Genomic DNA, 461,373 nt, shown 5'->3' with positions numbered 1-461,373 from the left:
CAGGCCGCCGTCGTCGACAGCGGGCAGCTCGACTGGGCCGACGTCGCCCGGGTGCTGTCCGAGGCACCGGCGCGGATCGGGCAGGTCGAGGGCCACGGGCAGCGGATCGCCGAGGGCGCGCCGGCCGAACTCGCGCTCTACGACCCGTCGGCGGTCCGCGACTTCTCGGTCGACGACCTCGCCGGCCAGTCGCAGAACTCCCCGTACCTGGGCATGCGGCTGCCCGGTCGCGTCGTCGCGACGTTCCACCACGGTGCGGCCACCGTGCTCGACGGCGCACTCGTCGACGCCGAGACGGTCGCCGCGCACGCCAGGGCCGTCCGGGTCGGGGCGAGCGCATGAGCGGGGTGTCCGCATGAGCGCCGACGCCCTGCGCTGGCTCGTCGGCGGGATCGTCCTCGTCCTCGTCGCCGCACTGTTCGTCGCCATGGCACGCACCTGGCGGACGCGGGCGAGGAAGCAGACGGAGGCCGTGCCTCCCGTCCCGGTGCCGACCGACGTCGGACCGGCGGCCGGGTCGTGGGACGGCTTCACCGTCGCGACGACCCGCGCCGACCAGCCGCTCGAGCGGATGACGGCCGGCGGACTCGGGTTCCGCGGCCGCGGCGGGGTCACCGTCCACGACACCGGTGTGGTGCTCCACCACGCCGGCACCCCGGACCGGTGGATCGCGGCGGCGGCGGTCCGCGGTGCGGACCGGGCGACGTGGGCGATCGACCGCGTGGTCGAGCCCGGGGGACTGGTCCGTCTGCGATGGACGGCGACCGGCGCCGCGGGCGCGTCGGACCTCGACACCTACTTCCGGTTCCCGCAGGGCGACGCAGCTGCGCTCGTCGCCCTGCAGGGACTGTCGACGAAGCACGAACCCCCGCAGACCGCGGGCGAAGGGACGAACTCATGACACGCGAACGGGCCGTACTGGTCCTCGAAGACGGCACCCGGTACGACGGCTGGGCCTACGGCGCCCGTGGGCGCACGCTCGGCGAGGTGGTCTTCGCGACCGGCATGACCGGCTACCAGGAGACGCTGACCGACCCCTCCTACGCCGGGCAGATCGTGGTGCAGACCGCACCGCACATCGGCAACACCGGGGTGAACGACGAGGACCCCGAGTCCCGTCGCATCTGGGTCGCCGGGTACGTGGTGCGCGACCCCAGCCGCGTGGTGTCGAACCACCGCGCGAACGCCACGCTCGACGACCACCTGGTGCGCGACGGCATCGTCGGCATCTCCGGCATCGACACCCGTGCCCTCACCCGGCGCATCCGCGACGCCGGCGCCATGAAGGGCGGCGTGTTCAGCGGTGCGGACGCGGCACTGCCGGCCGCCGAGCAGGAGCAGCTCGTGCGTGACCAGGCCGGCATGGCCGGGGCGAGCTTCTCGTCGGTCGTGTCGACCCCCGAGACCTACGTCGTCCCCGCCGTCGGCGAGCAGATCGGCACCCTGGCCGTGCTCGACCTCGGCGTGAAGGCCTCGACCATCCGGTACCTCGCCGCCCGCGGCTTCGAGGTGCACGTGGTGCCGCAGGACATCTCCGCCGAGTCGCTGGAGGCCCTGGCGCCGGACGCCCTGTTCTACTCGAACGGTCCCGGCGACCCCGCCGCGAGCGACGCGCAGGTGGAGCTGCTGCAGGAGTCGCTGCGGAGCGGCCGTCCGTTCTTCGGCATCTGCTTCGGCAACCAGCTGCTCGGCCGTGCCCTCGGCTTCGGCACGTACAAGCTGCCCTTCGGCCACCGCGGCATCAACCAGCCGGTGCTCGACACCACGACGGGCAAGGTCGAGATCACGAGCCAGAACCACGGCTTCGCGGTGGACGCGCCCCTCGGCGAGGTCCTCGAGTCGCCGGCCGGCTTCGGCCGGGTCGAGGTCTCGCACTACTCGCTCAACGACAACGTCGTCGAGGGCCTCCGCGCGCTCGACGTGCCGGCGTTCAGCGTGCAGTACCACCCCGAGGCCGCCGCCGGACCGCACGACAGCATGTACCTCTTCGACCGGTTCGCGGACATGGTGCGCGAGCGTCGCGACGGGCAGCCGCTCGACCCGGCCACCGCCACCGCGACCACCCCTGCAGCAGACGTCACGAAGGAAGCCAACTGATGCCGAAGCGCGCAGACATCAACTCCGTCCTGGTCATCGGTTCCGGCCCGATCGTCATCGGCCAGGCGGCCGAGTTCGACTACTCCGGCACCCAGGCCTGCCGTGTCCTCCGGGCCGAGGGCGTCCGGGTCATCCTGGTCAACCCGAACCCGGCGACGATCATGACCGACCCCGACTTCGCGGACGCGACGTACATCGAGCCGATCACGAACGCGTCGCTCGAGGAGATCATCCGCATCGAGAAGCCGGACGCCGTCCTGCCGACCCTCGGCGGGCAGACCGCCCTGAACGCGGCCATCGCGCTCGACGAGGCCGGCATCCTGACGAAGCACGGCGTCGAGCTCATCGGCGCCAAGGTCGAGGCGATCCAGCGCGGCGAGGACCGCCAGCTCTTCAAGGAGCTCGTGCTCGAGTCCGGCGCCGACGTCGCCCGCAGCCACATCGCGCACACGCTGGAAGAAGCGAAGGAGTTCGCGAAGGACCTCGGGTACCCGCTGGTCGTCCGCCCGTCCTTCACCATGGGCGGCCTCGGCTCGGGCTTCGCCTACAACGAGGAAGAACTCGTCCGCTTCGTCGGCGACGGGCTGCAGTCCAGCCCGACGACCGAGGTCCTGCTCGAGGAGTCGATCCTCGGCTGGAAGGAGTACGAGCTCGAGCTGATGCGCGACAACTACGACAACACCGTCGTCATCTGCTCCATCGAGAACGTCGACCCGGTCGGCGTGCACACCGGTGACTCGATCACGGTCGCCCCCGCGCTGACCCTGACCGACCGCGAGTACCAGAACATGCGGAACATCGGCATCGACATCATCCGTCGCGTCGGCGTCGACACCGGTGGCTGCAACATCCAGTTCGCCGTCGACCCGTCGAACGGCCGCGTCATCGTCATCGAGATGAACCCCCGCGTGTCCCGCTCGTCGGCCCTCGCGTCGAAGGCGACGGGCTTCCCGATCGCGAAGATCGCCGCGAAGCTCGCCATCGGCTACCGCCTGGACGAGATCGAGAACGACATCACCCGCGTCACCCCGGCGAGCTTCGAGCCGACGCTCGACTACGTGGTCGTGAAGACCCCGCGGTTCGCGTTCGAGAAGTTCCCGGCCGCCGACGCCACGCTGACCACGACGATGAAGAGCGTCGGCGAGGCGATGGCCATCGGCCGGAACTACGCCACCGCACTGCAGAAGTCGCTGCGCTCGCTCGAGAAGCGCGGGTCGAGCTTCCACTGGGACACCCCGGCGGCGGAGCTCGACAAGGACGCCCTGCTGACGAAGGCCCAGGTGCCGACCGACGGCCGCATCGTCACGGTGCAGCAGGCCCTGGTCGCGGGTGCCACCGCGGACGAGGTCTTCGAGGCCACGAAGATCGACCCCTGGTTCATCGACCAGATCGTGCTCATCAACGAGGTCGCCGACGAGGTCCGTGCCGCTGAGACCCTCGACGCGGACACCCTGCGCTGGGCGAAGGAGCACGGCTTCAGCGACGTCCAGATCGCGTCGCTGCGCAGCACCCCGGAGCACCCGGTGAGCGAGCAGCAGGTCCGCGGCGACCGGCACGCCCTCGGCATCCGCCCGGTCTTCAAGACCGTCGACACCTGCGCCGGCGAGTTCCCGGCCCTGACGCCGTACCACTACTCGTCGTACGACACCGAGACCGAGGTTGCCCCGAGCGACCGCAAGAAGGTCGTCATCCTCGGCTCCGGCCCGAACCGCATCGGGCAGGGCGTCGAGTTCGACTACTCGTGCGTGCACGCGTCGTTCGCGCTGAGCGCCGCCGGGTTCGAGACGATCATGATCAACTGCAACCCCGAGACCGTGTCGACCGACTACGACACCTCGGACCGCCTGTACTTCGAGCCGCTGACCGCCGAGGACGTCCTCGAGGTCATCGAGGCCGAGGCGGCGTCCGGCGAGCTCGTGGGCGTCGTCGTGCAGCTCGGCGGCCAGACCGCGCTGGGCCTGGCGAAGCCGCTCGAGGCCGCGGGCATCCCGATCCTCGGCACCAGCCCGAGCGCGATCGACTCGGCCGAGGAGCGCGGGCAGTTCTCCGCCATCCTCGACGCCGCCGGTCTGCTCGCCCCGCGGAACGGCACGGCCCACGACCTGGCGAGCGCGACCACGGTGGCCGAGGAGATCGGCTACCCCGTCCTCGTCCGCCCGTCGTTCGTGCTCGGCGGCCGCGGCATGGAGATCCTGTACGACTCCCCGTCGCTCGCGGACTACTTCGACCGGATGGCCGACCAGGCGATCATCGGCCCGGAGCTCCCGCTGCTGGTCGACCGGTTCCTCGACGACGCCGTGGAGATCGACGTCGACGCGCTCTTCGACGGCGAGCGGCTCTACATCGGCGGCATCATGGAGCACCTCGAAGAGGCCGGCATCCACTCCGGCGACTCGGCCTGCACCCTGCCCCCGGTCGGCCTCGGCCGTGCGGAGATCCAGGGCGTCGTCGACGCGACCGAGAAGATCGCCCGCGGCATCGGCGTGCAGGGCCTGCTCAACGTCCAGTTCGCCATCGGCGCCGGCGTGCTCTACGTTCTCGAGGCGAACCCGCGCGCCAGCCGCACGGTGCCCTTCGTCTCGAAGGCGCTCGGCATCCCGCTGGCGAAGGCCGCGTCCCGCATCATGACCGGCACCACGGTCGCCGAGCTCGTCGCCGAGGGCATGTTGCCCGAGCGCGACGGCGCCTTGGTGCCCGCGCAGTCCCCGGTCGCCGTGAAGGAGGCCGTGCTGCCCTTCCGTCGCTTCCGCACCCGCGAGGGCCAGGTCGTCGACTCGGTGCTCAGCCCCGAGATGCGCTCCACCGGCGAGGTCATGGGCATCGACCGCGACTTCCCGCGGGCGTTCCTCAAGTCGCAGGACGCCGCGTACGGCGGCCTGCCGACCAGCGGCACGGTCTTCGTGAGCGTCGCCGACACCGACAAGCGCGCGATCGTGCTGCCGGTGCACCGCCTGCAGCAGCTCGGCTTCACGATCATCGCGACCGAGGGCACGGCGGAGATCCTCCGCCGCAACGGCATCGAGGTCGGGATCGTCGGCAAGTACAGCCAGGGCGGCGAGAGCGTCGTCGACCTGCTCGCCACGGGCGAGGTCGACATCGTCATCAACACGCCGTCGGGTGCCGCCGGTCGTGCGGACGGGTACGAGATCCGTGCGGCCACCGTCGCGGCGGACAAGCCACTGTTCACGACGATCGCGCAGATCGGTGCGGCCGTCGCGGCGATCGAGACGATCGGCTCGCCGCTCAACGTCCGCAGCCTGCAGGACTACGCGCTCGAGCGCGCGACCTGGTGAGCGTGACCACCCGCACAGGAGGCCCGGCCCCCTTCGGCGACCGTCTCGCGGCCGCCATCGGGTCGCGTTCACCCCTCTGCGTCGGCATCGACCCCCACGCCGCCACCCTGGCGGCGTGGGGGCTCGGCCGCGACGAGCAGGGGTTGACCGCCTTCGGTGCTGCCCTGGTCGACGCGGCCGCCGGCCGCGCGGCGATCGTGAAGCCGCAGGTGGCCTTCTTCGAGGCGGCCGGGGTGGCGGGCTACCGCGCGCTCGACGCGACGATCCGTCGGGCACGCGATGTGGGCCTCCTGGTCGTCGCCGACGTGAAGCGGGGCGACATCGGGACCACCGGTGACGACTACGCGCTCGCGTGGCTCGACCGCGACGGGCCGTTCGCGGCCGACGCGATGACGGTGTCGCCGTACCTCGGCTACGGCTCGCTCGCCGGCACGGTGGCCGTGGCCCGCCGGAACGGTGCGGGCGTCTTCGTCCTCGCCGCGACGAGCAACCCCGAGGCCCGGGTGCTGCAGACCGCCGTGCTCGCCGAGGGGCCGCGCGCGGGCCGCAGCGTGGCTGCCGGTATCGTCTTGGACGTGGCAGACGACAACCGGACCGCGGGCGACCACGCCCTCGGGGACGTCGGGCTCGTGCTCGGCGCGACCCTTCACCTCGACGACTTCGGCATCGACGCGGACGCCATCGGCTCCGCGCCGGTGCTCGCCCCGGGCTTCGGTGCCCAGGGTGCACGCATCGAGGACCTCCGCGCGCTGTACGGCGCCCGCGCCGAGCAGGTGCTCGTGAGCGAGTCCCGCGGGCTGCTCACCGACGGGCCCGAGGGCGTCGCCGCGCTCGTCGCCGACCGTGCCGACCGGATCCGGGCCGCACTGGGGGCAGCCGCATGACGTCGGACCGCGACGACAAGCCCGCCCACCGCAACCCGCCCGAGGTCGACCGGGCCGCCGCCGCGCAGGCCGCGGTGGCGGCGCGACGCGCCCGGGCAGCGGTGAAGGCCGCGATCGCGTCGGGGGAGCGCTCCGCCCTCGAGGTCGCCCGGTCCGCGTGGTCCGACGAGCTCGTCGAGTCGACCTCGGCGGAACGCTCGCTGCGGGTCCGCGACCTGCTGACGAGCCTGTCCGGCATCGGGCCGGCGCGCGCCGAGACGGTCATGGGAGAGCTGCGCATCGCGCCGTCGAAGCGCCTCGGCGGACTCGGCTCCCGGCAGCGCACCGCCCTGGCGGACTGGCTCGCCGCACGCGGGCGCCGACGCGGTGCGTCGAAGCTCGTCGTGCTCGCCGGGCCGACCGCCGTGGGCAAGGGCACGGTCAGTGCCCACATCCGCGAGCAGTACCCGGACGTCGAGCTGAGCGTGTCCGCCACCACCCGGAAGCCCCGCCCCGGCGAGGTCGACGGGGTGCACTACTACTTCGTCGACGACGACGAGTTCGACCGGATGATCCGCGACCGCGAGCTGCTCGAGTGGGCCACGGTGCACAACTCGTACCGCTACGGCACCCCGCGGCCGCCGATCGACCGCGCGCTCGACGCCGGCGAGAAGGTCATGCTCGAGATCGACCTGCAGGGCGCGCGACAGGTCCGCGACGCGATGCCCGAGGCCGTCCTCGTGTTCCTGCTGCCCCCCACCTGGGACGAACTCGTGCGCCGGCTCATCGGCCGCGGGACCGAGTCGGCCGAGGAACAGGCCCGCCGTCTCGAGACCGCGAAGGTCGAACTGGCCGCACAGGACGAGTTCGACGTGCGGATCGTGAACTCGGATGTCAGCACGGCGGCACGCGAGGTCGTAGACTTGTTCTCTGCGCCCTGACGGGTGCACGGGTGCGCGTGCGTGCCGGGGCCCTCGCGGTCCGCGCGCAGGACACCCGCCCACGACATCCGCAGTCGACAGGAGACACCATGGCCAACCCCCAGGGCATCATCGACCCGCCCATCGACGACCTGCTCAGCAAGGTCGAGTCGAAGTACGCGCTGGTCATCTTCGCGTCGAAGCGTGCGCGGCAGATCAACGACTACTACGCCGACCTGCACGAGGGCTCGCTCTTCGACAACGTGGGCCCGCTCGTCGACTCGACGATCGACGACAAGCCGCTGTCCGTCGCGCTCCACGAGATCAACGAGGACAAGCTCACCGTCACCAAGCAGCAGCAGCCCACCGACTGATCCCGGTGACCAACGCTCCGCTGCGCCTCTTCACGTCCGAGTCGGTGACCGAGGGGCACCCCGACAAGATCTGCGACCAGATCTCGGACAGCATCCTCGACGCGCTGCTCGCGGTCGACCCGAACGCCCGGGTCGCCGTCGAGACGATGGTCACGACGGGCCTCGTGCACGTCGCCGGCGAGGTCACGACCTCGGGCTACGTCGAGATCCCCAAGCTCGTCCGCGACGTCATCACGGGCATCGGCTACAACTCGTCCGACGTCTCCTTCGACGGCCGCACCTGCGGCGTCGAGGTCTCGATCGGCGCGCAGTCGCCCGACATTGCGCAGGGCGTCGACGAGTCGCTCGACTCCCGCAGCGGCGCCGGTGTCGACCCGCTCGACCGCCAGGGTGCGGGTGACCAGGGCATCATGTTCGGCTTCGCCACGAACGAGACGCCCGAGTACATGCCGGTCGCGATCTGGCTGGCGCACCGGTTGGCCGAACGCCTCGCCGCCGTCCGCAAGTCCGGCGAGCTGCCGTTCCTGCGCCCCGACGGCAAGACCCAGGTCACCATCGGCTACGACGGCGTCGTGCCGAAGACCGTCGAGACCGTCGTGCTCTCCACGCAGCACGCCCCGACCGTCACGCTCGACCAGCTGACCGCCGACATCACCGAGCACGTCATCCGCCCGGTGCTCGACCTGGTCGACCTCGACTCGTCCCACGTCGACGTCATCGTCAACCCGACCGGCCGGTTCGAGATCGGCGGGCCCCAGGGCGACGCCGGTCTGACCGGACGCAAGGTCATCGTCGACACCTACGGCGGCGCCTCGCGGCACGGCGGTGGCGCGTTCAGCGGCAAGGACCCGTCGAAGGTCGACCGCTCGGCGGCCTACGCCCTGCGCTGGGTCGCGAAGAACGCCGTCGCGGCCGGCCTCGCGGACCGCCTCGAGGTGCAGGTCGCCTACGCCATCGGGCGCGCGAAGCCCGTCGGCCTGTACGTCGAGACCTTCGGCACCGGGCACGTCGACGACGCCACGATCGAGGCAGCGATCCGCCAGGTCTTCGACCTGCGTCCCGCCGCGATCATCCGCGACCTCGACCTGCTCAAGCCGCGCTACGCGCAGACCGCGACCTACGGCCACTTCGGTCGCGAGCTCCCCGGGTTCACCTGGGAGCAGCTCGACCGTGTCGAGGAACTCCGCGCCGCAGCAGGGCTCGTCACCGCCGCCGTCTGAGGCGACCGCGTGACCACCGTCGCGCGGGTCGTCCTCGACTCGCCGCTCCCGCAGTTGGACCGACTGTTCGACTACCGGGTGCCGGCCGAGCTCGAGGACGACTGCGTCGCGGGGGTCCGGGTGAAGGTGCCGCTGCGCACCGGCGCCCGGATGTCCGATGGGTACGTCGTCGAGATCGTCAGCGAAGGTGAGTACCCGGGCGAGCTCAGCCAGGTCGAGGCCGTCCTGTCCCCGGTGCCGGTCCTGGCGCCCGAGATCTGGACCCTCGCCCGCGCCGTGGCCGACCGCGCCGCCGGGGTCGCCTCGGACGTGCTCCGGCTCGCCGTCCCGACCCGTCAGGTCCGCGCCGAGAAGGCGTGGCTCGCCCGCGACACCACGTGGACACCACCCGCGGTCACCCCGCCAGCGGTCACCGGGTACACCGACGGCGTGCTCGAGGGCATCGTCGCCGAGCACGGCCGGGCCGCCGTCGCCGCGGTGCCGCACCCCGTCGCACTCGGTCCGGAGTCCGCACCCGTCTGGGTGCCCGGGTGGGCGGCGACGCTCGCACAGGCCGCCGCGCACGCCCTCGCCGCCGAGGAGTCGGCCGTCATCGCCGTCCCGGACTTCCGCGACGTCGGCGACCTCGAGCGCGCGCTGCTCGCCGTGCTCCCCGCCGAACGCGTCGTGCGGTTCGACGCGAAGCAGACGAACGGCCAGCGGGCGAAGGCCCTGCTGCAGGCCCGGTCGCACGCCGTCGTCGCGATCGGCAACCGCACCGCCGTGTACGCGCCGGCGACGACCCTCGGCCTCATCGCGATGTGGGACGACGGCGACGCCTCGTTCGCCGAGCCCCGGGCGCCGTACGTGCACACGCGGGACGTCGCCCTGGTGCGCGCGGCGCAGTCCGGGGCGGCGCTGCTGTTCCTGTCCCACGCCCGGAGCACCGACGTCCAGCGGCTCGTCGAACTGCACTGGCTGCAGGAGGTCACCCCGTACCGGGCGAAGACGCCGAAGGTGATCCCGACCCTGCAGCAGACCGGCGCCGACGGCTACGCGGCCCAGGCACGGATCCCGAGCTCGGCGTGGCGGGCCGCCCGCGAGGCGAGCCAGCACGGCCCCGTCCTGGTGCAGGTGGCGAGCCCGGGCTTCGGCACCGGCCTGGTCTGCGCGGAGTGCGGGGAGCGCGCGCACTGCCGGGTGTGCGGGGGACCGCTCGGCAGCCCGCACCGCGGTGCCACGCCGCAGTGCCGGTTCTGCGGCGCCCTCGCCGTGGGCTTCCGGTGCCCGACCTGTGGCAACGGCACGGTCAAGCCGGTCGGCCAGGGCGCCCAGCGCACCGCCGACGAGCTCGGCCGCGCCTTCCCCGGCACCCGGATCGTCGTGGCGGACGGCTCCCGACCGCTCGACGAGGTCCCCGCGAAGCCGTCCGTCGTGGTCGCGACCCGCGGGGCCGAACCGAGCGTCGCGGGCGGGTACGCCTGCGTGCTCCTGCTCGACGGCGAGAAGATGCTCGCGCGAGAGGGCCTGCGCGTGCAGGAGGACGTCCTGCGCTTCTGGACCGACGCCGCGGCGAAGGGCGCACCGGGCGCCGAGGTCTACCTGGTGGGAATCGGCGGCAAGCTCGCGACGGCGATGGCGCTGTGGCGGCTCGACGGACCCGCGCACGACGAGCTGACCGACCGGCGCGAGCTGCACTTCCCGCCCGCCGTCCGGGTGGCGACGCTGACCGGCACCGACCAGGCGGTCACCGCAGCGGTCGAGGCGCTCGAGGGGCTCACCGCCGGTCCGGTCCTCGGGCCGGTGCCCGTCGAGGACGACGCCCTGCCGGGCTCGGTCCGGGTGATCGTGCGGTTCCCGTACGCGCACGGCGCCGAGGTCGCGGCGACGCTCAAGGCCGAGGTCATCCGCCGGTCGTCGACCCGGCGGGTGCTGCCCGGCGGCAACCGCCGACGTGCCGCGCCGGCGCTGCGGGCCCGGCTCGACGACGCGGAGCCGTTCACCGAGGTCTGACGCGCGCGGACGCGCTGCTCGGGGTGGGCGCTGTCGATCGACGACATCGACGTCGTGCGACAGCGATCACGTCGTGGAGCGTCGGCGCCGAGGCGGTGCCGGCGGCGCCCACGCCGGGCGTCGACGTCGTGCGACGACACCGACGTCGTGCGACAGCGATCACGTCGTGGAGCGTCGGCGCCGAGGCCGTGCCGCCGGCGCACGCCCCGCCCCACCGGCACCGTCGCCGGGCCCCGGACACACCACGACCCCGGACACACCACGACCCCGGAGCGCGCGCCCCGGGGTCGTGTCGTTCGGTCGGCCGTCGGCCGTCAGGCGCCGACCGGGCGCTGCCGCATGCGCGGGAACACGATACCGAGCGCGACCATGCCGACGGCGAGCACGAGGTGCAGCCAGTTGTCGGCGTTGTTGAGCGGCACGAAGTTCGCACCGGAGGAGTGGCCGGCGGTGAAGAGCCCGTAGATCCAGAGCACGAAGTAGACGATCCCGCCGATCACCAGGTACATGCGCGAGCCGGAGGCGCGACCGGCGGCCGCCAGCCCGACGACCCCGAACAGCAGGTGCACGATGTTGTGCAGCACCGAGACCTGGAAGATCCCGAGCAGCATCGCCATCGAGTCGTGGCCGGCGCCCGCGAGCGACCCGGAGGTCAGGCCGGGCACGAAGCCGGCGATCCCGACGAGCAGGAACACGATGCCGACGACGAGCGCGACCTTCTGGATGCTCGAGCCGGCGTATCGGTTGGTGGACGTGGTGACATCGGACATGGTCGTCTCCCTGATCGTGGTGGGTGCGACCGTACTCACCTCGCTCACAGCCGGTTCGCGGTCGATCCGCAGAACGCGCACGCGGGACGACCGACCGCCGACCGGATGCGGTGTCCCGGGGCCGCGCGGGGAGTCCGGCGCGACCCGTGGGAGACTCGGGGAGTGACGACGGGGGAACGGCGCGGTCCGCTCACGGGCTGGCGCTACCGGGGGACGCTGCGGCGCTACCAGGCGGACGTGCTCGAGCGGGTGCCGGTCGTGCCGGGCGACCCCGTGCACGTGGTCGCACCGCCGGGGTCGGGCAAGACCCTGCTCGGTCTCCTGCTCGCCGGACGGCACGGGGCGCGGGCCGTCGCACTCGCTCCGACCGCGACGATCCGCGCCCAGTGGGCCGCATCGGCGGCCGCCCTCGACACCTCCGACGGCAGCCGGTCGGTCTCGGTGTCCGAGGACCCCGCACGCCTCGGGGACCTGACCGCGCTGACCTACCAGATGCTCTCGGTGCTCGAGACGGGGAACCCGCTCACGGACGTCGCCGCCGCGGACTGGCGCCGCGAACTCGTCGAGGGCGGCCGGGACGAACAGGCTGCGGCGGTGTGGCTCGCCGACCTCGAGACCGCGAACCCGACGGCGTACCGGACGGGCATCGCGCGGCGCTCCCGCGCCGTCCGCCGACGACTCGCCCGCGAGGACCCCGCGCTCCTCGAGGCCGCCCTCCACCCGAACGCGCGCGCCCTCGTCGACCGCCTCGTCGCGCACGGTGTCGAGACGATCGTCCTCGACGAGTGCCACCACCTGCTCGACCACTGGGCGCTGGTCGTCGCGTACCTGGCGGCACGCATCCGGGAGTCGGGCCGTGAGCCCCTGCTCATCGGACTCACCGCGACCCTGCCGTCCACCGACGACCGGGACGCGCACGACAACTACACCGCGCTGCTCGGGGACGTCGACCACGAGGTCCCCACCCCGGCCGTGGTGAAGGAGGGCAACCTCGCCCCGTACCGCGACCACGTCTGGTTCGTCGAACCCAGCGCCGAGGAACGCGCGTTCCTCCGCGACCACGAGGAACGGCTCGAAGCGCTCGTGGGCACGACGTTCGACGATCCCGACGGCGCCGACTGGCTCGTGCACACCCTGCAACCGTCGGCCGACGACCCCGAGGGCGACGGAGGACGTCCCGGGCAGGCGTCGCCGGAGGCACGACTCGCCCGCGCGTTCGACGCCGACTTCGCGGTCGCCGAGTCCGCTGCGCGCATGCTCGCCGAGGTTCGACCCGGTCACCCGCTCCTCGCCCTCGTGCACCCCGGTGCCCGGACCGCTCCCGACGCGGAGCAGCGCCTCCGGCTCCTCGCCCGGTACGCACTCGACCGGCTCCTGCCCGACCCCGAACGGGCCGAACAGTGGCAGCGCATCAAGCGGTCCATCGTCGACTTCGGGTTCACCCTGACGGACCGCGGGGTGCGTCGCGGTCGCGACCCGGTGGACACCGTGCTCGCGTCGTCGTCCGCGAAGGACGGCGCCGTCGCGGAGATCCTCCGACTCGAACTCGCACAGGACGCCGCGGACCACCTCCGTGCCGTCGTCGTCACCGACCACGCCACGCACGGGAACGCCCGTGGCAGCGGACGCCGCGGCGCCGGTGCGCTCCGGACGTTCGGCACCGTCGTCGCCGACCCGACCACCGCCGCACTCCGGCCCGTGCTCGTCACCGCGGAGCACCTCCGCATCGCCGCCCGCGACGCCGACCTCCTCCTGCCCGCCCTGCGACGCCTGCTCGACGCCGAGCTGGTCGCCTCGCCGTCGGCGGACGGACCCGACGTCCTCGAGGTCGACACCGGCGGCACCGGTTCGGCCGCGGTCGTCGCCGGTGTCTCGGCCCTGCTCACGGACGGCACGACCCGCCTGGTGGTCGGGACGCGCGGACTGCTCGGAGAGGGCTGGGACTGCCCCGCGGCGAACACCCTGATCGACCTCACCGCCGTGGCGACCTCGTCCGCCACGCAGCAGCTCCGCGGTCGCACCCTCCGGCTCGACCCGGCCTGGCCCCGCAAGGTGGCCCACAACTGGACCGTCACCGCGGTCCTGCCCGCCGACGTCCCGCTCCTCGCCGCGCCGGACGTCAGTCGGATGCACCGCAAGCACCAGCAGATCTGGGGACTCCTCCGCGAGGACGACGCCCAGGTCGTCCGGGGAGTCGGGACCGCACTCTCCGACGTGCAGGCCCGCCGACTCGTCGCACTCGTCGGCAAGGACCGGCGGCAGACCGTCCGGGCACTCGACGACGACGTCGCGGCTGCCCTCCCGCCCCGCGAGCAGACCCGTCGGGCCTGGCGCATCGGTGAACCGTACGCCGACCGGGAGAGCACCGCCACCGTCCTCCGCGAGCCGGACGTGGCTCCCTTCACCACCGGGCCCACCGCGGCCGCCGTGATGAGCGCGGTCCTGGCGCTCGTGCTCGCCGTCGTGGGCCAGTCGCTGCGCGTCCTCGTGGAACTGTGGCGCGGCGGTGCCGTCCTCGGCGCCGTCGGGACCGTGGCCGTCGTGGTCGTCGCGATCGCGGTCGCCTGGCCCGTCGCGCGCCAGTTGGGCACCGCGCTCCGGCAGCGGCTCGACACCGCCCTCGGGTACCGACGTGCCGTCCGGGTCGTGCTGGACGGCCTGCACCGTGCCGGACGCGTCCCCGCGTACGGGGACGGCGACATCAGGGTCACCCCGACCGTGGCCGGCGGAGTGCCGGTGGCGTTCACCATGGAGGCCGTCGGCGGCACGGTCGCAGACCGCCGCACGGTGACCACCGCGCTCGCGGAGCTGTTCGGTCCGGTCCGGACGCCGCGGTTCCTGCTCGAGACCGGACGCGGGGACCGCGCGCGACTCCGACGGGCGCCGTTGCTCACGCTCGCGCTCTGGGCGGCTCAGACGCTCACCCGTCGCAGCCGCTGCCTGGCGGTCCCCACCGGCATCGGTCGGCGGCGGGAGGACGCCGAGGCGTTCGCCGCCGACTGGGCACGTTCCGTCGGTCCGTGTCGCCTCCACGAGGTCGACTCGCCGGAGTCGCTCGTGCTGCTGCTGCGCGCTCGTCGCGACTCCGGGGCGACGAGGACGCCCCCGTCCCTGCGGGACCAGTGGTCCTGACGACGGGTCCGTGCCGGCCGCCCGCGCGGGGACGGTCGGTCCGTGCGCACGTGGGACGATGGACCCCATGCGTCTCGTCGTCGCCGGCAGCCCCGCTGCGGCCGTCCCCACCCTCCGTCGCCTCGCGGCGTCCGACCACGAGATCGCCGCGGTCCTCACCCGTCCGCCGACACCGCAGGGGCGCAAGCGGGTCCTGACGCCGACGCCGGTGGCACAGGCCGCGGCGGAGCTCGGACTGCCGGTCATCGAGGCGGTCCGGGTCGACGAGGGGGTCACCGCGGAGCTGGTCGCCCTCGACGTCGACCTCGGCGTCATCGTCGCCTACGGCGCGCTGCTCCGCCGGCCGGCCCTCGACGCGCCCCGGCACGGCTGGGTGAACCTGCACTTCTCCGACCTCCCCGCGTACCGCGGTGCGGCGCCCGTGCAGCGCGCCGTCATGGCGGGCGATGCCCGGACCGCCGCGACGGTGTTCCAGCTCGTCGAGGAGCTCGACGCCGGCCCCGTGTACGCGTCCGACCCGTTCGACATCGACCCGGAGGCGACCTCCGGCGAGGTCCTCGCCGCCATGGCCGAGTCCGGCGCCGAGACCGTCGCCCGGGTGGTCGACGGCATCGCCGCCGGCACCGCGGAGGCGACCGAGCAGACGGGGACGCCGACCCTGGCTCCGAAGACCACCATCGAGGACGGCCGCATCGACTTCGATGCCCCCGCCGCGGTCGTGCACGCACGCCTGCGCGGGGTCACACCCGAGCCCGGCGCGTACGCCCACCTCGGCGAGACCCGGGTGAAGCTGCTCCGCAGCAACCGGCTGACGGGAGGCACGGGGGACCCCGCCCCGCAGCTCGCGCCCGGTGCGCTGGCACTCCACGGCGGCCGGCTGCTGGTCGGGACCGCCGACACCCCGCTGGCGCTGCTCGAGGTGCAGCCGGCCGGCAAGAAGGCGATGGACGCCGCCGCCTGGGCCCGCGGCCTGGGCGAACTGGACGGGAAGGTCCTCGCATGAGCCAGCCGACGAACACCCGGGGCGTCCGCCGCGGCCCGCGCCCCGCGAACGCCCGACGTGTCGCGTTCGACGTGCTCCGTGCCGTGCAGGTCGACGACGCGTACGCGAACCTGCTGCTGCCGACGCGGATCCGCCGCGCCGGCCTGTCCGCCCGCGACGCCGGGTTCGCGACCGAGCTGACCTACGGGTCGATCCGGATGCTCGGCCGCTACGACGTCGTCATCGCGCTCGCGTCCGGCCGCCGTGCGGAGAACATCGAGGCCGACGTGCTCGACGTGCTGCGGCTCGGTGCCCACCAGCTGCTCGCGATGCGGACCCCGACGCACGCCGCGGTCGACGCCACGGTCGAGCTCGCGCGCGAGGTCGGCGCCCGCCGTGCGACCGGCTTCGTGAACGCCGTGATGCGGAAGATCGCCGCGCGGTCCGACGACGAGTGGGACGCCCTCATCACCGAGGGGCGCGGCGGCGACGCCCTGCTCGCCACACGGTGGTCGCACCCGACGTGGGTCGTCTCGGCGCTGCGCGACGCCCTGGCCGCCGAGCGCTCCCGCGACGAGCTCGCCGCCCTGCTCGCGGCGGACAACGCCGCGCCGCGGGTCCAGCTCGCGGCGCTGCCCGGACTCGCCACCGACGAGGACGTCGCCGCCGCCACCGCGCGCACCGCGACGGACGCCGACGACGCCGCGTTCGCCGACGCGACCGGCGCGGCGGACGCCCCGGCGGCCCTGGTGGCGGCCGACGACGAACCGGAGGCCGACGGGGCGACCGGCACCGTGCCTCCCGTCCGGACCGTCGACCCGGTGCCGGAGGCCGACGCGTCACCGGTGTCACCCGTCGGCATCCGGGGCGTCTCCGGCGACCCGGCCCGCGTGCCGGGCGTCGCCGCTGGTCGCCTGCGCGTGCAGGACGAGGGATCGCAGCTCGCCGCGCTGGCGCTCAGCCGCTCGTCCGCGGTGCGCGCGGGGGAGCGGTGGCTCGACATGTGCGCCGGCCCCGGCGGGAAGGCGGCGCTGCTCGCGGCCGAGGCCCAGCAGGGCGGCGCGACCCTCGTCGCGAACGAACTCGTGCCGGCGCGTGCCGGCCTCGTGCGGAACGCGCTCGGCGTGTTCGGCGACCACGTGCGCGTCGTCGAGGGCGACGCCCGGCGGTACGGGCGGGACGGCACCGGGCTCACCTTCGACCGCATCCTGCTCGACGCGCCCTGCACCGGGCTCGGCGCCCTGCGGCGTCGGCCGGAGGCGCGCTGGCGGAAGGCACCGGAGGACGTCCAGGAGCTCGCGGCCCTGCAGTCCGAGCTGCTCGACGCGGCCGTCCGGGTCCTGGCGCCGGGCGGGACGCTCGCCTACGTGACCTGCTCGCCGCACCTGGCCGAGACCCGGGGGCAGGTCGACGCGCTCATGCGGCGGCACGGTGACCTGCTCGAACAGCTCGACACGGCGTCGGTCGTCCGGGGCGTCGCCGCCCGCGACCCTCGGGTGGCGGACGGCGACACCGTGCAGCTCTGGCCGCACCGCGTGGGGACGGACGCGATGTTCATCGCGCTGTTCCGCCGCGTCGGCTGACCACCGCGTCGACTGACCACCGCGCCGACTGACCACCGTGCCGACTGACCACCGCGCCGACCGGGACCGGGCTCAGCGCGACCGTCGGTAGGCACTGCCGTCGCACGTGTGCACGGCCGTGTCGTCGAACAGCGTGCGCAGGTTGTACGCGGCGCAGTCCCGGAAGGTGCCGATGCTGATCCACCGCGCCGAGCGGCGCAGCTCGCCCTTGGAGGGGCCGTCCGAGCCGATGCCGGCGCGGTGGACCGTCCAGGCGATGTCCTGCGCCTCGGCGTCGAGGTAGCGCATCACCGACTCGTTGTCCGCGTGCTGCCCGAGGTACTCCCGCGCGAGCGTCGACCGGACGAGGCGGAGCACCGGCGCGAGCCGCTTGCCGGGAGGCGCGCTCAGCCCACCGGCCTGGTACAGCAGCCGCCGCGTGCCGCTCCGGCGCATGGCCGGCACGAGCGTGCGGACGAACGCGGTGTTGACCGGTCGCTCGCGCTGCGCGGCGACGTCCCCGAGCATCACGACCACGCCCGTCACGCCGTCGAGCAGCGCGTCGAGGTCGAGGCCGTCGGTGACCGAGCCCTGCACGACCTGCAGGTCGGCGTGCTGGACCGTCAGCTTCGACGGTGTCCGGACGACGGCGCGGACGCGGTGTCCGGCGTCGAGTGCGAGGCGGGTGAAATGCTGGCCGGTCTGGCCGGTGGCGCCGAGGACGAGCAGGTGCTCTCGAGATGTCATGCGCCCAATCTAGGCACTGACTAGAAAATAGGCAATGCCTAGTACCGCGGTAGGCTCTCCCCATGCCGGAGCGTCCCTTCCACCACGGGAACCTGCGGGCCGTGCTGCTCGACGAGGCCGTCCAGGTCCTGCGCGAGGACGGCGTCGACGGGTTGTCCCTCCGCGACCTGGCGCGCCGCGCCGGGGTCAGCCACGGTGCGCCGCGGAGCCACTTCGTCGACCGCCAGGCCCTGCTCGACGCCCTCGCCGTGCTCGGCTTCGAGCGACTGACCACCGCGGTGCGCCGGGCACTCTCCGGCTCGGGCGACCTCGACGAGCGGTTCCGCCGGGTCGCCCTGGCGTACGTCGACTTCGCAGTCGACGACGCGGCGCTCATGGACCTCATGTTCCAGGCGTCGACGACCGGCCGGTCCGGGTCCGTGCGGACCGCTGCCGAGTCGCTGTTCGCCGTGCTCGACGGTGCGCTCGGCACCGCACCGGTCGAGCCCGGCGACGACCCCCGGACCACGTTCAAGCTCCTGTTCGCCGCGACCATGCAGGGGATCGCGGCCCTCGTCGTGTCGCGCCGGATCGACCGCCCCCAGGGCGAGTGGCTCGTCGAAGCAGCACTCGGGACGATGCTCCGGTCCGACCTCGGCACGCGCGCCCTCGGCACGCGCGCCCTCGGCACCGGCTGAGTCCGCCCGGAACGGTGTGGCGGGCACCGGTGCGGGGCGGCCGGGCAGGCGCACGCCGGTAGGCTCGACGCGTGACGATCCGCATCTCGCCGAGCATCCTGTCCGCCGACTTCGCGAACCTCGAGCGGGAGCTGCACCGCATCGAGACCGCCGACCTGGTGCACGTCGACGTGATGGACAACCACTTCGTGCCGAACCTGACCCTCGGGCTGCCGATCGTGCAGCGCCTGCAGCAGGTGTCGCCGGTGCCGCTCGACGTCCACCTCATGATCACCGACGCCGACACCGAGGCCCCGAAGTACGCCGAGACCGGTGCGTCGAGCGTCACGTTCCACTTCGAGGCCGCCGACGACCCGGTGGCCACCGCCGCCGCGATCCGCTCGAACGGAGCCCGCGCCGCCGTCGCCGTCAAGCCCGGCACCCCGATCACCCCGGTGCTGCACCACCTCGACGCCTACGACATGATCCTGCTCATGACCGTCGAGCCGGGCTTCGGTGGCCAGTCGTTCATGCCCTCCGTGATGCCGAAGCTCGCCGACGCGCGCGCCGCCGTCGACGCCTCCGGGCTCGACGTCTGGCTCGAGGTGGACGGCGGCATCGCCGTCGACACCGTCGCCGAGGCCGTCCGCAGCGGCGCGGACACGCTCGTGGCCGGCTCGGCCGTCTACGGCGGCGAGCCCGCTGCGCGCATCGCCGACCTGCGTGCGGCGGCCGCCGCGGCCCGCTCGTGACCGGGGGAGCGCCGGGCGCGACCGGACCCGCGGAGCCGCTCCGGGCCTCCCGTCCGGACGGTGCGTCGGCCGGGACCGCGGAGACCGGTAGCCTGGTCGGCGTGAAGACGTTCGACGACCTGTTCGCGGAGCTGACCGAGAAGGCGCGCACGCGCCCGGACGGCTCCGGCACCGTCGCCGAACTGGATGCCGGCGTGCACCAGATCGGCAAGAAGATCGTGGAAGAGGCCGCCGAGGTCTGGATGGCGGCCGAGTACGAGGGTGACGAGCGCACCTCGGAGGAGATCTCCCAGCTGATCTACCACCTCCAGGTGCTCATGGTCGCCAAGGGGCTCACCCCGGCGGACGTCTGGCGACATCTCTGATCCGCTGATCAGCCGCCGACACCCCTCCCAGAAAGCAGACCCCCTGATGCTCCGCATCGCCGTGCCCAACAAGGGCTCCCTGTCCGAGACCGCCTCCGAGATGCTCCGCGAGGCCGGGTACGCCGGCCGCCGCGACCCGAAGGCGCTGCACCTGCTCGACGAGCGCAACGGGGTGGAGTTCTTCTTCCTCCGACCGCGCGACATCGCCACCTACGTGGGGTCGGGCGCGCTCGACGTCGGCATCACCGGCCGTGACCTGCTGCTCGACTCCGGGTCCGAGGCGCACGAGGTCGACGCGCTCGGCTTCGCCGACTCGACCTTCCGCTTCGCCGGCACGCCCGGGCGCTTCGGGTCGCTGCAGGACCTCGACGGCGTCCGGGTCGCCACGAGCTACCCCGGCCTGGTCGGCGCGTTCCTCGCCGAGCACGGGGTGACCGCGACGCTCGTGAAGCTCGACGGTGCCGTCGAGAGCGCCGTCCGCCTCGGGGTCGCCGACGCCGTCGCCGACGTCGTGTCCACGGGCAGCACGCTCCGCCAGGCCGGGCTCGAGATCTTCGGCCCGGTGATCCTCGAGTCGACGGCGGTGCTCGTCTCCACCGACGAGACCATCCCCGGCGTCGACGTCCTGCGCCGACGCCTGCAGGGCGTCCTCGTCGCCCGCGGCTACGTCATGCTCGACTACGATGTCCCCACGGCCCTGCTCGAGCAGGCCACCGCGCTCGCCTCCGGCATCGAGTCGCCGACCGTGTCGCCGCTGCACGACCGTGACTGGGCCGCCGTCCGGGTGATGATCCCGCGCGACGACGCGAACCTCATCATGGACGCGCTCTGGGACCTCGGCGCCCGGGCGATCCTCGTCAGCCCGATCCACGCCGCACGCCTGTGACCGCCGGTGGCGTGTCGGTCCGGGTCATCCCGTGCCTCGACGTCCAGGGCGGGCGGGTCGTCAAGGGCGTCAACTTCCTGGACCTGCAGGACGCCGGTGACCCCGTCGAGCTCGCGGCCCGGTACTACGAGCAGGGTGCCGACGAGCTGACCTTCCTGGACGTCGGCGCCACGGTCGAGAACCGGGCGACGATGTACGACACCGTGACCCGGACCGCCGAGCAGGTCTTCATCCCGCTCACCGTCGGCGGCGGTGTCCGCAGCGTCGACGACGTCTCGCGGCTGCAGCAGTGCGGGGCCGACAAGATCGGTGTGAACAGCGCGGCCATCGCCCGGCACGAGCTCGTCGGCGAGATCGCCGACCGGTTCGGCGCGCAGGCCGTCGTGCTCTCGCTCGACGTCAAGCGCTCCGACCGCATGCCCTCGGGCTTCGTCGTCACCACGCACGGCGGCCGGACCGAGTCCGACCTCGACGCCGTCGCGTGGGCACGCGAGGCCGTCGAGCGCGGCGCCGGGGAACTGCTCGTCAACTCCATCGACGCCGACGGCACGAAGAACGGGTTCGACCTCGACCTCGTGGCCGCGGTGCGCGCCGTCTCGTCCGTCCCGGTGATCGCCTCGGGAGGCGCGGGTCGCGTCGAGCACTTCGCCCCGGCCGTCGACGCGGGTGCGGACGCAGTCCTCGCCGCGTCCGTCTTCCACCGTGGCGAGATGACGGTCGGCGACGTCAAGGCCGCGCTCCGCGCGACCGGCCACGCCGTCCGCTGACGCGGCCGCGGGCCGCCCGTCGCGGTTCTCCACACCCCCACTGCCCGCGTCCCGGCACGCCGTAGGCTAGGAGCCTCATGACCGACAGCACCAGCACCGACACCGACGCGGTCCTCGACCGTGCACGCTTCGGAGCCGACGGGCTGCTCCCCGCCATCGTGCAGGAGGAATCGTCGAAGGACGTCCTCATGCTCGGCTGGATGGACCGGGAAGCGCTCCGACGCACCCTGACCGAGGGGCGCGTGACGTTCTGGTCCCGGTCGCGGAACGAGTACTGGCGCAAGGGCGACACCTCCGGGCACGCCCAGTACGTGCGGGGCGCGGCGCTCGACTGCGACGACGACACCCTGCTCGTCACCGTCCAGCAGGTCGGGGCCGCCTGCCACACCGGTGCGCACCGGTGCTTCGACGTCGACCCGCTCACGCCGGTGACGGCGTCCGCGCCGTCGTCCGCCGGGTCGTCGGATGCTGCCGGGACCGCCGGTGCGGGCGCCGCCGGGTCCGCCGGCGCGGATGCCGCCGGGTCCGCCGGCGCGGACGCGGACGCTGCTGTCGAGGTGACCCGGTGACCGCCGCGACCGTCTCCGACCAGCCGCACACGACCTCCCGGCCGGAGTTCGACGCCCTGCTCGGCGACCACCGGGTCGTGCCGGTGGTGCGTGCGCTCTACGCCGACAGCGAGACGCCGGTCGGTGTCTACCGGAAGCTGGCCGACGGCCGCCCCGGCTCGTTCCTGCTCGAGTCCGCCGGACAGGGCGGCCTGTGGTCGCGCTGGTCGTTCGTCGGCGTGCGCAGCTTCGGCGTGCTGACGCAGGACGGCGAGCGTGCCGCCTGGATCGACACCGGCATCGACGCCGCCCGCGCCGTCGGGTCCCTCGAGGGCCAGCCGCTCGAGGTCCTCGCGCGGCTGCACGAGCGCTGGGCGACGCCGCGCGTCCCCGGCACGCCGCCGCTCGTCGGCGGCACCGTCGGCTTCATCGGCTGGGAGGCCGTCCGACAGCTCGAGCACCTGCCGAACGTCCCGCCGTCGGACTTCGACGTCCCCGGGCAGGCACTGTCCTTCGTGTCCGAACTCGCCGCGCTCGACCACCGCACCGGGCTGGTGCTGCTCGTCGCGAGCGCCCTGAACGACGGCGTCGACGACCCCGACACGCTGTGGCGCGACGCGCAGGCCCGGCTCGACCGCATGCAGGCCGACCTCGTGCAGCCCTCGGTGGCGACCGTGGCCGAGGCCTTCGACATCGCCGAGCCGAGCCCCGTGCACCGGTCGACGCCGGACGAGTACATGGCCTCGGTCCTGCGTTCGAAGGACTTCATCCGCGACGGCGACGTCTTCCAGGTCGTCATCTCGCAGCGGTTCGACCACGAGGTGACCGCCGACCCGCTCGACGTCTACCGCGTGCTCCGGACGCTCAACCCGAGTCCGTACATGTACTTCCTCGCACTCGCGGACACCGCCGACGAGCGCTCCTGGATCGTCGGCGCCTCACCGGAGGCCCTGGTCAAGGTGCAGGGCGGCCGGGCCATCACCCACCCGATCGCCGGGTCGCGCCCGCGCGGGGCGACCCCCGAGCAGGACGTCCGCCTGGGCGAGGACCTGCTCGGCGACCCGAAGGAGCGCGCCGAGCACCTGATGCTCGTCGACCTGGCCCGCAACGACCTGCAGAAGGTCTGCCAGCCCGGGTCCGTCGCGGTCACCGAGTTCATGACCGTCGAGCGGTTCAGCCACATCATGCACCTGGTGTCGAGCGTCGAGGGCGCGGTGCGTCCGGAAGCGTCGGCGATCGACGTGTTCCGCGCGACGTTCCCGGCCGGCACGCTCTCGGGGGCACCGAAGCCGCGCGCGCTCGAGATCATCGACGAGCTCGAACCCGCCGGCCGCGGCGCGTACGCCGGGGTCGTCGGCTACTTCGACTTCGCCGGCGACGCCGACCTCGCCATCGCCATCCGCACCGCCCTCATCAAGGACGGCGTCGCCCGCGTGCAGGCCGGTGCCGGTCTCGTCGCGGACTCGGACCCCGAGACCGAGCACGTCGAGGCCGTGAACAAGGCCGCCGCCCCGCTCCGCGCGGTCGCCACCGCGAACCGGATGCGCGAGGTGCGCGCATGAGGCGTTCCCGTCCGATCGTCGTCGTCGCCGGGCTCCTGGTGGCCGGCGTCGTCATGCTGGCCTGGACCCAGACGTGGTTCACCGTCCACCTGCACGCGGGCGACGCCGTCACCGGCACGGTCGACGCCGACGGTGCGGCCGTGGTGCCCTCGTACACGGCGTTGGCGATCGCGAGCCTGGCGCTGTTCCTCGCGATGACCATCGCCGGACGGGTGCTGCGCGTCGTCCTCGCCCTCGTCGAGGTCCTGCTCGGCCTCGGTGTCGTCGTCAGCGGCGTCAGCGCCCTGCGCGACCCGGTCGCGGCCGCCCGCGGAGCGATCGGCCAGGTCGCCGGGGTGAGCGACCTCGGGGCCGTGCGCCGCGTGGTGACCGAGGTCGACGTGACCCCGTGGCCCGTCGTCGGCATCGTCGGCGGGGTGCTCGCGATGGCGCTCGGCGTCGTCGCTGTGGTCGTGCAGCGCTCCTGGCCGGGTCCGAGCCGCAAGTACGGCGCGGCGACGGCCGGCGCTGCCGCGGACGCCCGCGCGTCGGCGCCGGTCGAACGCGACGCCGTCGTCGACTGGGACGACCTCAGTGCCGGTGTGGACCCGACGACGCTCGACGGGACGGCCGCCGCCGCCGCGGACGACCAGGGCGGCACGGGCGGCGCGGTCGCCGGTCCCGTCGGGGACGACACGGTAGGATCGACACGGCGTCGCTCGGACGACGACGCCGGAGCAGAACGAGGAGCACCGTGAGCAACACCGAACCCGCAGAACTCGGCGAAGGCCACTCGCCGGCAGCCTGGACCGCCGTCGTCATCATGCTGATCGGCTTCGCTGCGGGCACGTTGTTCTTCTGGTTCGACATGCCCTGGGGTGTGTGGGCGTCCGCCGCCGTCGTGCTCATCGGCCTCATCGTCGGTGGCGTCATGAAGAAGGCCGGCTACGGCGTCGACGGCCCGAAGTTCGTCCCCAAGCACCACGGCGAGTAGGAACCACATGCCGAACGTGCTCGAGACCCTCGTCGCGGGCGCGCTCGAGGACGCCGCCACCCGTCGCCTCGACCGTCCCGTGACGGACGTCGAACGCGACCTCGACCGGGTGGCGCCGCCGCTCGACGCCCTCGACCACCTGCGTCCCGGTGACCACGTCAAGGTCATCGCCGAGGTCAAGCGCGCCAGCCCCTCACGCGGGTCGATGGCCCCGATCGAGGACCCGGCATCGCTCGCCGCCGACTACGAGCGCGGCGGTGCGTCGACGATCAGCGTCCTGACCGAGGGGCGCAAGTTCCTCGGCAGCCTCGCCGACCTGCAGGCCGTCAAGCAGCGGGTCGCGATCCCGGTGCTCCGCAAGGACTTCATCGCGGACCCGTACCAGGTGCTCGAGGCCCGCGCGGCCGGAGCCGACGTCGTGCTGCTCATCGTGGCGGCGCTCGAACAGCGGCAGCTCGTCGAGCTGCACACCCTGGCCGAGTCCCTCGGCATGCGCGTGCTCGTCGAGGCGCACTCTGGTGACGAGGTCGCCCGCGGGCTCGACGCCGGTGCGCGCATCCTCGGCGTGAACGCCCGCGACCTGACGGACTTCTCGCTCGACCGCGACCTGTTCGGTTCGCTCGCCGACCGCATCCCCGACGGGGTCGTGCGGGTCGCCGAGTCCGCGGTCGCCGGTCCTGCCGACGTGGCGCACTACCGGGCGGCCGGCGCCGACGTCGTGCTCGTGGGCGAGGCCCTCGTCACCGGGGCCGACCCCGCCGCCACCCTCGCATCGTTCATCGACGCCGCCGACCGCGGCTGACCCCCACACCGCATCCCGGCCGCGGACCGCGGCCGCACGACCCACCCCGTCCGGCTCCGGCTCCGCGCCGCGCCGGGCTCGTCCCGGAAGACCCCATCGTGACCTCACTCCGCGACCTGCACGGCCCCTACTTCGGCGAGTTCGGGGGACGCTTCGTCCCCGAGTCGCTCGTGCTCGCCCTCGACGAGCTCGAGGCGGCGTTCCGCACGGCCTGGGCCGACCCCGAGTTCCGTGCGGAGCTCGACGCGCTCCAGCGCGACTACACCGGCCGTCCCTCGATCATCACCGAGGTGCCCCGCTTCGCGAAGCACGCCGGCGGCGCCCGCGTCATCCTCAAGCGCGAGGACCTCAACCACACCGGATCGCACAAGATCAACAACGTGCTCGGGCAGGCGCTCGTCGCCCGTCGCCTCGGCAAGACGCGGCTCATCGCCGAGACCGGCGCCGGACAGCACGGTGTCGCCACCGCGACCGCCGCCGCGCTCTTCGGCATGGAGTGCGTCGTGTACATGGGCGCGGTGGACACCGAGCGCCAGGCCCTCAACGTCGCCCGGATGCGACTGCTCGGCGCCGAGGTCATCCCGGTCGAGACCGGATCCCGCACCCTGAAGGACGCCATCAACGAGGCGCTCCGCGACTGGGTCGCCAACGTGGAGTCCACGCACTACCTGCTCGGCACCGTCGCGGGACCGCACCCGTTCCCCGAGATGGTGCGCGAGTTCCACAAGGTCATCGGCGAAGAAGCCCGGCAGCAGGTCCTCGACACCGTCGGGCGCCTGCCGGACGCCGTCGCGGCCTGCGTCGGCGGCGGCTCGAACGCGATGGGGATCTTCGAGGCCTTCCTCGACGACGAGGCCGTCGCACTGTACGGCTTCGAGGCGGGCGGCGACGGCGTCGAGACCGGCCGGCACGCCGCGAGCATCACGCTCGGCCGACAGGGAGTGCTCCAGGGCACGAAGTCGTACCTCATGCAGGACGAGGACGGCCAGACCATCGAGAGCCACAGCATCTCCGCCGGCCTCGACTACCCGAGCGTCGGGCCGGAGCACGCGCACCTGGCCTCGATCGGCCGCGCGACCTACCGACCCATCACCGACGCCGAGGCGATGGAGGCGTTCCGCCTGCTGAGCCAGACCGAGGGGATCATCCCCGCGATCGAGTCGTCGCACGCGCTGGCCGGTGCCATGCAGCTCGGCAAGGAGCTCGGCCCCGACGGGGTCGTGCTCGTCAACCTGTCCGGCCGAGGGGACAAGGACGTCGCGTCCGCCAGTCGGTACTTCGGCATCCTCGACGAGAACGCGGTGCAGCTGTGAGCCAGAACCGGACCGTCGCCACGACGATCGACACCGCCAACGCCGAGCGTGCCGGCGCCGTCGTCGGGTACCTGCCCGCCGGGTACCCGGACCTGCAGACCAGCGTCGACGCGGCCGTCGCCCTCGCCGAGAACGGCGTGGACGTCATCGAGCTCGGCCTGCCGTACTCCGACCCCGTGATGGACGGCCCGGTGATCCAGCGCGCGGCCGAGGAGAGCCTGGCGAACGGCTTCCGGGTCGCCCACGTCTTCGACGCCGTGCAGCAGATCACCGAGCGCGTGGACGTCCCCGTGCTCGTCATGACGTACTGGAACCCGGTGCTGCGCTACGGCGTCGACCGGTTCGCCGACGACCTCGTGTCCTCCGGCGCCGCCGGGCTCATCACGCCCGACCTCATCCCCGACGAGGCCTCCGAGTGGACCGCCGCGTCCGAGCGCACCGGCCTCGACCGCGTCTTCCTCGCCGCCCCCTCGTCGTCCGACGTGCGGATGCGCCAGGCCGTCGAGTCGAGCCGCGGCTTCGTGTACGCGGTCTCGACGATGGGCGTCACCGGCGCCCGCGCCGGGGTCGACGTCGCGGCCCGGACCGTCGTGTCACGGCTGCGTGACGCCGGGGTCGAGCGCACGTGCGTCGGCCTCGGCATCTCGACCGCCGAGCAGGTCCGCGAGGTCCTCGAGTACGCCGACGGCGCGATCGTCGGTTCGGCGTTCGTCCGTGCCCTCGCCGACCTCGGCGTGCAGGGCGTCGCGGACCGCGCCGCCGACCTCACCGCGGGCGCCCGCCGCGGGTAGCCCCGGTTCCTGTCGGCCCCGTCCCGCGCGCTACAGTGAGCGGGGCCGACGCCACGTCGACACCGCGCCCAGTCAGTTCCGAAAGGCGACCGCACCTCCATGCCCCTCCTGAGCATCCCGAGCCCGAGCACCGCCTGGCAGTACTTCGACCTGACCGCATGGCTGCGCGACGTCTTCGGCTGGTCGCTGCCGCTCGACTTCCGCATCCACGCGTACGCGATCTGCATCCTCATCGGGATCGTCGCGGCCGTGGTGCTCGCGAACCGTCGTCTCAACGCGCGCGGTGTCGAACGGTGGATCATCATCGACATCGCGATCTGGGCCGTGCCGGCCGGCATCATCGGCGGCCGGGCGTTCCACGTGCTCACGCACGTCAGCGACTACTTCGGCCCCGGCATCCTCTGGTGGAAGCCGCTCGCGATCTGGGAGGGCGGCCTCGCGATCTTCGGCGCGCTCATCCTCGGCTCGGTCGGTGCCTGGATCGGCTGCCGCCAGGTCGGCCTGCGGTTCTCGTCGTTCATCGACGCCGTCGTGCCGGGCGTCCTGCTCGCCCAGGCGTTCGGGCGGCTCGGCAACTACTTCAACCACGAGCTCTTCGGCATGCCGACGAGTCTGCCGTGGGGTCTGCAGATCGAGTCGTCGAACCCGGCGTACCCGGCCGGTCTGCCCGAGGGCACCCTGTTCCACCCGACCTTCCTGTACGAGATCATCTGGAACCTCGTCGGCGTCGCGGTGATCCTGCTGCTCGACCGCCGCTTCCAGCTGCAGTGGGGCAAGGTCCTCGCGCTGTACCTCATCTGGTACGGCACCGGCCGTTCCGTCCTCGAGTCGATCCGCGTGGACACGAGCGAGACCTTCGCCGGCATCCGCACGAACGTCTGGATGTCCTTCGCCGCGATCCTGCTCGGCATCGTCATCTTCGTCGTGCAGTCGCGACGCCACACCGGCAAGGAGCCGAGCCCGTACCTGCCGGGCCGCCAGCCCGGTCCGAAGTCCGATGTAGACTCCGACGACACCTTCTCGGAGCACGACGACGACGCGGACGACGACTCCACGCACGACCACTCCACGGACGTCCCGAGCACCGATCCGGTCGCGTCCCCGCGCTGACCGGACCGCACGGGTCCCACCAGCACCACCCGTCGGTCCCCGCCACAAGCGGGTCCGACTCCTCGCCGGCCGACAGCGCACCTCACTGACGGCGGGCACGGGCACCAGTCCCGCCCGCTCGGGCGGAACGCACCACCGGGCCACCGCTGTCCCTGTTCCACTTCCTCGTGAGGACGGTTCCCCATGGCGCTCCAGCCAGACCTGACACCGGCATCGACGACGCTCGTGCCGCCGCACCGCCGCTTCTCGGCGATCCCGGACGCCACGGGTCTCTACGACCCGGCGAACGAGAAGGACGCCTGCGGCCTCGCCATGGTGGCGACCCTGCGCGGGACGCCCGGCCACGACATCGTCGACGCCGCCCTCGGCGCGCTCCGCAACCTCGAGCACCGCGGTGCGGTCGGCTCGGACGCGGGGACCGGCGACGGCGCCGGCATCCTCTGCCAGGTGCCCGACGAGTTCCTGCGGGCCGTCGTGCCGTTCGAGCTGCCCGCAGCGGGGGAGTACGCCGTCGGCACGGCCTACCTGCCCACCGACGACGACCGCCGGCACGCGGTCAAGGGCGCGGTCGAGCGCCTCGCGCGTGAAGAGGGCCTGAAGGTCCTCGGCTGGCGCACCGTCCCGGTCCGGCCCGAGGTGCTCGGGTCGTTGGCCCGCGCCGCCATGCCGGCGTTCGAGCAGCTCTTCGTGGCGTCGGTCCGGCACGACGTGCACGGCCGCGCCTGGAGCGGCATCGCGCTCGACCGCCAGGCCTTCCGGCTGCGCAAGCGGGCCGAGCACGACGACGACCTGTACTTCATGTCCCTGTCGAGCCGGACCACGGTCTACAAGGGCATGGTCACGACGCTCCAGCTCGAGCCGTTCTACCCGGACCTCAGCGACGAGCGCTTCGCGTCGAAGCTCGCGATCGTGCACTCCCGCTACTCGACGAACACGTTCCCGTCGTGGCCGCTCGCCCAGCCGTTCCGGACGATCGCGCACAACGGCGAGATCAACACGGTCCGCGGCAACCGCAACTGGATGCGGGCGCGCCAGTCGCAGCTCGAGAGCGAGCTGCTCGGCGACATGGCACCGCTGCTGCCGATCGTCAGCCCGGGCGCCAGCGACTCGGCCTCGTTCGACGAGGTGCTCGAGCTGCTCACGCTGACCGGCCGCTCGCTGCCGCACGCGGTGTCGATGATGGTGCCCGAGGCCTGGGAGAACCAGGTCGCGATGGACCCGGACCTCCGTGCCTTCTACGAGTACCACTCGATGCTCATGGAGCCGTGGGACGGCCCCGCCGCCATCACGTTCACCGACGGCTCGCTCGTCGGCGCGACGCTGGACCGCAACGGGCTCCGCCCCGGACGCTTCCTGGTCACCGACGACGGGCTCATCGTGATGGGTTCGGAGACCGGCGTCATCGACGTGCCGGCCGAGAAGGTCGTGCGCAAGGGTCGACTCCGACCCGGACGCATGTTCCTCGTCGACACCGAGGCCGGCCGGATCATCGAGGACGACGAGGTGAAGCGCGGGCTGGCCGCATCGGGTCCGTGGGCCAAGTGGCTCGGGTCCGGGCGCATCAACCTCAACGACCTCCCCGACCGCGAGCACATCGTGCACACCCCGGCGTCGGTCACCCGACGGCAGCGCGCCTTCGGCTACACCGAGGAAGAAGTCCGCATCCTGCTCCGTCCGATGGCGCAGACCGGCGCGGAGCCGCTCGGTGCGATGGGTTCGGACACGCCGATCGCGGTGCTCTCGCAGCGGCCGCGCCTGCTGTTCGACTACTTCACGCAGCAGTTCGCGCAGGTCACGAACCCGCCGCTCGACTCGATCCGCGAGCAGGTCATCACGTCGATGGGCATGGGCCTCGGACCGGAGCGCAACCTGCTCTCGGCCGGCCCCGAGCACGCGAAGCAGATCACGCTCGACTTCCCGGTGATCGACAACGACCAGCTCGCCAAGGTGCAGCACTTCGAGACCGGCTCGGGCCGTCACCTCACCGTGACGATCAAGGGGCTCTACCGCGTGGACGCCGGCAAGAAGGCGATGCAGAAGCGCATCGCCGCCGTGTGCGACGAGGTCGACGCCGCGATCGAGTCCGGCAAGCAGTTCATCGTGCTCTCCGACCGCGACGGCAACGCCGAGCAGGCACCCGTGCCGTCGCTGCTGCTGCTCGCCGCGGTGCACCACCACCTCATCCGCACCGAGCAGCGCATGAAGGTCGGGCTCATCGTCGAGGCCGGCGACGTGCGCGAGGTCCACCACGTGGCCACGCTGATCGGGTACGGCGCCTCGGCGATCAACCCGTACCTCGCCATGGAGACCTGCGAGAACCTCGTGCGCTCCGGCATGATCAGCGGGATCAGCCCCGAGCAGGCCGTCAAGAACGTCATCAAGGCGCTCGGCAAGGGCGTCCTGAAGATCATGTCGAAGATGGGCATCTCGACCGTCTCGAGCTACGCGGGCGCCCAGGCGTTCGAAGCGGTGGGACTGAGCCAGGAGTTCGTCGACCGCTACTTCACCGGCACGTCGTCGATCCTCGGCGGCGTCGACATCGACGTCATCGCGAAGGAGAACGCCGAGCGCCACGCCCAGGCGTACCCGCAGGACGGCGCGGTGCTCTCGCACGAGCGGCTGCAGACGGGCGGCGAGTACCAGTGGCGCCGCGAGGGTCCGCCGCACCTGTTCAACCCGGACACGGTCTTCCGTCTGCAGCACGCCACGCGGGCGCGGCGGTACGACATCTTCCGCGAGTACTCGAGCGCCGTGGACGACCAGTCCGAGGAGCTCATGACGCTCCGCGGCCTGTTCCGGTTCAAGCACGGTGTCCGCCCGCCGATCGCGCTCGACGACGTCGAGCCGATCGAGTCGATCGTGCAACGGTTCAACACCGGTGCCATGTCCTACGGGTCGATCTCGAAGGAGGCCCACGAGACGCTCGCCATCGCGATGAACCGCCTCGGCGGACGCTCGAACACCGGTGAGGGCGGCGAGGACGTCGACCGCCTGCTCGACCCGGAGCGCCGCAGCGCCATCAAGCAGGTGGCGTCGGGCCGGTTCGGCGTGACGAGCATGTACCTGACGCACGCCACGGACATCCAGCTGAAGATGGCCCAGGGTGCGAAGCCCGGCGAGGGCGGCCAGCTGCCGCCGACCAAGGTCTACCCGTGGGTGGCCCGGACCCGGCACGCCACCGCGGGCGTCGGGCTCATCTCGCCGCCCCCGCACCATGACATCTACTCGATCGAGGACCTCAAGCAGCTGATCTTCGACGTGAAGCGCGCGAACCCCGCCGCCCGCGTCCACGTGAAGCTGGTGAGCCAGTCCGGCATCGGCGCGGTCGCCGCCGGCGTGACGAAGGCCCTGGCCGACGTCGTGCTCGTCTCCGGTCACGACGGCGGGACGGGGGCGTCACCGCTCAACTCGCTCAAGCACGCCGGCACGCCGTGGGAGATCGGTCTCGCCGAGACGCAGCAGACGCTCATGCTGAACGGCATGCGCGACCGCGTCGTCGTGCAGGTCGACGGCCAGATGAAGACCGGTCGCGACGTCGTCGTCGCCGCGCTCCTCGGGGCCGAGGAGTACGGCTTCGCCACCGCGCCGCTCGTGGTCGAGGGCTGCATCCTCATGCGTGTCTGCCACCTCGACACCTGCCCGGTGGGCGTCGCGACGCAGAACCCGGAGCTCCGCAAGCGCTTCTCGGGCAAGCCCGAGTTCGTCGTGAACTTCTTCGAGTTCATCGCACAGGAGGTCCGTGAGCTCCTCGCCGAGCTCGGCTTCCGCACGCTCGACGAGGCCATCGGCCAGTCCGACGTGCTCGACGTCGACCGTGCACTCGAGCACTGGAAGGCCTCCGGCCTCGACCTCGGCCCGGTGCTCACCGGACCGCACTTCGACGCGTCCGAGCCCCGCCGGCACCACCGCGCGCAGGACCACGAGCTCGAGCAGCACTTCGACGTGCAGCTCATCGAGCAGACGGCCGACGTCCTCGACCACGGCGGCTCGATCGCGCTCGACCTGCCGATCCGGAACACGGAGCGCGCGGTCGGCACGATGCTCGGCCACGAGGTCACCCGCCGCCACGGCGAGCACGGGCTGCCGAACGGTTCGATCGACATCACGCTCCGCGGTTCCGCCGGGCAGTCGCTCGGTGCGTTCCTGCCCGCCGGCGTCACGCTGCGGCTCGTCGGCGACAGCAACGACTACGTCGGCAAGGGCCTGTCCGGCGGCGAGATCGTCGTGCGGCCGGACGCGGGCTCCGGCTTCGACCCGGCCGAGAACGTCATCGCCGGCAACGTCATCGGCTACGGGGCGACGCAGGGCAGCATGTTCATCCGCGGCATCGTGGGGGAGCGCTTCCTGGTCCGCAACTCGGGTGCCACCGCCGTCGTCGAGGGCGTGGGCGACCACGCGCTCGAGTACATGACGGGTGGCCTCGCGCTCATCCTCGGCGAGACCGGTCGGAACCTCGGCGCCGGCATGTCCGGCGGGACCGCGTACGTCCGCGGCCTGCGCGAGGAGCACGTCAACACGGACGCCCTCGCGACCGGGGAACTCCGGCTGGAGCCCCTCGACAGCGCCGACGTCGAGATCGTGACCGACCTGCTCACCCGGCACGCCGACGAGACGGGGTCGACCCTCGCGGCGGACCTGCTCGCGGCCGGCGACCTGAGCGAGTTCGTCAAGGTGCTGCCGCGTGACTACGCGGCGGTGCTCGAGACCCGCAAGCAGGCGGTCGACGAGGGGCTCGACCCCGACGGCGACGTGGTCTGGAACCGGATCCTCGAGGTGACCGGTGGCTGAGCACGGCACGCACCCCGCACCACCGACCACGACCAGCAACGACACGACGGAGGCGACCCGTGGCTGACCCGAAGGGCTTCCTCAAGGTCCAGGAGCGCGAGCTCCCGGCCCGACGACCCGTACCCGTGCGGCTCATGGACTGGAAAGAGGTCTACGAGCAGCAGGAGTCCGGCGCGCTCAAGCGCCAGGCCGGCCGCTGCATGGACTGCGGCGTGCCGTTCTGCCACCAGGGCTGCCCGCTCGGCAACCTCATCCCGGAGTGGAACGACCTGACCTGGCGGGGCGAGGGCCGCCAGGCCATCGAGCGCCTGCACGCCACGAACAACTTCCCGGAGTTCACCGGCCGCCTGTGCCCGGCTCCGTGCGAGGCGTCCTGCGTGCTCGGCATCAACCAGCCCCCGGTGACGATCAAGCAGGTCGAGGTCTCGATCATCGACGAGGCGTTCCAGCAGGGCTGGGTCACGCCGCACCCGCCGGAGCGCCTGACCGGCAAGACCGTCGCCGTCGTCGGGTCCGGTCCGGCCGGGCTCGCCGCCGCGCAGCAGCTCACGCGCGCCGGGCACACCGTCGCCGTCTACGAGCGGGACGACCGCATCGGCGGCCTGCTCCGCTACGGCATCCCGGACTTCAAGATGGAGAAGCGCCAGATCGACGCGCGCCTCGCCCAGATGCAGGCCGAAGGCACCCGGTTCCGTGCCGGGGTCGAGATCGGGCGGGACATCACCTGGGACGACCTGAAGTCGCGCTACGACGCCGTCGTGGTCGCGACCGGCGCCACCGTGCCGCGCGACCTGCCGATCCCGGGCCGGGACCTCGAGGGCGTGCACTTCGCGATGGACTACCTCGTGCAGCAGAACAAGGCGAACGCGGGCACCCGGGTCGACAACCAGCTGACGGCCGAGGGCAAGCACGTCATCGTCATCGGCGGCGGCGACACCGGTGCGGACTGCATCGGCACGGCCCACCGGCAGGGCGCCCTGAGCGTAACGAACCTGGCGATCGGCAAGCAGCCGCCGCTCGAGCGTCCGTCCGAGCAGCCCTGGCCGATGTTCCCCACCGTGTTCGAGGTCACCAGCGCGCACGAGGAGGGCGGCGAGCGGCACTTCCTCGCCTCCACCGTCGAGTTCCTGGCGAACGAGGCCGGCGAGGTCCGCGCACTGCGGGTCGCCGAGACCGAGTACCTCGACGGCCGACGCGTGCCGAAGGCGGGCACCGAGCGCGAGATCCCGGCGGACCTCGTGCTCATCGCGATGGGTTTCACCGGCCCCGAGTCGGAGACGATCGAGCCGCAGCTCGGCCTGCCGACGACGGTCTCCGGTGCGATCGACCGCCGCCCCGACTACGCGACGAACGAGCCGGGCGTCTTCGTCGCCGGCGACGCCGGCCGCGGGCAGTCGCTCATCGTCTGGGCCATCGCCGAGGGTCGCGCCGCCGCCGCGAAGGTCGACGAGTACCTCGAGGGCTCGACGATCCTGCCGGCCCCGGTGAAGGCGACCGACCGGGCGATCTCGGTCTGATGTCGGACCACCACCAGATGCTCACCTCGACGTGAGCGGGAGGCCACCAGTACTCGGTAGGGTGCTGGTGGCCTCGTTCGTTCCGCGCGGCCCCACAGCGTGGAAACCGAAGGCTCCATCCACCACCACGAAGGAATCCATTGAGACGCGCAAAGATCGTTTCGACGCTCGGACCGGCAACGTCGGAGTACGAGACCGTCAAGGAGATCATCGAAGCGGGCGTCGACGTCGCCCGACTGAACCTCAGCCACGGTGACTACAGCGTCCACGAGGCCAACTACGTGAACGTCCGTCGCGCCGCCGAGGAGCTCGGCAAGCCGGTCGCGATCCTCGTCGACCTGCAGGGTCCGAAGATCCGCCTCGCCAAGTTCGCGGACGGGCCGCACGAGCTCGCCGTCGGCGACGTGTTCACGATCACCACCGAGGACGTCCCCGGCACGAAGGAGATCTGCGGCACGACGTTCAAGGGCCTGCCCCAGGACGTCGAGCCCGGCGACCCGCTGCTCATCGACGACGGCCGCGTGCGCCTGCGCGTCCTCGACACCGACGGGGTGCGCGTCCGCACCGAGGTCGTCGTCGCCGGCACCGTCTCGAACAACAAGGGCATCAACCTGCCCGGCGTCGCCGTCAACGTCCCCGCGCTGAGCGAGAAGGACGAGGCCGACCTGCGCTGGGCGATCCGCCAGGGCGCAGACCTCATCGCGCTGTCGTTCGTGCGCAACGCCGCCGACGTCGACCGCGCGCACGAGATCATGGACGAGGAGGGCAAGCGCCTGCCCGTGATCGCCAAGGTCGAGAAGCCGCAGGCCGTCGACGCCCTCGAGGAGATCATCGACGCCTTCGACAGCATCATGGTCGCCCGCGGTGACCTCGGCGTCGAACTCCCGCTCGAGGCCGTCCCGATCGTGCAGAAGCGCGCCGTCGAGCTGTCCCGCCGCATGGCGAAGCCCGTCATCGTCGCGACGCAGATGCTCGAGTCGATGATCTCGTCGCCGATCCCCACCCGCGCCGAGACGTCCGACGTCGCGAACGCCGTCCTCGACGGCGCGGACGCGGTCATGCTCTCGGGCGAGACGAGCGTCGGCGAGTACCCGGTGCAGACCGTCCGCACGATGGCCCGCATCGTCGAGTCGACCGAGGACCACGGCCTCGAGCGCATCGCGCCGCTCGGCACGAAGCCGCGCACCCTCGGTGGCGCGATCACGCTCGCCGCGGTCGAGATCGCCGAGTTCACCGAGGCCTCGTACCTCTGCGTCTTCACCGAGTCCGGTGACTCGGCCCGTCGCATGTCGCGGCTCCGCCACGGCCTGCCGATCATCGCCTTCACCCCGAACGAGGCCACGCGCCGCCGGATGGCCCTCACCTGGGGTGTCCGTTCGTTCCTGGTGGAGCGGAAGACCCACACCGACGAGCTCTTCTCGCAGGTCGACGACGTCCTCCTCGAGAACGGCCTCGCCGCCCCCGGCGACCGCGTCATCGTGACGGCGGGGTCCCCTCCCGGCATCGAGGGCTCGACGAACGACCTGCGGGTGCACCGCGTGGGCGACGCCCACGCCGAGGCCGCCCCGGCCTACGTCCGGGACTGATCCGCGGGATCCGTCGCCACAGGGCGCGGACGGGAGGCACGGCGCACGTGGTGCGCGCAGCCTCCGGTCTGCGCCCTGTTGCGTCGCACCCCGGACCCCGGGCTCCTGACGCCGGACGCCGGACGCGTTGCGGGTGCGCCCCGCAGCGGTCGTCGCGCCCCCGCTCACCGGGGCGCGACGGCGTCCGCGGGGCGCGATCGCGGGTTCCCGATGCGCGTCGACGCTCGGGGCGCGCCCGGTGGGGTGGAGCCGGGGCGCGACCGGACCGCCGGCCGGGCAGGATGGGCGGGGTGAGCCTCCAGGACGACACCGTCACCGCACCCACCGCAGCCGACGTCCGCCGGTGGCGTCGGTACCTGGCGGACGAGCGCGCCGAAGCCGCCGTCTACCGCAACCTCGCCGCGCGCCGTTCCGGCGAGGAACGCGACATCCTCGCTGCGCTGGCCGAGGCCGAGGGCCGGCACGAGCAGCACTGGGTCGAGCTGCTCGGCGAGGACGTCGGCCGCCCGCAGCGGGGCAGCCTGCGCACCCGGGTCCTGGCGTCGCTCGCGAAGCGGTTCGGCTCGGTGTTCGTCCTCGCGCTCATGCAGCGGGCGGAGGACCGCTCGCCCTACGCCGACGACGCGGACGCGACCGCGCAGATGGCGGCCGACGAGCGCATCCACGGCGAGGTCGTCCGCGGGCTGGCGAACCGGGGCCGCATGCGCCTGTCGGGGACGTTCCGCGCGGCGGTGTTCGGCGCGAACGACGGCCTCGTGTCGAACCTGGCACTCATCATCGGGATCAGCGCCTCGGGTGCCGACCGGCACTTCGTCCTGCTGAGCGGCATCGCCGGTCTGCTCGCCGGTGCCTTGTCGATGGGGGCGGGGGAGTACGTGTCGGTGCGGTCGCAGCGCGAACTCCTCGACGCGTCCGCACCGCACCCCGAGGCGGGCCGCGCGGTCGCCGACCTGGACGTCGACGCGAACGAGCTCGCCCTCGTCTACCGGGCGCGCGGCATGTCGGAAGCCGACGCGACCGAGCACGCCGCGCAGGTGCTCTCCGGCATCGGCGAGCGGTCCCCGGCCACCGGCGGGATCGTGACCACCGCCGACCACGAGGCCGTCGGTACCGGGCTCAGTGCCGCGGTGTCGAGCTTCTGCTTCTTCGCCTCCGGGGCGGTCATCCCCGTGCTGCCGTTCCTGTTCGGCATGCAGGGCTGGGCGGCGATCGCCGTCGCCGGTGCGCTCGTCGGGCTCGCCCTGCTCGGGACGGGCGCGGTCGTCGGTGTGCTCAGCGGGGCCTCGCCGGGTCGCCGCGCACTGCGCCAGCTCGCGATCGGGTTCGGAGCCGCGGTGGTGACCTACGCGCTCGGGCTGCTGTTCGGGACGGGCAACGCCTGATCCGCAGCCCTACCAGCGGCGGACCGCGGCCCGCGGCGGCAGCAACAGCAGCGTCCCCGCACCGACGACGACGAGTGCGATGCCGGCGAACACCGTGAAGACCGCGAGCGCCGTCCCCGGGGCGAGCAGCACGACCACCCCGGCGAGCACCGACACCACGCCGCTCACGAGCGTCGGGACGCGTGACGAACCGGGGTGCCCGACGAAGCCGCCGACGAGCGACGCGACGCCCTCGACGACGAAGCCGATGCCCGCGAGCACCGCGTAGACGAGCAGCGGGATGACGGGGTCGACGAGGGTGACCAGTCCGGCCACCGCGACGAGCGTCCCGACCACCCCGGAGGTCCACCGCCAGGGCGTCGGTGTGCCGTGACCCCGCGCTGCCGCCAGCACGCGCAGGGCGCCCGCGACGACGAGGTACACACCGAACACCAGTGCCACCACCACGAGCGACGGGCGGGGCCAGGCGATCGCGGTGACGCCGAGCACGATCGCGACGACCGCGGTGACGACGACGAACACGCGGAACGTGCGGACGGCACGAGAGTCCACGAGCACTCCTTGCTGATCTGACCGCTGACGTCCACGACGCTACCCGGCAGCGGGCGACTCGGGTTCCGTCCGTGCCGACGCAGCGGCCGGGAGGCACGGGGTGCACGACCCGCTCGGGTCGCGCCCGGTGCCACCCGGCCCCGACGTCAGGAGCCCGAGCCCGAGCCGGGCTGCGGGGTCGCGGTCGCCGACGCGTCGGGACGGCCCGGCGTCGGTGCGGCGGGAGCGTCGCCCTGCTTGGGCGGCTTCGGGGTGTCGCCCTGCTTGGGCGGCTTCGGTGCGTCGCCCTGCTTCGGCGGTGCCGGTGCGTCGCCCTGCTTGGGCGGCTTCGGTGCGTCGCCCTGCTCGGGCGGCTTCGGGGTGTCGCCCTGCTTCGGCGGTGCCGGCGGTGCCGGGGTCTTCCCGTCACCGTCACCGTCACCGCCGCCGGCGCCCGGCAGTGCGGCGCACCCGGGTGCTGCTGCGTCGGGTCCGGCCGGCCCGGGGACGGGCGTCGCTCCGTCGGCGGGTCCGGCCGGCCCGGGGACCACGGTGGCGTCGTCGCCCGGCGCGTCGCTCGGCCCGCTGCTCGCGGCCGCCGAGGGCCCGGCGGTGGCCCCGCCCGTCGCAGCGGTGGCGGCGCTGACGCCGACGCCGCCGAGCACGAGGACCGCTGCCGCCGCCGCTCCGACGCCCACCCGCCGCAGCACCGCCCGGCGGCGCGTCCCCGTCGTCCCCGTCGTCCCCGGCGTCTCGTCGTCTCGTTCGTCGTGCATGGTGGTGTCTCCTGTTCGGGTCGGAGGTGGGCCGTGTGGTCCACCGACGAGGACGACGCTCGAGTCCGAATCTGAAGCAGACCTGAAGCACAGGGGTTCTCCAGCGTCCTCCAGGCTCCGTACCCGACGGCAGGCCCTACCGTGTCCGCCGTGCCTGCTCCTGCCCGCGTCCTCGTGGTCGACGACGACGACTCCATCCGCACCGCCGTCGCGACGACCCTCCGTGCCGAGGGGTTCCTCGTCGCCGAGGCCCCCGACGGTCGCGCCGTCCTCGAGGACCTCCGTCGCGCAGCCCCCGACCTGGTCCTGCTCGACTGGATGATGCCCGGACCGAGCGGCATCCTGCTCGCCGGGCGCATCCGGTCGGCCTCCGACGCGGCGGTCGTGATGATGACCGCCCGCGACGAACTCGACGAACGGCTGCGGGGGTTCGCCGAGGGCGCGGACGACTACGTGGTGAAGCCCTTCGCGATGGCCGAGCTCGTCGCCCGCGTCACGGCGGTGCGCCGGCGCCGCGGTCGGATTCCGTCGGTGGTCGAGGTCGCCGACCTCGTCGTGGACCCCGAGGCCGCGACGGCGCACCGCGCGGGTGTCCGGCTCGAGCTCACCGCGACGGAGTTCCGCCTCCTGCGCTTCCTGGCCGAGAGCCGCGGCCGGACGGTCTCGAAGGCGCAGATCACGACGCAGGTGTGGGGGTACGAGGAGGTCGCGGCGAACGTGGTCGAGGTGCACCTCAGCGCGCTCCGCCGGAAGATGGAGGCGCACGGTCCCCGGCTCGTGCACACCGTCCGGGGCCTCGGCTACCGGCTCAGCGACGACCGGACGCCGGCGTGAGCGACGGACGGACCGGCGGCCTCCGCACGACCTCGTTGCGACTGCGGACCGTCGTCGCCACCGTGGTCTTGCTCGCGGTCCTGCTCGCCGGCCTCGCGGTCGCGGTGGAGGCGCTGCTCGGGGTCCGTCTCCGTGCCCAGGTCGAGGACCGGCTCCGCGACCGGGCCTCGGCGGCCGCGGCGCTCGTCGGCACGGTCGACGCCGAGGACCTCGCGGACCGGCTCTCCGCACAGGGCCTGTCGGTCCGGATCGTGCAACCCGACGGCGCCGCGGTCGAGGCCGGCCCGACCCCGGACGAACTGCGCTCCGGTCCACCGGATCCGGCTGCGCTCCCGGTCCCCGGTCCGGCCCGGCGCCCCGGGACGGACGCCTCGGCCTCGCCCTCGGCGTCCCCGTCGGCGTCGACCGGTTCCGACGGGGGCCGGACGGTCACCTCGTCGCAGCTGCGGGAGGACGACGGCGTGCTCACCCTGGTCAGCCGGCTCGACGACGGCACGCGGATCACGCTGACGACCGGCACGCGGGACGTCCAGGACACGCTCGTGCAGCTCGGGTGGGTGATGGGCGGTGCCTCGGCGGTCTTCCTGGGCGTGGCGGTCGTCGGCGTGGTGCTCGTCGTCCGCCGGTCGCTGCGGCCCCTCGACGTCATGACCACCACGGCACGGTCGATCGCAGCGGGCGACCGTGGGCGTCGCCTGCGCCCCTCGCGCCGGGACACCGAGATCGGCCGGGTCGCCGTCGCGATGGACGAGATGCTCGACGCCGTCGAGGGGGCCGAGCACGACGCGGTCGCCGCCGAGGCCCGGGTCCGCTCGTTCCTGTCCGACGCCGCGCACGAACTCCGCACGCCGGTCGCCGGCGTCCGTGCCGCGGCGGACACGCTCGTGCGCGGCGGGGGCGACGACGCGACCCGCGAGGCCCTGGCGGTGCACGTCGTGCGTCAGGCGGACCGGGCCGCACGGCTCGTCGACGACATGCTCACGATGGCCCGGCTCGACCGCGGCATCGAGCTCGACCGGCGCTCGGTCGACCTCGGCGCGGTGCTCGTCGCCGAGGGGGACCGGCTCCGTCTGCGGCTGCCGTCCGTCGACCTGCGCGTCGCGGTCCCCGACGGCCCGGTCCCGGCGACCGTCGACGCCGAGCGGCTGGCCCAGGTCGTCGGCAACCTGGTCGACAACGCCGCACGCGCCACCGGCGGTCGGGGCACCGTCGTCATCACGCTCGAGGACCGCGGGCGCGAGGCCGCGGTCCGCGTCGCGGACGACGGCCCCGGCATCCCGCCGGCCGACCGCGAGCGGGTCTTCGACCGGCTCGTTCGGCTCGAGGCGTCGCGCGACGCCCGGACGGGCGGCGCCGGGCTCGGGCTGCCCATCGCGCGGGGGATCGCCGAGGCGCACGGCGGCACCCTGCGGTACGTGGAGGCCGCGGGCGGAGCGGCGCCCGGGGGTGCGGTGTTCGAGCTGGCGCTGCCGACCTCGTCCGCGCCCGCGACCAGGACCGGGATCGGGACGGTACCCGGGTCCTGCTAGCCTGGAGCCCTCGCGAGTGTGGTGGAATCGGCAGACACGGGGCACTCAAAATGCTCTGCCTCACGGCGTGCGGGTTCAAGTCCCGCCACTCGTACAAGCACCGTCCACGGCGTCCTGGATCGGGCAGGCGCGCTGTGGAACCGCACAGGCACGCGCGGCGCGCAACTCCCTGATCGGCACCACTTCCGCCGTCTAGTAGGCTCTCCTCCGTGAGTGACTCAGAAGCAACAGCAACCGCACCCCGTCGCGTCGTCGTCGCTGAGGACGAGTCGCTCATCCGCCTCGACATCGTGGAGATCCTCCGCGACAACGGGTTCGACGTCGTCGGCGAAGCCGGTGACGGCGAGACCGCGGTGCAGCTCGCGACCGACCTCCGCCCCGACCTCGTCGTGATGGACGTCAAGATGCCGCAGCTCGACGGCATCTCCGCGGCCGAGAAGCTCTCGAAGAACCACATCGCCCCCGTGGTCCTGCTCACCGCCTTCAGCCAGAAGGACCTCGTCGAGCGTGCGACCGAGGCCGGCGCCCTCGCCTACGTGGTCAAGCCCTTCACCCCGAACGACCTGCTCCCCGCGATCGAGATCGCCCTCTCGCGGTACCAGCAGATCATCACGCTCGAGGCCGAGGTCGCCGACCTCGTCGAGCGCTTCGAGACCCGCAAGCTCGTCGACCGCGCCAAGGGCCTGCTCAACGAGAAGATGGGTCTCACCGAGCCCGAGGCGTTCCGCTGGATCCAGAAGGCCTCGATGGACCGCCGCCTGACCATGCACGACGTCGCCAAGGCGATCATCGAGCAGCTCAGCGCCAAGAAGTAGGCGACACCGTCGCTCACGCCAGCGCCGTCGGACCCGGTCCGGCGGCGCTGCTGCACGTCCGGGGCACGAGAGCCGGCCACCTGGCAGGCTGGAGCGGTGGACGACGTGGTGATCCGGGCCTCCCGGCCTGACGACATGCCTGCGGTGGCCGACCTGCGCTGGCGGTGGAGCGTCGACGAGGGCGGGGCGGTGCCGGCGGCGACGCCCGCCGCGTACCGCGAGGCGATGGTCGCGTTCGCTGCGGCGAACCCGGACACCCACCGGTGCGTGGTGGCCGAGCGTGACGGCGTCGTGCTCGGGATGGCGTGGCTCGCCCTCGTGTCGCGCCCTCCGACGCCCGACCACCCGGGGCGACGGCTGACCGCGGACGTGCAGACGGTCTACGTGCACCCGGACCTTCGCGGTGCCGGCGTCGCCGGGCGGCTCGTCACCGCACTGCTCGACGTCACCGACGACCTCGGTGTCGAGCGGACGAGCGTGCACTCGAGCGTCGACGGGGAGCGGCTCTACCGGCGGCTCGGCTTCGGGGACGCTCGCCTGCTGCTGCAGCGTCCGCCCGAGGACTGACACGCCGGCACGGCGCGGTGATCAGCGCGGTCCGAGGGTCAGCGCCGCTCGCGGATCATGTTCGTGATGCGCACCGTCGAGCACCGTCGGCCCTGGTCGTCGGTGAGGACGATCTCGTGCGTGGTGAGCGTACCGCCGAGGTGTATCGCGGTGCAGGTGCCGGTGACGGTGCCGCTCGTGGCGCTGCGCGAGTGCGAGGCGCTCAGCTCGATGCCGACGGCGTAGCGGCCGGGACCGGCGTGCACGTTCGCCGCCATCGACCCGAGGCTCTCGGCGAGCACGACGTACGCGCCCCCGTGCAGCAGACCGACCGGTTGCCGGTTGCCCTCGACCGGGATCGTGCCCACCGCACGCTCGGCGCTGAGCTCGGTGATGACCATGCCCATCTTCTCGGCCAGCTCGCCGACACCCCGCTCGGTGAGCCGCTCGTCGACGCCGGTGCTGGTGGTCGCTTCGTCGGTCACGTGGTCGGACTCCCGTGTCGGATGGCGTCGGTAGGCTGTCCGGGTGTCGGACTCCGCAAAGCCTACCCTCATGGTCATCGACGGCCATTCGCTCGCCTTCCGGGCCTTCTACGCACTGCCGGTGGACAGCTTCGTCAACCGTGACGGGCAGCACACGAACGCCATCCACGGCTTCATCTCGATGCTGCTCATGCTCCTGCAGCGCGAGAAGCCGACGCACCTCGCGGTCGCGTTCGACATCTCCCGCTTCTCCTTCCGCACGCGGGAGTACGCCGAGTACAAGGGCACCCGCTCGGAGACCCCGGCCGAGTTCAAGGGCCAGATCCCGCTGCTCCAGCAGGCGCTCGAGGCGATGGGCATCACCACCGTGACGAAGGAGGACTACGAGGCCGACGACATCCTCGCGACCCTCTCGTCGCAGGGTGCCGCCCAGGGCTTCCAGGTCTACGTCGTCTCCGGCGACCGTGACTCGATCCAGCTCGTGAACGACGACGTCACGCTGCTCTACCCGTCGGTCCGCGGGGTGTCCGAGCTCACCCGCTACGACCGCGACAAGGTGTACGAGCGGTACGGCATCGAGCCGCACCAGTACCCCGACATCGCCGCACTCGTCGGCGAGACGAGCGACAACCTCATCGGCATCGACAAGGTCGGCGAGAAGACCGCCGTGAAGTGGGTCACCCAGTACGGCTCCCTCGACGGCGTCCTCGAGCACGCCGACGAGATCAAGGGCGTCGTCGGCAACAACCTGCGCGAGCAGAAGGACCGCGCGGTCCGCAACCGGCGGCTGAACCGCCTGGTCACCGACGTGGAGCTGCCGGTCGGCCCCGCCGACGTGGCGCTCCGTCCCCTCGACGAGACCGCGGTGCGCGAGCTGTTCGCCAAGCTGCAGTTCCGCACCCTGCTCGACCGCGTGTTCAAGGTCGCCGGCTCGGGTGAACCGTCCGACGCCACCGCGGCCGAGGGCTCGGTCGACGACGGCGCCCCGACCCCGCCGCCGGTCAAGACCCTCATCGACGAGGAACTCGGCTACTGGCTCGAGCGCCGCAACGCGACCGAGGCGGCGAACGGCTACGGCGTCGCGGTCGAGGTCATCGACGGCCGGCTCAGTGCGATCGGCATCGCCACCCACGACGACGCCGTGCTCGTCCCCGGTGGCAGCGGTGCGAAGGACTACGAACAGCTCACCGCCTGGTTCGCGTCCGACGCCCCGAAGCACTTCCACGACGCGAAGGCGGCGATCAAGGCCCTCGGCACGGTCGGCATCGCCGTGAACGGCGTCGCCGGCGACGCCCGGATCATGGGCTGGCTCGCCAACCCCGGCAAGCAGGGCCAGCCCCTGGCCGACCTCGTCTACCAGGAGCTCGGCGAGGAACTCCCCACCGCCGACCCGAACCAGCTCGTGCCCGAGACCGACCCGGTGAACATCGGCGTGCACGCCTGGTTCGTGCTCCGCGTCGTGACCGCGCTGCGCGCCCGCATCGACGAGTCCTCGCTCACCGTGCTCGACGACATCGAGCTGCCCCTCGTCTCGGTGCTCGCGGGCATGGAGACCATCGGCGTCGGGATCGACCGCCCGGTGCTCACCGGGCTGTCGAAGGAACTGGGGGAGCGCGCCGCCGAACTCGCCCAGCAGGCGTTCGCCGAGATCGGCCACGAGGTCAACCTCGGGTCGCCGAAGCAGCTGCAGGAGGTCCTGTTCACCGAGCTCGCGATGCCGAAGACCCGCAAGACGAAGACGGGCTTCTCGACCGACGCGGCGAGCCTCGCCGACCTGCAGGAGCAGCACCCGCACCCGTTCCTCGGCCTGCTGCTGCAGCACCGCGACGCCACGAAGCTGCGCCAGATCGTCGACACGCTCGACGCCGCGGTCGTCGACGGTCGCATCCACACCCGCTACGAGCAGACCGGCACGAGCACCGGCCGTGTCTCGTCGACCGACCCGAACCTGCAGAACATCCCGGTGAAGACCGCCGTCGGCCGCCGCATCCGGTCGGCGTTCGCCGTCGCCGAGCCGTACACGACGCTCGTCACCGCCGACTACTCGCAGATCGAGATGCGCATCATGGCGCACCTGTCCGGCGACCCCGGCCTCATCCAGGCCTTCAACGAGGGCGAGGACCTGCACCGTTTCGTCGGCGCCCGGGTCTTCGGCGTCGACCCGTCCGAGGTCACCCCGGAGATGCGCACGAAGGTCAAGGCGATGTCCTACGGCCTGGCCTACGGGTTGAGCGCCTTCGGGCTCTCGAAGCAGCTGCGCATCGAGCAGTCCGAGGCCCGCACGCTGATGACCGAGTACTTCGCCCGCTTCGGCGCGGTGCGCGACTACCTGCGCAACGTCGTCGAGCAGGCGCGCGAGGACGGCTACACCGAGACGATCTTCGGGCGCCGCCGCCCGTTCCCGGACCTGAAGAGCCCGAACCGCGTGCTGCGCGAGAACGCCGAGCGTGCCGCGCTGAACGCCCCGATCCAGGGCTCCGCCGCGGACATCATGAAGATCGCGATGCTCGGCGTCGCGGACGACCTGCGCGACGGGGGCCTCGACTCCCACCTGCTGCTCCAGGTGCACGACGAACTCATCCTCGAGGTCGCGCCCGGCGAGCAGGAGCGCGTCGAGGAGATCCTCCGCACCCGGATGGGCGCCGCCGCCGAACTGACCGTCCCGCTGGACGTGTCGATCGGCGTGGGCCCGAACTGGGAGAGCGCAGCGCACTAGCCGCGCGCTGCGGACGCGGGTCGCGACCACACCACGGACGGGAGGCCCGGTGCCGGCTGGCACCGGGCCTCCCGTCCGTCCTGTGGTCGGTCTCTCCCATCGCATGCGGCGTGGGAAGCAGATCCGCGCGTGGGAGGGCGTCCGGCGCGACTGCCCACGCGCGGAACGGCCCACCATGCGCGGAAGTGCCGCGGCGGTGGCAGTCGGTAGGGTCGGGGCATGAGCGATGAACGACCCGTCCGCCAGCCGTCCGCCGTCGACCGCGTCGCCGAGGACTGGGTGACCACCCTCGTCGACCTCGACCCGATGACCGCCACGTACATCGGCGTCCCCGGACGCACGGGGGAGTACGGCGACACCTCGCCGGCCGGGGCCGACGCCGCGGCCGACGCCGCCCGTGCGGCCAAGCGCGCGCTCGACGCGGCGCCGGCGGTCGACGCGGTCGACGCGGTGACCAAGGCCGACCTCGGAGCCGAGCTCGACCTCGTGCTCGAGTCGCACGAGCGGAAGCTCCACCTGCGCGACCTCAACGTGATCGCGAGCCCGGCGCAGTCGGTGCGCGAGATCATCGACCTCATGCCGACCGCCACCGAGTCGGACTGGCAGGACGTCGCCGGTCGGCTGAACGCCCTGCCGGACGCGCTCGAGGGCATCCGCGAGACCCTGCTCCAGGGCACGCGCGAGGACGTCACCCCCGCCAAGCGCCAGGTCGCGCTCATCGCGGAGCAGGCCGCCCGGAACGGCGCCGAGGACGGCTTCTTCCGCCGCCTGGTCGACGGTGCCGCGTTCGACGACGGCGGCAGCGTGCCGGAGGCACTGCGGGCCGACCTCGAGCGCGGCGCCACCGTCGCGGCCGCTGCGTACCGGTCGTTCGGGCGGTTCCTCGAGCACGAGCTCCTGCCGCTCGCCACCCCGGTGGACGCGGTCGGGCGCGACGCCTACGAACTGCACTCCCGCCGCTTCCTCGGCGCCACCGTGGACCTCGACGAGACCTACGAGTGGGGACTCGAGGAACTCGCCCGGATGCGCGACGAGCAGGAGCGCATCGCGGACCGGATCGAGCCGGGCGCGAGCGTCGCCCGTGCGATCGAGGTCCTCGACGCCGACCCGTCCCGCGTCCTGCACGGCACCGAGGCGCTGCAGCGGTGGATGCAGGAGACGAGCGACGCCTCGATCGAGGCGATGGCCGGCACCTACTTCGACATCCCGGACCCGATCCGCCGCCTCGAGTGCCGGATCGCGCCGACGCAGGAGGGCGGCATCTACTACAGCGGCCCCTCCGACGACTTCTCGCGCGCCGGTCGCATGTGGTGGTCCGTCCCGCAGGGCGTCACCGAGTTCGGGACCTGGCGCGAGAAGACGACGGTGTACCACGAGGGCGTCCCCGGACACCACCTGCAGATCAGCCAGGGCGTCTACAACCGCGGCGAGCTGAACACGTGGCGTCGGCAGCTCGCCGGCTCGTCCGGGCACGTCGAGGGGTGGGCGCTCTACGCCGAGCGCCTCATGGAGCAGCTCGGCTTCCTCGACGACGACGGCGACCGGCTCGGCATGCTCGACGGCCAGCGGATGCGCGCCGCCCGTGTCGTGCTCGACATCGGCGTGCACCTGCAGAAGACGAACCCCGACGGCGGCGGCTGGACGTGGGAGTACGCCCTCGACTTCATGCGCGAGAACGTCAACATGGACGACGCGTTCGTCCGGTTCGAGGTCGCGCGGTACTTCGGCTGGCCCGGGCAGGCGCCGTCCTACAAGGTCGGCCAGCGGGTGTGGGAGTCGATCCGCGACGAGGTCGCCGCTCGCGAGGGCGCGGCCTTCGACCTGAAGGCCTTCCACCACCGCGCGCTGTCCCTCGGCAGCATCGGGCTGGACACCCTGCGGAGCGCCCTGGTCGGATGACGCGCCGGGTCCCCGCACGGTTGTGGGGCTTCCGCCGGTGCGGTTAGACTTGTGCGGCGCAATCCGCGTCAACACACCAATCGCCACGGCGGAGCACCACGGGGGCTGATCCCCCTCCCGCCACGGCCCGACTCATGTCCGTTCGGAGCAATCTCTACATGACAACCACTACGACCAAGGCTCCTAAGCAGGTCGCCATCAACGACATCGGTTCGGCTGATGACTTCCTGGCCGAGGTCGAGAAGACCCTGAAGTTCTTCAACGACGGTGATCTCATCTCCGGCACCGTCGTGAAGATCGACCGCGACGAGGTCCTCCTCGACGTCGGTTACAAGACCGAGGGCGTCATCCCCTCGCGCGAGCTCTCGATCAAGCACGACGTCGACCCCAACGAGGTCGTCGAGGTCGGCGACGAGGTCGAGGCCCTGGTCCTCCAGAAGGAGGACAAGGAAGGTCGCCTCATCCTGTCGAAGAAGCGCGCGCAGTACGAGCGTGCGTGGGGCGACGTCGAGAAGATCAAGGAGTCCGACGGCGTCGTGACCGGCACGGTCATCGAGGTCGTCAAGGGCGGCCTCATCGTCGACATCGGTCTCCGCGGCTTCCTCCCGGCATCGCTCATCGAGCTCCGCCGCGTCCGCGACCTCACGCCGTACCTCGGCCAGGAGATCGAGGCGAAGATCCTCGAGCTCGACAAGAACCGCAACAACGTGGTCCTGTCGCGCCGTGCGCTCCTCGAGCAGACGCAGTCCGAGTCCCGCACCACCTTCCTCAACAACCTCCACAAGGGCCAGGTCCGCAAGGGCATCGTGTCCTCGATCGTCAACTTCGGTGCGTTCGTGGACCTCGGTGGCGTCGACGGTCTCGTCCACGTCTCCGAGCTCAGCTGGAAGCACATCGAGCACGCCAGCGAGGTCGTCGAGGTCGGTCAGGAAGTCACCGTCGAGATCCTCGAGGTCGACCTGGACCGCGAGCGCGTGTCGCTCTCGCTCAAGGCGACCCAGGAGGACCCGTGGCAGGTCTTCGCCCGCACCCACGCGATCGGCCAGATCGCACCGGGCAAGGTCACGAAGCTCGTGCCGTTCGGTGCGTTCGTCCGTGTCGCCGACGGCATCGAGGGCCTCGTGCACATCTCGGAGCTCTCGAACAAGCACGTCGAGCTCGCCGAGCAGGTCGTCTCGGTCAACGACGAGGTCTTCGTCAAGATCATCGACATCGACCTCGACCGTCGCCGCATCTCGCTCAGCCTCAAGCAGGCGAACGAGGGCGTGGACCCGGAGGGCACCGAGTTCGACCCGGCGCTCTACGGCATGCCGACGGAGTACGACGAGAAGGGCGACTACAAGTACCCGGACGGCTTCGACCCGGAGACGAACGAGTGGCTCGAGGGCTACGACACCCAGCGCACCGAGTGGGAGGGCCAGTACGCGGCCGCCCAGTCGCGTTGGGAAGCCCACAAGGCGCAGGTCGCGAAGACCATCGCCGACGAGGCGCAGGGCGGCTTCGACCTGCCCGCCGCCGCGTCGTCGTCGTTCACGAGCGAGTCGAACAACGCCAGCCCGCTGGCTGACGACGCCTCGCTCGCGGCGCTCCGCGAGAAGCTCAGCTCGACCAACTGATCGAGCGGGTCACCCCGACCGGAAGCCCGGCACCCTCGTGGTGCCGGGCTTCCGGCGTTCCCGGGCACCTGCTCGGCGGGCGCCGTGTGCCGTGTGCCGTGAGCCGTGAGCGTCGGCGCCGGGTCGTAGCCTGGGTCGGTGCGCATCATCGGTCTCACGGGCGGCATCGCCGCGGGCAAGTCGACGGTCTCCCGACGCTGGGCCGAGCACGGGGCGGTCGTGGTCGATGCCGATCGTCTCGCCCGGCAGGCGGTCGAACCGGGGAGTCCCGGACTGGCCCGGGTCGCGGAACGGTTCGGGCCGGGCGTCATCGCCGAGGACGGGTCGCTCGACCGCCCCGCGCTCGGCGCGGTCGTGTTCGCCGACGCGGCGGCGCGGAAGGACCTCGAGGCGATCACCCACCCCGAGGTCTGGCGGCTCGCGCAGCAGGCGTTCGACGCGGCAGCTGCCGCCGACCCGGACGCCGTCGTCGTCTACGACGTCCCGCTGCTCGCCGAGGCGCGGGGTTCGCGCCCGATCCGCTTCGACGCCGTCGTGGTCGTGGACGCGCCCGCGGCGCAGCGCGTCGAGCGGCTCGTCACGCACCGGGGGATGGCCCGCGACGAGGCCGAGCGCCGGGTGGCCGCGCAGGCGAGCGACGAGGACCGACTCGCACTCGCCGACCACGTCGTCGACGCTACGGGGGACCTGGACCGCACCGTCCGGTCCGCCGACGAGGTCTGGGCCCGCCTCCTCGCCTGACGCCCGACGACCGGCGCGCGGGCACGTGTCAGTGGTGCCGACTACCGTTGGCGTCATGGGTGTTGCGATCGAACCGACCAGGGCGATACGGCCGTTCGAGGTCATCAGCGAGTACTCGCCGAGCGGTGACCAGCCGGCCGCGATCGCCGAGCTCGCCGGGCGCATCAACGCCGGTGAGACCGACGTCGTGCTCCTCGGTGCGACCGGTACCGGCAAGTCCGCGACGACGGCCTGGCTCATCGAGCAGGTCCAGCGCCCGACGCTGGTGCTCGCGCACAACAAGACGCTGGCGGCACAGCTCGCCAACGAGTTCCGCGGACTGCTCCCGAACAACGCGGTCGAGTACTTCGTGTCGTACTACGACTACTACCAGCCCGAGGCCTACGTCCCGCAGACGGACACCTTCATCGAGAAGGACTCGTCGGTGAACGCCGAGGTCGAACGGCTCCGGCACTCCACGACGAACTCGCTGCTCAGCCGCCGTGACACCGTGGTCGTCTCGACGGTGTCCTGCATCTACGGTCTCGGCACGCCCGAGCAGTACATCAACGCGTCCGTCGCCCTGCACGTCGGGCAGACGATCTCGCGCGACCAGCTCGTCCGCAAGTTCGTCGCGATGCAGTACCAGCGGAACGACGTCGACTTCGCCCGTGGCACCTTCCGGGTGCGCGGCGACACGATCGAGATCATCCCGATGTACGAAGAGCACGCGATCCGCATCGAGATGTTCGGTGACGAGATCGAAGCGCTCTCCTCGCTGCACCCGCTGACCGGCAGCGTGATCGACGACCTGCCTGCCGTGTCGATCTTCCCTGCGTCGCACTACGTCGCGGACACCGACGTCATGCACCGGGCGATCGGCGCCATCAAGGAAGAACTCGCCGAACGCCTCGCCGAGCTCGAAGGCCAGGGCAAGCTGCTCGAGGCCCAGCGGCTCCGGATGCGCACCACGTTCGACATCGAGATGATGGAGCAGATCGGGTTCTGCTCGGGCATCGAGAACTACTCGCGGCACATGGACGGCCGTGCCGCGGGCGAGGCCCCGCACTGCCTCATCGACTACTTCCCGGACGACTTCCTCATCGTCATCGACGAGTCGCACGTCACGGTCCCGCAGATCGGCGCGATGTACGAGGGCGACGCCTCGCGCAAGCGCACGCTCGTCGAGCACGGTTTCCGCCTGCCGAGCGCCCTCGACAACCGCCCGCTCACGTGGGAGGAGTTCCTCGATCGCGTGGGCCAGAAGGTCTACCTGTCCGCGACCCCCGGTCGCTACGAACTCGGCGTCACGGACAGCGTCGTCGAGCAGATCATCCGCCCGACGGGCCTGATCGACCCGGAGATCGTGGTGAAGCCGAGCGACGGCCAGATCGACGACCTGCTCGAGGAGATCAAGCAGCGCGTCGAGAAGGACGAGCGCGTGCTCGTCACCACGCTCACCAAGCGGATGGCCGAGGAGCTCACCGACTTCCTCGGCAACGCCGGCGTCCGGGTGCGCTACCTGCACTCCGACGTCGACACCCTGAAGCGCGTGGAGCTGCTCACCGAGCTGCGCCAGGGCGTGTACGACGTGCTCGTCGGCATCAACCTGCTGCGCGAGGGGCTCGACCTGCCCGAGGTGTCGCTCGTCGCGATCCTCGACGCCGACAAGGAGGGCTTCCTCCGCTCGTCGACCTCGCTCATCCAGACGATCGGTCGCGCGGCGCGCAACGTGTCGGGCCAGGTGCTCATGTACGCCGACAAGATGACCGACTCGATGAAGACGGCGATCGAGGAGACCGACCGCCGACGCGAGAAGCAGGTCGCCTACAACCTCGAGCGGGGGATCGACCCGCAGCCGCTCCGCAAGAAGATCGCGGACATCACCGAGGTCCTGCAGCGCGAGAACGACGACACCAAGGCGCTGCTGAACGGCCGCGGTGCCGCGGACGGGCGTCGATCGCCCACGCCGAACCTGCGCCGCGAGGGCATCGCGGGCGAGGGGGCGACCCAGCTCGAGGCCACGATCGCCGACCTGAACGACCAGATGCTGCAGGCGGCCGCCGAGCTGAAGTTCGAGCTCGCCGCCCGACTGCGCGACGAGGTCCAGGACCTGAAGAAGTCGCTGCGGCAGATGGAGTCGGCCGGTCATGTCCGCTGACACCGCCCGCCGCACCGTCGTCGTGACGGGGGCGAGCGCCGGCCTCGGGTACCACGCCGCCGAGCAGCTCGCCGCCGCCGGTCACCGGGTCGTCCTCGCGACGCGCGACCGCGAGCGCGGCGCGGCGGCGGAGCGCAGCATCCGTCGCCACGTGGCCGACGCCGACCTGGCGCACCTGCACCTCGACCTGGCCGACATCGAGAGCGTGCGCGCGGCCGTCGACGCCCTCGCCGACCTCGGGCCGGTGCACGCGCTGCTCAACAACGCCGGCGTGGTGGGTTCCGCGCAGCGGCGGGACACCGCCCAGGGGGTCGAGCTGCAGGTCGGGACGAACCACCTCGGCCACTTCGCCTTCACGGCGCTGGCGCTGCCCCTGCTCGACCAGGAGACCGGCCGCGTCGTGCACCTCGGGTCCATCGCGCACCGCTTCGCCACCCTCGACCGGCGCGACCCACTCGCGACCGGACGCTACGAGGGGCACCGGCAGTACGCCCGCAGCAAGATCGCGGTGATGCTCTTCGGCTTCGAGCTCGCGCAGCGGTTGGCCGACGCCGGGTCACGGGTCCTGAGCGTCGTCGCGCACCCCGGCCTGTCGCTCGACGCCGCGGCGCCGCCCCGTCCGGACATCGCGCCGACCCGGTCGGAGCCCGCCTGGATGCGCCTCGGCTCGGGCTGGGTCGCGCAGGGGAAGGACGTCGGCGCGCACCCGCTCGTGCACGCGGCCGTCGGTGCCGGTGTCCGTTCGGGCGAGTACTGGGGCCCCGGCGGGCCGTTCCAGTTCGCGGGCGCTCCCGCGCTCGTGCCGGCGCAGCCCCGGGCCCACGACCGGACCGAGGCGGCACGGCTGTGGACCGCGAGCGAGCGGGCGGCCGGGGTCGCGTTCGCTCTCGACGCAAGCGTCTGACCGCGACGCGCGGGCGGATGTCGGACCCACTTCGTAGAATCGTCGGCGATGACAATCACCTCTGACCGCGGCACTGCGACCCCCGGCCGGAACGCCTTCGGCGAGCCGACCGATCCCGACCTCCCCGGCGTGACGACGCCCACGAGCTCCACGACGCTCAGCGTCCGCGGCGCCCGGGTGCACAACCTGCGGAACGTCGACCTCGAGATCCCGCGCGACTCCCTCGTGGTGTTCACCGGGCTGTCCGGGTCGGGCAAGTCCTCGTTGGCCTTCGACACGATCTTCGCCGAGGGGCAGCGTCGCTACGTCGAGTCGCTCTCCGCGTACGCGCGCCAGTTCCTCGGCCAGGTCGATCGTCCCGACGTCGACTTCATCGAGGGACTGTCGCCCGCGGTCTCGATCGACCAGAAGTCGACGAACCGCAACCCGCGGTCGACGGTGGGCACGATCACCGAGGTCTACGACTACATGCGTCTGCTCTGGGCGCGCATCGGTGTGCCGCACTGCCCCACCTGCGGCGAGGTCATCAGCAAGCAGAGCGTGCAGCAGATCGCCGACCAGCTCATGGCCTTCGAGTCCGGCACCCGCTTCCAGGTGCTCGCGCCGGTCGTCTCGAAGAAGAAGGGCGAGTTCGTCGACCTCTTCCAGGAGCTCGCGGCGTCGGGGTACGCGCGTGCGATCGTCGACGGCGAGCGGATCCAGCTGAGCGACCCGCCGAAGCTGAAGAAGCAGGTCAAGCACGACATCTCGGTCATCGTCGACCGCCTGGTGGCGAGCGACGACATCCTCGGCCGCCTGACCGACTCCCTCGAGACCGCGCTGCGCCTGACGAACGGCACGGTGGGCATCGACCTCGTCGACCACGAGGGGCCCGGAGCCGTCCGGACGTACTCCGAGAACCTGTCCTGCCCGAACAACCACCCGCTGGCGCTCACCGAGATCGAGCCGCGCACCTTCTCGTTCAACGCACCCTTCGGCGCCTGCCCGGAGTGCTCCGGGCTCGGCACCCGCATGTCGGTCGACCCCGACCTGGTGCTCGGCGACCCCGAGGCCTCGCTGCGGTCCGGCGTGCTGCTGCCCTGGACCGGGACGAGCGGGCTGTACTCGTACTTCGAGAAGCTCCTCGCCGGTCTCGGCAAGGAGCTCGGGTTCGACCTCGACACCCCGTGGAACCGGCTCGACCCGTCGGTGCAGGCCGCGATCCTCACCGGCAAGGACTTCCAGGTGTCGGTGTCGTGGCGCAACCGCTTCGGCCGCGAGATGCGGTACACGAGCGGCTTCGAGGGCGTCATGCCGTACATCGAGCGCAAGTTCGCCGAGGCCGAGTCGGACTCGCAGCGGCAGCGCTTCCAGGGCTACCTGCGCGAGGTCCCGTGCCCGGTGTGCGACGGGACCCGCCTCAAGCCCGAGGTCCTCGCGGTGACGGTCGACGGCCGCAGCATTGCCGACGTGACCGACATGTCCCTCGACAACGCCTACGCGTTCATGGAGACGCTCGAGCTGACCGACCGCGAGGCGCACATCGCCGCGGCCGTCCTGCGCGAGATCCGTGCCCGCCTCGAGTTCCTGCTCGAGGTCGGTCTCAACTACCTGACCCTGGCGCGCGGCGCGGGCGGCCTCTCGGGTGGCGAGGCCCAGCGCATCCGCCTCGCGACGCAGATCGGCTCCGGCCTGACCGGCGTGCTCTACGTGCTCGACGAGCCGAGCATCGGCCTGCACCAGCGCGACAACCGTCGGCTCATCGACACGCTCGTCAAGCTCAAGGACCTCGGCAACACGCTCATCGTCGTCGAGCACGACGAGGACACCATCCGCACCGCCGACTGGGTCGTCGACATCGGTCCGGGCGCCGGCGTCAACGGCGGTCGCGTCGTGCACTCCGGCTCGTACGAGGGCATCATCGAGAACCGCGAGTCGGTCACCGGTGACTACCTGGCCGGACGGCGCGCGATCGAGGTCCCCGCCGAGCGGCGCAAGGTGAACCTCAAGCGCACGATCAGCGTCCAGGGCGCCCGTGCGAACAACCTCAAGACGATCGACGCCGACTTCCCGCTCGGGGTCTTCACGGCGGTCACCGGCGTGAGCGGCTCGGGCAAGTCCACCCTGGTCAACGACATCCTGTACAAGGTGCTCGCGAACCAGCTCAACGGCGCCCGGCACATTGCGGGCAAGCACACCCGCGTCAAGGGCGTGGACCAGCTCGACAAGGTCGTGCACGTCGACCAGGCGCCGATCGGCCGCACGCCGCGGTCGAACCCGGCGACGTACACGGGCGTGTTCGACCGCATCCGCCAGCTCTTCGCGGAGACCCCGGAGGCGAAGACCCGTGGCTACCAGCCCGGTCGCTTCAGCTTCAACGTCAAGGGCGGCCGCTGCGAGAACTGCTCGGGTGACGGCACGATCAAGATCGAGATGAACTTCCTGCCCGACGTCTACGTCGCGTGCGAGGTCTGCGGCGGCGCGCGGTACAACCGCGAGACGCTCCAGGTGCACTACAAGGGCAAGAGCATCTCCGAGGTCCTCGACATGCCCATCAGCGAGGCGGCCGAGTTCTTCGAGCCGATCTCCGCGATCCACCGCTACATGGCGACCCTGGTGGACGTCGGCCTCGGCTACGTGCGGCTCGGTCAGAGCGCCACGACGCTGTCCGGCGGCGAGGCGCAGCGCGTCAAGCTCGCGACGGAGCTGCAGCGCCGGTCGAACGGCCGCACGGTGTACGTGCTCGACGAGCCGACGACGGGTCTGCACTTCGAGGACGTCCGCAAGCTCCTCCTCGTGCTGCAGAGCCTGGTCGACAAGGGCAACACCGTCATCACGATCGAGCACAACCTCGACGTGATCAAGTCCGCCGACTGGGTCATCGACATGGGTCCCGAGGGCGGCGCCGGTGGCGGCACCGTGCTGGCCACGGGTACGCCCGAGCACGTCGCGGACGTCCCGGAGAGCCACACCGGCGTCTTCCTGCGCGAGATCTTCGACGCGCAGGACGCCCGGGTCGGCAAGCAGCAGGCCGTCGGGGCGCGCCAGGCGACCCAGAAGCAGGCGGGCTCGAAGCAGAAGGCGGGTGCTCGGTAGGTGGCGGACACCGTCCCGTGGCGCCCGAAGGCCGGCGAGATCCCGACCGACCCCGGCGTCTACCGTTGGCGCGACGAGGCCGGCCGGGTGTTGTACGTCGGCAAGGCGAAGAACCTCCGGGCCCGGCTGAGCAACTACTTCGCCCCGCTGCCCACGCTGCACGAGCGGACGCGGCGCATGGTCCTGACGGCTCGCAGTGTCGAGTGGACGACCGTCGGGTCCGAGATCGAGGCGCTCCAGCTCGAGTACACCTGGATCAAGGAGTTCGACCCGCCGTTCAACGTCAAGTTCCGGGACGACAAGTCGTACCCGTACATGGCGATCACCATGGCGGACGAGGCGCCCCGGGTGATGGTGACGCGCAACCGCAAGATCAAGGGGGCCAAGTACTTCGGGCCCTACCCGAAGATCTGGGCGGTGCACGACACCATCGACCTGATGATCAAGGTGTTCCCGATCCGCACGTGCTCGGACTCGTCCTACAAGCGGGCGATGCAGACCGGCAAGCCCTGCTTCCCCGGTCAGATCGGCAAGTGCGGCGGGCCGTGCTCCCAGAAGGTCAGCATCGAGGAGCACCGTGCGCTCGTCGAGGAGTTCGTCCGGTTCATGGGCAGCTACGACCGCCGGGTGATCACCGAACTGCGTCAGCGCATGGGCGCCTCGGCCGACGCCATGCAGTACGAGCAGGCCGCACGCTACCGCGACCAGGTCGGTGCGCTCGAGGCCGTGCTCGAGAAGTCCGCGGTCGTGCTCCGCGACTCCGTCGACCTCGACCTGTTCGGCATCTCGGAGGACGAGCTCGCCGCCGCGGTGCAGCTGTTCTCGGTCCGTGGCGGACGCATCCGCGGTGTGCGCGGCTGGGTCGTCGACAAGGAGCTCGACATCGCGACGGGGGAGCTCGTCGAGCAGATCGTGCAGGCCAACTACGTCACCGACGAGCCACCGCGCGAGGTCGTCGTCCCCGCCCTGCCGGAGGACGCCGACGCGCTGCAGCAGTGGCTCAGCGAGCGGCGCGGCGGTCGCGGCACGAAGCTCAGCACCGCGCAGCGCGGCGACCGGGCGGGACTCGCCCGCACCGCGGCGCAGAACGCCGCACAGGCGCTCATGCTCTACAAGACCAAGCGCTCCGCGGACTACACCACGCGGTCGGCGGCGCTGGCGGACATCCAGGACGCCCTCGGCATGACCGAGGCACCGCTCCGGATGGAGTGCTACGACATCTCGCACCTGCAGGGGACGAACGTCGTCGCCTCGATGGTCGTGTTCGAGGACGGCCTGCCCCGCAAGGACCAGTACCGCCGGTACACGATCGCGGAGACCACCGACGACACCGACAGCATGTACCAGGTCCTGTCGCGGCGGCTCGCCCGCCTCGACGAGGACGCCGAGCTGCCGGACGTCCCCGACGTCACGACGGACGAGGTCGTCGAGGGGTCGAAGCCGACGAAGCGCTTCGCGTACCGTCCACAGCTGCTCATCGTCGACGGCGGTCAGCCCCAGGTGCAGGCAGCGAAGCGTGCGATGGACGAGGCCGGTGTACACGACGTCGCCCTGGTCGGCATCGCGAAGCGCCTCGAGGAGCTCTGGCTGCCCGACGACGACTTCCCGGTGATCCTGCCGCGCAACTCCGAGGCCCTGTTCCTCATCCAGCGCATCCGTGACGAGGCGCACCGCTTCGCCATCACCCACCAGCGCACCCGGCGCAAGCGTGACGTCCGGTCGCGACTGTCCGAGATCCCGGGCCTCGGACCGACGCGGGTCAACGCGCTGCTCAAGCACTTCGGCTCGGTCGCGCGGCTGCGCGAGGCGACCGCCGAGCAGATCGGCGAGGTGAACGGCGTCGGCCCGGCCACCGCGGCCGCGGTCGTCGCGAAGCTGGCGCAGACCCCGACGAGTGCGGACGGTCCGACGAGCGCCGAGGCCCCGACGAGCGCGGACGGTCCGACGAGCGCGGACGCCCAGACGAGCGCCGGGGCCCCGACCAGCGCCGCCGTCCCCACCAGCGCCACGGTCCCGACGAGCGCCGAGGCGCCGTCGGGCCCACCCGTGGGCGGCGCGCCGTCCGCGTCCGGGCCGGTTCGGGTGCCGGACGTGACCGCCGACGGTCCGCAGCGACCGTCGTGACGTCCCACGAGCCTCCCGGGCCCCCGTCCGACGACCCGGGGGGATCCGTCACCGGAACCCGACGCCCCGCGTGGCCGGCCGTCGGCCGGACGGTAGCCTGGACCCGCAGCCGAGACCTCCCCGGGCGACGCGCCCGGGCCGCCACGACGGAGCCCACTCCCAGATGACCGACAGCGCCACCACGACGCCGCACGCGTCGCAACACGACATCCTCATCGTCACCGGCATGTCCGGGGCCGGGCGCTCGACGGTCGGCAAGGCCCTCGAGGACCTCGGCTGGTACGTGGTCGACAACCTGCCGACGCAGATGCTCGCCCCGCTCACCGAACTCGCGGACCGCGCGGGCGAGAAGATCCCGAAGATCGCCACGGTGGTCGACGTGCGCGGCGGGCGGTTCTTCACCGACCTCGAGCAGGCGGTCGAGCAGGTCCGCTCGAGCACGTCGGCGCGGGTCCGCGTGCTGTTCCTCGAGGCCACCGACGCCGTCCTCGTGCGTCGCTTCGAGCAGGTCCGCCGGCCGCACCCGCTGCAGGCCGAGGACACCCTGCTCGACGGCATCGCGCGGGAGCGCACCCGGCTCGCGGGGCTGCGCGAGGCCTCCGACATGGTCATCGACACCTCGCACCTGAACATCCACCAACTCGCGAACACCGTCACCGAGCAGTTCGCCGACGACCACTTCGTCGGCGTGCAGGTAACCCTGATGAGCTTCGGCTTCAAGTACGGGCTGCCCGCCGACGCCGACATGGTGGCGGACGTCCGGTTCCTGCCGAACCCCTACTGGGTCCCGGAACTGCGGGCCCACACGGGGCTCGACCGACCCGTCTCCGACTACGTGCTCGCCCAGTCCGGGGCCCGCCCGTTCGTCGACCGGTACGCCTCCGTGCTCGAGCCCGTGCTCGAGGGGTACCAGCGCGAGAACAAAAGACACGCTACGATCGCCATCGGCTGTACCGGCGGCAAGCACCGCTCGGTCGCCATCGTCGCCGAGTTGGCGAGTCTCCTCCGCGGGATGCCCAACGTCGCCGTGCGGGTGAAGAACCGAGATCTCGGCCGGGAGTGACCGTCCCTCCGGCCGCTCCCCACGCACGGGTGCCGGACCCGCGGGACCACCAGAAAACGTTAGGAATGATGCTGTGCCGTTGACTGCCGAGGTCAAGGACGAACTGGCCAGGGTCGCCGTGAGCCGCAACACGGTCCGCGCCGCCGAACTCGCCACGATCCTCCGGTTCGCGGGTGGCCTGCACGTCATCTCGGGGCGGATCGCGGTCGAGGTCGAGCTCGACACCCGGATCATCGTCCACCGGGTCCGCAAGGACCTCGCCGAGCTCTACGGCGTCCGCAGCGAGGCCTCCGTCGGCTCGTCGGCGTCCGCCCGTCGGGGCACCCGCTACCTGGTCCGCGTGCTCGAGGCGGGGGAGACCCTCGCGCGCCAGACCGGTCTGATGGACGCCCGTCGCCGCCCCGTCCGCGGGCTGCCGAACCGGCTCACGACCGGCAACCGCGAGGACCTCGCCGCCATCTGGCGTGGCGCATTCCTGGCGTCCGGCACCCTGACCGACCCGGGTCGAGCCGCGGCGCTCGAGGTCACGTGCCCGGGCAACGAGGCCGCGATGGCGCTCGTCGGCGCAGCCTCGCGGCTCGGCGTCGCCGCGAAGGGCCGCGAGGTCCGCGGCGTGCACCGCGTGGTCGTCCGCGACGGCGAGGCCATCGGGCAGATGCTCACGGTGATGGGTGCCGCGCGCACCACCGCCGACTGGGAGGAGATGCGCCAGCGCCGCGAGGTCCGCGCGACCGCGAACCGCCTGGTCAACTTCGACGACGCGAACCTGCGTCGCTCGGCCCAGGCCGCCGTCGCCGCCTGCGCCCGCGTCGAGCGCGCCCTCGAGATCCTCGGCGACGAGGTCCCGGACCACCTGCAGTACGCCGGCACGCTGCGCCTGCAGCACCGCGACGCCTCGCTCGACGAGCTCGGCCAGCACGCCGACCCGCCCATGACGAAGGACGCCATCGCCGGCCGCATCCGCCGCCTGCTCGCGATGGCCGACAAGCGTGCGTCGGACCTCGGCATCCCGGGCACCGAAGCGAGCGTCCCCGAGGAGCTCGAGGGGGCCTGAGCGACGGTCGTGACGACGTTCCGGACGGGAGGCGCGGTGCCGGCTGGCACCGCGCCTCCCGTCCGTTTCCCGGTGCGTCCGGGGCGTCGGTCGCGACCGTCCGGACGGAGCGTCATCCAGCGCGGTCGCGCAGTGTCCGACTGCTAGGGTCGTTACGGCGACGTTACGGGGCGTATCGTCCACCACACGCGGGCCCGCCAGGGCGCGCGCCTCCGAAAGCAGCGCCCCCCGGGCGCTCCACACCCACCAGGAGATCCATTGACCGTCAAGATCGGTATCAACGGCTTCGGCCGCATCGGCCGTAACTTCTTCCGGGCCGCCCTCGCCAAGGGCTCCGACCTCGAGATCGTGGCGGTGAACGACCTCACCGACAACGCCGCACTGGCGAACCTGCTGAAGTTCGACTCCGTCACGGGTCGTCTCGGCGTCTCCGTCGAGCTCGACGGCGACAGCATCGTCGTCGACGGCAAGCCGATCAAGGTCCTGGCCGAGCGCGACCCCGCCAGCCTGCCCTGGGGCGAGCTGGGCGTCGACATCGTCATCGAGTCGACCGGCTTCTTCACCAAGGCCGCCGATGCGCAGAAGCACATCGACGCGGGTGCCAAGAAGGTCATCATCTCCGCCCCGGCCACCGGTGACGACGTCACCGTCGTGCTCGGCGTGAACGAGGACCAGTACGACCCGGCGAACCACCACATCATCTCGAACGCGTCGTGCACCACGAACAGCCTCGCGCCGCTCGCCAAGGTCTTCAACGACAAGTTCGGCATCGAGCGTGGCCTCATGACCACGGTCCACGCGTACACCGCCGACCAGAACCTGCAGGACGGCCCGCACAAGGACCCCCGTCGTGCCCGCGCCGCCGCGCTGAACATCGTGCCGACCTCGACCGGTGCCGCCAAGGCCATCGGCCAGGTCATGCCGGAGCTCGCCGGCAAGCTCGACGGCTTCGCGCTCCGCGTGCCGGTCCCGACCGGTTCGATCACCGACCTCACCCTCGAGACCAAGTCCGAGGTCACCGTCGACGAGATCAACGCCGCCTACAAGGAGGCCGCAGAGGGCCCGCTCAAGGGCATCCTGCTCTACAGCGAGGACCCGCTGGTGTCGACCGACATCACGACGGACCCGCACTCCTCGATCTACGACTCCGGCCTGACCAAGGTCATCGGCGGCCTCGTGAAGATCACCTCGTGGTACGACAACGAGTGGGGCTACTCGAACCGCCTCGTCGACCTGACCGAGTACGTCGGCGAGCGTCTGTAACACATGGCCCTCCGCACCCTCGAGGACCTCGGCGACCTCGCCGGCAAGCGCGTCGTCGTCCGTTGTGACCTGAACGTCCCGCTCAAGGACGGCACGATCACGGACGACGGCCGCGTCCGCGCGTCGTTGAGCACCCTGAACACGCTGATCACCGCCGGCGCTCGCGTCATCGTGATCTCCCACCTGGGCCGCCCCGACGGGAAGCCCGCGCAGGAGTTCTCGCTCGCGCCGGTCGGTCAGCGGCTGTCCGAGCTGCTCGGCAAGCCGGTCACGTTCGTCGGCGAGACCGTCGGCGACGAGGCCACCGCTGCCGCCGAGGCCCTCGAGGACGGCGACGTCCTGCTGCTCGAGAACCTCCGCTTCAACCCGGAGGAGACCTCGAAGGACGCCGACGCCCGCCGGGCGTTCGCGGAACGCATCGCCGCCCTCGGCGACGCGTTCGTCTCCGACGGGTTCGGCGTCGTGCACCGCAAGCAGGCGTCGGTCTACGAGCTCGCGTCGGCGCTGCCGTCCGCGGCCGGCTCGCTCATCGAGACCGAGCTCGGCGTGCTCGAGCGACTGACCACCTCACCGGAGCGGCCCTACACGGTCGTGCTCGGCGGGTCGAAGGTCAGCGACAAGCTCGGCGTCATCGACCACCTCCTGCCGCAGGTCGACACCCTGTGCATCGGTGGCGGCATGCTCTTCACGTTCCTCGCGGCCCAGGGCCACGGGGTCGCGAAGTCCCTGCTCGAGGCGGACCAGCTCGACGTCGTCCGCGAGTACCTCTCACGGGCGAAGGGGCTCGGCGTGACGATCGACCTGCCGACGGACGTCGTCGTGGCCTCCGGGTTCGCGGCCGACGCGTCGCACGAGACCGTCGCCGCGGACGCGATCGAGTCGTCGTCCTTCGGGGCGGACGGCATCGGCCTCGACATCGGTCCGGAGACGGCGGCGCGGTTCGCGTCCGCGGTCTCCGCGTCGAAGACCGTGTTCTGGAACGGCCCGATGGGCGTGTTCGAGTTCCCGGCCTTCGCTGCTGGCACGAAGACGGTCGCGCAGGCCCTGACCGAGGTCGACGGCCTCGGCGTGGTCGGCGGCGGCGACTCCGCCGCGGCCGTGCGGTCGCTCGGGTTCTCCGACGACCAGTTCGGGCACATCTCCACCGGCGGTGGGGCGAGCCTCGAGTTCCTCGAGGGCAAGTCGCTCCCCGGCCTCGAGGCTCTGGGGTGGTCGCGATGAGCCGCACGCCCCTGATCGCGGGAAACTGGAAGATGAACCTGGACCACCTCCAGGCCATCGCCACCGTGCAGAAGCTCGCGTGGACGCTGAAGGACGCACGCCACGACCACGACGACGTCGAGGTCGCGGTGTTCCCGCCCTTCACCGACCTGCGCAGCGTGCAGACGCTCATCTCGGCCGACAAGCTGTCGATCCGCTTCGGTGCGCAGGACCTCTCGCAGCACGACTCCGGTGCCTACACCGGCGACGTGTCGGGAGCCTTCCTCGCCGCGCTCGACGCCCAGTACGTCATCGTCGGGCACTCCGAACGGCGCACGATGCACGGCGAGACCGACGAGGTCGTCGCCGCGAAGGCCGCGGCGGCCGTCAAGCACGGCCTGGTCCCCGTGGTGTGCGTCGGTGAGACCGGTGCGCAGCGCGAGGAGCGCGGCGCCGGCGTCGTCCCCGTCGAGCAGCTCCGTGTCGTGCTCGACGCGGTGCAGCCGGCCGAGATCGTCGTCGCCTACGAGCCCGTCTGGGCGATCGGCTCCGGCCAGGCCGCCACGGCCGAGCAGGCGCAGGACGAGTGCGCGGCGATCCGTCGCGGCATCGCCGACGTCTGGGGCGAGCAGGCCGCAGCGGACACCCGCGTGCTCTACGGGGGATCGGTCAAGTCCGGCAACATCGCCGGGTTCCTCCGCGAGCCGGACATCGACGGTGCCCTCGTCGGCGGCGCGTCCCTCGACGTGCAGGAGTTCGCGGCCATCGCACGCTTCCGCCAGCACGTCGGGCTGTAGTCCGCACCACTCCCGTCCAGGTACCGGCCGTGCTCCGCGCGGCCGGTACACTGGTACGGCTGACTGACACGAAAGGTACGTCGTGGCGATACTCTCCGTCGTGCTGCAGGTCCTGCTCGCAATCACGAGCCTCCTGCTCACGCTCCTCATCCTGCTGCACAAGGGCCGCGGTGGCGGCCTCTCCGACATGTTCGGTGGCGGTGTGACGAGCAACCTCGGTGCCTCCGGCGTGGCCGAGCGCAACCTCAACCGCATCACGGTGATCCTCGGTCTGGTCTGGATCGTCAGCATCATCGTGCTCGGTCTCATCAACAAGTTCACGGCGGGGGTCTGATCCATGGCTAGCGGAGGCAGTGCAATCCGAGGGTCCCGCGTCGGCGCCGGCCCGATGGGTGAGCAGGACCGCGGGGTCCAGGCAGAGCGTGTGGCGATCTCCTACTGGGACGCCCTCGGCAACGAGGTCGTCCGGTACTTCGCCGCGAACCTCCCCGACGAGGAGATCCCCGAGACGGTCGACTCGCCGTCCACCGGACTCCCGGCCGGTCGCGACAAGGAGAACCCGCCCGTGGTCTCCAAGACCGAGCCCTACAAGACGCACCTCGCGTACGTGAAGGAACGCCGCACCGAGGAAGAGGCAGCGCAGCTCCTCGAGGACGCGCTCCAGCAGCTCCGCGAGCGTCGCGGCACCGCGAAGAAGGACTAGCGCACCGAGCGCGACGAAGGCCCCCGAACCGATCCGGTCCGGGGGCCTTCGTGCGTCTGGTGCTGCGTGGGCTCGTCCCGTCGGGGGCTGTGCCTCGAGGGTGCGCGTCGTGGCGTCGTGGCGTCGTGGCGTCGTGGCGTCGTGGCGTCGTGGCGTCGTGGCGTCGTGGCGTCGTGGCGTCCTGGCGCCTCGGCCGTCGGGCCCGGGCGAGCTGGCGCGGACGCGCAGGCGCAGCGCCGGCACCGGCACCCGCGCGGGCACCGACACCCGCGCGGGCTTCAGCCTCCCGAGTGCTCACGACATGCCGCACGCCGGACGCCGAGTGTGCACGACCCGTCGCTCGGCGCGGAGTCGGGCGACACGTTGTGCACTCTCGCCGTCCCCGGTGTCGCTTCGGTGCGCACGGGGGTCGGGGTGTGGCTCGAGCGCGCAGCTTCGAAGTCGCTCGACCCGGATCGCCGAGTGGGCACGACATGCCGCGTCGTCGATGCCGGGGGTGCAGGAATTGCCGCTCGGCGCGAGGACAGGCGACACCTCGTGCGACCTCGGCGGCACGCGGACGGCGCGTCGTGACCACTCGGCGCCGACGCACCCCCGTGTGCCCCGTCACCCCGGCCGACGACCCCGGCCCGAGGCGCCCAGCGCCAGGACGCACGAGACCCGGTGCCGATCGGCACCGGGTCTCGTGGTCGTCAGGACGACAGGGCTAGTACGTCGACGCGATGAGGTTCTCGGGGACGTCGCGGGCGGCGTCCTGGTCGACGAAGAACACCGTGCGCTTCCGACCCTGCACGCCGCCGACCGGGACCTCGTCCACGGCGGCACCGGCCAGGGCGAGCCCGAGGACGGAGGCCTTCTCGGCACCGGACAGGATGACCCACACCCGCTGCGACGCGTTGATCACCGGGAAGGTGACGGTCAGGCGCTGCGGCGGCGGCTTGGGGGAGTCGTCGACGGACACGACGGCGCGGTCCTTCACCGCGAGCTGCGGGAACTCGGGGAAGAGGGAGGCCGTGTGGCCGTCGGGGCCGACGCCGAGCAGGGTGATGTCGAACCGGGGTGCGACGGCACCCTCCGGGGCGGCGTCCTGCAGCTCGCGCTCGTACTGCGCTGCGGCCTCGTCGATGGAGAGTCCGGCGTCCGAGGTGGCCATCGGGTGGATGTTCGCCTCGGGGATGTCGACGTGGTCGAAGAAGTCGGTCTGCGTCCCGGTGGTGTTCCGGTCCGCGTCACCCGCGGGCACCCAGCGTTCGTCGACCCACCACACGTGGACCTTGGACCAGTCGACGCTCTCGTGCGCCGGCGACTGCGCGATCGCCGCGAGCACCAGCGACGACACCGAGCCACCGCTGATGGCGATGTCGGCGCGCTCCTGCTCGTCGAGCACGTCGATGATCTTCGTGATGAAGCGTGCGGCGACCGAAGCGCCGAGGGCCTGCTTGTCCGGGTGCACGAGCACCCGCCGTTCGTTGGTCACATGACTCCCGTGTTCGTGGCGGCCGACCGGTCGGGCGACGGCCTTCGGTCCGACCGGCCCTCCGGCCGTCGCCCGTGGTGTGCGGGCGACGGCCGGTCGGGACGGCCGTGTGGGGTGCTCAGCGGGCGATGGTCTCGCGCAGCTGGGCGACCCCGTGCTTGACGACGTCTCCGAAGAGGACGTCCGGGTCGAGTCTACGGAGTTCCTCGGCCAGGCAGTCGCGCAGGTTGCGGCGTGGCAGCGACAGGTCGTGCGTCGGCTGTCCGGGCATCGAGAGCGTCGCGACGTCCACCAGGGACCGTTCGAGGTCGATGGTGCCGGACTCGCGCACCAGCTTGACGCCGTGGATGCCGCTCGATCCGGTCGCACGGGGCGACGTCACGACCGACACCGGCACCTGGAGCTGCAGCTGCAGCCAGGCCGCGAGCAGGATCGTCGACGGGCTGTCGAACGCGCCGCTGACCTCGACCGCGGTGATCGGTTCGTACGGCGGCTGGTCGAGCGCCGCGGCCAGCTGGTTCCGCCACAGGGTCAGGCGGGTCCACGCGAAGTCGGTGTCGCCCGGAACGTACGAGGCGCCGAGCGCCTCGATCGCCCCGTTCGGGTCCTTCTGCGCCGCGGCGTCGGTGATCCGGCGCTGGGCGATGCGGCCGAGCGCCGAGGCGGCCGGCTGCTCCGGGGCAGTCTGCGGCCACCAGGCCACGACGGGGGCGTCCGGCAGGAGCAGGCCGGTGACCAGGCTCTCCTCGTCGGTCGCGGTCTCGCCGTAGGCGCGCAGCACGATGACCTCGCTGGCGCCCGCGTCGCTGCCGACACGGATCTGCGCGTCGAGGCGCCCGGGCGACTTCGTGTCCCCGTCGTTCTTCGACACGATGATGACGCGCATCGGGTGCTCACGGGACGCCTCGTTCGCGGCCTCGATCGCCTCTTCCTCGTGGCCCAGGGCCGTCGAGATGATGAGGGTCAGGACGCGTCCGAGTGCGACGGCGCCGCCCTCCTCGCGGATGTGGACGAGCTTCTTCTGGATCTTCGAGACCGTGGTGTTCGGCATGTCGATCTTCATGGACGCCTCCAGGTCCGGCCGTCGCGGGCGAGCAGGGCGTCGGCGGATGCCGGACCCCACGTGCCGGGACGGTACTGCTCGGGCTGGCCCTGCGTGGCCCAGAACTCCTCGATCGGGTCGAGGATCTTCCAGGACAGCTCGACCTCCTGGTGCCGCGGGAACAGCGGCGGGTCGCCGAGGAGCACGTCGAGGATGAGTCGCTCGTACGCCTCGGGGGATGCCTCGGTGAACGCGTGGCCGTAGCCGAAGTCCATCGTCACGTCGCGCACCTGGGTGCCGACGCCGGGGACCTTCGAGCCGAAGCGGAGCGTGACGCCCTCGTCCGGCTGCACACGGATGACGAGCGCGTTCTGTCCGAGGGGCGACTGGCTGTTGCCGTAGACGTCCTCGGGGACGCGCTTGAACACGATGGCGATCTCGGTGACGCGGCGGCCGAGTCGCTTGCCGGCACGCAGGTAGAACGGGACGCCCTGCCAGCGACGGGTCGCGATGTCGAGCTTGATCGCCGCGTACGTCTCGGTGCCGGACTGCGGGTCCATGCCCGCCTCGTCGAGGAAGCCGAGCACCTTCTCGCCGCCCTGCCAGCCGCCGGCGTACTGCCCGCGGGCGGTGGCGGTCGACAGGTCCTCGGGCAGGCGCACGGCGGAGAGCACCTTCTCCTTCTCAGCACGCAGGTCGGCGGCCTTGAACGAGACGGGCTCCTCCATCGCGGTGAGCGCGAGGAGCTGCAGCAGGTGGTTCTGGATGACGTCGCGCGCTGCGCCGATGCCGTCGTAGTAGGCGGCGCGTCCGGCGACGCCGATGTCCTCGGCCATCGTGATCTGGACGTGGTCGACGTAGTTCGAGTTCCAGATGGGTTCGTACATCTGGTTCGCGAAGCGGAGCGTCAGCAGGTTCTGGACGGTCTCCTTGCCGAGGTAGTGGTCGATGCGGAACACGTCGTCGGGGGCGAAGACGCTCTCGACGATCGCGTTCAGCTCGCGCGCGGTGCGGAGGTCGGAGCCGAACGGCTTCTCGACGACCACGCGGCTCCAGGAGCCGTCGCGCTTCTCGGTCAGGCCGGACAGCTTGAGCTGTTCGGTGACGACCGGGAACATCTTCGGCGGGATCGACAGGTAGAACGCGTGGTTGCCCAGCGTCCCGCGCTCGGCGTCGAGGTCGTCGACGGTCCGCTTGAGTTCGCGGAACGCCTCGGGGTCGTCGAACGAGCCCTGCACGAAGCGGATGCCCTGTTCGAGCTGACGCCAGACGTCCTCGTCGAACGGGGTGCGGGAGTGTTCCTTGACCGCGTCGTGCACGAGCTGGGAGAAGTCCTGGTCCTCCCAGTCGCGTCGGGCGAAGCCGACGAGCGCGAAGCCCGGGGGCAGCAGCCCCCGGTTGGCCAGGTCGTAGACCGCGGGCATCAGCTTCTTGCGGGACAGGTCGCCCGTCACGCCGAAGATGATGAGCGTGCTCGGTCCCGCGATCCGGTTCAGTCGACGATCCGTGGGCAGTCGGAGCGGGTTGTGCTCCGGAGTGACAGCCACCGGTGACATGAGTCGGTGAACTCCTTCGGGGGTCAGTGTGAGACGGCGGAGGCGATGGCCGCGGTGGCGGCGTGCGCGTCCGACGTCGTGAGGGTCAGGACCGGCCGGCCGTGCTGCGCGAGGACACTCGCGTCACCGGCGGCCTGGGCCTGGATGAGTCGGCCGAACGAGAAGGGACGCCCCGGGATCGCCAGGTCATCCGCTTCGTCGGCCACGATCTGCAGGAAGACGCCGTTCGCGGGTCCGCCCTTGTGGTACTGCCCGGTCGAGTGCAGGAACCGCGGGCCGTACCCGAAGGTGACGGGACGGCCGGTCCGCGCCGCGATCGCGTCGCGCAGCGACTCGAGGTCGCCGTTCGCGGTGCGGTCCACGTACGCCTGCACCGACACGTAGCCGGTCGCGTCGAGTCCGGACAGGAGGCCCGACACGGCTTCCGCGAGCGTCGTCCCGACCGGCAGTCCAGGCGTCGCGCGGACGGCGATGCCGTCCTCGGAGAACGCCGGCTCGGCCGGCACGGGACGGTCCTCGAGCAGTCCCCGGGTCGCGACCTTGGCGGCCTCGACGTCGGGCTGGTCGAACGGGTTGATGCCGAGCAGACGTCCGGCGACCGCGACGGCGTACTCCCAGACGAGGATCTGCCCACCGAGCGTGCCGGTGATCTCGACCTCGCCCTCGACGACGTGGCGCTCGTCCTCGCGCGATCCGACCAGGCGGATGACCTGGACGTCGGGCAGGCCGGCGGTGACCTCGGGGGAGTCGGGGTGCAGGACGACGGGCAGGAGCCCGCGGCCGTCCTTGCCGGTCGACTCGGCGATCAGCTGCTCGACCCAGTCGCCGAAGCCGACGATGTGGGTGCCGTCCGGCACGATCGCGATCTTGTCGCGCAGCGGTTCCGTCCCGGCGAGGACCGCGCCGAGCACGAGCCCGGGGTTCTCGTCGAGGTCGACGGAGAGCAGCGCCGAGATGGCGTCCGCCTCGTCGAGGAGCTCCGCGATGTCCGCACCGGCAAGCCCCGAGGGCACGAGGCCGAACGCGGTGAGCGCGGAGTAGCGGCCGCCGACGGTCGGGTCGGCGGTGAAGACGCGGTACCCGGCCGCGGTCGCGGTGGCCTCGAGCTCGGAGCCCGGGTCGGTCACGACGACGATGCGGCGGGCGGGGTCGATGCCGGCGTCGCGGAAGGCCTGCTCGTACACCCGACGCTGCGAGTCCGTCTCGAGCGTGGAGCCCGACTTCGACGACACGACGAGCACGGTGCGCTCGAGGTCGGTGGCGACGGCCGCCCGGACCTGGGCCGGGTCGGTCGAGTCGAGCACGGTCAGCGGGACGCCCGCGGTCCGGGTGATGACCTCGGGCGCGAGCGACGAGCCGCCCATGCCGGCGAGGACGACACGGTCGACCCCGTCGGCGATGAGCGACTCGCGCAGTGCAGACACCTCGGCGACGAGCGGGCGGGAGACCGAGACGGCCTCCACCCAGCCGAGGCGCTTCGACGCCTCGGCCTCGGCGTCGGCTCCCCACAGGTCGGCGTCCTGGGCGGTGATGCCCGAGGCCACCAGGTCAGCGACGAGCCGCGGGACCACCTGTTCGATGGCCCGCGCGGCATCGCCGCTGGCTGCGATGGAAACCGTCACTACTTCGCGCCCTCGAGCGCGGCCTTGACGGTGTCGACGAGCTCGCCCCACGACACGTTGAACTTGTCCACGCCCTCCTTCTCGAGGAGCGCCACGACGTCGTCGTAGTCGATGCCCTGCGCGGCGAGCTGGTCGAGGACCTGCTGCGCGTCGTCGAACGAGCCGGCGATGGCGTCGCCGTGGATCTCGCCGTGCTCGAAGGTCGCGTCGAGGGTCTTGCCCGGCATGGTGTTGACCGTGTTCGGGGCGGCGAGCTCGGTCACGTAGAGCGTGTCGGGGAGCGACGGGTCCTTGACGCCGGTCGAGGCCCACAGCGGGCGCTGCGTGTTCGCACCGGACTCGAGCAGGCCGAGGGCGCGCTCGGAGGCGAACGCCTCGGTCCAGACCTGGTAGGCGAGCTGCGCGTTGGCGATGCCGGCCTTCGACTTGAGGGCCGTGGCCTCGTCGGTGCCGACGGCGTCCAGGCGCTTGTCGATCTCGGAGTCGACGCGCGACACGAAGAACGACGCGACCGAGTGGATCTTCGACAGGTCGTGGCCGGCGGCCTTGGCCTTCTCGAGCCCACCGAGGTAGGCGTCGATGACGGCGCGGTAGCGCTCGAGCGAGAAGATCAGCGTGACGTTGACGGAGATGCCGGCGCCGATGACCTCGGTGATGGCCTCGAGGCCCTCGACCGTGGCGGGGATCTTGATGAGGACGTTCTCGCGACCGACCTTCTCGAACAGGAACTTGGCCTGCTCGATGGTCTTCTCGGTCTCGTGGGCCAGGCCCGGCTCGACCTCGATCGAGACACGGCCGTCGAAGCCCTTGGTCTCGTCGTAGATCGGCTTGAAGACGTCGGACGCGTTCGCGACGTCCTGCGTGGTGATCTCGAAGATCGCCTCGGTGACCTCGGTGCCCGCAGCGGCGAGCTCCTTGACCTGCGAGTCGTAGCGCTCGCCCTTGGCGAGGGCCGACGCGAAGATCGTCGGGTTCGTCGTCACGCCGACGACGTTCTTCTGCTCGATGAGCTCGGTGAGCTTGCCGGTCTCGAGGAGCTCGCGCGAGAGGTCGTCGAGCCAGATGCTCACGCCGACCGCGGAGAGGGCGGCGGTGGGGGTGGTGTCAGCCATGTGTTTCTCTTCTTCTTTCGTCGACGGGTCCGTGAGGACCGTGAGTCGGGGTCTGGGGGCCGGGAGGCCCGGGGCGGAACCGCGCCGCGCCTCCCGGCAGAAGGGCCGGATCCGGGTGACCGGACCCGGCCCCGGTGGGTCAGGAAGCCGCGATCGATTCCTTCGCGGCGGCGACGACGTGCTCCGTCGTGAAGCCGAACTCCTTGAAGAGCGTCTGGTAGTCGGCCGAGGCACCGAAGTGCTCGATCGAGACGCTGCGGCCCTTGTCGCCGACGATGTCGCGCCAGCTCATGGCGATGCCGGCCTCGACCGACACGCGTGCGGTGACGTCCTTCGGGAGCACCTGGTCCTGGTAGTTCTCGGACTGGGCGCGGAACCACTCGAGCGACGGTGCGCTGACGACGCGGGCGTTGATGCCCTCGCCCTTCAGCTGCTCGCGGGCCTCGACGGCGATCTGGACCTCGGAACCGGTCGCGATGAGGATCACGTCCGGGGTGCCGTTCGGCGCCTCGGCCAGGATGTACGCACCCTTGCCGACGTTCTTCGCCGACGCGAAGGTCTCACCCGACGCCTCGCCCTCGCCACGCTCGAAGACGGGGAGGTTCTGACGGCTCAGCGCGATGCCGGCCGGGCGGTCGGTGTGCTTGAGCATCTCGAGCCAGGCGTACGCGACCTCGTTGGCGTCGGCGGGGCGGACCACGTCGAGGCCGGGGATCGCACGGAGCGACGAGATCTGCTCGATCGGCTGGTGCGTCGGGCCGTCCTCACCGAGGGCGACGGAGTCGTGCGTCCAGACGTAGATCGCCGGCGCCTGCATGAGCGCGGCGAGACGGACCGCCGGGCGCATGTAGTCGCTGAAGATGAGGAACGTGCCGCCGAAGGGGCGGGTGTTCCCGTGCAGCACGATGCCGGACAGGATCGAGCCCATCGCGTGCTCGCGGATGCCGAAGTGCAGCACGCGGCCGTACGGGTCGGTGCTCCAGGCCTTCGTCGAGGCCTCGGCCGGACCGAAGGACTTGGCGCCCTCGATCGTCGTCAGGTTCGACTCGGCGAGGTCCGCCGAACCGCCCCAGAACTCGGGCATGAGCGGCGCGATGGCGTTGATGACCTTGCCGGAGGCGGCGCGGGTCGAGACGGCCTTGTCGGTCGGGAAGACGGGGAGCGCCTCCTCGAGGCCCTCGGGGAGCTCGCCCGCGTTGATGCGGTCGAGGATCGCCTTCTTCTCCGGGTTGGCCGCGGCCCACGCGTCGAAGGTCTTCTGCCACTCGGCGTGCTCGGCCTGGCCCTTGGCGACGGCGCCGCGGGTGTACTCGAGGACCTCGGGGTCGACGTGGAAGGTCTGCTCGGGGTCGAAGCCGAGGACCTCCTTGAGGCCCTTCAGCTCCTCGCCACCGAGGGCGGAGCCGTGGATCTTGCCGGAGTTCTGCTTGGTCGGCGACGGCCAGCCGATGATCGTCTTGAGGACGATGAGCGACGGCTTGTCGGAGACGGCCTTGGCGGCCTCGACCGCGGCGAAGAGCGCCTCGGCGTCCTCCGAGTACTCGCCGGTCTGCTTCCAGTCGACGGTCTGGACGTGCCAGCCGAGGGCCTCGTAGCGGTCCGGGACGCTCTCCGAGAAGGAGATGTCGGTGTCGTCCTCGATCGAGATCTGGTTCGAGTCGTAGAAGACGACGAGGCGACCGAGCTGCTGGCGGCCGGCGAGGCTCGCGGCCTCGTTCGTGACGCCCTCCTGCATGTCACCGTCACCGGCGATCACGTAGGTGAAGTGGTCGAACGGCGACTCGCCGTCGGCGGTCTCCGGGTCGAACAGGCCGCGCTCGAAGCGCTGCGCGTAGCCGAAGCCCACGGCGCTGGCGAGGCCCTGGCCGAGCGGGCCGGTGGTGATCTCGACACCGTCGGTGTGGCCGTACTCCGGGTGACCCGGGGTCTTCGAGCCCCACTTCCGCAGGTGCTGGAGGTCCTCGAGCTCGAGGCCGTAGCCGTGCAGGTAGAACTGCACGTACTGCAGGATCGAGGCGTGACCGGCGGAGAGGATGAAGCGGTCGCGGCCGATCCAGGTGGAGTCGCTCGGGTCGCGACGCATCACCTTCTGGAAGAGCAGGTGGGCGAGCGGAGCGAGGCTCATCGCGGTGCCGGGGTGACCGTTGCCGGCGGCCTCGACCGAGTCGGCGGCGAGTACGCGGGCCGTGTCGACGGCCTTCCGGTCGATGGCGTCCCAGGTGAATTCAGCCACTTGGATGTTGACCCTTCTTGATGCGACATGTGCGAGGGCTCGTGCCATCGCACGGACATGTGGCCATCCCGGGGCCGAGTCGTGTCGCCGTCGAGCGGCGGCCGACCGGCTCGTCACGCCGACGTCATCGGGGCACGCACTGCGGGAGGGCATGTCCAGCATAGTGACCCGGCACTCAGAGGGGGTTCAGGAGACCTCCGAAGTCGGCGCCCGGGCAGTCGTCGGCGCTCCCCGCCGGGCGTGTCGGCGGCGTCGGGGTCCGGAGCGGATCCGGTCGGGATGTCGGAGCGGGGCACCGTCGCGGCGCTTCCATCGCGTAAACTGATCGGGACCCGTGGACATTCCGGGTCAGCGCATGCCCGGACGCCGCCGCAGTCGTCCACCGAGTGTGCGAGCTGATGCGAACAGACTGAGGTTCCCTTGCCGACTGCCACCGTGACCCGGCCAGACACCGACCGACCCCGTTCGGTCCTGTCGCGCAAGGTCCGTGCGTACGTCTCGTTGACGAAGCCGCGCGTGATGGAGCTGCTGCTCGTCACCACGGCGCCGACGATGTTCCTGGCCGAGCGCGGTGTGCCGGACCTGTGGCTCGTCTTCTGGACGATGCTCGGCGGCGCGATGTCCGCCGGCTCCGCGTCGGCGTTCAACTGCTACATCGACCGCGACATCGACCGCCTCATGAAGCGGACGAGCACGCGGCCGCTCGTCACCGGGGAGCTCTCGGACCGCGAGGCCCTCGTGTTCTCGTGGGTGCTCGCCGTGCTCTCCACGGCGGTGCTCGGGTTCCTGGTGAACTGGCTCGCCGCGGCGCTGAGCGTCGTCGCGATCCTCATCTACGTGTTCGTGTACACGCTGTGGCTCAAGCGCCGCACCCCGCAGAACATCGTCTGGGGCGGCTCCGCCGGCTGCATGCCCGTCCTCATCGGCTGGGCCGGCGTCACCGGGTCGCTCACCTGGGCCCCGGTCATCCTGTTCATGGTCATCTTCCTGTGGACGCCGCCGCACTACTGGCCGCTCTCGATGAAGTACCGCGACGACTACGACGCCGCCGACGTCCCGATGCTCGCGGTGGTCCGCGGCCGCACCGTCGTCGGCCTGCAGGTGGTCCTGTACGCCTGGGCGACGCTCGTCTGCTCGCTCCTGCTCATCCCGGTCGCGCACATGGGGCCGCTCTACACGGTGGTGGCACTGGCCGGCGGCATCTGGTTCGTCGTCGAGTCCCACCGGCTGTACTCGCGGGCGATCCAGCACGTCGAGCACGTGCAGCCGATGCGCGTCTTCCACAGCTCGATCACCTACCTGACGCTGCTCTTCATCGCCGTGGGCATCGACCCGCTGCTGCCGCAGGTCTTCACCTTCTAGGACGGGTCGTCGCCGCTGGGCGACGTCCGTGTCGTCGAGACGCCGCCGGGGACGGCGGCGTCTCGTGCGTTGCGGCGCGTGCCGGCCGACGTCGGTGCGCTGCGGTGCACGACGTGCTCGATCGGCGGTCGGGAGGCCCGTGGCGGCGCCGCCACGGGCCTCCCGACCGCCCGGTGCGAGCGGGGGCGCGGGGGCGCGGGGCGCAGGGCGTGGGGCGCACGCTGGTTGCGACGATCCACCGGTCGATCGTCGCGTGGGCTGACGGACGGTGCGCGCGCACCGGATGCGTGCGCAACGAGCGACACCCCACGAGTCGATCGACTCGTGGGGTGTCGCAGGACGGTGCCGAGGGCGCGACGCGCCCGGGCGTCAGGCGTCGAGCGGTTCCCGCAGGGCGAGGCGGCCGGCGCTGCCCCGGGTCGAGAGCACGACGGCGGTGGTCGCGCCGACGAGCAGCCCCGCGAGCACCATGTGCGTGCCGACGAGGCCGGCCGGCAGACCCGTCCGGGCCTGCGTCAGGCCGACCGCGATCTGCAGGAACTCGACGACGAGCAGCAGGAGCGCCCACTTGCTCGACAGCCGCAGGCGCACCGCGCCGACGACGAGCACGAGGGTGAGGGCGAAGAGGGCGTAGGCCGGCCAGGCGTGCACGTGCTCCATGACCGCGGGGTCGAAGCCGGTGCGGTGCAGGCGTCCGCCGTCGACCTTCTCGTCGGCGCCGGCGTGCGGGCCGCTGCCGGTGGTGAGGATGCCGACGAGCACGGTGACGACGACGGCGGCGACGGTGGCGCGGACGACGCCGGTGTACCAGGCCGGCACGAGCCGGTCGGCGGTGCGGGGACCGTGCACGGTGCGGTAGACGAGGGCGGCGGTGACGGCGGTGAGGGCGGCCGAGACCACGAAGTGCAGACCGACCACGAACGGGTTCAGGCTGGTGAGGACGCTCAGCCCGCCGATGACGGCCTGCACCGGGATCGCGACGCCCTGGGCGAACGCGAGCCAGAACAGCTCGGACCGGGTGCGGAGCATCCGGACGACCGCCAGGAACATCGCCACGGCGACGACCACGAGCACGAACGTGAGCAGGCGGTTGCCGAACTCGATGACGCCGTGGATGCCCATCTCGGGCGTCGACACGAGCGACTCGGCGGTGCACTTCGGCCAGGTCGGGCAGCCGAGGCCCGAAGCGGTGAGCCGCACGAGGCCGCCGGTGCCGATCAGCAGGACCTCGACGACGAACGACGCCCAGGCGAGCGCGACCACGCGACCGTCGACCGCGCGGGGGAGCGTCCACCACCGCTCGGAGCGGACGTCCTGCTCGACGGGGGTTCCGACGCTTGTCACGAGGGTGGTGCCTTCCTGTTGTTCCGTGCAGTGAACCTGTAGGATTCGAGGGTTCAGCAGCAGTCAAGTCTAGGCAGGCGCCGGCTCCGAATGAGCCGAGTTCGCCGATCACTCCACGGACTGCGTGGAACCATTGTCGTTGCGAGGGAGCAGCACCGTGTCCGCCTGTCGGCGGTCTGCGGTGGAATGGCGTCCAGACGCCACGGGTTCACACCCGAGAACGCTGTCCGCGAGAAGGAAACGAGGAGACCATGTCCGACGTGCTCATCGACCGTCCCGAGCTCGAAGGGCTCGGCCAATACGAGTTCGGCTGGTCCGACTCCGACTCGGCCGGCGCCTCCGCCCGTCGCGGTGTCTCGGACGAGGTCGTCACCGACATCTCGAACCTCAAGGGCGAGCCCGAGTGGATGCTGAAGAACCGCCTCAAGGGGCTGTCGCTCTTCGGCCGCAAGCCGATGCCGACGTGGGGTGCCGACCTGACCGGCATCGACTTCGACAACATCAAGTACTTCGTGCGCTCCACGGAGAAGCAGGCGCAGTCGTGGGAGGACCTGCCCGCCGACATCCGTGAGACCTACGAGAAGCTCGGCATCCCCGAGGCGGAGCGCCAGCGCCTCGTCGCCGGTGTCGCCGCGCAGTACGAGTCCGAGGTCGTCTACCACCAGATCCGCGAGGACCTGGAGCAGCAGGGCGTCATCTTCATGGACACCGACACGGCGCTCCGCGAGCACCCCGAGCTGTTCGAGGAGTACTTCGGCACCGTGATCCCGGCCGGCGACAACAAGTTCGCCGCGCTGAACACGGCCGTCTGGTCCGGTGGCTCGTTCGTCTACGTCCCGAAGGGCGTGCACGTCGAGATCCCGCTGCAGGCCTACTTCCGGATCAACACCGAGAACATGGGCCAGTTCGAGCGGACGCTGATCATCGCGGACGAGGACTCGTACGTCCACTACATCGAGGGCTGCACCGCCCCGATCTACAAGTCGGACTCGCTGCACTCGGCCGTCGTCGAGATCATCGTGAAGAAGAACGCCCGCGTGCGGTACACGACGATCCAGAACTGGTCGAACAACGTCTACAACCTCGTCACCAAGCGTGCGATCGCGCACGAGGGCGCGACGATGGAGTGGATCGACGGCAACATCGGGTCCAAGGTCACGATGAAGTACCCGTCGATCTACCTCGCCGGCGAGCACGCCAAGGGCGAGACCCTGTCGGTCGCCTTCGCTGGCCCGGGCCAGCACCAGGACGCCGGCGCGAAGATGGTCCACATGGCGCCGTACACGACGTCGTCGATCGTCTCGAAGTCGATCGCCCGCGGTGGCGGTCGTGCCGGGTACCGCGGCGAGGTCCGCGTCGACGCCAGCGCACACCACTCGGCGAACACCGTGCGCTGTGACGCGCTGCTGGTGGACACGATCAGCCGGAGCGACACCTACCCGGCGATCGACATCCGGGTCGACGACGTGCAGCTCGGCCACGAGGCCACGGTCTCGCGGGTCAGCGAGGAGCAGCTCTTCTACCTGATGTCGCGCGGCATGCCCGAGGACGAGGCGATGGCGATGATCGTGCGCGGCTTCATCGAGCCGATCGCCCGTGAGCTCCCGATGGAGTACGCACTCGAACTCAACAAGCTCATCGAGATGAGCATGGAAGGATCCGTCGGCTAGATGTCCAGCACCACCCCTCCCCACATCGACCAGCCGATCGAGCCCGCGGCCCCCGCCCAGGGCGGAACCCAGCACGGCGCCGGAGCCCACTCCGACGGCGGCTGGGACGCCCCCGACAAGACCGTCCCGGTCCAGACCCGCTCCGAGCGGTTCCGGTCCGGTGACCTCGACGCGTTCCCGGCGGTCACCGGGCGCGAGGTGAACTGGAAGTTTGCGCCGCTCGCGAAGCTCCAGCCGCTGCTCGACGGCGGACTCGACGGGTCCGCCTACCCGTACCTCGCGCGCCAGTCCGACGGTGCCGACGTGGACTGGGGTCGCAGCGACGACCCCCGCGTCGGTTCCGCCGGGCTCCCCGAGGACCGCGCCGCCGCGGCGGCCTGGTCCGCGCGGGACGCGGTGCTCGCGGTCACGATCACGGCCACCGACGCGAACGAGTTCATCACGCTGACCCGTTCGGACTTCGGCTCCCAGCCCCGCGCGGCGCACACGGTGATCACCGCCGAGCCGCACGCGCAGGGCATCGTCGTCCTCGACAACCGGGGTTCCGCGCTCCTCACCGAGAACGTCGAGATCGTCGTGCAGGACGGCGCGCGGCTGACGGTCGTCAGCGTGCAGGACTGGGACGACGACGCGGTGCACGTCGCGACCCACTTCGCCGAGGTCGGCCGCGACGCCTTCCTCAAGCACGTCGTGGTCTCGCTCGGCGGCGACGTGGTCCGGGTGAACCCCTCGACGCACCTCGGCGCCCAGGGCGCCGACACCGAGATGTACGGCGTGTACTTCGCCGACGCGGGTCAGTACATCGAGCAGCAGGTCTACGTGAACCACGACGCGCCGAACACGCGCGGTCGGGTCAACTACAAGGGCGCGCTGCAGGGCCAGGGGGCGCACACCGTCTGGATCGGTGACGTCCTCATCGGGCGCGCCGGCGACGGCACCGACTCGTACGAGCAGAACCGCAACCTCGTCCTGACGGACGGCACCCGTGCCGACAGCATCCCGAACCTCGAGATCGAGACGGGCAACATCGAGGGCGCCGGCCACGCGAGTGCGACCGGGCGCTTCGACGACGAGCAGCTGTTCTACCTGCAGGCCCGCGGGATCCCGGAGGAAGAGGCCCGGCGCCTCGTCGTGCTCGGCTTCCTGGTCGAGATCATCCAGAAGATCGGTGCGCCCGAACTCGAGGAACGTCTCATCGCCGCCGTCGAGCAGGAGCTGGCGGAGGGCCGTTCGGTCATCGCCGCACCTGCGGAACCCACCGAGGCGGCGTCCGAGAACACCGAGGCGACCGTCTGATGGCCGAGAAGGTCTGCGCCGAAGCCGACATCGCGGTGGACAGCCCGATGCGGGTCGTCGTCGGCGGCACCGCCGTCGCCATCGTGAAGGACTCTGCCGGCGCCGTCCACGCGATCGGCGACACCTGCACGCACGGCGACATCTCGCTGGCCGAGGGTTTCGTCGAGGGCGACTCGCTGGAGTGCTGGGCCCACGGGTCCCGCTTCTCGCTGACCACCGGCAAGCCGCAGAACTTCCCGGCCTACGAGCCGGTCCCGGTCTTCCGGGTCGAGGTCCGCGACGGCGACGTGTACGTCGACGTCCAGGACGTCGTCCCGGTCGACTGAGCCCCCACACTTCCCGCGGCTGACGCCGCACCACAGCTGCAACCGAAGGAACGCAATGTCCACTCTGGAAATCCGTGACCTCAAGGTCTCGATCGACACCGATCAGGGCACGAAGGACATCCTCAAGGGTGTCGACCTCACCATCAACGAGGGCGAGATCCACGCGATCATGGGGCCGAACGGCTCCGGCAAGTCGACCCTGGCGTACACGATCGCCGGACACCCCCGCTACAACGTGGTCGGCGGCTCGATCACGCTCGACGGCCAGGACGTCCTCGCGATGAGCGTCGACGAGCGTGCCCGCGCCGGCATGTTCCTCGCCATGCAGTACCCGGTCGAGATCCCCGGCGTCACGGTGTCGAACTTCCTCCGCACCGCCAAGACGGCGATCGACGGCGAGGCCCCGGCCCTGCGCGGCTGGATCAAGGAGCTCCGCCAGTCGATGGCCGACCTCAAGATGGACTCGTCGTTCGCCGAGCGCAACGTCAACGAGGGCTTCTCCGGTGGCGAGAAGAAGCGCCACGAGATCATGCAGCTCGAGCTCCTCAAGCCGAAGTTCGCCGTTCTCGACGAGACCGACTCCGGCCTGGACGTCGACGCGCTGAAGATCGTGTCCGAGGGCGTCAACCGCGCCAAGGCCGCCACCGGCCTGGGCGTGCTGCTCATCACGCACTACACACGCATCCTCCGCTACATCAAGCCGGACTTCGTGCACGTCTTCGTCGCCGGCAAGGTCGCGGAGCAGGGCGGCCCGGAGCTCGCCGAGCGCCTCGAGAACGAGGGCTACGACCGCTACGTGCAGGCCGCGGCCGCCGAGGTGCAGGCCTGATGATCGCCGCACTGGCACCCGAGAAGTTCGACGAGGTCGTCGAGGGCCTCAAGGAGGTCCAAGACCCGGAACTCGGCGTCAACATCGTCGACCTCGGGCTCATCTACGACCTCGCCTGGGACGACGACGCGAACGCGCTCGTCATCAGCATGACGCTCACGAGCGCCGGCTGCCCGCTGACCGACGTCATCGAGGGCGACACCGCGAACGCCCTCGACGGCATCGTGGACGCGTTCCGCATCAACTGGGTCTGGATGCCGCCGTGGGGTCCGGAGCGGATCACGGATGACGGGCGCGAGATGATGCGCGCCCTCGGGTTCGCGATCTAGTCGCGACCCACCGACGGACGGGAGGCGCGGTGCCAGCTGGCACCGCGCCTCCCGTCCGTTCGTCGGTGCGTCACGCGCGGGGCGCGCCGCCGAGGTCGCGCAATCTGTCGCTCGCGACGCGATCCGGCGGCACCTCGGGCGACCTCGGCGAACCGCACGCGGCGTGTCCTGCGACCTCGGCGCCCGTACGCAGAACGGCCCCGCACCGATCCGGTGCGGGGCCGTTCTCGGCACGCTCAGCGGCGGCCGAGGGCCTTCCAGGCGAGGGGCAGGACGCCCGCCGCGATGAGGGCCTTCGCGACGCCACCGAGGATGAACGGGTACAGGCCGGCGGCGAGCACCGACTGGACGTCGTTCGGGGCGCCGAGCTGGCCGAGCGCCACGGCGAGGTAGGGGAGCCCGGTCACGAACGGGACGGCGCTGGCGAGCAGCATCGCGACCGCTGCGCGACCGACGTGACGGTCCCAGTCCCGGCGCGCGAGCCAGCCGACGAGCCCGGCGGCCGGGATGAAGCCGATGACGTACCCGAAGCTCGGCAGGGCCAGGGCCTGCAGGCCGCCCTGCATGTCGGCGAAGAACGGGGCGCCTGCGAGCCCGGCGACCGCGTAGACGAGCAGCGAGAGCATGCCGCGGCGTGCGCCGAGCGTCGCGCCGACGAGCACGACGGCGAGCGTCTGCCCGGTGATCGGGACCGGCCACATCGGGACCTCGAGCTGTGCCATCGCGGCGGTGAAGAGCGCTCCGCCGGCGACCAGGGCGGCGTTCGTGGCCAGGCCGTGCGACCGGAGACGGTCGGCGAGGACTGCGCGGGGAGCGAACCCGGTGGCGTTCGTCATGGATTCTCCTAGAATGGACTGCTGGTCCCGTTCGGGACCATCGGTCCCGTCAGCGTAGCGGTGCACCTCCCGCACACGTCGTTGTGCAAAACCACCAACTGATTGGACGTCCACTGTGCTTGCCGTGCACGAACTCGAGATCCGCGTCGGAGCTCGTCTCCTCATGGAGGACGTCTCCTTCCGCGTCGAGAAGGGCGACAAGATCGGACTCGTCGGCCGGAACGGCGCGGGGAAGACGACGATGACCAAGGCCCTGGCCGGGGAGACCCAGCCGACGGACGGCAAGATCGAGCGCGGTGGCGAGATCGGCTACCTGCCGCAGGACCCGCGCTCCGGCGACCCGGAGGAGACCGCCCGCAAGCGCATCCTCGATGCTCGCGGGCTCGGTGAGCTCGTCGAGGGCATCCGCCTCGCGACGCTCGACATGGCGAGCGAGGACGCCGCCGTGGCCGAGAAGGCGATGCGCCGCTACAGCCGTCTCGACGACCAGTTCAACGCGCTCGGCGGCTACGCGGCCGAGGCCGAGGCCGCGTCGATCGCCTCGAACCTCAAGCTGCCGGACCGCATCCTCGACCAGCAGCTGAAGACCCTGTCCGGTGGTCAGCGTCGACGCATCGAGCTCGCCCGGATCCTGTTCTCGGACGCCGAGACGATGATCCTCGACGAGCCGACCAACCACCTCGACGCCGACTCGGTGGTCTGGCTGCGGGAGCACCTGAAGACCTACCCCGGCGGCGTCATCATCATCTCCCACGACGTCGAGCTCGTCGACGAGGTCGTCAACCGCGTGTTCTACCTCGACGCGAACCGGCAGACCATCGACATCTACAACATGGGCTGGAAGCTCTACCAGCGGCAGCGCGTCGCCGACGAGGAGCGTCGCCGCAAGGAGCGCGCCGGCGCCGAGAAGAAGGCCGCCACGCTCAAGGACCAGGCGGCCCGCTTCGGTGCGAAGGCCTCGAAGGCTGCCGCAGCGCACCAGATGGTCGCGCGCGCGGACAAGCTGCTCGCCGGCCTCGAGGACGAGCGCGTCGCCGACCGGGTCGCGAAGATCCGTTTCCCCACGCCGGCCCCGTGCGGCCGCACGCCGCTCATGGCCGAGGGGTTGTCGAAGTCCTACGGGTCGCTCGAGATCTTCGCGGGCGTCGACCTGGCGATCGACCGCGGCTCGCGCGTCGTGATCCTCGGCTTCAACGGCGCGGGCAAGACGACGCTGCTGCGGATCCTGGCGGGCGCCGACCTGCCCGACACCGGCGAGATCCAGCCCGGCCACGGCCTGCGCATCGGCTACTACGCGCAGGAGCACGAGAACATCGACGTCAACCGCACCGTGATCGAGAACATGGTGTCGGCGTCGACCGACCTCAACGAGACCGAGGCCCGTCGCGTGCTCGGGTCGTTCCTGTTCACCGGCGACGACGGCTACAAGAAGGCCGGGGTCCTGTCCGGCGGTGAGAAGACCCGACTGTCGCTCGCGATGATCGTGGTCTCCGGTGCCAACGTGCTGCTGCTCGACGAGCCGACCAACAACCTGGACCCGGCGTCGCGCGAGGAGATCCTCAACGCCCTCGCCGGCTTCGAGGGCGCGGTCGTCCTGGTGTCCCACGACGCCGGCGCGGTCGAGGCGCTCAACCCCGAGCGCGTCCTGCTCCTGCCGGACGGCACCGAGGACCACTGGAACAAGGACTACGCGGAGCTCATCGAGCTCGCCTAGGCGCGCTGGTCCGGCTGGACGGGCTGACGGACGGGAGGCCCGTGGCGAGATCGCCGCGGGCCTCCCGTCCGTCGTGTGCGCACCTGACGAGGACCGGACGCGAAGGCTGACCACGCGCGGGAGTTCTCATCGCGCGCGGCATCGGAAGGTGAATCGCGCGTGGTGGGGCGGAACGTTCGGCCTCCTCCGCGCGGAACTGCCAGCCACGCGCGGAACTGCTTCTGACGCGCGGAAGTGCAGCGCCCCGCGGCAGGAAGGCTTCCCACGCGCGGAAGTTCCCATCGCGCCCGACCTGGAAGGGCGAATCGCGCATGGTGGGGCGGAACGTTCGGCCTCCTACGCGCGAGAGTGCTTCCCATGCGCGGAAAGACCTCCTACGCGCGCAACTGCATCCCACGCGCGGAACTGCACCCCGCGCGCGGATCAGCGGCGCGACGCGAGCAGCTCGTCCTCGATCTCGGCGTCGGTCTTCGGCTTGGCGTCCTTGCGGCGCTGCCGCTCGAGGGCGCGCTCGCGTTCCTCGGGGTCGTCCTGGTTGAGGTTGCGGTACTCCTGCACCATCACGTACGCCAGGAAGCCGAAGCCCCCGGCCGCGAACAGGAACCACTGGATGAAGTAGCTCAGGTGCAGCCCGGTGTCGGCGTTCGGGCGTTCCCAGCCGAGGGGACGGGCCTCGGAAGGGGCGGGGGACTCCGACGCGAGCTGGCCGTAGGCGCCGGTCCAGATCGGAGTGTCGACCTTCTTCGCGACGTCGCCGAGGGTCACCGACTGCACCTGGTCGGTGTGCGCGGGGTCGGTGCGACCGGGGATGCGGGGCTCGCTCTCCTGCAGGCGGACGATCGCGGTGACCTCGCCCGACGGGGGAGCGGGCACGTGGTCGGGGGCGTCCTGCGCGTTGCCGGTCGGGACCCAGCCACGGTCGACGATGAAGGCGCGGCCCTCCGCGGTGACGAGCGGGGTCAGGACCTCGAACCCGGGCTGCCCGTTGTGCACGCGGTTGCGGACGAGGAGCTGGGCGTCGGTGTCGTAGCGACCGGTGACGGCGACGCGGAGCCACTCCTGCTCGTCCTGCCAGCTCGACGCCTTCGGCAGCGCCTGGTCGAGCGGGACGGGGGTGTGGTCGTAGTTCTGCGCGACCTGCTCGTTCTGGCGGACGGCCTCGTTGCGGCGGTCCCACTGCCACATGCCGAACAGTGCGCACACGATCGCGAAGGCCACGGCGATCGCGAAGTAGCCGAGCCAGCGGCGGCTGCGGACGAAGCGCCACCCGACGAACGGCTCGTCCGGGTCGCGGGGGGACTCGTCGTCGCGCCGGACCTGTGCCGTGGCCTGCTGCAGCCGGGCGGCGTGCTTGCGGCCGTAGCGGGAGTGCGGGTCGAACGGCTCCGTCATCGCGAGGTGCCGGTGGAGCGCACCCCGACGTCGTTCTTGGGCGCCGCTGCCGGGTCGCGTTCGTCGTCGAGGTGGTCGACGTCCTCGTGCATGCCGGTGACGCGCACCGGGAAGGAGCGGGACCGCAGGTAGTCGGCCAGGAAGTCACGGTGCTCGTCGCACGCCGCCCAGATCTTCACGCGGTCGGCGGAGTGGATGCGCGGGTTGCGCCAGTTGACGCGCCACGCGGCGGTGGACGTGCAGCCGGCCCGCGAGCACACCGGTGTCGAACCCGGCTCGGTGTGCAGGTCGAAGGTCGCGCCCATCAGCGGTGGCCCCACATCTTCGAGCGGTCGCCGTTGCGCTGCCACTCGTCCTGCGCGTTCTGGGCCTGCTCGCGAAGACGGTCCTGCTCGTCGCGGTAGGCCTGGGCGCGGGCGTCCTCCTGCTGCTCACGCAGGCGCGGATCGACCGCGTCGTAGAGCACGATGGCACCGGCGGGGGAGATCATGTCGCTCTCGGTGCGACTGCCCGCGTTCGCGATGACGACGGCGACCCAGGGGATCACGGCGGCGAGGACGATCGGGATGACCGCGAACCACGAGTGCCAGGTCGTCCAGACCAGCACGGCGACGATGAACAGGACGACCCTGACGGCCATCTGCCAGATGTAGCGGGACAGGCGGTGCGCCCGGTCCTGCTCCGGCGAATCCGGGAGCGTCGTGATGCTCGTGTGCGTGCTCTTCATACAGATGGTCTCCGTCTACCAGGACTCCAGCCTAAGCCCGCGAGGCCGTGCGTGGTCACGGCGCGCGCACGCCGGACGGCGCGTCGTGCGCAGGCCGGACGGCCGCGGTGCCTCCGGTACGCTCGTCCGGGCGTGTCCGCCGGTGATCCGGTTCGACCCGCCGGCAGACCACTACCGAACGGAGCGATCATGACCACCCCCCGTACCGTCCTCATCACCGGCGGCAACCGCGGCATCGGCCACGCGCTCGCAGCGCGGTTCGTCGCCGCCGGGCACCGCGTCGCCGTGACGTCGCGCAGTGGCCAGGGCGGTCCCGAGGGCGCGCTCACCGTGCAGGCCGACATCACCGACACGGCCTCGGTCGACGCGGCCTTCACGCAGGTCGAGGCCGAGCTCGGACCGATCGAGGTCCTCGTCGCGAACGCCGGCGTCACGAACGACCAGCTGCTGCTCCGCATGTCCGAGGAGGACTTCACGAGCGTCATCGACACGAACCTCACCGGCACCTTCCGCGTCGTGAAGCGCGCGACGAAGGGCATGATGAAGGCGAAGTTCGGCCGCATCGTGCTCATGTCGAGCGTCGTCGGCGCCTACGGGCAGGTCGGGCAGGTCAACTACGCCTCGTCGAAGGCGGCGCTCGTCGGCATGGCGCGGTCGATCACGCGCGAGCTCGGCTCCCGCGGCATCACGGCGAACGTGGTCGCGCCGGGGTTCATCCAGACCGACATGACGGCGGCGCTCCCCGCCGAGCTGCAGGCCGAGTTCAAGAAGCAGATCCCCGCCGCCCGCTACGGCACCGTCGACGACGTGGCAGACGCGACGCTGTTCCTGGCGAGCGACGGCGCCGGCTACGTCTCCGGTGCGATCATCCCCGTCGACGGCGGCCTCGGGATGGGCCACTAGCCCGCCACTGGCCCCGGGACGCCTCAGCCGCGCAGGCCGAGCGCCGCGAGCACCGTCGACAGGTCGCGGTCGACCACGGCGACGTCGGCCTGCTCGCGGACGCGCGGCTTCGCGTCGAACGCCACCGAGAGCGCGGCGACCCGCATCATCTCGAGGTCGTTCGCCCCGTCGCCGACCGCGACGGTGCGGACGTCGTCGAACCCGTCGACCGCGGCCCACTCCCGCAGGGCGTCGGCCTTGGCGCGCGCGTCGACGACCTCGCCGAGGACGCGCCCGGTGAGCACGCCGTCGGCGACCCCGAGCCGGTTCGCGCGGCAGTGGTCGAGCCCCAGCCGCTCGGCGAACGGGTCGAGGACCTCGTGGAAGCCGCCGGACACCACCCCGACGGTCCCGCCCGCGGCGTGCACGCCGCGGACGAGCTGGTCGGCGCCCCGCGTCACACGGACCGCCTGCTGTGCGCGTCGGAAGACGTCGGTCGGGAGGCCCGCCAGGGTCGCGACACGCTCCCGGAGGCTCTCGGCGAAGTCGAGCTCCCCGCGCATGGCGCGCTCCGTGATCGCCGCCACCTGTGGCCGGGTCCCGGCGCTGTCGGCGAGGAGTTCGATGACCTCGTCCTCGAGGAGGGTGGAATCGGCATCGAGGACGACGAGGAAGCGGGGCACGCACCAACGGTACCGACAGCAGGAGGCACGGCTGCGTCGTGTGACGCGAGCCGTGCCTCCTGTCCGTTCCCGGTGGACCCGCTGACGTGAGCGGCCGACGCTACGCCTCGACGCGGACGCCCTTGCCCACCAGACGGGTGCAGTCCGGACTCGGCGCCTCGCTCAGGCCTCGACGCGGACGCCCTTGCCCACCACGGTGATCCCCGACTCGGTCACGGTGAAGCCGCGCGCCTCGTCGGTTTCGCGGTCGACCCCCACCTGGGCGCCCGGTGCGAGGACGACGTCCTTGTCGAGGATGGCGCGGTGCACGACCGCCCCGGCGCCGATGGTGGCGCGCTCGAACACGATCGAGTCGAGCACCTTCGCACCCGAGTCGATGCCGCACCAGGGGCCGATCATGCTGCGCTCGACCTGCGCGCCGGACACCAGGCAACCGAGCGACACGAGCGAGTCGACCGTGGAGCCGGTGTTGCCGTTCGCGTCACGGACGAACTTCGCCGGGGGCAGGTTCGTCTGCTGGTTGAAGATCGGCCAGTCCTGGTTGTACAGGTTGAAGACCGGCACCGGCGCGATGAGGTCCATGTGCGCGTCGAAGAACGAGTCGATCGTCCCCACGTCGCGCCAGTAGTACTTGTCGCGGTCGGTGGAGCCGGGGACGTCGTTGCGCTGCAGGTCGTACACGCCGGCGTCGCCGCGGGCCACGAAGTCCGGGACGATGTCGCCGCCCATGTCGTGGGCCGAGGACTCGACCTGGCCGTCGCGCAGGACGGCGTCGACGAGGGCGTCGGCGTTGAACACGTAGTTGCCCATCGACGCGAGGACCTCGCCGGGGGAGTCGGCCAGGCCGACCGCGTCCTTCGGCTTCTCGAGGAACGCGTCGATCTTCGTCGGGTCGTCGGGGTCGACCTGGATGACGCCGAACTGGTCGGCGAGACCGATGGGCTGGCGGATCGCGGCGACCGTGGCACTGCGGCCGGACTCGATGTGCGCCTGGACCATCTGGTCGAAGTCCATCCGGTACACGTGGTCGGCGCCGACGACCACCACGATGTCGGGACGCTCGTCGCGCAGCAGGTTGAGCGACTGCAGGATCGCGTCGGCCGAGCCGGCGAACCAGCGCTTGCCGAGGCGCTGCTGCGCGGGGACCGAGGCGACGTACGAGCCGAGCAGGCCCTCCATGCGCCAGGTCTCGGCGACGTGCCGGTCGAGACTGTGGGACTTGTACTGGGTGAGGACGACGATCTTCTGCAGACCGGAGTTCACCAGGTTCGAGAGCGCGAAGTCGATGAGCCGGAAGTTCCCGCCGAACGGGACAGCGGGTTTCGCGCGGTCGGCCGTGAGCGGCATGAGCCGCTTTCCCTCGCCTCCGGCGAGCACGATGCCGAATACCTTCTTTGGTGCCATGACGCTCACAGTAGGCGTCAGCACTGGGAACCCGTTACGTTGAACCGGTGCGAGTCGATCTACTGACCAGGGAGTATCCGCCGGAGGTCTACGGCGGAGCAGGTGTCCACGTTGCCGAACTGACCTCGGCGCTGCGGTCCGGGACCGACACCGAGGTGCGCGTCCGCGCCTTCGGGGCGTTCCGCGACGAGGCCGACGTCTGGGCCTACCGGACCCCCGCCGGCCTCGAGCAGGCCAACGGTGCGCTGCAGGCACTCGGCACCGACGTCGCCATCGCGGCCGACGTCGAGGGTGCCGACCTCGTGCACTCGCACACCTGGTACGCGAACGCCGCGGGCCGGATCGCGCAGTTGACGCACGGCATCCCGCACGTCGTCACCGCCCACAGCCTCGAGCCGCTGCGTCCGTGGAAGGCCGAGCAGCTCGGCGGCGGCTACCGCCTGTCGAGCTGGATGGAGCGCGAGGCGTTCGAGCAGGCCGACGGCGTCATCGCCGTGTCCAAGGCGATGCGCGCGGACATCCTGCGGTCCTACCCGTCCATCGACCCCGCCAAGGTGCACGTCGTCTACAACGGCATCGACATCGACGAGTGGAAGCCGACCGTCGACGAGGACGCCGTGCGTGCCCTCGGCATCGACCCCTCGCGGCCGAGCGTCGTCTTCGTCGGGCGCATCACCCGCCAGAAGGGGCTGCCGTACCTGCTCCGCGCCGTGGCGTCCCTGCCCGCCGAGGTGCAGATCGTCCTGTGCGCCGGCGCGCCGGACACCCCGGAGATCATGGCCGAGGTCACCGGCCTAGTCGAGGGCCTGCGGGAGCAGCGCGAGGGCGTCGTCTGGATCGACCGGATGCTCGAGCACCGCGAGATCGTGAACGTGCTGTCCTCCGGCACCGTGTTCGTCTGCCCGTCGGTGTACGAGCCGCTCGGCATCGTGAACCTCGAGGCGATGGCCTGCGGGATCCCCGTCGTCGGCACCGGTACCGGGGGCATCCCCGAGGTCGTCGCCGACGGACTGACCGGCCGCATCGTCCCGATCGACCAGGTCCAGGACGGCACGGGCACCCCGACCGACCCCGACCGCTTCGTGGCGGACCTGGCGGCGACCCTCACCGAGGTGCTCGCCGACGAGGGCCTGGCGAAGCTCATGGGCCGCGCCGGACGCCTGCGCGTCGAGACCGAGTTCACCTGGGACGCGATCGCCACCAGGACACGGCAGGTCTACGACGAGGTGCTGGCCCGGACCCCGTAGGCTGGTCGCATGCCCTCGGTCGTGCGCTTGTCAGACGTCTCCGTGGTCCGCAACGGGGCCACCATCCTCGACACGATCTCGTGGGAGGTGCAGGACGACGAACGCTGGGTCGTGCTCGGCGCGAACGGCGCCGGCAAGACCACGCTGCTGCAGGTCGCCGGGGCGCAGACGTTCCCGACCTCCGGCGACGTCGAGGTGCTCGGCACCGAGCTCGGCGGGGCCGACCTGTTCGAGCTCCGGCCCCGCATCGGCTTCGCGTCGACCGCGCTCGCCCGCCGCATCCCGGTGACCGAGAAGGTCATCGACGTCGTGCTCACCGCGGCGTACTCGGTGACGGGTCGCTGGAACGAGGAGTACGAGGAGCTCGACGTCCGTCGCGCCCAGCGCGTGCTCGACGAGTGGGGCCTCGGCGCCTTCACCGACCGCACCTTCGGTGAGCTGAGCGACGGTGAGCAGAAGCGCGTCCAGATCGCCCGCGCGGTGATGACGGACCCGGAGATCCTGTTCCTCGACGAGCCCGCCGCCTCGCTCGACCTCGGTGCCCGCGAGAGCCTCGTCCGGACCCTCGGCGGCTACGCCCAGAGCTCGGACTCGCCGGCGATCGTGATCGTCACCCACCACGTCGAGGAGATCCCCGCCGGCTTCACGCACGCGCTCGTCCTCGCCGATGGCCACGTGCAGGCGGCCGGCCCGATCGACGACGTCCTGACCGACGCGACCCTCACCGAGGCGTTCGGCATCGCGCTGACCGTCACGAAGGACGCGGATCGCTGGACGGCGCGCGCGGCGTAGCGCTCCCGATCCGGCCGTCTCTCTGGTAACGTGGACGGCTGGCGCAAGCCGATGACTTCCCGCGCAGTTCGCGCAATTGCTCACGACCGCTACAGAGGAATCCCCATGAAGACCGACACCCACCCCGAGTACCGCGCCATCGTCTTCCGCGACCTGGCCTCCGGTGAGACCTTCCTGACGCGTTCCACCGCGAACAGCGACAAGACGATCGAGCTCGACGGTGCCACCTACCCGGTGATCGACGTCGAGATCTCGTCCGCTTCGCACCCGTTCTACACGGGCAAGCAGCGCATCCTCGACTCGGCCGGTCGCGTCGAGAAGTTCAACCAGCGCTTCAAGGGCTTCTCCAAGTAAGGAGCCCCGGTACGCCGGAACGGGCGGTCCTCCTGCGGGAGGGCCGCCCGTTCTGCGTGTGCGGGGCGGTGGGAGCTGGATCCGCGTGCTGTGTGTGCGAGGCGCGGTGGGGACCGGACTCGTGAGCTGCGTGGGCGCGGGTCCGTGTGCCGGACCCCGCGCCCACCCTGCTCCGTCAGGCGGCGTCGACGGCCGCGCGTGCCCGGTCGATGATCTCCTGGCCGGCCAGGACCCCGCGGGCGTCCGTGACGATCAGGCCCGGGGCGGTCCACCCGGCGGCGTCGAGCTCGCCGTGCGCCGGCCGGATCGCGACGTCCGCCCACGCGAGCATCGCCTGGTCGAGCAGCGAGTCGCCGGCCGCGACGGTCCGGGTGGCGCCGATGCGCTCGGCGACGGCGGCGAGGGCACGCTCCTTGCGGACGGCGGTCGGCACGACGTAGAGCTTCCGGCCCTGCAGCGAGACGGTCCACCCGATCGCGGTCATCGCGGCGGTGAGCTCCGCGAGCGCGCTGTCGGGCAGCGCACGACGCTCGACCACCGCGTAGGCGAAGAGCTCCTCGGCACGGTGGTGCCGGAGCAGCGCCGCCGGGGGCACCGCGGCGAGCAGCCCGCGCTCGGCCTCGGCGAGCGGGGCCGACGTGGCGTCGATCTCGGCGCGCAGGGACGTCGTCCAGTCCTCGTCGGGGACGCCGTCGTGCAGCACGACGGCACCGTTCGTGGTGACCGCCCAGCCGCCGACCGGCAGCGGCAGCCGGATGCGGCGGTACTGCGCGACGGTGCGGGTCGTCACCGGGACGACGGTCGCCCGGGCGGCGAGCTCGGCGAGGGCGCCCTCGGCCTGTCGGGTCATGAACGACAGCGGGGCGCCGTCGTACACCTCGGCCACGACGAGCGACGGGGCCTCGTGGTCCGGGCCGTCGAGCAGCAGCGCGGCGGCCGAGTAGACGATGGTGCGGTCGAGGTCGAAACCGACGAGCGCGGTCATGCGCGGGCCTCCGCGGGGCTGTCGGCGGTGGTGGCGTCGCCGGACTCCACGACGCGGCTGCCCAGCGGGTGGATGAGCCCGACGCAGCTGTACGCCAGGTCCGGGCGTGCGACCACCGGGACGCCGCGCTCCCGTGACAGGGCGACGACGTGCGCGACGTCCGGGTCGTCCGGGTCGCGGACGAGCACCTGCCACGGCACACGGCGGAGCAGCACGCGGGTCGTCTCGCCGACGCCGGGCTTGACGAGGTGCAGGTCCTCGATGCCGAACTCAGCGCCGACGGCCTCGACGGTGCGCATGCCCCGCCAGTCGACGGCGCGCTCCGGGGCGGTGCCGGTCGGCGGCTCGCGGTCGATCGTGTCCTGCACGCGGGCGGTCACGTCGGGGAACCGCTCTGCGATCGTCGCGATGTACGAGCGGGACCGGTCGCGGTCGGCGAGGTCCCGGTACTGCTTCGCGCCGTGCAGGGTGCCCTCCGGCGTCCAGCGGCGGTTGAACACCGTGCGGGACACGAGCCCGGACACGGTCGAGTTGAGGCAGGCGGACGGCACGAGGTAGTCCTCGCGGGTGCCGTGCAGCGGGGTGCAGCCGGCCGGGTCGGCGAGGACGGCGAGGTCGCTGCGGAACCGGACGCCGTCCGTCGCCGCGAAGCGGTCGAGTGCGTCGGTGAGTTCCCGGGTGATGGCGCCCTTGCCCGTCCAGCCGTCGACGAACACGACCTGCTCGGGGTCGTGGTGGGCGGCGAGCCAGCGCAGGGCCGTCTCGTCGATGCCCACTCCGCGGACGATGCTCGCCGTGTAGTGCGGCAGCAGGACGCCGTGGTGTTCGAGGGCCCAGCGGCGCATGAGGACGCCGACCGGGGTGCCGGCGCGGGCGAGCGAGACGAGGACGGCTCGAGGGCGGTCCCGGAGCACCAGTTCGGTGACGACCCCGACGGCCTCGGCGATGCGTTCCGCCGAGCGGTCGAGCGCGTCGCGGTAGAGCTCCTCGTAGGCGTCGGACGGCACGTACTCGACCGGGAGCGACTCCGCGTAGTTCGCGCCCTCGAGCTGGATCGCGCGCTCCCGCGACGCGGTGTCGGCCTCGAGCTCGGCGTCCGCCAGGTCCTGCAGCAGCCAGGTGACGTCGTCGGGCTCGTAGGACCCGAACGACGGCCCGGTGAGCGGTCGCGGTGCGGTGTGTGCCGCGGCCCCGGCGAGCGGGCTGTCGACGACGACGACCTGCGGGGCGACCGCGCCGAGGGCGGCGAGCAGGCCGTCGTCGCCCTCGAGTGCGGCGGTGTCCGTGCCGGGCTCCGGCAGGACGACGATCGCGTCGAACCCGCGGACGTTGTAGGCGTAGCGCTCGCCCGGACCGTCGACGGTGCGGTCGTGGGAACGGTGCCGGACGCCGGAGCGGATCGGCCACGACGGGTCGTCGAGGATCGCGACGGGGGAGCGGGTCGTCGTCGAGGACCGGACGTCGCGTCCGCTCTGCCGGCGCAGGGCGTCGGCGACCGTGAGCGGCGTGTGCATGTGCTCCTCGGTGCCGAGCACGAGCACGCGCCTGGCGGTCGGGTCGAGCCGGGCGAGCACGTCGGCCGCGATGCCCTCGACGTCGGTGCGCGGCTGACGGACCCGTGCCGCGGGGGTGCCGTGGCGGTCCACCGTGGTGGCCGGGGCGGCGACGCGGACCGGGGACGGCTCCGGGAGCCCGGGCGCGGACCCGCTGCGGGCACCGTCCGTTGGCCGGCTCGCACCCGAGGCCACGAGCGCCGCGGCGGTGTCCAGGACGTCGGCCGGCAGGTCGACCCGACCCCGGCCGAGGGCGACGACGTCGACGCGGGCGCCGAGCTCGTCGGCGAGTGCCGCGGTCGCGGCGGTGTCCGCCGCGGACCGCAGGTCGACGAGGCTCGCGACGACCCAGTGGCGCTGCGGGGCGACGGCGTGCAGGGCCCGGATGGTCTCGCGGGCGGTGCGTCCGGTGCTCAGCTCGTCGTCGACGAGGACGACCGTGCCGTTCCGGGGCAGCCAGTCGGCGTCCGCCGGCAGCAGCCGGTGCGCGGTGGCGTGCGAGTGCTCCTCGGAGAACCCCGCGGCTGGCACGGAGCCGGGCGGGTCGTGGCGGGTGGAGTGCAGGTACGCGGAACCGAGGGTCTCGGCGACGAGCGCGCCGAGGGCGGTGGCGGTCTCGGCGAAGCCGAGGACGAGCACGTCCGGGTGGTTGGTCCGTTGCGCGGCGAGGTCGGTGCGGAGCGTCGTGGCCGCGCGGTGCAGCCCGGACGAGCGGTCGGCGTCCGCGTCGACGTCGGCATCCGCGTCGTCGGGATCGGTGCTCGCGGCGATCGCTCGCTGGTCGCGGAGCACCGCGTCGAGCCGTGCGACGACGGCGTCGTCGAAGCGCGGGTGCGCGGGGGCGTCGAGCAGGTCCGCCACGAGGGTGCCGAGCGCCTCGCCGGCGAGCAGCGCGATCGCCGGCACGGTCGGCACGTGCTTGGCGAGCACGGTCGAGACGAGCAGGTGCGCACGCTTCGGGTTGCGGCGCAGCGCCAGGCGCACGAGGTCGCCGAGCGGTACCGTCGGGCCCTGCTGCCCGTCGGCGTCGACGACGGCCAGGCCCAGGTCGGCGGGGGACGGCAGGGGCACGTTCACGGCAGGCTCCGCTCGAGCAGGTCGACGTAGGTCACGTCGGGGGTGGACACGCCGAACGCCCGGGCACGCAGCATCGTGCGCTCCGCCCAGGCGTGGTGCGGCTTCATCTCGTTCATCTTGTTGCCGTAGCGCGAGGGGGCGACCCCGCCCGACTCCCGGGCGAGCACGTCGGAGGCGTCCGAGTACTCCTCGTCGGTCACCACCGACATCGCGTGCACGAGCGGCACGTGACGCGGGTGGATGACCGTCTTGCCGGTGAGCCCGTTCGCGCGGTCGAGCGCGACCTCGCGGAGCAGGCCGTCGAAGCCCTCGAGCAGCAGCTGGCGGCGCAGTGCCAGGTCGCCGGCCTCCTGGAACGGGGTGGTGCGCAGCTGGGTCCTGAACACGCGGTCGGACGACGGGTAGTGCTCCCACACGGGCCCCGCGACGACGAACCCGTCGTTCGCCCGGCCGAGCGTGTTGACGACGTCGCCGATGACGGAGGCGAGGACGTGCACGTCGTGCACGGTGAGGTCGGACGGACGCCGGAGCCCGAAGACGCTCGACAGGTCGGTCGCGCCGATGCGCACCGCCAGCACGTCGGCCCGTCGCGCGGCGAGCAGTTCGTGGATGCCGGCGAGCGTCGTGGTCCGGGTCTCGCGGTGCATGATCGACGGCGACTCGAGGATCGGCATGACGAGCAGTCGTCGGCCGCCGCTCCGGGTGGCGTTGACCCGGTCGAGGACGGAGAAGTACCGTTCCCCGGCGCCGTCGGTCGCCTCGAACTTCGGCAGCACGATGCCGCTCAGCGCGTCGAGCGGGCGGTCGCCGAACCGCTCGACGAGGCGCTCGAGGTGCTCGGGGCTGCGGACGCGCAGGAAGAGCTGCGGCAGCACCGCCGGGTCGTCCTCGGTGGCGAGCAGACGGAGCGCCTGCTCGACCTGCTGCTCGGCGAGCGGGAGATCGTCGTCGGCGACGGAGTCCTCGAGGCAGAGCACCAGGGACCCGGCACCGAGCGCCGTCTGCCGGTGCACGTCGCGCACCAGGTCCGGTCGGATGCCCGGCACGTACAGCGTCGCGCCGAGCGCGACGGCACGCAGGGCCGGATCGCTGTCGCGTCCGACGTCCTCGGGTTCGCGCAGGAACAGCGCGCCGTGGTCGTCCAGGTTCGCGAAGTGCCGCATCGGTCAGCCTCTCGGGTTCGGGGCGGAGAGGACGAACCCGAACGCGGCGAACACGTCGCCGTCGTGCGACGCCCGCGGGAAGGGTTCCGCCCGCAGTTCCAGTTCGCCGTCGAGCACCGACAGCGCGGTGATCGTCATGGTCTCGGGGTCGCCGGCGTCCACCGCCAGCACCGTGCCGTCGTGCAGGCTCACGACGGCCCGGTCGTCGCCGCGTGCCATGACGAGGGCGCGGCGCAGCGAGCGAACGTGCCGGAGCGCGACGACGACGTCGCCGTCGTGGAAGCCGACCAGGGGACGGTTGCCCGGTGTCTGCACGTCGCGCCCGGCGGCACGGCCGTCCGAGGTCGTGGCGCCGACGGTCCCGTCGACGGTCTCCCACGCCACGCTGGTCGCGCCGGACACGCGGAGCGCCCCGACCGCCGACCGCCGGCGGTCGACGCGGACGACCGGGGTGTCCGGACCGAGCATCCTGACGTCGGCCGGATCGGGTGCCGGGAAGGGGCGGACCCGGGAGGCACGGGCACGTCGGCGTTCGAGCACGCGTTCCGAGACGGTCGCCTGCGGAGCCGCGGTGCGGTCCGGCGCGCGCGTCGCGTCGTCGGGTGCGTGCACCGTCCGCGAGGCGGACGGGGTGGCGGTCGGTACCGCGGCCGGTGCCGTGGGCGGCGCCGCCGACGGGCGGTCGAACCCGAGGCTCAGCCCGGCACCGCGGGCGACGGGGGCAGCCGCGCCCGTGCCCGCACCGGTGCCCGTGCCCGGGGACGGGTTCGTGTTCGTGTTCGTGCTCGGACGTGGGTCGTCGGCGACCGCTCCGGCGCCAGCGCTCGACGGGCGGTCCTGCGCCGGACGCGTGCGTCGTCGCAGGTACGGGTGCCGTGCGGTCATCGCGCGCGGCCGATGCCGTGGTCGGCACGGAGGCCGGTGAGGCCCGTGGTGTAGCCCTGCCCGACGGCGCGGAACTTCCACTCGGCGCGGTGCCGGTACAGCTCGCCGAGGATGACGGCGTCGATCGTGTGGTTCCGGTCGGAGGGCAGTGCGAAGCGCACGAGCTCGCGCCCGTCCGGCGCGCACACACGGATCGCCATCGAGCGGATCGACCCGAGGTCCTTCGGCGACCGCGGGTCCGGGTCGAGGTACACCGCGAAGACGATCTTGTCGACGGCCTCGGGCACGGAGCCGAGGTCGACGTCGATCTCCTCCTGGTCGGACTCGTCCAGGTAGTGCACCGCGGCCGAGGCGTCGTCGATCTGGTTGAAGAACACCAGGTCGTCGTCGGAGAGCACGCGGCCGTCGGTGCCGCAGACGATCGCCAGGGGCACGAGCTCGGCGGACGGGCCACGGCTCGGGATCTGCTCCCACGCGATGCCGACGACCACGGCGGTCAGGTCGGGGTTCTCGGCGGTGAGCGCGGCGTTCGCACCGGGCACGAGCTCGCCGGTCACGAGCCCGCTCCCGGGAGCCGCAGGCCGGGGTCGCCCTCGCCGAGGCGCCCCTGCAGGAAGCGGCCGTGCGCAGAGAGCTCGGCGATGGCGCCGCTCCTGATCTGTTCGTGCATGTCCTCCACCGTCTCCGCGACGACGTCGAGTTGGGCCGCCAGCGACCGGGTGGTGGCGCTGTCGGGCGTGCGGTCCTCCGGCGGGAGCGAGCGGTAGGTGCGCACCGGCGTCGGGACGTAGTCGCCCACGATCGCCTGGAACAGGTACCGCTGCTCGGTCGACGCACCCTGGGCGACGACGGTGCGGGACACCTGGCGCAGCTGGTCCTCGACGTGCCGGACGCGCGACGAGATCACGGTCGGGAGCTCGGCGCCGGCGGCACGGACCACCGTGCGCAGGTCGTCGAGGCCCGCGGCCGTCGCGGCGTCGTCGGTGGCGCCCCCGGAGCCGCGCACGTCGATGCGCGCCGCCGCAGCGGCGGCGACCGACGACGCGGACTCCGGCTCGGGCGGACGTGGGTCGTCGCCGCGGCCGAAGAGCCCGCGGAGCCGGTCACGCACGGCCCGTGACCGCCTCGGTCATCGGGTCGGACGGTTGGAGTCGTCGGACTGCAGGGAACGCTCGAGGTAGGGCTTCGAGCGTTCGATGCCGGACTCGAGCGCCGCGACGGTCGAGGACATGTTCTTCGCGGCCTCGGACCGGAAGGTGTCGATCGCGTCCATCGTCTGGAACACGTTGTCGAACGCCTTCTGCAGCGTCTCCACGCTGACGCCGGAGTTCGTCGCCTGCTGGTGGATCCGCGTCGTCTGGTCGCGCAGCATCTCGCTCGTCTGCAGGATCATCGCGTTCGTGGTGTTGTTCACCGCGTCGATCTGGTCGAGCACCATCTTCTGGTTCGCCAGGGCCTGCGCGACGATCACCGCGGTGCGCAGCGCGGCGATGGTGGTGGTCCGGGCCCGCTCGACGCCCTTGATGAGCTCGGTGTTGTTCTTGCGGATGAGGTCCATCGCCAGGTAGCCCTGCACCGACACCGCGAGCTGGGTGAGGATGTCCTGGTGCCGCTGGCGGACCGGGAAGAGCACGTCCGACTCGAGCTTCTGCGCCTCGTCGACCCGGCCGCTGTTCCGCAGCGTGTCGATCTTCTGCACCGCGGCCGCGTCGAGGGCCTTCGCGAAGACGGCGTACTCGCTCAGCTGCTGCATGGTCTCCCACAGCTGGACCTTCTCGTCGGCGAGCGAGGCGTTGTCCTTGCGGAGCTCGTCCTGCCCGGCCATGAGCGACTTGATGATCGCGTCGAGCTGGGTCTGCGCCGACTCGTACTTCTGGAAGTACTTCGCCAGCTTGTTGCCGCCGGGGATCATGCCGAGGATCTTCCGGCCGGTGCTCAGGTCGGCCTGGTTCGGCGTGAGGTCCTCGACCGTGGAGCGGAGGTCGCCCAGGGTCGAGGCCACGCGCACCTGCGCGTTGTCACCGGTGCGGCGGGCACCCGCGACCGAGGACTGCGACCGGTCGAGCATGCGCGACGAGAAGCCGCCGGAGCGGGCGATCTCGCCACCGGCGATCGACGTGATGCCGTCGACCTTGTCGCCGAACTCGGGGGAGCGGGGGTCGAGCGCGGCGACCTCGTCCACGAAGTCGCGCGCCTGTGCGGCGATCTGCGACTGCCGACCCGGGTCGACCGGGACCATGCCCGGCGCGTCGTCCGGCGTGACGGTCTCCGGTGAGTCCGCCGGCTTGAGGACGAGGGCGTCCTCGGCGTTGTCGGCGGGCTCCGGCGGGGCGAGGGGTCCGGGCATCGGTCTGCTCCTGGTTGCTGTCGGTGCTGGTGAGGTGGGTGCGGCGGGGTCAGCCGAGCTGGACGCCGAAGTCCGTCGCGATGCCGGCGAGACCGGTCGTGTAGCCCTGGCCGACGGCGCGGAACTTCCACTCGGCGCCGTTGCGGTAGAGCTCCGAGAAGATCATCGCGGTCTCGGGAGCGGCGTCCTCCGACAGGTCGTAGCGCACGATCTCGGTGCCGTCCTGGTCGAGCACGCGCGAGTACGCGCTGCGGACCTGGCCGAAGTTCTGCCGACGGGCCTCGCCCTGGTCGATCGAGACCACGATGACGACGCGCTCGACGTCGGCGGGCACGGCCTGCAGGTCGATGGCGATGCGCTCGTCGTCGCCGTCGCCCTCGCCGGTCCGGTTGTCGCCCTGGTGCTCCACCGAGCCGTCGGCGCTGCGCGGCTGGTTGTAGAAGATGAAGTCCGCGTCGGAGCGGACCTTGCCCGAGGCGCCGACGAGCAGCGCCGAGGCGTCGAGGTCGAACTGCTCACCGGAGGTGGTGCGCGGGTCCCAGCCGAGGCCGACGGTCGCGACGGTCAGTCCGGGGCTCGTCTTGGTGAGCGAGAGGTTGTTGCCCTTCGCGAGGGTGAGTCCTGCCATGGTCGTGCCTTCCGTTCGTTCGGGGGGTGGCGTCAGTCGAGGACGACGCCGTAGTCGGTGGCCACGCCGCGCAGGCCGGTGGCGTAGCCCTGGCCCACCGCGCGGAACTTCCACTCACCGTCATACCGGTAGATCTCCGAGAAGATCATCCCGGTCTCGGAGGCAGCGTCCTCGGTGAGGTCGTACCGGACGACCTCGTTGCCCGTCTCGTCGTTGACGACGCGGCAGAACGCGCCGCGGACCTGGCCGAAGTTCTGCCGGCGCAGCTCGGCCTGGTCGATGGTCACGACGATGACGACGCGCTCGACGTCGGGCGCGACGGCGTCGAGGTCGATGAGGATCTGCTCGTCGTCGCCCTCGCCCTCGCCGGTGCGGTTGTCGCCCTGGTGGACGACGGCGCCGTCGACGGACTGCAGCTGGTTGTAGAAGATGAAGTCGTCGTTCGAGCGGACCTTGCCGTTCGCCGCGACGAGGAGCGCCGAGGCGTCGAGGTCGAACTGCTCACCGGCGGTCGTGCGGGGGTCCCAGCCGAGACCGATCATCGCGCGACGGAGCCCGGGGTCGGTCTTGCTGAGGGAGAGGTTCGTGCCCTTGGAGAGCGAGAGGGAGGCCATGTGGTGCGGGTCCTTCCGCTCAGAGCGCCGCGGAGGCGGGGGCGACGAGGTCCTGCACGGTCCGGCCGTTCGCACGGTCGCCGATGGCGCTGAAGCTCCAGCCGCCGCCGGAGCGCGACACCTTGGCCATCACCATGGCGGTGTGCGGGCCGGAGTCGGTCAGCTGGTAGCGGGCGACCTCGGGGGAGCCGGCCGTCGAGTCGTCGACGAGTCGGCAGAACGCGTTCTCGACGGTGTCGAAGGTCTGCCGGCTGTAGCTGCTGATCACGAAGACGATCTGCGCGACGCTCTGGTGCACGGCGCTCAGGTCGACGCGGATCGTCTCGTCGTCACCGGAACCGTCACCGGTGAGGTTGTCACCGGTGTGCTGCGCGGAGCCGTCCTTGCTGCGGAGCTGGTTGAACCAGACGTAGTCGACCGCGGTGCCCTGGGCGTCGAAGAAGATCGCCGAGGCGTCGAGGTCGACGTCGGCGGCCTTGCGGCCGCCGAACAGCCCGCGCTTCACGGCGACGGCGTCCCATCCGAGGCCGAGACGGACGCGCGTCAGTGCGCTGCCGTCGTTCTTCGTCAGGGAGAGCGACTGACCCTTCTGCAGGCTGAGTCCCATGGGGTGACCTTTCGTGGTGTCGGTCCACGTCCGGTGTCGGACGCGGTGTGGGGCGGTGCGACGCTCAGTGCGTCGCGACGGCGGTGTCCTCGACGGGCGCGTGCGCGGCCTTGCGACGGTTGCGCACCACCGAGGAGAAGAACGCGGCGAGGATGAAGACCACGCCGATGAGGCCGGTGACGACCTCGTTGATCTCGGTCGTGATGGTGACGAGCAGGATCACGGCGAGGGCGCCGATGGCCCAGTGCGCACCGTGGTCGAGGTACTCGAACTCGTCGAGCGTGCCCTGCCGCACCAGGAAGACGGTGAGCGACCGGACGAACATCGCGCCGATGAGGCCGAGGCCGAGGGCGATGATGATCGGGTCCGCCGTGATGGCGAAGGCGCCGATGACCCCGTCGAAGGAGAACGACGCGTCGATCACCTCGAGGTAGAGGAACAGCAGGAACGCGGCGCGACCGGCGACGTGGCCGAGACGACGCTGCTTGCCGATGCGGTTCGCCTCGGCGACCATCTCGCCGGTGTTCTCGAACGAGTTGCCGTCGTCCTCGGGGTCGCCGACGTCGAAGAGCCCGCCGAGCCCGGTGACCAGGAAGTACGTGATGAGTCCGGCGATGCCCGCGACGAGGACGACGGCCTGGTGGTCGCCGGAGGTCGCACCGAACAGCGCGAGGAGCGCGAGGGCGACGACGACGTTCACCATCGGCAGCTTGCCGACGAAGAGCAGCGGCCGCTCGAGCCAGCGGAGCCAGAGGATGTCGCGCTCCTCGAACATGAAGTCGAGGAAGATCATGAGCAGGAACATCCCGCCGAAGGCGGCGATCTGCGGGTGGGCCTCGTGCAGCAGGTAGGCGTAGGTGCCCGGCTCGTCGATCGGTCCCTTCTCGAGCGCGAGCTGCACGGCCTCGACCGGGTTGAGCTGCGCCGTGACGCCGACGATGAGCAGCGGGAAGAGCACGCGCATGCCGAAGACGGCGATGATGATGCCGACCGTCAGGAACATCTTCTGCCAGAACGGGCTCATCCGCTCGAGGATGCGGGCGTTCACGACCGCGTTGTCGAAGCTGAGGCTGATCTCGAGCACGCCGAGGATGAGCGTGATGGCCACCGCACTCCAGCTGCCGTAGATCAGGGCCGTGGCGAGGGCGATGACGGTGATCACGAGGGACCAGCCGAAGGTCTTCAAGAACACGTGTGACGGTCTCCCGGTTGGTGCGTCAGTGCGACGGTGGGTCGGGACGCTCTCGTCGATCGCCCCCGCTGCATGCTACATGCCTGCTGCTGCGCCGCGGTGTGGCCACCGGCCGTCCGCCGTGAAGGACGGGTCGCGCTTCGCGCGCATGTACTGCTGGAACGAGGCAGCCTGGTCGGCACACCACCCGACCTGCTTGCGGTGGAGTTCCTCGGCGGTGATGCCGAGCTCCTCCGGGTAGCGCCCGGCGATGGCCTGGGCGACGCGCCCGGCGGCGACGGCGTCGGCACCGGCGTCGTGGGCGTCGTCGAGGGTGACGCCGTACGTCTCGGACGCGGCCTCGAGCGTCCGCTTGCCCTTGCGGTAGGTGTCGAGGGCCTTGTCGATGACGAGCGGGTCGACCACGTTGCCGATCACGGGCGAGGCGAAGCCGTGCCGCTTCGCCTCGCGGTCGAGGACGGTGAGGTCGTACGGGGCGTTGTAGATCACGAGCGGGATCCCGCGGGCGAACACTGCCTCGATCGCGGCGATCACCTCGGCCACGACCTCGGCCGCCGGGCGGCCCTCGGCCTGGGCGCGCTCGGTCGTGTAGCCGTGCACCGCCGCGGCGCCCTCGGGGACGGGCACGCCGGGGTCGGCGACCCACGCGCCCTCGACGATGGACGCACCGGTCATGTCGATGAGCCCGACGTGCGCGGTGACGATCCGTGCGGTCTCGACGTCGACCCCGGTGGTCTCGAGGTCGAAGACCCCGAGCGCGTGCCACCACGGACGGCCGGCGAGGTCCTGCGGCGGGGCGGGCGTGTCCGTGGGGGCGGTGGAGAACGTCACGCGGTCAGGCTAGCCGTGCGCACCGACACCACTGCCTACTGGACCGGCGCGCCGACGTGCAGCCAGTAGAACGACTGCGTCCCCATGGTGAGCGTGACCTCGCCGTCCTCGTCGAACGACGGGAACGAGCCGCCGCCGAACAGGTCGTACAGCGGGCGACCGGCGAACTCCGGCGCGGAGACGGTGACAGACGTCGGGTTCGTCGCGAACGAGAAGACGCAGAGGACGTCCTCGGCGGACGGTCCGAACTGCTGCCCGGAACCCTCCCACGAGCGGACGAAGGCGAGCACCGACTCGTTCGAGGTCTGCTGGACGTCGAGCGTCCCCATGCCGAAGACGGGGTGCGCCTTGCGCACGTGGATCACGTTGCGCACCCAGTGCAGCAGCGAACGGGACTGCGCGAGCTGCGCCTCGACGTTGACCTGCGCGTAGTTGTAGACGAGCGACTGCACGACCGGCAGGTAGAGCTTGCCCGGGTCGGCGGTCGAGAAGCCGGCGTTGCGGTCCGGCGTCCACTGCATCGGCGTGCGCGAGGAGTCGCGGTCCGGCAGCCAGATGTTGTCGCCCATGCCGATCTCGTCGCCGTAGTACAGGAACGGCGACCCCGGCAGCGAGAACAGCAGTGCGTGGATGAGCTCGAGCTCGGCGCGGGAGTTGTCGAGCAGCGGGGCGAGTCGGCGTCGGATGCCGATGTTCGACCGCATCCGCGGGTCGTAGCCGTACCAGCCGTACATCGCCTGGCGGTACTCCTCGCTCACCATCTCGAGCGTCAGCTCGTCGTGGTTGCGCAGGAACACGCCCCAGGCGGCGCTGTCCGGCACGTCGAGGGTCTCGGACAGGATCGCGGCGAGCTCCTTCGCGTGCTGCGCACGGAGCGAGTAGAAGATGCGGGGCATGACCGGGAAGTCGAACGCCATGTGGCACTCGGGCTCGTCGTCGGTGCCGAAGAACGCCGCGGTCTCGCGCGGCCACTGGTTCGCCTCGGCGAGCAGCACCCGGCCGGGGTACTCGTCGTCGACCATCGCGCGGAGCTTCTTGAGGAACTCGTGGGTCTCCGGCTCGCCCTCGCCGTTGCCCTCCTCGGACGCGAACAGGTAGGGGATCGCGTCGAGCCGCAGCCCGTCGACGCCCATGTCGAGCCAGTGCCGCACGACGTCGTAGACCGCCTCGACGACCGCCGGGTTCTCGAAGTTCAGGTCGGGCTGGTGCGAGAAGAACCGGTGGAAGAAGAACTGCCGTCGCACCGGGTCGAACGTCCAGTTCGACTCCTCGGTGTCGACGAAGATGATGCGGATGTTCGAGAACTCCTGGTCGGTGTCCCGCCAGACGTAGAAGTCGCCGTAGGGGCCGTCCGGGTCCTCGCGCGACTGCTGGAACCACTCGTGCTGGTCGCTCGTGTGGTTGATCACCATGTCGATGACGATGCGCATGTTGCGCTCGTGCGACTTCGTGACGAGTTCGCGGAAGTCGTCGAGCGTGCCGAACTCCGGAAGGATCGCCTTGTAGTCCTGGATGTCGTAGCCGCCGTCGCGCATCGGCGACTGGAAGAACGGCGGCAGCCACAGGGCGTCGACGCCGAGCCACTGCAGGTAGTCGAGCTTGCCGATGACGCCCTGCAGGTCACCGATGCCGTCCCCGTTCGAGTCGACGAACGAGCGGATCATGCACTCGTAGAACACCGAGCGCTTGTACCACTGCGGGTCGAGCGTCAAGCCGGGCAGCTGGATCGGGGCTGTGAAGGTCACCGTGCTCCTCGTCGTGGGTGGTCGGACCGCCGCACGGCCCGCCCCGGACACGATAGGCGCGCGATGCTCCGGGTGTCCGGGGTTTCGTCCAGCGGCCTCCCTAGACTGGCGCCGATGCAAACGCCCGTGCTCTCCCCGTACCAGTCGCTCATGGCCGCCACCCCGGTCGTCCACCGGTCCGTGCAGGTCGACGGCCGCACCACCCACTACTGGGAGTACGGCCCCGCCGACGCCGAGCAAACGGTGCTCGCCGTGCACGGCTTCCGCGGCGACCACCACGGCCTCGAGACCATCGCCGCGCACCTCGAGGGCGTGCGGGTGGTCGTGCCGGACCTGCCCGGCTTCGGCATCTCGGACCCGCTCGCGGTCTCTGACATCGAGTCCTACGTGGCCTGGGTCACCGGGTTCCACGCGGCGCTCGGCCTCACCCGGGACACCGTCGTCCTCGGGCACTCGTTCGGCTCGATCGTGGTGGCCGCCGCCGTGGCCGCCGGCCTCGACACCCGCCTGCTCGTCCTGGTGAACCCGATCGCCGCCCCGGCGCTGCAGGGCCCCCGGGCCGTCGCCACCGGCATCGCGATCGGCTACTACCGCGCCGGCGCCGTGCTGCCCCGGCCGATCGGGCTCGGACTGCTCCGCAACCCGGCCATCGTGCGCGTGATGAGCCTCGCCATGCTCAAGTCGCACGACCGCGACCTGCGGCGCTGGGTCCACGACCAGCACGACCGGTACTTCTCGGCCTTCGCGAACCGCACCAGCGTGCTCGAGGCGTTCCGCACCTCGGTCACCCACGACGTGTCCGAGTACGCCGACCGCATCGACGTCCCCGTGCTCATGATCGCCGCCGAGCGCGACGACATCACCGCCGTGCCGGAGCAGCAGGCGCTCGCCCGACGGCTCCGCGATGCCGAGCTCGTCGTCATCCCCGAGGTCGGCCACCTGGTGCACTACGAGACGCCGGCGCCGGCCGCACAGGCGGTCCTGCGACGGATGGCGGACCCGGCCCCGCGCCGCGGACGCGGCCGACGCACCGACGCGGGCCGGTCGACGGGCGCGGGACGGGCCTCCCGACCGGCCGCGACGGAGGCGACCGACCAGGCGGACGGGGCGGACGCGTGACCCGTCGGCTGCGCATCGGGATCGACTGCCGCTACGTGCGGATCGGACGGCACGACGGGATCAGCCGGTTCACGGCCGGCATCGCCGCGCACCTGCCGGACCGGCACGACCACGTCCTGCTCGTGCACGACGAGCGGCAGCTCGAGTCGCTGCCGGACCACCTGCCGTGGGAGCTGCTGCCCGCTCCGACGGACGCGGGGGAGCCGCTCGTCGCGCGCCGGGTGAACCGCCTCGGCCTCGACGCGGTGTTCTCGCCGATGCAGACGATGGGCTCGCGCGGTCGGCACTACGCGCTCGTGCTGACGCTGCACGACCTCATCTACTACCGCAACCGCACGCCCCCGCGGGAGTTCTCGTGGCCGCTGCGGCTCGGCTGGCGGGCGTTCCACCTGTCGTGGACGCCGCAGCGCGTCCTGCTGAACGGCGCCGACGGTGTCGTGACCGTGTCCGAGACGACCGCCGGGCTCATCGCCGAGCACCGGCTCACCCGGCGACCGGTCACCGTCGCGTACAACGCCGCTGACCCGGCCACGCCCCGTGCCGACGACGCCCCGCGCGAGCGGTCGCTCGTCTACATGGGGTCGTTCATGCCGTACAAGAACGTCGAGACGCTCGCGGCCGCGATCCCGCTGCTCGGACCGGACTGGACCCTGCACCTGATGTCCCGGGTGACCGACGCCGACCGTGCCCGGCTCGAGGCGCTCGCACCGGCCGGCACCCTCGTGTTCCACGACGGCGCCACCGACGACGAGTACCTGTCCGTGCTCCGGTCGGCGACGGCGCTCGCGACGGCGTCACGGGACGAGGGCTTCGGCATCCCGCTCGTCGAGGCGATGGGCGTCGGGACCCCGGTCGTCGTGAGCGACATCCCGATCTTCCGCGAGATCGGGGGCGACGCCGCGGAGTACTTCGACCCGGGGTCGCCCTCCGCCGTCGCGGCCGCGGTCCGCCGGGTCGAGGCGCGGTGGGACGACGCCTCGCGGCGGTCGGTCGAGCAGGCGGCGCGGTTCCGGTGGCAGGACTCGGCCGAGCAGGTCGTGCAGGCGGTCGAGCGGGCGGTCGCGGCGCGGGGGTAGGTGCGCGGGCGCGGGGCGGCGCGGGGCGTGGTGCGCTGGGCGGGCGGGCGCGGGGGCGCGGGGGCGCGGGGGCGCGGGGCGCTTGGTGAGCAGGAATGGTCGGGTGCGCGGCGGCGACCCGACCTCTTCTGCTCACGATGCATCGGCGAGCGGGCGCCCGGCACACCGGCGCTCGGCGTTCGGCGTTCGGCCTGGAGGCTCGGCTCGGCCCCGGCACTGCACCTCCGGCCTCGACGTGCGCCGCACCGCGGTCGGGTCGGGTGCGCAGGACAGATCGCGTCCGGTGGGAGGCGACGGTCGCGTCGCGCTCCGGCTCACCCCGCGGGCAGCACCTGCACGCTCGCGCCCGGGAACACCCGCTGCGTCTCCTCGGTCACGCGGGCCACGATGGGCGGCACCGCACGGCCCCGGCCCGGGGTCTCGACGACGACGGCCTGGTCCTCGGCGGCGTCCGACGACTGCGCACCGCGACCCCACGAGCACCGCACCGCGGTGACGCCGCCGATCCGGTCGAGGGTGTCCGCCAGCTGCAGGCGTCGGCCGGCGACGTCGGCGTGCTCGGTGACGCCGACCTGCTGGACGCCGAGGTCGGCGATCGCGACGACGTGGACGCCGTTGCCGCTCGCCTCGTCCGACGCCCGGCTGAGCGCCCGGACGAGTTCGGCGCGTGCCGCCGGTTCGAGTGCCGGGTCGGCGGTGACGGTCGCCGACACCTCGTAGCTCGCGAACGCGGTCTTCTCGGCCTGGTGGCGCTGCACGTCGGTCACACCGGGCAGGTCGCGGGCGTCGCTGACGAACCGGTCGAGGGCGGTGTCCGGTCGGGGGAACACCCCGCCGATGCCGGTCTGCACCGACCCGACGATGGTGCCGAGCACCAGGACGATGACGCCGGCGACGACCACGGTGCCGCCGCCGATCAGGACCGCCGTGCGGACCCGGTGGCCGGAGCGGGTGGCGGTGCTCCCGGTGTCGGGCCCGAAGGCCCGGTCGAGGTCGTCGGGCGCCAGCGAACGGTCGGCGTCGGGCGCCAGTGCACGGTCGGCGTCGGGTTCCAGCGAACGGTCGGCGTCGAGTTCCAGCGAACGGCCGTCGTCGGGCGCCAGCGAACGGTCGGCGTCGGGCGCGGGTGCGGGTGCTCGGTCGGCGTCGGGTCCGTCGGTCGGCATGTCGCTCCCTCCGCCCGGGCGTCTGGTCGGTCCGGGTCCGTCGGAGCGTAGTCCCCGGTCAGTCGCGGCGTTCGAGCGGGTTCTGGGCGGCGAAGGGGGCGCCGCCCGTCTCGTCCGAGACGACGTCGATCGGGTCGTCGAAGCGCACCAGTTCGGCGTGGAAGCGCTCCGGGTCCCAGCGGAACGAGTGGACCGACCCGTTCCGGATCGGCGTACCGCGGCGTTCCACCGTGCCGGGCGCCGAGGCGTTCACCACGCTGCGGATGACCGCGCCGTGGGTCGCGACCACGACGACGCCGCCGTCGTACCGCACCGCGACCTCGCCGAGGGTCTCGGTCACCCGGGCGAGCAGGGCCGAACGGGACTCACGTCCGGGGATGTCGTCGTGCGGGTACCGCTCGGCGACCTCGTCGTCGGTCAGGCCCTCGGCCTCGCCGTAGGAACGCTCGGCCAGGCCGGGGTACTCGGCGGGCGTGTCGAGGCCGAGCCGGTCGGCGATGATCGCGCCGGTCTCGGCTGCCCGCGACAACGGCGAGGCGACCACGGCGTCGAAGCTGCGGCGCGCGAGCAGCTCGGCCGCCTCGGCCGCCTGGCGGCGTCCGGTGTCGTTGAGGGGGATGTCGGTGGAGCCCTGGATGCGGCGCTGCGCGTTCCAGTCGGTCTCGCCGTGCCGGACCAGGTAGAGGAGCGTCGTCACCGCTCGATCATCGCAGACGCGGGCTCCGGCACGACGCCGTCGTCACCGGCCGGTCGGTGCGAGCCGTTCGGCCAGGTGCACGAGCGTCTCGGTGGTGCCGGCGTCGATCTTGGCGACGGCGCGCCGGTCGCTGCGGGTGTCACCCCGGTTGACGATGACGACCGGGTTCTTCCGGCGGGTGGCGTGGTCGACCAGGCGGACGCCCGAGTTCACGGTCAGCGAGGAGCCGACCACGAGCAGGGCGTCGGCGTCGGCCACGATGGAGACCGCCTCGCGGAACTTCTCGGCGGGCACGAACTCCCCGAAGAAGACCACGTCCGGCTTGAGCACGCCGCCGCAGACCGAGCAGTCGGGCACGACGAAGCGCTCGACGTCGGTGATCTCGACGTCGCCGTCGGGCTGCAGCTGCACCGAGCCGGGCTCGTCGATCCAGGGGTTGGCGCGGTCGATCGTCGCGGCGAGGTCGGCGCGCGAGAAGACCTGGCCGCAGGTCAGGCAGACGGCCCGGTCCATGGAGCCGTGGATCTCGACCACGCGGCGGGAGCCGGCGCGCAGGTGCAGGCCGTCGACGTTCTGGGTGACGACACCGGTGACGACGCCGGCGTCCTCGAGTGCGGCGAGGCTGCGGTGGCCGTCGTTCGGTCGCGCCGCCGCGAAGGTGCGCCAGCCGAGGTGCGAGCCGGCCCAGTAGCGCTGTCGCTTCGCGGGGTCGGCGCGGAACTCCTGGAAGGTCATCGGCTTGCGGACCACCCGGCCGGCGCCGCGGTAGTCGGGGATGCCCGAGTCGGTGCTGAGACCGGCGCCGGAGAGCACGGCGAGGCGCTTGCCCGCGAGCAGGTCGACGACCCGGTCGAGGTCGTCGGACGTCGTCGACGCAGCATCATCCAGCACCCTGTTCACGGTACCCTCAACAGCCGACCGTCCCGGTCGCTTCCCACCCGGTCCACCGGGTCCGCCCCACCTCCGACTCCCGCCCCGGACCCCACCGGAACGAGCCCCGTGCACCCCGTCCGCATCGACTCCCTCGACGACCCCCGTCTCGACGACTTCGCCCGCCTGACCGACGTGGCCCTGCGCCGGGTGACCGAGCCCGAGGGCGGGCTGTACATCGCCGAGTCGAACACGGTCATCGAGCGCGCGGTCCGGGCCGGACACGTGCCGCGCAGCGTGCTCGTGCAGGAGAAGTGGCTGGACAGCGTCCTGCCGCTCGTCGCGGACCACGACGGCCCGGTCTTCGTCGGCCCCGACGCGCTGCTCGAGGAGCTCACCGGCTTCCGCATGCACCGCGGGGCGATCGCCGCCGTGCACCGCCCCGCGCTGCCGAGCGTCGCCGACGTGGTGCGGGACGCCCGCCTGGTCGTCGTCCTCGAGGACATCGTCGACCACACGAACGTCGGCGCGGTGTTCCGCAGCGTCGCCGGGCTCGGTGCCGACGCCGTGCTCGTCAGCCCCCGGTGCGCGGACCCGCTCTACCGCCGGAGCGTCCGCGTGAGCATGGGCACGGTCCTGCAGGTGCCGTGGACCCGGATCGGTGACTGGCCGGAGGCCGGCGAGGAGCTCACGGCACAGGGCTTCCACGTCGCCGCCATGGCGCTCACCGACCGGTCCGTCGACCTCGACGCCTTCGTCGCCGACGTCCCCGAGCGCGTCGCGCTCGTGATGGGCACCGAGGGCCAGGGCCTGACCCCGGCCGCGATCGCGGCGGCCGACACCACGGTGCGGATCCCGATGGCGCACGGCGTCGACTCGCTGAACGTCGCCGCGGCGAGCGCCGTCGGGCTCTGGGCGGTCCGGGACGCCCAGCGCCGCAGCGCGTAACGCTCCGTACCCAGTACCCGGTACCCCGGTCGGGAGGCCCGTCCCGCCTTCTCCACACCGGCGGCGGTTCCCCGGGTGGCCGGTGCCGCACACCGCTACGCTCTGGTGCCGTGTCACGAGTCGTCCGCCGCCCCCGCTCCGCTGTCCGGAGGCCGGTGACGATCACGGTCCTCGCCGTCCTCGTCCTGGCGATCGGCTACCTCGTGGCCGCGGCCGTCGTGCCGTTCGCCCCGGCGAGCGCCACGACCACCACGTACTCGGCGCCGACGTCGAGCGTGCCGGACCTGCGGTTCCCGGGCTACGGCGCGACGGCGGTGCAGGCGACGGGGTTCCCGGAGAGCCTGCGGACGAGCGGTGACGAGCAGCCGCGCTCCATCGCGAGCATCACGAAGGTGGTGACCGCGCTCGTCGTCCTCGACGAGAAGCCGCTCGAGCGCGGGCAGTCCGGTCCGGCGATCCGCTTCACGGAGCAGATGCAGGGGCTCTACGCGAAGTACCTCGCGCAGAACGGCGAGGTCGCACCGATGCCGGCGGGGCTGCGGCTGACGGAGCACCAGACGTTCCAGGTCATGCTCATGAAGTCGGCGAACAACTACGCCGGCGCCCTCGCGCTGTGGGCGTTCGGGTCGATGGACGCCTACGAGCGGGCAGCGGACCGCTGGCTCGACGAGCACGGTCTCGACGACACGACGATCCACGAGCCGACCGGGCTCGACCCGGCGAACACGTCCACCGCGACCGACCTGGTCGAGCTCGGCCGGCTCGCCCTGGCGGACCCGGTCGTGCGGGAGATCGTCGGCACGAAGGACGTCACCATCCCGACGGTCGGGCCGATCGAGAACTCGAACAAACTGCTGGGGCTCGACGGCATCGAGGGGATCAAGACCGGCACCCTCGACGAGGCCGGGGCCTGCCTGCTGTTCGCAGCGACGTACGAGCGCGGCGGACGCGACGTCACGGTGATCGGCGTCATGCTCGGCGGGGTCGACCACGACTCGCTCGACGCGGACGTGCAGCGGCTGCTCCGGTCGGTGGCCGACAACTTCCAGGTGGTGACGCTCACCCACGCCGGACAGACCTTCGGGACCTTCTCGACGCCGTGGCAGGACGAGGCCGACGCGGTCACGGCGAAGGCGTCCGAGGTCCTGGTCTGGGGTCGGACGAAGGTCCGCGCGAAGGCGCACCTCGACGAGGTCACCCTGGGCACGAAGGGCGAGCGGGTGGGGACGGTCCGCTTCACCGTCACGGACCACGACCCGGTGACGGTCCCGCTCGTGCTCGAGCGGACCATCGACGACCCGGGCGTCTGGTGGCGGTGGACGAACCCGTTCCAGGGAGCCTGACGCCGCGGCCCGGCACGCCGTAGGGTCGGATCCGTGACGACGACGTTCCCGCGCAGCTCCCCGTCCGCCCTCGGCATCGACGCCCGCGGTGTCGACGCCCTCGTCGACGCGCTGGAGCGCACACCCGGCGTCGAGCCGCACGGTCTCGTGCTGCTCCGCCACGGGCAGGTCGCCGCGCAGGGCTGGTGGGCGCCCTACGGCCCGGACCGCGTGCACCTGCTGTACTCGCTGAGCAAGAGCTTCACGGCCGCCGCCGTGGGGATCGCGGTCCGCGAGGGGCTCGTCGACCTCGACGCGACCGCCCTGTCGTACTTCCCGGAGCTCGACGCCGACGTCACGGACGACCGCAGCCGACGGATCCGGGTCCGGGACCTGCTCGCGATGGCGAGCGGTCACCGCGAGGAGACCATCGACCGCGCGGAGGCCCTCGACCCGGCGAACACGGTGCGTGGATTCCTGCTGCTCCCGCCGGACGAGGAGCCCGGGTCGGTCTTCGCCTACAACCAGCCGTGCACGTACACGCTCGCAGCCATCGTCCGGCGGGTGAGCGGCGGGTCGCTCGTCGAGTACCTGCGGCCCCGGCTCCTCGACCCGCTCGGCATCGACGACCTCGCGTGGCGGCGTGACGACACCGGCGCCGAGCTCGGCTTCAGCGGCTGCTACGCCCAGACCTCGGCGATCGCGGCACTCGGTCAGCTGTACCTGCAGCGCGGCGTGTGGGACGGCGAACGGATCCTCGACGAGGACTGGGTCGCCGCCGCCACGTCGACCCAGGTCGAGAACCCGGGCGAGGAGAACCCGGACTGGTCCCAGGGCTACGGCTTCCAGTTCTGGATGGCCCGGCACGGCTTCCGCGGCGACGGCGCCTACGGCCAGTTCTGCGTCGTCCTGCCGGAACACGACGTCGTCCTCGCGATGACCGGGCAGAGCCTCGACATGCAGGCGGTCCTCGACGCGGTCTGGCAGCACCTGCTGCCCGCCGTCGACGGCACGACGGACACGGGTGCGGACGCCGCCCTGGCGGCACGACTCGCCGCCCTGGGGCTGCCGGCGGTCGTCGGCGGCCCGCTCACGGGCACCGCGGACCTCGGCCCGTTGGCGCACGACGACGCCGGGTGGCGGCTGACGCTCGACGTCGACGGCGGGACGCTGTCCGTGCCGGTCGGCGAGGGGGAGTGGGCCGTCGAGGGGCCGCTGGCCGCGAGCGGCGCGGTCGCGGCGGACGGCCGCACCGTGCTCGTCGACGTCCGGTTCGTCGAGACCCCGCACCTGCTGCACGTCCGGGTGGACCGGTCGACGGGCGACACCGCGACGGCGTGGGAGACCGTGCCGCTGCACGACGGTCCGCTCACGCTGCGCCGCCCCACGGACTGACCGACCCCCCACGCGAGCGCCCCACACGGGACCGACGCCGCACGCGACCGCGCCCCGCACGGGACCGACGCCGCACGCGACCGCGCCCCGCACGGGACCGACGCCGCACGCGACCGCGCCCCGCACGCGACCGCACGCGACCGTGACGGGGCGCGTCGGGCGGCGCGCCCCGGCTCCTCGGGGCCAGCCGCCCGGGCAGGGGCCAGCCGCCCGTGCAGGGGCCAGCCGCCCGTCCGGGGCGCGACGACCGTGCAGGGGCGCGTCGGGTGGGACCCGTCGACCGTCGACTAGGGCGTGTCGGACCGGTGCTCGACGACGTCCTGCAGCTCGGGTCGCTTGGCGGAGACCCCGTCGCCGGAGGACGTGTGCCGGATGCGCCGGACGACCCACGGCACCAGGTACTCCCGCGCCCAGCCGAGGTCCTCGGCGCGGGCCTCGCGCCACGGCCTCGCTTCGAGCGGTTCCGGGTTGAACGGTTCGAGCCCGTGCGCGACACCGAGGGTGTCGAGGACCGCGGCGGCGACGGTGGCGTGCCCGGTCGGGGAGTGGTGCAGTCGGTCCGGGGCCCACATCCGCGGGTCGCGGAGCACGCGGAGCGCCCACATGTCGGCGACGAGCGCCCCGTGCTTCAGGGCGATCGCGTGCAGGTTCTCGTTGTAGATCGCGGTCTTGCCGCGGACCATGCCGAGCACGGGGGTCATGCCGACGTCCGGCCCGGTGAAGAGCACGACCGTGGCCCCGTCGCTCCGCAGCCGGGCGACCATCGCGTCGACGCGCTCCGCGAGCTCGTCCGGGTCGGAGCCCGGGCGGATGATGTCGTTCCCGCCGGCGGAGACCGTCACCAGGTCCGGGCGGAGCGCGAGTGCCGGCTCCACCTGCTCGTCGACGATCTGCTGCAGCAGGCGGCCGCGGATCGCCAGGTTCGCGTAGGCGAAGTCGTCGGACCCGTGCGCCAGGACCTCGGCGACGCGGTCCGCCCACCCCCGGTTGCCCCCGGGAACGGTCGGGTCGGGGTCGCCGATCCCCTCGGTGAACGAGTCACCGATCGCGACGTACCTGGACCACGGATGACGAGCTGACACGATCCGAACCTTAGTCTCGTGCCATGACATCGGCCACCAGGGACACAGCCGGCTGGACCCCGCCGCAGGACCTCCTCGCCCGCATCGCGGCGCGTGCCCCCGGGTACGACGCGGCCAACGCGTTCTGCGTCGAGGACCTCGACGAACTGCGCGCGGCCGGCTACCTGCGCATCGGCGTGCCCGCGGAACAGGGCGGCGCCGACCTCGGCCTCCGGGCGACGACGGTGGTGCAGCGCCTGCTCGCCCGGGCCGCGCCGGCGACGGCGCTCGGCCTGGGGATGCACCAGGTGTGGGTGCAGGCGGCCCGGGCCGTGTCCGCGCGGGGTGGGGCGTTCCTCCAAACCGTCACGGACCACGCGGCGGACGACCACCTGCTCGCCTTCGGGGTGAGCGAACCCGGCAACGACGCGGTGCTGTTCGACTCGTCGACCACGGCGGAGCCGGACGGCGACGGCGGGTACCGCTTCACCGGGACGAAGGTGTCCACCTCGCTCGCGCCGGCGTGGGACGTCCTCAGCGTGTTCGGCCGCGACGACTCCGGGCCGGAGCCGCGGCTCGTGCACGGGTTCGTGCTCCGGTCCGACGGGCACGTCGAGCAGGGGGACGAGTGGGACACGCTCGGCATGCGGGCGACGCAGAGCCACGGGACCCGGCTGCTCGGGGTGCACGTGCCCGCGGAGCGGATCGTGCGCGTGCTGCCCGTCGGGCCGAACCAGGACCCGCTGGTCTTCGGCGTGTTCGCGGCGTTCGAGCTGCTCGTCGCGTCGGTGTACGTCGGGATCGCCGAGCGCGCGCTGGAGCTCGCGGTGTCGGCGGTCACCCGTCGCGTGGCGGCCGACGGGTCGTCCCGCGCCCAGGACCCCGACGCCCGTCGGGCGATCGCGGACGTGCGCGGCGCGGTGGACGCCGTGTCGATGCAGGTGGACTCGCTGGCCCGCTCGGTCGACGAGGGCGACGACCTCGGCGCCCGGTGGTTCCCGCTGCTCGTCGGCACGAAGGCACGGACGGTGGACGCGGCGCAGCACGCGGTCGACGAGGCGATGCGGATCGCCGGCGGCTCGGCGTTCCGGTCGACGAGCGAACTGGCCCGGCTCGCGCGGGACGTGCGGGCGGGGCAGTACCACCCCTCCACCCGGGACTCCGCGGCCCGGACCATCGCCGCGTCGGTGCTCGGACCGCTGCCGTGACGGTCCCGCCCGCGCACCGCGACGCTCCGGTGTCGGTGGCACCTGGCACCATCGCCTCGTGAGCAAGCAGGACGGCAGCAACCGGCTCGTCTCGGACACCCCCGTCGACGACGTGTCGGCCACGGTGCTGCACGTCGACATGGACGCCTTCTTCGCCTCCGTCGAGCTCCTCGACCGTCCCGACCTGCAGGGGCTGCCGGTGATCGTCGGCCACGACTCCGACCGGTCGGTGGTGACCGCCGCCACGTACGAGGCCCGGCGCTACGGCGTGAACTCGGCGATGCCGATGGCGGTCGCCAAGCGGCGCTGCCCGAACGCCGTCATCGTCGAACCGCACTTCGAGAAGTACCGCGCGAAGTCCGCCGCGGTCATGGCCGTCTTCGACCGCTTCACGCCACGGGTCGAACGACTCGGCATCGACGAGGCCTTCCTCGACGTCGCCGGCGCTCTCCGCCTGTACGGCACGCCGTGGCAGATCGGGCAGGCGATCCGTCGCGCCGTCCACGCCGAGACCGGCCTGCAGTGCTCCGTCGGGGCGGCGTCGACGAAGTTCGTCGCGAAGCTCGCGTCCAGTCGTGCCAAGCCGGCCGGGCTGCTCGTCGTGCCGGCCGCCGACACCGTCGCGTTCCTGCACCCGCAGCCGGTCTCCGCGCTCTGGGGCGTCGGCGGCAAGACGCAGGAGACCCTCGAGCGCCGGGGCATCCGCACCGTCGGCGACCTCGCGCACACGCCGCTCGGGTCCCTGGTGTCCGCGCTCGGGCCGGCCGGCGGCCAGAAGCTGCACGACCTGTCCTGGGGTCGCGACCCGCGCGTGGTCGACACCGGCGTCAGCGAGAAGTCGATCGGGCACGAGGTCACCTTCGGGCACGACCTGACCGACCGCGACGACGTCGCCCGCGAACTCCTGCGCCTGGCCGACAAGGTCGCCGTGCGGCTGCGGCACGCCGACGTGCAGGCGCGCACCGTGGCCCTGAAGGTCCGGTACACCGACTTCACCACGCTCACCCGGTCCCGCACCCTCGCCGAGCCGACCGACGTCGCCAAGCGGCTGCACCGCGAGGCCGTCGAGCTCTACGACGTCCTGCACCGACCCGGCAACCGCATCCGGCTCATCGGCGTCCGCGGCGAGAACCTCGTGCCGGCCGCCGCCAGCAACGCCCTGTGGGACGACGACGCGCCGTGGCGCGAGACCGAGACGACCGTCGACGCCGTGGCCGCGCGATTCGGCGCAGGCGTGCTGCGACCGGCATCGCTCGTCCGGGGGACCCGTGACGGGCACGCCCCGCACGCCAGGCAGGACTGAGCGTGGCGGTAGGATCAGGTCCAGTGAGCGCAGCGGAGTACGACGACCAGCAGCCCGCCACGCTGTGGGCCGAGACCGGGGACGACCGGGTCGGCGACGGCGGTGCGGTACCGGCACACACCGACCAGACCGCGACCGCCGGGGCCACGGCGGCGCGTGACGAGGCCGACGCCGCGGCGCTGGCCGAGGCCGCCGGCAACTCCGCCGTCCAGCACCTCTCCCCGGCGTTCCCCGACCGCGCCGCGTGGGGGACCGCGTCGAAGCTCCGTGCCTGGCAGGTCGAGGCGCTGACGAAGTACTTCGAGACCGAACCGCGCGACTTCCTGACGGCGGCGACGCCCGGCGCCGGCAAGACCACCTTCGCGCTGCGCCTCGCCACCGAGCTCCTGGCGCGGGGCACCGTCGACCGCATCGTCGTGGTCGCGCCGACCGAGCACCTCAAGCGCCAGTGGGCCGACTCGGCCGACCGTGTGGGCATCCGCATCGATCCGATGTTCAAGAACGGCGACGGCATGTTCGGCCGCCACTACCAGGGCGTCGCGATCACCTACGCCCAGGTCGGCATGAACCCCGAGGTGCACCAGCGGATCACCGCGGGCGGCAAGACCCTCGTGATCCTCGACGAGGTCCACCACGGCGGTGACGCGCTGACCTGGGGCGACGGCATCAGAGAGGCCTTCTCCGGGGCCACCCGCCGCCTGTCGCTCTCCGGCACGCCGTTCCGCTCGGACACCGCGCCGATCCCGTTCGTGCAGTACGCCCCCGATGAGCAGGGCATCCGTACCTCGATCTCCGACTACAACTACGGCTACGGCCGCGCGCTCAAGGACGGCGTCGTCCGACCGGTGCTCTTCATGGCCTACGCCGGGCAGATGCGCTGGAAGACCCGGATGGGCGACGAGATGTCGGCCTCGCTCGGCGAGCAGGTCACGAAGGACATCACCGCGCAGGCCTGGCGCACGGCGCTCTCGCCCGAGGGCGAGTGGATGCCCGCCGTGCTCTCCGCCGCCGACAAGCGCCTGACCGAGGTCCGCCGCGGCGTGCCGGACGCGGGCGGCCTGGTCATCGCGACGGACACCACGACCGCGCGCGCCTACGCCCGGATCCTGCAGCAGATCACCGGCGAACGGCCGACCGTCGTCCTGTCCGACGAGGCCGCGGGGTCGAGCCGGATCAGCGCGTTCGCCGAGGACACCTCGCGCTGGATGGTGGCCGTCCGGATGGTGTCCGAGGGCGTCGACGTCCCGCGCCTGTGCGTCGGTGTCTACGCCACGAGCGCGAGCACGCCGCTGTTCTTCGCCCAGGTGATCGGCCGCTTCGTGCGCGCCCGCCGGCGCGGCGAGACGGCGAGCGTGTTCCTGCCGAGCGTGCCCGGGCTCATGGCCCTGGCGGCCTCCCTCGAGCTCGAACGCGACCACGCGCTCGACCGCCCGAAGGACACCGACGACGGGTTGTACAACCCCGAGGACGCCATGGTCGCCGAGGCCAACAAGGAGGACCGCGCGTCCGAGAGCCTGCTCGAGGTCCAGCCGTTCGAGGCCCTCGACTCGCAGGCGTCGTTCGACCGCGTCCTCTACGACGGCGGCGAGTTCGGCACCGGCGGCGAGGTCGGCTCGCTCGAGGAACTCGACTTCATCGGCATCCCCGGGCTCCTCGAACCCGACCAGGTGCGCGACCTGCTGCGTGCCCGGCAGGCCACCCAGGCCAAGCGCTCGAAGGGCCGGACCGTGAAGGACGGCCAGCCCAAGCAGGCCGAGCCGGACCGCCCGATGTACATGACGATCAAGGAGCAGCGCACCGAGCTCGCCCGGCTCGTGTCGATCTGGTCCCGCCACTCGAACGAGCCGCACGGCGCGATCCACGCCGAACTCCGGCGGATCAGCGGCGGTCCGGCCGTGGCGCAGGCGAGCATCGAGCAGATCCAGAAGCGCATCGACGTGCTGCGCTCCCGCATCGGCGGGCGACGGTGACCGCGGCGTGATCGAGCCGGTCGACGACCGCACCTGGTACGTCAAGCGCGACGCCGAGTCCTCGCCCGAAGCGATCATCGACCGCTTCGGCGGCGGCTACCGGTTGCGACGGTTCTCGCTCACCGAGTCCCGGCGCACCCCGCACGGTGTGTACACCGGTGTGGAGCTCGCCGAGACCGCCTGGTGGCGGCTGAAGCGACGCTGATTCCCGCCAGGGGCGCGGCGCTGGTGACGTTGACGGCCGTCATCCGGTAGACCGGAGGAATGGCAGACTCGATCCCTCACGTCCTCGTCCTCGGCGGCGGCTCCGCTGGCTACTCCACCGTCAAGCAGCTGCAGAAGCACGCGGCCACCGTGCCGATGCGGATCACACTGGTGGACCAGAACACCTACTACACGTACCTGCCGTTCCTGCCCGAGGTCGCGGGCGGTCACATCGCCCCGAAGGACGTGACGGTCGAACTCCGTCGCGCCCTGCGCAAGACCCGGGTCATCCAGGGCAAGGTCACCGCGATCTCGTCGGCCGACAAGACCGTCTCGATCGCGACCGCCGGCGGTGACGACCGCACGCTCGGCTACGACCAGCTCGTCGTCGCCCTCGGTTCCGTCACCCGCACCTTCCCGACCCCCGGGCTCGAGGAGTACGGCGTCGGCTTCAAGAGCGTCGAGGAGGCCGCCTACGTGCGCTCCAAGCTCCTCGACAACATCGCGAAGGCCGCGGCCACCCGCGACGAGGACGAGCGTCGTCGTCTGCTCACGAGCGTCTTCGTCGGCGGTGGCTACACCGGCGTCGAGGCCATCGGCGAACTGTTCGACGTCTCGCAGGCCGCCATCGCGACCTACCCGTCGCTCGCGGGCGAGCAGCCCCGCTGGATCCTCATCGACGCGCTCGACCGCGTCGCGCCCGAGGTCGGCCCGGAGCTGTCGAAGTGGACCCTCGAGTCGCTCCGCGCCCGCGGCATCGACGTCCGGCTGAAGACCACCATGCCGAGCGCTGAGGGCGGCGTCGTCACGCTGTCCGACGGCGACGAGATCCCGACCGGGCTGCTCGTCTGGACCGCCGGCGTCAAGCCGAACCCGCTCCTCGACGCCTCCGACCTGCCGCGCGGCCCGAAGGGGCACCTCGCCGCCAACGCGAAGCTCCAGGTCGAGGCCGAGGACACCCACGAGGTCGTCGACGGCGTCTGGGGCCTCGGTGACGTGGCCCAGGTCCCCGACCTGACCGCCGACAAGCAGCCGGCGTTCTACCCGCCGAACGCGCAGAACGCCGTGCGCCAGGCCGTCGTCGCCGCCGACAACATCGTGGCGACGATCACCGGCAAGCCGATCGAGGAGTACCGCCACCCCTCCATCGGCACCGTCGCCTCGTACGGCGTCGGCAAGGGTGCCGCGAACATCAAGGGCATCAAGATGACCAACGTGCTCGCCTGGCTCGCGCACCGCGCGTACCACGTGTACGCGATGCCGACCCTGAACCGCAAGGTCCGGATCGTCATCGGTTGGGTGACCGGCGCCGTCTCCGGTCGCGACGCGACCTCCCTCATCAAGGAGACCGACCCGCGCCGCAACTTCGTCGAGGCGTCCAAGAGCTGATGCTGCGCTGACGCACCGACAGGACGGACGGGAGGCGCGGTGCCGGCTGGCACCGCGCCTCCCGTCCGTCCTGTGGTCGCGCCGACGCGCCCGGTGCGGCAGACTGACTCCCTCGGTGCTGCTGCACGGAGGTCCCGGAAGAGGCCACACGTGACCACCACCTCCTGCACCCGGTGCGGGGCTGCGCGACGCACGTCCGGTACCCACCGGTGCCCCGGCCCCACCGACCCCGCGCGTGCGCTGGGCGTCGGCACGGCCGTCGACGCCGTCCTCGTGGCGCTCGGCAGCGTCGGGCGCCCGTTCCTGGTCGGCGGCGTGGTCCGCGACGCCCTGTTGCGGTCGGCCGGGCGTGCGGTCCCGGAGGACGACGACCACGACGTCGACGTCGAGGTACACGGTGCGGACACGACCCCGGTCGTGGACGCCCTGCGCACTGCGGGCGCGGTCGTCGTGACGACCGGCCGGCGGTTCGAGGTGCTCCGGGTCGTGCTCGACGACGTGCACGTCGACGTCGCGGTGGTCCCGGGGGCCGGCGACGACCGCGCACTCGCCGAGGCCGCCGCGCGTCGTGACTTCACCGTCGATGCGGTCGCGTGGGACCCGGCGACGAACGAGTACGTCGACGCGTCCGGCGGCATCGACGACGCCGCTCGGGGCGTGCTCCGGCACACGTCCGAGCGGTTCGGCGACGACCCGTTGCGGGTCCTGCGCGCGGTGCAGCTCGTGGCGCGGTTCGACCTCGCCGTCCACCCGACGACGATCGAGCTCGCGCGGTCGCTCGCGGACGCCTGGTCCTCCATCGCGCCGGAGCGCATCTGGCCGGAGATCCGGAAGGCGGCGAGGGGCGACCACCAGTCGCACGCGCTGCAGGTCCTCCACGACATCGGGTGGGAGCGGCACTTCCCGGAACTCGCCGCCGTGCGGGACGTGCCACAGGACCCCCGGTGGCACCCCGAGGGGCCGGTGCACGTGCACCTGGGCCTCGCGGCGGACGCGGCCGCTGCCGCCTGCACGGCGGACGGGGTGACGGGGGAGGACCGCACCGTCGTGGTGCTCGGGGCACTCCTGCACGACCTCGGCAAGGCCGGCGACGGCACGCGGACGGTCCACCGTGACGACGGCACCGTCCGGATCCGCAGCCTCGGGCACGAGGTCTCCGGAGCGCGGGCCGCCCGCGACCTGTTGCGGCGGATCGGCGCGCCCCGGACCGTGACCGACCGCATCGGTGCCGTCGTGCGCGAGCACATGGTGGTGCACTCGACGGACGGTGCGGCGCCCTCGGTGCCCGCAGCGCGTCGGCTGCTGCGCCGCCTGGGCGGATCGATCGCGACCGCGGAGTGCTGGGCACGGGTGTGCGAGGCGGACTCGCAGGGGCGGGGTCCGGCGTCGTCGGCCTCGACGGCGGGAGCATGGCTCGCGGTCGTCCGCGCGGTCGCCGCCGCGGATCGCGTCCGCCTGGTGACCGGGCGGGACCTCATCGCGTCGGGTCTCACCCCGGGGCCGCGGTTCCGCGAGGTCCTCGACGCCGCCGCCGCGGCCCAGGACGACGGCCTGTTCGAGGACGCCGAGGGTGCGCGCGCCTGGCTGTCGGAGCAGCTCGGCGATTGACACAACAGGAAATGCCCCCGGGCCACTGGCCTGGGGGCATTCCTTGTGTTCGTGTTGTTCTTCTTGTCTGTGTCCGAGGGGGGACTTGAACCCCCACGCCCTAATACGGGCACTAGCACCTCAAGCTAGCGCGTCTACCAATTCCGCCACCCGGACAGGGTGTCTGGTGTCTGTTTCCCGAGTGCAACCCGGCGTTCCTGCCGAGAGAAGACACTAGCACGGCTCCGAGGGCACGCTGCACACGGGCGTGCATCCCGGGCGCGTCCCGGTTCGCGGGGCCCGCTGCCGCGTCGGTGCGGGGCGGGTCGGGGGCCGGTCGCCGGGTCGGTGCGGCCCGATAGCGTGGAGCCATGACGAACCCGGAGCCGACCGTGCCCGAGCTCGAGGCGACGGCGGCGATCGCCCGCGACCTCATCCGCATCGACACGACGAACTGGGGCGAGGGCAAGTCCCGCGGCGAGACCGAGGCGGCGCACTACGTCGAGGCCGAACTGCGTCGCCTGGGGCTCGAACCGCAGCTGTTCGAGTCCGAGCCGGACCGCGTCAGCGTCGTGGCGCGGGTGCCCGGCCGCGACCGCGACAAGCCGGCGCTCGTCGTGCACGGCCACCTCGACGTCGTGCCGGCGGACCCCGCCAACTGGACGGTCGACCCGTTCGGCGGCGTCGTGCGGGACGGTTCGCTGTGGGGCCGCGGCGCCGTGGACATGAAGAACATGGACGCGATGATGCTCACGTCCCTGGCGGACGTCATCCAGCAGCAGGGGGCGCCCGAGCGCGACCTGGTGATCGCCTACTTCGCCGACGAGGAAGCCGGGGGAGTCCTCGGCTCGCACCACGTCGTCGAGCACCACCCCGAGGTCTTCGCCGGCGCGACCGCCGCGATCAGCGAGGTCGGCGGCTACTCGATCACCCTCGGCGACCGGCGGGCGTACCTGCTGCAGACCGGCGAGAAGGCGCTCATGTGGGTGAAGCTCGTCGCGCGCGGCACGGCGGCGCACGGTTCGCACGTCATCCGCGACAACGCCGTCACGAAGCTCGCCGCCGCGGTCGCCCGCATCGGCAGCGAGGAGTGGCCGGTCCGCCTCTCCGCCACGACCGACGCCATGGTCGCCGAGGTCGCCCGGTTCCTCGGCGTCGACCCGGCGGTGACCGGCCCGGACGAGGTCGCCCTGGCCACCGGCTCCGCCTCGCGGTTCATCCACGCGGCACTGCACACCACGTCGAACCCGACGGTGCTCACCGCCGGGTACAAGCACAACGTCATCCCGGACACCGCCGAGGCCCTGGTGGACATCCGTTGCCTGCCCGGCGACGAGGACACCGTGCTCGCGCGCGTCCGCGAACTCGCCGGCGACGAGGTCGAGGTCGTCACCTCGTTCCGCGACGTCGGCCTCGAGCAGGACTTCGGCGGGCCCCTGGTCGACGCCGTCCGCGACGTCCTCGGTCGGCACGACCCCGGGGCGCCGGTGCTGCCGTACCTGCTGTCCGGCGGCACGGACAACAAGGCGCTGTCGAACCTCGGCATCGCGGGCTACGGCTTCGTCCCGCTGCAGCTGCCCGCCGGCGTCGACTTCCCGGCGATGTTCCACGGCGTCGACGAGCGGGTGCCGCTCGATGCGCTCGCGTTCGGGCGGCGCGTCCTCGGCGACCTCTTCGCCACGTACTGATATCTTGCATGGTCGCCTGCGGGCGGTGTCCTGATCCACTGCACCCCGAAAGGTCCGTGCGATGCACATCCTCGAGGCGATCTTCCTCGGCTTCGTCCAGGGGCTGACCGAGTTCCTGCCGGTCTCGTCCAGCGCACACCTGCGCATCGTCGGGCTGTTCCTGCCCGACGCGAAGGACCCCGGAGCGGCCTTCACCGCGGTGACGCAGCTCGGCACCGAGACCGCGGTGCTCATCTACTTCTGGAAGGACATCACCCGGATCATCGGGCGGTGGTTCCGCTCGGTGTTCCGACGGGACGTGCCGCAGGGCGACCCGGACGTCCGGCTCGGCTGGCTGGTCATCATCGGCACCATCCCGATCGGCATCGCCGGGCTGCTGCTCAAGGACTCCATCGAGACCACCTTCCGGTCGCTCTGGATCGTCGCGATCGTGCTCATCGTCTTCGGGGTCGTGCTCGGTGTGCTCGACCGCGTCGGCCGCAAGGAACGCCGCATCGAGCACATGACGTTCGGCGGCGGCGTGCTCATCGGCCTGGCGCAGGTGCTCGCGCTCGTCCCAGGCGTCTCGCGGTCCGGCGCCACCGTGTCGATGGGCCTCGCCCTCGGCTACACCCGGCCGGCAGCCGCCCGGTTCGCGTTCCTGCTCGCCGTGCCCGCCGTGTTCCTGTCCGGCCTGTACGAGGCCGCGACGAGCCTCGGCGACACCGGCGCGCCGTTCGGCATCGCCGACACGCTCATCGCGACGGTGGTGGCGTTCCTCGTCGGCTTCGTCGTCATCGCGGCGTTCATGAACTACATCAGCAAGCGGAGCTTCATGCCCTTCGTGGTCTACCGGATCGCACTGGGTATCGTTCTGATCGTGTTGTTGTCGCTCGGAGTGATCCAGCCGTGAGGGCCTGGCAGGCCCCGTCCCTTCCCGACGTCGCCGGTGCGGCGCCGCGACCCGTCGTGCACGACACGGCGACCGGCAAGCCGGTCGACCCGAGCCGTGGCGAGGACCGCGCCGCGCTCTACGTGTGCGGCATCACCCCCTACGACGCGACCCACCTCGGGCACGCGGCGACGTACCTGGCGTTCGACACGCTCGGCCGGGCCTGGCGTGACGCGGGGCTCGACGTCGAGTACGCGCAGAACGTCACGGACGTCGACGACCCCCTGCTCGAGCGCGCCGCCCGCGACGGTGTCGACTGGCGCGAGCTCGCCGCCTCGCAGATCGACCTGTTCCGTCGCGACATGGAGTCGCTCCGGATCCTGCCGCCCGACGACTTCGTGGCCGTGACCGACCAGGTCGACCGCGTCGCCGAGGCCGTCTCGTTCCTGCAGGAGACCGGCTACGCCTACGAGGTGCCGACCGACGGCGCCGAGGGCGACGACCTGTACTTCGACGTGACGCGCCCGACCGAGTCGTGGAAGCTCGGCGACGAGAGCGGTCTCGACCGCGACACCATGCTGACGCTCGCTGCCGAGCGCGGCGGTGACCCGGAACGCCCCGGCAAGCGGGACCCGCTCGACCCACTGCTCTGGCGCGCCGCGCGCGAGGGCGAACCGTCCTGGGACACCGAGATCGGCCCCGGACGCCCCGGCTGGCACATCGAGTGCAGCGTCATCGCCGGCGACCGCCTCGGCCTGCCGATCAGCGTGCAGGGCGGCGGCAGCGACCTCGTCTTCCCGCACCACGAGATGAGCGCCGGGCACGCCGCCGCGCTCGCACACCAGCCCCTCGCGCACGCCTACGTGCACACCGGCATGATCGCCTACCAGGGCACGAAGATCTCGAAGTCGCTCGGCAACCTCGTCACCGTGCGCGGGCTGCTCGACGACGGCGCGGACCCCCGGGCCATCCGCCTCGCACTGCTCTCGCACAAGTACTCCGACGACTGGGAGTGGTTCGACACCGAGCTCACGAGCGCCACCACGCGGCTCGCGGGCTGGGACGCCTGGGCCTCCGGCTCGGCCGCGGGACACGCCGACGACGCCGCCGACGTGGCGGCCCGCATCCGCGCTCGTGTCTCCGACGACCTCGACACCCCGGGTGCCGTCGCCGCGGTCGACACCGCGATCGCGGGCGGCACCGCGGTCACGCCCGAGCTCGTCGACCTGGTCGACGCCCTGCTCGGCATCCGCCTGGGCTGACGGTCGGACGGACGGGAGGCCCGGGGCGGCTCCGCCGCGCGCGTCTCGTCCGCCAGGTGTCCAGCTCCGTCGGTCCGTCCGGCTCGTTCCCGCCGAGTGGTCTCGACGCGCCGCGTGCAGGTCGCCGAGGTCGCGCAAGGTGTCGCCCGCCGGCGCCGCACGCGACAGTTCGTGCGACCTCGGCGGTCGCCAGCGTGCGTGGAGGCGCCGTGCACGGAGCCGGTGCGCGAGTCAGTGCGCGCCGAGCGTCGGACGGGAGGCCCGTGTCGCCTCCCCGTCGGGCGCCTCCCGTCCGCCGAGTGGTCACGACGCGCCGCGTGCGTATCGCCGAGATCGCGCGAAGTGTCGCCCGCCAGCGCCGCACGCGACAGTACGTGCCACCTCGGCGCATGCCGGCGCGCGTGGAGGTGCCGCACGCGACAGTTCGTGCGACCTCGGCGCCCGCCGGCGCCCGCGCGCCGAGCGAGCTCCGGGCGGGAGGCCCGGGTCGCACCGCCGGGCACGTCCCGCCCGCCGAGTGGGCACGACGCGCCGCACGCGTGCCACCGAGGTCGCGCAAGGTGCCGCCCGCCGGCGCTGCACGCGGCAGTTCGTGCGACCTCGGCAATCGCCAGCACCGGACGGCGCGCCGCCGGCACCGGTGAGATCGCACTTCGGCCCGGATGACGCGGCCGGACGTGGGCCGAAGTGCGACCTCAGCGCACCCGGCAGCTGCCCCTCGCCCTACTGCGGGGGCTGCGGCGGGCGCCAGGGGCCCTCGCCGCCGGCGGTGCCGCCGTCCTTGCCGTCCTTGCGCTCGCGCCGACGGAGGTACTGCTCGAACTCCTGCGCGATGGCGTCGCCGGAGGCCTCGGGCGAGTCGACGGTGTCCCGCGCCTGCTCGAGCTGCCCGATGTAGGACGCCATGTCCTCGTCGTCGGCGGCGAGGGCGTCGATGCCCTCCTCCCACTCCGTCGCGTCGTCGAGCAGGGACCCGCGCGGCACGGTGACGTCGGTGAGCTCCTCGATCTTGTCGAGCAGCGAGAGCGTCGCCTTGGGCGAGGGGGAGTTGTGTACGTAGTGCGGCACCGACGCCCAGAGGGACAGGGTGGTGAGCCCGGCCTTGTCCATCGCGTCGGCGAGGACCCCGAGGATGCCGGTCGGGCCCTCGTACGACGAGCGGTCGACGTCGAAGGCGGCGCGGACGCCGGCGTCCTCGCTCGACACGAACACCGAGATCGGGCGGGTGTGCGGGACGTCGGCGAGCATCGCGCCGACGAAGACCACGGCGTCGATCGAGTACACGTCGGCCAGGTCGATGATCTCGGCGCAGAAGCCGCGCCAGGTGCGCGAGGGCTCCGGGCCGACGAGCACGAAGACGTCGCGGTCGGTGGGGGAGCCGGTCGCACCGATCACGGGGCGGCCCTCGGCGCCGGGGCCGTGCAGCACGATGCGCGGCCACTGGACGCCGCGGTCGCCGTTCTCGTCGGGACCGACGGTCGGCCGGTTGAACTGGTAGTCGACGTACCGCTCGCCGTCGAGTTCACGCAGCTCGTCGAGCTCGAGCGACTCGACGATGCGTCGGGCGAGTCCGCTCGCGGCCTCGCCGGCGTCGTTCCAGCCCTCGAAGGCGACGACGAGCAGCCGACCGTCGCTGAAGGGAGAGTGCTGTGGCACGGAGCGGACCTCCTGGTGGTGGCGCGGAGCGGGGCGGGGCGACGGGCGCTCCCGGCCGGACACGATTCAGGCATCCACTGTAGGCCCAGGCGTCCCGCCCGGCCGTTCGCGTCCGCGCCCAGCGGAACGCCCCCGGTAGACTCGTCGCCCGTGACTGAGCATCCTCCTGCCCCCGTCCTGCCCGCAGCCGTCCTGTGGGACATGGACGGCACGATCGTCGACACCGAGCCGATCTGGCAGCGGTCCCAGGTCGAGCTCACCGGGCGCTACGGCGTCGAGTGGACCCACGCCGAGGGCCTCGCACTGGTCGGCAGCGGTCTCGAACGCTCCGGCGAGATCCTGCGCGACAAGGGCGTCGACATGGAGGTCGAGGAGATCGTCGAGTGGATGACCGACTACGTGATGGAGCGCCTGCGCGACGGCGAGCTGCCGTGGCGCCCGGGTGCCCGTGAACTCGTCGAGGAGCTGCACGCCCGCGGCATCCCCACCGCGCTCGTCACGATGTCCCGCCGCAAGATGGCCCTCGTCACGGCAGAGGCCCTGGGCGAGCGCGGCTTCCGGGTCGTGGTCGCTGGCGACGACGTCGACCGCCCGAAGCCCCACCCGGACGCCTACCTGTCCGCCGCCGCGCAGCTCGGCGTCGAGCCGACCGCGTGCGTCGCGATCGAGGACTCCGCCACCGGCGTCGCCTCGGCCGTCGCCTCCGGCGCCGTCACGGTGGCCGTCGAGCACATCGTCCCGCTGTCCGAGATCGGCGGCGGCGACGTGCACCTCACCACATTGGCCGGGGTCGACGTCGACCGTCTGGTCGAGTTGACGACGCCGGCCCTGACCGCACGGGGCGGGATCCCGGGAGGCGCGGTGCCGGACCCGGCGCACGCTGCGGACACCGAGGAGGTCGCCCGATGAGCCACGCCGACGACGCACGCGACGAGGCGGACGCGAGCCGAGCCTCCCGTCCGGCCACCGACCCGACCGCAGCGCTCCCGCACACCGCGGGCGGCGCCCCGCACACCCCGCCGCGCGGCCCGTTCCGCGCCGGCGACCGCGTCCAGCTGACCGGTCCGAAGGGCAAGCTCACGACGCTGTCGCTCGAGACCGCGGGGGAGTACCACACGCACCGCGGCGTGCTCCGGCACGACGACGTCATCGGGCAGCCCGACGGCTCCGTCATCCGGGCGAGCACCGGCGACGAGTACCTGGCGCTGCGGCCGCTGCTCAACGACTACGTCATGTCGATGCCGCGCGGCGCCGCGATCGTCTACCCGAAGGACGCAGCGCAGATCGTGGCCTTCGCGGACGTCTTCCCCGGCGCCCGCGTGGTCGAGGCCGGTGTCGGTTCCGGCGCCCTGTCGTTGTTCCTGCTCCGGGCGATCGGCCCGACCGGTCGGCTGCAGTCGTTCGAGCGCCGCGAGGAGTTCGCAGCGATCGCGAAGGGCAACGTCGGCACCTTCCTGGGTGCCGTGCCGGACAACTGGTCGGTGACCGTCGGCGACCTCGTCGAGGAGCTGCCCGACGCCGTCGAGGAGCAGAGCGTCGACCGCGTCGTGCTCGACATGCTCGCGCCGTGGGAGTGCGTCGACGCCGCTGCGGACGCCCTCGTGCCCGGTGGCCTCATCGTCTGCTACGTCGCGACCGTCACCCAGCTGTCGCGCACGGCCGAGGCCCTGCGCGACACCGGCCGCTTCACCGACCCGATGCCGAGCGAGACCCTGGTGCGCACCTGGCACGTCGAGGGCCTCGCGGTCCGGCCGGACCACCGGATGGTCGGGCACACCGGCTTCCTCGTCACGGCGCGTCGCCTGGCGGACGGCACCGTGCTGCCGAACCTGAAGCGCCGCGCGGGCAAGGCCGAGTTCTCGGACGAGGACGTCGAGGCCTGGACCCCCGGTGCCGTGGGCGAGCGGGCGACGAGCGACAAGAAGCTCCGCAAGGTGGCTCGGCAGTCGGCAGCGCAGGCGCGGAAGGTGGCGGCGGCCGAGGCGGCCTCGGGTGCGGCGCCCGCCGGTGCGGTCTCGTCCGGTGCGGTCTCGTCCGGTCCGGTCTCGCCCGGTGCGGGCTCGTCCGTTGCGGTCTCGTCCGGAGCCGACGAGGACGAACGGTAGGCTGACGGCGTGCCCGTCCTGCATCGAACGGAAAGAGGGTCCGTGCGCACCATCCCCGCACTCCTGGTCACCATCGGTCTCGCGGTGTCGCTGACGGCGTGCGCCTCGAACGGCGCCGGCACCACCCCCTCGAACTGCGCCGCTCCCGGCGACGCCTCCGCCGCCGTGACGGCGACGGGCGCGTTCGGCAAGGAGCCGAAGGTGTCGATCCCGAACGGCCTCACCACGAAGGGCACGCAGGTGTCCGTCCTCCGCCACGGCGACGGCCGCCAGGTCGACGAGGGCACCCCGGTGCAGATCGCGTACACGATCCTCGACGGCAAGAACGGCGAGGTCGCCTCGACGAGCGGCTACACGAACCAGGTGGCCCCGATCACCGCGGGTGCGAGCACCTACGGCGCGCTCGGCGAGGCCGTCGAGTGCGCGCACGTCGGTGACCGGCTCGCCGTCGCGCTGCCGAAGAGCGCGGTGAACAACCCGGCGAACGGTGCCCCGGCGGCGTCGACCGGCAAGGCGGAGTCCGCCGCGATCGCCGTCATCGACGTGCAGCGCGCCTTCGACGCCCGTGCGACCGGCACCCCGCAGCTCGCCGGCGACCGCATGCCGGCCGTCGTCCTCGCCCCCTCGGGCGCCCCCGGAGTGACGATCCCGTCGTGGGACGCCCCGACCTCGGACGAGGTCCACCTGCTGCGCAAGGGCTCGGGCAAGGTGCTCACCGAGCAGGACAACGCGGTGATCAAGGCCCTGGTCGTCCCGTGGACCGTCGGTGCCGACGCCACCGGCTCGAGCTGGACCGGCGGCGCGGGTGCCCAGGTCGTCTCGCTCGCCAAGGGCCAGCTCAACCCCGAGGGCGTCCGGAAGGCCCTCGTCGGCCACCGTGTCGGCGACCAGGTCCTGGCCGTCGTGCACGAGCAGGGCGCCGTCGACGTGTACGTCATCGACCTGCTCGGATCGCTGTCGAACTGACCCGCACACACCGTCCACCGACCGCGGCGCGGGTGCACTCCGGTGCACCCGCGCTGCCGTAGGATCGGCTCGTGCCAGCGACCCGTGTGCCCCGTGTGCCCGCCGAGGAGCGGCTGTTCAGCCTCGTGCTCGCGCTGCTCTCGACGGAGTCGGGGCTGACCAAGGGCGAGATCCTGGCGAACGTGCAGGGCTACCGGCAGCGCTTCACCGCCGGCGGGGACAACGCGTCGCTGGAGCGCCAGTTCGAGCGCGACAAGGACGACGTCCGTGAGCTCGGCATCCCGCTCGAGACGATCGAGACCCCCGGCGCGGCGGGCAACAACCAGACGCTGCGCTACCGGATCCCGAAGGGCGAGTACGACCTGCCCGTCGACGTCCGCTTCACCCCCGACGAGTCGGCACTGTTGTCGCTCGCGGCGATGGCGTGGCGCGAGGGCGCACTCTCCGCCGACTCGCGGCGCGGGCTGCTCAAGGTGCGGTCGGCCGGTGCCGAGGACGACGACGGCGCACTGCAGCTCGGCGTCGATGCCTACGCGCCCCGGCTCCGCGCCCGCGACGCCGCGTTCGAACCGCTGCGCTCCGCACTCGACCGCGCCGCGGCCGTCCGCTTCGACTACATCACGCCCGGCCAGCACGCCGCACGTCGGCGCGACGTCGCCCCGCTCGCCCTCGTGCAGCACGGCGGCCGCTGGATGCTCGCGGCCCACGAGTTCGCGACCGACTCGGACAAGAACTACCTGCTCTCGCGGATCGTCGGGCCCGTCTCGCAGTACGCCGTCGGGCAACACACCGCCCCGGCCGGCGCGGCGGAGCGCACCCTCGCCGGGCTCGAGCGCATCTGGGCGACGCGCACGGCGCGGATCGCGGTGACCCCCGGGTCGGATGCGGAACGCCGCCTCACCCGACGACGGGACACGGAGACCGACGCGGACGGCTCGCTCGTGCTCCACCACGTCGACCCGCAGATCCTCGCCGAGGAGCTCGCGGCCTTCGGGCCCGAGGTCCGTGTGCTCGAACCCGACGACCTGCGCGCACGCGTGCTCGACCGGCTCCGCGCCCTCGTCGACGACCACGCGACCCCCGACGCCGGAGAGGAGCCCGCCCGTGGCTGACGCCCAGCCCCTGCAGGCGCAGGACAAGCTCGCGTTCCTGCTGTCCCTCGTGCCGTACCTGATCGACCGCGAGCGCGTCTCCGTCGCCGAGGCCGCCCGCCACTTCGGGGTGCCCGAGTCCCGCATCCGCCGTGCGGTCGAGCTCATCGCGGTGTCCGGCGTGCCCGGCGAGACGATGCAGTACCAGCACGGCGACCTGTTCGACATCGCCTGGGACGACTTCGACCAGAACGACATGATCGTGCTGACGAACCTCGTCGCGATCGACGACTCGCCGCGGCTCTCCGCCCGTGAGGCCTCCGCCCTCATCGCCGGCCTGCAGTACCTCTCCGCCCTCCCCGAGGCCGCCGACCGCGACGCCATCCGCGCCCTGATGGCCAAGCTGTCCCGCGGTGCCGGCGGTGCCACGTCGACCGTCGCCGTCGGCCAGGACCTGCACGACGTCGCCCTCGCCACCATCCGACGGGCCATGGCCGACGGCAAGGGGCTCTCGTTCGAGTACGTCGGACCGCGCTCCCGCGGTGGCACCCGACGCGTGGACCCGCTCCGGGTCGAGTCCATCGACACCGACTGGTACCTCCGCGCGTGGGACCTCGACCGCCAGGCGCTCCGCACCTTCCGCCTCGACCGGATGTCCGCCGTCCAGGTCGACGACCGCGCGGTGGAGAAGACCGTCGACCAGGTCGTCATGCCGGACACGCTCTTCCAGCAGTCCGCCGAGGACGTCATCGTGACGGTCGAGCTCGACTCGTCCTCGCTGCCCCTGGTGGCGGACTTCCTCGCCGACACGGCGGACGCCCCCGACGCCGACGGCCGGGTCCGCATCCGCCTCGCCGCGTCGCATGGCTTCGACGGGGTGGTCCGGCTCGTGGCGGGGCTGCCCGGCCGTGCGGTGGTCCTCGACCCGCCGGCCGCCCGCGCCGCCGTGCGCGACTTCGCGGCCGCGGCGCTCGACGCGGGCTGAGGTTCGGCGGCCCGGGACGTCGCCGGAAGCTGGGGCTGGGGCTGAGGTTCTGGGGCTTTGGCTTCTCGGGGCTGTTTCGCGCGTTGGAGGTCGTTCCGCGCTTAGGAAGCAGTTTCGCGCGTAGGAGGTCCCGAGTTCCTGCTCACCACGCGCGATTCCGCTTCCTACTGCGCGTGCGATGGGAAGGATCGTCGGGCTGCGCGGCACTTGTGGTCGCGAACACAGGTGCCGCCGGGCGCGGGGCTGCTCGCCGCGGGTGGTCGTTCCGCGCGTGGGAAGCAGTTTCGCGCGTCGGAGGTCCCGAGTTCCTGTTCACCACGCGCGATTCCGCTTCCTACTGCGCGTGCGATGGGAAGGATCGTCGGGCTGCGCGGCACTTGTGGTCTCGAACACAGGTGCCGCCGGGCGCGGGGCTGCTCGCCGCGGGTGGTCGTTCCGCGCGTGGGAAGCAGTTCCGCGCGTCGGAGGTCCCGATTTCCTGCTCACCACGCGCGATCCTGCTTCCTACTGCGCGTGCGATGGGAAGGAATCTTGGGCTGCGCGGTACTTGTGGTCGCGAACACAGATGCAGCCGGGCGCGGGGCAGCTCGCCGCGGGGTGGTCGTTCCGCGCTTAGGAAGCAGTCCCGCGCGTAGAGGGTCCCGAGTTCCTGCTCACCACGCGCGATTCCGCTTCCCACTCCACGTGCGATGGGAAGGAATCCCGGGCCCGGTGCCGGAGCGGCTCCTGCCGACCTGCCTCGCCCCGCCCCGCCGAGGGCCACGTGTGCGTTCCCACCGAGCGCGCCGGACTGTCGGTCCCGACACCGTAAGATCGACGCATGGCTTCGACGACCGCGCGCGGGCGAGCGAAGCGGCAGGGGCGCCAGCAGACCGACGCCGAAGGCCGCATGTCGCTCGGGCAGCACCTCATCGAGCTGCGCAACCGGCTGCTCCGCGCCGTCATCGCAGTGGTCGCCGCCGCGATCGGTGGGTGGTTCCTCACGCCGTTCGTCCTCGACGCGCTGCGCGCTCCGGTCACCCAGCTGGCCGAGGTCGGCGGGCACACGGCCGAGCTGAACTTCCCGATGATCACCGGTGCGTTCGACCTGCGGTTGCAGATCGCGATCACGATCGGTGTCGTCATCTCGAGCCCGGTGTGGCTGTACCAGATCTGGGCGTTCATCGTGCCGGCGCTGGTCCGGCGTGAGAAGCAGTACGTGTGGGGCTTCCTCGGCACCGCGATCCCGCTGTTCTTCGGCGGGTGCTTCTTCGGGTGGTACATCCTGCCGCACGTGGTCAGCATCCTCGGCAGCTTCGTGTCGACGCAGGACACCTCGATCGTCGACGCGAAGGCCTACTACGACTTCGTCATCAAGCTCATCGTGGCGGTCGGCATCGCGTTCGTGCTGCCGGTCTTCCTCGTCCTGCTCAACTTCGTCGGGGTGCTCAGCGCGAAGGCCATCCTCAAGTCGTGGCGCATCGCGATCATCTGCATCCTGGTGTTCTGCGCGATCGTCACGCCGAGCGCCGACCTCATCTCCATGTTCCTGCTGGCGATCCCGATGACGGTGCTCTACCTCGCCGCCTGTGCCATCACGTGGATCCACGACCGTCGGCTCGCGAAGCGGCAGGCCAAGCTCGACGAGGAGTACGGCCTGTGACCGCCGCCGGGCTCAGCGCCGCCGAGCGCTTCGCGGCGGCGAAGGTGCGCAACCGGTCCCGCAACCTCGAGCTGTTCCGCTCCGATCTGCGGTTCGACCTCGACCCGTTCCAGTTCGCCGCCTGCGACTCGCTCGACCAGGGCCGGAGCGTGCTGGTGGCCGCGCCGACCGGTGCGGGCAAGACCATCGTCGCCGAGTTCGCGATCTGGCTCGCGATGCGGCAGCCGACGGCGAAGGTGTTCTACACGACGCCGATGAAGGCGCTGAGCAACCAGAAGTACGCCGAACTCGTCGAGGAGTACGGCGAGACCGAGGTCGGCCTGCTCACCGGTGACACGAACGTCAACCCGCGGGCCCGCGTCGTGGTGATGACCACCGAGGTCCTCCGCAACATGATCTACGCGGACTCCGACCTGCTCGACGACCTGGCGTGGGTGGTCCTCGACGAGGTCCACTACCTGGCCGACCGGTTCCGCGGTGCGGTGTGGGAAGAGGTGATCCTGCACCTGCCGACCGAGGTCCGGCTCGTCTCGCTCAGCGCGACGGTGTCCAACGCCGAGGAGTTCGGCGACTGGCTGCAGACGGTCCGTGGGGACACGGACGTGATCGTGTCCGAGGACCGTCCGGTCCCGCTCGAGCAGCACGTGCTCGTGGGGTCGAAGATGGTCGACCTGTTCGACTCGAGCGGCGCCGCGGCGACGAACCGGGTGAACCCGGAGCTGCTCCGGCTGGTCGGCGGTGCTTCGCGCAGTGAGCGGCACGGCGGCGGGCACCGCGGCGGCCGGGGTCGTGGCGGCTACCACGACCGCCGTGGTCCGCGGACCGAGAAGCTCCACCGTGAACGCATCGCGCACATGCTCGACGAGCGGATGCTGCTGCCCGCGATCTTCTTCGTGTTCAGCCGCGCCGGGTGCGACCAGGGCGTCCGGAACGTCCTGCGCTCCGGGCTGTCGCTCACCACGCTGCCGGAGCGCAACGAGATCCGCGAGACCGCGGAGTACCACTGCCGCACCCTGCCCGACGAGGACCTCGCCGTCCTCGGCTACTGGGAGTTCCTCGAGGGGCTCGAACGTGGGGTCGCCGCACACCACGCGGGCATGCTGCCCGCGTTCAAGGAGGTCGTGGAGAACCTCTTCCAGCGCAAGCTGCTGAAGGTCGTCTTCGCGACCGAGACGCTGGCGCTCGGCGTGAACATGCCGGCCCGCACGGTCGTGCTCGAGAAGCTCGAGAAGTTCAACGGCGAGGCCCGGGTGCCGATCACGCCGGGGGAGTACACGCAGCTCACCGGTCGCGCCGGCCGCCGCGGCATCGACGTCGAGGGGCACTCGGTCATCCAGTGGACCGACGGGCTCGACCCGCAGGCCGTCGCATCGCTCGCCAGCCGGCGCACGTACCCCCTCAACTCCTCGTTCAAGCCGACCTACAACATGGCCGTTAACCTGATCGACCAGTTCGGACGGCAGCGCACGCGCGAGGTGCTCGAGACCTCGTTCGCGCAGTTCCAGGCCGACCGGTCCGTGGTGGACCTGGCCCGCAAGGTGCGCTCACAGCAGGAGTCGCTCGAGGGCTACCGCGAGGCGATGCAGTGCCACCTCGGCGACTCCACCGAGTACGCGGCGCTCCGACGCCAGCTCTCCGACCTCGAGCGCTCGAACGTGCCCGGTGGGCGCGAGGCCTCGCACGGTGCGCGCCAGGAACGGCAGGCCGCGATCACCGAGGTCCGCCGCAAGATGCAGCGGCACCCCTGCCACGCCTGCCCCGACCGCGAGGCGCACGCCCGGTGGGCCGAGCGTTGGTGGAAGCTCAAGCGCGTCAACGACAAGCTGGTCCAGCAGATCCGGTCCCGCACCGGTGCCGTGGCGACCACGTTCGACCGGGTTACCGACGTGCTCCTGCAGCTCGGGTACCTGGTCGACGCCGGCAACGGTGAGGCCACCGTCGCCGCGGGTGGTCGCCGTCTGCAGCGCATCTACGGTGACCGCGACCTGCTCGTCGCCGAGTGCCTCGAGGCCGGGGTCTGGAAGGACCTCACGCCGGCGCAGCTCGCCGCGATGGCCGCCACGATCATCTACCAGCCCCGTCGTGACGACGCCCCCGGTACCGAGCACGCCCTGCCGCGTGGTGCCTTCCGTCCGGCACTCGACGAGACCCTGACGATCTGGTCGCGCCTCGACGACATCGAGCGCGACGCCCGCCTGGCGGGCTCGCAGCCGCCCACCCCAGCGATGGCGGTCGGCATGTTCCGCTGGGCGTCCGGCTCGGCCCTCGACGACGTCCTGCGCACCCTCGACCTGCCCGCCGGTGACTTCGTCCGCTGGTCGAAGCAGGTCATCGACCTGCTCGACCAGATCCGGAACGCCGGTGACGACGACCTCGCCCAGACCGCCCGACGTGCGACCGACGCGGTGCGCCGAGGCATCGTCGCGTACGCAGCGGTCTGACGGGAGGCACGGTGCGGGTTCCGGAGACCGGTGTGCGCGGGGTGCGCGCTCGCCTCGGCCGCGGGGCGGTCGCGGACGGCCCGTTCGCCGCGCTGCCGCTCGGTTCGGCGCTGCCGCTCGCCGTCATCGGTGGTCTGCTCTTCGCGCTCTCGTTCCCGTCGCCCGGCTGGTGGTTCCTCACCTACCCGGCGCTCGCCTGCCTGCTGCTCGCGGCGATGGGCCAGCGTGCCCGCAGGGCCGCCTGGCTCGGGTACGTCGCCGGCGCCGCGTTCTTCGTCCCCGCGATCTCGTGGGCCGGGCGGTACCTGGGGCCCGTCCCGTGGCTCGCGCTGGCCCTCTTCGAGGCGGCGTTCTTCGCCCTCGGCATCGTGGCCATCGCCCTCGCGTACCGGTGGGTCGCCCGCGTGGTGACCTCGTCCGCCGGGCGTGTGTGGGGCCTCCCGGCCGTCGTCGCCGCACTGTGGACCGGACGCGAGTGGTTCTCGGGGAGCTGGCCGTACGGCGGATTCGCGTGGGGTCGGGTCGGACTGTCGCAGTCGCAGGGTCCCTTCACGCACCTCGCCGCCTGGGTCGGGATCCTCGGGTTGAGCTTCGTCGTGGTGTACTGCGTCGCCGTCGTGGTGTCGCTCGCCCTCGTCGTGCCGCGGACGCCCGGGGCACCGGTGCGCGTGCCGGTGCGGGTGGCCACGGCCGGGCTGCTGGTCACGGCCGTCCTCGCGGTGCCGGCCTGGCCCGCGACGACCGACGGCACCATCCGGGTCGAGGCCGTGCAGGGGAACGGGCCGGCCGGGTACTTCGACCGCGCGGAGCCGGGCGACGTGCTGGCGTCGCAGGTGGCCGCCACGGACATCGAGGCCCGGGGCGTCGACGTCGTCGTCTGGCCCGAGGCGTCCGCCGAGTACGACCCGCGGCGGGAGCGGGTCATCGCGTCGGCGCTCGACTCGGTGGTCGACTCCGTCGGTGCGCCGATCGTCGCCGGTGCGATCACCCAGACGTCCTCGGGGGTGCTGCACAACACCTCGTTCGTGTGGACCGCCGACGGTTGGCAGTCGTCCTACGACAAGAAGCGTCCGGTGCCGTTCGGCGAGTACGTGCCCGACCGGTGGTTCTTCTCGAAGCTCGCGCCCTCGCTGATCGGGCTGCTGCAGCGTGACTACACCCCGGGGACGAAGCCGAACGTGCTGTCCGTCGCCGGTGTCCGTGCGGGCATCGCGATCTGCTTCGACGTCGTCGACGACGGGCTCGCCACGGACATGGTGCGCGGGGGAGCGCAGGTGATCTTCGCGCAGACGAACAACGCGGACTTCTCCGGGACGGACGAGAACCTGCAGCAGCTCGAGATCGCCCGCATGCGCGCGGTCGAGACCGGTCGCTCGCTCGTCAACATCTCGACGGTCGGTGCCTCGCAGGTCATCGACCCGACCGGTCGCACCATCGACCGGGTGCCCGCGTACACCGCGACGTCGATGATCACCGACGTGCCCCTCGGCACCTCGACGACGCCGGCGTCGCTCGCGTCGGGATCGATCGCGCTGCTGCTCTCGCTCGGCGGCCTGCTCGTCCTGCTCGCCTGCGCGCCGTGGGGTCGTCGCCTCCGCCGCTGAACCGATCGGTGCCGGGGCCGCTCCCGCGCCCACCCACTGGGAACGGACTGTGAATGCGCCGGGTCGGGAACGACCCCGCGTGGGACAGTGTTGTGGAGGGGTAGACGAGCGAGAGGAGCACACACATGGCTGATCGGAGTCTCCGCGGCATGCGGCTCGGGAGTCAGAGCCTCCAGAGCGAAGAGGGCGTCGAGCTCTCGGATCGCAAGCGCGCGGTCTACCAGACGGAATCGGGGGAGACGTTCGACATCGTCTTCTCCGCCGACGCGGACGTCCCGCAGACCTGGTCGGAGCCGCGCTCCGGCCGTGAGGGCCGGCTGCTCGGTGACGACGGCATCCCCGTCGAGGTCGCCGCAGAGGACGTCAAGGCACCTCGCACCCACTGGGACATGCTGCTCGAACGGCGTTCGCGCGAGGAACTCGAGGAGCTCCTCGAAGAGCGGTTGCAGTTCCTCCGCGCCCGACGCGGCGCCTGACGACACCACACGACGACGCCCGCCCCGGTTCGACCGGGGCGGGCGTCGTCGTTCGTGCTCGGGGTCAGCGGCGACCGGACCCGTCGCTGGTGCGGTGACCGGAGGCGTCGTCGGCCGAGCTGGCCGCGGTGCCCGGGGCGTCGGCGGGCTTGTCGAGCGTCACGTCGGTCTGCTGGGCGGTCGCGTCGTCGGCGGCCGCCAGGTGCGCGTCGACGCTGCGGTTCGACTCGGCGAGCCGGGCGTCGAGGTCGGACTCGGGCACGATGTCCGCCGCGGTGGCGTCGGCCCGCGGCATGGCGGCATCCGCGCTGGCTGCAGCCGTGGTGTTCGCCAGGCTCTCGTTCGCGAGCTTCGAGATGCGCGACAGGAAGTCGGAGCCACCCGCACCACCCGCGGCGGACCCGCCGCCGGTCCGACCGGTGCTGAAGCCCTTCGCGATGCCGGAGAGCGCCTCGGTGAACTCGCTCGGGATCATCCAGAGCTTGTTCGCGGTGCCCTCGGCGATCTTCGGCAGGGTCTGCAGGTACTGGTAGGACAGCAGCTTCTCGTCGGGGTCACCGGTGTGGATCGCCTCGAAGACGGTCGCGATGGCCTGGGCCTCACCCTCGGCGCGCAGGACCTGTGCCTTCGCGTCACCCTCGGCCGCGAGGATGGCGGCCTGCCGCTGGCCCTCGGCCTCGAGGATCTGCGACTGCTTCGTGCCTTCGGCCTGCAGGATCGCGGCACGACGGCTGCGCTCGGCACGGAGCTGCTGCTCCATGGCGTCCTGGATGGACACGGGCGGCTCGATCGCCTTGAGCTCGACACGACCGACGCGGATGCCCCACTTGCCGGTCGCCTCGTCGAGGACGACGCGCAGCTGCCCGTTGATGTTGTCGCGGCTCGTCAGGGCCTCTTCGAGGTTGAGGCCACCGACGACGTTGCGGAGCGTGGTGGTGGTGAGCTGCTCGACGGCGCCGAGGTAGTTCGCGATCTCGTACGTCGCGGCGCGGGCGTCGGTCACCTGGAAGTACACGACGGTGTCGATCGAGACGACCAGGTTGTCCTCGGTGATCACCGGCTGCGGCGGGAACGAGACGACCTGCTCACGCATGTCGAGCAGCGGGCGGAGCCGGTCGATGAAGGGGACCAGCAGGTTCAACCCGGGGTTGAGGGTCTTGTGGTACTTGCCGAGTCGTTCGACGATGCCCGCGGTCGCCTGCGGCACGATGCGGATCGCGCGGGACAGGACGACGATCACGAAGATGACGACGACCAGGATGAGGACGAGCAGAGCGATCGTCCCGGCTGAGATGGTCACGAGGTGGCCCTTTCTCCGAGGCGGACGACGGCTGTCGACCCCTCGATCGACTCGACGACCACGGGGGTCCCGAGCGGCGGTGTGCGGTCGGTGGCACCGGCGGCGATGCGGGCGCTCCACGTCTCGCCGTTGGCCAGGCGCACCTGGCCGGGAGCGGACGCGGTGAAGGCCACGGCGACGGTGCCGGGGAGTCCGATGAGGCCGTCGACGTTCGTGCGGTGCGGGTCCGCACCGCGACCGAGCGCGAGCAGCAGACGGGGGCGCACGAGCGCGAGCAGCACGAGCGCCAGCACGGCGGCGATGACGGCGGAGAGCCACCACGGAGCGCCGAGCAGCGCGGCCACGAGCCCGCCGGCGGCACCGGCCGCGAGCATGATGAAGATGAAGTCGAGCGTGAAGACCTCGACCACCCCCAGCAGCAGTACGAGTCCGATCCAGACTGTGCTCTGGATCCAATCGATCCCGTTCACGCGATCTCCCTCCCTCGGTCGCGCGCGGCGGCTCGCAGCGTCGCGACGGCCGGTACAACTCCGTTCAACATATCAGGGGCGTCTGACAGCCGTGCGGGCCGTTGGTAGGCTCGGTGCGGCCGACCGCCGGAAACCCACCAGGAGAACACGACTGTGAGCAACCCCCTCGCCCCCGGATCCCTCGCCGACACGCGCGCCGTCGTCACTGGCTCGTCGCGTGGCATCGGTGCCGACACCGTCGGCTACCTGGCCGAGGCCGGTGCCAAGGTCGTCGTGAACTACCGCAACAAGGCGAAGCGTGCGGAGCAGATCGCCGACAAGATCATCGCCGGCGGAGGATCGGCCCTCGCCGTCGGCGCGGACCTCACCGACCACGAGTCGGTGCAGGGACTCGTCGACACGGTCGTCCGCGAGTGGGGCGGCATCGACCTGCTCGTCCTGAACGCCTCGGGCGGCATGGAGTCCGGCCTCGGCGAGGACTACGCGCTGCGCCTGAACCGCGACGCACAGGTCGACATGCTGCAGACCGCGGTGCCGCACATGCCCGCAGGGTCCCGCGTCGTGTTCGTCACGAGCCACCAGGCGCACTTCATCGAGACCGCCGAGACGATGGACGAGTACGTCCCGGTGGCGAAGAGCAAGCGCGCCGGCGAGCTCGCCCTGCGCGAGCTCGTGCCGCAGCTCGAGGCCGCCGGCATCGAGTTCGTCGTCGTCTCCGGCGACATGATCGAGGGCACGATCACCGCGACGCTGCTCAACCGGCTCAACCCGGGTGCCATCGAAGGGCGCCGCGAAGAGGTCGGCAAGCTCTACAGCGTCTCCGAGTTCGCCGCCGAGATCGCCCTGGCCGCCGTCGAGCCGATCCCGGCGGACCACACGAAGCTCGTCGGTGACGTCAGCGGCTTCACCCGCTAGCGTCTGCGGATGACCGCGACGCCCGGCCTCCGCCGAACCTCACGCATCCTGCTCCTCGACCCGGCGGGCCGGGTGTTCCTGATGGACACCAACGCGCCGTCGTCGGACGGGTTCCACCGTTGGATCACGCCCGGTGGCGGCGTCGACCCGGGGGAGAGCCACCGGGACGCGGCGATCCGGGAGCTCCGCGAGGAGACCGGCATCGTCATCGACGAGCCGGGGGAGCCGGTCTGGTCGTGGGACTTCGCGGTGGACTGGGACCAGGCCGACCACGATCGGGGCCACTCCGAGTTCTACGTGGTGCGCACCACGGGCTTCACACTGTCCGACGCCGGGTGGACCGACGACGAGCGGGTCGACATCCTCGGGGCCCGGTGGTGGACCGCCGACGAACTCGAGGCGACGGCCGAGTCGTTCGAGCCGGCCGAACTGCCGGGGCTCGTGCGTCGGCACCGCGCCTAGGACGACGCGGCGGTCAGGAGACCGACCCGGATCCGGACGGGAGGCCCGTGGCGGCGCCGCCACGGGCCTCCCGTCCGTCCGCTGACCGGCATGCCGTCCACACCGCTCGCCGCGGAATCTGTGCTGTGGGACAGGCTCGACAGCCGAACCTGAACACCAGCCGTGTGTGAGGACTACCGTTCCACCGGACGCCCACGATCGGCTGCCCGGCCCGGATCGGCGTCCTGACCGAAGAGGAGCTCCACCATGTCCAACCCCGGCAACGCACCTGCGCAGTCGAACACCTTCGCCATCGTCTCCCTGGTGCTCGGCATCGTCGGCGTCGCAGGCGGTTTCTTCCTCGCCATCATCGGCGTGGTCGCGGGTGTCGTCGGTCTCGTGTTCGGCATCCTGTCGCGCAAGCGTGGCGGCAGCCGCGGGATGATCCTCGCCGGCATCATCCTGTCCGTGATCGCGATCGTCGTCGGGATCATCGGGTACGTGCTGGTGGCCGCCAACCCGCCGACGGTCTGACGTCAGCGGGCCGCACGGCGGCCGAGGACGACGGTCGGGCCGCGCGAGCGACCCGGCCGTTCGTCGTGTTCCGCGGACGTCTCCAGGCGGGCGCGCGTAGCGTCCGGCGCATGAGCTACAGCCAGCCTGACCCAGCCGAAGAGACCACGCAGAGCGAGACGCCCGAGCAGCCGGACACCGACCAGGACGACCTGCACGAGCAGGACGCCGACTCGCCGTCGCTCGAGATCAAGTCCGAGGACGTCCCGACCGAACCGGCGGACTGACCGCGCCGGACGACGAACGAGACAGCACGACGATGGTCGAGTGGACGTGATCCACTCGACCATCGTCGTTCACCGGCCCTTCCGGCCCAGCGGCTGGGCGCCGATAATACATATTATGTCAACTCATGTCCACCGGGGCGCTACCCCAGCGACTCCGTCGCGACCCGGAGTTCCTCCAGTGCCGCGATGACGTGGTGCTCGAGATCGCCCTCGGCGCCGTCCGGGGCGTCGGTCCACGCCGTGTAGCCCCGCTCGAACGCGAGCACACCGAGCTCCGCGGCGACCCGCGCCGTCGTCGGCGTCGTCCCCCTGGCTTCGAGCGCGTCGGACAGCGCGACGGCGAGCCCGGCGCTCTTGAGCATGCTGCGCTCCCGGAGTTCGGTGTTCGCAGCGATCGCGGCGGTGATGCTCGGTCCGAGTGCGCGGTTCCACGGCTGCATGACCGACGATGCTCGGCGGAGCCCGGACGCCACGGCCTGCATCGGTGTCGCGGACTCCCCTGCGTCGGCCACCCCCTCGGCCAGCAGTGCGCTGAGGGTCGCCTGGCCGGCGACGAGGATCTCGCGCTTGTCCGGAAAGTGCCGGAACAGCGTGCTCTTCGTCACGCCGGCGCGTTCGGCGATCTGCGTCACGGTGGTCTCGTCGTAGCCGTGCTCGGCGAAGAGCTCGGCGGCGGCCATCACGAGCCGCTCTCGTGCCCCGGGTTCCCATCGCGCCATGGCACGATCATACCGACGGGACAACGGTCCCATCGCGTGCTACCGTGATGCGACAACAGTCCCATCACGTTCGAGCACTGGAGCAGGACATGCAGGTCTTCATCACCGGCGGTACCGGACTCGTCGGCACCGCCGTCGTCCACGAACTCACGACGCACGGGCACCACGTCACCGGACTCGCCCGTTCCGACCGGGCCGCCGCCGTCCTGGCCGAGCAGGGTGCGGAGAGCATCCGGGGCGACCTCGGCGAGCTGGACGCCGTCCGTCGAGCAGCAGCCGACGCCGACGGGGTCGTCCACCTGGCCTTCCGGAACGACTTCGGCTCCGCTGGTGCCCTCGCCGCCGCGATCGCCGAGGAGACCGCCGCGATCGAGACGATCGGGGCGACGTTGCGCGGCACCGGCAAGCCGTTCGTCGTGGTGTCCGGCACCCCGTGGATCGCCGGTCGCGCGTCGACCGAGGCGGATCCGCTGCCGGTCGACGGACCGGTCGGCGGCCGGGGTCGCACGGTGCAGGCCGCGCTCGGTCTGGCACAACACGGGGTACGGGTGAGCGCCGTCCGACTCCCCCGCACCGTGCACGCGGACGGCCGGGGCGGCTTCGCCGGCCTGCTCACCGGGATGGCCCGCGACGCCGGGGTGTCCGGCTACCCCGGTGACGGCACCCAGCGGTGGCCGGCCGTCCACGCACGGGACGCCGCGGTGCTCTTCCGGCTCGCACTCGAGGCAGCGCCGGCCGGCACGGCGTGGCACGCGGTCGCGGACGAGGGCGACGCGGTCCGCGACATCGCCGCTGTCATCGGTCGTCGGCTCGGACTGCCGGTCGAGTCCGTGCCGGCCGAGCGCTTCGGCCCCATCGGCCCGGTGTTCGCCATGGACCAGCCGGCCTCGAGCGCCCACACCCGTGCGGAACTCGGCTGGGAGCCGTCCCACCCGTCGCTGCTGGCGGACCTGGAGCGCCTCGAACCCTGAACCGGACCGCGCCCGTTCAGACCGAACCCGTCCGGACCGAACACGTCTGGTCCGGACCGCTCCGTCGGCTGCGGGTTACTCGCCGAAGCCGGACCGGACGAGCTCCGCGAGCGCGTCCACCGCGTCCTGCGCGTCCGCGCCGGAGGCTGCGATAGTGACGACGGCGCCCTTCGGCAACGCGAGCGCCATGATGCCGAGCAGGCTCTTGGCGTCCACGCCGTCGACGCGGACGTCGGCCTCGAAGCGGGCGGCCGTCTTCACGAACTCGGCCGCCGGGCGGGCGTGCAACCCGGACTCGTTGACGAGCTCGGCGGTGGTGGACGCGGCCACCCCGTCGACCGGGGCGGTCGACGCGACCGGTGCCGGGCCTCCTGGCAGGGGCGACTCCCCCGCGTCGGAAGCCGCCGTCGCCGACGCGGCGGCTGCCAGGACGGCGTCGACGTCGCCGCCGGTCTGGGCGGCCACCGCTGCGGCGACCGCACCCTCGACGAGCGGCGCCGGCGAGACGTGCACCCGAGCGCGGTCGTCGTCGTCCAGGAAGTCGAGCGCGGTGTCGGTGGTGAGGTAGGCGGAGCCGAGGTCGCAGAGCACGACGACCGCGTCGGCGGGCCGGAGCTCCTCGATGCCCGCGGTGACGGCGTCGAACGAGGTGCCGATGCCACCGTCGTCGGTGCCGCCCGCGGCGACCATCGGCACGTCCGCGGCCATCTGCCGGGCGAGCTCGACGGTCCCGGTGGCGATCGCGGCGCTGTGCGAGACGACGAGCAGTCCGACGGTCACGCTGCGTCCACCGCTGCGCGCAGGAGGTACGCCGACGACTGCGCGCCCGGGTCCCGGTGCCCGATCGCGCGCTCCCCCAGGTAGCTCGCACGGCCCTTGCGGGCGACGAGCGGGTCCGTCGACTCGGCACCGGTGGCGGCAGCGTCGGCGGCCGCCTCGAGCACGCGCTCGGGCGGCTCCCCCGCGGTGGCCGCGGTCGCGGCGGCGTCGACGGCCGCGCTCCAGGCGTCGACCATGGTCTTGTCGCCGACCTCGGCCTTGCCGCGCGACACGATGCCGTCGCGGGCGGCGGTGAGGACGGCGACCAGGGCGTCGCTGTCGAGCTCGGACGCGTCACCGGCGGCCTGTGCGGCCTTCAGGTAGGCGGTGCCGAACAGCGGGCCGGCCGCCCCGCCGACCGTGGAGATGAGCTTCGTCGCGACGGTCTTGAAGACGGCGCCGGGGGTGTCGAAGGACCCGGCGTCGACCGCCTCGACCACGGCACGGAAGCCCCGGTCGAGGTTCTCACCGTGGTCGCCGTCGCCGATCTCGCGGTCGAGCGTCACGAGCTCCGCCCGGTGCTCGTCGATCGTCGCGGCGGTGCGGCGTACCCAGTCGATGGCCCATGCGGTGTCGAGCGCCAATGCGGTTCCCTTCGTGTGTCCGGCCCGGACGGGCTCGGTGTCGTGGTGCGGTGGTCAGCGCCCCCAGCGCAGTGCCGGGGTGTCCACCGGGGCGTCCCAGAGGGCGATCAGGTCGTCGTCGAGCACCGTGACGGTGATCGAGAAGCCCTGCATCTCGAGGGACGTGACGTAGTCCCCGACCAGGCTACGCGCGACCTCGTACCCACGGTCCGCCAGGACCTCGGCGGCGCGTCGGTACGCGATGTAGAGCTCGGACAGCGGCGTGCCGCCCATGCCGTTCACGAACAGCAGCAACCGGGACCCCGCCGGTGCGTCGAGGTCCGTGAGCACGGGTTCGAGCACGCGGTCGACCAGCTCGTCCGCCGGCGCGAGCGGGATGCGCTCGCGGCCCGGTTCACCGTGGATGCCGATGCCGAGCTCGACCTCGTCGTCGCCGAGCGTGAAGGACGGCTCCCCCGCGTGCGGCACGGTGCCTGGTGCGAGTGCGAGCCCCATCGAGCGGGTGACCTGGTTGACGTGGCGCGCGACCGCCACGACCGCGTCGAGGTCGTCGCCGCGCTCGGCGGCGGCGCCGGCGCACTTCTCCACGACGACGGTTCCCGCGACACCGCGGCGACCGGCCGTGTACAGGGAGTCCTGCACGGCGACGTCGTCGTCCACCACGACGGACTCGACGCGGATGCCCTCGACCTCGGCGAGCTCGGCCGCGGTCTCGAAGTTGAGCACGTCGCCGGTGTAGTTCTTCACGATGTGCAGGACGCCGGCACCCGCGTCGACCGCCTGGGTGGCGGCGACGATCGGGTCGGGCGTCGGGCTGGTGAACACCGGTCCGGGCACGGCGGCGTCGAGCATGCCGTGTCCGACGAACCCGGCGTGCAGTGGCTCGTGACCGCTCCCACCACCGCTGACCAGTCCGACCTTGCCCGCGACCGGTGCGTCCGCGCGGTGCAGGTGGACCGGGTCCTCGACGAGCACGACCCGGTCCGCGTGGGCGGCCGCGAAGCCGCGCACCGACTCGGTGACGACGTCGTGCGGGTCGTTGATGAGCTTCTTCATGGCGGAGCCTTCCGGGTCGGCGGGACCGGGGACGCCTGCACACCGCCGACGTCGTCCGGAGTCGGCTCAGCGTACCTCGGCCGGGCGTGCCCCCACCCTGCACGTTCGTGCACCTGGTCGCCCTTGCCGGGTGCTCGTCGGAGGGTGTTGCGCACACTGCTCCTGCACGTTCGTGCAGTTCGGCCGGGATCGCGTCCGTCCGCGTCGCCCCCAGCGAAAACCCAGCAGTATGCTCGCCCCAATCACTCGATGGGGAGTGCCCGAGCAGCAGCGGGGCCCCCAACCAGCACACCTGGAGGTCACCGATGGACGACATCGGCGTCAAGTTCATGTCAGAGCTCGTCGGCACCGCGATGCTCATCATCCTGGGTGGCGGTGTCGTCGCCGCCGTCTCGCTCACGAAGTCCAAGGGCTTCGGCGCCGGCTTCCTCATGGTCACGATCGGCTGGGGCTTCGCGGTCTTCGCCGGTGTCACCGTCTCGTACAAGTCCGGCGGTCAGCTCAACCCGGCCGTCAGCCTGGCGCAGGCGATCATCGGCAACATCAGCGTCGGCGAGATGTTCCTGTTCTGGCTCGCGCAGCTCATCGGCGCCGTGATCGGTGCCGTCATCGTCTGGCTCGCCTACAAGCAGCACTTCGACGAGGAGCCCGACGCCGCCGCGAAGCTCGGCGTCTTCTCGACCGGCCCCGCCATCCGCTCGTACGGCTGGAACCTCGTCACCGAGATCATCGGCACCTTCGTCCTCGTCTTCGTCGTCATCGCCTTCACGAACGGCCAGACCCCCGCGCAGCTCGGCGCGATCCCCGTCGCCTTCCTCGTGATCGCGATCGGTGTCTCGCTCGGTGGCCCCACCGGCTACGCCATCAACCCGGCCCGTGACCTCGGTCCGCGTCTCGCGCACGCCTTCCTGCCGATCAAGGGCAAGGGCTCGAGCGACTGGGCCTACGCCTGGGTGCCGGTCGTCGGCCCCCTGCTCGGCGGTGCCATCGCAGCCGGTCTGTCGACCGTCCTGCTGCCCGTCGTCTCCTGACGCGAGCCCACCGCGACGGCCGGACCGACCACCGCACGCACCACGACGCGACGGTCCGACCGGCACCCGCACGCACGACCCCGCGACGGTCGGCCCCACCGACGGGGCCGACCGCAGCACCGAACACCCTCACGACGGCCGGTCCCACCGACGGGGCCGACCGCAGCACCGAACACCCGTAAGGAGCACCCATGGCCGACTACATCGTCGCCATCGACCAGGGCACGACCAGCACCCGAGCGATCGTCTTCGATCACGCCGGTTCGATCGTGTCGACCGGACAGAAGGAGCACGAGCAGATCTTCCCGCGTGCCGGTTGGGTCGAGCACGACCCGTCCGAGATCTGGGACAACACCCGCGAGGTCATCGGCCAGGCGCTGTCCCGCGCGGACATCACGCGGCACGACGTCGCGGCGGTCGGCATCACCAACCAGCGCGAGACCGCGGTGGTGTGGGACAAGAACACCGGCAAGCCGGTCTACAACGCGATCGTGTGGCAGGACACCCGCACGCAGGCGATCGTCGACAAGCTCGCCGACGGCGACACCGACCGCTACAAGTCCATCGTCGGACTCCCCCTGGCGACGTACTTCGCCGGCACCAAGATCATGTGGATCCTCGAGAACGTCGAGGGCGCCCGCGAGAAGGCGGAGGCCGGGGACCTGCTCTTCGGCACCACCGACACCTGGGTCCTCTGGAACCTGACCGGCGGCACCGACGGCGGCGTGCACAAGACCGACGTCACGAACGCGTCCCGCACGCTGTTCATGGACCTCGAGACGCTGCAGTGGCGCGACGACATCCTCGCCGACTTCGGCGTGCCGAAGGCCATGCTCCCCGAGATCGTCAGCTCGTCCGAGGTCTACGGCCACGTCGAGTCCTCGAGCCTGCTCCGCGAGGTGCCGATCGCCGGCATCCTCGGCGACCAGCAGGCGGCGACGTTCGGCCAGGCCGCCTTCGACAAGGGCGAGTCGAAGAACACCTACGGCACCGGCAACTTCCTCATCTTCAACACCGGCACGGACATCGTGCGGTCGGAGAACGGCCTGCTCACCACCGTCGGCTACAAGCTCGGCGACCAGGAGACGCACTACGCGCTCGAGGGCTCGATCGCCGTCACGGGTTCGCTCATCCAGTGGCTGCGCGACAACCTCGGCCTCATCGGCAGCGCCCCGGAAGTCGAGGCCCTGGCCAAGACCGTGGAGGACAACGGCGGTGTGTACTTCGTGCCGGCGTTCTCCGGGCTCTTCGCGCCGTACTGGCGTCCGGACGCCCGCGGCGCCATCGTCGGCCTCACCCGCTACGTCAACAAGGGCCACATCGCACGTGCCGCCCTCGAGGCGACGGCGCTGCAGACCCGCGAGGTCCTCGACGCCGTCAACGCCGACTCGGGGGTCGACCTGACGGAGCTCAAGGTGGACGGCGGCATGACCGCCAACAACGAGCTCATGCAGTTCCAGGCCGACATCCTCGACGTGCCGGTCGTCCGCCCGGTGGTCGCCGAGACGACCGCGCTCGGCGCGGCCTACGCGGCCGGCCTCGCGGTCGGCTTCTGGGCCAACCTCGACGAGCTCCGTGCCAACTGGCAGGAGGACCAGCGCTGGGAGCCGCAGCTCGACGCCGCCGAGCGCGACCGCACGCTGCGCCTCTGGAAGAAGGCCGTCACGAAGACCTTCGACTGGGTCGACGAGGACGTCCAGTAGCCCGCTGCTGACGTGACCGCCTGGAGGCGCGGTGCGGGTCCGACGGACCGGCACCGCGCCTCCAGGCCGTTGCGGTGGGCGCGGGGCGCGCGTACCGACGCCGGCCCCCGGCTCGCAGGGTCCTGCGAAACCAGGTTCCGGGCACAGCACCACGCTGTTCCGCGGTGCTGTGTCCAGAGCCTGGTTCCGACCCGCCGGAACCCGGTTCCGCCGGACGGCCGGACCGCTGTCGCGGCGGAGCGCCGTCAGGCGGCGGGTGCGGTGCCGACCCAGTCGGCGAGCTTGCGCGCGGCGGCACCGGAGTCGATCGCCTCGGCGGCGACGAGGAGCTGCTCGCGGAACCGGTGCAGGATCGGCCGGTCGGCCTCGGCGGGGTCCTGCGCGAGCCGGAACGCCACGAGGCCGGCTGCTGCGTTGAGCAGCACGATGTCGCGGACGGGACCGGTCTCCCCCGCGAGCACACGGTGCACGACCGCCGCGTTGTGCTCCGGCTCGCCGCCGAGCAGGTCCGAGGTCTGCGCGCGGGCGATCCCGAGGTCACGCGGGTCGAGGTCGTGCTCGATGACCCGGCCGCCGGTGACCTCCCAGATGTGGCTGTGACCCGTCGTCGTCAGTTCGTCGAGGCCGTCGTCGCCGCGGAACACGAGAGCGGTCGCACCACGGGTCTGGAACACGCCCGTGATGATCGGCACGAGGCCGAGCTGCGCCACGCCCACCGCGTTCGCCTCGCAACGCGCGGGGTTCACGAGCGGACCGAGGAAGTTGAAGACGGTCGGCACGCCGAGCTCGCGGCGGACCGGGGCGGCGTGCGCGAACCCGGGGTGGAAGGCGTTCGCGAAGGCGAAGGTCAGACCGACACGCCGGAACGTGTCCGCCACGCGCACCGCGTCCATCGTGAGGTCGAGTCCGAGCGCGGCGAGCACGTCGCTCGATCCGGACTTCGACGAGCTCGCGCGGTTGCCGTGCTTGACGACCGGGACCCCGGCGCCGGCGATGACGATCGCGGCCATGGTCGAGACGTTCACGGTGCCGACCACGTCGCCGCCGGTGCCGACGATGTCGAGCGCCATCGGGTCCACGTCCAGCGGGACGGCGGCATCGAGGATCGCGTCGCGGAAGCCGACGACCTCGTCGACGGTCTCGCCCTTCGCACGGAGCGCCACCGCGAACGCCCCGATCTGTGCAGCGGTGGCGCGCCCGGTGACGATCTGCTCCATGGCCCATGTCGACTGCCTGATCGTCAGGTCCGTGCGGGCCATGAGCGCGCTGATGACGGTAGGCCAGGTGAGAGCGTCGAGCATGCCCCGATCGTAGTGAATTCGAGAGACCCGCCAGTGTCCTGCGAAAACACTGTCTGGGGTTTCGGCCATAATGGACGACGTGACTAGCACCTCTCTCTCCAGAACCGCCAGCGGTCCGGCCCTGAACCGGCCGAACGCCGTTGCCGTGGGGACGATCGTGTGGCTGGGCAGCGAGGTCATGTTCTTCGCCGGCCTGTTCGCGATCTACTTCACGCTGCGCAGCACGTCCCCCGAGCTCTGGGCGACCGAGACCGCCAAGCTCGAGGTGCCGTTCGCCTCCGTGAACACGATCATCCTGGTGCTGTCGAGCTTCGCCTGCCAGTTCGCGGTCTTCGCCGCCGAGCGCTTCCAGGTGCACCGCACGAGCTGGAGCCCCTTCAAGTGGGGCATGACCGAGTGGTTCTTCGTCACCTACGCGATGGGCGCGATCTTCGTCTGCGGCCAGATCTTCGAGTACGCCAACCTCTGGCACGAGGGCGTCACGCTCTCCTCGAGCGCGTACGGCTCGGCGTTCTACATGACCACGGGCTTCCACGGCCTGCACGTCACGGGTGGCCTCATCGCCTTCCTGCTGACCCTCGGCCGCGGCTTCGCCGCCAAGAACTTCGGTCACAAGGAAGCCACCACCGCGATCGTCGTGTCGTACTACTGGCACTTCGTCGACGTGGTCTGGATCTTCCTCTTCTTCGTCATCTACCTTCTCAAGTAGGAACTGGACACCCCTCAGCACATGTTCAACAGGACCAAGTCCAAGAAGGGCCGCCGTTCACCGATGGCGACCGTGTCGCTCATCGTCGTCGGTCTCATGACCACCGGCGGCGCCTACGCGCTGTTCAGCTCCTCGGCCAACGCGGACGACAGCACGAGCACCATCGCGGCCACGAGCCAGTCGAAGGTGAACGAAGGACAGAAGCTCTTCGCCTCGAACTGCGCCACCTGCCACGGCCTGTCCGCGCAGGGCACCGGCGAGGGCCCGTCCCTCATCGGTGTCGGCGCCGCGTCGGTCGACTTCCAGGTCGGTACCGGTCGCATGCCGATGGCAGCCCAGGGCCCCCAGGCCGAGGAGAAGCCCGCGCAGTTCACGGACGAGCAGGTCGACGCCCTCGCCGAGTACGTCGCCTCGCTCGGCCCCGGCCCGGCGGTCCCCTCCACCGAGCTGACCGACGGCCAGGACGGCGACGCCGCCGAGGGTGCGGAGCTCTTCCGGATCAACTGCGCGATGTGCCACAACGTCGCCGGTGCCGGTGGCGCGCTGACCGAGGGCAAGTACGCCCCGAACCTCTCCACGGTCTCCGGCAAGCACATCTACGAGGCGATGCAGACCGGCCCGCAGAACATGCCGGTCTTCAACGACCTGAACCTGACGCCGGACCAGAAGGCCGACATCATCACGTACCTCAAGTACGTGCAGGACAACAAGTCGCCGGGCGGGTTCGCACTCGGCTCCCTCGGCCCGGTGGCAGAGGGTCTGTTCATCTGGATCTTCGGACTCGGTGCGGTCGTCGCGATGACCGTCTGGCTGACCGCGAAGTCCAACTGATCGTCCGTGTCGAACGACACTGAAGGGAACACCATGGCAGAGCACGACGACGAGACACTGAACTCGTCCTCGGCTGTCGAGAAGCACGGCACGACCACCTCCCCCGGGATCGCGGTGCTGCCCACCGACCCGTTCGAGAACCCGGGCGAGCCCCCGCACCGCCCCCGCCGCACCGACGTCGACCCGAAGAAGCAGCGTCTGGCCGAGCGCCAGGTCGCGACCTTCTTCTACGTCTCGATCGTCGGCAGCGTGCTGTCGATCGCCGCGTACATCGCCTTCCCGATCGACTCAAACGACTTCGGCACGGTCCGCTCCGCGAACCTCTTCCTCGGTCTCTCGATCGCCCTGGCGCTCATCGCGCTGGGCCTCGGCGCCGTGTACTGGTCGAAGTCGCTCGTCGTCGACCGCGAGATCACCGAGCTCCGGCACGGCACTCGCGGCACCGACGCGACCCGCGCGAAGGCCGTCGAGGCCTTCCAGCTCGCCGACAAGGAGTCGGGCTTCAGCCGTCGCAAGCTGATCCGCAACTCGATGATCGGTGCACTGGCCGCGTTCCCGCTGCCCGGCATCGTCCTCGTCCGCGACCTCGCCCCGGCAGAGGACCCGAACGAGCTGCTCCGCCACACCTTCTGGAAGCAGGGCCTGCGCCTGACGAAGGACCCGACGGGTCTGCCGATCAAGGCCTCCGACGTCACCATCGGCTCGGTCTTCCACGTCATCCCCGACGGGATGCTCGACTCCGAGCACATGCTGGAGGAGAAGGCCAAGGCCTCCGTCCTGCTCATGCGTCTCGACCCGAAGGACCTCAACCCCGCCAAGGGCCAGGAGAACTGGGGTTACGACGGCATCGTCGCGTACTCCAAGATCTGCACCCACGTCGGCTGCCCGGTCGCGCTCTACGAGCAGCAGACGCACCACCTGCTGTGCCCGTGCCACCAGTCCACCTTCGACGTCGCGAACAACTGCGAGGTCATCTTCGGTCCGGCCGCACGCCCCCTCCCCCAACTTCCGATCGCGATCGACGACGACGGCTACCTGGTTGCCCAGAGCGACTTCCACGAGCCGGTCGGACCGTCCTTCTGGGAGCGTGAACGCTGATGACCAGCACCCCCACCACCACGACCACCAACGCGCCGGGCGCGGCCACCCGGCCGGCTCCGCAGCGCGGCTCCCGCATCATCGGCGGAGTGTCGAACTACATCGACGAGCGCACCAGCATCTCCGGGCTCGTCAAGGAAGTCGGCCGCAAGATCTTCCCGGACCACTGGAGCTTCATGCTCGGCGAGGTGGCGCTGTACAGCTTCGTCGTCGTGCTGCTCTCCGGGACCTTCCTGACGTTCTTCTTCCAGGCGTCCATGTCCGAGGTCGTCTACGACGGCACCTACGTGCCGCTCAAGGGCGTCGAGATGTCGACCGCGCTGCAGTCGACGCTGAACATCTCGTTCGACATCCGCGGTGGGCTCTTCGTGCGCCAGGTCCACCACTGGGCGGCCCTGCTGTTCGTGGCGTCGATCATGCTTCACATGGCCCGCGTGTTCTTCACCGGCGCGTTCCGCAAGCCCCGCGAGCTCAACTGGGTCTTCGGCTTCCTGCTCTGGGTCCTCGCCATGGGTGAGGGCTTCACGGGCTACTCGCTCCCCGACGACCTGCTCTCCGGCAACGGTCTGCGCATCATCGTCGGCATGATCGAGGGCGTCCCGGTGATCGGCGTCTGGATCGCCTACCTGCTGTTCGGCGGTGAGTTCCCGGGCACCGACATCGTCGGCCGCCTGTACACGCTGCACATCCTGCTGCTGCCCGCGATCCTGGTCGCGGTGCTCGGTGTGCACCTCGTGCTCGTCGTCATCAACAAGCACACGCAGTTCGCCGGTCCGGGCAAGACGAACGAGAACGTCGTCGGTGTCCCGATCCTCCCGGCGTTCGCGGCCAAGGCCGGTGGGTTCTTCTTCATCGTCGCCGGCATCATCGCCCTCATCGCGGCCACGTTCACGATCAACCCGATCTGGAACTACGGCCCGTACGACCCCTCGCCGGTCTCCGCCGGTACCCAGCCCGACTGGTACATCGGCTTCGCCGACGGCGCGCTCCGTCTGGTGCCGCCGCACTGGGAGGTCGTGTGGTTCGGCTACACGGTGTCGTTCAACATCCTGGCGCCCATCGCGGTCCTGGTGGCGCTCATCCTGGCGATCCTGCTCTACCCCTTCATCGAGGGCTGGGTCACCGGTGACAAGCGCGAGCACCACATCCTCGACCGCCCGCGCAACGCCCCGACGCGCACCGCGATCGGCGCGGCCGGCATCACGCTCTACGCGAGCCTCTGGGCCGCCGCCTCGTCGGACATCATCGCGACGCACTTCCTGGTGTCGATCGAGCACGTGATCCACGTGATCCAGGCCACGACGGTCCTCGGCCCGTTCGTCGCCTTCTGGATCACGAAGCGCGTGTGCCTCGCCCTGCAGAAGAAGGACCGCGAGATCGTCCTGCACGGGTACGAGTCGGGCCGCATCGTCCGACTCCCCCACGGCGAGTACATCGAGGTGCACGAGCAGCTCGACGAGTACGAGCGCTGGAAGCTCCTGCAGTTCAACGAGTACAAGCCGCTGATGATCCGTCCGAACGCCCAGGGCAAGATCACCGCCGTGCAGAAGGTCCGCGCGAACGTCTCGCGGTTCTTCTTCGAGGACCGCATCGAGCCGGTCTCGAAGGCGGAGCTCGAGGCGGCGCACGCCGCCCACCACGGTCCGGACCTGGAGGGCAGCCACCAGGCCCCGCAGGTCGGCCCCGGGGTGAAGTAAGACTCCTCGGCACGTACGCGAACACCCCTCGTCCACTCTGTGGGCGGGGGGTGTTCCCGTTGGGTGCCACAACACGCCGCCCCCAGTTCACGGCTGGTTCACCGACACGTGCTGGACTCGTCCAGGACGGTGTGGCAACGTGTTGCACCACGCATCCGCCAACGGAATGAGACCCCATTGGACAGCCGGACGGCCGAACACCCCAGGCCGAACCACTTCCTGCTCCACCTCAGCGACACCCACCTCGTGGCTGGTGACGGCGCCCTGTACGGGGACGTCGACTCCGCCGCACGACTCGGCGAGATCATCGCCGACATCGAAGCCTCGGGCACCCGGCCGGAAGCGATCGTCGTCACGGGCGACGTTGCCGACAAGGGCGAACCCGGCGCGTACGCCCGCGTCCGTGAGATCGTCGAGCCGGCCGCTCGCCGGATCGGTGCCCAGGTCATCTGGGCCATGGGCAACCACGACGAGCGCGGCGCCTTCCGCCAGGAGCTCTTCGGCCTGCAGCCCACCGACCGTCCCGTCGACTTCGTCTACGACGTCAACGGACTGCGCGTCATCACCCTCGACACGAGCGTGCCCGGGCACCACCACGGCGAGGTCTCCCCCGAGCAGCTCGACTGGCTCGCCGAGGTCCTGTCCGAGGCGGCGCCGCACGGCACCATCCTCGCGATGCACCACCCGCCGGTGCCGAGCGTGCAGGACCTGACCGTCCTCGTCGAGCTCCGCGACCAGCAGGCCCTGGCCGAGGTCGTCGAGGGCAGTGACGTGCTGGCGATCATCGCCGGACACCTGCACTACTCGACGAGTGCGGTCTTCGCCGGCGTCCCGGTGTCCGTCGCGAGTGCCACGTGCTACACGCAGGACCTCACCGAGTACCAGGGCGGCACGCGGGGGCGGGACGGCGCGCAGTCGTTCAACCTCGTGCACGTCTACGGCCGGAACGTCGTGCACTCGGTCGTGCCGATCGGTCACTACTCGACGGTCGGCCAGCCGGTCACCGCAGCCGAGACGGAAGCACGGCTCGAAGCCGCCGGCGTCCGCATCCCGCCTGCGGTCGAGCCGGCCCCGGTGACGTCGAGCATCCCGGTGTTCACGCTCGACACCGTGCCCGTCTCCCCCGTGCACCGGTAGGTCGCCACACTTCGTGAGCAGCAATGGTCGGGTCCGCGGTGCGGACCCGACCGTTCGTGCTCACCATACGTGGTGAGGGCGTGTGGACGGGAGGCGCGTGGTGGCTCCCGTCCGTTCGTCGCGCTTCGTGAGCAGCAACGGTCGGGTCCGCGGTACGGACCCGACCATTCGTGCTCACCAAGGGTGAGGGCGTGCGTGAGGGCGTGCGGACGGGAGGCGCGTGGCGGGTCCGCCACGGGCCTCCCGGGAGGTCGTCAGCGCGCAGAGCGCGAGCCTGGGCTCCGGCGCCGGGCTCGCTGGCTCGCCCGTGCACCGGTAGGTCGTCAGGCTCCACTGAGAAGCAGACGTCGGATCCGGTGTGCGGACCCGACGTCTGCTGCTCACTCGGCGGCCGCGCACCCGGCGGCAGGGCGGATGGGAGGCTCGAGGGGACCCTGCCACGGGCCTTCCAGCAGGACGCTGGCGCCGTCCCACGCGCTGACGCGTCTTACGCGCTGACGCGTCCTACGCGCTGTCGCGCTCCCACGGCGCCGGGAAGGGGAAGTACCGCTCCAGGAAGTCCGTGACGCGCTGCGTCCGCTCCTCGTCGCTGACCTCGGGGAAGCTGCCGTCGTTCAGGCAGAAGAAGTCGACGTTCCGCTTCTTGAGCAGCTCGTCCAGGGTGCGCAGGCCGGACTGCATCGTCGTGTCGATGTACTTGACCGGTGCGTTCTCCTGCACGATCGCCCGCCCGGTGAGCAGGGCGTAGTAGTGGTACAGCGAGTTCGTCACCGAGATGTTGTCCGCTGCCCGGAACCGCGAGGCGGCCGTGGCGCGGAACTCGTCGGCGAACTCGTGCTCCATCTCGGTCATGATCGACGAGCGCAGGGGCGTCGGCGCGTGCTCGAGGTGCCGCGTCGTCACTGCACCGAAGCGCTGCTGCAGGAGTCGTCGGTTCACGCGGGCCGAGTTCTCGAAGCCGCTCCGTGCCGGGTGGTTCGACCCGAGCCCGATGCGGGTGTCGGCGAGGATGAACTTCGTCACGGAGCCCGGGCTGAAGAACACCGACGGGTCGACGAGCCGTCCGAAGAACATGTCGTCGTTCGAGTAGATGAAGTGCTCGCTGATGCCCGGGATGTGGTGCAGCTGCGACTCGACGGCCTGCGAGTTGTGCGTCGGCAGGACCGAGGGGTCGGCGAAGAACTCCTCGCTCCGGACGATGCGCACCTTGGGGTGGTCGGCCAGCCAGTGCGGCGCCGGCGAGTCCGTGGCGATGTAGATCTGGCGGATCCACGGCGCGAACGTGTGCACCGAGCGGAGCGCGTACTTCAGCTCGTCGATCTGCCGGAACCGGGCGGGGGCGTCGTCGCCCTCACCGAGCACCGCGGTCGACTGGGCGGCCTGCCGGGCGCGCTGGTACTCGATCGCGTTGCCGTCCACCCACGAGAAGACGATGTCGATCGGGAACCGGATGTCCGACACGTGGTCGTCGAACATGTGCTCGACGGTGCGCCAGGTGCGGCCGTAGCGCTCGATGTCGACGAGCACGAACTCGTCGATCGGCAGGCTGCGACGCATCAGGGCGTTCTCGACGGGCGCCAGGACCTCGGTGTCGGTGACGCGCCAGAACTCGAGCTGGACGCTGGTCTCCGCGCCGTAGCGCAGGCGGCCGAGCGGCTCGAGGCGGGGCCGGAAGACCCGCAGGACCGGCTCGTCGACGTGGCCGAGGCCGTCGTCGGTCACGAGCACGGCGGGCTCGCCCGGGGGCTTCGCGTAGAACGGTTCGTTGACGGCCGCGGCCATCACGGCGCTCTCGGCTCGCTGGCGGTCGCGTTCGTCGATCGCGATGACGGGCCGCTGGTCGTTGCCGCGGATGAGCAGGTGGTCGACGTCACCGGCGGTGAGTGCGTCGTCGAGGAACAGCAGGTCCTCGATCATCGACTGCTGCGGCGTCAGGTGTCCGTTGAGCAACGTCAGACGGCCCTTGCGGACCACGACGTCGGATCGGTCGAGACCGCCGGAGGACGGTCGAGGGGTCAGCAGAGGACTCTCGGTCACCGGCTCGGTCTCGTCGTTCATCCATGCCCTTCGGGTGCGGTGCCGGGTCCTGCACCCGACTGACCGATCCTACCGTCCGGCGGACCCCGGTGCCGCACGCGGCAGAGCGACGGTCAGGAGGCCCGGGGTGCGTCCGCCTCGCGGGGCACCTTCACGACGAGGCCGACCACCACGAAGAGCGCGGCCGCCACGAGCTGCAGCGCCGCCCAGACCTCGCCGGGGATCGGCACGGTGACCAACGGGTTCCAGCAGACCGCGACGGCCGCCATGAGCACGGCGGCCCACCAGGTCCGCCCGCGGACGGCGAAGACGAGCACGATGAGCGCGAGCACGGTCACGCCCCACCGGGCGAAGACGAAGCCCGACGAGTCCACGATCGCGACGCACGCCAGCAGCACGACGGCGGCGATCATCGACGGAGCGAGTGCGGGGCGGGTGAACCCCGGCGTCTCGCGGGCGGCCGTCGTGCGTGCCGCCGGGGCGGCCCGGGTGGGCACGCCGGTCTGGGACGACCCCACCGGGGGTCGCCCCTTCCGTGCGGCCATCAGTCGGCGTCCTCGCCGAGGTCGATCGCCTGGATCGAGCGGGACATCGGCGGCAGGCCGCGGACCCGTTCGAGCGCGGGGACGAGCTCGGCCACGTACGCGCGGTAGCCCTCCTCGGTCAGGTGCAGGCCGTCGTCGGTGAAGCGTTCGTCGAGCCGGTCGCCGTCGGCCAGTGCCGGCCACGCGTCGAGGTACTGCGCGTGGCACGTGGCGACGAACTGCCGGAGGTGCCGGTTCGCCTCCTCGATCTTCGCGGCGTGGTCGGCCTGCCGGGGCAGGATCGACACGAGCAGCAGCCGCACCCCGGGCAGTTCGCGGCGCAGGGTGACGAGGATCGTCTCGACGTTGCGGACGACGTGCTCGGCGCTCGCCCGGTGGTTGCCGAAGTCGTTCGTGCCGATGAGCAGCACGATCACCTCGGGCTGCTCGGCGACCACGGCGTCGAGGCGTCCGAGCACCCCGTCGGTCGTGTCGCCGCCGATCCCCTGGTTCAGGGTGTGCTCGTCGGGGAGCCACGTGTCCCACGCGCCCTGTTCGGTGATGCTGTCCCCCAGGAAGAGGACGGGGCTGCGGTCGTCGGTCATGCTGCCTCCTCGTGCGCCGGCTCAGGGGTCCCATTGTGCTGGGTCCGGTTGCGCTGCGTCGACTCGGTGTTGTCGGACTCCCGCTCGGCGGCCGCGGTGATGCGCTCGACCATGCCCGGGAAGATGATGCCGTGGAAGGGCAGGATGCCGTACCAGTACAGGCGCCCGGCGAGCCCCTGCGGGAAGTAGATCGCCCGCTGGTGGTAGTCGCTGCCCCCGTCCGGCGTCGGGGTGACGGTCATCTCGAGCCACGCGCGACCCGGCGACTTGAACTCGGCGCGGAGCCGCAGGTAGTGCCCACGCTCCAGGCGTTCGACGCGCCACCAGTCGAGCGCATCGCCCTGCTCGAGCCGCTGCTGGTCGCGACGACCACGGCTCAGGCCGACGCCGCCGGCGACCTTGTCCATCCAGCCGCGCGCCACCCAGGCGAGCGGGAACGAGTACCAGCCGTTCTCGCCGCCGATCGACTCGACGACGCGCCAGACGTCGGCCGCCGATGCGTTCGAGTGCCGCTTCCGGTCGTCGACGTAGACGGTGTGACCCGCCCAGTCGGGGTCGCTCGGCATCGGGTCGGCCGAGGCGCTCGAGAGCGTCGCGCTCCGCCAGCTCGTCTCGACCTGGCCCGACCGCATCTTGTTGAGCGCCAGGCGCACGGCCCCGCGGTACGAGGTGAGCCCGCCCTCGGGCTGCGGCACGACGTCGTCGATGTCGTGCTCGCGCTGGACGCACTCGAACTGCAGCGACTCGATGATGGGTGTCGCGAGCTTGCGCGGGATCGGTGTCACCACGTTGAACCAGTGCGCGGCGAGGCGCGGGGTGAGCACGGGCAGCACCGTGATCGGGCGCTGCGGCAGCTTCGCCTCGACCGCGTAGCCGTTGAGCATCTGGCCGTACCGGAGCACGTCCGGGCCGCCGATGTCGAAGGTGCGGTTCGTGTCAGCCGGCACGTCGAGGGCCGCGACCAGGTAGTACAGGACGTCGCGGACGGCGATCGGTTGGATCCGGTTGCGGACCCACCGCGGTGCCGGCATCCAGGGCAGGACGTCGGTGAGGTGTCGGATCATCTCGAACGACGTGCTGCCGGAGCCGATGACGACGCCGGCCTGGTACGCCACCGTCGGGACGCCGGAGCCGAGCAGGATGTCACCGACCTCCTTGCGGCTGCGCAGGTGCTTCGACAGTTCGCCGTCCGGGTGCAGCCCGCCGAGGTAGACGAAGCGGCTGACGCCGGCGGCCTTCGCCTCGTGCGCCATGGTCTCGGCGGCCTCGCGCTCGGCGGCCTCGAAGTCGCCGTCGGCGCCCATCGCGTGGGCGAGGTAGTACACCGCCTCGACACCGTCGACGGCGGCGCGCACCGCCTCGGCGTCCTGGAGGTCGCCCTCGGCGACGTCGACGTCGCCCCTCCACGGGACGTCCTGGAGCTTGCGCGGGTTGCGGACGAACACGCGCACGGCGTGTCCGGCCTCGAGGAGACGGGGGACGAGACGACCGCCGATGTAGCCGGTGGCACCGGTGACGAGGACCTGCATGGACCGCACGCTACGCGGTGTGCCTGACGGCTAGGATTGCCCGGTGGACAACGCAGCCTTCCCCGTCACGACCGACGCCGTCCGCGGCCTCATCGACCACGCGATCCTCAAGCCGGAGCTCACCCGCTCGGACGTCGACGCCCAGCTCGACGAAGCCGCCGCGTACCGGGTCTTCAGCGTGTGCGTGCGCCCGAGCGACGTCACCCACGCGGTCGCCCGACTGCAGGGCACCGGCGTCGGCGTCGGCACCGTGATCGGCTTCCCGCACGGCACCACCTCGACCGAGGCGAAGGTCGCCGAGTCGCTGCAGGCCCTGGCCGACGGCGCCTTCGAACTCGACATGGTGCAGAACATCGGCGCGGCGAAGTCGGGTGACTGGGAGCGGGTCGAGCGCGACGTCCGCGCGGTCGTCGACGCCGCCGGCTCCACCGTGGTCAAGGTCATCCTCGAGACCGCGTTCCTCACCGACGACGAGATCGTCGCGGCATCGCGTGCCGCGCAGTCCGCCGGCGCCGCCTTCGTGAAGACCTCGACCGGCTTCGCCGGTGGCGGCGCGACCGCCGAGCACATCGCCCTCATGCGGCACACCGTCGGCGCCGACACCGGCGTGAAGGCCTCGGGCGGCGTCCGCGGCCTCGACACCCTGCTCGAGATGGTGCAGGCCGGTGCGGACCGCATCGGCACGAGCGCCTCGGCCCGCATCCTCGACGAGGTCGCCCACCGCGTCGAGACCGGTGCCGCGTCGTCGCTCGGCGACGACACCTCGTCGTACTGACCGGCGAACAGCACCCGACCCGCACGACCCGACCCATCCCCGCACCAGGCCGGTGACCGCCGGACGCGACGCCGCGTCCCCAGGCCGCACCGGGCCTCCAGACCGCCGCATCGGAGCGCGCATGTCCAGCACCGCACCCCTGTCCACCACCCTGGCCCTCGCCGTCGACCTCGGCGGGACGAAGGTCGAGGCGGCGCTCGTCACCGACCAGGGCGTCGTGCTGCCGGCCACCCGCTTCCGCAGCCCGACGGGCCCGGAGCGGACGTCCGACGAGCTGCAGGCCGCGGTCGACGAGGTCGTGACCGCCGCCCTCGCGACCCTGCCCGCCGACGCGACGCTCGTCGGTGTCGGCATCGGGTCCGCCGGCCCGGTCGACGAGGAGCACGGGCTCGTCTCACCGCTCAACATGCCGGTGTGGCGCGGTCACCCGCTCCGCGACCGCATCGCCGCTCTCGTGCCCGCCGGCGTCCCGGTGACGCTGCGCATGGACGGCCTGGCGATCACGCTCGCCGAGCACTGGGTCGGTGCCGCGCAGGGCTCGGACCACGTGATGGGCATGATCGTCTCGACGGGCGTCGGCGGCGGCCTGATCCTGCACGGCCGCACCGTCAGCGGTCCCACCGGGAACGCCGGGCACATCGGCCACGTCGAGTGCGGTGGGTACGACGACCCCTGCGCCTGCGGCGGCACCGGCTGCCTCGAGGCGATCGCCAGCGGCCCGAAGACCGTCGCCTGGGCGCGCCGGCAGGGCTTCACCGGCACGACCGGCGAGGAGCTCTCGGCCGCCTACGCCGCGGGCGACGAGATCGCGGTCGCGGCGGTGCGCCGGAGCGGCCGCGCCCTCGGGCAGGCGATCGCGGCCGCCACGAGCCTGGTCGACCTCGAGGTGGTCGCGATCGGCGGCGGCTTCTCGCACGTCACGCCGGACCTGTTCGAGTACGCCCGCCAGGCCGTGGCCGAGCGCGTCGAGTTCGGGTTCGTCACCAAGGTGCGGATCGTGCCGACCGCCCTGTCGCAGGACGGCCCGCTCATCGGCGCCGCCGCCCTCGTGCACCGGGCCGACGTCCTGCGCTGACGGCCGACGCCCTTCGCCCGGTCGGTCTGCTCTCCACAGGGGGCGGACGCCGTCGTGTGGGTCGGGCAGGATGACGGGGTGCCCCGGTCCCGACTCGTCACCACGGACGACTGGCCGGAAGCCGAACTCCGCGGTGCCGTCCTCGCCGGTGAGCTCGTCGCGGTCGGACCGTGCTGGGCATCCCCCGCCACGCCGCAGGACCCGTCGCTGCGGGCCGAGGCGGCTGCGTGGGTGCTCCGCGACCCGCGGATGACCGCCGCCGGACGGACGGCCGCCTGGATCTGGGGAGCGTCGTCACGCCCGCCCGACCCGATGGACGCGAGCGTCTCACCGCGGGTGCGGCTGACCGCCGGTCCGGCCGTCCGGCTGCGCGAGGTCACGCTGCCCGAGGACGACGTGGTCCGCGTGGGCGAGCAACGCGTGCCGGTCACGACCCCAGCGCGCACGGCCCTCGACCTGCTCCGGACACCGGGACCGCCGTCGGGCCCACGGTCCGACGCCGTCGCCGGAATGCTCGCCACCGGGGCCGTGACCGCGGAGGAGCTCCGCTCGCGGCTGCGCGGCCTCGGGACGATCCCGATGGCCCGGCAGGCCGAGCGACGCCTGCGGGACCTGCTCAGCCGGCGCTGACCCGGTAGACGTCGTAGACGGCGTCGATGCGCCGGACGGCGTTGAGCACGCGATCGAGGTGGATCGTGTCGCCCATCTCGAACACGAAGCGGCTGAGGGCCAGGCGGTCCGAGGACGTCGAGACCGTCGCGGACAGGATGTTCACGTGGTGGTCGGTCAGCACCCGGGTGACGTCGCTGAGCAGTCCGGAACGGTCGAGGGCCTCGATCTGGATCTGCACCAGGAACACCGACTTCGACGACGGCGCCCACTCGACCTCGATCATGCGGTCGGGCTCGTTCATCAGGGACTTCACGTTGGTGCAGGACGACTGGTGCACCGAGACGCCCTGACCGCGGGTGATGAACCCGACGATCTGGTCACCGGGGACCGGGGTGCAGCACTTGGCGAGCTTCACCAGGATGTCGGGCGCCCCACGGACGAGGACGCCGCTGTCGCTGGTGCGGAGCTGTCGGCTCGTCACCTGCCGCGGGAACGACAGCTCGGTCTCGTCGGTCTCCGTCTCGGTCTGGACGCTGCCGAGCACCTTCTCGATCACCGACTGCGTGGACACGTGGCCCTCGCCTATCGCGGCGTACAGGGCGGAGACGTCCTCGTACCGCATCGACGAGGCGATCTCGGCGATGGTGTCCTGGCTCATCAGGCGCTGGAGCGGCAGGTTCTGCTTGCGCATCGCGCGGGCGATGGCGTCGCGGCCCTGCTCGATCGCCTCTTCGCGGCGCTCCTTGGTGAACCACTGCTTGATCTTGTTCCGCGCCCGGGGGCTGCGGACGAACTGCAGCCAGTCCTGGCTCGGGCCGGAGTCCGGGTTCTTCGACGTGAAGATCTCGACGACGTCGCCGCTGGACAGCTGGCTCTCGAGCGGCACGAGCCGGCCGTTCACCTTCGCGCCCATCGTGCGGTGACCGATCTCGGTGTGCACGGCGTACGCGAAGTCGACCGGGGTGGCGCCGGACGGCAGGCCGATGACCTTGCCCTGCGGCGTGAAGACGTACGTCTCCTTCGCACCGATCTCGTAGCGGAGCGAGTCGAGGAACTCCCCCGGGTCGCTCGTCTCGGCCTGCCAGTCCGTGATGTGGGCGAGCCACGCCATGTCCTGGTCGTCGGTCGTCGACGAGGCTCCGACGTCACGGCCGGCGGCACGCTGCTTGTACTTCCAGTGGGCGGCGACACCGAACTCGGCGCGCTGGTGCATCTCGTGCGTGCGGATCTGGATCTCGACGGCGCGACCCTGGGGCCCGAGCACCGAGGTGTGCAGGGACTGGTACAGGTTGAACTTCGGCGTCGCGATGTAGTCCTTGAAGCGGCCGGGCAGCGGGGTCCAGCGCGCGTGCACCGACCCGAGCATCGCGTAGCAGTCGCGCACGGTCGGCACGAGCACCCGGATGCCCACGAGGTCGTAGATCTCCTCGAACTCGCGCCCGCGCACGATCATCTTCTGGTAGATCGAGTAGTACTGCTTCGGTCGGCCCATGACCTCGCCGCGGATCTTCGCGGCCTTCAGGTCCTTCTTGAGCGTGCCGATGACGGTCTGCACGAACTGCTCGCGCTTCGGCTGGCGTTCCTTCACCAGGCTGTCGATCTCGACGTAGAGCTTCGGGTGCAGGACCGCGAAGGACAGGTCCTCGAGCTCCAGCTTGATCATCTGGATGCCGAGCCGGTGCGCGAGGGGCGCGTAGATCTCGAGCGTCTCCTTCGCCTTGCGCGTGGCCGAGGCGGACTCGACGAAGCCCCAGGTGCGGGCGTTGTGCAGGCGGTCGGCGAGCTTGATGACGAGCACGCGGATGTCCTTCGACATCGCGATCACCATCTTGCGGACGGTCTCAGCCTGGGCGCTGTCGCCGTACTTGACCTTGTCGAGCTTCGTGACGCCGTCGACGAGCATCGCGATCTCGTCGCCGAAGTCGACGCGCAGCTGGTCGAGCTGGTAGTCGGTGTCCTCGACGGTGTCGTGCAGCAGTGCGGCGGCGATCGTGATCGCGCCGATGCCGAGGTCGGCGAGGATCTGGGCGACGGCGACGGGGTGCGTGATGTACGGCTCGCCCGACTTGCGCTTCTGCCCGTCGTGCGCACGCTCGGCCACCGAGTACGCCCGCTCGATGAGCGTGACGTCGGCCTTCGGGTGGTGCGACCGGACGGTGCGGATGAGCGTGTCCACCGCGCCGGCCGGCTGCGCGCGCGAGAACAGGCGCGGCAGCAGGGAGCGGAGCGACCCGAGGTTGCCGGTGGTGTTCGGCCCGATCGGACTCGAGGGCCGCGGAGCGGAACCGGGGCGGCTCGGTGCGGACGGCTCTTCGCGGGTGTCCGTCATGGTGCGCCTCCCAGGACTCGGTCCGAGAGCTCGATCCGAGCTCGATCCGACAACACTACGCGTGTCCGGTCAGTGCTCGTGACGCGGTTCGCCCTGGGCGTCGCGGACGACCGGCTCCCCCGACTGCTCCCAGGCGACCATCCCGCCGGCCAGGCTCACCGCGGGGACGCCGGACTGCTCGAGGGCCGCCACGACGCGGGCGGAGCGGACGCCGGAGTGGCACACGACGATGGCCGGCTCGTCGCCGCCGTCGATCTCCTGCCACCGGTCGACCAGGGCGGACATCGGCACGAGCGTCGCCTCGGTGGCGTGCACCTCGTCCCACTCCCCCTGCTCGCGGACGTCGAAGAGCCGGGCGCCGGCGTCGAGGCGGCGACGCGCCTCGGCGACGTCGATCTCGTGCACGTCGATCGGCATCAGACGTCCGCCGTCGCCGCGTCGACCTCGCGCTGGCGCTTCTCGGCAGCGGCCGTCTTCTTCGCGTCGGCCTGCTTGACCTTCGGTTCGTTCTCGCGCAGGTGCGCGTACATCGGCGAGGCGATGAAGATCGTCGAGTAGGTGCCGACGATGATGCCGATGAACAGGGCGAGCGAGATGTCGCGCAGGGTGCCGGCCCCGAGCACGTACGACCCGATGAAGAGGATCGCCGCGACCGGCAGCAGCGCGACGACCGAGGTGTTGATCGAGCGCACCAGGGTCTGGTTGACCGCCAGGTTGACCGACTGCACGAAGGTGCGGTGCGACTCCTGGCTCGTGTTCTCGCGCACCTTGTCGAACACCACGACGGTGTCGTACAGCGAGTAGCCGAGGATCGTCAGGAAGCCGATCACCGCGGCGGGGGTGACCTCGAGCCCGACGATGCCGTAGACGCCCGCCGTGATGAGCAGGTCGTGCAGCAGCGCGACCATCGCGGAGAGCGACATCTTCCAGGTGCGGAAGTACAGCGCCATCACGACGGCGGCGAGGGCGAGGAAGATCACCAGGCCGCGGATGGCCTGGGCGAGCACGTCGGCGCCCCACGTGGCACCGATGAAGGTGGCGGCGACCTGCTCGTCGGGCACGTCGTAGGCCTTCGCGAGGGCGTCCCGCACCTCGGTGGTCTCACGGTCGGTCAGCTGACCGGTCTGCACGCGGAGCCCGTGCGTGCCGAGCTGCGAGACGCGCGGGATGCCCTCGGGGACGATCTCCTCGACGGTGTCCGTCGCGATGCTCTGGTCGGTGTTCCGGACGTCGGACAGCGTGAACTCCGAGCCGCCGGTGAACTCGATGCCGAGCTGGTAGCCCCCGCGGAGCCACGGCACGGCGAGCGAGACCACGATCGCGATGACCGCGATGAGGTACCACGTCTTGCGGCGGCCGACGATGTCGTACGAGCGCTTGCCCGTGTAGAGGTCGCTGCCGAACTGGCTGAAGCTGGCCATCAGTCGTCCTTCCCGTCCGGCGTGGTGCCGTCCTGCCCGGAGGCCTGCTGGGCCTTCCGTTCCGCGATGGTCTGGCGGCGCTGGGCCTCGCCCGCGCTGCGCTGGCGCTTGCCGTCCACGACGGGCGCGCGGAACTGTGCGCGACCGCGGTAGACCGCGCCGAGGGCGGCGGGGTCGAGTCCGCTGAACCGGTGGCCCTCGCCGAAGAACCGGCTGCGGGCGATGAGCTGCATCATCGGGTGCGTGAAGAGCACGACGACGACCACGTCGATCAGGGTGGTCAGCAGCAGGGTGAACGCGAAGCCCTTCACGTCGCTGACCGCGAGCACGTAGAGCACGACGGCGGCGAGGAAGTTGATCGAGTCGGACGCCAGGATCGTGCGCAGGGCCCGCTTCCACCCGGCCTCGACCGCGCTCTCCAGCCCACGTCCGTCGCGCAGTTCGTCGCGGATGCGCTCGAAGTACACGATGAACGAGTCCGCCGTGATGCCGATCGCCACGATCAGACCGGCGACCCCCGCGAGCGAGAGGCGGTAGTCGACGCGCCAGGACATGATCGCGATCACCAGGTAGGTCAGTGCGGCGGCGACGCCGAGCGACAGGACCGTGACGAACGCGAGCGCTCGGTACTGGATGAGCGAGTAGATGATGACGAGGATGAGCCCGATGAGGCCGGCCACCAGGCCGCCGACGAGCTGCGCGGTGCCCAGGGTGGCGGAGATGTTCTCGTTCGACTGCACCTGGAAGTTGATCGGCAGCGCGCCGTACTTCAGCTGGTCGGCGAGTGCCTTCGCCGAGTCGGCGGTGAAGTTGCCGCTGATCTCCGCCTTGCCGTTCGGGATCGCGACGTTCGTGGTCGGCGCACTGATGACCGAGCCGTCGAGCACGATCGCGAACTGGTTCTGCGGCTGCTGCAGCTTCACCAGGCGGTTCGTGACCGTGCCGAAGTCCTTCGTGCCGGTGCCGTCGAAGGTCAGGTTGACGACCCACTGGCCCGTCGAGGTGCCCTGCGAGTCGGTGCCGAGGCCGGAGGTCGCGTTGCTGATGTTCGCGCCGGAGACCTCGACCGGACCGAGGATGTACTTGCCCGCACCGTCCTGGTCGCACGTGACGAGCGGCTCGTCGTCCGGGGCGGTCGAGACGTCGTCCGGAGCGGCGCAGTCGTAGTTGGTGTACAGGTCCTGCAGGGCCGGGGTGGCCCAGGCGAGGTCACTCGCGTTCGTCGGCTTCGTGCTCGGCGTGGCCGGCAGCGAGGCGGGCGGCGAGTACGGCGTCGGCGACGCGCTGGCCGACCCGGAGTCGCCGACGGACGAGTTCGTGGCCGCTTGGGTGTACAGCACCGGGCGGAACGTGAGTCGTGCGGCCGCCTCGATGCGGTCGATCGTCGCCTGGTCCGGCTTGCCCGGGATCGACACGACGATGTTGTTCGTGCCCTGGGTGTTGATCTGCGACTCGGAGACGCCGGTGGCGTTGATGCGCTGGCGGATGATCTCCACCGCCTGGTCGAGCTGCTGCCGCGTGACGGAGTCGCCCTCGGTGTTCTGCGCCGCGAGGGTCAGCTGCGTGCCGCCCTGCAGGTCGAGCGCCAGCTCGGGGACCCAGCTCGCACCCTGGTACCACTTGTCGGTGTCGTCCTTCGAGGAGCCGGCGAGGACCGACGCGGCGGTGTTCAGGCCGGCGAGGATCGCCATCAGGATCACCAACCAGGTGAGCGAGCGAAGCGCCTTCTTGACGGGTGTCGATCGTGCCACCGGTCGTCTCGTCTTTCTGTCAGGACCGTCGGCACAGCGTGCGACGGCGTCGGAGGGCCGCCGGGTCAGTCGACCCGGCGGTCGAGGGCGTCAGTCGTCGGACTTGCGCTTCGTGGGGTCGGTGTCCTCGACCCGCTCGCCGTAGACCGGCTCGCCGTTCAGCTCGACGACGCCGGGCTCGGTCGTTCCGCGCTCGACCGGCGTCGTCGCCTCGGCCTCGGGCGTCGCGGTGGTCACGACGTCGTTCGCGGTGTCGTCGACCACGCGGGACAGCGTCTGCCGGTGCACGGTCACGACGGTGCCCGGGGCGATCTCGACGTCGGCGGTGACCTTCTCGTCGTCGACGGAGAGCAGGGTGCCGTACAGGCCGAAGGAGAGCATGACCTTGGCACCGGGGACCATCTTGTCGGCGATCTCGGCCTGCTGCTTCTTGCGCTTGCGGCTGCTGTAGAACATGAAGGCCGCGAACGCCACGATGATGACGATGAGGATGACGGATTGGTCCATGGTGCGATGCCTTCTCTGGTATTTCGGTTTCGGGCCGTAGCAGTCTAGGGCACGGCACTGGACGCGGTGTGTCGGTCCGGTGATCCGCCGTCAGTCCGTGGCGTCCTGGTCGTCGAACAGCGCCGGGGCGGCCACGGCGCCCTGCCCGGGGGTCAGTCCGAGGTGGCGCCAGGCCAGCGGCGTGGCGATGCGACCGCGGGGCGTCCGGGTGACGAGACCGACGCGGACGAGGAAGGGCTCGACGACGGACTCGACCGTCTCGGACTCCTCGCCGACGGACACCGCGAGCGTGTTGAGCCCCACGGGCCCGCCGTCGAAGCGGGTCAGCATCGTCTCGACGACGGCACGGTCGAGCCGGTCGAGCCCGAGCTCGTCGACGTCGTACAGGTCGAGCGCGCCCTGCACCGCGGCCATGCCGTCGGTGGTGCGGTGCACCAGGGCGTAGTCGCGGACCCGTCGGAGCAGTCGGTTCGCGATGCGCGGCGTGCCGCGGGAGCGCCCGGCGATCTCGCGCAGGGCGGACCGGTCGATGTCGAGTTCGAGCAGGTGCGCCGCACGGATGAGGACCTGTTCGAGCTCGTCCTTCTCGTAGAACTCGAGGTGGGCGGTGAAGCCGAAGCGGTCACGCAGCGGGTTCGGCAGCAGACCGGCGCGGGTGGTCGCCCCGACGAGGGTGAACGGCGCGAGGTCGAGCGGGATGCTCGTCGCGCCGGCTCCCTTGCCGACCATCACGTCGATGCGGAAGTCCTCCATGGCCAGGTAGAGCATCTCCTCTGCCGAGCGGGCCATGCGGTGGATCTCGTCGATGAACAGGACCTCGCCGGGCACGAGCGAGGAGAGCACGGCGGCGAGGTCGCCGGCGTGCTGGATGGCGGGTCCGCTCGACATGCGCAGGGGTCGACCGGACTCGTGCGCGACGATCATGGCGAGCGTCGTCTTGCCGAGGCCGGGCGGGCCGGCCAACAGGATGTGGTCGGGGGTGCGGTCCTGCAGCGCGGCCGCCTTGAGGAGCAGGTCGAGCTGTCCGCGGACCTTGCGCTGGCCGACGAACTCGTCGAGCGACTTCGGCCGCAGCGCGCCCTCGAACGCGAGTTCCTCTTGCGACTCGGCGCCGGCGGCGGTGATGCCGCTCACCGCCCGGCCCCGGCGGGCCGCAGGGCGCCGAGCGCGGCGCGCAGGAGCGCCTGGGTGCCCATCGCCGCGACGCCCGGCTCGGTCGCGACGGTGTCGTCGACCGCACGCTGGGCGGCGTCCTCGCGCCAGCCGAGACCGACCAGGGCGGCGACGACGTCGACGGCGGCGGGGTGCGCGGTGCCGGACACGGTCGCGGCGGTCGGCGCGTGCTCGAAGGCGGCGAGCTTGCCGGAGAGCGCGACGATGATGAGCTTGGCGGTCTTCGGGCCGATGCCGGAGACCTTGCGGAACGCGCCGTCGTCCTCGGAGGCAACGGCGTTCGCGACCTGCGCCGGTTCCATGTGGGCCAGGACGCCCATCGCCGACTTCGGTCCGACGCCGGAGACGCCGCGGAGCAGGTCGAACACCTGCAGCGCGTCGGTCGAGGCGAACCCGAACAGCAGGTGCTCGTCCTCGCGCACGATCATGGCCGTGCGGACGAACACCTCGGACCCGTGGCGCATCGTCAGCGCGTGTGCGGGCGTCACCGTGACGGCGTACCCGACTCCCCCGGCCTCGATCACCACGACCGATCCGGCGATGTCGATGCAGGTGCCCCGGAGACTCGCGATCATGCTCCGAGCCTAGGGCCGCCCACCGACGACGCCGACCTGCCACGCGGCGGCCGCGCGGCCGCCGCGGCGGCCCGCGCGAGCGGGGTGTCGGTGGTGCCGGCCTGCGCGTCCCGCCAGGCGCGCTGGGCGGGGGTGAGGTTCGTCGGACGCGAGCCGGCGACGTCCGGCGATCCGAGCCTCCAGGCATGGCACACGGCCAGCGCGAGCGCGTCGGCGGCGTCGGCCGGCTTCGGGGCCTCGTCGAGCCCGAGCACGCGCGCGATCATGGTCTGCACCTGCCGCTTGTCGGCGTTGCCGTAGCCGGTGACGGCGGCCTTGACCTCGGACGGGGTGTGCAGTCCGACGGGCAGGCCGCGCGCCGCCGCGGCGTGCAGCGCGAGCCCGGCCGCCTGGGCCGTCCCCATCACCGTGCGGACGTTCGCCTGCGCGAAGACCCGCTCGACGGCGACCGCGTCGGGGCGGTGCTCGTCGATCTCGGCGGCGATGCCGTCGGCGATCCGGAGCAGCCGCTGCTCGAGCGGCATGTCCGGCGGGGTGCGCACGACCGTCACGTGGACGAGTCGTGCGCGCCGGTTCGGTGCGACCTCGACGACGCCGACACCGCACCGGGTGAGCCCGGGGTCCACCCCGAGCACGCGGAGCACGGCTACTCGCCCTCGTCCTCGTCGAGCTCGGCCTGGACGTCGGCGGGGATGTCGAAGTTCGAGTAGACGTTCTGCACGTCGTCCGAGTCCTCGAGCGCGTCGATGAGGCGGAAGACCTTGCGGGCGGTCTCGGCGTCGACCGGGACCTTGAGGCCGGGGACGAACTCGGCGTCGGCGGAGTCGTAGTCGATGCCGGCGTCCTGCAGCGCGGTGCGCGCGGCGACCAGGTCGCTCGCCTCGGTGATGACCTCGAAGCCGCCGCCCTGGTCGACGACGTCCTCGACGCCGGCGTCCAGCACCGCCGTCATGACGGTGTCCTCGTCGAGGCCGTCGGTCTTCGTGACCGAGATGACGCCCTTGCGCGAGAAGTTGTAGGCGACGCTGCCCGGGTCGGCCATGGTGCCGCCGTTGCGCGACATCGCGGTCCGGACCTCGGCCGCGGCACGGTTCTTGTTGTCCGTGAGGCACTCGATGAGCATCGCGACGCCGTTCGGGCCGTAGCCCTCGTACATGATCGTCGTGTACTCGATGGTCTCGCCCGTGAGACCCGCACCGCGCTTGATCGCGCGGTCGATGTTGTCGTTGGGGACCGAGGTCTTCTTCGCCTTCTGCACGGCGTCGACCAGGGTCGGGTTGCCGGACAGGTCGGCGCCGCCCATCTTCGCGGCGACCTCGATGTTCTTGATCAGCTTGGCGAACGACTTGGCACGGCGCTGGTCGATGACCGCCTTCTTGTGCTTGGTCGTTGCCCACTTGGAATGCCCGGACACGGTTCTCCTTGCGTATTGCGGAACGTCCCGCCCACTTTAGCGGTCCGCGGGCCGTCCACCGGCCTGGAGGCACGGCGCGGCTCCGTCACACCGGTGCCGGATCCGGCGGTCGGTCCCGTCCACCGCCCTACGATGGTCCGGCAGGGAACGAACCACCAGGGGGACGCATGACCGATCCGTTGTCCGCACTCGCCGCGGCCGTCGCCGCGCTGCCCGAGGACCGCGCGCTGCGTCTGCGGTACGCCGAACTGCTCGCCGACGCCGGGCGGCACGGCGAGGCGATCGAGCAGGCGTCCACCGTGCTGCAGCAGGCGCCGGACGACGCGCGGGCCGCCGGGATCGTGCGGGCGTCCGCCCTGGCCGCCGCGGCGGCGCCGGCTGCGGGCGCGGACGGCCTCGGTGCGGACGGCCCCGGTGCGGCGGGTTCCGGTGCGGCGGGCCACGGTTCGGCGGGATCCGGTCCGGTGGGCGCCGGTTCGGCCGCCGGCGGGGACGGGAGCGGTGGGTCGACGGCCGGCCCGGCGACGCCGGCGCACGGCGACGGCATCGACTGGTCGGCGCTCGAGCGGTCGATCGCCGACCCGACCGAGCCGCCGTTCCTCGAGCGGGCGGTGACCGAGGACGGCGAGGCGGTCGCGGCCGTCCCCGAGGACGCCGACCCCGTGGTCGAGGTCCGGCGCGAGACCGTCCGGCTCGCCGACGTCGGTGGCCTCGAGGTCGTGAAGCGTCGCATCGACGAGTCCTTCCTGCAGCCGATGGCGCACCCCGAGATCGCGGCCGCCTTCGGCAAGCAGCTCCGCGGGGGCCTGCTGCTCTACGGGCCGCCCGGGTGCGGCAAGACGTTCCTGGCCCGCGCGATCGCCGGCGAGCTCGGAGCGCACTTCCTGTCCGTGACGCTGACGGACGTGCTCGACAAGTTCATCGGCGAGAGCGAGAAGAACGTGCACCGCGTCTTCCGCGAGGCACGACGCCACGCCCCGGCGGTGCTGTTCTTCGACGAGATGGACGCGATCGGCGGCAAGCGCAGCGGCAACACGTCGTCGTCGTTCCGGAACGTGGTGAACCAACTCCTCGTCGAGATGGACGGCGTCGACTCGCAGAACGACGGCGTCTACGTGCTCGCCGCGACGAACCACCCGTGGGACGTCGACGCCGCGCTGAAGCGCCCGGGCCGGTTCGACCGGATGGTCCTGGTGCGCCCGCCGGACGAGGCCGCCCGCGAGGCGATCCTGCGCGGACACCTGCGGAAGCGCCCGATCGAGGGCATCGACCTCGACGACCTCGTCCGACGGACCCGTGGGTTCTCCGGCGCCGACCTCGAGCACCTCGTGACGACCGCGGCCGAGAAGGCGATGACCGACTCGATCCGTTCCGGCGCCGTGCGACCGGTGCGGATGCCCGACCTGCGCGACGCCCTCAAGGAGGTCAAGCCCTCCATCGGCCCGTGGGTGCAGGCCGCCCGCAACGTGGCCGAGTACTCGAACAGCAGCGGCGAGTACGACGACATGGCCGAGTGGCTGCGCGAGGAGCGCGAGCTCTGATGTCGGACGCCGTCGACGTCGTCGTCGAACGCGCGGACGCCCTGCTCGGGTTCGGGCGCCCCGACGAGGCCAGGACGGTGCTCACGGCGGCGGTCGCCGGCGCACCGGACGACGTGCGGCTCTGGGCGATGCTCGCCCGAGCGGAACGGGCGCGGCACGACCACGCGGCGAGCCGGGTCGCCGCGGAACGCGCGCTGGCGATCGACCCCGAGCACGCCGGCGCGATGTGGACCCGGCTCAACGCGCTCCTCGACACGAACGAGCGGCTCGAGGCGAAGCGCGCTGCCGACCGGCTGCTCGACCGCAGCCCCGACTGGGCGCAGGCGCACCTGCTCTGGGCCTTCGCGCACACCCGGTGGTCCCGGGCCAAGCGCACCATCACCGAGGAGCAGATCTGGCCCCTCGCCGACGTGCCTCGGGCCGCGGCCGCCCTCGACCGGGCACTCGAACTCGCCCCGCACGACGCTGTGCTCCTCGCCGACGCCGCCGGGTGCTACCGCGCCCTGTCCTGGACGGACGAGACCTACCGGCCGCAGGCGACGGCTGCCCTCGACCGCGCCCTCGAACTCGACCCGAACAACGAGTGGGTGATGCTCGCGGCGGGATCCGCGATGCACGCGCCGGGGCGGGTCGCCAACGCGGCGCAGGTGCTCGCGCAGCACCCGACGTCGTGGGAGGCCCTGCGCCGGGTGGACCACGGGGTCTGGAACCTCGTGTCCATCCCGGTGGCGATCGTCACCTGGCTGCTGCTCGCCTCGGTCCTCGGCGCACACGTCGCGGCGGGCGGCGGCGCGAACGTGGTGACGAAGGTCCTCGGCTGGGCGGTCACCGGGATCGTGGCCCTCTGGGTGCTGGTGGCCGAGGTGAACTCGTTCGTGACCTTCCCCCGCGGCCTCCTCCGCCGGACCGCGCGTCGCATCCCGCTCGTGCCGGTCGTCCTCGTGCTGACCGCCGTCACGTGGATCGCCGGCACCGGCATCGCGGTGGTGCTGCTCGCCGGGATCGTGCCACCGGACGGAGACGCCGTCGCCGCGCTCGTCGCCGCCCTCGCCGTCGCGCTCCTGCTCGAATCGGCCGCGCGGAGCGGAGTCACGATCGCCCGTCGACGGACCCAGGTGCGATCGGGGTTGTGGACCGGACCGGTCGCCGACCGGGGGCGCCGCCGCGAGGACGACAGCGATCGGACCGGAGCGCTCCTCAGCGGCCTGGCAGCCCTCGCCGCGTGGCTCCTCGTCGCCCTGTCGGCGCCGTCCGTCGGCTCCTGGGCGGCGTGGTCGGTGCCGCTCCTGCTGGCCGCGCGGGTGTTCGTCTTCCGGTTCTCGGCGGAGCTCCTGCGCGCTGCGGGCGGACGGCGCCGACCGCGGGCCGTGGTGGACGCCGTGCTCGCGGGCGTGTTCGCCGCTGCGGCGGTGGGCGCCGTCGGCATGCAGGTCGCGACGGCGCTCGGCGTCGTCTGACCGTCGGTCGGGGCCAGCCCCTCGGTGCTCGTTGTTCGGTACCCGGCCCTGCTGTGCGCGGCGGAGCTCTGCGCTCAGGCCGTGCGGACCAGGTCCAGGAAGCGCCGGTGGAAGCGGTCCTCGCCAGCGACCTCCGGGTGGAACGCACTCGCGATGACGTTGCCCTGCTGCACCGCGACCACCTGGCCGTCCGGCAGGGCACCGAGCACGTGCACGTCGTCGCCGTGCTGCTCGACCACCGGCGCGCGGATGAAGACCGCGTGCACCGGCGCCTCTCCGAGGTCCGGCATCGGGATGTCGGTCTCGAACGAGTCGTTCTGTGCGCCGAACGCGTTGCGCCGCACGGTGGTGTCGAGCACGTCGAGCGTCTGCTGCCCCGGGATCCCGGCGGCGATCCGCGACGACAGCATGATCATGCCGGCACACGTGCCGTACGTCGGCAGTCCCCCGCGGATCGCCTCGGACAGCGGCGCAGCGACGCCGAACGCGCGGGACAGCTTGTCCATCACGCTCGACTCGCCGCCGGGGACCACGACGCCGTCGAGCGACGCGATCTCCTCCGGTCGACGGAGCGGCACCACGTCGGCGCCGAGCTCGGTCAACGACGCGATGTGCTCACGGAAGTCGCCCTGCAGCGCGAGGACCCCGATGCGGGGCCGGGCACTCACCAGCCGCGCTCGGCGAGACGGTGCGGCGCAGGGACGTCGGCGACGTTGATGCCGACCATCGCCTCGCCCAGCCCGCGGGACACCTCGGCGATGACCTTCGGGTCGTCGTGGAAGGTGACGGCCTTGACGATCGCCGCGGCACGCTTGGCCGGGTCGCCGGACTTGAAGATGCCGGACCCGACGAACACGCCGTCGGCACCGAGCTGCATCATCATCGCGGCGTCGGCCGGGGTGGCGACACCGCCGGCGGTGAAGAGCACGACGGGGAGCTTGCCGGTGCGGGCGACCTCCTGCACGACGTCGATCGGAGCCTGGAGCTCCTTCGCGGCGACGTAGAGCTCGTCCTCCTTGAGGTTGCGCAGCGCCGCGATCTCCTTGCTGATCGTGCGGATGTGCTTCGTGGCCTCGGACACGTCACCCGTGCCGGCCTCGCCCTTGGAACGGATCATCGCCGCGCCCTCGGTGATGCGACGGAGCGCCTCGCCCAGGTTGGTGGCACCGCAGACGAAGGGGGTGGTGAACTTCCACTTGTCGATGTGGTTGACGTAGTCGGCCGGCGACAGGACCTCGGACTCGTCGATGTAGTCGACGCCGAGCTCCTGCAGGACCTGGGCCTCGACGAAGTGACCGATGCGGGCCTTCGCCATGACCGGGATCGACACGGCGGCGATGATCTCCTCGATCATCGACGGGTCGGACATGCGGGCCACGCCGCCCTGGGCGCGGATGTCGGCGGGGACGCGCTCGAGGGCCATGACGGCGGTCGCGCCGGCCTCTTCCGCGATGCGGGCCTGCTCGGCGTCGACGACGTCCATGATGACGCCGCCCTTGAGCATCTCCGCGAGTCCGCGCTTGACGCGGTCGGAGCCGGTGATCGAGGTGCCGGGGGTGCTCGGGGTGCTGCTGCTGTCGCTCATGATGCCGACAGTCTAGTGCTGTGCGGGCCAGCCCTCGGCGACGAGTCGGCGGGTCTCGCCGAGCATCTGCGACATCGACTTCGTCCGGGCGATGATCGGGAAGAAGTTCGCGTCGGACGCCCACCGCGGCACGATGTGCTGGTGCAGGTGCGCGGCGATGCCCGCTCCGGCGACCTCGCCCTGGTTCATGCCGATGTTGAAGCCGTCGCAGTGGGACACCTGCCGGAGCACCCGCATCGCGGTCTGCGTGAGCTCCCCCATCTCGCGCAGCTCGTCCGGGGTGGCCTCGTCGTAGAGCGGGACGTGCCGGTACGGGCACACGAGCAGGTGGCCGCTGTTGTACGGGAACAGGTTGAGCAGGACGTAGGCGTGCTCGCCGCGCGCGACGATGAGGGCGTCCTCGTCGGACTTGTGCGGCGCCTCGCAGAACGGGCAGTCGTCGCGGTGCCCGCGGCCCTCGCCCTCGCGGCCGGCGTCGATGTACGCCATCCGGTGCGGGTTCCAGAGCCGCTGGAACGCGTCCGGCACCGCGGCGCCGGTCGCGGCGTCGCGGATCACGAGCGGGTCACCGGCCGCGCCGGCACCAGCCGGACCAGCCGCGCCGATCAGGTCCGGCGCACCGGTCGGGTCCGACGCACCGACCGGGACCGACGTGTCGGAAGCGGCCCGCGCGCCGGGACCGGCCACGTCGTCGACGCGACCGGTCCCGGGGACGGGATCCGTGCCTCCTGGGATGGTCATCAGACCTGCGCGCGCTCGCGGATCGCGGTGAGGATCCGGTCGACGGCCTCGTCGACGGGCACGGCGTTGTCCTGCCGGCCGTCGCGGAACCGGAACGAGACCGCCCCGGCGTCGCGGTCGTCGCCACCGGCGATGAGCTGGAACGGCACCTTCGCCTTGGTGTGCGTGCGGATCTTCTTCTGCATGCGGTCGTCGGAGTGGTCGACCTCCGCGCGGACGCCGTGCGACCGGAGCTTCGCGACCACCTCGTCGAGGTAGTCGCCGTACTCCGCCGCGACCGGGATGCCGACGACCTGCACCGGCGAGAGCCACGCCGGGAAGGCGCCGGCGTAGTGCTCGGTGAGCACGCCGAAGAACCGCTCGATCGACCCGAACAGCGCGCGGTGGATCATCACCGGACGCTGCCGCGAGCCGTCGGCGGCGGTGTACTCGATGCCGAACCGCTCGGGCAGGTTGAAGTCGAGCTGCACGGTCGACATCTGCCAGGTGCGGCCGATGGCGTCGCGGGCCTGCACCGAGATCTTCGGGCCGTAGAACGCGGCGCCTGCCGGGTCGGGGACGAGCTCGAGCCCGGACTCCTCGGCGACCTCGCGCAGCGTGTTCGTCGCGATCTCCCAGACGTCGTCGTCACCGACGTACTTCTCCGGGTCCTTCGTGGAGAGCTCGAGGTAGAAGTCCTCGAGGCCGTAGTCGCGCAGCAGCGAGAGCACGAAGTCGAGGGTCGTGGTGAGCTCCTCCTTCATCTTCTCCGGCGTGGTGAAGATGTGCGCGTCGTCCTGGGTCAGGCCGCGGACGCGGGTGAGGCCGTGGATGACGCCGGACTTCTCGTTGCGGTAGACCGTGCCGAACTCGAACATCCGCAGGGGCAGGTCGCGGTAGGACCGTGCCTGCGACCGGTACGCCAGGATGTGCATCGGGCAGTTCATCGGCTTGAGGTAGTAGTCGGCGCCCTGGCGGGTGACGTTGCCGTCCTCGTCGCGTGCCTCGTCCATGTGCATGGCCGGGAACATGCCGTCCTTGTACCAACCGAGGTGACCGGACTGCTCGAACAGGTCGCCCTTGGTGATGTGCGGCGTGTAGACGAACGAGTAGCCCTCCTGCTCGTGCCGACGGCGCGAGTAGTCCTCCATCTCGCGGCGGATGATGCCGCCCTTCGGGTGGAAGATCGCCAGCCCGGACCCGATCTCGTCGGGGAAGGAGAACAGGTCGAGCTCGGCACCGAGCTTTCGGTGGTCGCGCTTCGCTGCCTCTTCCAGGCGCACGAGGTAGGCCTTCAGCTGGTCCTTGTCGGGCCAGGCGGTGCCGTAGATGCGCTGCAGCTGCGGGTTCTTCTCGGAGCCGCGCCAGTAGGCCGCCGCCACGCGCATGAGCTTCGCGGCGTTGCCGATCCAGCGGGTGTGCGGGACGTGCGGGCCGCGGCAGAGGTCCTGCCAGACGACCTCGCCCGACTTCGGGTCGACGTTCTCGTAGACGGTGAGCTCGCCGGCGCCGACCTCGACGCTCTCGCCGGAGTCGCCGTCGGTCGCCGCGCCCTTGAGCCCGATGAGCTCCTGCTTGTACGGCTCCCCCGCCATCAGCTCGCGCGCTTGCTCGTCGGTGACGACCACGCGCCGGAAGCGCTGGGCCTGCTTGACGATGCGGTCCATGCCCTTCTCGATCGCCTTGAGGTCCTCGGGGGTGAAGGGCTCGGCGACGTCGAAGTCGTAGTAGAAGCCGTCGGTGACGGGCGGGCCGATGCCGAGCTTCGCGTCCGGGTTGATCTGCTGCACCGCCTGCGCCAGCACGTGTGCGGCGGAGTGCCGGAGGATGTCGAGCCCGTCCTGCTCCTGCAGGGTGACGGCCTCGGCGGTCTCGCCGGCCAGGACCTCGGCCGCGAGGTCCTTCAGCACGCCGTCGACGCGGATCGCGACGACGCCGCGCTCACCGTCGAAGAGCTCGGTGCCCGTCGTGGTCGTCGTCGCGGTCCGGGGCTCGGGTGCCTGGGGAAGCTCTGCGGGCGCGGGGGCGACTGACTCGGTCACGATGATGGGACTCCTCGATCGAATTGGTGCGTCAAGACTAGTGCGCACGCGGGGCCCGCGAACGCGCCTGTGCAATCAGGCCGGGACGGCACCGAGCGTCGCGACGGGCAGGCGCGGCTCGAGCCGCTCGCGCCCGGACAGCCCGTCGAGCTCGAGCAGCGCGGCGAAGCCGATCGCCTGGTAGCCGGCGCGTTCGAGCAGCGTGATGGTGGCGGCTCCGGTCCCCCCGGTGGCGAGCACGTCGTCCACCACGAGCACGCGGGTGCCGGCGGGCAGCTGCCCGGGCCGGAGCTCGAGCTCGGCCTCGCCGTACTCGAGCGCGTACTGCTCGCTGAGCACCTCGCCGGGCAGCTTGCCGGCCTTCCGCACGGTCAGCACGCCGACCTGGTGCTGGGCGGCGATGCCGCCGGCGAGGGCGAAGCCCCGGGCCTCGATGCCGGCGACGGCGTCGAACCCGGCCCCCACCGCGAACGGTGCTGCGAGTGCCTCGCACACGCGGCCGAACGCGACGGCGTCCGAGAACACCGGCGTCACGTCGCGGAACAGCACCCCCGGCTTCGGGAAGTCCGGCACGAGGGCGGTGAGGCGTTCGACGAGTGCAGCTGCGGTTTCGGTCACCCGACAACGGTACGGGAGGCCCGGGGTGCGTCCGACACGGTGGCCGCGCGGGTGCGGACGCACAGGCCGGTCCCGGTGCAGCGCCTGGCGCGGATGCGCTGCGCACGACAGAGGTCACGTCGGCCCGTGCGACGGCGTGGTTCGAGGTGACTCCGGTCGTGCGGTGGTCGTCGTCACCCCCGCCGCGCACGTTCCGTCCCATCGCACGCGGCATGGGAAGCAGAACCGCGCGTCGGGAGCAGGAACGAACGGCTGCCCACGCGCGGAACAGCTCACCATGCGCGAGACCGCCGACGGCGACGGACGAGGGAGGCACGGCCCACCCCCGCCGCGCACTTTCCGTCCCATCGCGTGCGGCACGGGAAGCGGAACCGCGCGTAGGAGGCCGGAAGGAACGGACTACCAACGAGCCGGCGACGGGCTCTGGAGGCACGCCTCACCCCCGCCGCACACGTTCTGTCCCATCGCGCGCGGCATAGGAAGCGGAACCGCGCGTAGGGGGCCGGAAGGAACGGCCTCCTACGCGCGAAACGCCTCACCACGCGCGGAACAGCTCCCGACGCGCGGAACTGCACCCGAGCACCCGACCGCCGCGGCGCCCGCAGTCCGACGCGAGCAGCACCACGGTGCCGCCGTCACCGCCACTGGCGCAGTGGGGCGGCGGCCTGCTGCAGCCAGCGGTCCTCGCGGGCTTGCCGTTCGCGCTGCAGGCGGAGGAGCGTCGACGGGTCGAGTCGCGGCCGGACCCGGCGGGTGCGGCGGCTCCAGATGATGAGGGCCAGACCGACGCGGAGCGCGAGTCGGTCGGCGAGGGAGACCCGGCGCGGCGCCGGGTGGAGATCGGGTGGACGGGTGGTGGTCTTGACGGACACGATGATGCCTTTCGGGCACGACGGAGCTGCCCGGCACGCGGGCACGACGGAAACACCCGTCGTCGGGCGACGACGGGAATGCGCAGGAATGCGCGCCGCGACCGTCAGGGAATGCCGGACGGTGCGGTACGGGAATGCACGGACCGCGAGCGTCAGACTGCTCCTCGACACCGTCGGACCCCGATCGTCGTCGACCGACCGTCGCACGTCAGGTGTGCGACGACGGGTCGACCGGTGATCGGTGGGTCCGCCGCGACCGGAGCGCGATCGGCCTGCGATCGGCTCGGTACGGGAGGTCCGCTGACGACGAGGTCAGCGGACGGAGATGTCGGGAGGGAGTCGGACGCCCCGGGTCAGCGGACGCGGAACGGGGTACCGACGCGGCCACGCATTCCACGGAACGGAGTGGTTGCAGGAATCATCATGGTCGGCCCCCTTTCGGTCTCGAGCTGTTCGGGTCGCTGGCTTTCGCGACGCTCGAACACTATCCGCACGACATTCCCGAGCGCAAGCCTTTCCCGCACATTCTTCCGGAATTGCATTCGCGAATACCGGGGCCGCGCCCCGCGGACACGACGACGGCCCGGTACCGAACCGGTACCGGGCCGTCGTGCGGGTGCCCGTGCGGGCGGTGTCGCTACAGTGCCGCGTGCTCCGCGACGGTCGCCGTCAGGGTGTCGCCCGCGACGTCGATCCGCACGGTGTCGCCCGCGCCGGCCGCGCCGTCGACCACCAGGGTCGCGATGCGGTCGTCGACCTCGCGCTGGATGAGGCGGCGGAGCGGACGGGCGCCGTACTCGGGCTCGTAGCCGTGCTCGGCGAGCCAGTCGACCGCGGCGTCGGACACCGACAGGACCATGTCCTGCGCGACGAGCCGGAGCGCGGTGTCCTGCAGGAGCAGGGACACGATCGACGCGATCTGGGACCGGTCGAGCTTGCGGAACAGCACGATCTCGTCGATGCGGTTGATGAACTCGGGCCGCATCGCCTCGCGGAGCTTGCCCATCACGCGGGCCCGCAGGTCGTCCGCGGCGTACCCGTCGGTGGCGCCGACCGGGGAGAAACCGAGCGCTCCCGAGCGGGAGGCCAGGAACTCCGAGCCGATGTTCGACGTCATGATGACGACGGTGTTCCGGAAGTCCACGGTCCGCCCCTGTCCGTCGGTGAGCCGGCCGTCGTCGAGCACCTGCAGCAGCAGGTTGAAGACGTCCGGGTGGGCCTTCTCGACCTCGTCGAGCAGGATCACCGAGTACGGGTTGCGGCGGACCCGCTCGGTGAGCTGGCCGGCCTCGTCGTAGCCGACGTACCCGGGAGGGGCACCGACCAGGCGGGACACCGTGTGGCGCTCGCCGAACTCGCTCATGTCGAAGCGGAGCATGGCGGACTCGTCACCGAACAGCGACGACGCGAGGGCCTTCGCGAGTTCGGTCTTGCCGACGCCCGTCGGGCCGAGGAACAGGAAGCTGCCGACCGGACGACGGGGGTCGCCCATGCCGGTCCGGCTGCGCCGCACCGCGGTTGCGATCGCCCGCACGGCGTCGTCCTGGCCGACGACGCGGTCGTGCAGCTCGGACTCGAGGGCGGCGAGCCGCGTCTTGTCGGCCGAACCGAGGCGGGTCACCGGGATGCCGGTGGCGCGTGACACCACGGCGGCGATGTCACCCTCCGTGATCGACGTGTCCGCGGATTCCGGACGGGAGGCGCGGGTGGCGTCCGCCGACGAGGCGGCGGTGATCCGGGCCTCCAGTCCGACGATCTCGTCGCGCAGGTCGGACGCTTCCTCGTAGTGCTCCTCGGCGACCGCGCGGTCCTTGCGGGCCGTCAGGTCGGTGACCTGCGCACGCAGGGCGTCGACGTCGACGTCGCCCGACAGGGCGAGGCGACGGCGTGCACCGGCCTGGTCGACGAGGTCGATGGCCTTGTCGGGCAGGTGCCGGTCGGTCACGTACCGGTGCGAGAGCTCGACGGCGGCGCGGAGTGCCTCGGGCGTGTAGACGACGCCGTGGTGCTCCTCGTAGCGCGGGGCGAGGCCGGTCAGGATCGCGACGGCGTCCTCGACGGTCGGCTCCCCCACCGTGACGGGCTGGAAGCGGCGCTCGAGCGCGGCGTCCTTCTCGATCCGGCGGTACTCGTTCAGCGTCGTCGCGCCGACCAGGTGCAGGTCGCCGCGGGCGAGCCGGGGCTTGAGGATGTTGCCGGCGTCCATCGAGCCGCCCTCGCCGCCGCCACCGGCGCCGACGACGGTGTGCAGCTCGTCGACGAAGACGATGAGCTCGTCGGCGTGCGCCGCGATCTCGTCCATCGCCTTCGTTAGGCGCTCCTCGAAGTCGCCGCGGAAGCGGGTGCCGGCGAGCATGCCGGGCAGGTCGAGCGCGACGACCCGCTTGCCCTGCAGCAGGGCCGGGACGTCACCGTCGACGATGCGCTGAGCGAGGCCCTCGACGATCGCGGTCTTGCCGACACCGGGCTCGCCGATCAGCACCGGGTTGTTCTTGGTGCGGCGGAGCAGGATCTCGACGGTCTGCTCGATCTCGTCGGCGCGGCCGATCACCGGGTCGACGTGCCCGTCACGGGCACGGGCGGTGAGGTCGGTGCCGAACTGGTCGAGCGTCGGGGTGTCGCCGTCGGTGGCCTGATCGCTGCTGGCGGTGTCGGGTGTTCCGGGCACGGGGCGCCCCTCTCTCGCGGCGGCGGCAGCCTGTGCCGCGTAGTCCTGCATGACCTGCGGGGTGATGCCGGCGCTGGCGAGCAGCTGCCCGGTCACGGTCTCCTGGTCCATCACGAGCGCGAAGAAGACGTGCTCGGGGTCGGTGTACGTGCTGCCGAAGCCGCGCGCGGCCTGCGTCGCCTCGACGAGGATGCGCTGCGCGGTGGCGGTCAGCGCCGGGCGACCGGACTGCTCGGCGACCGGTTCGTGCGCCATCGGCAGGCGCTGTTCGATCTCGTCGGCGAGGCGCTCGGGGTCGACCCCGGCGGAGCGCACGACGGCGTCGAACGGTTCGGTGCGGACGAGCACGTGCAGGACGTGCAGTGCGTCGACCTCGCGCTGGCCCTGCGCGACCGCGTACTCGGCGGTGTGCTGGAGCAGCTCGTGGGTCCGGCGGCTGAGCAGCCGGGTGATGTCGACCGGTCGGCCGAACGCGCGGACGCGCTGCTGGTCACCGGTGCGCTGTGCCGCGAGCAGGCGGGCGAGGAACTCGTCGAACGAGTCGTTGCTGCCGGTCGGGCCGAACGTGTCTGGCAAAGGGACCTCCTGGGGAACTTGAGTGCCTTCGACTCAATGCAACGCAGGAGGGCCCGGGTCATTCCCGGGTGCGGGAGAAACTTGCGGCGACCCGACTCAGGTCCGGGCGATCGGCGCCGTGACGGCGTCGGTGACGCGCGCGAGGTCCGTCGGCGCGACCTCGATGTCGAACCCGCGGCGCCCCCCGGAGACGAAGATGCTCGCGTACGACAGCGCCGACTCGTCGAGCACGGTGCGCAGCCGGGTCTTCTGGCCGACCGGGCTGATGCCGCCGACGACGTAGCCCGTGCGCTTCTCGGCGAGGGCCGGGTCCGCCAGGGTCGCCTTCTTGCCACCGACCGCCGCGGCGATCGCCTTGAGGTCGAGCCGGTTCGCCACCGGCACGATCGCCACGGCGAGGGCGCCGTCGACCGAGACGACGAGGGTCTTGAAGACCTGCTCCTCGCGCAGCCCGAGGGCGGCGGCGGCCTCTTCTCCGAAGTTGGTGGCGCTCTCGTGGTGCTCGTACACGTGCGGCGTCCAGGGGATCCCGGCCGCCTCGAGCGCGACGGTCGCTGGGGTGCTCGGCGAACCTGCGGTCATGTCGTGATCCTCCCCCGTGCGACCCGTCTGTCCGGCGCGGCACGCGGGCGCTACGCTGATCGCACCATGACCGTCCTCGCGTCGCTGCTGCGCATCCTCGCCGTGCTGGTCACCGGGTTCCCGGTGACCACGGCGTCCGGCGCGCCGGGCGTGGTGCCCGTGCTGACCGTCGCCGCGCTGGGCATCGCCGCGGTCGTGACCGCCGTCGTGCTCGCACGCGTGCTGCTCGCCGTGCTCGTGACGCTGCTCGCCGCCGGTCAGCGGGCCGTCGTCAGCAGAGCGGTCCCGGACCTCGTGACCCGCATCGCGTGGAGCCACCCGGACGCCGACGGACAGGTCCGCTCGCGGGCCCCGGGAGTCGTCGCCACGGCCTGACCACCGATCGGTGGTCGGGCCGCACACGCCTCCCGCACCCACGATCGATCGGAACGTCATGGACCTGTCCACCCTGCCCCTCGTCGGCCCGCTGCTGCACGGCGGCGCCGACCTGCTCGCCGCCCTGACCGCGGCGCTCTCCCCCGTCACGGGGTCCTTCTCGGCCGCGCTCGCGGTCGTCCTCGTCACCATCGCGATCCGGGCCGCACTCGTGCCGCTCGCCGTCCTGCAGGTCCGCGCGGAACGCGACCGTCGTCGACTCGCGCCCCTGCTCGCCGCCCTGCGGAAACGGCACGGCAAGGACTCCGCGGCACTCCAGCGCGCGGTGCAGGAGCTCTACACGAACGAGAAGGTGTCGCCGCTGGCGGGCTGCCTGCCGGTGCTGGCACAGGCGCCGGTGCTCTCGCTCGTCTACGCCCTGTTCTCGCACGGCAGCATCGGCGGCACCGCGAACGCCCTGCTCGAGGCCACGCTCGTCGGCGTCCCGCTCGGACACTCCCTGGTCGTGACCCTGACGTCGCCGCTGTGGGTGCACGCGTGGGTGGTCGTGCTGCTGCTGGCCGTGCTCGCGGTCGTCGTCGAACTGAGTCGGCGCGCGAACCTGCGGTGGAACCCGGTGCCCCCGGCGGAACCCGGAGCGGCCGTGCCGGGGACGGCCGCCGCCGAGACCGTCGGCCGGATCGCACCGTTCATCTCGGTGGTGTTCGCCGCGATCGCACCCCTCGCCGCGGCCCTCTACGTCGTGACGAGTGCGACGTGGACCGCCGCGGAGCGCGCCGTGCTCCGCCGCGCGATCCGGTGACGCGTCAGCCGCCCTGCCCCTCCTGCTGCGGGCCCTGGTCGACGGGGTCGTACTCGGTGCCGCGGCCCTGCTCCTCGTCGGCGGTCGGCACGTGGCGTTCGGTGCCGGACCCGCCGGGGCTCGTCGCGACGTAGTCGGCCTCGCCGGACTGCGTGTCGTGGCTCAGCGGCTCGAGGGTCTCGGGATCGGCGTCGTGCCGGTCTGCTGGTTCGGTGCTCATGCGTCACGCCTACTCCCTCGTTCTGGGTGCGCGCACCCGCACGGACGGTGCCACGATGGACCCACGTCCGGCAGAGCGGGAGTGCGCATGGACCACGACGACGTGGATGCGGAACGGGCACGGCTCGAGGCCGTCGCCTGGGGAGCGGGTTCGACCCCGGAGGACGCGGCGCGCGCCCGGATCGCGCTGGCGGGCCTCGAGCGCGGGCGCGGTCGCGGAGGCGGACACCGGTCAGGAGGCCCGACCGCGGTCAGCGGACAGCCTGCCTCGTCGACGCGGCCGGGTCGGGCGCCGCGGTCCGGTGGTGTGGGGACCCCCGGCTGGGCACGAGCGTCCGGTGCCGGGTCGGCAGCGACCCCTCCCGACGGTGTCGGGAGGGACGTCTGGCTGGAATCGGCCGGCGCCGGCGCCGGTGCTGGCTCCGGCTCTCGCCCTGGGCCGGACCCCGAGGGCGGTCCGGTCGCTGCCGGAGGACCGGACGAGTCCGCAGGTGCAGTCTCGGGCACGGCGACGAGCAGTGGGCCGGGTGCGAGCACGAGTGGAGCCGCGAGTACGGGTACGGCCGCGGGTGTGGGCCTGGGTTCGGGCGCGAGTGTGGGCCCGAACCCGGGCTCGGGTCCGGGCTCGGTTCCGGGTCCGGGTCCGAGGACTCCAGCGCGGTCGGGTCCAGGTCCGGGCACCGTCACCGGCCCGGACCGGGCCCTGGGCGCGACCTCGGGTCCGGGCTCAGGTCTCGGCACGACCTCCGGTTCGGGCGCGGGTCCGGGCAGGACCTCGGATCCCGGTCGGGGCAGGGCGGGATCGCCGGGCGCGACGGCGGACCCCGAGGTGCCCACGGGTTCGGTGTGGGACTCATGGCCTCGCCTGGCTGAGGCTGAGGCTGAGGCTGCGGGTCGGGACTCGGTGGCACAGCCGGTCGCATCCTCCGCAGCTCCCTCGGCAGCGGCGTCGGCCGACGGAGCATCCGCGTCGTGGTCGACCTCGCCCGAGGGACCCGGCACGACGTCGGAGCCGGACGCCGGCGGCCGAGCCGACCACGGCGCCGGACCCGGCCACGCTGCCGAGGTGGGCGGCGACGTCGGAGGTGCGCCGGGCCTCCCGACCGGACCGCAGCCGGTGCCCCGGTGGCGGACGGCGCTGTTCAGTGCACGGCCCCGCTTGTGGATCGCGCTCGGTGCGGCCGCGGCGATCGGGGTCGTCTTCGCGGCGGGCACGCTCGTCGGGAGCTCGTTGCCGGAGGTGCCGGCGGCGCCGTCGATCACGCCGACCGCCGGGACCGTGACGCTCGAGGAGCTCCTCGACATGCCGCAGACGTTCGCCGACCAGCTGCCCGGACCGGTCGAGGCGCCGGTGAGCCTGCACACGACGCGACTCGTCTTCACGAACCGGGCGCTCGACGGCGGGTCGTTCGAGACGCCGTGGAACGTCTGGGCCGGGGTCGGGACGGACCGGTCGACGATCTGCCTCGTGGCGACGGCGGACCGGATCGAGTCGACCTCCGCCTGCTTCCCCCGCGAGGCAGCGCTGCACGGGTCGGTGTCGATGTCCGCGCAGTCGATGAGCGGGACCCTGACGATCGCGCTGCGCGGTGGCGGGGTACAGGGTCGGGTGACGAACGAGTACTGATCCGGGGCCGTGGAGGTCGGTTCTGTTCGCTCCTCGCTGACAATCGTTGGAGCGCTCCCAGAAATTGTGCCGAGGCCCTCGCCAGGGTCCATCGAGCGTGCAACACTGGATCAGCGCACTCGCCGTGGAGTCGTACCCACATCATCCACACCAGCAGCGAGCGCGCCCCGCAGACCCCCGGTCACACGCCGTCCCCGACGGCGTCGTCGCGCGTTCCGCCGTTCCCCGGAGGAGGTCAGCATCGTGTCCACCAACACCACCACCTCGGCCGTGTCGACGAACACGCGGCCGATCACCGTCACCAGCCAGTCGATCGTCGGCATCGCCGTGCTCGGCCTGGCGACGTTCTTCGCCATCACCACCGAGCTCATGCCGGTCGGGCTGCTCGGCACCATGAGCGCCGACCTCGGCGTCTCCGAGGCGACGATGGGCATCGTCGTCACCGTGTACGCCGCCGCCGTGGCGATCCTCGCGCTGCCGCTCACCGCGTTCACCGCGAAGCTGCCGCGCAAGACCGTGCTCGTCGCGACCCTCGTCGGGTACACGGTCTCGAACCTGATGATCGCGTTCGCGCCGTCGTTCGCGGTCGTCTGCGCCGGCCGCGTCGTCGGCGGCATCGCACACGCCCTGTTCTTCTCGGTGGCCTCGGCCTACGCGACACGCATCGTGCCGCCGCGCCTGGCCGGCCGAGCCATCGCGTTCGTGTACTCCGGCAGCTCGCTCGGCTTCGTGCTCGGCGTCCCGGTCGCCACCTTCGTCGCCCAGCACATCGGCTGGCGCCCCGCCGTGTTCTCGGTCGCCGTCGCCGCCGCGGCGCTCGCCGCCGTCGCACTGCTCTTCCTGCCGGCGGTCAGCGGCGCTGCGTCGCCGCACATCGGTTCCCCGAAGGCCTGGGCGCGCACCGGACTGCTGTCCGTCGTCGTCGCCGACCTGCTGCTCTTCGCCGGCCACTACGTCGTCTACACGTACATCGGCCCGTACGCGATCGACGCCGGGCTCGACGCCTCGCTCGTCAGCGGCGCGCTGCTCGTGCTCGGCGGCACCGGCGTCATCGGGCTCTGGCTCGCCGGCATGTTCGTCGACCGGGCACCGCGGCAGACCCTCGTCGTCGCCGTCGCCACGATGGCGGTCGCCTTCGCCGCCCTGCCGTTCGTGCACGGCTCGCTGGTCGGCACGATGGTCGTCGCCGGGGTCTGGATGGCCGCGAACGGCACCACCGGCACGCTCTTCATGGCAGCCGCGATCCGCTCGGGCGGGGTCTCCCCCGACATCGCCGGTGCCCTCGTCAACGGCGCGTCGAACATCGGCATCGCCGGCGGCGCCGCCATCGGCGGGCAGGCACTCGGACTCGTCGGGCTGCAGTACCTGCCGTTCGCCGGCGCCGCCGTGCTCGTCGGCTCGCTCGGCGTCGTGCTCGCCGCGCGGCGCGGGTTCCCGGTGCACTCGCACCACCAGGAGCACCTGTCCACGTCGTCGATCGAGGCGATCACGTCCTCGCTCGCGGTGGTCACCACGTCGGTCCCCATCGTCAGCCGGGCGATCCAGACCGTCACCGGGTCGATCGGCATCGTCACCGGGTCGATCCGGACGCAGCGGCGGAGCTCCGAGCTGGGCTGAGGGCGGCGGGCCGGGCGGGTCGGGGGTCGATCGAGCACCGAGGTCGCAGAACGTGCCGCATCCCGGCGCTCGGAACGGCACGAAGTGCGACCTCGACGGTCCGGCCGCGGCGTGTCGTGCGACCTCGGCGCTCGGCCTCGGACCTCGGACCCGCCGTGCACGCCGAGTTCGGGTGTCGCACGAGGCACGGGTGCGTCAGCCGTGCGGCCCGCACCGCCGCGGCACTGAGGTCGCAGAACGTGCCGCATCCCGGCGCTCGAAGCGGCACGAAGAGCGACCTCGAGGTTCCGGCTGCGGCGTGTCGTGCGACCTCGTACGCCGGACGAGCCTCGGGTGCGCCCGCTGCACGGCCCGTGCGCCCGCGGCACTGAGGTCGCAGAACGTGCCGCATCCCGGCGCTCGAAGCGGCACGAAGTGCGACCTCGACGGCCCGGCGGCGGCGTGTTGTGCGACCTCGCCGCCTGTCGGCCCCTCGGCCCTGCGGTCCCTCGGCCCTGCGGCCCGCGACGACCCCGCCGCCCGCGACGACCCTGCACTCCACGAAGGGCGGGCCGGCACCAGCCGACCCGCCCGCCGTTCGAGCGCGCTCAGTCCTGCAGGTGCGACCGGCGGCGGTTGCGCACCGCACGGTAGGTGAGCAGCCCAGCGCCGAGGAGCACGAGCACCCCGGCAGCGATGAGGCCCGGCGTCAGGTCAGCGCCGGTGTAGGCCAGCGGCCCGCCGTCCGCGGCGTCGGACGGGTCGTCCACGGGGACGTTCCCCGAGCCGCCCGGGACGGTGGGCGTCGCCGAGCCCGAGGGCACGGGCGCGGCGGTCGCGCTCGGCGACGGGTTCGTCGGCGGGGTCGTCTCGGCGGCCGGCACCACGAAGGCGAGCGGGGTCGCCGAACCGGTGTCCGGCGTGACGATGGTCTCGGGCTCGACGCCGTCGACGTCGAGGGCGATCTCGTAGGACGTCGTGGGTGCGAGGCCGGCGAGGTCGAACGCGCCGTCGGCGTCGGTCTCGACGGCGACCGGGCCGCCGGCGTCGTCCTCGGTCGGGGTGGCGACGACCCGCACGCCTGCTGCGGGCTCGCCGTTCGTGTCGGTGACGGTGCCGGGCTGGTCGGTCGTGACGACCTCCGGCTCGGCGGGCGACGCGAAGGGCAGGTCGGAGTCGACCGTGTCCCCGACGACCGCGGTCACGCCGGTGTTCGTGGTGTCGCCGGTCGCTCCGGGCACGGGGACCGTCGTGCGGACGGTGTAGGTGCCGGCGACGGTGGCGAAGGTGTAGCGGCCGTCCGCGTCCGTCGTGGTCGAACCGACGACGGCGCCCGTGCCGTCCAGGAGCTCGACGACCTGGCCGGCCTCGACCGGGGCGTCGTCGAGGGTCACGAAGCCGGTGACGGTCGCGATGACCGACGGCGGGGCGGTGATCGCGTCGGTCGGCACCACCGGCACCCCGGCGTCACCGGTGTCCACGGGCGTGGGGTCGTCGTCCGAGCCGACGACCGAGACGTCGACCGAGGCGTCGGTCGGCAGGTCGGAGACCACGAAGACGCCGTCGGTGTTCGTCGTGGTCGTGACCGGGTCACCGTTCGGCACGTCGACGACGACGGGGACGTTCGAGGCCGGGTTGCCCGCTTCGTCCTCGACGGTGCCGATGATCGAGGTCGTGTCCGTGGGCGAGGTGAAGGCGAAGACGACGTCGTTCCGGTCGTTGCCCGCGGCGACTTCGTTGAGCGTGACCTCGCGGACCACCGAGACGCCGTCGTCGGTGCCGTCGGGGTCGACCGCTCCGGCAGGCGTCGCGATGCGGACGACGTAGTCGTTGATCTGCGGCAGCGCCGGGAACGAGTAGCGTCCCTGCGCGTCGGTCGTGGTCGTGTAGACGACGCCGCGCGGTGCCGTCGCCGTGACGGTCGCTCCGGGGATCGCCGTGCCGTCGAGGGTCGCGACACCGCTGATCTGCGCCGTCTTCGACGCGAACCAGGTCTGGTAGACCGGGAAGCCGCTGCGCTGCTGGTACGTGATGGTGAGCGTCTTCAGCGACGCGGTCGGGCTGAACCAGGCGGTCGCACCCGCGGTGTCCGAGGCCGACGCGTTGCCGACGAGCGTGCCACCGCCGACGGCGGCGTCCGTGTTCGGCGTCCAGGTCGGGACGTCCTTCCCGACGGAGCCGTCCGGGTCGGCGCTGCAGGACCATCCGCCGGCAACCGCTGCCGAGCAGGAGTTGTAGCCGACGGTGCCGCCGTCGCGGCCGCCGAAGCCGAGTCCGGCCGCCGCGACCGGGTTGCCGTTCGCATCGGTCGCCGTGACGGTCGCCTGGTCGGCGTCGACGTCGCCGAGGACGAAGGCCCACGAGCGTGCGCCCGGGGTCGGTTCGGCGAAGGTGTAGGTGGTGACCGACGGGTTCGTCGCATTGTCCGCCAGGGGTCGCTGGTTCATGTAGGTCGTGCCGCGGCTGGTGCCGAAGCCGGCCTTGCCGACCGGCGTGTCCGCTGACTGCCACGTCGACGCCCCGCTGACCACGGTCGACTGCCGCGAGTTCGACGTGAACGTCGTCTCCGGGAACCCGGCCAGGGTCATCGTGCCGGTGTAGTCCTTGCTCGCCCCGCTCAGGGTGAACGTGCCCCAGTTCCCCGCCGGGTCGGCGGACGCCGTCGTGGCACCGCTGATCGCGAGTCCGGTGCCGAGTGCGAGGGTGGTCAACCCCGCCGTGATGGTGCGCCAGCGCCGCATCTGTACTCCCCTGGTGTCCGCGACGGCCCGCCCGACGCTCCGCCAGGCTAACCACGGGGTCCGACGCTCGTCCGGTGCGTTGTCACATCGTGATGCGGTCGAGCAGCCGTACCTGCCCGGCGACGAGCAGGTCGCGGGCTGCGTCGAGCCCCACCCACCGTGCGTCGTCGACCTCCGGCACGTCGACGAACCGCCCGGATCCGCGCGGCAGCTCGAGCCGCACCGTGTTGCTCCGCACCGTCGCGACGTCGAAGCCGCGAGGGGCGGGTGCCGAGAAGACCCGGACGCGCTTACCGGACGCCTGCCGCACCTCGCCGAGGTCGGTCACGTCGTCCGCCCCGACCGGAGCGGGGACCCCGAGTTCCTCACCGAACTCGCGGAACGCGGTCGCGAGCGGCTCCTCGTCGCCCTCCACGAGTCCCTTCGGCACCGACCACGCCCGTGGCCGGTTGCGCCAGAAGGGCCCGCCCATGTGCACGAGGAACACCTCGGGCCCGGTCGGTCCGGCCCGGTGCAGCAACAGTCCGGCGCTCACCACCACGTCCGCGACCCTACCGACCGGTCGGCCGGGAGGCCCGGATCACCGCCGACGGACCGCCCGCGTCCGACGACACGCGGCTCCGGCGTCGCGCGCGTCGGGTGTCAACCGGCGAGGGCGCCGATGACGCTCGCCAGGCGGTCGGTCAGGTACGCGACCCCGCGGCCGTTCGGGTGCAGCGCGCCCGTCTCGAGGTCGATCCGACGCAGGTCGCCGGTGCCGGTCAGGGTGACCCCGGCGACGTAGCGGTCGTCACGGGCGGCGCACGCGGAGTGCCCCGCGGTGTCCGCGAGCACGTCGACGAAGCGGACCCCGGCGGCGTCGGCCGCCGTGCGGGACACCTCGTTCAGCTGCTCCTGCACGTCGTGCAGGTAGGCGACGTCGGTGTCGGTGAAGGGGAACGTGTCGGACGGGAACGACCCTGTCAGCGACCCGAGGTCGAGCGCCGACCGGAAGCACCCCTTCGCCGGGGTGTGCTCGGCGTCCGGGAAGATCGCGGGGTACCCGAGGAACACCACGACGGCGTTCGGTGCCGCCCGTCGCACGGCGGCCAGGGTGTCGGCGACGCCGAGCGCCACCCGGGACTGGATCGTCACGCCGAGCTGATCGACGCCGTCCCGCACCAGGCTGCTCGCGCAGGACGGCGCGTCCCGGCCGGAGAACACCGGGCCGTGCGCCGAGAGCGCCAGGCACGAGGCCGCGGTGCCGAACAGGTCTGCGTCGTTCCCGCCGATGGTCAGGGTGACGAGCCGAGTGCGGGCCGACAGTGCCTCGATCTGCGGCGGGACACCGGCGAACTGGTGCCCGGACACGACATCGGTGCTCGTGGCTCCGGCGCACGTCACGTCGGTCAGGGCGAGCCCGAACCGCGCGGCCAGCCGGTGCGGGTAGTCCCGCGCCGACTGCACGCACGCGGTCGTCGGCAGACCGGTCAGCGGGCGGAGGCCGTACCCGGCGGAGTACGAGTCCCCGAGCGCGACGTACTCACTGCCCGGCGGCAGGTCCGCGAGCGGCTCGGCCGGGTCGGACGTCACCGGGTACGGCTGCGGCACCGGCCACATCGGGGCGGCCGACGCCGCGGTGCCGACGCCCGGTGCCGCCCCGGTGACGACCAGACCGACGACGCTGAGCGCAGACAGCACCGCGAGCAGCGTCCTGGTGGTGCGGAGCAGTTGCGGCCTCCGGGCGGGTCGGGTCGTGATGGGGATCGTGCCGTGCGGGACGGCTCGGGGTCAGCGGCGTCCGAGTCGGCGCTCGCCGCCGCTGCCCGTGCGGTACTCGAGGCCGTAGTGCTGGTAGAGCACCGGCTCGGTCTCCGCCTCGAGCTGCCCGTCGGTCGGGATCGACGGGGCGTCCTTGACGAGCTTCTTCGGGAAGGTCACGCGCAGGTGCTTCGGGGTCACGGTCGCGCCGACGAGCGGCACGAACAGGAGCTTCTGGAAGCCGACCATGCCGGTCGTCAGCGCACCGAACGACGCCTCGGACGTCGCCGTGTCGTAGTAGATGCTCTCGAGCGTGCCGACCTTGTCGTCGGCCTCGTCGACGACCGGCAGGCCGATCCAGTCTCGGATGTCAGCAGCTTCGAACACGGGTGCTCCTTCCGAGCCCCCGGCAGGTCCGGGTGGCTCTCGGTCGACGCTACAGGCCGGTCGGCTGAGCGGTCTCCCGGGCGACCCCGAGGCGGTCCACGGCGTCGAGCACGTCGGACGCCTGCACGGCGAGGATCGCGGGGTCCGGGTCCTCGGCGAAGACGTCGCCGCGTCGGACCGAGGCGTCGGTCAGGACGACGTGCGGGCCGGAGGCCGGCGGGCCCCACGCCTCGGGCGGGGCCGGGCCGAACAGCACGACCGAGGGGACGCCGTAGGCGGTCGCGAGGTGCGCCGCCCCGGTGTCCACCGTGACGACGACGCGGGCGGCGGCGGCCACGCCGGCGAAGTCCTGCAGTTCCAGGGAACCGGCCAGCACCGCCTCCGGCGCCAGCCCGGCCCCGTCGGCGACGGCAGCTGCGCGCTCGACGTCGGCCGAGCCTCCTGTCAGGACGACGTCGAGACCGCGGGCGCGGAGTCCGCGCACCACCTCGGCGAAGCGGTCGGTCGGCCAGTGCCGGGCACCGTGGAAGGCTCCCACGTGCACGACGGCGCCGTCCGCGGCGGCCGGCGGGGCCGCCGGACGCTCGATCGCGACGTCGTCGGCATCGGCGGGGATCCCGTGCCAGGTGAGCAGGTCCGCCCACCGGTCGCGCTCGTGCACGCCCTCGGGCCACTCCGGTCCGTCGTAGCCGTGCGTCGGGTCGGCGTGCCCGATCACGCGACGGGGTGCGAGCGCGGCGATCAGGTCGGACGACTCCGGGCCGGCACCGTGCAGGTTGACGGCGACGTCGACGGTGCCGGTCGGGACGGCGATCGGGTGGTCGAGCCCGTGCTGGGCGAGGTGCACGTCCACGCCGGACACGAGCTCGACGACCGGCGCGAGCCAGGCCGTCGTCGCGAGCGTGATGCGGTGGTCCGGGAAGGCACGACGCAACGCGCGCAGCGCGGGGACTGCGACGAGCAGGTCGCCGAGCTTGATGGCACGGAGGACGAGGAGTTCGGGGCGGCCGTCGGACGGCGGCAGGCTCTCGAGAGCGGTCACCGCCGAGATCGTAGACGGGAGCACCTGGTGCGCCGCGGAGCGACCGCGTTCCCTGGCTGTTCCTGGGGCACTGCACTGGTGGTCGTCGGTACGCCGGAGTCATGCCCCTCGATCCGGACCGCACCGTGCGCGGCCTGCTCTTCGACCGCGACGACACCATCGTCGTGGACGTCCCCTACAACGCCGACCCGCACCTCGTGGTGCCCGTGCCCGGAGCCCGCCGCGCCGTCGAGCGCGCCCGTGCCGCCGGTCTGGCAGTCGGGGTGGTGACGAACCAGTCGGTCGTCACCAAGGGCATGGCCACGCGGGACCAGGTCGACGCGACGAACGCCCGCGTCGACGAGCTCGTCGGTCCGTTCGACGTCTGGTGCGTCTGCCCGCACGACGCCGGTGACGACTGCGCGTGCCGCAAGCCGCGGCCGGGGATGGTGCTCGAGGCCGCGGAGCGTCTCGGCCTGCCGCCGGAGTCCCTCGTGGTCGTCGGCGACATCGGCGCCGACGTCGGGGCCGCCCAGGCGGCCGGTGCGCAGGGGATCCTCGTGCCGACCCCGCGCACCCGGCAGCAGGAGGTGGACGTCGCGACCACCGTGGCCGGCGGACTCGACGAGGCCGTCGACCTCGTGATCGCCCGCACGGCCACCCGGCTCGCCGGTCCGGACGTCGCGGCGGCCCGGGCGTGACCCGGCCGCGCGTCCTCGTCGCCCGGCTCGACTCGTTCGGCGACGTGCTCGTCGCGGGCCCGGCCGTCCGTGCCGTCGCCGCCCGGGCCGCGCACGTCACGATGCTGTGCGGACCGCAGGGCGCACCCGCCGGCGGTCTGCTGCCCGGTGTCGACAGCCTGCGGGTCTGGGCGGCGCCGTGGGTGACCGAGACCGCACGCCCGATCGACGACGCGGTCCTCGCCGAGTTCCGTGCGCTCGTCGCCGAGGAACGCCCCGACGAGGCCGTCGTGCTGACGTCCTTCCACCAGTCCCCGCTGCCGCTCGCCGTGCTGCTGCGCCTGGCCGGCGTGCCCCGGGTGTCCGGTGCGTCCGTGGACCACCCCGGCTCGCTGCTCGACGTCCGCCTGCGCCCGGGCGAGGACCTGCCCGAGGACATCCCCGAGCCCGAGCGCGCGCTGCGGATCGCGGACGCCGCCGGGTTCCCGCTGCCCGCGGGCGACGACGGCCGGCTCGCGGTGCGGACCGACGCGGCCCTGCCCGACGTCGTCGCGGCGCTCGACCGGTACGTCGTCGTGCACCCGGGGGCGAGCGTCCCCGCACGGTCCTGGCCGGAGTCGCACCACCGGGCGCTCGTGGCCGCCTACGCCGAGCGCGGCGTCCCCGTCGTCGTCACCGGCTCACCGGGCGAACGCGCCCTCACGGCCGCCGTCGCCGGGGAGACCGGCATCGACCTCGGCGGACGCACGAGTCCGGCGGAGCTCGCCGCCGTCCTGGCCGGCGCCGAAGTGGTCGTCGTGGGCAACACCGGGCCGGCCCACCTCGCCGCAGCGGTCGGCGCCCCGATCGTCAGCCTGTTCTCCCCCGTCGTGCCCGCAGCGAAGTGGGCGCCGTACGCACCACACGTCGAACTGCTCGGCGACCAGGGTGCGGCGTGCCGCCTGAGCCGCGCCCGCGAGTGCCCCGTCCCCGGGCACCCGTGCCTGTCCACGGTGCGCGTCGAGGACGTCCTGGAAGCGCACGATCGGCTGCTCCTCTGCGCTTGACGGATGGACCGGAGAAGTCTGCGGAGCAGCCCAGAGGCGAGTGCGTAGCGTCCGGCGAAGGCCCGTGCCGCGTCCCGAGTCCTCCGGACGGACGCATGCGGGCCCTCACGACCCTCTCGACCCGAACGGAAGCACGCATGCGGATCCTCGTCTGGCACGTCCACGGCGGCTGGATGGACGCCTTCGTCCGCGGACAGCACGAGTACCTGATCCCCACCACTCCGGCCCGGGACGGCTGGGGCCTCGGCCGCGGCGGCCGCGCCTGGCCCGACAACGCGATCGAGATCGACCCGGCCGACGTCGCCGACGCCGAGGTCGACGTCGTCGTGCTCCAGCGCACCGAGGAGCACGACGAGGCCCGGCGCCTGCTCGGCGGCCGCGACGTGCCGATGGTCTTCGTCGAGCACAACGCGCCCCGCGTCGACGTGCCGAACAGCCTGCACCCGTTCCGCGACCGCGACGACCTGACGATCGCCCACGTGACGCACTGGAACGCGCTCATGTGGGACTGCGGGACCACCCGCACCACCGTCGTCGAACACGGCGTCGTCGACCCGGGCCCGCTGTACTCCGGCACGCTCGACCGTCTCGGCGTCGTCATCAACGAACCCGTCCGCCGCAACCGCGTCGTCGGCACCGACCTGCTCCCCCGGTTCGCGGCCGTCGCCCCGGTCGACGTGTGGGGCATGGGCGCCGAGCGCCTGCCCGAGCTCGGCTTCGGCGACCGCGTGGTCGCGCTCGGCGACGTGCCGAGCGACCCGATGCACGCCGCGCTCGCGGAGCGTCGCGCCTACGTGCACCCGAACCGGTGGACCTCGCTCGGCCTCTCGCTCATCGAGGCCATGCACATGGCGATGCCGGTGCTGGTGCTCGCCACCACGGACGCCGCCAGGACCGTGCCCCCGGAAGCCGGGGCGATCTCGACCGACGTCGAGGACCTGGTGCGCGCCGCGGCCGTGCTGCTCGACGACCCGGACGAGGCCCGACGCCGGGGCGCGATCGCGCGCGAGGCCGTCCTCGCCCGCCACGGACTCGGTCGCTTCACCGCCGACTGGGACGACCTGCTCGACGACGCCGTCGACCGGGCGGCACGACGGAACCGCGCGACGGGAGCCGCGCTCGAAGGGAGCCTGCGATGAGGATCGCGATGGTGTCCGAGCACGCGAGTCCGCTCGCCGTGCTCGGCGGAGTGGACGCCGGCGGGCAGAACGTGCACGTCGCCGAGCTGTCCGGGGCACTCGCCGACCGTGGCCACCAGGTTACGGTGTACACGCGGCGCGACGACGCCGAGCAGCCCGTCCGGGTGCTCCTGCGTCCGGGCGTCGAGGTCGTGCACGTCGATGCCGGGCCCGCGCGGCACGTGCCGAAGGACGACCTGTTCCCCTACATGGGCACGTTCGCGGCGGTGCTCGCCGCCGAGTGGTTCGTCGACCGTCCCGACGTCGTGCACACCCACTTCTGGATGTCCGGGCACGCGGCCCTCGAGGCCGTCACGCAGGTGCAGGCCCGCACCGGCGGCGTCCGCATCCCGGTCGTGCACACCTTCCACGCCCTCGGCGTCGTCAAGCGGCGCCACCAGGGTTCGGCGGACACGAGCCCCGACGAGCGCGAGTGGGTCGAGCCGGCCGTCGGCCGCACCGTCGACCAGGTCATCGCGACCTGCTCCGACGAGGCCTTCGAGCTGAAGACCCTCGGCGTGCCGCTGCAGCGCATCTCCGTCGTGCCGTGCGGCGTCGACACCACCCTGTTCCGGCCGGACGGCCCCGTCGAGGCACGCGGCCGCGCCCTGCGGGTGCTCACCGCGTCGCGTCTCGTGCAGCGCAAGGGCGTCGGCACGACCATCGCCGCGATCGCCGAGCTCGTGCACCAGGGCCGCGACGTCGAGCTCGTCGTCGTCGGCGGTGCCGGTGTCGCCGGGGCCGACCTGGTCGACGACCCGGAGTACCAGCGCCTCGACGCCCTGGCCCGCTCGCTCGGCATCCGCGACCACGTGTCCTTCCGCGGGCAGCTCGGCCAGCACGACATGCCCGAGGTCTACCGCAGCGCCGACGTCGTCGTGTGCGCCCCCTGGTACGAGCCGTTCGGCATCGTGCCGCTCGAGGCCATGGCCTGCGGACGCCCGGTCGTCGCCTCGAGCGTCGGCGGGCTCATCGACACCGTCGTCGAGGACGCCACCGGCCTGCACGTCCCGCCGCGCGACGAGGCAGCGGTCGCCGCCGCCGTCGGTGCGCTGCTCGACGACCCCGAGCGCCGCGAGGCCTACGGTCGCGCCGGACGGGAGCGTGCCGAGTCGCGCTACACCTGGCAGAAGGTCGCCGCCGACAGCGAGCGCGTCTACGAGCGGCTCCTCGCCGGGGCCGTCCCCGCCGCGACCGCACCCACCACGGCCGCACGCACGCGTGCGACCGGATCCCCCACCCACGCCGGCCGGGTCGCCCGTGCCGCACAGCCGACGGAGCGGAGCGCACGATGACCATCGACCAGCAGACCGGGATCGACGAGCAGACGATCACCGCGAGCGAACGCGCGGTGCTCGACCACATCGCCGCGTCGGTCCCCGTGATCGCGTCGCTCGTCGACCACCACGGCCACATCGCCGACTGGGCCGACGACATCGCCGCGCGGCTCGTCGCCGGCCGTCGCCTGCTCGCCGCGGGCAACGGCGGGTCCGCCGCCGAGGCGCAGCACCTGACCTCCGAGCTCACCGGCCGCTTCGACGGTGACCGTCCCGCGTACTCGGCGATCTCCCTGCACGCGGAGACCTCGGCCGTGACCGCGATCGGCAACGACTACGGCTTCGACCAGGTGTTCGCCCGCCAGGTGTCGGCGCACGCCCGCGCCGGCGACGTCGTCGTCCTGCTCACCACGAGCGGGAAGAGCCCGAACCTACTCCGCGCCGCCGAGGCCGCCCGCGCCGTCGGCGCCCGGACCATCGCCATGACGGGTCCCCGCCCGAACCCCCTCGCCGACGCCGTCGACGACGTCATCGCCATCGAGGGGCCGTCCGCACACGTGCAGGAGGCCCAACTCGTGCTCGTGCACGCCCTGTGCCGGGCCATGGAGCCCGCGCTGCGCCGAGGCGGCCGCCGATGAGCGCCCGGTCGGTCCAGCCGGCCCGGACGCTCCGCATCGCCGTCGTCGGCGACACGCTGCTCGACGTCGACGTCTCCGGCACGAGCGAACGGCTCAGCCCCGACGCCCCGGTGCCCGTGGTCGACGTGACGACCGACGACCGCCGTGCCGGCGGGGCCGGCCTCGTCGCGACGATGCTCGCGCGGGACGGCCACGACGTCACCCTGGTCACCGTGCTCGGCGACGACACCCGCGCCCAGGAGATCCGCGACCTGCTGCCCGACGTCACGATCGTCGAGGGTCCGTCCGGTGCACCGACGCCGGTCAAGACCCGCGTGCGCGTCGTCGACCACGCCCTCGTCCGCATCGACGAGGGCTGCGCGACCCCGCCCGTGCCCGACGTCACGGACGCGATGACCGCGGTGCTCGACACCGTCGACGCCGTCGTCGTCGCCGACTACGGTCGCGGCGTCGCATCGGCCGAGGCCATGCGCACCGCGCTGACCGCCACCGCGTCGCGCATCCCCGTCGTCTGGGACCCGCACCCCAAGGGCGCGGCACCGGTGCGCGGGGTCGCCGTCGCCACGCCGAACGCCTCGGAGGCACGCCGGTTCACCGACCTGCCGGGTGAGGGCGTGCCCTTCGCCACCGTCGCCGCCGCGACCCTCGTCGAGCGCTGGGGCGCCGGCGCGGTCGCCGTGACGCTCGGCGACCGCGGCGCGATCGTCGCCGACGACCGGTCCGGCAGCCGCTTCGTGCCCGCTCCGTCCGTCACCGCGGGCGACCCGTGCGGCGCCGGCGACCGGCTCGCCGCCGGCGTCGCCGTGGCGCTCGCCTCCGGTCTCGACGTCGCCGACGCCGTGACCGCGGGCGTCGAGGCGGCCTCGGAGTACCTGGCCGCCGGCGGCGTCACCGCGCTCTTCGCCGACGCCGGCCCGGCACCGATCGCCGTGCCCGGTGCCGACCGCGACGCGCTCCGTGTCGTGCACGACGTCCGGAGCGCCGGCGGCACCGTCGTCGCGACCGGCGGCTGCTTCGACCTGCTGCACGCCGGACACGCCCGCACGCTGTCCGCGGCGCGTGCGCTCGGCGACTGCCTCGTGGTCTGCCTGAACTCCGACGACTCGGTCCGGGCGCTCAAGGGCCCCGACCGGCCGATCATGACCCAGGACGACCGGGTCGAGCTCCTCCTCGCCCTGGACTGCGTCGACGCCGTCGTGGTGTTCGACGAGCAGACCCCGGACGAGGCCCTGCGCCGCTTCCGCCCCGACGTCTGGGCGAAGGGCGGCGACTACACCGCGGCCGAGCTGCCCGAGTCGGCGACCCTCGCCGAGTGGGGCGGGCGCGTCGTCACCGTGCCGTTCCACCCGGGTCGCTCGACGACCCGGCTGGCAGCAGCCCTCGAACACGTCGGCTGACCGACACCTCCCCGCCGGTCCGCCGGCGGAACCGCACGACGTCACTGCACCACGTCCCCACGAAGTCCTGATGCAAAGGAACCACATGCCCGTCCCCACCACCCCGATCGGCCGCGTCCTCGTCACCGGCGGCGCCTCCGGACTCGGCGCCGCGGTCGTCGCGGCCGTCACCGAGGCCGGCGGCACCCCGATCGTGCTCGACCTGCGCGTCGACGCGGTCGCCGACGGCGTCGACGCCGTCGCGGTCGACGTCTCCGACACCGAGGCCGTCGAGCAGGCCGTCCGGGATGCCGCCGAGCGCCACGGCGGCCTCGACGCGGTCGTCACCGCCGCGGGCATCGACACCCCCGCACCGATCGACGCCATCTCGTCGGGCAAGTGGGAGCAGATCGTCGCGGTCAACCTCATCGGCACCGCCTCGGTCGTGCGCGCCGCACTGCCCGCACTCGAGGCCACCCACGGCCGCGTCGTGACCGTCTCGTCGTCGCTCGCCCTGCGCGGCGTCGGCCACGGCACCGCCTACTCCGCGTCGAAGTTCGGCGTGCGCGGCTTCTCGCAGGCCCTCGCCGCCGAGACCGCTGGTCGCATCGGCGTCACGAACGTCATCCCCGCCGGCATGCGGACGAACTTCTTCGCCGACCGCACCGAGCAGTACAAGCCGGGCCCGGATGCCCAGCTCATCGAGCCGGAGTACGTCGCCAACTCGATCATCTTCGCCCTGTCGCAGCCGGCCGGCTGCGAGATCCGCGAGCTGTCGATCATGCCCGCCACGGAGCCGAGCTGGCCGTAGGCCCCTCGCCCCTCGCGAACGCGACAGGACCCCGCGGATCTCCCGCGGGGTCCTGTCGCGTTCGCGCTCGTGTTGCGGTGGTCGACCGCGGCCCAGTCGCGCCGTCAGTGCCGTCAGTACCGCCGGAGCGACAGATCCCGCCCGCCGCACTCGACCACCCCGCCAACGCGACAGACCTGCGTGAAAGGTTCGCGTGGATCTGTCGCTTTCGCGACCGCCGGGCGGGAGGCACGGTGCCGGACGTGCGCCGCGCCTCCCGCCCGGCAGGCGGGCGCGACCACCCCGTCAAAGCGACAGATCCCGTCCGCCCGCGCACAACCACCCCGGCAAAGCGACAGACCCGCGTGGAACGTCCACGTGGAACTGTCGCTTTCGCGACCACCCCGCCGAAGCGACAGACCCCGACCGCCCGTGCGAGACCACCCCGCCGAAGCGACAGACCCGCGCGGAACGTTCGCAGGAACCTGTCGCTTCCGCAGGCAAGTCCTCGGGCACAGCCCCCGCAGCCCGCCCTCAGAGCGTGCGCAACAGGTCCGCGACGTCCTCGATGACGGCCTCGGGTCGGACCTCGTCGACGTAGGACGGGTCGTGCTCGCAGCGCTCCGCGGTCCAGCCGACCTGGGTGACGTCGATGCCGCAGACCGGGCAGCGCGTGACGTAGGACATGTGCACGCGGTGGCGGCCACGGTCGATCGGGCCGGCGTTCACGACATTGCCGAACCAGAAGACGCCGACGGTGGGCGTGCCGACGGCGACGGCGAGGTGGCGGGGGCCGGAGTCGTCGCCGACCATGACGTCGGCGGCGGCGAGGACGGCGGGCAGCTCGCGCAGGGGCAGCGACCCGGTCAGGTCGTGGACGCGGTCCTCGCCGACGGCGCGGCGGATGGCGTTGGCGGCCGGGACGTCGCTGGCGTCGCCGACGAGCACGACGTCGTCACCGGCCTCGAGGCGGGCGCGCACGACCGCGGCGAAGTGGTCCGGGCTCCAGCGGCGGCGCGGGTCGGTCGCGCCGGGGTGGACGGCGACCAGCCTGCCGGTGACGCCGAGTCGGCTGCGCACGGCGGCGCGTTCGTCCTCGGTGACCTGCACGCGCGGGTCGAGGGTGACCGGTTCGGCGCCGGCGAGCGAGGCGACCTCGAGCCCCCGGACCACCTCGTGCTGGTAGTAGACGTAGCGGACCCAGCGTTCCAGGACCTCGGCGTCCTCGGTGGCGGTGCCGACCGTGTGCCGGGCGCCGAGCCGCAGCAGGAACGGGTTCGAGTTCCGCCCGCCGCCGTGGAGCTGCACGGCCAGGTCGAAGCGTCCGTGCAGCCGCGCGGTGAAGTCCTCGAGGGACGGGGCGTCGTCGCCGGCGTCCCGGACGCCGGGCGAGACCGGGAGCTCCTCGAAGGCGTGCACGGCGTCGGTCCGGCCCTCGAGCACGGCGGGCGCGACCGGGGTGCTCAGCAGGGTGATCCGGGCCGACGGGTACGCCGCGGCCAGGGCCTCGAGCGCCGGCACGGCGAACATGAGGTCCCCCAGTCCTCCGCCGCGGAGCACCGCGATCTCCTCGACACCCTCGAACCGTTCTCCGCCCACACCGATCTGTTGCACGCTTCACGTCTACCGGTCGGGACCCGGTCGAACGCCCAGTCCGGTGCCCGGATGGTCGAGAAGCGCGATGCCGAGACCACACCCAGCGACTTCCGGGCACCGTGAGAGGCCCGCCCGTCCCCGGAAGGACCCCATGACGATCGCACCCCCCGCCGCCGCAGCCGAGCTCGTGGTGATCGACCCGGTCGACGGCTCCGTCGCCTCGAACCACCCCCGCTCGTCCGACGAGGACGTCCGGGACGCGGTCGCCCGCGCCCGGGCGGCTGCACCCGCGTGGGCCCGCACCGCACCGGCGGAACGCGGCGCACTGCTGCGTGCGGCGGCCGAGCACGTCCGCGCGCACGCGCAGGAGCTCGCCGACCTGAACACCCGCGAGACCGGCAAGGTCCCCGGGGACGCACTCGGCGGCGTCGAGGCCGGCGTCGGCACGCTCGTGCAGTACGCCGAGCTCGGGCCGGTCCACCGCGGCGAGGCGCTCCGCGGCGGCTTCGGTGCCGCCGACTGGGCGGTCCCGCACCCCCGCGGCGTCGTCCTCGCGCTCACCCCGTGGAACGACCCGGTGGCCGTGGCGTGCGGCATGCTCGGTGCCGCGATCGTCACCGGCAACACCGTCGTGCACAAGGGCAGCGAGCGCTCCCCCGCGACCATCGCCCGGCTGAACGCCCTGCTCGCCGAGGTCCTGCCCGACGGCGTGCTCGTCGGCGTCGACGGCGACGGTGCGACCGGTGAGCTGCTCCTCGAGCAGGACGGCATCGACGTGTACGCGCACGTCGGCTCCACCGCGACCGGCGACCGGCTGAGCGAGGTCGCCCTGCGCACCCGCGCGCACGTCGTGCGCGAGAACGGCGGCAACGACGCGGTCGTCGTCGACGCCGACGTCGACCCCGCCTGGGCCGCGGCGCAGGTCGCGCTGGGTGCCTTCGCGAACACCGGCCAGATCTGCACGAGCGTCGAGCGGGTGTACGTGCACCGTGACGTCGCCGAGCCGTTCGTGGCGGCGCTCGTCGCCGAGGCCGACCGTCGCACCGCCGCCCCGGCCGTGACCTACGGGCCGCTCGTCGACGACCGGCTCCGGCAGACCGTGCAGTCGCACGTCGACGACGCCCGGCAGCAGGGCGCGACCGTCCTGACCGGCGGTGTCACGCCCGGCGGCCCCGGCACCTTCTACCCGGCCACGGTGCTGACCGACTGCACCGACGACATGCTCGTGATGACCGAGGAGACCTTCGGTCCGATCGCCCCCGTCCGTGTCGTCGACGACTTCGACGAGGGCCTGCGCCTCGCCGCGAACGACCGCTACGGCCTGGCGGCGACCGTCCTCACCAACGACACCGGGCACGCGCTCCGCGCTGCGGCGGAGCTGCCCGTCGGCACCGTCAAGGTGAACGCCGTCTTCGGCGGGGCACCCGGTGGCAGCGCGCAGCCGCGCGGCGCCTCGGGCGCCGGATTCGGCTACGGCCCGCACCTGCTCGACGAGATGACCACGATGACCGTCGTGCACCTCGAACCGGCCCAGCCGCGCACCGCCGGCGGTGCCGCGTGAGCACCGACGTGCGGCTCGTCCGCGACTTCGTGGCGACCGTCGACGACCGCGAGCCGCTCGTCGTCGTGATCGGCGACTGCATCCTCGACCGGTGGACCGTCGGCGAGGCGGAGCGCGTCTCGCGCGAGGCCCCTGCACCCGTCGTCCGGGTCACCGAGACCATCGCGGTTCCGGGCGGCGCGGCGAACACCGCCGTCAACGCCCGCGCGCTCGGCGCCCGCGTCCGCATGGTCGGGCTCATCGGGGACGACGAGGCCGGCGACGTGCTGCGCGAGCGGCTCGAGACCGCCGGTGTCGACACGGCGTTCCTCGTCGTCATCCCCGGCGCCCGCACCACGACGAAGTCGCGCGTCGTCGGCGGCGACCGCGTCGTCGTCCGCGTCGACGACCTCGCCCGCACCCCCACCGACGACCACCAGGCGCAGCTCGCCGACGCCGTCGCCCGAGCCGTGCGCTCGGCGGACGCCGCGGTGGTCTGCGACTACGGCCTCGGCGTCCGCGCCGAGGACATCGTCCCCGTGCTCGACCGCGACCGGCCGGACGCAGTCGTCGTGGACGCCCACGACCTCACCCGCTGGGCGGGGCTGCACCCCGACCTGGTGACGCCGAACGCCGGCGAGGCAGCGTCCCTGCTCGGCCGCGACCTCGGCACCGGCACCGACCGGGTCGCCGCCGTCCTCGACGCCCGCGACGACGTGTTCGCCCGGACCGGCGCCCGCAACGCCGTCGTGACGCTGGACCGGGACGGCACCGTGCTGCTCGAGCCGGGCAGCGACCGCGGGTACCGCACCCGGGCCGTCCCCGCCTCCGAGCAGCAGGCGTCCGGCGCCGGCGACACGTTCTGCGCCACCGCGACGGTGGCCCTGGCCGTGCACGCACCGGTCCGCGACGCGGTCGCGGTCGCGCAGGCCGCCGCCGACGTCGTCGTGCGCGAGGCCGGCACCTCGGTGTGCAGCGCCGCGGCCCTGCTCGAGTCCGTCACGGCACCCGCCGCGACGGTCGTCGACCACGACGAGCTCGCCACCGCCGTCGAGGCCGCCCGTGCGACCGGCCGCCGGGTCGTCTTCACGAACGGCTGCTTCGACGTCGTCCACCGCGGGCACACCACGTACCTGCGGCAGGCCCGCGACCTCGGCGACCTGCTCGTCGTCGCGCTCAACGACGACGACTCGGTGCGCCGCCTGAAGGGTCCGGAGCGACCGATCAACACGGCCGAGGACCGCGCCGGCGTGCTCGCCGCGCTCGCGTGCGTCGACCTGGTGACGGTGTTCCCGACGGACACACCGATCCCCCTGATCGAGCGCCTGCGTCCGGACGTCTACGTCAAGGGCGGCGACTACTCGCCGGAGATGCTCAGCGAGACCGAGGTCGTGCGCGGGTACGGCGGCGAGGTCGTCATGGTCGACTACGTCGCCGAGCACTCCACGACCGCCGTGGTGCGCCGCATCCGCGAGGCCGCGGCCCGACCCGAACCGGACCCGGCACCGTGACCGCCCGCTGGTCCGGGTCGTGGGCGACGGAGCCCGATCCAGCGGACACCACCAGGGTGGACGTCGACGTGCTCGTGCCGACCGTCGACCGGCCGGCCGAGCTCGCCACGACGCTCGCCGGCCTCGCGGCCCAGACGGACGTCGCGTTCCGCGTCGTGGTGAGCGACCAGTCGGCGGGTGGCGAGGCCGTCACCGCGCCGGCGGTCGCCGCCATGCTGCGCGTCCTGGAGGCCCAGGGCCGGCCCGTCACGCTCCTCACCCACCCGGAACGCCGTGGCCTGGCAGAGCACCGGCAGTTCCTGCTCGACCACGCCACCGCACCGGCGGTGCTGTTCCTCGACGACGACGTCTGGCTCGAGCCGGGCTCGGTCGGGCGGATGCTCGACGCCCTGCGCACGCTGGACTGCGGCTTCGTCGGGAGCGCCGTGCAGGGGCTGTCCTACCTGCACGACCGTCGGCCGCACGAAACGGCGGTGTTCGAGCGCTGGGACGGCCCGGTCGTCCCCGAGGTGGTGCGCCGCGGCACGCCGGGCTTCGACCGGTGGTCGCTGCACAACGCCGCGAACCCGACGCACCTCGCTGCGGACCTCGACGTGCCGCCGGGCGGCTGGGTGCCGTACCGCGTCGCCTGGGTCGGCGCCTGTGTGCTCTACGACCGGCAGGCCCTCGACGACGTCGGCGGATTCCGCTTCTGGGACGCGTTGCCGCCGGACCACGCCGGCGAGGACGTCGTCGCCCAGTGGCGGGTCATGGAGCGCTTCGGCGGGGTCGGCATCCTGCCGTCGGGAGCGGTGCACCTGGAGGCCCCGACCACCGTGGTCGACCGCCGGGTCGACGCGCCGGACGTGGTCTTCGACGAGTGGGCGGACGCCGCGCGGTAGCGCACCGCGCACGGCCGTCGGCGCCCGCCCTCGGACGGCCCCGGACGTACTCCGGCGTGCTCGGGCGCGCTTCGGCGTGCTCGGGTGTGCTCCGGCGCGCTCAGGCGGCGAGGTGCGCCTGCAGGAACCAGCGGTCCTTCGTCAGCCCGCGCTCGATCTCGATCGCGACGTCCTGGCTGTTGAGGTCGACCTCGTCGAGGCCCTCGACGGCCCGACGGACCTGCAGCAGCGCCGCGTCGATCTCGGCGATGACCTCGGTGATCGTGACGTCCGAGTGCTGGAACCCCTCGGACAGCGGCGGCACCGTGGTGCGCGCGGCGACGGTGGTCAGGCGCGCGTCGACCGGCAGGCCGAGCGCGACGATCCGCTCGGCGGCGGTGTCGGCGTACTCCTGCGCGTGCTCGACGACCTGGTCGAGCAGCTCGTGCACCCCGACGAAGTTGCGGCCGCGCACGTGCCAGTGCGCCTGCTTCCCGTTCACCACGATCGCCTCGAGGTCGATGACGACCGGGGCGAGGAACTGCGCCACGCCGGCGGCGAGCTCGGGGGTCGTCGAGAACGGCGACGGGGTCGACGACGCGGCGGTCGACGTGCGGACGTCCGTGCTGGTGCTGCTGCTGTGCGTGCTCATGGGGACCACCATGCGCCCTGTCCGGACGCAGCACAAGCAAGCGCAGGCTCCCCTTCCGAAGCCCAGGCTGGCCTTCGGAAGGGCAGGCTCACCTCACCCGCCGTACTCGACCTCGACCTGCTGGCCGGCGTCGGCGAGCTCGATCTCGAGCACCGACCGCGCCCGTTCGACCCACGGGCTGTCGGCCAGCCCGACCCACACGGCGGTGCGCGGTTCGCAGCCGACGACGCACCACTCGGCGGCCCATCCGGCCAGTGCGCCGGCCAGGAGCTCGCCGTGGTCGGCGATCACGAGCGACGGCAGGAGCGAGCCGCGGGCGGACCGCACCAGCCAGGTGACGGTCAGCCGGGGCGGCGCGGGCAGGATGCAGACCTGTTCGTCGAGGGCGACCTCGACGAAGACCTGGCCGTAGGCGTTCTCGGGCAGGTCCTCGAGGCGGCGACGGATCTCCGGCAGGTCCGCGGCGCCACCGGCGACGAGGACGCGATCGGTGGGCTGTCGCCGGGTCCGGGCCATGCTGCCACGGTAAGGCAAGCCTCACCTGCCCACAAGGGCGGTGGCGGCGCTCCGGGTACGCGTCGGTCCGGAGACCGCGTCGCGCGCACCCGAGCCGCCCGCGTGGAGCATGATCGACTGGGGCGGAGCGACCGGCTCCGCCGCAGACGAGACGCGACCGCGGACGACAGGAGCACGATGGCCACGTTCACCAGGGGCTTCGGCGGACGCCGCCGTGACCGCGACGACACCCGGCTGCCACCCGGGCAGACACTCGTCGCCGACTGGCCGGTGATGTCGGCCGGAGCGACGCCGACCGTCACCCCGGAGACGTGGAGCTTCTCGATCCGGACCGAGTCCGGCCTGCACGAGTGGTCCTGGGACGAGGTCCGGGCGCTCGGCGTCGAGGACGTCACGGTCGACGTGCACTGCGTCACGCACTGGACGAAGCTCGACATGCCGTGGCGCGGTGTCCCGCTCGACAAGCTGTTCGCGCAGGTCGAGACCGCGCTCGGCCACTGCATGGTGCACAGCTTCGGCGGCTACACCACGAACGTGCCCCTCGACGAGCTGCTCGGCGGCCGGGCCTGGATCGCCTTCGAGGCCGACGGTGCGCCGCTCACCCCGGAGCACGGCGGCCCGGCGCGGCTGCTCGTGCCGCACCTGTACTTCTGGAAGAGCGCGAAGTGGGTGCGCGGCATCGTCATGCACGGCGAGGACGAGCCCGGCTTCTGGGAGCAGAACGGCTACAACATGCACGGCGACCCGTGGAAGGAAGAGCGCTACTGGTGACGGACCCCACGCCCACGCTCGCACCCGCGTCCCGCCGCCCCGCCTGGTACCCGGCGACCATCGCCGCGGTCGCGCCCGAGACCCCGAACGCCCGCCGGATCGTCCTCGACGTCCCCGGCTGGCCGGGCAGCGCCCCCGGGCAGCACGTGGACGTGCGGCTGACGGCCGAGGACGGCTACCAGGCGTCGCGCTCCTACTCACTCGCGTCCTCCGGTGGAGGCGGGACGGTCGTGCTCGCGGTCGACCGCGTCGAGGACGGCGAGGTCTCCCCCTTCCTGGTCGACGCGGCCGAGGTCGGCGACGCCGTCGAGGTGCAGGGCCCGCTCGGTGGCTGGTTCGTGTGGCGTCCCGGCGAGTCGACGCGCCCCGTGCAGCTCATCGCCGGCGGCTCGGGCATCGTGCCGCTCGCCGCGATCGCCACGGCGCACGCCGACGCGGCCGACCCCACGCCCTTCCGGCTGCTCGTGTCGGTGCGCACCCCGGAGGACCTGTTCTTCCGCGCCGAGCTCGAGCGTGCCGTGGCGGTGCCGACGGCGCCGCTCGACGTCACGGTCGTGCACACCCGACGCGCACCGGACGGTGCGGTGGCACCGGCCGGCCGGCTCACGCGTGACCGCCTCGCCGAGGCCGTGTTCCCGCCGGAGACCGGGGCGCTGGTGTACGTGTGCGGCTCGACGCCGTTCGTCGAGCAGGTGCTGCAGTGGCTCGGCGAGCTCGGCCACGACACCGCTGACGTACGTGCCGAGCGGTTCGGCGGCGCCGGCTGACCGAGCCCCGGCGGGCGTGGTGCCTGCCGGCGTGGCCCGGAACGACGAAGGCCCCGGTCTGGTGACCGGGGCCTTCGTGCTGTTCCGAGCGGATGACGAGATTCGAACTCGCGACCCTCACCTTGGCAAGGTGATGCGCTACCACTGCGCCACATCCGCGTACGTGGACACTCTACCCGGTCGTGGTGCCGGTCGTGGGATCCGGGCGGAAACCGGGCGTGTCCCCGCTGCTCCCGGCGTTCCACAGGCGTCGCGGAGTTCGATCGTCCCATGAGCTACGTCCACGACAACCCCGGCGGCACCGAGGCGCACGGCGTCGACCTCCTCGACGGCGACGAACCCGCGGTGCGCATCCTCGTGCACGGCGACCTGCCCACGACCATCGAGCACGAGGGTCGCACGTGGCTGGCCACCGGGCAGGGGCACGACGCCGGCGAGGACGGCACGCCGCCGATCGCCATCTACCGCCCGGTCTGACCGGACGCCCCGACCGCGCGACCGCTGCACGGTGTCGGTCGTCGGCCGTAGCGTGCTGCCGTGCCCGAGGGTGACTCCGTGTTCCGGTTGGCCGCGCGTCTGCGCGCCGTCGACGGCGCCCTGGTCGCGCGCGGGGAGCTCCGTGGCGGCGGCGCCGCGGGCCGCTCGCTCGCCGGCCGTCGGGTCCTGGAGCACGCCACGCACGGCAAGCACCTGCTGACCCGCTTCGACGACGGCACCACGCTGCACACCCACATGCGCATGCAGGGGTCGTGGACGACCACGCGGCCGGGTCGGCGGCCCCCGGTCGAGGTCGTCCGTCGGGCACGGGTGCGGCTCGGCCTCGAGGACGGCCGCACCGTCTGGGGCGTCGACCTGCCGGTGGTCGACCTCGTGGACACCGCGGACGAGCACAGCGTCGTCGGACACCTCGGTCCCGACCTGCTGCACGACGACTTCGACGCCGCCGAGGCCGCACGCCGGCTGCTCGCCGACCCCGACGCGACGGTCCGGACGGCCCTGCTCGACCAGCGGAACGTCGCGGGCCTCGGCAACCTCTGGGTGAACGAGCTCGGCTTCGTGCGCGGGCTGCACCCCGATCGACCGATCGGCACGGTCGACGTGCCCGGTCTGGTCGCGTCCGCGCGACGGATGCTCGTCCGCTCCGCGACCGTCCCGGACGCCTACCAGGTCACGACGGGGTCGCTCCGTCGCGGCGAGCGGCACTGGGTCGTCGGCCGTGCGGGTCGGCCCTGCCTGCGCTGCGGCACGTCAGTCGTGGGTCGCGATGCGGTCGAGGTCGTCGGCTCCGCCCCGCGGCGCACCTGGTGGTGTCCGCGCTGCCAACCCCGCGATGCGCTGGGCGCACCGGAGCACTGACCAGCGGCGCCCGAGAGTACGGGCCAGCGGCGCCAGAGGGCACGGGCCAGCGACCCCCAGAGGGCACAGACCAGCGGCGCCCGACCTCCGTCGGGCGCCGCTCGTCGCCTGCCGCGTGCTCCCCCGCGTCAGCGGGTCTGATCGCGGCGACGACGGGTGCGGGCCGTCAGCACTGCAGCACCGGTGAGCACGAGGGCCGCGGCGGCGAGGCTGCCCGGCAGCACGCTCCCGGAACCGGTGTAGGCGAGCTCACCGGTCCCACCGCCCACGACGGGCACCGCGGTCGCCGACGGGCCGCCGGCCGGAGTGGTCGCTCCCGGAGTGGTGGTCGGCGTCGCGCTCGGGGCGACGCTCGGCACGGCGCTCGCGGTCGCGGCCGGTCGGATCGTGACGACGTAGGTCGCGGTGTCGGCCGGTGCCGTGCCGTTGTCCGCGGTCACCGTCACCGTCGAGGTGCCGGCGGTGGTCGGGGTACCCGACACGACGCCGGTGGTGCTGTCGATGGTCAGGCCGTCCGGCAGTCCGGTCGCGGTGTAGGTCGGCGCGGGACTGCCGGTCGCGGTGACGGGGAACGAGTACTCCGTCCCGACGGTGCCGGACGAGGGCGCGCCGGACGTGATCTCCGGAGCGGTGGTCTCCGTGATCGTGCCGTCGGCGGGACAGCCGGTCGGGGCGGTGATCGTGTTCGTGTCGAGGGTCACGGCACCGGCGCGGGCGAGCAACCGCCCGGCGACGGTGGCGCCGGTCGTCGCGGTGATCGACTGCCGCGCGAGCACGGTGCCCTGGAACTGCGCCGCCGACCCGATGGTCGCCGAGCTGCCGACCTGCCAGAAGACGTTGCAGGACGACGCGCCGCCGGTGATGGTGATGCGGCTCGCGTCGCCGATCGTCAGGGTCGAACCGGCCTGGAACACCCAGACCGAGTCGGCGTCGCCGGCCAGGGTGAGCGCGCCGCCGCCGGCGAGCTGGAGGAAGTCCCCGCGGTACACGCCGGGTGCCAGCGACCGGCCGTTCAGCTCGGTGAGGCCCGTCGTGGTCGGGGTGAGCGACGCCGCGGTGTCGTAGGCCGTGGTGGTGGCGTCCTGCGCGCGGTCGGCGACGGCGTCGCCGCGGTGGATCGTCCCGCTGGCGGAGCCGCCGGGCGCTCCGTCGAAGCCGGTGATCGCCGTGCCGGGCGAGACCCCGACGTCGCCGGTGACGACGGTCGGGCCGGTGTTCGTCACGGTGCTCGCGCCGAGCACGCCGTAGGGCGCTGCGGTGCCCAGGCCGACGGGGCCGTCGATGACGGTCGCCGCCGAGGCAGCGGTCGCGCCGGTACCGGTGACGCCGAGGGCGGCCAGTCCGATCGTCGTCGCGAGGAGCACGAGTGTGCGTGGGCGTCTGGTCATCGGGGATGCCTGCCTGTCGGAGAGGCGAGGGGTCGTCGACGACGAGCGCGCAGTCTCGGTCTGCTGAGTATGCGCGCAGCAACGACGATCACCTAGGGATCCCCAGGACCGGCCCGTCGGTTGCGTCCGGCCGCCCTGGGCCGGTGGTCGATCAGCGCGGCAGCCGCGGCACCGCGTCGAGCAGCGCGCTCGTGTAGGCGGACTCCGGCGCACCGAGCACGCGCGAGGTCGCGCCCTGCTCGACGATGCGGCCGCGCCGGAGCACGACCGTCTCGGCGCACAGCCGGGCGACCACGGCGAGGTCGTGCGACACGAGCACGATGGTCATCCCGTGCTCGGCCGCCAGACGTTCGAAGAGCTCGAGCACGGCGACCCGGGTCGTCAGGTCGAGCGCGCTCACCGGCTCGTCGGCGACGAGCACCCGGGGCCCCGCGACGACGGCGCGGGCGATGGCGATCCGCTGGCGCTGCCCGCCGGAGAACTCGTGCGGGTACCGGCGACCGGCGTCGCCGTCGAGCCCCACGTCGCGGAGCGCGGCCTCGACGCGGTCGGATGCCTCGGACCCGGTCGCGACGGCGAGGGAGCGGAGCGGCTCCCCCACGATGCGGTCCACGCGCTGGCGCGGGTCGAGCGACGAGTACGGGTCCTGGAACACCGGCTGCACCGCCGCGCGGAACCGCCGCACCGCGGCACGGTCGCGCAGGTCCAGGGGTGCGCCGTCGAACGTGACGGTGCCGGAGTCCGGTGCCTGCAGGCCGAGCAGCATGCGCAGCACGGTGGTCTTGCCGGCACCGGACTCCCCCACGATGCCGACGTGCTGTCCGGCGCGGACGGCGAAGGAGACGTCGTCGAGCGCGAGTGCGGCGTTCCGCCCCGGGTAGGCGAACGACGCGTGGTCGACGGCGAGCAGCGGCGGCGTGGTGGTGGTGGGCACGGTCACGAAGGGTTCCCCCGTCCGGCGTCGAGGGCGTCCTGCAGGGCGCGTGCACTCGCGACGAGTCGGCGGGTGTACGGCTCGGCGGGCGAGGCGATGACCCGGCGCACGTCGCCCTGTTCCACCGCGCGGCCGTGCTCGAGCACGAGGACGCGGTCGACGGTGCGGGCGACGACGGCCAGGTCGTGGCTGATGAAGAGCAGTCCCATGCCGCGGTCGGCGACGGCGCGGTCGAGCAGGTCGAGGACCTGCGCCTGCACGGTCACGTCGAGCGCGGTCGTCGGCTCGTCGGCGATGAGCACCCGCGGACGGCACGCCAGGGCCATCGCGACCGCCACGCGCTGCCGCTGCCCGCCGGAGAGCTCCCACGGGTACGCGGCGGCGACCCGCTCCGGGTCCGGCAGGGCGACGTCGTCGACCGCGTCGCGCACGGCCTGACGGAGCGCGGCACCGCGCAGGCCGCGGTGGCGCCGCAGCGGCTCGGCGATCTGGTCACCGGCCCGCATGAGCGGGTCGAGTGCCGTCATCGGTTCCTGGAACACGGGAGCGACGGCCGCGCCGCGGATGCCGCGGAGCGTCCGTTCCGGGGCCCCGAGCACCTCGACACCGCCGACGCGCACCGATCCCTCGGCGCGGAGTCCGGGCGGCAACAGGCCCATCACCGCGAGGGCGGTGAGGGACTTGCCGCTGCCGGACTCGCCGACGATGCCGAGGCGGGCGCCGTCGTCGACGGCGAAGGTGACGTCGTCGACCAGCGTCGCGCCGTCGGCGGTGGTGATGCGCAGGTCGGTGACCTCGATGGCGGGGTTCACACGGGCCTCCCGTCCGTCTCGCCGGTCGCGGTGGTCGCGCTGGCCGCTGTGTCGGACTGGAGGCGCGGGTCGGCCGGGCGCGCCGCCCGCCGCCGGCGACGGGTCGGGTCCGCGACGTCACGCAGGCCGTCGGCGAGCAGGTTCGCCCCGATGACGAGGGCGACGAGCGCGAGGCCGGGGGCGAGGACGCCGGCGGGCGCCTCGAAGGCGGTCTGCTGGGCGTCCTGCAGCATGCGGCCCCACGACGCGTTCGGCGGCGGGGCACCGAGGCCGAGGTAGGACAGGCTTGCCTCGGCGAGCACCGCGAGCCCGAACTGCAGCGCCAGGTTGACCGCGAGGGTCGGCCAGACGTTCGGCAGCACGTGCTCGACGACGATCCGCGGCCACGAGGTGCCGGAGGTGCGCGATGCGGTGACGAAGTCCTGCCGCAGCACCCGGCGCACCAGGATGCGGACGAGCCGGGCGACGACCGCCGCCATCACCAGTCCGATCGCGACGATCGCGGTGCCGAGCGAGGCACCGCGGGCGGCGACGAGCAGCATCGCGACGAGCAGCGTCGGGAACGCGATGACGATGTCGAGCACGGCCGAGAGCGTGTCGTCGAGCCAGGGGCGGGCGAAGGCCGCGACGAGCCCGACGGCGGTGCCGAGCACCCCGCCGACGAGCACGGCGCCGACCCCGGTCGCGAGCGCGATGCGGGCACCGACGAGCAGCTGGGTCGCCAGGTCGCGGCCGAGGGTGTCGGTGCCGAGCCAGTGCGCCGCCCCTGGTGGGGTGAGCCGACCGCCCGTGGTGTCGTAGAGCGAGTAGGGCGTCCAGACGAGCGAGACGACCGCGGCGACGAGCACGACGCCGACGAGCACGGTCCCGACCGTCAGGGACACCGACCGGCGGGCGCTCATCGGTTCCCCGAGACGGTCGCGCGCAGGCGCGGGTCGACGAGGCGCTGCACCACGTCGGCGACGAAGCCGATGACGAGCACGGCGACCGTCGAGACGAGCAGGACGCCCTGGATGCTCGGGTAGTCGTGCTGCTCGATGCCGGTGATGAGCATGCTGCCGAGCCCGGGCAGGGCGAACACGCTCTCGACGACGACGGCGCCGAGGAACGTCGAGGCGAGCTCGATGCCGAGCACCGCGATGACCGGCACCACCGCCGACCGGACGCCGTGCCGCAGGAACGCCGAGGCGGTGGAGGCGCCGAGCGCCCGGGCCGTCCGGATGTGGTCGGCCCCGAGCACGTCGAGCACGGCGCTCCGCACGTACCGGGCGATCGACGCGGTCATCACGACGGCGACGGTGACGATCGGCAGTGCGAGCGCCTCGAGCGCGTCACCCGGGTAGGTCCAGTCGTCGCGGGGGAAGCCGCTCGACGGCAGCAGGCCCCAGCGCAGCGACACGACCTGCACGAGCAGGATGCCGATCCAGAACACCGGCACGGCGATGCCGAGCTGGGTCACCCCGGACAGCAGCACGCCGTACCAGCGGTCGGCGCGGGCCGCGGCGACGAACCCGACCAGGCACGCGGCGACGACGGCCACCACGAACGCGATGAGCGTCAGCGGCACGGTCACGACGAGGCGCTGCGCCAGGTCGGGCAGGACCGGCAGGCCGCTCGTGAACGACGTGCCGAGGTCGAGGTGCAGCACCTGGCCGACCCACTGCACGAACTGCTGCGTCAGCGGCAGGTCCGACCCGACCTGGCGCCGCGCCGCCTCGATCTGGTCGGGGGTGGCGTTCGCCGCGAGCAGCGCGTTCGCCGGGTCCCCCGGCAGGATCCGCAGCAGCGCGAACACCACGACCAGGGCGACCACGAGCGAGAGCACGAGGATGCCGAGGCGGCGGAGGACGTAGGCGGTCATGCGGTGGTGCGGGTCCTTGCTCGGGGTGGGGGTGCGGGTGCGGCGGTCCGCGCGGGTCAGGAGACGGTGATGCCGGAGACGGGGAACTGCGAGTTCAGCCCGTTCTTCCAGTATCCCGTGACGTCCTTGTCCGACACGACGATCTGCGGGTACAGGTACAGCCACGCGCTCGCGGCGTCCTGCACGATCTGCTCGTTCGCCTGGGCGAGCAGCTCGGTCTGCCGGTCCTCGGAGGTCGCCTGCTCTGCGTCCGCGATGTCGCGCTGCACCTTCTCGTTGTCGTACCCGAAGTAGAAGTCCGGGTTGCCGTAGAACACGACGTCGCGGTCGTTCACGTGCTCCTGCAGCGTCGCCTCGAAGTCGTGCTGCTGGTACACCTTCGTGTACCACTCGTCGGCGCTGATCGTGTTGATCTCCATCGTCACGCCGACCTTCCGCAGCGCGCTCTGCAGGTACTGCGCGACGGCCGGGTGCGGGTCGTACGACGGGGTGTCGAGGGTGAACGTGAAGCCGTCGGCGTGGCCGGCGTCGGCGAGCAGCTCCTTCGCCTTCGCGGGGTCGTAGGCGTTGACGCTCGTCAGGTCCTCGTACCAGGGGTCGGTCGGCGGCACCATCGAGCCGTTCACCGTGCCGTAGTCGCCCCAGATCGCCTCGAGCAGGGCCTTCCGGTCGATCGCCGCGGAGATCGCGCGGCGGAGCGTGACGTCGGTGAAGGGCCCCTTCGCGTCGTTGAACGCCAGGAGCTCCTTCGTGGTCGAGTCCCCCTCGCTGACGGTGTACTTGGATTCGTCGGCGGTGAACCGGGACAGCGCGTCCGGCGACTGGATGCTCGTGATGACGTCGACCCGGCCGCTCGCCAGCGCGTTCGACAGCGTGGAGGCGCTGGTGAAGTAGTCGAACTCGACGCCGCCGTTCTCCGGCTTCTTCCCCCAGTACCCGTCGTAGGGCTCGAGGGTGAGCGAGGAGCCGCGCTTCCAGGTGCCGAGGGTGTACGGCCCGGTGCCGTCCTCCTCGGTCTTCAGCTTGGTCTCGTCGGCGGGGACGATCCAGACGTAGGACAGGTTGTAGACGAACGAGATCGACCGCTCGGACAGGTGCACAACGACCGTGTCGTCGTCCGGTGTCTCGATCGACCGCACCACGGCCAGGCTCGACTTGCGCGAGGACTGCGAGTCCTCGGCGGTGACCCGCTCGATCGAGCGCTTGACGTCGGCGCTGGTGAGCTCCGCGCCGCTGTGGAACGTGACGCCCGAGCGGAGGGTGAACGTGTACGTGAGGCCGTCGGACGACGTGTCGTACGACTTCGCGAGCAGCGGGGTGACCTTGCCGTCGTCACCGAGGCGGAACAGCCCCTCGTAGACGTTGTCCTGGAAGGCCTCGTTGACGCCCTGGCCGCCGCCGTCGACGTTCGACAGGTTGGTCGGCTCGTACAGCGAACCGATCGCGACGGTGGCGTCGGCACCGCGCGACGAGCCGCCGTTCGGGGACGAGCAGCCGGCGAGGGCGAGGCTGAGGGCGACGCCGGTGGCGGCGAGCGCGAGGATGCGGGTCTTCACGGGGCTCCTGGTGGTGGTGCTGCGGATGTGCTGGGTGGTGGGGTCGGCGGCCGGGTCAGTCGCGGTGCGCGACGTACCGCTCGCCGGCGTGCACGGGGACCTGCAGGCGGTTCTGCGCCGGGGGCAGCGGGCAGTTGTACTGGTCGCTGTAGCCGCACGGCGGCACGAACGCGTGGTTGAAGTCGAGGACGACGTCGGACTCCTGGCCCGTCGACGACCCCTCGGGGCGCTCGACGAACAGGAACCGGCCGGTGCCGTACGTGCGGTCGGCGTCGTCGTGGCTGCGGTTGGTCGGGTCGCCGAAGACGAGCAGCAGCGTGCCGTCGTCGTCGAAGGCGCTGAGGGTGTACTCCTGCCCGTCGATCGTCGCCGTGATGTCTCCGGGCACGACGAGGTCGCGGGTGGCGCCGGCGGCGTCGCGCAGGTGCTCGTACGGGATCGTCCGACCGGGCTCGGCCGGCGCGAAGTGCGCGGTGATCCGCCACGACGGGTCGTACGGGAACACCGGGGTGTCGACGTAGGAGCGGATCGCCGGGGACTGCGCGTCCCAGAGGCGGTACCCGTGCTCCGGGGCACCGGTGTCGAGGTCGCGGCGGTGCACGGCCGTCGCGACGACCGTGTCGGGCTGCCCGTCGAGCACGGCCTGCAGGTCCGGCTCGGCGCCGCCCGGCAGCCACTCGGTCCGGACGAGGGCGAGGTCGCCCTGCGGGCCGGTCACGCGCTGCCGACGGGCCTCGCGCCAGGCGTCCCACGATGCGGGGGCGTCGGTGCTGTTCGAGGCGGTGGAGCTGGGCGCGGTGGTGCTGGGATCGGACGTCACGGGGATCGACAATCGCAGAGTGCGACTCGGTATTCCCGACCCGCCGTCACACGGCGCAACAGTCGGGCGCGTCGGGGGTGCCGGCCGGCCCGGCCGGCGGGTTCGTGGGGCACTTCGTGAGCAGACGATGTCGGGTCCGGGCGGGCCACCCGACACCTTCTGCTCACGAAGAGGGGCGAACGCGTCGGGCGGGCGCGTCGGGCGGGGCGTGTGGGCTGGACGGGCGCGTTCGTGGCGCACTTCGTGAGCAGAAGACGTCGGGTCCGGGCGGACGAACCGACCTCTTCTGCTCACTCGATGGCACGCGCGTTCGTCGTCGTCGTCGGCGGCACCGCCGGGCCGACCGTGCGCTCAGTCCCGGACGACTCCTCCGTACGGCCACTGGACCCAGGACGGGTCACCCGCGTCGAACAGGTGGGCGGCGAGCATGTGTGCCTCTTGGTAGTCCCGCCCAGAGGCGCCGAGCGCAGCGGCGAGCTGATCGGACACCACCGTGGTCGTCGTGTCACCCTCGCGGACCTCGTACAGGGCGGGCGGCCCCACCAGGAACAGCCCGAGCACGGCCCTGCGGCCTCTGGTCTTCCGGAACTCCACGTCGTCTCCTCGCTCGCGTGACCAGGTGGCGGACGGGAGGCCCGTGGCGGCCCGGCGCCGGGCCTCCCGGCCGACGCACGGGGACGTCGCGAGCCGCGCCGCCTCCCCTGCCGTCGTCAGCCGGTGCGCTCCGCGGTCGCGTCGAAGACCGTCGAGAGCGTGCCGGTGATCGCCCAACCCGGGTCGTCCTGCTCGTCGGAGGGCACGAGCGTGCCCGCCGCGGACGGCCGTGGTGTCGGAGGGGTCCGGGGTCATCGGCTCAGCGTAGCGACGACCCTCGCGCCGACGCGGGTCGACGGTCGACGGCCGTGGTGCTCGGACGCGCGCTGTGCGAGTCTGCTCCCGTGGCATCGGTGCAGACACTCGACGACGACGACCGCCGCGTCCTCGCCGGCTGGGCAGCGACGTGCGCGGAACGCGTCCTGGCCCTGTTCGAGGCCGAGGCCGACGGCGACGAGGGAGCACGCGACGGCATCGAGCGTGCCCGGGCCTTCGCCCGCGGGGAGCTCGACACCGCCGGCGAGATCCGCCGTCGCTTCGTGGCGGGGCGTGCCGCGCGGTCCGCGACCTCTCCGGCGGGCCGTGCTGCTGCGCGCGCGGCCGGACAGGCGGCGGCCGTCGCACACATGGGCGCGCACGCGCTCGGAGCGGCGGCGTACGCGGCGCGGGCAGCGGAACTGGCCGACCCGGCACGCGGCGGCTCGGCGGAACTCGCGTGGCAGGTCGCTGCGATGAGCGAACCCGTCCGTCGTGCGCTCCGGCTCCTGCCACCGGTCGGCACCGACCCGACCGGTCCGCTCGGGCCGGGGCTCCTGTCCTCCGGCGCACTCGGGGCGCACATCGCGGCCGTGCAGGCGAGCCTGCAGGGGTCCTGACGGTGGCGGACGGTCGGCTCAGCGGCTGACGCCCGGGCGGGCGACGTCGACCGCCAGGGTCGTCCGCAGCCGTTCCTCGGTGCGGTCGACGTCGTCGAGCCACGGGATGCGCTGGACCAGCCCCGCCGCGAGTGCCGGCACGCTCCGCGGAGCGACCATCCAGCGACCGAGCGACCGTGTGAGGAACTGCGACTGTGCGTGCCGACTGTGCCACCCGTCGGCGGCGGAGTAGCCGGACTCCCCCGCAGACTCCGCGGCGATCTGCTCCGCGACGACGTGCGCGATGCGCAGGGGCTCGATCGCCGCCGTGACCTGCACGATCCGCACGCGGCTCCGCCAGCGGAACAGCGTGCCGGGCGCGGTGGCGAACGCGGTGGTGACGCCGAACGCCGACCGCACGTCGCGCAGCGAGGGCGCTGCGTCCCGTGGACCGCACGCGCCCGCCGTGTAGACGGTGCCGAAGACGAGGTCGTCGACCGCGGCGCCCGCGCCGGTCCGACCGGCGAGGGACCGGACCGGCTCGAACGGCGTCCGGTCGAGGTACTGGTCGAGCCCGAGCCCGAAGCGTGACCACCAGGGCCGGGGGCGCTGCACCTCGACGCCGAGTTGCAGGACGAGGCTCCGGGGAGCCCGCCGGAGTGCCTCGAGTCGCGTCTCGAGCGCGCCTGCCACGTCGTCCCGGTCGCCTGCCCGCCGATCCGCGAGGTCGTGGCGCGCGACCGTCCGGATGCGTTCGAGCGCGTCCGGGACGGAGCCGGTGCGTCGTGTCATCCCGTGTCGGTCCTTCCCCTGCCCGTCGACGCTACGGGCCGGCACCCCGGTGCCGGCACCCCCAGCACCGGGGACGTGCGGAGCGTCGGCTCACCTGCGCGACCAGCAGGCGGACGGGAGGCCCGTGGCGGCCCGGCACCGTGCCTCCCGTCCGACACCACGTCGCATCGCACGCGCGACGCGTCCGTCAGCACCCTGCCGCTCGCCGCCAGTCGGCGTTCGCCGCTGCCAGGTGTGGGTAGACGACGAGCATCCGCCGTGGGTCGACCTCCCACAGGTCGTCGTCCCACGCCCTGCGGGCGTCGTCCTCGCTGCGGTGGTACTCGGGCAGGTCGCGGAGTCGCTCCGCGACGGTGGACTCGGCGATGGCCGCGCGCACGCTCGCCGTCAGCGGTCGGAGTGCTCCCGCGTCGACGAGCCACTGCACCACGGCGGCCATGACCGCGGTGCCCGGCCCCTTGCCCTTCGTGTCCTCGATGAGCCCGGAGTGGGCGCGACCGGGCACGACGACCCACCCGTTCGTCGCCGGGGCGTCGCCGCGACCGGCGATCTGCCGCCCGGAGGAACGCGAGTCGACGATCTCCCACAGCAGGTACCCCTCGCAGCGGAGGAAGGCGGCGCGGTCGGTGCGGCTCAGCTCCGGGTAGGCGACGGCTGCGCGGCCGGGGTCGGAGGGGCCCGGCTGCAGTGCGACGTTCACCCGACGCCACCAGTCGGCGAGGCGGCTCACGCCGGGACTCCGCGGCAGGGCTGCCGCTGGTCCCGCTCGTCCGGACCGCTGCCGCTTCCCGCCGTGCCGTGGTCGTGCATGGTCCCTCCCCGTTCCGTGGTCGACGGTAGAGGACGCCACCCTCGCGTGCCAGCAGGTCGCAGAGGACTGCTGCGTGGGCGACTACTGTCGAACCCGTGCAACCGTCCAGACGCCGAGGGCTCATCCTGCTCGGTGGCGGGTGCCTCTTCGTCGTGGTGTTCGGCTCGCTGTTCTTCCTCTCCCCGCGATCACAGGACACGTTGATCCCGCAGATCGGTGTCGCGTTCGGCATCGGGGAGATCGTGACGGGGATCGTGCTGCTCCTGCGCTCGCGGCGGTAGCACGCTCACCCCGCCTCGGATCGGCGTTGCTCGGGTGACCCGGGGTCTGCGCGCCGGGCGCAGGAGTCCCCGAGCGAGGAGTCGACCGGGAGCGTGCTAGCGCGCTGAGATGACCAGGCCCTGGACGACGACGGCGACGAGGCCGCCCGGCACCATGACCACCAGCGCGACGGGAGCCGCCCACGCCTGGTGCACCCAGGGGTGACCGCCGGGCCTGGTGCGCGCCATCGCGGCGAAGGAGCACGCGGACACGAGCACCGCCCACGCGGCCGTCATGCAGATGATCAGCACAGGGTGCACGTCCTGGGTCACCAGCGGGTGGATCAACGGCAGGAGGAACATCGCCGGTGCGAGCACGAACCCGATCCGTGCGATGCGCCGGAAGGCGGTCCGGTCACTGTTCATCGCCGCGATGGTCGGCCCGTCGGTCATGCCGACCCCGACGCCAGGTCGGCGACGAAGCCGAGCGTCCCGAGCACGCGTGCGCCGGCGAGGACGGCGGCGATGGCCCCCAGGACCGCTCCCGTCACGGCGGAGCGGATCGGAACGGCGGCCAGCCGCCCGCGGATGCCGACGACGACCGCGGCGACGCCGAGCGCCGTGGTGACGACACCGAGCAGCCCGACGACCGGCACCGCCAGGTACGGGTCGGCGACGGCGAACAGGAGCGGCAGCGCGAGCAGCGGCAGGACGAGCAACACGAGTGCGGTGATGCCGAGCGGTAGTGCCTTCGAGCGGCGCGGACGTCCGGATGCGATGGTCATGGTTCCCCCTGCCGGCACGCTACTGCGCCGCACCTCGGGAGCACCGGTGTCCACCAGCAGGGCGGAACCACGTCCCTCGGTCAGACGAGGAGTCCGACCGTGAGCGCGACGAGACCGACGACGACGAGCACGGTGGGCACCGTGCTGCGGATGCGGTGACGCGCACCGGACCACGCTGCCGAGGCTGCGGCGACGACTGCGGACGCACCGCCGGCGTATATGAGCACGAAGGCTTCCGGGAAGTAGCCGAGCACGTGGGTCGCGAGGCCGGCGATCACGATCACGGACCCCGTGACGGCGTGCACGCGTGCGGCAGCTGCTCCGGGTGTCGTTCCGCGGAGGTCCAGCAGCGCGGCGACGATGCCCCAGATCGCGGCTGTCGAGAGGACCGCGCCGCTGATCGAGATGATCGCGGCGCCGATGACGGTGGCGTCCACGTGTCACGCCCCGATCGTCGCGGCGGCGTTGATCGCAGCGCCGCGCGGTTCCCCGAACCAGGTCCGGAGTGCCGTCCCGACGTCGGTGGGGTCGGTCCGCGACCACGCGACGAAGCCGTCGGGTCGGATCAGCATCGACGGCAGTCCGCTCCCCGGTGCCAGTCCGATGTGGTCGACCCGGTCCGACCAGGGCGCAGCAGCGTCGCGCAGGCTGCCGTCGTCGTCGAGCAGGACGGGACGTGCGGCGTGGAGCAGCTCGGGGACCCGGCGACGGGTGCCGTCGGCGAGGGTGAGCTGCGCGGACGGCGCGAACCAACCGGTGGGGCCGTCGGGATCGGTGGCACCCGTCTGGTAGCGGACGTCGGCGCCTGCGAGCAGGTCCGCGATGCGCTGCACCGTGCCCGTGTCGGTGAGCATCTCGGCGAAGAGGTCGCGGAGCGCCGTGACGTCCGACCCGGGCGCCATGAGCGCCGTCTGCGCCTGCGTCTGCATGAAGACCCGCTGTCCGAGCGGCCGGCGTTCCGACTCGTAGGTGTCGAGCAACCCTGCCGGCGCCGTGCCCGCGAGGTCGGCGGCGAGTTTCCACGCCAGGTTCGCGGCGTCCTGCAGTGCGAGGTTCAGCCCGGGGCCGCCTGCGGCGGAGTGGACGTGGGCAGCGTCGCCGAGCAGGAACACGCGACGGTCCCGGTAGCGGTCGGCGACGCGGGTGTTCCTGCCGGAGAGCCGACGCAGCAGGGTGGGGTGTCCCTGCGCGGGAGGCGCGAGGGCGACACGGACACCGAGGACGCGTTCGAGACTGTCCTCCATCTCGGCCAGGGTCATCGCTGCCCCGTCACCGGGGAAGCTGCCCTCGGGTTCGTCCTCCCACTCCGCGGTGTACACCAGCGGGTGCTCGGGGTCGTGGAGCGCGATCGTCGCGACTCCTGTCTCGGTCCGGTGGAACGCTGCCGCGATCTCGCCGAGTCCGGCGACGCGCACCTTCCCGGGGCCGGCTGCGACCAACACGTCGGTCGGGGCGATGAGCGCCGTGCGGTCCACGACGTGGCGGTCGGTGTTCCCGGGGAAACCGATGCCGGACTGCTTGCGGACGGTGCTCCGCGCCCCGTCGCTCCCGATCAGGTACGGAGCCGACAGCGTGCTCTCGACCTCGGTCGTGGTGTCGACGACGGTGACGTCGACGCGGTCGTCGTGCTGCAGGAAGGACCGCAGCTCGACGCCGCGACGGATCTCCACGCCCAGCTCGGCGGCGCGCTCGTTCAGGACGCGCTCCAGGTCGCGCTGGTTGATGTGCAGCAGGTACATCGGGTTGCGCTCGCCGAGCACGTGCAGCGGCACGGGGAGCGCGCCGAAGAAGAAGGCCGGAGCCGGGGACGGCTCGGCCACCCCTGCGCACCGCTCGAACAGGCCGCGCTGGTCCAGCAGACGGACGACCTGGCCGGTGAGGCCGTGTGCCTTGTCCCACTGGTTGATCGCGGGGAGACGTTCGAGGACCAGCGGGTTCGCACCCGCGAGTCGCAGCTCGCAGGCGACGAAGACGCCCACGGGGCCGCCACCGACGATGAGGACGTCGTACATGAGGAAGAGCCTTTCCGGACGGTGCGGGTGGAGGTCAGACGTGCAGGCGGTCGAAGCCGCTGCCGAGCCGCTGGAAGGCAGCGACGAGCATCGGCTCGAGCGGGCCCGCGTCGCTGCTCGACGCCCAGGACTCCAAGGTGGTCAGCAGGGTGGAGAGCGCTGCCGCCGCGACGGCCGCCGGCAGCGGATCGTCGCGCTCGACACCGAGCCGTGCGGCGATCGCCTGCGCGAGGACGCTGTTCGCGGTCCGGGCGCCACGATCGACCGCGGACTGCATGCCGGGTGTCGCGAGCACGGCCGTGAGGCCGCTCTGGTCGTCCCCGGACGGCCCCACCGCTCGTGCCCGGTACGGCGCCAGCAGGACCGCGGTGACCGCTGCCCACAGCGGCTCGTCGTCCGGGTGCTGTGCGAGGTCGGTCGCCGCCGCCCGGACACGTTGCACGTGGCGGTCGGCGATCGCGTCCTCCTTGCTCGAGAAGTAGTTGCCGAACGTCCGGCGGGACACGCCGACCTGGCGGACGATGTCCTCGACACGGACGTTGTCGAGGCCGCGCTCGCGTGCCAGCAGCACGGTGGTGACGCTCAGTTCGTCGCGGAGTGCCGCCTTCTTCTGGTCGCGGAGCGACGGGGTTGCTGCCATGGACTCACCGTAGCCAGAACTTGCCCAATGCGCAATCATGCCCATTGGGCAAAAGATGATCGACCGAACCGCACCGCCGCTCCCACCACCCCTTCACGTCGCGATGACAGCCAGCAAGTCGGCACGCACGGGTGACGGCGACGGCCGAGGCTGACGACGCTCGGCTGTGGCTCCGCGTCGACCTACTCCCACCACCCGCTGAGGCGGCTCACGTGGTGGGTGCGGTGAAGGGCATCCACGGGTTGGCGCTGACCCGGTCGGCGGTCGCGAGCTGCGGGTAGACAGCCAGCATCGCCTCGGGGTGCACGCGCATGAACTGCTCCTCGAGCGGCGGTTCGTCGCCGCCGACCCTCGCGTGCACGATGCTGTCCGTCAGGAGCGCTGCAGCGTCGGCGGCCGGCATGCTGGTGAGCGCTCCGGCATCCTCGAGCCAGGCTGTGAGGGCGGGAACACGTCCGTCGAACCCGGCCGAGCCTCTCGTGTCGTCGTACCGCTGCTGGTCCGCGTTCCGCGGCCACAACACCCATCGCCAGTTCGCCCTGCCGCTGATGAGGTCCGGACCGTGCACCGCGGCGTCGTCGATGTGGGTCAGGAGTTCCCGCTCCATCTCGGCCCACTGCCCGACCTGCTGCGGCTCCCCGCGGAAGACGTCCGGGTAGGGGATGATGGCGGTTCCCGCCAGATCGCGGACACGCGGCATCGCTCCCCCTCAGGTCTGCCTTCCACCGTAGGGGACGCGGCGACGCCCTCTCGTGAGGCAGAGGTCTCGAACGCTTCGGGTGCGCAGACCGGCATGCGGTGCCTTTCGCTCCTGCCGTCGACGGCGCCGTCGGGAAGGCGTTCGCTGTGGACCACCTGCAGTGATTCCTCCCGAAGTGGGGTCACCTCGACAACAGGTAGAGCCAGTGGATGACGGCCCCGTACAGGAAGAAGGCGGCGAGCCCGCCGGGCACCATCACGATGACGGCTGTGGGTACCGCCCACGTCTGATGGACGCCGGGATGACCACCGGGTCTGGTGTTCGCCATCGCGGCGAACGAGCACGCCGAGACGAGTACCGCCCACGCTGCGGTCATGCAGATGATGACCCAGGCGTGCCACTCGCGAGTCACCAGCGGCACGATGAGCGGCAGGAAGAACATCGCCGGCGCGAGGACGAACCCGATGCGGGCGACTCTCCGGTAGACGGACCGCTTGCGGTTCGCCTCCTCGATGGCACGTTGCGGGGTCTCCTCGTCGGGCCAGGAGCTGGAGAGCGCTCCTGGCCAGGAGTCTGCAGGGAAGGCGTCGCTGTGGGCGGGGTCGAGCACGGGTGCAGTCCTTCCGAGAACGGTCGTGGGGGTGCTGGTCGGATCGAAGCGGTCAGGCCGGTGCAGCGTGGTCCGAGCCAGGGTCCTCGTCGAGCGGGGTGTCCGCCACCGCCGCGGAGGAACAGGCGGAGACGACAACTGCGAACGCCGTGGTCATGCCGACGGCCGTCCACGCTGCGGAGGAGCTGGTGACCGTCAGGCAGACGAGCGGCAGGAAGGACATCGCCAGCGCCAGGACGATCCCGGTGCGTGCGACGAGTCGGTCCGTGCTCCGGGTGCTGCTCGGCTCGGCGGTGGTCGTCGTTCACGTCCTCCCCCGTCGTTCCCCTGGCGGTCAGCGTAGCCCGGTCTGTGCACGGACGGGTCAGCGTCGCGCGTCGAGTCGCGTCGCGTCGCGCGTCGGGTCGATGAGCGTTGCGCGCAGCGCCCGCACGTCGTCCTCAGCACTGGGCGCTGGCGACGTCGCCCTCTGCGTCGAGACGGAGCCATCGGTGATCGCGCGGACGGCGTGCTCCGCGCCGGAGCAGCCCGCGCTGGCCGGAGGGGCCCGTGCGCTCGTGCTGCACACCCAGGGACAGCCGCTCCACGTAGGGTCTGGTGCATGGCCGAGCTCGGTGGATCCGTCGCGGGCGCGTTGCTCCGCAGCAGCGAGGCAGTCGATGACGCTCGACCCGCGGCGGTCGTCCGGGGACCCCGAGGCGCCGGTGCGCGGTTCGCCGCGCTCCGGGCGTCGACGAACCCGCGGGCGCAGCGGCTGACCGTCCTCCGGATGCAGAGGCCGGCGGCGGCTGCTGCCCCGGCCCGGGGACGCCGACAGGAGGAGCAGCGACCATGACCGACCGGGGACGTCCCGCCGGACGCCGAGGCAGCGCCTGGAGGACCATCGCCGCGGGCGCGGGGTTCCTCGCGGCGTTCGTCGTCGCGCCGCTGTTCGGGGCCGTCTTCGTCCTCGGCGCCGTCGCTGGGTTCGTCGCCGACGGGTACCGATCGCACCAGGACGACGAGTTCCGCGCGGTCGCGACGGCCACGACGGGGACCGTCGACGAGGTCGACGTGCGTCACTTCACCGACGGCCTCGGACCGGGCAGGACCGAGTGCGTGCCCCAGGTGACGGGGATGGCGAACGGGAGACCGCACACGTGGGACTCGGTGGACCACGCCGCCTGCGGCGACGTCTACGAGGTCGGCCGACAGCTGCAGATCCTGTACGACCCGGACGACGTCGACCACGCGGTGCTCGCGGACCGAGAGGCCCCAGGCGTGCGCTCGCGCGCCACCGGTGTGCACGTGCAGGTGCTCCTGGTCGGCGTCGCGCTCGCGGCCGTCGGCGCCGGGTGCTGGACGTGGCTGGTCCGCAGCAACCGGCGACTCCAGCGGAAGCGGGAACAGGCGTGAGCCGTCGCCGCGCCCGCGACCGGCCTGCGCATCGCCGGCAGCGCCCCTTCGGTACGGTCGAGGGGTGACGGGGGGAGAACGTGTGCGGCCGGTGACGGTGCGCGGCAAGCGGACCACGCCGGTGGCGTGGACCGCGCTCGGGACCGGTGTCGTGGCCGCCGGGCTGTGGCTGGCGTGCAGCCCCGAGGTGTTCGGCGCCGTCCGGGCGACGCGCGAGTGGACGAGCGGGCTGCTGCTGCTCGTCGGCGCGTTCACACTGTTCCTGTCCGTCGGCTCGCTCCGCACCCGCGTGGAGGTGTTCCCCGACCGTCTCGAGGTGACCCGCGGCTTCCGCCGGACGCAGGTCATCAGCCCCGGCGAACTCGTGCACTTCCGGGCCTCCGGCAAGGGCAACACCGTCATCAGCGCCGCCACCGCCCGAGGCCGCGGCTTCACCACGAACCGGTTCCACCTGCACCACGACGCGCTCACCGACTGGCTCGACCAGAACACCGGCGACGAGTGGACGGCGTTCCGGACCTTCTTCGGCAAGCTGACCGTCCAGGAACACCCGGCGCCCGTCCGGGACCTGCTGTCGATGCTGCTCATCGTCGGCGTCTTCCTCGCCACCCTGCTGACGTTCCCCGGCCTGTCCGTCGCGAACGCCTACGACGCCGCACACCAGGAGCAGGTCACCTGCACCGTCACCGCTGCCGAGGCCGTCACCGTGTCCAGTCGCTCCGTCAGGGGCATCGGATCATCCCGCGCGGGGGTCGGCATCGAGACGTCGGACTGCGGGCGGCTCACCCTGACGCGCGGCGTCTCGAACGACGACCGAGACGACATCGCCCGGGCGTTGAACCGCTCGAAGGGGCCGCACTCGTTCACCGTCGGCGGCGGCTCGTTCTGGTGGCGGGAGCACACGCCGTTCTCCGTGCCGGCACCGACGGTCTACAGCATCGACGACCTCTCCGGAGTCCGGGACGGCCCGACGACGGGCGGGTGACCGACGGCTGCGCTCGGTGGTGCGTCGCAGCGGCGACCAGTGGTCTGCACCGATCCGTCGTGATCGCTGTCGCGGCGTGCCGCGCGGCCGTGTCCGCCCGCGACTCCCTCGGCGAGCAGACGGCGAGCGGCGCGTCCGGGCCGTGTGGGCAGTCCCGTGGTCGAACGACGGGCGACGCGCTCCGCACCGCAGCACCGACGGGTCGGGAAACGACGAAAGCCCCCGGTTACCCGGGGGCTTTCTGTGGTGGGCGATACTGGGATCGAACCAGTGACCTCTTCCGTGTCAGGGAAGCGCGCTACCGCTGCGCCAATCGCCCAGAGGAGTGTGGAACTGGAGGTGGGGACGGGATTCGAACCCGCGTGGACGGCTTTGCAGGCCGCTGCCTAGCCTCTCGGCCACCCCACCATCGAGGTTCACGTCTCCGTGAGTACCCGAACGGTGGGATACCCTCTGGTGAGTCGCGGTCTTCCGGAGAAGACCACACTCGAGCGGATGACGAGATTCGAACTCGCGACCCTCACCTTGGCAAGGTGATGCGCTACCACTGCGCCACATCCGCACTTGTCGTTCCGCTGTCGCGGCGACGACGTAAACTCTATACGCACCGGGGCACTTCCGCCAAAATTCATCCCGTTCACCGGGCGTGTCCCCCGTGTTCATGCGGATCGAGGCCCCTCAGCAGGTCCGTCGGGCGCCGCGCCACACCCGGGGCGCGCGCCGTGTTCGGTGCACCGCCGCAGATCCGCTACTATCGACTCGCACGAACAGTGCAGGGGGCGATTGGCGCAGTTGGTAGCGCGCTTCGTTCACACCGAAGAGGTCATCAGTTCGAGTCTGGTATCGCCCACGTAGCAACAAGCACACCACCGACAAGAGCCCGACGCAGCAGCGTCGGGCTCTTGTCATCTCCCCGGTCCGCAGCACGCGGGCCGGACCACCAGCACGATCGGACGAAGGGGCGCATGACCGACGTCGACCTCGAGTTCGCCCGGGTCCGAGCGGTCCTCGACCGTCCGACCCTGCGGCTCATGTCCCGGCCGACCAGCGCCACGGTCCTCGCCGTGTTCCGCACGGTGTTCGACCGTGACGTGCAGTACGTCCCCGCCGACCGCATGCACCTGCAGGTCGAGGAGCACGTCGCGCGTCTGCAGGCCGCCGGCGCACGCGTCCCCGCCAGCGAGCAGGCCGAGGGCGAGCAGGAGGCCCGACCGAACGGCCGCGCGCTGTGCCGCGAGTGGGTCGGTGCGCAGTGGCTCGTGCGCTCGAACTCCCCCGACGGCGACGAGCAGTACTCGCTGACGAGCCACGCGCTCGAAGCCCTGAGCCTCGTCGACGCCCTGTCGGCCGACCGCGCGCTCATCAGCGAGAGCCGGCTGGCGATGATCGTCGACGCGGTGCACCGGTGGGCGGCCCGCGCCGAGCCCGATCCCGACGTGCAGATCCGCCGGATCGACGCCCAGATCGCCGAACTGCAGGCCGAGCGCGAGCGGCTCGAGCACGGCGACGACGTCGTGGCCGTCGACGACGACCGGATGCGCGACGGGTACACGAACATCTCGGACCTCATCCGCCAGCTGCCGAGCGACTTCAAGCGCGTGGAAGAGGCGGTCGCGACGATGCACCGCTCGATCGTCGAGGACTTCCGGCAGGAGGTCCGCCCCATCGGCGAGATCCTCGACGACTACCTGGCGCGCACGGACAACCTGATGGAGGCCACCCCCGAGGGCCGCGCCTTCGAGGGCGCGTTCGAGCTCCTGCGCGACGACGCCCTGCTGCTGCGGCTCCGCGACGACATCGCGACGATCCTGTCGCACCCGTTCGCGCAGGGGCTCGGCGCGGGCGAGCGGCGGGCCTTCCGCAACACCGTGACGATCCTGCGCCAGGGCATCGAGGACGTCCTCGCCCAGCGCCGCCAGCTCACCGCCACGCTCCGCGACCAGATCGTCGCGCACGACGTGGTGCGCGACCGCGAGCTCGACGCCGTGCTCCGCTCGATCAACCGCGGCCTCGCGACGTTGATGGACCAGGGCGGCGCGCGCGACCGCATCCCGCTGCCGCTCCTGCCGGCGGCCGCCGAGGTCGGCACGCTGCGCGAGCGCTTCTACGACCCGGACGCCGAGTCCGTGCCGCCGCCCATCGAGGAGCCCGACGACGACGTCTTCGAGGACCTCGACGTCGAGATGCTCCGCAGGCACGGCGGGCCGCTCCTGACCGAGCTGCGCGCGGCGCTCCGCTTCGCCGAGGCCGACTCCAGCGTCGACGCGTTCCACGGGCTGCCGCCCGAGCAGCGGCGGCCGGTCGAGCTCTTCGGCCTGGCGCACCTGCTGACGGGGCGCGAGGACTTCGAGTCCGCCACGCACCTCGCCCAGCACCGCACGGTTCGTCCCGACGGCAGTCCCGTCACCTTCCACATGCCCACCGCCGCACTCACCGACGAGCGCACACCGGTCGGCGACGCACACGACGAGCACGCACAGGAGGCACGGTGAGCGACACGACGCCGGCACCGGTCGACGAGACGGTCCCCTACGACGACCCCGCATCCGAGTTGCAGGACGACGAGCGCGACGAGTCCAGCTTCGCCCTCTTCGAGGGCGACGAGGGCCGGCTCGACGAGCACCAGCGGCGGGCCCTGGTGGCGCTGTTGCGGCACTCGTACGTCAGCTCCCGCACGCACCCCGACGAGTGGCGTGCGGTCCTCGATGCCGAGTACCAGCTGCGGTCCCGCCTGAACGACCTGTTCCTCGAGCTGCACGTCGACCGTGACCGCGAGGTCGCCTGGAAGCGCCAGGCCCGGTCGGAGAGCCAGCGCCGCACGTTCCCGACCCTGCTCCGCGACCTGCCGTACACCCGCGAGGAGACGATCGTCCTCGTCTACCTGCGGATGCGCCTGCGCGCCGACGCCCGACCGGGCCCGGACCAGGTCGTGGTCGACCGGTCCGAGATCCTCGGGCACGTGGCGGGCTTCCGTCCGGCGACCGCGACCGACCGCACCCGCGACGAGGGCCGGGTCGCGAAGGCCATCGAGCGCCTCGTGACGGCGCGCATCCTCATCCGCACCTCCGACCCGGACCGCTTCCGGGTGGCGAGCGTCGTCGAGGTGCTGCTCCCCCTGGAGCGCCTGCTCGAACTGGACGCCTGGTTGCGGACCACCACCGCGCAGGGCGAGGCGACCGCCCCGGGCGGCGAGCCGACCGACAGGGACGACCCGGGCCTCCCGGCAGACGGCGAAGCCGAGACCGACACCGACGACGAAGGCGAGACGGAAGCGTGACCGACACGTTCGAGATCCCGGCGCTCTTCGACACGGTCGCGCAGTGGCGCGCCGAGTCGATGCAGGTCGTCAACTGGGGCGGTTTCCACGGCCACCGGCAGGTCGAGCTGTCCGGCACGGCGACGCTCATCTCCGGCGCATCGGGCACCGGCAAGTCCACCCTGATGGACGCCTACCTGGCCGTGATGATGCCGTCCGACGTGCCGTTCAACGGTGCCTCGAACGACGCAACCACCGGCCGCGCGCGCAGCGCGGACCAGCGCAACCTGCTCACCTACCTGCGCGGCAAGGTCGACACCCGGCGCGACCCCGAGTCCGGCGCCCTGCGCGACGTCAACCTGCGCGGCGACGACCAGACCACGTGGGGTGCGGCGGCGGTCACGTTCCGGAACGACGACGAGCGACGATTCACCGTGCTGCGCGCGTACATCGTGCCGAAGCGTGCACGGGGCGTCGGCGACATCCAGATGACCATGGCGACGGTCGACGACACCTTCGACCTGCGCCGGCTCGAGGAGTTCGTGCCGTCGCGGTTCCACCACCTCGAGCTGACCGGCCGGGTGCCGGGGCTCGTCATCCGCGACACCTACCAGGAGCTCGCGTACACCCTGCAGACCCGCCTCGGCATCGGCGACTCCGGCGGCGGCAACCGCGCGATGCGCCTGCTCGCCCGGATCCAGGCCGGGCAGCACCTGCCGACGGTCGACGCGCTCTACAAGTCGCTCGTGCTCGAGACCCCGGGCACGTACGAGGCGGCCGACCGCGCCCTCGCGCACTTCTCGGCGCTGGACGAGGCGTACGAGGCGATGGACACCGAGGAGCGCAAGGTGCGCATCCTCTCCCCCATCACCGACCTGCACGACGAGATCGCGCGCGCGACCGAGGCCGCTGCGGCACTCGACGGCATCGCCACCGGCGCCGAGGTCTCCCCGTTCGCGCACTGGACCGCCACCCGGAAGCGTGCGCTGCTCGACGACGAGGTCGCCCGCAACGCGCGTGAGCGCACCGCGGCCCGCGCCGAGGTCGAGGCCGCCGAAGCCCGGCACACCGCCGTCGACATCGAGCTCCGCGACGCCGAGGCCCGGCTCCGCGACCAGGGCGGCAACGCGCTCGCCCACCTCGAGGACCGCATCGACCGGCTCGGCCGCGAACGCGACGCCGTGGTCCGCACCCGCACCACCTTCGACGAGCGCACCGCCGTGCTCGGGCTGGCGGCGTCGCTCTCGTCGGAAGCCGGCTTCACGAGCGCCCAGCGGGCGTCCCACGACTTCCTCGGGACGTACGCGGAGGCACGCTCGCAGTTGGACGACCGCCGCGACGCCCTGACCCGCGAGGAGTACCCGCTCCTCGACCGCGAGCGGTCCCTGCGCCAGGAGCGGCAGTCGCTCGAGCACCGGCAGGGCGCGATGCCGCTGCCGATGCACGAGGCCCGCCTCGCCATGGCCCGCGCCGCCGGCATCGACCCGTCCGAACTGCCGTTCGTGGCGGAGCTGCTCGACGTGCTGCCCGGCGAGGAACGCTGGCGCACGGCGATCGAGTCCGTCCTGGCCCCCGTCGCCCGGACGCTGCTCGTCGACCAGGACCGCCTGGCCGACTTCAGCGAGGCGATCGACGCGCTGCGCCTGCCGGTGCGCGTGCAGTTCGAGGGCGTGCCGACCGGCCCGCACCTGGACCTCGACGGCGACCCGGCCATGGTCTCCGGCAAGCTCGCCATCAAGCCGTCGCCGTTCAGCACCTGGGTGCGCGAGCGGATCGAGTCGGACCGCACCGACGCCCGCTGTGTCACCTCGGCATCGGACCTCGGCGGAGGCGGACGCCGGGTCACCGAGTCCGGACAGCTGCGCGACGGCCGTCGGGGCGCGCACGGTGACCGCCGGCAGTCGAACGTCATCGGCTTCACGAACGAGGCCCGCGTCGCCGCGGTCGAGCAGGAGCTCGCCTCGATCGCGCAGGACCTCGCCACGCTCGAGGCCCGCCGCACCGACGTCGCGCAGGACCGCAGCGCGCTCGACGTGCTCCGCGCCGCGCACCAGCACGTGGTCGACGTCACGTGGGCCGCGATCGACGTCTCCGGCACCGACGAGTCCCTCGCGCGCCTCGACGAGGAACGGCAGGCACTGCTCTCCGCAGACGACGGGCTGCGGACCCTGCGCTCGGCGGTCAGCCGGCTCCGGGCGTCCCTCGACGAGGCGGCCGACCGCCGGGCCGCCGCACGCCGCTCCGTCACCCGGCTCGACGAGCGGCACGCCGTCCTCGTCGACGGCCAGGACGCCGCCGCCGAGATCCTCGCGCGCTTCGACGACACCCCGGAGTCGCTGCCCGACGACGCGCAGGCGAGGCTGCTGTCCGAGACGTTCGACGAGGTCGGGGCGCCCGACGGCATCGACGGCTTCGACGACGCCACCCGCCGGCTCAAGCGCCGGCTCGAGGAACGGCTGACCCAGGCGCTCGACGGCGCCGCGGCGGCCTCGACCTCGTTGACGCTGACGTTCCAGCGGTACCAGGACGCCTGGCCCGACCCGAACCTCGGCACCGGCGTCGCGTCGTACCCCGATTACCACGCGATCCTCGACCAGATCGTGGCGACCGGCCTGCACGCGCGTCGGAGCGAGTGGCGTCGACGGCTGTCGCAGTGGAGCGGCGAGGACCTCGTCCCGCTCGCCGGTGCCTTCGACCGCGCCGTCGTCGAGATCGAGGAACGCCTGGAACCGGTCAACGAGATCCTGCGGGAGCTGCCCTTCGGCGCGAACCGGGACCGCCTGAAGATCCAGATCCGCCGGGTCACCCGCGAGGACGTCACCGCCTTCCGCCGCGAGCTCCGCGCCCTGTCCGCCTCGGTCGACACCGAGCTGACCGACGACGTGCTCGAGACCCGGTTCCGACGGCTCCGGCGCTTCATGGCGGTCATCCGGCCCGACCCGTCCGTTCCGCGCGGCGGCCGGACCACGCAGCGCGACGCCGTGCTCGACGTCCGCCGGCACATGGAGATCACGGCCGTCCGGTACGACACGTCCGGTGCCGACCTCGGCGTCTACTCGTCGCTCGGCGACAAGTCCGGCGGTGAGACGCAGGAGCTCGTGGCCTTCATCGTCGGCGCGGCCCTGCGCTACCAGCTCGGCGACGAGACCCGGCCGCGGCCCCGGTTCGCGCCGGTGTTCCTCGACGAGGCGTTCATCAAGGCGGACTCGGAGTTCGCGGGCCGTGCGGTCACCGCGTGGCTCCGGCTCGGGTTCCAGCTCGTCGTCAGCGCACCGCTCGACAAGGTCACGGCGCTCGAGCCGTCGATGGAGCGGCTCCTGTCCATGCGCAAGCACCCCGAGACGGGCCACTCCTCCATCACCGAGATCGCCCGGGTGGAGCCCGCCGCCGTCTGACGGCGGTCGGGCGGGCGGGCGGGTCGCCCCGGCTGCCCCGAGGTCGCACGATCTGCCGCCCGGCATCGGCTCGAACGGCCCTTCGCGCGACCTCGGCGCCGTCCACGCGGCGTGTTGCGCGACCCCGGCCCGGCGGTCCCCGCACGGAAGGGCCGAGGCGCACCGGCACCCCCGCCCGACGCCCCGGTTGCCCCGGTTGCCGCGAGGTCGCACGATGTGCCGCCCGGCGGCGGCTCGAGCGGCACTTCGCGCGACCTCGGCGCCTGTCGCGCGGCGTGTCGTGCGACCTCGGTGCCGCACCGGGTCTCCGACGGGACGTCGGATGCGCACGGTACGGTGTTGGCGTGTTCGGACGACGCTCCCCCAGCCCCCGCCCCGACGACCGCCCCGGACTCGGGATCGGCGCCCTCGTGCAGGTGGTCGACACCGACCGCGGCGGCGAGCAGTGGGCCGACGAGCCGATCGGCGTGGTCGTGCCACCGGGCGGCAGCCAGATCGGCGGGCTGCAGCGCACCTGGACCGTCGCGTTCGAGGAGCCCGCATGGACGAAGGACGGCCGCGGCCCCTTCGAGCGCGCGACCGTCCTGAGTCGTCAACTGGTGCCGGTCACGACCGACATCGCGGAGTAGTCCGGGTCAGTACTCCTCGGACCCGCTCTTCATCATGGCGGCGACGGCCATGCAGCAGCCCACGCCGCCGAGCACGCCGACGCCGATGATGATGCCTGCGATGAGTTCGAGCATGGGGTGACTCCTTGGTTGCGAGCGTACGGCTGCACTCAGGTTAGCGGATGCCGCGCATGAGCCTCAGCACCGGCTTGGCGACGAGCAGGAGCACGACGCCGACCGCGACGGCCACGAGTCCGAGCACCGTGAAGTACGGCGCCTCGTGCTCCGGGTCGTAGTACTGGGACAGGACGCCGGTGGCCGCGGTGCCGAGCGACACCGACAGGAAGAACAGCGCGACCATCTGCGTCTGGAACTTGGCCGGCGCGAGCTTCGTCGCCACCGACTGGCCCACGGGCGACAGCAGGAGTTCGGCGAGCGTGAAGACGAGCAGGATCCCGACGAGTGCGAGCAGCGGGGTACCGTTCTCGCCGGTGCCGACGAACGGCAGGAAGAGCAGGAACGCGACGCCCATGATGCCGGTGCCGAGGCCGAACTTCGTCGGGGTGGACGGCTGCCGGTCGCCCAGCCGGGTCCAGAGTGCCGCGAAGACGCCGGAGAGCACGATGATGAAGACCGGGTTGATCGACGTCACCCACGACACCGGCATCTCCGAGCCGAACACGGACCGGTCGAGCCGCTGGTCCGAGTAGATCGTGACGACGGTGAACTGCTGCTGGTACAGCGACCAGAAGACCGCGCTGCCGATGAACAGCGGGATGAACGCGAACACGCGCGAGCGTTCCTGCGGGGTGATCCCGCTCGACAGGATCACGACGAAGTAGCCGATGGTCGCGAGCACGACGACGGCGACCACGACGAGGGGCAGGGTGTCGACGGTCAGCAGACCGGTCAGCACGGCGACGACGACGAGCACCACGGCGACGACCGCCCCCACGACGATGAGCGGCAGCCGGCGTCGGTCGACGGGGTTGGTGACGTCGCGAACGACCTCGGGCAGGTGCTTCCGGCGCACCGCGTACTGCGTGAGCCCGGCGGCCATGCCGACCGCGGCGAGGCCGAACCCGTAGTGGAAGCCGAGCGTGTTCTGCAGCAACCCGGTGAGCAGCGGGCCGGCGAAGGCGCCGAGGTTGACCCCGAGGTAGTACAGCGAGAACCCGGCGTCGCGGCGGACGTCGTCGCGGCGGTAGAGGCCGCCGACGATCGTCGTGGCGGTCGCCTTGAGTCCGCCGGACCCGAGCGCGATGAGCACGAGGCCGACGCCGACCCCGGCGACCCCGGGGATGAGCGCGAGGGCGATGTGCCCGAGCATGACGACGACGGCGCTGCCGAACAGGGTCCGGTCGGCGCCGAGCAGCCGGTCGGCGATCCAGGCCCCGATGATGGTGAACAGGTAGACCGCGCCGCCGTAGGCGCCCATGATGCCGGTCGCGACGCCCTCGCTGATTCCGAGGCCGCCGTTCTTCACCGTGTAGTACATGTACAGCAGGACGATGCCCTGCATGCCGTAGAACGAGAAGCGCTCCCACAGTTCGACGGCGAACGGGGTCGAGAGCTCGAACGGTTGTCCGAAGAAGGTGCGGCCACCCCGATCCGGCTGCTCGGTGCTGGACTTGTGTGACGGGGTGGTGCGGGACATGACGGCCATGATGCCCGCTCGGTCCTGCTTCCGCCGATTCCCCGAGGGCGGCTCGCGTCCGGCCGAAGGGTCAGTCGGTTGGAGGGTTCCCACGACCGGTCCGCGCCGTCGACGCTCGCCCGTTGTGCCCCCGGCACCGTTGTCGAGCGGCACACGGTCGGGCTGTCTAGCGTGGACGGAGCGCCACCGGACACCGCAGTTCCCAGGAGGACCCCGACCATGGTCGACACCGCACCCGCACGTTCCGCCGCCCGCCCCGCTGGGGCCGCCGACCCGACCGACGCCGACGCGGCGCCCGCCTCCGGCGTCGTCACCGAGGGTGCGCCGAAGCCCGACGCGACCGGAGACCCCGCCGGCGGCACGCCGACCGCGGGCACGGACACGGACGTGCAGATCGACGTCGCCGTGGTGCAGCAGCTCCTGCTCGGACGGTGGGCGGACGACCGCCGCACCTCGCGGCGGCTGGCGCTCGACCCGGCGATGCACAAGATCGAGGGGATGGCGTACGCCGACGCGCGCGCCCGCACGCTCGACCAGTTGCGCATCCTGGTCGACGCCGGCGCGATCCAGCGGCCCTACCCCGAGGAGTTCGGCGGCCAGAGCAACCACGGCGGCAACCTCGCCGCGTTCGAGGAGCTCACGACCGCCGACCCGTCGATGCAGATCAAGGCCGGTGTGCAGTGGGGCCTGTTCGGCTCCGCGGTCCACCACCTCGGCACGGAGCGCAACCACCGCGAGTTCCTGCCGGGCATCGTCTCGTTCGACGTCCCCGGCTGCTTCGCGATGACGGAGACCGGACACGGCTCGGACGTCCAGAGCATCGCCACCCGCGCCACCTACGACCCGGAGACGCGCGAGTTCAAGATCCACACGCCGTTCCGCGGAGCGTGGAAGGACTACATCGGCAACGCCGCCCTGCACGGCAAGGCCGCGGTCGTGTTCGCGAAGCTCGTGACGCAGGGCGTCGACCACGGCGTGCACGCGTTCTACGTGCCGCTCCGCGACGCCGACGGGGCGTTCCTGCCCGGCGTCGGCGGCGAGGACGACGGCTACAAGGGCGGCCTGAACGGCATCGACAACGGCCGGCTGCACTTCGACCACGTCCGGGTCCCCCGCACGAACCTGCTCAACCGCTACGGCGACGTCGCCGAGGACGGCACGTACTCGTCGCCGATCGCCTCGCCCGGTCGGCGCTTCTTCACGATGCTCGGCACCCTGGTGCAGGGCCGGGTCTCGCTCGACGGGGCCGCGGTGGTGGCGCAGAAGATCGGGCTGCAGATCGCGCTCACCTACGCCGCGCAGCGCCGCCAGTTCCCGACCGGGGACGGCACCGAGGGCGTCCTGCTCGACTACGGCCGGCACCAGCGTCGGTTGATCCCGCGCCTGGCGACGGTGTTCGCGCAGTCGTTCGCCCACGAGCAACTCCTGCGCACCTTCGACGACGTGTTCAGCGGGCGGCAGGACACCCCCGAGCGCCGTGAGGACCTGGAGACCCAGGCCGCGGCCTTCAAGTCGATGTCGACCTGGTCGGCGCTCGACACCCTGCAGGAGTGCCGCGAGGCCTGCGGCGGCGCGGGCTTCCTCGCCGAGAACCGGCTCACCGGGCTCCGCGCCGACCTCGACGTCTACGTCACCTTCGAGGGCGACAACACCGTCCTGCTGCAGCTCGTCGGCAAGCGGTTGCTCACCGAGTTCCGCGCGAAGGCCCCGAAGGACCCGGCAGCGACCGCGCGCTTCGCGGCGTCGATCGCCGCCGGCAAGCTGGCCGACGCCAGCGGCGTGCGCCGCATCGGGCAGAGCGTCGCCGACCGCGGATCGCTGGCCCGCTCCGTCGCCGACCTGCGCGACGCCGGCTCCCAGCGCGCCCTGCTCGCGGGTCGCGTCGAGACGATGGTCGCCGAGATCGGGATGCGCCTGGCCTCGGCGGGCAAGGACCGTGCCCGCGCGGCCCGGCTGCTGAACCGCTCGCAGCACGAGCTCATCGAGGCCGCGAAGGCGCACGCCGAGCTCATGCAGTGGGACGCGTTCACCGACGCCCTCGAGCAGGTCCCCGAGGGCGACACCCGACGGGTGCTCGTCTGGCTCCGCGACCTGTTCGCCCTCGGTCTGCTCGAGCAGCACCTGGACTGGTACCTGGTGCACGGGCGCCTGTCGGCGCAGCGGGCCCGGGCGGTGTCGGCCGGGGTCGACCGGCTCGTGGCCCGGCTGCGGCCGATCGTGCCCCGGCTGCTCGAGACCTTCGGCTACGAGGACGGGCACGTGCGTGCGCCGATCGCCCTCGGCGAGGAGCAGGCACGCCAGGACGAGGCCGCGGCGTGGTTCGCCGCCGAGGCCGCCGCCGGTCGTCTGCCCGAGCAGGAGAAGAAGCCCCGCGCGTAGCCGCCCGGTGCGGACGGTCCGGCCTGGAGGCACGGGTCGGCTCGTCCCCGCCGGCGCCGCTCCGCCGCGCGCGCGTCCACAGCGCCATGGCCCGGTCGACCCGCACCGGATCCGGTCCGCGCCCCGCCAGCGTCGTCGCGCCCCGAAGAGACGGGGCGCGACCCCCGACGTGGGGCGCGTCCCGCGGGTGCCCGCGGACGCAGGCGCCCGCGCCCGCGCTGCGTCGCGCCGAATCCGGTCCGCGACCAGCCAGCGTCGTCGCACCCCGAAGAGACGGGGCGCGACGCCCGCCTCGGGGCGCGTCCCGCGGGTGCCCGCGGACGCAGGCGCCCGCGCCCGCGCTGCGTCGCGCCGGATCCAGTCCGCGCCCTGCCAGCGTCGTCGCGCCCCGAAGAGACGGGGCGCGACGCCCGCCGCGGGGCGCGCCACGAGGTCGCCCCGCGCGAGGCGCGCCTCGGGGCGCGCTCGACGATCACCGCGCCGCAGCGACCGTGCGCGGGCGCCCGAGCGCGCAGCCCGCGCGCCCCCGCCCGACTACGCCTGGTCGGCCCCGCCGCGGTCGCCGAGCGCCCGGCGCAGGCGCGCCTCGGCGTCGTCGTCGGCCCCGGCAGCGGCGGCCGCTGCCTCGGCGTTCGCCTCGGTGACGGCGCGCACGACCTCTTCGCGTTGGATCTTCACCCCACGCGGGGCGTCGATGCCGATCCGCACCCCGTCGCCCCGGGCGTCGAGGACGGTGATGACGATGTCGTCACCGACGAGGATCCGCTCGCCGACCTTCCGCGTGAGTACCAGCACCCGCTCAGCCTAGCGACAGGACCGGGACCCCCAGCAGGTCGACGGACTCCGGCGTGGCGGTCTCCCCCGCCCCGATGGCGACGACGCCGGCGACGGGCAGCCGGTCGGCCACGGCGGACAGCATCGCCGCGGCGTCCTCGGGCTTCCGGCCGACGTCGACGACGACCCAGACCTGGTCGGCCTCGACGCCGTCGCCGGTGGCCCGGTCGTCCCACGCGGCCACCGCCAGGACGGCGTGGCCGTCGCGGACGCCGTCGGCCCGCGCCAGGATCGCCGAGCGTCGGTCGGCGGCGTCGCTCGGCCGCAGGCCGTAGCGGAGCGCGAACAGCCCGGCGGCGGCGTCGACGTCGTTCGGCCGGCCGACGAGCAGCACCAGGTCGCCGTCAGCGGACCGCACGGCGGGGGCGGCGGGCCGGGCCGCCCGCACGGCGCGGGCGGTGTCGGGGACGCTGGTCGGGCCTCCCGGCCGCGCGTCGGCGACGGCCTGGAGGCGCGGGTCGACGTCCAGGGGCGCGTCCGGCTCCGCCAGGGCGCGCGTCGGGTGCGGCGCGCTCCCCGTGATGCCGTCCAGGGCGAAGCCGTCGAGCACCGAGGCGAACGCGTCGGCGCGGGTCGTCGCGGTGCCGTCGGTGCCGGCGATGCGGGCCTCGGTCGCCTCGGCGTCGGCCAGGAGCGCCGCGATCCCGATCCGCTGCACCGGCGTGCTCGCGATGGTGACCTGCGCGGTCGGCGGGTCCGTCGGGTCGGGGACCTCGACGGTGGCCTCGACGTGCGCCTTGCGGAACAGCCCGCCGAGGCCGGGCGTGGTGACGCGCTCGGCGGCGACGATGCGCGCGGACGGCCCGAACTCGGCCCGGACGGCGTCGCGCAGGGCCTCGAGCGTCGCGCCGCTACGCTGCGATCGGGTCGGCGGCACGGACGACTCCCACGGTCTCGATGGTGGAGCCCGCGGCGGTGGCCTCCTGGTAGGAGAGCACCGGCAGGCCGTTCGACTGCGCCGCGACCATGCGGTGCACGGCGGGGCGCAGCTGCGGGGCGCAGACGAGCACGGCGGACAGGCCCTGGTCCTCGACGCTGCGCACGGCGTCGCGCAGGGACCCGAGCACCTGCTCGATGCGGTGCGCGTCGATCACGATCTGGGTGCCCTGCTCCGACGGCCGCAGCCCCTCGAGCATCGCCTGCTCGAGCAGGGGGTCGATCATGATGACGCGGAGCGTGCCGGCGTCGGCGTGGCGTGCGGCCAGGGCCGGGCCGAGGGCGGCGCGGGCGGCCTCGACGAGCCCCTCGGGGTCGGTGGACGCCTTCGCGCGGAGCGTCAGGGCCTCGCAGATGCGCCCGAGGTCGTTGATCGGCACCCGCTCGGCGAGCAGCCCCTGCAGCACGCGCTGCAGCTCGGCCATCGACAGCATGCCGGGGACGAGCTCCTCGACCGCGGCCGGGTTGACCTGCTTGACGCCCTCGGTCAGGACCTTGACGTCCTCGCGGGTCAGGAGCCGGGCGGCGTTGTCGCCGATGATGGCCTGCAGGTGGGTGACGAGCACCGAGACCCGGTCGATGACGGTCGCCCCGGTCATCTCCGCGGCGTGCCGCAGCTCGGCGGGGACCCACTTGCCGGTCAGGCCGAAGACGGGTTCGACCGTCGTGTCGCCGGGCAGGCCGTCCAGGTGGTCGCCGAGCGCCAGGACGCTCCGCGCCGGGGCGGTGCCGCGGCCGGCCTCGACCCCGGCGATGCGGATCGCGTAGGTCGACGGGGGCAGGTCGATGCTGTCGCGGGTGCGCACCGGGGGGACGACGACGCCCATGTCGACGGCGACCTTGCGGCGGAGCGCCCGGACCCGGCCGAGCAGGTCGTCCGACGCGCCGCTGACCATGTCCACGAGGTCGGGGGCGAGCAGGATCTCGAGCGCGTGCACGCGCATCTGCTCGACGAGGTCCTCGGGGGTGTCGCCGGACGGGGCCGCTGCCTCGAGCGCCTGCTGCTGCGAGGCCTCTCGCTCGGCCTTCGCGGCGTTCTGGCCGATGCGCCACCCGGTGAACAGCAGCGTCGCGCCGACGAGCAGGAACGGCAGGATCGGCATGCCGGGGATGAAGCCCATGGCGATCGCGGCGACACCGGCGATGAGCAGCGCGTTCCGCGACTGCGACAGCTGCGTCGCGGCGGACGCGCCCATCTCCGACTCCGCGCCGGAGCGCGTCACGATCATGCCCGTGGACACCGCCATGAGCAGCGCGGGGATCTGGGTGACGAGGCCGTCGCCGATCGTCAGGATGCCGTACTTCGACAGGGCGTCGGTGGCGGAGAGCCCGTTCTGCAGCATGCCGATCGCGATGCCGCCGACCAGGTTGATGACGATGATGAGGATGCCGGCGATGGCGTCGCCCTTGACGAACTTCGACGCACCGTCCATCGCGCCGTAGAAGTCGGCCTCGGCGGACACCGCGGCGCGGCGCTCCTTCGCCTGCTCGTCCGTGATGAGGCCGGCGTTGAGGTCGGCGTCGATCGCCATCTGCTTGCCGGGCATCGCGTCGAGCGTGAAGCGGGCGCCCACCTCGGCGACGCGCTCGGCGCCCTTCGTCACCACGACGAACTGGATGACGATGAGGATGAGGAAGATCACCGCGCCGATGATGATCGAGCCGGACACGGCGACGTGGCCGAACGCCTGGATGACGTCGCCGGCGAACCCCTCGCCGAGCACGAGCCGGGTCGACGCCACGTTCAGCCCGAGCCGGAACAGCGTCGCGACGAGCAGCAGCGACGGGAACACCGAGAAGTCGAGCGGCTTCTTCACGAACAGCGTCGTGAGCAGGATCACCAGCGCCAACAGGATGTTGATGATGATGAGGAAGTCGAGCAGGAACGACGGCACCGGCAGGATCAGCAGCAGGATGATGCCGACGATGAACACCGGGACGACGAGCTTCGGCAGGTCCTTGCGGTTCATGCGGGGAGTCCTTCGGGGCGGGGTGGTCGGAGCTTGCGGGGACGGAGGTCGCCGGTCAGGGTCGCGGGGTCGATGACCGTGGCGACCTCGGCGGCCGTGGTGGGCACGGGGGGCGCGTGCGTGCCGGCTGCCGCACCGCGCGCCTTGAGCGCCATCACGAAGGACAGCACCCGCGCCACCGGCGTGTAGAGGTCGGCGGGGATCTCGTGGCCGAGCTCGCACGCGGCGTGCAGGGCCCGGGTGAGCGGCACGTCGCGGACGATCGGCACGCGCTCGTCCTCGGCACGGGACCGGATGACGTCGGCGACGGGTCCGGCCCCCTTCGCGACGACGCGCGGCGCGGACTTGCCGGGTTCGTACCGCAGGGCGACGGCGTAGTGGGTCGGGTTCGTCATCACGACGTCCGCGGTGCCGATCGCCTCGATCATCCGGTTGCGGCTCATCGCGAGCTGCCGTGAGCGGCGCTGTCCCTTGACGAGCGGGTCGCCGTCGCTCGACTTGTGCTCGTCCTTGACCTCGCGCTTCGTCATCATGGTGCGCTTGCGGTTGCGGCGGACCACCACGAAGACGTCGATCGCCGCGAGCAGCAGTCCGGCGACGATGGCGGCCCGGAGCAGGGTGCCGGCGCCGTCGGCCGCGGCCTCGAGCACGGCGGACAGCGGGAGCGAGCCGCTCGTCATGAGCACGGGCATGAGGCCTTGCACGGCGAACCAGAGCACGAGGCCGACGACGGCGGTCTTGAGCAGGGCCTTCACCCCGTTCCAGAGCGCCTGCACGCCGAACACCCGCTTGAGGCCGGCGACGGGGTCGAAGTGCGACGGCTCCGGCATGAGCTTCCGGACGTGCACGCCGCCCTGCGCGACGGCGGCGGCCGTGACGGCGACGAGGACGACGGCGAGCGGCGGACCGAGCGTCGCCCCGATGCTCGCCATCGCGTCGTGGAAGACCCGGTCGACGGTGCCGATGGTCGGGTTGGCGATGACGGTGCGGACGGCCGCCATCTGCGAGGTCCCCGCCGCCGCCGCGTTGCCGATCACCGACGGCACCATCATCGCGACGACGGCGATGCCGACCCACGCGCCGAGGTCCTGGGAGCGCCCGAGCTGGCCCTTCCGGTGGACCTCGCGCATGCGCTTGTCGGTGGCCTTCTCGGACTTCTCACCGCTGTCGGACATCGCTGGTCACCCCCGTCCCGTGATCGCCTGGACGGCGTCGCCGGTCAGCGACGACACCACCGAGGGCAGGGCCATGAAGAGCGCACCGGCGAAGAGCACGGTGAGCCCGATCTTGATCGGGAACCCGAGCTGGAACGCGTTGAGCGCCGGGGCGACGCGGGTGAGCAGCCCGAGGCCGACGTCGGCCAGGAACAGCACGACGACGAGCGGACCGGCGATCTGCAGGCTCGCCAGGAACATCTGCGACACGGCGGTGACGAGCAGCGGGGCGAGTGCGTCCACCCCGAAGGAACCGGTGAGCGGCACGGCGTCGAACGAGCGCACGAGGCCGCCGACGATGAGCTGGTACCCGCCGGAGGTGAAGAGCAGGGCGAGCGCCGCCATCTGGAACAGCCGGGTGAACTGGGCGCCGTTGACCTGGGACTGCGGGTCGAACGCCTGCGCCAGGGTGAACCCGCCGAACAGGTCGATGAGGGCGCCGGCGGACTGCACCGCGGCGAACACCAGGAACACGAGGAACCCGAGCCCGAGCCCGACCAGCAGCTGCGTCAGCAACGCGAGCAGGAACGGCCCGGTCGCGAGCGACTCGTAGCCCACCGCGACGCGCGGTGCGACGCCGATGGCCAGGCCGAGCCCGAGGATCACCTTCACGGCACCCGGGAACGCCCGGTACGAGAACGGCGGGGCGATCACGAGGAACGCCACCAACCGGACGCCGGCGAGCATGGTCGCCTCCAGTCGGTCGGCGTCGAACGCGAGCTCCACCGGCTACGCCCCGAGCAGCTTCGGGATCATGTCGAAGGCGACGTGGGTGAACGACACCATCTCCGAGATCATCCAGTTGCCGCAGACCACGAGGGCGATCGCGACGGCGACGGCCTTCGGCACGAACGAGAGCGTGACCTCCTGGATCTGCGTGACGGACTGGAAGAGCGAGATCGCGAAGCCGACCACGAGGGACGTCACGAGGACGGGCGCGGCGAGCTTGCCGGCCACCAGGAGGGCCTGGAGCACGAGGTCGATGACCGCCTGCTGGTTCACGCGCGCCCCCTAGACAACGTGGTAGCTCTCGATGAGCGACCGGATGATGAGGCCCCAGCCGTCGACGAGGACGAAGAGCAGGATCTTGAACGGCAGCGAGATCATCACCGGCGGGAGCATCATCATGCCCATCGACATGAGCGCTGCGGAGACGACGAGGTCGATGACCAGGAACGGGATGAAGATGACGAACCCGATGATGAACGCGCTGCGGAGCTCCGAGATGATGAACGCCGGGATGACGGTCGTCATCGGCACGTCGGCCGTCGACGCCGGGTTGTCCAGGCCGGCGGCACGGGTGATGAGCGCCAGGTCCTCGTCGCGGGTCTGGTGGAGCATGAAGGTCCGGAGCGGCTTCGTGCCGATCTCGACGGCCTGGTCGAAGCTGAGGTGCCCGGCCAGGTAGGGCTGCAGCGCGTCGTCGTTGATGTGCCCGATCACGGGTGCCATCACGAACAGCGACAGGAACAGGGCGAGGCCGGCGATCACCTGGTTCGGCGGGATCGACTGCAGGCCGAGCGCGTTCCGGGTCATCGCGAGCACCACGAAGATCTTCGTGAACGACGTCATCATGAGCATGAGCGCCGGAGCGACGCTGAGCAGGGTGATGCCGATGAGCGTCACGACGGCGGACGACGGACCGCCGTCCGGACCGTTCACGCTGACGCTGAAGTCCCCGCCGGCGGGCGGCGTCGGGGTCGCCGGGGCGGTCGGCCCGACCGCGCCCGCGGCGTGCGCGCCCGTCGCGGTCACCATGAGGACGCCGGCGACGACGGTGACCCCGAGCAGGACGAGGGCCAGCACGCGCGCCGTGCGGACGGCGGTCACCCGGCCCGCCGGTTCCGCAGCGCGGCCGCCGCCTGCCGCCACGTGTCCGCGGACAGGATCGAGCCCTGCAGCTGCGCCGCCGTCGGGACGACGGTGCGCTGCTGACGTCGGTTGCGGGGACGCATCGGCAGCGGTTCCGCGGTCGCCGCGGCGTCGGACGGGAGGCCCGGGGTGGCGTCAGCGTGCAGCGCGAGTTCCTGACGGAACGCGTCGGCCGACGGGGCGGGACGCACCGGCAGCGTGACGGGACCGGTCACGATGGTGAGCTCGGGGGCGGGTGCCTGCCCGCTCGTGAGCAGGTTCACGCCGTGCTCGGAGACCCCGAGGACGAGGCGCTCCCCCTCGACGTCGACCACGACGACGCTCGCCTTGCCGCCGATCCCCTGCCGCCCGACGACCTCGACGGACGCCGCGCGGCGTCCGGAGGTCCGCCCGCCCGTGAAGCGCTTGCGGCTGGCGCGGTGCAGCACCCACATGAGGGCGAGCACGACGCCGAGCGAGAGCGCGACGCGGAGGGTGATGAGCAGGGTGTCCACGGTCGGCGGCTCAGACGGATTCGGCGACGTCGAGGATGCGGGTGATGCGGACGGCGTAGTCCTGGTCGACGACGACGACCTCGCCGTGCGCGATGAGCCGCCCGTTCAACAGCACGTCGGCGGGGGCACCGGCGCTGCGGTCGAGCTCGACGACGGCGCCCGGCTCCATGCCGAGCACGTCGCGCACCGACATCCGGGTGCGTCCGATCTCGACCGTCAGGGTCATCTCGACGTTGTTGATGCGGCCGAGGTTGCCCGTCGGCAGGGCCGCGGGGGCCACCGCCGCCGACACCGTGCCGTTCTCACGCACGCGCAGCCCGAACCAGCCACCGGGGACGCCGCCGGCGGCGAGCTCGAACACGACGGTGTCCGGGTCGGCCAGCAGCGACGCGGCCGACTCGCGGCTCGCCTCGCCGAGGACGCCGACGCCGAGCACGGACGCCGCGGCCTCGAGCGAGGGGCGCAGGACGTCGGTGACCGCGACGATGCCGTGCTCGGTCCCGCCCGCGGCGGTGATCGCCTCGAGGTCGGTGAGCACGAGGGCCAGGTCGGCCGACAGGCCGCCGACGAACGACGCGACCACGGCGTCCGCCGCCGCGTCGAGGACGACGCTGGTCGCGCCTCCCGGCAGGAGCACCGCACCCAGGGGGGCGGCTGTCGGGAGCTGCGCCGCGAGCGACTCGGCCGCAGCGGTCTGGAGGGTGGTGACGGTCATGCGTGCTGCTCCGATGTGGTGGTGGTGACGACGATGCCGGCCAGGCGCGACCCGTTCGCGCCGACCGCGGCCGTGCCGACGGGCTCGCCGTCGACGGCGATGGTGAGGGGTCGGTGCTGCGGGTGCGGCAGGGGCAGGACGTCGCCGACGGCGAGTCGGAGCACCTGCTGCGGCAGGACCGACGCCGACGCGAACCGCAGTCCGACCCCGACCGGCACACCGGCGAGCTGCGCGTCGAGCAGCGCCTGGGTGTCCGCGGGCGACGGCGTCGACGCGGTCTCGCCGAGCTGCGGCAGCACCGCCTCGGCGGGCAGCGCGAGGGTGCCGGGCGCCACCCGGTCGCCGACGCGGATCGAGAACGACGCGACGATCATCAGGTCGGCCTTCTGCGCGGCCTGGGCGAACTGCGAGTTGAACTGGAAGCCACCCGTGGCGACCTCGTGCACGAGCAACCCGCCGAACGAGTAGCGGAGGTCGTCGAGGGCGTCCTCGACGATCTTCCGCACGAGCGCCTGCTCGATCGGCGTGAAGGTGCGTTCCGGCGTCGGCAGCGGCTTCGAAGCGCCGAGCGCGTGCGACACCCAGGTGAGCGCGGCGTCGAGGGGCACCTGCAGCACGCCCTTCGCGCTGAGGTGGGCGATCGGCAGCAGCACCATGCCGGTGAGCGCCGGCAGCGAGGCGGCGTACTCGTCGTACGTCGTCATCTGCACCTGCTCGCAGGTGACCTGGCTCACCGCGCGCACCTTGGCGGTGAGCTGCGTGCCCCACTGCCGGGCGAACGTCTCGAAGGCGAGCTCGAGGACCCGGGCGTGCTCGCGGGCGAGCGTCGACGGGCGCGCGAAGTCGTACACCTCGGGCGCGGTCAGGGTCTCGGTCACGGGTGCGTCTATCGGTCGGCTGTGTACCGGCCGTCAGTGCTGTACCCCGTAGTGGGGCGGTCGAGGGTTGTCCGCCGGTCGCTCCGCCCTGTGCGTCTGCGTCAGCCGGCGGTCGCTCCGTCCTGCGCCTTCGCGAGTGCCGGCATGAGGGCGCTGACGTCCTGGTCGGCGTTCGACAGCACCACGATGTCGACGCGGCGGTTCAGGGCGAGGTCGGCCTCGGTGCCACCCTTCGCCAGCGGGCGGCTCGACCCGAACCCGACGCTCTGCACGTGGTCGCCCGGCATGCCGCCCCGTTCGACCAGGTCGCGGAGCACCCCGGTCGCCCGCGCCGCGCTGAGCTCCCAGTTCGTGGCGTAGGGCGCCGTCGAGTTCCGCTGGTCGGCGTGGCCCTCGATGCTGACGTCGTGGTGGCTCGTCCGCAGCACCGGCGCGATCGCGTCCATGATCCCCTCGGCCTGCGCGGACAGGTCGGCGCTGTTCGTGCCGAAGTAGGTCTCGCTGCCGACCAGGCGCACCGTCAGCCCGCGGGCGTCGACCGTGAACTGCACGTTCGCGGTCTGTCCGGCCTTCGAAAGGTTGCGCTGGATCGCACGCTCGAGCTTCGTCAGGTCGTCGAGCTCGCGCTTCGCCGCCGCGAGGTCCTGCTTCGACGCGGTCGTCGGCACCACCGTCGAGGCCGGGTCGACGTTCGTGTCCTTCGTGCCGGACGAGGCCGTGGAGTGGTCGGCCTGCGACTTGTCCGTCGAGTACCCGGAGCCGTCCTCGACCTGGTCCTTCGTCACGACGGTGCCGGACGCGGTGTCGACCTTCTGCGACTTCACCTCGCCGAAGCCGGTGGCGAGCGAGTTCTTCAGCTGGATGTACTTCTGCTGGTCCACCGTCGACATCGCGAACAGCACGAGGAACATGCACATCAGGACGGTGATCATGTCCATGTAGGACGCCATCCAGCGCTCGTCGGGGTGCTCGGCCTCGTCGTGCGACTTCTTCGCGCGGCCACGGCCACGCCCGCGGGGGTTGGCGCTCATCGTCAGGCCGCCAGCTGCTGGTCGTCGGCGTCGACGCTCTTCGCGCCCTTGCCGCCCTTGCCCGCAGCCGCGTCGACCCGGGCCGCCGGCGGGACCATCGCCTTGAGCCGCTCGCCGAGCAGGCGTGGCTGGCTGCCCGCCTGCACCGCGAGCAGGCCCTCCATGAGCAGGGTCTGCCGGTCCGTCTCGAGCTGCGCGAGCTTCCGGAGCTTGCCGCCGAACGGCAGCCACAGGAAGTTCGCGGTGAGCAGGCCCCACAGCGTCGCGACGAACGCGCTGGCGATGAGCGGGCCGAGCTCGTCCGGCTTGCCGAGGTTCGCGAGCACGTGGGTCAGCGACACCACGGTGCCGATGATGCCGACCGTGGGCGCGAAGCCACCGAGCCCCATGAAGAACGCGCTCGCGCTCCGCATCGGCGCGTTGTTCGACTCGATCTCGTCCTCGAGCAGGATCCGCAGCTCGTCACCGTCGGTGCCGTCGGCGATGTTCTGCAGCGCCTTCTTCATGAACGGGTCGTCGTGCTTGTCGGCCTCCTGCTCGAGGGCGAGCAGCCCGTTCGCCCGCGCCGTCTCTGCCAGGCCGACCACGTCGTCGATGACCGACTGCGGCGGGGTGACCTTGCCGGTGAACGCCTTCGGCACGGCCTTGAACGCGGCGAGGGCGTCCTTGAGCGTCGTGCTCGCGACCCCGCAGCCGATGGTGGCGACGAAGACGAGGAGCATCGGCGCGGGCAGGAAGAGCCCCGCCATCTCGACGTGCTCCATCTGCGCCATGCCGAACAGGGCGCCGAAGGCCAGGAGGATCCCGATGATGGTCGCGATGTCCACGTCAGCGACCCCCGTCCTGCACGCGCGGGTGCTGCGGGTGGATCGGCGCCACCGGGGCGAGGGTCGGCTGCGGGCCGGTCGCGTCGCGGACCGTGCCGACGGAGGTGTCGGTGCCGTAGGCCATCCCGACGATCCGGGCGCGGTACGCGGCGATGAGGTCGATGACGTCGGCCATGGACTCGCGGACGATGTACTTCGCCCCGTCGACCATGATGAGCGTCGTGTCCGGCGTCTCCTGGATGCGCTCCACGAGATCGGGGTTCACAGCGAATCCGCTGCCGTTCAGTCGTGTGACGACGATCATGGCCCGTCCTGGTTCTCGATCGTCCCGCCGCCGTCCGTGGGGCGGGATGCGGCCCGTCCGTGGGCTGCACGGAGGACTATCGGCGGGGTCGGCGGCGGCGTTAGCGGTGGGCACTACCCTGGCCCGGTGCTCACCACCACTGACCTGACCGTCGGCCCTCGTGGACGGCGGTTCTGCTCCGCACTGCTCGACCAGGTGCTCGACGCCGACGGGCGGGCGGCGGAGCGTCTCGGGCAGGTGCGGTTCTGGGCCGAGTACCACCTGGCGCGGGAGCGCGGTGACGCCGTCTCGTTGTTCGGCGCCGGAACCGGCCCCCGACCCGTCCCGGAGCCGGCGCCGCCCGTCACCGAGGTCGCGGCGGCGATCGACGCTGCATTCGCGACGGTCACGCCGTCCGACGTCGGCGTGCGCCACGTCCTCCGCGCGCTCGCCGAGACCACCGCCAGCGCGATGTCGTGGCAGGAACCGGACGCGGCCGACGTCGTGCTCGCGGATCCCGCTCTGGCACCCGTCGTCGCACGCCTGGCCACCGCCTGGGCGGGCCTGCCGGCGGTCCGGGCGGTGCTCGACGCGCCGCGCGGTGCCCCGCAGTGGAGCACGGTGTTCCACGGCGAGCACGGCCGCCACCCCGAGCACGGTCAGGGGCCGGACGCCGCGGCCCGCGCGCTCGGCGCCTGGCGCACGGCGCTCGACGACGAGGTCGCAGCGGTGCGCCCGCGCGATCGACGGCGCCCGGCCGATGCTGCGGTGGGCGGTTCGTGGTGGTCCACCCCTCCTGACGGGCTCGTCACCACGACGGCCGCGCACGGCGCGAACGGCCCGGTCGGCCTGTGGGCGGTCGAGGACGACTTCGGCTGGGAACGCGCCGCGGTCGCGCCCGTGCACACGGCGCCCGGTGCGCGCGTCCTGGTGGTCGACGACGCGGACGACTGGGCCGCTCTGTGCCGGCGGTGGTCGATCGACGTCAGCGGCACGACCCGGCGGCACGACTGGTACCACACGACCGGGCGCGACGGCGACTGGGCGACCCCCGACTGGGCCGGGGTCGCCGAGGAACACGACGCCGTCCATCTGACGGTCCTCTGCTGGCTCCGCGCCGCCGGGACGGCGGTCCCGGTCGGCGCCGGAGCGGCCAGTGTCATCGCCGGGTGGACGCCCGGCGCCACGGTCTGGCTCCGCGACCCGCAACCGGTGCCCGGGGCGACCGAGGACTGGGTGTTCGACGACAGCGACCTCGGTTGGCACCGCGCCTGACTTCTCATGGACGGTGTATTCCCACGCTCCATGTGAACACCCTGGGTGCTGTACCCCCCGTTTTATCTCATGAGCGTGTTACCGTGACGACATGTCCGACACCACCTCCGTCGTCACGCCGATCGCCCCGGCAGCCACCACCGCCGCGCCGCTCCGCGAGGTCGGCGCCCTCATCCGGGGCGCCCGCAAGGGTCGCAGCATGACCCAGGCGCAGCTCGCCGAACGCGTCGGCACGAGCCAGAGCGCGATCAACCGCATCGAGCAGGGCGGCCAGAACCTGTCCCTCGAGATGCTCACCCGCATCAGCGACGCCCTCGACCAGCAGATCGTCTCGATCGGCGGCGCCCCGCAGCGCGCCCACCTGCGTGTGCAGGGTGGTCGCAAGCTCAGCGGCTCCATCGCCGTCAACTCGAGCAAGAACGCCGCCGTCGCACTGCTCTGCGCCTCGCTGCTCAACCGCGGCGTCACCCGCCTGCACAAGGTGGCACGCATCGTCGAGGTCGACCGGATCATCGACGTGCTCCGCAGCCTCGGCGCGAGCGTCACCTGGAGCGAGGACGGCGAGACGCTCGAGATCGTCGCACCCGACGACCTGCGCCTCGACGCGATCGACGCCGACGCCGCCCGTCGCACCCGCAGCGTCCTCATGTTCCTCGGTCCGCTCAGCGGCCGCTTCGAGTCCTTCCGACTCCCCTACGCCGGCGGCTGCGACCTCGGCACCCGCACCGTCGAGCCGCACCTCATCGCTCTGCGCCCCTTCGGTGTCGACGTCGAGGCGACCTCCGGCTGGTACGAGGTCGGCGTCGCGAACCAGGCCGTCCCCTCGAAGTCCGTCGTGCTGACCGAGCGTGGCGACACGGTGACCGAGAACGCGATCCTCGCCGCGGCCGCCCGCGACGGTGAGACCGTCATCCGCAACGCCAGCCCCAACTACATGGTGCAGGACCTCTGCTTCTTCCTCGAGCTGCTCGGGGTGCGCATCGAGGGCATCGGCACGACCACGCTCCGCATCACCGGCAAGAGCCGCATCGACGAGGTCGTGGACTACTGGCCGAGCGAGGACCCGGTCGAGGCCATGAGCCTGCTCACCGCCGGCATCGTCACCGGTTCGACCCTGACCGTCACGCGCGCACCGATCGAGTTCCTCGAGATCGAGCTCGCCACCCTCGCCGAGATGGGCCTGCGCTTCGACGTCAGCGAGGAGTACGCCGCCGCGAACGGCCGCACCCGCCTGGTCGACGTCACCGTGCACCCGTCCGAGCTGCACGCGCCTATCGACAAGATCCACGCGATGCCGTTCCCCGGCCTGAACATCGACAACCTGCCGTTCTTCGTCGTCATCGCGGCCTGCGCGTCGGGCACCACGCTCGTGCACGACTGGGTGTACGAGGGCCGTGCGATCCACCTGCTCGACCTGACCCGCCTCGGCGCGAGCGTGACCCTGCGCGACCCGCACCGGCTCGACGTCACGGGCCCGACGCACTTCTCCGGCGCCGAGATCAGCTGCCCGCCGGCGCTCCGGCCCGCCGTGGTCATCCTGCTGGCGATGCTCGCGGCCAAGGGCGAGAGCGTGCTCCGCAACGTGGGCATCATCGCCCGTGGCTACGAGCAGCTGCAGGAGCGCCTCAACTCGCTCGGCGCGTCGATCGAGACGTTCCACGACTGACGTTCGCGCTCGCGCACGTTCGCGCTCGCGCTCGCGCGTCACGTTCGCGCTCGCGCACTTCCGGTGAGCAGAAGACGTCGGGTCGACACCTTCGACCCGACGTCTTCTGCTCACTGTGTGCATCCCCCACGTGATCCGCGTTGAGTGGAGTGTCGGTCGAACGAGGAGTGCGCGTGCTGGGTCCTGAACTGGTGGTCGTGCTCGGCCTCGCAATCGCGTTGACGGCCGGGCTCGCCGACCGTCTGCGGGTCGCCCCGCCCGTGCTGCTCCTCGTCTTCGGCGCCCTGCTCGCCTTCGTGCCGGCGTTCGCGCACGTCGAGCTGCCCGCCGACGCCGTGCTGCTGCTCTTCCTGCCGGCGCTGCTGTACTGGGAGAGCCTCACCACGTCGCTGCGCGAGATCCGGAAGAACCTGCGCGGCATCGTGCTGATGGGCACCCTGCTCGTCGTCGTCACCGCGGGCGCGGTCGCCGTCCTGCTGCACCTGCTCGGCATGCCGTGGGGGCCGGCCTGGGTGCTCGGTGCCGCCGTCGCGCCGACCGACGCCACCGCGGTCGGTGTGCTCACGAAGATGCTGCCCCGGCGCAACGTGACGGTGCTCCGCGCGGAGAGCCTGGTCAACGACGGCACGACCCTCGTCGTCTACGGCATCGCGGTCGCGGTGACCGTCGGCACGCAGGAGCTGACCTTCTGGGGCGTGTCCGGCATGCTCGCGCTGTCCTACCTGGGCGGCGTCGCGGCCGGTCTCGCCGCCGCGTGGGTCGGCACCCTGGTGCTCCGACGGGTCGACACCGTCGTGCTCGAGAACCTCGTCACCCTGCTCGTGCCGTTCGCCGCGTTCCTGGCGGCCGAGGCGATCGGTGCCTCGGGCGTCCTGGCGGTGGTGGCGGCCGGGATCGTCGTGAGCCAGGTCGGCCCGAAGCTCGATCGTGCCGAGACCCGGCAGCAGGTCCGCGCGTTCTGGTCCTTCCTGACCTTCCTGCTGAACGGCGCACTGTTCGTGCTCGTCGGCATCGAGGCGATGGTCGCCGCCCGCGCGCTCGAACCCCGCGACCTGCTGCGCGCCGGCGGCATCATCCTCGCGGTCGCCGCCGTCCTCGTGCTCGTGCGCTTCGCCTTCCTCAACGCCGCGGGCGGTGCCGTCTGGGTCGTCACCCGCCGCACCGGCGGCGCCCCGCGCGAAGGGCACCGCGACCGCCTGGTGAGTGGCTTCGCCGGGTTCCGCGGGGCGGTGTCGCTCGCGATGGCCGTCGCCGTGCCGCGCACCCTCGAGTCCGGCAGCGGGTTCCCGGACCGCGACCTCATCGTCTTCGTGACCGCCGGCGTCGTCGTCGTGACCATCGTCGGGCAGGCGCTCGTGCTGCCCGCGGTGCTCCGGGCCGCCGCGCTGCCCGAGGACGAGTCCGTCGGCGAGGAGCGCCGGTACGCCGAACGGACGGCCATCGAGGAAGCGCTCGCCGCGCTCCCCCGCCTCGCCCGCTCCGCCGGTGCCGACCGCGCCACGGTCGAGCGGGTGCGCAAGGACTACGAGGCACACCTCGACGTCATCCAGGCCCGCGAGGAGGACGACGACGACCACCCCGCCGTCCAGCGGCACGACAGCGCCGTCGCCCTGGAACTCGCCCTCGTGCAGCACAAGGCGGCGACGCTGCTGCGCCTCCGCGACGCCGACGAGATCGACGACCTGGTCCTGCGGCAGGTGCGCGCCGGCTACGACGCGGAAGAGGCCCGGCTCGGCGGCATCACACCCCCGTGACCGCCGGGGCGCGCCGCGCCGCCGCCGGACCGCAGAGCGCCGACTGCCGCGGCCTGCCCGCTACGCGTCGGGCTGGTCGCCGGCGGCGTCGCCGCTCGGCGCGGGGTCGGACGCGAGTGCCCGCCGCCGCTGCGTGACCTGCACCGCGATCGCCACCGGCACCGCGACGAGGGCGACGGCGCGCAGCCACGGCCGGTCGAGGACGTGCCGCGTCGCGTGGTCGAGCGACACCGGGCCGGGGCCGCCCAGGGCGAACATCGCCGCCGTGAAGCCGAGGAACGCCGGGAACTCGAGCCCGCCGTCCGCGTTGAAGAACCCGTTCGGCGTGTGCACGCTCGACGCGACGCCCATGGTCGTGGCGGCCCCGGCGCCCGCGATCGGAGTGGCGAGCCCGAGGGCCAGGGCCGCTCCGGAACCGGCCTCGCCGATCCCCGCGAGCACGGCGTTGCGGCGTCCGGGCCGGAAGCCCATGGCGTGCATGCCCTGGGCGGTCCCCTCGATCCCGCCGCCGCCGAACGCGCCGAAGAGCTTCTGGGAGCCGTGCGAGACGAGCACCGCCCCCAGCGCGAGGCGGAGCAGGGTGCGGGCGGTGACCGAAGCGGTGGTGACGTGCTGGCTCATGCGATCCTCCTGGTCGTCGGTGCGGCTCGCCCCGAGCGGGACGACCGCGGTGTCGCCGACCGTACGCCGCGGAACGCCGTCCGGGACCGTGCCGGTGTCCGCGACGTCCGTGGCGCGTGCGAGGATCGATCAGTGCTCCCCCACCAACGCCCGATCGCGGTCGTCATCGCCGCCATGAGCGAAGAGGTCGCGGCCTTCGCCTCGCTCTTCGACGGCACACCGGTCCTCGACGGCCCGGTCGGCGGCCACGACGACCACCACCTGCTCGACATCGACGGCGCGACCGTCGCGGTGCGCCGCAGCGGCATCGGCTTCACGAACGCGACCGCCACCGTGGCGCACTGCTTCCACGACTACGGTCCCGGCGTGCCGGTCATCAGCGTGGGCACCGCCGGCGGGCTGATGCACGGCGTCGCGATCGGGGACGTGGTCGTCGGGGACCGCTACGTGAACCTCAACGCCGACGCGACGGCCTTCGGCTACGCGCTCGGCCAGGTGCCGGGCATGCCGACGGGCTACGCACCCGACGACCGGCTGCTCGCGCTCGCACGCAACGCCGACACCGAGGACCGGGTACTGGCCGCGACCATCGGCTCGAGCGAGGTCTTCGTCACCGAGGGCCGCGCCCGCCTGCTCCGCGACGCCTTCCCCACCGTCGCCGCGGTCGACATGGAGTCCGCGGCCATCGCGCAGTTCGCGCACGTGCACGACATGCCGTTCGTCTCGGTCCGGTGCATCAGCGACCTGTGCGCCCCCGACGGCGACGAGTTCCGCGAGCACCTGGACGACGCGGCTGCCCGGGCGGCCCGGGTCGTGCACGACATCGTCCTCGGCCTGACGGCCTGACGGCCTGACCGCCTGACGACCCGCGGTACGCCGCGGTCCGGGCGAGGCCGGACGCTCCGTGAGCAGGAATGGTCGAGTCCCCCGAAGGGACCCGACCATTCCTGCTCACGATGCGCGAAAAGGCACCAGCGCGCGACGCGCCCGGACTACCGCTTCAGGTTCGTCAGCTCCTGCAGCACCTCGTCCGAGGTGGTGATGATGCGGGCGTTCGCCTGGAACCCGCGCTGCGCGACGATGAGGTTCGTGAACTCCTGCGACAGGTCGACGTTCGACATCTCGAGCGTGCCCGAGGCGAGTGAGCCGACGCCGGCGGAGCCGGGCGTGCCGACGGCCGGCTGGCCCGAGTTCGCGGTGGCGCGGTAGCCCGAGGCGCCGGTCTTCTCGAGGCCGGCCGGGTTGGCGAACGTCGCGAGGGCGATGCGTCCGAGCGCGAGCGACGCGCCGTTCGAGAACGTGCCCGTGACCGTGCCGTCCTTCGAGATCGAGTAGCCCTGCAGGGCGCCGGCCTCGCGGCCGTTCTGCGACGAGATCGACGCGGTGGTGAGCCCCGCGAAGCCGGTCAGCTGGGTCATGTCGACCCGGACGCCGTTGACCGTCATGGCCGACCCCGAGGCGATGGAGCCGTCGGCCGCGAAGGTGATCGCGCCGCGCACCGGGTTGCCCGTGCCGTCCGAGCCCGAGACGTTCCAGCCGTCGGCGGTGCGCGTGTACGCGAGGGACAGCGTGCGCTTCGTGCCGTTCTGGTCGTAGACGGTGACGTCGCGGTTGAGCGTCTGGTTGAGCGGTGTGTCCGACGGCAGGTTGCCGCTCACCGTGGCCGCGGTCGTCGCGGTCGCGGGGGCAGCCGCGTCGAGCGGCAGGCGGATGTCCGAGAGCTCGCCGCCCTCGTTCACGACGCCGTTCGTGGCCGAGTAGCCCTGCACGATCTTGCCATCGGCGGTGACCAGGCGGCCGTTCGCGTCGAAGTCGAACGCGCCGGCGCGGCTGTAGACCGTGTCGTTGCCGAGGCGGGTGACGAAGAAGCCGTCGCCGGAGATCATCAGGTCGGTCGCCTTGCCGGTGGCCTGCGCGGAGCCCTGCGCGAAGTTCGTCGACACGCCGGCGACCTGCACGCCGAGGCCGATCTGCGCCGGGTTCGTGCCGCCGATGCCGGTCTGCGGTCCGCCGGCACCCTGGGTCATCTGCGACAGGGTGTCCTGGAAGACGGTGGTCGACGACTTGAAGCCGACGGTGTTCACGTTGGCGATGTTGTTGCCGGTCACGTCGAGCATCTGCTGGTGCGAGCGGAGGCCGGAGATGCCGGAGTAGAGCGAGCGGAGCATGGTGCGTCCTTTCGGAAGAACGGAGGAAGAACTGGGGAAGAGCGGAGGGAGAGCAGAGGGAGAGCGGAGGAAGACCGCAGACGGAGCGACCGAGGGGTCAGGGGGCCGTGGTGGTGGTGATGCCGGAGATCACGTCGAGGGCGACCTCCTTCCCGTTCACGGTGACCGTGGGCACGCTCTTCGCGTACGACACGGCCGAGGCGGTCCCGGTGACGGACTTCCCCGAGTCGGCGTCGGTGTAGCTCACCTGCTTGCCGACGAGGTTCGCGGCGGCGATTCGCATCTGCAACGAGAAGTTCTCGTTCCCCGTCGTGGTCTGGTTGGTGATCTGCTCCATCATCGCGAGCTGCGTCTGCTGGCTGATCATCTGGTTCGTGTCCATCGGCGAGGACGGGTCCTGGTTCCGCAGCTGCGTGACGAGCAGCTTCATGAACACCTCGGAGTCCATCGTCTGGGACTTCTGGTTGCTCGCGTTCGCGGCGAGGGCCGCTGCCTGCGTGGCCTGGTCCACGCTGCCGGTGATGCCGTCGACGGGCATGTCGGTTCCTGTCTCTCGTTCGTGGGCCGGTCAGGCGAGGACGTCGAGTCCCGCGGTGCGGACGCTGGGTGTCGTGGTGGTGGGCTGGGTGCGCGGGGTGGCCCGTGCCTCCAGGCCGGTCTCCGCACGGGGCGGGCCGGCGGCCGGGCGCTGGTCGCGACCCGGGGACGTGTCGGGGTGGTTCTGCGACGACAGGTCGAGCGTGGTGGCGGCCCCGCTGCCGGCGGCGTCGCGGCGCAGGTCCGGCAGGACCTGCCGGACCGCGTCGCGGCCCGCGTCCGAGGCGGCGAACAGCTCGACGTGCATGCCGTGGGTGGTGACGTGGGCGCGGACCGTGACCGGTCCGAGGGCGTCCGGCGTGAGCTGCACCGTCACGACGTGCTCGCCGGGCCCGGCCTGGGCGAGCGAGAAGACCGGTCGGGCGAGCTGCTGCGCGACCGGCGCGGACGTCGTGGCCGGCGCGGGTGCGGCGGGCGAGGCGACGGTGGTCGCGGCAGCGCGGGCGGTGGGGACGGTCGGGAGGCCCTGGTCGCCCGCCGTCGACCGCTGCGGCTGGTCCTCGGAGCCGGTCCGGGCGCCGCTCGCGTCGGCAGCGTCGGCTGCCGGTGCGACGACGGGACCGGCGGTGGTCGCGCTGGGTGCGGAGGACGGGGTCGGCCCGGCGGTGTCGGTCACGACCGCGGGGGTCGTCGGCCGGGAGGGGACGGCTCCGGCGGCCGCGACCGTGGTCGCTGTGGCGGCGGGCACGCCGGTACCGACGCCGGGCCGGTCCGGGGAGGCCGCGGGGACGGTCGACGCCACCGCCTCGTCGGCCGATGCGGCCGGTGCGGCCGGTGCGGCGGCGGCCGTGGGCACCGCACCGCCGAGGGGTGTCGAGGCCGGCGCCGGTGTCGAGGCCGGCGTCGGTGTCGGCGCCGGTGCTGCGGTACCGACGGCCACGGCCGGAGCCGCAGCCGCAGCCGCAGCGATCACCGGGCCGGCGGGACGAGCCTGGGCCGTGGTCGCCGGGGCCGCGGTGGTCACGGAGGGCTCCGCCGCGCGGACGGCCCCGGCCGCGGTCGACGGGTCGGTCGACTGGGTAGTCGACGGGGCAGTCGGAGCGTCCGTCGACTCGTCCGATGTCGGCAGGAGCGCGGCGAGAGCGGTCGACGCCGGCGAGGGCGCGGTCACGGTCGACGCTGTCGTCGTCGTCGTCGTCTCGAGCGTGTCCGCGGTGACCTCGGCCGGGGCGGACGCCGACAGGACGGGGACGAGCGCGACGGGCACCAGCGTCAGCGGCGGCACCGCCCCCGGGTCGACGCCGTCCGGCTCCGGAGCACTGTCGTCGCGCCCCGGCGTCGGCTGCGCGGAGCGGCCCGCGGCGCGGTCGCCCCTGCGGTCGGCGCCGTGGTCAGCGCCGTGGTCGGCACCGCGGCGGTCGGTCGCCACGGCGGCGGACAGCGCGGCGTCGAACGAGCCGCCGTCCGCCGGGTCCACCGTCGGGCGTCCCGCACCGGTGGGGGCCGGCGCGGCGGGCTGGGTGCTGATGGTCATGCTCAAGCGGCGCTCCCGGACTGCATCATGGACAGCAGCGCGGCGGTCTGCAGGTCGGTGGCGCTCCGCGCCGCGGTGCCCGCGGTCGCTGCCGTCGCTGCCGTCGCGGCGGACGGCTGTGCGGGGACGATGCGGCGGATGGTCGCGATGTCGGCGTCGGAGTACCAGTTGTCGACGATCCGGACGTCCTTGCCGGGGCGCGGCGCGTGCAGCACCTTCCCGTCGCCGACGTAGATGACGACGTGCTGCTCGCCCTTCGGCACGATGAGGTCGCCGGGCTGCGCGTCGCGCAGGGAGCCGACCTCGACGCCCATCCGTGCCTGGTCCGGCACGACCCGGGGCATCGTGACGCCGAGGTCCTTGAAGACCGTCTGCACGAGGCCCGAGCAGTCCATCCCCGACGTGGTCGTGCCGCCGAACACGTACGGCACGCCGAGGTACTTCTTCGCGTCGGCCACCACGTCGGACCCGGTGGCGCCGCTGCCGGTGGCCAGGGTGTCCTTGCCCGCGTCGACCGAGGTCGCCGGGGTCCTGGTCGCGGTGGCGGCGGCCGGACCCGCGGCGGTCGACCCGACACCCGCGCCGGCCCCGCCGTCGGTCGCGGTCGCCAGCGCGTCGGCGAAGGCGCTCGACGACGCGGCGGTGGACGACGACCCGGCGGTCGAGGACGGCGCGACGGCCGGCGTCCCCCGCAGGGAGTCGATCTGGGACCGGATCTCGGAGATCCGGGAGAGCACGGCCTCGACGCTCACCGAGCACCACCTTCCGTGCGGCGGCGTGCCGCGATCTCGTCGAGGGCGTCCTGTTCGACGCGGAGCTCCTCGGCTGCCTGCTGTTCGACGTGCTTGCCCTCGAGCTTCTCGAGGCCGACCGCAGCGCGGCGCGCGGCGGTGTACGCCTGCTGGGCGTGGTCGGCGTCGGCCTGACGGGTGCGGACGACGGCGTCGAGCTCCTCGAGCATCCCCCGGGTCGCGGCGCGGGCCGCGGCGACGGCGCTCAGGGTGGCGGCGTCCTGGATCGGCTGCGTGCCCTCGGTGTCGGCCAGGCTGCGACGGGCGGCGATCCGGGCGTCGGCGGCGTCGCGCACCCGCTCGTTCGCGGTGGCGAGCGACGCCGCGGCACGGTCCTGTTCGGCGTGCCGCAGGCGCAGGAGCCCGGCGAGTGGGAAGCGGCGGGCCATCACGCCACCCCCAGCTGCTGCACGAGGCCGCCGAGCCGCTGCCACGACGACGACGCCGTGGCCCGCTCGTCCATGCCCTGCTGCAGGAACGCGTCGATCGCGCCCTGGTGGTCCACCGCTGCGTCCACGAGGGGGTTCGTCCCGCGCTGGTAGGCGCCGACGTCGAGCAGGTCCTGGGCGGCGCGGCGCGCGGCCATGACCTTCCGGAGCGTCGTCGCGGCGGCGCGCTGCGCCGGGTCGGTGACCTTCGACGCGACGCGCGAGACCGACCCGAGGGCGTCGACCGACGGGAAGTGTCCGGTGATCGCGAGCTTGCGGTCGAGCACGACGTGCCCGTCCAGGATGCTGCGGGCCGCGTCCGCGATCGGTTCGTTGTGGTCGTCGCCGTCGACGAGCACCGTGTACATGCCCGTGATGCTGCCGACCCGGTCCGTCCCGGCGCGTTCGAGCAGCCCGGCGAGCACCGAGAAGGTCGACGGCGGGTAGCCCCGGGTCGCCGGCGGCTCCCCCACCGACAGGCCGATCTCGCGCTGCGCCATCGCGACGCGGGTGAGCGAGTCCATCATGAGCACGACGTCCTGGCCGGCGTCGCGGAACGACTCGGCGATCCGGGTCGCGACGAACGCGGCGCGCAGGCGCATGAGGGCGGGCTCGTCCGAGGTCGAGACGACGACGATCGAGCGGGCGAGCCCCTCGGCGCCGAGGTCGTCCTCGAGGAACTCACGGACCTCGCGACCGCGCTCGCCGACGAGTGCGATGACGTTGACGGCCGCGTCGCTCCCGCGCGCGATCATCGACAGCAGCGACGACTTGCCGACGCCGGAGCCGGCGAACAAGCCCATGCGCTGTCCGCGACCGACCGTGGTCAGGGTGTCGAGCACGCGCACGCCGAGCTGCATCGGGGTGTCGATGCGGGTGCGGGCCATCGCGTCCGGGGTGGCGTGGTCGAGCGGCACGAGCGCGACCGGCCCGCCGTCCGGAGCCGTCAGCGGCCCGCGGCCGTCGATCGGTCGGCCGAGGCCGTCGAGCACCCGGCCGAACAGTCCGGCGCCGGTCGGCACGAGCACGGGGCGGCCGGTCGGGCGCGCCGGGGTGCCGGTGGTGACGCCGGTCAGGCGGCCGAGGGGCATGCAGCGCACGCCCGAACCGTCGGTGGCGACGACCTCGACGGCGGTCTGCTCGCCGTCCTCGGGCCCGACGAGGACGACCTCGCCGACGGAGGCCTCGAGGCCCGCGACGGTCAGGCCGAGGCCGACGGCGCTCGTCACGACGCCGACCCGCTGCGGGACGGCGAGGCGGAGGGCGTCGTCGAGGCCGCGGGGACGGAGCAGGGTCGCGGTCACCGGTCGCCCTCCAGCGCGGTGCGGGCGCGGTCGAGCGCCGTCGCGATCCGTGCGTCGAGCAGTCCGTCCGGCAGGTCGACGACGGCGTCGCCGTCGTGCAGCGCCGGGTCGGCGACGACCGGGACCGGCAGGTCGAGGTCGGCCACGCGGGCCGCGTCGCCGACGCTCAGCCGGACCGCCACGGCGACCGTGCGGTCGACGGACGCGAGCGCCCGCTCGACGGTGGCGTGCGCGCCGGCGGCGATCTCCGCCTCCTCGCCGGCCCCCGTCGTGTCGGCGGGCCGGGAGGCACGGATCGCGTACCCGACGACGGCCTCGGCCAGGTCGAGGGCCGCGCTGGCGACGGACGCCTCGGCGTCGTCGAGGACGGGCGCGACGCGGGACAGCAGCGCGGTCGCCGCGGCGTCGAGGACGGCGACGCGGCGGGCGGTGTCCGCCTGCAGCGCGGCGACCCGGGCGGTGTGCTCGGCCTCGAGCCGGGCGCGCAGCGCGTCGGTCTCGGCCTGCGCGGCGCGCAGCCCGGCGGTGTAGCCGGCGGCGTGCCCGCGCACGTCCGCACTCGTGGCGCGTTCGCGGCCGGCCGGGTCCCCGATCACGGGGAAGGCGACGCGCTGCACGGTCGTGGTGTCAGTCAACGAGCTCGTCCTCCTCGGCGCGGTGCACGGTCACGACGCCCTGGGCCTCGAGCTCGCGCACGGAGCGGACGACCTCGGCGCGTGCTTCCTCGACCTGCGAGACACGCACCGGCCCCATGGCCTGCAGCTCGTCGTCGAGGAGCGAGCGGTTGCGTTCGGAGACGTTCGCGCGGATGGTCTCGACGACCGGGCCGGCGGCGCCCTTCATCGCGGTGGCGAGGAGCTTCGAGTCGATGCCGCGCAGGACCTGCTGGATGTCGCGGGCCTCGAGCTTGACGATGTCCTCGAAGGTGAGCATGCGCGAGCGGATGTCCTCGGCGAGCTCCGGGTCGCGGGCCTCGAGCCCGTCGAGCACGGCCTTCTCGGTGGCGACGTCGGAGCGGTTGATGATGTCGACGAGCGGCGCGATGCCCCCGACGACCTCGACGCTCTCGCGCGGCGACACGACGGCGCCGGCGCGCTGCCGGAGGACCCCGGCGACGATGCCGACCGCCTCCGGGGTGGCGCTGCCCATGGTCGCGAACGCCTGCGCGACGTCGGTCCGGACCCGGTCGTCGACGCCGGCGAGCACGGCGCTGGCCTGTCCGGGCGCGAGGTGCGCCAGGACGAGGGCGATGGTCTGCGGCAGCTCGCCCTCGAGCAGGCTGATGACCTGGCCGGGCTCGGCGTCGTCGAGGAAGTCGAACGACTGGCCGGCCAGGTTCGAGGCGAGCCGGTCCATGACGCCCGCGGCGCGCTCGGCGCCGAAGGACGCCTCGAGCAGGCCGAGCGCCGTGTCCTTGCCGCCGCGCTTCTGCAGCCGCCCGCTCGTCGTGAGCCGGTGGAACTCGGACATCGTCTGGTCGACGACGCTGTCGTCGACGCGGCGCATCCGGACGATCTCGGCCGAGATCTCCTCGGCCTCGAGCTCGGTGAACTGCTTCATCACCTCGGCGGCGCGGTCGGTCTCCATCTGCATGAGGATGAGGGCGACCTTCTGGGCGCCGGAGAGCGTGCGCTCGGCCTGCGGGCCGGAGCCGCCGCCGATCGGGACGAGGCTCACACGCCCGCCCGGTCGTCGAGGAGCCCGCGGAGGAGCTCGGCCGTGCGCTTCGGGTCGCGCTCGGCGAGGGCGGAGATGTCCTGCCGGCGGCGCTCGGCGGTGATGTCCTCGGTGCGGAGCACCTCGGTCGGGGCGTCGCCTGCCGGCATCGCCGAGAGGACGGCCGTCGGGGCGTCCCCGGCACCGAGCGTCGCGAGGTCCGGCGCACCGTCGACCGCCAGGGGCAGCTGGAAGGTGTCGCCGGCGAAGGCGTCGAGCTCGCCGAGGTCGACGGCCTCGCGCTCCTGCTTGCGGCTGCGGCGGGCGAGCACCACGCCGAGAGCGATGACCGCGAGGATGACACCGATGACGATCGCCGCCGTGCGGATGGTCGACCAGAGGGCCTCCTGCTGGTCGGCCTGCTGCTGCGCCTCGAGCGCCTTGGCGGCCTCGTCCTTCGCGCTGGTGTCGAAGTCCATCATCGCGACCTTCACCTGGTCGCCCCGGGCGGGGTCGACGCCGGCGGCGGCGGCCACCATGTCGTTGATGCTCTGCAGGTTCGCGTTCTGCACGGCGTCGGCCTTCGCGTTGAGCGCGACCGAGATGGTCTGCCGGCTGAGCGCGCCCGCCGGGATCTGCGTGGTCTCGGTGGTGTGGTCGACGGCGTTGTTCTTCGTCGCCGAGTCGTTCTTGTAGCCGTCGTCGCCGGTGCCGTCGGCGCCGTCGCCGTTCGGGACGGCGATGTTGTCCGGTCCGAGCACGCCCGTCGCCCCGCGGCCGGCGCCGGACCCGGCGCCGTACTCCTCGGTCGAGCTCGACTCGTTGAGCGCGACCGGACCCGAGGTCGGCGTCGCGTAGCTCTCCGACGTGCGGGTGCCGGACTCCTGGTTCATCGTCGCGGACACGACGACGCTGGCGTTCCCGACGCCGAGCGTGGTGTCGAGCTGGTCCTGGATCTTCTTGCTCGTCGCGGCGTCGTAGTCGGCGGCCCGGTCGGCGCCGCTGCCGGTCGCGCCGGTGCCGACGGCGGAGAGCGTCTGGCCCTTCGCGTCGACGACCGAGACGTCGGTGGGCTGCATGCCCTCGACCGCGGCGCTCGTCAGGTGCACGATGGCCTGCACCTGGTCGCTCGTCAGCTGCGTGCCGTTCTCCGGCGCGATGAACACCGACGCCGTCGGGTCCTTCTCCTCGGACACGAACACGGACTTCTCCGGGATCGCGAGCTGCACGGTCGCGGTCTGCACGCCGTCCATCGCACCGATGGTCTTGGCGAGTTCGCCCTCGATCGCGCGCTTGTACGTGACGTCCTGCTGGAACTCCGAGCTCGTCACGCCCATCTGGTCGAGCAGCGAGTACCCGCCCTCGTTCGACGACGGCAGGCCGTTCGACGCGGCCTTGAGGCGCTCCGAGTACACCTGCGCCTGCGGCACGAGGATCGTGGCCCCGCCGTCGGTGAGCTGGAACGGCACACCGTCGGTCTGCAGCTGGTCCGTGATCGAGCTGGCGTCGGCGGCGGCGAGTCCGGTGAACAGCGGCGCGTAGGACGCCTTGCCGAGCCACGACGCCAGGGCGATCCCGCCGAGCACGAGGGCCGCGACGACGAGGATCGCGATGGTGCGCTGCGCGGCGGAGAAGCCCTTGACGTAGGCGCCGAGGCGCGCGAGCACGTTCTTGACGGCGACGGGCATCAGGCCTGCATCCTCATGATCTCGTTGAACGCGTCCACACCCTTGTTGCGGACGGCGGCGACGAGCTCGAGCGTGACCTGCGCGCGGGTGGCGGCGATGGTCGCGTCGTGGATGTCGTCGAGGTTGCCGGTGACGGCCTTGAGCGCCAGCGTCTTCGAGTCGGACTGCAGCGCCTGCAGCCCGTCGACGGCGCCGGTCAGGCTCGCGGCGAAGCCGCTGCCGCCGGTGCCGGTCGCGCCGGCCGCGCCGGTCGTCGTGCTGTCGCTCGACGTGCCGGAGACGCTGGTCAGGGCGTTCGTCATCGCGTTGGTGGTCACACCGTTCACGGCGTCGATGGGCATCAGTTCTTCCCGATCTGCAGGGCCGCCTCGTAGGCGGTCTTCGCACGGTCGACCACGGCGGCGTTCGCCTGGTAGCCGCGCTGGGCCATGATGAGGTCCGCCATCTGCGTGCCGAGGTCGATGTCCGGCATGCGGACGTAGCCCTCGTCGTTCGCGAGCGGGTTGTCCGGGTCGTAGGTCACCCGGCCGGCGGCGCTGCCGAACGCGGCGCCCTTCACGTACGCGCCGGAGACGCCGTTGCCCTCCTGGACCTCGACGTAGCGGGCCTGGAATGCGGTGTCGTCCATCGACTTCACCGTGTTGGCGTTGGCGATGTTGTCGGAGATCGCGTCGAGCCACTTCCGGTGCACGGTCAGACCGGTGCTCGCGATGCCGATCGCGTCGAAGGTCGTCACGAGTTCGTCCGCATCGCCGCACGCAGGGCCGTGGCCTCGCCACCGACCGCCTGCGTCGCGAACTGGTACCGCAGCACCGTGTCGACGTTCGACAACGTCTCCTCGTCGAGGTCGACGTTGTTGCCGTTCGTGTTCGTCGGCTCGAGGCTCCGCGTGGTGGTCGGGGCGACGTGGCCGTCACCGTCGACGATCGACTGCGCCAGGGTGTCCTCGAACCGGACCTTCTCGGCGTGGTACCCGGGGGTGTTGATGTTCGCGATGTTGTTCGCGATCACGCGCTGGCGCATCGACAGGCCGTCGAGTGCGCTCTGCAGCGCGACGCTCGTCACGGAATCGAACACAGGAGTGGTCCCCTCGTCATGGCGGGTCGCGGGAGTGGTGCGACGTCGCCGTGCGGTGGTGGCCGATCCGTGGCCGAACTGGTGAGCGATCCGTGCTCGGAGGGCGCTATCGGAGCCCGTCGAGTGCCGCGTTAGGCGTCGCCCCGAACGGGGGTGGGGGTGGGTGCAGGTGCGGGTCGGGTGGTGTGCGGTCGGGGCTGCGCGGGTCGGGGCTGCGCGGCCGCGGTCGCTGTGGTGCGACGAGATCGCTGTCGCACGACGTCGGTCTTGTCGCACCCGTCCGACGGGGATCGGCCGCGCGCTGTCGCACGACGAGGTCGCTGTCGGACGACGTCGACGATGTCGCGGTCATGCAGCCGTTGGCCGTGTGAACGCCGCCGTACGCCGTACGCCGTGCGCCGTGCGCCGTGCCGAGTCGCACACGTCCGGCGGGCGTCGGCCGCGCGCTGTCGCACGACGAGGTCGCTGTCGGACGACGTCGACGATGTCGCGGTCGTACCGCCGTGGGGCCCGTGCACGCCGCCGTACGCCGTGCGCCGAGCTGTGACGCGGGCCGTTCGTCGATGCGGGCCGTCCGCTGTCGTCCGACGAGGTCGCTGTCCGACGACGTCGACGTCGTCGCACTGCCGGTTGCTGTGCCGAGCGCGGGATGCCGGACGTCGCCGGACGAGCGCTGTCCGACGACGAGGTCGCTGTCGCACGACCTCGACCGTGTCGCGGCGGAGCGGTCAGGCCGAGGCGTCGAGGTACACGGAACCGCGGGGCTCCCGCGTCGCGTCGACGGCGCGGAGCGCACCGAGGTGCTCGAGCGTCGCCCGACGGTCGGCCTCGAGCACGGCCAGGCGGTCGCGCTGCGCCGCGAGCAGTCGGGAGGCCCGCCCCACCAGATCACGCGGGATCGGTCCCAGACCGGTCGGCTCCGACCAGTCGGTCACGGCCGTCGGGCCGGCCACCGGGCCAGCCGTCTGCCCGGCCGCGTCCTGCTCCAAGGAGGTGAGCAGGGCCTCCCATGCGGCGCGGTCGGTGACGAGGTCAGGCGACACCGAGCGCCCCGCCGGTCGCCTGCGGTGCTGCGGTGGCCGGCAGCGAGGCGGCGGCCTCGTGCCAGGACTGCCGGAGCGGCTCGAGGATGCGGATGCAGTCGCGCGTGGCCTGCACGTCGCGGTGCACGTTCGCGGTGATGAGCGAGGTCGAGGCGTAGTTGTAGATCGCCAGCAGGCCCTCGCCGCCGTCCCACACGTCGATGCGCAGGGTCGAGGACAGCTCGCCGACGATGGCCTGGGCGTGCAGGAGCTGCTCGCGGGCGGCCTCCCAGTCGGCGGTGGTCTGGGCGGCTTCGGCGCGGTGCAGGTCGAGCAGCAGCCGGTCGTACAGCATCGTGACGAGCTGGGCCGGCGTCGCGGAGAGCACGGCCTCGTTCGTGTACTGGGCGCGGCGCTGGTCGGTCACCGAGCGGGGCTGGGCGGCCTGGCGGAACGCGGCTGCCTGGAGGTCGAAGGTCATGGTGTTCCCGTCAGCTCGACGTCGACGCCAGCTGGCTGGTGAGCCAGCTGGACTGGGACTGGAGTTTGCTGAGGCTCGTCTCGAGGGCCGAGTACTGCGCCTGCAGGGTCGCCCGACGGCGGGTCAAGCGGTCGGACCAGGTGTCGATCTGGGTGTTGAGGTCCTTCGCGATCGACTGCTGGCCGGTGATCGAGGTCGTGATCGACCCGTTGTACTTGTCGGACGCGGCGGTCGCGGCGGCGCCGACGTTCGCGGCCACCCCGGAGAGCACCGCCTGGGTGCCCTGCGGGTCGGTGGTCAGGGCCTTCTGGAAGGCGTCCGGATCGAACGTGAAGGTGCCGTCCTTCTGGATGACGATCCCGATGGACGACGGCGACTTCCCGCCGATCGGCGCCGACATGGTGCTCGTGAGACGCTGCACGACGTCGCGGGTCGTCGCGTCGCCGGTGAGCACCCCGGCCTTCGTGGTCGTCGTGCCGGTGGTCGCACTCGTCGTGCTCGTCACGGCGGTGTTCGTGCCGTAGTAGCTCGTGATCGCGTTGAGCGCGTCGACGAGACCGGAGGCCACGGCCTGCGCCTTCGTCGTGTCCTGCGCGACCGTGATCGTCACCGGGTCCGTCGACGGCTTCGTCACCGTGACGTCGACGCCGGGGAGCAGTCCGGTGAAGGTGTTCGTGGCGCTCGTGACGGTCTGCGCCGCCGCGGTGCCGGCCCAGAGCGTCACGCTCGCGTCGCGGGCCGACGTGACGACAGCGGCCCCGGGCTGCGCGAACACGTCCGTCGCGGTGCCGGCGGTGACGTCCGCGCCGCTGCCGCGGTACAGCGAGAATGCGCCGGCAGCACCCGTCGACGTCGACGTGAGCTGCAGGCGGTAGAGCTTGGTGCCGTCGGCGTCGGTGCCGGCCGACACCTTGGTCGCGGTCACCCCCGCGGCGGCTGCGTTGACGGCCGAGACCGCGTCGTCGAGCGACCCGGAGGCGGGCGTGACGGTGGTCTGCTTGCCGCCGGCGCCGACGATCGCGATCGGCTCGGCGGCGGACGACCAGGTCGCCATCGCTGCGGTCACCCCGACCTGAGCGGCGGCGGTCGTGCCGACGGTGAAGTCGATCGAGCCCTTCGCCGCGGTGGGTCCCGCGACGACACTGACCGTCGGCGTCGAGCTCGTCGCGGTGAAGACGTCGAGCGAGCTCGTCTTCTGGGCCGCGGTGGCTCTGGTCGCCAGGGTCTGCACGAGCGAGTTGATCGTCTGCAGCGACGAGATGAACGAGTTCGTGCTCGCGAGCTTCGACTTCAGCAGCGTCTGCGGGACGGCCTCGACGCTCATCAGCGAGTTGATGAGGTCGGTGGTCTTCAGCCCGCTGACGAGGCCGTCGATGGCCAGGCTGTTCGCCGAGGAGACGGACGACATCGATGGCTCCTGCCGGTGTGCGGTGGGGGTCGGATGCGGACGACGCCGCCCACCGGGGAACCCGAACGGTCCCGGTGAGCGGCGTCAGGGGTGCTAGCGCAGGAGCGAGAGCACGCCCTGCGTGCTCTGGTTCGCCTGTGCGAGCATCGAGGTGCCGGCCTGGCTCAGGATGTTGTCGCGCGTGTACTTGACCATCTCCTGCGCCATGTCGACGTCGGTGATGCGCGAACCGGCAGCGGTGAGGTTCTCCTTGGCCACGTTCGTCACGTTGATGGCGTGGTCGAAGCGGTTCTGGACCGCACCGAGGTTCGAACGAGCCTCCGAGACGGACTTGATCTGCTTGTCGATCTCGGTGATCGCCAGCTGGGCGTTGGCGGCCGAGTCGAACTTGATCTTGCCCGCCTCGTCGACGGTGCCGTCCTCGGCGTAGGTGTTCGTCGTGAGTGCCGACGCGATGGTCGTGACGTTGGCACCCGCCAGGTCCACCGTGATCTGGCTCTGCGCGTCGCCGTTCGCACCGACCTGGAAGCGGAGCTTCCCGTCGGCGTCGGAGCCGGCCTTGCCGTCGAGCAGCTTGATCCCGTTGAAGTTGGTCGAGTCCGCGATGCGGCCGAGCTCCTTCTGGAGCTGGCCGACCTCGGTCTCGATCGCCTTGCGCGAGTCCTCGTTGTTCGAGTCGTTGCCGGCCTGGACGGCCAGGTCGCGCATGCGCTGGAGGATCGAGTGGGTCTCGGTGAGGCCACCTTCAGCGGTCTGCACGACGGAGATGCCGTCCTGCGCGTTGCGGGCGGCGACCGTGAGGCCACCGACCTGGGACTTCAGCCCCTCGGAGATCGACAGACCGGCAGCGTCGTCGGCAGCACGGTTGATGCGGAGACCGGTCGAGAGCTTCTCGAGGGACTTCGACAGGTCGTTCTGCGTCGCGTTGAGGTTCCGGTACGTGTTGAGTGCCGAGAGGTTGGTGTTGATGGACATACCCATGGTGTGTTCCTCCGTGAATCTGGGTCGTGCGTCTGCCCGTCCGTGGGCTGACATGGATGACTCTCGACCGGGTGCCGGGAGTCGTTAGGGGATCGGCGGGATTTCTTCCTGCCGACGTCTCAGCTCGCCGCCACGGCCGGCCCGGACGCCGCGTCGTGCACGGCCCGGGCCACCCCTGCGGCGGCGTTCGTCGCGACGCGTGCCAAGTAGGCGCTGCGCCGGGCCGCGGTGGTCCGCGACGCGTGCTCCGGGGCCGGGCCACCGTCGCCGTAGTGCGCGGAGAGTCCGTCGCGGAGCAGCCGCATCGCCTCGGAGCGCTGCTGCGAGACGGCCGAGTGCGTGATGCCGAGCTCGGTCGCGACGTCGGTGACGGTCCGGTCGCCGAAGTAGACGGCCTCGACGATGAAGCGCATCCGCTCGGGCAGCGCCTGCACGGCGGCGACGAGGTAGCGGCGCTTCTCGGTCTCGAGCAGGTCGTCGCCGGGCAGCGGGAGCTCGGCGGCCACGAGGTCGTGGACGGTCTCGTCGAGCGGGGCGACGGTGCGCGCGGCATCGCTCATCGCGTCGGCGGCTGCCTGCCGGTCGACGCCCATCGCGTCGGCGATCTCCTGCACGCCCACGCTCCGGCCGAGCCGTGCGGACAGGGCCTCCTGCGTGGCGAGCGTCTCGCGGATCCGCTTCCGGGTGCCGCGGGACGCCCAGTCAGCGGAGCGCATGTCGTCGGCGATCGCGCCGGTGACCCGGGTGCGGGCGTACGCGCCGAAGGGCACGCCGAGCGTGGGGTCGAACGCGTCCGCAGCGGCGACGAGGGCGAGGGAACCGACGGCGGCGAGGTCGTCGCGGTCCAGGTGCGTGGCACGGGAGCGGACGTCGGCGACGATGTAGCCGACGAGCGGCAGGTGCTCCACGATCATCGCGTTGCGTTCGGTGCGGTCCATGCTGTCCCTCGATCGAGCTGCTGAGTTCGACCCGTCCCTGGGCGCGACGGACGCCGGCCTCGGATGGCCGGTGCGTACGCCGAAGAACCCCCCGGATCCGTCCGGGTGGTACACGCCGCGCTCGGGACACGCGGTGCGGGGTGTCCCCCGCGGTGCGTTTCTGAATGTATCGGGTGGACGCGCGCCGCACAGGTCCCGCACCGTCCCCAGTGCGGGGGTCCGGGGCCCCTCGAGCGGTCGGCATTTGGGAGGACATCGGGTGGAGAACCGACGTTCTTGTCCCCCGTCGTGGTCGCACCGGTACCCCGTGACGACGGTGTCGGGGTGTACTCCGGCGGCCCGCGCTTACGGTCGGCCCACGGGCGTCGATAGGTCGTGGTGTCCGCAGGATGACGGACCGGGGAACGACCCCGGACCGACCTGCGGCCCACGACGAGACCCGCACCCTGGGAGGAGCTGATGACCGTGAACGACCTGTCCGCCGTGCTCTGGCGCGAACGCGAACTGCTCGAGCTGCTCACCTTCAAGCTCGAGGAGGAGCAGCTGCTGCTCTCCGCCGGGCGGTCCCGTTGGGTGTCGCACGCCAGCCGCGAGGTCGAGCAGGTCCTCGACCGTCTGCGCAGCACCGGGCTCGAGCGCGCCGCGTCGAGCGCCGAGGTGGCCGAGGAGTGGGGCGTCCCCGCCGACGCTCCCCTGCGCGAGGTCGTCGCCGCCGCACCGAGCGGCCCGTGGGGCGAGATCCTCGCCGCGCACCTCGCCGCGATGGTCGAGCTGACGACGCAGATCGCGGCCCTCCGCGACGAGAACGACCGGTTCCTGCGCACCGCCGCCCAGGCCACCGAGGAGACCCTCGCCGGGACCGTGACGGGTGCAGCCACGTACGATGCGAGCGGCTCGTCGGGCTCCGGCACCGACGGCGCCCGCCTGTTCGAGGGGACCCTGTAGCACCGTGGTCAGCACCTTCGGATCCCTCGCCACCGCGTACTCCGGCCTCGCAGCCGCCCGCGCCGGACTCGACGTCACCGGGCAGAACATCGCGAACGCCGGCACCGCCGGGTACACGCGACAGCGCATCACCCAGACCTCGGTCCCGGCGCCGCAGACCGGCTTCGTGCGCGGCACCGCCGCCCTCGCCGGACAGGGCGTGTCCGTCGACGGCATCGCCCGGCTCGCCTCGCTCACCCTCGACGCCGGCGTCCGCGTCGCCGCCGGCTCGTCGGCCTACGCCGGGGCCCGCGCGAGCGCCCTGAGCGCCCTGGAGACCGGCCTGCACGAACCCGGCTCGGACGGGCTGAGCGCGAAGCTCGACCTGTTCTGGTCGTCGTGGGGGCAGCTCGCGAGCCACCCGGACGACCCTGGAGCCGCCAGCACCGTGCTCGCCGCCGCCGCGACGGTCGCCTCGGTGCTCGCGACCGGGTCGAAGGCCGTCGACGCCCAGTGGTCCTCGGTCCGCGGGACCGTGACCGGACAGGTCGCGCAGCTCAACGACGCCGCGAAGCAGGTCGCCGACCTGAACGGACGCATCCGCACCGCCGTCGCGTCCGGGGGCTCGGCGAACGAGCTCATGAACCAGCGCGACCAGCTCACCGAGCAGATCGCCACGCTCGCCGGCGGGACCACCCGCACGAACGCCGACGGCACCGTCGACGTGCTCCTCGGCGGCAACCCGCTCGTGCAGGGCACCGACGCCCGTGCGGTGGCGCTCGGCGGTGGGACGCGGCTCGCCGACGGCGCCGCCGTGACCCTGTCCTGGACATCCGGCTCCGGCGGCGCGGTCGCGCTGTCCGGCGGCTCGATCGGCGGCGCCCTCGCCGTCCTCGCGCCGACGTCCGGCACCGGCACCGGCGGTGCACTCGCCGAGGCCTCGGCCGCCTACGACGCCGTCGCGACGCAGCTCGCCACCGCGGTGAACGCCGTGCACGCCACCGGCACCACTCCGGACGGCGCGACCGGCGCCCCGTTCTTCGCGATCACCGCCGGGGTGCCCGCCGCGCAGGGCCTCACCGTCGTGCCGACCGACGCCGGCGGCCTGGCGACGCGGAACGCAGCGGGGCAGCTCGACGACTCGTTCGCCGACGCGCTCTCGCGACTCGGGGCGGCGTCGGACGGCGCCGACCGCACCTGGGCGACGTTCGTGGCGGGGGTGGGCACCGCCTCCCGGTCGGCCGCGACGGAGTCGACGCTCACCGGGCTCGCCCTGACCAACGCACGCGCGCAGCAGCAGTCGAGCGCCGGCGTCGACCTCGACGAGGAGAACGTGGCCCTGCTGACCTACCAGCACGCCTACCAGGGCGCGGCACGTGTCCTGACGGCCGTCGACGAGATGCTCGACACCATCATCAACCGCACCGGACTCGTCGGGAGGGCGTGATCGTGATCACCCGGGTGACCACCCAGATGTCGATGGCCGCGGCCGCGGACCGGCTGCAGGCCGGTGCCGCACGCGTCGCGCAGCTCACCGAGCAGGCGACGACGCTGCAGGCGATCCAGAAGCCGTCGGACGACCCGAGCGGCACCGCGTCGGCGATGCAGGTCCGCAAGGAACAGGCCGCCACCGCGCAGTACACGCGGAACGCCGACGACGCCGTCGGGTGGCTCGCGCAGACCGACAGCGCCCTGTCGAGCGTCTACTCGACGCTCAACCGCGTGCGGGACCTGACCGTGCAGGCCGCCAACTCCGGCACCATGAGCGAGACCGACCGCGACGCGTTCGTCACGCAGTTCCGGTCCCTGCGCGCCGACCTCGAGGCCCGCGCGAACACCACCTACGGCACCCGCTCGGTCTTCGCCGGGTCGTCGACCGGAGCGTCCGCGTACGACCCCGCGACGGGGTGGGCGGCGTCGGGCACCGCCGTCTCGCGACGTGTCGGGGACGGCAGCACCGTGCGCGTCGACACCTCCGGCGAAGCCGTCTTCGGCACCGGTGCGACGTCCGTGTTCGGGATGATCGACTCCATCGTCAGCGACCTGCAGAACGGGACCAACGTGAACCCGCGCATCAACGACGTCGACGCCGCGCTGAGCAGCGTGCGCGGCGCCCAGGCCGACGTCGGCGTCCGACACGCCACCGCCCTCGCCGCCCAGGACTCGCTGAAGACCGCGACCGTCGCCCTCGAGGGACGCCGCTCCGGCATCGAGGACGTCGACCTCGCCAAGGCCGTGCTCGACCTGCAGGTGCAGCAGACCAACTACCAGGCAGCCCTCGCCGTCACCGCGAAGGTCCTGCAGCCGACCCTGATGGACTACCTCCGATGAGCATCCCCCTGACCTTCGCCGTCCCGCCGTTCGGCCTGGCCCCTGCCGACGTCTTCACCCTGACCCCGGTGGACGGTGCCGAGGGCCTGTTCACGCTGGTCGGGGACTCCTCGCGCTTGTTCGTGCTCGACGCCGCGGTGCACCTGCCGTCCTACGCGCCGGAGCTCACCGACGAACAGGCCGCGGGGCTCTCGCTGACCGATCCCGCCGACGCCATGCTGCTCGTCGTGGCGAACCCCGGCGGCGCGCACTCGACGGGCACCACCGTGAACCTGCTCGCACCGATCGTCGTGAACGCCCGCACGGGCGCCGGCGCCCAGGTCATCCTGGAGGACAGCGACCTGCCGCTGCGGGCGGAGCTGGCGCGGGCGTAGGGGCTGGCGCGGGCGGGGCGGCGGCGGGCAGCTCGGTTCGCACCGACTTTCCGACGATCCGCGCGTCGATCGTCACGTGATCGGTCGCAACATGCACATGCATCAGATGCACGCGCATCGAGCGACGGAACACGCGACGATCACCTCGTGTCCTGTCGACTGATGCCCGTGCATCGGACGGCGCCGGCGATCCGGAGAGGCGACGATCGGCGCCGAGCAGGAGCGGCAGCGGCAGGCGGCAGCGGCGGGCGACAGCGGTCAGCACGCGCTTTGCGACGATGCGCTCGTCGATCGTCACGTGCTAGGTCGCAACATGCACACGCATCAGATGCACGCGCATCGGGCGACTGACCACGCGACGATCACCTGGTGTCCTGTCGACTGATGCACCTGCATCGGGTGCCCCCACTCCTGCACACCCCTGCTGGTCGGCGTGACTCTCCACAGAGCGGCGCCGAGCCACCCCGAGCGGAGCCCGTTCGGCGACGCTGGCGCAGTGACAAGCGCCATCGACATCGAACTGATCCGGACCACCGGCCTGCCGCCCTCGGAACGACGGGCGCTCGAACGTGACGTCCGACGCGGGGTCCTGGAGCGCATCCGGCCCGGCGTGCTCGTCCGACCGGGCGCGCTCACGGGGCTGCACCCCGCCGAACGGCACCACCTCCTGGTGCGTGCGGCAGCTCATCGACTCCGACCGGGCGACGTGGTGTCGCACCAGTCTGCAGCGGCCGTGCTCGGCTACCCGATGCTCGGTGCTCCCCCGCCGAAGGTGCACGTCCTCGACGCGACCACGTCGCACACGCGGGTGTCAGGCTGGTTCGTCCGCCACGGCGTGCTCGCGAGGCCGCCGTCGGCGGCGCTCGACGTGGCGGGTGTGCTCGTCACGACCGCACCACGCACCGCGGTCGACGTCGCAGCGACCCGGCCGCTCGCGGTCGCCCTGCCGGTCGTCGACCACGTCCTCGCAAACCGGAAGACGACTGCCGCTGCCCTGGACGGAGAAGTCGCCACACTGACCGCTGCCCGGACCAAGGCAGCGACAGCGGTCGGCATGGGATCGGCCCTGTCCGGATCACCGGCCGAGTCGCTGTTCCGCGTGCGGTGCCGGGAACTCGCAGCGCCGGAGTACGTCCAACAGCACCCGTTCCGGCGCCCGGGCACGCAGAGCGCGATCGTCGACTTCTGGTTCCCGGCACAGGGCGTCGTCGTCGAGATCGACGGCCGCGCGAAGTACGAGGACCCCGCGATGCTCGCCGGTCGCTCCGTGGAGGACGCGCACTGGCAGGAGAAACGCCGTGAGGACTTCGTCCGCTCCTTCCCCGAGGTCCGGACGGTCGTCCGGCTCTCCTTCGCGGACGTGTCGTCGGCCGACCGGGTCCGGACGGCGCTGCGGCGAGCGGAGGTGCCGTGCCGATGACGGACGCGCAGCCGTCGTCCCGGTCAGCGGCGAGGCGCGTCGGGGTGGTGCGCCCGCTGCCGCTCGACCTCCGGCCGGGTGGCGCCCCCGGTCACCACGGCGACCTCGCCGACGCCGACCCGCACGCCGTGCACGCGGCCGGTGCCCTTGACGACGCCCGCACGACGGTCCGGGTCGGGTTCACGGTGGTCCCCTCCCGCCGCGAGCACGACGTTCCGCAGCGAGACGGAGCCGAGCACCTGGGCACCGGCGCCGATGTCGGCCGGCGCCTCGACCACGCACCCGCCGCGCAGCCGGGCGGCTGCACCGATCGCGACGTCGACCACCGTGTCCACCGTGTCCACCGTGTCCACCGACGCGGCGGTCACCTCCGAGCGGTACGCCGTGATCGTCACGGGTCCCGGCCCGAGCTCGGCACCGCGACCGACCCGGACGTGGGCACCGTGCGCGACGACCGTGACCGGTCCGGGGCCGAGGCGGGCACCGGCCTCCACGACGATCGTCCCGCCGTCCCGGGTCTCCAGGGTCGTCGACGGGTGGAGCACCGCGCCGGGGTGGACCGTCGCACCGCTCCCGAGCAGCACGGACGCCGGGTCGAGCACGAGCACCTGCGGGGCGAGTGCGGCGACCTCCCCCACCGTGCGGAAGCCGGCGGTGCGCCGTGCCTCGTCCAGGGCCGGAGTGCTCACGGTGCCGTCGTCCATCCAGGCAGCCTCCCACGTCCTCGGCGTACGGTGAACGAATGGCTCGTGCCCCGAAGAACCAGGCGATCGTGCCGCTGCCGAACGCTCCGGTCGTCCCCACCGCTCCCGACGACGACCACCAGATCCCGGTCGCCGAGAACACCGGATGGGTCAAGTGGCTCGACCGTGTGATCAGTGTGCAGCGCCCGGTCGTGGTCGCCCACGTCAACGCCATCCGACGCCGCCGCCCGGACGCCACCCCCGCCGAGGTGATCCAGATCCTCGAGCGGCAGTACCTGGCGGCCGTCACCACCGGCGGCGCAGCGGTGGGCGCGAGTGCGGTCATCCCCGGCGTCGGGATGGCAGCGGCGTTGAGCCTGAGCGGTGCGGAGACCGTCGGGTTCCTCGAGACCACGGCACTCTTCGCCCAGTCGGTCACCGAGGTGCACGGCATCGCGCTCGACGACCCGGAGCGCGCCCGCACGCTCGTCATGGCCATGATCCTCGGCGCCCCGGGCACGCAGCTCATCAAGCAGCTCGCGGGCCAGGCGGCCGGCGGTCAGGCGCGGACGGCGTTCTGGGGCGAGATGGTCACCGCCTCGTTGCCGAAGCAGGTCGTCAGCGGCATCGGCGGCCAGGTCCGCTCGCAGTTCGTCAAGCGGTTCGCCGCTCGCCAGGGTTCGACGATCCTCGGGCGGGCGCTCCCGTTCGGCATCGGAGCGGCCGTCGGCGGGCTCGGCAACCACGCGCTCGGGCGCAAGGTGATCCAGGCCTCGCGGACGGGCTTCGGCATGCCGCCGGCGCAGTTCCCGGTCGTGCTCGAGGTCGCCGGCTCGAAGCGCGAGGCGCGGAAGGCCATCAAGGCGTCCAAGAAGTCCCGTGGTGCCCACGACGACGACCTCTGGCCGGACGACCGACCCGCCGCCTGACCGCGGCGGCGGCGTCCGGCCCCGGGCTCGGACTCGGACTCGGGCAGGGCAGCTCCGCCGCACCGACCGCGACTACGACCAGAGCCACTGCCACTGCCACAGCCAGAGCCAGAGCCGCTCGAATGGTCGGTGGTCCCTCGAGCCTACCCGAGGGCCGGCGCGGGCTGCGACGCCCCTCAGCGTGGGCCGAGCGGGCGTGCACCGGCCGGCGCGCCGGACGTGCCACTCCGGCGACGACGGCCGCCACATCGACGACGGCCGCCGCGCCGGTGTCGGCGAGCCCGCCCGTCCTAGAAGGACCGCACCGGCGTCCGGACGACCTGACCGGCGTGTGCGAACCCGCCGCCGAAGCCGAACAGCAGTGCCGGAACACCCTCTGGCAGGTCGCCGCGCGCCCACGCCTTCGACAGGCCGAGCGGCACGCTCGCGGCCGAGGTGTTCCCGGACTCGACGACGTCCCGCACGACGAACTTCGACTCGCCGCCCAGGGCCGTCACGAGCGGCTCGATGATGCGCAGGTTCGCCTGGTGGAAGGCGAAGACCTCGATGTCGTCGAGGGTGAGCCCCGCTGCCTCGACGACGGCGCGTGCGTGGCCCTCGGCCTCGGTGATGGCCCAGCGGTAGATGGAGCGGCCTTCCTGCTGGAAGTACTCCGGGTCACCGGAGACTCGGACCGCGTCCTGCAGGTGGGGCACGCTCCCCCACGAGACGGGGCCGATCTCGGGCGTCTCGGTCGCGCCGAGCACGGCGGCTCCGGCTCCGTCGCCGACGAGCACGCAGGTCGAGCGGTCGGTCCAGTCGGCGATGCCGGACAGGATCTCCGATCCGACGACCACCGCGACGTCGGCGGACCCGACGCGGATGGCCTGGTCGGCGAGGGCGAGGGCGTACTCGAAGCCGCTGCAGGCGGTGTTGATGTCGATCGGAGCGGGGCCGTTGGTCATGCCGAGCGCCGCGGCGACGCGGCCGGCGGTGTACGGCGCGCGGTCGCGGTGCGTGGTGGAGGCGACGATCACGAGGCCGACGGCGGACGGTGCGACACCGGCGTCGGCCAGTGCGTTGCGCGCGGCTTCGATCGCCATCGAGGTGACAGTGTCGTCGGGCCCGGCGATGTGCCGGGTCTCGATCCCGGTGCGGGTCCGGATCCACTCGTCGTTCGTGTCGACCATCGTGGAGAGCTCGTCGTTGGTCAGGATGCGTTCGGGCTGGTGGTGACCGAACCCGAGGATCCGGCTGCCACGGAGTGCTGGGGTGTTCACCCTCGGCACGCTACTCCCCTGCCGGACGGGCTCATGCCCGTGCAGGCATGGTCCGCGGCGCCGGGAGGTCGCGACACGGCAGCACAGCGGTGGGTCGTCATCCAGGGGGACCGTGCCGCGTCCCGGGTCCCGGGTCCCGAGTCCCGAGTCCCCAGGCAGCCTCCGAGTCGTCGTGCCGAGCCCCGAGCCCCCACGACGCGCCCCGATCCACCACGCCGCGCCCCCGAGCCGTCACGCATCGCTCGAGTCGCCGCACCGCACCGCACCCTCGGACACGGCGACCGGCACCGGGCCCGCTCGCCGGAGCCCCGACCGGTACTCCCAGGGCCTTCCTCCAGCCAGGGGTGGCGCGTAGACCGGGTGCATGGACTACACACACCTCGGACGGACAGGGCTGTCGGTCTCGCGAGCCGTGCTCGGGACGATGAACTTCGGCCCGGAGACCAGCGAGGACGACTCGCACGCCATCATGGACCGGGCCCACGAGCTCGGCGTCAACTTCTTCGACACCGCCAACGGCTACGGCGGCTCGGTGGGCAAGGGTGCCACCGAGGAGATCATCGGCCGCTGGTTCGCGAAGGGCCACGGCCGTCGCGAGAAGACCGTGCTCGCGACGAAGGCCTACGGCGAGATGATCGACTGGCCGAACGGCGGCCGGCTCTCGGCGCTGAACATCCGGCAGTCGCTCGACGCCAGCCTCCGCCGCCTGCAGACGGACCACGTCGACCTGTTCCAGATGCACCACGTCGACCGGGACACCCCGTGGGACGAGATCTGGCAGGCGATGGAGCTCGCGGTCGCGCAGGGCAAGGTGCTCTACGTCGGGTCGTCGAACTTCGCCGGGTGGCACATCGCCCAGGCGCAGGAGGCCGCGGCCCACCGCAACTTCCTCGGCCTGGTGAGCGAGCAGTCGATCTACAACCTCGTCGTCCGCGACGTCGAACGCGAGGTCCTGCCGGCCGCGCAGCACTACGGCCTCGGCGTCATCCCGTGGTCGCCGCTGCAGGGCGGGCTGCTCGGTGGCGTCATCGAGAAGACCGAGAACGGCTCGCGGCGGCTCTCCGGCCGCAGCGCCGAGTACGTCGACGCGCACCGCGACCAGCTGCAGGCGTACGAGTCGTTCGCGAAGGAGCTCGGGCACACCCCGGGCGAGCTCGCCCTGGCGTGGCTGCTGCACCAGCCGGGCGTCACCGCCCCGATCACCGGCCCCCGCACGATGGAGCAGTGGGAGTCCGCGGTCCGCGCGGTCGACATCCGCCTCGACCAGCGGGCGCTCGACCGGTTGGACGAGCTCTTCCCGGGCTACGCGACCTCGCCCGAGGACTACGCCTGGTGACCTGACCCGCCGGACCGGTGGCGGTTCGACGACCGATCACGGACGGGAGGCACGGTGTGCGTCGGACGCGCACCGTGCCTCCCGTCCGTGGTCCGGACCACGCCGACCCGCGTGGAGTGTCGGGAGTGCCCGGGCACACGACGACGGGCCCCGCGCTTCCGCGCGGGGCCCGTCGTCGTGCTGGTGTCCTAGCCGACCCGGAGGGGGCTGTCGTCCCGCTCCTCGGAGAGCACGTAGCCCTCTTCGCCGTGGACGGCGGTGTCGATGCCGGCGACCTCGTCCTCGGTGGTGACGCGGAAGCCCATCGTCTTCTCGATGACGAACCCGATGATGAAGGCGAGCACGAACGAGTACGCACCGACGGCGAGGGCCGCTGCGGCCTGCTTGCCGAGCTGCTCGAACGAGCCCGAGTAGATCAGACCGGAGTCGTTGGCGAAGAAGCCGAGGTAGAGCGTGCCGACGATGCCGCCGACCAGGTGGACGCCGACGACGTCGAGCGAGTCGTCGAAGCCCAGGCGGTACTTCCAGTCGATGGCGAAGCAGCAGATGATGCCGGCGACGAAGCCGAGCAGGATGCCCCAGCCCGGGGTCAGGTTGGCGCAGGCCGGGGTGATCGCGACGAGACCGGTGACGGCGCCCGAGGCGGCGCCGACGGACGTGGCCTTGCCGTCCTTGAGCTTCTCGATGAGCAGCCAGCCGAGGATGGCGGCGGCCGGGGCGGCGAGCGTGTTCACCCAGGCGATCGCGGCGATGCCGTCGGCGGCGCCCTCCGAGCCGGCGTTGAAGCCGAACCAGCCGAACCACAGGATCGCGGCACCGAGCAGGACGAAGGGCGGGTTGTGCGGCTTGTGCGCGCCCTTGGCGAAGCCGACGCGCTTGCCGAGGACGATCGCGAGCGCCAGGCCCGCGGCACCGGCGTTGATGTGCACCGCGGTGCCACCGGCGAAGTCGATGACGCCCCAGGTGGCGGCCCAGCCCGAGGTCAGGTTGAACACCCACGAGGCGACCGGGAAGTACACGACCGTGACCCAGACGCCGGCGAAGACCATCCACGCACCGAACTTGGCGCGGTCGGCGATGGCGCCGGAGATGAGCGCGACGGTGATGATCGCGAACGTGGCCTGGAAGCCGACGAAGGCCATCGACGGGTAGGCGGCCTGGATGTCCGAGGACTGGGCCTCCTCGAAGGCCTGGCCGAGGCCGATCTGGTTCCAGTCGATGCTGAAGAAGCCGACGACGCCCGAGACCGCCGCGCCGTCACCGTGGTTGGCGAAGGCGATCGCGTAGCCGTAGACGACCCACAGGACGCTCACGAGTGCGATCGCGCCGAACGACATCATCATCATGGAGATGACGGACTTGGCCTTCACCAAGCCGCCGTAGAAGAAGGCCAGGCCGGGTGTCATGAACAACACCAGCGCCGCCATCACCAACACGAAGGTCGTGTTGCCCTGATCAAGCATCTGTTCACCTCTCGATTGCACGAGCGGTTCTGGGACCGCCTCGGGTGTGACCGAGTCTGGCGAGGCGAGGTTTCACGAGGGAGCACGATCTGTTTCGCGGATGTAACGCGACGGGGCACTTTGTAAACGTCGTGTTTCGAGTGGCCCGATGACCCCTGGACAGGGGCCACCAGTCGGCACGGTCCGTCCGGACGGTGCCCGACAGCCGTCGTACACCGCACCCCGCCGCGGTCGTCGCGCCCCGGCTCCTCGGGGCGCGACGACCGCAGGCGGGCGCGAAGCTCGCGCCGGCCCCGGCCCGATCCCGGCCCCGTGCGCCGGCTCCGGCCCGATCCCGGCCCCGTGCGCCGGCTCCGGCGACAGGCCGGACGCCGCGCCCCGTCGCGGTCATCGCGCCCCGGCTCCTCGGGGCGCGACGACCCCAGGCGGGCGCGGAGCCCGCGCCACCCCACGCCACCCCGACCCACGCGAGCGCGGAACCCGCGCCACCCGAGCCCGGACCACCGCGCCACCCGCGCCACCAGCGCCACTCCGACCCGACCACCGACGGCCGGGAGGCTCGTGGCGGACCCGTCACGCGCCTCCCGGCCGTCAGGCGGTTCAGTCCAGGGCGCGGGTCAGCGCCACCACGCGCGATGCGGCGCGCAGGTACTTCTTCCGGTAGCCGCCCTGCAGCATCGCCTCGGGGTACACCTGGTCGAGCGGCGTGCCCGAGGCGACGATCCGCACCTGCGCGTCGTACAGCCGGTCCACCAGGGCCACCCAGCGCAGCGCGTCGGTCTGGTCCGCGAACGCTCGGACGTCGGTGAGCCCGACGGCGTCGAGGCCCTCGACCAGGGCGACGTACTTCGACGGGTGCACGGAACCGAGGTGCGCGACGACGGCTCCGAAGTCGTCGAGCGTCACCGAGCCGGACGGCAGCGCTGCCGGCACGTCGGACACGACCTGGGCCGACTCGTCGACCGCTCGGCGGCGGAAGTCGAGGCCGTCGATCCGCATCGTCTCGAAGCGGTCGGACATCGCCTGGATCTCGCGCAGGAAGTCCTGGGCGGCGAACCGGCCCTCGCCGAGTGCGCCGGGCGGCGTGTTCGACGTCGCGGCGAAGCGGGTGCCGGTCTCGGTGAGCTCCTTGATCAGGCGCGTCATCACCATCGTGTCGCCCGGGTCGTCGAGCTCGAACTCGTCGATGCAGACCAGGGCCGTGCCGCGGAGCAGCTCGACCGTGCCCTGGAAGCCGAGGGCCCCGACGAGCGCGGTGTACTCGATGAACGTGCCGAACGTCTTCCGCCCGCTGGCCGCGTGGTAGGCCGCCGCGAGCAGGTGGGTCTTGCCGACGCCGAAGCCGCCGTCCAGGTACACGCCGGACTTCGCGGCGGGTTCCGCGGCCGCCTTCCGCCGGCCGAATAGCCCTCGACGCGGGGCGTCGGCGGGGCCGGCGGCGACGAACGCGGCGACGGCGTCGCGGACGTCGGCCTGCGAGGCGTAGTCGGGGTCCGGCCGGTAGGACTCGAACGAGGCGTCCGCGAACTGCGGCGGCGGCACGAGTGCGGCGGCCATCTGCTGCGGGGTCACCTGCGGGTCACGGTCGACGAGGTGACTCGGCACCGAAGCGTGTTCAGGCAAGGACGGCCCTTCCGGGAAGCATGTCGTGGGGTGTCACGTTGCGGCTGGAGCACGGCACGTCCGCGTACCGTTGCCCACAGGCACCGACGACCGATCCTAGTCCGGTGCCGGATCACCACCTGGAGGTAGCCCACCATGACCGCACCGGTCGACCCGTCCGAGAAGTTCGCCGCCTACGCGCACCCCGAGCGGCTCGTCTCCACCGAGTGGCTGCAGGAGCAGCTCGACGCCGGCACCGGCGCACCCGACCTGGTGGTGGTCGAGTCCGACGAGGACGTCCTGCTCTACGAGACCGGGCACGTCCCCGGCGCGGTGAAGATCGACTGGCACACCGACCTCAACGACCCGGTGCAGCGCGACTACGTCGACGGCGCCGCGTTCGCCGAGCTCCTCGGCGGCAAGGGCATCGGCCGCGACACCACCGTCGTCATCTACGGTGACAAGAACAACTGGTGGGCCGCGTACGCCCTGTGGGTCTTCGCGCTGTTCGGCCACGAGGACGTCCGCCTGCTCGACGGCGGCCGCGCGAAGTGGATCGCCGAGGACCGCGCCCTGACCACCGACGAGACCCCGGTCACGCCCGTCGAGTACCCCGTCGTCGAGCGCCGTGACGAGACCGTCCGGGCCTTCAAGGAGGACGTCCTCGCCCACCTCGGCAAGCCCCTCATCGACGTCCGCAGCGCCCCGGAGTACAGCGGTGAGCGCACCACCGCGCCGGACTACCCGGAAGAGGGCGCGCTGCGCGGCGGACACGTCCCCACCGCCGTGAACATCCCCTGGGCGACCGCCGCCGCCCCGGACGGCACCTTCAAGCCGCGCGCCGAGCTCGACGCGATCTACCGCGAGGGTGCCGGCATCGGCGACGCCGACCAGGTCATCGCGTACTGCCGCATCGGCGAGCGGTCGAGCCACACGTGGTTCGTCCTGCAGCACCTGCTCGGCTACGACGACGTCCGCAACTACGACGGTTCGTGGACGGAGTGGGGCAGCGCGGTCCGCGTCCCGATCGTGCAGGGCGCCGAGCCGGGTACTGTTCCGAACCGATGAGCGACCGTACCGAGACACCCCTCCCCGCCACCCTCGCCGAGATCCGCGACGACTTCGTCGCCCTCGGCCAGAAGGACCGCCTGCAGCTCCTGCTCGAGTTCTCGGACGAGCTGCCCGCCCTGCCCGAGCGGTTGCAGGGGCACGAGGACGAACTCGAACGCGTCGAGGAGTGCCAGTCCCCCGTCTTCATCACGGTCACCGTGGGCGCGGACGGCGACGCCCCCGACGTCGTCCGCATGCACGCCACCGCGCCGCGCGAGGCGCCGACCACGCGCGGCTTCGCCTCGATCCTCGCGCAGGGACTGTCCGGTCTGACGGTGGCCGAGGTGCTCGCCGTGCCGGCGGACTACCCGCTGACGATCGGGCTCACCGAGGCGGTCAGCCCCCTGCGCATCCGCGGCATGGTCGGCATGCTCGGTCGCGTACAGCGGCAGGTGCAGGCGGCGGCCGCGTAGACCCTTTCGCGCTTCGTGAGCAGCAATGGTCGGGTGCGTGATCGCGACCCGACCATCCCTGCTCACGAAGCGCCGGACGGACCCGGGACGGACGGGAGGCACGGTGCCAGCTGGCACCGCGCCTCCCGTCCGTCGCCCGCCCGGTGCGCACGCCGTCCTCCGGGACGCCGGTCGGCTCCCGTGCCACCATGGAGTCAGCACCAGGGGGGCGAAGATGGCGGACATCGACGGGACCGTTCCGACCGGCACCTCGGTCAGCGCGGCGGACGGCCTCGAGTCGCCACGACGGCGCGCGCGTCGTCGGCCGGGAGCGGGTGGCGCATGGCCGAACTGACCGCCGACGACGTCCACCTCGCACTCGTCGGGGAGACCGTCGACCTCATCTGGGTCGACTTCAGGCTCACCCTCGCGTTCTCGAACCGGAGCATGGTCTCGTTCGAGACCCCGTTCCGCGTGGGCAGCGTGGACGGCGAGATCGTCCCGGTGGATCCCGAGGACAAGGACTCCCTGCTCCCGGCGCTCCACCTGCACACACAGACGGTCTCGGCGGCGCAGATCGACGGGAGCACGCTCCGGATCGACTTCGCGTCGGGAACGACGCTCCGAGCGCACGCTGACGACCACCACGAATCGTGGCACTACTCCGGGCCGGAGACGCCGCCGGTCCGAGCGATCGCCCTCGGCGGGGGCGAGCTGTTCATCTCGCTCCCGTCTGGGGACCGCCCCGGACGAGCCGGTTGACGTCTCCACTGGCCGAGTCTTGCGGGCGGTGCGCCACCACATCGTGAGCAGCAATGGTCGGGTGCGTGATCGCGACCCGACCGTTCCTGCTCACGAAGTGCCGGACGGACCCGGGACGGACGGGAGGCGCGGTGCCAGCTGGCGCGACACCGCTGAGCGGGGCGCGCCCGTCTTCGTCCGGTCGCGTCTACCGCGCACTGGCCGCCCCGCGACGCTCGACCACCTCGGTGAGCCACGCGAGGATCCGGGCGTCGAACCAGTCGGCGTCGTGGTTCCAGAGCTTGGTGTGCCGCGCGGTGGTCTGCACCTCGAGCCGGACCAGGTCCGGCCGGGCCGCGGCCAGGGCGTGCGAGGCGGACGACGGCACGAACCCGTCGTCGTCGCTGTGCAGCAGCAGGATCGGCACCGTGAGCTCGTCGGCGCGGGCGACCATGTCGAGCTCCCGCAGGTCGACGGGCTGCCGGAGCCCGGTCAGGCGGTGCAGCACCGGCGTGCGGAGCAGGCGTTGGGCGACCTTCCGCACCGGGCGCGGCAGGCGGAGCAGCTGACTCTGCGACTTGAGGACCGCGTGCCAGTCGACGACGGCCGACTCGAGGACGACCCCGTCGACGAGGTCGGCGAACCGCGACCGCACCAGGGTCTGCAGCACCACCGCGCCGCCCATCGACCACCCCATGAGCACGACGCTCGTCGCGTGCTGCCCGGTGAGCCAGCGGAGGACGCTGTCGATGTCCTCCCACTCGGTGCTGCCGAGCCCGTAGCGACGGTCGATGCTCGGCGGGGCGACCCCGTCGTTCCGCCACGACGCGAGCACGACGGAGTAGCCGGCGGCGCGGAACACCGGCACGGCACGGATGGTCTCGGCACGTGTGACGCCCCGGCCGTGCACGAGGACCGCCCACGGCGCCGCGGGGTCGTCGGCGCGGACGACCCAGGCCGGTGCGGGACCGTTCGGGGTGGGGACGTCGACGTCCTCGACCGGCACGTCGAGCTCACCGGGGGTCAGGTAGAACCAGCCGCCCCAGCGTCCGCGGCGCGCGGTCGTGGGGTCACCGGCGTCGATGGCGATGATGCGTCGGGTGACCGTGGTGTCGGTCGTCGCGACGACGTCGCCGACCCGCATGTGGCCGGTGCCGCCGCCGAACCACAGGCTGTAGCGGCCCTGCAGCTCGGTGTCGGGCGTGCGTTCGAGGGTGACGGTCCCCCGCACGCGGTCGACGGCGTGGATCGGGACGCGTTCGGTGCGCTTCCGGTCGGGCGTGACGACGGCTCGTGCGACCGCAGCGACGAAACCGCCGACGACGGCCGTGCCGACCAGGGCGGCGGCGACACCCGCGCCGAGGGCGACGAGTCCGGCCGAGCGGGCGGTGTCCTGGACGCCGTCACCGGCGGGTCGCGCGGATCGGGACATGCTCCGGAGCCTAGTCTGCAAGCGTGTCCGAAACCCGAGAGCCCGACGCCTTCGCGCGGCTCCGCGCGTTCGTGTCCTCCGGCAGCAGCCGCGCCGAGACCACGGTCACCGAGATCCCCTCGCCGACGCGCATCGCGCCGTTCTCGATCGCCCTGGCGGCGGACGTCTCGGGCACCGCGCACGGCGTCGAGTCGGACCTCGGCACCGGCCGGTTCATCGCCCTGCACGACCCGGAGGAACCCGAGGGCTGGCAGGGAACGTTCCGCATCGTGACGTTCGCCCAGGCACCGCTCGAACCGGAGATCGGCGTCGACGAGTTCGTCGCCGACGTCACGTGGAGCTGGCTCGTCGACGCGCTCGAGGCGCACGGTGCCGTCTACGACCACGCCTCCGGGACGGCCACCAAGATCATCTCGCGCGGGTACGGCGACCTCGCCGCCCAGGGTGACGGCGCCCAGCTGGAACTCCGCGCGTCGTGGACGCCGCGGGGCGAGGACCTCACCCCGCACGTCCGGGCGTGGCAGGACATCGTCGCCATGCTCGCCGGTCTGCCTCCCGCCTCGGACGGTGTGACCCTGTTGGCCCCGAGGAGGCTCGCCAAGTGACCGACCCGAACCGCACCCCAGACCCGGACGGATCGTCCCCGTCGTCCCCGGCGGGTTCGTCCCCGGCCGCGTCGACCCCGGCGGGATCGTCCCCGGCCGGGTCGTCCCCGGCCACGCCGGCGTTCGAGGACGCCCACGAGGCCGTCAAGGTCATCGAGTCGCGCGGGGACTACCTCGCCGCGGTCGCCGCGATCGCCGCCGGACACGGTCCCGTCGCGGTCGATGCCGAGCGGGCCAGCGGCTACCGGTACTCGCAGCGCGCGTACCTCATCCAGGTCTTCCGCCGCGGTGCCGGCGCGTTCCTGTTCGACCCGATCGCGATCGGTGACTTCTCCGACCTGCAGGCCGCCATCGTCGACGAGGAGTGGCTCTTCCACGCCGCCTCGCAGGACCTGCCGTGCCTGCAGGAGGTCGGCCTCGTCCCGACGCGCATCTTCGACACCGAACTCGGTGCCCGCATCGCCGGGTTCCCGCGCGTCGGCCTCGGAGCCGTGGTGGAGCAGCTGCTCGGCATCACGCTCGCCAAGGCGCACTCCGCCGCCGACTGGTCGACGCGGCCCCTGCCGCAGTCGTGGCTCGTGTACGCCTCGCTCGACGTCGAACTGCTCCCCGACCTGCGGGACGCCCTCGCCGAGCAGCTCGAGGTCGCCGGCAAGACGCGGATCGCCGCCGAGGAGTTCGCCGCCGTGCTCACCCGCGCGCCGAAGCCCCCGCGCGCCGAGCCGTGGCGACGACTGTCCGGCATGCACGCGCTGCGCGGAGCCAGGGCCCTGGCGATCGCCCGGTCGCTGTGGACGGCACGGGACGCCTACGCCCGCGACGCCGACGTCGCCCCCGGTCGCACGATCCCCGACGCGGCGATCGTCGCCGCGGCGGCAGCGGCCCCGGCGTCCCGCAGCGAGCTCGCCGGTCTGCGGGCGTTCACGGGCCGGGCGAGCCGCTCCGAGCTCGACCGCTGGTGGGCCGCCGTCGACGAGGGCCGCACCACCGAGGACCTGCCGAAGCTCCGCGGCACCGGCGAGGCGACGCTGCCCCCGCCCCGCGCCTGGGCCGACCGCAACCCCGCCGCCGACCGGCGGTACAAGGCCGCCCGTGCCGCGGTCACCGCTCGTGCCGAGGAGCTCGACATCCCGCTCGAGAACGTCCTCACGCCGGAGACCCTGCGTCAGGTCGCGTGGGAACCGCCGACGCCGGTCGCGACCGAGACCGTCGGGGCGGTGCTGGCGTCCCACGACGCCCGCCCGTGGCAGGTCGAGGAGACCGCGTCGATCATCGCGTCGGCGTTTGTCGCTGCCGAACAGCAGCCGGCGTCGTCGGACGACGACGCGTCGTAGGAACCGCCCAACCGGCATGCGGCCGCCCAGCCTGGGGGCATAGCGTCGGGAGCGTCGCCGGGCGAGGCCCGGCCCGGCCGGACCGACCAGCGGTCCGGCCCGATCGATGAGGATCTGGAGGCCCAGTTGCCAAAGGCATCAGACGTCGTCTTCGTGGACGGCGTACGGACACCGTTCGGACGAGCCGGCGAGAAGGGGGTGTTCTGGAAGACCCGGTCCGACGACCTCGCGGTGCACGCGATGCGCGGCCTGCTCGACCGGAACGCCCAGCTCGACGGAGCGGCGGTGGACGACGTCGCCGTCGCGGCCACCACGCAGCAGGGTGACCAGGGGCTGACGCTCGGCCGCACGGTCGGGATGCTCGCGGGACTGCCGAAGTCGGTGCCCGGGTACGCCATCGACCGCATGTGCGCGGGCGCGATGACGAGCGTCACGACGCTCGCCGGGGCCATCGCCTTCGGCGCGGCCGACGTCGCGATCGCCGGCGGTGTCGAGCACATGGGGCGCCACCCGATGGGCTTCAACGCCGACCCGAACCCCCGCTTCGTCGCGGAGCGCATGGTGTCGAGCGACGCGCTCGTGATGGGCGCCACCGCCGAACGGCTGCACGACCGCTTCCCCGCGATCACGAAGGACCGCACGGACGCCTTCGCCGTCCAGTCCCAGCAGCGCTACGCCGCCGCCTGGGCCGCCGGCAAGCTCCAGCCCGACGTCATCCCGGTCGAGGTCAACAAGGGCGACGGCTGGGACGTCGTCAGCGCCGACGAGCCGCCGCGGCCGGGCACCACCCTGGAGGCCCTGGCCGCGTTGAAGACGCCGTTCCGGCCCCACGGACGGGTCACCGCCGGCAACGCCGCCGGACTGAACGACGGCGCGACCATGAGCCTGCTCGCGTCGGAGGACGGCGCGAAGCAGCACGGCCTGCCCACGAAGATGCGCATGGTCTCGTTCGCCTTCGCCGGCGTCGAGCCCGAGGTGATGGGCGTCGGACCGGTGCCCGCCACCGACAAGGCCCTGGCGAAGGCCGGCCTTTCGATCGACGACATCGGCCTGTTCGAGATCAACGAGGCGTTCGCCGTCCAGGTGCTCGCGTTCCTCGACAACTACGGCATCGCCCAGGACTCCGCGAACGTCAACGCGTGGGGCGGCGCGATCGCCGTCGGCCACCCGCTCGCGTCGAGCGGCGTCCGCCTGATGACCCAGCTCGCCGCGCAGTTCGCCGAGCGTCCCGACGTCAAGTACGGCATCACCACGATGTGCATCGGACTCGGCCAGGGCGGCACCGTCATCTGGGAGAACCCGAACTGGTCGCGCAGCGCGGCCCGGAAGGCGGCCTGACCGTGAGCACCGTCGAGAACGACCGACTGACCGAACTGAGCGAGGACGAGGTCGTCACGCACTCGTACGTGAAGCACGTCACGATGCCGTCCGGCGGCACGCTGGCGCTCATCACGCTCGACAACGGCAAGGACCACAAGCGGCCGAACACCCTCGGCCCGCGCACCCTGCGCGAGCTCTCCGGGGTGCTCGACACCCTGAAGACCGAGGCAGCCGCCGGCACGATCCAGGGCGTCGCGATCACCGGCAAGGAGTACTGCTTCGCCGCCGGCGCCGACCTGTCGCAGGCGGCCTCGGTGCCGTCGCGGCAGGTGGCGCACGAGCTCGCGGCCCTCGGGCACGCGACGCTGCGCAAGTTCTCCGACCTCGGGGTCCCCTCCTTCGCCTTCGTGAACATGCTGGCGCTCGGCGGCGGGCTCGAGATCGCCCTGCACTGCACGTACCGGGTGTTCTCCTCGGCCGCGCAGGGCATCGGGCTGCCCGAGGTCTTCCTCGGCATCATCCCCGGCTGGGGCGGCGCGACGCTGCTCCCCCGGCTGATCGGGCCCGAGAAGGCGCTCCGCGTCATCGTGGAGAACCCGCTCAAGAACAATCGCCTGCTCGACGGTCCTGCTGCGGTCGAGCTCGGCATCGGTGACGCGCTCATCCCGTCGGTCACGTTCCTGCCCTCGGCCGTGGCCTGGGCCGACGGCGTCATCACCGGCGCGACCAAGGTCGTGCGGAAGAACGAGCCGGGCATGCTCGAGAAGGCCGCCTGGGGCACGGTCGTCAAGGTCGCGCGGAACCAGGTCGCGTCGAAGATCGGCACGGTCCCGAAGTCGCCGTTCCGGGCGCTCGACCTCGTCGCTGCCGCGAAATCGGGTTCCCTCGACGAGCGCTTCGCGGACGAGGACGACGCCCTCGCCGACCTCATCTCCGGCGACCAGTTCGCCGCGTCGATGTACGCGTTCGACCTCGTGCAGAAGCGCGCGAAGAAGCCCGTCGGGGCTCCGGAGGGCGTCGAGCCGAAGAAGATCACGAAGGTCGGCGTCCTCGGCGCCGGGCTCATGGCGTCCCAGTTCGCGCTGCTGTTCGCCCGCCGTCTGGGCGTCCCCGTCGTCATCACCGACGTCGACCAGTCCCGCGTCGACGCCGGGGTCGAGCGGATCCGCGGCGAGGTCGCGAAACTGCTCGACAAGGGTCGGATCTCCCCTGACGACGCGAACCGCATCACCGCACTCGTCAGCGGCTCGGTGTCGTACGACGCCTTCGCCGACGCCGACTGGGTGATCGAGGCCGTCTTCGAGGAGATGTCCGTCAAGCAGGACGTGCTCCGTCGCGTCGAGGCGGTCATCGCGCCGGACGCGATCCTCGCGACGAACACGTCGTCGCTGTCGGTGTCCGAGATGGGTTCGGTGCTCGCCGACCCGTCGCGCCTGGTGGGCTTCCACTTCTTCAACCCGGTCGCGGTCATGCCGCTCCTCGAGGTCGTCCGCACCGCGGCGACCTCGGACGAGACCCTCGTCACGGCCCTCGCCGTGGCGAAGACGCTGAAGAAGACCGCGATCATCACCGCGGACCAGCCGGGCTTCGTCGTCAACCGGGTGCTCGCACGCGTCCTCGGTGAGGCGATGCGCGGCGTCGAGCAGGGCACCTCGTTCGACACGGTGGCGCAGGGCGCCGCACCGCTCGGCCTGCCGATGTCGCCGTTCGAGCTGCTCGAACTCGTCGGGCTGCCGGTCGGCGCGCACGTGCTCGACTCGCACCACGCGGCCTGGCCGGAGCGCTTCTACCCCGGCGACGGGCTGGGGAAGATCGCCGAGCACGGGACGATCCTGACCCGCGACAAGAAGGGCAACGCGACCGGGTACGACCCCGCCGCCGTGAAGCTGGTCGCGCCGTCCAAGAAGGACGCGTCCCCGGTCGACGCCGCCGAGATGCAGCGACGCTTCGAGGACGCCCTGGCCGACGAGGTGCACCGCATGCTCGAGGACGGTGTGGTGCAGCACGTCGAGGAGATCGACCTCGGTCTCATCCTCGGCGCCGGCTACCCGTTCCAGGCCGGTGGCATCAGCCCGTACCTCGACCGTTCCGGCGCGTCCGAGCGGGTCTTCGGCGGGACGTTCCACCAGCCGCCGATCGTCGGCCCGACCTCCCGCTAGCCGGCGCCAGTGTCGCGCCCCGAGGCGGGCGTCGCGCCCCGACTCTTCGGGGCGCGATGCCCGCTCGCGGGCGCGACGCGTGGCTGCGGCCGCGAAGCGCGCCCGCGCTCGAGCGCGCGAGCGCTCAGGTCGCGCCCCGAGGCGCGCATCGCGCCCCGACTCTTCGGGGCGCGATGCCCGCTCGCGGGTGCGACGCGTGGCTGCGGCCGCGAAGCGCGGCACAACCACCCGCGACGACCGCCCGCGCGGCGCAGCCGCCAGCGCGACTCAGCGGTCGGACGCCGCCGACTCGCGGGAGCGCGCGGGCTTCGCCTGCGGCAGCTTCGTGCCGACGACCTGGTCGATGACGTCGCGGGCGATCGCCTGCGCCGTGAGCCCCACGTCGGCGAGGATCTCGGAGCGTGTCGCGTGGTCGATGAACTCCTCCGGCAGACCGAGCTCGTTCACCCCGGTGTCGACGCCGGCGGCCCGCAGGTCCTGCCGCAGGCGCGTGCCGACGCCGCCGACCCGCACGCCGTCCTCCATCGTGATGACGAGACGGTGCGTCCGGGACAGCTCGATGAGCGACGCCGGGATCGGCACCACCCAGCGCGGGTCCACCACGGTGACGCCGATGCCCTGCGCCTCGAGCAGCGCGGCGGCCTCGAGGGCGGTGGGGACCATCGACCCGACGGCGACGAACAGCACGTCGGGTGAGCCCTCGGGCGCGTCGCGGAGCACGTCCACCCCGTCGGACAGCCGTCGGAGCGCGGGGATGTCCGGTCCGACCTGGCCCTTCGGGAAGCGCACCACCGTCGGGGCGTCGTCGACCGCGACGGCCTCGCGGAACTCCTCGCGCAGGGTCGCGGCATCGCGGGGTGCGGCGATGCGGATGCCCGGCACCACCTGGAGCAGTGCGAGGTCCCACATGCCGTGGTGCGACGGGCCGTCCGGGCCGGTGATGCCGGCACGGTCGAGCACGAACGTCACGCCCGCCTTGTGCAGGGCGACGTCCATGAGCACCTGGTCGAACGCCCGGTTGAGGAACGTCGCGTAGAGCGCCACGACCGGGTGGAGTCCCCCGTAGGCCAGGCCCGCCGCGGTCGTGACGGCGTGCTGCTCGGCGATGCCGACGTCGTAGACGCGGTCGGGGTGCTGCTCCTGGAACAGGTGCAGCCCGGTCGGCCGGAGCATCGCGGCGGTGATGGCGACGATTCGCGGATCCGCCGATCCGGCGTCGGCCAGCGACGACGCGAACACCGAGGTCCACGACGGTCCGGAGGTCGTGTCGAGCGACTCCCCGGTCTCCGGGTCGATGTGGCCGACGGCGTGGAACTGGTCGGCTTGGTCGCGCAGGGCAGGCTCGAAGCCGTGGCCCTTCTCCGTGATCGCGTGCACGATCGTCGGGGCGCCGTAGGCCTTGGCCTGCCGGAGCGCGGCCTCCATCGCGCGCTGGTCGTGCCCGTTCACCGGACCGATGTACTTGATGTCGAGGTTCGAGTAGAGCGCCTCGTTGTTCGTGAAGCGTGACAGGAACCCGTGCAGGCCGCCCCGCATGCCCCGGTACACCGCGCGCCCCGGCGCACCGAACCGGTCGGCCACCGCCCGCGAGGTCTCGTACAGCGCCCGGTACTCGCGCCGCGTCCGCATCGAGCTGAGGAACCGCGCCATGCCGCCGATCGTCGGCGCGTACGAGCGACCGTTGTCGTTCACGACGATGACGAGTCGACGGTCGTTGTCGTCGGAGATGTTGTTGAGCGCCTCCCACGTCATCCCGCCGGTCAGCGCGCCGTCCCCGACGACCGCGACGACGGTGCGGTCGGTCTGCCCCGTCTGCCCGAAGGCGCGGGAGATGCCGTCCGCCCACGACAGCGACGACGACGCGTGCGAGGACTCGACGATGTCGTGCTCGGACTCGCTCCGCTGCGGGTACCCGGCGATGCCGCCCCGCTCGCGCAGCTTCGAGAAGTCCTGGCGCCCGGTGACGAGCTTGTGCACGTACGACTGGTGCCCGGTGTCGAAGACGAACGGATCGCTCGGCGAGTCGAATACGCGGTGCATCGCCAGCGTCAGCTCGACGACGCCGAGGTTCGGCCCCAGGTGCCCACCGGTCTTCGCGACCTCGGCGACCAGGAAGCGTCGGATCTCGGCGGCGAGGTCGGTCATCTGCGCGTCGGACAGACGCTTCAGTTCGCGCGGCGACGTGATGCTGCTGAGCAGGCTCACGGGCGCTCCTTTCGTGGGGCTGTCGGCCCACTCTATTCTCGGGGACCGACAACGGACGGGAGGCCCGTGGCGGTGTCGCCACGGGCCTCCCGTCCGTCCTGTGGTCGCGTCAGCGGCCCGTGCGCCGTCGGTCAGACGAGCGAGCGGAGCACGTACTGCAGGATGCCGCCGTTGCGGTAGTAGTCGGCCTCACCGGGGGTGTCGATGCGGACGACCGCGTCGAACTCGATCGGCTGCTTGCCGGCCGGCGAGTGCTCGCTCGGCGTCGCGGTGACGTGCACCGTCTTCGGGGTGCGGCCCTCGTTCAGCTCGGTCAGCCCGGAGATCGAGACGACCTCGGTGCCGTCGAGCCCGAGGGACTCGACCGTTTCGCCCGCCGGGAACTGCAGCGGGACGACGCCCATGCCGATGAGGTTCGAGCGGTGGATCCGCTCGAAGCTCTCGGTGATGACCGCACGGACGCCGAGCAGGTTCGTGCCCTTGGCCGCCCAGTCGCGCGACGAGCCGGAGCCGTACTCCTTGCCACCGAAGATGACGAGCGGGATGCCCTGCTCCTGGTAGTGCTGCGAGGCGTCGTAGATGAAGGACTGGGCACCGTCGGGCGTCGTGAAGTCACGGGTGTAGCCGCCCTCCACGCCAGCGCCGTCGTTCGCGGACGCGAGCAGCTGGTTGCGCAGACGGATGTTCGCGAACGTGCCGCGGATCATGACCTCGTGGTTGCCGCGACGCGAGCCGTAGGAGTTGAAGTCCTTGCGGTCGACGCCGTGCTCGGCGAGGTACTGGCCGGCGGGGCTGTCGGCCTTGATCGAACCGGCCGGCGAGATGTGGTCGGTCGTGACCGAGTCGCCGAGCTTCGCGAGCACCCGGGCACCGGAGATGTCCGACACCGCGTCGGGCTGCATCGTCATGCCCTCGAAGTACGGGGGCTTCCGGACGTAGGTCGACTCCTGGTCCCACTCGAAGGTGTCACCGGTCGGGGTCGGCAGGTTCTTCCAGCGGTCGTCGCCCTCGAACACGGAGCCGTACTCGTGCGTGAACATCTCGGTGTCGATGGAGGTGTCGATGACCTGCTGCACCTCGGCCGCGTCGGGCCAGATGTCGGTGAGGTAGACGTCATTGCCGTCCTGGTCGGTGCCGAGGGCGTCCTTGTCGAAGTCGAAGTGCATCGACCCGGCCAGGGCGTACGCGATGACCAGCGGCGGGGACGCCAGGTAGTTCATCTTCACGTCGGGGTTGATCCGGCCCTCGAAGTTGCGGTTGCCCGAGAGCACCGCGGTGACGGCGAGGTCGTTGTCCTGCACGGCCTGCGAGATCTCTTCCGGCAGCGGGCCCGAGTTGCCGATGCAGGTGGTGCAGCCGTAGCCGACCGTGTAGAAGCCGAGCTGCTCGAGGTAGGTCGTGAGGCCGGCCTTCTCGTAGTAGTCGGTGACGACCTTCGACCCGGGCGCGAGGGTGGTCTTCACCCAGGGCTTCGCGGTGAGGCCCTTCTTCGCGGCGTTCCGGGCCAGGATGCCGGCGGCCATCATGACCGACGGGTTCGACGTGTTCGTGCACGACGTGATCGCGGCGATCGCGACGGCGCCGTGGTCGATCGTGAACGGCGCACCGTCGGCGATCGCGACCGAGGTCGGCTTCGAGACGGTGCCGGGCGCGCTCGAGGCGTGCACGGGGACCTCTGAACCGGGGGCGTCCTGCTGGTCGTCCACGGCGTGCTCGTCGCCGGGGGCCGCTGCCACCGGGTCGGACGCCGGGAAGGTGTCGGCAACGGCCTTGTCCTGCTCGCTGTGGTCGATGCTCGCGTAGTTGGCGAGGTCGACCTCGAACTGGTCCTTGGCCTGCGAGAGCTCGATGCGGTCCTGCGGGCGCTTCGGGCCGGAGATCGACGGCACGACCGTGGACAGGTCGAGCTCCATGTACTCGGAGTAGTTCGGCTCCACCGAGGCGTCGTGCCACAGGCCCTGGGTCTTCGAGTAGGCCTCGACCAGGGCGATCTGCGCCTCGTCGCGACCGGTCAGACGCAGGTAGTCGAGCGTGACGTCGTCGACCGGGAAGATCGCGGCGGTCGATCCGAACTCCGGCGACATGTTGCCGATGGTGGCGCGGTTCGCGAGCGGGACGGCGCTGACGCCCTCGCCGTAGAACTCGACGAACTTGCCGACGACGCCGTGCTTGCGGAGCTCCTGCGTGATGGTGAGCACCACGTCGGTCGCGGTCACACCGGCCGGGATCTCGCCGGAGAGCTTGAAGCCGACGACCTTCGGGATGAGCATCGACACGGGCTGGCCGAGCATCGCGGCCTCGGCCTCGATGCCGCCCACACCCCAGCCGAGCACGCCGAGGCCGTTCACCATCGTGGTGTGCGAGTCGGTGCCGACGAGCGTGTCCGGGTAGGCGTACGTCTCGCCGTCGAACTGGCGCGTGTACGTGACCTTGGCCAGGTACTCGATGTTGACCTGGTGGACGATGCCGGTGCCCGGCGGGACGACCTTGAAGTCCTCGAACGCGGTCTGGCCCCAGCGGAGGAACTGGTAGCGCTCACCGTTGCGCTCGTACTCGAGGTCGGTGTTGCGCTGCAGGGCGTCCTCGCGACCGAACAGGTCGGCGATGACGGAGTGGTCGATGACCATCTCGGCCGGCGACAGCGGGTTGATCTTGTTCGGGTCGCCGCCGATCTCCGCCATCGCCTCGCGCATGGTGGCGAGGTCGACGATGCACGGGACGCCGGTGAAGTCCTGCATGACCACACGGGCCGGGGAGAACTGGATCTCGGTGTCCGGCTCGGCGTCGGGCTGCCACGAGCCCAGGGCGCGGATCTGCGCCTCGGTGACGTTCTTGCCGTCCTCGGTGCGGAGCAGGTTCTCGAGCAGCACCTTCAGGCTGTACGGCAGCTTCTCGTGACCGGGAACCGTGTCGATCCGGTGGATCGCGTAGTCGACACCCCCAACCGACAGTGTGTCCTTCGAGCCGAAGCTATTGACTGCAGCCACCGTGCCGCCTCCCTACTGATCGGTTTGCCCTCATCTTCGCGGGCCGTGGACCGTCCCACCAGCAAGGCAAACCTAATCCCGTGGCCGCCGGAGCGCCCGCGGGAACTGTCTCGATGTCGAGACAACTCTACACCGCGGCGGTGTCGTCCTCGCGTCGGAACACGGTGCGGACGAGCAGCCAGGTGACCCAGAGCACCGCCGCGTAGAGCGGGACGCCGGTGATGAGCTTGATGCCCGCCAGCAGCTCGACCTGGGCGGTCACGTAGAGGGGGATCTCGATGAGCAGCCGGACCGCGAAGAGGCCGACCCAGATCCAGGTGGCGACGGTCAGCACGCGGCGCTTCGCCGGATCGGCGCGCCAGTCCTGGTGCGAGCCGTCCGCGTCGGGCGGCAGCAGGAACCCGACGATCAGCCCGATGAGCGGACGTCGGATCGCCAGCGTCACGAGCAGCCCGACGAGCCACACGGCGTTGATGACGATCCCCGGGATGAAGTTGCTCTCGGCCTTGCCCGTGACGAGCGCGAGACCGGCCGAGATCGCCACGCCGAGGATGCCGGCGAGCGACATCGCGAGGGACTGCCGCTGCAGCAGCCGGAGCACGACGAACACCGCTCCGATCACGACCGGGATCACGACGCTCGGCACGAGCTCCTTCGTGATCGCGTAGACGACCAGGAAGGCGAGACCGGGCAGGACGGACTCGGCGAGACCGCGCACGCCGCCCACCGCGGTGAGCAGGGCACGGCCGGACGGCGCCTCGCCGGGGGCGACCTGGCCGATGCCGGCGTTCCGCACCGCGTCGCGGAGCTGCGCGTTCAGCGACAGCGGCTCGGCGCGCTCCGACGCGAGGGGGTCGTCGGTGACCCCGTCGGGTCGCGGGGAGTCGTCGTGGTCCGGCACCGGGCCTCCTGGCAGATCGTGTCGCGGTCGACGCGGTGACGCGTCAGATCGCGGTCTGGGTCGACTTCGGCATGTGCAGCGGGATGAGGTCGCGCGGCGGCATCGGCGTCGTGCCGCGCACGACGACGACGCTGCGGAACAGCTCCTCGATCTCGGATGCGTCGTCGGGCTGCTCGGCCGCCTTGCCGGCGATCACGCCGCGCAGGAACCAGCGGGGGCCGTCGACGCCGACGAAGCGCGCCGGGCGCATGCCCGCGACCCCGCCCTCGGCCGCGACCGGGACCGAGGCACGGAGCTCCGGGCCGAACGGCCCGTCGACCTCGGTCACGGTGCCGCCCTGCTGTTCGATCTGGTCGGCGATCTGCGCGCGGATCTCGTGCCACAGGCCGGTCGACCGCGGGGCGGCGAACGGCTGCACCTGCAGGGTCGACTCGTCGAAGTCCAGGCCCACCGCGACGACGCGCTGCGAGCCCTCCTCGACCTCGAGGCGCAGGTGCAGGCCCTCGCGCGGCAGCACCTTCACGCCGCCGAGGTCCACGTACGGACGGACCAGGTTCGCCTCGGTCTCGTCGTGCGGGCCGTTCTCGGCACGGTCGCCGGGAGCGGACTTGTCCGTGGGGGCGACCTCGTCGACCTCGTCGAGGTCTGCGTCGGCATCGATCGCGATGTCGACCTCGGGCGTGGTGTCCGCCACCTCGACGTCGTCGACGACGGCTTCCGCCACCCCGACCTCGTCACGCTTGCGTCGGCCGAACTTCATGCGCGCGTTCCTTCCTGAACGTCTCCGGCGGTGCCGCTGGCGGCACCGCTCCGGTCACCGTAGCCCGATGAGCCGAAGCCGCCCTGGCCGCGGACGCTGTCGGGCAGCTCGTCCACCCGCGTGTAGGTCACCCGGGGCACCGGCATCACGATCACCTGTGCGATCCGGTCGCCGACCTGCACCGCGTACGACTCGGTCTGGTCCGTGTTGAGCAGCGCCACCTTGACCTCGCCGCGGTAGCCGGCGTCGACGGTCCCCGGCGCGTTCACGATCGTGATGCCGTGCTTCGCCGCGAGACCGCTGCGCGGGACGACGAACGCCGCGTACCCGTCGGGCAGCGCGATCCGCAGGCCCGTGCCGACCAGGCGTCGCTCGCCCGGCTGCAGCACGAAGGCCTCGGTCGAGACGAGGTCGGCACCGGCGTCGCCGGGGTGTGCGTGGCCGGGGGCGTTCTCCCCGGTCCAGAGGACGTCGACTGGTTCGGTCACGTGACGAGGGTAGTGCAGAGCGTGACCGGACCGTGACCTCGGCCGAGTCGTGGTCGAATGGACCCGTGACCCTGTACCGCGAACGACTCTGGGCGCCCCCGGCGCTCTACCTGGCGACGGCCCTCGTCATCCCGGCGTCCCTGCTCGTCTTCCTGCCCATCAGCGTCCTGGCCGGCGTACTCGTGGCCATCGGCATGTACCTCGGCGTGCTCGTCCTGCTCTGGGTCCTCGCCCCCGTCGTCGAGGTCACCGACACCGAGTTCCGCGCGGGTCGGGCTCGACTCCCCCGGGCCCTCGTCGGATCGGTCGAGGCCTACGAGGGCGCCGAGGCCACCGCGCAGCGCGGGCCGCGGCTCGACGCCCGGGCGTGGACGCTGTTCCGCGGGTACGTGCGCGACGTCGTGAAGGTCGAGGTCCGCGACGACGCCGACCCCACGCCGTACTGGCTCGTCAGCGTGCGGCAGCCGGCCAAGGTCGTCGAGGCGCTGCGGTCCTGACGGGCGGTTCCGCGCGGGTGCAGTTCCGCGCGTGGGTGGCTGTTCCGCGCGTGGGTGGCTGTTCCGCGCGTGGGTGGCTGTTCCGCGCGTGGGTGGCTGTTCCGCGCGTCGGTGGCTGTTCCGCGCAGCAGTCCCGCGCGTCGGAGGACGAATCGCGCGTAGGAGGCCGGAAGAAAGGGCTCCCTACGCGCGATTCGCCTCACCACGCGCGATCCGACCCAACGCGCGACCCGACCCAACGCGCGACCCGACCCACAACGCGCAGAACAGCTCACCACGCGCGCAACAGCACAGCACGCGCGGAACCGCGGGGACGGCGAAGGCCCGCTGCTCCGGGGAACAGCGGGCCTTCGGTGATCGGTGCGTCGAGAGCGCTGCGACAGTGCTTGCTACAGCGCTGCGCATTCCGCGCAGACCGGTCCGAGCTTCGACTCGTGGTCGAGCTGGGAGCGGTGCTTCACGAGGAAGCACTCGACGCAGGTGAACTCATCGACCTGCGGGGGCAGCACCACGACGTCGAGGTCGACGTCGCTGAGGTCCTGCCCGGCGAGTTCGAAGCTGCCGGGGTTGTCCGAATCATCGTCGACGACCCCCGACATCTTGTCGGGAACGCGCTCCTTGAGGGCCTCGATCGACTCCGAGTCGGAGTTGTCGTCGGTCTTCCGGGGGGCGTCGTAATCGGTGGCCATGCCCATCCATTTCTCGTATCGAGAGGTCGTCGCCGGGTGATCGGCGGCGACAGTTTGCACCACGTCCCGCCGGAGCGCAAACCGAGTGCTCGTGCGGGTCGTCGTGGCCCTGCAACCCGCGGTCGGCGCCGGACATTCCCGGAGTCCGACGACGTCCGTCGTGCAGTACGCGGCACGCCCGTGCGCCTCCCACGGAACGCCGCGCGGTGACTGCATACTCACGGGGTACGAGGCACGACCGTACGTGATGCTCGGAAGGCGGAACCATGCAAGACGTGAGAGTCATCGGAGTCGAGTCCGGCGCACTCCTGCTGGCGACCGACGGCGGCACCGAGTTCCGGTTGCCCGTCACGTCGTCGCTGCCGGGGCAGGTCCGCCAGGCGAACCCGGAGGCGGGATCGCAGAAGCGCGTCTCCCCGAAGGACGTCCAGGCGCGCATCCGCGGCGGTGCCGACGCCGCGGACGTCGCCGCCGCGCTCGACGTGGACGTCGAGTACGTCCGTCGCTTCGAGGGCCCGGTGCTGGCCGAGCGTGCTTTCATCCTCGACGCCTCGCACCGCGTCCCGGTGACCCCGGTCGACGACCAGGCCCCCGACACCTTCGGCGAGGCGATCACCGCCAAGCTCGAGGCCGGCGAGGCCACCGCGATCACCTGGGGCTCCTGGAAGCACCCGGAGAGCGGCTGGCAGGTGCGCGTGCGCTACACGGCGGCCGAGGTCGAGCACGACGCGCAGTGGCGCTTCGACCCGAAGACGTCGACCCTGGTGCCGGACAACGGCGACGCCCACCGGTTGTCGCACACCGAGGACGAGGGCATCGCCCCGCGTCTGCGTGCCGTCGAGTACGAGCAGCAGGACGACGACGGCACCCGCTTCGACTCGGGCGCCTTCCGCGTCGACGAGCCCGACGAGGCCCCTGCCGAGCCCGAGCCCGTGGACCGCGCGCCCCTGCGTGCGCCGCTGCCCCGCATCGGCCAGGCCGTGGTGGACGAGCGTGCGCCCGGCAACGAGACCGCCGACCTGCTCGAGGCCCTGCGTCGCCGACGCGGTGAGCGCGAGGCCGCCTCCTTCACGGACCAGCGAGACGAGCCCCGCGGCACGTCGATCAGCGTCGTGGACATCCCGCTGCAGGGCTTCGAGGACGACGACGCACGCGGGACGGCACCGCAGCCGACCGAGGACCGTCCGACCTCCGCCCCCGAGGCCGAGGGACGTCAGGAGCGTCGCAAGCGCAACCGTCGGTCGATGCCGAGCTGGGACGAGATCGTCTTCGGCACCCGTCCGGACGACGACCCCGCCTGACCCGGGCCGTCCCGCGGCGGTCGGTGGCCTAGGCGAAGGCGCCGGCGAGCCGGAGCGGGACGAACAGCTCGTCGTCCGTCATGGCCCCGTGCTGACCGACCATCCGGCGAGGCGTCTCGTTCGCACGCAGCGCCCGGTCGTCGTTGAAGGCCCAGGAACCGCGGGCGACCAGGACCACGTCGCCGATGCGCGGTGCGACCCGCGGGTCGACGGTGCCGAACCAGCCCGCCTCGACGGCCTCGTCACGGCTCGCCACGAAGGCCTTCTTGCCGTACTTCGCCCGGAAGGCACCGACCAGGGCCCGGACGTCGGTACCGGGGGCGACGGTGAGCTGCCGGCAACGCGGGTCCCCCGCGACGCCGACGACGTCGGTCAGCAGCAGCGGGTCGATGGCGATGTTCGCGTGCTCGGGGACGTCGAGCACGCCGTGGTCCGCCGTCACGAGCACGCCGACGTCGGCAGCCGACCGGGCGTCGAGCCGGGCGAGCTCCCCGTCGAGCAGTTCGAGCGCCGCGGTCCAGCGGTCCGACTGCCAGCCGTGCTTGTGCCCGATCGAGTCGAGCTCCGGCACGTACAGGTAGACGAGCGAGCGGCCGGTCGCCGTCGCGGCGAGGGCGGCGTCGACGCGGTCCGGGATCGAGTCGGCCGAGACGTAGCGCGCCCCGCCGAGCACGTTCGCGGTCATGCCCGACGACCGGTAGCGATCGGGGCCGACCACCACCGGGTCGACGCCGAGCCCGGTCGCGCGGGTGAACAGTGTCTCTGACAGCAGCCACCCCGCCGGGACCTGGTTGTCCCACCCGCTCAGCAGGTTGACGACGGTGCCGGAACCGGGCTCCCACCCGCTGTAACCGACGACCCCGTGGGTGCCGGGCGAGCGCCCCGTCGTGAGCGTCGTGAGCGCGGCGGCCGTGGTCGTCGGGAACCCGCTCCGCAGCTTCTTCGCGGTGCCGGTCCCCTTCGCTGCCGCGAGCCAACGGGCGTGCCCGGCACGCGCGGACAGCGCGCCGGCACCGAGGCCGTCGACCAGCACGACGACCGCGGAACGGGCGGGGCGGAGGGTGATCCGGGCCTCCAGGCCGCTCTCGCGCAACCACGTGTCGTCCGCGGCGCCGAGCGCGACGAGGCAACTCGGCAGGACGTCGGCGAGGTTCGCGGCGGCGTCGGGGGCCGTCGGTACGCTGGTTCCCATTCCACAGAGTCTTCCAGACCGCGGTCTTCCAGACGACGCTGGCCAGCCAGCGCGGTCTGTCCGCCCAGAAAGGTGCCATGGCACGCACGGACGCAGTCGGGCTGCCCGACGGTGAGCGCATCGAGGAGATCGACGTCTCCGAGGAGATGCAGGGGTCGTTCCTCGAGTACGCGTACTCCGTCATCTACTCGCGCGCACTGCCGGATGCCCGCGACGGCCTGAAGCCGGTCCAGCGGCGGATCCTGTACCAGATGGCCGAGATGGGCCTGCGGCCGGACCGCGGACACGTCAAGAGCGCCCGTGTGACGGGCGAGGTCATGGGCAAGTTGCACCCCCACGGCGACGGTGCCATCTACGACGCGCTCGTCCGCATGGCCCAGCCCTTCACGATGCGGGTGCCGCTGGTCGACGGGCACGGCAACTTCGGCTCGCTCGACGACGGTCCCGCCGCGGCCCGGTACACCGAGGCGCGGCTCGCCGAGCCCTCGATGGCGATGACCGAGGGCCTGGGCGAGGACGTCGTCGACTTCGTCCCGAACTACGACAACCAGATCATGCAGCCGGGCGTGCTGCCCGCGGCGTTCCCGAACCTCCTCGTCAACGGTGCCTCCGGCATCGCGGTCGGCATGGCCACGAACATGGCGCCGCACAACCTCGGCGAGGTCGTCGAGGCCGCGAAGCACCTGCTCATGAACCCGGGCGCCACGCTCGACGAGCTCATGGAGTTCGTCCCCGGCCCCGACCTGCCCGGCGGCGGCACGATCGTCGGGCTGTCCGGGGTCCGCGACGCCTACGCGACGGGGCGCGGTTCGTTCCGCACCCGGTCGAAGGTCAGCATCGAGAACCTGACGCCGCGACGGGTCGGCCTCGTCGTGACCGAGCTGCCGTACCTGGTCGGGCCGGAACGCGTGATCGAGAAGATCAAGGACGGCGTCCAGTCGAAGAAGCTCGTCGGCATCTCCGACGTCAAGGACCTGACCGACCGCAACCACGGGCTGCGGCTGGTCATCGAGATCAAGAGCGGCTTCAACCCGACCGCCGTGCTCGAGCAGCTGTACAAGCACACCCCGCTCGAGGACGGCTTCGGCATCAACAACGTGGCGCTCGTCGGGGGCTCCCCGCGCACGCTCGGGCTGCGCGAGCTCCTCGACGTGTACGTGCAGCACCGTCTGGACGTCGTCACCCGCCGGTCGCAGTACCGGTTGGCCCGGCGCCGGGAACGGCTGCACCTGGTCGAGGGCCTGCTCATCGCGATCCTCGACATCGACGAGGTCATCCAGGTCATCCGCACCTCGGACGACTCCGAGGCCGCGCGCAACCGCCTGCGTGACGTCTTCGACCTGTCCGAAGTCCAGGCCGAGTACATCCTCGAGCTGCGTCTGCGCCGCCTGACGAAGTTCTCGCGGATGGAGCTCGAGGCCGAACGCGACCAGCTCCTCGCCGACATCGCCGCCCTCGAGGAACTGCTGGCATCGGACGAGCGGCTGCGCGCCCAGGTCGCGCTCGAGCTGACCGAGGTCTCCGACCGGTTCGCGACCCCACGCCGGACCCTGCTCACCGAGGCCGACGCCCCGGTGCGGGGCGGCCGCAAGGCCGCGGTGGACCCCGAGTCGCTGCAGATCGCCGACTCGCCGTGCCGCGTGCTGCTCTCGACCACCGGGCGGCTCGTGCGCGTCGACATCCCGACGTCCGAGCTCGGCATCGTGCGGGTCCCGAAGCGCTCCAAGCACGACGCCGTCCGTTCGGCGATCGTGAGTTCCGTGCGCGGGCAGGTCGGCGCGCTGACCTCAACGGGTCGGGTGCTGCGGATGTCGCCCGTCGACGTCCCGGCGGTCCCGCCCGCCGCGGTGCGGCTGGACGCCGGTGTGCGGGTCACCGACTTCCTCACCCTGACCAAGGGCGAGACCGTCGTGGCACTCGTCGACCTGTCCGGCGCCTCGTCGGACTCGCTCGCGATCGGCACCGTGCAGGGCGTCGTGAAGCGGGTCGTGCCCGGCGCCTGGCCCGACAAGCCGGAGTTCCCCGCCATCGGCCTGAAGCCGGGCGACGCCGTGGTCGGCGCTGCGCAGGCTCCGGAGTCCGACGACCTCGTCTTCATCACGTCGAACGCGCAGCTGCTGCGGTTCCCGGCGTCGGCCGTGCGGCCGCAGGGCCTGCCGGCCGGTGGCGTCGCCGGCGTCGCACTCGCAGCTGGCGCCGCGGTCGTCTGGTTCGGGTCCGTCGCCCGGTCCAACGAGGCCGTGGTCGCCACCGTGTCGACGACCTCGACCGCGCTGCCCGGCACCGACGCCGGTCGGGCGAAGGTGTCGGCGCTGTCCGAGTTCCCGGCGAAGGGCCGAGCCACGCAGGGTGTCCGGGCGCACGCGTTCCTGAAGGGCGAGGACGGCCTGACCGTGGGCTGGGCCGGCATCGCTCCGCCGCACGCCGTCGGCACCGACGGTGCAGCACGGACCCTGCCGGACTGGCTGTCGAAGCGCGACGGGTCGGGGGCGCCGCTCGAGGCCGTCATCGGCTCGATCGGCGGCAGCGCCGCGACGCTCGACGGCACCGCGGGCGAGGCGTAGCGCCGCACCCGCTCCCGTGCCGGCTCGATCGGCGGCAGCGCCGCGACGCTCGACGGCACCGCGGGCGAGGCGTAGTGCCGCACCCGCTCCCGTGCGCTGCGGCCGCGTGTCGCGCGGCAGCGGCTGCGGGCGGCGGGCGGCGGCCCCGCGGGCTGCGGGCTGATGGCTACGGACCCGCGGGCTGCGGGCTACGGCCGTCGCTGCAGGCTGCGGCTGGCGGCGAGCGGCCGCGGTGGGCTGGTGCTGCGAAAGCGACAGCCATCCGCCAACGGTTCGTGCAGGACTGTCGCTTTCGCGAAGGAACCGGCGCAGTTGACGGACGGGAGGCGCGGGTCGACCCCGCCACGGGCCTCCCGTCCGTCCACGTAGAAGTGGGCCGCGGGGCGGCCCCGTTGTCCCCACGCGGAAGCGCGGCGGCGCGGCGGCGGGGCGAGCACGGGAGCCCCGTCCCCCTGCCGCGCGAAAGCGACAGAACGGCGGGAACTGTCGGCGGGATCCTGTCGCTCTCGCGGAACAGAGCGCGCACGACGGCGGCTCGGAGTCGCTCGCGCAAGACCGGGTCGCTTTCGCGGCACCGCCGCACGTCAGCGGCACCGCCGCTTTCCCGGCACCGAGTCGCTTTCGCGGCACCGAGTCGCCTTCGCGGCACCGCATACCGCAGCGCAGCTGCACAGCCAGCCGGACAGCCGAGCAGCCGGCCAACCGCACGACGCGGCCGCAGCGCACCCGCTACGCGTCGATGCGGTCCCGGTCCAGCCCCTCGCCGGCCAGGATGAACTCCTTGCGCGGGGCGACGTCGTTGCCCATGAGCAGCTCGAACACCTTGGCGGCGCTCTCGGCATCGCTGATGTTCACCCGTCGCAGGGTGCGGTGGGTCCGGTCCATCGTGGTCTCGGCGAGCTGGTCGGCGTCCATCTCCCCCAGACCCTTGTAGCGCTGGATCGGCTCCTGGTACTTCTTGCCGGTCTTCTCGAGCTTCTTGAGGACCCGCTGGAGCTCCTGCTCGGAGTACGTGTACAACGTGTCGTTCGGCTTGCCGCGGTTCACGACGACGACCCGGTGCAGCGGCGGCACGGCCGCGAAGACCCGTCCCTGCTCGATCATCGGGCGCATGTAGCGGAAGAAGAGCGTCAGCAGCAGGGTGCGGATGTGCGCGCCGTCGACGTCGGCGTCGGACATGATGATGACCTTGCCGTAGCGCGCCTGGTCGATCTCGAACGTGCGGCCGGAGCCGGCGCCGATGACCTGGATGATCGAGGCGCACTCGACGTTCGACAGCATGTCCGAGACGGACGCCTTCTGCACGTTGAGGATCTTGCCGCGGATCGGCAGCAGCGCCTGGTACTCGCTGTTCCGCGCGAGCTTCGCCGTGCCGAGCGCCGAGTCCCCCTCGACGATGAACAGCTCGGTGCCCTCGGTCTCCTGCGAGCGGCAGTCGGCGAGCTTCGTCGGCAGCGAGGAGTTCTCGAGCGCGTTCTTGCGCCGCTGGGTCTCCTTGTGGGCGCGGGCGGAGATGCGGGTCTTCATCTCGGAGACGACCTTCTCGAGGAGGGTCGCCGCCTGCGCCTTCTCTGCGCGCTGCGTCGAGGTGAGGAGCTCGGTCATCCGCTTCGACACCACCTGGTCGACGATCTTGCGCACGGCCGGGGTGCCGAGGATCTCCTTCGTCTGTCCCTCGAACTGCGGCTCCGGCAGCCGGACGGTCAACACGGCGGTCAGGCCCGCGAGGACGTCGTCCTTGTCGAGCTTGTCCTGCCCGACCTTGAGCTTGCGGGCGTTCGCCTCGACCTGTGCCCGCACGGCCTTCACGAGACCGGACTCGAACCCGGCCTGGTGGGTCCCGCCCTTCGGCGTCGCGATGATGTTGACGAAGCTCCGGAACACGGTCTCGTACCCGCTGCCCCAGCGGAGCGCGACGTCGACCTCGCAGGAACGCTCGACCGACGTGGACACCATGTGCCCCTTGTCGTCGAGCATCGGGACCGTCTCGGTGAAGGTGCCCGTGCCCTGGATGCGCCAGACGTCGGTGATGGCGGTGTCGACGGCCAGGTGCTCGACGAACTCGCCGATGCCGCCCTCGTACCGGAAGCGCTCGACGACCGGGCCGGTCTCCACGGCGGTGCCGGTCGCCTCGGCGCGTGCGGCAGCGGCCTCGATCGAGGACACCCGCGAGTCGGTGATGGTGATGCCGAGCCCCGGCACGAGGAACGCCGTCTGTCGGGCGCGGGTGACGAGGTCGTCGGTGCTGAAGCGGGCGTCGGCCGTGAAGATCTGCCGGTCGGCCCAGTAGCGGATGCGTGAACCCGTGACGCCCTTCTTGACCTTGCCGACGACGCGGAGCTCACTGCCCGAGGTGAAGGGCGTGAAGGGTGCGTCCGGGCCGATCCCCTTCGCGTCGTCGAACGTGCCGGGCTCACCGCGGTGGAACGACATGGCGTAGGTCTTGCCGCCGCGGTCGACCTCGACGTCGAGCCGTTCCGACAGGGCGTTCACGACGGATGCGCCGACCCCGTGCAGACCACCGGAGGCCGCGTAGGACCCGGATCCGAACTTGCCGCCGGCGTGCAGCTTGGTGAACACGACCTCGACCCCGGTGAGCCCGGTCTTCGGCTCGACGTCGACCGGGATGCCGCGCGCGGTGTCGCGCACCTCGACCGACCCGTCGGCGTGCAGCACGACGCCGATCTCGTCACCGTGCCCCGCCAGGGCTTCGTCCACGGAGTTGTCGATGATCTCCCACAGGCAGTGCATGAGCCCGCGGGAGTCGGTCGAGCCGATGTACATGCCGGGACGCTTCCGGACCGCCTCGAGCCCTTCGAGGACGGAGAGATGGCGTGCGGAGTAGTCGGAGCTCACCCCCCAAGGCTAGCGAGCCGCACCGACACCCCTGACGAGGACACTCGCACTGGGGACAACCGGTCCGCGCTGAGCGAAACAGTGCTGCAGGATGCATCGTTCTCAGGCATCACGTGTTGAAATGGTGCAACCACCCGGCACCACCTGCGATCCGTGAGGAGCACAGCAATGACCCAGACCGTGCAGGACCCCTCCATCGACGAAGTCAGCAACCACCAGCTGACCGCCGCCGACCGTTGCGACAGCTGCGGGGCGCAGGCCTACATCCGAGCCACCATGTCGAGCGGCGAGCTCTTCTTCTGCGCCCACCACGGCGCCGAGTTCAAGGACAAGCTCGCGGCGACCGCCATCGAGTGGCACGACGAGAGCAGCCGACTCTACGAGTCGAAGTAACGTCCAGAGCGACGGACAGGAGGCGCGGTGCCAGCTGGCACCGCGCCTCCTGTCGTTCTGTGGTCGCCTAGAAGGCTCGGTTCAGCGCCCAGGCGGCACCGCGGTAGCTGTTCGGCCCCCACACGCCGTCGATCGGTCCGCTGTACCGGCCGTGCGCGGCCGCCCACCGCTGCAGCGCTGCGACGACGTCCTTGCTCTCGTACCCCCACGCGACCGGAGCCTGGTAGTACCCGCCCTTCGCAAGCTGGTTGGATGCCCCGATCCACGAGTTCGGCCCCATCACGCCGTCGATCGGTCCGGTGTAGCCAGCCATGCTGCCCAGGCACTGGAGCCGCTTGTAGAAGATGGTGCCCGGGATCCCGTCGGACTCCGTCGTGGTCGTCGGTACCGACGCGCACGCCGGACTGATGCGGGTCATCGCGGCCTGGGCCGGTTCCGCCTGGCCCACTGCGCCGGCACCCGTCAGGCCGACGACGAGTGCGCCGACCAGAGCGAGGACGATTGTGTTGCGTTGCATGTGACCTCCTTATTCGGCCTCCAACATTTCAGATGCTGGATGCATCGGGAAGGAGTTGCCAGATGTTGCCACCATCGCGGGAACGACGAAGGCCGGGCCCTCTTCGGACCCGGCCTTCCTCGGTGTCGATCGACGTCTCGGTGTCGATCGATGTCGACGTCAAGCGATGCGCTTGAACGCCTTGTCGACGTAGCGGTCGACGGTCGCGCGTGCCTCGCGGGCGTAGCGGTCGATGGCCGCCGTCCGCTCGGGATCGGGCGCGTACTCCCGACCGAGGCGCGTCGTCGCCGCGGCGAGCACACCGTCGGTGAGCTGCGGGTTGAGCGGCAGGATCGGCCCCTGGGTGTGGGTGCCGAACGAGGTCCCGACGATCGCGCCCTCGACCGGAGAACCGGCCTGGTTGCCGCCGCCGGACACGACGTCCGCGAAGGGGACGACACCGTCTGCGAGCTCGATGCGCGTCGCGTGGTCCTCGAAGCCGGCGAGGCGCGTCGGCGCTCCCGGCAGCAGCGGGTAGCGGGTGTCGAGGACGAAGTAGTTGACCCGACGCTCCGCACCGCGGACGGCGCGGGCGTCGAACACACCGAAGCCCTGCACGGGCGCTCCCTCGGTGGGCACGACCTCGTTCGTCGCGAGGTCGAACCCGCCGCCGACCGCCACGACCGGCACGCCGGACGCGGCGAGGGCACGGAGCGGTTCCGCGATGCGGGTGACGTCGGCGCCGAGTGACCGCATCGCGCTGAGCGGCCCGTTGCCGATCACGACGATGTCGGCCGTCGTGGGGAGCACGTCGCCGGGTGCGTACTCGACGACCTCGGTTGCGATGTCCGCTGCGGCTGCGCGGCGGACGATGGCCGCGACGTTGCCGCGGTCCCCCGAGACACCCATCTGACGGGGGTAGACGTGCAGGATGGTCAGCCGGTCGGCCGTCATGCGGTCTTCTCCATGTCCGGGTGGCCGAGGGCCTTGCGGGCGATCATCATGATCTCGTAGTTGACGATGAAGTTCTTCGTCCCGCGGGTCGTCGAGCCGAGCTGCTCCATGTGCTTGATGGCTGCCTCGACGTCGGGCTCGACCCGACCGATGCGGACACCGGCGTGCTCGAGCGCGATCGCGATCTGCCACGCCTTGTCACCGGAGACGACGTCCACGTGGTCGAGCTTCGAGAAGTCGATGTCGTAGATCCACGAGATGTCGGGCGTGCCCTCGTCGATCGCCATGAGGACCTGCTCGGGCTGGTCCGGCAGGGCGTCGAGGTTGAGCTGCAGACTCGCGGCGTTCTTGAACATCGTGAACTCGGCGGACTCACCAGCGATGGGCAGCCGCTCGCCACGGCCGTACGCCGGCTTCATCGTGCCGAACGCCTTGGTCACGGCGTCCGCGCGGAACTGCGCGCCGAGGGCGGCACTCGCCGTCGCGGTGGCCGCAGCGGCGTCGACCGCGTAGTGCAGGCCGCGGGCGGGCAGACGGACCGGGATCTCAACGCCGTCGAAGCGAATCGTCGCGCCGTCGCCGGTGTTCACGACGACCTCGGCGTCCGCCTCGTTCGCCTGACCGTCCTGACGGTCGAAGTCGTCGGCGTTCTGCAGGCCGTTCGGGGCCGCAGCGACGACCTCGGCGCTCGCACCGAAGCGCAGCACACGCTGGTCGCCGGACGTCGCGTACGCGTCGAGGAACTGGTCGTCACGGTTCGTGATGACGTTGCGCGACGCCAGGGCAGCGGTGTCGAGCATCATGTCCGCGACGCGCTCGGTCTCGAAGAACCGGTAGAGCTGGTCGACCTGGACGTTGAGCATCGTGACCGTCGCCGGCGACAGGATGCCGGCGAGCTCGACCGCGAAGGCCTCGTCGACCTCGAGGATGCCGATGTCCGCCTTGAGCTTGCCGGTCAACGAGACCTCGGACAGCAGCGCCGACGCGATGCCCTGCGGCAGGTTCGCACCGGACGGGTTCGTGAAGACGCGGAGCCCGTGCGCCCGCACGATGTCCGAGATCATGTGCGTCGTCGTCGACTTGCCGTTCGAGCCGAGCACGAAGACGACGCCGTTCGGGAACTGCTTCGTCACGTGCTGCAGGAAGTCCGGCACGAGCTTGAGCACGATGTAGCCCGGGTAGGCGGACCCGCCGCCCCGCGCACGGGCGAGGGCGCGGAGGATCCGCCCGATCAGGATCGGGATGAAGAACCGCATGCCGGCTTACTCGAGGTAGTCGCGGAGCGACTGCGACCGGGACGGGTGGCGGAGCTTCGCCATCGTCTTGGACTCGATCTGACGGATGCGCTCACGCGTCACGCCGAACGTGTCACCGATCTGGTCGAGGGTCTTCGGCTGGCCGTCGCCGAGGCCGAAGCGCATGCGGATGACACCGGCCTCGCGCTCGGACAGGGAGTCGAGCAGGCTCTCGAGCTGCTTCTGCAGCATCGTGAAGCCCACCGCGTCGGCCGGCACGACCGCCTCGGTGTCCTCGATGAGGTCACCGAACTCCGAGTCGCCGTCCTCGCCCAGGGGCGTGTGCAGCGAGATCGGCTCGCGGCCGTACTTCTGGACCTCGACGACCTTCTCCGGGGTCATGTCGAGCTCGCGGGCGAGCTCTTCCGGGGTGGGTTCGCGACCGAGGTCCTGCAGCATCTGCCGCTGGACGCGGGCGAGCTTGTTGATGACCTCGACCATGTGCACCGGGATGCGGATGGTACGGGCCTGGTCGGCCATGGCGCGGGTGATCGCCTGGCGGATCCACCACGTCGCGTAGGTCGAGAACTTGAAGCCCTTGGTGTAGTCGAACTTCTCGACCGCACGGATCAGGCCCAGGTTGCCCTCCTGGATGAGGTCGAGGAACTGCATGCCGCGACCGGTGTAGCGCTTGGCGAGCGACACGACCAGGCGGAGGTTCGCGCCGAGCAGGTGCGACTTCGCACGCTGACCGTCGCGGGCGACCCAGCGGAGCTCGCGCTCGGCGGGCTTGGAGAGCCCGGTCGCGTGCTGCAGCTTGTCCTCGGCGAACAGGCCGGCCTCGATGCGCATCGCGAGCTCGACCTCCTGCTCGGCGTTGAGCAGCGCGACCTTGCCGATCTGCTTCAGGTAGTCCTTCACCGGGTCGGCGGTCGCACCCGTGATGGTCGTCGAGTAGACCGGCGCCTCGTCGTCGTCGGTCTGCGAGATGACGAGCGCCCCTGCGGCCACCGCGGCTGCGGCGTCCGGCTTGACCGTCTTGTCCTCGGTCTCGTCGGCTTCGTCGGTCGGCTCCTCGACGGGCTCGTCGGAGGCGATGGCCTCGTCGACGGCGTCGGTCTTCTTCGCCTTCGGGGCGGCCTTCTTCGCCGGTGCCTTCTTGGCGGGGGCCTTCGTGGCGCGCTTCTTCGGCGCGGCCGTGCCCTCGGTCTCCGCGGTCTCGTCCGCGGTGCCCTCGGGCGCGTTGTCCTTCGTGGGATCGATCGTCGTGCTCCGGGCAGCCATGCGATCACCTCTCTCGTCGTGCCACGTTCGTGGGGTCGTGGCCTCCCTCGCCGCCCCAGGCCCCGCGCCGCGGTTCCCCGCGTCGGACGAGTCCTACCGTTCCGGGCAGCACTAGGACCCATGTCAAGTCCCCCGCGTTCGCGGCGCTCTGGAGAGCACTGACGGACGAGGGAGCCCGAACGGGTCCGTGATCATTATTGCACGGACCGCTTCCGCAGGCGTGCAACGAGGGCAACCCAGAGCGGGCCGACGCGTATTCCCTCTTCCGCGTGCAGCTGGCGCCGTGTCCGGCGGCGTGCGTGCAGCAGCATCGCGACCCCGAACCCGACCACGAGGTACTGCACGGTGAGCGCGACGCGGAAGTTGTCCCAGGCGAAGACCGTCTCGCCGGTGACCCCCGCAGCGACGTCGAGCACCAGCCCGATGAGGTACATCATCACGAAGGCCGCCAGGAACCCGCCCACGTTCACGATCCCGTTCGCCGAGCCGAGCGACCCGACGGGGTTGAAGGTGCGCGCGAAGTCGAACCCGATGAGCGACCCCGGGCCGCCGATGCCCATCGCGACGACCAGCAGCACGAGCAGCCAGGTCGGCGGGTGCCCCGGCCAGAGCAGGATCGCTGTCCACACCACGGCGAGCAGGACGACCGCCCCGAGCACCAGGTTCGACCGCCGCATCGGGAAGCGGGCGCAGAGCACGCCGAGCGCGGGACCGGCGACGAAGCCGACCAGCACGATCACGGTGAGGAACCCCGCGGCCTCGCCGGGGGTGTAGCCGAGCCCGCGCAGCATCGGCACGCCCCAGAGCAGCGAGAACACGGTCCCGGACGACTGCGTCACGTAGTGCGACCAGAACCCGAGCTGGGTGCCGGGGCGGCGGAGCGCGTGCCCGAACGTCCGGAACGCACCGCCCCAGGAACCCGGGAGCGGGATGGACCCGGTGCGCGCGGGGACCGGACCGTTCCGCACGAAGACGACGACGAGCACGAGCCCGACCGCGCTCGCGGCCGCGGCGACGCCGAACGCGGGGGTCCACCCCGCCGTGTGCAGCAGCACCGCGAAGGGGAACGCCGACAGGATCTGGCCGACCTGGCCGAGGTTGCCGGTCCACTGCGAGATCTGCGGCAGGATCCGGCCGCTGAACCACATCGGGACGAGGCGGATGACCGAGATGAACGTCATCGCGTCGCCGGCGCCGACGAGCACGCGGCCCGCGATCGCCGGAACGATCGACGGCGAGACCGCGACCACCGCCTGGCCGACGACGAGCAGGACGGCACCGATGACGAGCAGCCGGCGGGGTCCGATGCGGTCGAGGGCGATCCCGACCGGGATCTGCAGGGCGGCGTAGACGGCGATCTGCACCACGGCGAGGGTGGACAGCACCGCTGCGGAGACCGCGAACCGCTCCTGTGCGTCGACACCGGACACCCCGAGCGAGGAGCGCTGCACGACGGCGAGGACGTAGGCGAGGACCGCGACCCCCCAGATGAGGAAGGCACGACGGGAGTTCACCAGGACAGGCTACCGACGCCGGTCCGCGTCGGGGACGCCGGCCGGTCCCGGGGACGCGGGGCGGATGAACGACGCATGTCGCGCAGGGTGACGACGTGCGTGGCGGAGGCCCCCCGGGCCTCCTGGCCGGTCACTCCCCCGGCTCGCCCTGGCTCCGGCGGTCGGCGAGGAAGCGCTCGAGCTCGGCGGCGATCGCGTCGGCCGTCGGGACCTGACCGTCGACGCCGGTCAGCGGCGACCCGACCGGGTTGCCCTCCATGTAGGTGTCGTGGCGTTCCTCGAGCACGGAGACGAGCCGTTCGAGCTCACCGTTGCCGGCAACCTGCTCGTCGACCCGCGTCAGGAACTCGCGACCCGACTCGCGTAACGCGTCGGTCGGGAAGATGAGGCCGGTGGCAGCTGCGATGCCGGACAGCGCCGCGACGGCGGCGTCGGGGAACTCGGTGTCGGCCAGGTAGTGCGGCACGAGCAGCACCAGCCCGGTGACCTGGGCACCGGACTCGGCCAGGCGGTGCTCGACGAGGTGCAGGACGTTCGCCGGCGCCTGGGTCTCGGGCTTCCAGACGCTCATCTGCTCGACGAGGTCGGCCCGGGTGCCGGACACGGTGAGGTTGATCGGCCGGGTGTGCGGCACCGGCATCGGGATCGCCTGCACCCACGTGGTCTCGACGACCTGCAGGCGCTCGGCGAGCTCGGTGACGGCGCGGACGAACCGGTTCCACTGGAAGTCCGGCTCGTAGCCCGACAGGAAGAGGAACGGCTGCCCGATCTCGTCGCGGACGAGGTGCAGCGTGAGGCGCGGCGGCTCGACCGCGGCGATGTGGTCGTGCTCGAAGGTGATCGCCGGCCGGCGGGCCCGCCAGTCGAGCAGGGCGTCGGGGTCGAACTCGGCGACGAGCTGGGTGTCCAGGTCCTCGAGGATCGACGTGGTGACCTGCGCGACCGCGGCGCCGGCGTCGGCGAACCCGGTCAGTCCGGCGACCAGGTGCAGCCCGACGGGGACGCTCGGGGCGTCCGGGTCGAAGGTGTAGAGCTCCTCGGGGTGGTTCACCGTCCCCATGCTAGGCGGGGCGTCCGACGGTCCCGTGCGCGCAGGCCACGCCGTCAGCGAACACCGCGTGGATAGGCTTGGAGCATGGTCCGACCGACGCTCTCCACCACCACTTCCTCCCCCGAGACCACCGCCGCCGACGTCCTCGTCGTCGGGGTCCGCCCCGCTCCGTCCGGCGCTGCAACCGACGCGACGACCGGTGCGACCGTCGCACCGAGCGCGCTCGGCGCCGTGGCGGCCCTCGCCGACCTCGACCTCGCCGCGATCGGTGTCACGGGCGCCAAGGACCAGCTCGTGCGCATCCCGGGCACCGGCGTCACCGCGTCGTCGATCGCGCTCGTCGGGCTCGGCTCGTCCGCCGACGCCGCAGCGGTCCGCGCAGCGGCCGGCAGCGCCGTCCGCCAGCTCCCGCACGCCGCCTCGATCGTCCTCGCGCTGCCGACCGACTCCGCGGAGCTCGTCGACGCCGCGCTCGAGGGCGCCGCGCTCGGCGCCTACGCCTTCACCCGGCACAAGGGCGCCGGCAGCACCGGCCCGACCCGCGGTGAGCAGCGCATCGAGGTCGTGGCCCCCGCCGACGTCACCGACGCGACCGTGCGCCCGACCGTCGTCGGCGACGCCGCCGCCCTGGTCCGCGACCTCGTGAACACCGCCGCCGGCGACCTCGGCCCGTCCGACGTGGCCGACGTCGCGACCGGCCTGGCCGACGGCCTGCCGCTCACCGTCGAGGTGCTCGACGAGCACGCGCTCGAGGAGCAGGGCTTCGGGGGCATCCTCGGCGTCGGCCGCGGCTCGGTCCGCCCGCCGCGACTCGTGGTCGTCCGGTACGCACCGGAGTCGGCGACGAAGCACCTGGCCCTCGTCGGGAAGGGCATCACCTTCGACTCGGGCGGCCTCTCGCTCAAGCCGGCCGCGTCGATGCTCGGCATGAAGACCGACATGACCGGCGCCGCGACCGTCCTGGCCGCCACCGTCGCCGCCGCCCGGCTCGGTCTCGACGTGCGCGTGACCGCCTGGCTCGCCCTCGCCGAGAACATGCCCTCGGGTTCGGCGACCCGCCCGGGCGACGTCCTGACGCTGAAGAACGGCAAGACCGTCGAGGTGACGAACACCGACGCCGAGGGCCGTCTCGTGCTCGGTGACGCGATGGCCGCTGCCTCGCTCGAGCACCCCGACGCGATCGTCGACGTCGCCACCCTGACCGGCGCACAGGTCGTCGCGCTCGGTGAGCGCACCACCGGCCTGATGGGCAGCGACGACCTGGTCGAGCGTGTCCGCGCGATCGCCGGCTCCGTCGCGGAGCCGATCTGGCCGATGCCGCTGCCCGAGGAGATGGGGTCGCGACTCGGCAGCGAGATCGCCGACATGCTCAACGCCACCGTCGGCAACACGGCCGGTGGCATGCTGCTGGCCGGTGCGTTCCTGGAGCGCTTCGTCGGCGAGGGCATCCCGTGGGCGCACCTCGACATCGCCGGTCCGTCCGAGCACAAGGGCGGCGGCTACGGCTGGCTCGGCAAGGGCGCGACGGCCGTCATGGTCCGCACCCTCATCGCGCTCGCAGAAGACCTCCAGTCCGAGTAGTAGGTTTGGTACCGGTGGGCACGGCGCTCCGGAGCGCCTCCCACCGGTACTGCACGGGACGGGACCGGAACCACGCGGTCCGACCGTCGGACGCCGCCACCGCGGTGTCCACGCGGGCCCGACCGGCCCGACACGCACGAGGGAGTTGCACCAGGTGACGGAACAGACTTACGACGTCGTGGTCCTCGGTGGCGGGAGCGGTGGGTACGCCGCAGCGCTGCGGGCCGCCGAGCTCGGCATGAGCGTCGCGCTCATCGAGGGCGACAAGCTCGGAGGGACGTGCCTGCACCGCGGCTGCATCCCCACGAAGGCGCTGCTGCACGCCGCCGAGATCGCCGACGGGACCCGTGACGCCGAGAAGTACGGCGTCATCGCCGAGTTCGCCGGTGTCGAGGTGCCCAAGGTCATCGAGTACCAGCAGGGCGTCATCAACTCGAAGTACAAGGGCCTGCAGGGCCTCATCAAGGCCCGCGGCATCACCGTCGTCGAGGGCTGGGGCCGCCTGACCTCGCAGAACACCGTCCAGGTGGGCGACCAGACCGTCACCGGCAAGAACGTCGTGCTCGCGACCGGCTCCTACTCGAAGTCCCTGCCGGGGCTCGAGATCGGCGGCCGCGTGATCACCTCCGACACCGCCCTCCGCATGGACTACGTGCCGAACAAGGTCGTCATCCTGGGCGGCGGCGTCATCGGCGTCGAGTTCGCCAGCGTCTGGAAGTCCTTCGGCGCCGAGGTCACGATCGTCGAGGCGCTCCCGCACCTCGTGCCGGCCGAGGACGAATCGATGTCGAAGCAGCTCGAGCGCGCGTTCCGCAAGCGCGGCATCGAGTTCTCGCTCGGTGTCCGGTTCCAGGGCGTCGAGCAGCACGAGAACGGCGTCGTCGTCACCCTCGAGGACGGCAAGACCTTCGACGGGGACGTCCTCCTCGTCGCGGTCGGCCGCGGCCCGGTCACGCAGAACGTCGGCTTCGAGGAGGTCGGCGTCGCCATGGACCGCGGCTTCGTCACCACGAACGAGCGCCTCGCAACCAACCTGCCGAACGTCTACGCCGTCGGCGACATCGTCCCCGGCCTGCAGCTCGCGCACCGCGGCTTCCAGCAGGGCATGTTCGTCGCCGAGGAGATCGCCGGGCTCAACCCGGTGATCATCGAGGACAAGAACATCCCGAAGGTCACGTACTCCGACCCCGAGGTCGCCTCGGTCGGCCTGTCGCAGTCGAAGGCCGAAGAGCAGTACGGCGCCGACAAGGTGGACTCGTACGAGTACAACCTGGCCGGCAACGGCAAGAGCCACATCATCGGCACCTCCGGTTCGGTGAAGGTCGTGCGTGTCGTCGACGGCCCGGTCGTCGGCGTCAGCATGATCGGCGCGCGCGTCGGCGAGCTGATCGGCGAGGCACAGCTCGCCGTGAACTGGGAGGCCCACCCGGAGGACGTCGCTCCCCTGGTGCACGCCCACCCCACCCAGAACGAAGCCCTCGGCGAGGCCTTCCTGCACCTCGCGGGCAAGCCGCTGCACGCCCTGTGAACACCATGACCACCACCACGAACCACCCCTGCGAAGAGGAGTCCACCCGATGAGCGAATCCGTCAACCTCCCGGCGCTCGGCGAGAGCGTCACCGAGGGCACGGTGACCCGATGGCTGAAGAACGTCGGTGACCGGGTCGAGGTCGACGAGCCGCTGCTCGAGGTCTCGACCGACAAGGTCGACACCGAGATCCCGTCGCCGATCGCCGGCGTCATCGAGGAGATCCTCGTCCCCGAGGACGAGACCGTCGAGGTCGGCACCGCCCTCGTGAAGATCGGCGACGGCTCCGGCTCGTCCGACTCCGGTTCCTCCGACCAGGGTTCGTCCGACACGGACTCGTCGAACGCCGCCGCTGCCGAGGCCGAGGAGCCCGAGGCCGAGCCGAGCACCGAGCAGGAGTCCGAGACCCCCGCTCCGGCGCCCGCCCAGCCCGAGCCCGCCCCCGCCGGCCAGACCCAGCCCGCAGCACCGCAGGCCCCGTCGGCGCCGCCCGCCGCCGCTCCGGTGCCGCAGGCCGCCCCGGTGCCGCCGCCCGCCGCCGTCCCGGCTCCGCCCGCAGCCGTGCCGGCCCCGGCCGCTGCGGCTCCCGCCGCCGGTGGCACCACCGCCGCCGCGGTGCCGAACCCGACGCAGGACGGCGCCGCCTCCGGCTACGTCACCCCGCTCGTCCGCAAGCTCGCCAACGAGCAGGGCGTCGACCTGTCCACCGTCACCGGTTCGGGTGTCGGCGGTCGTGTCCGCAAGGAGGACGTGCTCGCCGCCGCCGCGAAGGCCCCGGCCGCCGCCGGCTCGGCAGCACCCGCCGCCGCCTCCGGTCCGTTCGTCGCCGAGGTCTCGCCACTGCGCGGCACCCGCGAGAAGATGACGCGCCTGCGCAAGGTCGTCGCCGAGCGCGCCGTGCAGTCGATGACGTCGACCGCTCAGCTGACCAGCGTCGTCGAGGTGGACGTCACCAAGGTGGCCCAGTTCCGCGACGCCAACAAGGCCGAGTTCCTCGAGAAGACCGGTTCGAAGCTCTCCTTCATGCCGTTCTTCGCCCTGGCGGCCTCCGAGGCGCTCAAGGCCCACCCGAAGATCAACTCGACCGTGGACGGCGACGAGATCGTCTACCCGGAGACCGAGAACGTCTCGATCGCGGTGGACACCGAGCGCGGCCTGCTCACCCCGGTGATCAAGGACGCCGCGTCGCTCGACCTCGCACAGTTCTCGAAGTCGATCGCGGACCTGGCCGAGCGCACCCGCAACAACCAGCTCAAGCCCGACGAGCTCGCCGGCGGCACGTTCACGCTGACCAACACCGGTTCGCGTGGCGCGCTGTTCGACACGCCCGTCGTGTTCCTGCCGCAGTCGGCGATCCTCGGCACGGGCATCGTGACGAAGCGTCCGGCGGTCGTGAAGGTGGACGGCCAGGAGGCGATCGCCATCCGGTCGTTCGTCTACCTCGCGCTGTCGTACGACCACCGCATCATCGACGGTGCGGACGCGTCGCGCTACCTGGTCGCAGTGAAGAACCGTCTGGAAGAGGGCAACTTCGCCCCCAACCTCGGGTACTGACCCGCACCACCGCCGACGGCCCCGGTCCCCTTCGTGGGACCGGGGCCGTCGTCGTCCACGGGCACTCGTCGTCCACGTGCCGTCGTCGTCCATGTGCCTTCGTCGTCCACGGGCCTTCGTCGTCCACGGGCCGTCGTCGTCCACGGGCCTTCGTCGTCGACGGGCCCTCGTCGTTCACGGGGCGAGCAGGACGCCGCCGGCGACGACGGTGCCGACCAGCACGACGACCCCGACCAGCAGGCGCCGCAGCGGTACCCGGCGGTCGCCGATCGGCAGCCCGCGCTCGACGGCGTCCTGCAGGCGGGCGAACGGCGTCGGCGGGGTCGGAACCGGACCGGGTGCCGCGAAGACCAGGTCGGCCGGGGCCGGGTCCCAGCGGAAGGGCCGCGGGGCGGCGCTCGCACGGACCGCGTCGAGCGCGGCGACCGCCGCGCGCCGGTCGCCGTCGACGGCTGCCTCGAGTGCGGGATCGACGACGGCGCGCGCCGGGTCGGCGGGGTCGACCCGGTCCCACACCGTGCGTGCCGCGAGGGCGGCGGTGCGTGCGGCGTCGGCGACCGTCGGGGACGGTCCGGCCGTCCCGCGCGGTGCGGTCGGTGTCGCGCCGGGCGGGCGGTCGCAGAGCACCACCGCACCGGCATCGTCGACCACGACGTCGTCGGCTGCGGCCGTGCCGAGCAGCACGGTGCCGTCACGCGCGGCGAGGACCACCGTGAGCAGCGGCACACTCAGGGTCACCGCGACGCCCGTGGTCAGGCTGCCGATGCGGTCGAGCGCCTGCGCCAGGGGTGTCCCACCAGGACGGACGAGGTCGACCACGAGGTCGCCGCCCCCAGTGCGGGCGACGGCGTGGACGGCGACGAGGTGGCGGTCGACCGTGGCGCTGCGGTCGAGCGCCCAGGCCCACGCGTCGTGATCGTCCGCCGGCGCGGACCAGCGTTCGGCGAGGTCCGGCTCGCACCGGCGGCCGGGGTGGACTGGACTCGTGTGCACGGTGACCAGCGTGGCGGAGCGGAGCCGGGCCTCCCGATCGTCCACGTCAACCTGTGGAGAGCGCGCGTTCGCCCACAGCCGGACCGTGCGCGGTCCGCGCCGGGCGGCGCAGGCCGTATCCTGTCTGCATGGCACGCAGCACTTCCACGGACAAGAAGGCGAAGGAGCCGGGGCGTCTCAAGCAGATGTACCAGGTCTTCCAGATGACCCGTCGGGCGGACCCGAAGTCGGTGTGGTGGTTCGCGCTCGCCTTCGTCGGACCGGTCGTCCTCGGCGTGCTGCTCGCGCTGCTGCTGCCGGGGCAGAACTGGCTCGCGGTCGTCCTCTGGATCGTCGCTGGCGTGATGCTCGGCATCCTGCTGTTCCTGATCGTGCTGAGCCGTCTGGCCGAGCGTGCCGCGTACCGGCAGATCGAGGGGCAGCCGGGCGCCGTCGGTGCCGTACTGACGAACTCGCTCCGCCGCCAGTGGCGTTCGAGCGAGATGCCCGTCGCCGTCCACGGCCGCTCGCAGTCGGCGGTCTACCGCGCAGTCGGGCGCCCCGGTGTCGTCCTGATCACCGAGGGGCAGCGGGGCAACCTGACCCGCCAGCTCGGCGAGGAACGCCGGAAGGTCCAGCGCATCGTGCCGAACGTCCCGGTCCACGTCGTCCACGTCGACGACGGTGACGACGGTGACGACGCCGTGACCCTGCACAAGCTCCCCCGGGCGATGAACAAGTTCAAGAGCTCGCTGAACCGCAACGAGGTCCTCGCGGTCGCGAACCGTCTCGACTCCCTGACGCAGAGCCCGGCGTCGGCGATCCCGAAGGGCATGGACCCGATGCGTGCGCGCGCCGGGCGTCCGCGCTGATCGGCAGACCGCTCGACGGAACGCCCCCGACCGTGCCAGGTCGGGGGCGTTCCGTGCGTGAGGGGTGGAACGACGCCGTGTCCGGGATGGACGGACGGGCGACCGTTCGGACCAGTGGCCGGGGCTCAGCGGCGGACGAGCACCGTGCCGGCGATCCGGTCGTGGGCGCCGCGGCTGTCGCGGTCGATGATGAGCGGCGGCACGATGAGGCAGAGCAGCACCGTCCGGAGGACCGGACGCCACACGCCGATGTACCCGCCGCGCATCGGGACCAGCCGGAGCCCGACGCAGATGTGACCGAACGAGCCGGACAGCAGGCAGATGAAGAGGACCTGGAGCCCGGCGAAGATCGCGATCTGCACCCAGGAGTGCGCGATGTCGGCCGTGCCCTGCACCGGCGACCAGACCCCGGTCACGTAGGCGATGAGATCTGCCAGCGCGCCGTCGATGACGAGCGCGACGAGCCGTCGCCCGATCCGGCCGACGCTCCGCGGTCCTTCCTCGGGCAGGCCGAGGTCCTTCCCCGGCCACCCGTCCGGGTGCTCGGAGGACGCGGACGGGCTGGGGGTGTTGCGGGCCATTGCTCCAGCGTAGGCGACGGCGGGGATCGGCAGCCCCCGGACGGGACGGGCTCCGGCGTCGGACTGGGCGTAACACGCCGGAAACAATCCAGTCATGTCCGGGAAACCCCGTGTCAATAGCCTCGTCGGAGGGTGCCTTGACCGGTACCTCCGACATCACCCAACCCATTGGAGATCGGCCCCATGTTCAGCGATTCCTCCGAGGTCCTGGCCTTCATCAAGGACACCGACGTCAAGTTCCTCGACATCCGCTTCACGGACCTGCCCGGTGTGCAGCAGCACTTCAACATCCCGGCATCGACCGTCGACGAGGACTTCTTCTCGGTGGGTCAGCTGTTCGACGGCTCCTCGATCCGTGGCTTCGCGTCGATCCACGAGTCCGACATGCAGCTCATCCCCGATGTCACGACGGCGTACATCGACCAGTTCCGCGCCGAGCGCACGCTCATCATGGTGTTCGACATCTACAACCCCCGCAACGGCGAGATCTACGGCCGCGACCCGCGCCAGGTCGCGAAGAAGGCCGAGAAGTACCTCGCGTCGACGGGCATCGCGGACACCGCGTTCTTCGCCCCCGAGGCCGAGTTCTACATCTTCGACGACGTCCGCTACTCGGTCACGCAGAACGAGTCCTTCTACGCCGTCGACTCGGAAGAGGGCGCGTGGAACACCGGTCGTGACGAAGAGGGCGGCAACCTCGCCAACAAGACCCCGTACAAGGGCGGCTACTTCCCCGTCTCGCCGGTCGACAAGACCGCCGACCTGCGCGACGACATCACGCTCAAGCTGATCGAGGCCGGCTTCACCCTCGAGCGCTCGCACCACGAGGTGGGCACCGGCGGCCAGCAGGAGATCAACTACAAGTTCGACACGATGGTCCACGCCGCGGACGACATCCTGAAGTTCAAGTACATCGTCAAGAACACCGCGGACCAGTGGGGCAAGGTCGCCACGTTCATGCCGAAGCCGCTGTTCGGTGACAACGGTTCGGGCATGCACACCCACCAGTCCCTCTGGAACGACGGCAAGCCGCTCTTCTACGACGAGAACGGCTACGGCGGTCTGTCGGACGTCGCCCGTTGGTACATCGGCGGCATCCTCAAGCACGCCTCGGCGCTGCTCGCCTTCACGAACCCGTCGATCAACTCGTACCACCGTCTGGTCAAGGGCTTCGAGGCTCCGGTCAACCTGGTCTACTCGGCCGGCAACCGCTCCGCCGCGATCCGCATCCCGATCACCGGCACCAACCCGAAGGCGAAGCGCATCGAGTTCCGCGCCCCCGACGCCTCGGGCAACCCGTACCTCGCGTTCGCCGCGCAGCTGATGGCGGGCCTCGACGGCATCCAGAACCGCATCGAGCCGCACGAGCCGGTCGACAAGGACCTGTACGAGCTCCCGCCGGAGGAGGCCAAGGGCATCCCCCAGGTCCCCGGCTCGCTCGACGAGGCCCTCGAGGCCCTCGAGGCGGACCACGAGTTCCTCACGAAGGGCAACGTCTTCACCGAGGACCTCATCCAGACCTGGATCGACTACAAGCGCGAGAACGAGATCCTCCCGCTGGCCCAGCGCCCGCACCCGTTCGAGTACGAGCTGTACTTCGGCGTCTGATCCACGCCCGCCCGCTGGCGAAGGCCCCGCACCGTTTCTCCGGTGCGGGGCCTTCCGCTGTGCTGGACCGGGCCCGGCGTGCCGGGTGCGTTGAGTGTGCTCGCGCGCGCTCGGGTACACGGCATCGCAGCGCGGTTCTTCCCATCGCCCGTGCTGGAGGGAACAGGATCGCGTGTCGGCGGCGGGAACGTCGGGCCTCCGACGCGCCGGACTGCCTGCCGTGCGCGGGACCGCTTCCCACGCGCTCTCTGCGGAACGTCCGTCCTGACCGACTGGAGGCCCGGTGCCGGTCCCAGGGACCGGCACCGGGCCTCCAGTCGGTCACGGATGCGCGCGGGGCGCGACGCGCCCGGGTCAGCGGTCCGTCGCCCACTGGGCGTCCGGGGCGCCGAGGACGGCGGTGGAACCGGCCCTGCCGAGCACGAGCACCCCGCGGGTCGCACGGTACCAGCGCCGCACGTCAGCGGCCTCGACTGCGATGGACGACGGTGCGCGAGCAGCAGCCACGCCGACACGACGCGCATTCCTTCCCATCGCCGGCGCCATGGGAAGCGAGATCGCGCGTAGGTGGTGGGAACATCGGGCCTCCTACGCGCGGAACAACCTCCGACGCGCGAAACGACCTCCCACGCGCGAAACAGCACCCCCGCACCCGCACCCGCACCCGCACCCGCGCCCACGCCGGGCCCCCGCCCCCGCACGCAGGAACGGGGTCCGCGCCGCCCCCGGCACGGACGCTACGCCTGCGGTGACTACCGGGCCGTGGCCACGGCGTCGTTCGTCCCCGCTGCGACGCTCACGGGTGCACCCGTGACCGGCGTGGGCCGTCCCAGGGAACGGACGGACCACCCCGCTCGGACCCAGTCCTGGACCGGGAGGCAGTTGCGTGCGTCGACGACCACGCGGCGGCCGACGATGTCGGCGAGTCGAGCGGCGTCGGCCGTGACGACCTCGTCCCACTCGGTGAGCACGAGCACGACGTCGGCGTCCTCGACGGCGTCCTCCATCGAGGTCGCGTAGGTCAGCGTCGGGAAGGAACGCCGAGCGGTCTCGAGGGCCTCGGGGTCCCAGAGCGTCACCTGGGCACCGCGAAGGTGCAGCGCCGCGGCGACGTTGAGCGCGGGCGAGTCGCGGACGTCGTCGGTGAGGGGCTTGAAGGCGGCCCCGACCACGGCGACGCGTCGGTTCAGCACGGACCCGCCGAGGGCCTCGATCGTCATGTCGATGACGCGCTCGCGCTGACCCATGTTGATCTCGTCGACCTGCTGCATGAGTCCGACGACGCGGCCCGCGCCGAGCTCGTTCGCACGGTGCATGAGGGCACGGATGTCCTTCGGCAGGCAGCCGCCGCCGAAGCCGAGCCCGGCGTTCAGGAACTTCCGACCGATGCGGGCGTCGTGGCCGAGGGCGTCGGCCAACGTGGTGACGTCGGCGCCGGTGATCGCGCACATCTCGGAGATGGCGTTGATGAACGAGATCTTCGTCGCGAGGAACGCGTTCGCGCTCACCTTGACGAGCTCGGCCGTGGCGAGGTCGGTCGTGATGACCGGGGTGCCCTCGGCGATCGGTGCGGCGTACACCTCGCGGATCACGGCGTCGGCGGCCTCCGACGCGCCACCCCAGACCAGACGGTCCGGGTGCAGGGTGTCGTCGACGGCCTTGCCCTCGCGCAGGAACTCCGGGTTCCAGATGAGCTCCGCGGCGATGCCGGCCGGGGCGAACTCGCTGACGATGCCCCGGAGCCGGGCGGCGGTGCCGACCGGGACGGTCGACTTGCCGACGATCAGGCCCGGGTGGGTGAGGTGCTCGGCGACACCACGGGTCGCGGCCTCGACGTACGTCAGGTTCGCGGCGTGCGACCCGGCACGCTGCGGGGTGCCGACGCAGACGAAGTGGACGTCGGCCGCGGCCACGGCCTCGGCGAGCGAGGCGGTGAAGCGGAGCTTGCCGCTGGCGACGTGCTTCGTGATGAGCTCGGGCAGACCCGGCTCGTAGAACGGGACCTCACCGGCCGACAGCGCGGCGAGCTTCGCCGGGTCGACGTCCACGCCGATGGTCTCGAAGCCCATCTCGGCCATGGCGGCGGCGTGGGTGGCGCCGAGGTAGCCGGTGCCGATGACGCTGATGACGGGAGCGGGACGGACGTCGGCGGACGGGGTGGCAGCGGAAGAAGCGGACGCGGTCATGGCGTGACCTCCTGCAGGTCGTAGTCGATGTCGGTGCGCTTGATGCCCTCGGCGAAGGCCGCCAGGGAGTCGGCACGGGAGTTGAGCCGCCAGTCGTTCGTCGTGCGCTTGCCGTCGACGATGGTGGTGGCGGTCTCGCTGAAGTAGGCGAAGCCGACGATGTCCGCGTTGGCGGGGTCGGCGAGGGCGTCGAAGAGCGAGGTGATCCACTGCGTCTTCTGCGAGTTCGAGACGCTGCCCCCGGTCTCGGTCGCGCCGATCTCGTTGAGCACGATGCCCTTGCCCGGCGCGATCTGCCGGATCTGGGCGAGCGTGGCACCGAACGTGTTCGCGAAGGTGGGCTGCTCGGCGGTGTCGCGGTAGTAGCCGCTCATGCCGACCCAGTCCACGTACTCGGATCCGGGGTAGTACTGCTGCATGTAGTCGAGCGTCTGGTACTTCGGGTTGCCGAGCTTGTCGATGCGCGACGGCGACCAGTCCCAGATGGCGTACTGGTTGGCGCCGTTGTCCTCGAAGACCTGCCAGACGTGCTGCCACATCCGCTTGTAGGAACCGGCGGCGTTCTGCTGCTTCGCCGACTCGGACCAGTTGTACCACTGGCCGTTCATCTCGTGGTCGAAGCGGATGACGAGCGGCTGCCCGTTGGCCGCGAGGGCCTTCGCGTACTTCGTCAGGTAGGCGTCGAAGCTGCCCGAGGTGATGTCCTCGTTGGTGTAGCCCTCGACGTAGGGCTGGTCGTTGCCGGTCAGTGCGGGGACGGACTCCCACGTCATCATCGGCAGGCGACCGTTCGCCCAGGACCGCTGGACGGCGTTCTGGTTGAAGTCCTGGTCGAAGCCCTGGAAGAAGCCGACCATGTTCGTGGCCCGGCCGACCTGGCGCGACACGTCGTCGTACTCGGCCCAGTTGAAGGGCGACTGCGCCGTGTACAGGCCGTACCAGCGGGACTGCTGCGCGAGCACCTCGGCCTTCGTAGGGACGTCGACCGGCGTCGGGCCGGGGTCCGTGGACGGACCGGGGTTCGGGTTGGTGGCTCCGCCGCCGGTACCGCCGCCGGAGCCGTTCCCGGACCCGGAGCCGTTGCCCGCACCGGAACCGGGTCCACTGCCCGATCCGTTGTCGGAACCGACGCCGCCGACACCGCCGGCGGCACCGCCGCCGCCCGACCCCGAGCCGGAACCCGAGCCGGACCCGCTGCCGGCACCGACGCCCGAGGCGGAACCACCCGACGAACCGGAGCCCGCGGCGTCGACGGAGGACGCGCCTCCCGAGCCGGAGGCGGCACCGAGCTGGGACCGCAGCGACGCGATCTGCGCTTCGAGCTCGCTGATCTGGTCACCACGCGAGCCGGACTGCGCGGTGCGCGAGTCGAGCTTGCCCTCGAGCGCCCAGATGCGCTTCTGCGCGGCGTCGAGCTTGGTCTGCAGCTCCGCGGCGGAGACCTTCGTGGACTTCGGCGCCTCGACCCCGAGTGCCTGGTGCACGGCGGTGGAGACCGGGCCGGACGGGGACACCCAGACGGACCAGGTGATGAGGCCGAGGGTCAGGACGATCGCGGTCGTCCCGATGGCCGTGCGGCGGGCGTGCTTGCTCGACTGCGCCCACCAGGCGCTCGAGGATCGGATGATGTCAGACAATGAGGAACGCCTCCAGGGCGAAGATCGCGATGCCGATCACGTACGGGATCGCGGCGTACGGGTTGTACCGGCGGGTCGTCGTCGGGGCGGTCGTCCGCGCGGCGGCGGACGCCGCCTGCGACGCGGCGGCCTCGCGCCGGGTCGCCAGGACGGTCGCGGTGGAGTTGGTGGTGGCGTCGGCTCCGAAGAGCTCGTCGAACGCGCGGTCGGCGGCCACCTGGTCGTCACCCCGGACGCGGGCGACACCGTCGGCGGCGTGCGTGCCGCCGGCCAGCGGGCCCGTGGCGGCGTCGACCGGGCTGACCGGTGCCGCGCCGAAGCCGGCGGGCAGGGCGGCGTCGGACGGGTCCTCCTGCATCGGGCCGCCGGCGTAGGCGCCTGCCCGGGTCCCCCAACCGGACGCGTGCGCCAGGCGGAAGAAGCCGATGAGCCGGATCGGCATGAGGAAGAACGTCGACACGATGATGAACATCGGCAGGCGGAAGAAGTCGCTCGGCTTCTCGGCGAGGTGGCGCATCTGCCGGATCGCCATGCTGAGCACCGACGAGACGACCATGAGCGCCGCCACGTAGACGAAGCCGGTGGAGAACCCGTACTGCGACAGGATGCCCTGGTACAGGTTCTCGCCCTGCCCGGTCAGTGCGCGGTAGATCCAGCCGGCGATCACGCCGAAGAGCATGAACGGCAGGATGATGTCGGTGATGAAGAAGGCGGCGAGGATCGGCGCGTGGCCGAGCATCCAGGGCAGCATCCGCAGGGTGTTGTACTGCGAGCCGCGGGCCCAGCGGAGCTGCTGCTTGAACAGCTTCTTCACCTGCAGCGGGGCGTCCGTGTAGACCAGCGACGTGTACTGGTAGACGGTGCGGTACCCCTCCTTGAGCGTGAGGTTCGTCAGCGTGCGGTCGTCCGAGACCTCGAGGAACACGCCCATGAACTTCTCGTGCATGAAGCGGTCCATGACCCGCACCAGGATGTTCCGGCGGAACGCGATGGTCCGGCCCGGCAGGCAGCCGATCTGGCCGAGGACGCTCTGCGCGGGCATCGAGTACAGCGCCCGCGAGTTCTCGAGCCAGTCGGCCCAGCGGGTGATCCAGCTGCGCTCCGGCTCGAGGATGCGCTGCCGGGTCGTGACTCCGCCGACCGACTCGTCGGCGAACGGCTTGAGCAGCTCGTCGAGGGTGCCGGGCGTCCACACCGTGTCGGAGTCGACGAGCACGGTGATGTCACCGTTCGACATCTCGGTGCCGACCTTGACGGCGTTGCGCTTGCCCGGGATGGGCGTGTGGGTCCAGCGGACGAGTGGGGCGAACTCGTCGCAGACGGCTTCGAGTGCCTCGTTGCGGGCACCGTTGATGACGACGATGATCTCGCCGGGTCGCTGCTCGACCATGCGACCGATGACGTCGCGGAACAGGTCGAGCGGTTCGTCCACGACGGGGACGACGACGCTGGTGGTACCGATGAAGGTGCCGGTGAAGGGGCGGTAACGGGCGGACAGGACGACCTTGAGCAGCCAGAGCAACCAGATCACCGCGGAGTACACGGCGAACAGGTAGAACTCGGGGTGCCCTTCGACCATCTGCCTGATCTGCAGAATGAAGGTGAACATCGATCCCTGCTTCAACGTTCGAGGTGGTGATTCCGCGCCATCGGGGAATCAGGGTCGGTTCGGGTGACCCCATTGATGCAGACCGCGGACCCCTTCGCAACGCGGCCCCCGAGCGGGGGTGTTACCGGCGCGTTACGGGGTACACGCCGGTCCCCCTCCGGTGTCGCCGCGGCGGTCCCCCGAGGTGCTGACAGCACTCCGGCGGACCGCGTTCACCCTGCCGGTCACCCTGCTGGACGACGGGTGCGGTCTGGAGGCCCGGGTCGACCGGGCGCGAAAGCCCCGGTCAGCGCGTGGTTGCGATCGTGACCGACACCAGTCGTCGAGTTCCGCGTCCGCTTGGACCGCTACACCGATCACGGCGCGGTAACGCCCGGCCTCCGGGGTACACGGCGGCGCCGATCGGGGGACGTCCGGCGTCATCGCGAATTCACCTGCGCAGGTCGGGTCAGCGGGGTGCCATCTCTGCCGCCCGGGCGTGTCGGGCACGCGCGGGAGTGGGCGCGCTGCCGTCCGTGCCACGGGTCGTCGCCCGTGGGAGCGCCTGCGCGGCTCGGGTCGTGGCCCGAGGGAGCGGGCGCGTCGCGACCGTGGGGACGGGCGCGCGCCTCGGTTCGTGGCCCGAGGGAGCGGGCTCGCGCCTCGGGTCGTCTCCCGTGGGAGCGGGCATCGCGACCGTGGGGGACGGGCGCGCGCCTCGGGTCGTCGCCCGTGTGAGCGCCCGCGTTGCGACCGTGCCACGGAGCTGCACGCCCGTGATCGCTGCGTCCTCCCGCCGTCCCGTCGTGCCGTCGTGCCGTCGTTCCTTCCCATTGCTCGTGCGATGGGAAGCAGATCCGCGCGTGGGCAGCCGGAAGGAACGGCTTCCGACGCGCGGAACAGCTCCCTGCGCGCGGAACGACCTCCGACGCGCGGAACTGCAACCAGGGCCGCGCGACCGGTCAGGCGCCGCTCAGGCGCCGCTGCGGACGCCGCGGTGAGCGCCGCTCAGCGCCGCTCAGCGCCGCTGCACGCGTCGCGCTCAGGCGCCGTAGAACTCGCGCTCGAACACCTGCCGCGCGCGGCGCGTGACGCCGAGGTAGTCCTCCTCGAGCTCGCTCGCCGACCCCGGCGGGTACTCCAGCAGCCGCGCCACACCCTCGAGTTGGACCCGGTCGACGGGCAGCACGTCGGTGGTCTTCCCCGACCACAGGACGAGGGCGCTCCGGGTGCGCGACGCGAACCGCCACGCGGCCCCGAGCCGCTCGCCGTCCTCGGCGGCGACGAAGCCCGCGGCGACCGCACCGTGGAGCGCCTCGAGGGTGGAGGTCGTGCGGAGCGCCGGGACCTCGAGCGCGTGCTGCAGCTGCAGGAGCTGGACGAACCACTCCACGTCGCTCAGCGATCCCCGACCGAGCTTGAGGTGCCGGGCCGGGTCGGCGCCGCGCGGCAGCCGCTCGGACTCGACGCGAGCCTTGATGCGCCTGACCTCGCGGACCTCGTTGTCGTCGATGTGGTCCGGGTAGCGGGTGCGGTCGGCCAGGTGCTCGAAGTCGCGGAGCAGCTGCTCGTCGCCGACGGCGCCGCGAGCACGCAGCAACGCCTGCGCCTCCCACGTGAGCGACCAGCGGGCGTAGTACGCGCCGTACGACTCGAGGGTGCGGACGACGGGTCCGTTCTTCCCCTCGGGGCGCAGGTCGATGTCGAGGTCGAGCGGGTGGATCGTGTCCTCGGTGAGGCGGTTCAGCTCGCGCACGATCGCTTGGGCGGCGCGGGACGCCACCTCGGGCGCCAGGTCGGGTGCCCGGTGGACGTAGAGCACGTCGGCGTCGGAGCCGAAGCCGAGCTCGCGGCCGCCGAACCGGCCCATCGCGATGATCCCGAACTCCAGGCCCTCGGGGGCGTCGCGGCGGGCCAGGGCGAGCGCACCGGCGAGCGTGGCCTCGGTGACGTCGCTGAGGGCCGGCCCGAGGCCGTCGACGTCGAGGTGTCCGAGCACCGCGGCCATGCCGAGCCGCAGCGTCTCGCGCCGTCGGGCCGACCGCAGCAGCGCGGCGGACCCGTCGACGTCGTTGCCGTGGCGGGCGGTCGTCGCGGTCATCTCGGCGAGCAGCGACTCGATCGGGCGGGGCCGGAGCAGGGACTCGGGTTCGTCGAGCCAGGCGACGGCCTCCGGGAACCGTTCGAGCAGTCCGGCGAGGAACGCCGACTCGGAGAGCACGGTCGTCAGCGAGTGCGCCGCCCCGGACGAGTCACGGAGCATCCGGAGGAACCAGCTCGACTCCCCCAGGGTGTCGCTCAGGCGGCGGAAGGCCAGCAGGGCGCGGTCGGGCGCCGGCCCCTCGGCCATCCACCGCAGGAGCACCGGCAGCAGGTTGCGCTGGATGGCGGCGCGACGGCTCGTGCCCTGCGTCAGGGCGCGGATGTGCCGGATCGCGCCGGCCGGGTCGACGAAGCCGATCGCACCGAGCCGGTCGACCACCTGGTCGTTCGTCAGGGCGACGCCGTCGGCGGCCGCGACGGCGGACAGCAGCGGACGGTAGAACAACCGCTCGTGCAGACCGCGGACTTCGAGCTTGACGGCACGCCAGCGCGTCTCGAGCGCCGCGGCGGACGTCGCGACGCCGCTCGACCGGGCGAGGACCCGCAGCTCCTCTTCGTCGGTCGGCATGAGGTGCGTGCGCTGCAGGCGGCGCAGCTGGATGCGGTGCTCGAGGACGCGCAGCAGGGCGTAGTCGGGCCCGAAGCGGGCGGCCTCGGCCCGGCCGACGTACCCGGCGTCGGTCAGGGCGTCCATCGCCTCGAGCGTCGACCGGACCCGCACGGAGGGGTCGTCGCGGCCGTGCACGAGCTGCAGCAGCTGCACCGTGAACTCGACGTCGCGCAGGCCGCCGGGGCCGAGCTTGAGCTGCCGGTCGACGTCCGCGTCCGGGATGTGCTCGGTGACGCGCTCGCGCATCCGCTGCACGGACTCGACGAAGCCGGGCCGGCCGGACGAGCTCCACACGAAGGGCGCGACGGCCTCGGCGTAGCGCCGGCCGAGGTCGGCCGACCCGGCGATCGGCCGCGCCTTCAGCAGGGCCTGGAACTCCCACCCCTTCGCCCAGCGCTCGTAGTAGGCCACGTGCGAGTCGAGGGTGCGGACGAGGGCGCCGTCCTTGCCCTCGGGCCGCAGGTTCGCGTCGACCTCCCACAGGGCCGGCTCGGCGGCGAGGTCGGTGATGGCGTGCGTCGCGGCGATCGCGATCCGGGTGGAGACGAGCACCGCGCGGTCGGTGGGCACCGCGTCGGTGGCCTCGGTGACGAAGATGACGTCGACGTCGCTGACGTAGTTCAGCTCGCGCGCGCCGGCCTTGCCCATCGCGATGACCGCGAGCGGGGTCGCGGCGACGTCGTCGGCCGGGAACGGGACCTCGCGCCGGGCGACCTGCACCGCTGCCTCGAGCGCGGCGCCGGCCAGGTCGGCGAGCCCGGCGGCGACGCTCGGGAACGCCTCGGTCGGGGCGGCGTGCAGCACGTCGTACAGCGCGATCTGGGCGAGGTGCCGTCGGTAGCGCACCCGCAGGCGGACGCGGGCGTCCTCGCCCGTGGTGCCGTCCACCGCCCGCACCAGCGACTCCGTGTAGCGCTCCTGCGACCACGGCTCGCGCACCGGTTCGAGGAGCAGGTCGAGCTCCGCCGGCCGACGGTGCAGGAACTCGCCGAGCCCGACCGAGGCGCCGAGCAGGCGGACCAGGCGCTCGGTCGCGGCCTCGTCGGCCAGCACGGGCCGCAGCGCGTCCGGGGCGCGCTCGAGCAGGCGCTCCAGCGACCGCAGCGCACCGTCCGGGTCCGCGGTCACGCCCCAGAGTGCGCCCCCGCCGTCGACGGGCAGGGGCACGCCGGCCCCGAACCGTTCGCGCAGGTCGGCGATCCGCTCGAGGCTCTCCGACAACTCGGCGAAGCCCAGGCGCGCCAACTCGGATCGTGACGTCGTCGTCCGACCGGTCATCTGGTGCGCACTCCGCCTACAGCGCGCCGAGGTTGGTGTCGAGCTCGAACGGCGTCACCTGGTCGCGGTACCGCTTCCACTCCTGGCGCTTGTTGAGCAGCACGAAGTTGAACACCTGCTCGCCGAGGGTCTCGGCGACGAGCTCGGAGTCCTCCATCAGGCTCAGCGCGTGGTCGAGGCTCGCCGGCAGCTGGCTGTAGCCGAGGGCCTTGCGCTCCGAGTCGCTGAGGCTCCAGACGTTGTCCTCCGCCTCGGCGGGGAGCTCGTACTCCTCCTCGATGCCCTTGAGCCCGGCGGCGAGCAGGAGCGAGTACGCCAGGTACGGGTTCGCCGCGGAGTCGATGCCGCGGTACTCGATGCGCGACGACTGGCCCTTGTTCGGCTTGTACAGCGGCACGCGGACGAGCGCGGACCGGTTGTTGTGGCCCCAGGTGACGAACGAGGGGGCCTCGTCGCCGCCCCACAGGCGCTTGTACGAGTTGACGAACTGGTTCGTCACCGCGGTGATCTCCGGCGCGTGCTTGAGCACACCGGCGATGAAGTGCTTGGCCGTCTGCGAGAGCTGGTACTGGCCGCCGGCCTCGTAGAACGCGTTCTGGTCGCCCTCGAACAGCGACACGTGCGTGTGCATGCCCGAGCCGGGCTGGCCGGAGATCGGCTTCGGCATGAACGTCGCGTAGACGCCCTGCTCGATCGCGACCTCCTTCACGACGGTGCGGAAGGTCATGATGTTGTCGGCCATCGTGAGCGCGTCCGCGTACCGCAGGTCGATCTCGTTCTGGCCGGGGCCGGCCTCGTGGTGGCTGTACTCCACCGAGATGCCGAGGTCCTCGAGCATCCGCACCGAGCGGCGGCGGAAGTCGTGGGCGCTGCCGCCGGGCACGTTGTCGAAGTAGCCGGCCTGGTCGACGGGCTGCGGGCCGCCGTCCCGCCACTCGCGGCTCTTGAGCAGGTAGAACTCGATCTCGGGGTGCGTGTAGAACGTGAAGCCGCGGTCGCTCGCCCGGGCCAGGGTGCGCTTCAGCACGTTGCGCGGGTCGGCGACGGCCGGCTGCCCGTCCGGGGTCGTGATGTCGCAGAACATCCGCGCGGTCGGGTCGATCTCGCCGCGCCACGGCAGGATCTGGAACGTCGAGGGGTCCGGGTGCGCGAGCACGTCGGCCTCGTAGCTGCGGGTGAGGCCCTCGATCGCGGAGCCGTCGAACCCGATGCCCTCGGCGAAGGCACCCTCGACCTCGGCCGGGGCGATCGCCACCGACTTGAGCGTCCCGATGACGTCCGTGAACCAGAGTCGGATGAACTTGATCCCGCGCTCCTCGATGGTGCGGAGCACGAAGTCCGTCTGCTTGTCCATGCACGACCTTTCCGTGTATCGGGTGGCCGCGGGCGGGCCTGGTCCCAGGCTAGTGGTCCGGTGGGACGGACGGGGTGCGGCCGGGCGGGTCAGCGGTCCTCGGCGTCCCACTTCTCGTTGTTCGCGGCGATGCGGTCGAGCGCGTGCTGCGCTTCCTCGCGCGTGGCGAAGGGGCCGATGCGGTCACGCTGCGGCGACTGCGGCCCCTGCTCGACCTGGCCGGTCTTGTCGTTGAACCACCACTGGGACTCGATGCGCTCGTCACTCATGCCGCCCACCGTACCGACGCGGTGCGTCGGTGGTCCGCGCGCCGCTACGGCGCGCTGGTCGCCGTGCGGCCGGCTGTCGGGGAGCGCCCCGCGCCCGGGGTGACGGCCTGGAGGCCCGACCGCCGTCCGGCGGACCGGTGCCGCGCCTCCAGGCGGTCGCGTCCCGGCGCACACGCGGGCGGCCGCTCGGGACCCGCGCGGCGACGGACGCGGCCCCGGCTAGAGTGGTCCGCATGCCCCGGGACGAACACGGACACCTGACCGCCGGCCGCGTCTCCCCCCAGCTGGCCGTCCCGCAGGACATCGAGCGGCCGGAGTACGTCGGCCGGGTCGAACCGCACGAGCACGGACTCGGCGACACCTACACCCCGGACGAGGTCGAGCGGATCCGCACCGCGGGCCGGATCGCCTCGCGGGCCATCGACGCCGTCGCCGCGGCGATCCGACCGGGCGTCACCACCGACGAGCTCGACCGCATCGGGCACGAGTACGTCGTCGCGCACGGCGCCTACCCGTCGACGCTCGGCTACCGCGGGTACCCGAAGTCGTTGTGCTCGAGCCTCAACGAGGTGATCTGCCACGGGATCCCGGACGACACCGTGCTGCAGGACGGCGACATCGTCAACATCGACATCACGGCCTACAAGGACGGCATGCACGGCGACACGAACCGCACGTTCGTCGTCGGGCAGGCCGCGCCGGAGGTCGAGGACCTCGTCACCCGCACCCGACTCGCCCTCGAGCGCGGCATCAAGGCCGTGGCGCCCGGTCGCCAGGTCAACGTCATCGGCCGCGCCATCGAGGCGTACGCGAAGCGCTTCGGCTACGGGGTGGTCCGCGACTACACCGGCCACGGCGTCGGGCGGGCCTTCCACTCCGGCCTGATCATCCCCCACTACGACGCCCCGCAGTACGACACCGTCATCGAGCCGGGCATGGTGTTCACCATCGAGCCCATGCTGACGCTCGGCGGGGTGGCGGCGGACATCTGGTCCGACGACTGGACGGTCTCCACGCGGGACAAGTCCTGGACCGCCCAGTTCGAGCACACCCTCGTCGTCACCGAGCGCGGCGCGGAACTCCTCACCGTCTCCTGAGACCCCCACCGAAAGGCTCCTCATGACCACCCTCGCAGTCGGCGTCGACATCGGCGGTACGGGCATCAAGGGCGCGATCGTCGACGTCGCCTCGGGCGAACTGACGACCGACCGGATCAAGAAGGCCACCCCCGAGGGCGGGAAGCCCCACGACATCGTCGCGGTCGCGAAGTCCATCGTCGAGGAGCTCGCCCCGGCCGCCGACGTGCCGGTGGGCGTGTGCTTCCCGGCCATCGTCCGTGACGGCAAGACCATGTCGGCCGCCAACGTCTCGAAGAAGTGGATCGGCTTCGAGGCCGAGGCACTGTTCGAGAAGGAGCTCGGCCGCTCCATCCACTTCGTCAACGACGCCGACGCCGCCGGGTTCGCCGAGCAGCAGTTCGGCGCGGCGAAGGGCAAGGACGGCCTCGTCATCGTCACGACGCTCGGCACCGGGATCGGCACCGCGCTCATCAACGACGGCGTGCTCATCGTCAACTCCGAGCTCGGGCACCTGGAGATCGACGGCCACGACGCCGAGTCGCGCGCCTCGTTCGCAGCCAAGGAGCGCGACGACCTGTCGTGGAAGCACTGGGCGAAGCGCCTGCAGCACTACTACTCGACGCTCGAGGCCCTGCTCTCCCCGGAGCTCTTCGTCGTCGGCGGCGGCGTCTCGAAGCAGCACGAGGAGTACCTGCCGCTCCTCGACCTGCAGGCCGACATCATCCCGGCGACGCTCCGCAACAACGCGGGCATCATCGGCGCGGCGACCCTGGCGGCGCAGAGCGCCTGAGGCACCTGGCCGCGGGGCGTCCGGCGACGTCCCCGGCCGGTGAGGTCGCACGACACGCCGCGTCCGCGTCGCCCTGGTCGCGCGAGCTGCCGCAGAACGGCCGTCCGGGCGGCACTCCGTGCGACCTCGACGGCTCGGCCGCCGGCCGCACACACAGCGTCCACGGGCGGCGGGGCCCGCGCGGTCGGGCGCCGAGGTCGCACGACATGCCACGTGCGCGTCCCCCGGGTCGCGCGACGTGCCGGACGACGGCCGTCCGGGCGGCACTCCGTGCGACCTCGGCGGGTCCGGCCCCGGGGCGCACGCGCTAGGCTGGCCGTGCGAATGGGTCGGTGAGACGGTCGCGTCACTCCTCCGGGAGTGCCGAGGAACGTCCGGGCTCCACAGAGCAGGGCGGTGGGTAACACCCACCCGGAGCAATCCGCGAGACAGTGCCACAGAAAGCAGACCGCCGGCGGCGACGTCGGTAAGGGTGAAACGGTGGTGTAAGAGACCACCAGGGGTCCGGGTGACCGGATCCGCTCGGTAAACCTCGCCCGGAGCAAGGTCAGACAGAGGACGCTGAGGCTGCTCGCCGAGTCCTCGGGTAGACCGCTGGAGGCCGACGGCAACGTCGGTCCGAGAGAGATGGCCGTCACCGCCGCGCGAGCGGCGGGACAGAACCCGGCGTACGGCCGGCCCATTCGCCCACACCACGCCGCGGGCCGCCGCCCGCGGTGGCGACCGTCGGAAGGCGCTGACGTGTTCCTCCCCGAAGCCCTCGCGCCGCTGTACCTGCGCGCCACCCGGGCGAACCGGCCCTACCGGACCGTCGAGGGCGCCGCGCGCGAGGTCCGCCGCCACGCTCGGCACCCCGAGCCGGCCGTCCCGCCGGAGCGCCTGCGGCTGCGCCCGGACGTCGCCGTCACCCTGCGCCGCGAGCACGGACGTCCGGTGTACACCGTCACGCCCACCCGGTCCACGCCCGTCGGCGAGACCGTGTACGTCCACGGCGGCGGGTGGGTGCACGACATCAGCCGGCAGCACTGGGCGCTCGTCGCGCAGGTCGCCGCCGAGGCGAACACCACGGTCACCGTGCCGCTGTACGCGCTGCTCCCCCACGGCGATGCCGCGGCGGCCGTCGCGCTCGTCGTGCAGCTGTTCGAGGCCGCGACGGCGACCGGCCGCGAGGTGCGCCTGGCCGGCGACTCGGCCGGCGGCCAGATCGCCCTGTCCGCCGCGCTCGCGCTCCGTGACCGCGGACACCGGGCAGTGCGCACCGTCCTGCTCGCGCCGGCGCTCGACCTGACGATGGCGAACCCGCGGCTCGCCGAGGTGCTGCCGTCCGACCCGTGGCTCGGTGTCGACGGGCTCCGCCACCTCGGCGCGCAGTGGGCCGGGCGCCACCCCGTGACGGACCCGACGGTGAGTCCCCTGGCGGGCGACCCGACCGGGCTCGGCCCGGTCCTGCTGCTCACGGGCACGCGCGACGTCCTCAACCCGGACGCGCACGTGCTCGCCGCGGGGGCCCGGGCCGCCGGCGTCGACGTCGAACTCGTCGAACGCCGCGGGGCCGTGCACGTGTTCCCGCTGCTGCCGACGCGTCCCGCTGCGGCAGCCCGCGACCGCATCGTCGCCGCGCTGCGCGCCTGAGACGCGTGAGACGGGGCGCGGCTCGGGCAGGCCCGGGCCGGCCCGGCCGGGCCCGGTCCGGGCTACAGACCCGACTCGGCCGTGCGCACCAGGATCGCGTCGCTGTCGGGGCAGAGCACGACGTCGTCCGGAGCGGCACGGCGGATGTCCTGCAGGTCCGAGTTGGTGAGCGACACCCCGGAGGCCGTGGACACGCCGCCCTGCAGCAGCGAGGCGCCGAAGCCGTAGCGGGCGCGCTGCCGGTCGTACAGCGCGAGCAGGTCGGCCGGCACCTTCGCGGCGACGGCGGCGCGGCTCTGCTCGGCCGAGTCCTTGTCGCCGGTCAGCCGTGCGATCTCGGCGTCGCGGTCGGCGACGAGCCCGGCTCGTGCGGCGTCGACCTCGGCGAGCTTCGCCTCGACGTCGCCCACCCGCGCGCGGAGCACGTCGAGGTTCTCCATGATCTCGAGCTCGGCGGTCTCGAGGCCGCCGATGCGCCGCTGCAGCGACTCGAGCTCGCTCTGCAGGCCGGCGGCGTCCTTCGAGTTCGACACGTTCTGCAGCATGGTGGTGTCGCGCTCGATGCGGGCGTGGGCGGTCGCGGTGTCGGACTCCAGGCGTGCGAGCTCGCGCTCGGCGTCCTCGACCTCGCCGGTGGCCGCGACGAGCTCGCTGCGCAGCCCGGCGGCCCTGGTGCCGAGCTCGGTGAGCTGGTCGCCCTTCTGCAGCGACGTGATGCGGTGCGCGATCCGGGTGACGTCGTTGTCGAGTCGTTGGAGGTCGAGGAGGATGACCTGGTCCTCGGGTGCTGCCTTCATGGTCAGACTCCTTCAGTGGGGGTGGTGGGTTCGGCGGCCGGCAGGACGGCGAAGTCCCACGGGTCGGTGCGGAGGTCACTCACGGTGACGCGGACACCGGCGGCCTCGCGCAGCTGCGCCGCCGCGACGTCGAGCCAGAGCCACTCGGTGGCCCAGTGCGACGTGTCGACGAGGGCCGGTCCGCCGTGGAGCAGTGCCTGTTCGCGGAACTCGGACGCCGGGTGGTGGCGGAGGTCGCTGGTGACGTACACGTCGGCGTCGAGCACGGCGGGGTGACCGAGCAGGGAGTCACCGGCACCGGCGCAGAGCGCGACGGTGCGGACGGGCTGGTCGAAGTCCCCGGAGACGCGGACGCCGGTGGCGGTCGGCGGCAGCAGGTCGACGAGCCGCCGGGCGAGCGCACCGAGCGTGGTCGGTTCCGCCAGGACGCCTACACGGCCGATGCCGGTCGCGGGGTCGGACCCGGCGTCGAGCGGGCGCTGCTCGGTCAGGCCGATGCGGTCGGCGAGCACGGCCGAGGTGCCGGTGGTGACGACGTCGGCGTTGGTGTGCGCGGCGACGAGGCCGCAGCCACCCCGCACCAGGGTCGCGAGCACGCTGCCCTTGTAGGTGGTCTCGGCGATCGTGGTCACCCCGCGCAGCAGCAGCGGGTGGTGCGTCAGGAGGAGCCCGGCTCCGAGTTCGACCGCTTCGCGCGCGGTGGCCGGCACGGCGTCGACGGCCAGGTGCACGTGCTCGACGACGGCGTCGGGGTCACCGGCGACCAGGCCCACGCTGTCCCAGGACTCGGCGCCCGCGGCGGGCCACAGGTCCTCGATCACGGCCTGGAGTTCGCGGAGCGTCGGCATCCCGTCAGTCTACCGAGGCGTCCGCCCCGTCAGCGGCCGAGCAGGTGCAGCAGCCGGGCCACGAGACGCGACCACCAGCCGGGGCGCTCCGCCTCGGCCTGCTGCGGAACCGGCTCGTGCGCGACGGGGCCGGCGGGCACGACCGCGTCCGGCAGGACGACGGGCGTGCTCGCGGTCCGGCCCTGGTGCGCCGTGAGCGCTGCGGCGAACGCGGCGCGGTCGATCACGGTCGGCCCGGTGGCGGGCTGGACGAGCGGCGTCGGTCGCGTGTTCGCGGACACCGGCGACACGGCCGGGAGGCCCGCCACCGGCCGGACGGGTTCGTCGCGTTCCGGCAGCACCAGCTCCACGGCCGGGCGCGCCGTCGCGATGTCGGCTCGCGGTGCCGACGTGCTGCGGCCGGTCGGTGCGGGTGCCGGAGCGACGACGACGGGGACGGGGACGGGCGTCGTCGCGACACGGCGGGCTGCGGCCCGGTCGCGGCGGTCGGCCTCGAGGGCGGCGTCGGCGAGCAGGTCGGCGAACACCGTGCGGGCGAAGTCGCGGGCGGCGCGCACCTCGGGGTCGTCGGTGCCGGCGACGGTGGCCTCCCAGGCCGCGAGGCGTGCGAGGTCCTCGTCGCGACGACGGACCTCGTCCTCGAGCAGCACGATGCGCTCGACGGTGCTGCGACCGGTCGACGAGGCGACCTCGACGGCCAGGTCCTCGATGCGCAGGGCGATCCGCTCCGGCGGTTCCGGGAACGACGGCGCGCACGAGGCGGCGTGCCGGGCGTGGTCGCGCACGCGGTCGCGGCGGAAGGCCGGGGCCGGGGTCGTCGCTGCCGACAGACCCGCCGACGGCGTCGCCGCCGTGACCTCGCTGACCGGAGCGACGGACGTCGTGTCCGTACCGGTGTCGGCACCGCGCTCGGCGCTGGCGTCAGCATCGCGCTCGGCGCTGGCGTCAGCATCGCGCTCGGCGCTGGCGTCAGTACTGTGGGCAGGCGTGCGGCGACGGTCCTCGACCGGGGTGGCCGGTGCGCGGTCGGGCCGCTGCACGGGGCCGGTGACGGGCGGGACCACCAGGTCCGCCACGTACGGCGTCCGCGTCGCCGGGGCGTCGCGGAGCCACTCCTCGAGCTCGCGACCGAACGGGTCCACGAGCGGGGTGCGTGCGCCGGACTGGGTCTCCATGTCCGAAGGGTAAATATCGCACGGCCCGGATCGTCGGACATCCGCGGTGTGTCGCCGGGTTCCGTGACATGTCGCCCCGAACGTGAACGGCGTGTCGGCCGCGGTGTGGGCGGGCGTCAGAGCGCGTCTTCGAGGTCGTCGAGGAGCGAGCGCCCCGCCGGCCACGCACCGACCCCGCTCGCGACGTTGACGTGGCCGAGCGCGCCGACCCGCAGCACCGTCGCACCGAGGGTGCGTGCAAAGGCCGTCGCCCGGTCGACGGAGCAGTACGGGTCGTCGTCGCTCACGACCATCCGCGTCGGGACGTGCGCGCCGTCGGGCAGCGGTCGCGGGGCGGCGAAGCCCCCTGCGGCCTCCGGGAACCCGGGCGCGGCGGGGTCGGGCGGGGCGACCAGGAACGCGCCGGCTGCCGTCCCCACGGCGGCGGCGAGCCAGTCCGCCACGGCGAGGACGCCGAGGCTGTGCGCGACGAGCACCGGCGGCTCCGGGCAGGACCGGACGGCACGCGTGATCGCGTCCCGCCAGTCGGCCGGGTCGGGGTCGCTCCACGAGGCCGGCTCGATGCGGACGGCTCCGGCACCGCGCTCGTCCTGCCAGACGGACTGCCAGTGCTCCGGGTCGGAGTTCCAGATCCCGGGGACGATCACCCACGGTCGAGGTCTGCGCACCGCGCCAGCGTAGCGGCGACCGGGCCGGTCGTCAGCGCTGGAGCGTCTCGCGCGGGTACTCGCCGAAGCGGGACGCGTACGCCGCCGAGAACCGTCCGAGGTGCGCGAAGCCCCACCGCACGGCGATCGCCGCCACCGTGGTCTCGCTGGCCGAGGAGCGACGGAGCTCCTCGCGCACCCGGTCGAGACGGATGCCCCGGAGCATCGCGTTCGGGGCGGTGCCCACCTGTCGCTGGAACGCCTGTTGCAGACCGCGGACGCTCAGCCCGACGTACTCGGCGACGTCGGTCGTCGACATCGGGGTGTGCGAGTGGGCGTGCATGTACTCGATCGCCTCGCAGACCCGGCCGGTCGCGCCCTGGGGCAGGGTCACCTCGGGCGCGAGCACCTGGTGCGGGAACGTCCGGAGCAGGCTGTGCGCGGTCGCCCGGGCCGTCTCGGCGAAGGCGAGGGCGGACACCGGGCCGGTCCCGAGCACGGTCGCGGCCGCACCCTGCACCTGGGCGTTCCAGCCGCGCAGGTCCTCGGGGTCGGGCGCCGCGGTGTGGTCGAAGACGAGCGGACCGGGCTGGGTGCCGTGCACCTCGGCCGCGATGCCCTCGAGGTACGACCGGTCGAACTGCACCAGGCTCTGCCGGACGTCCTGCAGGTCGAAGGCGAAGGGTCGTCCGGTCGGGAACACCACCGGGTGGCCGGGGCGCAGCGCGACCTCGTCGCGGCCGATGTCGATCCGACCGCCGCCCTCGGTGGTCCAGTTGACGACGTACTCGCCGCCGTCGTCGATCTCGCCCTGCATGCGGGCGTCGAAGCGGGTCGAGCGGAAGGACATGACGTCGTCCCCGACCACCCGGAACCGGTACGCGAAGGGCCGGTCGGTCCGGGTCGCGTCGAAGCCGGTCCCGTCGTAGGCGTCCTCGTACATGTGCAGGGCCGCCTCGAGGTCGGCCCCCGACGTCTCGAAGCTGATCCGTGGATCGGCTGGTTCGACTGTCATCGTGCGAATCGTGACACGGCGGTCGGCACCAGCGGGAATCGGCGCCGTCGTCGTGCGGGAAACGGCCCCGTCGTTGCGCGTCGCGGACACCCGGCTCAGCGACGCGCGCGCGCCACCGTCCAGCGGTTGCGGTCGTCGACGCGCTCGTAGCGCAGGTCGTCGACGACCATGCGCACCAGGGCGAGCCCGCGACCGCTCTCGGCGAGGTCCTCGGGCAGCCGTGCCGCGTCCGGGTCCACCGTCGCGGGCGAGCCGTCGTCCGACAGCAGCGCGTCGACGCGGTCGTCCCCGATCGCGAGCCGGAGCTGGCACGAGACGCCGTGCGCGTGCGCACCGTGCTCGATGACGTTCGAGGTGAGTTCGACGAGCGCGAGTTCGAGTGCCATCCGGTCCTCGGCGGAGACCGTCGGTTCGCGGTCCCAGACCCCGGACAGGAACGTGTGGACGGCGGACACGTCGTCCGGCGGGCACGCGAGTTCGAGCAGGTGCTCGCCGGTCGTCACCGTGCTCACCAGCCGACGACCGCGGCGTCCCCGTCCGGGTACGTGCGCAGGATCTTGTCGATGTTCGAGAGCTTCAGGACCATCTGCACCTGCTCGGACGGTGCGGCGAGTCGGAGGTCGCCGCCGGCCTGCCGAGCGGTCTTCAGGCTGCCGACGAGCGCGCCGAGACCGGACGAGTCCATGAACTCCACGGCCGAGAGCTCGACCACGATCCGTGCGCGGCCGTTGCCGACCACCTGGGCGACGGTCTCGCGGAACGACGGTGCGGACACCATGTTGAGCCGTCCGCTGCACTCCAGGACGGCGGTGTCGGTCTCCGCCTCGTGTACGACGATGTCCATGCCGTGTGGTCCCCTCGTGTCGGTTCGCCTTGCACCATGCAACCTACCGGTTCGTCACCGTCAGGTCCGGCCGGCGTGCCGCCGCGTCGCGGTGACCTGCACCACCACGGCCGCCGCCATGAGCGCCGCCATGACCCCGCCCATCGCCAGCGCCGTGCCGCCGAGCGCGCCCGCGAGCGGTGTGCCGAGCCCGCCGATGCCGAAGGTGAGTCCGCCCTGCAGGGCCGCGGCGGTCCCCGGGTGCGCCGCGCCGACGTGCTGCGTCCGGGTCATCGCGGCCGGCAGCACGAAGCCCCACGCCGCCGTGACGACCGCGAGCGCGCACCACACCACGACCGGACCGGCACCGGTCAACGCCGCGACGAGCACCCCCGTCGCGCCCGTCGTACCGACCACCAGGCCGGCGGTGAGCAGGGCGTCCTCGGAGAACCGCCCGACGACCCGCCGGAACACCAGGGTGGTGACGACCATCATCGACGCGTTCGTCGCGAACACGAGCGTGTACCCACCCTCGGAGAACCCGTACTCCGTCTGGAAGACGAACGAGCTCGTGGCGATGTAGGCGAAGAACCCCACCGTGGACAGCACGCCGCTGAGCACGTAGGCGCGGAAGCGTGCGATGCCGAGCAGCTCGCGGATCCGCCGGCCGTTCGCGGCGAACCCGGCGCCCCCGCGGCGTCCCACGGGCAGGGTCTCGTGGAACCGCAGCACCACGATCGCGCACAGCAGCAGCCCGAGGGCGGCGAGCACGACGAACATGAGCCGCCAGGTGCCGACGGTCAGCACCGCTCCCCCGGCCAGCGGCGCCACCACGGGCCCAATGGCGTTGATCGCGGCGAGGGTGCCGAACACCCGCGCCATCCGCGTCCCGTTCGCCACGTCGGACACCATCGCGCGACCCGCCACCGCACCGGCCGCACCGCCGAGCCCCTGCGCGATGCGTGCGAGGACGAGCACGACGACGTCCGGGGCGAGGGCGCACGCCACCGACGCCGCGGCGAACACCGCGGTCCCGACGACGAGCATCGGGCGGCGGCCGACGCCGTCGCTCACCGGGCCGACGAGCAGCTGCCCGACCGCGAACGCCACGAGGAAGGCGGTCAGCGAGAGCTGCACGGTGCCCGGCGTCGTACCGAGGTCGCGCGCGATCGCGGGCAGTGCCGGGATCTACATGTCTGTGGCGAACGGCGACACACCGACGACGAGCGCGAGCGGCACGATCGGCGGCAGCGTCGTCGTGGTCCTCCGCTGGCGCCCCGTCGTCACGACCGCCACGCTACGCGGACCGGGGTGGACCGTCACGTGCGCGCGTCCGGGACGCGCACCGAGGCGGACGGAGGGGACGTCGCCGGGCCGCACCGGGCCTCCCGTCCGACACGCGGTGCACGCGACCCGGACGGGCGACGCGTCAGCCGGTGTTCTGCAGACCGGCGGCGATGCCGTTGACCGTCAGCAGGAGCAGTCGGTGGTCGGCGTCCGTCGGGTCGGTGCTGCCGGTGGTGCGGATCGACCGCAACGCACGGAGCTGCAGGTGCGACAGTGCGTCGACGTACGGGCTGCGCAGGCGGACGGCCCGCGCCAGCACCGGCCGGTCGGCCAGCACGTCGCTGCCGCCGGAGACGCGGAGCACCCAGTCGCGGGTGCGGAGCATCTCGTCCAGGACCGCGGCGGCGAGGTCGTCGCGGTCCGCGAGCTCGAGGTAGCGGCGCGCGATGTGCTCGTCGGTCTTGGCGAGCGACATCTCGACGTTGCGGATCATCGCGGCGAACAGCGGCCAGTCGCGGTAGGCGGCGCGCAGGGCCTCGACGTCGCCGACGGCCTCGAGCGCGGAACCCAGGCCGTACCAGCCGGCGAGGTTGATGCGCGCCTGCGTCCACGAGAACACCCACGGGATCGCGCGGAGGTCCTCGAGGGACTCGACGCTCAGCCCGCGTCGGGCGGGGCGGGAGCCGAGCGGGAGCAGACCGATCTCCTCCATCGGGGTGACCCGGGCGAACCACGGTGCGAAGCCGTCCGCCTTGACCAGCCCGTAGAACGCCTCGCGCGAGACGTCGTCGAGCCGCTGCGCGAGGTCGGCGAAGCGCTGCGCCGCCTGCTCGGTGTGCGACTCGTTCGACGGCGACGACGCGAACAGCGTCGCCGAGGCCATCTGCTCGAGGTGACGGGCGGCGATGTCCTGGTCGCCGTACTGGGCGAAGATGACCTCACCCTGCTCGGTGAGCTTGAGCCGTCCGGCGATCGACCCCGGCGGCTGCGCGAGCACGGCCTCGTTGGCCGGACCGCCGCCGCGGCCGAGGGAGCCGCCACGGCCGTGGAACAGCGTGAGCTCCACGTCGTTGTCGCGGGCCCAGTCCGCGATCCGCGCCTGTGCGTCGTACAGCGCCAGGTTCGCGGAGACCGGGCCGACGTCCTTCGACGAGTCGGAGTAGCCGAGCATGACCTCGAGCCGACGGCCGGTCGCGGCGAGACGCCGCTGGAACGCCTCGGTGCGGACGGCCTCGTCGAGGACGTCGACGCTGGCGTGCAGGTCGGCGAAGGTCTCGAACAGCGGGATGACGTCGAGGACGGGCGCCGCCTCGACCGAACCGAGCGCGGCGACGGCGAGCTCGTGCACGTTCGCCAGGTCGGCCGGCGACTGCGTGAACGACACGATGTACCGGCTGGCCGCACGGACGCCGAAGCGGGCCTGCAGCGCGGCGATGGTCCGGAAGACCGCGAGGACCTCTTCCGTGGTCTCGCTGCGGGGTCCCCCGGCGCGGATCTCGGCGAGGGCGGTCCGGTGCACCTGCGAGTGCTGCCGGACCTCGAGCTCGGCGAGGTGGAAGCCGAAGGTCTCGACCTGCCAGATGAGGTTCTGCAGCTCGCCGTTCGCCGGCCGGAAGGCACCCGCCTGCACCAGGGAGGTCTGGATGGTGCGCAGGTCGGTGAGGAGCGCTTCCGGGCCCGGGTACGCGAGCGGCGTCTCGCCGAGGCGGGTCGCGTCGATGCGCGCGGCGGCGAAGAGCAGCGCGCGACGGTGGGTCTCGTTCGGCGCGCGGATGCCGATGCGCTCGGCGATGCCGGGGTCGAGCGACTCCTGCGCGGCGACGAGCGCGGTCAGGCCGGCGTCGGCCGGGGTCTCGTTCGCGTCGAGCGTCAGGGTGCTGCCGATGCGGGTGGCGGCTCGGGCGAGCCCGAGCAGGATGTGCTCGGCGGCGATCTCGGCGGCCTGGCGGGTGACCTCGGCGGTGACGTGCGGGTTGCCGTCGCGGTCGCCACCGATCCACGTGCCGAAGCGGACGAAGGCCGGGGCGGTGACCGGCACGCGGCCGGCGTCGTCGCCCTGCAGCCGGTCGTCGAGCAGGCGGTACACCTGCGGCACGATCTCGAACAGGGTCTGGTCGAAGACGCTCATCGCGGTGCGGACCTCGTCGAGCGGGGTCGGCCGCGTGGTGCGGAGCGGCGAGGTGCGCAGGAGGGTGGTGATCTCCTCGAGCAGTCGACGCTCGTTCTCGGCACGGGCGGTGGCGTTGCGCGCCCGGTCCCGCTCGTCGATGAGGTCGCTGATGCGGCGGACGCCGGTCGTCACCGCGCGGCGGCGCGCCTCGGTCGGGTGCGCCGTGAGCACGGGGTGGAACCGCAGGGTCCGCAGCCGCTCGGCGGCCTCGGCCTCGCCGACCTCGGCCACGAGCTGCGCGTAGGTCGCGGGGAACGAGTCACCGGCGTGCCCGCCGTCGTCGCCGCGCTGCCGGAGGACGCGCACCCGGTGGTGCTCCTCGGCGAGGTTCGTGAGGTGGAAGTACGTCGTGAAGGCCTGCGCGACCGCCTCGGCCCGCTCGGCCGACATCGCGGACACCAGGGCCTCGGCCCGGGCGGCGCCGTCGGCGTGGTCGCCCTCGTAGGCGTCGATGACGGCGGCACGCAGCGTCTCGACGTCGGAGAGCAGCTCGTCCCCGCCGTTCTCGCGCAGCACGCGTCCGAGCAGGTTGCCGAGGTACCGCACGTCGGCGCGCAGGTCGCTGTCGACCGCCCCGCTGACGTCGTCCCGCGCACGCTCGTGGCGCGCGGATCCGTCGATCGCCGTCATGGAGTCCTCTCCGGGTCTGCCGGGAACGCGTCCCGGGTCCCGAGCAGCGTAGCGGCCTCGGCGGACGCGTGACGACGACCGTCCGGACGGACCGCGGCCGGGCCTCCAGGTGGCGGCCGACGGCGCGCCCGACCGTGGTGTGCTCGTCGCCGCAGCGCACACAGCGGATGCCGACCGAGCGGGAGGAAGCTCGGCTCCGATGAGCGCGAAACCCAAACGTCCCCAGCACGTCTTCGTCGTCGACCGCACCGAACGGCTCACGCCGCACATGGTGCGCGTGCACTTGGGCGGCCCCGCCTTCGACGACTTCGTGGCCGCCGCCGACCCGGCGAAGGTCGCCGCCACGGACAAGTATGTCAAGCTCCTGGTCGCGAAGCCCGGCCTCGGCCTCGAGCCGCCCTTCGACCTCGACGCGCTGCGCGAGACCCTGCCCAAGCAGGACCGTCCGTCGCGCCGCACCTACACCGTGCGCTCGGTCGACCACGACGCGCGCACGATCGCGATCGACTTCGTCGTGCACGGGGACCAGGGACTCGCCGGTCCCTGGGCCGCCGCGGCCCGCCCCGGCGACCGCCTCGCCCTCTCCGGCCCCGGCGGCGCCTACACGCCGAGCGCCGACCCCGCGGTCACGCACGTGCTGCTCGGCGACGACAGCGCCCTGCCGGCGGTCTCCGCCGCGCTCGAGGCCATGCCCGACAGCGCCACGGGCGTCGCCCTGGTCGAGGTCGCCGGCCCGGCCGACGAGCAGCAGGTCGCGCACCCCGCCGGGGTCGACCTGCGGTGGCTGCACCGCGACGCCACCGGCGCCGCGCCGGGCACGCTCCTGCTGGAGGCCGCCCGCTCGCTGGAGCGCGCCTCGCGGCCGGTACAGGTCTTCGCGCACGGCGAGCGGGCCGCGATGAAGGCGATCCGCCGGCTGCTGCAGGACGACTGGGGACTCGAGAAGTCCGAGATGTCGCTGTCCGCCTACTGGGCGCTCGGCCGTGCCGAGGACCGCTTCCAGGAGGAGAAGCGCGAACCCGTGGGTGTCATCTTCACGGACTGACCGCTGCGGTCCGGTCCGATCCGGTCCGGTCCGGTCGGGAGGCCCGTCCCGCGTCGGTGGGTCGGGTTAGCGTTCCCGGCATGGTCGCCTCCACGTGCTGTGTGCCCGGGTGCCGGAGCACGCCCGCCCCGGCGCTCGGCGGCGTCCCGCTGTGCGCGGGACACGTCGCGCTCATCACGGACCTCGCCGCCGAGCACACCGGCGTCGAGGACCTGCTGCCCGGCCCGTGTCCGGTCTGCGGTTCGCGGGTCGGCGTGCGGTACCCGTCCGGCGCGGTGTGCTCGACGTGCGAGTGGCGCTGGGGCGACGTGCCGGACGGCGACCTCGCTCCCCCGCGCGTCGACGTCGTCTACTACCTGCGGATGCGCGACGACTTCGGCGACCGCATCAAGATCGGCACGACGACGAACCCGAGGCAGCGGCTCGCGGCGATCCCGCACCAGGAGCTCCTCGGCTTCGAGCGCGGCGACCGCACGCTCGAGCGCCGACGCCACGCGCGCTTCGCGGCGACGCGCTACCCGCGCACGGAGTGGTTCCGGGTGACGCCCGAGCTGCTCGCGCACGTCGAGCGGGTCGCGGCCGGGGTGACCGACCCGTGGGAGCTGCACGCCCGCTGGACGAGCGAGGCGCTCGCGCTGCGGGGGTGACGGGCGGCGCGGCGCGGTGCGGTGCGGGCGCTTCGTTCCGCGCGGTGCGGGTGCGGATGCGATGCCGGTGCGGGGTGCTTCGTTCGGCGCGGTGCGCGGTGCTTCGTGAGCAGGAATGGTCGGGTCCAAGGAGCGGACCCGACCACTTCTGCTCACGATGTGTGCGCGCTCTAGGTGCTGCCGGTCAGGCGGCCTGCAGCATGCGGTCGGCGGTGCGGAGCGAGAGCGCCATGATCATGAGCGCGGGGTTCGCGATGACGGCGCTCGGGAACACCGAGTTGTCGCAGATCCACAGGTTCGGGACGTCCCACGAACGACCGTCGCCGTCCACCACGGAGCTCGCGCGGTCGGTCCCCATCCGTGCCGTGCCGATGGTGTGCGCGGTGCGCTCGAGCACGCGGATGTCCTTCCCGCCGGCGGCCTCGACCAGGGTCGTCATCGTGCGGACGGCGTGTGCGCGGATGGCTTCCTCGTTCGAGCCCGGCGTGAACGAGACCCGGGCGCGCGGGACGCCGTGCTCGTCGAGCTCGTCGGACAGCTCGAGGCGGTTGTCCTCGTAGGGCAGGCACTCGGCGTTGATGCCGACCCCCGCCGAGTACGGGTAGTCGTGCAGCGCCTGCACGAGCTCGGCGCCGCGGAGCCCAGCGCCGCGCACCAGGGTGTTCGCGAAGGTCTGCGGCTGCGCCCCGAGGCTCTGGATCAGGTAGCCGCCGGCGAAGTCCGCGTCGGCGGGGCGCACGAAGTCCTCGGTGATGATCGAGGACGGGTACCCGCGGTAGGACCGCATCGACTGGTCGAAGCGTCCCCACACCTGCGTGGCGCCGTGCGCCGTGAAGTTGCGGCCGACCTGGCCGCTGCCGTTCGCGATCCCGGTGTGCAGGAGCAGCCGGGGCGTCTCCACACCGCCGGCGGCCAGGACCAGGGCCTTGCAGCGCTGCCGCACCTCGCGACCGGCGTGCGTGTAGACGACCGCCGCGACCTGCCCGGACGCGTCCAGCTCGATGCCGTGCACGAACGAGTCCGGCCGGATCTCGGCGCCGAACGCCACGGCGGCCGGCAGGTACGAGGTGTCCATCGAGACCTTGGCGCCGTTGCGGCAGCCCTGGTGGCACGAGCCGCAGGACACGCAGGCGTGCCGCAGGCCGAAGTGCTCCTGATGCCGGTCCTCGGTGGTGAGCGCGACCGGCGCGTCCGTCGCCGTGATGCCGGCGGCGGCAGCACCGCGCATCATCATGTCCGACGAGGCGTTCCGCGCCGGCGGGGCCATGCGGTAGCGGCGGGCCGGGTCCCACGGGTAGTGCGCGGGACCGGCGACGCCGACGTCGTGCTCGACCTGCTCGATCCACTCGGTGAGCTCGGCGTGCGCGATCGGCCAGTCCTGGCCCTCGCCGCTCCCCGACCGCAGGCGCAGGTCGTGCTCGGACGGCCGCGGGGTGAACGCGCCCCAGTGCAGCGTCGAACCGCCGACACCGGTGCCGCTGTTGTTCGGGCCGAACGCGGTCGGGGCGCCGCCGCCGCTCAGGCGTTCGTCCATCCAGTTGATCTGGGCCGCCGCCGTCGACTCGTCCGGGGTGTGCTCGCCGGGCTCGGTGTTGCTGCCGGCCTCGAGGGCGACGACGCGCAGGCCGCGCCGTGCGAGCGAGGCGAGCAGCGGTGCGCCACCGGCGCCCGTGCCGACCACCACCACGTCGACGACGTCGTCCGTGCCGTACGTGCGCTGTCCGTCGAGTCTCATCGTGCTGCTCCAGTCGTGGTGGTTCCGGTCGCGGGGGTGCCCGTCGGCCGGGGTTCCCAGGCTTCGCGCTGGTCGGCGCCGAGCAGCTGGAAGCCCTGTTTGCGGACACCGTCGCCACCGTTGGCGAAGCCGTCGTAGTCGATCTCGGCCATCGTCGCCGGGTGCGCGAGCCACTGCTTGACGAGGTCGACGCTCGCGTCCTCGAACCAGGTGCGCAGCTGCGCGGCGTCGAGCCGTCCGTCGGCGCGGTACCGGCCGGCGGCGACCGCCTCGAGGGCCTGGTCGAGACCGCCGTCACGCGCCGGGGCGGCGAGCACGTCGAGCGCGCCGCGGTACGCCTCGGCATCGGTGGGCATGCCGTCGGTGCGCCAGCCGTCGCCCTCGCCGGCGGCGAGCTGCGCGTCGACCCGCAGGGCGAGGTCGACCTGTCGTTCACCGGGCTGCGGCACGACGATCCGGGCGATGGCCCGCAGGGTCTCGAGCTGGAGGGCCGTGAGTGCACGGGGTTCGGCGGCGGGGTCGTCCGGCAGCGCACGCGCGGCGAAGACGCCACGGGTCTTGGCGCTCACCCGCGGCGAGGCGATCACCCGGGCGGTCTCCTGCGGGACGACCGGCCCTGCCGTCAGCCGGCGCGAGCAGAAGTCGCGGATGCGCTCGGCGACGGCCTCCGGCTGCTCCCACGGCAGCAGGTGCGCGGCACCGTCGACGACGTGGAGCTCGGAGTCCGGCCAGTGCGGCAGCGTCAGGCGCCGCTGCGCGTCGGCGTCGAGGTCGCCGTCCTCGGCGCCGGCGAACACGAGTGCGGGGACCGGGTTCGTCGGTGCGTCGGACCAGTCCTCGCGGCTGCCGCGGGTGAGCCAGTCGGTCCAGGCCTCGGGGTCCGTCCGTTCGACGTCCTGCACGGCGGTGAGGTGCCGGTCGGGCGCGAGGGTCGAGGCGGTGTTCGCGTCGACGAACTCCACGGCGGCCGAGGCGTCGATCGGCCCGTCGGCCGCCCACGCCAGCATCGACCGGCGGCGCTCCTCGTCCATCGGCTCCGGCGCGAGCGGCGATGCCGCGAGCAGGACCACGGCGCGCAGGCCGAACAGGCCGTTCGCGCCGGACATCGTGCGGTCCGCGACGACGGTCGCGACCTTGCCGCCCATCGAGTGGCCGAGCAGCACCCAGTCGGTGGCGCCGCTGGCACCGATCGCGCGCTCGACCAGCACGGCCATCTCCTCGACCGTCGTCCCGGAGGACGCAGGGCTGCGGCCGAAGCCGGGCAGGTCGACACCGATCAGGTCGAGGTCGCCCACGAGCTCCTTGCGGAGCGGGACGAACTCCTCGGAACTCGATCCGAGGGCGTGGAGGCAGAAGGCTACGGTCACGTGTCCTGCCTACCCGCCGTGCGGGAGCGGTCCCAGGCGCGCCGTACCCCGAGGGCCCGATCGGGGTACAGGAGCGCGCGTGTCGCCGCCGTGACGTGTCCGGTCACCGCACCGACCGCCGTCACCGGCGCCGTCCCCGTCACCGGCTCCGCGCCGTTCATCGCGCGTACGCGTCGACGAACAACGCGCCGCGGATGGTTCGGAGCGTGTCGGCCAACCGCTCGATGGTCGCCCGCGAGATGCCGGACACCTCGAGGTCGTGCGGCCCGAGCGCCTGGAGCCGCCCGGTGCGGATGCGGATGACCTCCCACCCGACGCCGCGGACGGCCCGGTCCTTGCGCCGGTCGGTCTCCTGCCGCGGTCCGACGTGTTCGAGGCCGTGGCGACCGGTCGAGTCGTACTCGATGGCGACGCGCAGCTCGGGCAGCACGATGTCCGGCCACACCTCGACGTGGTCGAAGAACGGGCGGTCGAGCCGGATCGCGGTGTGGTCGAAGGTGAACGCGAACCGGTCGGAGAGCGCCGCACGGAGCTCGGCCTCGACCGCCGAGGCCGTCGCCGGGGCGCAGACGCTCGTGAAGGACTCCCCCGACGGCAGCCGAGGCGTCTTCGCGCAGATCGTGCGCGCGGGCGCCTGGCCCGCCTGGCGTGGGGCTCCGGTGACGGGCCGACGCGACCGGGACCGGGACCGGGTCGAGGCGACCGCGCCGGCAGGTACCCCGCGCGCGGGCGCCGCCGGCAGCGTCTGCCGCCCGGTCGCACGGACGACGCGCTGCGGCACCGGGACCTGCTCGGGCCAGTCCGACGGCAGCACCGGCCAGCGCTGGGGTTGTGCCTGCACCGCGCACTCCGGGCACCACACCGACCGGCGTCGCTCGCGCCCGGGCCGACCGCGCTGCTCGGCGGGGGTGGCGACGAAGACGTGGCCGACGTCGCACTCCCAGGTCAGCAGGACCTCGGCGGCCGGGGGCACCTGGGACAGGACCACACCGTGGTTCCACTCCGGGTGGTACTGCCGCACGAGCACCGGGTACGACGCCCACTCGGCGCGGAACGCCCCGACGGCGTACGGCACCGCCGCGCCGCGCGACCACTGCCGGCGGCGCCACCACGCATCCACGGGTTCGGCCACGTCGACACCGTAGGGACGGCCACCGACACCGGCGGGTGGGGCCGGCATCGGTGGCCGGCGTGGGGCGGCGGGCGGCGGCGGGCGGCGGCGGCGTGCTCGCGACGGGAGGTCCGTACGCGCGCATGTTGCGACAGACCACGCGTCGATCGACCGGTAGTCCGTCGTCCGATGCACACGCACCCGATGCAGGCGCATGGTTCGACAGACCACGTGACGAACGACGGGTGTTCCGTCGCACGATGCACCCGCATGCGCCTCGACGCCGCCCGGTTCCCGTCGCCCGGGACGGCGGCGAGCAGAGGCCGTGCTGCCAGCGGTAGGTCGATGCGTGCACATCCTGCGACAGACCACGCGTCGATCGACCGGTGTTCCGTCGCACGATGCACACGCACCCGATGCAGGCGCATGTTGCGACAGACCACGTGACGAACGACGGGTGTTCCGTCGCACGATGCACCCGCATGCACTCGACCCGTCGCCGCCGCGATTGCCACCGCGCCCGCACCCGTCCCCGCCGCCGCGCCCGCGCCCGTCCCCGCATGCACCGCCGCTGCCCCCGCCACCGCCTGCGCGCACCCGCCACGCCCGCATCCGCCCGCGCGTGCGCCGCCGCACCCACCCACCCACCCACCCACCCACCCACCCCGTGGCAGGATCGCCCGATGGTGTCGTCGTTCCTCACCCACGCCGAGGTCGTCGTGGACCCCGCTGCCCCAATCGAGTCGTGGGGCCTCTCGCCCGAGGGCAGGGCCCGGGCAGCCGGAGCGGCCGCGGTCGCGTGGCACCCCGGGGTGCGCCGGATCGTCTCGAGCACGGAGCGGAAGGCCGTAGAGACCGCGGCGGTCCTGGGTCGGGCGGTCGGGGTCGACCCCGAGCAGGACGCCCGGCTCGGCGAGATCGACCGCAGTGCGACGGGGTACCTGCCCCTCGACGAGTTCGAGGGCGTGGTGGACGCGTTCTTCGCCGCACCCCGGTCGTCGGTGCGCGGGTGGGAGCGAGCGGTCGACGCCCAGGCGCGGATCATCGACGCGGTCCGTCACCTGGCCGCGGGCGGGGACGTGACGATCGTGTCGCACGGGGCGGTCGGGGCACTGCTGCTCGCGGACCTGCACGGCGTGCCGGTCTCGCGTGCGCTGGACCAGCCGGGCATGGGGAGCGTCTTCACCTTCGACCCGCAGCGGTGGTGCGCCACGAGCGGCTGGGCGCGGGTCGTTCCGCGCTGACTCCTCGGGCAGCGCAGCGCGCGACGCGACTGCTCACCAGGGGTGGGCGATGCTGCGGGCGGGCACCGGGCCTCCCGGCCGACCGCCGGTGCCGGACGCGACCAGGACCGGCATCGCCAGGCCGGCGCGCAGGACGGAGCAGGCAGCGCCGCGCGCGACGGCGGCCTCGCCGTGGTCCGTGAACGCGACCGTGGGGAACGGGCCGGACGGCAGGCGCTCGGCGAGTCGACGTCGGACGGCGGTGAGGAAGACGTCGCCGCCGGCGAGTGCCGCGCTGCCGCCGATCGTGGCGCGCGGCACGTCGAGCAGTTCGACGACCAGGGCGAGCGCGGACCCGAGGGCAGCGCCGGCCTCGGCGACGAGCGGCGCGGCGCCGGGCAGGGCGCACAGCCGGGCGAACGCGCGGCGCACGTCGACGGCACGGTCGAGCGGCACCGCGGCGGGCAGCAGCCCGACTTCGATCGCACGCCGGACCTGTTGCAGGGGTTGGCATGCCTCCCAGACCTCCGTCCAGCCGCCGTGGGCGTGCACGGGCATGCCGCCGAACTCGCCGGCGTTGCCGCTCGCTCCGCGGACGACCTCGCCGTGGGCGACCGTCGCCGCGCCGATGCCGTGGCCGAGGAACACGGACACCAGGTCGTCGGGCGCGGGACCGGCCCAGACCTCGCCGAGGGCGCTGGCGGTGCTGTCCTTCTCGAGTCGGACCGGCACTCCGGTGCGGGCGGCGAGCTCCGCGGCGACGGGCAGGTGCTGCCAGGCGGGCAGCTGTGCCGGGGACCCGGTGCGGACGCCGTCCGGGTCGATCGGGCCCGGCACGGCGAGGCCGATGCCGTCGACCGCGGCGCCGTCGGCGCACACGCGTCCGACCGCGGCGGCCGCGGTGTCCAGGGTCGCGCCGGGGTCGTCGACGGCGTCGAGGTCGACGTGGTCCTCGGCGAGGACCCGGCCCGTCAGGTCGGTGCGGACGACGACGAGGTGCGCCGGATCGAGGTGGACGCCGACCGCCGAGCGGGCGGTGGCGACGACCTCCAGCCCGCGGCCGCCGTCCGGGGACTCCCGCAGGAGGCCGCCCCGCACGAGCGGCGCCGCGATGTTCGTCACGGTCTGGGCGCTCAGGCCGGTCGACCGGGCGAGGTCCGCCCGGGTGACCGGCCCCCGCCGCCGGACGAGGTCGACGACGAGCGCGCGGTTGTGCTCGCCGACGTGCACGAGGTTCGTACCGGTCCCCGAGTCGCCGCGCGATCCCGCCCGCTCTCCGCGCTCGACACGCTCCGTTCCGCCATGCAGCACGTTGCGACGAGAGGGTTGACGCGGCTCGGCCATGATCCATAGCATCGCTGCCCAAACGAATTTGTCAATCAATTGGATTGAGCTGGGTCGGCGACCAGGAACGCCGGCCCGGTGACGGATTCGCCCGTGGGACATCGGGGTCCCCCGGGGCAGGAGGGGACGCTCGTGACGACCACGACACGATCCGGGACCGCACCACCACGGCCGACCACGACCGGCCGCACCGCCGCCACGCAGCGGCGACGACCACGCGAGCGGCATCCGTGGACACCGGCCGAGAAGCGCCGGCTGCGGATCGGCATCGCGTTCATCTCGCCGTGGATCGTCGGCGTGCTCGTGTTCGTCGCCTACCCGCTGCTGTACTCGTTCGGCATCAGCCTGACCCGCTACTCGGGCATGGCGGACGCGACCTGGGTCGGCTTCGCCAACTACGTGGCGGCGTTCATCGACCCGCTCGTCCACACCGCGGTCGGCAACACGGTGTTCTACGCCGTCATCGCGGTCCCGGTGGGGATCGTCGTCGCCATCGTCATCGCGATCGCGATGAACCAGGACGTCCGCGAGATCAGCTGGTACCGCACCGCGCTGTACATCCCGTCGCTCATCCCGACCTTCGCGCTCGCGTTCATCTTCGTGGTGCTCGTCAACCCGCAGACCGGCATCGTGAACCAGGCGATGAAGCTCGTGGGGATCCCCGCGACGAACCTGCTCGGCGACCCGACGACGGCCAAGCTCGTCATCATCGCGCTCGCGCAGATGGGGGCGGGCAACGCGGCGCTCATCTTCCTCGCCGGCATGCGTGGGATCCCGAAGTCGCTGTACGAGGCGGCCCGCGTCGACGGCGCCGGTCCGGTCCGCCAGTTCTTCGCGCTGACGCTGCCGCTGCTGTCGCCGGCGATCCTGTTCAACCTCATCACCGGGATCAGCAACGGCCTGCAGGTGTTCACCGAGGCGTACATCATCTCGTCCGGCACGGGCGGCCTCGGCAGCCCGGACAACGGGACGTTGTTCTACATGCTCTACCTGTACAAGAACGCGTTCGGGTACGCGCAGCTCGGCTTCGCGAGCGCGATGGCCGTGCTGCTGTTCCTGGCCGGGATGGTCCTGTCCGGGCTCGTGTACTGGCTGTCCAAGCGCTTCGTCAACTACGACGTGACCGGGGAGTGACCGATGAGCCTGCGAACCGAACGCCACCCCGACCGGGGCACCGTCACCTCGTCGCTCGAGGCCGTCCGTCCGTCCGGGCGCGGCCGACGCGACCGCGACGCCGAGCGGTCGCGCAACGCGGACGGCTCCGTCCGCTCCCCCTGGTCGTCGATCGGTGCCCGCGCGGTGCTCATCGCGATGAGCCTGCTGTTCCTCGTGCCGATCTACTGGATGGTGATCTCGGCGCTGAAGGGGAACACCGAGCTCGGTGCCTTCCCGCCGACGTGGTTCCCGCAGTGGATCGACTGGTCCAACTTCGGCAAGGCCGTCGACGCGATGCCGTTCTTCACGTTCTTCCGGAACACGCTCGTCATCACCGCCGCCGTCACGCTGTTCTCGATGGTCTCGAACCTCGTCATCGCCTACGGCTTCGCCTGCATCGACTGGCGCGGCCGCGACAAGGTGTTCTACGTCGTCCTCGCGACGCTGTTCATCCCGTTCCCGGTCACGCTCATCCCGATGTTCGACCTGTACGCCCGGCTCGGGTGGATCAACACCTTCCTGCCGCTCATCGTGCCGAGCCTGTTCGGGTCCGCCTTCTACGTGTTCCTGCTGCGGCAGTTCCTGCTGCAGATCCCGAAGGACCTGCTCGACGCCGCGCGGATGGACGGCGCGTCGGAGTGGCGGATCCTGTGGCGCATCGTGTTCCCGCAGGCCAAGGCCGCGCTCGTCACGGTCGGCATCTTCGCCGCGGTCGGCGCGTGGAACGACTTCCTCGGGCCGCTCATCTACCTGCAGGACGAACGCGTGCAGACGCTGTCGATCGGGTTGCAGGTGTTCCGGCTGAACAACGCCGCGGACTTCCAGTTCAACCAGCTGATGGCGGCGTCGATCCTCATCATCCTGCCGCTCGTCGTCCTGTTCTTCTTCTTCCAGCGGAGCTTCCTCCGCGGCGTCCAGATCGGGAGCTTCAAATGACCGACGCGTTCACCCGACGGAACTTCCTGCGCGGAGCGGCCGCCACGGGCGGAGCCGGAGCCCTCGCCCTGCTCGCGGCGGCCTGTTCCACCGGCTCCGGCGGCCGCAGCAGCGACCCGAACCGGGTGTCGCTCTGGGGCGTCACCGGCACGTTCGTGCCGTTCCAGACGAAGGTCATCGAGGACTTCACGCGGCTGCACCCGGAGATCGACGTCCAGGTGGACGTCGTGCCGTCGCAGGGCACCGGCGACGCGACGAGCATCATCACGGCGGTCCGCGGCGGCACCGCCCCGGACCTCTGGCTGCTCGACCGGTTCAGCGCCGCGCAGTACGCCGCGATCGGCCTCATCGAACCGATCGACGAGCTCATCGACCGCTACGAGGACCAGCCGAAGGACGAGTTCCTGCAGCAGTGGCTCGGGTTCACCGTCGGCGAGCTGACGTACGAGGGCGCGACGTACGGGCTGCCGCACGACACCGACGCCCGCGGCATGTTCGTGAACCGCCGGATGCTGCGGAACGCGGGCGTCGACCCGGACGAGTTCGACTGGGAGCAGAACGGCCCGTCGACCTTCGAGCGCGTGTGGGAGGTCAGCGAGAAGGTCACGAAGAAGTCCGGCAGCGACTACACGCACGTCGGTCTGCTGCCCTGGTACGGCGAGGGGTGGCCGTTCACGTGGGGTCTCGGCCTCGGGGCGTCCTACTACGACCAGCAGGCGTCACGGATGACGATGGACTCCGCCGGGGTCCGCCGCGTCTTCGAGTTCTACGCGGACTGGGCGGAGCGCTACGGCTACCGCGCAGCCGACACGTTCAAGGCCACCTACGAGCCCACCGGTCACCCGCCGGGACAGATGGCGTTCCTGGCCGACCGGATGGCCTTCATGGTGAGCGTCCCCTCGACCATCCAGACCTTCGACAACTACGGGCCCGACGACCTCGACTGGACGATGTCGTACCTGCCGACCGAGTCCGCCGGCGACCCGTCGTACACCTGGTCGGGCGGCTACGCGCTGTGCCTGCCGAAGGGGTCGAAGAAGACCCGTGCCGTGTGGGAGGTCATGAAGTACTTCACCGGGCGGCAGGGGCAGAAGACGTACATGGTGCCCGCCACGAGCGTGCCGTCGAACGTCGAGGCGCTCCGCGACCCGACCGCCTCGGCGAAGTCCATCCGGTTCTTCGTCGAGAGCATGGGCGACTCCACCTGCCGACCGCCGCTGCCGGTCGGCGGCGCCTGGTGGGACTCGCTCGCCGACGCCCGGTCGAGCGTCCTGATCGGCTCCGCGACCCCGCAGGAGGCCGTCGAGCGGGCACAGGCCCGGGTCGACCCGATGATGCAGACCTACGCACCGTTCCGCCTGCCGGCGGACTACGACCGCGTCCAGGTCTGACCGCACCCCAGGACGTCGTCCGGCGTCAGCGAGCCGTCGGTCCTGCGGCCGGTCCGGCTGCCGGTGCTGCGTCCTCGTCGTCGGCGGCCTGCAGCACCGACTCGGCCTGCCCGAGCAGGTGGCGCGCGGCGAGGTGCAGCGACCGCACCCCGACCACGGCGACGAGCGCGGAGAGCAGCGCGAGCAGGGCGGTCGTCGGCACCGCGGCCAGGGGCAGGTCGAGCACCCGGAACCACTCCACGGCAGCGGTCACGACCGCCGCGGCCGGGAACACGAACGACCAGGCGCCGAGCGAGAACGGCAGGCGCACGTACCGCGGCAGCAGTGCGAGCTGGACGAGGAACATGAGCACGCCGAGGCCGGCGATCGCCTGCACCGGCAGGGTGAGCGCGTCGTCGGTGAGCGCGAACAGGGACACCGTCGCGACGGCTGGCGGTGCCACCAGGATCGCCATCGTCGGGACGAGCGGGTCGGGCAGCGCGGCGCGGAACGACAGCCGGATGAGCAGCAGCCCGGTCATGACGCCCCAGAAGAAGACACCGACGCCGAAGCACGCCCAGGACAGCCCGGTCACACCGACCTCGTGCGTGGCGACGGCGGCGACGAGCGCGGCGGCGACGGTGGGCAGCAGGTAGCCGCCGTGCACGGCCTCGAGGGTCAGGCGCCCCTCGAACCAGGTGCTCAGCAACCAGGCCGCGAACCCGGCGGCGACGGCCACCGCCACGAGGACGAGGACGCGGCCCCCGGTCGGCCAGACCCGAGCGAGGTCGACCCCGAGCAGCATCGCGGTCGCCGGGACGAGCGCCGCGATCGGCCCCTGCGCCGGATGCCGGAGCTGGTCGACCAGGCGCTCGGCCACACGGGCGCCCCGGAGGACGTGCGCGCCGAGCAACCAGACCCACGCCACCGCCGCGATTCCCCAGAACACCTGCGGCACGACGTCGGGCACCCCGAGCACGGGTGCCGCGTACGTCCAGGACTCCGCGAAGCCGGCCAGGCCGAACGGGGCGGCGAGGGTGTTGAGCGGGATGCGGGAGGTCGGGCGTGCTGTCGGCATGGGTCTCCCATCCTCCCGCACCGCATCGTCTCCCGGCGTCACGCGGGCCCTGCCGGGGGTGCACCGTGGCAGATTGGGCACCATGTCCTTCGAGAACACCGACCACGTCCAGGCCACCACCGCCGGGTCGCTCCCCCGGACGCCCGACCTCATCGCGGCGAACGCCGCGCGGCCCGTCGCCGAGGACGGCTTCACGCTCGAGACCACCGACGAGGTCCGTGCGCTGACGAGCGCGGCCGTCGACGACGTGGTCGCCCGGCAGACCGCCCTCGGCATCACGCAGCCGGGCGACGGCGAGTTCGGCAAGGCGATGTCGAACAGCGTCGACTACGGCGCGTGGTGGGGGTACTCGTTCCAGCGCGTCAGTGGTCTCAGCCTGACCGACGAGAACGTCTTCACGCAGGAGCCGGTCCGCTCCGAGCCCGGACGCATCCGGCTGACGAGCTTCCCGGACCGCCGGGACTGGACGACCTTCCGCGAGGCGTACTCCGACCCGGGGTCGGGCATCGGCACCGGCAAGAACGCGACGGCCTTCCCGACCACGACCGGACCGATCGCCTACACCGGGCACGAGGCCGCGCGCACCGACGCCGCGAACCTCCGGCACGCCGTCGAGGCCGCGGGCGCCGCGAACGGCTTCATCACGGCGCTGTCCCCCGGGTCCGCCGCGCGGGTCGCCAACGAGTACTACGCCACCGACGAGGAGCACATCTGGGCCTGGGCCGAGGCCCTGCGCGAGGAGTACCGGATCGTCCTCGACGCCGGGCTCGTGCTGCAGATCGACGACCCGTCCATCGCCGAGAACTGGGACCAGATCAACCCGGAACCGAGCGTCGAGGACTACCGGGCGTTCACCCGCATCCGGGTCGAGGCGCTCAACCACGCCCTGCGGGGACTCGACACGAGTCGCGTCCGGTTCCACCTGTGCTGGGGCTCGTGGCACGGTCCGCACACCACCGACATCGAGCTCCGCCACATCGTCGACCTCATGCTCGACATCGACGCCGGCGCGTACTCGTTCGAGGCCGCGAACGCCCGCCACGAGCACGAGTGGACGGTCTGGCAGGACGTCGCCCTGCCCGACGGCAAGGTCATCGTGCCGGGTGTCGTCGGCCACGCCACGAACGTCGTCGAGCACCCGGACCTCGTCGCACAGCGCATCGAACGGTTCGCCTCGGTCGTCGGCCGTGAGCGCGTCATCGCCGGCACCGACTGCGGCCTCGGCGGACGCATCCACCCGCAGATCGCCGCGGCGAAGCTCGAGTCCCTCGGCGAGGGCGCACGGCGGGCGAGCGCAGAGCTGTTCTGATCACGGACGGGAGGCGCGGTGCCGGCTGGCACCGCGCCTCCCGTCCGACGTGACCCGCGACTACCGGCGCGAGCGGCCGAGCACGACGGCGCCGACCGCGGCGGCCGCACCGAGCCACACGAGCGGACGGGTGACCCGCCGACGCTTCGCGACCCAGCCGCCGTCGGTGGCGTTGCCCGCGTCGGCCGGTGCGTACAGGTTGCCGTCCGTCGGCTCCTGCCGACCGCGCAGGGCGAACGTCTCGACCATCGGCTTCGTGATCTTGTGGAACAGGCCCGGGAACACGTACTGCAGCGGCACGAGCGAGGCCTGGATCCGCCCCACGTAGCGGTAGCGCTTCGGGTGGGTCGCGGCGCGGACCACGGCGCGACCGGCACGCTCGACCGAGACCGTCGGGGGCAGCGGGTGCGAGTTCTTGCCGGTGTAGTTCGCGCCGTTCTGGTAGATCGGGGTGTCGATCGTCGACGGCAGCAGCGTGGTGAAGTGGATGCCGGTGTGCGCGAACTCGTCGCCGAGGACGTCGACGAGACCGAGGGCGGCGTGCTTGCTCGTCACGTAGGCCGACTGGTACGGCGCGGAGAGCAGCGACTGGATCGACCCGACCAGGACGTACGTGCCCTTCCCGCGTTGCTTCCAGTGCGGCAGCAGGTGCGTGATGGCGTTGAGGTGGCCGTAGAGGTTCGTGTCGACGACCCGCTTGAACGCCTCGGTGGGCGTCTGCTCGAACAGGCCGTACACGAACAGGGCGGCGTTGCCGACGAAGACGTCGATGCGGCCGAAGCGCGTCGTGGTCGTGCTGATGAGGTCCTTGACCTGGTGTTCGTCGGCGACGTCCGTGCGGATCGCCACCGCCTCGGCGCCGAGCTTGCGGCACTCGGCCGCTGCGGCCTCGAGCGAGTCGTGCCCGCGGGCGGCGAGCACGAGGGTGGCGCCCTGCCGGGCGAACTCGTGCGCGGCTGCCCTGCCGATGCCGCTCGATGCTCCTGTGACGACGACGATCTTCCCGCGGTACCGATGAGCCATGCATCCGTTCCTACGCGCTCGCCGGTGCGCCCACGCACAGGAGCGCCGTCGGGGGTGCGGTGCGAAGATGGGGCATGCGCAAGGACGACCTGACCGTCGACGAAGCCGCGGTCATTGCCGAACACGCCCGCTCCGGTGCCCTCGAGCTCGACGATCCCGAGGTCCGGAAGGTCGTCGAGCAGGCGAACCGGGTGCTCGTGCGTGCGCAGATGTGGGGCGAGGAACGCAGCCCGAAGCTCCGGCGTCGCCGACGGTTCATCGCGGTCGGCGCGCTCCTGATGGTGTGCGTCTGGGTGGCCGGGCTGCTCGTGCCCCTGGCGATCCGGATCGCCGAGTAGGACGAGCAGCGCGGGTCAGGGACGGCCGCGGGCGTTCCGGGCCAGCAACCACAGGTAGGTGCTGTGCCCGAGCAGGGCGATGCCGAAGAACACCGCGGCGACGGCGTAGACGCGGTCGAGCTTCCCCTGGCCGATCACGAGCATCACGATGCAGAACACGACGGCGACGGCGAGGACGCCGACCTGGATCGTCGACCAGATCCGTCGGAAGCGCGGCATGCCCGTCTCGTTCACGTGACCATTCTGCCGGAAACACGTCCGGACCCGGACGTGGACGGGGTCAGTGGTTGCGGAGTTCCTCGACGAGCTCGGCCTTCCGCTTCGACGAGTAGCCGGTCAGCCCGAGTTCCTTCGCCCGCTTCCGCAGGTCCGCGACGGTCCAGTCGTCGTACGAGCCGGACTCCCCGCCCTTGCGCCCGACGGCCTTCGTCCCCCGGGCGGCAGCCGCGTTGCTGATCCGCGCGGCCTTCTCCTTCGAGGCACCCTGCTCGCGCAGCGCATCGTACATCTCGGGCTTCTGCAACTGGTCGGGCACGGCACGAAGCGTACGCGCGACGGCTCAGTCCTTCTCGGGGTCGTGTCCCCAGTTCATGAGCGACCAGCGCCAGTGCGAGTCGTGCACGTCGCCGTCGGGACGCTGCGCCGCGTGCCGGGCGACGTACCCGACGACCTTGCGCATGTGCGCGCGGTCGGCGTCGGTGAGCTCGGCCTGCTTCTTGCCGAGGATGCGCACGATGTGGCGCCCGCTCTCGTGCCCGGTCGACTCCCCGCCGCCGGACGGCTTCTGTCCGACCTGCTTCGACTCGTCGGTGTCGAGCCAGTGGCGGAGCTCGGTTGCCGTCATGTTCACGGCGGCGTCGAAGTCCTCGCGCGTCTGCCGTTCGTCATCGCTCATGCCCTGACCGAACTCCGCACTCCTGGGGATCGGTCCAGAGGCGGTTGGTTCGCTGGTGCGCACGAACAACGATCCACAGGAGGCACTCCATGCGCGCAGTCGTGTGGCACGGCATCGGCGACATCCGACTCGAGGACGTCCCCCAGCCGACCATCCAGGACCCGGAGGACGCGATCGTCCGGATCACCCGCAGCGCGATCTGCGGCACCGACCTGCACTTCGTCCGCGGCACCATGGCACCGATGGAGCCGGGCACGATCCTCGGCCACGAAGCCGTCGGGGTCGTCACCGAGGTCGGCGACGCCGTGCGCGGCTTCAGCCCCGGCGACCGCGTCGTCATCAACTCGACCGTGTCGTGCGGCGCGTGCCGCTACTGCCGGATGGGCAAGACCGCGCAGTGCGACCGCTCGAACAGCAACGGCCCGCAGGCCGGCACCGCGTTCTTCGGCGGCCCCGCCTCGACCGGTCCGATCAACGGCCTGCAGGCCGAGTACGTCCGCGTGCCGTGGGCCCGGAACACGATGCACCCGCTGCCCGAGAACGTCTCCGACGAGCAGGCGATCCTGCTCTCCGACATCTTCCCGACCGGCTGGTTCGGCGCCGAGCTCGCCGGCGTCACCCGCGGCGACGTCGTCGTCGTGTTCGGTGCGGGCATCGTCGGGCAGTTCGCCGCCGCCTCCGCGTACAAGCAGGGTGCGGCGCGCGTCATCGTCGTCGACGGCGAGGAGACCCGTCTGGCGGCCGCGCTGTCCCAGCACTGCGAGGTCGTCGACTACAACCGCGAGGACCCGGTCGAGGCGATCATGGCGCTCACCGACGGTGTCGGCGCGGACTGCGTCATCGACGCCGTCGGGGTCGACGCCGAACGCCCGAAGCGGGGCCCCGCCGCCGTGGACCAGGAGCAGGCCGACGCGTTCGACGCCGAGGTCGCCGCCGTGGCTCCCGACGCCGCCCCGCAGGGCCACGGCGACGCGCAGCAGTGGAAGCCCGGCGACGGCCCGTCGCAGGTGTCCCGCTGGGCGGTCGCCGCCGTCGCCAAGTACGGCCGCATCGGCATCATCGGTGTCTACGGCCCCACCGCCGAGCAGTACCCGATCGGCGAGGCGATGCTCAAGAACCTGACCATCCGCATGGGCAACTGCGACCACCACTCGGTGACGCCGCCGCTCATCGACATGGTCGCCGCCGGGCAGTTCGACCCGACGGCACTCATCACCGAACACGAGCCGATCGCGTCCGCGATCGACGCCTACGAAGCATTCGACCGGCGCGAGCCGGGCTGGATCAAGGTCGAACTGGAGGCCAACTGACATGCCCGAGGACCAGTACGAGTTCGGGGACCCGCGCACGCGCTACCCCGACGTCAAGCCGGAGCCGCAGACCCAGGCCGAGCCGGGCCTCCAGTCCGAGATGGACCCGGTGCCCGACCTCGGTGAGACGAGCTACCGCGGCACCGGCCGGCTCGCCGGCCGGAAGGCCCTGATCACCGGCGCCGACTCCGGCATCGGCGGCGCCGTCGCGATCGCCTTCGCCCGCGAGGGCGCCGACGTCGCGCTCGCCTACCTGCCCGAGGAGCAGTCCGACGCCGACCACGTGATCGAGCAGATCCGGGCCGCCGGGCGCACCGCCGTGGCGATCCCCGGCGACCTGCGCGACAAGGCGTACGCCCAGGAGCTCGTCGACCAGGCGGTCGCCGGACTCGGCGGCATCGACGCGCTCGTCAGCGTCGCCGGCAAGCAGCGCTGGCAGCCGGACCTGCTCGACATCACCGACGAGCAGTTCGAGGCCACGTTCGACGTCAACCTGTTCGGGCTCTTCCGGCTCGTCAAGGCGGCGCTCCCGCACCTGCAGCCGGGCGCGACCATCACGACGACCGCGTCGATGGAGGCCTACCAGCCGGCGGCGGATCGCCTCGACTACGCGGCGTCGAAGGGTGCGATCAACAACTTCTCGAAGGGGCTGTCGCAGCTGCTCGTCGAGCGCGGCATCCGCGTGAACATCGTCGCCCCGGGCCCGACGTGGACCGTGCTCCAGCCGAGCGGCGGGGTCGACCCGTCGACACTGCCGGAGTTCGGCTCGAGCGAGTCCCCGATGGGCCGCGCCGGCCAGCCGGCCGAGCTCGCACCGGCGTACGTGTTCCTCGCCTCGCAGGAGTCGAGCTTCGTGGCCGGCGAGACGCTCAACGTCAACGGGGGCATGGTCACCCCCTGACCACCAGCACCGGGTGGGAATGGAAACCGCCCGCCCGGTGTCGAACACTGCACCGAACGCGAAGGAGCACACCATGAGCCTCGACCTCCACGACCTCCACAAGAGCGCCGGGATCGACGACGACCGCACCTGCCTGCCGAAGTCGGCCCTGTCCAGCCTGCGCGACGAGCGCACCCCGTCCTTCGGACGGTGGCTCGGACAGATCAACGGTCAGGACTGACCGAGGACGCTCCACGCGAGGAACGGGAGGCGCGGTGCCGGACGGCACCGCGCCTCCCGTTCGTCCGTCCGGCAGCCACCGCGCTGCTACGGTGCAGCCATGTCCTGGGGTCGGCGGTACTTCGCGCTGCAGGCCGCGGGCGGAGCGGTCTGGTGGCTCGCCGTCGCCCTGGTCCCGGCAGTCCGGCAACTGACGCTCGGGTCGCTCGACCCCGTCACGGTGGCCGTCGTCGACGTCCCGCTCTTCGTGGTCGCCTCGGCGCTGGCTGCGGCGGGGCTGCGGTGGGCCGCCGTGGTGACCACCGGCTGGACCGTGCTGGTGCTCGCTGCCCTGGCCTGCTGGGCGACCGCCACGCGTGAGGCCGGCTGGGGCGTCCTGGTGATGACCGCCGCGGCCGTCGGGTCGGTGCTCGCACTGTGCCTGGTCATGCTCGGCCGTGTGCCGACCGAGTGGGTGACGTCCGGTCCCCTGCGGTTCGCGACCGCCGACCCGCAGGCCCCGCGATCCCGCCACGTGCGCGGGACCGTGCTGCAGATCGTCGTGTTCTGGGGCCTGTTCCTCGGCGTGTTCCCGCTCCTCGTCGCGGCCGCGGAGCACCGCTGGCAGCTCCACCCACCGCTCCCCCCGGCCGTCCGGACCGGAGCCACGGTGCTCGGTGTCGTCGTGCTCCTCGGTGCGAGCGCCCTCGGCATCGCCGCGGCCGCCGTGATGTCGACGCTCGGCGACGGCACGCCCCTGCCGTCCGCGTCGGCGAACCGCCTGGTCGTCGCCGGCCCGTACCGGTCCGTCCGCAACCCCATGGCGCTCGCCGGCATCACGCAGGGCGTCGCGGTCGGCCTGCTGTTCGGTTCGTGGCTCGTCGTCGTCTACGCCGTCGCCGGTTCCGTCGTGTGGAACTGCGTGGTGCGCCCGCTCGAGGAGGCGGACCTCGAGCGTCGCTTCGGCGACGACTTCCGGCGCTACGCTGCGCAGGTGCGCTGCTGGGTCCCCCGACCACCGGTCCCGTCGTCCGTGCGGTGACGACCCGACGGACGGGAGGCCCGTGGCGGCGTCGCGCCGGGCCTCCCGACCCTCAGCGGGTCGCGTCCGGACCCGGCAGGTCGCGGATCCGTCGGGCGGGCACCCCGGCGTAGACGCCGTGCGCCGTGAGGCGCCCGACGACCACCGCGCCGGCGGCCACGACGACGTCGTGCTCGATGTGCGCGCCGGGCACGACCGTCACGCGGCCGCCGAGCCAGACGTGCTCCTCGATCACCACCGGCCGTGCCGACGCGGTGTCGTCCCACCGGCCGCGGTCGTCGATCGCGTGGTGGCTCGTCATGATGAGCACCTGCATGCCGATGGCGGTGCCCACGCCGATCGTGACCGGTGCGACCGCCTCGACCGTCACGCCGCGGTTGCAGAACACCCCGCGGCCGATCGTCAGGTTGCGCGGGTCGCCGGTGAGCGAGAAGCCGGCCCCCGGCCCCGACTCGACGTGCGCGCCGACCGCCGTGAGCAGGCCGCGCCGGGCGACGCGCGGCAGCAGCGGCGAGCCGAGGAGCGCGGTCAGCAGCAGGTGCTCGCGGGCGTACGCGACGTCCTCGCGCAGCCGGGACCCGAGGCCGGGATGGGTGGTGGCGGTCATGCGGCCTCCGCAGGGTCGGGACGCCGCCGGTCGGACGCCCACTGCGGCACCGTACGGGCGCGGCCACCGGACCGGCCATCGGGGGCCTCCGCGGTTGCGCGATCCTTGCGGTACCCCGCCGAGGTGTGGTCCGCGGCCGGTCAGTCGCGGGCGGCCTGCGCGGTCTGGCGCGGGAGCTCGCCGAACTCCTCACGGTAGCTGCCGGCGAAGCGGCCGAGGTGCGCGAAGCCGGTCGCCCGGGCGATCTCCGCGACGCTGCGGTCGCCGCCGGCCTGCAACTGCTCACGGGCGAGCAGGAGCCGGATCCGCCGCAGGTACATCGTCGGCGTGATCCCGTGGTGCCGCTGGAACGCGGCCTGCAGGCCGCGGACGCTCAGACCCGCCGCCGCGGCGACCTCCTCGACGGTGATCGACTCGGTGGCGTGGTCGAGCAGGAAGGTCTCGGCTCGGGCGAACCGCGCCGTCGAGGCGAGGGCGGGCTCATGCCGCCCCACCGGCCAGTGCGGGATCGCCGTGAGCAGCCCGGCCGCGGCGAACCGGGCCAGCTCGTGCTCGCGGGCCGCCGACACCTCGCTCGGCCCGCGCAGCACGTGCTCGGCGACGGAGCGGACCGTCAGCCACCACGCCGCCAGCGCCGGCCCCTCGGGCACGTGGTGCGGTCGGAACCGCAGCGGCCCGGGCCGCCAGTCCCCGCGCTCGGCGGCGACCTGCTCGACGACCGTCCGGTCGATGCGCAGGACGTCGTGCTGGAAGTCCTCCCACCGGAAGCGCTGCGGCTCCTGTCGGTACAGGACGGGCCGCCCGATCGGCACCGGCTCGTCGTCGACGACCGCGGAGCCGGACTTCAGCCAGACGATCATCATCGTCGTCCCGGCCTCGACGGACCCGCTCAGGACGCCGGAGCACCCGGTCGACCCGAGGGACAGCAGCGCCGTGCCGCGGACCCGTTCCGTGAAGACGAACGGCCCGGAACCCGCCACGACGACGAGGTCGTGCGTCGTGTACGTGCGCGACAATGCCTCGGCGGCGGCCGAGGGTTCGGCGGTCGTGATCTCCCGCTGGGAGCGGTGCATCATCTCGGGCACGTGACGATCCTCGCGACATGTCGCCATCCGCGCAACGCACACCGCAGGGCGTTCCTGGGTCCGCGTGAGGGGGCGGTGGACAGGATGGAGTTCCGGAGGCACCACCCATGAAGACGATCCAGTACGACCGTTCGACGATCCTGACGAGCGACGACGTCGCCGACGCGGTGATCGAGTACGCCGCGGCCCTCGCCGGCGGCAGCCGAGCGGACACGATCGCGATCCCCGCGGTGGCCGCCGACGGCACCATGACGACGACGAAGGTGCTCATCGGGCCGTCGAGCCAACTCGTCGTCGAGGACGCCGACGAGGACGAGCTCGAGCTGGAGAACGGCGACTTCGTGGCGCGGTTGCAGGCCGCTGCGGCGACCTTCACCCACCACGACCCGATCCACGCGGACCAGCGGGACGACCTGCTGCCGGACGACCGGCGCCCGTAGCGTCCCGGTCGGCGTCGTCACCGGCCGAAGTCGGACCGGGAGACGGGGACACCGATGGCCAGCACGGACTCGGTACGGCTGGTGATCTCGCGCAGGAACGCGTCGCCGTCGGGTTCGAGGTCGTCGTCCGGCGCCGGTTCCACCGCGACCGCGACGGCCGGAGCGAGCAGGACCTCGACCGTGGCGGCCGATCCGTAGTCGTCGACCGTCGGGACGGAGACGACGTCGCTCAGCCGGCTCTGGTGCAGCGCCGCGGCGTAGCGCATGACCGCCTCGGCGATCGCGTCGCCGGTCAGGACACGGACGGTGCCCGCGTAGTTGAGGTACTTCACGGTGGCGGCTCCCTGGTGACGAGGAGCGCCCGCCACGGTGACGGGTTCCGGATCCCCCCGAACAGTAGGCCGCCGCGGGTGAGCGGCACACATGTTCGACCGACGGAGTCCCCCAGGGCCCCCGCACCCCGCGGTGCAGCGCCACCGGCGGTGTCCGGTTCCCGTACTGCTCTCGGCTCCCCGCTGGTACGAACAGAAGGGCGCCGCCGTTCCGTGCGGTGCGGGAAGGGAACGCATCTTGACCGAGATCACCGCCCACCACGGGCTCTTCAAGGACACCAACCTGCACGTCGACGACACCGGCGGCTCCGGCCGCACCGTCGTCCTGATCCACGGCTGGCCGCTGTCCGGCGAGTCCTGGAGCAAGCAGGTCCCCGCCTTCGTCGACGCCGGCTACCGGGTCGTCACGTACGACCGCCGCGGCTTCGGGCGCAGCGACAAGCCGAAGACCGGCTACGACTACGACCACCTGACCGAGGACCTGCACACCCTGCTCACCGAGCTCGACCTGCAGGACGTCACCCTGGTCGGCTTCTCGATGGGCGGCGGCGAGGTCGCACGCTACTTCAGCAAGTACGGCACCGAGCGGGTGCACAGCGTCGTCTTCGCCTCGGCGGTCCCGCCGTACCTGCTCCAGACGTCGGACAACCCCGACGGCCCCCTGCCGAAGTCGCAGGCCGAGGAGATGACGGCCGGCCTGACGAAGGACGCGGACGCCTTCTACGACCAGTTCACCACCGACTTCTTCTCGGTCGACGGCACCCTGGTCGTCTCCGAGCAGGACCGTCAGGAGGCCCTGGCTCTCGCGAAGCAGGCGTCGAAGACCGCCGCCCTCGAGGCCATGGCGTCCTTCGCGAACACCGACTTCCGCGAGGACCTGCCGAAGGTCACCGTCCCGACGCTCGTCATCCACGGTGACGGCGACGCCACCGTGCCCTTCGAGGGGTCCGGTGCCCGCACCCACGCCGCGATCGCCGGATCCGAGCTGCACGTCGTCGCGGGCGGCCCGCACGGCGTGAACGTCAGCCACCCGGACGAGTGGAACCGCGTCGTGCTGGAGTTCCTGCAGAAGTAGCACCAGCACCACCAGGAGACGTCGGGTCCGCCCCAGGACCCGACGTCTCCTGCGTGTCCGGGGTCGACCCCCTGGTGTGCACGGAACACGTGGGGCATCCTGGAGCCGTGCGGACGGCTCGGGGGTTCGGAACGGTCGGGGCGGCGCTGCTCCTCGCGGTGACGGGCGGCTGCGCGCTCGGGCCGGGGACGGCGTGCCCGGCGATCGGGTACACGAACACCGTCGAGCTGCGGCTCGAGGGTGCCGAGGCCGACCGCGTCGCACGGATCGCGTACTGTTCCGGCGCCGGGTGCACGCCGACCACCGCGCCGTCCCTCGCGCCGTCGGACGACGCTCCGCTCGCGCCGAGCGACGCAGCAGCGGCGCCGCGACCGGGCGCCGCAACGCCGGCCGCACCGCCGACGGGGACACCCGGGCCTGCCGCTCCGCTGTTCCCCGCCACGGAGCACGACGGCGATGTCTGGCGCATCGTCGGGATCGCCGACGCACCGGCGCAGGCGCGCGTCGCATTGCTCGACGAACGCGGCGGCACGCTCCGGACAGCCGAGGTGACCCTGCGGTGGACCCGTGTCGGCGGGTCCGAGCAGTGCGGCGGCCCGTCGACGGCACGCGCGCGCGTCGACCTCGACCAGGCGCACTGACGCCCGGCGCACCGACGCCGTGCGCATCAACACCGTGCGCACCGACACCGTGCGCATCACCACCGTGCGCATCAACACCGTGCGCGCGGACACGGTCCCGCATCCGCCGCAGGGACCGTGTGTCCGGCGACACAGTTCCCCCGGCAGGCGGATGCACCCGGGGCAGCCCCGCGGGACAGTGGAGCCGTGCGGGGAATCCGGGTGGACGCGGCCGCGGTCGTGGGGGCCGCGGCCGCGGGCCCGGGTGTCGCGGGCCTCGGTGTCGCGGGCCCGGGTGCCGCGGGCCTCGGTGTCACGGGCCCGGGTGCCGCCTTCACGGACCGGACCCGTTGCCCCGTGCGGGACACGGGGAGCAGACTGCGGCGATGGACCACGACGCAGCGCTGACCACCGCACTCGTCCCCGCCGGGGCGACGACGGCCGAGGTGGTCGAGTGGTCGACGACGGACCCGGACACCGGCGTCACCGCGACCCTGCACGATGATCTCGGCCCGGTGCGGATGACCGTGCGCACGATCGTCCGGACGGGCGAACGCCTGACCGACGAGGGGTTCGCGCACGGCGTCGCCACCGATGCGCTCACGCTCGCTGCGAGCGCAGCCCGGGCGTTCCTCGCCGCGCGCCTGCCACCGATCGAGTCGGAGGACCAGCGTCCCGCAGCGCTCGCTGCGGCCCGCGCAGTCGACGTCGAGGCGGATGCGCTCGGCGCCCGCCTGCCCGATCAGGACGTGTGGCCGATCCGAGCGGTCGAGGTCGATGGCGTGCGGTACGCCCTGCGTGTGCACGCCTTCCCCGACGGCGTCGCGGGCTTCGGCGACCTCGGATCCGAGGTCTTCACCGTCGCCGCCGACCGGCTGCCCGAGGACCTGGTGCTCCTGCGGCGGCCGGTGCGGGGACGGGTGCTGCTCGACGGGTGACGGCGGACGGCCGTGAGACGATCAGGGCCGCTCGTCCACCAGCGCCACGAAACGACTCCCCACGCCCTCGACCTCGCGGCGGGTGAGCCCTGCGGTGGGTTCGGGTGCCTGGTAGGGCGCGTGGTAGTCGCACATCAGGTAGTCCCACTCGGGCCACCACTTCTTCGGCCTCGCCGACTCCGCGTAACCGCAGACGACGCACTCCAGGCGGGTCCACACCTTCTTGGCACCGGTCCGGTTCGCCCGGGACTGCGCGAGCCACGCCGGCGGGTCCTGGTCGATCGCATCGAGCTCGGCCTCGCTGAGCCGTGCCGGGATCCCGTGGTGGACCGCCATCTCGATCGGGATGTCGAGTCGGATCGCGGCGTCACGTCGGGAGAGCATCCCCCCAGGGTAGGTTCTGTCGGCCGCGGGACCCGACACGCGGACGGTGAAGGACGCCCAGGCGTCCGGGGCCAGCTCCGGCCGCCCGGGCACGGCCCGGTGCTCGAGCACCCACTCGTCGTCGGCCTCCGCGGCCACGGACCGCCAGAAGGCCGACGCGACGGTGTTGGCGTCCTGGAACGCGACGGACCAGCGTCCGGGACGCTGTCCTGTCAGGCGACGGACCGCCTGCCGGCCGATGCCCGACCGGCGCGCGCCGTGCACGACGAAGAAGCTGCTGATCACGCCTTCGTCGGCGTCCAGGCCGCGCAGCACCGCGAGTCCGACGGGGTGGGACCCGAGACGGAACAGGTGCACGGCGCGGTCGGAACGCTCCAGTCCGGCGTCCAGGCGTTCCTGACGGAACCGCCCGTGCGCGTCGGGGAGCGCCGCGGTGAACGCGGACATCTCGTGCCGGAACATGGTCCAGAGCTGTTCGAGCACGGGTCGGTCCCGAGCGTCGGCTCGGTTGACGGTGAGGGCTGCTGTCGGAGTGGTCACACGAGAAAACCTCCACCGCGAGCGGTGGAGGTTTCGTACCCGTATCTTACCGCCCCGGGCGGCCGGACCGCCACGGGTCACAGTTCGGCAGCACGCACGAGGCTCGTGATCGGCGGCAGGCCCGCGCGCGTCGCTGGATCCGTCTCGTCGACGACCACGACCACCAGGACCACCTCGGCCCCGCACTCCTCGACCAGGCGGGCGACGGCGGACGCCTGGCTCCCCGTCTCGATCCAGTCGTCGACCAGCACGACCCGTTGCCCCGGAGCGAACAGGTCCCGCCGCGCCGAGAGCGTCCGGCGGTTGCCGCGGTAGTCGACCTCGGTGCGCCGCGCGACGAGCAGACCGGGGAACACCGCGCCGTCCTTGCGGACCGGGGCGAACCCGACGCCGAGCGCCAGTGCGACGGCGGGAGCGAGCACGAAGCCCCGCGACTCGATGCCGACGACGACGTCCGGGGAAGCCGCACCCGCCGACGCGGCGAGCGCTCCGACGATCGCCGCGAGCCCCGCTCCCGAGCCCAGCATCGTCCACGTGTCGGCCGCCCCGTCGATCCACCGGAACTGGTCGAGCACGACCGCACGCCCACGGTCCACCGCCTCGTCGTCGATCACGAGGGCCACGCTACCGAGCAGCGGGGCGACCACGGGCTCCTCCTGCTCTCAGGGTTCCAGCAGGCGACAGGACGATCTTCGAGGACATCGGGTGTGGCGCCGTGCCGAAGCCCGAGTGCCTGGGGGATCAGGATGCACGTTCGTCCGTCGTCGTCCCTGCACACACCTGGACACGAGGAGCAACCGTGAACAAACCCGTCCGACTCGCCGGAACCGTCCTGACCGTGTTGACGGTCGCAGCCGCCCTCACCGCGTGCTCGTCGGCGGACCCGACACCGGCGCCCTCGGCCTCCACGACGGAGGCCACCGACGTCACGACGTCGACCCCGACTCCCACTCCCTCCGAGACCGCGACCACCGTGCCGGAGACGCCGACTCCGACGCCCACGTCCCGCCCGACGTCGAGCCCCACCGGTTCGGCGCTCGCGCAACACATCTACGAGCAGTGCAGCACCGGCGCCGCCGACGCCGGCGTGCGACTGACGTTCACCGAGGACCCGTCCGGGTACACGGCTGCCAACGGGCACTACCAGCTCGTCTACCCCTTCGAGTTCCTCGACGGGCACGACGACCCGTACGCGATCTACACCTGCAGCCTCACCGACGACACGCTGCAGTCGACCTGGGTCGGTGGGGGCATCGGCGACAGCCGCTGACCCGGGGTGTCGGCAGCGCCCGGGCGCGCTCCGGCGCAGCGGGTCGAGGTCGCTAGGCTTCCGGCGTGCCGAGCCGTGACGAGATCCTGCGCTTCGACGAACCCCCGGTGCCCGCCGGGGCGAGCCCGTGGGTGGTCGAGCCGACGCCCACCGCCATCGAGGTGGTGGAGTACGACGCGACCTGGCCGGACATGGCCGAGCGGATCGCCGACCGGATCCGCGCGGCGCTGGGCACGCGAGCGGTCCGCATCGAGCACGTCGGGTCGACGGCCGTGCCGGGCCTGCCCGCCAAACCGGTGATCGACCTCGACCTCACGGTCGCCGACCCCGGGGCCGAGGACGGCTGGCTCCCCCGGTTGCAGGACGCCGGCTTCGTGCTGACGGTCCGGGAACCGTGGTGGCACGAGCACCGTCTGGTGCGCGGCGTCCACCCCGTCGGCGCGGACGCGTCCGACGGCCGGGGCGTCGCCACCAACGTGCACGTCTTCGGCCCGGACAGCCCCGAACTCGTCAAGCACGTCGTGTTCCGCGACTGGCTGCGCACGGACGCCGCCGACCGGGAACGGTACGCGGCGGCCAAGCGTGCCGCCGCGCACGGGACCGCGCAGCGCGTCATGGACTACAACGCCCGGAAGGAAGCGGTGGTCCGGGCGATCTACGACCGGGCGTTCCGCGCGGCGGGCTTCCTCGACTGACCACCACGGTGCCGGTACCCCTCCGACGCGGGGTCGTGCGCACCGGAGCGCTCCGCCAGCATGGGACCGAGGAACTCGAGGTGGGTTCCAGAGGGCGGGTCGCGGTGCACGAGGACGGTCGTCGTGGACGTGTGACGTCGGCAGAACGGAAGGGCGTGCTCGCGGCCGCGGTGCTCGCAGCCATCGGGATCGGGTCGATCGTCGTCGCCACCGACCGAGCAGGACACCTGGACGGATGGTCGTCCGTGCTGTCCGTGGTCCTCGGGTACCTCATCGGTGCTGCGTGTCTCGCGTTCGTCGGCTGGTTCGCGGTGGCGCTCGTGCGGCAGGTGCGGTCGTCGCGCCGGTTCAGTGACCCGTTCGGTGACGGCGACGCGACCGCCGTCGCGGAGGCGGCGGCCGGTGCCGAGCTCGCGGGCGTCCGGTCGGTGCTGTTCGTCAGCCCTCGCGGGATCGGGCGGAGCCGGATGGCGGCGGCGTACCTGCAGGCGCTGACGCTCGGGACGCACCGCATCGTCGCGGCGGCGGCAGCGCCGGACCCTGCCTCGACACCACCGCCAGCACGCAACGAGGCGTTCCTCGTCATGGGACTCGACCAGGCGGCCTTCGACCCGACACGACCGGTGCATCGCGCCTCCCCCGGTCTGGTGGAGCGCGCCGACCTGGTGGTCCGCATCGGCTGCGCCCGGTCGTTCCGGGTACCGACGTACACGCGCGTCCGCGACTGGGACGTCCCCGACCCGGTCGGTGCCGGGGTCGCCGTCGCGTGGGAGACCCGTGACGAGGTCAAGCGTCGGGTCGAGGAACTCGCCGTCGCGCTCGGCCTCGCGAACCGCTCGCTCGCCCTGCGTGACCGGGTCATCCCGGGACAACGGCAGGTCTTCGCTACGGGACGGGCAACCGAGCCCTACCCGGACGACGACGACGACGAGACGACGTGGATGTTCCGGCACGCCGAGGCACGAGTGCTCGCCGAGGTCGCCGAGGCCCCGACCCTCGCCGACGAGGTCAACGGCCGGGGTCCGCGGCGTCCGGACTTCGTCGTGCCCTGGATGATCTCGACCGGCGCAGCAGCGTCGGCGTTCGCGGAGGAACTCGCGTGGCGTTCCGTCGGCACGTCTCCGCGCCTGGCCCTCGCCGAGGGAGCCGTCGACCGGGTGGTCGCGTGGCTCGCTGCGGCCGGTGCCCTCCGGCCGTTGTCCGAGGCACACCGCCTCGAACTGCAGCGGTCCGGCCGTGCACAGCGCACCCACGAGCACCCGCCGGAGGACTGGCCGACCGGACTCGCCGGTGAGTACCCCGCCATGGCGTCGCTGCGCGCCGCGGAAGAGGACCGCTCGACCTGGGAGGTCGTGCCGGACCGGATGCTCGCCGTGTACCCGGACCTCGACCTCGAAGGGCGAGCATGGGCAGGCGCGACGCGGAGCCACCCGTGACGGAGGACGACGACGTGCGGTCACGAGCACCCCGCAGCCGCTGGTCGTCCCGCCTCGACCTCGTCCTCACCTGGGCCCTCGCGGTCGCCGGGGTCGTCGTGGTGCTCGGCTGCGCCCTGTTCGTGTTCGACCTGAACCTCCGCGCCTACGCGATGTGCTGGGAGTTCCCGCGGACGGGCTGCTCGAACGCCGGGTGGCTCGTCAGCGAGGGGCTGACCTCCTTCGGCGGCATCGCAGCCGTGTCCGTCGGCGCGGTCGTCGGGATCCGCCGGTCGCGACAGGGCCGCACCGGCGCGTGGTCCCCCGTGCTCGGGATCGCAGCGGTCGTCGCGCTGACGGCGCTGGCGGTCCTGGTCCTGCGGCTCACCACGAGCGCCTGAGCCCGGATCGCGGACGCGACCGGGAGACGGACGGGAGGCACGGTGCCAGCCGGCACCGTGCCTCCCGTCCGTCCTGTGGTCCCGACCCCCGCCGGTCAGCGACGGAGCGTCTCGCTCGGCAACTCGCCGAACCGCCGCGCGTACGCGGCGGAGAAGCGGCCGGCGTGCGCGAAGCCCCACTCGCGGGCGACCGCGGCGATCGTCGTCTCGCCCACCGAGGAGTACTGCAGCTCCGCGCGGACGCGGTCGAACCGGATGCCCCGCAGGACCGCGTTCGGCGATTGGCCGACCTGTCGCTGGAACCCCTGCTGCAACCCGCGGACGCTGAGGCCGACGTACTCGGCGACGTCGGTCGTCGAGATCGGGGTGTCGGCGTTGGCGTGCATGTACTCGACGGCCCGCCGCACCCGGCCCTTCGCCGTGGGCGGCACCGGCGCCTTCGATGCGAGCGTCACGTGCGGGAACGTGCGGAGCAGCGCGAAGGCCGTCCGACGCGCTGCCGCAGCCATCGCCAGGGGCGTCACCGGCGCGGGCCCGAGGACCACCGCGGCCGCTTCGCGGAGTTCCGTGTTCCAGGTGCGCACGGCCTCGCGGTCGGGGGCGAGCGCGTGGTCGAACACGATCGGTGCCGGCTCGACCCCGTGCAGCTCGGCGGCGACCTTCTCGAGCGTCCGCCGGTCGAACTGCACCACGTTCTGCCGCACGTTCTCGAGGTCGAAGCGGAACGCCCGCTCGCTCGGGAACACCACCGGACGACCGGGAGCGAGCACGACCTCGTCACGGCCGACGTCCATCACGCCGCCACCGTCGCTTACCCAGGTCACGAAGTAGTGGCTCGTCGCGTCGACCTCGCCGACCATCCGGGCGTCGAAGCGCTTCGCGTCGAACGTCAGCGTCGCGTCGCCGACCGCGCGGAACCGGTACCCGAACTGCCGCGCCGTCCGCTCAGGCAGGAAGCCCGACGCACCGTACGCCGACTCGAACATCGCGCGAGCCGCGTCGAGGTCGCTGCCCGACGTCTCGACGACGTGGCGGACGTCCGGTTCGGTGACGGTCATGCTCCGATGCTCTCACCTCGTGCCTGAGCTTCCTCGCCCGGTACTCCCTGTCGGGCGCGGGATCGACCGCCGTGTGGTCGGATGGCGACGTGTCGATCGTGATCCTGACCGGGATGCCCGGAGCCGGCAAGTCCACCGTGGGCCGTCCCGTCGCGGCCGCGCTCCCCCGGGCCGCACGGTTGGCCGCCGACGAGCTCGACGGGATGATCGTCTCCGGGGCCGTGTGGCCGCTCGGACAGCCCGCTGCCGAAGCGGACCGGCAGGTGCAGCTCGGCCACCGCAACCTCGGAGCCCTCGCCGAGAACTTCACGGACGCCGGGTTCGACGTCGTCGTCGACTGCGTCGTCCCGGACCGCGCGCACCTCGGCAGGCTCGTCGCGTGCCTGCCGCCCCGGCCAACCGAGCTCGTCGTCCTCGCCCCGGGCCCGGCGACGTGCCGAGCTCGGAACGCGAGCCGGGAACCGGTCGAGCGCTTCGACTTCGACGGGTACGACGAGCTGGACCGGACGATGCGAGCCGGGTTCGGCGACCAGGGGTGGTGGCTCGACACCGCTGCCCTGACCGCCGAGGCGACCGCGGCGATGATCGTCGCGAGGCTCGACCGGGGACGCGGCGCGGCAGAGTGACGCACGCTCGGTCGGGTCGGGTCGGGTCGGGTCCGATCCGATCGATCAGCCGCCGAGCGGGACGACCCGCAGGTGACCGGTGCGCTGGCGATGACGAGCAGTCCCTTTCCTACCGCTCCGTCTCCGTCCGCAGTGGCGAGCACACGGCCACCACGACGGCTCCGGCGGACACGAGGGTCACCGCGAGCAGGGCCACGCCGTGTCCAGCGACGGTCAGGAGTGCCCCTCCGCCCACCGCTCCCGCGGCCGCGAGCGTCCGGTTCGCGCTGCGCATCGTGCCGTTCATCCGCCCGAGGAGCGCGTCAGGGGTGACCGTCTGGCGCAGGCTCATCTCGTTCGCGTTCTCACAGCCCGCGGCGACGCCGTGCACGGCGAACGCGACGAAGAGGACCACCACCGTCGCCGGCGGTGCTGCGCCACCGATCCCGACGGTCACGAGCGTGATCGCCGCCCAGGCGACCGGGTACGCGGCCCGAGCGCCGATGATCGTCCGACCGGCACCGAAGCGTGCTCCGAGGCGCGGCGCGGCGCTGGCACCGACGAGCATCGCCACCCCGCTGACGGCGACGACGGCCCCGTACACCGCCGCTGGGAGCGCGAGCGTCCGGAGCGCGACGATCGCGAACACCGTCAGCCCGGCGGCGTTGGCGAGGAACCAGAGGTGCGTGGACAGCGCCAGCGGAGCGAGCGTCGGATGGCCGTACGTCCAACGCAGGCCGTCGACGATGTCGCTCCAGAGTCTCGTTCCCCCGTCGCGGGTCCGCTCCTGCTCGTTCGTTCCCCCGCCGCGGGTCCGCTCCTGCTCGCTCGTTCCCGCGTCGCGGGTCCGCTCCTGCTCGACGACGGGGACCCGGGCGACGAGGACGGCGTCGACGAAGTAGCTCACCGCGTCGAGCGCGATCGCCACCGGCGCCGTCACGACGCTGACCAGGACCCCTCCGAGCGCCGGGCCCGCCGTCTGGGCCGCCGCCTCGCTCTGGTCCACCCGCGCGTTCGCAGTCAAGAGGAGCGGAGCGGGCACGATCCGGGGCAGGAGCGACTGGGTCGCGGCGAAGCCGACGACGGACAGGATGCCGAACACGAACAACACCGCTGCCGTCACCCAGAGGTCCAACAGCCCGACCGACCAGAGCACCGGGATCGCCGCCAGGCTCACGCCGCGACCGACACTCGCCCAGACCAGGAGCGGCTTCCGCCGGAAGCGGTCGACGAAGACGCCGACCACGAGGCCGAACACGGCGTACGGCAGGAACTGGGCAGCGTTCACCAGCCCCACCTCGAACGGACTGGCGTCCAGCACCCGCACCACGAGGACCGGGACCGCCACCGCGCTCACCGCTGACCCGAACGACGAGACGGTCGCAGCAGACCAGTACGAGCGGAACCCGGGCACCCGACCCAGCGTGGTCACGTCGTCGCCCATGCGCCAACGCTGGCAGACCGCGTCTCCCCGAGCAAGGTCGCACGACGAGCGTGACGGGCGAGGGACGATCGGCTACCGGTCGCTGGAGGAACCTGCGGGGTACCAGAGCGTGGACCGCGGCAGACGGCGCAGCGCCTCGCCGTCCGCACCGACGTAGACGGTCTCGGAGCTCGCGGCTGCCACCGGGAGGTCCGTCACGGAGTCCGTGTAGAACGTCGCCGCGGCCAGCGGGACGCGAGCCGCTCGGAGGGTGGCGAGCTTCTGCTCGCCGACGTTGTGCACCGCGAACCGGAGCCCGCGTGCCGTCAGTTCGAGTTCCGACCCGAGGACCGCGACACCGCGGACGTCGAGCACGTCGAGGAACGCGCGGACGAGCATCGACTCGCTCGCGGTCGCCACCACCGTCCGGCCTCTCGATGCCGCCGACCGCAACTCCGCCACCAGGTCGTGCCGCAGCCAACCAGCGTCGACGAAGCGCGACACCACGATCCGGGTCAGGTCCTCGTACCCTGCGCGGTCCAGACCACGCAACGCCACCGCGACGAGCGCCCGGTCCGACCGCTGACGAACACCGGCGTCGCGAGAGAACGACCGCCGCAGGAGCGACGGGACCGCAGCGACGAGTCGACGTGGGTCGCTCAGGAGGCGCAGCCGACAGACGAACACCATCGTGTCCCGACTCGTCAGCACCCCGTCGAAGTCGAAGACGACCACCCCACCGTCACGCACGGGAGCCAGTCTGACACCGAGCCCGCGCCTGGTGACCTCCGCAACGCTGTCGACGAGAGCGGTCGTCGTCACTACGGTCGAGGTGTGGAAGCGACCGACCCCACTGCCCTCGTCGTCCGGCCCGCGGCGCTCGCCGACGCAGTGGGCATCGCCCGCGTCCACGCCGCCTCGTGGCGCGAGACCTACGGACGCTTCGTCGACGATCCCGACACCGACACCTGGTTCAGCGTTGAGCGACGTGTCGACATGTGGCAGGCGATCCTGGAGCGGGACGCCTCGACGACCGTCGTCGCCGAGGACGAGTCCGGCCCCGTCGGGTTCGGCGCAACGGACTCGACGCCGGGTCCCGACGCTGTCCGTCCCGAGGAGCTGACGATGCTGTACGTGCTCGCGCGCGCCCACGGCAACGGAGCGGGGCAAGCGCTCCTGGACGCGGCGCTCGGGCGGCGACCCGCATCACTGTGGGTCGCGGCCGACAACCCTCGCGCGCACGCCTTCTACCGACGGAACGGGTTCGCCGCCGACGGCGCCACGTCGAGCTTCGGACCGATCAAGACCACGGTGCGGCTGGTCCGCTGACCACTCGGTCGTCTCCTCCACCACGACGTGGCCGCTCGCTCGGTGACCCCCTCCGTCTACTCGGCGGTCGGCTTGCTGAACAGGTTGACGACGTTGCCGTCCGGGTCCCGGACCAGTGCGGAGCGGTTGCCCCACGGCATCGTGGTCGGTTCGAGGACCACGTCGTCGTCCGCGAGTCCGAGCCCGGCGAACGCGCCGTCGACGTCCGCGACCTCGAACTCGATGAACACGGACCGGTTCGTCGATGGAGTGAGCGCGCCACCGAGCATCGCGACGGTCTCGGTGCTGGCGATCGCGAGGTTCGCGGGGCCGCTGAACTGCGCGAAGACCGGGGCTGGGCGCTCGGCCTGCTGGCCGGTGACCTGCTCGTAGAAGGCGACGAGACCGTCGAGGTCGTCGGTGACGATGCGGATGGACGCGAACGACATGGGGTTCCTCCGGGTGGTGCGGTGCGATGGGATCCCCAGCATCGCCGGTCGTCGCGACACCGTCCTGTCGGTGTTTCGCGGATATCGTCCGCTCCGGTTCAGTCGTCGATGACGGACCTGAGCCGTCCGTACTGGATCGCGAGGTCCTCAGCGCGGAGCGTGCGCGTCGGGGGCCGTTCGTCGGTGACCCTGACCGAGAGCATCCGGTCGCCGCGGAACGCTCGCACACCGTGTCGGAGCCGGCACCAGGCGATCAGGTACCACTGCCCTTCCTTCTCGATCGACCCCAACGGTTCGACGTCCCGGGTGGACTCCGCACCGCCCGCGTCCTGGTAGCGCAGCTGGACGACCCGGTCCGCGCGCAGGGCCTCGGCGAACGCGACCGGCGTGGTCGTGTCCTCGTCGCTCTCCAGGAAGTGCACCCGGGACGCGAAGGCGCTCGCGCGTGCTGCGTCCTGGTCCGGCATGACCGCGAGCATCTTCCGGGCCGCCGTCCGGGCGGAGTGCCGGAACGGGCTGTGCCGGAGCGCGCCGAGCCCGATCAGCACCGCGAGGGCCTCGTCCAGCGTGAACCCCGCCGGGCCGAGCGTCGCCGAGGCGTCGATGACGTACCCACCGGTCCGGCCGGGCTCCGCCCAGATCGGCAGACCCGACTGCTGCAACGCGGCGAGGTCCCGCTCGATGGTCCGCACGGACACCTCGAAGCGTTCAGCGAGGCGACGGGCGCTCCTCGGCCGCGGTGACACGGCCCGCAGCTCCTCCACGAGACCGTAGAGGCGATCGGTGCGGTTCACCGACCCATCTTCTTCCACGGACCGCCGTCGCCGTCGCTCCACCCTCGGTGGTCCGTACCGACGGTGTGATGACCACGGCGCTCGAGTTCGCCGAGCGAGGTCGACTTGCCCGCTCGTCGGTGATCTGTTCGAGCCAGGTGTTGGTCTGGGTTGAATCGTCCGCAGCTTCGAGGACGGCGATGTGTTCCATGACGCTGTCCTGACCGGCGGCGTGGAAGTGCTCCCCGCCGGGCGCGGAGGAGATCGTCTGGCCGGGATGCACGTCGACGATGCCGCCGACGCGGCCCGGTCAGGAGGCACGGATCACCGTGCGTCGAGAGCGGCGGTCGGCCAGGATGGTCACGAAGGTCGACGCCGAGGAGGGCGCCATGCGGTTCGTCAACTGGTTCTTCGGAGTGCTGGTCGCGGTCGGGAGGGGGCAGGATGCCGCGAACGGCGTCGGGCCCGGCGTTCCGGCGGACACCGCGAGCAGGCTCGCGGGCGACGGACGCAACCACCGGCGACGGAACGATCACCGTCCCTGATCCGCGGCAGCACCGGTTCCGTGCCGCCGTGCGGGTGTCAGCAGGTGCTCCCGCCGAAGCGGGTCCCTCGGCACACCGCTCGCCGTCGTCACAGGAGCGGTCCTGCTCGTCGGGAGCATCGGGATGGTCGTCCGACGGCGGTCGTGACGGTCGCGCGTCATCCGCTGCGCCGGGACGTCGGACCGGTGCGCTGCTCCCTCGCTGCGTGCCCGAGGACCTCGACCGCTGCTCGCCCCCAGCCGGTGGGGTCGTCGCTGGGAGGCACGAGTGCCAGGGAGTACCAGAGGACGAGGACCGGCCACCACCGGAGTTCCTCCTCGGTGAGGACGGCAACCGTCCGGTAGCCGTCCAGGAACCGCTGCCGTACGGACTCCGACACGGGCCCCCAGTCCCGGAAGAGCGTGCCGAGCAGGACCGCTGAACGGGCGAGCTCGACGATCCGGTGGTCGACGCGGAGCTCCTCGAAGTCCAGGACCCCGACGACCACGCCGCCGGCGCACAGGATGTTCGCGGCGCGGTAGTCGCCCTGCACGAGCTGCACGGGTGGCAGGGCGGTCGGCGCTCGTTCGAGCAGCCGCCCCAGGACGTCCCGAGCACGCAGCGACAGCGTCGGCGGATCGGAAGCGATCCAGTCGGTGACCTGCTCCGTGAGCGGTGTCGGCACGGCGAGCACCTCGGGTCGCGGGTCCTGCGCGGGCCAGGAGCGGAGCGCCTCGTGCAGTCGAGCGAGTGTCGCCCCGGCCGATCCGACCTGTGCAGCGTCCTCGACGTCCAGGTGCGATCCGTCGATGACGTGTTGGAGGCTCATCGACACGCCCTCGTCCGTCAGCTGCAGGTCGCCGGCGGTCGCCGGTACCGGAGCGGACACGGGCAGCCCGAGCGTGCCGAGCCACGCGGTGACCTGCGCGACGAACGCGAGCCGCTCGGATCGCTCAGGGGCGAACGACCACTTCAGCAGGAGTCGTTCGTCGCCCCGGCGCACCCACGCGAGGGCGTTGCGGTCGCTCAACACGACCCGCTCCGGGGAGGCGACCCGGATGTCCCAGTGCCGCTCGAGCATCGAGACGACCCAGTCGCCCACCGCCGCAGCGTCCGCGAAGCCGAAACGATCGCGGAGCACCTCGTCCGGCTCGTCCTGCTCCCACAACATCTCGATCGTCATCGATCCCCCGTTCCACGAGACGAGCATCCCGCTCGTTGCTCCACTCGATCATCCCCCACACGGAGGCGCGCACCAGCCCATGGAGGCACCGCCTCGTGGACGCAGCGCCTCGTGGACACAGCGCCGACGGGACGGGACGGCCGCCGACAGGGGTGCCCGGCTGCGACGTCCGGAACCCGCCAGCCGCCGCGTGCACGGACCGCGAGACTCAGCGGTGCTCGCGTTCGACGCGGGCCCCGACAGAGAGCAGCCCGTGCAGCACACCCGTATCGATCCCGCGATCCTCTACTTCGGCACACCCGTCGTCCTCCTGAGCACCATCGATGCGGACGGCGTGACGAACACCGCTCCGATGTCGTCGGTGTTCTGGCTCGGACACACCGCGGTGCTCGGCATGGGCGGCCGGTCCCAGACCGCCAGGAACCTGTTGGCGACGGGAGAGTGCGTCATCAACCTGCCCTCGGCCCCGCTGGTCTCGGCTGTGGACGCCCTCGCGCTCACCACCGGGCGCGATCCCGTCCCTGTCGGGAAGGAACGGGTCGGCTACCGGCACGTCCCGGACAAGCTCGCGGCAGCTGGCCTGCACGGGCGGCCCGGGGACACCGTCCGCGCCGAGCGGGTCGACGAGTGCCCGGTGCACCTCGAAGCACGCGTCGTCGACGCGCACACGCTCGCGGGGCAGGAGCCGGGCGATGACGCCACCTTCCTGTTCGAAGCCGCGGTGTCCCGCGTCCACGTGCACGAGGACATCCGCGCAGCGGGGACGACGAACCGCATCGACCCGGACCGGTGGCGCCCGCTCATCATGGCCTTCCAGCGCTTCTACGGCCTGGCCGGGGAACTGCGGCCGTCGAGACTCGCCACGATCGACGAGGAGTGGTACCGCTGACCCGGGACACCGCCGTCCTCAGGTTCACGTCTCGATGGCCGATCGGTCAGTGAGATCGCTGCTCAGCATCGGCGGGACCGGTTCTCCGGGACCACCGGCTGGCTTGCCAGACAGTGTTCCCGCCCACGAGCGCGAGCATGACGACGAGGACCAGCACGAACACGGCGGGGTGCCACTCGTTGTGTTCGGCGAGTTCCCACGTCTCCTTGACGGCGTTGAACGAGCCACCGACCGCGACGACGAACCAGCCGGTTGTCGTGCGGACGAAGCGGTCGCGGTGCGCACGCTGCTGCGGCGTCAGGACCGAAAGGATCGTGCGGTGGTGAGCGATGCTGCGTCTGCGGCGAAGGACCAGCATCACCGGAGGGAGGAACCACCACCAGGGCGAGGGCGGTGGTGGCGGTGCGATCGGCGACGTCGGGTCGGCCACGGTCTCCGAGAGAGCGCAGACGGTGGCACGCCCTGATCCAGGCATGAAGAACGATCCATCAGGCGTCTCGTCAGCCGATCGGCTGTTGGTGCACGGGTCAGCCGGCGGCCCGCTCGAACGACCGAACGTGCCACACCAGGAGGACCGGGAGCGCCAGCAGCTCGATCGCGAGCGCCGCTGTGAACGGACCGGGCCAGCCCTCGACGAGCAACGACACCAGTCGTCCGACACCGCCACCGATCGCGGCGATCAGCACGACTCGCGTGACGGCCGACCGGCTCGCGGGTCGTACGAGCGACCACCAGAGCGCCACGCCGAGTACCAGCCAGACGCCGCTGAGGAACCGGTACTCGCTGCTCGTCGAGACCGCGACGTGCTGCGCTTCGGGCCCCGTGACGGCGCCCAGCACCATCCCGAGGCCGCCGCCGACGACGGCGATTGCCCCGACGACGGTCAGCAAGACGACGAGCACCGCCCGGTTCGGGGCCTCGCGTGCGGTGGGCTCCGGATGTTGCCTGTCGATCACTGCGTTCCTCCGATCGTTGGCGGCCAGCCCTCCGACGGTGTCGGCGGGGGCCGGGCTGAACGTCGCCTGGTCACCGGGATCGCTCGACGACCGCGATGCTGCGGCCGCGCGTGCACGCACCGACGTCGCGACGATCAGCATCCTGCAGCAGCGTACGGCGGAGACACTCGACGTGGACCTGGACTCCGCGTTCGCGGTGTTGCGCGGGTGTGCCGGGACGGAGCAGCGACTCCTGAGCGACGCGGCGGCTGCGATCATCCGCCGCGAACGCCCCGTCCCGGGCGTGGACGCGGTCTCGGCGCGGTGCGCCGCCCGCTGACGGACGGGAGGCCCGGTGCCAGCCGGCACCGGGCCTCCCGTCCGTCACGGTGTCGGCTCATTCCTTGTTGAACGTGTCCTGCACGGCGCCGGCCGCCTTCTCGACGAGGTTCGGCACCTCGGTCGTGCCGTAGAACCGGGCGTCCGCATGCGTCGGCGGCGGCATCGGCACCGACGACGTCGGCCCGTCGTGATAGCTGTACTCGCCCTTGCCGTCGAACGAGGGACCGCTCGCCCACGGACCGTCACCCGCCTGGGCGCCGTCGGAGAAGTTCAGGTACTGGTACGCGACCTCGTTCGCCTGGTGCGACTCCGGGAACTTGTTCGGCACCGGGAAGTCCTCGATCCCCGACTCGCGCAGTTCTGCGGCCGCCGAAGCCCACATGTTCTGGTGCATCGTGTCGCGGGCGATCAGGAAGCCCAGCAGGTCCCGCACGCCGTGGTCATCCGTCATGTGGTACAGCCGCGCAGCCTGCACACGCCCCTGCATCTCGGCGTTCTCGTTCGCCGTGAAGTCGGCGAGCAGGTTGCCGCTCGCGGTGATGTACGAGCCCTGCCACGGGTTGCCGTTGCTGTCGACGGGACGCGCTCCGGCGCCCGCGACGATGCCGTGCTGCACGTCCGTCCCACCGATGACCGCGGCCACGGTCGGGTCGTCCTGCACGGCGTCCTCGGTGATGCCGAGGGGCGACTTCTCGAGCAGCTGCGCGATCATCGTCGCGAGCATCTCGACGTGACCCATCTCCTCCGCGCCGATGCCGAACACCAGGTCCCGGTACTTGCCGGGCATGTGCATGTTCCACGCCTGGAACTGGTACTGCATCGCCACGGAGATCTCGCCGTACTGACCGCCGAGCACCTCCTGCAGCTTGCGGGCGTAGACGGCGTCGGGCTTGTCGGGGGTGGCCTTGAACTGGAGTTCCTGCTTGTGGAAGTACACGGTCTGCTCCTCTCCCGGGCGGCGGCCCGGACTTGGTCTCGGACGCGGTGGCCCGTCGTGCGATCCCGACGGTCGCCCGTGCCACCTCCGTGCGTGTCCGGAATGTGCAGATCACGCAGGCGCACTGCCGCGGCACGACTCACCCGGTCGGCCGTCGACGAACCCCTGAGCGCTCCCCGAGACGACGGCACCGCACAGCCGCAGCGATCGAGCTCGCTCCACAGGGTTTCGCCGACGATCGGTCCGTTCGCCACGTCCCACTCCTCGCCTGAGCGAACGACTCGCCGGATGAACGGACCGGTCCGGCCCCGAGAACCACTGCTCAGCCTCGGTGGAGACGTCACCTCGATGGAGACGTCACCTCCGTGTGTTGAGCAACCAGACCAGAGTCCTCCCATAGCTCGGTTCGACCTCCGGGATGCGAGCAGAGGTGAACGCCGCGAGGGCGACGCCGGATGGTGAAGCCGGGGCCCCACCCGGCGGTGGACCAAGAGGTCCTGATCTGCTTGTCCTCGACCCACCCACCATCATCTGAAGCAGATCGTCGACTCCCTCAGCGCACAACTGCGGCGTCCGGACGACGTTCACTGACCTGTCTCGACACCCGCTCCATCAGCGGACAATCACGAGCGCCACTCACTCGCGACATGTGTTCGCTGCTCATAGTCTTGCTGGGTGATCGCGCGAGTTCTTGGTTCTGGTCGTCCTCTTGTCGCGCTCCACGGTTTCGGGGTGGACCACCGCATCATGCTGCCGCTGGCGGATGCGGTTCAGGACCTGCCGTGGCGGCTGGTGTTCCTCGACCTGCCATGGGCTGAAGCCGCCTCGGCGACCGCAACCGCGAAGAGCGCGGCCGACGTGGCCGCCGAGGTACTCGCCGACATCGACGCCCACCTCGGCGACGAGCCCTTCGCTGTCATCGGGAACTCCTTCGGCGGCATGATCGCCCGACACGTCGCCCACGAACGCCGCGACCACATCCTCGGCGTCGCGACCCTGGCAGGTGTCGTGCAGCCGACACATGCAGACCGCGCCGTCCCCAAGCGCACCGTGTTGCACACCGAACCGTCCGTCCTCGAAGCCGCGGGCGACGCGCGAGAAGCATTCGCGGAGGTCAGCGTCATCCAGGACGCCGCAGCGTTCGCAGCGTTCGAGCGGTACGTGCTGCCCGGTCTCCGTGGCGCCGACCCTGCGGTGATGGACCGCATCGCCGCCGACTACGCATTGGACGCCGTGCCGGAGGAACTCCATCCGGAACCGTTCACCGCTCCGGCCCTGCACCTGTTCGGTCGGCAGGACGACGTCGTCGGCTACGAGGACGGGCTCGCACTCCGTGACCACTACCCGCGAGGGAGCTTCGTCGTCCTCGACGGTGCTGGACACAACGTGCACCTCGAGCAACCCGGGATCACCGCCGCCCTGATCTGCGACTGGCTCGCACGGATCGACAGGTAGAGGATCGGTCAGCGAGGCGGCTCGACAGCGATCTCGGTGACAGCATCCGAAGGCATGTCCGGGTAGTGGTTCTCGCGAGCTGCTGTGCGAAGAGTTGCATTTCGGTCCCGGGAGGCTGATGGGCTTGTTCAGCCGTGAGGGCGCCCAGCCGGTACCGGCCCACGGCGATCACGACGCCCGGGACCGGTCTTGCGGTCGGGTGGTCGGGTGGTCGTCGAAGACGAACACGGCTGCTCCTACCGGTACGTTCTCGTTCCAGCGGACGGGTGGTGGCCTTTTCACCACATGACCGCTTCACGGTGCCTGCGATGGAAGTGGAACGTTCCGGGCGCTGCGCCGAACATGCATCCACTCTGCCGCAATAGCCGGGAGGGACGATCGGTCGACCAGCAGCCCGAGGAGTGCTCCGTCCGCTCGACCACCCGCTGACGGGACATTCTGCTCAACCACGTTCCCAGTGGCACCCTGCCAGCAGCCGCCTCGTTGCCCAGTCCCTACTCTAGGGTGGCGATCATGTCGAAGCTGGCGACGTGCGTGCTCATCACCGGCACCGTCGGGTCCGGGAAGACCTCCACGGCCTACGCGGTCGGTCGACTCCTGCGCGCTTCGCAGGTGCCGCACGCCGTCATCGACCTCGACGAGCTCCGGCGATGCTGGCCAGCCCCGCCCGATGACCCGTTCAACACCGCTGTCGAAGCCGCGAACCTTCGTTCGGTGTCGGACAACTACCGTCGCGCTGGCGTGGCTCGGTTCGTCGTAGCCGGGGTGGTCGAGGGTGCGGGAGCGCTGCAGCGGTACAGCGAGGCGCTCGGCTGTCCGGTCGTCCTCGTTCGTCTCCGAGTCGACCTGCATCGCGTGCGAGAGCGCCTTCTGGAACGGCACGAGCCCGGCGACGAGCGAGATTGGCACCTGTCCCGGAGCGGGCAGTTGGATGGGATCCTCGACGAGGAGAACGCAGCGAGCATCACGATCGACGTGTCCTCCGAACCGTTGGACAGCGTCGCCCGGCGCGTCATCACCGCCGTGAACTGGGCGTGACCCTGCTCGGGCAACCGCTCGACGGCGTCGCAACGGCTGGGAGCGGGTCGCGCGATCGGCGGCGGCCGCGAGTGACGGTCCTGATGCTGTCTCAGCGACCGATCGGCTACCGGTCTGTCGAACGCTGCTCGCCGTCGGGCAGGAGATGCCCGATGGCTCGTAGGACGTCGCCGAGCCACACGAGTTCCCACATCACCGTCCGATCCGCGTCCATCGCCGACGTCAGGTTGTCCCACGACTCGGTCAACTGCCCGATCGTGGGTTCGGGTGGGTCGCTCGACACGTCGTACAGATCCGGAGTGGGTAACGAGTAAAAGTAGTCCTCACGCAGCACGACCGACTCCCCGTTCACACGCTCGACGTGCGCAAGGATCCGATCGAACACGAGACGCAGATCAGCCACCGGGATCTGGAGACCGTTCCACTCACGCATGCCACGAACATCCCGCAGGAGGACCTGTCTCGTCAATGGATCGGCCAGCGAGATGCTCTTGACAGAGACAGAGGGCGCGGTTCGCAGCGCCTCCCCGCGGCTGAGCGGTCGGATCAGACGACGAGTGCGTCGAGCACCATCGCACGCTCGATGGTGTCGCGCGCTGCCGCTGGTTCAGACCGGCTGACGTACCAGAGCGACGACTCGACGAGGCGTGCCACGCACCAGGCGGCGATCCGGACCGGTGACTCTCCGGTCATGTCGGCGAGCAACGAGATGCGAGCCCGCAGGTGCCCCTCGGTGTCCCGGAGCGCGAAGGGGTCGTCGATCTGCATGAGCATCGGGCCCAGGTCGTACGCCGGGTCGCCGACCATGGGTTTCGGATCGATGACGAGCCACGGCTCTCGCGTCGCGGTGAGGAGGTTGCCGGGGTTGTAGTCGCCGTGCACGACCACAGTCCGAGGGGCCGTCACGGGGAGCTCACGAAGCAGCGCCGTTCCACGAGCGACCGCGACGAGGTCGAGATCTGGCCGGAGTGTGCGCACGCGCTCCTCGACGAGGTCGGCCCACTCGGCGGTGACGTCGGCCACACGCTCGAACGGTCTGGACGGGACGGGCATCGTGGTCGTGCCGGGATCGCTGGACGCTGTGCGGGACCACAACCGGGTGAGTGCAGTCGCGGCGATCGACAGCCGGCGTTCCGGCGACAGATCGTGCCGGTCGGCCAGCCGCACGCCCGGATCGCACCGTTCGAGCAACAGCACGAACGGATCGTCGAGGTCACCCTCGAGCAGTCGAACCGCCCCTGAGCCGTCCCACCAACGAAGCGCCGAAGCCTCGTCACGCGCCTCACGATGCGGGAAGGAGAGCTTCAGGACCGCATCTCGTCCGGTGGCGGTGCGCACGGAGACCACGTGCGACGCGCTCCCGCCGACGTGCACGCGCCCGAGCGTCAGGCCCCAACGGGCCACCGCGCAGGCGAGGAGCTCGGGAACGGTGCTCCGCCATGCCTCCACGGTCGGCCACATGCGCAGCAGTCTACGAACCCGGCGCCGCAACCACAGCGCGAGCACCGGAGGCATCGCCGGAGTCGGGTGCGGACCTCGTTCCGCGATCCGATCCTGCCCAGAACCGCGGCTTCGAGGTCCGATGCTCGACGCGCTGCGGGGAGAGCGTGCGGACGCTGACGCCCCCAGATGGCAGCCCCGTGGACCCAGTCATCGCCGGCGTCTCGAACGAGAGGTCGGCGGATGGTCACCGCTCCCATGGTGGGCCCTGCCGGGATCGAACCGACGACATCCACGGTGTAAACGTGGCGCTCTACCAGCTGAGCTAAAGGCCCTCGCGTCGATCCTACGGGAACGGAAGATCGATCCCCGTTCAGCCCACGCCTTACTTTCGCCGAAATGAAGGTCTACGCTTAACCCATGTCCGAGACCTCGGTGTTCGCCGTGATCGTCGACCTGGTCGACTCCCGCAAGCTCGACGACCGGGCCGCCGCCCAGCACGCGGTCGAGGCCGCCTTCGACCGTACCGCGGACGTCGACGCGCTCGATCCGCTGCGCGCCACCGTCGGCGACGAGTTCCAGACCGTCTACGCCACGCTGGCCGACGCCCTCGTGGCGACGACGGCCGCGATCCTCGCCCTGCCGCCGACGGTGCAGGTCCGCCTCGGCATCGGGCGGGGGCCGGTCCGGGCGATCGGCGACGGCGCGGTCGGTCCCCTGCAGGACGGCCCGGGATGGTGGTCGGCCCGCGACGCCATCAACGAGACCCACCGCCGCGAGGACGGCCGGACCCCGTTCCTGCGGTCCTGGTACCACGACTCCGAGGACCGGCTCGGCCCGACCGAGCGGCTGGTCGACGCCTGGTTCCTCAGCCGCGACCACGTCCTGTCACGGCTGACCCCGCGTGCGCGACGGGTCGCCCTCGGTCTGCTGCAGGGCCGCACCCAGGCGCAGATCGCGGCGGCCGAGGGCATCACCCCGTCGGCGGTGTCCCAGTCGGTGCAGCGTTCCGGTGTCGCCGCCGTGGTCGAGGGCCTGCGCGTCCTCGCCGACGGGGGCCGCTGATGCTCGCCGGGGTCCTCCTGGCCCTCGTCGGGCTCGCCGACGTGGTCCGGGCGCGCGCCGGTGGTGGTCCGGCGCGGCGGCGGGTGGTGACCACCTCGGTCGTCGTCGTCCTGTGGGCCGGTGTGGTCGTCGTCGCGGCCGCGGGCCTCGGCCTGCCGACGTGGGCCGTCCTCGTCGTGGTCGTGCTGGCAGCGCTCTGGGTCGCGACGACGTTCCCGGTCCGCGCGGACGACGACGAGGACGAGGACGACCACGCTGCTGCCGCGACTCGCCTCCCCCGCTGGCGGCGGTCCGGGTCGTGGCCGGCGGTCCTGCTCGCCGTCGCCGTCGTCGCGCTGCTGCTGTGGGCGCCGTTCCCGGACGCGTCGGGCTTCGTGGTCGACTGGCAGCGGGACGCCGGTCCGGCGTTCGTCGGGAGCGTCCCCCTCGCCGCGGTCGTCGGCGGTGTCGGCTCGGCGCTGTTCCTGGTCGACTCCGCGAACGTGGTGGTCGCCCAGGCGCTGCCGCCGGGGCTCGCACCCGACGCGCACCCCGATCCGACGGCCACGCGTCCCGCACGCCTGCGCTTCCTCCGCCTCCGGACGCCGCGCCTGCCCGGGGACGACGGACAGGGTACGGGCGAGCGGTCCCCCGGCTCGGTCACCCTGAAGGGCGGCCGGATGATCGGTCCGATCGAACGGCTGCTGCTCGCGGGATTCGCCCTGGCCGGTGCCTTCCCGGTGGTGGCGGCGCTCATCGCCGCGAAGGGCATCGTGCGGTTCCCCGAGATCCGGCGTGAGACGACCGGGTACCAGGCGGAGTACTTCCTCATCGGCAGCCTGGTGAGCTGGTCGATGGCCTTCGCCGCGGCCGGCCTCTGCTGGCTGCTCGCTCGCGGCTGACACCGACCCCGTCCGACCACCGCCGTCCCGGCCGGCGCGGGTACCCTCTCCCTCGTGAACGGTGTCGGAGTCGGTGTCCTCGACGAAGCCGGTCGGCTCCGCCTGCTCGGTGCGGGAGTGACGGGCGCGGCCTTCGCCGTGGTGCTCGTCATGCTGGTCCTGTCGTCGTGGTCCGAGGCGACCACCACGGTCCTCGTCTCGGTCGGCATCCCGACCGCGGTGGCGGGAGCCGCGATCGCCGTCGTCCTGCAGCGCCGTGCCTGGCGCGCCGAGGGCGGCTACGAACGGTCGATCGTCGTCCGTGAGTGGATCGCCGAGGGCCGGGTGCCCGAGGGGGTGCCGGCCGAGCAGTGGATCCCGCTCGTCCAGGCCCAGGCGGACCGCGAGGGCGCCGGCTGGGGCAAGGTCGTCCTCGGCGTGCTGTGGATCGCGATGACCTGGTCGATGCGCGACCAGCACGGCACGCTCATCACGACGATGCTCATCCTGCTGTGGAGCGCGATGGCCCTGTGGGCAGCCGTCTGGGTCATCCCCCGCGCCCGGGCAGCGCGAGCGCTCCTGCGCCGCGGCGTCACCGCGATCGGCTGAACCCCGCTCGACTGAACCCCGCTCGTGCGCGCCTGACTACGCTCAGCCCCATGCAGAGTCGCTCCCTCGGCCGCACCGGTCGCTCCGTCTCCCCCATCGGTCTCGGTACCTGGCAGTTCGGCGGTGACTGGGGTCCCGTCTCCGACGCCGACGCGGACGCCGTCATGGACGCCTCGGTCGAGTCCGGCGTCACCCTGTTCGACACCGCCGACGTCTACGGCGACGGTCGCAGCGAGCAGCTCATCGGCGCGTGGCGTGCCGCGAACCCGGACGTGCCGCTGACGGTCACCACGAAGATGGGCCGTCGCGCCGAGCAGGTCCCCGGCAACTACGTGGCCGCGAACTTCCGCGAGTGGGTCGACCGCTCCCGCACGAACCTGCGGCAGGACACCCTCGACCTCGTGCAGCTGCACTGCCCGCCGACACCGGTCTACGAGGACGACGCCGTCTACGACGCGCTCGACGCGCTGGTCGCCGACGGCTCGGTCGCCGCCTACGGCGTCAGCGTCGAGACCGCGGACCAGGCGCTCGCCGCGATCGCCCGGCCCGGCGTCGCGAGCGTCCAGATCATCCTCAACGCGTTCCGGCTCAAGCCGCTGGACCGCGTCCTGCCGGCGGCCCGGGAGGCAGGGGTCGGCATCCTCGCGCGTGTCCCGTTGGCCTCGGGGTTGCTCTCCGGCAAGTACACGACGGAAACGTCGTTCGCCGAGGGCGACCACCGCAACTACAACCGCCACGGCGAGGCCTTCGACCAGGGCGAGACCTTCAGCGGTGTCGACTACGACGACGGCGTGCGGGCGGCGCAGACCTTCGCGGCGTCCCTGCCCGACGCCGTCTCGGTGCCGCAGGCGGCACTCGCGTGGATCATCGCGCAGGACGGCGTGACCGCGGCCATCCCGGGCGCCCGCAACCCGGAGCAGGCCCGGTCGAACGCGGCCGCCGGTGACCTGCCGCCGGTCGAGGGCCTCGACGCGACCGTGCACGACCTGTACGACACGTGGTTCCGCGCGAGCGTCCACGACCGCTGGTGAGGCTCCGGAGCGTCGCGGTCGCGGTGGCCGGGGTCCTGCTGCTGGCCGGTTGCGCCGCACCCGGTGCGGTGACGACCCGTGACGCCCCACCGTGGGAGCGGCCGACCGACCTCAGCGCGCGGGCCGAGGCGGCGGGTCTGCGGAACGTGTGGGGTGAGCGGCTGGCCGAGCACGTCCACACGCACCTGACGATCCTGGACGGCGACGAACCGGTCACCGTGCCGGCGAACGTCGGACACTCCGCGAAGGCGCGGTTCGCCGCCGAGATCCACACGCACGACACCTCGGGGATCGTGCACGTGGAGTCCCCCGACGAGCGGACGTTCACGCTCGGGCAGTTCTTCGATGAGTGGGGCGTCTCGCTCGGTCCGGAGCACGTCGGCGGGCTCCGCGGCGAGCTGACCGTGTGGGTGGACGGCCACCGCCGCATCGGCAACCCGCGGTCGATCGCGCTCACCGACCGCCGGCAGGTCGTCCTCATCGTCACCACGATCGGCGAGGTCCCCCGGCTCCCGACGCCGTTCGACTGGCCGCCGCAGTACCGCTGAGTCCGTGCCGCTCCCGGTGCCGCTGCGTAGCCTGCACCCATGACCACGATCCGCACCGGCACCGACCTGGCCGCGGTCGAGGACGTGGCCGCGGGCATCACTGCGCACGGCGAGCGCTACCTCGACCGGCTCTTCACCGCCCGTGAGCGGTCGGACACCGCGGACGACCCGGAGCGGCTGGCGGCGCGCTTCGCCGGGAAGGAGGCGGTGGTCAAGCTCCTCCGCCCGACCGCCGGCGAGCCCGTGGCGCTGCGCGACGTCGCGATCGTGCTCGACGCCGACGGTGCCCCGTCGGTCGAGCTGACCGGCACGGCCGCCGCGCTGGCACAGGCCGTCGGCTGCGGGCCGATCGCGGTGTCGCTCGCGCACGAGCGCGGGCTCGCGATCGCGACGGCGGTGGCGCTCAGCGAGCGGTGACCCCTGCGGACCCCCGAGCAGCAGTGCGGTTTCGCGCACCCGCACGGCGGTTTCCCGATGCCCGGTCCTCCTTATCGTTGCCGACATGGACCAGGACCCGAACGCCTCCAGCACGTCCGTCGTACTCGCCGACCCGGACGTCGACCGGGCCGTCCGACGTGCGCTGGCCGACCACGGACGCCTCACCGTCGACGTGGACGACCTCGACCCGACGGCCGACCTCTACGCGCTCGGGCTCACCTCGCACGCGACGGTCAACGTCATGCTCGCCGTCGAGACCGACCTGGACGTCGAGTTCCCGGACGCCGTGCTGCACCGGGCGACCTTCGCCACCATCGAGTCGATCGCGGCCGCCGCGGAGCAGGCGTCGTGACGTTGACCGCGCCGACGCGCACCGTCACGACGACGGAGACCGGCACCGCGACCGGGTCCCCCACCGCGCCCCAGCCGGGGACCGCGACCGCGCCGGCGTCAGCGCCCCGGCCACCGGCAGGCACCGCGGCCGCGCCGGGCACGGCGACGGACCGCTTCACCGAGCGCACGGCCGCCGTCGCGGCGACCGCTGCCCTGTACGCCGACGAGGTCGACCGCGACGCCCGCCCCCCGCGCGAGGCGATCGCCGCGATGCGCGAGACCGGACTGCTCGCCGCAGCGGTCCCCGTCGCTCACGGCGGCGAGGGGGCGTCGGTCACCGAGCTGTCGTCGATCGCCACCGAGCTCGGCCGCGCCTGCGCGGCGACGGGCATGGTCTTCGCCATGCACCACAGCCAGGTGATGGCGCTCTGGCGGCACGGCGGTGCAGGCCGCGGGGTGCTCGACGCCCTCGAGGCAGTCCGCACCGGCGCACTCGTCGCGTCGGCCACCACCGAGCGCGGCATCGGCGGCGACGCCCGGAGCTCGTCCTGCGCGATCGAGCCCACCGACGACGGCCGGATCCGGCTGCGGAAGGACGCCCCGGTCATCTCCTACGCCACCGAGGCCGACGCGGTGTTCGTCACCGCCCGGCGCTCGCCCGACGCCCCGGCGTCCGACCAGCGGCTGCTCGTCTGCCGGACGGACGAGATGCTGCTGTCGCAGACCTCGACCTGGGACACGATGGGCCTGCGCGGCACGTGCAGCAACGGGTGGATCCTCGACGCCGAGACCACCGTCGACCACGTGTTCCGCGACGACTACGCCACGATCTCGGCGCACACGGTGCTGCCGGTCTCGCACGTCCTCTGGGCCTCGGTCTGGCTCGGCATCGCGGCCGGTGCGGCCGAGCGCGCGCGGACGGCGGTCCGCCGGCAGGCGCGCGCCGCCGTCGGCACGACCCCGCCCGGCGCCCTCCGGCTCGCCGAGCTGCTCGTCGAGCTGCAGACCATGGCCGATGCCGTGCGGCACGCCGCGGAACGGTACGACGCCGCGGCGGACGACCCGGACGTGCTCACCTCGAGCGCGTTCGCGCTGGCCGCCAACGCCCTGAAGATCGGCGCGTCCGAACGCGTCGCCGACATCACCACGAAGGCGATGCGCATCATCGGGATCGCGGGCTACGCGGCCTCCGGTCCGATGAGCACCGCCCGACACCTCCGAGACGCCCACGGTGCCGCCGTCATGGTGAGCAACGACCGTCTCCTCGCCAACGACGCCGACCTCTCACTCATGACGGGAGTGATCCTGTGACGATCACCGAACCCACCACCGGCGCCGTGCCGGACCTCGACGCGGCGCGTGCCGCCCTCCGCTCCCGCCTGCTCGACGACGGCGTGCTCGTCGACCTCGGCTCCCCCGGCCTGTACGGGCGCACCGGCGTGTTCGAGCGCGTGTACGCCGCGGTCGACGCCGCCGGGGTCCGCAGCCAGGCCGACCTGGGCGCGGACGTGCTCCGCTTCCCGCCGGTGGAGACGCTCACCGCGTTCGAGCGCACCGACTACATCGCATCCTTCCCGGACCTCGCGGCCTCGGTGTCCGCCTTCACCGGCGACGACCGCACGCACCGGGCACTCCTCGCCGCCCGCGAGCGGGGCGACCGCTGGGAGGACTTCCTCGAGCCGGCGGACCTCATGCTCACCCCGGCGGTCTGCCACCCGGTGTACGGCCTGGTCGGGGACACCGTGCCGCAGTCCGGGCGCACCTTCGACATCGTCGGCGACTCGTTCCGCCGCGAGCCGTCCCTCGACCCGATGCGCCTGCAGGCCTTCCACATGCACGAGTTCGTCGTCATCGGCACGCCGGAGGACGCCCGCGCGCACCGCGACGGCCGGATCCCCGGCATGCGCGCCCTGCTCGAGTCCTTCGGGCTCGCGATCGACGTCGTGCCGGCGAACGACCCGTTCTTCGGCCGGGTCGGGCAGATCCTCGCCCGGAACCAGGTCGAGCAGTCGCTCAAGTTCGAGTTCGTCACGCCCGTCTACGGACCGGACCACGCTGCGACCGCGATCAGCTCCGCCAACCTGCACGAGGACCACTTCGGCACCGCGTTCGGCATCCGCACCCCCGACGGCGAGGTCGCGCACAGCGCCTGCGTCGCCTTCGGCCTGGAGCGCATCACGATCGCGCTGTTCGCCGCGCACGGCACCGACCCCGACGCCTGGCCCGAGACGGTCCGCGCGGCGCTCGCACTGTGAGCACCCGGCACGGCTGGTCCGGGTCGCCCGCCATCCGGCTCGCGGTGCAGGCACCGGCCGCCGCGCGCGCCGGCGTCGTCATCTGCCCGCCGCTCGGACAGGAGGGCGTCATCGCCTACCGCACGCTCCGGCTGCTGGCGGACCGACTGGAGGCCCGTGGCATCGCCTCGGTGCGCTACGACCCGTCGGGACGTGGCGACTCCACCCCGGACACCGACCCCGACGCGCAGGTGCGGTCCGCACGCCGCGCGGCGGCCGTGCTGCGCACGACCGGGGTCCGGCAGGTCGCCTTCGTCGGGCTCGCCTCCGCGGCGCTCGTCGCGGCGGCCGCCGCCGGGGACGCCGACGGCCTGGTCGTCTGGGACGCGCCGGCCTCCGGTCGTGCGTGGCTCCGTCGGCAGCGCGCCCTCGCCACGCTCACCATCGGCGAGGACCGCGTCGTCGACGCGACCGAGAGCCTCATCGGCATGGACGTGACGACCGACGAGGCGGCCGTGATCGGCGCCCTCGCCTTCGCGCCGCGGACCGGCCCGACGGTGGCGCTCGTCCGTCCGGGCAGCCGAGCACCACGGGCCCTGGGCACCGTGCCCACCACCGAGGTGGTCGGCAGCGCCGAGCTCCTCGACGGCACGAGCGTCCAGGCGCGGATCCCGGGGGCAGCGGTGGACGCCGCCGTCGCCTGGCTCGACGCCTGGGCACCCGACGACCACGTGGTCGTCACCCCGCCCGCGCTCGACGAGGTGCTCGACGTGGACGGCCGGGTCTCCGAACGCATCGTCCGGATGGGTCCGCAGGGGCTCTTCGCGGTCGAGACGGTGTCGTCGGCGCAGCACCACGACGCCCCCGTCGTCGTGCTGCACAACGGCGGCGCCGAGCACCACGTCGGTGCCACCGACTACCAGGTCGACCTCGCCCGGGCGCTCGCCCGCGACGGCGCCCGGGTGGTCCGCGTCGACCGCCGGGCCACCGGGGAGAGCACCGGCGTCCACGAGGACGAGCGCAGCTTCCTGTTCGCCGGCGAGTGGCTCGAGGACCAGTCCGCGGTCGTCGCCGCGCTCGGGACGCCCGCCGACCGGCTCGTGCTCGTCGGCATGTGCGCCGGCGCGTGGCTGGCCGGTCGCGCGGTCGACGAGCCGCCGCGGCTCGTCGTCGAGATCAGCCCGAACGACTACCGTCGCCGTCCCGCCGAGCCCGGCGCCTACGCCGATGCGGTGCGCGCGATCGACGCGCCGTCCCCGGCACGGCGCTGGGTGCGCGAGCGGTACAACCGCGTCGTGCCGCGGTCGGTGCGCGACCGGTTGGCCCGTCGTGACCGTGCCGGTGGGGTCGTCGCCCACGTGCGGCCGCTCGTCGAGCACGGCACCGACGTCGTCGTGATCGTGGCCCCCGAGGACGCCGAGCTGTTCGACCGGCTCGGCGGACGCCGGGCCGAGCGTCGGTACGGCGGCACGGGCCGCCGCGGCTCGGTGTCCGTGGTGCGGGTGGAGGACGGCGACCACGCCCTGTTCTCGCGGGCGATGCGCGACGCCGTGGTCGCCGAGGTCCGCACCCGGGTCGCCGAGACGTTCCCGGTGCACGCCTGAGTCGCGTTCAGGCGAGACCGAGGGTGCGGGCGACCGCGTCCGGCTTCTCGACGTGGGCGAAGTGCCCGCACGCGTCGAGCAGCACCGTCCGCGTCTGCGGCACGATCGCACGCAGGGCCTCGAGGTCCGACCGGCGGGCGAACACGTCGTCGCGCCCGGCGATCGCCGTGACCGGGACGGTGACCGCGCCCCAACGCTCGAGGTCGTAGCGCGCGGCGGCGCGGGCGGCGTCGACGAAGCGGGTCGGCCGGAGCTCCTCGACGAAGGCGTCGAGGACGCTCGGGTCCAACCGGCGGACGGCGGTGAACACCGGGGCGGCGAGCAGCGGCAGGAGGCCCACCCGCGCGCACGCGCGCAGGATCGGCCGCCCGGCCTCGCCCGTCACCGCGAGCCCGGCGCGCAGCAGGGTGAAGGCCGGCAGGGAGCGCAGACCGCGCAGCGGGTCGCGTGCCGCGGCGGCGGTCGCGACGGTCGTGCCGGAGACCAGCGCCACCGAGCGCACCCGGTCCGGTGCGGCCACGGCGAGGTGCATGCCGACGAAGGCCCCCATCGAGTGCCCGACGACGTCGACGGTCGGCACCGCGAGGGCGTCGAGCACCGTCGTCAGCACGCGGGCGACGTCGTCCAGGTCGAACGGGCCGTCGGCTGCGGGCGACGACCCCCACCCCGGCAGGTCGACGAGGACGAGGCCGCGGTCACCGACCCCGTGCGCCGCGGTGAGCAGCGGTGTCCAGGTCGACCAGGAACCGGCCACACCGTGCAGCAGCAGGAGCGGCTCGGGGCCGGGCCGGTGGTGCACGACGACCGGTCCGGTCGCGGTCGGCACGACGCTCCGACGCAGCCGCCACGTGTCCGGCGTCGGCGACACCGGGTACGGGGCGTAGGCGGTGGGCGCGACCACGCGCGGTCGCGGGTCGCTGTCGGTGGCGTGCACCGGGCCTCCTGTCCGACGCGGGAGCGTCTCGGAGGGATTCGGAACGCTAGCCGACGGGGACGGGTGCGGAGCAGGCGGCGAGCCGGTCGAGCGCGGCCTTGTACTCGGCGACGTCGCGCTGCAGCCCGGGCTCGGTGATGATCGACGCCTTGATGCGGCCCTGGACGTCGATGACGAAGGTCGCGCGGGTGGCGAAGCCCTTGTGCTCGAGGAACACGCCGTACTCCTTCGAGACGGCGCCGTGCGGCCAGAAGTCGGCGAGGAGCTCGAAGTCGTAGCCGTTGACCTCGGCGAAGGAGCGCAGCGTCGCCTTCGAGTCGACGGAGATGCCGATGAGCTCGACACGCTGGTCCTGGAACATCGCGACGTTGTCCTGCAGGGCGCAGAGCTCGTTCGTGCAGTTCGACGAGAACGCGAGGGGGAAGAAGACGAGGGCGACGGGGCGGGTGCCGCGGAAGTCGCTGAGTCGGACGTGCTCGCCGAACTGGTTCGGGAGCTCGAAGTCCGGCGCGAGTGAGCCGATCTCCAGTGCCATCGGTGCGTGTGCTTCTTCCTCGGGCGTCGGGTGTGCCCGTCGGTCCGTGCGCTCGCGGGTCGCGGACGCACGATCGGCAATCGTACGCCGACGTCACCCGAATGCAAGCACCCGTCCACGTGCACGACACCATCAGCATCGCCGTCGGTGCTGGGGCCTAGAGTGGACGGGGCCCCAGCCGGTCGTGACCCGACCGATGGAGCCGCCATGTCCACCACCACGAGAACGAACGAGGTCAAGGGTGACGGTGAACGACCAGGACCCGTACAGCACCGGGGCGAACGACCAGGACCCCGAGGAGACCGCCGAATGGCGTGAGTCCCTCGACGGACTGGTCGCGACCCACGGCCACCAGCGCGGTCGCGAGATCATGCTGAGCCTGCTCAAGCGGTCCAAGGAACTGCACCTCGGTGTGCCGATGGTCCCGACGACGGACTACGTGAACACCATCGCGCCGGAGAACGAGCCGGAGTTCCCCGGGGACGAAGAGCTCGAGCGCCGCTACCGCCGGTGGATCCGCTGGAACGCGGCGATCACGGTGCACCGTGCGCAGCGGCCGGGCATCAGCGTCGGCGGCCACATCTCGACGTACGCGTCGAGCGCCGCCATGTACGAGGTCGGCTACAACCACTTCTTCCGCGCGCAGGACCACGAGTCCGGTGGCGACCAGGTCTTCTTCCAGGGCCACGCCTCCCCCGGCATGTACGCCCGCGCCTACATGGAAGGGCGCCTCGGCGAGGACCAGCTCGACGGCTTCCGGCAGGAGAAGTCCCACGCCGGCGGCGGGCTCTCGTCGTACCCGCACCCGCGCCTCATGCCGCACTTCTGGCAGTTCCCGACCGTGTCGATGGGCATCGGCCCGATCAACGCGATCTACCAGGCGCAGCAGGCCAAGTACCTGTCGAACCGCGGCATCAAGGACGCCTCCGACCAGCAGGTCTGGGCCTTCCTCGGCGACGGCGAGATGGACGAGGTCGAGTCCCGCGGGCAGCTCCAGGTCGCCGCGAACGACGGCCTCGACAACCTGAACTTCGTGATCAACTGCAACCTGCAGCGTCTCGACGGTCCGGTCCGCGGCAACGGCAAGATCATCCAGGAGCTCGAGGCGTTCTTCCGCGGTGCGGGCTGGAACGTCATCAAGGTCGTCTGGGGCCGCGAGTGGGACGACCTGCTCGCCCGCGACACCGAGGGCGCGCTCCTCAACCTGATGAACCAGACGCCGGACGGCGACTACCAGACGTACAAGGCCGAGAACGGCGCGTACGTCCGCGAGAACTTCTTCGGGCGCGACCCGAAGGCGCTCGAGCTGGTGTCGGACTACTCCGACGACCAGATCTGGAACCTCAAGCGCGGTGGCCACGACTACCGCAAGGTCTACGCCGCGTTCAAGGCCGCGACGGAGCACAAGGGCCAGCCGACCGTCATCCTGGCGAAGACGGTCAAGGGCTACGGCCTCGGCCCGAGCTTCGAGGGCCGCAACGCGACCCACCAGATGAAGAAGCTCACGCTCGACAACCTCAAGCAGTTCCGCGACGAGATGCGCATCCCGATCTCCGACGCCCAGCTGGAGGAGAACCCCTACACGCCGCCGTACTACCACCCGGGCAACGACGACGAGGCGATCCAGTACATGCACGAGCGTCGTCGCGCGCTCGGCGGGTACGTGCCGGAGCGCCGCACCAAGTACACGTCGATCACCCTCCCCGAGGACTCCAAGTACCAGGTCGTCAAGAAGGGCTCCGGCAAGCAGGAGATCGCCACCACCATGGCGTTCGCCCGTCTGCTGAAGGACCTGCTGCGCTCGCCCGACTTCGGCGACCGCGTGGTGCCGATCATCCCGGACGAGGCCCGCACGTTCGGCATGGACGCGTACTTCCCGACGGCGAAGATCTACAACCCGAACGGCCAGCACTACACGTCGGTCGACCGCGAGCTCCTGCTGGCCTACAAGGAGAGCCCGCAGGGCCAGATCATCCACGTCGGCATCAACGAGGCCGGTGCCCTCGCGGCGTTCACCGCCGTCGGCACCTCGTACTCGACGCAGGGTGAACCGCTCATCCCGGTCTACGTCTTCTACTCGATGTTCGGCTTCCAGCGCACCGGCGACGCGATCTGGGCCGCCGGTGACCAGATGGCCCGCGGCTTCATGATCGGCGCCACCGCCGGTCGCACGACGCTGACGGGCGAGGGCCTGCAGCACGCCGACGGCCACTCGCTGCTGCTCGCGACGACGAACCCGGCCGTGGTGGCGTACGACCCCGCGTACGGCTACGAGATCGGGCACATCGTCAAGGCCGGCCTCGACCGGATGTACGGCACGAACGAGGACGGCAGCGCGAAGCACGCCGACCCGAACGTCATGTACTACCTGACGGTCTACAACGAGCCGATCGTCCAGCCGGCCGAGCCGGAGGGCGTCGACGCCGAGGGCATCGTCAAGGGCATGTACCTGCTCAAGCCGAGCGAGCACGACGGGCCGAAGGCCCAGCTGCTCGCCTCGGGTGTCGCGGTGCCGTGGATCCTCGAGGCACAGCAGCTGTTGGCCGAGGACTGGGGCGTCTCCGCCGACGTCTGGAGCGTCACGAGCTGGGGTGAGCTGTACCGCGACGGTCTCGACGCGGAGCAGCAGGCGTTCCTCAACCCGGGCGAAGCGCCGCGCACGCCGTACGTCACCGAGCGCCTGCTCGGCACCGAGGGCCCCGTCGTCGCCGTGAGCGACTTCATGCACGCGGTGCAGGAGCAGATCCGTCCGTTCGTCCCGACGGACTACGCCACGCTGGGCGCCGACGGCTTCGGCTTCTCGGACACCCGTCCGGCAGCCCGTCGCTTCTTCCACATCGACGGCCCCTCGGTCGTCGTGCGGACGCTGCAGCAGCTGGCGAAGCAGGGCAAGGTCGACCAGGCAGTCGTGCAGCAGGCGATCGACAAGTACCGGCTGCACGACGTGAACGCCGGCACCACGGGCAGCGCCGGCGGCGAGAGCTGATCACCCGGTGACGACACCCCGCACCGACCCTGCCGGAGCCCAGCAGAGCGACCGCGAACGCGCGCTCTCCTGGCTCCGGCAGGTGTCGGGCGAACTCTCGACCGCGACGATCAAGCGCCTCGAGGACACCCTGCCGTGGTACAGCGAGATGCCGCCGGGGCGTCGCTCCGCCGTCGGTCTGGTCGCCCAGGCCGGCATCACCTCGTTCATCAGCTGGCTCGAGGGCACCGCGTCGACGCCGTGGATCGCGGCGGCCGACGTCTTCGGCTCGGCACCGCGTGAGCTCCTCCGCTCGGTGAGCCTGCAGCAGACCCTGCAGCTCATCCGCGTCGTGGTCACCGTGGTCGAGGAACGCGCCGCCGACGACGAGATGCTGCAGGAGGCGATCCTCAAGTACTCGCGGGACATCGCCTTCGCCGCCGCCGACGTCTACGCCCGGGCGGCCGAGGCCCGCGGGCTGTGGGACGCCCGGCTCGAAGCGCTCGTGGTCGACTCGATCCTGTCGGGCGAGTACGACGACGAACTGCCGTCCCGCATCGCCGCCCTCGGGTGGCACGGCCACGGCGAGGTCGCGGTGCTCGTCGGCACCGCACCGAAGCAGCTCGAGGTCGACCAGGTCCGCCGCACCGCTCGCCACCTGGACGCCGACGTGCTCGTCGGGGTGCAGGGCTCGCGGCTCGTCGTCGTGATCGGCCGGGCCACCCCGCGCGACGACGTGCCCGAGGGCGAGGAGCCGGTCTCCTTCACGACCATCGCGCAGGCCCTCGAACCGCTGTTCGGCGACGGCCACCTCGTGCTCGGCAACGAGGTCCCCGGTGTCGTCGACGCGTCGACGAGCGCCAAGGCCGCCCTGGCCGGGTTCGCCGTGGCACGGGCGTGGCGCGGGGTGCCGCGTCCGGCCCTCGCCGACGACCTGCTGCCCGAACGCGCACTGGCCGGCGACCCGCTCGCCCGTTCCGCCCTCGTGCAGCGCATCTACGTCCCGCTCAAGGACCAGTCGACCGAGCTCCTGCAGACCCTGTGGTGCTACCTCGACACCGGTCGCTCGCTCGAGGCCACCGCCCGCGAGCTCTTCGTGCACCCGAACACGGTGCGCTACCGCCTGCGGCGCGTGGCCGACATCATCGGGTGGGACGCCACGCACGCCCGCGACGCCCTCATCGTGCAGTCCGCCCTGATCCTCGGGGCGATGTCCGAATCGGCCGCCGGCCGCCGGCGCACCACGCCGCGCCGCTGAACAGGACCGCTGCGCCGGACCGCCGCGCTGATCGCACCGGCGCGCCGGACTGAGGATCGCCACAACGTCCCGCGGGGTTTCGTGTCGGATGTCCACACGAGCCCCGCGGGCCATCGGCGACAGGATTGTCCGGTGATCGTCGTCGTCGCGCCCGGACAGGGCTCCCAGACCCCCGGCTTCCTCGCCCCCTGGCTCGAGGACGCCGCCGTCCGTGAACGAGTGGGCCAGTGGTCCGAGTCCATCGGGGTGGACCTCGCCGCGCACGGCACGACCTCGGACGCGGACACCATCAAGGACACCGCGCTCGCCCAGCCCCTCATCGTCGCCGCCGGTCTCGTCACCGCCGACGCACTGCTCGCCGACGGCCGTCGCGGCCTGGTCGGCGGTGTCGCCGGACACTCGGTCGGCGAGTTCACCGCCGCCGCCGTCGCCGGCGTGCTCGAGCCGACCGACGCGGTCGCCCTCGTCGCCGCCCGCGGTCGCGCGATGGCCGACGCCGCGGCCCTCGAGCCGACGTCGATGGCCGCCGTGCTCGGCGGGGACGCCGACGCCGTCGCCGCCGCCCTCGACGCCCACGGGCTCGTCCCCGCGAACCACAACGGTGGCGGCCAGACCGTCGTCGCCGGTGCCGCCGACGCCATCGCCGCCCTCGCCGCCGACCCGCCCGCCCGGGCCCGGGTCGTGCCGCTCGCCGTCGCCGGGGCGTTCCACACCCGGTACATGACCTCCGCCGTCGCCCGCGTCGCCCCGGTGGCCGCAGCCGCCACCGTGCACGACCCGACGCTGCCGATCTGGACGAACGCCGACGGCTCGCGCGTCGACGACGGCCGCCGCTTCGTCGACCTCATGGTGCAGCAGATCGCGAACCCGGTGCACTGGGACGCCGTCATGGAGTCGTTCGCCGCCGCCGGTGTGACCGGCATCGTCGAGCTCGCCCCCGCCGGGGCCCTCGTCGGCCTCGCCAAGCGCGGGCTGCGCGGCACGCCGACCGTCGCCATCAAGACCCCCGACGACCTGCCCGCCGCGATCGACCTGCTGCAGCAGGCGGCCGACGAGACCGGATCCACCCAGGAAGCAGACGCACCCGCATGACCGACGTGACCGACCCGACCGACGCCACCACGGGCCTCCCGACCGGACCCGCGGGCACGACCGGTGCCGCACCGACCGGGCGACCGCTCCTGCAGCAGCGCCGCGGCCACGAGTACACCCGCATCCTCGCCTTCGGCGCGGCCCGCGGCGAGAACGTCGTGCCGAACGACGACCTCGTCGGACCGATCGACTCGTCCGACGAGTGGATCCGCCAGCGCACCGGCATCGTCACGCGGAAGCGCGCCGGGCGCGACGTCGAGGCCGTCGACCTGGCCGAGACCGCCGCGCGCGAGGCCATCGAGAAGGCCGGGCTGCGCCCCGAGCAGATCGGCGTGGTCCTCGTCAGCACCGTGTCGCACACGGTGGCGACCCCGTCGCTCGCGTCGCTGCTCGCCGAACGCATCGGTGCGACGCCGGCCGCGGCCTACGACATCAGCGCCGCGTGCGCCGGGTACGCCTACGGCATCGCCCAGGCCGACTCGTTCGTGAAGTCCGGCATCGCCGACCACGTGCTCGTCATCGGCGCCGAGAAGCTCAGCGACCTCGTCGACCCGACCGACCGCTCCATCTCGTTCCTGCTCGGCGACGGCGCCGGAGCGGCGGTCGTCGGCCCGAGCGACTTCCCCGGCATCGCGCCGACGATCTGGGGTTCCGACGGCTCCAAGTGGGACGCCATCGGCATGACGGCCACCTACAACGAGTGGGAGGCCGGCGCGCCCCGCCCGACCATGCGCCAGGCCGGCCAGACGGTGTTCCGCTGGGCGGTGTGGGAGATGGTCAAGGTCGCCCGACAGGCGCTCGAGACCGCCGGCGTCACCGCGGCCGACCTCGCCGCGTTCGTCCCGCACCAGGCGAACATCCGCATCATCGACGAGTTCGCCAAGCAGCTCGGCCTGCCCGAGTCCGTGATGATCGCCCGCGACATCACCACCACCGGCAACACCTCCGCCGCGAGCATCCCGCTCGCCACGCACCGCCTGCTCGACGAGCACCCCGAGCTGTCGGGCGGTCTCGCCCTGCAGATCGGGTTCGGCGCCGGCCTGGTGTTCGGCGCGCAGGTGGTCGTCCTCCCCTAGCCCATCCACCCGGTCGCGCGGCAGCAGCACCGCCGACGCGACCCGGTCGCCCGGCAGCAGCACCGCCGACGCGACCACCCGATCAGCCTCCGGGCGCGAGTGCCACTCGTGCCCTAGGCTGGTCCACGGTCAAACGACACCCCCCAAGGAGAAACTCATGGCCCTGTCCAACGAAGAAGTCCTCGCCGGCCTGGCCGAGCTGATCAACGACGAGACCGGTATCGCCACCGACACCGTCGCCGCCGACAAGTCCTTCACGGACGACCTCGACATCGACTCGATCTCGATGATGACCATCGTCGTGAACGCCGAGGAGAAGTTCGACGTCAAGATCCCCGACGAAGAGGTCAAGAACCTCAAGACCGTGGGCAACGCGGTCGACTACATCGTCAAGGCCCAGGCCTGACACGAGCTTCCTGAGCGCCGCGGCCCGCGGGTCCCCCTCGGCCGCGGCGCTCATCTCGTTCACCCCAACGAAAGAACCCGTCGTTCATGACCAAGAAGACCGTCGTCGTCACCGGCATCGGTGCGATCTCACCGCTCGCAGCGACCGCCCCGGAGACGTGGGAAGCGCTGCTCGCCGGCAAGTCCGGCATCACCCGCATCGAGGACCCGCGCTACGCCGAGCTCGAACTCCCCGTCGAGTTCGCCGGTCAGGCACGTCGGTTCCTCACCGACCAGCTCACCCGTCCGGAGTCGAAGCGCCTCGACCCGTCGTCGCAGCTGTCGCTCGTCGCCGCACGTGAGGCCTGGGCCGACGCCGGCATCGACCCCGAGTCCGTCGTCCCCGAGCGCCTCATCGTCGACTGGGCGACCGGCATCGGCGGCGTGAACACCCTGCTCGACGCGTGGGACACCCTGCGAGAGAAGGGCCCGCGGCGCGTCCTGCCGATGACGGTCCCGATGCTCATGGCGAACGGCCCCGCCGCCGCCATCGAGATGGAGTTCGGCGCCCGCGGCGGCGCCCGCACCTACCTGTCGGCGTGCGCGTCCTCCACCGAGTCCCTGGCGGAGGCGTACCGCCACGTCGCCGACGGCGACGCCGACATCGTCATCACCGGTGGCGCCGAGGCCGCCCTGCACCCGCTGCCCCTGGCGGCCTTCGCGGCCATGCAGGCCCTGTCGCGCCGCAACGACTCCCCCGAGACCGCGTCGCGTCCGTACGACGTCACGCGCGACGGCTTCGTGCTCGGCGACGGCGCAGCAGCGCTCATCCTCGAGTCGAAGGAGCACGCCGAGGCCCGCGGCGCCACCATCTACGCCGAGGTCGCCGGTGCGGGCATCACGTCCGACGCCTTCCACATCACCGCGCCGGACCCCGAGGGCAGCGCCGCCGCCCGCGCCGTCATCACCGCGCTCGAGCACGCCGGCGCGAGCCGCGAGGACGTCGTCCACGTCAACGCGCACGCCACCTCGACCCCGGTCGGCGACGTCGCCGAGTACCACGCGATGCGCCGGGTCTTCGGCGACCACCTCGACGACGTCGTCGTCTCGGCCACCAAGGCCTCGACCGGGCACCTGCTCGGTGGTGCCGGTGCGATCGAGGCGGTCTTCACCGTCCTCGCGCTGCACGAGCGCGTCGCCCCGCCGACGATCAACCTGAACGACCAGGACCCGGAGATCGTCATGGACGTCGCGCGCGAGCCCCGGCCGCTCCCGGCCGGCGACCTGCTCGCGGTGAGCAACTCGTTCGGCTTCGGTGGGCACAACGCCGTGGTCGCGTTCCGCAGCGTCTGATCCGTCACGCCCGGCCAGGAGGCCCGCCCGCGTCGTCGGGGCGGGCCTCCTGTCGTTCCCGGGGCCGGGTTCGTGCATGCATCGGGTCCGTGCTGCGTACCGGGTGCTCGGTGCTGTGTGCTGGGCTGTGAGTACCGGGTGCGATGTGTCGCGAAAGCGACAGGTGCACGCGAACTGTTCGCCGGAGAGTGTCGCTTCCGCGAGCAAGACGGCGGCGGCGGCTCGGGAAGGAACCTCGACGAGCGCTGCGGACCGCGCCCGGAGCCAGACGCCGTCGGTGCCGCAGAAGCGACACCGCTCCCGGTCCTGACGGCGACGGTCCCGTCAGAGCGACAGGTACACGCGAACTGTTCGCCGAAGACTGTCGCTTCCGCGAGCAAGACGGCGGTGGCTGCTCGGGAACGAACCTCGACGAGCGCTGCGGACCGCGCCCGGAGCCAGACGCCGTCGGTGCCGCAGAAGCGACACTGCTCCCGGTCCTGACGGCGACGGTGCCGTCAGAGCGACAATCGCACGCGAACTGTTCGGCGAAGACTGTCGCTATCGCGAGCAAGACGGTGGCGGCTGCTCGGGAAGGAACCCCGACGAGCGCCGCGGACCGCGCCCGGAGCCGGACGCCGTCGGTGCCGCAGAAGCGACACTGCTCCCGGTCCTGACGGCGACGGTGCCGTCAGAGCGACAGGTGCACGGGAACTGTTCGGCGAAGACTGTCGCTACCGCGGACCGGGCCGCGACGGACCGGGACCGACCGGCAGGACCCGCCCCGCTCAGCCGACCCGGTGCAGCCAGACGACGGGGTTGCCCTCGGCCGCGTGGCGGAAGGGCTCGAGCTCGTCGTCCCAGGCCTGGCCGAGCGCCAGCCGGAGCTCGCGGTGGAGTTCGAGCGCGTTGCTGCCGGCGACCTCCATGGCGTAGCGGACGCGGTCCTCGGGGATGACCATGTTGCCGGTGACGTCGGTCTGGGCGTAGAAGACACCGAGGTCGGGCGTGTGCATCCACCGGCCGCCGTCCGAGGCGTCGGTCGGTTCCTCGGTGACCTCGTACCGCAGATGCTCCCACCCGCGCAGCGCCGAGGCGATCGCGGCACCCGCACCGACCGCACCGGACCACGTGAACTCCGTGCGACGCGCACCGTCCTGCGCCGGCTGGTCGAGCCACGAGAAGTTCACGGCACGGTTCATGGCGCGACCTGCTGCCCATTCGACGTGCGGGCAGAGCGCGCGTGGTGCGGAGTGCACGTAGAGCACCCCGGTCGTCGTTCCGTTCACGGTTCCTCCGATACGTCAGGTGCGACTTCCCCATCGACCTGCTGTGTGGAGGACCCGTCGGCCGAGCGGCCGCGGAACCATCGGTATCCGATTGTGATGTCCGAGAAGGACACGCCCATTATGCAGCGTCCCCGCTGGGAACGGCAAGGACCGCAGCGACCGGATCCGACCGACGTCCGACGAGCCCGTCGGCGTCAGTGCAGGACGGCGCCGTCCGCGTCGACGGGGTGGCGCTCCCCCGCGACGATCGGCACCGGCACGCGGTTCTCGGGCGGCGGGATCGGGCAGGCGAACTGGTACGAGAACGCACACGGCGGCAGGACGAGCAGGTTCCAGTCGAGCTCCACCGACGCGGCGTGCCCCGGGTCGTCGAGGTACAGGAACCGGCCCATGGAGTACGAGCTGCCGGGGTCGTCCTCGGGCAGGGCGCTCGTGGCGTCCTGCACGATGAGCTGCAGGCGGGGAGCGCCGCGGAACGCGGCCGACCGGACCGCGACGAACCGCACGGTCGTCGTGCCGAAGGCCGTCTCGACGTGCCCGGCGATCGGGAGCGCGTCGCCGGCTGCGTCGAGGACGCTGCCCCGGGCCTCCTGGTCGTCGCCGTCGTCGACCGTCACGTAGCTGCCGGTGGTGACCACGTCGTCGGACCGCGCGAACCGGGCGATGCCGGCGAAGCGGCCGATCGGCTCGGCGCTCGGGTCCCAGACGCGCAGCGTGGACCCGGAGACCGTGCCGGCCATCCCGTCGGGGAAGGCGACCTCGGACGGGACGACCGCGGTGTCGCCCGCGACGAGCACGGTGCCGTCGACCGGGACCCCGTCGACCACGACGCCGTCGTCGGCCGTGGCCGTGACCGTCAGGCCGCCGGACGCCGGCGCCCAGGTCCCCGGCACCGGCCAGACCGACTGCGGCAGGTCGACGCGCTGGGCGTTCACGAGCGCGAGCGGGCCGCGCGGACCGCGCGCCCACCGGTCGCGACCGGCGACGTGCTCGGTGAACGCGGCGTCGGTGGTGCCGGTCATGCCAGTTCCTGTCGGGGGTAGATGACCTTCTGCACGATGATGATCACCGACGCGGCGACGGGCAGGGCGACGAGGGCGCCGAGCACGCCGCCGATCGTGCCGCCGGCGACCGCGGCGATGACCACGAGGGCGCCGGGGACCTGCACCGCGCGGGACATGATGCGCGGCGAGATGAGGTAGGCCTCGACCTGCATGTAGACGAGGTAGTAGATCGCCGCGGCGAGGGCCGTCACCGGTGAGGCGAACAGGCAGAGCACCGAGATGACGACCGCGGCGCTCAGGGTGCCGACGAGCGGGATGAGCGAGCCGAGGAAGGCGAACGAGGCGAGCAGCACCGGCAGCGGCGCGCCGATGATGAGCAGCCAGACCAGGCTGAGCACGCCGTTGATGAGCGCCTGCGAGACCTGCCCGACGACGTAGCGGCCGACCGCCTGGGTGATCTGCTCGCTCACGTCGATGAAGTTCTCGCGTCGCGACGCCGGCACGAACCGGTAGGCGGCGCGCTTCATGCCGCGCATCGAGGCGAGGAAGTACAGCATGAGGATGAGGACGATCAGCGCGCCGGTCACCCCGGACAGGATGCCGCTGCCGACCGCCAGGATCCCGCCGCCGACGCTGAGCAGGTTGCCCGGGTTCTCGACGAAGGTCTGCACGGACTCGAGGGCGTGGTCGATGTCGAAGGAGCCCGCGAACTGGCGCGACAGGTCCTGCACCCACTGCTGCTTCGAGATGTCGTCGACGATCTCGGGGAAGTTCTGGATCAGGTTCGTCGCCTGCTCGACGAGGATCGGGACGACCGCGAACACGACCCCGGCGAACGCGGCGAGCACGCCGACGACGACGATCGTGATCGCCGCCCAGCGCGGGATGACCCGCTCGAGGAACGAGACGAGCGGGTCGATGCCGAGCGCGAGGAAGAGGGCGACGCCGATGTACACGAGCACCGTGCTCAGCTCGTGGATGATCGAGCCCGCGAGCAGCGCGACGAGCACGCCGATCGCACCCATGAACCCGAGGCGGAAGGCGTTCACGCGCACGCCGGTGCCACCGCGCGTCACCTCGAAGGTGACGTTCGGTGTCGGGCCGACGCCGTCGGGGTCGTCGTCGCGCTTGCGTTTCAACTGCACGTGGGGCGGGCGGGACTTGAACCCGCGGATCGTTCGGTTATGAGCCGACTGCCTTGACCAGCTTGGCTACCGCCCCCGGAGGCCGTCAGGCCACCGTTTCCCCACGATACAGCGCCTCGAAGGTCGAGAGCGTGCGGTTGATGTCGTGTGCCTCGATCATCGCGAGGCTGCGGTCGCGCATGGCGGTGTAGTCGGCGTCGGACGCCGTGAGCACCGCCTCGAGCTTGGCCGCCAGGTCGCGCTCGTCGCCCGGGGCGAACAGGTACCCGTTGCCGTCGATGAGGTGCGGCAGCGCCATCGAGTCGGCCGCGACCACCGGCAGCCCGGAGGCCATGCCCTCGAGCGACGAGATGCTCTGCAGCTCGGCGGTCGACGGCATCGCGAAGACGGTGGCGTTCGTCAGGGCGGTGCGCTTGTCCTCGTCGGAGACGAACCCGAGGAACCGGACACGGTCCTCGAGGCCGAGCTCCTTCGCCAGAGCGGTGAGCTTCGGGATCATCTCGCCGTCGCCGACGATCGACAACGTCGCGCCGAGCGAGCCGGGCAGCAGCGCCATCGCGCGCACCAGGACGTCGAGGTTCTTCTCCGGCGCGACCCGGCCGACGAAGACGACGTCGTTGCCCGGCGGGCGTCCCGGACGGGCGACGTAGCGGGTGGCGTCGATGCCGCAGGAGATCGCGAGCACCTGCTGGCCGGCGATGGCCCGGCGCAGGTAGTCGGCGGCCAGGTTCGTCGGGGTCGTGATGGTGTCGGCCTGGCGGTAGGTCTTCGCCGCGTCGTTCCAGGCGATCTTCAACGCGATCGGCAGGGTCCACTTGCCGAACGGCGTGTACTCGAGCAGGTTCTCGGGCATGAAGTGGTTCGTGGCGACGACGCGGATGCCGCGCTCCTTCGCCTCGTGCACGATGCCGCGGCCGATGACGACGTGCGACTGGATGTGCAGGACGTCGGGCCGCACGGCGTCGAGGATCGGGCCGGTCCACTTGCGGACGCTCCACGGCCAGACGAAGCGGAGCCAGGCGTGCAGCGGCCACTTGTAGGACTTCAGGCGGTGGACGACGAGGGTCACGCCCTGGTGCTCCTCGTCGAAGGTGCCGTGGTGGCTGCTCGACGCCGGGGCGACGACGTGGACCTCGTGCCCGCGCTCGGCGAGTCCGACGGCGAGCTGCTCGGCGAAGGTCGCCGCGCCGTTGACGTCGGGCGGGAACGTGTCGGCGGCGATCATGACGCGCAGGCGGCGGGTGTCGCCGGTCGCGTCCGTCGGTCCGGGGGCGGCGGTGGTGGCGTCTCCTGACACGGCGGGCGTCGTCCTCTCGTGGGGGAAGCGGGTCGGTCTGGAACGCTAGCGCACCAGGATCGACGCCCGCGTCAGCCGCGCGGCGGATGCGGGCGTCACGGAGCACGCACCCCGGCGGCGGGGCAGGCGGCCCCGCGGGTCAGCGCCGGGCTTCCGGGTGGTGCTTCGCGAGCAGGAACACCCCGGTGATCGCGATGGCCGCCGCGACGACGAACCCGGCGACGGCGAACCACGGCGCCCCGGCGGCCTCGTCGAGCACGACGACGCCGATGCCGACCGCGACGATCGGGTCGATGACGGTGAGGCCCGCGATGACGAGGTCGGCCGACCCGCTCGAGTAGGCGTTCTGCACGAAGTACCCGCCGAGCGACGCCGCGACGACCACGCCCACGATGGCGAGCACCGTCAGCCAGTCGAACGTGCCGTTCACGAACCGGTTCAGCACGACCTTCGCCAGGGTGGCCACGAACCCGTAGAGGACCCCGGCCCCGGCGATGTAGTAGAGCGCGTTGCGGTGCTTCGCCACGAGGCGGAACGTCGCCAGCACGAGGACGAGCACGACGGCGAGGACCACCAGGACGGTGACGAGCTGCTGCCGGGTGATGGCGCTCTCGTGCCCGACGAAGGCGGCGATGCCGACGAAGATGCCGACACCGATGATGCAGGTCCAGACCGCGCGTCGTGCTGCCTGCCCGAGCGGGACCCCGGACGAGCGCGAGGAGAACCACGTCGTGATGACGAGTGCGACCGCGCCGAGCGGCTGCACGACGATGAGCGGTGCGTTCGTGATGCTGACGAGCTGCAGGACGACGGCGATGCCGAGCATGAGGGTGCCGAGGACCCACCAGCCGCTCGACAGCAGACCGACGACGTGCCGGACGCTCAGGCCCTTCGACTGCCGGCCGAGGCGCGCCTCGACCCGCTGCACCCCGCGGCTCTGGAACTGGGCGCCGAGCGACAGGAAGACCGCGCCGATCAGGGCGACGGGGATCATGAGCGCCTGGAAGGGGGTCAGGTTGTTGACCGCATCCGGCAGCTGGAGGTCCGTCGTCACGCGTCGAGGCTACCGTCCGCCGCCGGATAACCTGGGTGAATGGCCGTTCTCCCGATCCGCATCACCGGTGAACCCGTCCTGCACGAGCGTGCAGCCGAGGTCACCGCGTTCGATGACGACCTGCGCACGCTCGTCGCCGACATGTACGAGACGATGGACCTGGCCCCCGGTGTCGGCCTGGCCGGCCCGCAGGTCGGCGTCGGCAAGCGCCTCTTCGTGTACTCGTACACCGACGACGACGAGGTCCTGCACCGCGGCGTCGCCGTCAACCCCGTGCTGTGGACGACGCCCGCCGTCCCCGAGTCCGTCGAGGAGCTCGACGAGGACGACGAGTCCGAGGGCTGCCTGTCGATCCCGGGCGAGCGCTTCCCGCTGCGCCGGTCCGAGGGCGCCCTGCTGCGGGCGGTCGACGAGCACGGCGAGCCGTTCGAGGTCGAGGCCCACGGCTGGCTGGCCCGCATCTTCCAGCACGAGTACGACCACCTCGACGGCTGGCTGTACGCCGACCGTCTCGTGCACCCGTACGGCAAGCAGGTCGCGAAGGCGATCCGCAAGAGCAGCTGGGGCGGCCCCGGCCAGTCGTGGTTGCCGGGTCGCGACCACCCCGAGGGCTGACGCCCGCTCGAGCACCCGACGGGCGACCGGGAGGCCCGGCTCAGCCCCGGTACGTCGACAGCGCGTCGCGCAGGTGGTCGGTCTCCGGGTGCCCGGGGCAGTACCGCAGGAGCGCCGCGGCGACCTGCGCCCCACGTCGCGTGGTCACCGCGGTCGTCCACGGTGCGGTGCCGGTGTCCGCGCACGTGGCCGCGAGCTCGACGAGGGTCGCGGCTCCGTCCGCGGCACGGACCGCGGCCTGCTGCTGCTCCGACGGCACCGAACCGGTGAGCCGGTGCGCCGTGCACGACGAGCGTTCGGCCTCCCACACGGCGGAGTAGGTCGTGTAGCGCTCGCGGTCGCCGCCGTCGTCGCACTCGAAGGCGAACACGACGGGTGACGCGCCGTCGCTGACGACGCTCTCGGAGCCGGTCGGCCCCTCGGTCGGGTCGGCGTCCGCGCCCTGCCCGCTGCAGGCCGCGAGGACCGTCACGAGCAGCACGCCGAGGAGCGCGGCGCGGGGCGGACGGGATCGGAGCACCTGAGAACGCTAACAGCAACACCCCGGCAGGACCCGCACGGCCAGTCCTGCCATGATTGGGCGAGCACTGCGCCCTGGAGGTCGTCATCCCCCGTCTGCACTCCCGTCCGCTGCGCGGCACCGCCTTCGTCGTGGTGGCCGCCGCAGCGCTGTTCGTCGCGTTCTGGCACCTGGGGCGCGCCACGATCGTGAACGACGAGTTCATCTACCTGCGGGCGAGCTGGGCCTACGTGCACGGTGACTTCTCGCTCAACCTCGAGCACCCGCCGACGGCGAAGTACCTCTACGGCATCGCGCAACTCGTCGTCGGCCAGGGCCCGCTCGGACCGCGGCTCGTGGCCGCGGTCGCGATGCTCGCCACCGGTGCGGTGCTGTTCGTCTGGCTCCGGCGCGAGGTCGGCTTCTGGACCGGGCTGCTCGCCGCGGGCGCCTGGTGGCTGACCCCGCGCGCCGCCGGGGCCACCTGGGCCGACGCCGGTTCGGTGATCGGCGCCCGCATCGACCGGTTCGCGATGCTCGAACCGCTCATGGTGTTCTTCGCGGTGGCGTCGCTCGCGGCCGCCTGGCGCTGGATGCGGACCGGCAACCGCTGGTGGGTCGCCGCGGCCGGGGCCCTGCTGGCGCTGTCCGTCACGTCGAAGGTCTCCACCGCGGTCCTGGTGCTCGCGATCGGGGCGCTGCCGCTGCTGGCGCGTCGCTGGAAGGACCTCGGGGTCGGGGCGCTGTGGGGCGGCGTGCCGTTCGTCGTCGTGTTCGTCCTGCTCTACCTGCCGGTCGGGCTGTTCTCCGCGATCGGGCACATGCTCGCCTTCCAGGCGCAGCAGAACGCGCACGGCCACCCGACGACGATCCTCGGCACCGTGTTCGCGCGTGCGCCGTGGTGGGCGAACTTCGCGTTCCTGTTCGCCGGCACCGGCTGGTTGCTCCTCGCCCTGCTCGTGGTCGGCGTCGTCTGCGCTCTCGCCGTCCGCCCCGACCGGCTCGTGGCCTACCTCGGCATCGCCCTCGGCGTATTCGTCGTGTTCTACGTCGTCGTCGCGAACGTGTCGCTTCCCTACTACTACGACGCGTGGATGCCGCTCGTCGTCGCCCTCGCGGCGATCGGGTACGCGCGCCTGGCGTCGGTGCGACCGCCGCTCGGTCGCGTGGCGGCACTCGTGCTCGTCGCCGGTCTGCTCGTCCCTGCTGGGCGGCTCGGGGTCGCCGTGGCCGAGACCCGGCCGAGCGGGATCGCGCTGCTGACCGACGCCCTGACCGTCCGGGGGCACGGCACCGAGGGCGTCCTGTTCAGCCGCTTCAGCGCGAACACGTGGCGCATCTACTTCGGGGACCGCGGCTCGATGCGACCGGAGAACGGCCCGTTCGACGCCGTGGTGGTCGGCTCGGACACGCGCCGGACGATGCCCGCGCAGGTCCGGACGTTCCTGGACGAGCACGCCGACGAGCTCGAGCACTTCCGGCTCGACTACCTCGACGTCTACGTGCCGGAGCAGGGCACGATCGTCGACAACAACGTCGACGGCACGCTGAGCATCGAGCGCTGACGGACCACCGCCCCGCCGTGCGGGGTCGCGCTCAGCCCGTGGGACCGCTGACGGTCACGACCACGGGGACCTCGAGCCGGCCGCCGAGCCGGGCGTCGGTCTGCAGGCGGCACCGCACGGTCGTCTCGCCGACAGCGGCGGTCACCACCCGGTCGGTGCAGCGGGGTGCGGTCACGCCGGTCGGCAGCGCGAGGCGCAGGACGGTGCGGACCGGACGGCCGTCGGGGCTCCGGAGGGCGATCGGCGCGGGGTCCAGGATCGTGTCGGGGGCGTCGAGGTCCTCGATCCGTGCACCGGACAGGTCCGCGCCGTCGAGGTCGGCCCCGTCGAGCCGCGCGGACGACAGGTCCGCGGCGGACAGCCGGGCGTCGCGCAGGTCGGCGGCGCGCAGGTCGGCCGCGTGCAGGTCGGCGCCGCGCAGGTCCGCCCCGCGCAGGTCGGCCCGACGCAGGTCCGCACCGTAGAGCACGGCGTCCGACAGGTCGGCGGCACGCAGGTCGACCCGCTGGAGCTCGGCGAGCCGCAGGTCCGCGGCGGCCAGGTCGACGCCGGACAGCCGCGCCGACGGACAGGACGTCGCGACCTCGGGGCCCGGGGCGGAGACGACGGCGCAGCCGTCGACCTCGTGCACGCTGCCGCCGTCGCTGCCCGGCCGCAGGAACGCCGCGACCCCGATCGCCGCGACGAAGGCGACGGATGCGATCCCGACGACCACGCCCCGGACGCGCGGCCGCGCGGTCACGGGTCGACCCCGGTCAACCAGTGCGGCAGCACCTCGAGCGCCCACCCGGAGTACCAGGCGGCCGAGCGTGCCGACGGGAAGAACGCGCTCACCGGGTTGTACAGGACGAAGAGCGCCGCGAGCACCACGCCGACCACGACCGTGAGCACCACCCGTGCCCGTCGCGGCAGGCGGCGCAGCCACGAGTGGACCCCGACGAGCACGACGGCGACCGCGAGCGGCATCGCCGGCAGCAGGTAGCGCCCGGAGAACGCGTACGTCTGCCCGAGGTTCACCACCGTCGCGGCGTTGAAGCAGAGGACCGCGAACACGTAGGTGTTGGCGACGGCCGCGCACCATGCGAGCGCCGGGTTCGCGAGCACGCGTCGCAGCTGGGTGGCGGCGACCACGGCCGCGACGAGGACGGACACGGCACCGGCGAGCACGACCGCGGGCTCCGGCTGCCACGGCAGCGAGGCACCCCAGAAGAAGAAGAGCGACTTGAAGTACGTCGCGACCCACGAGCCGAGGAACGCGAGCGGGTCGAACGGCGGGAGCGTGCCGGCCACCTCGGCGAGCTCGTGCGCTCTCGTCGCCGCGTAGTTGCGCCGGAAGATCGCGTGGTCCATGCAGTCCGCGCGCGTGTGCAGCGCGGTGCAGGACGGGTTCACGGCGTGGAACTGCAGCAGGTTCACCCCGAAGCGCTCGACGGCGAGGGCTGCCAGCACACCGCCGACCACGACGAGGGTCGCCGTCGCCCACGGCCGCTCCCGCGCGCCGCGGACGGTGCGTGCCACCGGCTGCCGCAGCCAGACCCAGCCGTCCGCCCGGTAGCGCAGCAGCACCGCGAAGAACCCGCCGGCGAGCACGAAGGGTGCCTGCGAGTACTTCAGGAGCAGCGCGGCGAGGGCGGCGACGACGAGCCAGCCGAGGGTGCGCAGCCCGCCGCCGCGGACGAACCGGACGGCCACGGCGGCGAACACGAACAGCGCGGCCATCGCCGGACCGTCGTAGCTGACGGTCGCCGCCTGCCAGGCGAACCGGCCGGTGAAGGCGGTCGCGACGACGGCGAGCAGTCCGATCGACGCCGGGACACCGGCGCCGCGGAACAGCGACCGGAGCGCGACGAGCCCGAGGGCCGTCCACAGCACGTCGACGGCCCGGAGCACGACGACCACCTGTTCGTACCCCAGGCCGAGGCCGAGCGCGACCCGTGCCGGGAACGACATGAGGTAGTGGTACAGGTACAGGGGCGAGCGGACGAGTTCGCCCATCCAGAGCTGGGACGTGTCCATCCGGTCGAGGAACGGCCCCGCACCGAGCGGGCGCTCGGCGTAGAGCAGGATGTTCCCGACGTGCCCGCGTTCGTCGGGGGCAGCGGTGGCGTGCACGTGGAAGACCGCGGCGAAGCCGAAGCCCATCAGCACGAAGACGACGAGCACCACGACGAAGGCGGCTCGCGAGGCCAGGACCCGGTCGAGGCGGGCGGCGACCCCGGTGCCGTGCAGGCCTCCCGGCCGGGCGTGCTGCGGCGCCCGGGTCATTGTCATAGCAGGGGAAATGCTATCGCGGAGTCCGATCGCGCCCCGGTGCGGCGTCGCCGACCGTCCGGAAACCCAGAAGGCCCCGGGAACGCAGAAGACCCCCACCCCGGAGGGTGAGGGCCTGTCGCTCCCCGAGTTGGACTCGAACCAACAACCTGCCGGTTAACAGCCGGCTGCTCTGCCAATTGAGCTATCGAGGATCACTGTCCGCTGGCGGATGACGTGCGAACAACGGGTAACAGCATAGCAGTACCGCGAGGCACTCCACCGCATCGGACACGCCGCCCGGGCGCGCCGCGACCTCGCAGCGGGGCGCGGTGGGCCTTGCGCCGCTCAGTACCCGGCGGTCGGGTCCACGACGCCGACGAACCGGTCCGCGCTCCGGCCGAGGAACGCCGTCGTGTTGAGGCGGATCCGCTCGGCGAGCAGCGGGCCGACCATCTCCGGCGTGTCCGCCTGGTGGGGCGTGATGAGCGCGCCCGGCTCGGACCACAGCGGGTGGTCGTCCGGCAGCGGTTCCGGATCGGTGACGTCGAGACCGGCCGCGGCGATCTCGCCCGCGCGCAGTGCCGCCACGAGGGCATCGGTGTCGACCAGGCCACCGCGGGCGATGTTCACCAGGCGAGCGCTCGGCTGCATGAGGCCGAACTGCCGCTCCCCCAGGAGCTTCGTCGTGCCCGAGGTCATGGCCGCCGCGACCACGACGACGTCCGCGTCGGGCAGCACCTCGTCGAGGCGGTCGGTCGTCACGGTGCGTGACGCACCCGGCACGGGGTCGGCCGAGCGCCGCACGACGGTCACGTCGACGTCGAACGGGGCCACGAGCCGCAGGTACTCGACGGCGATGCCGCCGGCGCCGATGACGACGACGTTCCGGCCGTAGAGCGAGACGCCCTCGGGCTCGGTGGCCCACGAGGTCGCCCGCGCCCGACGCTGCAGCACGCGGAGCGTCGCCAGCGTGAGCGCCAGTGCGTGCTCCGCCACCGGCTCGGCGTAGGCACCCTTGGCCGAGGTGAAGAGCACCCGGTCGCCGTGCTCCTCGATGAGGTGCGCGAAGGCGTCCACGCCGGCGAAGGGCAGCTGCACCCAACCGATGCCGGGAGCGGTGACGAGGGCGTCGGCCAGGCCGGCCGGGTCGTGCGCGTCGAGCCAGACGACCCCGCGGGTGTCGGCGTCGAGCGGCGCGACGGTGCCGCCCGCCTCGGTCACGGCGGTGACGTGCAGGTCGGTCGGCTCGGGGAGCACGGCGACGGGGCCGGGTGTCGGGACCTCGACGGGCAGCGCACCGCCGCCGGTCGGCACGACGGCGCGGTGGCCGCGGGTGGACGGGCTCACGGGGTCTCCTGTCGCTCGGCGCGGGGGCCGGTCCCGGCGGTGACGGGCGCGTTGCCGGCCGCGACCGGTCGGCGCGGCGCCGACGAGCGCCGCGGTGCGGTGGGTGCCGGACGACGCTTCACGCCGCGCGCGGCCGTGGCCGCCAGGGTGCGGACGTACGGGTCGACCGGGTTGTCCAGGACCTCGTCGAAGGTGCCGAGCCCGACCAGGCGCGCGTCGGACATCACGGCGACACGGTCGGCCAGGGCCCGGGCCTCGCGCAGGTCGCTCGACACCACGACGGCCGAGAAGTGCCGGTTCCGCTGCAGGGTCGCGAGGGCCTCGAGCACCGACTGGCGGACGAGCACGTCGACACCGCGGGCCGGTTCGTCGGCGACGAGCAGCTGCGGCTCGAGCACGAGCGCCCGGGCGAGGGCGACGCGCTGGCGCTGCCCGCTCGAGAGTTCCCACGTGTTCAGGCGCATGATGCCGAGCGGCAGGTGCACGGCGTCGACGAGCCGCGCGACGATGAGCCCGGCCTCGCGCCGGTCGAACCGGCGGTCCCTGGCGTAGATCGGCTCGGCGATCGCCTCGCCGACGGTCAGGTCGGGGCTCAACCGGTCGGCGCCGTCCTGCGGCAGGTAGCCGATGCGGCCGCTCAGGCGCTCCGCCTTGCGCGAGGACGCGCGCAGGCCGCGGGTCTTCTGTCCGAGCACCGTCAGCTCGCCGCCGACGATGTGCCGGCGCAGGGCCCCCTCGCCCTCGCCGTGGGCGCCGAGCTGACCGGCGATCGCGGCGGCGAAGGTCGACTTGCCCGAGCCGGACTCCCCCAGGAGCGCCAGGATCTCGCCCTGGCGGACGGTCAGGCTGACGCCGTCGACCGCCCGGATGGTCTCGGCGCCGCGTCCGCCCCGGTACTCGATCGAGACGTCGTCGGCGACGACCGCCGGTCCGTTGACCGCGATCATGGATCCCCTTCCACGCCGCCCCCTGGCGGCGGTCCGCGACGGGCCGCCACAGGCGGGACCGTCGTGCGTGCTGCGGTGGAGGCGACCGCCCTGGAGGCCCGGCGTGCGTCGTCGACGCGGGCCGGGCCTCCAGTGCGGTCACGTCGGATCAGGACCCGACGTTCTCCAGTCGCTCCAGCGTACGCCGTCGCTCCGCCTGTTCCGCCGGGTCCGGCACGGGCAGCGACGCGAGGAGTCGCTGCGTGTACGGGTGCTGCGGCGAACCGAGCACCTGTGCCGTCGTCCCCGACTCGACCAGGTCGCCCCGGTAGAGCACCGCGATGCGGTCGGAGAGCGCGCCGACGACCGCCAGGTCGTGGCTGATGAAGAGCGAGGCGAAGCCGAGGTCCTGCTGGAGCTCGAGGAAGAGCTCGAGCACGCGGGCCTGCACGGACACGTCGAGCGCACTCGTCGGCTCGTCGGCGATGAGCAGCTTCGGCCGGAGCGCCAGCGACCGGGCCAGCGAGGCACGCTGGCGCTGTCCGCCGGAGAGCTCGTGCGGGTACCGCTCGCCGTAGGCGGCCGGCAGCTGGACGGCCTCGAGCAGTTCGTCGACCTGCTTCCGGGCCGCCCGGGGGCTCGACACCACGCCGTGCACCACGAGCGGCTCGGCGACGCACTCGGCGATGGTGAGCAGCGGGTTGAACGACGTCGCCGGGTCCTGGAAGACGAACCCGATGTCCTTCCGCAGGTGCTTGAAGTCCCGCTCGCGGAACCCGCGCATCTCGGCGCCGAGGACGTTCAGCGACCCGCCGGTGACCTTCGTCAGGCCCGCCATCGCGCGCCCGATCGTGGTCTTGCCCGAGCCGGACTCCCCCACCAGGCCGAGCACCTCGCCCGGACGGATCGCCAGGTCGACGCCCTTGACCGCCGTGAAGGCGGGCGAGCCGAGGCGGCCCGGGTACTCGATGACGAGCCCCTTCGCCTCGACGAGCGGGGTGACGTCCTCGGAGATCGCGGCGCGGCGGGCGGTCCCCGTCGAGGCCTCGAGCCGGGGCACGGCCGCGAGCAGCCGCTTCGTGTAGTCGGCCTGCGGCTTCGAGAAGAGGTCCGTCGCCGTGGCCTCCTCGACGATCTCGCCCTGGTACATCACCGCGACGCGGTCGGCGAGGTCGGCGACGACGCCCATGTTGTGCGTGATGATGACGATGGCAGCACCGAACTCGTCACGGCACCGACGGAGCAGGTCGAGGATCTCGGCCTGCACCGTGACGTCGAGCGCGGTGGTCGGTTCGTCGGCGATGATGACGCTCGGCTCGAGGGCCAGGGCGCTCGCGATGACGACGCGCTGCTTCTGCCCGCCCGAGAACTGGTGCGGGTAGTGGTCGACACGGGTCTCCGGGTCGGGGATGCCGACGCGGCGCAGGTAGTCGATCGCCTTCTCGCGGGCCTCCTGCTTCGAGACGCCGCCGTGGGCGCGCAGGCCCTCCGCAATCTGCCACCCGACCGTGAACACCGGGTTCAGCGCGGTCGAGGGCTCCTGGAACACCATCGCGCCCGCCGTGCCCCGCAGCTCGCGGAGCTTCTGCGCGCCGACGCTCACCACGTCGGTGCCGTCGAGGTAGACGGCGCCGCCGAGGGTCGCCGTCTCCGGCATGAGGCGGAGCATGCTGCGCGCCGTGACCGACTTGCCGGACCCGGACTCGCCGACGAGGGCGAGGACCTCGCCCGGACGGACGTCGATGCTGACGCCCTTCACCGCGTCGACGGCGCCGTTGTCGGTCGCGAACGTGACGGTCAGGTCGTCGACGACGGCGACGGACTCGGCACCGGTGCCGCGGGGGGCGGTGCTTCGGTCGGTCGCGTCGTCGGCCGGGAGGCCCGGGGTTGCGTCCGTCATGCGGCCGCCCCTTCCGTGTCGGTCGCCTGCTTGCGGGACACCAGCTGCTTCAGCCGGCGGCGTGCGCGCAGACGCGGGTCGGAGATGTCGTTGAGGCTCTCGCCGATGAACGTGACGCCGAGGACGAGCACGACGATCGCGACACCGGGGAACACGCCGGTCCACCACACGCCCGACGCGACGTCGGCCAGGGCGCGGCTGAGGTCGTAGCCCCACTCCGCACCGGCGGTCGGTCCGATGCCGAAGCCCAGGAAGCCGAGGCCGGCCAGGGTCAGGATCGCGTCGCTCGCGTTGAGCGTCAGGATGAGCGGCAGGGACCGGGTCGAGTTCCGCAGGACGTGCCGGGTCATGATCCGCCACGGGTTCGTGCCCATCACGCGCGCCGACTCGACGAAGGCGTCGTTCTTCAGGCGCACGGCCTCGGCGCGGACCACCCGGAAGTACTGCGGCACGTAGACGACGGTGATCGAGATCGCCGCCGCGAGGATGCCGCCGCTGTAGCTCGACCGTCCACCGGAGATGACGATCGACACGACGATCGCCAGGAGCAGCGACGGGAACGCGTAGATCGCGTCGGCCACCACGACGAGGATGCGGTCGAGCCAGCCGCCGAGGTACCCGGACACCATGCCGAGCAGGACACCGACGAGGATCGACACCACCACGGCGACGATGACGACGAGGACCGCCGTGCGGGCGCCGTAGACGACGCGGCTGAACACGTCGAAGCCACCGACCGTCGTGCCCCAGATGTGCTCGGGGCTCGGGGAGCCGGTGCGCGGGAAGCTCACGCCGTCGTCGCCCTGCAGCTGACCGAAGCCGTACGGGGCGATGAGCGGCGCGGCGATCGCGACGACGAGGTAGACGGCGCAGACGACCACGCCGACGATGAGCATGGCGCGCTGCCAGCCGGTGCTCCGGCGGAGCTGGACCACGACGGGCAGCCGCTTCCACAGCGGTTCGTGGCGGTCGACGAGGGAGGTGTCAGCCATCTCTAGAACCTCACTCTCGGGTCGATCAGGGCGGCGATGACGTCGACGACGAAGTTCGTCACGGCGACGATGACCGCGAGCATCGCGACGATGCCCTGCACCGCGACGAAGTCACGGGCGGACAGGTACTGGTTGAGTTCGAAGCCGAGGCCGCGCCAGCCGAAGGTGGTCTCGGTGAGCACCGAGCCGCCGAGCAGCATCGCGATCTGCAGGCCCATCACGGTGATGATCGGCACGAGCGCCGGACGGAACGCGTGCGTGCGGACCAGTCGGGACTCGCGGACACCACGCGACCGGGCGGCGTCGACGTACTCGGAGCCGAGCGAGCCGATCATGTTCGCGCGGACGAGCCGCAGGAAGATGCCGGCCGTCAGCAGGCCGAGGGTCAGCGCCGGCAGCACCGCGTGCTGGAGCACGTCGCCGATGATCTCGGCGTTGCCGGTGCGGAGCGCGTCGATGATGTAGATGCCGCTCGCGCCGGGGATGCCGTCGAGGACGAGCTGGACCCGGGACGAGGCGCGGTCCCCCAGCGGCAGCCAGCCGAGCCACACCGAGAAGACGAGCTTGAGCAGCAGACCGCCGAAGAACACCGGGGTCGCGTACGTCAGGATCGCGAGGGCCCGGAGCAGCACGTCCGGCCACTTGTCGCGCAGGTAGGCCGCGAGCATGCCGAGCGGGATGCCGAGCACGAGGGCGACGACGAGCGCGTAGAAGACGAGCTCGGCGGTCGCGCCGCCGTACTGCAGGATGATCTCGGTCACCGGGCGGTTGTCCGTCGAGGCCGAGCCGAAGTCGCCCCGCAGCAGCTTGCCGAGGTACTCCAGGTACTGCACGACCACGGGCCGGTCGTACCCGGCGGCGTGCAGGCGTTCCTGCAGCTGCGTGGGGGTGAGGCGACCACCGACCGAGGCGGTGATCGGGTTCCCGATGACGCGCATCAGGAAGAACACGAGCGTCACCAGGATGAAGACGGTCGGGATGATGAGGAGGAATCTGACGAGGATGTACCGGCCGAGTCCGCCGCCGCCACCACCGGCACGTCGCTGTGCCTGCGGTTTGATCGGGTCGGTCTCGATCGCCTCGGGGTTCGTGAGGGTCACGGTCGTGGGGTGCCTTTCTCAGCCGTGCGCAGGCCGCGGGCGTTCCTCGTGGGGACGCCCGCGGCCTGCGCGGAGGGCTCGGTGTTCCGTGCCTACTTGCTCAGCGTGGCGTAGCGGAACTTGAACGAGGCGTCGAGCTGGAGCCCCTTGACGTCCTTGCTCGCGACCGCGACGGACTTGCCCTGCAGCAGGGGCAGCGTCGAGATCTGCGACGCCTCGCGCTCCTGGGCCTGCTCGATCAGGTCGGCACGCTTGTCCGGGTCGGACTCCGCCTGCTCCTTCGCGATGAGGTCCTGGATGACCGAGTCGTCGTAGTGGTTCTGGACGAAGTTCTCCTTGGTGAAGAACGGCGACAGGTAGTTGTCGGCGTCGGAGAAGTCGGGGAACCAGCCGAGCTGGTACTCCGGGTAGGCGTCCTTCGTGCGCTCCTGGGCGTAGGTCGTGTAGACCGTCGACTGGATGTTGACGGTGAACAGGCCGGAGTCCTCGAGCTGGGTCTTGAGCAGTGCGTACTCGTCGTCCGACGCCGAGCCGTAGTGGTCGGGCGCGTACTGGATGTCGAGCTGCACCTTGCCGGTGACGCCCGCGTCGGCGAGGGTCTTCTTCGCCTTCGACACGTCCGGGCCGCCGTTGCCGTCGCCGTACATGTCCTTGAACGGCTGGACCGCACCGGTGAGGCCGTCCGGCACCATCGAGTACAGCGGGGTGAAGGTGTCGTTGTAGACCTCCTTCGCCAGGGCGGCGCGGTCGACCACGTCAGCGGCGGCCTGGCGCACGGCGAGGGCCTTCGCCTCGTCGGCGTCGTCCTGACCGGTGCCGAACGGCTGGGTCTTGAAGTTGAAGACCACGTAGCGGATCTCGCCGCCGGGGCCGTCCGTGACCGTCAGCTTGTCGTCCTTGCGCAGGTCCGAGATGTCGGTCGGCGTGAGCGAGCGGTACGCCACGTCGACGTCGCCCTTCTGCACGGCGAGCTTGAGGTCGGTCTCCTTTGTGAAGTAGTTGGCCGTCACCTCGTCGGTCTTCGCCTTGCCGAGCACGCCGTCGTACTTCGGGTTCACCTTGTACTGGATCAGCTGGTTCTCCTTGTAGGAGCTGATCTGGTACTGCCCGGCGAACGCCTTGCCCTTGACGATGTCGTCGGCGCTGGTGAGCTTCGTCGCGCTGAAGACGTCCTCGTCGACGATCGGGCCCGCGGGGCTCGAGAGCACCTGCGGCCAGGTCTGGTCGGCGTGGTCGAGGTTGAACACCACGGTCGTGTCGTCCGGGGTGTCGATGCTCTTGAGGTTGGCCAGCAGCGACTGCGGGCCGTTCTCGTTGTTGATCTTCAACTCGCGGTCGAACGAGAACTTCACGTCGCTCGAGGTGAGCTTGTTGCCGTTCGCGAACTCGAGCCCGTCCTTGAGGGTGACCTCGTACGTGGTCGGGTTCGTGAACTCCGCCTTCGTGGCGATGTCGGGCTCGACGTCCGGGCTGCCCACCGGGGTGTTCATCAGGAACGGGAAGACCTGGTTCTGCACGGCGAAGGAGCCGTTGTCGTAGGAACCCGCCGGGTCGAGGGACGTGATCTTGTCCGTCGTCCCGATGCTCAGGCCGTTCAGTTCGGTGTCACTCACGCTGCTGCTCGCGCAGCCGGTGAGCACCAGCGCCGTCGCTGCTGCACCGGCGCCGAGCGCGATGCCGCGCTTGCCCCACTTGGTCACGGATGCCATGTCCGCTGCCTCTCTGGTCGTGATTGCAAGGGTCCTGGGCCGGGGGTGGATCGTCTGTGTGGCCGACCAGGAACGCTCATTGGTATCACCCTGTCACGGAACCGACCGAACCGAGGGCCGATTGTTTACACCGCTGTAACGCACGCTCCTGCCGCGTGGTGCATGATTCCGCCGCTCCCGAGCGGCGTGTCACGCACGAAGGTTGCGTCGTGCAACTGCGCGCTTCCCCTGGTGCGGCGCGGGATCGGAGCCGGCCGAGGTCGCTCGAACTGCCGCCCCGACGCCCCCGCAGCAGCCGATCGAGCGACCACGGCGCCCCGCCGGCGGCGCGTTGCGCGACCTCGGCGCGCGGGCCGCTCGAGCGCTTCCCCTGCTCCTGCGCCGGAGCGTTGGCGCCCGAGGTCGCACGAACTGCCGCGCCGCCGCTCCCCGAGCAGCTGTACGTGCGACCGCGACGCCCCGTGCACGGCGCGTTGCGCGACCTCGGCGTGCGGGCAGGCCGGCTGGCGACGGGCGGCGGCGGTGCGCTTCCCCTGACCCGAGCGGGATCGCGGGCGCCCGAGGTCGCACGAAGTGCCGCTCCGACGCTCCCCGAGCAGCTGAACGTGCGACCACGGCACCCCGCAGGCGGCGCGTTACGCGACCTCGGCGTGCGGGCAGGCCGGGTCGGCCCGGCAGCGGCACCGGCACCCGCAGCGGGTGCTAGGACGCCTCGGAGTCGGCGCGGAGCCGCATGCGCTGGCCGTCGATGTCGACGAGCTGCCGTTGCAGCTCGGCACGTCGGTCGGCCTGCTGGTGCGGGTCGGTCCGCTGGAGCTGCCCGAGCAGGGACGCCTTGCGGGCGAGCAGGTCGCGCTCGACCAGGGCCACGACGATGCTCCGGCAGTAGGCCGCCAGGTCCTCGTCGTTGCGCGCCGGGATCGGGGCGAGCGCGAGTTCGTGCGTCAGCGTCCGCAGCGGCGCCGGCACGTCGGCGAGCAGCCGGTCGAGCCAGTCCCCCGCGGTGATGACGTCCGAGTTGGCGACGACGGCGTCCCGCACGACGGCGAGCATCGGCGTCGAGAACGTGGCCGAGGCGGCGAGTCCGAGCAGCGGCGCCCCGACGGAGACCGGCTGCTGCACCATCGCCATGACGGCGTCGCGTTCCATCCGGCTGATGGGGTCGTTCGGCAGCGACCGGATCCCTGCGACCGGCTCGTCGACCGGGCCGGCCGCCTCGCCACCGTGACCGGGCCCACGGTCGTGCCCCGGGCCTCCGTTGCGGTCGTCCGTGCCGGACCCGGTGCGACGCCTGGCGGTCTCGACCGACCGACGGACCTCGGCCATCTCCATGCCGAGCCAGCCGGCGAGCTCGCGGACGTACCCCTGGGTGAGCGAGCGGTCGCGGATGCCGGCGAGCACCGGAGCCGCGGCGCGCAGGGCGCTGACGCGACCCTCGACGGTCTCGAGGTCGTGGCCGTCGAGCGTGCGACGGATCATGAACTCGAACATCGGCCGCTTGTTCGTGACGAGCCGACGGATCGCGTCGTCACCGCGGGCGAGCCGGAGGTCGCACGGGTCGAGCCCACCGGGGGCGACGGCGACGAAGGTCTGCGCGGCGAAGCGCTGCTCCTCGGCGAACGCGCGCGAGGCAGCGCGCTGCCCGGCCTCGTCCGGGTCGAAGGTGAACACGACCTCGCCGTTCGCGTTCGGGTCGGCCCCGGCCAGGTCGCCGAGCATCGGGCGGAGCACCTTGATGTGGTCGACGCCGAAGGACGTGCCGCACGTGGCCACCGCGGTGGTGACGCCGGCGACGTGGCACGCCATGACGTCGGTGTAGCCCTCGACGATGACGACCTGCTTCTGCTTCGCGATGTCGCGGCGGGCGAGGTCGAGTCCGTAGAGCACCTGGCTCTTGTGGTAGATCGGGGTCTCGGGCGTGTTGAGGTACTTCGGGCCCTTGTCGTCCTCGAGCAGGCGGCGCGCGCCGAACCCGATCGTCGCCCCGGTGACGTCGCGGATGGGCCACATCAGTCGCCCGCGGAACCGGTCGTACGGTGAGCGGTCGCCCTGGCTGACGAGCCCGGCGGACACGAGCTCCTCCATCGTGAAGCCCCGCCCCCGCAGGTGGTCCTTGAGCATGTCGAACGACTTCGGTGCGAAGCCGACGCCGAAGTGCTGGGCGGCCGAGGGGTCGAAGCCGCGCTCCCCCAGGAACCGACGGGCCGGTTCGGCGGCGGCCGTCGTGAGCTGGGAGGTGTAGTACTCGAGCGCCGCCTCGTTCGCGGCGATGAGCCGGGCGCGCGTGTTGTAGTCGGTGCGCGGCCCGTCGCCCTCTTCGTAGTGCAGCGTGAAGCCGATCTTCGCCGCCATGCGCTCGACCGCCTCGGCGAAGGTGGTGTGGTCCTGCGCCATGATGAAGCTGAAGACGTCGCCGTCCTCGCCGCAGCCGAAGCAGTGGTACCGACCGACCTGGGGCCGCACGTGGAACGAGGGCGACCGTTCGTCGTGGAAGGGGCAGAGGCCCTTCATCGACCCGACGCCGGCGTTCTTCAGCGTGACGTAGTCGCCGACGACGTCGGCGATGTTGACACGCGAGCGGACCTCGTCGATGTCGTTCCGCGCGATCCTGCCAGCCACCCCTCGATCCTAGTTCCTGGGACCGACCTCGGCCGACCGGCGTCGACAACGCCCGCACCGACGGACGCCGGGCCGAGACGACACCGCCCGCGCCGACGGGCCCAGCCCGCGCCGACGGACCCCAGCCCACGTCGACACCGCCCGTACCGACAGGCGCCGGCCCGCGTCGACACCGGTCCCGCCGACGGGCGCCGACGGCGGACCCCGACCGCTCACACCGGGATGTGGACGGTCTCCCGCTCCCCGACGACCAGCCGTCGGTGCCACGCGATCGCGCCCTGGTCGGTCAGGCTCGCCACCTGGTCGACCACGGCGCGGAGCCGTCCGGCGTCGTCACCGGCCGCTCGCCAGTCGGCGGCGAAGCCCGGCTCGAGTGCTGCGTCTCCCGAGACCGCCAGCGCGTCGAGGAGCTCGGTGAGCACCCGCCGCTGGTCCTCGTACACGGGCTGACGGTCGCCGTGGGTCATGACGAAGGCCGCGACGATGCCCTTGAGCACCGCGATCTCGCCGATGATCTCCGGCGGGGTGACGACCGACGCGGCGAACCGGACGAGCGACCCCGAGGCGTACGCGGCCCGCGTCGCCGCGGTCGCCGTCCGGGCGAAGCGGCCGATGAGCTGCGACGTCAGGTTCTTCAGGCGCGCGGCATCGCGACGGGATCCGTCGTACGCGGTCATCCAGAGCGGCAGCGCGCGCAGCCGGTCGAACGCCTCGAGCAGCTCGTCGCGGCTCAGGTCGTCGCCGACCCACGCGTGCATGGCGCTCACGATGTCGTTCTCGCCGACCCGGTCGCCCAGGGCGGCGACGTCGATGAACCCGGCGACGACGGCGTCCTCGAAGTCGTGCACCGAGTACGCGATGTCGTCGGACAGGTCCATGACCTGCGCCTCGATGCACCGCTGCCGGCGGGGTGCCCCGGCTCGGAGCCACGCGAAGGCGTCGTGGTCGTCGTCGTAGAAGCCGAACTTCGTCCGACCCGACGACGACTCCGACACGCCCTGCGAGGCCGGCCACGGGTACTTGCAACTGGCGTCGAGCGACGCGCGCGTCAGGTTGAGCCCGTAGGCCTGCCCGTCGTCGCCGTAGACCTTCGGCTCGAGCCGGGTGAGCAGCCGGAGGGTCTGTGCGTTGCCCTCGAAGCCGCCGATGCCGGCCGCCCACGCGTTGACGGCGGTCTCGCCGTTGTGGCCGAACGGCGGGTGGCCGATGTCGTGCGCCAGGCAGGCCGTGTCGACCACGTCGGGGTCGAGGCCGAGCGAGTCGGCGAGCTCGCGGCCGACCTGCGCGACCTCGAGCGAGTGCGTCAGCCGGTTGCGGGCGAAGTCGAGTCCGGCCGTCGGGCTGAGCACCTGGGTCTTGGCGGCCAGGCGCCGGAGCGCGCTGGAGTGCAGCAGCCGGGCACGGTCGCGTGCGAAGTCGGACCGGCGGTTGCCGTGCTGTTCGGGCAGCCAGCGCTCGGCGTCGGCCGGCCCGTACGAGGCGAAGGCGCTCATCCGCCGCTGTGGTGCAGCTCGGCGGCGGCGAGGACCTTGCGGAACTCGGCGTCGACGTCGCGGCTCTCGAGCCAGCGGTCGGGCAGGGCGGTGCGCTTCGGGTGTCCGGCACGGCCGCGGGGCCCCTCGGCGTCGGCGCCCGGGTACGGCGCGTCGTGGTCGAGCTGCCCGAGCAGGTCGTCGATCTCCTGCAGGCTCGAGGCCATCGCCAGGGCGGACCGGACGTCGCTGCCGATCGGGTACCCCTTGAAGTACCACGCCACGTGCTTGCGGACGTCGCGGCAGCCGTGCTCCTCGGACCCGAAGAACTCGACGAGCAGCTCGGCGTGCCGACGGAAGCCGACCGCGACCTCGCCCAGGGAGGGCATGTAGCGCAGCCCCTCGCCCCGGAACGCCGCGGCCAGGTCGCCGAACAGCCACGGACGGCCCAGGCAGCCGCGGCCGACGACCACGCCGTCGGCGCCGGTCTCCTGCACCATCCGGACGGCGTCGGCGGCGGACCAGATGTCGCCGTTGCCGAGGACCGGGATGTCGGTGACGGTCTCCTTCAGGGTCGCGATCGCCGACCAGTCCGCCTGCCCGGAGTAGTGCTCGTTCGCGGTGCGGGCGTGCAGCGAGACCGCGGCGACACCGGCGTCGCGCGCGATGCGGGCCGCGTCGAGGTAGGTCAGGTGGTCCTCGTCGATCCCCTTGCGCATCTTGACGGTGACCGGGACGTCACCGGCAGCGCGCACGGTCTTCGTGACGAGCTCCTTGAACAGCTCGGTCTTCCAGGGCAGGGCCGCGCCGCCGCCCTTGCGGGTGACCTTGGGCACCGGGCACCCGAAGTTCAGGTCGATGTGGTCGGCACGGTCCTCGCCCACCAGGATCGTGGCGGCCTCGGCCACGGTGTTCGGCTCGACGCCGTAGAGCTGGATCGACCGCGGGGTCTCGGACTCGTGGTGCTGGATGAGCTGCATCGACACGGGCGTGCGCTCGACGAGCGCGCGCGACGTGATCATCTCGCACACGTAGAGCCCGGCACCGTACTCGCGGCAGAGCCGGCGGTAGGCCATGTTCGTGATGCCCGCCATCGGCGCGAGCACGACCGGCACGTCGACCTCGATGGGGCCGATGCGCAGGGGCTTCGCCGGACGGGTCGCCGTCCCGGGTGCGTCAGTGATCGTCATACCTGTCCCATCTTCCCACGTCGGTGCTCGCCGGTAGCGTTCTCCACATGACGAGCGACGCCATCTCCCGGTTCGACGCCGACGCCCGGGCCCGCGGCCTGGCGGTCGAGGTCGTCGAGCGCCCCGCCGCCGACTCCCTGCACGGGGCGGCCGAACTGCTCGGCATCGAACCCGGCGACATCGTGAAGACCCTCGTCGTGAAGCGGCACGACGGCGGCTACCTGCTCGCGCTGGTGCCCGGCGGCCGCAGCATCGCCTGGAAGAAGCTCCGCACGGTCGTCGGCGTCAACAAGCTGTCGATGCCCGATGCCGTCACCGCGCTCCAGGCGTCCGGCTACGAACGCGGCACGATCACGCCGATCGGCGCCACGGGCGACCTGCCGGTGTACGCCGACGAGCGCGTCCTCGGCCGCCGGGTCGCCCTCGGAGCCGGACGCCACGGTGCGAGCGCCTTCGTCGACGCCGACGCCCTCGTCGCCGCCTACGGCGCGACGGTCGCCGACATCACCGACGAGGAACCGCAGCGCGGCTGATCCGTCCGGGCGCACGACCGGACGCGCCCCCGCACAGCCGTCGCGCCCCGCAGAACCGGGGCGCGTTGACCGCGTCGGGGCGCAGGTCCGAGCGTGCCGCCGCGTGGGCGTCCCGCCCGGCAGGGCCGCCGCACGGCGCCGCCCACACCGTCGCGCCCCTGTGCGGGCGTCGCGCCCGGCAGTACCGGGGCGCGACGCCCGCACAGGGGCGCAGTTCGGTGAGCGCAGGTCGGACCTCAGTCCGGCACCTCGGTCCAGTCACCCTCAGCGCCCGGCACGAAGCACGAGTCACCCTCGCAGACGGGCGCACCGCCCGGCGTCACGAGCGTGAGCAGTGCGGGCTGGGCGGCAGCTGTCGCACCGTCGATCGGGAGGCCCGGTGCGGCACCCACGGACACCGTCGCGCCCGTCACCGGGTCACCGCCGCGTCCGCGCTCGCGTCGTCCGCCGCACGCTCGGCCGCCGAGGCGACCTCGTCCGGGGTGGTCTCGCGCAGGGCGACCACCTGGTGGAGCACCTGTTCGAACGCCGTCGGGTCCTGGGCGCCCGAGACGCCGTACTTGCCGTCGATGACGAAGAACGGCACGCCGTTGATGCCGAAGGCCTGCGCCTGGGCCTGGTCGGCGCGGACGGCCGCGAGCTGCGCGTCGTCGCGCAGGGTGGCCAGGACCTCGTCGCGGTCGAGCCCGACCTCGGCGGCCAGGTCGGCCAGCGAGGACTCCTGCCCGACGTGCTCGCCGCGCTCGAAGTAGGCGGTGAACAGCCGCTCGACCATCTCGAGCTGCTTGCCGTGCTGCTTCGCGAGGTGGATGACCTGGTGCGCCTTCACCGTGTTGGTGTGGTGCATCGCCTCGAAGTCGTAGTCGAGTCCGACGCCGGCGGCGATCGCGCTGACCTGGTCGAGCATCTGCTGCGCCTGGTCGACGGGCATGCCCTTGTGCCCGGACAGGAACTCGGCCTCGGTCCCCTCGAAGTCGACGGGGGTGTCCGGGCTCAGCTCGAAGGAGTGGTACTCGACCTCGACGGGCCGCCCGTCCGACGAGGCGCCGAACGCGGCGACGCCGGCCTCGAACTTGCGCTTGCCGATGTAGCACCAGGGGCAGGCGATGTCCGACCAGACATCGACCTTCACGGAGTCGTTCATGCTCAGCCCAACGCGCGGCGTGCGGGCGCATTCCCGCCGCACAACCAAAATCACCTCGCGCCGCGGGATCGCGCGGTTCGAGGTGACTTTGGTTGTGCGAAGCGCATCTGCGCCGGGCCGCGCCGGCCCGCGGCGAACCGCTACGCGCCGAGCAGCCGCTGCGCCAGGTAGCCCTGCAGCTGGTCGAGCGAGACGCGCTCCTGGCCCATGGTGTCGCGCTCGCGCACGGTCACGGCCTTGTCCTCGAGCGTGTCGAAGTCGACCGTGATGCAGAACGGCGTGCCGATCTCGTCGTGGCGACGGTAGCGGCGACCGATGGCACCGGCGTCGTCGAAGTCCACGTTCCAGTTCTTGCGCAGGTCGTCGGCCAGGCCGCGGGCGACGGGCGAGAGCTGCTCGTTGCGCGACAGCGGCAGGACGGCGGCCTTGACGGGCGCCAGGCGCGGGTCGAGGCGCAGCACGGTGCGCTTGTCGACGCCGCCCTTCGCGTTGGGGGCCTCGTCCTCGTGGTACGAGTCGAGCAGGAACGCCATGAGCGCACGGGTCAGGCCGAACGACGGCTCGATGACGTACGGCACGTACTTCTCGTTAGCCGCCTGGTCGAAGAACCGCAGGTCCTGGCCGGACGACTCGATGTGGTTGTTGAGGTCGAAGTCGGTGCGGTTCGCGACGCCCATGAGCTCGCCCCACTCCGAACCGGTGAAGCCGAAGCGGTACTCGATGTCGGCGGTGGCGTCGGAGTAGTGCGCCCGCTCACCGTCCGGCACGTCGAAGCGGCGCAGGTTCTCCGGGTCGATGCCGAGGTCGGTGTAGAACGCGACCGAGTCGGTGATCCACTGCTCGTAGTGCTCGCCCGCCTCGGCCGGCGGCACGAAGTACTCGATCTCCATCTGCTCGAACTCGCGGGTGCGGAAGATGAAGTTGCCGGGCGTGATCTCGTTGCGGAACGCCTTGCCGACCTGGCCGATGCCGAACGGGGGCTTCATGCGGCTCGTCGTGACGACCTGCGCGAAGTCGACGAAGATGCCCTGGGCGGTCTCGGGGCGCAGGAAGTTCAGGCCTTCTTCCGACTCGACCGGGCCGAGGTAGGTCTTGAGCATCCCGGAGAACTCGCGGGGCTCGGTCCACTCGCCGCGGGTGCCGCAGTTCGGGCAGGCGATCTCGGCCATGCGGCCCTCGGGGTCGCGGCCCTTCTTCGCGACGAACGCCTCGATGAGGTGGTCCTCGCGGAAGCGGTGGTGGCAGTGCAGGCACTCCACCAGCGGGTCGGTGAAGGTCGCGACGTGCCCGGAGGCCTCCCACACCTTGCGGGGCAGGATGACCGCGGAGTCGAGGCCGACCATGTCACCGCGGCCACGGACGAACCGCTGCCACCACTGGCGCTTGATGTTCTCCTTGAGCTCGACACCGAGGGGCCCGTAGTCCCACGCGGAGCGGGAACCTCCGTAGATCTCGCCCGACTGGAAGACGAAGCCGCGGCGCTTGGCCAGGGCGATGACGCTGTCGAGACGGGAGGGCTGTGCCAAAGGGTGCTCCAGAGGTCGCCGAGCTGGGTGCTCGGTGCGGAAACGGTCCGGGCAAGACTACCGGCGTTCGTGGCCCGGGAGGCCCGCCCCGCGTCCGCCGACGCCCCTCACGCCGCCGACGTGGTCGCGCCCACCCCGGCCAGCGCGGCCGCCACGTCGGTCACGTCCGCCTCGTCGTTCCAGAGGTGGAACGCGATCCGCAGTCGCCCGGCTCGGCCCGAGGCCGTGAGCCCCGCGGCGGTGAGCGCCCGGAGGGCCGACCCGTCGGCGTCCGCGAACGTGACGATCGCCTGCCCGTCACCCTGCCGGGGTGACCCGAGGGTGTCGCACAGCCGGTCTGCGAGACCGGTGGCGTGCCTCCAGACCGACCGCTGGTCGAGCGCGACGGCGTGCTGCAACGCGGCCACCGCACCGGGCCACGCCTGCCAGGCCGGCGAGACGTCGAAGCGACGCGCGTCGTCGGCCAGGCGCATGGCTGGGCCGTAGCACGAGGACCACACGTCCTCGCCCGCGTACCAGCCGGCCTGGACCGGCCGGAGCCGCCCGAGCGCGGTGTCGGACAGCGTCATGAAGGCGACGCCGCGCGGGGCGCAGAGCCACTTGTAGGTGTGCGTCAGCGTCACGTCGAACGGTGCGGCGTCGACGGGCAGGACGCCGGCTGCCTGCGTGAGGTCGCAGAGGGTCAGGGCACCGACCCGCCGGGCGGCGGCGACCACCGGACCGGGGTCGGTGACCGCGCCGGTGGCGGACTGCACCGCGGACCACGCGACGAGGGCGGTGTCGGGACCGACGGACGCGGCGAGCCGGTCGAGCGGGACGTGCCGCACCCGGACGCCGCGGTGCGCCTGGGCGAGGAACGGGAAGACGACCGAGCTGAAGTCGCCGTCGGGCACGACCACCTCGGCGCCGTCCGGCAGCGCGTCGGCGACGACGGCCGCCATGACCGAGGTCTGCGAGCCGGTCGCGACCCGCTCCGCCGGGACGCCGACGAGGGCGGCGAAGAGCGCACGGCCCTGCTCGACCAGGGCGCCGTACCGGGCCGGCGACGTCTCGGCGCGGGACCACGCGTCGAGGTCGGCGCGCTGGGCGGCGAGCGTCGCGCGGGTCGGCAGTCCTGCGGTGCACGCCGCGAGGTAGCCGCGGCCGGCGGGGAAGGAGTCCATGCGGCCAGCGTCGCCGCTCGCACCCCATCACACCAGGGCCGATCTGTTGTGCCGGCGATAACATCACGTGATGGATGAGATCGATCCCCAGCTGCTCCGGGTCCTCCGCGCCGTGGCCGACGGTGGGTCGATCACCCGCGCCGCCGCGGCCCTCGGGTCGAGCCAGCCGGCCGTCAGCCAGCTGCTCGCCCGGGCCGAGCAGCGCCTCGGCCACACGCTCGTGCTGCGCTCCGGGCAGGACGGTCGCGGCGGGCGGGGTGCGTCGCTGACCGACGCCGGGCGGGTGCTCGCGGACCACGCCCTGCACGTGCAGGCCGCGCTGAGCGCCGCGCGCGAGGACCTCGACGCCGTCGGCGGGCTGAGCCGGGGCCGGGTGCGCCTGGCGGGGTTCCCGAGCGCCTCGTCGACCCTGGTGCCCGCCGTGCTCGCGGCGATGGCGTCGACCGCGCCGGGTGTGACGACCTCGTACGTCGAGGTCGAGCCGCCCGAGGCCCTCGAGCTCGTCCGGAGCGGCGAGGTCGACGTCGCCCTGACGTTCACCCACGTCGGCGACGACACCGGGACCGACCCGGCGCTGTGGTCCCGGGCGCTCGGCCGCGATCCCCTGGCGCTCGTCACCGCCCGGGACGCCACGGCACCGGAGCGCCGCGACGCGGCGGTCGACCTCGCCGCGTTCCGGGACGCCCGCTGGATCGGCGGGTGTCCGCGCTGCCGGGGGCACCTGCTCGCCTCGTGCGCCGCGTCGGGCTTCACGCCGGACATCGTGCTCGAGACCGACAACGCCGCCGCCGTGGTCGGCCTCGTCGCCGCGGGGCTCGGGGTGGCGCTGCTCCCCCGGCTCGCCCTCGTCACCACCGTCCTGCCGCCGCAGGTGCGGGTGGCCCCGGCGGACGACGAGCTCGCGCGCCGGGTCGAGGTCGTCGTGGCGCGCGGGGCCGACCGGGTGCCGAGCGTCTGGGCGACCCTGGAGGCCGTGCGGGCGTCGGCGCACCTGCTCGACGGACCGCTGCCCGGCTGAACGGGTCTCGGGCTCTCGGTGTCTCGGGATTCCGGGCTCGCGGACTCGTTCGCGCGCTCGGGCTGGGTCAGGCCGTCGGGGCGTCGACCGCGCCGCCGTAGCGACGGTCGCGGCGGGCGTACTCCTCGATCGCACTCCACAGGTCGGTGCGACGGAAGTCCGGCCAGAGCCGGTCGAGGAACACCATCTCGGCGTAGGCCGACTGCCAGAGCAGGAAGTTGCTGGTGCGCTGCTCCCCAGAACTGCGGAGGAACAGGTCGACGTCGGGCATCTCCGGCACGTACAGCCGCTTCGCCAGGGCCTTCTCGGTGACCTGGCTCGGCTTGAGCCGGCCCGCGGCGACGTCCTCGGCCATGCCCCGCACCGCGTCGACGATCTCGTTCCGGCCGCCGTAGTTGACGCACATCGTCAGCGTCAGCACGTCGTTGGCCGCGGTCATCCGCTCGGCGGTCTCGAGCTCGTCGATGACGCTCCGCCACAGGCGCGGACGCCGACCGGCCCACCGCACCTTGACACCCCACTCGTGCAGCTGGTCGCGCCGACGCCGGATGACGTCGCGGTTGAAGCCCATCAGGAAGCGGACCTCTTCCGGGGAACGCTTCCAGTTCTCCGTCGAGAACGCGTACGCAGAGATGTGCCGCACGCCGATCTGGATCCCACCCGCGACGACGTCGAGCAGCGACGCCTCGCCGGCCTTGTGCCCCTCGATGCGCGTCAGCCCGCGACCGTTCGCCCACCGACCGTTGCCGTCCATGACGATCGCCACGTGCTCGGGCACGAACCGGGCCGGGATCGCCGGGGGCGTCTCGCCGGTCCAGTCGACCGGGCGGAACGGTTCGGCGTCGGCGGGAGGGCGGGGGCTCATGCGGTGGGGGCCTTCGACAGCGGGATCGGGGTCGGGCACGGCGCCGGTGTCGAGGCCACCGCACGCGCCGTCGCCTCGGTTCCGCCGTGCGTCTGCGGCACCGGCAGCGGGTGCTCGGTGCGGTCGACGTGCGGCAGGGACCGGAGCGATCGTTCCAGGTGCCACTGGGCGTAGGCCGCGACCACGCCGGACGCCCGCGAACGCGTCCGCTCGTCGGTGGCGTCCACCGTCGCCCAGTCGCCGGCGAGCAGCGACCCGAGCACGCCGAGCGTCGCCGGGTCGAGCCGCGGCGTCCCGGGAGGCGCGGCGTGGTCCGCCACCACCCCGCCGAGCTGCACGACGAACGCCGAGTGCGGCCCCGGCTCACCCGTCACCGCGCAGTCGGCGAACGACGGCGCCCACCCCGCGATGCTCATCGCCCGCAACAGGTACGAGTCGAGCGTGGCGCTCGAGTGGTGCTCCCCGCGGGACAGCGACCGGAGGGCACCGACGAGCAAGAGGTACTGCTGCAACCCCGCGTCGGCCTCGCTCAACCGGTCGGCGGTCTCGACCATGGCACTGGCTGCCGTGTACGCGCCGTAGTCCGCGACGATCTGCGCGCCGTACGCCCCGAGCGACTCGGCCTGGGTGACGATGTCGAGCGAGCGCCCCTCGTAGAACTGCGCGTCGACGACCATGAACGGCTCGAGCCGGCTGCCGAACTTCGACGCGGTCCGCCGCACACCCTTCGCCACCGCACGGATCTTGCCGTGCTGCCGCGACAGCATCGTGACGATGCGGTCGGCCTCGCCGAGCTTGTGGGTGCGCAACACGACGCACTCGTCCCGGTACAGCGGCATGCCCCCAGTATCCCCCGCTCCCCCGACACCACCGCGCCTGGTACCGGGGCGGGTGCAGTTCCGCGCGTGGGAGGTCGTTCCGCGCACGGGAGGCTGATCCGCGCGTGGGAGGCACGAAGTTCCGTCCTCCCACGCGCGGAACTGCTTCCCATCGCAGGCGCCATGGGCAGGAACGACGGCGCGCCAGCGTCCACTCGCCCACAGCAGGAGGCGCGGTGCGGGACGGACCCGCACCGCGCCTCCTGGCAGGTGGACTCAGGCGGAGACGAGCTCCGGCGAGTCGGCCCCGGCTGCGGCACCCGCGCGCACCGCACGGTTCACCGCGGAGACGATCGCCTTGAGCGACGCCGTCGCGATGTCGGCGTCGATGCCCACACCCCACAGGCGCACCCCGTCGACGTCGAGCTCGACGTACGACGCAGCCTTCGCGTCACCGGAGGCGCTCATCGTGTGCTCCGAGTAGTCGTAGAGCGTGACCTGCACGCCCTGCTCGGCGAGCACCTTGAGGAAGGCGTCGATCGGGCCGGTGCCCACGGCGTCGGCCTCGACCGAGCCCTCGTCGACGCGGAGTGCCACGGAGAGCGAGGTCGTGCCGTCGAAGTCGCTCGACGTGGCCGTCTTGGTGAGCTCGTAGCGGCCCCACTTCTCGTCGTCGACCGCCGCGGGCAGGTACTCGTCCTGGAACACGTCCCAGATGCGCTGCGACGAGAACTCTCCGCCCTCGGTGTCGGTGTGCCGCTGGACGACACCGGAGAACTCGATCTGCAGCTTGCGCGGCAGGTCCAGGGCGTGGTCGGTCTTGAGCAGGTAGGCCACACCGCCCTTGCCGGACTGGGAGTTGACGCGGATGACGGCCTCGTACGACCGACCGATGTCCTTCGGGTCGACGGGCAGGTAGGGCACCGCCCACTCGATCTCGTCGATGTCCTTGCCCGCGGCGGCGGCCTTGGCCTTCATCGCCTCGAAGCCCTTGTTGATGGCGTCCTGGTGCGAGCCGCTGAACGCCGTGTAGACGAGGTCGCCCGCCCACGGCTGGCGCTCGGGCACCGGCAGCTGGTTGCAGTACTCGACGGTGCGCTTCACCTGGTCGATGTCCGCGAACGAGATCTCCGGGTCGATGCCCTGCGTGAACAGGTTCATGCCGAGCGCGACGAGGTCGACGTTGCCGGTGCGCTCACCGTTGCCGAACAGGCAGCCCTCGATGCGGTCGGCGCCGGCCATGTAGCCGAGCTCGGCGGCGGCGACGGCGGTGCCGCGGTCGTTGTGCGGGTGCAACGACAGGATGACGTCCTCGCGGTGGGCGAGGTTCCGCGACATCCACTCGATCGAGTCGGCGTACACGTTCGGCGTCGCCATCTCCACCGTCGCCGGCAGGTTGATGATGACCTTGCGCTCGGGCGTCGGCTCGAAGACCTCGAGGACGGCGTTGCAGATCTCCAGCGCGACCTCGAGCTCGGTGCCCGTGTAGGACTCCGGCGAGTACTCGTAGTAGACCGTCGTGTCGTGCTGCAGGGTCGCCTCGGCCGCCTTGCACAGTTTCGCGCCGGCGACGGCGATGTCGACGACACCCTGCACGTCGGTGCGGAAGACGACCTCGCGCTGCACGATGCTCGTCGAGTTGTACAGGTGGACGATGGCCTGCTTCGCGCCGTCGATCGCCTCGTACGTGCGTTGGATGAGGTGCTCGCGCGCCTGGGTCAGCACCTGGATCGTGACGTCGTCGGGGATCGCGCCCTCGTCGATGAGCGAGCGGACGAAGTCGAAGTCGGTCTGCGAGGCGCTCGGGAACCCGACCTCGATCTCCTTGTAGCCCATGCCGACGAGCAGGTCGAACATCGCGCGCTTGCGCTCGGCGTCCATCGGGTCGATGAGGGCCTGGTTGCCGTCACGCAGGTCGACCGCGCACCAGCGCGGCGCCGTGTCGATGCGCTTCGTCGGCCAGGTGCGGTCCGGCAGGTCCACGGCGATCTGCTCGTGGAACGGGACGTACTTGTGGATCGGCATCCCGGAGGGCTGCTGCGTGTTCTGCATCGTGCGTCGCTTTCGTCGTCAGGTGTGGGTCAGGCCACGACGGACTCCGCGACGAGGTGGGCCGTGTGTCAGGCCTCGTCGCGGCAGCGAAGGAGGAGGTGTGCCGAGTACATCGGGACCCACGGTAGCACTGGTGTACCAGTCTGTCGCAAGCGTGTGACGCCGGTACCGACGCCGACGGGCGCCGAGGCGTGCAGGGCTGGCGCGGTGCCGCCGTCCAGAGGTCACGACACGCCGCACGTGCGACGCCGAGGCGGCACGAAGTGTCGCTCGCGGGGCGGTCGGGCGACAGTTCGTGCACCCTCGACGGCGACGGCGCCCCACGACGGACAGGAGGCCCGGCGCACACCGGCACCGGGCCTCCTGTCCGTCACGCAGCGCGACCGGGGCGCGCGTCAGTCGACGGCGAGGGCCTCGGTCGGCGGGACGCGCATCGCGCGCCGCACCGGGGCGATCGTCGCGACCACGGCGAGCACGAGGGCCCCGACCACGACGATGCCGATCGTCAGCGGGGGCAGCACCGGCGTCACCGGGGTGCCGAGCGAGCCGAGCAGCGTCTGCCCGCCGACCCAGCCGTACACGGTGCCGAGCACCAGGCCGGTGACGACGGCGGCGACCACCATCTGGACGGCCTCGGTGACGATCATCCGGCGCACCTGGGCGCCGGTGAGTCCGAGGACCCGCAGCAGCCCGAGCTCCCGCCGGCGCTGCAGCACGCCGAGCGCGAGGGCGTTGACGACCCCGACGGCGGCGATCACGGCGGAGAACCCGACGACCACGCTGACGACGGCGTTCAGCTGCACGAAGAAGTCGTTCTGGGCCTGCAGCATGTCGGCGGTCGCCTGCCCGCTGTTCATGTCCTCGAGCTGGGCCTCGAGCACGTGCTGCATGATGCCGAGCGCCACGGCGAAGGTCACGAGCAGCGTGACGCCGATGACGAGCCCGATGGTCGCCCGCGAGGACCGCGCCGGCGCCCGCATCGCGTTCCGCCCGGCCAGCAGCACCACCGGGTCGTGCGAGCCGATCCGGCCGATGAGCTGCAGCACCGGGGGCATCACGATGGTCGCACCGACGGCGACACCGGCGAACGAGACGAACCCGCCGAGCGCGGCCGGCAGCACCGCCACGGGCGAACCGGCGCTGAGCGCCAGACCGAGGAGCACGAGTCCGGCTCCCCCGGCCATGAGCACGATCGCCCAGACCTTGCGCGCGGTGCCCGATCGGACGTCGTCATGGCTCGGTTCGACGCTCGACGACAGGGCCTCGAGCGGGGTGACGGTGAGCACGCGGCGCGATCCCGCGGCGAAGGCACCCCAGGTGGCGAGCACGACGGCCACGATCGGCAGCACGAGCTCCCACGGCACGAGCGTGTACTCGGTGTCCGGCAGGAAGCCGTTGCCGCGCAGCACCAGGACGAAGACCGCGGACAGCGCGGTGCCGACGACGGCTCCGGCGAGGCCGCCGATGATGCCGACGACCAACCCGGTCCGGGTGATCCGCGCCCGCAGGGTCGCCCCCGTCGCGCCGACGAGGCGCTGCAGGGCGATGATGCGGGTCTGCCCGGCGATCAGCGTCGCGCAGGTGTTCGCCGTGACGATCGCACCGACGTAGAGCGCGATGCCGAGGAACAACCAGCCCACCACCGACAGGATCGCCTCGACGGGGCCGAGGTCGGCGAGCCCGGCCGCGCCGAGGGCCTGCACGACGATCCCCGGCGCGATGACCAGGGCGGAGCCGAAGGTGGTGCCGAGGGCGGCCACCAGGATCGTCGGGGCGAAGGAGCGGACGCCGTTCACGCTGCGGCCTCCATCCCGAGCATCGTGGTGGAGATCGCGGCGGCGTCCATCGCGGAGCGGTCCGCGACGATGCGGCCGTCCGCCAGGAACAGGATGCGGTCGGCGTTGGCGGCGGCGACCGGGTCGTGGGTCACCATGACGACGCTCTGGCCCCACTCCTGCACGGCACCGCGCAGGATCGCGAGCACGTCCCGCCCGGTGCGGGAGTCGAGGGCACCCGTCGGTTCGTCCGCGACGACGACCGCGGGCCGCGAGGCGAGGGCCCGGGCGATGGCGACGCGCTGCTGCTGACCGCCCGACAGCTGGTGCGGCCGGTGCGACAGGCGGTTGCCGAGGCCGAGCATGTCGACCAGGCGGTCGATCCACGCGGTCTCGTCCGCCGAGGGCTTGTGGCCGCCGAGCAGGAACGGCAGCCGGATGTTCTCGCTGACGTCGAGCGTCGGCACGAGGTTGAACGACTGGAACACGAAGCCGAGTCGGCGCCGACGGAGTTCGGTGAGGTCCTTGTCGCCGAGACCGGTGATGTCGACCCCGTCGATCCGGATGCGGCCGGACGAGACGGCGTCGAGCCCGGCCGCGACGTGCATGAGCGTCGACTTGCCGGAACCGGACGGCCCCATCACCGCGGTGAACTCCCCCGCGCCGATGTCCACGCTGACGTCGTCGAGCGCCGTCACGCGACGCGAGGCGTCGCCGTAGTGCTTGGAAACGTGGTCGAGTCGGATGATCGGTTCGTGGCTGGTCATGCGTCAACGATGACGGTCGGGAGGCCCGCCCCGCGTCCGTCGGGCGGCTCCTGTGGATCGTCCGCTCGGCTCCCCTGCCTGTGCAGGGGTCATCCGAGCGGATGACCCGTCAGTCGTTCTTCGCGACCAGCCCGTGCTCGTGCGCGAAGACGACGAGCCGCACCCGGTCCCGCAGCCCGAGCTTCGTGAGGACCCGCGAGATGTGGGTCTTCACGGTCGCCTCGCTGACGTACTCGTGCTGGGCGATCTCGCTGTTGCTGAAGCCGCGCGCGGCCAGGTCGAAGATCTCGCGCTCGCGGGGGGTGAGCTCCGCGAAGGCGGGGGGCACGGCGGCGGCCCGCTCGACCGAGTCGTCGTACCGCCGCAGCAGCTCACGCGTCGCCGAGGCCGCGAACACCGCGGTGCCGGCGTGCACGGTGCGGACGGCGGCGAGCAGGAACTCCGGGTCGGCGTCCTTGAGCACGAAGCCGCTCGCCCCGGCGCGGATGGCCTTGGCGGCGGCCTCGTCGAAGTCGAACGTCGTGAGCACGAGGACCTTCGCCCCGTCGGTGCCGGACTGCTCCACGATCCGTCCGGTCGCCGTGATGCCGTCCATGACGGGCATCCGGACGTCCATGAGCACGACGTCGGGCCGGGTGCGACGGACGAGCTCGACGCCCTCGGCACCGTCGCCGGCCTCGCCGACGAACTGCAGGTCGGGCTGCGAGTCGATGAGCATCCGGATGCCGGTGCGGAAGAGCGACTGGTCGTCGACGAGGGCGACGCGGATCCGCTGCTCGGACGGCGGGGTGGTGGTCATCGTGCGGTGCGCTCCTGCTCGGTCGGGGTGGTGCGGCCGCGGGGCATCTGCCCGCTGGCGGGGACTGCGGGCATGCGCACGGCGACCTCGAAGTCGTCGCCGCGGACCCCGGCGGTCATCGTGCCGCCGGTCATCGTGGCTCGTTCGCGCATGCCGACGAGCCCGTGACCGGTGCCGGGACCGCGGGTGCCGTCGTCGGCACGGCGGTTCACGACGGCGATCTCGACGGTGTCCGGGCGGTAGGTGAGCGACGCGTGGACGGGGCTGCCGGGCTCGCCGTGCTTGTAGGCGTTCGTCAGGCTCTCCTGCACGATCCGGTACACCGCCAGTTGCGTCGAGGTGGGCAGCCCGGACGGGTCGCCGTCACGGTCGACCCGCACGTCGAGCCCGAGCTCGCGCATCTCGCCGACGAGCCGGTCGATGTCGTCGATCTCCGGCGTCGGCGCCGTGCCCTGCTCGTGCCGCAGGGCCCCGAGCAGCTCGCGCACGTCGCCGAGCGCCCGCCGCGCCGTCGTCGAGATCGTGCCGAGGGCGGTGTCGGCGACCGCCGGGTCGGCCTTCAGCGCGTACCGGGCACCGTCGGCCTGGGCGATCACGACGGCGAGCGAGTGCGCCACGATGTCGTGCATGTCGCGGGCGATGCGGACGCGCTCCTGCTCGACGGCGACGGCGCGGTCGGCACGCGCGGCGTCGCGCTCCGCGAGCAGTTGGGCCTCGCGGCTCAGGCTCTCCACCCGGCGGGACCGCACGACCAGACCCGCGAGCCACGGCAGCAGCAGCAGGACCAGGACGACGGCGAAGTACGAGCCGGTCACGCGGAGCGACTCCTCGAGCGGCGTCGTCGCCGTCTCGATGCCGAGCCGCTGCTGGTAGTCGCCGATCCCGATGTACAGCGCGGCGGTCACCGATCCGCCGATCGCCGACACGAGCCCGGCGATCCGCACGCGCGCACTGCCGTAGGCGCTCGTCGCGTACATCACCCCGGCGATGAAGACGTTCGACACGTCCGGGTTCTGCCGGGTGACCATCTCGAACACCGCGACGACCCACGCGATGCTGAGCGCCAGCCCCGGCGCGAGTCGCCGCAGGGCGAGCGCCGCGGTCATGCCGACCACCGTGACGACGGTGAGCGGTCCGTCGGCGACCTGCCCGGACAGGAGCAGCACGAGCCCGCCGAGGACGACGGCCACCACCGCGTCGGTCAGGACCTGCGAACGGAGCATCGGGCGGAACACCCGTCCACGGTACGGTGCCCGCCCCGCCGCGGCGTCCGTCGCGGGGATGACCCGCTCGGGGCCGTCAGAAGCCGAGGCGTCCGAGCTGCTTCGGGTCACGCTGCCACTCCTTGGCCACCTTCACCCGGATGTTGAGGAACACGTGCCGGCCGCCGAGCAGCGACTCGATCTCGACCCGCGCACGCGTGCCGACGTCCTTCAGGCGTTCACCCTTCCGACCGATGACGATCGCCTTCTGGCTGTCCCGCTCGACGAACAGGTTCGCGAAGATGCGCAGCGGACCGTCCGGGTCGTCCTCGTCGTCGGGTTCGACGACGTCCTCGATGACGACGGCGAGCGAGTGCGGGAGTTCGTCGCGGACGCCCTCGAGCGCGGCCTCGCGGATGAGCTCGCCGATGCGCTCCTCGTCGGTCTCCTCGGTCACGGCCGACGAGTCGTACAGCTGCGGCGACTCGGGCAGCAACGAGGTGATCTCGCCGAGGAGGTCCTCGAGCTGCAGGCCCTTCGTGCCCGACGTCGGGATGATCGCGTCCCAGTCGCGCAGCTTCGAGACGGCGAGCAGCTGCTCGCCGACGCGGTCCTTCGCCGTGCGGTCGATCTTCGTCACGATCGCGATCTTCTTGGCGCGCGGGTACTGGTCGAGGGTGTCGTTGATGAACCGGTCGCCCGGGCCGATCGGCTCGTTCGCGGGGACGCAGAAGCCGATCACGTCGACGTCGCCGAGCGTGGACTGCACGAGGTCGTTGAGCCGCTCGCCGAGCAGCGTGCGCGGGCGGTGCACACCGGGGGTGTCGACGATGATGACCTGGCCGTCGGGCCGGTGCACGATGCCCCGGATCGCGCGCCGGGTGGTCTGCGGCTTCGACGAGGTGATCGCGACCTTCTCGCCGACCAGGGCGTTGGTCAGCGTGGACTTGCCGACGTTCGGGCGGCCGACGAAGGAGACGAAGCCGGCGCGGTACGGACGTGCCGGGCCGTCCTCGGTGGTGGACTCGGTGTCGCTCATGCGTGCGGGGTTCCCGTCGTGGAGTGTGCGGCGTCCTCGAAGGCGTCCTCGGCGCCGGCCAGGGCGTCGGTCCGCTCGGCGAGCACGGTGATCAGGTGTCGGCGCTTGCCCTCGACGCGGTCGGCGGTCAGGACGACGCCGGAGACGGTCACGGTGTCGCCGGCCGACGGCAGGTGCCCGAGCTCCTTCGTGAGCAGGCCGCCGGCGGTGTCGACGTCGTCGTCGTCGAGCTCGATGCCGAACAGGTCGCCGAGGTCGTCGATCGGCAGCCGGGCGGCGATGCGCCAGACGCCGGGCTCGACCTCGGTGCGGTCGACCACGGTGCGGTCGTACTCGTCCGAGATGTCGCCGACGAGTTCCTCGATGAGGTCCTCCATGGTGACCAGGCCGGCGACCCCGCCGTACTCGTCGACCACCAGGACCAGGTGGTTCTTCGCGACCTGCATGTGCCGCAGGGTGTCGTCGGCCGGCTTGGACTCCGGCACGAACTCGGCGGGTCGCAGCAGGGCCGTCACCGGCTCGGCGCCGGAACCGGGGCGCTCGTACAGCGCCCGCGACACGTCGCGCAGGTACAGCACGCCGAGCACGTCGTCGCTGTCCTTGCCCGTCACCGGCATCCGGGACACCCCGGCGGCCAGGAACTGCTCCATGCCCGCGGCGAGGGTATCGGCGCCGTCGACGGTGGTCATGTCGGTGCGGGGCACCATGACCTCGCGCACCAGGGTGTCGCTGAACTCGAACACCGAGTGGATGAGTTCGCGGTCCTCGTCCTCGAGCACGTTGCTCTCGGTGGCCTCGTCGACCAGGGAGAGCAGCTGTTCCTCGCTCGAGACCGTCGAGGCGCTGCGGCCACGGCCGGGCGTCACGCGGTCACCGATGCGGACGAGCAGCCCCGCGAGCGGACCGAGCACGATGCGGACGGCCCGGACGAGGCCGCCGGTCGTGCCGAGCAGGGCCTCGGCGTGCGCGCGGCCGACGCTGCGCGGGCTCGACCCGACGAGCACGAAGGACACCGCGGTCATCACGACGGCGGAGAGCACGAGGGCCACCCACCAGCTGTCGAAGGCCCGGACGAGCGCGATCGTGACGAGGACCGCCGCCGCGGTCTCGGCCAGGACCCGGAAGAAGTTCAGCGCGTTGACGTGCGCGCCGACGTCGTCGGCGATCGCCTCGAGAGCCCGACGGCGCTTGTTGCCGCGGGCGATCTCGTCGAGGTCGGCACGCGACACCACCGACAGGGCGGCGTCGCTCGCGGCCAGCAGCCCGCCGAGGACGACGAGCACCAGGGCCACCGCGAGGAGACCGGCGACGACGAGCACCGGTCACCGCCCCCGCTGCTGCGCGGCGTAGGCGGTGAGGATCTCGCCCTGCAGGCCGAACATCTCGGCTTTCTCGTCCGGCTCGGCGTGATCGAAGCCGAGCAGGTGCAGGATCCCGTGGCAGGTGAGCAGCAGCATCTCGTCGGTCGTCGAGTGGCCGGCGGTCTTCGCCTGCTCCTCGGCGACCTGCGGGCAGAGCACGATGTCGCCGAGCAGCCCGGCCGGGGTCGGGTCGTCCTCGGTGCCCGGTCGGAGCTCGTCCATCGGGAAGCTCAGGACGTCGGTCGGGCCGGGCTCGTCCATCCACCGCACATGGAGCTGCTCCATCGCGCCCTCGTCGACCAGCACGACGGCGAGCTCCGCGTCGGCGTGGACGTGCAGCGCGTCCAGGGCGAAGGCGGCGAGGCGCTGGATCGCGGCCTCGTCCACCTGGACCCCGGACTCGTTGTTGAGCTCGATGCTCACCGGTTGTCTCCTCTGGCGTCGTTCTGGGGGTACGGGGACCGCTGGCGGTCCTGCGGGGGCCGGCCGCGGCGTTCGGCGCGGTTCGCCCCGTCGGGGTTGCCCGTGGGGGCGGTGCCGCGGCCGCCGGGGCGGTGCCCGGCCTGCTCGGCGAGGCGTTCCTCGTCGTAGACGGTGTAGGCGTCGACGATCCGGCCGACCAGTGTGTGGCGGACGACGTCCTCGCTGCCGAGACGGGCGAAGTGGATGTCCTCCACCGACTCGAGGATCCGGGTGACGAGCCGCAGGCCGGAGACGTTGCCGGGCAGGTCGACCTGGGTGATGTCGCCCGTGACGACCATCTTCGAGCCGAACCCGAGCCGCGTCAGGAACATCTTCATCTGCTCGGGCGTGGTGTTCTGCGCCTCGTCGAGGACGACGAACGAGTCGTTCAGCGTGCGCCCACGCATGTACGCGAGCGGGGCGACCTCGACCGTGCCCGCCGCGAGCAGCTTCGGCACGAGCTCCGGGTCCATCATCTCGTTGAGGGCGTCGTAGAGCGGCCGGAGGTACGGGTCGATCTTGTCGGTGAGCGTGCCGGGCAGGAAGCCGAGCCGTTCACCGGCCTCGACCGCGGGACGCGTGAGGATGATCCGGGTGACCTCGCGCCGCTGGAGCGCCTGCACGGCCTTCGCCATCGCCAGGTAGGTCTTGCCGGTACCGGCCGGCCCGATGCCGAAGGTGATGGTGTGCTCGTCGATCGCGTCGACGTAGGCGCGCTGCCCGTCCGTCTTCGGGCGGACGGACTTGCCGCGGCTCGACACGATCGGCGTGCCGAAGGTGTCGGACGGCTTGCGGTCGTCGTCGAGGATGCGCGCGGAGGTCGGGATGTCGGCCGGACCGATGTCCTGCCCGCGGCGGACCATGCCGACGAGCTCGTCGACGAGGGCCCGGGCGCGGGCGACCGCGCGCTCGGGACCGGTGAGCGTGACCTCGTTGCCACGCACCACCACCCGCACGTCCGGGTACTGGCGTTCGACGGTCTTCAGGAGCCGGTCCTGTGGGCCGAGCAGCTGGACCATGGCGATGCCGTCGACCTGCAGGGCGTCGGAGACGTCCGCTTCGACGGCGGGGGTGGGCTGTGCGACTTCGTCAGCTGGCAAGGGTGCCTTCCTGCAGTTCACCTGCGAGTACGTGCGCGTGCACGTGGAACACGGTCTGACCGGCGGCTTCGCCGGTGTTGAAGACGAGTCGGAACTGGCCGTCGGCGCGCTCGTCGGCGATGCGCTGCGCGGTGGCGACCACGTGGGCGAGGAGGTCGGGGTCGCCGGCGGCGAGTTCGGCGACGTTCGCGTACTGCTCGGTCTTGGGGACGACGAGCACGTGGACGGGGGCCTTCGGCGCGATGTCCTCGATCGCGATCACGCGGTCGTCCTCGGCGACGACGGTCGCCGGGATCTCGCGCGCGATGATCTTCGAGAAGACGCTGGGCGTGCTGGTGCTCATGACTCCATCGTAGGACGCACGGCTGACCTCGGGTCTTCCCTCACCAGCGGCCGAGCCGGGCCTGCAGGACGGCGAGGGCCGCGGGACCCGCGGTCGACGTCCGGAGCACGGTGTCGCCGAGCCGCACCCGCACCGCGCCGGCGGCCTCGAGCCGGTCGAACTCGGCACCGTCGATGCCCCCTTCGGGGCCGACGACGAGCACGATCTCGTCGACGTCGTCCGGCAGTTCCCACCCGGCGAGACGGACGTCGCCGACCGGGTCGAGCACGAGCACCGCCCGGCCGGTGCCGATCGAGCCCGCCAGCTGCGCGGTCGTCACCGGGTCCTCGACGACGGGGACCCGCGACCGGATCGCCTGCTTCGAGGCCTCCTGCGCAATCGCGGCCCAGCGGGCCCGGCCCTTCTCGACCTTGGCGCCCTCCCAGCGGGAGACGCTGCGGGCCGCCGACCACGGCACGACCCGGTCGACGCCGATCTCCGTCGCGGCCTGCACCGCCATCTCGTCGCGCCCGCCCTTCGCCAGTGCCTGCACGAGCGTCAGGGACGGGCGCGGTGCCGGCTCGACGGCGACCGTCGCCACGGACAGCACCAGCGCGTCGCGCCCGACCGACTCGACCGCACCCGTCACCACCGTGCCCCGCCCGTCGCCGAGGCGCAGGGCCTCACCGACGCGGACGCGGGCCACCGACACGGCGTGCCGGCCCTCGGCCCCGTCGAGGGACACCTGGTCCCCGGCGGCGACACCGTCGAGCGTCTCGACCAGGTAGAGCGACGCCATCAGTGGTTGAAGAACCGGTCGCGGAGCTTGCCGAACATGCCCTGCTGGAACCGGGCGAGCTGCGGCGCCGACGCCTTGTGCGACTTCGCGAGCTGCTCGACGAGCTGCCGTTCCTTGTGCGACAGCTTGGTCGGGGTCACGACCTGCACGCCGACCCGGAGGTCGCCGCGGCCGCTGCCCCGGAGCTTCGTGATGCCGCGGTCCTTGATGACCAGGACGTCGGCGCTCTGCACACCCGGTCGGATCTCGAGCTCGACCGGACCGTCCAGGCCGTCGATGGTCGTCGTCGTGCCGAGCACGGCGTCGGTCATCGCGACCTCGAGCGTGGCGAGCAGGTCGTCGCCGTCGCGGCTGAAGACGTCGTCGTGCCGGACGCGGACCTCGAGGTAGAGGTCACCGGCGGGACCGCCGGCCGGGCCGACCTCGCCCTGGCCCGGCATCTGCAGGCGCAGACCGGAGTCGACGCCGGCGGGGATGTCCACCGGGACCGTGCGGCGGGCGCGGACGCGACCCTGTCCCTGGCACGTCGGGCAGGGGCTCGGGATGACCGTGCCGTAGCCGCGGCAGGTGCCGCAGGGCGCGCTCGTGACGACGTTGCCGAGGAGCGAGCGGACCTGGCGCTGGATGTGCCCGGAGCCGCCGCAGATGTCGCACGTGCGGGGGCTGGTGCCCGGCGCGCAGCAGGACCCGTGGCAGGTCTCGCACAGCACGGCCGTGTCGACCTCGACGTCCTTGTGGGTGCCGAAGACGACCTCGTCGAGGTCGACGTCGAGGCGGAGCAGGGCGTCCTGCCCGCGCTCGGCCCGGCTGCGGGGTCCGCCGCCGCGGCCGCCGCCCCCACCGCCGCCGCCGAAGAAGGCGTCGAAGATGTCACTGAACCCGCCGGCGCCGCCGCCGAAGGGGCTGTCGCCCTGCGGGCCCGCGTCGTACCGGCGCCGCTGCTCCGGGTCGCTCAGCACGTCGTACGCGTGCGTCACGTCCTTGAAGCGCTCGGCGGCGTCGGGTGACGGGTTCACGTCCGGGTGCAGCTCACGCGCCAGGCGGCGGTAGGCCTTCTTGATGTCGGCATCGGAGGCGTCCTGCTGGACGCCGAGGACGTCGTAGTGGTCTGCCACGTATCCCTCAGTCGGTTTCGTTCGGTCGGTCCGGAGCGGCGGTCGCCGCGGTCCGGGTGGTCGTCGGTCGGCCGGGAGGCCCGGGTCGACCCGCGTGGGTCGGCCCGCCCCGGCGGGTGGGGCGGTCCGTCAATGTTCGCCCAGGAGCTTGGACAGGTACCGAGCGACGGCGCGCACGGCAGCCATGTTCGTGCCGTAGTCCATCCGGGTCGGGCCGAGCACGCCGAGTCGCGCGAGCTCCCCGCCGGCCAGGTAGCCCCCGGCGACGATGCTCGTCGCGTCGAGCCCGTACTCGGCGTTCTCGACGCCGATGCGCGCGGCCACGCCGTCGTCGATCTGCATCTCGCCGAACAGCCGGAGCAGGGTCACCTGTTCCTCGATCGCCTCGAGCACGGGGAAGAGCCCGCCGGAGAAGTCCTGCTCGCTCTTCGCCAGGTTCGCCGCGCCGGCCATCACCAGGCGGTCCTGCCGGTTGGCCGCCACCTGCTCGATGAGGGTCGCGACGACCACCCCGGCGAGGGTCTGGGCGTCCGGACGGATCTGCTGCGGCACAGCGCGGAGCGCCGTCGCGACGTCCTGCAGCAGCAGGCCCACGGTCGCGCCGTTGAGCACCGTGCGGAGTTCGGTGAGTGCCGATTCGTCGAGGGCGACGTCGGTCTCGACGACGCGCTGCTCGACCCGTGCGGTGTCGGTGATGAGCACCACCATCAGGCGGGTGTCACCGAGGCGCACGAGCTCGACGTGCTGCACCCGCGCCCGCACCATCGACGGGTACTGCACGAGTGCGACCTGGTTCGTGAGCTGGCTGAGCAGCCGGACCGTGCGGCCGAGGACCTCGTCGAGGTCGTTCGGGGCCCCGAGGAACGTCTCGATCGCGTGCCGCTGCGCGCTGGTCAGCGGGCGCGCTGCCGCCAGGTGGTCGACGAACACCCGGTACCCCTTGTCCGTCGGCACACGACCCGACGAGGTGTGCGGCGCGACGATGAGCTGTTCGTCCTCGAGCAGGGCCATGTCGTTCCGGATCGTGGCGGCGCTGACGCCGAAGGCGTGCCGCTCGACGATCGTCTTCGACCCCACGGGCTCGCGCGATGCCACGTAGTCGCGCACGATCGCCTTCAGGACCTCGAGGCTGCGTTCACTGACCACGCGCGCGCTCCTTCCGGACTGATCTGGCACTCGGACGTGTCGACTGCTGATCCTACGCCCGACCACCGTCCGGCCGGGACCCCGCGGCGGTCGGTACGCTGCGGGCATGACCTACGGACAGCAGCCCGGCGGCCCCGAGTTCCCTCCCGGCTACCGGCTCCCGGAACCGATGCGCCCCGAGGACCAGCGCCTCTGGGCCACGTTGACCCACGTCGGCGCGATCTTCTCGAACTTCATCGTCCCGCTGGTGGCCTACCTGGTGCTGCGGGACCGCGGCCGGTTCGTGCGGGAGCACACCCGGAACGCCCTGAACTTCCACATCACGATGGGCATCGCGTACCTGGTGTCGAGCATCCTCGTCATCGTGCTCATCGGCCTGGTGCTGCTGCCGATCGTCGCCGTCGTGACGATCGTGTTCAGCATCATCGCCGCGATCGCCGCGAACCAGGGGCAGTTCTACCGCTACCCGCTCGCAATCGAGTTCATCAAGGAGTAGCGGCTCAGTCGAGCAGCTCGCGCACCACGGCGTCCGCGAGCAGGCGACCCTGCAGGGTCAGGTCGATGCGTCCCCGCACCGCGGCCGACCCGTCCACCAGCCCGCGCGCGATGAGGCCGGCGACCCGGCCACGGGCCTCCTGGCGGATCTCGCTCGTCGCGAGCTCCCCACGGACCCGCGCCGCGAGCAGCAGGCGCTCGACGTACCGCGTCTCGGCGTCGATGGTCTCGCGGCCGGCGGCCGGCGACTCCCCCGACAGCACCCGGTTCGCGTACGCGGCCGGGTGCTTGACGTTCCACCAGCGCGTGCCGGCGACGGCCGAGTGTGCGCCGGGTCCGACGCCCCACCAGTCGTGGCCCTTCCAGTACGACAGGTTGTGCCGACTGGCGTGCGCGTCGCCGCGGGACCAGTTCGAGACCTCGTACCAGGAGTAGCCGGCGTCGCCGAGCACCTGGTCGGCCAGTTCGTACATGTCGGCGGCGAGGTCGTCGTCGGGCGCGGGCAGGTCGCCACGGGCCACCATCCGGCCCATCGCGGTGCCGTCCTCGACGATGAGCGAGTACGCCGACACGTGGTCCGGCTCGCAGGCGATCGCGGCGTCGAGCGACGTGCGCCAGTCCTGCAGCGACTCCCCCGGGGTCGAGTAGATGAGGTCCAGTGAGACGTCGAGGCCCTGCTGCTTCGCGAGGTCGACGACGACGGGGACCCGGAGCGGGTCGTGCGTACGGTCGAGGGTCGCGAGCACGTGCGGCACCGCCGACTGCATGCCGTAGCTGATCCGGTTGAAGCCGCCGGCCCGCAGCGTCTCGAGCGACGCGGCGTCGACGGAGTCGGGGTTCGCCTCGGTGGTGACCTCGGCCCCGGGCACGATGCCCCAGGTGTCGTCGATCGCACGGAGGATCATCGCCAGGTCGGACGCCGGCAGCATCGTCGGGGTGCCGCCACCGAAGAACACGGTCGACACCGGGCGACGCGGCACACCGGAGCGGTCGAGCACGGTCGCGGCCCACTCGATCTCGCGCACCGCGTGCCCGGCGTAGTCGTCACGCCGCACGCCGCGCAGCTCCGACGCCGTGTACGTGTTGAAGTCGCAGTACCCGCAGCGGACCCGGCAGAACGGCACGTGCACGTAGACGCCGAAGGGCACGTCCCCGGCGTCGGCACCGGGTGTGATCAGGCCGTCCGACGGCGCAGGATCGGCGATCGGCAGAGCACTCGGCATGCCGTCCATTCTCCGCCATGATGGAGGGATGGAGCACCACCCCGTCCCCACCACGGTGCTGTGGGACATCGACGGCACCCTCGTGATGAACGCCTCGTCGCCGGGCAACCTGTACCACCTGGCGCTCGAGCGTGCGGTCGGCCGCGACCTCACGCTGCGGGTCGGCCACCAGCACGGGCGCACCGACGCCGGGCTGATCGCCGAGCACGTCCGCGCCCACGACCTCGAGGACTCGCTCATCCCCGCCGTCGGACGGCACCTGCACGACCTCACCGCCGAACGGCACGCGTCCGGAGACCACCGCGACCCCGTCCCCGGCGCGAAGGCGCTGCTCGACCGGTTCGCCGCACTCGGTTGGCGGAACGGGCTGCTCACGGGCAACTCCGAGTACCGCGCGCGGGTCAAGCTCACCGGTGCCGGGTTCGACCCCGCCGTCTTCGACTGGGACCACTCCTACTTCGGCGACACCGAGGTGGAGCGCTCGGACGTCACCCTGCGGGCCGCCGCGGAACTCGCCGGCACCCGCGCCGTCATCGTCGGGGACACGCCGCGCGACGGCGAGGCCGCCGACGCAGCCGGCATCCCGTTCCTGGCGGTCGCCACCGGGGTCTACGACGTGGACGCACTCCGGGCGACGAACGCCGTCACCGTCGCGCGCGACTGCCGGTCGGACGCGTCCCTCATCGAGGACGCGATCGCAGCGCTGCCGCCGCTGCGCTGACGCGAGACACCGTGCCCGGCGGGGTCAGTCCCCGCGCAGGGCCGCCAGGTACTGCTCCGCCATGACCTTCTGCTGCCGCCGTACGAACGGGGCGACGAACCGCCACTTCGCGCTCGACGGCTGCGAGAACTGCCGGATCTGCAACCACACCGAGCCGTCCGGGGTCCGTTCGACGACGAACGACTCCTCGCCGGACAGCGGGTGCCCCTCGAGCGTGCCGTAGGCGAAGCCCTTGCGGTCACGCTCGTCGATGATCGCGACGACGCGCACCGGGGCCAACACCGTCTGCCCGAAGGCATGCATGGTCAGGGTGGCACTCGTGCCCGCGGTCAGGAGCGGGGTGCCGTCCGGCGCGAACTTCTCGACCCGCGGGGTGCCGATCGACGCGGGCGCGATCGGGACACCGTCGTCGTCGAAGGTCACCGGGTTGTA

The 461,373-nt window shown here is 72.3% G+C and carries 428 protein-coding genes, 10 tRNA genes, 1 other RNA gene and 2 pseudogenes (2 of these 441 only partly in view); 208 read left to right on the top strand and 233 right to left on the bottom strand.

The features are described from left to right. The 9 genes from DEI99_RS09640 to DEI99_RS09600 all read left to right on the top strand — a co-directional run. Window positions 1-342 carry the final stretch of a dihydroorotase gene (locus DEI99_RS09640; RefSeq protein ID WP_111040531.1) on the top strand. The gene continues 1,017 nt to the left of window position 1, outside the view, so the window shows 342 of its 1,359 coding nt (coding positions 1,018-1,359); its start codon lies off the left edge, out of view; the stop codon is at window positions 340-342. A gap of 13 nt (window positions 343-355) precedes the next feature. After that, window positions 356-901 (top strand): PH-like domain-containing protein, encoded by a 546-nt coding sequence (locus DEI99_RS09635; RefSeq protein WP_111040530.1) that lies wholly within the window; start codon window positions 356-358, stop codon window positions 899-901. Further along, on the top strand, window positions 898-2,097 hold the full coding sequence (gene carA / locus DEI99_RS09630; RefSeq protein WP_111040529.1) for a glutamine-hydrolyzing carbamoyl-phosphate synthase small subunit: 1,200 nt from the start codon (window positions 898-900) through the stop codon (window positions 2,095-2,097). The genes DEI99_RS09635 and carA overlap by 4 nt, the downstream gene beginning before the upstream one ends. Then, window positions 2,097-5,390, top strand: a complete 3,294-nt coding sequence (gene carB, locus DEI99_RS09625; protein ID WP_111040528.1) for a carbamoyl-phosphate synthase large subunit — start codon at window positions 2,097-2,099, stop codon at window positions 5,388-5,390. Before carA ends, carB begins: the two co-directional genes overlap by 1 nt. Before the next feature lie 2 nt (window positions 5,391-5,392). After that, window positions 5,393-6,274, top strand: coding sequence for an orotidine-5'-phosphate decarboxylase (gene pyrF, locus DEI99_RS09620; protein WP_181434309.1), 882 nt, complete (start codon window positions 5,393-5,395; stop codon window positions 6,272-6,274). Further along, complete coding sequence (gene gmk / locus DEI99_RS09615; RefSeq protein WP_111040526.1) at window positions 6,271-7,194, top strand: guanylate kinase; 924 nt, start codon at window positions 6,271-6,273, stop codon at window positions 7,192-7,194. The genes pyrF and gmk overlap by 4 nt, the downstream gene beginning before the upstream one ends. Window positions 7,195-7,283: 89 nt before the next feature. Beyond that, window positions 7,284-7,547: a DNA-directed RNA polymerase subunit omega gene (gene rpoZ, locus DEI99_RS09610; protein ID WP_017887186.1), complete on the top strand. Its 264-nt coding sequence runs from the start codon at window positions 7,284-7,286 to the stop codon at window positions 7,545-7,547. Between the two features lie 5 nt (window positions 7,548-7,552). After that, a complete protein-coding gene (gene metK / locus DEI99_RS09605; RefSeq protein ID WP_111040525.1) occupies window positions 7,553-8,767 on the top strand; it encodes a methionine adenosyltransferase in 1,215 nt (404 codons plus the stop codon). A gap of 9 nt (window positions 8,768-8,776) precedes the next feature. Continuing rightward, the gene (locus tag DEI99_RS09600) at window positions 8,777-10,759 is read left to right on the top strand and encodes a primosomal protein N' family DNA-binding protein (protein WP_111040524.1); all 1,983 of its coding nucleotides are present in this window, start codon (window positions 8,777-8,779) and stop codon (window positions 10,757-10,759) included. A 314-nt stretch (window positions 10,760-11,073) separates the two neighbouring features. Here DEI99_RS09600 and DEI99_RS09595 read toward each other — a convergent pair whose 3' ends face one another. After that, complete coding sequence (locus DEI99_RS09595) at window positions 11,074-11,529, bottom strand: DUF4383 domain-containing protein (RefSeq protein WP_181434308.1); 456 nt, start codon at window positions 11,527-11,529, stop codon at window positions 11,074-11,076. 162 nt (window positions 11,530-11,691) lie between these two features. On the opposite strand from DEI99_RS09595, the gene DEI99_RS09590 reads away from it, so the two are divergent. The 3 genes from DEI99_RS09590 to DEI99_RS09580 all read left to right on the top strand — a co-directional run bounded on the left by DEI99_RS09590 (window position 11,692) and on the right by DEI99_RS09580 (window position 17,226). After that, the gene (locus DEI99_RS09590; protein WP_111040523.1) at window positions 11,692-14,661 is read left to right on the top strand and encodes a DEAD/DEAH box helicase family protein; all 2,970 of its coding nucleotides are present in this window, start codon (window positions 11,692-11,694) and stop codon (window positions 14,659-14,661) included. A 67-nt stretch (window positions 14,662-14,728) separates the two neighbouring features. Next, window positions 14,729-15,664 carry a methionyl-tRNA formyltransferase gene (locus DEI99_RS09585; protein WP_111040522.1) on the top strand — a complete coding sequence of 312 codons (936 nt, stop codon included), beginning with the start codon at window positions 14,729-14,731 and terminating at the stop codon, window positions 15,662-15,664. Continuing rightward, the gene (locus tag DEI99_RS09580; protein WP_258369159.1) at window positions 15,661-17,226 is read left to right on the top strand and encodes an RsmB/NOP family class I SAM-dependent RNA methyltransferase; all 1,566 of its coding nucleotides are present in this window, start codon (window positions 15,661-15,663) and stop codon (window positions 17,224-17,226) included. The genes DEI99_RS09585 and DEI99_RS09580 overlap by 4 nt, the downstream gene beginning before the upstream one ends. 72 nt (window positions 17,227-17,298) lie before the next feature. Here DEI99_RS09580 and DEI99_RS09575 read toward each other — a convergent pair whose 3' ends face one another. Beyond that, a complete protein-coding gene (locus tag DEI99_RS09575) occupies window positions 17,299-17,952 on the bottom strand; it encodes an NAD(P)-dependent oxidoreductase (protein WP_111040521.1) in 654 nt (217 codons plus the stop codon). A 62-nt stretch (window positions 17,953-18,014) separates the two neighbouring features. Between DEI99_RS09575 and DEI99_RS09570 the strand changes: the two genes are divergently transcribed. The 17 genes and pseudogenes from DEI99_RS09570 to DEI99_RS09490 all read left to right on the top strand — a co-directional run bounded on the left by DEI99_RS09570 (window position 18,015) and on the right by DEI99_RS09490 (window position 37,750). Next, on the top strand, window positions 18,015-18,629 hold the full coding sequence (locus DEI99_RS09570; RefSeq protein ID WP_111040520.1) for a TetR/AcrR family transcriptional regulator: 615 nt from the start codon (window positions 18,015-18,017) through the stop codon (window positions 18,627-18,629). A 71-nt stretch (window positions 18,630-18,700) separates the two neighbouring features. Beyond that, on the top strand, window positions 18,701-19,360 hold the full coding sequence (rpe, locus tag DEI99_RS09565; RefSeq protein WP_111040519.1) for a ribulose-phosphate 3-epimerase: 660 nt from the start codon (window positions 18,701-18,703) through the stop codon (window positions 19,358-19,360). A 101-nt stretch (window positions 19,361-19,461) separates the two neighbouring features. Further along, window positions 19,462-19,725, top strand: coding sequence for a phosphoribosyl-ATP diphosphatase (locus tag DEI99_RS09560; RefSeq protein WP_071256418.1), 264 nt, complete (start codon window positions 19,462-19,464; stop codon window positions 19,723-19,725). 46 nt (window positions 19,726-19,771) lie between these two features. Then, window positions 19,772-20,611: an ATP phosphoribosyltransferase gene (gene hisG / locus DEI99_RS09555; protein WP_111040518.1), complete on the top strand. Its 840-nt coding sequence runs from the start codon at window positions 19,772-19,774 to the stop codon at window positions 20,609-20,611. A gap of 11 nt (window positions 20,612-20,622) precedes the next feature. Next, entirely contained in the window at window positions 20,623-21,378 is a 756-nt protein-coding gene (gene hisF, locus DEI99_RS09550) for an imidazole glycerol phosphate synthase subunit HisF (protein ID WP_258369157.1), read from the top strand. A gap of 77 nt (window positions 21,379-21,455) precedes the next feature. Continuing rightward, window positions 21,456-21,824 (top strand): annotated as a pseudogene (hisI, locus tag DEI99_RS09545) (phosphoribosyl-AMP cyclohydrolase); the annotation flags it as partial. Window positions 21,825-21,943: 119 nt separating this feature from the next. Next, window positions 21,944-23,488 carry an anthranilate synthase component I gene (locus tag DEI99_RS09540; protein ID WP_111040515.1) on the top strand — a complete coding sequence of 515 codons (1,545 nt, stop codon included), beginning with the start codon at window positions 21,944-21,946 and terminating at the stop codon, window positions 23,486-23,488. Then, a complete protein-coding gene (locus tag DEI99_RS09535) occupies window positions 23,485-24,225 on the top strand; it encodes a Trp biosynthesis-associated membrane protein (RefSeq protein ID WP_111040514.1) in 741 nt (246 codons plus the stop codon). The genes DEI99_RS09540 and DEI99_RS09535 overlap by 4 nt, the downstream gene beginning before the upstream one ends. Further along, window positions 24,222-24,461 carry an HGxxPAAW family protein gene (locus DEI99_RS09530; protein ID WP_071255737.1) on the top strand — a complete coding sequence of 80 codons (240 nt, stop codon included), beginning with the start codon at window positions 24,222-24,224 and terminating at the stop codon, window positions 24,459-24,461. The genes DEI99_RS09535 and DEI99_RS09530 overlap by 4 nt, the downstream gene beginning before the upstream one ends. A gap of 16 nt (window positions 24,462-24,477) precedes the next feature. Further along, window positions 24,478-25,263 (top strand): indole-3-glycerol phosphate synthase TrpC, encoded by a 786-nt coding sequence (gene trpC, locus DEI99_RS09525; RefSeq protein ID WP_111040565.1) that lies wholly within the window; start codon window positions 24,478-24,480, stop codon window positions 25,261-25,263. Between the two features lie 98 nt (window positions 25,264-25,361). Then, window positions 25,362-26,576, top strand: coding sequence for a tryptophan synthase subunit beta (gene trpB / locus DEI99_RS09520; RefSeq protein WP_071255735.1), 1,215 nt, complete (start codon window positions 25,362-25,364; stop codon window positions 26,574-26,576). Beyond that, window positions 26,573-27,367 carry a tryptophan synthase subunit alpha gene (gene trpA, locus DEI99_RS09515; RefSeq protein ID WP_071255734.1) on the top strand — a complete coding sequence of 265 codons (795 nt, stop codon included), beginning with the start codon at window positions 26,573-26,575 and terminating at the stop codon, window positions 27,365-27,367. The genes trpB and trpA overlap by 4 nt, the downstream gene beginning before the upstream one ends. Before the next feature lie 99 nt (window positions 27,368-27,466). Continuing rightward, window positions 27,467-28,477, top strand: coding sequence for a prolipoprotein diacylglyceryl transferase (lgt, locus tag DEI99_RS09510; protein WP_111040512.1), 1,011 nt, complete (start codon window positions 27,467-27,469; stop codon window positions 28,475-28,477). A gap of 183 nt (window positions 28,478-28,660) precedes the next feature. Continuing rightward, a complete protein-coding gene (gltB, locus tag DEI99_RS09505) occupies window positions 28,661-33,265 on the top strand; it encodes a glutamate synthase large subunit (RefSeq protein ID WP_258369155.1) in 4,605 nt (1,534 codons plus the stop codon). 59 nt (window positions 33,266-33,324) lie between these two features. Further along, window positions 33,325-34,782 (top strand): glutamate synthase subunit beta, encoded by a 1,458-nt coding sequence (locus tag DEI99_RS09500; protein ID WP_071255732.1) that lies wholly within the window; start codon window positions 33,325-33,327, stop codon window positions 34,780-34,782. 140 nt (window positions 34,783-34,922) lie between these two features. After that, window positions 34,923-36,368 carry a pyruvate kinase gene (gene pyk, locus DEI99_RS09495; RefSeq protein ID WP_111040511.1) on the top strand — a complete coding sequence of 482 codons (1,446 nt, stop codon included), beginning with the start codon at window positions 34,923-34,925 and terminating at the stop codon, window positions 36,366-36,368. A gap of 281 nt (window positions 36,369-36,649) precedes the next feature. Then, the gene (locus DEI99_RS09490) at window positions 36,650-37,750 is read left to right on the top strand and encodes a VIT1/CCC1 transporter family protein (RefSeq protein WP_111040510.1); all 1,101 of its coding nucleotides are present in this window, start codon (window positions 36,650-36,652) and stop codon (window positions 37,748-37,750) included. 9 nt (window positions 37,751-37,759) lie between these two features. Here the strand turns inward: DEI99_RS09490 and DEI99_RS09485 are convergent, their stop codons facing one another. Both DEI99_RS09485 and DEI99_RS09480 read right to left on the bottom strand, forming a co-directional pair. Then, the gene (locus tag DEI99_RS09485) at window positions 37,760-38,302 is read right to left on the bottom strand and encodes an HdeD family acid-resistance protein (RefSeq protein WP_181434307.1); all 543 of its coding nucleotides are present in this window, start codon (window positions 38,300-38,302) and stop codon (window positions 37,760-37,762) included. Between the two features lie 146 nt (window positions 38,303-38,448). Beyond that, on the bottom strand, window positions 38,449-39,057 hold the full coding sequence (locus tag DEI99_RS09480) for a hypothetical protein (protein ID WP_111040508.1): 609 nt from the start codon (window positions 39,055-39,057) through the stop codon (window positions 38,449-38,451). Between the two features lie 150 nt (window positions 39,058-39,207). Between DEI99_RS09480 and DEI99_RS09475 the strand changes: the two genes are divergently transcribed. The 5 genes from DEI99_RS09475 (at window position 39,208) to DEI99_RS09455 (ending at window position 42,802) form a co-directional block, all read left to right on the top strand. Continuing rightward, the gene (locus DEI99_RS09475) at window positions 39,208-39,891 is read left to right on the top strand and encodes a response regulator transcription factor (RefSeq protein WP_258369154.1); all 684 of its coding nucleotides are present in this window, start codon (window positions 39,208-39,210) and stop codon (window positions 39,889-39,891) included. Next, window positions 39,888-41,420 (top strand): sensor histidine kinase, encoded by a 1,533-nt coding sequence (locus DEI99_RS09470; RefSeq protein ID WP_111040506.1) that lies wholly within the window; start codon window positions 39,888-39,890, stop codon window positions 41,418-41,420. Before DEI99_RS09475 ends, DEI99_RS09470 begins: the two co-directional genes overlap by 4 nt. A gap of 12 nt (window positions 41,421-41,432) precedes the next feature. After that, a tRNA-Leu gene (locus tag DEI99_RS09465) sits at window positions 41,433-41,514 on the top strand. A 115-nt stretch (window positions 41,515-41,629) separates the two neighbouring features. Continuing rightward, entirely contained in the window at window positions 41,630-42,235 is a 606-nt protein-coding gene (locus tag DEI99_RS09460; protein WP_071255692.1) for an ANTAR domain-containing response regulator, read from the top strand. A 96-nt stretch (window positions 42,236-42,331) separates the two neighbouring features. Beyond that, window positions 42,332-42,802 carry a GNAT family N-acetyltransferase gene (locus DEI99_RS09455; RefSeq protein ID WP_111040505.1) on the top strand — a complete coding sequence of 157 codons (471 nt, stop codon included), beginning with the start codon at window positions 42,332-42,334 and terminating at the stop codon, window positions 42,800-42,802. A 38-nt stretch (window positions 42,803-42,840) separates the two neighbouring features. Here the strand turns inward: DEI99_RS09455 and DEI99_RS09450 are convergent, their stop codons facing one another. Beyond that, window positions 42,841-43,266, bottom strand: a complete 426-nt coding sequence (locus DEI99_RS09450; protein WP_071255685.1) for a PaaI family thioesterase — start codon at window positions 43,264-43,266, stop codon at window positions 42,841-42,843. A 43-nt stretch (window positions 43,267-43,309) separates the two neighbouring features. Here DEI99_RS09450 and polA point away from each other — a divergent pair, with 43 nt between their 5' ends. From polA to DEI99_RS09375, 15 genes are all read left to right on the top strand, one after another. Next, window positions 43,310-45,982 carry a DNA polymerase I gene (gene polA / locus DEI99_RS09445; RefSeq protein ID WP_111040504.1) on the top strand — a complete coding sequence of 891 codons (2,673 nt, stop codon included), beginning with the start codon at window positions 43,310-43,312 and terminating at the stop codon, window positions 45,980-45,982. 219 nt (window positions 45,983-46,201) lie between these two features. After that, entirely contained in the window at window positions 46,202-47,881 is a 1,680-nt protein-coding gene (locus DEI99_RS09440; RefSeq protein WP_111040503.1) for a DUF885 domain-containing protein, read from the top strand. Between the two features lie 158 nt (window positions 47,882-48,039). Continuing rightward, the gene (rpsA, locus tag DEI99_RS09435) at window positions 48,040-49,497 is read left to right on the top strand and encodes a 30S ribosomal protein S1 (RefSeq protein WP_111040502.1); all 1,458 of its coding nucleotides are present in this window, start codon (window positions 48,040-48,042) and stop codon (window positions 49,495-49,497) included. A gap of 138 nt (window positions 49,498-49,635) precedes the next feature. Then, the gene (coaE, locus tag DEI99_RS09430) at window positions 49,636-50,238 is read left to right on the top strand and encodes a dephospho-CoA kinase (RefSeq protein WP_111040501.1); all 603 of its coding nucleotides are present in this window, start codon (window positions 49,636-49,638) and stop codon (window positions 50,236-50,238) included. 55 nt (window positions 50,239-50,293) lie between these two features. Beyond that, window positions 50,294-52,378 (top strand): excinuclease ABC subunit UvrB, encoded by a 2,085-nt coding sequence (gene uvrB / locus DEI99_RS09425; protein WP_181434306.1) that lies wholly within the window; start codon window positions 50,294-50,296, stop codon window positions 52,376-52,378. Continuing rightward, entirely contained in the window at window positions 52,368-53,282 is a 915-nt protein-coding gene (locus DEI99_RS09420; protein WP_111040500.1) for an SDR family NAD(P)-dependent oxidoreductase, read from the top strand. The genes uvrB and DEI99_RS09420 overlap by 11 nt, the downstream gene beginning before the upstream one ends. Before the next feature lie 48 nt (window positions 53,283-53,330). Then, window positions 53,331-56,357, top strand: a complete 3,027-nt coding sequence (gene uvrA, locus DEI99_RS09415; RefSeq protein ID WP_258369153.1) for an excinuclease ABC subunit UvrA — start codon at window positions 53,331-53,333, stop codon at window positions 56,355-56,357. Further along, on the top strand, window positions 56,358-58,481 hold the full coding sequence (gene uvrC, locus DEI99_RS09410) for an excinuclease ABC subunit UvrC (RefSeq protein WP_111040499.1): 2,124 nt from the start codon (window positions 56,358-56,360) through the stop codon (window positions 58,479-58,481). It begins immediately after the preceding gene. Between the two features lie 163 nt (window positions 58,482-58,644). After that, complete coding sequence (gene rapZ, locus DEI99_RS09405; RefSeq protein WP_111040498.1) at window positions 58,645-59,544, top strand: RNase adapter RapZ; 900 nt, start codon at window positions 58,645-58,647, stop codon at window positions 59,542-59,544. A 73-nt stretch (window positions 59,545-59,617) separates the two neighbouring features. Next, window positions 59,618-60,598, top strand: a complete 981-nt coding sequence (gene whiA / locus DEI99_RS09400; RefSeq protein ID WP_071255661.1) for a DNA-binding protein WhiA — start codon at window positions 59,618-59,620, stop codon at window positions 60,596-60,598. Between the two features lie 258 nt (window positions 60,599-60,856). Further along, a complete protein-coding gene (gene gap, locus DEI99_RS09395; protein WP_111040497.1) occupies window positions 60,857-61,861 on the top strand; it encodes a type I glyceraldehyde-3-phosphate dehydrogenase in 1,005 nt (334 codons plus the stop codon). Window positions 61,862-61,864: 3 nt separating this feature from the next. Then, entirely contained in the window at window positions 61,865-63,082 is a 1,218-nt protein-coding gene (locus tag DEI99_RS09390) for a phosphoglycerate kinase (protein WP_111040496.1), read from the top strand. Beyond that, complete coding sequence (gene tpiA / locus DEI99_RS09385) at window positions 63,079-63,858, top strand: triose-phosphate isomerase (protein ID WP_111040561.1); 780 nt, start codon at window positions 63,079-63,081, stop codon at window positions 63,856-63,858. Before DEI99_RS09390 ends, tpiA begins: the two co-directional genes overlap by 4 nt. 82 nt (window positions 63,859-63,940) lie before the next feature. Next, a complete protein-coding gene (secG, locus tag DEI99_RS09380; RefSeq protein ID WP_017887256.1) occupies window positions 63,941-64,192 on the top strand; it encodes a preprotein translocase subunit SecG in 252 nt (83 codons plus the stop codon). A 3-nt stretch (window positions 64,193-64,195) separates the two neighbouring features. Continuing rightward, window positions 64,196-64,561, top strand: coding sequence for an RNA polymerase-binding protein RbpA (locus DEI99_RS09375; RefSeq protein ID WP_071255653.1), 366 nt, complete (start codon window positions 64,196-64,198; stop codon window positions 64,559-64,561). Between the two features lie 706 nt (window positions 64,562-65,267). Here DEI99_RS09375 and pgl read toward each other — a convergent pair. The 6 genes from pgl to tkt all read right to left on the bottom strand — a co-directional run bounded on the left by pgl (window position 65,268) and on the right by tkt (window position 73,603). Then, complete coding sequence (pgl, locus tag DEI99_RS09370) at window positions 65,268-66,038, bottom strand: 6-phosphogluconolactonase (protein WP_071255650.1); 771 nt, start codon at window positions 66,036-66,038, stop codon at window positions 65,268-65,270. A gap of 118 nt (window positions 66,039-66,156) precedes the next feature. After that, window positions 66,157-67,101, bottom strand: coding sequence for a glucose-6-phosphate dehydrogenase assembly protein OpcA (locus DEI99_RS09365; RefSeq protein WP_071255648.1), 945 nt, complete (start codon window positions 67,099-67,101; stop codon window positions 66,157-66,159). After that, the gene (zwf, locus tag DEI99_RS09360; RefSeq protein ID WP_071255644.1) at window positions 67,098-68,636 is read right to left on the bottom strand and encodes a glucose-6-phosphate dehydrogenase; all 1,539 of its coding nucleotides are present in this window, start codon (window positions 68,634-68,636) and stop codon (window positions 67,098-67,100) included. The genes DEI99_RS09365 and zwf overlap by 4 nt, the downstream gene beginning before the upstream one ends. Window positions 68,637-68,659: 23 nt before the next feature. Then, the gene (locus DEI99_RS09355) at window positions 68,660-70,258 is read right to left on the bottom strand and encodes a phosphoglucose isomerase-related protein (RefSeq protein WP_111040495.1); all 1,599 of its coding nucleotides are present in this window, start codon (window positions 70,256-70,258) and stop codon (window positions 68,660-68,662) included. Then, a complete protein-coding gene (gene tal, locus DEI99_RS09350; RefSeq protein WP_111040494.1) occupies window positions 70,258-71,370 on the bottom strand; it encodes a transaldolase in 1,113 nt (370 codons plus the stop codon). Before tal ends, DEI99_RS09355 begins: the two co-directional genes overlap by 1 nt. 139 nt (window positions 71,371-71,509) lie before the next feature. Continuing rightward, window positions 71,510-73,603, bottom strand: coding sequence for a transketolase (gene tkt, locus DEI99_RS09345; protein ID WP_111040493.1), 2,094 nt, complete (start codon window positions 73,601-73,603; stop codon window positions 71,510-71,512). A gap of 435 nt (window positions 73,604-74,038) precedes the next feature. On the opposite strand from tkt, the gene DEI99_RS09340 reads away from it, so the two are divergent. Continuing rightward, on the top strand, window positions 74,039-74,965 hold the full coding sequence (locus DEI99_RS09340) for a heme o synthase (protein WP_111040492.1): 927 nt from the start codon (window positions 74,039-74,041) through the stop codon (window positions 74,963-74,965). Window positions 74,966-75,334: 369 nt separating this feature from the next. Here the strand turns inward: DEI99_RS09340 and DEI99_RS09335 are convergent, their stop codons facing one another. Beyond that, complete coding sequence (locus DEI99_RS09335) at window positions 75,335-76,309, bottom strand: COX15/CtaA family protein (protein WP_111042485.1); 975 nt, start codon at window positions 76,307-76,309, stop codon at window positions 75,335-75,337. Window positions 76,310-76,560: 251 nt separating this feature from the next. Here DEI99_RS09335 and sufB point away from each other — a divergent pair, with 251 nt between their 5' ends. Genes sufB through DEI99_RS09310 form a run of 5 tightly spaced genes read left to right on the top strand, consistent with a single transcriptional unit; the run spans window position 76,561 to window position 80,759 of the window. Beyond that, window positions 76,561-77,979: a Fe-S cluster assembly protein SufB gene (sufB, locus tag DEI99_RS09330; RefSeq protein WP_071255626.1), complete on the top strand. Its 1,419-nt coding sequence runs from the start codon at window positions 76,561-76,563 to the stop codon at window positions 77,977-77,979. After that, window positions 77,980-79,275 carry a Fe-S cluster assembly protein SufD gene (sufD, locus tag DEI99_RS09325; RefSeq protein WP_111042486.1) on the top strand — a complete coding sequence of 432 codons (1,296 nt, stop codon included), beginning with the start codon at window positions 77,980-77,982 and terminating at the stop codon, window positions 79,273-79,275. Then, complete coding sequence (locus tag DEI99_RS09320; RefSeq protein WP_502866996.1) at window positions 79,275-79,601, top strand: non-heme iron oxygenase ferredoxin subunit; 327 nt, start codon at window positions 79,275-79,277, stop codon at window positions 79,599-79,601. Before sufD ends, DEI99_RS09320 begins: the two co-directional genes overlap by 1 nt. Window positions 79,602-79,656: 55 nt before the next feature. Continuing rightward, window positions 79,657-80,430 (top strand): Fe-S cluster assembly ATPase SufC, encoded by a 774-nt coding sequence (sufC, locus tag DEI99_RS09315; protein ID WP_071255612.1) that lies wholly within the window; start codon window positions 79,657-79,659, stop codon window positions 80,428-80,430. Next, entirely contained in the window at window positions 80,430-80,759 is a 330-nt protein-coding gene (locus tag DEI99_RS09310; protein ID WP_071255608.1) for a metal-sulfur cluster assembly factor, read from the top strand. Before sufC ends, DEI99_RS09310 begins: the two co-directional genes overlap by 1 nt. A gap of 236 nt (window positions 80,760-80,995) precedes the next feature. On the opposite strand, the gene DEI99_RS09305 is transcribed toward DEI99_RS09310, so the two are convergent. Beyond that, window positions 80,996-81,595, bottom strand: a complete 600-nt coding sequence (locus DEI99_RS09305; RefSeq protein WP_111042488.1) for a biotin transporter BioY — start codon at window positions 81,593-81,595, stop codon at window positions 80,996-80,998. A gap of 115 nt (window positions 81,596-81,710) precedes the next feature. Here DEI99_RS09305 and DEI99_RS09300 point away from each other — a divergent pair, with 115 nt between their 5' ends. Next, window positions 81,711-83,309 (top strand): ABC-F family ATP-binding cassette domain-containing protein, encoded by a 1,599-nt coding sequence (locus DEI99_RS09300; protein WP_111042489.1) that lies wholly within the window; start codon window positions 81,711-81,713, stop codon window positions 83,307-83,309. A 423-nt stretch (window positions 83,310-83,732) separates the two neighbouring features. On the opposite strand, the gene DEI99_RS09295 is transcribed toward DEI99_RS09300, so the two are convergent. Genes DEI99_RS09295 through DEI99_RS09285 form a run of 3 tightly spaced genes read right to left on the bottom strand, consistent with a single transcriptional unit; the run spans window position 83,733 to window position 85,428 of the window. Beyond that, the gene (locus DEI99_RS09295) at window positions 83,733-84,701 is read right to left on the bottom strand and encodes an SURF1 family cytochrome oxidase biogenesis protein (RefSeq protein WP_111042490.1); all 969 of its coding nucleotides are present in this window, start codon (window positions 84,699-84,701) and stop codon (window positions 83,733-83,735) included. Beyond that, entirely contained in the window at window positions 84,698-85,006 is a 309-nt protein-coding gene (locus DEI99_RS09290; protein WP_502866995.1) for a hypothetical protein, read from the bottom strand. Before DEI99_RS09290 ends, DEI99_RS09295 begins: the two co-directional genes overlap by 4 nt. After that, window positions 85,006-85,428 (bottom strand): DUF3099 domain-containing protein, encoded by a 423-nt coding sequence (locus DEI99_RS09285; protein WP_111042491.1) that lies wholly within the window; start codon window positions 85,426-85,428, stop codon window positions 85,006-85,008. The genes DEI99_RS09290 and DEI99_RS09285 overlap by 1 nt, the downstream gene beginning before the upstream one ends. A gap of 189 nt (window positions 85,429-85,617) precedes the next feature. Between DEI99_RS09285 and fabG the strand changes: the two genes are divergently transcribed. After that, the gene (fabG, locus tag DEI99_RS09280; RefSeq protein WP_111042492.1) at window positions 85,618-86,331 is read left to right on the top strand and encodes a 3-oxoacyl-ACP reductase FabG; all 714 of its coding nucleotides are present in this window, start codon (window positions 85,618-85,620) and stop codon (window positions 86,329-86,331) included. 23 nt (window positions 86,332-86,354) lie between these two features. Here fabG and serB read toward each other — a convergent pair whose 3' ends face one another. Next, entirely contained in the window at window positions 86,355-86,993 is a 639-nt protein-coding gene (serB, locus tag DEI99_RS09275; protein ID WP_111042493.1) for a phosphoserine phosphatase SerB, read from the bottom strand. Between the two features lie 162 nt (window positions 86,994-87,155). Next, window positions 87,156-88,397 carry a glucose-1-phosphate adenylyltransferase gene (locus DEI99_RS09270; RefSeq protein ID WP_111042494.1) on the bottom strand — a complete coding sequence of 414 codons (1,242 nt, stop codon included), beginning with the start codon at window positions 88,395-88,397 and terminating at the stop codon, window positions 87,156-87,158. 47 nt (window positions 88,398-88,444) lie between these two features. On the opposite strand from DEI99_RS09270, the gene glgA reads away from it, so the two are divergent. The 3 genes from glgA to DEI99_RS09255 all read left to right on the top strand — a co-directional run bounded on the left by glgA (window position 88,445) and on the right by DEI99_RS09255 (window position 90,790). Then, on the top strand, window positions 88,445-89,644 hold the full coding sequence (gene glgA / locus DEI99_RS09265; protein WP_071255581.1) for a glycogen synthase: 1,200 nt from the start codon (window positions 88,445-88,447) through the stop codon (window positions 89,642-89,644). A gap of 9 nt (window positions 89,645-89,653) precedes the next feature. Then, complete coding sequence (locus DEI99_RS09260) at window positions 89,654-90,436, top strand: ABC transporter ATP-binding protein (protein WP_071255577.1); 783 nt, start codon at window positions 89,654-89,656, stop codon at window positions 90,434-90,436. Between the two features lie 105 nt (window positions 90,437-90,541). After that, a complete protein-coding gene (locus DEI99_RS09255; protein ID WP_017887280.1) occupies window positions 90,542-90,790 on the top strand; it encodes a type B 50S ribosomal protein L31 in 249 nt (82 codons plus the stop codon). A 175-nt stretch (window positions 90,791-90,965) separates the two neighbouring features. On the opposite strand, the gene DEI99_RS09250 is transcribed toward DEI99_RS09255, so the two are convergent. From DEI99_RS09250 to treS, 13 genes are all read right to left on the bottom strand, one after another. Next, complete coding sequence (locus DEI99_RS09250) at window positions 90,966-91,775, bottom strand: HAD family hydrolase (RefSeq protein WP_111042495.1); 810 nt, start codon at window positions 91,773-91,775, stop codon at window positions 90,966-90,968. After that, entirely contained in the window at window positions 91,772-94,405 is a 2,634-nt protein-coding gene (locus tag DEI99_RS09245; protein WP_181434497.1) for a phosphoribosyltransferase domain-containing protein, read from the bottom strand. Before DEI99_RS09245 ends, DEI99_RS09250 begins: the two co-directional genes overlap by 4 nt. Continuing rightward, window positions 94,402-95,568, bottom strand: a complete 1,167-nt coding sequence (locus tag DEI99_RS09240; RefSeq protein ID WP_111042497.1) for an HpcH/HpaI aldolase/citrate lyase family protein — start codon at window positions 95,566-95,568, stop codon at window positions 94,402-94,404. The genes DEI99_RS09245 and DEI99_RS09240 overlap by 4 nt, the downstream gene beginning before the upstream one ends. Window positions 95,569-95,571: 3 nt before the next feature. Beyond that, a complete protein-coding gene (locus DEI99_RS09235; protein WP_181434498.1) occupies window positions 95,572-96,453 on the bottom strand; it encodes a hypothetical protein in 882 nt (293 codons plus the stop codon). Next, a complete protein-coding gene (locus tag DEI99_RS09230) occupies window positions 96,450-97,010 on the bottom strand; it encodes a TerD family protein (protein ID WP_111042500.1) in 561 nt (186 codons plus the stop codon). Before DEI99_RS09230 ends, DEI99_RS09235 begins: the two co-directional genes overlap by 4 nt. Continuing rightward, window positions 97,007-97,564 (bottom strand): hypothetical protein, encoded by a 558-nt coding sequence (locus DEI99_RS09225; RefSeq protein WP_071255553.1) that lies wholly within the window; start codon window positions 97,562-97,564, stop codon window positions 97,007-97,009. Before DEI99_RS09225 ends, DEI99_RS09230 begins: the two co-directional genes overlap by 4 nt. Window positions 97,565-97,582: 18 nt before the next feature. Then, window positions 97,583-98,800: a toxic anion resistance protein gene (locus DEI99_RS09220; RefSeq protein WP_111042501.1), complete on the bottom strand. Its 1,218-nt coding sequence runs from the start codon at window positions 98,798-98,800 to the stop codon at window positions 97,583-97,585. A gap of 49 nt (window positions 98,801-98,849) precedes the next feature. Further along, a complete protein-coding gene (locus DEI99_RS09215) occupies window positions 98,850-99,428 on the bottom strand; it encodes a TerD family protein (protein WP_111042502.1) in 579 nt (192 codons plus the stop codon). Window positions 99,429-99,460: 32 nt separating this feature from the next. After that, window positions 99,461-100,042: a TerD family protein gene (locus tag DEI99_RS09210; protein ID WP_111042503.1), complete on the bottom strand. Its 582-nt coding sequence runs from the start codon at window positions 100,040-100,042 to the stop codon at window positions 99,461-99,463. A 19-nt stretch (window positions 100,043-100,061) separates the two neighbouring features. Next, window positions 100,062-100,649: a TerD family protein gene (locus DEI99_RS09205; protein WP_111042504.1), complete on the bottom strand. Its 588-nt coding sequence runs from the start codon at window positions 100,647-100,649 to the stop codon at window positions 100,062-100,064. A 64-nt stretch (window positions 100,650-100,713) separates the two neighbouring features. Further along, on the bottom strand, window positions 100,714-101,841 hold the full coding sequence (locus DEI99_RS09200) for a DUF475 domain-containing protein (RefSeq protein ID WP_111042505.1): 1,128 nt from the start codon (window positions 101,839-101,841) through the stop codon (window positions 100,714-100,716). 75 nt (window positions 101,842-101,916) lie between these two features. After that, on the bottom strand, window positions 101,917-102,672 hold the full coding sequence (locus DEI99_RS09195) for an exonuclease domain-containing protein (protein ID WP_111042506.1): 756 nt from the start codon (window positions 102,670-102,672) through the stop codon (window positions 101,917-101,919). A gap of 35 nt (window positions 102,673-102,707) precedes the next feature. Next, window positions 102,708-104,417, bottom strand: coding sequence for a maltose alpha-D-glucosyltransferase (gene treS / locus DEI99_RS09190; RefSeq protein ID WP_111042507.1), 1,710 nt, complete (start codon window positions 104,415-104,417; stop codon window positions 102,708-102,710). 114 nt (window positions 104,418-104,531) lie between these two features. Between treS and DEI99_RS09185 the strand changes: the two genes are divergently transcribed. After that, complete coding sequence (locus tag DEI99_RS09185; RefSeq protein WP_083420799.1) at window positions 104,532-105,536, top strand: alpha/beta fold hydrolase; 1,005 nt, start codon at window positions 104,532-104,534, stop codon at window positions 105,534-105,536. Between the two features lie 8 nt (window positions 105,537-105,544). Beyond that, window positions 105,545-106,612 carry a glycosyltransferase family 4 protein gene (locus DEI99_RS09180; protein ID WP_111042508.1) on the top strand — a complete coding sequence of 356 codons (1,068 nt, stop codon included), beginning with the start codon at window positions 105,545-105,547 and terminating at the stop codon, window positions 106,610-106,612. A 314-nt stretch (window positions 106,613-106,926) separates the two neighbouring features. Here the strand turns inward: DEI99_RS09180 and DEI99_RS09175 are convergent, their stop codons facing one another. Genes DEI99_RS09175 through DEI99_RS09165 form a run of 3 tightly spaced genes read right to left on the bottom strand, consistent with a single transcriptional unit; the run spans window position 106,927 to window position 109,366 of the window. Continuing rightward, complete coding sequence (locus tag DEI99_RS09175) at window positions 106,927-107,778, bottom strand: hypothetical protein (RefSeq protein WP_111040927.1); 852 nt, start codon at window positions 107,776-107,778, stop codon at window positions 106,927-106,929. Window positions 107,779-107,836: 58 nt separating this feature from the next. After that, on the bottom strand, window positions 107,837-108,475 hold the full coding sequence (locus tag DEI99_RS09170) for a histidine phosphatase family protein (protein WP_111040926.1): 639 nt from the start codon (window positions 108,473-108,475) through the stop codon (window positions 107,837-107,839). A gap of 42 nt (window positions 108,476-108,517) precedes the next feature. Continuing rightward, window positions 108,518-109,366 (bottom strand): Sir2 family NAD-dependent protein deacetylase, encoded by an 849-nt coding sequence (locus tag DEI99_RS09165; RefSeq protein ID WP_254782863.1) that lies wholly within the window; start codon window positions 109,364-109,366, stop codon window positions 108,518-108,520. A 108-nt stretch (window positions 109,367-109,474) separates the two neighbouring features. On the opposite strand from DEI99_RS09165, the gene DEI99_RS09160 reads away from it, so the two are divergent. The 3 genes from DEI99_RS09160 to DEI99_RS09150 all read left to right on the top strand — a co-directional run bounded on the left by DEI99_RS09160 (window position 109,475) and on the right by DEI99_RS09150 (window position 113,010). Then, window positions 109,475-110,293, top strand: coding sequence for a TrmH family RNA methyltransferase (locus tag DEI99_RS09160; RefSeq protein ID WP_111040925.1), 819 nt, complete (start codon window positions 109,475-109,477; stop codon window positions 110,291-110,293). 110 nt (window positions 110,294-110,403) lie between these two features. Beyond that, a complete protein-coding gene (locus tag DEI99_RS09155; RefSeq protein WP_181434353.1) occupies window positions 110,404-111,636 on the top strand; it encodes a D-alanyl-D-alanine carboxypeptidase family protein in 1,233 nt (410 codons plus the stop codon). Between the two features lie 33 nt (window positions 111,637-111,669). Further along, entirely contained in the window at window positions 111,670-113,010 is a 1,341-nt protein-coding gene (locus DEI99_RS09150) for a serine hydrolase domain-containing protein (RefSeq protein WP_111040923.1), read from the top strand. Between the two features lie 287 nt (window positions 113,011-113,297). Here DEI99_RS09150 and DEI99_RS09145 read toward each other — a convergent pair whose 3' ends face one another. Further along, complete coding sequence (locus DEI99_RS09145) at window positions 113,298-114,092, bottom strand: SGNH/GDSL hydrolase family protein (RefSeq protein ID WP_071255509.1); 795 nt, start codon at window positions 114,090-114,092, stop codon at window positions 113,298-113,300. A gap of 23 nt (window positions 114,093-114,115) precedes the next feature. On the opposite strand from DEI99_RS09145, the gene DEI99_RS09140 reads away from it, so the two are divergent. The 6 genes from DEI99_RS09140 (at window position 114,116) to DEI99_RS09115 (ending at window position 121,753) form a co-directional block, all read left to right on the top strand. After that, on the top strand, window positions 114,116-115,279 hold the full coding sequence (locus DEI99_RS09140; protein WP_111040922.1) for an acyl-CoA dehydrogenase family protein: 1,164 nt from the start codon (window positions 114,116-114,118) through the stop codon (window positions 115,277-115,279). A 58-nt stretch (window positions 115,280-115,337) separates the two neighbouring features. Then, window positions 115,338-116,582: a DNA polymerase IV gene (dinB, locus tag DEI99_RS09135; protein ID WP_111040921.1), complete on the top strand. Its 1,245-nt coding sequence runs from the start codon at window positions 115,338-115,340 to the stop codon at window positions 116,580-116,582. Window positions 116,583-116,761: 179 nt separating this feature from the next. Continuing rightward, window positions 116,762-118,552: a DEAD/DEAH box helicase gene (locus DEI99_RS09130; protein WP_111040937.1), complete on the top strand. Its 1,791-nt coding sequence runs from the start codon at window positions 116,762-116,764 to the stop codon at window positions 118,550-118,552. Between the two features lie 7 nt (window positions 118,553-118,559). Then, window positions 118,560-118,757 carry a hypothetical protein gene (locus tag DEI99_RS09125; protein WP_111040920.1) on the top strand — a complete coding sequence of 66 codons (198 nt, stop codon included), beginning with the start codon at window positions 118,560-118,562 and terminating at the stop codon, window positions 118,755-118,757. A gap of 59 nt (window positions 118,758-118,816) precedes the next feature. Continuing rightward, window positions 118,817-120,145 (top strand): NAD(P)/FAD-dependent oxidoreductase, encoded by a 1,329-nt coding sequence (locus tag DEI99_RS09120; protein WP_111040919.1) that lies wholly within the window; start codon window positions 118,817-118,819, stop codon window positions 120,143-120,145. A gap of 150 nt (window positions 120,146-120,295) precedes the next feature. Next, the gene (locus DEI99_RS09115) at window positions 120,296-121,753 is read left to right on the top strand and encodes an HDIG domain-containing metalloprotein (protein WP_181434352.1); all 1,458 of its coding nucleotides are present in this window, start codon (window positions 120,296-120,298) and stop codon (window positions 121,751-121,753) included. Between the two features lie 70 nt (window positions 121,754-121,823). Here DEI99_RS09115 and DEI99_RS09110 read toward each other — a convergent pair. Further along, window positions 121,824-121,909, bottom strand: a tRNA-Leu gene (locus DEI99_RS09110). Window positions 121,910-122,103: 194 nt separating this feature from the next. Between DEI99_RS09110 and DEI99_RS09105 the strand changes: the two genes are divergently transcribed. From DEI99_RS09105 to mshC, 3 genes are all read left to right on the top strand, one after another. Then, window positions 122,104-123,420 carry a M20/M25/M40 family metallo-hydrolase gene (locus tag DEI99_RS09105; protein ID WP_111040917.1) on the top strand — a complete coding sequence of 439 codons (1,317 nt, stop codon included), beginning with the start codon at window positions 122,104-122,106 and terminating at the stop codon, window positions 123,418-123,420. A 61-nt stretch (window positions 123,421-123,481) separates the two neighbouring features. Beyond that, window positions 123,482-124,312: an undecaprenyl-diphosphate phosphatase gene (locus DEI99_RS09100; RefSeq protein WP_111040916.1), complete on the top strand. Its 831-nt coding sequence runs from the start codon at window positions 123,482-123,484 to the stop codon at window positions 124,310-124,312. Beyond that, window positions 124,309-125,553 carry a cysteine--1-D-myo-inosityl 2-amino-2-deoxy-alpha-D-glucopyranoside ligase gene (mshC, locus tag DEI99_RS09095; RefSeq protein WP_111040915.1) on the top strand — a complete coding sequence of 415 codons (1,245 nt, stop codon included), beginning with the start codon at window positions 124,309-124,311 and terminating at the stop codon, window positions 125,551-125,553. Before DEI99_RS09100 ends, mshC begins: the two co-directional genes overlap by 4 nt. Window positions 125,554-126,276: 723 nt before the next feature. On the opposite strand, the gene DEI99_RS09090 is transcribed toward mshC, so the two are convergent. Next, the gene (locus tag DEI99_RS09090) at window positions 126,277-127,209 is read right to left on the bottom strand and encodes a proteasome assembly chaperone family protein (RefSeq protein ID WP_111040914.1); all 933 of its coding nucleotides are present in this window, start codon (window positions 127,207-127,209) and stop codon (window positions 126,277-126,279) included. A 150-nt stretch (window positions 127,210-127,359) separates the two neighbouring features. On the opposite strand from DEI99_RS09090, the gene DEI99_RS09085 reads away from it, so the two are divergent. The 9 genes from DEI99_RS09085 to DEI99_RS09045 all read left to right on the top strand — a co-directional run bounded on the left by DEI99_RS09085 (window position 127,360) and on the right by DEI99_RS09045 (window position 138,519). Beyond that, complete coding sequence (locus DEI99_RS09085) at window positions 127,360-128,118, top strand: HAD family hydrolase (protein ID WP_258369240.1); 759 nt, start codon at window positions 127,360-127,362, stop codon at window positions 128,116-128,118. Next, window positions 128,115-129,314 (top strand): tRNA (adenine-N1)-methyltransferase, encoded by a 1,200-nt coding sequence (locus DEI99_RS09080; RefSeq protein ID WP_111040912.1) that lies wholly within the window; start codon window positions 128,115-128,117, stop codon window positions 129,312-129,314. The genes DEI99_RS09085 and DEI99_RS09080 overlap by 4 nt, the downstream gene beginning before the upstream one ends. A 42-nt stretch (window positions 129,315-129,356) precedes the next feature. Further along, window positions 129,357-130,280: a hypothetical protein gene (locus tag DEI99_RS09075; RefSeq protein WP_111040911.1), complete on the top strand. Its 924-nt coding sequence runs from the start codon at window positions 129,357-129,359 to the stop codon at window positions 130,278-130,280. Between the two features lie 71 nt (window positions 130,281-130,351). Continuing rightward, window positions 130,352-131,392, top strand: a complete 1,041-nt coding sequence (locus tag DEI99_RS09070) for a helix-turn-helix transcriptional regulator (RefSeq protein WP_071297040.1) — start codon at window positions 130,352-130,354, stop codon at window positions 131,390-131,392. Further along, entirely contained in the window at window positions 131,385-132,356 is a 972-nt protein-coding gene (locus DEI99_RS09065; protein WP_111040910.1) for a helix-turn-helix transcriptional regulator, read from the top strand. The genes DEI99_RS09070 and DEI99_RS09065 overlap by 8 nt, the downstream gene beginning before the upstream one ends. 889 nt (window positions 132,357-133,245) lie before the next feature. Further along, window positions 133,246-133,998 (top strand): twin-arginine translocase subunit TatC, encoded by a 753-nt coding sequence (gene tatC / locus DEI99_RS09060; RefSeq protein ID WP_111040936.1) that lies wholly within the window; start codon window positions 133,246-133,248, stop codon window positions 133,996-133,998. Beyond that, window positions 133,995-136,439, top strand: a complete 2,445-nt coding sequence (locus DEI99_RS09055; protein ID WP_111040909.1) for a DEAD/DEAH box helicase — start codon at window positions 133,995-133,997, stop codon at window positions 136,437-136,439. Before tatC ends, DEI99_RS09055 begins: the two co-directional genes overlap by 4 nt. 11 nt (window positions 136,440-136,450) lie before the next feature. Next, window positions 136,451-138,043, top strand: coding sequence for an apolipoprotein N-acyltransferase (gene lnt / locus DEI99_RS09050; protein ID WP_258369239.1), 1,593 nt, complete (start codon window positions 136,451-136,453; stop codon window positions 138,041-138,043). A gap of 125 nt (window positions 138,044-138,168) precedes the next feature. Next, window positions 138,169-138,519: an RNA polymerase-binding protein RbpA gene (locus tag DEI99_RS09045; protein ID WP_071297044.1), complete on the top strand. Its 351-nt coding sequence runs from the start codon at window positions 138,169-138,171 to the stop codon at window positions 138,517-138,519. 64 nt (window positions 138,520-138,583) lie between these two features. On the opposite strand, the gene DEI99_RS09040 is transcribed toward DEI99_RS09045, so the two are convergent. Continuing rightward, a complete protein-coding gene (locus DEI99_RS09040; RefSeq protein ID WP_111040907.1) occupies window positions 138,584-139,819 on the bottom strand; it encodes an SPFH domain-containing protein in 1,236 nt (411 codons plus the stop codon). Then, on the bottom strand, window positions 139,816-140,289 hold the full coding sequence (locus DEI99_RS09035) for an NfeD family protein (protein WP_258369238.1): 474 nt from the start codon (window positions 140,287-140,289) through the stop codon (window positions 139,816-139,818). The genes DEI99_RS09040 and DEI99_RS09035 overlap by 4 nt, the downstream gene beginning before the upstream one ends. A 153-nt stretch (window positions 140,290-140,442) precedes the next feature. Between DEI99_RS09035 and DEI99_RS09030 the strand changes: the two genes are divergently transcribed. The 4 genes from DEI99_RS09030 to DEI99_RS09015 all read left to right on the top strand — a co-directional run bounded on the left by DEI99_RS09030 (window position 140,443) and on the right by DEI99_RS09015 (window position 142,445). Continuing rightward, the gene (locus DEI99_RS09030) at window positions 140,443-141,204 is read left to right on the top strand and encodes an SDR family oxidoreductase (RefSeq protein WP_111040906.1); all 762 of its coding nucleotides are present in this window, start codon (window positions 140,443-140,445) and stop codon (window positions 141,202-141,204) included. 9 nt (window positions 141,205-141,213) lie between these two features. Continuing rightward, window positions 141,214-141,666: an NUDIX hydrolase gene (locus DEI99_RS09025; RefSeq protein ID WP_111040905.1), complete on the top strand. Its 453-nt coding sequence runs from the start codon at window positions 141,214-141,216 to the stop codon at window positions 141,664-141,666. Window positions 141,667-141,912: 246 nt separating this feature from the next. After that, a complete protein-coding gene (locus DEI99_RS09020) occupies window positions 141,913-142,179 on the top strand; it encodes a hypothetical protein (protein ID WP_111040904.1) in 267 nt (88 codons plus the stop codon). Between the two features lie 110 nt (window positions 142,180-142,289). After that, window positions 142,290-142,445 (top strand): hypothetical protein, encoded by a 156-nt coding sequence (locus DEI99_RS09015; protein ID WP_181434351.1) that lies wholly within the window; start codon window positions 142,290-142,292, stop codon window positions 142,443-142,445. Between the two features lie 140 nt (window positions 142,446-142,585). On the opposite strand, the gene DEI99_RS09010 is transcribed toward DEI99_RS09015, so the two are convergent. Beyond that, window positions 142,586-143,164, bottom strand: a complete 579-nt coding sequence (locus DEI99_RS09010) for a TetR/AcrR family transcriptional regulator (RefSeq protein WP_111040903.1) — start codon at window positions 143,162-143,164, stop codon at window positions 142,586-142,588. Window positions 143,165-143,253: 89 nt separating this feature from the next. On the opposite strand from DEI99_RS09010, the gene DEI99_RS09005 reads away from it, so the two are divergent. Next, window positions 143,254-144,135 carry an NAD-dependent epimerase/dehydratase family protein gene (locus DEI99_RS09005; RefSeq protein WP_111040902.1) on the top strand — a complete coding sequence of 294 codons (882 nt, stop codon included), beginning with the start codon at window positions 143,254-143,256 and terminating at the stop codon, window positions 144,133-144,135. Window positions 144,136-144,210: 75 nt separating this feature from the next. Here DEI99_RS09005 and dhaM read toward each other — a convergent pair whose 3' ends face one another. The 3 genes from dhaM to dhaK are packed head-to-tail and all read right to left on the bottom strand — an operon-like array spanning window position 144,211 to window position 146,594. Beyond that, window positions 144,211-144,915, bottom strand: a complete 705-nt coding sequence (gene dhaM, locus DEI99_RS09000; protein ID WP_111040901.1) for a dihydroxyacetone kinase phosphoryl donor subunit DhaM — start codon at window positions 144,913-144,915, stop codon at window positions 144,211-144,213. Beyond that, on the bottom strand, window positions 144,912-145,538 hold the full coding sequence (gene dhaL / locus DEI99_RS08995) for a dihydroxyacetone kinase subunit DhaL (RefSeq protein ID WP_111040900.1): 627 nt from the start codon (window positions 145,536-145,538) through the stop codon (window positions 144,912-144,914). The genes dhaM and dhaL overlap by 4 nt, the downstream gene beginning before the upstream one ends. A gap of 54 nt (window positions 145,539-145,592) precedes the next feature. Further along, complete coding sequence (gene dhaK / locus DEI99_RS08990; protein WP_111040899.1) at window positions 145,593-146,594, bottom strand: dihydroxyacetone kinase subunit DhaK; 1,002 nt, start codon at window positions 146,592-146,594, stop codon at window positions 145,593-145,595. A gap of 305 nt (window positions 146,595-146,899) precedes the next feature. Between dhaK and DEI99_RS08985 the strand changes: the two genes are divergently transcribed. Beyond that, window positions 146,900-147,625 carry an MIP/aquaporin family protein gene (locus tag DEI99_RS08985; protein WP_111040898.1) on the top strand — a complete coding sequence of 242 codons (726 nt, stop codon included), beginning with the start codon at window positions 146,900-146,902 and terminating at the stop codon, window positions 147,623-147,625. Window positions 147,626-147,816: 191 nt separating this feature from the next. Beyond that, on the top strand, window positions 147,817-149,328 hold the full coding sequence (glpK, locus tag DEI99_RS08980; protein ID WP_071255408.1) for a glycerol kinase GlpK: 1,512 nt from the start codon (window positions 147,817-147,819) through the stop codon (window positions 149,326-149,328). Between the two features lie 245 nt (window positions 149,329-149,573). Here the strand turns inward: glpK and trpD are convergent, their stop codons facing one another. Then, a complete protein-coding gene (gene trpD / locus DEI99_RS08975; protein WP_111040897.1) occupies window positions 149,574-150,629 on the bottom strand; it encodes an anthranilate phosphoribosyltransferase in 1,056 nt (351 codons plus the stop codon). A 70-nt stretch (window positions 150,630-150,699) separates the two neighbouring features. Between trpD and ctaE the strand changes: the two genes are divergently transcribed. From ctaE to DEI99_RS08950, 5 genes are all read left to right on the top strand, one after another. Further along, window positions 150,700-151,338, top strand: a complete 639-nt coding sequence (ctaE, locus tag DEI99_RS08970; protein ID WP_111040896.1) for an aa3-type cytochrome oxidase subunit III — start codon at window positions 150,700-150,702, stop codon at window positions 151,336-151,338. Between the two features lie 21 nt (window positions 151,339-151,359). Further along, complete coding sequence (gene qcrC, locus DEI99_RS08965) at window positions 151,360-152,169, top strand: cytochrome bc1 complex diheme cytochrome c subunit (protein ID WP_071255400.1); 810 nt, start codon at window positions 151,360-151,362, stop codon at window positions 152,167-152,169. 33 nt (window positions 152,170-152,202) lie between these two features. Beyond that, a complete protein-coding gene (gene qcrA / locus DEI99_RS08960; RefSeq protein WP_111040895.1) occupies window positions 152,203-153,267 on the top strand; it encodes a cytochrome bc1 complex Rieske iron-sulfur subunit in 1,065 nt (354 codons plus the stop codon). Beyond that, window positions 153,267-154,964: a cytochrome bc1 complex cytochrome b subunit gene (qcrB, locus tag DEI99_RS08955; protein ID WP_111040894.1), complete on the top strand. Its 1,698-nt coding sequence runs from the start codon at window positions 153,267-153,269 to the stop codon at window positions 154,962-154,964. The genes qcrA and qcrB overlap by 1 nt, the downstream gene beginning before the upstream one ends. A 177-nt stretch (window positions 154,965-155,141) precedes the next feature. Beyond that, complete coding sequence (locus tag DEI99_RS08950; protein WP_111040893.1) at window positions 155,142-156,101, top strand: phosphodiesterase; 960 nt, start codon at window positions 155,142-155,144, stop codon at window positions 156,099-156,101. Between the two features lie 504 nt (window positions 156,102-156,605). Here the strand turns inward: DEI99_RS08950 and DEI99_RS08945 are convergent. The 4 genes from DEI99_RS08945 to DEI99_RS08930 form a co-directional block, all read right to left on the bottom strand. Next, complete coding sequence (locus DEI99_RS08945; RefSeq protein ID WP_071255384.1) at window positions 156,606-158,159, bottom strand: stealth family protein; 1,554 nt, start codon at window positions 158,157-158,159, stop codon at window positions 156,606-156,608. Window positions 158,160-158,251: 92 nt separating this feature from the next. Beyond that, window positions 158,252-158,683: a DUF6804 family protein gene (locus tag DEI99_RS08940; RefSeq protein ID WP_181434350.1), complete on the bottom strand. Its 432-nt coding sequence runs from the start codon at window positions 158,681-158,683 to the stop codon at window positions 158,252-158,254. After that, complete coding sequence (locus tag DEI99_RS08935; protein WP_071297058.1) at window positions 158,683-159,267, bottom strand: GDSL-type esterase/lipase family protein; 585 nt, start codon at window positions 159,265-159,267, stop codon at window positions 158,683-158,685. Before DEI99_RS08935 ends, DEI99_RS08940 begins: the two co-directional genes overlap by 1 nt. Next, window positions 159,264-160,796: an SDR family oxidoreductase gene (locus DEI99_RS08930; protein WP_258369235.1), complete on the bottom strand. Its 1,533-nt coding sequence runs from the start codon at window positions 160,794-160,796 to the stop codon at window positions 159,264-159,266. Before DEI99_RS08930 ends, DEI99_RS08935 begins: the two co-directional genes overlap by 4 nt. A gap of 43 nt (window positions 160,797-160,839) precedes the next feature. On the opposite strand from DEI99_RS08930, the gene deoC reads away from it, so the two are divergent. The 3 genes from deoC (at window position 160,840) to DEI99_RS08915 (ending at window position 163,276) form a co-directional block, all read left to right on the top strand. Next, window positions 160,840-161,571 carry a deoxyribose-phosphate aldolase gene (gene deoC, locus DEI99_RS08925; protein WP_111040891.1) on the top strand — a complete coding sequence of 244 codons (732 nt, stop codon included), beginning with the start codon at window positions 160,840-160,842 and terminating at the stop codon, window positions 161,569-161,571. 121 nt (window positions 161,572-161,692) lie between these two features. Beyond that, window positions 161,693-162,646, top strand: a complete 954-nt coding sequence (locus DEI99_RS08920; RefSeq protein ID WP_181434349.1) for an ROK family protein — start codon at window positions 161,693-161,695, stop codon at window positions 162,644-162,646. A gap of 78 nt (window positions 162,647-162,724) precedes the next feature. After that, window positions 162,725-163,276 carry a type IV toxin-antitoxin system AbiEi family antitoxin gene (locus tag DEI99_RS08915; RefSeq protein ID WP_220037118.1) on the top strand — a complete coding sequence of 184 codons (552 nt, stop codon included), beginning with the start codon at window positions 162,725-162,727 and terminating at the stop codon, window positions 163,274-163,276. Here DEI99_RS08915 and DEI99_RS08910 read toward each other — a convergent pair. The 9 genes from DEI99_RS08910 to DEI99_RS08870 form a co-directional block, all read right to left on the bottom strand. Then, window positions 163,263-165,587: a RelA/SpoT family protein gene (locus tag DEI99_RS08910; RefSeq protein WP_258369234.1), complete on the bottom strand. Its 2,325-nt coding sequence runs from the start codon at window positions 165,585-165,587 to the stop codon at window positions 163,263-163,265. The genes DEI99_RS08915 and DEI99_RS08910 overlap by 14 nt on opposite strands. Window positions 165,588-165,656: 69 nt before the next feature. Continuing rightward, window positions 165,657-166,004: a rhodanese-like domain-containing protein gene (locus tag DEI99_RS08905; protein WP_111040890.1), complete on the bottom strand. Its 348-nt coding sequence runs from the start codon at window positions 166,002-166,004 to the stop codon at window positions 165,657-165,659. Continuing rightward, a complete protein-coding gene (gene secF, locus DEI99_RS08900; protein ID WP_071255373.1) occupies window positions 166,004-167,008 on the bottom strand; it encodes a protein translocase subunit SecF in 1,005 nt (334 codons plus the stop codon). Before secF ends, DEI99_RS08905 begins: the two co-directional genes overlap by 1 nt. Further along, a complete protein-coding gene (gene secD / locus DEI99_RS08895; RefSeq protein ID WP_111040889.1) occupies window positions 167,008-168,759 on the bottom strand; it encodes a protein translocase subunit SecD in 1,752 nt (583 codons plus the stop codon). The genes secF and secD overlap by 1 nt, the downstream gene beginning before the upstream one ends. Window positions 168,760-168,849: 90 nt before the next feature. Then, window positions 168,850-169,266, bottom strand: a complete 417-nt coding sequence (locus DEI99_RS08890) for a preprotein translocase subunit YajC (RefSeq protein WP_111040888.1) — start codon at window positions 169,264-169,266, stop codon at window positions 168,850-168,852. A gap of 90 nt (window positions 169,267-169,356) precedes the next feature. Next, window positions 169,357-170,400, bottom strand: coding sequence for a Holliday junction branch migration DNA helicase RuvB (gene ruvB / locus DEI99_RS08885; protein WP_111040887.1), 1,044 nt, complete (start codon window positions 170,398-170,400; stop codon window positions 169,357-169,359). After that, the gene (ruvA, locus tag DEI99_RS08880) at window positions 170,397-171,014 is read right to left on the bottom strand and encodes a Holliday junction branch migration protein RuvA (protein WP_071255356.1); all 618 of its coding nucleotides are present in this window, start codon (window positions 171,012-171,014) and stop codon (window positions 170,397-170,399) included. Before ruvA ends, ruvB begins: the two co-directional genes overlap by 4 nt. Beyond that, entirely contained in the window at window positions 171,011-171,658 is a 648-nt protein-coding gene (gene ruvC / locus DEI99_RS08875; protein ID WP_111040886.1) for a crossover junction endodeoxyribonuclease RuvC, read from the bottom strand. Before ruvC ends, ruvA begins: the two co-directional genes overlap by 4 nt. A 2-nt stretch (window positions 171,659-171,660) precedes the next feature. Further along, window positions 171,661-172,428: a YebC/PmpR family DNA-binding transcriptional regulator gene (locus tag DEI99_RS08870; protein ID WP_111040885.1), complete on the bottom strand. Its 768-nt coding sequence runs from the start codon at window positions 172,426-172,428 to the stop codon at window positions 171,661-171,663. Between the two features lie 167 nt (window positions 172,429-172,595). Between DEI99_RS08870 and DEI99_RS08865 the strand changes: the two genes are divergently transcribed. Further along, window positions 172,596-173,969 (top strand): AAA family ATPase, encoded by a 1,374-nt coding sequence (locus DEI99_RS08865; RefSeq protein WP_111040884.1) that lies wholly within the window; start codon window positions 172,596-172,598, stop codon window positions 173,967-173,969. Continuing rightward, complete coding sequence (locus DEI99_RS08860; protein WP_111040883.1) at window positions 173,969-175,426, top strand: tetratricopeptide repeat protein; 1,458 nt, start codon at window positions 173,969-173,971, stop codon at window positions 175,424-175,426. The genes DEI99_RS08865 and DEI99_RS08860 overlap by 1 nt, the downstream gene beginning before the upstream one ends. A 74-nt stretch (window positions 175,427-175,500) precedes the next feature. Here DEI99_RS08860 and pdxT read toward each other — a convergent pair whose 3' ends face one another. The 8 genes from pdxT to ybaK form a co-directional block, all read right to left on the bottom strand. Beyond that, window positions 175,501-176,097, bottom strand: a complete 597-nt coding sequence (pdxT, locus tag DEI99_RS08855; RefSeq protein ID WP_502867027.1) for a pyridoxal 5'-phosphate synthase glutaminase subunit PdxT — start codon at window positions 176,095-176,097, stop codon at window positions 175,501-175,503. Continuing rightward, window positions 176,091-177,011: a pyridoxal 5'-phosphate synthase lyase subunit PdxS gene (gene pdxS, locus DEI99_RS08850; RefSeq protein ID WP_071255335.1), complete on the bottom strand. Its 921-nt coding sequence runs from the start codon at window positions 177,009-177,011 to the stop codon at window positions 176,091-176,093. Before pdxS ends, pdxT begins: the two co-directional genes overlap by 7 nt. Window positions 177,012-177,023: 12 nt before the next feature. Beyond that, window positions 177,024-177,617 (bottom strand): HIT family protein, encoded by a 594-nt coding sequence (locus tag DEI99_RS08845; RefSeq protein ID WP_502867026.1) that lies wholly within the window; start codon window positions 177,615-177,617, stop codon window positions 177,024-177,026. Window positions 177,618-177,751: 134 nt separating this feature from the next. Next, window positions 177,752-179,773: a threonine--tRNA ligase gene (thrS, locus tag DEI99_RS08840; RefSeq protein ID WP_111040881.1), complete on the bottom strand. Its 2,022-nt coding sequence runs from the start codon at window positions 179,771-179,773 to the stop codon at window positions 177,752-177,754. A 75-nt stretch (window positions 179,774-179,848) separates the two neighbouring features. Beyond that, window positions 179,849-180,391, bottom strand: coding sequence for an adenine phosphoribosyltransferase (locus DEI99_RS08835; protein WP_071255331.1), 543 nt, complete (start codon window positions 180,389-180,391; stop codon window positions 179,849-179,851). A 635-nt stretch (window positions 180,392-181,026) separates the two neighbouring features. Next, complete coding sequence (locus DEI99_RS08830) at window positions 181,027-181,263, bottom strand: hypothetical protein (RefSeq protein WP_111040880.1); 237 nt, start codon at window positions 181,261-181,263, stop codon at window positions 181,027-181,029. A 637-nt stretch (window positions 181,264-181,900) separates the two neighbouring features. Then, on the bottom strand, window positions 181,901-184,507 hold the full coding sequence (locus tag DEI99_RS08825; RefSeq protein WP_111040879.1) for an ATP-dependent Clp protease ATP-binding subunit: 2,607 nt from the start codon (window positions 184,505-184,507) through the stop codon (window positions 181,901-181,903). A 96-nt stretch (window positions 184,508-184,603) separates the two neighbouring features. Next, a complete protein-coding gene (gene ybaK / locus DEI99_RS08820; protein WP_071255320.1) occupies window positions 184,604-185,089 on the bottom strand; it encodes a Cys-tRNA(Pro) deacylase in 486 nt (161 codons plus the stop codon). Between the two features lie 66 nt (window positions 185,090-185,155). Here ybaK and DEI99_RS08815 point away from each other — a divergent pair, with 66 nt between their 5' ends. After that, window positions 185,156-185,464, top strand: coding sequence for a hypothetical protein (locus tag DEI99_RS08815; protein ID WP_111040878.1), 309 nt, complete (start codon window positions 185,156-185,158; stop codon window positions 185,462-185,464). A gap of 58 nt (window positions 185,465-185,522) precedes the next feature. Next, complete coding sequence (locus tag DEI99_RS08810; RefSeq protein ID WP_111040877.1) at window positions 185,523-186,266, top strand: YidC/Oxa1 family membrane protein insertase; 744 nt, start codon at window positions 185,523-185,525, stop codon at window positions 186,264-186,266. Window positions 186,267-186,270: 4 nt separating this feature from the next. Here DEI99_RS08810 and DEI99_RS08805 read toward each other — a convergent pair whose 3' ends face one another. Further along, window positions 186,271-186,486 (bottom strand): hypothetical protein, encoded by a 216-nt coding sequence (locus tag DEI99_RS08805; RefSeq protein WP_111040876.1) that lies wholly within the window; start codon window positions 186,484-186,486, stop codon window positions 186,271-186,273. Window positions 186,487-187,644: 1,158 nt separating this feature from the next. Here DEI99_RS08805 and DEI99_RS08800 point away from each other — a divergent pair. Beyond that, complete coding sequence (locus DEI99_RS08800) at window positions 187,645-188,112, top strand: hypothetical protein (protein WP_146247060.1); 468 nt, start codon at window positions 187,645-187,647, stop codon at window positions 188,110-188,112. Between the two features lie 243 nt (window positions 188,113-188,355). Beyond that, window positions 188,356-189,729, top strand: coding sequence for an MFS transporter (locus DEI99_RS08795; protein ID WP_111040874.1), 1,374 nt, complete (start codon window positions 188,356-188,358; stop codon window positions 189,727-189,729). Window positions 189,730-190,316: 587 nt separating this feature from the next. Here DEI99_RS08795 and DEI99_RS08790 read toward each other — a convergent pair. From DEI99_RS08790 to DEI99_RS08770, 5 genes are all read right to left on the bottom strand, one after another. Then, window positions 190,317-192,419, bottom strand: coding sequence for an MSCRAMM family protein (locus DEI99_RS08790; protein WP_146247059.1), 2,103 nt, complete (start codon window positions 192,417-192,419; stop codon window positions 190,317-190,319). A 112-nt stretch (window positions 192,420-192,531) separates the two neighbouring features. Then, on the bottom strand, window positions 192,532-192,984 hold the full coding sequence (locus DEI99_RS08785; RefSeq protein ID WP_258369230.1) for an NUDIX hydrolase: 453 nt from the start codon (window positions 192,982-192,984) through the stop codon (window positions 192,532-192,534). Window positions 192,985-193,091: 107 nt separating this feature from the next. Then, a complete protein-coding gene (locus tag DEI99_RS08780; RefSeq protein WP_111040872.1) occupies window positions 193,092-194,129 on the bottom strand; it encodes an SGNH/GDSL hydrolase family protein in 1,038 nt (345 codons plus the stop codon). Window positions 194,130-194,219: 90 nt separating this feature from the next. Further along, on the bottom strand, window positions 194,220-194,576 hold the full coding sequence (locus DEI99_RS08775) for a PRC-barrel domain-containing protein (RefSeq protein ID WP_071255290.1): 357 nt from the start codon (window positions 194,574-194,576) through the stop codon (window positions 194,220-194,222). Between the two features lie 49 nt (window positions 194,577-194,625). Beyond that, window positions 194,626-195,618, bottom strand: a complete 993-nt coding sequence (locus tag DEI99_RS08770) for a glycosyltransferase family 9 protein (RefSeq protein ID WP_111040871.1) — start codon at window positions 195,616-195,618, stop codon at window positions 194,626-194,628. Between the two features lie 101 nt (window positions 195,619-195,719). On the opposite strand from DEI99_RS08770, the gene DEI99_RS08765 reads away from it, so the two are divergent. The 7 genes from DEI99_RS08765 to DEI99_RS08735 all read left to right on the top strand — a co-directional run bounded on the left by DEI99_RS08765 (window position 195,720) and on the right by DEI99_RS08735 (window position 202,603). Next, the gene (locus tag DEI99_RS08765; RefSeq protein WP_111040870.1) at window positions 195,720-196,298 is read left to right on the top strand and encodes an HAD-IIIA family hydrolase; all 579 of its coding nucleotides are present in this window, start codon (window positions 195,720-195,722) and stop codon (window positions 196,296-196,298) included. Further along, window positions 196,295-197,323, top strand: a complete 1,029-nt coding sequence (locus tag DEI99_RS08760) for a glycosyltransferase family 9 protein (RefSeq protein ID WP_111040869.1) — start codon at window positions 196,295-196,297, stop codon at window positions 197,321-197,323. Before DEI99_RS08765 ends, DEI99_RS08760 begins: the two co-directional genes overlap by 4 nt. Window positions 197,324-197,460: 137 nt before the next feature. Further along, the gene (locus DEI99_RS08755) at window positions 197,461-198,462 is read left to right on the top strand and encodes a glycosyltransferase (RefSeq protein WP_111040928.1); all 1,002 of its coding nucleotides are present in this window, start codon (window positions 197,461-197,463) and stop codon (window positions 198,460-198,462) included. Continuing rightward, complete coding sequence (locus DEI99_RS08750; protein ID WP_111040868.1) at window positions 198,459-199,796, top strand: glycosyltransferase; 1,338 nt, start codon at window positions 198,459-198,461, stop codon at window positions 199,794-199,796. Before DEI99_RS08755 ends, DEI99_RS08750 begins: the two co-directional genes overlap by 4 nt. Continuing rightward, window positions 199,793-200,416, top strand: coding sequence for a D-sedoheptulose-7-phosphate isomerase (locus DEI99_RS08745; protein WP_111040867.1), 624 nt, complete (start codon window positions 199,793-199,795; stop codon window positions 200,414-200,416). Before DEI99_RS08750 ends, DEI99_RS08745 begins: the two co-directional genes overlap by 4 nt. Next, window positions 200,413-201,813 (top strand): PfkB family carbohydrate kinase, encoded by a 1,401-nt coding sequence (locus DEI99_RS08740; RefSeq protein ID WP_111040866.1) that lies wholly within the window; start codon window positions 200,413-200,415, stop codon window positions 201,811-201,813. The genes DEI99_RS08745 and DEI99_RS08740 overlap by 4 nt, the downstream gene beginning before the upstream one ends. An 85-nt stretch (window positions 201,814-201,898) precedes the next feature. Beyond that, entirely contained in the window at window positions 201,899-202,603 is a 705-nt protein-coding gene (locus tag DEI99_RS08735) for an SDR family oxidoreductase (protein WP_071255273.1), read from the top strand. 513 nt (window positions 202,604-203,116) lie between these two features. Here the strand turns inward: DEI99_RS08735 and DEI99_RS08730 are convergent. Beyond that, entirely contained in the window at window positions 203,117-204,196 is a 1,080-nt protein-coding gene (locus DEI99_RS08730; RefSeq protein ID WP_111040865.1) for a glycosyltransferase family 9 protein, read from the bottom strand. Window positions 204,197-204,329: 133 nt separating this feature from the next. Between DEI99_RS08730 and DEI99_RS08725 the strand changes: the two genes are divergently transcribed. Genes DEI99_RS08725 through DEI99_RS08715 form a run of 3 tightly spaced genes read left to right on the top strand, consistent with a single transcriptional unit; the run spans window position 204,330 to window position 208,110 of the window. Beyond that, window positions 204,330-205,739: an aldehyde dehydrogenase family protein gene (locus DEI99_RS08725; protein ID WP_284180792.1), complete on the top strand. Its 1,410-nt coding sequence runs from the start codon at window positions 204,330-204,332 to the stop codon at window positions 205,737-205,739. Next, complete coding sequence (gene rfaE2 / locus DEI99_RS08720) at window positions 205,736-207,229, top strand: D-glycero-beta-D-manno-heptose 1-phosphate adenylyltransferase (protein WP_284180791.1); 1,494 nt, start codon at window positions 205,736-205,738, stop codon at window positions 207,227-207,229. Before DEI99_RS08725 ends, rfaE2 begins: the two co-directional genes overlap by 4 nt. 56 nt (window positions 207,230-207,285) lie before the next feature. Beyond that, window positions 207,286-208,110 carry a glycosyltransferase family 2 protein gene (locus DEI99_RS08715; protein WP_284180790.1) on the top strand — a complete coding sequence of 275 codons (825 nt, stop codon included), beginning with the start codon at window positions 207,286-207,288 and terminating at the stop codon, window positions 208,108-208,110. Between the two features lie 100 nt (window positions 208,111-208,210). Here DEI99_RS08715 and DEI99_RS08710 read toward each other — a convergent pair whose 3' ends face one another. Both DEI99_RS08710 and DEI99_RS08705 read right to left on the bottom strand, forming a co-directional pair. Further along, window positions 208,211-208,741, bottom strand: coding sequence for a Dps family protein (locus DEI99_RS08710; protein WP_071255263.1), 531 nt, complete (start codon window positions 208,739-208,741; stop codon window positions 208,211-208,213). A gap of 93 nt (window positions 208,742-208,834) precedes the next feature. Then, on the bottom strand, window positions 208,835-209,257 hold the full coding sequence (locus DEI99_RS08705; RefSeq protein WP_284180789.1) for an SIP domain-containing protein: 423 nt from the start codon (window positions 209,255-209,257) through the stop codon (window positions 208,835-208,837). A gap of 177 nt (window positions 209,258-209,434) precedes the next feature. Here DEI99_RS08705 and DEI99_RS08700 point away from each other — a divergent pair, with 177 nt between their 5' ends. Together DEI99_RS08700 and DEI99_RS08695 are read left to right on the top strand one after the other, a co-directional pair. Next, window positions 209,435-210,028 carry a molybdopterin-dependent oxidoreductase gene (locus tag DEI99_RS08700; RefSeq protein ID WP_284180788.1) on the top strand — a complete coding sequence of 198 codons (594 nt, stop codon included), beginning with the start codon at window positions 209,435-209,437 and terminating at the stop codon, window positions 210,026-210,028. Then, entirely contained in the window at window positions 210,025-210,795 is a 771-nt protein-coding gene (locus DEI99_RS08695) for an FAD-binding oxidoreductase (RefSeq protein WP_284180787.1), read from the top strand. The genes DEI99_RS08700 and DEI99_RS08695 overlap by 4 nt, the downstream gene beginning before the upstream one ends. Before the next feature lie 87 nt (window positions 210,796-210,882). Here DEI99_RS08695 and DEI99_RS08690 read toward each other — a convergent pair. Next, window positions 210,883-210,954, bottom strand: a tRNA-Gly gene (locus DEI99_RS08690). A 111-nt stretch (window positions 210,955-211,065) separates the two neighbouring features. Here DEI99_RS08690 and DEI99_RS08685 point away from each other — a divergent pair. Beyond that, window positions 211,066-211,272: a hypothetical protein gene (locus DEI99_RS08685; RefSeq protein ID WP_071255255.1), complete on the top strand. Its 207-nt coding sequence runs from the start codon at window positions 211,066-211,068 to the stop codon at window positions 211,270-211,272. Between the two features lie 60 nt (window positions 211,273-211,332). Next, a complete protein-coding gene (locus tag DEI99_RS08680) occupies window positions 211,333-212,151 on the top strand; it encodes a DNA-formamidopyrimidine glycosylase family protein (protein WP_284180786.1) in 819 nt (272 codons plus the stop codon). Window positions 212,152-212,279: 128 nt separating this feature from the next. Here DEI99_RS08680 and DEI99_RS08675 read toward each other — a convergent pair whose 3' ends face one another. The 8 genes from DEI99_RS08675 to DEI99_RS08640 form a co-directional block, all read right to left on the bottom strand. After that, window positions 212,280-213,539: an ice-binding family protein gene (locus tag DEI99_RS08675; protein ID WP_284180785.1), complete on the bottom strand. Its 1,260-nt coding sequence runs from the start codon at window positions 213,537-213,539 to the stop codon at window positions 212,280-212,282. Between the two features lie 151 nt (window positions 213,540-213,690). Beyond that, the gene (locus DEI99_RS08670; protein ID WP_284180784.1) at window positions 213,691-214,473 is read right to left on the bottom strand and encodes an ABC transporter ATP-binding protein; all 783 of its coding nucleotides are present in this window, start codon (window positions 214,471-214,473) and stop codon (window positions 213,691-213,693) included. Between the two features lie 2 nt (window positions 214,474-214,475). Then, window positions 214,476-215,285: an ATP-binding cassette domain-containing protein gene (locus tag DEI99_RS08665; RefSeq protein ID WP_284180783.1), complete on the bottom strand. Its 810-nt coding sequence runs from the start codon at window positions 215,283-215,285 to the stop codon at window positions 214,476-214,478. Continuing rightward, window positions 215,282-216,187, bottom strand: coding sequence for an ABC transporter permease (locus tag DEI99_RS08660; RefSeq protein WP_284180782.1), 906 nt, complete (start codon window positions 216,185-216,187; stop codon window positions 215,282-215,284). The genes DEI99_RS08665 and DEI99_RS08660 overlap by 4 nt, the downstream gene beginning before the upstream one ends. Next, window positions 216,184-217,146: an ABC transporter permease gene (locus DEI99_RS08655; RefSeq protein ID WP_071297229.1), complete on the bottom strand. Its 963-nt coding sequence runs from the start codon at window positions 217,144-217,146 to the stop codon at window positions 216,184-216,186. The genes DEI99_RS08660 and DEI99_RS08655 overlap by 4 nt, the downstream gene beginning before the upstream one ends. A gap of 56 nt (window positions 217,147-217,202) precedes the next feature. Continuing rightward, complete coding sequence (locus DEI99_RS08650) at window positions 217,203-218,702, bottom strand: ABC transporter substrate-binding protein (protein ID WP_284180781.1); 1,500 nt, start codon at window positions 218,700-218,702, stop codon at window positions 217,203-217,205. Between the two features lie 55 nt (window positions 218,703-218,757). Next, entirely contained in the window at window positions 218,758-219,522 is a 765-nt protein-coding gene (locus DEI99_RS08645) for a DUF1684 domain-containing protein (RefSeq protein WP_284180780.1), read from the bottom strand. Window positions 219,523-219,873: 351 nt separating this feature from the next. Further along, window positions 219,874-220,116: a hypothetical protein gene (locus tag DEI99_RS08640; RefSeq protein WP_071290530.1), complete on the bottom strand. Its 243-nt coding sequence runs from the start codon at window positions 220,114-220,116 to the stop codon at window positions 219,874-219,876. Between the two features lie 353 nt (window positions 220,117-220,469). Here DEI99_RS08640 and DEI99_RS08635 point away from each other — a divergent pair, with 353 nt between their 5' ends. Further along, entirely contained in the window at window positions 220,470-220,991 is a 522-nt protein-coding gene (locus DEI99_RS08635; protein WP_349774907.1) for a putative immunity protein, read from the top strand. 18 nt (window positions 220,992-221,009) lie between these two features. Here DEI99_RS08635 and DEI99_RS08630 read toward each other — a convergent pair whose 3' ends face one another. Then, on the bottom strand, window positions 221,010-221,762 hold the full coding sequence (locus tag DEI99_RS08630; RefSeq protein WP_111042937.1) for a hypothetical protein: 753 nt from the start codon (window positions 221,760-221,762) through the stop codon (window positions 221,010-221,012). A gap of 187 nt (window positions 221,763-221,949) precedes the next feature. Continuing rightward, window positions 221,950-222,492: a hypothetical protein gene (locus DEI99_RS08625; protein WP_111042938.1), complete on the bottom strand. Its 543-nt coding sequence runs from the start codon at window positions 222,490-222,492 to the stop codon at window positions 221,950-221,952. A 176-nt stretch (window positions 222,493-222,668) separates the two neighbouring features. Between DEI99_RS08625 and DEI99_RS08620 the strand changes: the two genes are divergently transcribed. After that, entirely contained in the window at window positions 222,669-222,854 is a 186-nt protein-coding gene (locus tag DEI99_RS08620; RefSeq protein ID WP_111042939.1) for a hypothetical protein, read from the top strand. 96 nt (window positions 222,855-222,950) lie between these two features. Here DEI99_RS08620 and DEI99_RS08615 read toward each other — a convergent pair whose 3' ends face one another. The 8 genes from DEI99_RS08615 to DEI99_RS08580 form a co-directional block, all read right to left on the bottom strand. After that, window positions 222,951-223,259, bottom strand: a complete 309-nt coding sequence (locus DEI99_RS08615) for a hypothetical protein (RefSeq protein WP_146247202.1) — start codon at window positions 223,257-223,259, stop codon at window positions 222,951-222,953. 23 nt (window positions 223,260-223,282) lie between these two features. Then, entirely contained in the window at window positions 223,283-223,618 is a 336-nt protein-coding gene (locus DEI99_RS08610; protein ID WP_111042941.1) for a hypothetical protein, read from the bottom strand. An 80-nt stretch (window positions 223,619-223,698) separates the two neighbouring features. Continuing rightward, a complete protein-coding gene (locus tag DEI99_RS08605; protein ID WP_111042942.1) occupies window positions 223,699-224,055 on the bottom strand; it encodes a hypothetical protein in 357 nt (118 codons plus the stop codon). Window positions 224,056-224,058: 3 nt separating this feature from the next. Then, a complete protein-coding gene (locus tag DEI99_RS08600) occupies window positions 224,059-225,630 on the bottom strand; it encodes an FAD-dependent monooxygenase (RefSeq protein ID WP_111042943.1) in 1,572 nt (523 codons plus the stop codon). Between the two features lie 34 nt (window positions 225,631-225,664). Continuing rightward, the gene (locus DEI99_RS08595) at window positions 225,665-226,270 is read right to left on the bottom strand and encodes a TetR/AcrR family transcriptional regulator (RefSeq protein WP_181434534.1); all 606 of its coding nucleotides are present in this window, start codon (window positions 226,268-226,270) and stop codon (window positions 225,665-225,667) included. Between the two features lie 208 nt (window positions 226,271-226,478). Beyond that, window positions 226,479-226,970 carry a hypothetical protein gene (locus DEI99_RS08590; protein WP_111042945.1) on the bottom strand — a complete coding sequence of 164 codons (492 nt, stop codon included), beginning with the start codon at window positions 226,968-226,970 and terminating at the stop codon, window positions 226,479-226,481. Window positions 226,971-227,151: 181 nt separating this feature from the next. Then, window positions 227,152-227,580: a hypothetical protein gene (locus DEI99_RS08585; RefSeq protein WP_111042946.1), complete on the bottom strand. Its 429-nt coding sequence runs from the start codon at window positions 227,578-227,580 to the stop codon at window positions 227,152-227,154. Between the two features lie 52 nt (window positions 227,581-227,632). After that, complete coding sequence (locus DEI99_RS08580) at window positions 227,633-227,803, bottom strand: hypothetical protein (protein WP_181434535.1); 171 nt, start codon at window positions 227,801-227,803, stop codon at window positions 227,633-227,635. A 608-nt stretch (window positions 227,804-228,411) separates the two neighbouring features. Here DEI99_RS08580 and DEI99_RS08575 point away from each other — a divergent pair. Together DEI99_RS08575 and DEI99_RS08570 are read left to right on the top strand one after the other, a co-directional pair. Further along, window positions 228,412-228,975, top strand: coding sequence for a DUF3592 domain-containing protein (locus DEI99_RS08575; protein ID WP_111042947.1), 564 nt, complete (start codon window positions 228,412-228,414; stop codon window positions 228,973-228,975). Window positions 228,976-229,039: 64 nt separating this feature from the next. Continuing rightward, a complete protein-coding gene (locus tag DEI99_RS08570; protein WP_146247203.1) occupies window positions 229,040-229,960 on the top strand; it encodes a hypothetical protein in 921 nt (306 codons plus the stop codon). 244 nt (window positions 229,961-230,204) lie between these two features. On the opposite strand, the gene DEI99_RS08565 is transcribed toward DEI99_RS08570, so the two are convergent. The 3 genes from DEI99_RS08565 to DEI99_RS08555 form a co-directional block, all read right to left on the bottom strand. After that, window positions 230,205-230,279: transfer RNA gene (locus DEI99_RS08565), tRNA-Val, on the bottom strand. A 15-nt stretch (window positions 230,280-230,294) separates the two neighbouring features. Continuing rightward, window positions 230,295-230,368, bottom strand: a tRNA-Cys gene (locus tag DEI99_RS08560). 82 nt (window positions 230,369-230,450) lie between these two features. Next, window positions 230,451-230,522 (bottom strand) — tRNA-Gly (locus DEI99_RS08555). 215 nt (window positions 230,523-230,737) lie between these two features. On the opposite strand from DEI99_RS08555, the gene DEI99_RS08550 reads away from it, so the two are divergent. From DEI99_RS08550 to DEI99_RS08530, 5 genes are all read left to right on the top strand, one after another. Beyond that, window positions 230,738-230,810: transfer RNA gene (locus DEI99_RS08550), tRNA-Val, on the top strand. 115 nt (window positions 230,811-230,925) lie between these two features. Further along, window positions 230,926-232,452, top strand: a complete 1,527-nt coding sequence (locus DEI99_RS08545; RefSeq protein ID WP_111042949.1) for a DUF3375 family protein — start codon at window positions 230,926-230,928, stop codon at window positions 232,450-232,452. Then, on the top strand, window positions 232,449-233,237 hold the full coding sequence (locus DEI99_RS08540) for a DUF4194 domain-containing protein (protein ID WP_111042950.1): 789 nt from the start codon (window positions 232,449-232,451) through the stop codon (window positions 233,235-233,237). Before DEI99_RS08545 ends, DEI99_RS08540 begins: the two co-directional genes overlap by 4 nt. Next, window positions 233,234-236,611: an ATP-binding protein gene (locus DEI99_RS08535; protein WP_111042951.1), complete on the top strand. Its 3,378-nt coding sequence runs from the start codon at window positions 233,234-233,236 to the stop codon at window positions 236,609-236,611. The genes DEI99_RS08540 and DEI99_RS08535 overlap by 4 nt, the downstream gene beginning before the upstream one ends. 344 nt (window positions 236,612-236,955) lie before the next feature. Beyond that, on the top strand, window positions 236,956-237,240 hold the full coding sequence (locus DEI99_RS08530; RefSeq protein ID WP_284180994.1) for a hypothetical protein: 285 nt from the start codon (window positions 236,956-236,958) through the stop codon (window positions 237,238-237,240). A gap of 154 nt (window positions 237,241-237,394) precedes the next feature. Here DEI99_RS08530 and DEI99_RS08525 read toward each other — a convergent pair whose 3' ends face one another. Beyond that, window positions 237,395-238,876 carry a peptide MFS transporter gene (locus tag DEI99_RS08525; RefSeq protein WP_111042462.1) on the bottom strand — a complete coding sequence of 494 codons (1,482 nt, stop codon included), beginning with the start codon at window positions 238,874-238,876 and terminating at the stop codon, window positions 237,395-237,397. A 219-nt stretch (window positions 238,877-239,095) separates the two neighbouring features. Here DEI99_RS08525 and DEI99_RS08520 point away from each other — a divergent pair, with 219 nt between their 5' ends. Continuing rightward, on the top strand, window positions 239,096-241,255 hold the full coding sequence (locus DEI99_RS08520) for an acyl-CoA dehydrogenase family protein (protein WP_111042441.1): 2,160 nt from the start codon (window positions 239,096-239,098) through the stop codon (window positions 241,253-241,255). 534 nt (window positions 241,256-241,789) lie between these two features. Here the strand turns inward: DEI99_RS08520 and csrA are convergent. The 13 genes from csrA to DEI99_RS08455 all read right to left on the bottom strand — a co-directional run bounded on the left by csrA (window position 241,790) and on the right by DEI99_RS08455 (window position 252,291). Beyond that, window positions 241,790-242,050, bottom strand: a complete 261-nt coding sequence (gene csrA / locus DEI99_RS08515; protein WP_071255195.1) for a carbon storage regulator CsrA — start codon at window positions 242,048-242,050, stop codon at window positions 241,790-241,792. Window positions 242,051-242,054: 4 nt separating this feature from the next. Continuing rightward, on the bottom strand, window positions 242,055-242,966 hold the full coding sequence (locus DEI99_RS08510) for a hypothetical protein (protein WP_111042442.1): 912 nt from the start codon (window positions 242,964-242,966) through the stop codon (window positions 242,055-242,057). Next, window positions 242,941-244,995, bottom strand: coding sequence for a flagellar biosynthesis protein FlhA (locus tag DEI99_RS08505; RefSeq protein ID WP_111042443.1), 2,055 nt, complete (start codon window positions 244,993-244,995; stop codon window positions 242,941-242,943). Before DEI99_RS08505 ends, DEI99_RS08510 begins: the two co-directional genes overlap by 26 nt. Then, entirely contained in the window at window positions 244,992-246,170 is a 1,179-nt protein-coding gene (locus DEI99_RS08500) for an EscU/YscU/HrcU family type III secretion system export apparatus switch protein (protein WP_111042444.1), read from the bottom strand. Before DEI99_RS08500 ends, DEI99_RS08505 begins: the two co-directional genes overlap by 4 nt. A gap of 6 nt (window positions 246,171-246,176) precedes the next feature. Continuing rightward, window positions 246,177-246,935: a flagellar biosynthetic protein FliR gene (locus DEI99_RS08495; protein WP_254782923.1), complete on the bottom strand. Its 759-nt coding sequence runs from the start codon at window positions 246,933-246,935 to the stop codon at window positions 246,177-246,179. Window positions 246,936-246,938: 3 nt separating this feature from the next. Next, window positions 246,939-247,211, bottom strand: a complete 273-nt coding sequence (gene fliQ / locus DEI99_RS08490) for a flagellar biosynthesis protein FliQ (protein ID WP_071255183.1) — start codon at window positions 247,209-247,211, stop codon at window positions 246,939-246,941. A gap of 9 nt (window positions 247,212-247,220) precedes the next feature. Then, window positions 247,221-248,039 carry a flagellar type III secretion system pore protein FliP gene (gene fliP / locus DEI99_RS08485; protein WP_071256309.1) on the bottom strand — a complete coding sequence of 273 codons (819 nt, stop codon included), beginning with the start codon at window positions 248,037-248,039 and terminating at the stop codon, window positions 247,221-247,223. Next, complete coding sequence (locus DEI99_RS08480) at window positions 248,036-248,575, bottom strand: FliO/MopB family protein (RefSeq protein WP_111042445.1); 540 nt, start codon at window positions 248,573-248,575, stop codon at window positions 248,036-248,038. The genes fliP and DEI99_RS08480 overlap by 4 nt, the downstream gene beginning before the upstream one ends. Before the next feature lie 10 nt (window positions 248,576-248,585). Further along, window positions 248,586-249,290: a flagellar motor switch protein FliN gene (fliN, locus tag DEI99_RS08475; protein ID WP_111042446.1), complete on the bottom strand. Its 705-nt coding sequence runs from the start codon at window positions 249,288-249,290 to the stop codon at window positions 248,586-248,588. Next, entirely contained in the window at window positions 249,287-250,168 is an 882-nt protein-coding gene (locus DEI99_RS08470; RefSeq protein WP_111042447.1) for a flagellar motor switch protein FliM, read from the bottom strand. Before DEI99_RS08470 ends, fliN begins: the two co-directional genes overlap by 4 nt. Window positions 250,169-250,269: 101 nt before the next feature. Beyond that, window positions 250,270-251,199, bottom strand: coding sequence for an OmpA/MotB family protein (locus tag DEI99_RS08465; RefSeq protein WP_071255173.1), 930 nt, complete (start codon window positions 251,197-251,199; stop codon window positions 250,270-250,272). Between the two features lie 2 nt (window positions 251,200-251,201). Continuing rightward, window positions 251,202-252,026 (bottom strand): motility protein A, encoded by an 825-nt coding sequence (locus DEI99_RS08460; RefSeq protein ID WP_071255171.1) that lies wholly within the window; start codon window positions 252,024-252,026, stop codon window positions 251,202-251,204. A 1-nt stretch (window position 252,027) separates the two neighbouring features. After that, window positions 252,028-252,291, bottom strand: coding sequence for a flagellar FlbD family protein (locus DEI99_RS08455; RefSeq protein WP_502867019.1), 264 nt, complete (start codon window positions 252,289-252,291; stop codon window positions 252,028-252,030). A gap of 165 nt (window positions 252,292-252,456) precedes the next feature. On the opposite strand from DEI99_RS08455, the gene DEI99_RS08450 reads away from it, so the two are divergent. The 3 genes from DEI99_RS08450 to DEI99_RS08440 all read left to right on the top strand — a co-directional run bounded on the left by DEI99_RS08450 (window position 252,457) and on the right by DEI99_RS08440 (window position 257,004). Further along, window positions 252,457-253,584, top strand: coding sequence for a hypothetical protein (locus tag DEI99_RS08450; RefSeq protein ID WP_111042449.1), 1,128 nt, complete (start codon window positions 252,457-252,459; stop codon window positions 253,582-253,584). A 91-nt stretch (window positions 253,585-253,675) separates the two neighbouring features. Then, entirely contained in the window at window positions 253,676-255,250 is a 1,575-nt protein-coding gene (locus DEI99_RS08445; protein ID WP_181434494.1) for a helix-turn-helix domain-containing protein, read from the top strand. 173 nt (window positions 255,251-255,423) lie between these two features. Continuing rightward, the gene (locus tag DEI99_RS08440; RefSeq protein WP_071256302.1) at window positions 255,424-257,004 is read left to right on the top strand and encodes a Na+/H+ antiporter; all 1,581 of its coding nucleotides are present in this window, start codon (window positions 255,424-255,426) and stop codon (window positions 257,002-257,004) included. A 60-nt stretch (window positions 257,005-257,064) separates the two neighbouring features. Here DEI99_RS08440 and DEI99_RS08435 read toward each other — a convergent pair whose 3' ends face one another. Next, window positions 257,065-257,625, bottom strand: a complete 561-nt coding sequence (locus DEI99_RS08435; protein WP_111042450.1) for a DoxX family protein — start codon at window positions 257,623-257,625, stop codon at window positions 257,065-257,067. Between the two features lie 132 nt (window positions 257,626-257,757). On the opposite strand from DEI99_RS08435, the gene mtnN reads away from it, so the two are divergent. After that, window positions 257,758-258,471: a 5'-methylthioadenosine/S-adenosylhomocysteine nucleosidase gene (gene mtnN / locus DEI99_RS08430; RefSeq protein ID WP_146247158.1), complete on the top strand. Its 714-nt coding sequence runs from the start codon at window positions 257,758-257,760 to the stop codon at window positions 258,469-258,471. 146 nt (window positions 258,472-258,617) lie between these two features. Here the strand turns inward: mtnN and DEI99_RS08425 are convergent, their stop codons facing one another. The 17 genes from DEI99_RS08425 to DEI99_RS08345 all read right to left on the bottom strand — a co-directional run bounded on the left by DEI99_RS08425 (window position 258,618) and on the right by DEI99_RS08345 (window position 273,638). Beyond that, window positions 258,618-259,793, bottom strand: a complete 1,176-nt coding sequence (locus tag DEI99_RS08425) for a flagellar hook protein FlgE (RefSeq protein WP_111042452.1) — start codon at window positions 259,791-259,793, stop codon at window positions 258,618-258,620. A 97-nt stretch (window positions 259,794-259,890) separates the two neighbouring features. Continuing rightward, complete coding sequence (locus DEI99_RS08420; RefSeq protein ID WP_111042453.1) at window positions 259,891-260,331, bottom strand: flagellar hook assembly protein FlgD; 441 nt, start codon at window positions 260,329-260,331, stop codon at window positions 259,891-259,893. 30 nt (window positions 260,332-260,361) lie between these two features. Next, window positions 260,362-261,864 carry a flagellar hook-length control protein FliK gene (locus DEI99_RS08415; protein ID WP_111042454.1) on the bottom strand — a complete coding sequence of 501 codons (1,503 nt, stop codon included), beginning with the start codon at window positions 261,862-261,864 and terminating at the stop codon, window positions 260,362-260,364. A gap of 2 nt (window positions 261,865-261,866) precedes the next feature. After that, window positions 261,867-262,616, bottom strand: a complete 750-nt coding sequence (locus DEI99_RS08410) for a C40 family peptidase (protein WP_111042455.1) — start codon at window positions 262,614-262,616, stop codon at window positions 261,867-261,869. Further along, window positions 262,613-263,044, bottom strand: coding sequence for a flagellar FliJ family protein (locus DEI99_RS08405; RefSeq protein ID WP_111042456.1), 432 nt, complete (start codon window positions 263,042-263,044; stop codon window positions 262,613-262,615). The genes DEI99_RS08410 and DEI99_RS08405 overlap by 4 nt, the downstream gene beginning before the upstream one ends. After that, window positions 263,044-264,387 (bottom strand): FliI/YscN family ATPase, encoded by a 1,344-nt coding sequence (locus DEI99_RS08400; RefSeq protein ID WP_111042457.1) that lies wholly within the window; start codon window positions 264,385-264,387, stop codon window positions 263,044-263,046. Before DEI99_RS08400 ends, DEI99_RS08405 begins: the two co-directional genes overlap by 1 nt. After that, window positions 264,384-265,022: a FliH/SctL family protein gene (locus tag DEI99_RS08395; RefSeq protein WP_146247159.1), complete on the bottom strand. Its 639-nt coding sequence runs from the start codon at window positions 265,020-265,022 to the stop codon at window positions 264,384-264,386. The genes DEI99_RS08400 and DEI99_RS08395 overlap by 4 nt, the downstream gene beginning before the upstream one ends. Continuing rightward, on the bottom strand, window positions 265,015-266,064 hold the full coding sequence (gene fliG, locus DEI99_RS08390) for a flagellar motor switch protein FliG (protein ID WP_111042459.1): 1,050 nt from the start codon (window positions 266,062-266,064) through the stop codon (window positions 265,015-265,017). Before fliG ends, DEI99_RS08395 begins: the two co-directional genes overlap by 8 nt. After that, a complete protein-coding gene (gene fliF, locus DEI99_RS08385; RefSeq protein ID WP_111042460.1) occupies window positions 266,061-267,731 on the bottom strand; it encodes a flagellar basal-body MS-ring/collar protein FliF in 1,671 nt (556 codons plus the stop codon). The genes fliG and fliF overlap by 4 nt, the downstream gene beginning before the upstream one ends. Next, entirely contained in the window at window positions 267,731-268,072 is a 342-nt protein-coding gene (gene fliE, locus DEI99_RS08380) for a flagellar hook-basal body complex protein FliE (RefSeq protein ID WP_111042461.1), read from the bottom strand. The genes fliF and fliE overlap by 1 nt, the downstream gene beginning before the upstream one ends. Next, window positions 268,072-268,467 carry a flagellar basal body rod protein FlgC gene (locus DEI99_RS08375; RefSeq protein WP_071255124.1) on the bottom strand — a complete coding sequence of 132 codons (396 nt, stop codon included), beginning with the start codon at window positions 268,465-268,467 and terminating at the stop codon, window positions 268,072-268,074. The genes fliE and DEI99_RS08375 overlap by 1 nt, the downstream gene beginning before the upstream one ends. Next, a complete protein-coding gene (locus tag DEI99_RS08370) occupies window positions 268,464-268,808 on the bottom strand; it encodes a flagellar basal body rod protein FlgB (RefSeq protein WP_071255122.1) in 345 nt (114 codons plus the stop codon). Before DEI99_RS08370 ends, DEI99_RS08375 begins: the two co-directional genes overlap by 4 nt. Before the next feature lie 728 nt (window positions 268,809-269,536). Further along, complete coding sequence (locus DEI99_RS08365) at window positions 269,537-269,851, bottom strand: hypothetical protein (RefSeq protein WP_111041804.1); 315 nt, start codon at window positions 269,849-269,851, stop codon at window positions 269,537-269,539. Next, complete coding sequence (fliS, locus tag DEI99_RS08360; protein WP_083404599.1) at window positions 269,841-270,311, bottom strand: flagellar export chaperone FliS; 471 nt, start codon at window positions 270,309-270,311, stop codon at window positions 269,841-269,843. Before fliS ends, DEI99_RS08365 begins: the two co-directional genes overlap by 11 nt. A 10-nt stretch (window positions 270,312-270,321) precedes the next feature. Then, window positions 270,322-271,719 (bottom strand): flagellar filament capping protein FliD, encoded by a 1,398-nt coding sequence (gene fliD, locus DEI99_RS08355; protein WP_111041803.1) that lies wholly within the window; start codon window positions 271,717-271,719, stop codon window positions 270,322-270,324. A gap of 93 nt (window positions 271,720-271,812) precedes the next feature. Further along, window positions 271,813-272,700, bottom strand: coding sequence for a flagellin N-terminal helical domain-containing protein (locus DEI99_RS08350; protein WP_284180993.1), 888 nt, complete (start codon window positions 272,698-272,700; stop codon window positions 271,813-271,815). 119 nt (window positions 272,701-272,819) lie between these two features. After that, window positions 272,820-273,638: a sigma-70 family RNA polymerase sigma factor gene (locus tag DEI99_RS08345; RefSeq protein WP_071255110.1), complete on the bottom strand. Its 819-nt coding sequence runs from the start codon at window positions 273,636-273,638 to the stop codon at window positions 272,820-272,822. Between the two features lie 459 nt (window positions 273,639-274,097). Between DEI99_RS08345 and DEI99_RS08340 the strand changes: the two genes are divergently transcribed. The 5 genes from DEI99_RS08340 to DEI99_RS08320 all read left to right on the top strand — a co-directional run bounded on the left by DEI99_RS08340 (window position 274,098) and on the right by DEI99_RS08320 (window position 278,687). Then, window positions 274,098-274,583, top strand: a complete 486-nt coding sequence (locus tag DEI99_RS08340) for a flagellar protein FlgN (protein ID WP_071297247.1) — start codon at window positions 274,098-274,100, stop codon at window positions 274,581-274,583. 4 nt (window positions 274,584-274,587) lie between these two features. Then, on the top strand, window positions 274,588-276,009 hold the full coding sequence (gene flgK / locus DEI99_RS08335; protein ID WP_181434438.1) for a flagellar hook-associated protein FlgK: 1,422 nt from the start codon (window positions 274,588-274,590) through the stop codon (window positions 276,007-276,009). 2 nt (window positions 276,010-276,011) lie between these two features. Beyond that, a complete protein-coding gene (locus tag DEI99_RS08330; protein WP_146247111.1) occupies window positions 276,012-276,893 on the top strand; it encodes a flagellin N-terminal helical domain-containing protein in 882 nt (293 codons plus the stop codon). Further along, window positions 276,890-277,267: a flagellar assembly protein FliW gene (gene fliW / locus DEI99_RS08325; RefSeq protein WP_111041799.1), complete on the top strand. Its 378-nt coding sequence runs from the start codon at window positions 276,890-276,892 to the stop codon at window positions 277,265-277,267. The genes DEI99_RS08330 and fliW overlap by 4 nt, the downstream gene beginning before the upstream one ends. A 496-nt stretch (window positions 277,268-277,763) precedes the next feature. Beyond that, window positions 277,764-278,687, top strand: coding sequence for a hypothetical protein (locus DEI99_RS08320; RefSeq protein ID WP_111041798.1), 924 nt, complete (start codon window positions 277,764-277,766; stop codon window positions 278,685-278,687). 23 nt (window positions 278,688-278,710) lie between these two features. On the opposite strand, the gene DEI99_RS08315 is transcribed toward DEI99_RS08320, so the two are convergent. Further along, window positions 278,711-279,391, bottom strand: a complete 681-nt coding sequence (locus DEI99_RS08315; RefSeq protein ID WP_111041797.1) for a hypothetical protein — start codon at window positions 279,389-279,391, stop codon at window positions 278,711-278,713. A 38-nt stretch (window positions 279,392-279,429) separates the two neighbouring features. Here DEI99_RS08315 and DEI99_RS08310 point away from each other — a divergent pair, with 38 nt between their 5' ends. After that, window positions 279,430-280,299 carry a hypothetical protein gene (locus DEI99_RS08310; RefSeq protein ID WP_181434437.1) on the top strand — a complete coding sequence of 290 codons (870 nt, stop codon included), beginning with the start codon at window positions 279,430-279,432 and terminating at the stop codon, window positions 280,297-280,299. Between the two features lie 290 nt (window positions 280,300-280,589). Here DEI99_RS08310 and DEI99_RS08305 read toward each other — a convergent pair whose 3' ends face one another. Further along, on the bottom strand, window positions 280,590-281,558 hold the full coding sequence (locus DEI99_RS08305) for a beta-ketoacyl-ACP synthase III (RefSeq protein WP_111041796.1): 969 nt from the start codon (window positions 281,556-281,558) through the stop codon (window positions 280,590-280,592). A 364-nt stretch (window positions 281,559-281,922) separates the two neighbouring features. Here DEI99_RS08305 and DEI99_RS08300 point away from each other — a divergent pair, with 364 nt between their 5' ends. Then, complete coding sequence (locus tag DEI99_RS08300; RefSeq protein ID WP_111041795.1) at window positions 281,923-282,894, top strand: aldo/keto reductase; 972 nt, start codon at window positions 281,923-281,925, stop codon at window positions 282,892-282,894. A 188-nt stretch (window positions 282,895-283,082) separates the two neighbouring features. Here the strand turns inward: DEI99_RS08300 and DEI99_RS08295 are convergent, their stop codons facing one another. Next, window positions 283,083-284,357 carry an ammonium transporter gene (locus DEI99_RS08295; RefSeq protein ID WP_111041794.1) on the bottom strand — a complete coding sequence of 425 codons (1,275 nt, stop codon included), beginning with the start codon at window positions 284,355-284,357 and terminating at the stop codon, window positions 283,083-283,085. 600 nt (window positions 284,358-284,957) lie between these two features. Further along, a complete protein-coding gene (zapE, locus tag DEI99_RS08290; RefSeq protein WP_258369403.1) occupies window positions 284,958-285,914 on the bottom strand; it encodes a cell division protein ZapE in 957 nt (318 codons plus the stop codon). Window positions 285,915-286,115: 201 nt separating this feature from the next. Here zapE and DEI99_RS08285 point away from each other — a divergent pair, with 201 nt between their 5' ends. The 3 genes from DEI99_RS08285 (at window position 286,116) to DEI99_RS08275 (ending at window position 288,223) form a co-directional block, all read left to right on the top strand. Continuing rightward, window positions 286,116-287,027, top strand: a complete 912-nt coding sequence (locus DEI99_RS08285) for a sulfurtransferase (protein WP_111041792.1) — start codon at window positions 286,116-286,118, stop codon at window positions 287,025-287,027. After that, window positions 287,024-287,482 carry a SufE family protein gene (locus DEI99_RS08280; protein ID WP_111041791.1) on the top strand — a complete coding sequence of 153 codons (459 nt, stop codon included), beginning with the start codon at window positions 287,024-287,026 and terminating at the stop codon, window positions 287,480-287,482. The genes DEI99_RS08285 and DEI99_RS08280 overlap by 4 nt, the downstream gene beginning before the upstream one ends. Window positions 287,483-287,803: 321 nt before the next feature. Continuing rightward, window positions 287,804-288,223: a DUF6188 family protein gene (locus DEI99_RS08275; protein ID WP_111041790.1), complete on the top strand. Its 420-nt coding sequence runs from the start codon at window positions 287,804-287,806 to the stop codon at window positions 288,221-288,223. Window positions 288,224-288,410: 187 nt separating this feature from the next. Here the strand turns inward: DEI99_RS08275 and DEI99_RS08270 are convergent, their stop codons facing one another. Further along, window positions 288,411-289,634, bottom strand: a complete 1,224-nt coding sequence (locus tag DEI99_RS08270; protein ID WP_111041789.1) for an alpha/beta hydrolase family protein — start codon at window positions 289,632-289,634, stop codon at window positions 288,411-288,413. A 23-nt stretch (window positions 289,635-289,657) separates the two neighbouring features. Between DEI99_RS08270 and DEI99_RS08265 the strand changes: the two genes are divergently transcribed. The 4 genes from DEI99_RS08265 (at window position 289,658) to DEI99_RS08250 (ending at window position 295,052) form a co-directional block, all read left to right on the top strand. Further along, the gene (locus tag DEI99_RS08265; protein ID WP_111041788.1) at window positions 289,658-290,239 is read left to right on the top strand and encodes a DUF3000 domain-containing protein; all 582 of its coding nucleotides are present in this window, start codon (window positions 289,658-289,660) and stop codon (window positions 290,237-290,239) included. Between the two features lie 152 nt (window positions 290,240-290,391). Next, window positions 290,392-291,573 (top strand): HRDC domain-containing protein, encoded by a 1,182-nt coding sequence (locus DEI99_RS08260; RefSeq protein WP_111041807.1) that lies wholly within the window; start codon window positions 290,392-290,394, stop codon window positions 291,571-291,573. Between the two features lie 126 nt (window positions 291,574-291,699). Continuing rightward, entirely contained in the window at window positions 291,700-292,911 is a 1,212-nt protein-coding gene (locus DEI99_RS08255; protein WP_111041787.1) for a thiolase family protein, read from the top strand. A gap of 2 nt (window positions 292,912-292,913) precedes the next feature. After that, entirely contained in the window at window positions 292,914-295,052 is a 2,139-nt protein-coding gene (locus tag DEI99_RS08250; protein WP_502867018.1) for a 3-hydroxyacyl-CoA dehydrogenase NAD-binding domain-containing protein, read from the top strand. 267 nt (window positions 295,053-295,319) lie between these two features. Here DEI99_RS08250 and dxs read toward each other — a convergent pair whose 3' ends face one another. The 5 genes from dxs to dut all read right to left on the bottom strand — a co-directional run bounded on the left by dxs (window position 295,320) and on the right by dut (window position 302,393). Next, entirely contained in the window at window positions 295,320-297,257 is a 1,938-nt protein-coding gene (dxs, locus tag DEI99_RS08245) for a 1-deoxy-D-xylulose-5-phosphate synthase (RefSeq protein WP_111041786.1), read from the bottom strand. A 131-nt stretch (window positions 297,258-297,388) separates the two neighbouring features. Then, window positions 297,389-300,244 carry an aconitate hydratase gene (locus DEI99_RS08240; RefSeq protein ID WP_111041785.1) on the bottom strand — a complete coding sequence of 952 codons (2,856 nt, stop codon included), beginning with the start codon at window positions 300,242-300,244 and terminating at the stop codon, window positions 297,389-297,391. Window positions 300,245-300,371: 127 nt separating this feature from the next. Beyond that, the gene (locus tag DEI99_RS08235) at window positions 300,372-301,145 is read right to left on the bottom strand and encodes a DUF3159 domain-containing protein (protein ID WP_111041784.1); all 774 of its coding nucleotides are present in this window, start codon (window positions 301,143-301,145) and stop codon (window positions 300,372-300,374) included. 43 nt (window positions 301,146-301,188) lie between these two features. Continuing rightward, complete coding sequence (locus tag DEI99_RS08230; protein ID WP_258369399.1) at window positions 301,189-301,905, bottom strand: DUF3710 domain-containing protein; 717 nt, start codon at window positions 301,903-301,905, stop codon at window positions 301,189-301,191. Continuing rightward, the gene (gene dut / locus DEI99_RS08225; protein ID WP_111041783.1) at window positions 301,902-302,393 is read right to left on the bottom strand and encodes a dUTP diphosphatase; all 492 of its coding nucleotides are present in this window, start codon (window positions 302,391-302,393) and stop codon (window positions 301,902-301,904) included. Before dut ends, DEI99_RS08230 begins: the two co-directional genes overlap by 4 nt. Before the next feature lie 65 nt (window positions 302,394-302,458). On the opposite strand from dut, the gene DEI99_RS08220 reads away from it, so the two are divergent. After that, window positions 302,459-302,890: a DUF3093 domain-containing protein gene (locus DEI99_RS08220; RefSeq protein ID WP_111041782.1), complete on the top strand. Its 432-nt coding sequence runs from the start codon at window positions 302,459-302,461 to the stop codon at window positions 302,888-302,890. A 389-nt stretch (window positions 302,891-303,279) separates the two neighbouring features. On the opposite strand, the gene DEI99_RS08215 is transcribed toward DEI99_RS08220, so the two are convergent. Continuing rightward, a complete protein-coding gene (locus DEI99_RS08215) occupies window positions 303,280-303,579 on the bottom strand; it encodes a DUF4193 domain-containing protein (protein WP_031263038.1) in 300 nt (99 codons plus the stop codon). Window positions 303,580-303,854: 275 nt separating this feature from the next. Between DEI99_RS08215 and sepH the strand changes: the two genes are divergently transcribed. Then, window positions 303,855-304,880 carry a septation protein SepH gene (sepH, locus tag DEI99_RS08210; protein ID WP_181434435.1) on the top strand — a complete coding sequence of 342 codons (1,026 nt, stop codon included), beginning with the start codon at window positions 303,855-303,857 and terminating at the stop codon, window positions 304,878-304,880. A 28-nt stretch (window positions 304,881-304,908) separates the two neighbouring features. Here sepH and DEI99_RS08205 read toward each other — a convergent pair whose 3' ends face one another. After that, window positions 304,909-306,072 carry an alkaline phosphatase family protein gene (locus DEI99_RS08205; protein ID WP_111041780.1) on the bottom strand — a complete coding sequence of 388 codons (1,164 nt, stop codon included), beginning with the start codon at window positions 306,070-306,072 and terminating at the stop codon, window positions 304,909-304,911. A gap of 77 nt (window positions 306,073-306,149) precedes the next feature. Here DEI99_RS08205 and DEI99_RS08200 point away from each other — a divergent pair, with 77 nt between their 5' ends. After that, window positions 306,150-308,636 (top strand): DNA gyrase/topoisomerase IV subunit A, encoded by a 2,487-nt coding sequence (locus DEI99_RS08200; RefSeq protein WP_111041779.1) that lies wholly within the window; start codon window positions 306,150-306,152, stop codon window positions 308,634-308,636. 729 nt (window positions 308,637-309,365) lie between these two features. Here DEI99_RS08200 and DEI99_RS08195 read toward each other — a convergent pair. After that, on the bottom strand, window positions 309,366-311,492 hold the full coding sequence (locus DEI99_RS08195) for a DNA gyrase/topoisomerase IV subunit B (protein WP_111041778.1): 2,127 nt from the start codon (window positions 311,490-311,492) through the stop codon (window positions 309,366-309,368). A 168-nt stretch (window positions 311,493-311,660) separates the two neighbouring features. Here DEI99_RS08195 and DEI99_RS08190 point away from each other — a divergent pair, with 168 nt between their 5' ends. Beyond that, window positions 311,661-311,885, top strand: a complete 225-nt coding sequence (locus DEI99_RS08190) for a DUF7455 domain-containing protein (RefSeq protein WP_071255055.1) — start codon at window positions 311,661-311,663, stop codon at window positions 311,883-311,885. Window positions 311,886-311,952: 67 nt separating this feature from the next. Here the strand turns inward: DEI99_RS08190 and DEI99_RS08185 are convergent, their stop codons facing one another. The 6 genes from DEI99_RS08185 to DEI99_RS08160 all read right to left on the bottom strand — a co-directional run bounded on the left by DEI99_RS08185 (window position 311,953) and on the right by DEI99_RS08160 (window position 318,428). Further along, window positions 311,953-312,402, bottom strand: coding sequence for a hypothetical protein (locus DEI99_RS08185; protein WP_111041777.1), 450 nt, complete (start codon window positions 312,400-312,402; stop codon window positions 311,953-311,955). Window positions 312,403-312,561: 159 nt separating this feature from the next. After that, on the bottom strand, window positions 312,562-313,335 hold the full coding sequence (locus tag DEI99_RS08180; protein ID WP_111041776.1) for a type 1 glutamine amidotransferase: 774 nt from the start codon (window positions 313,333-313,335) through the stop codon (window positions 312,562-312,564). After that, on the bottom strand, window positions 313,332-314,591 hold the full coding sequence (locus DEI99_RS08175; RefSeq protein ID WP_111041775.1) for a MurT ligase domain-containing protein: 1,260 nt from the start codon (window positions 314,589-314,591) through the stop codon (window positions 313,332-313,334). Before DEI99_RS08175 ends, DEI99_RS08180 begins: the two co-directional genes overlap by 4 nt. A gap of 6 nt (window positions 314,592-314,597) precedes the next feature. Then, window positions 314,598-315,854 carry an RNA polymerase sigma factor gene (locus tag DEI99_RS08170; RefSeq protein ID WP_111041774.1) on the bottom strand — a complete coding sequence of 419 codons (1,257 nt, stop codon included), beginning with the start codon at window positions 315,852-315,854 and terminating at the stop codon, window positions 314,598-314,600. Window positions 315,855-316,048: 194 nt separating this feature from the next. Beyond that, on the bottom strand, window positions 316,049-317,368 hold the full coding sequence (locus tag DEI99_RS08165; protein WP_111041773.1) for an MFS transporter: 1,320 nt from the start codon (window positions 317,366-317,368) through the stop codon (window positions 316,049-316,051). A gap of 130 nt (window positions 317,369-317,498) precedes the next feature. Continuing rightward, the gene (locus tag DEI99_RS08160) at window positions 317,499-318,428 is read right to left on the bottom strand and encodes a proteasome assembly chaperone family protein (protein ID WP_111041772.1); all 930 of its coding nucleotides are present in this window, start codon (window positions 318,426-318,428) and stop codon (window positions 317,499-317,501) included. A 75-nt stretch (window positions 318,429-318,503) separates the two neighbouring features. On the opposite strand from DEI99_RS08160, the gene DEI99_RS08155 reads away from it, so the two are divergent. The 3 genes from DEI99_RS08155 to sucB all read left to right on the top strand — a co-directional run bounded on the left by DEI99_RS08155 (window position 318,504) and on the right by sucB (window position 323,083). Further along, window positions 318,504-320,000: a leucyl aminopeptidase gene (locus DEI99_RS08155; protein ID WP_111041771.1), complete on the top strand. Its 1,497-nt coding sequence runs from the start codon at window positions 318,504-318,506 to the stop codon at window positions 319,998-320,000. A 154-nt stretch (window positions 320,001-320,154) separates the two neighbouring features. After that, entirely contained in the window at window positions 320,155-321,528 is a 1,374-nt protein-coding gene (lpdA, locus tag DEI99_RS08150) for a dihydrolipoyl dehydrogenase (RefSeq protein WP_071255041.1), read from the top strand. 49 nt (window positions 321,529-321,577) lie between these two features. After that, window positions 321,578-323,083, top strand: coding sequence for a 2-oxoglutarate dehydrogenase, E2 component, dihydrolipoamide succinyltransferase (sucB, locus tag DEI99_RS08145; protein WP_284180992.1), 1,506 nt, complete (start codon window positions 321,578-321,580; stop codon window positions 323,081-323,083). Between the two features lie 174 nt (window positions 323,084-323,257). Here sucB and DEI99_RS08140 read toward each other — a convergent pair whose 3' ends face one another. Continuing rightward, entirely contained in the window at window positions 323,258-324,076 is an 819-nt protein-coding gene (locus tag DEI99_RS08140) for a hypothetical protein (RefSeq protein WP_146247217.1), read from the bottom strand. Between the two features lie 128 nt (window positions 324,077-324,204). Here DEI99_RS08140 and DEI99_RS08135 point away from each other — a divergent pair, with 128 nt between their 5' ends. Next, window positions 324,205-324,927 (top strand): DUF4191 family protein, encoded by a 723-nt coding sequence (locus DEI99_RS08135; RefSeq protein ID WP_111043167.1) that lies wholly within the window; start codon window positions 324,205-324,207, stop codon window positions 324,925-324,927. A 125-nt stretch (window positions 324,928-325,052) separates the two neighbouring features. On the opposite strand, the gene DEI99_RS08130 is transcribed toward DEI99_RS08135, so the two are convergent. Continuing rightward, window positions 325,053-325,508, bottom strand: a complete 456-nt coding sequence (locus tag DEI99_RS08130) for an RDD family protein (protein ID WP_111043168.1) — start codon at window positions 325,506-325,508, stop codon at window positions 325,053-325,055. A 183-nt stretch (window positions 325,509-325,691) separates the two neighbouring features. On the opposite strand from DEI99_RS08130, the gene glnA (DEI99_RS08125) reads away from it, so the two are divergent. Continuing rightward, window positions 325,692-327,116, top strand: a complete 1,425-nt coding sequence (gene glnA / locus DEI99_RS08125; protein WP_071255026.1) for a type I glutamate--ammonia ligase — start codon at window positions 325,692-325,694, stop codon at window positions 327,114-327,116. 354 nt (window positions 327,117-327,470) lie between these two features. Here glnA (DEI99_RS08125) and DEI99_RS08120 read toward each other — a convergent pair whose 3' ends face one another. The 7 genes from DEI99_RS08120 to DEI99_RS08090 form a co-directional block, all read right to left on the bottom strand. After that, window positions 327,471-327,623 carry a hypothetical protein gene (locus tag DEI99_RS08120; RefSeq protein WP_181434564.1) on the bottom strand — a complete coding sequence of 51 codons (153 nt, stop codon included), beginning with the start codon at window positions 327,621-327,623 and terminating at the stop codon, window positions 327,471-327,473. Window positions 327,624-327,868: 245 nt separating this feature from the next. Further along, entirely contained in the window at window positions 327,869-329,302 is a 1,434-nt protein-coding gene (locus DEI99_RS08115) for a UDP-glucose dehydrogenase family protein (protein WP_111042587.1), read from the bottom strand. Continuing rightward, complete coding sequence (locus DEI99_RS08110; protein ID WP_111042586.1) at window positions 329,299-330,939, bottom strand: glycoside hydrolase family 26 protein; 1,641 nt, start codon at window positions 330,937-330,939, stop codon at window positions 329,299-329,301. The genes DEI99_RS08115 and DEI99_RS08110 overlap by 4 nt, the downstream gene beginning before the upstream one ends. Further along, window positions 330,932-332,548 carry a glycosyltransferase family 2 protein gene (locus tag DEI99_RS08105; RefSeq protein ID WP_111042585.1) on the bottom strand — a complete coding sequence of 539 codons (1,617 nt, stop codon included), beginning with the start codon at window positions 332,546-332,548 and terminating at the stop codon, window positions 330,932-330,934. The genes DEI99_RS08110 and DEI99_RS08105 overlap by 8 nt, the downstream gene beginning before the upstream one ends. Window positions 332,549-333,569: 1,021 nt before the next feature. Beyond that, a complete protein-coding gene (locus DEI99_RS08100) occupies window positions 333,570-336,518 on the bottom strand; it encodes a bifunctional [glutamine synthetase] adenylyltransferase/[glutamine synthetase]-adenylyl-L-tyrosine phosphorylase (RefSeq protein ID WP_111042584.1) in 2,949 nt (982 codons plus the stop codon). Between the two features lie 16 nt (window positions 336,519-336,534). After that, window positions 336,535-337,872 carry a type I glutamate--ammonia ligase gene (glnA, locus tag DEI99_RS08095; protein WP_071255016.1) on the bottom strand — a complete coding sequence of 446 codons (1,338 nt, stop codon included), beginning with the start codon at window positions 337,870-337,872 and terminating at the stop codon, window positions 336,535-336,537. An 89-nt stretch (window positions 337,873-337,961) separates the two neighbouring features. Beyond that, window positions 337,962-338,141, bottom strand: a complete 180-nt coding sequence (locus tag DEI99_RS08090) for an SPOR domain-containing protein (RefSeq protein ID WP_071255015.1) — start codon at window positions 338,139-338,141, stop codon at window positions 337,962-337,964. A gap of 233 nt (window positions 338,142-338,374) precedes the next feature. Here DEI99_RS08090 and map point away from each other — a divergent pair, with 233 nt between their 5' ends. The 4 genes from map (at window position 338,375) to DEI99_RS08070 (ending at window position 341,642) form a co-directional block, all read left to right on the top strand. Then, window positions 338,375-339,238 (top strand): type I methionyl aminopeptidase, encoded by an 864-nt coding sequence (gene map / locus DEI99_RS08085; RefSeq protein ID WP_111042589.1) that lies wholly within the window; start codon window positions 338,375-338,377, stop codon window positions 339,236-339,238. A 22-nt stretch (window positions 339,239-339,260) separates the two neighbouring features. Then, window positions 339,261-340,010, top strand: coding sequence for a polyphosphate--glucose phosphotransferase (gene ppgK, locus DEI99_RS08080; RefSeq protein WP_071255014.1), 750 nt, complete (start codon window positions 339,261-339,263; stop codon window positions 340,008-340,010). A gap of 325 nt (window positions 340,011-340,335) precedes the next feature. Continuing rightward, window positions 340,336-340,696, top strand: an RNA gene (rnpB, locus tag DEI99_RS08075) — RNase P RNA component class A. 55 nt (window positions 340,697-340,751) lie between these two features. After that, complete coding sequence (locus DEI99_RS08070; RefSeq protein ID WP_111042583.1) at window positions 340,752-341,642, top strand: alpha/beta hydrolase fold domain-containing protein; 891 nt, start codon at window positions 340,752-340,754, stop codon at window positions 341,640-341,642. A gap of 62 nt (window positions 341,643-341,704) precedes the next feature. Here DEI99_RS08070 and DEI99_RS08065 read toward each other — a convergent pair whose 3' ends face one another. The 9 genes from DEI99_RS08065 to DEI99_RS08025 form a co-directional block, all read right to left on the bottom strand. Beyond that, window positions 341,705-342,439 (bottom strand): zinc ribbon domain-containing protein, encoded by a 735-nt coding sequence (locus DEI99_RS08065; RefSeq protein WP_111042582.1) that lies wholly within the window; start codon window positions 342,437-342,439, stop codon window positions 341,705-341,707. A gap of 2 nt (window positions 342,440-342,441) precedes the next feature. Further along, entirely contained in the window at window positions 342,442-343,287 is an 846-nt protein-coding gene (locus DEI99_RS08060) for a Nif3-like dinuclear metal center hexameric protein (protein WP_111042581.1), read from the bottom strand. Between the two features lie 29 nt (window positions 343,288-343,316). Further along, complete coding sequence (locus tag DEI99_RS08055; protein ID WP_111042580.1) at window positions 343,317-344,462, bottom strand: hypothetical protein; 1,146 nt, start codon at window positions 344,460-344,462, stop codon at window positions 343,317-343,319. 116 nt (window positions 344,463-344,578) lie between these two features. Beyond that, window positions 344,579-345,130: an RBBP9/YdeN family alpha/beta hydrolase gene (locus tag DEI99_RS08050; RefSeq protein WP_111042579.1), complete on the bottom strand. Its 552-nt coding sequence runs from the start codon at window positions 345,128-345,130 to the stop codon at window positions 344,579-344,581. A 31-nt stretch (window positions 345,131-345,161) separates the two neighbouring features. Next, a complete protein-coding gene (locus DEI99_RS08045) occupies window positions 345,162-346,124 on the bottom strand; it encodes a helix-turn-helix domain-containing protein (protein WP_111042578.1) in 963 nt (320 codons plus the stop codon). A gap of 95 nt (window positions 346,125-346,219) precedes the next feature. Beyond that, a complete protein-coding gene (locus DEI99_RS08040; protein ID WP_258369543.1) occupies window positions 346,220-346,636 on the bottom strand; it encodes an ATP-binding protein in 417 nt (138 codons plus the stop codon). Further along, window positions 346,633-346,968: an STAS domain-containing protein gene (locus DEI99_RS08035; protein ID WP_071254999.1), complete on the bottom strand. Its 336-nt coding sequence runs from the start codon at window positions 346,966-346,968 to the stop codon at window positions 346,633-346,635. The genes DEI99_RS08040 and DEI99_RS08035 overlap by 4 nt, the downstream gene beginning before the upstream one ends. 60 nt (window positions 346,969-347,028) lie before the next feature. Then, window positions 347,029-348,126: a Bcr/CflA family efflux MFS transporter gene (locus DEI99_RS08030; protein WP_258369544.1), complete on the bottom strand. Its 1,098-nt coding sequence runs from the start codon at window positions 348,124-348,126 to the stop codon at window positions 347,029-347,031. Between the two features lie 250 nt (window positions 348,127-348,376). Next, a complete protein-coding gene (locus DEI99_RS08025; protein ID WP_111042575.1) occupies window positions 348,377-351,034 on the bottom strand; it encodes a phosphoenolpyruvate carboxylase in 2,658 nt (885 codons plus the stop codon). Window positions 351,035-351,233: 199 nt separating this feature from the next. Here DEI99_RS08025 and DEI99_RS08020 point away from each other — a divergent pair, with 199 nt between their 5' ends. Then, window positions 351,234-352,079 carry a siderophore-interacting protein gene (locus tag DEI99_RS08020; RefSeq protein ID WP_111042574.1) on the top strand — a complete coding sequence of 282 codons (846 nt, stop codon included), beginning with the start codon at window positions 351,234-351,236 and terminating at the stop codon, window positions 352,077-352,079. Between the two features lie 80 nt (window positions 352,080-352,159). Then, entirely contained in the window at window positions 352,160-352,726 is a 567-nt protein-coding gene (locus DEI99_RS08015) for a GIY-YIG nuclease family protein (protein WP_111042573.1), read from the top strand. A gap of 184 nt (window positions 352,727-352,910) precedes the next feature. Here DEI99_RS08015 and DEI99_RS08010 read toward each other — a convergent pair whose 3' ends face one another. From DEI99_RS08010 to DEI99_RS08000, 3 genes are all read right to left on the bottom strand, one after another. After that, window positions 352,911-354,461, bottom strand: coding sequence for a GMC family oxidoreductase (locus DEI99_RS08010; protein ID WP_111042572.1), 1,551 nt, complete (start codon window positions 354,459-354,461; stop codon window positions 352,911-352,913). After that, on the bottom strand, window positions 354,458-355,828 hold the full coding sequence (locus DEI99_RS08005) for an alpha/beta fold hydrolase (protein WP_111042571.1): 1,371 nt from the start codon (window positions 355,826-355,828) through the stop codon (window positions 354,458-354,460). The genes DEI99_RS08010 and DEI99_RS08005 overlap by 4 nt, the downstream gene beginning before the upstream one ends. A 157-nt stretch (window positions 355,829-355,985) precedes the next feature. Next, window positions 355,986-356,960, bottom strand: coding sequence for a putative endonuclease domain-containing protein (locus tag DEI99_RS08000; protein WP_111042570.1), 975 nt, complete (start codon window positions 356,958-356,960; stop codon window positions 355,986-355,988). Window positions 356,961-357,622: 662 nt separating this feature from the next. On the opposite strand from DEI99_RS08000, the gene DEI99_RS07995 reads away from it, so the two are divergent. Next, the gene (locus DEI99_RS07995) at window positions 357,623-358,183 is read left to right on the top strand and encodes a histidine phosphatase family protein (RefSeq protein ID WP_284180991.1); all 561 of its coding nucleotides are present in this window, start codon (window positions 357,623-357,625) and stop codon (window positions 358,181-358,183) included. A 33-nt stretch (window positions 358,184-358,216) separates the two neighbouring features. Here DEI99_RS07995 and DEI99_RS07990 read toward each other — a convergent pair whose 3' ends face one another. Continuing rightward, window positions 358,217-359,392, bottom strand: a complete 1,176-nt coding sequence (locus tag DEI99_RS07990) for an ROK family transcriptional regulator (RefSeq protein WP_181434447.1) — start codon at window positions 359,390-359,392, stop codon at window positions 358,217-358,219. Between the two features lie 246 nt (window positions 359,393-359,638). On the opposite strand from DEI99_RS07990, the gene DEI99_RS07985 reads away from it, so the two are divergent. From DEI99_RS07985 to DEI99_RS07975, 3 genes are read left to right on the top strand one after another with little or no spacing between them, the layout of a single operon-like run. Then, entirely contained in the window at window positions 359,639-360,640 is a 1,002-nt protein-coding gene (locus DEI99_RS07985; RefSeq protein ID WP_111041858.1) for a carbohydrate ABC transporter permease, read from the top strand. 3 nt (window positions 360,641-360,643) lie between these two features. Continuing rightward, window positions 360,644-361,597, top strand: coding sequence for a carbohydrate ABC transporter permease (locus tag DEI99_RS07980; RefSeq protein ID WP_111041857.1), 954 nt, complete (start codon window positions 360,644-360,646; stop codon window positions 361,595-361,597). Then, on the top strand, window positions 361,594-362,988 hold the full coding sequence (locus tag DEI99_RS07975) for an extracellular solute-binding protein (protein WP_111041856.1): 1,395 nt from the start codon (window positions 361,594-361,596) through the stop codon (window positions 362,986-362,988). The genes DEI99_RS07980 and DEI99_RS07975 overlap by 4 nt, the downstream gene beginning before the upstream one ends. A gap of 25 nt (window positions 362,989-363,013) precedes the next feature. Here the strand turns inward: DEI99_RS07975 and DEI99_RS07970 are convergent, their stop codons facing one another. Continuing rightward, window positions 363,014-364,045, bottom strand: coding sequence for an SLAC1 family transporter (locus tag DEI99_RS07970; protein ID WP_111041855.1), 1,032 nt, complete (start codon window positions 364,043-364,045; stop codon window positions 363,014-363,016). Window positions 364,046-364,127: 82 nt separating this feature from the next. On the opposite strand from DEI99_RS07970, the gene DEI99_RS07965 reads away from it, so the two are divergent. After that, on the top strand, window positions 364,128-365,354 hold the full coding sequence (locus tag DEI99_RS07965; protein WP_111041854.1) for a cobalamin-independent methionine synthase II family protein: 1,227 nt from the start codon (window positions 364,128-364,130) through the stop codon (window positions 365,352-365,354). Window positions 365,355-365,414: 60 nt separating this feature from the next. Here DEI99_RS07965 and DEI99_RS07960 read toward each other — a convergent pair whose 3' ends face one another. Next, window positions 365,415-366,377: an SDR family NAD(P)-dependent oxidoreductase gene (locus tag DEI99_RS07960; RefSeq protein ID WP_111041853.1), complete on the bottom strand. Its 963-nt coding sequence runs from the start codon at window positions 366,375-366,377 to the stop codon at window positions 365,415-365,417. A gap of 74 nt (window positions 366,378-366,451) precedes the next feature. On the opposite strand from DEI99_RS07960, the gene DEI99_RS07955 reads away from it, so the two are divergent. Next, complete coding sequence (locus DEI99_RS07955) at window positions 366,452-366,715, top strand: hypothetical protein (RefSeq protein WP_071254954.1); 264 nt, start codon at window positions 366,452-366,454, stop codon at window positions 366,713-366,715. A 15-nt stretch (window positions 366,716-366,730) separates the two neighbouring features. Here DEI99_RS07955 and DEI99_RS07950 read toward each other — a convergent pair whose 3' ends face one another. Genes DEI99_RS07950 through DEI99_RS07940 form a run of 3 tightly spaced genes read right to left on the bottom strand, consistent with a single transcriptional unit; the run spans window position 366,731 to window position 367,610 of the window. Beyond that, window positions 366,731-366,949 carry a hypothetical protein gene (locus tag DEI99_RS07950; RefSeq protein ID WP_071254952.1) on the bottom strand — a complete coding sequence of 73 codons (219 nt, stop codon included), beginning with the start codon at window positions 366,947-366,949 and terminating at the stop codon, window positions 366,731-366,733. 46 nt (window positions 366,950-366,995) lie between these two features. Then, window positions 366,996-367,250 (bottom strand): DUF7218 family protein, encoded by a 255-nt coding sequence (locus DEI99_RS07945; protein ID WP_502867017.1) that lies wholly within the window; start codon window positions 367,248-367,250, stop codon window positions 366,996-366,998. A gap of 24 nt (window positions 367,251-367,274) precedes the next feature. Continuing rightward, the gene (locus DEI99_RS07940) at window positions 367,275-367,610 is read right to left on the bottom strand and encodes a DUF3140 domain-containing protein (protein WP_111041852.1); all 336 of its coding nucleotides are present in this window, start codon (window positions 367,608-367,610) and stop codon (window positions 367,275-367,277) included. An 89-nt stretch (window positions 367,611-367,699) separates the two neighbouring features. Here DEI99_RS07940 and DEI99_RS07935 point away from each other — a divergent pair, with 89 nt between their 5' ends. From DEI99_RS07935 to DEI99_RS07920, 4 genes are all read left to right on the top strand, one after another. Further along, window positions 367,700-368,920 carry a zinc-dependent alcohol dehydrogenase gene (locus DEI99_RS07935; RefSeq protein WP_111041851.1) on the top strand — a complete coding sequence of 407 codons (1,221 nt, stop codon included), beginning with the start codon at window positions 367,700-367,702 and terminating at the stop codon, window positions 368,918-368,920. Between the two features lies 1 nt (window position 368,921). Continuing rightward, window positions 368,922-369,821 (top strand): SDR family oxidoreductase, encoded by a 900-nt coding sequence (locus DEI99_RS07930; RefSeq protein ID WP_111041850.1) that lies wholly within the window; start codon window positions 368,922-368,924, stop codon window positions 369,819-369,821. A gap of 73 nt (window positions 369,822-369,894) precedes the next feature. After that, the gene (locus DEI99_RS07925; RefSeq protein ID WP_181434446.1) at window positions 369,895-370,041 is read left to right on the top strand and encodes a hypothetical protein; all 147 of its coding nucleotides are present in this window, start codon (window positions 369,895-369,897) and stop codon (window positions 370,039-370,041) included. A gap of 99 nt (window positions 370,042-370,140) precedes the next feature. Continuing rightward, entirely contained in the window at window positions 370,141-371,061 is a 921-nt protein-coding gene (locus DEI99_RS07920) for a methyltransferase family protein (protein WP_111041848.1), read from the top strand. A 52-nt stretch (window positions 371,062-371,113) separates the two neighbouring features. On the opposite strand, the gene DEI99_RS07915 is transcribed toward DEI99_RS07920, so the two are convergent. Beyond that, the gene (locus DEI99_RS07915) at window positions 371,114-371,668 is read right to left on the bottom strand and encodes an acyltransferase (RefSeq protein ID WP_111041847.1); all 555 of its coding nucleotides are present in this window, start codon (window positions 371,666-371,668) and stop codon (window positions 371,114-371,116) included. A gap of 140 nt (window positions 371,669-371,808) precedes the next feature. Next, window positions 371,809-372,744, bottom strand: coding sequence for an AraC family transcriptional regulator (locus tag DEI99_RS07910; protein WP_258369409.1), 936 nt, complete (start codon window positions 372,742-372,744; stop codon window positions 371,809-371,811). A 116-nt stretch (window positions 372,745-372,860) separates the two neighbouring features. Between DEI99_RS07910 and DEI99_RS07905 the strand changes: the two genes are divergently transcribed. After that, a complete protein-coding gene (locus DEI99_RS07905; RefSeq protein ID WP_111041845.1) occupies window positions 372,861-373,193 on the top strand; it encodes a hypothetical protein in 333 nt (110 codons plus the stop codon). Between the two features lie 17 nt (window positions 373,194-373,210). Here DEI99_RS07905 and DEI99_RS07900 read toward each other — a convergent pair whose 3' ends face one another. After that, window positions 373,211-373,525, bottom strand: coding sequence for a hypothetical protein (locus tag DEI99_RS07900; RefSeq protein ID WP_111041844.1), 315 nt, complete (start codon window positions 373,523-373,525; stop codon window positions 373,211-373,213). A 238-nt stretch (window positions 373,526-373,763) separates the two neighbouring features. Here DEI99_RS07900 and DEI99_RS07895 point away from each other — a divergent pair, with 238 nt between their 5' ends. From DEI99_RS07895 to DEI99_RS07885, 3 genes are all read left to right on the top strand, one after another. Beyond that, window positions 373,764-374,600 carry an alpha/beta fold hydrolase gene (locus DEI99_RS07895; RefSeq protein ID WP_111041843.1) on the top strand — a complete coding sequence of 279 codons (837 nt, stop codon included), beginning with the start codon at window positions 373,764-373,766 and terminating at the stop codon, window positions 374,598-374,600. A gap of 107 nt (window positions 374,601-374,707) precedes the next feature. Next, on the top strand, window positions 374,708-375,241 hold the full coding sequence (locus DEI99_RS07890; RefSeq protein ID WP_111041842.1) for a hypothetical protein: 534 nt from the start codon (window positions 374,708-374,710) through the stop codon (window positions 375,239-375,241). A 365-nt stretch (window positions 375,242-375,606) separates the two neighbouring features. Next, window positions 375,607-376,158, top strand: a complete 552-nt coding sequence (locus DEI99_RS07885; RefSeq protein ID WP_111041840.1) for a hypothetical protein — start codon at window positions 375,607-375,609, stop codon at window positions 376,156-376,158. 21 nt (window positions 376,159-376,179) lie between these two features. On the opposite strand, the gene DEI99_RS07880 is transcribed toward DEI99_RS07885, so the two are convergent. From DEI99_RS07880 to DEI99_RS07875, 3 genes and pseudogenes are all read right to left on the bottom strand, one after another. Then, the gene (locus DEI99_RS07880; protein ID WP_111041865.1) at window positions 376,180-376,542 is read right to left on the bottom strand and encodes a hypothetical protein; all 363 of its coding nucleotides are present in this window, start codon (window positions 376,540-376,542) and stop codon (window positions 376,180-376,182) included. A 219-nt stretch (window positions 376,543-376,761) separates the two neighbouring features. Further along, a pseudogene (locus DEI99_RS17215) lies at window positions 376,762-376,989 on the bottom strand (GNAT family N-acetyltransferase); the annotation flags it as partial. 170 nt (window positions 376,990-377,159) lie between these two features. Further along, the gene (locus DEI99_RS07875) at window positions 377,160-377,696 is read right to left on the bottom strand and encodes a phosphoribosyltransferase family protein (RefSeq protein ID WP_220037149.1); all 537 of its coding nucleotides are present in this window, start codon (window positions 377,694-377,696) and stop codon (window positions 377,160-377,162) included. 185 nt (window positions 377,697-377,881) lie between these two features. Between DEI99_RS07875 and DEI99_RS07870 the strand changes: the two genes are divergently transcribed. From DEI99_RS07870 to DEI99_RS07855, 4 genes are all read left to right on the top strand, one after another. After that, window positions 377,882-378,352, top strand: coding sequence for a hypothetical protein (locus DEI99_RS07870; protein ID WP_111041839.1), 471 nt, complete (start codon window positions 377,882-377,884; stop codon window positions 378,350-378,352). Window positions 378,353-378,417: 65 nt separating this feature from the next. Next, window positions 378,418-379,047, top strand: coding sequence for a GrpB family protein (locus DEI99_RS07865; RefSeq protein ID WP_111041838.1), 630 nt, complete (start codon window positions 378,418-378,420; stop codon window positions 379,045-379,047). 131 nt (window positions 379,048-379,178) lie between these two features. Continuing rightward, complete coding sequence (locus DEI99_RS07860) at window positions 379,179-380,483, top strand: hypothetical protein (protein WP_111041837.1); 1,305 nt, start codon at window positions 379,179-379,181, stop codon at window positions 380,481-380,483. Continuing rightward, the gene (locus DEI99_RS07855) at window positions 380,480-380,863 is read left to right on the top strand and encodes a hypothetical protein (protein ID WP_146247115.1); all 384 of its coding nucleotides are present in this window, start codon (window positions 380,480-380,482) and stop codon (window positions 380,861-380,863) included. Before DEI99_RS07860 ends, DEI99_RS07855 begins: the two co-directional genes overlap by 4 nt. A gap of 95 nt (window positions 380,864-380,958) precedes the next feature. Here DEI99_RS07855 and DEI99_RS07850 read toward each other — a convergent pair whose 3' ends face one another. Continuing rightward, window positions 380,959-381,921 (bottom strand): AraC family transcriptional regulator, encoded by a 963-nt coding sequence (locus tag DEI99_RS07850; protein WP_111041835.1) that lies wholly within the window; start codon window positions 381,919-381,921, stop codon window positions 380,959-380,961. A gap of 89 nt (window positions 381,922-382,010) precedes the next feature. Between DEI99_RS07850 and DEI99_RS07845 the strand changes: the two genes are divergently transcribed. Next, window positions 382,011-382,547 (top strand): AAA family ATPase, encoded by a 537-nt coding sequence (locus tag DEI99_RS07845; protein ID WP_258369405.1) that lies wholly within the window; start codon window positions 382,011-382,013, stop codon window positions 382,545-382,547. 109 nt (window positions 382,548-382,656) lie between these two features. Here the strand turns inward: DEI99_RS07845 and DEI99_RS07840 are convergent, their stop codons facing one another. After that, complete coding sequence (locus DEI99_RS07840) at window positions 382,657-383,970, bottom strand: MFS transporter (protein WP_111041834.1); 1,314 nt, start codon at window positions 383,968-383,970, stop codon at window positions 382,657-382,659. A gap of 72 nt (window positions 383,971-384,042) precedes the next feature. After that, on the bottom strand, window positions 384,043-384,699 hold the full coding sequence (locus tag DEI99_RS07835; protein WP_111041833.1) for an HAD family hydrolase: 657 nt from the start codon (window positions 384,697-384,699) through the stop codon (window positions 384,043-384,045). 84 nt (window positions 384,700-384,783) lie between these two features. Between DEI99_RS07835 and DEI99_RS07830 the strand changes: the two genes are divergently transcribed. Beyond that, the gene (locus tag DEI99_RS07830; RefSeq protein WP_111041832.1) at window positions 384,784-385,278 is read left to right on the top strand and encodes a GNAT family N-acetyltransferase; all 495 of its coding nucleotides are present in this window, start codon (window positions 384,784-384,786) and stop codon (window positions 385,276-385,278) included. A 56-nt stretch (window positions 385,279-385,334) separates the two neighbouring features. Here DEI99_RS07830 and DEI99_RS07825 read toward each other — a convergent pair whose 3' ends face one another. Together DEI99_RS07825 and DEI99_RS07820 are read right to left on the bottom strand one after the other, a co-directional pair. Continuing rightward, entirely contained in the window at window positions 385,335-385,706 is a 372-nt protein-coding gene (locus tag DEI99_RS07825) for a VOC family protein (RefSeq protein WP_111041831.1), read from the bottom strand. A 98-nt stretch (window positions 385,707-385,804) separates the two neighbouring features. Continuing rightward, window positions 385,805-386,500 (bottom strand): helix-turn-helix transcriptional regulator, encoded by a 696-nt coding sequence (locus tag DEI99_RS07820; RefSeq protein ID WP_111041830.1) that lies wholly within the window; start codon window positions 386,498-386,500, stop codon window positions 385,805-385,807. Window positions 386,501-386,835: 335 nt separating this feature from the next. On the opposite strand from DEI99_RS07820, the gene DEI99_RS07815 reads away from it, so the two are divergent. Continuing rightward, window positions 386,836-387,024, top strand: coding sequence for a hypothetical protein (locus DEI99_RS07815; protein ID WP_111041829.1), 189 nt, complete (start codon window positions 386,836-386,838; stop codon window positions 387,022-387,024). A 157-nt stretch (window positions 387,025-387,181) separates the two neighbouring features. On the opposite strand, the gene DEI99_RS07810 is transcribed toward DEI99_RS07815, so the two are convergent. After that, complete coding sequence (locus DEI99_RS07810; protein ID WP_220037148.1) at window positions 387,182-388,186, bottom strand: phosphotransferase; 1,005 nt, start codon at window positions 388,184-388,186, stop codon at window positions 387,182-387,184. 253 nt (window positions 388,187-388,439) lie between these two features. On the opposite strand from DEI99_RS07810, the gene DEI99_RS07805 reads away from it, so the two are divergent. Continuing rightward, window positions 388,440-389,075: a flavin reductase family protein gene (locus DEI99_RS07805; protein ID WP_258369404.1), complete on the top strand. Its 636-nt coding sequence runs from the start codon at window positions 388,440-388,442 to the stop codon at window positions 389,073-389,075. Between the two features lie 46 nt (window positions 389,076-389,121). Here the strand turns inward: DEI99_RS07805 and DEI99_RS07800 are convergent, their stop codons facing one another. Beyond that, window positions 389,122-389,505 (bottom strand): hypothetical protein, encoded by a 384-nt coding sequence (locus DEI99_RS07800; protein ID WP_146247114.1) that lies wholly within the window; start codon window positions 389,503-389,505, stop codon window positions 389,122-389,124. A gap of 97 nt (window positions 389,506-389,602) precedes the next feature. Then, window positions 389,603-390,031: a DUF4345 domain-containing protein gene (locus tag DEI99_RS07795; RefSeq protein ID WP_181434444.1), complete on the bottom strand. Its 429-nt coding sequence runs from the start codon at window positions 390,029-390,031 to the stop codon at window positions 389,603-389,605. A gap of 16 nt (window positions 390,032-390,047) precedes the next feature. On the opposite strand from DEI99_RS07795, the gene DEI99_RS07790 reads away from it, so the two are divergent. Continuing rightward, window positions 390,048-390,350, top strand: coding sequence for a hypothetical protein (locus tag DEI99_RS07790; RefSeq protein ID WP_181434443.1), 303 nt, complete (start codon window positions 390,048-390,050; stop codon window positions 390,348-390,350). A gap of 57 nt (window positions 390,351-390,407) precedes the next feature. Here DEI99_RS07790 and DEI99_RS07785 read toward each other — a convergent pair whose 3' ends face one another. Continuing rightward, window positions 390,408-391,289, bottom strand: a complete 882-nt coding sequence (locus tag DEI99_RS07785) for a manganese catalase (protein ID WP_111041824.1) — start codon at window positions 391,287-391,289, stop codon at window positions 390,408-390,410. A gap of 675 nt (window positions 391,290-391,964) precedes the next feature. Between DEI99_RS07785 and DEI99_RS07780 the strand changes: the two genes are divergently transcribed. Both DEI99_RS07780 and DEI99_RS07775 read left to right on the top strand, forming a co-directional pair. Beyond that, window positions 391,965-392,744 carry an alpha/beta fold hydrolase gene (locus tag DEI99_RS07780; RefSeq protein ID WP_111041823.1) on the top strand — a complete coding sequence of 260 codons (780 nt, stop codon included), beginning with the start codon at window positions 391,965-391,967 and terminating at the stop codon, window positions 392,742-392,744. A 513-nt stretch (window positions 392,745-393,257) separates the two neighbouring features. Next, on the top strand, window positions 393,258-393,782 hold the full coding sequence (locus tag DEI99_RS07775; protein ID WP_284180989.1) for an AAA family ATPase: 525 nt from the start codon (window positions 393,258-393,260) through the stop codon (window positions 393,780-393,782). A 106-nt stretch (window positions 393,783-393,888) separates the two neighbouring features. Here DEI99_RS07775 and DEI99_RS07770 read toward each other — a convergent pair whose 3' ends face one another. From DEI99_RS07770 to DEI99_RS07760, 3 genes are all read right to left on the bottom strand, one after another. Continuing rightward, entirely contained in the window at window positions 393,889-394,215 is a 327-nt protein-coding gene (locus DEI99_RS07770) for a hypothetical protein (protein ID WP_111041821.1), read from the bottom strand. Between the two features lie 113 nt (window positions 394,216-394,328). Next, window positions 394,329-395,243 carry an aminoglycoside phosphotransferase family protein gene (locus DEI99_RS07765; protein ID WP_284180988.1) on the bottom strand — a complete coding sequence of 305 codons (915 nt, stop codon included), beginning with the start codon at window positions 395,241-395,243 and terminating at the stop codon, window positions 394,329-394,331. A 238-nt stretch (window positions 395,244-395,481) separates the two neighbouring features. After that, window positions 395,482-395,557, bottom strand: a tRNA-Val gene (locus tag DEI99_RS07760). A gap of 85 nt (window positions 395,558-395,642) precedes the next feature. Here DEI99_RS07760 and DEI99_RS07755 point away from each other — a divergent pair. The 10 genes from DEI99_RS07755 (at window position 395,643) to DEI99_RS07710 (ending at window position 403,944) form a co-directional block, all read left to right on the top strand. Next, on the top strand, window positions 395,643-396,287 hold the full coding sequence (locus DEI99_RS07755; RefSeq protein ID WP_111041819.1) for a SatD family protein: 645 nt from the start codon (window positions 395,643-395,645) through the stop codon (window positions 396,285-396,287). Beyond that, window positions 396,287-397,168, top strand: a complete 882-nt coding sequence (locus DEI99_RS07750; protein WP_111041818.1) for a hypothetical protein — start codon at window positions 396,287-396,289, stop codon at window positions 397,166-397,168. Before DEI99_RS07755 ends, DEI99_RS07750 begins: the two co-directional genes overlap by 1 nt. Before the next feature lie 54 nt (window positions 397,169-397,222). Further along, window positions 397,223-397,756 (top strand): hypothetical protein, encoded by a 534-nt coding sequence (locus DEI99_RS07745; RefSeq protein ID WP_111041817.1) that lies wholly within the window; start codon window positions 397,223-397,225, stop codon window positions 397,754-397,756. Between the two features lie 50 nt (window positions 397,757-397,806). After that, window positions 397,807-398,787 carry an aldo/keto reductase gene (locus tag DEI99_RS07740; protein ID WP_111041816.1) on the top strand — a complete coding sequence of 327 codons (981 nt, stop codon included), beginning with the start codon at window positions 397,807-397,809 and terminating at the stop codon, window positions 398,785-398,787. Next, window positions 398,784-399,335, top strand: coding sequence for a YgdI/YgdR family lipoprotein (locus DEI99_RS07735; protein WP_111041815.1), 552 nt, complete (start codon window positions 398,784-398,786; stop codon window positions 399,333-399,335). The genes DEI99_RS07740 and DEI99_RS07735 overlap by 4 nt, the downstream gene beginning before the upstream one ends. A gap of 39 nt (window positions 399,336-399,374) precedes the next feature. Then, window positions 399,375-399,752 (top strand): holo-ACP synthase, encoded by a 378-nt coding sequence (locus DEI99_RS07730; RefSeq protein ID WP_111041814.1) that lies wholly within the window; start codon window positions 399,375-399,377, stop codon window positions 399,750-399,752. Between the two features lie 85 nt (window positions 399,753-399,837). Continuing rightward, window positions 399,838-400,125: an acyl carrier protein gene (locus DEI99_RS07725; RefSeq protein WP_111041813.1), complete on the top strand. Its 288-nt coding sequence runs from the start codon at window positions 399,838-399,840 to the stop codon at window positions 400,123-400,125. Next, window positions 400,122-401,417, top strand: coding sequence for an acyl-CoA dehydrogenase family protein (locus tag DEI99_RS07720; protein WP_220037147.1), 1,296 nt, complete (start codon window positions 400,122-400,124; stop codon window positions 401,415-401,417). The genes DEI99_RS07725 and DEI99_RS07720 overlap by 4 nt, the downstream gene beginning before the upstream one ends. After that, the gene (locus DEI99_RS07715) at window positions 401,414-402,361 is read left to right on the top strand and encodes an amino acid--[acyl-carrier-protein] ligase (protein WP_220037146.1); all 948 of its coding nucleotides are present in this window, start codon (window positions 401,414-401,416) and stop codon (window positions 402,359-402,361) included. Before DEI99_RS07720 ends, DEI99_RS07715 begins: the two co-directional genes overlap by 4 nt. Continuing rightward, on the top strand, window positions 402,358-403,944 hold the full coding sequence (locus DEI99_RS07710) for an alpha/beta hydrolase (RefSeq protein ID WP_111041812.1): 1,587 nt from the start codon (window positions 402,358-402,360) through the stop codon (window positions 403,942-403,944). The genes DEI99_RS07715 and DEI99_RS07710 overlap by 4 nt, the downstream gene beginning before the upstream one ends. 7 nt (window positions 403,945-403,951) lie before the next feature. Here the strand turns inward: DEI99_RS07710 and DEI99_RS07705 are convergent, their stop codons facing one another. Then, complete coding sequence (locus DEI99_RS07705; RefSeq protein WP_111041811.1) at window positions 403,952-404,878, bottom strand: alpha/beta fold hydrolase; 927 nt, start codon at window positions 404,876-404,878, stop codon at window positions 403,952-403,954. 46 nt (window positions 404,879-404,924) lie between these two features. Then, window positions 404,925-405,413, bottom strand: a complete 489-nt coding sequence (locus DEI99_RS07700; protein ID WP_111041810.1) for a peroxiredoxin — start codon at window positions 405,411-405,413, stop codon at window positions 404,925-404,927. A 241-nt stretch (window positions 405,414-405,654) separates the two neighbouring features. On the opposite strand from DEI99_RS07700, the gene aceE reads away from it, so the two are divergent. The 6 genes from aceE to DEI99_RS07670 all read left to right on the top strand — a co-directional run bounded on the left by aceE (window position 405,655) and on the right by DEI99_RS07670 (window position 413,541). Next, window positions 405,655-408,399 carry a pyruvate dehydrogenase (acetyl-transferring), homodimeric type gene (aceE, locus tag DEI99_RS07695; RefSeq protein ID WP_111041809.1) on the top strand — a complete coding sequence of 915 codons (2,745 nt, stop codon included), beginning with the start codon at window positions 405,655-405,657 and terminating at the stop codon, window positions 408,397-408,399. Between the two features lie 7 nt (window positions 408,400-408,406). After that, window positions 408,407-409,636 carry a PucR family transcriptional regulator gene (locus tag DEI99_RS07690; RefSeq protein ID WP_111041808.1) on the top strand — a complete coding sequence of 410 codons (1,230 nt, stop codon included), beginning with the start codon at window positions 408,407-408,409 and terminating at the stop codon, window positions 409,634-409,636. Window positions 409,637-409,768: 132 nt separating this feature from the next. Beyond that, window positions 409,769-410,728 carry an ACP S-malonyltransferase gene (locus DEI99_RS07685; RefSeq protein ID WP_284180987.1) on the top strand — a complete coding sequence of 320 codons (960 nt, stop codon included), beginning with the start codon at window positions 409,769-409,771 and terminating at the stop codon, window positions 410,726-410,728. Further along, on the top strand, window positions 410,725-411,804 hold the full coding sequence (locus tag DEI99_RS07680) for a beta-ketoacyl-ACP synthase III (protein ID WP_258369491.1): 1,080 nt from the start codon (window positions 410,725-410,727) through the stop codon (window positions 411,802-411,804). Before DEI99_RS07685 ends, DEI99_RS07680 begins: the two co-directional genes overlap by 4 nt. 157 nt (window positions 411,805-411,961) lie before the next feature. Then, entirely contained in the window at window positions 411,962-412,210 is a 249-nt protein-coding gene (locus DEI99_RS07675; protein ID WP_017886710.1) for an acyl carrier protein, read from the top strand. Window positions 412,211-412,296: 86 nt separating this feature from the next. Next, window positions 412,297-413,541, top strand: a complete 1,245-nt coding sequence (locus DEI99_RS07670; protein WP_111042417.1) for a beta-ketoacyl-[acyl-carrier-protein] synthase family protein — start codon at window positions 412,297-412,299, stop codon at window positions 413,539-413,541. A 767-nt stretch (window positions 413,542-414,308) separates the two neighbouring features. Here the strand turns inward: DEI99_RS07670 and DEI99_RS07665 are convergent. The 6 genes from DEI99_RS07665 to DEI99_RS07640 form a co-directional block, all read right to left on the bottom strand. Continuing rightward, a complete protein-coding gene (locus tag DEI99_RS07665) occupies window positions 414,309-414,788 on the bottom strand; it encodes a DUF3145 domain-containing protein (protein WP_111042437.1) in 480 nt (159 codons plus the stop codon). Between the two features lie 215 nt (window positions 414,789-415,003). After that, on the bottom strand, window positions 415,004-415,831 hold the full coding sequence (locus DEI99_RS07660; protein ID WP_111042419.1) for a DUF1684 domain-containing protein: 828 nt from the start codon (window positions 415,829-415,831) through the stop codon (window positions 415,004-415,006). Then, window positions 415,828-416,952 (bottom strand): AI-2E family transporter, encoded by a 1,125-nt coding sequence (locus DEI99_RS07655; protein ID WP_502867025.1) that lies wholly within the window; start codon window positions 416,950-416,952, stop codon window positions 415,828-415,830. The genes DEI99_RS07660 and DEI99_RS07655 overlap by 4 nt, the downstream gene beginning before the upstream one ends. 7 nt (window positions 416,953-416,959) lie before the next feature. After that, window positions 416,960-417,034 (bottom strand) — tRNA-Ile (locus DEI99_RS07650). A gap of 9 nt (window positions 417,035-417,043) precedes the next feature. Continuing rightward, window positions 417,044-418,255, bottom strand: coding sequence for a glycosyltransferase (locus DEI99_RS07645; protein WP_111042421.1), 1,212 nt, complete (start codon window positions 418,253-418,255; stop codon window positions 417,044-417,046). A gap of 139 nt (window positions 418,256-418,394) precedes the next feature. After that, window positions 418,395-419,309 carry a multidrug DMT transporter permease gene (locus DEI99_RS07640; RefSeq protein ID WP_181434493.1) on the bottom strand — a complete coding sequence of 305 codons (915 nt, stop codon included), beginning with the start codon at window positions 419,307-419,309 and terminating at the stop codon, window positions 418,395-418,397. Window positions 419,310-419,348: 39 nt separating this feature from the next. Here DEI99_RS07640 and def point away from each other — a divergent pair, with 39 nt between their 5' ends. Continuing rightward, window positions 419,349-419,924, top strand: a complete 576-nt coding sequence (def, locus tag DEI99_RS07635; RefSeq protein WP_111042422.1) for a peptide deformylase — start codon at window positions 419,349-419,351, stop codon at window positions 419,922-419,924. 40 nt (window positions 419,925-419,964) lie between these two features. On the opposite strand, the gene DEI99_RS07630 is transcribed toward def, so the two are convergent. Beyond that, window positions 419,965-420,444: a hypothetical protein gene (locus DEI99_RS07630; protein WP_111042423.1), complete on the bottom strand. Its 480-nt coding sequence runs from the start codon at window positions 420,442-420,444 to the stop codon at window positions 419,965-419,967. Window positions 420,445-420,500: 56 nt separating this feature from the next. Between DEI99_RS07630 and DEI99_RS07625 the strand changes: the two genes are divergently transcribed. Next, on the top strand, window positions 420,501-421,988 hold the full coding sequence (locus tag DEI99_RS07625) for an ArnT family glycosyltransferase (RefSeq protein WP_111042424.1): 1,488 nt from the start codon (window positions 420,501-420,503) through the stop codon (window positions 421,986-421,988). Window positions 421,989-422,019: 31 nt separating this feature from the next. Here the strand turns inward: DEI99_RS07625 and DEI99_RS07620 are convergent, their stop codons facing one another. From DEI99_RS07620 to dusB, 12 genes are all read right to left on the bottom strand, one after another. Continuing rightward, on the bottom strand, window positions 422,020-422,730 hold the full coding sequence (locus DEI99_RS07620; RefSeq protein WP_284180986.1) for a pentapeptide repeat-containing protein: 711 nt from the start codon (window positions 422,728-422,730) through the stop codon (window positions 422,020-422,022). Continuing rightward, complete coding sequence (locus DEI99_RS07615; RefSeq protein ID WP_258369496.1) at window positions 422,727-424,259, bottom strand: hypothetical protein; 1,533 nt, start codon at window positions 424,257-424,259, stop codon at window positions 422,727-422,729. Before DEI99_RS07615 ends, DEI99_RS07620 begins: the two co-directional genes overlap by 4 nt. A 121-nt stretch (window positions 424,260-424,380) precedes the next feature. Beyond that, a tRNA-Asn gene (locus tag DEI99_RS07610) sits at window positions 424,381-424,453 on the bottom strand. A 133-nt stretch (window positions 424,454-424,586) separates the two neighbouring features. Continuing rightward, on the bottom strand, window positions 424,587-425,588 hold the full coding sequence (locus tag DEI99_RS07605; RefSeq protein ID WP_111042426.1) for a D-isomer specific 2-hydroxyacid dehydrogenase family protein: 1,002 nt from the start codon (window positions 425,586-425,588) through the stop codon (window positions 424,587-424,589). Then, entirely contained in the window at window positions 425,585-426,535 is a 951-nt protein-coding gene (locus DEI99_RS07600; protein WP_071297277.1) for an ATP-binding cassette domain-containing protein, read from the bottom strand. Before DEI99_RS07600 ends, DEI99_RS07605 begins: the two co-directional genes overlap by 4 nt. Window positions 426,536-426,683: 148 nt before the next feature. Next, window positions 426,684-428,414, bottom strand: a complete 1,731-nt coding sequence (locus DEI99_RS07595) for an ABC transporter ATP-binding protein (protein ID WP_258369497.1) — start codon at window positions 428,412-428,414, stop codon at window positions 426,684-426,686. Beyond that, window positions 428,411-429,406, bottom strand: coding sequence for an ABC transporter permease (locus DEI99_RS07590; protein WP_111042427.1), 996 nt, complete (start codon window positions 429,404-429,406; stop codon window positions 428,411-428,413). Before DEI99_RS07590 ends, DEI99_RS07595 begins: the two co-directional genes overlap by 4 nt. 2 nt (window positions 429,407-429,408) lie before the next feature. After that, on the bottom strand, window positions 429,409-430,506 hold the full coding sequence (locus DEI99_RS07585) for an ABC transporter permease (RefSeq protein WP_071254727.1): 1,098 nt from the start codon (window positions 430,504-430,506) through the stop codon (window positions 429,409-429,411). 92 nt (window positions 430,507-430,598) lie between these two features. Next, on the bottom strand, window positions 430,599-432,215 hold the full coding sequence (locus tag DEI99_RS07580) for an ABC transporter substrate-binding protein (RefSeq protein WP_111042428.1): 1,617 nt from the start codon (window positions 432,213-432,215) through the stop codon (window positions 430,599-430,601). 702 nt (window positions 432,216-432,917) lie between these two features. Continuing rightward, window positions 432,918-434,834 (bottom strand): DNA primase, encoded by a 1,917-nt coding sequence (gene dnaG / locus DEI99_RS07575; RefSeq protein WP_111042429.1) that lies wholly within the window; start codon window positions 434,832-434,834, stop codon window positions 432,918-432,920. A 212-nt stretch (window positions 434,835-435,046) separates the two neighbouring features. Then, window positions 435,047-436,327, bottom strand: coding sequence for a deoxyguanosinetriphosphate triphosphohydrolase (locus DEI99_RS07570; protein WP_111042430.1), 1,281 nt, complete (start codon window positions 436,325-436,327; stop codon window positions 435,047-435,049). Continuing rightward, complete coding sequence (dusB, locus tag DEI99_RS07565) at window positions 436,324-437,496, bottom strand: tRNA dihydrouridine synthase DusB (RefSeq protein WP_111042431.1); 1,173 nt, start codon at window positions 437,494-437,496, stop codon at window positions 436,324-436,326. Before dusB ends, DEI99_RS07570 begins: the two co-directional genes overlap by 4 nt. 47 nt (window positions 437,497-437,543) lie before the next feature. On the opposite strand from dusB, the gene DEI99_RS07560 reads away from it, so the two are divergent. Next, window positions 437,544-438,029, top strand: coding sequence for an aminoacyl-tRNA deacylase (locus tag DEI99_RS07560; RefSeq protein ID WP_111042432.1), 486 nt, complete (start codon window positions 437,544-437,546; stop codon window positions 438,027-438,029). A 409-nt stretch (window positions 438,030-438,438) separates the two neighbouring features. Here the strand turns inward: DEI99_RS07560 and DEI99_RS07555 are convergent, their stop codons facing one another. From DEI99_RS07555 to DEI99_RS07545, 3 genes are all read right to left on the bottom strand, one after another. Next, complete coding sequence (locus DEI99_RS07555; protein WP_071254711.1) at window positions 438,439-439,173, bottom strand: DsbA family oxidoreductase; 735 nt, start codon at window positions 439,171-439,173, stop codon at window positions 438,439-438,441. Window positions 439,174-439,313: 140 nt separating this feature from the next. After that, the gene (locus DEI99_RS07550; protein WP_111042433.1) at window positions 439,314-440,699 is read right to left on the bottom strand and encodes a glycine--tRNA ligase; all 1,386 of its coding nucleotides are present in this window, start codon (window positions 440,697-440,699) and stop codon (window positions 439,314-439,316) included. A 107-nt stretch (window positions 440,700-440,806) separates the two neighbouring features. Next, complete coding sequence (locus tag DEI99_RS07545; RefSeq protein ID WP_111042434.1) at window positions 440,807-441,862, bottom strand: aminotransferase class V-fold PLP-dependent enzyme; 1,056 nt, start codon at window positions 441,860-441,862, stop codon at window positions 440,807-440,809. Window positions 441,863-441,932: 70 nt separating this feature from the next. On the opposite strand from DEI99_RS07545, the gene DEI99_RS07540 reads away from it, so the two are divergent. Then, complete coding sequence (locus DEI99_RS07540; RefSeq protein ID WP_111042435.1) at window positions 441,933-442,880, top strand: LysR family transcriptional regulator; 948 nt, start codon at window positions 441,933-441,935, stop codon at window positions 442,878-442,880. Between the two features lie 67 nt (window positions 442,881-442,947). On the opposite strand, the gene DEI99_RS07535 is transcribed toward DEI99_RS07540, so the two are convergent. The 15 genes from DEI99_RS07535 to hrcA form a co-directional block, all read right to left on the bottom strand. Continuing rightward, window positions 442,948-443,745, bottom strand: coding sequence for an isoprenyl transferase (locus tag DEI99_RS07535; RefSeq protein WP_071297285.1), 798 nt, complete (start codon window positions 443,743-443,745; stop codon window positions 442,948-442,950). Further along, window positions 443,742-444,584: a DNA repair protein RecO gene (recO, locus tag DEI99_RS07530; protein WP_284180985.1), complete on the bottom strand. Its 843-nt coding sequence runs from the start codon at window positions 444,582-444,584 to the stop codon at window positions 443,742-443,744. The genes DEI99_RS07535 and recO overlap by 4 nt, the downstream gene beginning before the upstream one ends. Before the next feature lie 255 nt (window positions 444,585-444,839). Beyond that, complete coding sequence (gene leuA, locus DEI99_RS07525) at window positions 444,840-446,615, bottom strand: 2-isopropylmalate synthase (RefSeq protein WP_111042785.1); 1,776 nt, start codon at window positions 446,613-446,615, stop codon at window positions 444,840-444,842. 395 nt (window positions 446,616-447,010) lie between these two features. After that, entirely contained in the window at window positions 447,011-448,411 is a 1,401-nt protein-coding gene (locus DEI99_RS07520; RefSeq protein ID WP_111042784.1) for an ABC transporter permease, read from the bottom strand. Further along, entirely contained in the window at window positions 448,408-449,157 is a 750-nt protein-coding gene (locus tag DEI99_RS07515) for an ABC transporter ATP-binding protein (RefSeq protein ID WP_071254686.1), read from the bottom strand. The genes DEI99_RS07520 and DEI99_RS07515 overlap by 4 nt, the downstream gene beginning before the upstream one ends. A 109-nt stretch (window positions 449,158-449,266) precedes the next feature. After that, complete coding sequence (locus DEI99_RS07510) at window positions 449,267-449,956, bottom strand: response regulator (RefSeq protein WP_111042783.1); 690 nt, start codon at window positions 449,954-449,956, stop codon at window positions 449,267-449,269. Beyond that, on the bottom strand, window positions 449,953-451,290 hold the full coding sequence (locus tag DEI99_RS07505; protein ID WP_146247184.1) for a sensor histidine kinase: 1,338 nt from the start codon (window positions 451,288-451,290) through the stop codon (window positions 449,953-449,955). The genes DEI99_RS07510 and DEI99_RS07505 overlap by 4 nt, the downstream gene beginning before the upstream one ends. Continuing rightward, window positions 451,256-452,197: a GTPase Era gene (era, locus tag DEI99_RS07500; RefSeq protein WP_111042781.1), complete on the bottom strand. Its 942-nt coding sequence runs from the start codon at window positions 452,195-452,197 to the stop codon at window positions 451,256-451,258. The genes DEI99_RS07505 and era overlap by 35 nt, the downstream gene beginning before the upstream one ends. Next, window positions 452,194-453,516 (bottom strand): hemolysin family protein, encoded by a 1,323-nt coding sequence (locus DEI99_RS07495; RefSeq protein WP_111042780.1) that lies wholly within the window; start codon window positions 453,514-453,516, stop codon window positions 452,194-452,196. Before DEI99_RS07495 ends, era begins: the two co-directional genes overlap by 4 nt. Window positions 453,517-453,519: 3 nt before the next feature. Beyond that, on the bottom strand, window positions 453,520-453,981 hold the full coding sequence (gene ybeY, locus DEI99_RS07490) for an rRNA maturation RNase YbeY (RefSeq protein ID WP_071254672.1): 462 nt from the start codon (window positions 453,979-453,981) through the stop codon (window positions 453,520-453,522). After that, window positions 453,978-455,039, bottom strand: a complete 1,062-nt coding sequence (locus DEI99_RS07485; RefSeq protein WP_258369593.1) for a PhoH family protein — start codon at window positions 455,037-455,039, stop codon at window positions 453,978-453,980. Before DEI99_RS07485 ends, ybeY begins: the two co-directional genes overlap by 4 nt. 70 nt (window positions 455,040-455,109) lie before the next feature. Further along, a complete protein-coding gene (locus DEI99_RS07480) occupies window positions 455,110-455,463 on the bottom strand; it encodes a histidine triad nucleotide-binding protein (RefSeq protein WP_071254666.1) in 354 nt (117 codons plus the stop codon). A 40-nt stretch (window positions 455,464-455,503) separates the two neighbouring features. After that, complete coding sequence (locus tag DEI99_RS07475) at window positions 455,504-456,241, bottom strand: 16S rRNA (uracil(1498)-N(3))-methyltransferase (protein ID WP_111042778.1); 738 nt, start codon at window positions 456,239-456,241, stop codon at window positions 455,504-455,506. Continuing rightward, window positions 456,241-457,356, bottom strand: a complete 1,116-nt coding sequence (gene dnaJ / locus DEI99_RS07470; protein ID WP_111042777.1) for a molecular chaperone DnaJ — start codon at window positions 457,354-457,356, stop codon at window positions 456,241-456,243. The genes DEI99_RS07475 and dnaJ overlap by 1 nt, the downstream gene beginning before the upstream one ends. 129 nt (window positions 457,357-457,485) lie before the next feature. Further along, a complete protein-coding gene (gene hrcA, locus DEI99_RS07465) occupies window positions 457,486-458,502 on the bottom strand; it encodes a heat-inducible transcriptional repressor HrcA (RefSeq protein WP_111042776.1) in 1,017 nt (338 codons plus the stop codon). 106 nt (window positions 458,503-458,608) lie between these two features. Between hrcA and DEI99_RS07460 the strand changes: the two genes are divergently transcribed. Beyond that, window positions 458,609-458,998, top strand: coding sequence for a DUF4870 domain-containing protein (locus tag DEI99_RS07460; protein ID WP_258369590.1), 390 nt, complete (start codon window positions 458,609-458,611; stop codon window positions 458,996-458,998). A 4-nt stretch (window positions 458,999-459,002) separates the two neighbouring features. Here the strand turns inward: DEI99_RS07460 and hemW are convergent, their stop codons facing one another. Beyond that, window positions 459,003-460,220, bottom strand: coding sequence for a radical SAM family heme chaperone HemW (hemW, locus tag DEI99_RS07455; protein ID WP_111042775.1), 1,218 nt, complete (start codon window positions 460,218-460,220; stop codon window positions 459,003-459,005). Window positions 460,221-460,248: 28 nt separating this feature from the next. Between hemW and DEI99_RS07450 the strand changes: the two genes are divergently transcribed. Next, window positions 460,249-460,941, top strand: coding sequence for an HAD family hydrolase (locus DEI99_RS07450; RefSeq protein ID WP_071254649.1), 693 nt, complete (start codon window positions 460,249-460,251; stop codon window positions 460,939-460,941). 24 nt (window positions 460,942-460,965) lie between these two features. Here the strand turns inward: DEI99_RS07450 and DEI99_RS07445 are convergent, their stop codons facing one another. Next, window positions 460,966-461,373, bottom strand: the 3' portion of a protein-coding gene (locus DEI99_RS07445; protein WP_111042774.1) for a DUF1990 domain-containing protein. It continues 240 nt past the right edge of the window; only the last 408 of its 648 coding nucleotides appear in the window; its start codon lies off the right edge, out of view; the stop codon is at window positions 460,966-460,968.

It is taken from the genome of Curtobacterium sp. MCLR17_036, assembly GCF_003234445.2.
GTDB lineage: Bacteria > Actinomycetota > Actinomycetes > Actinomycetales > Microbacteriaceae > Curtobacterium.
This window is presented reverse-complemented; position numbering and strand designations above follow the sequence as displayed.

Coding starts and splice junctions, on each gene's coding strand:
- DEI99_RS09635 (WP_111040530.1), top strand. CDS start 356: ATGAGCGCCGACGCCCTGCGCTGGCTCGTCGGCGGGATCGTCCTCGTC.
- carA (WP_111040529.1), top strand. CDS start 898: ATGACACGCGAACGGGCCGTACTGGTCCTCGAAGACGGCACCCGGTAC.
- carB (WP_111040528.1), top strand. CDS start 2,097: ATGCCGAAGCGCGCAGACATCAACTCCGTCCTGGTCATCGGTTCCGGC.
- gmk (WP_111040526.1), top strand. CDS start 6,271: ATGACGTCGGACCGCGACGACAAGCCCGCCCACCGCAACCCGCCCGAG.
- rpoZ (WP_017887186.1), top strand. CDS start 7,284: ATGGCCAACCCCCAGGGCATCATCGACCCGCCCATCGACGACCTGCTC.
- DEI99_RS09595 (WP_181434308.1), bottom strand. CDS start 11,529: ATGTCCGATGTCACCACGTCCACCAACCGATACGCCGGCTCGAGCATC.
- DEI99_RS09585 (WP_111040522.1), top strand. CDS start 14,729: ATGCGTCTCGTCGTCGCCGGCAGCCCCGCTGCGGCCGTCCCCACCCTC.
- DEI99_RS09580 (WP_258369159.1), top strand. CDS start 15,661: ATGAGCCAGCCGACGAACACCCGGGGCGTCCGCCGCGGCCCGCGCCCC.
- DEI99_RS09575 (WP_111040521.1), bottom strand. CDS start 17,952: ATGACATCTCGAGAGCACCTGCTCGTCCTCGGCGCCACCGGCCAGACC.
- DEI99_RS09570 (WP_111040520.1), top strand. CDS start 18,015: ATGCCGGAGCGTCCCTTCCACCACGGGAACCTGCGGGCCGTGCTGCTC.
- hisG (WP_111040518.1), top strand. CDS start 19,772: ATGCTCCGCATCGCCGTGCCCAACAAGGGCTCCCTGTCCGAGACCGCC.
- DEI99_RS09535 (WP_111040514.1), top strand. CDS start 23,485: ATGAGGCGTTCCCGTCCGATCGTCGTCGTCGCCGGGCTCCTGGTGGCC.
- lgt (WP_111040512.1), top strand. CDS start 27,467: ATGCCCCTCCTGAGCATCCCGAGCCCGAGCACCGCCTGGCAGTACTTC.
- gltB (WP_258369155.1), top strand. CDS start 28,661: ATGGCGCTCCAGCCAGACCTGACACCGGCATCGACGACGCTCGTGCCG.
- DEI99_RS09490 (WP_111040510.1), top strand. CDS start 36,650: ATGGGCGGGGTGAGCCTCCAGGACGACACCGTCACCGCACCCACCGCA.
- DEI99_RS09480 (WP_111040508.1), bottom strand. CDS start 39,057: ATGCACGACGAACGAGACGACGAGACGCCGGGGACGACGGGGACGACG.
- DEI99_RS09440 (WP_111040503.1), top strand. CDS start 46,202: ATGAGCGATGAACGACCCGTCCGCCAGCCGTCCGCCGTCGACCGCGTC.
- rpsA (WP_111040502.1), top strand. CDS start 48,040: ATGACAACCACTACGACCAAGGCTCCTAAGCAGGTCGCCATCAACGAC.
- uvrB (WP_181434306.1), top strand. CDS start 50,294: ATGGGTGTTGCGATCGAACCGACCAGGGCGATACGGCCGTTCGAGGTC.
- DEI99_RS09420 (WP_111040500.1), top strand. CDS start 52,368: ATGTCCGCTGACACCGCCCGCCGCACCGTCGTCGTGACGGGGGCGAGC.
- uvrA (WP_258369153.1), top strand. CDS start 53,331: ATGACAATCACCTCTGACCGCGGCACTGCGACCCCCGGCCGGAACGCC.
- rapZ (WP_111040498.1), top strand. CDS start 58,645: ATGACCGACAGCGCCACCACGACGCCGCACGCGTCGCAACACGACATC.
- DEI99_RS09390 (WP_111040496.1), top strand. CDS start 61,865: ATGGCCCTCCGCACCCTCGAGGACCTCGGCGACCTCGCCGGCAAGCGC.
- tpiA (WP_111040561.1), top strand. CDS start 63,079: ATGAGCCGCACGCCCCTGATCGCGGGAAACTGGAAGATGAACCTGGAC.
- DEI99_RS09375 (WP_071255653.1), top strand. CDS start 64,196: ATGGCTAGCGGAGGCAGTGCAATCCGAGGGTCCCGCGTCGGCGCCGGC.
- DEI99_RS09365 (WP_071255648.1), bottom strand. CDS start 67,101: ATGAAGATCGACATGCCGAACACCACGGTCTCGAAGATCCAGAAGAAG.
- zwf (WP_071255644.1), bottom strand. CDS start 68,636: ATGTCACCGGTGGCTGTCACTCCGGAGCACAACCCGCTCCGACTGCCC.
- tal (WP_111040494.1), bottom strand. CDS start 71,370: ATGGCTGACACCACCCCCACCGCCGCCCTCTCCGCGGTCGGCGTGAGC.
- sufB (WP_071255626.1), top strand. CDS start 76,561: ATGTCCGACGTGCTCATCGACCGTCCCGAGCTCGAAGGGCTCGGCCAA.
- sufD (WP_111042486.1), top strand. CDS start 77,980: ATGTCCAGCACCACCCCTCCCCACATCGACCAGCCGATCGAGCCCGCG.
- DEI99_RS09320 (WP_502866996.1), top strand. CDS start 79,275: ATGGCCGAGAAGGTCTGCGCCGAAGCCGACATCGCGGTGGACAGCCCG.
- sufC (WP_071255612.1), top strand. CDS start 79,657: ATGTCCACTCTGGAAATCCGTGACCTCAAGGTCTCGATCGACACCGAT.
- DEI99_RS09310 (WP_071255608.1), top strand. CDS start 80,430: ATGATCGCCGCACTGGCACCCGAGAAGTTCGACGAGGTCGTCGAGGGC.
- DEI99_RS09305 (WP_111042488.1), bottom strand. CDS start 81,595: ATGACGAACGCCACCGGGTTCGCTCCCCGCGCAGTCCTCGCCGACCGT.
- DEI99_RS09295 (WP_111042490.1), bottom strand. CDS start 84,701: ATGACGGAGCCGTTCGACCCGCACTCCCGCTACGGCCGCAAGCACGCC.
- DEI99_RS09290 (WP_502866995.1), bottom strand. CDS start 85,006: ATGGGCGCGACCTTCGACCTGCACACCGAGCCGGGTTCGACACCGGTG.
- DEI99_RS09285 (WP_111042491.1), bottom strand. CDS start 85,428: ATGAAGAGCACGCACACGAGCATCACGACGCTCCCGGATTCGCCGGAG.
- fabG (WP_111042492.1), top strand. CDS start 85,618: ATGACCACCCCCCGTACCGTCCTCATCACCGGCGGCAACCGCGGCATC.
- DEI99_RS09270 (WP_111042494.1), bottom strand. CDS start 88,397: ATGGCACCAAAGAAGGTATTCGGCATCGTGCTCGCCGGAGGCGAGGGA.
- DEI99_RS09260 (WP_071255577.1), top strand. CDS start 89,654: ATGCCCTCGGTCGTGCGCTTGTCAGACGTCTCCGTGGTCCGCAACGGG.
- DEI99_RS09255 (WP_017887280.1), top strand. CDS start 90,542: ATGAAGACCGACACCCACCCCGAGTACCGCGCCATCGTCTTCCGCGAC.
- DEI99_RS09250 (WP_111042495.1), bottom strand. CDS start 91,775: ATGACCGCGCTCGTCGGTTTCGACCTCGACCGCACCATCGTCTACTCG.
- DEI99_RS09240 (WP_111042497.1), bottom strand. CDS start 95,568: ATGCGGCACTTCGCGAACCTGGACGACCACGGCGCGCTGTTCCTGCGC.
- DEI99_RS09235 (WP_181434498.1), bottom strand. CDS start 96,453: ATGACCGCACGGCACCCGTACCTGCGACGACGCACGCGTCCGGCGCAG.
- DEI99_RS09220 (WP_111042501.1), bottom strand. CDS start 98,800: ATGCCCGGACCCCTCGCCCCGCCGGAGCCCGCCGACAACGCCGAGGAC.
- DEI99_RS09215 (WP_111042502.1), bottom strand. CDS start 99,428: ATGGCAGGACTCACCCTCGCGAAGGGCAACAACCTCTCGCTCACCAAG.
- DEI99_RS09210 (WP_111042503.1), bottom strand. CDS start 100,042: ATGGCCTCCCTCTCGCTCTCCAAGGGCACGAACCTCTCCCTCAGCAAG.
- DEI99_RS09205 (WP_111042504.1), bottom strand. CDS start 100,649: ATGGGACTCAGCCTGCAGAAGGGTCAGTCGCTCTCCCTGACGAAGAAC.
- DEI99_RS09185 (WP_083420799.1), top strand. CDS start 104,532: ATGCAAACGCCCGTGCTCTCCCCGTACCAGTCGCTCATGGCCGCCACC.
- DEI99_RS09175 (WP_111040927.1), bottom strand. CDS start 107,778: ATGCCGACCGACGGACCCGACGCCGACCGAGCACCCGCACCCGCGCCC.
- DEI99_RS09140 (WP_111040922.1), top strand. CDS start 114,116: ATGACATCGGCCACCAGGGACACAGCCGGCTGGACCCCGCCGCAGGAC.
- DEI99_RS09120 (WP_111040919.1), top strand. CDS start 118,817: ATGGCAGACTCGATCCCTCACGTCCTCGTCCTCGGCGGCGGCTCCGCT.
- DEI99_RS09105 (WP_111040917.1), top strand. CDS start 122,104: ATGACGAACCCGGAGCCGACCGTGCCCGAGCTCGAGGCGACGGCGGCG.
- DEI99_RS09100 (WP_111040916.1), top strand. CDS start 123,482: ATGCACATCCTCGAGGCGATCTTCCTCGGCTTCGTCCAGGGGCTGACC.
- DEI99_RS09080 (WP_111040912.1), top strand. CDS start 128,115: ATGAGCCACGCCGACGACGCACGCGACGAGGCGGACGCGAGCCGAGCC.
- tatC (WP_111040936.1), top strand. CDS start 133,246: ATGTCGCTCGGGCAGCACCTCATCGAGCTGCGCAACCGGCTGCTCCGC.
- DEI99_RS09045 (WP_071297044.1), top strand. CDS start 138,169: ATGGCTGATCGGAGTCTCCGCGGCATGCGGCTCGGGAGTCAGAGCCTC.
- DEI99_RS09025 (WP_111040905.1), top strand. CDS start 141,214: ATGACCGCGACGCCCGGCCTCCGCCGAACCTCACGCATCCTGCTCCTC.
- DEI99_RS09020 (WP_111040904.1), top strand. CDS start 141,913: ATGTCCAACCCCGGCAACGCACCTGCGCAGTCGAACACCTTCGCCATC.
- DEI99_RS09015 (WP_181434351.1), top strand. CDS start 142,290: ATGAGCTACAGCCAGCCTGACCCAGCCGAAGAGACCACGCAGAGCGAG.
- DEI99_RS09010 (WP_111040903.1), bottom strand. CDS start 143,164: ATGGCGCGATGGGAACCCGGGGCACGAGAGCGGCTCGTGATGGCCGCC.
- DEI99_RS09005 (WP_111040902.1), top strand. CDS start 143,254: ATGCAGGTCTTCATCACCGGCGGTACCGGACTCGTCGGCACCGCCGTC.
- dhaK (WP_111040899.1), bottom strand. CDS start 146,594: ATGAAGAAGCTCATCAACGACCCGCACGACGTCGTCACCGAGTCGGTG.
- DEI99_RS08985 (WP_111040898.1), top strand. CDS start 146,900: ATGGACGACATCGGCGTCAAGTTCATGTCAGAGCTCGTCGGCACCGCG.
- glpK (WP_071255408.1), top strand. CDS start 147,817: ATGGCCGACTACATCGTCGCCATCGACCAGGGCACGACCAGCACCCGA.
- trpD (WP_111040897.1), bottom strand. CDS start 150,629: ATGCTCGACGCTCTCACCTGGCCTACCGTCATCAGCGCGCTCATGGCC.
- ctaE (WP_111040896.1), top strand. CDS start 150,700: ATGGACGACGTGACTAGCACCTCTCTCTCCAGAACCGCCAGCGGTCCG.
- qcrC (WP_071255400.1), top strand. CDS start 151,360: ATGTTCAACAGGACCAAGTCCAAGAAGGGCCGCCGTTCACCGATGGCG.
- qcrA (WP_111040895.1), top strand. CDS start 152,203: ATGGCAGAGCACGACGACGAGACACTGAACTCGTCCTCGGCTGTCGAG.
- qcrB (WP_111040894.1), top strand. CDS start 153,267: ATGACCAGCACCCCCACCACCACGACCACCAACGCGCCGGGCGCGGCC.
- DEI99_RS08945 (WP_071255384.1), bottom strand. CDS start 158,159: ATGAACGACGAGACCGAGCCGGTGACCGAGAGTCCTCTGCTGACCCCT.
- DEI99_RS08940 (WP_181434350.1), bottom strand. CDS start 158,683: ATGGCCGCACGGAAGGGGCGACCCCCGGTGGGGTCGTCCCAGACCGGC.
- DEI99_RS08935 (WP_071297058.1), bottom strand. CDS start 159,267: ATGACCGACGACCGCAGCCCCGTCCTCTTCCTGGGGGACAGCATCACC.
- DEI99_RS08930 (WP_258369235.1), bottom strand. CDS start 160,796: ATGCAGGTCCTCGTCACCGGTGCCACCGGCTACATCGGCGGTCGTCTC.
- DEI99_RS08920 (WP_181434349.1), top strand. CDS start 161,693: ATGTCCAGCACCGCACCCCTGTCCACCACCCTGGCCCTCGCCGTCGAC.
- DEI99_RS08910 (WP_258369234.1), bottom strand. CDS start 165,587: ATGACGGACACCCGCGAAGAGCCGTCCGCACCGAGCCGCCCCGGTTCC.
- DEI99_RS08905 (WP_111040890.1), bottom strand. CDS start 166,004: ATGCCGATCGACGTGCACGAGATCGACGTCGCCGAGGCGCGTCGCCGC.
- secF (WP_071255373.1), bottom strand. CDS start 167,008: ATGGCCAGCTTCAGCCAGTTCGGCAGCGACCTCTACACGGGCAAGCGC.
- DEI99_RS08890 (WP_111040888.1), bottom strand. CDS start 169,266: ATGGACCAATCCGTCATCCTCATCGTCATCATCGTGGCGTTCGCGGCC.
- ruvA (WP_071255356.1), bottom strand. CDS start 171,014: ATGATCGCGAGTCTCCGGGGCACCTGCATCGACATCGCCGGATCGGTC.
- DEI99_RS08865 (WP_111040884.1), top strand. CDS start 172,596: ATGACCGATCCGTTGTCCGCACTCGCCGCGGCCGTCGCCGCGCTGCCC.
- DEI99_RS08860 (WP_111040883.1), top strand. CDS start 173,969: ATGTCGGACGCCGTCGACGTCGTCGTCGAACGCGCGGACGCCCTGCTC.
- pdxS (WP_071255335.1), bottom strand. CDS start 177,011: ATGAGCGACAGCAGCAGCACCCCGAGCACCCCCGGCACCTCGATCACC.
- ybaK (WP_071255320.1), bottom strand. CDS start 185,089: ATGACCGCAGGTTCGCCGAGCACCCCAGCGACCGTCGCGCTCGAGGCG.
- DEI99_RS08815 (WP_111040878.1), top strand. CDS start 185,156: ATGACCGTCCTCGCGTCGCTGCTGCGCATCCTCGCCGTGCTGGTCACC.
- DEI99_RS08810 (WP_111040877.1), top strand. CDS start 185,523: ATGGACCTGTCCACCCTGCCCCTCGTCGGCCCGCTGCTGCACGGCGGC.
- DEI99_RS08805 (WP_111040876.1), bottom strand. CDS start 186,486: ATGAGCACCGAACCAGCAGACCGGCACGACGCCGATCCCGAGACCCTC.
- DEI99_RS08765 (WP_111040870.1), top strand. CDS start 195,720: ATGCCCCTCGATCCGGACCGCACCGTGCGCGGCCTGCTCTTCGACCGC.
- DEI99_RS08755 (WP_111040928.1), top strand. CDS start 197,461: ATGCGGATCCTCGTCTGGCACGTCCACGGCGGCTGGATGGACGCCTTC.
- DEI99_RS08750 (WP_111040868.1), top strand. CDS start 198,459: ATGAGGATCGCGATGGTGTCCGAGCACGCGAGTCCGCTCGCCGTGCTC.
- DEI99_RS08745 (WP_111040867.1), top strand. CDS start 199,793: ATGACCATCGACCAGCAGACCGGGATCGACGAGCAGACGATCACCGCG.
- DEI99_RS08740 (WP_111040866.1), top strand. CDS start 200,413: ATGAGCGCCCGGTCGGTCCAGCCGGCCCGGACGCTCCGCATCGCCGTC.
- DEI99_RS08735 (WP_071255273.1), top strand. CDS start 201,899: ATGCCCGTCCCCACCACCCCGATCGGCCGCGTCCTCGTCACCGGCGGC.
- DEI99_RS08725 (WP_284180792.1), top strand. CDS start 204,330: ATGACGATCGCACCCCCCGCCGCCGCAGCCGAGCTCGTGGTGATCGAC.
- DEI99_RS08710 (WP_071255263.1), bottom strand. CDS start 208,741: ATGAGCACGCACAGCAGCAGCACCAGCACGGACGTCCGCACGTCGACC.
- DEI99_RS08705 (WP_284180789.1), bottom strand. CDS start 209,257: ATGGCCCGGACCCGGCGACAGCCCACCGATCGCGTCCTCGTCGCCGGT.
- DEI99_RS08700 (WP_284180788.1), top strand. CDS start 209,435: ATGGCCACGTTCACCAGGGGCTTCGGCGGACGCCGCCGTGACCGCGAC.
- DEI99_RS08685 (WP_071255255.1), top strand. CDS start 211,066: ATGAGCTACGTCCACGACAACCCCGGCGGCACCGAGGCGCACGGCGTC.
- DEI99_RS08675 (WP_284180785.1), bottom strand. CDS start 213,539: ATGACCAGACGCCCACGCACACTCGTGCTCCTCGCGACGACGATCGGA.
- DEI99_RS08660 (WP_284180782.1), bottom strand. CDS start 216,187: ATGAGCGCCCGCCGGTCGGTGTCCCTGACGGTCGGGACCGTGCTCGTC.
- DEI99_RS08655 (WP_071297229.1), bottom strand. CDS start 217,146: ATGACCGCCTACGTCCTCCGCCGCCTCGGCATCCTCGTGCTCTCGCTC.
- DEI99_RS08630 (WP_111042937.1), bottom strand. CDS start 221,762: ATGACACGACGCACCGGCTCCGTCCCGGACGCGCTCGAACGCATCCGG.
- DEI99_RS08615 (WP_146247202.1), bottom strand. CDS start 223,259: ATGAACAGTGACCGGACCGCCTTCCGGCGCATCGCACGGATCGGGTTC.
- DEI99_RS08610 (WP_111042941.1), bottom strand. CDS start 223,618: ATGACCATCGCATCCGGACGTCCGCGCCGCTCGAAGGCACTACCGCTC.
- DEI99_RS08600 (WP_111042943.1), bottom strand. CDS start 225,630: ATGTACGACGTCCTCATCGTCGGTGGCGGCCCCGTGGGCGTCTTCGTC.
- DEI99_RS08595 (WP_181434534.1), bottom strand. CDS start 226,270: ATGGCAGCAACCCCGTCGCTCCGCGACCAGAAGAAGGCGGCACTCCGC.
- DEI99_RS08590 (WP_111042945.1), bottom strand. CDS start 226,970: ATGCCGCGTGTCCGCGATCTGGCGGGAACCGCCATCATCCCCTACCCG.
- DEI99_RS08580 (WP_181434535.1), bottom strand. CDS start 227,803: ATGTCCTTCCTGCCGCTCGTCTGCCTGACGGTCACCAGCTCCTCCGCA.
- DEI99_RS08575 (WP_111042947.1), top strand. CDS start 228,412: ATGACCGACCGGGGACGTCCCGCCGGACGCCGAGGCAGCGCCTGGAGG.
- DEI99_RS08545 (WP_111042949.1), top strand. CDS start 230,926: ATGACCGACGTCGACCTCGAGTTCGCCCGGGTCCGAGCGGTCCTCGAC.
- DEI99_RS08525 (WP_111042462.1), bottom strand. CDS start 238,876: ATGTCCCGCACCACCCCGTCACACAAGTCCAGCACCGAGCAGCCGGAT.
- DEI99_RS08520 (WP_111042441.1), top strand. CDS start 239,096: ATGGTCGACACCGCACCCGCACGTTCCGCCGCCCGCCCCGCTGGGGCC.
- DEI99_RS08505 (WP_111042443.1), bottom strand. CDS start 244,995: ATGAACCGCAAGGACCTGCCGAAGCTCGTCGTCCCGGTGTTCATCGTC.
- DEI99_RS08500 (WP_111042444.1), bottom strand. CDS start 246,170: ATGTCCGACAGCGGTGAGAAGTCCGAGAAGGCCACCGACAAGCGCATG.
- fliN (WP_111042446.1), bottom strand. CDS start 249,290: ATGACCGTCACCACCCTCCAGACCGCTGCGGCCGAGTCGCTCGCGGCG.
- DEI99_RS08465 (WP_071255173.1), bottom strand. CDS start 251,199: ATGAGCGCCAACCCCCGCGGGCGTGGCCGTGGCCGCGCGAAGAAGTCG.
- DEI99_RS08445 (WP_181434494.1), top strand. CDS start 253,676: ATGTCCGACACCACCTCCGTCGTCACGCCGATCGCCCCGGCAGCCACC.
- DEI99_RS08435 (WP_111042450.1), bottom strand. CDS start 257,625: ATGAGCCAGCACGTCACCACCGCTTCGGTCACCGCCCGCACCCTGCTC.
- DEI99_RS08425 (WP_111042452.1), bottom strand. CDS start 259,793: ATGCTCCGCTCGCTCTACTCCGGCATCTCCGGCCTCCGCTCGCACCAG.
- DEI99_RS08420 (WP_111042453.1), bottom strand. CDS start 260,331: ATGCCCGTCGACGGCATCACCGGCAGCGTGGACCAGGCCACGCAGGCA.
- DEI99_RS08415 (WP_111042454.1), bottom strand. CDS start 261,864: ATGACCATCAGCACCCAGCCCGCCGCGCCGGCCCCCACCGGTGCGGGA.
- DEI99_RS08405 (WP_111042456.1), bottom strand. CDS start 263,044: ATGGCCCGCCGCTTCCCACTCGCCGGGCTCCTGCGCCTGCGGCACGCC.
- fliF (WP_111042460.1), bottom strand. CDS start 267,731: ATGCCCGTCGCCGTCAAGAACGTGCTCGCGCGCCTCGGCGCCTACGTC.
- fliE (WP_111042461.1), bottom strand. CDS start 268,072: ATGCCCATCGACGCCGTGAACGGTGTGACCACCAACGCGATGACGAAC.
- fliS (WP_083404599.1), bottom strand. CDS start 270,311: ATGACCTTCGACCTCCAGGCAGCCGCGTTCCGCCAGGCCGCCCAGCCC.
- fliD (WP_111041803.1), bottom strand. CDS start 271,719: ATGTCGTCCGTCTCCTCGGCGAACAGCCTGGCCATCGACGGCCTCGTC.
- DEI99_RS08350 (WP_284180993.1), bottom strand. CDS start 272,700: ATGGGTATGTCCATCAACACCAACCTCTCGGCACTCAACACGTACCGG.
- DEI99_RS08345 (WP_071255110.1), bottom strand. CDS start 273,638: ATGGACCGCACCGAACGCAACGCGATGATCGTGGAGCACCTGCCGCTC.
- DEI99_RS08340 (WP_071297247.1), top strand. CDS start 274,098: ATGACCGTGAACGACCTGTCCGCCGTGCTCTGGCGCGAACGCGAACTG.
- fliW (WP_111041799.1), top strand. CDS start 276,890: ATGAGCATCCCCCTGACCTTCGCCGTCCCGCCGTTCGGCCTGGCCCCT.
- DEI99_RS08315 (WP_111041797.1), bottom strand. CDS start 279,391: ATGGACGACGGCACCGTGAGCACTCCGGCCCTGGACGAGGCACGGCGC.
- DEI99_RS08310 (WP_181434437.1), top strand. CDS start 279,430: ATGGCTCGTGCCCCGAAGAACCAGGCGATCGTGCCGCTGCCGAACGCT.
- DEI99_RS08300 (WP_111041795.1), top strand. CDS start 281,923: ATGGACTACACACACCTCGGACGGACAGGGCTGTCGGTCTCGCGAGCC.
- DEI99_RS08295 (WP_111041794.1), bottom strand. CDS start 284,357: ATGCTTGATCAGGGCAACACGACCTTCGTGTTGGTGATGGCGGCGCTG.
- zapE (WP_258369403.1), bottom strand. CDS start 285,914: ATGGCCGCCGCACTCGTGCCGCCGCCGCAGTTCGCGGACGCCTCGTTC.
- DEI99_RS08285 (WP_111041792.1), top strand. CDS start 286,116: ATGACCGCACCGGTCGACCCGTCCGAGAAGTTCGCCGCCTACGCGCAC.
- DEI99_RS08280 (WP_111041791.1), top strand. CDS start 287,024: ATGAGCGACCGTACCGAGACACCCCTCCCCGCCACCCTCGCCGAGATC.
- DEI99_RS08275 (WP_111041790.1), top strand. CDS start 287,804: ATGGCCGAACTGACCGCCGACGACGTCCACCTCGCACTCGTCGGGGAG.
- DEI99_RS08270 (WP_111041789.1), bottom strand. CDS start 289,634: ATGTCCCGATCCGCGCGACCCGCCGGTGACGGCGTCCAGGACACCGCC.
- DEI99_RS08230 (WP_258369399.1), bottom strand. CDS start 301,905: ATGAAGTTCGGCCGACGCAAGCGTGACGAGGTCGGGGTGGCGGAAGCC.
- DEI99_RS08215 (WP_031263038.1), bottom strand. CDS start 303,579: ATGGCCACCGATTACGACGCCCCCCGGAAGACCGACGACAACTCCGAC.
- DEI99_RS08205 (WP_111041780.1), bottom strand. CDS start 306,072: ATGGGAACCAGCGTACCGACGGCCCCCGACGCCGCCGCGAACCTCGCC.
- DEI99_RS08200 (WP_111041779.1), top strand. CDS start 306,150: ATGGCACGCACGGACGCAGTCGGGCTGCCCGACGGTGAGCGCATCGAG.
- DEI99_RS08190 (WP_071255055.1), top strand. CDS start 311,661: ATGACCCAGACCGTGCAGGACCCCTCCATCGACGAAGTCAGCAACCAC.
- DEI99_RS08185 (WP_111041777.1), bottom strand. CDS start 312,402: ATGCAACGCAACACAATCGTCCTCGCTCTGGTCGGCGCACTCGTCGTC.
- DEI99_RS08180 (WP_111041776.1), bottom strand. CDS start 313,335: ATGACGGCCGACCGGCTGACCATCCTGCACGTCTACCCCCGTCAGATG.
- DEI99_RS08175 (WP_111041775.1), bottom strand. CDS start 314,591: ATGCGGTTCTTCATCCCGATCCTGATCGGGCGGATCCTCCGCGCCCTC.
- DEI99_RS08170 (WP_111041774.1), bottom strand. CDS start 315,854: ATGGCTGCCCGGAGCACGACGATCGATCCCACGAAGGACAACGCGCCC.
- DEI99_RS08160 (WP_111041772.1), bottom strand. CDS start 318,428: ATGGGGACGGTGAACCACCCCGAGGAGCTCTACACCTTCGACCCGGAC.
- DEI99_RS08155 (WP_111041771.1), top strand. CDS start 318,504: ATGGTCCGACCGACGCTCTCCACCACCACTTCCTCCCCCGAGACCACC.
- sucB (WP_284180992.1), top strand. CDS start 321,578: ATGAGCGAATCCGTCAACCTCCCGGCGCTCGGCGAGAGCGTCACCGAG.
- DEI99_RS08135 (WP_111043167.1), top strand. CDS start 324,205: ATGGCACGCAGCACTTCCACGGACAAGAAGGCGAAGGAGCCGGGGCGT.
- DEI99_RS08130 (WP_111043168.1), bottom strand. CDS start 325,508: ATGGCCCGCAACACCCCCAGCCCGTCCGCGTCCTCCGAGCACCCGGAC.
- glnA (WP_071255026.1), top strand. CDS start 325,692: ATGTTCAGCGATTCCTCCGAGGTCCTGGCCTTCATCAAGGACACCGAC.
- DEI99_RS08115 (WP_111042587.1), bottom strand. CDS start 329,302: ATGACCGCGTCCGCTTCTTCCGCTGCCACCCCGTCCGCCGACGTCCGT.
- DEI99_RS08105 (WP_111042585.1), bottom strand. CDS start 332,548: ATGTTCACCTTCATTCTGCAGATCAGGCAGATGGTCGAAGGGCACCCC.
- DEI99_RS08100 (WP_111042584.1), bottom strand. CDS start 336,518: ATGACCGGTCGGACGACGACGTCACGATCCGAGTTGGCGCGCCTGGGC.
- glnA (WP_071255016.1), bottom strand. CDS start 337,872: ATGGACAAGCAGACGGACTTCGTGCTCCGCACCATCGAGGAGCGCGGG.
- DEI99_RS08090 (WP_071255015.1), bottom strand. CDS start 338,141: ATGAGTGACGAGCGCATCGAGTCCCAGTGGTGGTTCAACGACAAGACC.
- map (WP_111042589.1), top strand. CDS start 338,375: ATGCCCCGGGACGAACACGGACACCTGACCGCCGGCCGCGTCTCCCCC.
- ppgK (WP_071255014.1), top strand. CDS start 339,261: ATGACCACCCTCGCAGTCGGCGTCGACATCGGCGGTACGGGCATCAAG.
- DEI99_RS08065 (WP_111042582.1), bottom strand. CDS start 342,439: ATGAAGGCAGCACCCGAGGACCAGGTCATCCTCCTCGACCTCCAACGA.
- DEI99_RS08060 (WP_111042581.1), bottom strand. CDS start 343,287: ATGCCGACGCTCCGCGAACTCCAGGCCGTGATCGAGGACCTGTGGCCC.
- DEI99_RS08055 (WP_111042580.1), bottom strand. CDS start 344,462: ATGGAGACCCAGTCCGGCGCACGCACCCCGCTCGTGGACCCGTTCGGT.
- DEI99_RS08045 (WP_111042578.1), bottom strand. CDS start 346,124: ATGACAGTCGAACCAGCCGATCCACGGATCAGCTTCGAGACGTCGGGG.
- DEI99_RS08035 (WP_071254999.1), bottom strand. CDS start 346,968: ATGGACATCGTCGTACACGAGGCGGAGACCGACACCGCCGTCCTGGAG.
- DEI99_RS08025 (WP_111042575.1), bottom strand. CDS start 351,034: ATGACGGCGATCGACGGATCCGCGCGCCACGAGCGTGCGCGGGACGAC.
- DEI99_RS08020 (WP_111042574.1), top strand. CDS start 351,234: ATGAGCGCGAAACCCAAACGTCCCCAGCACGTCTTCGTCGTCGACCGC.
- DEI99_RS08015 (WP_111042573.1), top strand. CDS start 352,160: ATGGTCGCCTCCACGTGCTGTGTGCCCGGGTGCCGGAGCACGCCCGCC.
- DEI99_RS08010 (WP_111042572.1), bottom strand. CDS start 354,461: ATGAGACTCGACGGACAGCGCACGTACGGCACGGACGACGTCGTCGAC.
- DEI99_RS07995 (WP_284180991.1), top strand. CDS start 357,623: ATGGTGTCGTCGTTCCTCACCCACGCCGAGGTCGTCGTGGACCCCGCT.
- DEI99_RS07980 (WP_111041857.1), top strand. CDS start 360,644: ATGAGCCTGCGAACCGAACGCCACCCCGACCGGGGCACCGTCACCTCG.
- DEI99_RS07975 (WP_111041856.1), top strand. CDS start 361,594: ATGACCGACGCGTTCACCCGACGGAACTTCCTGCGCGGAGCGGCCGCC.
- DEI99_RS07970 (WP_111041855.1), bottom strand. CDS start 364,045: ATGCCGACAGCACGCCCGACCTCCCGCATCCCGCTCAACACCCTCGCC.
- DEI99_RS07965 (WP_111041854.1), top strand. CDS start 364,128: ATGTCCTTCGAGAACACCGACCACGTCCAGGCCACCACCGCCGGGTCG.
- DEI99_RS07960 (WP_111041853.1), bottom strand. CDS start 366,377: ATGGCTCATCGGTACCGCGGGAAGATCGTCGTCGTCACAGGAGCATCG.
- DEI99_RS07955 (WP_071254954.1), top strand. CDS start 366,452: ATGCGCAAGGACGACCTGACCGTCGACGAAGCCGCGGTCATTGCCGAA.
- DEI99_RS07940 (WP_111041852.1), bottom strand. CDS start 367,610: ATGAGCGATGACGAACGGCAGACGCGCGAGGACTTCGACGCCGCCGTG.
- DEI99_RS07935 (WP_111041851.1), top strand. CDS start 367,700: ATGCGCGCAGTCGTGTGGCACGGCATCGGCGACATCCGACTCGAGGAC.
- DEI99_RS07930 (WP_111041850.1), top strand. CDS start 368,922: ATGCCCGAGGACCAGTACGAGTTCGGGGACCCGCGCACGCGCTACCCC.
- DEI99_RS07925 (WP_181434446.1), top strand. CDS start 369,895: ATGAGCCTCGACCTCCACGACCTCCACAAGAGCGCCGGGATCGACGAC.
- DEI99_RS07920 (WP_111041848.1), top strand. CDS start 370,141: ATGTCCTGGGGTCGGCGGTACTTCGCGCTGCAGGCCGCGGGCGGAGCG.
- DEI99_RS07915 (WP_111041847.1), bottom strand. CDS start 371,668: ATGACCGCCACCACCCATCCCGGCCTCGGGTCCCGGCTGCGCGAGGAC.
- DEI99_RS07910 (WP_258369409.1), bottom strand. CDS start 372,744: ATGATGCACCGCTCCCAGCGGGAGATCACGACCGCCGAACCCTCGGCC.
- DEI99_RS07905 (WP_111041845.1), top strand. CDS start 372,861: ATGAAGACGATCCAGTACGACCGTTCGACGATCCTGACGAGCGACGAC.
- DEI99_RS07885 (WP_111041840.1), top strand. CDS start 375,607: ATGGACCACGACGCAGCGCTGACCACCGCACTCGTCCCCGCCGGGGCG.
- DEI99_RS07880 (WP_111041865.1), bottom strand. CDS start 376,542: ATGCTCTCCCGACGTGACGCCGCGATCCGACTCGACATCCCGATCGAG.
- DEI99_RS07850 (WP_111041835.1), bottom strand. CDS start 381,921: ATGACCGTCACCGAACCGGACGTCCGCCACGTCGTCGAGACGTCGGGC.
- DEI99_RS07840 (WP_111041834.1), bottom strand. CDS start 383,970: ATGGGCGACGACGTGACCACGCTGGGTCGGGTGCCCGGGTTCCGCTCG.
- DEI99_RS07825 (WP_111041831.1), bottom strand. CDS start 385,706: ATGTCGTTCGCGTCCATCCGCATCGTCACCGACGACCTCGACGGTCTC.
- DEI99_RS07815 (WP_111041829.1), top strand. CDS start 386,836: ATGGTCACGAAGGTCGACGCCGAGGAGGGCGCCATGCGGTTCGTCAAC.
- DEI99_RS07810 (WP_220037148.1), bottom strand. CDS start 388,186: ATGACGATCGAGATGTTGTGGGAGCAGGACGAGCCGGACGAGGTGCTC.
- DEI99_RS07775 (WP_284180989.1), top strand. CDS start 393,258: ATGTCGAAGCTGGCGACGTGCGTGCTCATCACCGGCACCGTCGGGTCC.
- DEI99_RS07770 (WP_111041821.1), bottom strand. CDS start 394,215: ATGCGTGAGTGGAACGGTCTCCAGATCCCGGTGGCTGATCTGCGTCTC.
- DEI99_RS07765 (WP_284180988.1), bottom strand. CDS start 395,243: ATGTGGCCGACCGTGGAGGCATGGCGGAGCACCGTTCCCGAGCTCCTC.
- DEI99_RS07755 (WP_111041819.1), top strand. CDS start 395,643: ATGTCCGAGACCTCGGTGTTCGCCGTGATCGTCGACCTGGTCGACTCC.
- DEI99_RS07750 (WP_111041818.1), top strand. CDS start 396,287: ATGCTCGCCGGGGTCCTCCTGGCCCTCGTCGGGCTCGCCGACGTGGTC.
- DEI99_RS07740 (WP_111041816.1), top strand. CDS start 397,807: ATGCAGAGTCGCTCCCTCGGCCGCACCGGTCGCTCCGTCTCCCCCATC.
- DEI99_RS07730 (WP_111041814.1), top strand. CDS start 399,375: ATGACCACGATCCGCACCGGCACCGACCTGGCCGCGGTCGAGGACGTG.
- DEI99_RS07725 (WP_111041813.1), top strand. CDS start 399,838: ATGGACCAGGACCCGAACGCCTCCAGCACGTCCGTCGTACTCGCCGAC.
- DEI99_RS07700 (WP_111041810.1), bottom strand. CDS start 405,413: ATGGCACTGGAGATCGGCTCACTCGCGCCGGACTTCGAGCTCCCGAAC.
- DEI99_RS07680 (WP_258369491.1), top strand. CDS start 410,725: ATGACCGACGTGACCGACCCGACCGACGCCACCACGGGCCTCCCGACC.
- DEI99_RS07675 (WP_017886710.1), top strand. CDS start 411,962: ATGGCCCTGTCCAACGAAGAAGTCCTCGCCGGCCTGGCCGAGCTGATC.
- DEI99_RS07670 (WP_111042417.1), top strand. CDS start 412,297: ATGACCAAGAAGACCGTCGTCGTCACCGGCATCGGTGCGATCTCACCG.
- DEI99_RS07660 (WP_111042419.1), bottom strand. CDS start 415,831: ATGACCGGCACCACCGACGCCGCGTTCACCGAGCACGTCGCCGGTCGC.
- def (WP_111042422.1), top strand. CDS start 419,349: ATGGCCGTTCTCCCGATCCGCATCACCGGTGAACCCGTCCTGCACGAG.
- DEI99_RS07615 (WP_258369496.1), bottom strand. CDS start 424,259: ATGACAATGACCCGGGCGCCGCAGCACGCCCGGCCGGGAGGCCTGCAC.
- DEI99_RS07600 (WP_071297277.1), bottom strand. CDS start 426,535: ATGATCGCGGTCAACGGACCGGCGGTCGTCGCCGACGACGTCTCGATC.
- DEI99_RS07595 (WP_258369497.1), bottom strand. CDS start 428,414: ATGACGGACGCAACCCCGGGCCTCCCGGCCGACGACGCGACCGACCGA.
- DEI99_RS07590 (WP_111042427.1), bottom strand. CDS start 429,406: ATGGCTGACACCTCCCTCGTCGACCGCCACGAACCGCTGTGGAAGCGG.
- DEI99_RS07580 (WP_111042428.1), bottom strand. CDS start 432,215: ATGGCATCCGTGACCAAGTGGGGCAAGCGCGGCATCGCGCTCGGCGCC.
- DEI99_RS07570 (WP_111042430.1), bottom strand. CDS start 436,327: ATGAGCGCCTTCGCCTCGTACGGGCCGGCCGACGCCGAGCGCTGGCTG.
- dusB (WP_111042431.1), bottom strand. CDS start 437,496: ATGACGATCACTGACGCACCCGGGACGGCGACCCGTCCGGCGAAGCCC.
- DEI99_RS07560 (WP_111042432.1), top strand. CDS start 437,544: ATGACGAGCGACGCCATCTCCCGGTTCGACGCCGACGCCCGGGCCCGC.
- DEI99_RS07555 (WP_071254711.1), bottom strand. CDS start 439,173: ATGAACGACTCCGTGAAGGTCGATGTCTGGTCGGACATCGCCTGCCCC.
- DEI99_RS07545 (WP_111042434.1), bottom strand. CDS start 441,862: ATGGACTCCTTCCCCGCCGGCCGCGGCTACCTCGCGGCGTGCACCGCA.
- DEI99_RS07540 (WP_111042435.1), top strand. CDS start 441,933: ATGGATGAGATCGATCCCCAGCTGCTCCGGGTCCTCCGCGCCGTGGCC.
- DEI99_RS07535 (WP_071297285.1), bottom strand. CDS start 443,745: ATGAGCCCCCGCCCTCCCGCCGACGCCGAACCGTTCCGCCCGGTCGAC.
- recO (WP_284180985.1), bottom strand. CDS start 444,584: ATGCCGCTGTACCGGGACGAGTGCGTCGTGTTGCGCACCCACAAGCTC.
- leuA (WP_111042785.1), bottom strand. CDS start 446,615: ATGCAGAACACGCAGCAGCCCTCCGGGATGCCGATCCACAAGTACGTC.
- DEI99_RS07515 (WP_071254686.1), bottom strand. CDS start 449,157: ATGACCAGCCACGAACCGATCATCCGACTCGACCACGTTTCCAAGCAC.
- DEI99_RS07510 (WP_111042783.1), bottom strand. CDS start 449,956: ATGACCACCACCCCGCCGTCCGAGCAGCGGATCCGCGTCGCCCTCGTC.
- era (WP_111042781.1), bottom strand. CDS start 452,197: ATGAGCGACACCGAGTCCACCACCGAGGACGGCCCGGCACGTCCGTAC.
- DEI99_RS07485 (WP_258369593.1), bottom strand. CDS start 455,039: ATGGTCCAGCTGCTCGGCCCACAGGACCGGCTCCTGAAGACCGTCGAA.
- DEI99_RS07480 (WP_071254666.1), bottom strand. CDS start 455,463: ATGAGCACCAGCACGCCCAGCGTCTTCTCGAAGATCATCGCGCGCGAG.
- DEI99_RS07475 (WP_111042778.1), bottom strand. CDS start 456,241: ATGGCGTCGCTCTACCTGGTCGAGACGCTCGACGGTGTCGCCGCCGGG.
- DEI99_RS07460 (WP_258369590.1), top strand. CDS start 458,609: ATGACCTACGGACAGCAGCCCGGCGGCCCCGAGTTCCCTCCCGGCTAC.
- hemW (WP_111042775.1), bottom strand. CDS start 460,220: ATGCCGAGTGCTCTGCCGATCGCCGATCCTGCGCCGTCGGACGGCCTG.
- DEI99_RS07450 (WP_071254649.1), top strand. CDS start 460,249: ATGGAGCACCACCCCGTCCCCACCACGGTGCTGTGGGACATCGACGGC.